This window comes from Actinocorallia populi, from assembly GCF_002995495.1.
Classification (GTDB): domain Bacteria; phylum Actinomycetota; class Actinomycetes; order Streptosporangiales; family Streptosporangiaceae; genus Actinocorallia; species Actinocorallia populi.
On the sequence record NZ_PVZV01000002.1, the window covers coordinates 1 to 450,983 of the forward strand.

A 450,983-nucleotide genomic window follows, 5' to 3' on the forward strand; every position below is an offset into this window, starting at 1 on the left:
TGACCAACAACACACCAAATCTCCAAGTCTTGGCTGTGTGCTCGCGTCCCTGTGCGGTTCCCGGAAAACAGCCGGCATACCGTATGAAGCTTTGAATTGAATATTGACCGCAGGATTGCTGCGAGTCCCCTGGACTTGCGGCGGTTATGGCGGAGGGGAGACACCCGGTCCCATCTCGAACCCGGAAGTTAAGCCCTCCAGCGCCGATGGTACTGCACGGGAGACTGTGTGGGAGAGTAGGTCACCGCCGCAATCAACATCAGGAAAGGCCCCGGACTTCTGTCCGGGGCCTTTCCGCATTTCCAGGAGTGTTTTCGCGTTCCTTGTTCTCGGGCTTCCTGAGGGAGGAAAGGTGCGGCGACCGGTCAGGCGCCGCGGTCGGCGCGTGCCGCGATGCCGTCGATGAGGACGTCCATGGCGAAGGCGAAGAGCGTGTCGGGGGTGTCGGTCTCCAGCTCGCTGAGCCGGCTCAGGTGGGGGAGCTCTTCCCGGTGTTCCGCCGGGGCCTGCAGCCAGGGCGGGGGTGTGCGGTGCAGGTCTGCGGCGTCCAGGTGCTCGGGGGTGCGGTCGTGGACGGCGTCCTGGAGTTCGACGAAGCCGGCGACCATCCGGATCGTCTCCATGCAGGCCCGGTAGGCGTCCTGCGGGGTGAGCCCGATCCCGGTGTAGAGGCCGAGGAGGGCGTCGACGTTGCGGAGCATGGCGGGGTGGCGGGCGAGGGTGATGTTCTCGCTGAGCGCGAGGGTGGTCATGCCGGGGTGGCGGCGGTAGTGGTCGCGCAGGTCGCGGCAGAAGGCGCGTAGGTCGTCCCGCCAGCGGGCGGTGTCCAGGGAGGCGGGCCGCCAGCGGGACTCGAAGATCTCGGCGGCGACGGTGATGAGGTCGCGCCGGTCCTGGACGTAGTTGTACAGCGCGCGGGGGGAGACGCCGAGTTCGGCGGCGAGGGACCGCATGGTCAGCGCGGCGGCTCCGTGTCGGCCCAGGAGGTCCAGCGCGGCCGCTCCGATGCTCTCGCGGGTGAGGGTCGCGCGGCCTTTGCGGTGGGTCGGCCTGCGCCGGGGGTGGTCGTTCATCAGGGCCGAGGCTACTACCCGTGTCGCACCCTTGAACTTCACACGTGTTGACTTTTAGGGGGGTGGGCGGCCAGGGTGGTGGCGGCAAGCCTCCCCACCTCCCAGGAGCCGTCATGCGTCCGACCGGACTCGCCATGGATCTGTCACCCCTGAAGGAGAGCCGTGACTTCCGTCTGCTGTACGCCGGCTTCCTCGGCGCACTGATCGGGACCCTGATGACCACCGTGGCGGTGGCGGTGCAGGTCTACGAGCTGACCGGTTCGCCGCTGCAGATCGGGCTGGTCGGGCTCGCCCGAGCGCTCCCGCTGGTGGCGGGGGTGCTGGTCGGCGGCGTGCTGGCCGACCGCCTGGACCGGCGGCTGCTGATGCTGGCCACCCGCCTGCCGCTGGTCGCCGCCGCGGGCGCGCTCGCGGTCAACGCGCTGCTGCCCGAGCCGCAGGTGTGGGTCCTCTACGCGGCCACCGGGCTGACCGGGCTGCTGGCGGGGCTCGGCGGCCCCGCCATGCTGGCGGCGGTCCCCGCCCTGGTGGGCACGGGACGGCTGGCGGCCGCCGGAGCGCTGACCGCCGCCTCCACCCAGTTCGCCGCGCTCCTCGGCCCGGCCCTGGGCGGTGTGCTCGTCGCCGGACCCGGCCTGGCCTTCTGCTACGCCGTGGACGCCGCGGGGCTCCTGCTGTTCTCCCTCGCGCTGCTGTTCCTGCGGCCCCTGCCGCCCCCGGCGGGAGAGGGCCCGGACGCGGCCGCCGGGGTGCGGCGGGCGTTCGGCGCGATCGCCGACGGCGTGCGGTTCGTGCGCGGGCGGAGCCTCATCCTGGGGCTGCTCCTCATCGACGCCGCCGCGATGGTCTTCACGATGCCGCAGGCCCTGTACCCCGTGCTGGCCGACCGGCACTTCGGCGGCGGGGCCGCCGTCGTCGGCCTGCTGTACGCGGCTCCCGCCCTCGGAGCCCTGGTCGGCGCGGTGACCAGCGGCTGGACCGGCCGGGCCGGCGGGCACGCCCTCATCGGCGCCGTGCTGCTGTGGGGCGTGTCCCTGGTGGGATTCGGCCTGTCGGCGAACCTGCCGCTCGCCCTGATGCTCCTGGCCCTGGCCGGCCTCGGCGACCTGGTCTCCGAGACCCTGCGCTCGGCGCTCCTCCAGCACGGCACGCCCGACGAGCTGCGCGGCAGGGTCAGCGCCCTGTGGATGGTGCAGGCCACCGTCTCACCGGCCCTCGGCAACGCCGCCGTCGGCCTCCTCGCCGAACTCACCACCCCGCGCTCCGCCATCGTCATCGGCGGCCTGGTCTGCCTCGCGGCGACCCTGGCCGTCGCCGTTGCCTTCCCCGCCCTCCGCCGAGCCTCCCTCGCCACCCCCGCTGACCCGCGGACGACGTGAAGCGAGAGGACACCACCCGCCACCTCCGCCCCGACAGGCACCTCCCGCCCAGCGGTGCGGCCCAACAGACGGACGGCCGCATCCGACGAGCGGCCGCAACCAGCAGGCGAGCGCGTCCAAGGGTCGTGCGCCTCCTGCTGGGCGGGTTCGTTCGACGAGCAGGCGCGGCCAGCAGGCGGTCGCCTCCCGGATGTGTGGGCGGTTCCCTGCGGTGCAGGCGCCTCCCGGCAGGTGGGTTCGTCCGACGGGTGAGTGCGGCCCGACGGGTGGGTGCCTCTTGGTAGGCAGGCGCTGCCCGGCAGGAAGGCGTGTCCGGCAGGCGGGCGTGGCTCGACAGGCGGTGCGGCTCGGCGGGGGGCCTCCGGCGGGCGGGTGCGTTCGGCGGGCAGGGGCGGTCGGCGGGTGTCTCCCGGGGCGGGTGCGGGTCGGCGGAGGAGGGGTCAGGGGGTGAGGGTGTGGTGCCAGGTGGGGTCGGCGGTCAGGACGGTGAGGCGTTGGGTGGCGCGGGAGACGGCGACGTAGAGGGTGCGCAGGCCCATGGGGGACTGGGCGGCGATCTCCTCGGGGGCGACGATGACGGCGGCGTCGAACTCCAGGCCCTTGGCGTCCAGGACGTCGAGGAGCTGGACGCGGTCGGGGACGTCCCAGGGGTCCTGGGGCCAGCCGAGGGGGAGGATGACGCCGATGGTGCCCTCCACCTGGCCCAGGAGGTCGATGACGGCGTCGCGGGCGCTGTGGAGGAACGTCGGCCGCGTGGCGTCGGGCAGGAGGGTGACGACGGCTTCGTGGCCGGTGGTGCGGACGGCGCGGGAGGGGGCGGCGTCGGGGACGGCCTTGGCGAGGACCCGCGTGGCCACCGCGGCGATCTCCACGGAGTTGCGGTAGTTGGTGGTGAGCTCGAAGGCGTGGAGGGGGCGCTTGTTGCGGCGGGCGCCTGCGGTGCCGAGGGCGGCGGCCATGGCCTGGCGGGAGGCCTCCAGATCCTCCCAGGAGGACTGGGCGGGGTCCTCGACGACCGTCCAGGTGGCCTGGCGGCCGCGCCGCCCGAGCATGCGCCACTGCATGGGGGAGAGGTCCTGCGCCTCGTCGACCACCACGTGGCCGTAGTCGGCGGCCTCCTCGGCCTCGTCGTCGACGCGGCGGGCGCGTTCGGAGCGTTCGATGGCGGTGGTGAGCTCGCGGAACTCCGGCTCCCACTCGGCGACCTCCTCGCCGGTGAGGATGTTGACGCCGTCGACGACGTACGGGTCGTCCTCGCGCACGTTGCGGGTGGGGCGCGGCGGCCGGCCCAGCAGGGAGTCGAGCTCGTCCAGCAGCGCGACGTCCTGGTAGGACCAGCCGTCCTCGTGGGCCAGGGAGCCGGCGAGCCTGCCGGTCTGGGCGGGGGTGAGGTCGCGGCCCGCGGCGCGGGCCAGCCGCTCGGGGTCGGCGAGGGCGAGCAGCACCTCGGCGGGGGTGCGGATCGGCCACCAGGCGGTGAGGAAGTCGCCGAGCTGGTCGCGGGCGTTGGCGGTGAACTCGCCGCGTTTGATGCCGGGGGCGTCGACGAGGCCCCCGATCTCCACGAAGCGCGCCCACAGCGCTTCCAGGAGCGCTTCGGCGGCCTTGCGGCGGCCGGTGTTGACCGCCCCGTGGACGCGCTGGTGCACCTGCTTGCGGATCTTGTCGAGGCGGGCGCGGTCGAGGCGGACGACGACGCCCGCGTGCACGACGGTGAGCAGGTCGGGCGCGCCGGGCGGGTGGTCGGCGACGGCGCGGCGCAGCACCCGGGCCATGGACCCGGCGCCCTTGATCCGGGTGAGTTCGGGTGAGTCGTGGCGGGTGGCCGTCGTGCCGGGCAGCAGGTCGCCCAGGGAGCGCAGCGCCGCCGAGCCCTCGCCGAGGGAGGGCAGGACCCGTTCGATGTAGGCGGTGAAGCGCTGGTTGGGCCCGACGATGAGCACGCCGCGCCCGCCGAACCTGCGCCGGTGGCGGAACAGCAGGTAGGCCACGCGGTGCAGGGCGACGGCGGTCTTGCCGGTGCCGGGGCCGCCCCGCACGATCACGGTGCCGTCGGCGGGGGCCCGGATGACGAGGTCCTGCTCGCGCTGGATGGTGGCGACGATGTCGCGCATGGCGCCCTCGCGGGTGCGGGCCAGCGAGGCGAGGAACGCGCCGTCGCCGACGACGGTGAGGCCGTCGACGAGGGAGGGCTGCAGCAGGTCGTCCTCCAGGTCGATGACCCGGTGGCCGCGGGAGTGCAGGACCCGGCGGCGGACGACGCCGCGCGGGTCCTCGGGGGTGGCACGGTAAAAGGCCTCGGCGGCGGGCGCCCGCCAGTCGACGACCAGCGACTCGTGCTCGCGGGTGCGCACCCCGACCCGGCCGATGTAGAGCGGGCCGTGCTGCTCGGGGCCGCCGGCGGGTGCGGTGGACGCGGCGGGGGCCAGGTCGAGCCGCCCGAACACCAGCCCGTCGTCGGCGACGTTGAGCGCCTGGGCGCGCAGCGCGGCCTGGTAGACCATGGCGTCACGGTCCACCAGTGAGCCCTTGGTACCGGTCTGGGACTGGCGGAAGCCCTCCTGGAGCATCCGCTGTGCCTCTTCCCGCATCTCGTCGAGCCGGACGTGGGCGGCGTCCACCAGGGACTGCTCGGCCGCGATCTCGGCTTCTTTGACCTGCGGGGCCTGGGTGGTCCCGGTACGGGCGGACGACGGCATCGGTTCTCCTTCTCGCAAGAGAAGAAGCTTATGCGGTCGCGACCTCCTCGGCTTCGCCGAAGGTCATGCCGAGGTGCCCGACGGTGGTGCTCGACAACGCGGGCCTGCGGTCCAGGCCGAGCCTGCGCAGATCCTCGGCCGCCGGGTGGTCGCCGAGGGTGACGACCGCCCCGCCGGGCCGCATGCGGACCTGGGAGGGGCGCATGGTCCAGGGGACGCGCCGGGTGACGCCGTCGTAGCAGGCGTAGGCGTCGATGACGGGGGCGGCCTGCCCGTCGGGGACCGCGAGCCCCGGCTTGACGGACATGGCCGCGACGAGCTGCCCGTCCTGGTGGACGGCGCCGCGCTGCGGCCCGCTCCAGTCGATGGGCAGGCGGGTGAGGACCTTGGGGAAGCCCCAGATCTGGCGCCCGGCCTGGAGGGTGAACTCGCCGTCGACGGGGAGCCAGTGGATGAAGGCGCCGATCCCGGAGGAGGCGACGCCGCGGGGGTGGTGGACCAGGAAGGCGACCGCGAACTCGTGGTAGGGCCCGAGGTCGCCGTCGACGTACTCGACGAAGGCGAGCGAGCAGATGGTGTGGGAGGGCAGCGGCCGCACCACGTCGAGACCGGAGTAGCCGATGATCGTCTGGGCGGTGCGGGCGGGGACGGGGAACATGGCCGACGCCACCCGCGCGTGGCGGATCTCCACGGGCATGGTGACGGTCTGGTCCAGTACCTGGTGCACGGTCTGCTCTCCTCGGGTCGGTGGAGCCGGGAAGGAAATTAGAACAGGTTCTAGACCGGAGTCTCAAGGGCGGCCCTGACCCGGTCCAGCGTCGTGCGCATGCCCGCCCTGTTGAGCGCCGCCCGCCGGTCCGCGCGGACGCCGGTGAAGACCCTGCCCAGAAAGGACACCAGCGACGCCGACCAGTGGTCGCGGCGCAGGTCGTGCCAGTACTCGGTGAGCCGGGTGGACCCGCCCACGGGCTCCAGCCGGTAGCCCCACAGCGCGACCTCCATGCCGAAGCTGTAGACGCGGAAGGCGTGCACCCGCTCCGGGACGTGGGCGGTGACCTCGCAGGAGGTGAACCAGACGAACGGGCCGCGCCGGTTGAACCCGACGAACCGGGAGCCCTCCTCCACGGGGGAGTCCCGCAACCAGACGCGGAAGACCTCGGGCGACAACTCCGGGGTGCGCCTGGGGTCGGCGACCAGCGCGAAGACCCGCTCGACGGGGGCGCCGACGAGGACGCTCTCCTCGGCCACCCATTCCCGCTCCGCGCTTCCGGTGCTTCCCGTGCTCTCCATGGAGGAGATCCTCCCGCATTACCGTGGGGGGATGGACTATCTGAGCTGGCGTACCTGGCGAGAGGCGGAGCCGGACCTGCGTGACCTGCTGCCGGAGACGGCGCTGGAGACCGTCCGGAGGGCGGCGCGGGCCGCGGAGCGCTGGCACGGGGAGCAGGCCCGGCCGACCGGGACGCCCTACACCGAGCACCTGATGGAGGCGCTGGAGGTGCTGGTGCGCGGCGCGGGGGAGCGCGATCCCGACGTCCTGGCGGCGGCGCTGCTGCACGATGTGGTGGAGGACACCCCGGCGACGGTCCCCGACGTCGAGGCGGAGTTCGGCCCGGTCGTCGCCGAGTACGTCGACTGGCTGACCAAACCGCCCGTGCGCTCGCGGCAGGAGAAGCGCACGGCCAAGGTGGGCTACCTGCGCCGGCTCCGGGAGGCCCCGCCCCAGGTGATCGCGATCAAGCTGGCGGACCGGGCGAGCAACGTCCAGACCCTCGACCGGATGCCGCCGGACTTCCAGCGCCGCTACTACACCGAGACCGTCGTCTACCTAATGCCGCTGGCCCAGGGCCACGCCTTCTTCGCTCCCTGGTTCGCCGACTGGGCCCGGCGCTTCGCCCACCTGCGCTGAGCTCCCGTGCCGCCGCGACGCCGCGGCCAGGGCCTCCAGCCGGGCGACGAAGGCGGGAGCCTGGTCGGCCCAGTCGAAGCGGGCACCGGCCGCCTCGTGGCCCCGCCGGGCCATCTCCGCGCGCTCGCCGGGCAGGCGTCTGAGCCGCAGTACCTCCCGGACGGCGGCCGCCGCATCCCGGACGACCGTGCCCGCCCCCGTCTCCTCCAGCAGGAAGGCGGACGCGGGTTCGGGGAAGGAGACCACCGGAACGCCGTGGGCCAGGTACTCCAGCACCTTCGTCGGCGGCTGCGCGCGCCGTTCGCGGCCGAGGGAGAGCCCCGCCGTCGCGCCGGAGACGATGCGCAGCGCCCGGTCGTTGGGCACGAACCCGTACCAGCGCAGGACGCCCTCGCGCTGGGCGGCGCGCAGCAGCGGGCGGACCTGCGCGTCGGCCGGGCCGATCAGCTCGGTGGCCACGCCGTGCCCGGCCAGGCCGCGGGCCACCGCGACGACCTCCTCGGCCCCGCCGCGGCGGGTCAGCCGGCCGAGGTGCACCACCCTGGGGTCGTCGGGGCCGCGCGGCGGGCGGACGGGCACCGGGGTGAGGGTGGGCGGGTCCACGGTGTGCGGGAAGCGCCGGGAGGGCGGGCCGTCCAGGACGACGGGCGTGCCGCGGGGCGCGACCAGGCCGAGCTCGTGGTCGTGCAGCAGGACCAGGTCGTTGTGCGGGGCGTGCTCGGCCAGGGCGCGCCGGGCGTGGCGCAGCGCGCGGAAGCGGTCGGACAGGCGCGGCAGGTCGACCGGGGTGAGCTCCGGCCAGGGGACGACGTGGTGCGCCCTGAACGGAGCGAGATAGGTGACATGGTGGCCGCCGTCGAGCAGCGCGCGGATCTGCCGGTGCAGGATCCGGGCGTCCTCGGGATGGCGGCCTACCGTGCAGACACAGACCCGCATACGGCGTCTCCGGGGTTCACAGGACATTCACCCGGCATGGTCGCCGCTGCGCGTGTCCGAAGGGTGAACCCCGGAGGGCCGGAGTCTGTCAGTCCAGGTAGCCCCAGAGCTTGCAGATCTCCTGCAGCTGCGGGTCGATGTCGTCGATGCCGGGCAGGGGCCGGGCCTTCTGCACCTGGCCGGACTTGATGTTGGCGCTCCAGTCGCCGAAGACCGGCTTGATCGGGCCGTGGTCCTGGGCGCCGTAGTCGAGCATGGAGGCCTCCCACTCCACGCCGAGGTACTCGCAGATCCGCTGGGTCTGGGCGGCCGGGTCGGCGGTGAGGTCCTCGTAGCGCACGGCGAGGCCCTTGAGGTTCTGGCGGGCCTGCTCGACGCCGTTGACGTAGTTGAAGACCTCCTTGACCACCGCGTCCTTCTCGGCGCCCTTGCGGCGGTTGAGCACCGACTCGACGACGGACTGCGGGTGGCGCTGCAGGAAGATGTAGCGGGCCTGCGGCCAGGCCGAGGAGATGCGGCGCCAGATCAGCGCGTTGGCCGGGGTCTTGTCGACCACGATGCGCTTGCCGCTGCGCTCGAGCTCGTGGTGCAGGACCCGGTCCCACAGCAGGTGCTCGAGCTCTTTGCGGCTCAGTCCGATGGCGTCCATGATGTTCTCGGTGTACTCCCGGCTGGGGCGTACCTCGAGCGTGCGCAGGTGGAGTTCGTGCGGCGCACGGATCTGGGAGTGGGTGTTCAGCAGTACGCGCAGCAGGGTCGACCCCGACCGGACGGACGAAAGAACGAAGACCGGCGATGGAACCAGCCTGTTGCCGCTGCTGCGGTCGGGCAGCAGGACTTTGCGCTTGGGCTTGACCCCCGGTGGCCTGAGAGCCTCGGCGAGGTGTTCCGTACGGCGGCGAATGGCCCGCTTCACTGCGGTGCTGCGCTGTGCTTCCTGCATCCCTCAAGTCCCCGGTCAGTGTGCCTCGCAGGAGACGATAGCGACACATTGGACAATTTTGGACTGGCTCTGGTGAACGTTGCTGAATGTTAACTGAGAAACGTGCAACCCGGATCCTAGTCCAGGGGTCGCCATGATCGCTTCAGATAGCGTTCGCCACGCCTGACGAGTGCCGGACGGGCCTTGGCGAGGTTGTGCCTCTCCCCGGGGTCCTTGTTCAGGTTGTAGAGCTCGTACGTCCACTTCCCGCCGGGCGTGGAGTACTCCGTGCCCGGCGCGAAGCCGATCAGCTTCCACTCGTCGAACCGGACCGCCGCGGCGCAGCGCCTCCCCTTGCCCCGCTCCTCGGCCCGGTGGCTCTTGGTGGAGCCGGCGTGCAGCCTCAGCCAGTAAAGGTACTCGTGCCGTGGCGCCTTTCCGGTGCCGGTCCACACCCTCCGCAGGGAGAGGCCGTCGTTCTTCGGGGCCTTGATCCCGGCGAAGTCGGCGAAGGTGGCCATCAGGTCGTACTGGACGGTCGGGTGGGTGGTGCGCTTCCTGGCGGTCCTGCGCAGCAGCTTGGGCGACCAGACGATGAACGGGATCCGGATGCCGCCCTCGTAGAGGTTGCGCTTGAGGCCGCGGTAGGGGCCCGCGGCGTCGAAGAACCGGGGCCGGACGCCGTCCTCCTCGTGCGGCCCGTTGTCGGAGGTGAAGACCACGATGGTGTCGTCGGCCAGGCCGAGCCTGCGCAGCTCGTCCAAGAGCACGCCGACGTACCCGTCGAGCTGGGAGACCTGGGCGGCGTGCGCCTTGTCCTGGCGCCGCCAGTCCTTGCCCCGGTACTGGCCGAGTCCGGCGGACACGGACGGGGCGTGCGGCAGCGGCAGGGTGAGCATCAGCAGGAAGGGCTGGCCCTGCCGGTCGGCGTCGCGCAGGAAGGTCAGCGCCCGCTGCATGATCAGGCCGGGCCCGTAGATCGGCCCGTTGTCGCCGGAGTTGCCCGGCAGCTGGTAGCGCTGGCCGTTGTCCCACAGGAACTCCGGGTAGTAGCGCTTGGCCATGTGGTGGGTCATGTACCCGAAGAAGTCGGTGAACCCGCGGGCGTTGGGGTTGGTGTTGTTGTTGCCGGCGTTCGGGCCGAAGCCCCACTTGCCGAACAGGCCGGTGCGGTAGCCGTTCGCCTGGAGCATCTCGGCGATCGTCGGCTCGTTCGCGCCCAGCGGGATCTCGCCCTCCTTGGGCGGGTTGCGGCGCACGGCGCTGTGCCCGCTGTGCAGGCCGGTGAGCAGCGAGGCGCGGGAGGGGGCGCAGACCGGCGCGGAGGCGTAGGCGTCGGTGAACCGCAGGCCCTCCCGGGCCATCCGGTCGATCCGCGGGGTCCTGATCTTCTTCTGGCCGTAGCAGCCGAGCTGCCCGAATCCCAGGTCGTCGGCGAGGATCAGCACGAAGTTGGGGCGCTTGGCCAGGGTCTGGCCCTGGCCGGGCTGGGGAGCGGCCTGCGGCTCGGCCTGCGGCGCCTGGGGGGCGAGGGGGCGCCGCCCGTCGGCCTGCGGGGCGAGCGCGGTCATGCTCTCGGTGCCTCCCCGCGCCCGCGGCCCGGCGGGGGCGCCGCCGTCGCGGGTCGGCCATGCCGCGAAGGCCGCCGCACCGGCCGCCAGCACGCCCGTGCTCAGCAGGAAACGCCGCCTGTCAGACAAGTGAGGACTCCTGGGTTTTGCGGGGGGACCGGAGGAAGTTTAGCGACAACTCGCGGGGCGGCGATTGTTCAACGGCATCGACGACCTCCGTTGGCCTTCCGTTCATCCGTGGATGCCATGTTGGGCATCTGGTACTCGATCCGACGCTTTGAGGGCGCATGACTGATCTGGCCTGGGCGGAGTCGCCACTGCAGCTCCTGTCCGCCCTGGAGGCCCGGCACGCCGGCCTGCTGGGGCCGGTGCAGGTGCGCGTGCGCCCCGGATCGCACGCGTTGCACGCTACCGCCCGAGAAGTGATCAGGTTGGGGTTGTCACCGAAAACCGACCTGATCTTCACGGAAAAGATCGGGCGGACCAGGAGCACGGGGGCGATCGGCGACGCCTTCTCCGGCCGCGCCCAGGCCGGGCTGCTGGCGCACCGGGCGCCGGAGCGGATCGTCCTGCTGGACGACGGGCTGGCCACCCTCCACCTGCTCGGCCTGCTGTGCGGGCCGTGGAAGCAGCCGCTGGTGCGGGCGAGGGCGCGGCCGGGCCGGCTCAGGCGCGCCTTCTCCGGGCTGGCCGGCCGCCGCCTGCGCTCGCTCGCCCACCGGGGCAGGGTGACGTTCTTCACCGCGCTCCCCGTGCCCGCGCCGCTGCTCGCCCGCGCCCGCAGGGTCGGCATCCCGGTCGTCTCCCACGACTTCGCCTGGCTGCGCACCCTGCCGGCCGCGCCGCCGCCGGAGCAGCGGTCCGTGGTGCTGGGCACCTCGCTGGTCGCCAACGGGCTGGTCCACCGGAGCGCCTACCTGGGGTGGCTGAGCGGGGTCACCGCGCGCGAGCCGGTGGCCTACTACCCGCACCGGCGCGAGTGCCCCGAGGTGCTGGAACTGCTGCGGGAGGACCCCGCGGTCACCCTGGTCGAGGAGGACCTGCCGGTGGAGCTGAGCCTGCGCGGCCTCACCCCCGAGCACCGGGTGCTCAGCCTGCCCTCCACCGCCCTGACCTCGCTGCGCGTCCTGCACGGGCCGGGCGGCCCCGTCATCGAGGGCGTCGGTGTCCCCGCGCGGTGGTGGACCGAGCGGGCCGACCCCGCGCTGCGCACCCACCTGAGCCTCTTCGTCCTGGGTCCGGAGTTCGCTTGAGACTGCTCGCCGTCGCCGACTCCGACTCGTACCTGAAGTGGGCGGCCGCCCTGCTGCGCGGGCTGCCCGGCGAGCACCGCCTGGTGGTGGTGCGCTCGCCGATCACGCCGTCTGCCGGGCAGCGCCGGGCGGCGGTCGGCGGCGTCGGGGACGGGCGCGGCGGCGTCCGGGTCCCCGAGGTGGTCACCGCCCGGCGGCTGCGGGCGCTGCTGCGCGGGTACGACCCCGACGCCGTGCTCCTGGCCTGCACGGGGCCGGTCGTGCGGGCGCTGTCCCCGTGGGTGTCGCGGGACCGGCGCCGGGTCCTGGTGACCGGGCTGCCGGGGATCTCGGTGCCCGCGAGCGAGAAGGCCTGGCGGCTGCGCGCCGCCGCCGACCTGTTCGTGGTGCACAGCGGGCGGGAGGTCGCCGAGTTCGACGCGATCGCCCGCGACCTGGGGCTGCCCGGCCGCACGGTGCGGGCCACGCTGCCGTTCCTGCACGACGCCGCGGAGGCCGCCGGGCCCCGCGACCGGATCGTCTTCGCCACCCAGGCCAAGGTCCCCGAACGGCGCGAGGAGCGCGAGCGCATCCTGTACGCGCTGGCCGACCTGGCGCGGGCGCGGCCCGAGCTGAGCGTGGTGGTGAAGCTGCGGGCCAGGGCGGGGGAGGAGCAGACCCACCGCGAGGACCTGCACTACGAGACGCTGTGGCGCGAGATGCCGGTCGACCACGGGCTGCTGCGCTTCGACGCGGGCCCGATGCACGCCCAGCTGGCCCGCGCCGCCGGTTTCACGACGGTGAGCTCGACCGCCGCGCTTGAGGCGATCGCCGCCGGGGTCCCGCTGCTGGTGCTGTCGGACTTCGGGGTCGGCGCGAAGACGATCAACCTGGTCTTCGAGGGCAGCGGCCTGCTCGGCACCCTGGACGAGCTGGTGCGCAGCCGGTTCCGCGGCCCGGACGCGGCGTGGTGCGCGGAGAACTACTTCCACCCCGAGGCCGAGAACGACTGGGTGCCGCGGCTGGCGGAGCTGGTGGCCGGGGCGGCGGATCTGCCGCGCCCCGCCGGGGACCCGGGAGGCAGGTGGGCCAGGACCCGGGCGTCGCTGCGGGTGGAGCTGCCCCCGGCGGCCTACCGCGGGGCGCTGCGGCTGCGCCGCGCCCTGCGCTGAGCCCGCCGCTGGGACCCGGTCAGATCCGGACGCCCAGCAGCTCCTCGAACAGCTCCTGCCGGTAGACGCCCATCGCGGGCAGCACCTCGGCGCGCAGCTCCGGCGGCACCGCCAGCATCGTGGCACGGGCGCGGTCGGCCAGCTCCACCCGCAGCGGCGGGCTGAGCCGCTCCCGGCGGGTCAGGTGGTAGCCGATCATGGCGAAGTAGTTGCGGACGGCCTTGGCGGCGAACCGCTCGGCCTCGGGGTCGGCGGCCAGTTCGGCCAGCACCAGGTCGAAGGCGTCGAAGAAGTGCAGCTGGCGGGCGTCCCCGATCCGGGTGAGGGCGCCCTCGCGGTGGCGCCGGTAGAAGACGCCGCGCAGCGGGACCACCGCGTAAGAGGAGGCCTGGCGGTACAGCCGCCAGAACCAGGGGCGGTCCTCGGCGGTGTGGAGTTCGGGGGCGAAGTGCAGCAGGCCGCGGTCGGCCAGCCGCCGGTCGTAGATCCCGGCCCAGGTGTAGGGGTAGTCGACCATGGAGGGCTGGGAGACCGGCAGGATGCCGTCGCGGGGGTCGAGCACCTCCCGCAGCCTGCCCTGCGGGGGGCGGCGCGGCTGCCGCCGCCGTCCGGTGACCCTGATGTGGTCGCAGACCACGAAGTCGCAGCCGAGCCCGGCGATCGCGGCGACCAGTTCGGCCAGGTAGCCCGGCCGGATCCAGTCGTCGCCGTCGAGGTAGGTCAGGTAGCGGCCGGAGGCCTCGGCCAGGCCGGTGTTGCGGGCCGCGCCGGGCCCCAGGGCCGCGGCGTGGCGGATGAGCCGCAGGCCCGGCACCCCCGCGCCGGCCACCAGGTCGGCGGTCCGGTCGCGGGAGGCGTCGTCGACCACGAGGAACTCGAAGTCGGGACGGGTGTTGCGGCACAGGGACCGCAGCAGGTCGGGCACGTACCGCTCCACGTCGCGGACCGGCACGACGACCGACAGCGTGGTCACGGGTCGCGGTCCAGGCCCGCGGCCTCGAAGGCGCGGGCGGCGATCTTACGCCTGCGGCTGCGCGGCGGGAGCGCGGTGGCCAGCAGGGTGCGCTTGGCCGGGGACAGCCCGCCGGGCAGGGCCAGCGCGGTCAGCCTGCGCTTCTTGAAGTAGCGCATCATCTCGCCCGTGCCGTGCTCGGCCAGGAACGCGGCAGCCTCCTTGCGCCGCTCGGGCAGGGAGGCGGCGCGCATCGCGTACGCCACCGCCACCAGCAGCGCGCGCAGGTCGGGCACCGACTTCAGGAGCGGCTCGCCGAGCGTCCCGTCCTCGGCCAGATGCGGCACCGTCGCGTCGATGATGGTCACCGGCACGCGGTTGCTGTTCTGGTAGGGGGCCAGGCGCTGGAGCAGCAGGCCGGTGCCCACGGTGGCGGCGGGGATCCCGTGGTAGCGGGACGCGGTGACCAGCGCGGTGGAGAAGCAGCCGACGATCAGTGATGGCCGAAGCGCCGCGCACCAGGTCTCCGCCGGTACCGCAGCGTCGAGGACCAGGAGCCGGACGCCCAGCCGTGCCGCCTCGCGGGCCAGCCGGTCGCCCGTCCGCACCGGACTGGAGGGGTGGGGCTTGAACAGCACTGTCGTGTGCCCTCGGGCCACGACGCCACGCAGCATCGCCACATGGAGCTCATCTTCCTCCTGCTCGCTCAGGATCTCCAGTGCCGCCAGGTACTGACCGACCAGCAGCGCCCCCGCCTCGAGCCCGTCAGCAGGGGGCACGGGCGGGTTCAGCTTGTGGAGAACGGCGGTGAAGGCGTCGTCCGGGATGAGCTCGCAGGACACGCCGTGCTCGCTCAGCAGCAGCGGGGTGAGCCCCGCCACCAGGTCCAGGTGCAGCAGCCGGGTGACGCGGCTGCCCACCCCGTCGGGCAGCCCGTCCCTGGTCGGCCCGTAGCTCATCAGCCCGTCGGCGTACACCGTGATCAGCGCCTCGGAGAAGATCGAGGTCAGCGCCCTGGCCGGCGGGGCGGCGATCGTCTCGACGGCCAGCTCCAGCGGCTCGTCGGCCAGGCCCCAGCGCTCGCGGAAGAGGCGCTCCCACAACATGAGCTCCTCGCCGCGCGGCATCCAGCCGGACGGGTGCAGCGGGCTGATCTCGGCGTTCCAGGAGCGCACCTCGTCGAACCGGTCGCGCAGCGCGGCGAAGTCGGGCGAGAGGGTGAGGTCGCGGCCCAGCTCGGGGATCGCGGTGTTGTCGCTGACCAGCAGCACGCGGCGGCGCCCGGGGGGCCCGAACCGCCCGGCGTCGATCGCCGCGGCGACGGTCATCGCGCCGAACAGCGTGGAGGCGACGAAGATCTGGGTCATGCGGTCACCCCCAGCAGCTCGGTGAAGAGTCGCTCGCGTTCCGGTCCGAGCCCCGGCATCACCTCGGCCAGGTGGTCGGCGGGGAACGCCGCGACGGTGGCCTTGGCGCGGGCCCGCAGGCGCCGCTGGAGCAGCGGGCTGAGCCGGCGGCGCTCGTTCAGGTGGAAGGCGATCATCGCGCAGTAGTTGCGGATGGCCTTGGTGCGGAACCGCTCGCCCTCGGGGTCGGCCGCCAGCTCGGCCAGAACCAGGTCGAAGGCGTCGAAGAAGTGCAGCTGCCGCTCGTCGCCGACCTTGGTGAGGGAGCCGGCCACCTCGCGCCGGTAGAACGGCCCCCACAGCGAGACGACCGCGTAGGACTCGGCCTTCAGGTGCAGCCGCCAGGTCCAGGGGCGGTCCTCGCAGGTGAGCAGCTGCTCGTCGAACAGCAGCGTCCCCGCCTCGAACAGCTCCCGCCGGTAGGCGCCCGACCAGGCGTTCGGGTAGTCGACCATGGCCCGCCCGTGCACGGGCAGGATGCCGTCCCGCGGTTTGAGCGGGGTGCCGCGCACCCCCATGGGCGCGCGGTCGGGCACCCGGCGTCTGCCGAAGACCTTGATGTGGTCGACCTTGACGTAGTCGCAGCCGAGCCGGTCCATCGCGGCGGCGAGCTCGCCGAAGTAACCGGGCCGGACGTAGTCGTCGCCGTCCAGGAAGGTGAGGTACCGGCCGGAGGACGCGCGCATTCCGGCGTTCCGCGCCCCGCTGAGCCCGGCCGCCTTCTCGTGCCGGATCACCTCGACCCGCTCCAGCCTGGGCCGGAACTGCTCGATGAGGTCGGGAGTGCGGTCGGTGGACCCGTCGTCCACCAGGATGAACTCCACCTCCTCCGAGACGTTCCGGACCAGGCTCGTCAGCATGTCGCCGGCGTACCGCTCCACGTTGTGCATGGGGACGATGACCGAGAGAGCCGTGGAACCGCTCAAGAGGTGACCCGCCGCAGGCGCTCGCGTGGCTCGACCTCGCCGGGGAAGACGCGCTTGACGCCGTCGCCCAGGGCCGACTCGATGACCCTGATGTCGCGGATGAGGTGCTGGAGGCCGGTCGGCTCCAGCGAGGCCGCGTGGTCGGAGCCCCACATGGTGCGGTCCAGGGTGATGTGGCGCTCGACCGCGCACGCGCCGAGGGTGACGGCCGCGAGGCTGATCTGCAGGCCGCGCTCGTGCCCGGAGTAGCCCACCGGGACGCCGTAGCGCTCGCGCAGGGTGCCGATGGTGCGGAGGTTGGCCTCCTCGGCCGGCAGCGGGTAGGTGGAGGTGGCGTGCAGGATCACCAGCCGCTCGGTGCCGAGGATCTCGACGGCCTCGTCGATCTCCTTCAGCTCCGACATGCCGGTCGACAGGATGACCGGCTTGCCGGTGGCGGCCAGGGCGCGCAGCATCTCCCGGTCGGTGATGGAGGCCGAGGCGACCTTGTGCGTCACCACGTCGAACTCCTCCAGGAAGTCCACCGAGGGCGCGTCCCAGGGGGAGGCGAACCACTGCAGGCCGCGCTGGGCGCAGTAGCGGTCGATCTCGGCGTACTCCTCCTCGCCGAACTCCACCCGGTGCTTGTACTCCAGGTAGGTCATCTCGCCCCAGGGCGTGCTGCGCATCCTGCCCTGCTGCTCCACCGGGACGCAGATCTCCGGGGTGCGCTTCTGGAACTTGACCGCGTCGCACCCGGCGTTGGCGGCGACGTCGATGAGCTGGCGGGCGATCGCCATGTCGCCGTTGTGGTTGATGCCGATCTCGCCGATCACGTAGACCGGCTGGCCGGAGCCGACCAGCCGGTCGCCGATCTTCACAGAAGCGGGCATATCACTTACCTTCGTTCGGTCGGTTCTGCAGGGTCCTGCTCTGGATGATGCGTTCGCACGCCTCGCGGACCGCGCCCCCGCCCCCCGGGCGGCCGAGCACCAGCCGCGCCGCGGCCAGGACCTCCGGGTGGGCGTGCGGCACCGCGATCGGCCAGCCCACCAGGGTGAGGCAGCCGAGGTCGTTCAGGTCGTTGCCGACGTAGGCGGCGCGGCGGGGGTCGTACCCTTCGTCGTGCAGCCACTTGGCCAGGGCCGTGGCCTTGTCGGCGACCCCGTGCAGCACGGGGACGCCGAGCTTGCGGGCCCGCGCGGCGACCACGGGGTTGGTCTCGGTGGACAGGATGAGGACGGGCACGCCCGCCTTCCTGAGCAGGGCGACGCCCATGCCGTCCTCCCGGGAGACCGACACCGACTCGGTGCCGTCCTGGTGCACCCGCGCCCGGTCGTCGGTGTGCACCCCGTCGAAGTCGGTGACCAGGACGTCCACGTCCAGCGGTTCCGGCCGGCCGGCCAGCGGCGCCAGGGCGCGGGCGACGGCCAGGTCCTCGGGCGTGTCGACCTCGACGGCGTGCGCGGCCGGGACGGCGCGCACGCCGATCCGGCCGAAGAAGCGGTGCCCGTGCTCCACCAGGCCGTCCGTGCGCATCACGTAGAACGCGCCGGTCTCCCGGTAGTGCGGGGCGCGGTCCTGGCGGCGGGGGCGGAACGCGGCGCTGTGCCCGACGCCGCTCAGGCCGTCCTCGCCGCGGCTCCACTGGAACTCGTGGGTCTCCAGTGCCGAGAACACCACGTCGGAGGCGCCGTCGAGCACCTCCCGGACGGCGGCGTCGAGGTCGGCCGGGTCCACGAACGGCGAGGTGCACTGCAGGAAGACCGTCACCTCGGGCCGCTCGGGCAGCGTCCCGAGCGCGTGCAGCAGCGCGGACTCGGAGGTGGCGGCGTCCCCGCTGAGACCGGCGGGCCGCTCCACGACCCGCGCCCCCGCCTCCCGGGCGGCCGCCGCGATCGCGGTGTCGTCGGTGGAGACCAGGACCTCCTCGACGGACCCGGCCCGGCGGGCCGCGCCGACGGCGCGCACGACCAGGGGGACGCCGCCGACCCTGGCGAGGTTCTTGCCGGGCACTCCCTTGGAGCCGCCTCGGGCGGGGATCACACAGACGACGCGCAACGCTCCACCTCGTGGTCATCACCCGCTGTCGCGGGCAGAGGCCTCCAAGCTAAGGACCCCGAGTGACCCCGCGCACACGCTCAGGTGAACGGCGGACGGCGCTCGTATAGATGGACGGATCCCCCCTTGAACAGCCAGCGGCCCGTGCGGATCCAGGTGGCGCGGCCGCCGCGGAGCAGGGAGTCCTTGCGCGCGTCGACGGCGGCGAATTCGCTGCTGGCGGGCTTGCGGGAGTGGTCGACGTAGAAGATCCGCCGGACCCCCGCGAGGCGTCCCGCGAACTGCCTCGGGGGCACCTCCAGCCCGTCCAGGCCCTGGTCCGGGCGGGCTGCCAGCACGTCGTCCAGGCCCGCGTAGGCCTCGGGGTAGGCCGACATGACCCGGCGGGAGCTGGTGTAGTGGAAGACGACGGCGTCTCCGGGGCGGTGCTCGGTCCGGACGATCCGCGCCAGTTCCCGCAGGTCGTCGGCGCGTTCGGAGGGGAGCCGCATCTGCTGGTGCGCGGGCAGCGCCAGCAGCGCCGCGGCGAGCAGCACCGGCACTCCCGCCGACCAGCGCAGCCGGTCCAGGCCCGCGGCGGTGAGCAGCGCCACCGCCGGAATGCAGAACAGTACGTAGCGGAAGACGTAGAAGGGGCTCCAGAGGGAGAACACGAGCAGCAGCAGCGGCGGGAGGACCATCCAGGGAGCCGCGGTGCGCCACAGCTCCCCGTTGCGGCCCAGAAGGATGAGCACCACGGTGAAGGCGAAGAAGCCGGGCGTCCCGGCGAGGCCGTCGAGCATGTCCGTGACGACCACGGCGTCGGGCCGTTCGATCCAGCTCACCTGGTCGCTCTGGGGCAGCGCCACCACCGCCAGGACGGCGCAGGGGGCCAGGGCGGCCGCGGTGACCGGGGCCCAGCGCAGCAGGAGGGCGCGGTCGCGGTGCAGGAGCACGGCGGCCAGGTGGGCGGGCACCAGCAGGAGGGTGAACAGGTGGGTGAGGCCGAGCAGCGCGATCGTCACGCCGTACCACCGGAGGGGCCGGCGGTCCCGCAGCGCCCGGACCAGCAGCAGGGTGGCCAGGGCGGCGAGCCCGGCGGCCAGGGTGTACTGCCGGGCCTCCTGGGCGTAGCGGCTCAGCGCGGGGGAGACGGCGACCAGGAGCCCGGCGAACAGCCCGACCCGCGCGCCGCCCAGCCGCCTGCCGATCTCGGCGGTGGCGCCCGCGGCCAGGACCGCGCCGAGCACCGAGGGGGCCCGCAGGGCGGTCTCGCCGTCGCCGAACAGGGCGACGACGGCCTTCATGAGCAGGTAGTAGAGCCCGTGCACCGCGTCGATCTCGCCCAGCACGGCGAAGAAGGAGCCCAGGTCGCGCCGGGCCATGCCCGCGGTGACCGCCTCGTCGCGCCAGAGCGCGGGCCCGTCCAGGCGGAACCCGGTGATCGCCATGGTGAGCAGGGCGGGAACCGCCACCGTCAGGGCCGGGGTACGGTGGCGAAGGACCGGCATTGACGGCAAATTGGGCACGTAGGACCCTATCGCCCGGGCCCGGTGGTGATCACCTTGCCGGGAACCCTTCGCCAATTTCCAGGGGTGGGGCTAATGTGCTCATGCTCCCGCGTGACAGGAAATCTCGAGTGCCCCAGCCCAAAGTCAGCGTGATCGTCCCGGTGTACAACTGCCGGGCGACGCTACGCCGTTGCATCGAATCGGTGTTCGAGCAGAGCCTGGCCGAACTCGAGCTCATCTGTGTGGACGACGGTTCGACCGATGGCAGCCGGGCTCTGCTCGCCTCCTACGACGACCCGCGCCTCACCGTCCGCTACCAGCCCAACTCCGGCGGGCCCGGCGCCCCCCGCAACGTCGGGCTGAAACTGGCGGCGGGGGAGTTCGTGCAGTTCCTCGACGCCGACGACTGGCTCGACCCCAGCGCCCTGGAGCGCATGGTCGCGATGGCCGAGGAGAACGGCACCGACATCGTGATCGGCAAGTACGTCGGCGTGGGGCGCAACGTCCCCCGCCGGTTGTTCCGCCGGACCGTGGCCCGCACCACCGTGTACGACAACCCGCCGGACCTGTACGCCACCCTCGCGCCGCTCAAGCTGTTCCGGCGCGAGGTCATCAAGGACCTGCGGTTCGCCGAGGGGCTGCTCTCCCACGAGGACCAGGAGTTCACCGCCAAGGCCTACTTCCGCGCGCGCGGGGTGAGCGTCCTGGCCGACCACGACTGCTACTTCTGGGTGGAGCGCGAGGACGGCAGCAGCGTCATGCAGCAGGGCGGCGCCCCCGACCTCGACTTCTTCCCGGCCATCGGCCGGGTGATGCGGGTGGTGGAGGAGCACACCGAGCCGGGCGAGGCCCGCGACCGCATGCTGCGCCGCAACTTCCGCGAGGAGATCATGCCGCGGTTCGGCGAGGCCTACCTGGCCGCCGACGCCGAGACCCGCGCGGTCACCGAGGAGGGGGCGCTCCGGCTCATCCGCGCCCACCTCACCCCGCGGATCACCGCGACGATGGCGCCCTTCTTCCGGCAGGTGGCGCACTGCCTGCAGCACGGCCCGAACGAGCTGCTGCCGGAGATCGTCCGCCACCGGGTGTCGGGCCGCACGCCGTCCCTGGCGGTCAGGGACGGCCGCGTCTACGAGGCCACCCCGGGCTTCGGCGAGCTGCCCGACTCCTGCTACGACGTCACCGAGCGGCTGCCGTTCCGGTGCTCGCTGGAGCGGGTGTCCTGGGACGGCGGCGTCCTGAGGGCGGTGGTGCGCACCGAGCTGCCCGGCGGCGAGATCGCCGATCCGGTGCTGGTGCTGCGCCGCAGGGGCGAGGACGGCCCGGTGCACACCGTCCCGCTGTCCGGCGGGCGCGAGCGCACCGCCGAGATGGACGTCGCGGCGCTCCGCCCGGCCAAGGGCCGCTGGGACCTGTCGGTGAACGCGCGGTTCGGCGAGGTGCCGGTCTCCGCCCGGCTGGCGGTCGACCCGGCGGGTCTGCCGGGCCCGGTCTTCCTCCCGGTGGAGGGGGGGCGGCCGCTGGCGCGGCTGTACGCCACCGACTTCGGCAACCTGAGCCTGGAGGCGGGCATCCCGGGCGCGGCGCCCGACCACGCCGCCTCGGCGGTGGTGACCGGCGGCCGCCTGGTGGTCTCCGGGCGGCTCCCGCTCGGCTCGGGACTGGGCCTGCGGGTGCTGGCGCGGCTGCGCGCCGAGGAGCCGGTGGTGGTGTCGGCCGAAGCCGTGCTCTCCGGCGCCTCCTTCACCGCGGAGCTGCCGCTGCGCGACTGGGTGCAGGGGACCTGGCGGCTGGAGTACGAGATCGTCGACCGGGACGGCACGGTCCCCGGCGTGTTCACGCCCGAGCGGCTCACCGGCGGACGGGTCGGCCTGCGCCGCACCGCCAAGCCGTACCGCACCAGCAGGGGGCGGCTGGCCGTCCAGATCGGCGCGCGGTCGCTGCACCTGGCGGTCCCGGCGCTGCTGGGCGGGCTGGCGCGCAGGGTCCTGCGGCTGGACCGCAATCACTCCCGCGCGTACAGCGCGAGATAGCCGCCCTTGAACCGCCAGCCCCTCACCTTGCCGAACGACTCGCGCAGCACCAGGAACCGGGACTCGTCCACCGGGTAGGCGGGGGAGTCCCGGTCGGGGCGCTTGCTCACCACCCAGACCCGGTCGGCCTTGGCCAGCCGCCGGGCGAAGGCGGCGGGGCCCGCCAGGTCGCCCGTGAGGTCGCCCGCCTCGGCCCCGGTGCGCTCCAGCGCCAGGTCGTCCAGGCGGGCGAAGGCCTCCGGATAGGCGCCCATGATCGTCCGCTGTTCGGTCACCCGGAACAGCAGGCCGTCCCCGGGCCTGGCGTGCCGCTCGACGAGCGCGCGGAGCCGGCGCAGGTCGTCCGCGCGGTCGTCCACCGCGTGCTGCTGCAGGTGCATCGGCGCCATCCCGGCGATCAGGGCCGCCGCGCCCGCCCAGGCGGGCACGGCCGGCAGGGAGTCCAGGCCCGCCGCCACGAGGAGGGCCGCCGCGGGGGCGGTGAACAGCACGTAGCGCGGGGTGTAGACCGGGCTGATCAGGGAGGCGCCCAGCAGCACCACCACCGGCAGCAGCAGCCAGGGCACCGCCGCCGTCCGCAGGACGGGCCGCCTCCAGGCGCCCAGCACGGCCAGGGCGGCGAAGGGCGGCACCAGCCACGCGCCCCCGGCGAGCACGACCGCCCACTCCGCCACGGCCTGCGGCTCCGGCCGGGTCAGCCAGGAGATCTGGGCGCCGCGCTGCGTCGAGGCGAGCAGCAGCAGGGGCGACAGGCAGCCGAGCGCCGCCCCGGCCGCCGCGGCCCAGGCGCGTTGCCGCGGCCGGGCCGGGAAGGCGTGCGCGGCGAGCAGCAGGAGGGCGAACAGGTTGAACAGCCCCACGAGCACGACGGAGACGGCGTAGGCCGCCCATCTCGGCCTGCCTCCCCGCTCCAGCGCCGAGGCCAGCAGCAGGGTGGAGGCGGCGGCGGCCGCGGTGACCAGCGCGTACGGGCGGGCGTCCTGGGCGTAGCGGGTCAGGAAGGGGGAGAACGCCGCCAGCAGTCCCGCCAGCAGGCCCAGGCGCGCGCCGCCGTACCGGCGGCCCAGTTCGGCGGTGCACCCGGCGGTGACCGCACCCGCCAGCACCGACGGCAGCCGCAGCGCGGCCTCCCCGGAGCCGAACAGCTCCGAGACGAGGTGCAGCAGCAGGTAGTAGAGGCCGTGGACGGCGTCGACCTGGGGCAGCAGCCGCAGGATCTGGCCGAGGGAGCGCCGGGAGACCTCGGCGGTGACCGCCTCGTCCCGCCAGAAGGACGGACCGGTGAGCCCCCACAGGCCCGTGGCGAGTGCGGCCAGCGCGGGAACGGTCGGCATCAGGCGGTTACGGGACACCGTGCTCACGGGATAGGTCGCCACACATCGCAGGCATGTTACTACGATGGGTGAGCATGGCAGGGGTCCGCGGACGGTGGCCGGTGCCGCTCTGGGCACCGGTCTGCGCGCTGGTGCTCGGCTGGGCGGTCCTGGTGGTGCTGCGGCACAGCTGGGCCGGGGACATGCGGCTGCACCTGGGCACCCTGCACGGCCTGCTGCGCGATCCGTGGTCCCCGGTCGACCCGCTGGTCGGCGCGGTGGAGGGCAGCCCCTACTACTCGCCGACGATGGTGGCGCTGGCCGCCGCGGCCGAGGTCACCGGCCTGCGCCCGCAGGCGGTGCTGGAGCTGGCGGGCCTGGCCAACGTGGTGCTGTGGCTGTGGGCGCTGATCCGTTTCTGCCGGCTCCTGGGCGGCCCCGCGGTCGGGCCGCTGGCCGTCGTCTTCTCCCTGCTGCTGTGGGGCCTGCGCCCGCACGAGTGGAGCGGCTTCTTCGGGCTGTACTCCCTGTCGTGGACGATGGCCTACCCCAGCCTCACCGCCACGGCGCTCATGCTGCTGGCCTGGCACGCCTATCTCACGGCCCGCTGGGTGCCGCTGGCCCCCCTGCTGGCGCTGATCGTGCTCATCCACCCGTTCACCGCGCTGAACACCGCCCTCGGGCTGCTGGCCTTCGTGCTGGCCCGCCCCGCCCGGCTGCGCGACCGCGGCCAGTACGCGGCCGGGGCGGCCGCCGCCGTCCTGGCGCTGGCCTGGCCCTGGTCGGACCTGACGGCGCTGCCCGCGGCCGCGGGCGGGCTGTCCCGCATCCACCAGGGCCTGGTCCTGGACCTGGGCGCGGACTTCGGGCTCGGGCACTACGGGCTGGCGCTGGTCGGCCTGCCCGCGCTGGTCACCGGGGTGGACCGCAGGCCGCTGGGCCGGGAGCTGCTGCTGCTGTTCACCCTGGCGGTCTCCGTGGCGGGGCTCGGCGCGATCGCGGGCTCGTACGGGTTCGCCCGGGTGCTGCCCGTCGCGCTGCTGGCGCTGCACCTGGCCCTGGCCTCCTGCCTGGGCGCGCCCGGCCCGCGCGCCCGCAGGGCCGTCTACGCGGGGGTGGCGGCCGCCGCCTGCGCCGCCGGCCTGTACGGCAACAGCGGCGGGCTGATCCGCGCCTGGTGGGAACCGGTCCCGCCGCGGACGCTCGAGGCCTGGAAGGCCCGCGACCCCCGCACCGTCTACGCCCCTGTGATCAGGAAGGTCAAGCCGGGGACGGTGGTCCTTAGTGACCGGTCCTGGCCGGGCCGGCTGGTCAACGGAAAGGGCGCCTACAGTGTCGTCCCCGGCTGGCCCTACCCCTTCGTGGACGAGGCCGCCAGGCGTCGTGACGTGCGGCGTTTCTTCGCCCGCGGCACCACGGACGCCGAACGGATGTCGATCATCGAGCGGTACCGGGTGGACTGCCTCCTGACGACCCGGCGCAACCGCGTCGGCCTCGCCGGATTCCGGGTGCGGGCCCGCGCGGCGAAGGGCGGCGTGCTGTTGTCCTGCCGCTTATTCTTACCGCGATGTCTGCGAAAACCTCGGGGTCGGGAGCGGCGGCGCTCCTGCTGGTCTCCGCCTCGGTGGGGCTCGGCGCCTACGCCTGCCTGCTCGGACCGTCCAACGCGGTCCCGGAGAGCGGGGGAGGCTGGTCGCTGGAGGCCGACCCCAGCGCCCGGCTGGTCGTCCTGCTGACCTTCTCCATGGTCGGCCTGGGCGCGCTGGGCGTGTGCCTGGGGCTGTTCGCGCTGCGCCGGGGCTGGCGGCCGCCGGCCCGCTCGCTGCTGTGGGGCGGGCTGGCCGCCGCGGCGCTGCTGGCGCTGGTGCCGGTCGGCGGGTCCACGGACGTGCAGAGCTACGCGCTCTACGGCCGGATGGGCGCGCTGGGCCTCGACCCCTACCTGACGGTCCCGCAGACGCTGATCGACGCCGGGGACCCGGTGGGGGAGTACTCGCCGCAGCACTGGCGGGACACGCCCTCGGTCTACGGGCCGGTCGCCAACTGGGCCTTCGCCGCCGCGGCGGCGGCCGGCGGCGCGTCCATGTTCAAGATCGTCTTTGTGCTGAAGCTCGCGGCGGGCGCGGCCTTCGCGCTGGTCGCGGTGGTATTGCACCGGCTCGCCCGCGACCCCGTGCGGGCGCACCTGCTGTGGACGTGCAACCCGCTGATGCTGTGGGCCTGCGTCGCCGGGGCGCACGGCGACGTCTACGGGGCGGCGGCCATGGTGCTGGCCTTCGCGGTCTTCCTGCGCCGGTCGGACTCCCCGGGCTGGGCCCTGGGCATGTACGCCGGGGCGCTGATCGGGATCGCGGGCGGGGTCAAGGCGCCCTTCTTCTTCGCCGGGCTCGGCCTGGCCTGGGCCGCGCGCCGCTCCCCGGCCGCCCTGGCCGGGCTGGCCGGCGGGGTGGCCGCGACCGGGCTCGGCTCCTACCTGCTGGCCGGGCCCGCCGCGTTCGAGGTCCTGTTCGACAAGGCCGGGGACGTGGCGCCGACCAACCCGTGGCGCTACCTCCCGCGCTGGGGCGTGGAGATGACCCACGAGGAGATGGCCGCCTGGGGGTACGGCTGCGGGCTGGTCGTCCTGCTCGTCCTGCTGTGGCGGCTGGCCCCCGCGGGGGACGCCACCGGTGCGGCGGCCCGGGTGTCGTTCGCCTTCGGCGCGGCGCTGCTGCTGCTGTCCCCGGTGCAGCACCCCTGGTACGACCCGCTGATCTTCCCGCTGCTGGCGCTGCTCCCGCCGACCCGCGTCGACGGGCTGCTCCAGATACGGCTGGCCGCGGGCACGCTCGGCTACCTGCCGGGGGTGCCGCAGTTCACCGGGGAGCCCTGGCCGGATCCGATGCCGTTCGTCCGCGACCCGGTGAACAACTGGTGGGTCTCGGCCGCCCTGGGCGTGCTGGCGGTCCTCATCGTCTCGGTGCTGCTGGCGCCGCCCGGCCGCGGGGCCCCGCGGCCGGGGAGTTCCACCGAACGGAAGGAGGAGGTGCTCCAGCCGGTCTGAGGAAGGGACCGAGCCCCACTCCGCCCGTTCCTGACCGGAGAAAGACGTCGGGATTGCCGGAGGGATCCTGCCCTAAACTCGGGAGATCTCTCTTCGACCTTGTGAGAAGCCTCAATGATCAGTGTCGTCGTCCTCGCCCACGGGGCCGGAAATCATCTGGCCGAAAGCCTGGAGTCGTTGTCCAGGCAGACCTTTTCCGATTTCGAGGCGGTGGTCGTGGGTGACGCCGCCGGCACCGGAATCGAATTGCCCGATTCCCGGTTCCGGGTGGTCAAGGGCGACGGGCTGAGCCGGGGCGCCGCGTTCGAGCTCGGGATCGCCGAGACCGGAGGCGAGTTCCTGGCGTTCGTGGAGGGATGCGACCGCGTTCCACCGCAGGCGCTGGAGCTGCTGCACGACGCGCTCGCCGGCTCGCGGTCGGACTTCGCCGCGGGCAACGTCAGCGTGATCACCGAGTCGGGCGGCACCTGGCGCGCCTATACCCACAAGGAGGCCTTCGCCAAGCGGCTGCGGCACGCCCACATCAAGAAGCATTCGTCGCTGCTTCATGACAGATATGTGACGGGCAAGTTGTTCCGCCGTTCGTTCTGGGACGCCGCGGGGCTGGGTTTTCCCGACGGCTCCCGGTACGAGGATCTGGCCGTGGCGATTCCGGCGCATTTCCTGGCCTCCGCGGTGGAGATCCTGCCGGAGATGACGGTCTACCGCAGGCGGGAGCTCTACCCGCAGCCCACCACCGACGGGCGGGACATCGCGGACGGCTTCGCTGCCGTCGACCGGATCGAGCGGGTCCTGGAGGGGCACTGGCGGGCCTCGGCGCGGCGGCGGTTCCAGCTCACCGTGCTGGGCCGGGAGTTCAAGGTGTTCCTGAACGCGCTGCCCGACTGCGAGCCCGCCGAGCGCGAGCTGCTCGTCGACCTGGCGGCCCGCTACACCGAGGGGGTCGACCCCCGGCTGTTCCAGCGGCTGTCCGCGCTCGGCAGGCTCAAGTGGCACCTGGCGTCCCGGCGGCTCACCACCGAGCTGGTCAAGGTCATCCGCTACGAGCGCGGCAAGTCCAGCCCGTCGATCGTGCGCAGCCCCATCCGCAGGTACGTGGTCTACCCGTACTGGAAGGACGACAAGCTCGCCATCCCCGAGAGCGTCTACCGGGCGCGGGACGAGCTGCGGCTGCGCAGCCGCGCGACCTCGGTGGAGTGGCGCGACGGCAAGCTCGTCATCACCGGCGAGGCCTACATCAACTCGGTCGGCATGCGGCGCAGGTGGACGTCGGTCAAGGGCGTGGTGCTGCGCCAGGGCAACCGCCGGATCCTGGTCCCGGCCCGCAAGAAGCTGGTGAAGAAGGCCTGGCGGGGCATGGAGTTCACCATCAACCCCCGGCAGCTGCGCGGCCCCCGCGGCTGGAAGGACGGCGTCTGGGAGCTGGACGCGGCCGTCTTCAACGCCGGGGTGTTCCGGCGGGGGAAGATCCAGGCGGGGACGTCCGGGTCCGGCGCGCAGCCGCCCTACGCCTATGTCGAGGACGACGTCCGGATCGTCCCCGAGGTGGTGGAGAAGACCCTGCGGGTGCGGGTCGAGACCGTCCAGGTGCGGGTGACGGGGCTGCGCTGGGACGGCGACGCCCTGGAGGTCATCGGCAGGGCCAGGTCGGGCGCTCCCGAGCGGCTGACGGTCGTCCGGATGGACCGGGAGGTCTCGGTCCCGGTGGCGGTCACCGCGGGCGGGTTCACCGCACGGCTGCCGCTGGGCGACCTGCCGGACGTGCGGGCCGACGAGAGCCGCCTGGACGACACGGTCGTGTGGCGGGCCTTCCTCGACGGGCTGCCCATGGTGCTGGTCGACGAGGTCGAGCCGATACGGCGGCTGCTGGGCGAACGCGAGGTCATCGCGGGCCGCAACCCGTCGGGTTACCTGCGGCTGAGCCTGCGCACGGCGCGGTTCACCGTCCGGTCGCTGGAGCTGGCCGGGGACGGGTCCCTCGCGGTCGAGGGCGTGCACCCGGTGCACGGCGGAGGCGGCACGCTGGTGCTCAGCAGCCGCAACCGCAAGCAGGAGCACCGCTTCCCGCTGACGGACGGGCGCGCGCGGCTTCCGCTGGCCCGGATGCACACCCTGGCCGGGATGCTGCCGCTGCGGCAGGGCAGGTGGGAGCTGCTCTACCGGGCGCAGGGCCGCCCGCTGGCGCTGCAGATCGCCGAGACGGTGCGGTTGCCGGAGCCGGTCGAGGTGGAGCGGCGCACCTACTCGCTGGAGAACCAGAACGGCAGGCTGGTCGTCGCCGCCAGCTCCGACCTGCGGCCCGAGGAGATCAGCGCCGGGGCCAAGCTGCGGCAGGAGGCACGGCTGAAGGTCAAGGAGGCGGGGCTGCGCGACGCGGTGCTGTTCTCGTGCTTCAACGGCCGCCAGTACAGCGACAGCCCCCGCGCCATCCACGAGGAGCTGGTGCGCCGGGGCAGCACCCTGGAGCAGCTGTGGGTGGTGGGCGACGGCCAGGTGGAGCTGCCGTCCACGGTCAGGCCGGTCCGGCTGAACGGCGTCGAGTGGCACGAGGCGGTCGCCTCGTCGAGGTACATCGTCACCAACCACCGGCTGGGCGACTGGTTCCACCGCCACCCCGACCAGATAGTGCTGCAGACCTGGCACGGCACCCCGCTCAAGAAGATCGGGCGTGACGTCAAGGAGGTGCACTTCGCCTACTCGCCGGGCATGCAGAAGGCCATGGCGACCGAGGAGAAGGAGCCGCGGCTGCCCGAGTGGACCCACCTGGTCTCGCCCAACCCGTTCAGCACCCCGATCCTGCAGCGCGCCTTCAAGTTCGAGGGCGAGCTGATCGAGGCCGGGTACCCGCGCAACGACCTGCTGCACTCGCCGGACGCCCGGCGGGTCGCCGAGCGGGTGCGCTCCCTGCTGGGCGTCCCCGCGGGCAAGAAGGTGGTGCTGTACGCGCCGACCTGGCGGGACGACCAGTTCTACGGGGTGGGCCGCTACAAGTCCGACTGGCGGATCGACCTCGACATGTTCGAGCGGGAGCTGGCCGACGACCACGTGCTGGTGGCCCGGCTGCACCCCAACGTCGTCGACGGGGCCCCGGAGCGGCCGTTCGTCTACGACGCCTCGTCCTACCCCGACATCGGCGAGCTGTACCTGGCGGCGGACCTGCTGGTCACCGACTACAGCTCGGTGATGTTCGACTTCGCCGAACTGCGCCGGCCGATGCTCTTCTACACCTACGACCTGGCGCACTACCGCGACAAGCTGCGCGGCTTCTACTTCGACTTCGAGCGGGAGGCGCCGGGGCCGCTGCTGGAGACGTCGGAGGAGCTGATCGAGGCGATCGGGAACGTCGGCGAGGTGAGCCGGAAGTACGCGGCGGCGTACGACGCCTTCTACGAGCGGTTCTGCTCACTGGACGACGGCTTCGCCGCGGCCCGGGTGGTCGACCGGGTCTTCGGGGCCTGAGGACGCGGAAAGGGCCGTGCCGCCGGAGCGGCACGGCCCTTTCGCCGTCTTGCGGGGGCGTCAGCCCTTGCAGGGCATCGGCTGGCCGAGGAACTGCGCCTTGGCGCGGCGGAAGTTGCAGCGGTAGGCGTCGTGGATCTTCCACGGGCCCCTGGAGCCGATCTTCTTCAGCTGGACGATGGTCTCGTCGTCCTGGCGCAGCGAACCCCAGGTGAGGTTGGCGCTGCCGGTCCAGGTCCACTTGCCGACGCTCCTGCCGATCTGGCCCTGGACCAGGATGTACTTGGAGTGCATCGGGTTGGGGCTGGAGTACAGGCCGAAGTCGTAGACCTTGATGCCCGCGGCGCGCAGCGTGGCGACGACGGCGGTGCGGCTGATGTCACCGGGGTCGACGGTGACGATGACCTCGACCTCGCAACCCTTCTTCTGGAGGTCGCCCAGGGAGCGCAGGAGCCAGTCGCGCTTGTTGTTGAAGGAGCCGGTGGCGATGCGGACCTGGGTGGCGCCCTTGCGGCCCTTGTAGGTGAAGGAGCAGCGGACCTTGCGCAGCATGCTGTCGATGGGGTCGCCCGAGGCCTTGGGGAAGAACTGCACGGTCGCCTCGCGGCTGGAGACCTGGCCGCCGCGCTTCTTCCAGTAGTTCGGCATGACCTTGCGGTTCCACAGGTCGTCGAAGTACTTGCGGTAGGCGCGGTAGGTGCCGCTGGCGCCGGCCAGGACGACGGCGTCGTTCCAGTCGGTGGTGGTGCCGCCGGTGGCGTTGAGGTTCTGGGAGGTCTGGACGACCACGTTCTTCGTGCCGTGGGTGTTGCTGAACAGCAGGAACTTGGTGTGGTTCAGCTTGGTCCCGATGCAGCCCCGGTTCTCGGGGCAGGTGGTGACCTTGTTGGGTCCCAGCGCCCACAGCACCCGCTCGTAGGCGGTGGGCTGGCCGTTGCTGCGGTCGGCGGCGCCGGAGTCGGCGATCACCCGGACGTCCACGCCGCGCCGGTCGGCGGCGATGAGCTCCTCGGCGATGCCGTCGGCGTTGGTGAACCGGTAGACGCTCAGCCGGATGCTGGAGCCCGCCCTGGCGCCCTTCACCAGGTCGTAGATCTTGTTCTCGATCCGCTCGGCCCCCCGGGGGTCGAGCGGGTTGTTGAAGACGATCTGTGATTTCACCTTCGCGGCCGACGCGCTCTGCGGGACGGCGACCGCCATGCCCAGCGCACAGACCGCCGTCAGGACGGCGGACCACACCCGTCTCTGTCCCAGCACCAAGAACCTCCTGAGCCACACAAGGCGTACGAGGCAGGACATTACCGGATTTTGCATAAAAATTAGGCGGTTACGGTTTGCCCTGCCCCGAACCGTGACCGAAACCGCCGACCGGCTCAGGGCCGGAGAAGGAAACCGAAGCGGTGTCCGGTGTACCTGTCAGGGGGGATCTTCACGCGTTTCCTTCGCTTCAGGAGAAGAGGTGGGAGCCGAGACGGCGCCCCTTGAGCCCGAAGGACCCCGGGCCGTACTGCCGGATGCCCTTGGTGGAGATCGTGCGGCCGCGGTTCGTCAGGATGTAGAGGCGGCCGACGCCCCTGTCCTCACCGGAGGAGCCGATGACGAGGTCGGGGCGGCGGTCGCCGACCACGTCGACGAGCCGGACGGCGGAGCCGAAGGCGTCGCCCTTCTCGGCGCCGGCCTTGAAGCCCTTGGTCCGCTGGTGGAGGACGCGCGCCTTCCTGGCGGTCGGGCCGCTCCTGCTTCCGTAGATCAGGACCACCTGGCCGGACCCGCGGGGGCCCGCCTCGGGGAAGCCGGCGGCCAGGTCGTCCCTGCCGTCGCGGTTCACGTCGGCGGCGGCCAGCGGCACGGGGTCGCCGGAGGAGATCTTCTTCACGAGCCTCGCCCCGCCCAGGCCCGACCGGGTGCCCGGCCGGACGTAGATCTTGCCGGCGCGCCGGGTGACGAGGTCGTCCCTGCCGTCGCCGTTGAAGTCGCCCACGACCGCGGTCCGGACCTGGCGCAGTCCGGGGACGGCGGCGGGCGCGGCGAAGCCGGAGGCGGTGGCCCTCACCAGGCGGGTGAAGTGCGGGTTCATGCTGGAGGAGAGGAAGATGTCGTCCCTGCCGTCGCCGGTGAAGTCGCCGACGGCGGGCCGCAGGTCGTTGAGCGGGATCTCGTAGGAGACGAAGGCGTGCCGGACGGGCTCCGCCACGTCCGTGCCGTCGTCCACCCGGGAGAAGACCCAGTACTTGGTCGTGCTGGTCATCACCAGGTCGGCGCGGCCGTCCCGGTCGAAGTCGCCGACGGCCAGACGGCGGGGCAGCGGCCCGCGCCTCTCGCCGGTCTCGAGGAACGCGACACGTCCGGACAGGCCCTTCGCGGAACCGTAGACGACGGTGGCGCCGTGCTCGTTGGGCCCGGTGACGGCGAGATCGGCGTATCCGTCGCGGTCGAAGTCGGCGGAAGCCGTCGCCTCCCCGAACCCCACGCCGTGCTCGGGAACGGAGCCCATGCCGGGGGAGTGCTGGGTGAGGAGCTGCTTGCGGCCGCTCCCGCCGTAGCGGATCGCGACGACCCCGGTGTCGCTGTGGCCGCGCTGGTCGAGCTCGGGCCCGTTGACGACCAGGTCGGTGCGGCCGTCCCCGTTGAAGTCGTGCGGTCTGGCGGGGGACGCGGCGGCGGCGGGCGCCGCCGTGCCCAGCACGGTGGCGGCGAGCGCGGTGGTGAGCAGGAGGGGGGTGGCTCTCACGGCGGCGAACCCTTCTTCCGGACCGGTTGATGCGTGAGACGCGCGGTCCGAAAGAAGGGTTCGCTAGATATATGAAATTTTCAGTAGATGTATGTGATGTCCGTTACCGGGCGGGCTTGGGGAGCTGCTCGCCCAGGAAGACCCGGCGCACGACCCGCTCGGCGGCCCTGCCGTCCTCCCAGGAGCAGAACCGGGCGCGGAAGGCCGCCCGGTCCTTGACCGCGGTGTCGTTCCAGGCACGGCCGAGGGCGAAGGCCTCGACCAGCTCCTCCTCGGTGAAGGCGATGACGCCGGGGGGCTGCTGGACGAGGTCGAAGTTGACGCCCCGGGTGCGCTTGTAGGTCTCCCAGTCGTTGGCGTAGATCACGATCGGCCGGTCCTCCAGGACCGCGTAGTCGAACATGATCGACGAGTAGTCCGTCAGCAGCGCGTCCGAGGCGATCATCAGGTCCTCGACGACCGGGTATCCCGAGACGTCGATGATCCGGTGCTCGTCGGCGCTGCGGTCCTTCGGGCGGTAGAAGTAGTGGGCGCGCAGCAGCAGCACGTGGTCCTCGCCCCACGCCTCGGTCATCTTCCGCAGGTCGAACTGCGGGGAGAACCGCTTCATGTAGTCGCGGTGCGTGGGGGTGTAGAGGATCGCCTTCTTGCCCTCGGGGATGCCGAGCTGCTCGCGCAGGGCGGCACGCTCGGCCTCGGTGGAGCGCACCAGCCGGTCGTTGCGCGGGTAGCCGGTCTCCAGCATCTCGTAGGCGCAGGGGAAGCCGCGGTCCCAGGCCTCGCTGGACAGCGGGTTGGAGGAGACCAGGAAGTCCCAGCGGTCGGCGCGGTCGATGAGCTCGCGGAAGTCCATGTCGTTGGCGCCGACCGGGAAGTCCATCTGGTCCAGGCCCATCTTCTTCAGCGGGGTGCCGTGCTGGGTCTGGACGTGGATCTGGCCCTTGCGCTTGACCGGGTCGTCGGTGAAGTTGACGTTGTTGACGAAGTACTTGGCGCGGGCCATCAGCCGGGAGTGCTCGCGGGTGCCGGCCACCACGTAGGGCACGCCCTCGGGCATCTTGGCGGCGTTGCCCCGCTTGACGACCCAGACGCCCTTGATCTTCGGCGCGAGCTCGCGCTGCTTCTCGTAGATCGCGGCCGGGTTGCAGGAGTAGCCGCGGTACCAGTACGCGGCGTAGACGGCGAGGTTCTCGTCGATCCCCATGCGCAGCTGGGCGCGGTAGCGCAGGCCGTTGGCCTTGCCCTTGGCGAACCGCACGGCCTTCCTGGCCCGGCCCTTGTACTTGCGGACCTGCTTCTTGGCCGCGATGCGCCGCTCGTTGAGCTTCTTGGAGGTCTCGAACGCCCGGTAGTTGTTCTTCTCGATCAACCGGTACTTCGCCGCGAGCTGGACGTCCTCGGGCAGGGTGTGGTCGGCCGGGCGGAACGTGCGGTAGATCCGGGACATCTCCGCGAAGAAGCGCTCCCGGTCCTCGGGCAGCACCCGGTCGCCGCGGCCCAGGATCACCAGCAGGTGCCAGATGGTCCGGTCGAACATCAGCGGGCGGTACTGGTCGGTCTCGGGGTGCTGGGCCATGAAGGCGAAGATGCGCTCGTACTGCTTGAACGCGTCGAAGTGCTTCTTGCCGCCGGTCCGGGTGATCGCGCCGCGCCGCCGCTGGCGGTAGATGTAGACGACCTCGTCGAGCAGGGTGAGCTTCTCGGCCGCCATGAGGATCGGGTACGTGACGTTGATGTCCTCGTAGTACCCGCCGCTGAACTTCAGGCCGAGGCCGACCAGGAACTCCCGGCGGATCGCCTTGTTCCAGGCGGTCATCATCAGCTGGAGCACGCTCGGGCGGTCGCGCAGCGCGAAGGTGTCGGGCGCGGGCGGCTCGCGGAAGAGCTTGTTGATGACGCTGCGCTGGACCTTGCCGTGCCAGTAGGCCCGCGCGTAGTCGAAGATCAGGACGTCCGGCCTGGTCTCCTTCAGCCGCTCGTACACCGAGAGCATCGAGCCCTCGGAGGCGTAGTCGTCGCTGTCGAAGAACCAGACGTACTCGCCGGTGGCCAGCGACAGGCCGACGTTGCGGGCCTCGCCGAGTCCGACGTTCTCCTCCAGGTGCACGACCCGCACCCGCGGGTCGCGCAGCGCGTATTCGTCCAGGATCGCGCCGCAGTTGTCAGGCGACCTGTCGTCGATGGCGATCACTTCGAGGCCAGGGCACCCCGGTTCCAGGATCGAGTCGAGGCACTGGCGGAGGTAACCCTGGACGCCGTGCACAGGCACGATGACACTCAGGAACACACTGCTCATTGCAGAAGAATCCGTTTCAAGCATGGGTGGCTTATCGGGCCGCGCGCCCGCGTGCGAGTCTACCGACGCCGGGATCGGGGATCTGGGCTTCGATCATGCGTTAAGCATTGGAAGACTCTACAGAATTCGCCAACGTGTGATGTACGGTTCATGCGCCCGCCGGCCACCCGTGGGGAGTGCGGTGACGGTCACTTCACCGCCGCGGGCGGCGACTCCTCGCGGAAGAGCCAGCCGGTCCGCGGTTCCACCGCCCACCGGGTGAGCCGGATGACGGGCTGGGTGCAGAGTATCGTGCCGACGATCAGCGCGCAGGCGATCATGCCCAACATGCCCCAGATGTTCTGGAGCCACTCCAGATGGTCCCATTCCTGGAACTGTATGAACTTCGTCAGGAAACCGTGGAGCAGGTAGGCGTAGATCGTCGACGAGCCGAGCGCGGTGAACCAGGTGTGGCCCCGCGGGACGACGGCCAGGAAGGCGAAGAGCAGCACGCAGGCCGCGACCATCAGGGCCAGGTGCATCGCGCTGCCGGTCAGGTTGCCGACGCCGAGGTCCTTGTTGGAGTCCCACCAGTACAGCCACTGGTAGTTCATCCGGTCCTTGGCCCACCAGGCCACCAGGAAGCCGCCGACGAGGATCAGCGCCCCCGCGAGCCGCGTCCGGGGGCCGCGCACCAGGTCGAAGTGCTCGGGCCGCAGGCACAGGCCCAGCACGTAGAAGGGGACGAGGCCCAGGACCTTGTGCATGTCGAGGTGGTCCGACAGCGGGCCGGTGTAGCCCAGCAGGGAGACGGCCACGGCGATGGCCAGCGGCCAGCGGACCTGCTGCCAGAACGGCGTGGACAGGCGCCACAGGAGCAGCGCCAGCAGGAACCACACCAGGTAGATGGGGTCCAGCAGGCTGATCGTCAGCGTCTTCTTGTCGTTGAAGTGCCACTCCCACAACGAGTACGCGACCTCGAAGACCAGGTACGGCGCGGCCACCCCGGCGACCAGCTTGCGCGTCCTGCCCTTCCCCCGGCCGAAGCCGCGGGAGAAGTAGCCGGTGATCACCACGAACAGCGGCATGTGGAAGGCGTAGATGAAGAAGTAGAGCGCCTCGGCCGCCTCGACCTCCTTGCGCAGCCCGACGATGGTGTGCCCCACCACGACCAGCAGGATCGCCAGGAACTTGGCGTTGTCGAAGAACGGATCGCGTGCCCTGGGCGCCGGGGTCTGTGCCTGCGGGGGTACGAGGGGAGCGAGCTGCTGGGTCACCGGTCGTTCCTAAAGCGCTGTTCTTCCACCGCAGACGCGGCGGGTCAGGTGGTCTTGCAGATGTTGTCGGTGGCCTTGACCTCGCCGTCCATCTTCTTGGGGATGCTGCTCTTGAGCTGGCCGGTCCAGTCGGGACCGAGGACGAGGTCGACCACTCCGGCGGCGGTCTTGGCGCCGGGGATCACCTTGGCGCCGGGGATGAGGGTGGCCAGCGTCGTGGCGGCGTCCTCGGCACCCTGGCCGTAGAGGATCTGGGTGGAGGGCGGGTTCTTCTTGGGGTTGCCGACCGAGAGTATCCGATAACCCTTCGCGGTCAGCGCCTCGCCGACCCGGCCCGCCGCCCCGTCGAAGCCGCTGCCGTTGAGCACCCGCACGTTGATCTCGGCGGGCGGGACGTCGGTGACCTTCTTCTTGGTCGGGTCCTCGATCTGGGTGTCGTTGGCGATCTGGGCGAAGAACTCGCCGGCTTCGGGCTCGCGCAGGGCCACCCGGTTGGGGTCGGGCGCGTAGGCGGTGTAGGGCGCCGTGATGAACCGGATCTTGCTCGGGGAGATGCCCTTCAGCTTGCCGGCGAGGTCGGTCATCTTGTTGAAGGTGAAGTCCTCGTCCACGGTGACGGTCTTGGTGAGCGAGCGCAGCAGCGCGTTCAGCGTCCCCGGGTTGCTCAGCACGTCCTGGCTCAGCGCCTTCTTGGCCAGCGAGCCGAGGAACTGCTGCTGGCGCTTGACGCGGTTGAGGTCCGAGCCGTCCTTGAAGCCGTACCGGGCGCGCACGTAGGCCAGCGCCTGCTCGCCCCTGACGTTGTGCGTGCCCTTCTTGAGGTTCAGCTTGCTCTTCGGGTCGTTGACGTCCTCGGTCAGGCAGATCTTGACGCCGCCGACCGCGTTGACCACGCCCTTGAAGCCGTTGAAGTCCACGACCACCGTGTGGTCGACGTGGATGTTGGTGACGTGCTGGATGGTCTTCCAGGTGCACATCATGCCGCCGATGGAGAACGCGGAATTGATCATCCCCATCTGCACGGGGGACTTGGTGCCGTCCGGGGTGGTGCAGCTGGGGATCTCGACCATGAGGTCGCGCGGGAAGCTGATGCCGACGGCCTGCTCACCGCCCGGCGACAGGTGCAGCAGGATCGTGGTGTCCGCGCGCGGCGTCTCGTCGACCAGGCTGCGGCCGTACTTGGCGTTGCCGCCTTTGCGGCTGTCGGAGCCCAGCAGCAGGATGTTGACCGCCTCGTTGAGCTTGGGCACCTGCGTGAGGATGCTCTTGTCGACGGGGACGCGCTTGATGCCGCTGTCGATGTAGCGCGCGTAGCCGTAAGCGGAGATGCTGCCGGCGACCAGCACCCCCGACAGTGCCACGGAGGTCCAACCGAGCGTCCGCCAGCCGCGGGAGAGGCCTTTGCCTTCTCCGGCGGGGGACTCGGGCCGCTGCGTCTCGTCGGCGTAGTCGAGATAGAGGGGGCTGTTCATGGCTCCACGAGAGTAGGTCAGAGGAGTCGCCGTACGGGGGCGTACGGCGCTTCCGGTCCGGCTATCGCAGTCACATGCTCCGTTTCGATCCGGCGAAGGATCAGATCATCATCCAAGTTGCGACAAAGTATGACGGATCCCCCGGCTTCGAGGGGGGCGAGCAGCCCGGCGACCAAGGCTTCGGAAGTGGTGTACGCCACCGTGCTGAGAGTGCGGTCACCGGCCGTCAGTCCGTGTCGCGCGACGGATTCCCGGACCTCCCCGTCGAGCCGCTCCCTGCTGAATGTGACGTTCATCACATTCAGCACGGGGGTGTTGGGCGGGGCCTCCACCGGGGAAGGTGAACGGTCCCCGTAGGACCGGATCTCCACCGCGTAGTCGGTGATCCAGGCGGGAGCGTCCGCCAGCGGCGCGCCGAACGCGTCCAGGGAGAGCCCCAGCACCTCATCAGCCCACCCGGGAGCGTTCTCGGGCGTGTCGGTGACCCAGATCCCCTCGTCCACGGCCGAGGCCAGCTCCGCGCGGGGGCCGATCACCACCCGCTGGCCGGTGTGCCACGCCGCGAACAGCAGCACCGCCGTCTGCCAGTGCGCCGGGAGGTCCAGCACGACCGTCCCGCCGGGACGGACGTCCAGGCCCTCCAGCAGCAGATTGCTCGTCTTGGCGACCCAGTTGTCGAAGGTGCGGCGGGAGAACTCCAGGCGCTCGCCGATCGCGTCGTCGTAGAAGGTCACCAGCGGCTTCTGCGCAGCCGCGCGCGTCAACTCCATGGAGGGAGGCTACCGACCCTTCTCCGCAGGAGGTCCCCTGATTTCGCCAGGCGCGGGCGATAGCCTGCTGCACCGTATGAACAGACCAGCGGTGCCGTCCCTCCTGCTGGCGCGGCTCTCCCTCGCGCCCGCGCTCCTCGTCGTCGCATGGCTGCTGGTCAGCCTGCCCCTGCTGCTGGCGGGCTCCTACACGATCGGGCCGGCCCTGGCCCTGTTCGTCCCCGTCGCCGCGCTGGTGGTGACCGTCGGCTGCCGCGGCGCGATCCGCGCGCAGGCGCCGCCCTCGCCCGGCCGGTACCTCGCCTGGTGGCCCGCGACCGGGGTGCTGCTGGTGAGCCTGGCCTTCCTGCTGCTGCAGCTGAAGTTCAACTCCGAGCAGATCATCGTGCGGCGCGACCCGGCGACCTACGTGCAGTTCGCGACCTGGCTGAACGACCACGGCCGCCTGCCGGTCACCACGTCGCCGTGGGCCTTCGGCGGCGACGACCCGATCCTGCGGTTCGCCAGCCCCGGCTTCTACGAATCCGGCGGCGAGCTGGTCCCGCAGTTCCTGGCCGGGCTGCCGCTGCTGCTGGCGCTGGGCGGCTGGATCGGCGGGACGCCGGTGCTGCTGGCGATGTCGCCGCTGCTGGGCGCGGGCGCGGTGCTGTCGTTCGGCGGGCTCACCGCCCGGCTGGTCGGCCCGCTGTGGGCGCCGGTCGGGGCGCTGGCCTTCGCCCTGTGCTGGCCGCTGATGTTCGTCTCCCGCTCCACCTACAGCGAGACCGCCGCGCTGGTGCTGCTGCTGGGCGGCCTGTGCCTCATGCACGACGTGCGCGACCTGCGGGAGGGGCGCCTCCGCGCGTTCCTGGCCGGGCTCTGCCTCGGCCTGGTGGTGCTGGTGCGCATCGACGGGCTGCGGGACGTCCTGCCCGTCGTGGTCTTCGCGGGCGTGCTGTTCGCGCGCCGCCGCCGCACCGGGATCCCGCTGGCGGCCGGGCTCGTGCTCGGCGCGGCGGGCGGGCTCGCCGAGGGCTTCCTGCTCTCGCGGCCCTACCTGGACTACATCGGCGGGTCGCTCCGGCCGCTGCTGATGATCAGCGGCGCGGCGGTCGCGGGCACGCTCGTCATGGTCGCGGCGTGGCGGCTGCGGCCCGGCTGGTTCCTGCGCGCGGGCGACCTGGTGGCGCGGGGCAGGCTCCCGGACGCCGCGGCCGTCCTGACCGTGCTGCTGGTGCTGGCCTTCGCGGTGCGGCCGTACGTGCAGACGGTGCGCAGGGTGCCCGGCAACCCCGAGGACGCCTTCAACTCCGGCTACATCGAGCACATCCAGCGCAGCACCGGCCTGCCCGTCGACGGCGCCCGCCAGTACACCGAGCTGGCCCTGCACTGGGTCGTCTGGTACGTCGGGCTGCCCGCCCTCCTCCTGGCCACGTTCGGCGCGGCAGTCCTGGTGCGGCGGCTGCTGCGCGGCGAGTCGCCCGCCTGGGTGCTGCCGTTCTCGATCATCGCGCTGACCACCGTGGCGACGCTGCTGCGGCCCGGCATCACCCCCGACCACCCGTGGGCGTCGCGGCGGCTGGTGGCCGTGGTGATCCCCGGCGTGCTGCTGCTGGCGGTCTGGATGCTGGCGTGGGCGACCCGGCGGTTCCGCCGCCTGGGCTACGGGCGGGCCGCGACGTTCGCGATGGCGTTCGCCGGGACGGCGGTGCTGCTCGTCCCGGTCGGCGCGTCCTCGGCCGGGCTGGTCTTCAAGGCGGTCGACCAGGGCGAGCTGAGAGCGGTCGACGGGCTGTGCGCCGGGCTGCGGCAGGGCACGACCGTGCTCATCGTGGAGCGGGTGACCGCCGACCGGTTCTCACCCGTCGTGCGCAACATGTGCGGCGTGCCGACGGCCCGGGTGGACGGCGCGGACGTGCGGGACGTGCAGCGCGTCGCGGACCGCGTCCTCGCGGCGGGCCGCCGCCCGGTGCTGCTCGGCGCGGAGCTCGCCGACGTAGCCCCCTACGGGGAGCCCCGCAAGGTGGTGGACCTGCGGACCCGCCAGGACGGCCACGCGCTGGACGACCGCCCCAAGCACACCTGGGCGCTGCGCATCACCGTCTGGCAGTCCGAGTACGCGCCGCGGGGCTGAGCCCGGCCGCGGGTCAGGCGGTCTTCTTGCAGATGTTGTCGCTGGCCTTGATCTCGCCGTCCACCTTCGGGATGGAGGCGGAGCCGTTGCCGCCGAGGCCGGTGTAGTCGGCGCCGAGGTAGAGGTAGACGACGCCGGCCTGGCCGTCGGGGGAGGCCTCGGGGACCACGCCGGGCACCAGCTTGGCCAGCTGGGCGGCGGCGTCCTCGCCGCCGGGTCCGTAGTGGACGGCGGTCTTCTCCAGGGAGCCGTTCTTGTAGACGCCGGTGGAGCCCAGGGAGGCCTGGTACTTCTTGGCGACCAGGTCGGTGACCGCGCGCCCGGCGAGGCCCTGCTGGTTGGTGCCGTTGTAGACCTTCACCGTGACGGTCGAGGGGTCGACCCTCTTCGCAGGGGCGCTGACGGTCTGGGTCTTGGTCTGCGGGGTCTTCTCGGTCTTGGGCAGGGTGTTGTCGCGGCGGATCGCGGCGAACAGCTCCTGGGCCTCCTCCTGCTTCCACAGGACGCGGCCGCTCAGGTTGGAGTTCGCGGCGATCTCGGCCTCGGTCGGGTAGTACCAGGGCACCGTGACGAACTTGATGGACTTGGTGTTGATGCCCTTGACCTTGGTGGCGAGGTCGAGGATCTCGGTGGAGTTGAAGCCCTTGTCGGTCTTGAGGGACTTGGTCGCCGCGTTGACGAACTTGATCATCTTCGCCGGGTCGGTCATGACGCCCTTGCTGGTCGCCTTCTGGATGACCGCGCTCATGAACTGCTGCTGGCGCTGGATGCGGCCGAGGTCGGAGCCGTCGCCCAGGGAGTAGCGGGTGCGGACCCAGCCCAGGGCCTGCTCGCCGTTGAGGGTCTGCCGCCCGGCCTTGGGGATGACCAGCTTGGCCTTGGGGTCGGTGAAGGCCTTGGGCGAGCAGACCTCGACGCCGCCGAGCGCGTTCACGATGCCCTTGAACCCGCTGAAGTCGACCTTCACGAAGTGGTCGATGCGGATCTGGGTGAGCGTCTCGATGGTGTTCCAGGTGCAGTACGGGCCGCCGTTGGTGAAGGCGGAGTTGATCATGCCCTGGTGCGCGGCGATGGCCTGCCCGGACGCGGACTTGCACTGGGGGAGGTCCACCCAGGAGTCGCGGGGGAAGCTGATGCCGATCGCCTTCTCGCCGCCGGCCGACAGGTGCAGCAGGATCGTGGTGTCGGAACGTTCCCCGTCGGTCCTGCCGTACTTGGCGTTGCCGCGTCCCTCGCGGGTGTCGGAGCCCATCACGAGGATGTTCACCGAGCTGTTGAGCTTGTCGGGGCGCTTGTCCTCGTCGGCGAGGTTGCCGTGCTCGTCGTCGAGCTGCTCGATGTTGCCCGCGACCAGCTTGTAGTAGAAGCCGTAGGCGGTCAGGCTGCCGAGCACCAGTACGGAGGCGAGCGTGATGGAGACCCACTGGACGATCTTCCAGCCGGTGCCGCGCACCACGGGGATCTCGTGACCGGTGATCTCGGGGCGTTCCAGATAGTCCAAGCCGTAGTCGACTCCGTCGCGCATGACCTCGTGATCTCTCTGAGTGCGCCAAAGATTCGCAGCAGTATTGCGTAAGTCACGCGGCTTGTCCTAATCATCGGGTCCGGAGTGCGGGGAATCGCACCCGCCCTCCGAGGGGCCGCTACCCTTGGCGACCGTGAGTCCCGAGCAGCCGTCTCCGCACGTCACCGTCGTCCTGCCCTGCTACAACGAGCAGGACCACGTGATAGACGAGGTCGAGCGCATCACCAAGGCCATGGACGCCAGCGGCATGACGTACGAGCTGCTGGCCTACGACGACTGCTCCAGCGACGACACGCTCCAGCGGTTGCGCGACGCCGAGCCGCTCTACCCCCACCTCAAGGTCACCGCCTTCCACCACAACAGCGGCTCGGGCACGATCCGCAGGATCGGCAGCCAGCAGGCCCGCGGCGACGTCGTGGTGTGGACCGACGCGGACATGACCTACCCCAACGAGCGCATCCCCGAGCTGGTGCGCATCCTGGACGAGGACCCGTCCGTCGACCAGGTGGTGGGCGCACGGCGCACCGAGGAGGGCAGCCACAAGCTGCTGCGGGTGCCGGCCAAGTGGGCGATCCGCAAGATCGCCGAGCGGCTGTCCGGGTCGCGGATCCCCGACCTGAACTCGGGGCTGCGGGCGTTCCGCAAGGACGTCGCCCGGCCCTACCTGCGGCTGCTGCCGCCCGGCTTCTCCTGCGTCACCACGATCACGCTGGCGTTCCTGTGCAACCAGCACCAGGTGATGTACCTGCCGATCGACTACTTCAAGCGGGCCGGGAAGTCGAAGTTCCACTTCACCAAGGACGCCTACCGCTACATCCTGCAGGTGCTGCGGATGGTCATGTACTTCAACCCGCTCAAGGTGCTGATGCCGCTCGCGTTGTGGCTGCTGGGCCTGGCCGTGCTGAAGGGCGTCGTCGACCAGTTCCGGCACAACCTCCTGTACTTCTCCAACAACACGATGCTGATGTTCATGAGCGGCCTGCTCATCGCGTCCCTGGCGCTGCTGGCGGACCTCATCGTGCGGTCGCGGGGAGACGAGTGAGGGTCGCGCTGGTCGGCCCCGCCTTCCCGTACAAGGGAGGCGGGGCGCAGCACACGACCGAGCTGGCGCACCGGCTCCGCGCGGCGGGGCACGAGGTGGTGCTGGAGTCGTGGAAGGCGCAGTACCCGGGCTTCCTGTACCCGGGGCAGCAGACCATCGACGTCCCCGAGGGCGAGGTGTTCCCCGGGACGCGCCGTGAGTTGTCGTGGCGGCGTCCGGACGGCTGGTACCGGGTGGGGAGGCGGCTGCGCTCCTGCGACCTCGTGGTGTTCGCGGTGCTCTCGTCCGTCCAGGTCCCGGCCTACCTCGGGCTGCTGCGGGGGATCGGGAGGTCGGCGCGGGTGGTCGCGCTGTGCCACAACGTGCTCCCGCACGAGCCGAAGCCCTACGACCGCCCGCTGATGCGGGCGCTGCTCAGGCGGGTGGACGGGGTGCTGGTGCACTCGGACGAGCAGGCCGCGCTGGCCCGCTCCCTGGGGCCGACCCCGGTGACGGCGGCCGAGATGCCCGCGCACCTTCCCGCCATGCGGCGGGCGGAAGCGCCCTCGGAGGGCGTCCGGGGGCGCCTGCTGTTCTTCGGGATGGTGCGCCCCTACAAGGGGCTGGACGTACTGCTCAGGGCTCTGCCTGACGGTGTGGGGCTGACCGTGGCGGGAGAGTTCTGGAGCGGTCTGGACGACACCCGCGCCCTGGTCGCGGAGCTCGGACTGGCCGAACGCGTCGAGCTGCTGCCCGGCTACGTCCCGGCGGAGCGGATCGGCGGCCTGTTCGCGGCGTGCGACGCGCTGGTGCTGCCCTACCGCTCGGCGACCGCGTCGCAGAACGTCCTCATGGCCTTCGAGCACGGCGTCCCGGTGATCGCCACCAGGGTCGGCGGCTTCCCGTCCCAGCTCCGCGAGGGAGTGGACGGCCTGCTGGCCGACCCCGGCGACGCCGTGTCGCTGCGCGAGGCGATCGCGCGGTTCTACGAGGACCCGGAGCGGTTCCGCGCCGAGGTGCGCAGACCCGACCACGGCCCGGTCTGGGACGCCTACCTCGACGCGCTCACAGGTGCGGCTCGATGAACTGGACCAGGGCGCGCTTGGGCTTGGCGCCGACGACCTGGCCGACGACCTCGCCGCTCTTGTAGAGGTTGAGGGTGGGGGCGCCCATGATGCCGTAGTCGCGGACGGTCTGCGGGTTCTCGTCCAGGTCCACCTTGACGATCTTCAGCCTGCCCTCGTACTCGGCGGCGATCTGGTCGAGCACCGGGGCGACCATCCGGCAGGGGCCGCACCAGGTCGCCCAGAAGTCCACCAGGACCGGCAGGTCCGACTTGAGGACCTCCTCCTCGAAGGTCGCGTCGGTCACGGGGAAGGGTGCGCTCACGGTGACTCCTCCAGCGGATGTTGATCGTCACCGGGAACAAGGCGCCTGTCGTCCGTTTCATTCCCGTTCGTCGGAGGACGGACGAGGGAACCCGCGCCCGCCCACAACAGGTCGGCCGCGGTGAGCACGGCCCGCGAGGCCAGCGCGACGAGCAGCGCCTCGGCGGAGGAGATCACGGGGGCGAGCGCGAGCGTCAGCGCGGCCTCCCGCGCGCCCAGCCCGCCGGGCGCGAAGATGACGAGGAAGCCGACCACGTAGGCCAGCGCGTAGGCGCCGCAGGCGAGCGCCGGGGAGCCGGACGGCAGCAGCAGCCACACGTGCAGCCCGAAGAGGGCCCAGCCCAGCAGCGTCCACGCCACCGCCTTGCTCATCGGAGTGAGTCCCAGGGTGGTGGCCAGGGGCGGTCGCCGGACGATCCGCAGCGCGAGGTTCAGCCCCCACGTGACGATCCTCGGGTGCAGGCAGGCCAGCATCACCGGTGCCAGGGCCAGCGCCCACCAGTAGCGGCGGGCGGCGTCACCGGAGGTCAGCGGGAGGGTCGCGGCGGCGGTGACGCACCCCGTCGCGACCGTGGTCGCCATCGCGAGGAGCGTCGCGCCGCCCGACGCGACGCGGGGCACCCCGTACGGCCGGGCGAGCTCCACCTGTCCGAGGAGCGCCCACACCGAACCGGGCACGTACTTGCCGAGCTGTCCGAGGAACATGATCCTGGTGGTGGCCGGCACCGGCAGGGGGGCGCCGAACCCGGCCAGCAGCGACCGCCACCCGAGCATCCAGCAGCCCAGGCCGGCCATGCCGGCCAGCAGCGCTCCGCCCAGCAGGGGCAGGGACAACCGGGAGAGGGCGTCGGCGAAGGAGTCCCACTGCGTTACCACGCCGTACGCGCAGAATCCCAGTGCGACCAGCACGAAGAGAAGCCGGGGCCAGCGTGAGGTCACCGGGCCAGCCTACGTGGGTAAGGGGCCAAGTAGGCTCTGTGATCAGTCGCGAGCGGCGGGTTCGGGTATGTCCGGAAGGGTGAGGCGTGGAAGCGATTCTCTTGGTCGGTGGCAGAGGCACGAGACTGCGGCCTTTGACGATCTCCACTCCCAAGCCCCTGCTGCCCACGGCGGGGGTGCCCTTCCTCGCGCACCAGCTGGCCAGGGCCAGCGCCGCGGGCATCACGCGGATCGTCTTCGCCACCTCCTACCGCGCGGAGATGTTCGAGGCGGCCTTCGGTGACGAGGCCTACGGGGTCGAGCTGGTCTACGTGGACGAGCGGCGGCCGCTGGGCACCGGCGGCGCGATCCGCAACGCCGCGCAGGAGCTGCGCGGTGAAGCCGACGACCCCGTCCTGGTGCTCAACGGCGACATCCTGTCCGGGCACTCCATCCCCGACCAGGTGGCGATGCACCAGAAGGCCGACGCGGCCGTGACGCTGCACCTGAGCGAGGTGGACGACCCGTCGCGGTTCGGCTGCGTGCCGACGGACGGGACGGGGCGCGTCACCGCGTTCCTGGAGAAGACCAACAACCCGGTGACCAACCGGATCAACGCCGGCTCGTACGTCTTCCGCCGGTCGGTGATCGACACGATCCCGTTCAACGAGGTCGTGTCGGTGGAGCGCGAGACGTTCCCCGGGCTGATCGCGGCCGGGCACACCGTCATGGGGTTCGTGGACCCGCAGTACTGGCTGGACGTGGGCACCCCGTCGGCGTTCGTGCGCGGCTCGTGCGACCTGGTGCTGGGCCGCCTGGACTCCCCGGCGCTGCCCGGGCCGACCGGTCCCGTGCTGGCGCTGGAGGGCGCGAACGTCTCGCCGCGCGCGGTGGTGACCGCGGGCACCGTCGTCGGCGCCGACGCCACGATCGAGGCGGGCTCGACGGTGTCGGGCAGTGTGCTCTTCGACGAGGCGGTCGTGGCCAAGGGCGCGTGGGTGCGCAACTCCGTGCTCGGCCGCGGCGCGCGGGTGGCGTCCGGCGCGATGCTGGACGGCGCGATCCTGGGCGACGGCGCGGTCGTGGGGCCGGGCAACGAGCTGGGCGACGGGCTGCGCCTGTGGCCGGGCATCGAGCTGCCGCCCACGGCGGTGCGCTTCTCCAGCGACGTGTGACGTAGTACGGGCGGCGGCGGAAGAATTCCGCCGCCCGCGTTGTTCTCCCGGTCGGTTCTCTCGAGGGGCCCTGCCTCTGTCTTCATTATGACGATTGGCATAGAGTTCGCCTCATGGAGAGCGCTGTGAGTGAATCGGGGCTGCGGCGGGCGCTCGCACGGGCCCGAGACGGCAAGACCCTGGACCAGGCCGAGGCGGCGATCCTGCTGCACGCCCGAGGCCCTCAGCTCGACGACCTGCTGACCTACGCCTCGCGGACCCGCGACGCGGGGCTGGAGGCCGCCGGACGGCCAGGAGTGATCACCTACAGCCGCAAGGTGTTCATCCCGCTGACCCGGCTCTGCCGGGACCGCTGCGGCTACTGTACTTTCGCCACCGCCCCGAACAGGCTCCCGGCCCCCTTCCTCAGCCCCGACGAGGTGCTGGAGATCGCCCGGCAGGGCGCCGCCATGGGCTGCAAGGAAGCGCTCTTCACCCTCGGCGACCGGCCCGAGGACCGCTGGCACCAGGCCCGCGAGTGGCTCGACGAGCAGGGCTACGACGACACGCTCTCCTACGTGCGGGCCATGGCGATCCGGGTGCTGGAGGAGACCGGGCTGCTGCCCCACCTCAACCCCGGCGTGCTGACCTGGCGCGACTTCCAGCGGCTCAAGCCCGTCGCGCCGTCCATGGGCATGATGCTGGAGACCACCGCGACCCGGTTGTTCAGCGAGAAGGGCGGCCCGCACTACGGCTCGCCCGACAAGGACCCGGCCGTCCGGCTGCGGGTGCTGGAGGACGCCGGGCGCTGCAACGTCCCGTTCACCACCGGCATCCTCATCGGCATCGGCGAGACCGTCGAGGAGCGCGCCGACGCGTTGTTCGCCATCCGGCGGACGATGCGCGAGTACGGGGCGATCCAGGAGGTCATCGTCCAGAACTTCCGCGCCAAGCCCGACACCGCCATGCGGGGGACGCCCGACGCGGAGCTGGAGGAGCTGGCCGCGACGATCGCCGTCGCCCGGCTCGTGCTGGGGCCCAGGGCGCGCATCCAGGCCCCGCCGAACCTGGTGGACTCCGAGTACGCGCTGATGCTCCGCGCGGGCATCGACGACTGGGGCGGAGTCTCGCCGCTGACGCCCGACCACGTGAACCCCGAACGGCCCTGGCCGCAGATCGACGAGCTGGCGGCGAAGACCGCCTCGTCCGGCTTCCGGTTGCGGGAGCGGCTCACCATCTATCCCGAGTACGTCCGCAAGGGCGAGCCGTGGCTGGACCCGCGGCTGCTCGCGCACGTCCGCGCCCTGTCGGACGCCGACGGGCTGGCGAACGAGGACGCCGTCGTGGAAGGGCGGACCTGGCAGGAGCCCGACGGCGGGTTCACCGCGTCCGGCCGCACCGACCTGCACGTCGAGATCGACACCGAGGGCCGCACGTCCGACCGCCGCGACGACTTCGACGAGGTGTACGGCGACTGGGAGGCGCTGCGCGAACGCGTCAACGCTCCCCAGCGGTTCGACGCCGACGTGAAGGCCGCGCTCGCCGCCGCCGAGAAGGACCCCGGAGGCCTGTCGGACGAGCACGCCCTGGCGCTGCTCCACGCCGAAGGCCCCGAGCTGGAGGCGCTCGCGGCGCTCGCCGACGACCTGCGCAAGGAGGCCGTCGGCGACGACGTCACCTACGTCGTCACCCGGAACATCAACTTCACCAACGTCTGCTACACCGGCTGCCGCTTCTGCGCGTTCGCCCAGCGCCGCACCGACGCCGACGCCTACAACCTGTCCCTCTCCCAGGTCGGCGACCGCGTCGAACAGGCGTGGGAGGCGGGCGCCACCGAGATCTGCATGCAGGGCGGCATCCACCCCGACCTGCCCGGCACCGCCTACTTCGACCTCGCCCGCGAGGTGAAGAAGCGCGCCCCCGAGATCCACCTGCACTCCTACAGCCCGATGGAGGTCATCAACGGCGTCTCCCGCACGGGCCTGTCGCTGCGCGAGTGGCTCATCGCGGCGAAGGAGGCGGGCGTGGACTCGCTGCCCGGCACCGCCGCCGAGATCCTCGACGACGACGTCCGCTGGGTGCTGACGAAGGGCAAGCTCCCCACGTCGGCATGGGTGGACGTGGTGACCACGGCCCACGAGGTCGGCCTGCCCACGACGTCGACGATGATGTACGGCCACGTCGACACCCCCGCCCACTGGGTGGGGCACCTGAAGCTCCTGCGCTCCATCCAGGAGAGGACGGGCGGCTTCACCGAGTTCGTGCTGCTGCCGTTCGTCCACCACAACGCGCCCATCTACCTGGCCGGCCTGGCCCGCCCGGGGCCGACCGTCCGCGAGAACCGGGCCGTCCACGCCCTGGCCCGCGTCCTGCTGCACGGCGCCATCCCCAACATCCAGACCTCCTGGGTGAAACTGTCGGACGACCTGGTCACCGAGGTCCTCCAGGGCGGCGTCAACGACCTGGGCGGCACGCTGATGGAGGAGACCATCTCCCGCATGGCGGGCTCCGACAACGGCAGCTTCAAGACCATGTCGTCCCTGGAGGCGATGGCCGCCCGCGCCGGCCGCCCCGCCGTCCAGCGCACCACCACCTACGGCCGCCCCACCGCCGAACGCGTCGAGGCCGCCCGCAAGACCGACGGCGTGGGCCACTTCCTTCCCCTGGCGGTCAAGTAGGCACGCCTCGCACGACGAGAGGGTCCCCGTCCGTGTTCCGCGGACGGGGACCCGAGAGGCATCAGCGGCGGTCGTCCTCCACGCGGAGCGAACGCGTGAAGGCACGGAAGGCGGCCTTGTCGAACAGGTGCACGCGCCTGGCGGGGTTCTTGGAGTCGCGCACGGCGATCCGTCCGGAGATCTCGGCGACTTCCACGCACTCTCCGCCTTGATGCCCGCTGTGGCTGCTCTTGCGCCACTGCGGTGCTGATCCGTGTGTCATGGCTCCTCCAACACGGTTCTGATCATGGCGAGTGACTCGTTCACGCGCAGGGCATGCCCTTGGATCAGCTCGTACTCTACGCCGAGATCGGCGACTCGTGCCGGATTGTCCATCAGTATTCCGTTACCGGCGGATTCGGTGTAAGCGGCCTGCGTTCCATCCTCAAAGGTGAACAGGGTGAAGCTCCCGGTGAGGCCGGAGTAGTAGCCGCTGTCCATCGGTACGACGCGCACCGTGATGTTGTGCCGCGTGGCGAGCGCGAGAAGATGCTCCAACTGCGCCCGGTGCATTTCCGCGGTGCCTATGACGCGGCGGAGCAGGACCTCATCGACTGTCAGAAAGATCCGGGGCGGATTCTCCCTGTTCAGGACGCCGGTCTGCCGGGACAGGCGCTTTTCCGTGAGAGCCGCCGCGGTCTCGGTGTCGTTCACCACGGACATGATCGCTTTCACGATGTCCGGCGTCTGGAAGAGGCCGTGAAGAAGCATGCCACTGTAGATCCTGATGGTGGCCGCCTGGATTTCCCGCTCCAGATATTCGGGAAACCCAGGCGGCAGAATTGCCAGGTGGCGGGTGTCGACGATGTTCCGCCACAGTCGGACGAAGATCCCGTTGATCTTGAAGAACGTGTCGCAGTCCTCGGAGAACTTCTGTGACGGCTTGTTCTTGCAGTCTTCGAGCTGCGCGATGTAGGCCGGGGTGTAGCCCAGCAGCCGGGCCAGTTCGGTCTTGTTGAGTCTGGCCTCCTCGCGCCAGGCCGTCAGCTCGCCCGCGTAGGCGCGTATCGCCGGAGACGTGGAGGGGGTGCTCGAAGCCGACATCACGTGCTCCCAGGGGCAGAGGACGAGCGAGGAGAGTCCCCGGACCACTCCCGTTCTCCGAGGCTTGGTCGCCCACGGTAGCCGCGCACATCGACCCCGGTCACGGCGATGCGCCAACCTGGGGAAAACCTCGCGGAGGAAATGCCACGAATCGCCACCCTTCCGGCTGCCGGGGCCGACCGTTCGCGGAAGCCGCTCCATCCCCCGCTCGATGAGGCAAGACGAGGTACTTGGGTACCTCGACCTCAGGAGGTGGTCATGGCCGGAGCTGCGAACCCCAGGCGTCAGGCACCGCTGAAGATCGACCCGGAGACGGACGAGCTGATCTCCCAGGCCGCGCATTTCCTCGGCATGACCAAGAAGGACTTCGTCACCGAAGCCGCCAAGGCCTGTCTGGAACAGCGGCGAGAGGAGGTCCGGCTCGGGATGATCGAGTCGATGAGGGTGCTGGACGGTCCCCTTCACCGGAGTGTCGCGATGCTGACGAGTTTGTCGCCCGAGCGGATCGAGGAACTCGGCGGCGTCGGCGACTGGGAGGACTGACGCATGACGGTGCGTCCCACGCTGCGTTGCCTGCGGGAAGACCTCCGCCTTCCCGTACCGGGAGCCCGGGTTCCGCTGGATCAGATCGAACACCCTTTGCTGAGAAAGGCGACCGAGCAGTTCGCCGACGCCGAGGCGGCCCCGGGCCTGGCCGACTGGCTGCGCGACGTGGTCTTCGCGAACGCCGAGGCCCGCGGCGTCGAACCGCAGACCGCCGCCTGGGGATGACCGCGGCCGTCCGTCCGGCTCGAACGGTGCGTCCGCGGCGGGCTGGGAGAGGCGGGTCAGGGGACGCGGAGCGCCGCGATGCGCTCCTCCAGGACGGCCGGCGCGGAGTCCGGAGTGCGGCGTCCGAACAGGACCTGCAGGTTCAGCCCGTCGGTGAGGGTGATCAGCGCGTCCGCCTCCCGGGCGGCGTCGAGGTCCGGCCGCAGCCGCCCGCCTCCTGGGCGACGCGGATGAGCAGGGCGAGAAGCTCCGCGAGTCCCGCGTACTGGTCGCGTTGGACGTCGGAGCCGTGCCGTTCGTCCAGGGATTCGGCTCGGCCCTCACCCAGGAGTCGTGGGACACCGCCTTCGGGGTGGCCGGTCTGCTCCGGGCGGCGGGGCTGTCCCGGTGGACGGATCTGTTGATCGGCGGGGCCGGGGCGGTCCTGCTCGCCTGGGCCGCGACCCGGCACCGGGCACGCGGCTGACGTCGAGAGCGCGACAGCGGTAGGAAAGCCTTCCTACCGTGGGTTACGGTGGGGCCATGACTGTACGGAAGCTGTCGATCTCGGTGCCGTCCGAAGTCGAGGAGCTGCTCAAGGAAGCCGCGGCGGGTGAGGGAAAGTCGGTGTCGGCCTGGCTGGCAGAGGCCGCTGTCGAGAAGGCTCAGCTCGCTGCACTGCAGGTGCAGGGACGAGCGGCCGCGCGCGAGCTGGTGTCGGAGTACGAGAACGAGTACGGGCCCCTGCCGGAGGAGTCGAAGCGGCGCGCTCACGATTTCCTCCTGGAGATCGGACTGCTGGACGACGAATCCTGGCCGGAGGTCGGCTAGTGCGCACGATCGTCTACGACACCGGTGCTCTGCTGGCCGCGGAACGCCGCAATCCGGATCTCCTCGCTCTGCACGAGCGGTTGACGTCGGCTCGTATCAGACCTCTCGTGCCGGTCGTGGTACTCGCTCAGGCATGGCGCGGCGGACCGCAGCACCAGATCTCCAGGCTTCTCAAGGGCTGTGAGATCGTCCCGGACGGCCAGCGGATCGGCAGAGCCGCCGGAGTGGCCTGCGGAGCGGCGGGAACCTCGGACGTGGTCGACGCGATCGTGGTCGCCACCGCCGTGCAGAACAACGCCGCCGTGGTCACCAGCGATCCCGGGGATTTGACCCACCTGGCGGATTCCCTGGGGGTGAAGATCAGCCTCTTCACCGTCTGACGAGGGTGCTCGGAAAGACCTTCGGGTCGCGGTGTCGACCGACCCGGCACCTCCTCCTGCCCCGGGTCTTCTTCGCCGGAGGCGTTTGATGGTGGGTTTCTCGGACGGGGCGTCGGTGGGGAACGGTGTGTTTCGGGAAGGCGGGATTGTCGGGGGGCGGGGCTAGCCTGCGGGCGTGGTGGACATGGGAGGCGGTCGGGTTCCGGCCGCGGAGGAAGAAGAGCGGTTCTGGGGGCTGGTGGAGGCGGCGTGGGGGGCGTCGGGGGCCGAGGTCGCGCGGGCGCGGCGGGCGTTGGCGAGCCGGGCTCCGGGGACTGAGGCGTGGGACCTGCTCGGCGTGGTCGACGGGGCGCTCGGGGCGTTCCTGCGCGAGCTCGCCGGGCGGTGCGGCGGAGCGTCGGCGGAGGAGCTGACCGTGCTCGACCGGGTGCTGGAACGCAAGCTCCACGAGATCGACCGGGCGGACGTCCATGCGGTGACCGACGGGTCGGACGACGGCTTCCTCTACGCTCGCGGGTTCATCGTCGCGATGGGGCGGGACTTCTACGACGCGGTGGTCCGCGATCCGCAGATGGCGGTGCAGGACGCCGACTGCGAGGCGATGTGCTACTTCTTCGCGCGGCTGCACCAGGAGCGGTTCGGGGACCACCCGGACACCGGGTCGGGGATCACACGCGAGTCGTGCTCGAATCCGGCGGGCTGGCCCTCCTGAGGAGGGCACCGGGGGCGGCCCTGATGCGGCGGGGGGCCAAGAGCGCTTCCCGCGCTCTGACAGCGGTCCTGAAGTCCGCGGGAGAAGGGCGGCCCGCAGCGGTGTTCCTCCTGAGGGGAGGAACACCGCACGGATGGGTCAGCGGACCTCGATGAAGGCGTCCGGGACGCGGGGGGCGCGGTCGCGGGGCGGGGCCGCGGGGTGGCCGACGCCCACGGTGCCCATGGGGTCCCAGTCGGCGGGCAGGCCGAGGACCTCGCGGACGGTGTCGCGGCAGAACATGGTGCTGGAGACCCAGCAGGAGCCCAGGTTCTCCACGGTGAGGGCGATCAGGAGGTTCTGGACGGCGGCGCCGGTGGAGACCAGGAACATCTCGCGTTCGGCGGAGGCGCGGCGCTCGTCGGGATAGGGGTGCGCGCCGTCGGTCGTGACCAGGCAGGGGATGACCAGGTACGGGGCGCGGCGCAGCACGTCGCCGCGGCGGAGGCGCTTGGTGATGGACTCCTCGGAGAAGCCGTCGCGTTCCAGGTCGGCGCGCCAGGCGTCGCGCATGGCGTCCAGGAGGCGGGTGCGGATCTCCGGCGTCTCCAGGAGGACGAAGCGCCACGGGGTGGTGTGGTGCGGGGCCGGGGCCGTGATCGCGGCGGCGACGGCGCGGCGGACGGCCTCGCCGTCCACGGGCTCGTCGGTGAACTCGCGGATGGTGCGGCGGGCGTGGACGACCTCGGCCGAACCCCAGCGGAAGAGGTCCTGCGACGGGGTGCGGATGAGGGCCGCGGCGCCCGGCCCGTCCTCGTCGACGACCAGGCGGGGCAGGCCGCGGACGACCGCGACGGGGACGCCGTCGACCTTGCCCTTGACCAGTTCGGCCGCGGCGGCGATCTCGTCGGCGACGGCCGTGACGGTGGCCTCCAGGAGGTTGCCGTGGGTGTCGGTGCGGCCGCGGAAGTCGTCCAGGGGCAGCACGCCGGAGGCGCCGATCGCCATGTCGGTCTGGCCGGAGCGCCAGGCGCGGCCCGCGGTGTCGGAGATGATCACGCCGACCTGGACGGGCAGCGCCGCGCGCAGCGCCGAGGCCGAGGCGTCGGGGTCCGCGGGCAGCAGCAGGACGGTGCCCGGCTCGGTGTTGGAGGCGTCCACCCCGGCCGCGGCCATGACCAGGCCCTGCCGGTTCTCGACGATGCGGGTGCGGCCCTTGCGGGCGACGACGCGCACGGTCTCGGCGTCGACGGCCTTGTCCCGGTCGCCGGCCTGCAGGACGCGGCCCTCGGCCTTGCTGACGATCTTCGAGGTGACGACGAGCACGTCGCCGTCGCGCAGTTCGGGGAAGGCCGCGGTGATCAGGGCCGCCAGGTCGTCGCCGGGGCGCACCTCGGGCAGCCCGAGAACGGGGATGATCTCGATCATGCGAGCTCCAGGGCCAGGTCCACGGCGGCCCGCGCCAGGGCGCGGGTGGCCTCGGGGTCGGACATCAGCAGCGGGTGCGCCCGCACGGTCATCGGCTCCAGGCCCGGCGAGGCGAAGTGCGGGGCGTCCTGCGGCGCCACCAGCCACCCGTTCACCAGCTCGGGCCCGTAGAAGCCGGCCACGCCCGCGGCGGACGTCTCCACCCCGATCGCGGTGAGGCAGGCGTCGGCCATGCCGCGGACGGGAGCGCCGCCGATGATGGGGGAGACGCCCACGACCGTCTTGCCCGTCAGCGCCTCCCGGATGCCGGGGACCGCGAGGATCGTCCCGATGCTGACCACCGGGTTGGACGGCGGGAAGAGCACGAAGTCGGCCTCTTCGACGGCCTCCAGCACGCCGGGCGCGGGCTTCGCCTCGGCCGCGCCGACCGGGGTGATCGCCAGCGCCGGGAGGGACGCGCGCAGCCGCACCCACCACTCCTGGAAGTGGATGGCGCGCCTGCCCTTCTCGTCCTCGATGACCACGTGCGTCTCGACGCGCTCGTCGGTCATCGGCAGCAGCCGCACCCCCGGCCGCCAGCGGTCGCACAGCGCCTGGGTGATCTGGGAGAGCGGGTACCCGGCGTCCAGCATCTGGGTGCGCACGATGTGGGTGGCGAAGTCGCGGTCGCCGAGGCCGAACCAGGTGGGCTCCATGCCGTAGGCGGCGAGCTCCTCCTTGACCGCGAACGTCTCGTCGCGCCTGCCCCAGCCCTGCTCCTCGTTGATGCCGCCGCCCAGCGTGTACATCACGGTGTCCAGGTCGGGACAGACCTTCAGCCCGAACAGGTAGATGTCGTCACCGGTGTTGCCGACGACGGTGACCTCGGCGTCCGGCGCCGCCGCCCTGAGTCCGCGCAGAAAACGAGCGCCACCGATTCCTCCGGCCAGAACCACGATTCTCACGCGGGTAAGTCTTTCATCCCCGCTGTGATGATCCGCTGGTGCCTGACGCTGAAGGAGGTGGTGTGCGAAGCTGTCGTTGACAAACGGTAGTCTTCCCGCCCCAGAAGGACCGCCTTTCATCCCCCGCTATGGAGTGAATCCCCCGTGAACACCGAAGCGCTGCAGAAACTGCGTGAACCAGCTGCCTTCGCCCTCATCGGGGCGGCCGGTCTGCAACTGCTGGCCGGGCTCATCAGCCTCTTCTCCTATGGCGGGTTCACCCTCAACGCGTACGGCGAGGCGGCGGGCTACGGCCTGTTCACCAACCTCCACCTCGCGCTGGGCGTCGCGGCCGCCGTGATCCTGGTCACCTGGGGCCGCACCTCGCCGCAGGCGCGCACCGTGGTGATGGCCGCGCTGGGCGTGGCGGGCGTGGCGCTGCTGCTCGGCCTGCTCTCGCTGCTGGCCGGCCTGGTGGCCGAGGGCCCCGGGGGCGCGTCCAAGGCCGCGATGTTCTTCTGGGCCGTGAGCAAGCTGGTCGTGTGCGGGGCGGCCGCCTACTTCGTCTTCCTCCACTTCCAGGCGATGCAGCCGGCCCGTCCGGCGCCCGCGCCGGGGATGGGCGGCCAGGTCTACGGGGCGCAGCCGCAGTACGGCCAGGACCAGTACGGCCAGCAGCAGTACGGCCAGCAGGGCCAGCAGTACCCCCAGTACGGCGGCCAGGACCCGTACGCCCAGCCGCAGCAGGGCCAGCAGCCGGGCCAGCAGCAGTACGGCGCCCCCGAGCAGCAGCAGTACGGCCAGCAGCAGTACGGCCAGCAGCCGGGCCAGGCCGACTACGGCCAGCCGCAGCAGGGCCAGCCCGCCCAGCCCGATTACGGACAGCCCCAGCAGCCCTACGGCCAGCCGGACTACGGCCAGCAGCAGTACGGCCAGCAGCCGCCGGCCGACCAGGGCCAGTGGACCCGCCAGTTCGGCGGCGAGGAGCAGTCCGCCCAGCCCCAGCAGAACGACCAGAACTGGTATCGGGGCGATCAAGGACCGCAATAATCCCCTCCGTAGCCCCCTGATTTCGTCAGGTAAGGCCCTGTTCCATCCCGCTTTACTCCTGGAGCGCTTGACGCGCAAGGGACTACACACGTGTAATTTCTCGTGTGTAGTTCTTACGTCATACCCCGTGGCCTTCGGGGGAGGCGGTTGTCCGGGGGCTCCACGGGGGCGGCTAGGAGGTGCGCGTGGGCGAGGTCGTGATCCCGCTGGCGCACGGCACAGACGACGGCGAAGAGTTGGGCTGGCAGGAGCGCGCCCTTTGCGCTCAGACGGATCCGGAGGCGTTCTTTCCGGAGAAGGGTGGCTCGACCCGCGAAGCCAAGAAGGTGTGCCGGGCTTGCGAGGTGCGTGCGGAATGTCTGGAGTATGCGCTCCAGCACGATGAACGGTTCGGTATCTGGGGTGGACTGTCGGAGCGGGAGCGGCGCAAACTGAAGCGCGCGGCCGTCTAGCGGTCCCCCTGTGTACTTGTGAGTAAAGTGGTCAGCCGCGCGGCCCCCCGCGCGGCTGACCGGTCTCACCCCCTGCCTTCCCCTGCGAGTAACCGTGGCGCTCACTCCCGACAGGCATGTGGTCACCGCCGTTCTCGTGGCCCACGACGGAGCCCGGTGGCTGCCCGAGACGCTGAAGGCGCTGCTCACCCAGTCCCGCCGGATCCAGCGGCTCGTGGTCGTCGACACCGGCAGCACCGACCGGGGCCCCGCCGTCATCGCGGGGGTCGTCGGCCCCGGCAACCTGCTCACCCTGGACCGCGACGTGCCCTTCGCCGCGGCCGTGGCCCGCGCGCTGGAGCAGCCCGCCGCCAACACCCCCGCCGGCGTCCCCGACGCGGTGGAATGGGTCTGGGTCCTGCACGACGACTCCGCGCCCGCCCCCCGCGCGCTGGAGCACCTGCTCGCCGAGGCCGACGCCGACCCGCACGTCGGGCTCGTCGGGCCCAAGCTGCGCGACTGGCAGGACCGGCGGCTGCTGCTGGAGGTCGGCGTCTCCCTGGACGGCCAGGGCAGGCGCGAGACCGGCGTGGACCACGGGGAGTTCGACCAGGGCCAGCACGACGGGGCGCCCGACGTGCTGGGCGTCAGCACCGCCGGGATGCTCATCCGCCGCGACGTGTGGGAGCAGACCGGCGGCCTCGACCCGGCGTTCGGCCTGTTCCGCGACGACGTCGACCTCGGCTGGCGGGTGCACGCCGCGGGCCACCGGGTGGCCGCCACCAGCGACGCCGTGGTCTTCCACGCCGAGGCCTCCGCGCGCGGCCTGCGCGAGCAGCCCGTCTCCCACCGCAGGCTGGACCGGCGCAACGCGATGTACGTGCTGCTGGCCAACCAGCCGCTGCGCCCCGCCCTGCTGACCTTCGCCCGGCTGATGTTCGGCTCCCTGGTGCGGGCCGCCGGGCTGCTGGCGGCCAAGAAGCCGGCGGCGCTGCGCGACGAGCTCGACGCCGTCCGTGACGTGCTGGGCAGCCCGGGGAGGCTGCGGGCCCTGCGCGCCGCGCGGGCGCCGGGCAGGTCCCGGGTCTACCGCGCGGTCCGCCGGCTCCAGCCGCGCCTGGTCACCCTGCGCAGGCTGGCGGACCGGCTCGCGTCGATGATCTCGCCCTCCGAGTACGGCCTCGACCTGACCGAGGAGGAGGAGCCGCCGCCCGACCGCGGCCTGGGCCTGGGGCTGGGCGCGGTCCGCCGGGTCCTGGCCCACCCCGGCGCGGTCGTGCTGCTGGCGCTGTCGGCGGTGGCGTTCCTGGCCGGGCGGTCCCTGCTGGCGTCCGGCGGGAGCCTGGGCGGCGGGGCGCTGGTCCCCCTCACCCAGAGCACGGGCGACCTGTGGTCGGCCTACGCCTCCGGCTGGCATCCGGTGGGGCTCGGCTCGGCCGACGCCTCCCCGCCCTGGCTGGCGGTCCTGGCCGGGTTGTCGGTGCTGTCCTTCGGGCAGCCCTCCCTGGCCGTCGCGGGCCTGCTGCTGGGCTGCGTGCCGCTGTCGGGGCTCACCGCCTACCTGGTGGCCAAGCGGCTCGTCCCGGTGGGGCTGCCGGTCGGGCGCCGCGCGGCACGGCTGATCGGCCGCCGCCGGGTCCCGGCGAGCGCCGTCCGCGTCTGGATCGCGCTCGCCTACGCGCTGCTGCCCGTGGTCAGCGGGGCGATCGCGACGGGCAGGTTCGGCACCTGCCTGGTGTACGTGCTGCTGCCGCTGATCGGGTTGGCGGGCGCCCGGGTGCTGCGCCTTCCGCGGGGCCGGGTCGACGCCCGGCACGCCAGGCGCGCGGCCTGGGCGCTGGCGGCGCTGCTGACGGTCGCGATGGCGTTCGTGCCGCTGACCTGGCTGATGGTGGCGGTCGTCGGCTGCCTGGCGCTGTGGTGGCCGGGCACGGGCCGCCCCCTGGACGCGGCGATCGCGCTGGCCGTCCCGCCGCTGCTGCTGCTGCCCACGACCGTCGGGCTGGTGCTGCACCCGTCGCGCCTCCTGCTGGAGGCCGGGCTGCACCGGCCCGAGCTGGTCGACCGCGAGCTGACGGCGCTGTCGGTCCTCACCCTCGACCCCGGCGGCCCCGGCACCGAGATGGGCTGGGCCACCGCGGGGCTGCTGGCCCTGGCCGTGGCGGCGCTGCCGCTGCGCACCCGCCGCACCGCGGTGCTGGGCGGCTGGGCGCTGATCCTCATCGGCCTCCTCACCGCCGTCGCGGTCTCGGCGATCACCGTCACCGAGGTCGCGGGCGAGGGCGCCCCCGCCTGGCCGGGCGTGCCGCTGGCGGTCGCGGCGGGCGGCCTCATCCTCACCGCGGGCGCCGCGCTGCAGCGCGCCGTGGAGCTGCTGTCCGGACGGGACTGGCTCTACCGCGTCGGCGGCGCCTGCTCGGTGCTGATCGCGGTGAGCACGCCCGTGCTGGCGGGGGCCGTCTGGATCGGCACCGGGGTGCGCGGGCCGGTCGGCACGGCCGGGGACGGCCCGCTGCCGGCGTTCGTCTCCGCGTCGGTCGACGAGAAGGGCGCCCGCACGCTCGTGCTGGGCCGGCGGGCGGACGGCGGCGTCTCCTACGCGCTGCTGCGCGGCGCGGCTCCGGCGGCGGGCGAGGACGAGCTGCGGCCGCCCGAAGCGGCGCGGGCGCGGCTCGACGACCTCGTCGCCCGGCTGGCCGCCGGGCAGGGCGCCGCGGGGCTGGGGCGCATGGGCGTGCACCACCTGGTGGTCCGCGAGCCCGGCCGCCAGGACGCCCTGCTGGCGGTGCTCGACGCCGTCCCCGAGCTGGTGCGGCTGAGCCGCGGCGAGGACTTCGCGGTGTGGCGGCTGTCGGAGCCCGGCGGGCGGCTGATGCTGGTGGACGGCGAGGGGATCACCCCGCTGGAGTCCGGCGTGACCGCCGCGCGGGTGCGGATCCCGGCGGGGGAGGAGGGGCGCGAGCTCCTGCTGGCCGAACCCGCGGGCGGCTGGACCGGCCGGTTCGACGGCGCCGCGGCCGAGACGGGGACGGCGGACGGCTGGGCCGCGTCCTGGAGGGTCCCGGCGGGCGGCGGCGTCTTCACGCTGGAGCGCGAAGACCCCCTCTGGCCCAAGTGGATCATCGTGCAGGGAGTGGCGGTCCTGCTCGTGGTGGTGCTGGCGCTGCCCGGCGGCGAGCTGCCCGCCCGGCGGCCGGACGGGCGCCGCCGCAGGGGGCGGCGCGGGACCGACGGGCCCGCCGCGTCCGAGGCGTCCGAGGCGCCCGAGAGCGCTCCCGAAACCCCCGAGTCCGCGGAGCTCCCGGCATGAACGACGACCAGCGCGACATCGAGTTCGGCAGGCCGGTCCCGCCGCCGAGGCCGCCCGCGGAGCCCCCTCCCGAACCGCCGACCGGCCCGTACCCGGCGCTGTCCGGGACGGGCGCGTGGGCGCGGCCGGCCCTCCCGCCCGCCGGTGAACCCGTGGCCTTCGGCGACCCCGGTTCGACCGGCGTACCGCAGGAGCACTTTCCCGCGGGCGAGTCCGCCTTCGGCGACCCCGGGGTTCGCGTACCGCAGGAGGCCCCTCCCGCCGGTGAGACCTTCTTCGGGGATCCCGGGCACGACGACCCGTTCGGCGACCCGCAGGGCCCGTCCCCGGAACGTACGGGCGCGGACGGTGGGCCCGTGCCGGGCCGCCGGTCCCGCAGGGCCGCGCGGCGCGAGCCGGCGTTCGGCGGGGTGCTGCAGGCCGTCGGGAGGTTCGCCGCCCACCGCTACGGGACGGCGGCGCTGATCCTGCTGGCGGCGGCCTCCCTCTACGGCGTCGCCGAGATCACCCGGCCGGGGCCCGCGCCCGCGCACCGGGGAGGGGTCGTCCCGGTGGAGGCCGCGGTGGCGGTCTGCCCGGACGCGGCCAAGGCGGAGATCACCGTGGCCTCCACCGGCAGGGGCGACGGCGAGGCGGTCGTGCGCGATCCGGTGGGCAAGGTCCTGACGACCCTCGACGCCCCCGGCACGGCCTGGACCAGCACCAGGGCGCAGACGGCCAAGCGGAAGGGCCCCCTGGTCGTCGACGCGTCGGGCGCGCACGCGGCCGGGCTCGCGGCCGTCCAGACCACCGAGGACAGGCGCGGCCTGTCCGGGGCGCGCTGCGCCGCGCCCGGCACCGACCACTGGTTCGTCACGCCGGGGCCCGGCGAGGGCGACGTCGAGCTGCACCTGGCCAACGCCGACGACGTCCCCGCGACGGTGGACGTCCACGCGATCTCCGACCAGGGCTCGCTGGCCACCACGGACGGCAAGTCCCTGGAGGTGCCGGGCCAGGCCGCCCGCGTGGTGCGGATCGGCCGCGGCCCGGACGGGCTGGGCTCGGTCGCCGCCGGGACCGGGGTGATCGCGCTGCGGGTGACGGCCACCACCGGGCGGGTGGCGGCCGCGGTGCGCACGGACCTGGGGAGCCGGGGGGCGGACTGGGTCCCCGCGTCGGCCGGTCCGGCCCGCGCGCTGGTGCTGCCGGGCGTCCCGCCGGGCGGCGGCCGCCGCACCCTGTACGTGGGCGCCCCGGGCGAGGCCGACGCCCGGGTGCGGATCAAGGTGGTCACCGAGGACGGCGTGTTCGCGCCCGAGGGCCAGGACACGCTGGAGGTCCCGGCCGACACCGTCATGTCGCTGGACCTGGAGACGTCGCTGGGCGGCCGGGCCGCCGCGGTCGTGCTCACCTCCGGCCGGGAGCTGGTGGCGGGCCTGCAGGCCGGCGGCGAGGAGGTGAGCTACGGCGCCGCGGCCGCGCCGCTGGGCGAGGGCTCCACCGTGGCGGGCTCGCAGAAGGGCTCCACGCTGCTGCTGACGGCCCCCGAGGCCGCCGCCGTGGTCAGGGTGACCCCCCTGGACAAGGCGGGCCCCGGGACGGCTCAGGAGGTCCGGCTGGCCGCGGGCCGGACGGTCGAGGTCCCGGTGGACGCCGCGGCGGTGCGGGTCGAGCCGCTGGCGGGCTCGGGCCCGGTGTACGGGGCGCGCTTTCGCGTCGTGAAGTCCGGCCGGTCGCGGACGGCCACCCTGCTGGTGCTGGGCCCCGACCCGGCGAGCGTGCGGCTGCCCGCCGTCGGCGGCTCGCTGACCGCGGTCCTCACCGACCCGGGCGGGTCCTAGGGCTCGACCTCCTCGGGCGGCACGCCCAGCAGGGCGGCGACCTCCTCGACCACCAGCTCGTGGATGAGCCGGACGAGCTCGCGCTCGCCCTGGCCGGAGGAGCCGGCCCGGCTCTCCACCGGGCGGCGGAAGACCACCACCCGGGTGGTGCCGCCGGCCTCGCGGGTGGCGCTCAGCGGCACCCGCGTCTCGTCCGGGTCGGGCCGGGGGACGTCCTCGACCGCGAACTCCACGCCGGCCAGCCGCTCGCTCCAGGGGGCGACGATGCGCTGGACCTCCTCGCGCACCAGGTCGTCGAACTTCTCCGAACGGGTGAGCGAGATGGGCACCTCCGGCGGGGCCAGCGGACCGCGCAGGCCCCGGCCGTGCCGGTCGCGGCGCTTGGCTCTGCTCATCCGAAGAGTGTATGCGCCGGTGGCGGCGGGGCCCAGTGGTGCGGGAGGGGCCCGGCGGACGAAGCCCTGATCCCGGGCGAAAAGCCTGTCCGAATTGTGCATGTTAGATGGGAAACGCGAGACACGATCACCCGGATACTGGCGGCGCGGCCCGGAAAGGCGTACGTTCTGGCATCGTGAGCTCCGTTCGACTCTGTTCCCGCACCGCGTGCAAGGCGCCCGCGGTGTTCACGCTCACGTACGTCTATCGTGACTCCACCGCGGTCCTGGGTCCGCTGGCCGCGTACGTCGAGCCGCACTGCTACGACCTCTGCGCCGACCACGCCGACCGCCTGACCGCCCCGATGGGCTGGGAGCTGCTGCGCCTGCCCGCCGACGAGGCGTCCGAGCAGCCCAGCACCGACGACCTGGAGGCGCTGGCCGACGCCGTGCGCGAGGCGGCCCGCCCCGCGGGGCCGGTGGCCGAGCCGGTCGGCCAGGGCACCGAGGTGGGCCGCAGGGGCCATCTGCGGGTGCTGAGGTCCGACCAGCCGCGCCAGTAGAGGGCCGGGCCGCGAGGACCGCCGGCGGCCTCGTCATGCTCCCGTCGCCCCCCACCGGTAGGCTCGAAGCTCAAGAGAGACGAGCTGGAGAGGGATGACCGAGTGGGCGATCTCGCCAAGATCTTCAAGGCCTACGACGTGCGGGGCGTCGTCCCCGACGAATTCGACGAGGAGATCGCCGAGGCCACCGGGGCCGCCTTCGTCCGGGTCACCGGCGCCGCCCGGGTCGTCACCGCGCACGACATGCGCGCCTCGTCCGCACCGCTGGCCGCGGCCTTCGCCAGGGGCGCCGCGGCGCAGGGCGCCGACGTGCTGGAGGCGGGTCTCGGCTCCACCGACCTGCTGTACTACGCCAGCGGCAGCCTGGACCTGCCCGGCGTGATGTTCACCGCCAGCCACAACCCGGCCCGCTACAACGGCATGAAGATGTGCCGGGAGGGCGCCAGGCCGATCGGCCAGGACACCGGGCTGCGCGAGATCCGCGACCTCGTCGGGCGGGGCGTCCCCGCCCACGACGGCCCGGCGGGCCGCGTCGAGCGGCGCGACCTCCTGCAGGGGTACGCCGACCACCTCAGGACCCTGGTCGACCTCACCGGCATCCGGCCGCTCAAGGTGGTCGTGGACGCCGGCAACGGCATGGGCGGCCACACCGTCCCCGCGGTCCTGGCGGGACTGCCGCTGCAGGTCGTCCCGCTCTACTTCGAGCTGGACGGGACCTTCCCCAACCACGAGGCCAACCCGATCGAGCCGGCGAACCTGCGCGACCTGCAGGCGGCGGTGCTGGAGCACGGCGCCGACCTCGGCCTGGCCTTCGACGGCGACGCCGACCGCTGCTTCGCGGTGGACGAGCGCGGCGCCATCGTCTCCCCGTCCGCGATCACCGCGCTGGTGGCCGAGCGGGAGCTGGCCAAGCACCCCGGCGCCAGCATCGTGCACAACCTCATCACCTCGCGCGCGGTGCCGGAGATCATCCGCGAGAACGGCGGCGTCCCCGTCCGCACCCGCGTGGGGCACTCGTTCATCAAGAAGACCATGGCCGAGGCCGACGCCGTCTTCGGCGGCGAGCACTCGGCGCACTTCTACTTCCGCGACTTCTGGTTCGCCGACTCCGGCATGCTCGCCGCGCTGCACGTCCTGGCCGCCCTCGGCGAGCAGGACGGGACGCTGTCGGCGCTGCTGAAGTCCTACGACCGCTACGCCGCCTCGGGGGAGATCAACAGCGAGGTCGCCGACCAGGCCGCCGCGGTGGCCCGGGTCGCCAAGGCCTTCGCCGGCCGTCCCGGGGTCGAGGTGGACGAACTCGACGGCACCACGTTCACCGGTGACGGATGGTGGTTCAACCTGCGCGCGTCCAACACCGAACCGCTGCTCCGCCTCAACGCCGAGGCGGGAGACGAGCACACGATGGCGGCGATCAGGGACGAGGTCCTGTCGATCGTGCGCCGCGAGGAGGCAAAGTGAAGATCGACGCCTGGCTGCTGGACATCCTCGCCTGCCCCGACTGCAGGGGGCGGCTGAACCCCGAGGACGGGCAACTGCGCTGCACCGGCGAGTGCGGCAGGCTCTACCCGGTGACCGCCGAGGGCGTCCCGGTCCTGCTCGTCGACGAGGCGCGGGCGCCCCAGGCATGATCCCGGCGGGCTCGCTGGAGGACGTGGAGGCGCTGGAGGCCGGTGACCCCGGCGGGATGCTGCGGCTGGTGGCGTCGGGCGCCGCCCACCTGCGCCGGTCCGCGCTGCTGGCCGAGGAGGCCGGCCTGGCCGAGGCGCTGCGCGGCGCCGGCCGCCCCCGGTCGGTGGTGGTGGCCGGGCCCGGCGAGGCGGGCGGGGTGGTGGCCGCGGTGTGCGGTCCGGGCTGCCCGGTGCCGGTGCTGAGCCTCCCCGGGCGGCGGCTGCCGGGCTGGGTGGGCGCCGCCGACCTGGTGTTCGCGCTCGGCGACGAGGCGTTCGAGGCCGCCGAGCAGGCGGTGCGGCGGGGCGCGTCGGTGGTGGGCGTGGGCCCGCCGGACGCCCGGCTGGCGCAACTGGCGGTGCAGAACAGGTCGCTGTACCTGCCGATGCCGCCCGGCGGCCCGGCGCGCGCGATGTTGTGGGCGCAGGTCGTGCCGATGCTGCTGGTGCTGCGCGGGCTGCGGCTGGTCTCGCTGCCCGACGAGGCGCTGGAGTCCACGGCGCTGCTGATGGAGGACCTCATCCACCGCTGCCGGCCGTCGGCGGAGCCGTTCCTGCATCCGGGCAAGCAGCCGGCCCTGGAGCTGGCGGGGAGCCTGCCGATGCCCTGGGGCGACACCCCGCTGGAGCTGGCCGCCGCGTCCCGCTTCGCCGCCCAGCTGGGGGACAACGCCAAGGTCCCCAGCGCGCGGGCGCAGCTCGGCGCGCTGGACGCGCGGCGGGGCGAGGGGGATCCCGACGACTTCTTCCGGGACCGGGCGGAGGACGCCGACGGCGGGACGCATCCGGTGATCTTCGTCGAGGAGGGCACGTCGCCGGTCGCGGAGGTGGCCAGGGCGCGCGGGATACCGGTGACGGAGATCAGGTCGCAGGGCGGGCATCCACTGGAGCGCGTCGCCTCACTGATCGTGGTATGCGACTATGTCTCCGTTTATCTGGCACTGGCTCTGGGCGTGGACCCGACACCGGTGCCTGCCCGTGCAGAGCTCACAGCAAGGATCTCCTAGATGGCAGCAGACGGCGGTACCAAGGCGATCGTCGCCGCCTTGGCCGCGAACCTCGGGATCGCGGTCTCGAAGTTCGTGGCATATGTCTTCACCAGCTCCTCGTCGATGCTGGCCGAGTCCATCCACTCGCTGGCCGACTCGGGCAACCAGGCGCTGCTCCTGGTCGGCAAGAAGCGCTCCGAACGCGGCCGCACCCCCGAGCACCCGTTCGGCTTCGGCCGCGAGAGGTACTTCTACTCCTTCATCGTCGCCCTGGTGCTGTTCACCGTGGGCTCGATGTTCTCCCTCTACGAGGGCATCCACAAGATCCAGCACCCCGAGGACAAGATCACCTCACCCGCCTGGGCGTTCGGCGTGCTGAGCGTGGCGATCGTCCTGGAGTGCTTCTCCTTCCGGACCGCGATCGTGGAGTCCAACCGCATCCGGGGCGAGCAGTCCTGGATGCAGTTCATCCGCAAGGCCAAGTCCCCCGAGCTGCCGGTCGTGCTGCTGGAGGACCTCGGCGCGCTGGTCGGCCTGATCCTGGCGCTGGTGGGCGTCACCCTGGCCGTGGTCACCGGCGACACCGTCTGGGACGGCATCGGCACCGTGTCCATCGGCGTGCTGCTCGGCCTGATCGCGGTCGTGCTGGCGTTCGAGACCAAGAGCCTGCTGCTGGGCGAGGGCGCCGGGCCCGAGGTGGAGAAGGGCATCGCCGACGCGGTGGAGACGGTGCCCGAGGTGGACCGGGTGATCCACCTGCGCACCCAGTACATCGGCCCGGACGAGCTGCTGGTCGCCGCCAAGATCGCGGTGCACCACGACGACACCGCCGCGGAGATCGCCAAGGGCATCGACGCGGCCGAGGCCAAGATCCGGGCGATGCTGCCGGTGGCCAAGCTGATCTACCTGGAGCCCGACCTGTACCGGGAGCCCGCCGCCGAGGACGCGCCCGCCGAGAGCTGACGCGGCGCGCGGACGCGCACGAGAAAAAAGGGAAGCCCCCCGCACTCCGGATCCCCTCATCCGGGAAGTGCGGGGGGCTTCCGCAAAGGAGACCCCCATCTCCAGCTCTTCCGACGACGATTCCGGAAGCGACACCCACTGCCACCTTCCGGTGCCGTCGTCATATGCATAACGCTACGCGGCGCGCATTCGTTCCCGCGTCCCCCGGGGGGACTGAACCGGCCTCATCCTCGGGTCGGAGCCGTCCCGCGGGTATCGCACCCTGAGATGAGGCGGATTCTCCGGAACTGCGGCGAGGATGGAGCGATGAGCGGCGAGAAGACCCTGGGGACCGGAGCGGCGGAACACGTGTGGCGTCTCTCCGGCCGGGCCGTGGCCGGAGTGGGCCAGCTGCTGCTGTGGGTGCTGGCGGGCGTCGGCCGGCTGCTGCGCCCCCTGCGGGACGCGGTCGTGGCACGGCTGCAGGGGTCGCGGCCGCAGGCGCAGCAGCACGGGCAGCATGCCCCGTACGCGCAGTACGGCCCGCAGGGGACGATGATCGCGCCGATGAGCGTGCAGAGCGGTCCGGCATCCCGGTGGTTGGAGCGCTGGCGGCGGTTCAGCGCGTCCTGGGTCTACGCGCCGGTGACGGGGCTGCTGCTGGCGTTGGCCGCCCTGTACGAGGTCGGCGACGCCAACCACGACCTCTTCAGCGTGCCCGCCGGGTTCGCGCTGGCCGCCACCCTGCCGATGGTGTGGCGCAAGGAGGTGCTGCGGCCCGTCGCGGCGATCGTGCTGAGCGCCACCGCCGCCGCGCTGCTGACCGGCCAGGCGATGCTGGTCACCACCCTGCTGTCGGCGCTGTGGGTGCTCTACCTGCTGGCCCAGCAGCTGCCGCGGGCCTCCGCGGGACTCCTGGCGTGCAGCTCCCTGGCGGTGATCGGCGTGGTCTACCTGGCCGGCACGGGCCTGGACGACATTCCCTGGCCCGCGGTGGTCGTCGCGGTGGTCGGCGCGATCGGGCTGGGCGACGCCCGCCGGACGGTCGCCGACACCGAGGCCGAGGCCCGCGAGCAGACCACCGAGCACCTCGTCCGGCTGGACGCCGCCCAGCGGGAGCAGACGATCATGCGGGAGCGCGCCCGGATCGCCCGGGAGCTGCACGACGTGGTCGCCCACTCCGTCTCGATGATCGCCGTGCAGGCCGAGACCGCCCCGTACACGATGAGCGACCTGTCGGACGAGGCCAGGCGCGGGTACGCCGAGATCGCGCACACCGCCCGCGAGGCGCTGGTCGAGATGCGCCGCCTGCTGGGCGTGCTGCGCTCGGACGCCGCGGCCGGGACCGAGGTGGCCCCGCAGCCGCGCCTGGACCGGCTGAACGAGCTGATCGACCAGCACCGCGGCGCGGGCGGCGCGGCGGGCCTGTCCGTCCGGGGCGAGGAGCACCCGCTCTCGGCCACGCTGGAGCTGTCGGCGTACCGGATCGTCCAGGAGGCCCTGACGAACGCGCGCCGCCACGCCCCCGGCGCCCCCGTCCAGGTCGAGCTCGTCTACCAGCCCGACCGCCTGAGGGTCCGCGTTCACAACCAGCCCGCCGACCTGTCCCGCACCCGCGTCGACGGCTTCCCCGCCCCGACCTCCGGCGGCCACGGCCTCATCGGCATGCAGGAGCGCGCCGCCATGCTCGGCGGCCGCTTCCAGGCGGGCCCGGCCCCCGGCGGCGGCTTCGACGTGGAGGCCGAACTGCCCTTCAACCCCTGAGGGCCGCCGCGGGAGATCATCCGATCGGCCCGCGGCCCCGGCGGCCCTGTTCCCGTGCCCGCAGAACCTGAGACAATCGGCGAGGCTGTCGACGGGACGGAGCACCATGATCCGGGTGATCATCGCGGATGACCAGACGATCGTGCGGGCCGGGTTCGCGGCGCTGCTGGGCGCGCAGGAGGACATCGAGGTCGTCGGGCAGGCCGGGGACGGGCTGGAGGCGCTGCACCTCGCGCAGCGGCACCGCCCGGACGTGGTCGTCATGGACATCCGGATGCCGCGGATGGACGGGATCGAGGCGAGCCGCCGGATCCTGGCCCAGCCGGGGATGGAGGGCCTGCGGGTGCTGATCCTCACCACCTTCGACGCGGACGAGCTGGTCTACGACGCGCTGGCCGCGGGGGCGTCGGGGTTCCTGCTCAAGGACGCCACGGCCGAGGACCTCGTGGCCGCCGTCCGGATCGTGGCGCGGGGCGACGCGCTGCTGGCGCCGCAGGTGACGGGGCGGCTGGTGCGGGAGTTCGCGCGCCAGCGGCAGGCCAGGGTGAACCCGCCCGCCGCGCTGGACACGCTGACGGCGCGCGAGCGCGAGGTGCTGATGCTGATCGCGGGCGGGCTGTCGAACGCCGAGATCGCGGCGCGGCTCGTCGTCAGCGAGCACACCGTGAAGACCCACGTGGCGCGCGTCTTCACCAAGCTGGGGCTGCGCGACCGGGCGCAGGCCGTCGTGCTGTCCTACGAGTCCGGCCTCGTGGTGCCGGGGTCAGCGGCGGAGCAGGCGTAGCGCCTTCTGCTTCTCGAAGTCCAGCGCCCGGGACGGCTGCGGGACGAGCCTGCCGACGCGCTCGCCCAGCTCCTGGACGCGGGCGCGGGTCTGCGGCTCGGCCAGGACGCGCAGGGCGAAGGCCAGCTCGGCCGGGCCGATGTCGTAGCGCTGCTCGATGGCCAGCCCGAGGGCGACGGCGCGCAGCTCCGGCTCGCCGTACCGGCGGTGGGCGGCGCCCGAGCGCGGCGGCAGGAGCCCCAGCTTCTCGCGGTAGCGCAACATCCTGGGGGAGGTGCCGAGCCGCTGCGCCGCCTCGGTGATCCGCATCCCGACCTCCTCGTGCCCGGTCTTCACCTTGAATCTGACAATTCTATGTCAGATTCGGCCCCCCGAGTATGACGATCGCCGTGACGTGCGCCTAGACTTCCCACCGAGCCACTCAGAGGAGACAGCCCGATGGACTTTAAGGTCGCCGACCTTTCGCTGGCCGCGTTCGGCCGCAAGGAGATCCAGCTCGCCGAGCACGAGATGCCCGGCCTGATGGCCGTGCGCGAGGAGTACGCCGCGGCCCAGCCGCTGCGCGGCGCCAAGATCATGGGCTCGCTGCACATGACCATCCAGACCGCGGTGCTGATCGAGACGCTGGTCTCCCTCGGCGCGGACGTCCGCTGGGTGAGCTGCAACATCTTCTCCACCCAGGACCACGCCGCCGCTGCGGTCGTCGTCGGCCCCGAGGGCACCGTCGACGAGCCCAGGGGCGTCCCGGTCTTCGCCTGGAAGGGCGAGACCCTGGAGGAGTACTGGTGGTGCACCGACCAGGCCCTGCGCTGGCCCGACGGCACCCCGCCGAACATGATCCTCGACGACGGCGGCGACGCCACCCTGCTCGTCCACAAGGGCGCCGAGTACGAGAAGGCCGGGGCCGTCCCGTCCGCCTCCGAGGACGACCCGGAGGAGTGGCACGTCATCATCGACACCCTCAAGCGGACCATCGCCGACACCCCGGGCCGCTGGACCGAGACCGCCGCGGCGATCAAGGGCGTCACCGAGGAGACCACCACCGGTGTGCTCCGCCTGTACGAGATGCACCGGGCCGGCACGCTCGCCTTCCCGGCGATCAACGTCAACGACTCGGTCACCAAGTCGAAGTTCGACAACAAGTACGGCTGCCGCCACTCGGTCATCGACGGCCTCAACCGCGCCACCGACGTGCTGATCGGCGGCAAGGTAGCCGTCGTCTGCGGTTACGGCGACGTCGGCAAGGGCTGCGCCGACGCGCTGCGCGGCCAGGGCGCCCGCGTCATCGTCACCGAGATCGACCCGATCTGCGCGCTGCAGGCCGCGATGGACGGCTTCCAGGTCACCACCCTGGAGGACGTCGTCGGCATCGCCGACATCTTCGTCTCCACCACCGGCAACTTCAACATCATCACCGCCGACCACATGGCGAAGATGAAGCACCAGGCGATCGTCTCCAACATCGGCCACTTCGACAACGAGATCGACATGGCCGGCCTGGCGAAGATCCCCGGCATCGTCAAGGACGAGGTCAAGCCGCAGGTCGCGACCTGGACCTTCCCCGACGGGCACAACATCATCGTGCTGGCCGAGGGCCGGCTGATGAACCTGGGCTGCGCCACCGGCCACCCCTCGTTCGTCATGTCGAACTCCTTCACCAACCAGGTGATCGCGCAGATCGAGCTGTTCACCAAGACCGAGGAGTACCCGGTCGGCGTCTACGTGCTGCCCAAGCACCTGGACGAGAAGGTGGCCCGCCTGCACCTCGACGCGCTGGGCGTCAAGCTCACCACGCTCACCAAGGAGCAGGCCGACTACATCGGCGTGAACGTCGAGGGCCCCTACAAGTCGGACCACTACCGGTACTGACCCCTTGACCGGACACGACATCGCGGACCCCGGCCTGTGCGAGGCCGGGGTCCGGCGTATCGGCTGGGCCGACCGGTCGATGCCGGTGCTGCGCTCCATCCGCGAGCGGTTCGCCGCCGAGCGGCCGCTGGAGGGGTTGCGGGTCGCGGCGTGCATGCACGTCACGACCGAGACCGCCAACCTCCTGCGCACCCTCCAGGAGGGCGGCGCGTCCGTCGCCGTGGCGGCGTCCAACCCGCTGTCCACCCAGGACGACACGGCCGCCGCGCTCGTCGCCGAGTACGGGGTGTCGGTGTTCGCGCGCGCCGGAGTGGACATGGAGACCTACTACCGGCACATCCACGCGGCCCTGGACGTCTCACCCCACCTCGTGGTGGACGACGGGTGCGACCTGGTGAACATCCTGCACACCGAACGGGTGGACCTGCTGCCCTCGGTGCTGGGCGGATGCGAGGAGACGACGACGGGCGTCATCCGGCTGCACCAGATGGCACGCGAAGGGGCACTGCGCTTCCCCGTCGTGGCGGTGAACGACACCGCCACCAAGCGGCTGTTCGACAACCGGTACGGCACCGGGCAGTCGACGCTGGACGGCATCATGCGGGCCACCAACACGCTTCTGGCCGGCAAGAGCGTCGTGATCGCGGGCTTCGGCTACTGCGGACGCGGCGTGGCCGAACGCGCGCGAGGGCTCGGCGCGCGTGTCATCGTCACGGAGATCGACCCGGTGAAGGCGCTGGAGGCGCTCCTTCAGGGCTTCCGAGTCGAGCCGATGGCGGCCGCGGCCCGCCACGGCGACGTGTTCATCACCACCACGGGCAACCGCGACGTGATCCGGGCCGCGCATTTCGAGGTCATGAAGGACGGCGCGATCCTCGCCAACTCCGGCCACTTCGACGTGGAGGTCGACGTCCGCGCGCTGGAGGAGCTCGCCGTGGACGTCCAGCGCATCCGTCCCCAGGCAGACGAGTACGTCCTGCCCGACGGCCGCCGCCTCGTCCTGCTGTGCGAGGGCCGCCTGGTCAACCTCGCCGCCGCCGAAGGCCACCCCGCCGCCGTCATGGACATGTCGTTCGCCGGCCAGGCGCTCACCTGCGAGTGGCTGGCCCGCACCCACGCGTCGTTGTCCCCCGGCGTCCACGACGTCCCCGCGGAGCTCGACTCGGAGATAGCACGCCTGAAACTCCACTCCATGTCCACCGAGATCGACACCCTCACCCCCGACCAGGAGGAGTACCTCTCCTCCTGGCGCTCGGGCTCCTGACATGCCACGAGGCGCCTACCTCCACCTGTCCTCGGGCGTCGTAGAGGAGTTCCAGTGCGCCCCCGGCCCCGCCGGCTGGCGCTACGTCGCCCCCGGCGTCGACCTGACCGTCGACAGCCGCTGGCGCCCCGCCCGCCTGGAACTGAAGACCTCCTCCTGGACCCTGCGCGGCGGCAGCGCGGGCCGCGACCTCCTGTGGGTCCGCGGCGACCGCGAGCACTCCGCCGAGGCCCTCGCCTTCCTCGGCGCCTCCCCGGCCTTCCTCATCGCCATCGCCCGCTCCCTGCGGCTGGCCCCCGGCGCCTTTGCCACCCTCCCCCTGGTCGAGATCACCGGTGAGTCCCTCGCCACGCGGACCACCACCCACCGCTGGACCCTGGTCTCGGTGGAGTCCCACCCCACCGACCTCGGCCCCCTGCCCGTGGAGACCTGGCAGACCACCGACCTGGAGACCGCCGAGACCACCGGGTTCCACCTCGCCGGCGACGTCGTCCTGGCCGCCCCCGACCTCGAACTCACCCGCCTCGACTCCCCGCCCACTCTCTGACCGGCTGAAGACGCCGCAGGGGGAGGGTTGACACGGGGTGGAGGGAGGCGCTGAGATTGATATATGAACAGTTCTTCAGATGAGCGGGTGGTCGGATTGGACGGGTGCGCCGTCCGGGTGGTGGACGGCGACCGGGTGGCCTCGGTGCGGGAGCGGATGCCGGCGGAGCGGGATCTCGCCGACACGGCCGAGGTGTTCGGGTTGCTGTCGGATCCGGGGAGGTTGCGGCTGCTGCTGGGGTTGCGGGAGGGGGAGCTGTGCGTCTGTGATCTGGCGGCGGTCAGCGGGATGAGCGAGTCTGCGGTCTCGCACGCGCTGCGGTTGTTGCGGGCGCACCGGGTGGTGACGGCGCGCCGGTCGGGGCGGATGGCCTACTACCGGCTGGACGACGCCCATGTGCGGATGCTGCTGGATCTGGCGGTGGCGCACATCGAGCACTGCGAGGTCATGCATCCGGAGCGGGAGGGCTGAGATGGGTGCGGGACACGGCCACGGGCATGGCCACGGTCACGGGCACGTGCAGGGGCACGCGGGCGGGCGGCACCGGTGGCGGCTGCAGGTGTCGTTCGTTCTGACGGCGGCCTTCTTCGTCGTCGAGCTGGTCTACGGGCTGGTGTCGGGGTCGCTGGCGCTGCTGTCGGACGCGGGGCACATGGCGGGCGACGTGCTGGCGCTGGGCGTCGCGCTGGTCGCGACGAAGATCGCCACCCGGCCCGACCTGACGGGGCGGCGGACGTACGGGTCGTACCGGGCGGAGGTGTTCGCGTCCGGGTTCGCGGTGCTGGTGATGCTGGGCACCGCCGGCTACATCGTGGTGGAGGCGCTGGGGCGGATCGGGGAGCGGGTCGAGGTGTCGGCAGGGCCGATGCTCGTGGTCGGCGCGCTGGGCCTGGCGGTCAACCTCGTCGCGCTGATGCTGCTGCGGGCGGGTGCGTCCGAGAGCATGAACGTCCGGGGCGCCTACCTGGAGGTGCTCGCCGACGCCGCGGGGTCCGTCGGCGTGATCGCGGCGGGAGCGCTGGTCGTCGCGACCGGGCAGGCGCTCTTCGACACCGTCATCGCGCTGGCCATCGCGGTGTTCGTGGTGGTCAGGGCGGTGGCGCTGGGCCGCCAGGTGCTGGCGGTGCTGGGCCAGCACGCGCCCGAGGAGGTCGACGTCACGGCGCTGACCGGGGACCTGGCCGCCCTCGAGGGCGTGCAGGAGGTGCACGACCTGCACCTGTGGACGCTGACGTCCGGGATGCACGTGGCGACCGCGCACCTGGTGACGGCCGAGGGCGCCGACGGGCACGCGGTGCTGGACCAGGCGAGGGACCTGCTGCGGGACGGCTATTCCATCGAGCACGCCACCCTGCAGGTCGAACCGGCCGACCACACGGGCTGCGAGGAGGTCGGCTGGTGAACCGGAGCCGCCCGTTTAACCGTTCCGGAGCGTAGCGGGCGGGACGCCGGGGGATGTCGGCGCTGTGGACGAGGGCGCGGACGACGCGGAGGAGGTGCGGCTCGCCCTGGTGATGAACGGGGGAGCCGGCTTCGCGGTGTGGATGGGCGGGGTCGCCCACGAACTCGACCTGCTGCGCCGCGCCTCACGGGGCGAGCCGGAGAAGGACGTTCGGAAGAGCGACCTGCCCGTCTTCCGGTTCTGGCGGAAGGTCACCAGGGAGGGCGCGGCGCCCCGAAGGGTGCGCATCGACATCATCGCGGGCACGTCGGCGGGCGGCCTGAACGGGCTGATGCTGGCCACCGCGATCGGCCGGAACACGGCGCTGACCGGGCTCAGGGAGCTGTGGCAGCGGTCGGCCGCCCTGGACCGGCTGCTGGCCGAGCCCTCCGAGCACAGCCTGTTCAGCGGGGAGTTCTTCGACGCCGAACTCCAGGAGGCCCTGGAGAGCATCCCGCAGGGGGACACGGACGTCGCCAAGCCCGAATCGGTGACGCTGTTCATGACGGCCACCGCCCTCGACGGCAGGTTCCGTTCCTACACCGACAGTTTCGGCAACCACTTCAACGTCCGGGACCGCCGGAGGCTCTACCGCTTCGAGCGCTACAGCGAAGAAGCCATCACCTACCTCCCCGAAGACGGGACGTGGCGGATCCAGAAGAGCCGTCCCCGCAACGACTTCGTGGTCGCCAACACCGGCTCCCTCGTCCGGGTGGCGCGCGCGACCGCCGGTTTCCCGGTCGCCTTCCCGCCCGTCAGCGAACTCCCGCTGCTGGAGTACCGGGAGCTGCCCGAGAAGGTGTTCGACGATCCGGCCAGTTGCGTCATGGACGGAGGCGTCCTGAACAACGCGCCTTTCGGGCCGGTCCTGGAGACGATCACCAAACGCCCGCTGGACCGGAAGGTGCAACGTGTCGTCGTCTACGTCGTCCCGTCCGGAGGGCGGCTTCCGGAGGAGAAGGTCAAAGGCGCGGCGTGCGAGGAGGCCACCGTCGGAACCGCCGGTTTCAGCGCCCTCGGACTCCCGCAGGAGGCCGATTTCCGGATCGGCACGGAAGACCTGGCCGCACGTCTGCGCACCAGTGTCCGCTCGACGCGGGAGGAACTGTTCGCCCGCCTCCACGAGGTCAGAACGGGAACGGGCCAGGCGACCCTTCCCGACCTGCCCGCCCTGGCCCGGGGCATGTTCTCCGAGTACCGCTTCAACCGTGCCCGCGGTGTCATCCTGGAGATGCGGGAACTGCTCGCCGCCGCCGACACCGTCACGTCACTGGTCTTCCCGCCGCAGGTGGAGACCGCGGAGGTGCACGAGTTCCTGGCGCGGCGGCCGGGATTCCGCTGGATCCCCCCGGACGATCCGGACTGCCTCATCGCCTGGGACAGGACCTGGCGATGGGGCCTCCTTCCGGCGGAGAGGGTGCTCCAGACGCTCAGCGGCCATCTGCAGGAGTACGCGGACACCGAGGATCACACGCTCAGGCCCGCCGCCCAGACCAGGCTGATCGAGGGCGCGAAGGCCGTCAACGGTGAGCTGCGCAGGGTGCTGGCCGTCAAGGACGCCGTCATCCGGCAGATCCAGCGGTCGCTCCCGCGCTCCGGCCGCCTCTCCGACCGGGAGGCCGCCCAGCTGCTCGACGAGATCTTCCGGAGACTGGCGGTCCCCGAAGCCGTCGCGGCGTTCGTCCGCGACGGCGGCGACCATTACGCGCGGGCCGTCGCCGAGGCGGAGGGACGCTGGAACGGCACGTGGGACGTGGTGGCGGACTGCCTCGCCATCGAGGTCCTCACCCAGTCCTTCGTCCCGCCTTCGGGCGTCACCGAGACCCTCACCCCGCACTTCGACTTCCTGCGCCTGGGCCCCGACACCATGAGCCGCCTGTTCAACGACGACCGTTTCGGCGACCTGGGGGAGCGGAAACTGTACGGGGTCCGCTTCCAGCATTTCGGCGCGTTCGCCGAGGCGGGCTGGCGCGATTCCGATTTCGTCTGGGGCAGGCTCGACGCCGCCCACCACCTGCTCCCGCTCTTCCTGCCCTCGGCCGAGGAGGTGCGCGCGGCGGAGACCGAGCTGCACGGGCTCATCCTCAACGCGGAACTCGGCTCCGACGGCGTCGCGTGGATGCGGGAGCACCTGACGGTCCTGCAGCGGAGCGGCAGCGATCTGGATCTGCTGCCGACGATCCCCAGGACCTACGAGACACTGCGCACGAGGGACGCGGTGAGCCGTGCCGTCTTCCGCGTCGTCGACAAGATCGCCGGGCACAGGGTGCGCCCCCGTTTCCTGCGGGTCTGGCTGCGGCGGGAGACCGGATACGTCCTCGACGAGTTCTGGCGCGCCTCGCAGGGGCCCTCGCCCCGCACCGCCCCCCGCGCGGCCCTGGACGCCGTCCGGGCGGTCTTCGTCCGCGTCGCCGTCCGCCTGGCGGTGCTCGCCGTCGTCCTGCTGCTGGTCGGCGTCCTCGTCGGCGCCCTCTTCGGCTGACCCGCGGGCGGGCGCGGGCCGTCAGAGGGGGTCGAGGCCGTCCTGGATCAGTTCGCAGATCTCCTTGAGCTGGGTGACCTGTTCGGGGGTGAGCCGGTCGAAGACGCGGGAGCGCACCTCCTCGACGTGGCCGGGGGCGGTCTCGACCAGGGTGCGCATGCCTTCGGCGGTGAGCGCGGCCAGCAGGCCGCGCCCGTCGGACGGGCAGCGGTCGCGGGTCACCCAGCCGCGGCGCTCCATGCTGGTGACGGCGTGGGTGAGGCGGCTCTGGGAGTAGCGCAGGCGGCGCGCGAGGTCGCTCATGCGCATCGTGCGGTCGGGGGCCTCGGAGAGGGCGACGAGGATCCAGTAGTAGGCGTGGGGCATGCCCGCGTCCCGCTGGAGCTGGCGGTCGAGGGCCTCGTCGAGCAACTGGTTGGAGAGCAGGTACGCGCGCCAGGCGGCCTGCTCCTCCGGGTTCAGCCAGCGGGGGGTGGACATGCGACCATTCTACGGATAGTTGAGAGTTCAAGTAAGCTCGGTTACCGTAGGGTACACCTCTTCAACCCGGGAGCCCGGCATGTCGATCACCCGCCTCAACCACGCCGTCCTCTACGTCCGCGACGTGCAGCGCAGCCGCGAGTTCTACGAGGACGTCCTGGGTTTTCGCACGCTGATCTTCCTTCCCGGGCAGGCCGCCTTCTTCCGGGCGTCCGGCTCCACCAACGACCACGACCTCGGCCTGTTCCAGATCGGCTCCGCCGCCGCGCCGTCGCCGGCGGGCCGCACCAGCGTCGGCCTCTACCACCTGGCCTGGGAGGTCGACACCCTCACCGAACTCGAGCGCATGCGCACCGTGCTCGCCGGCGCCGGCGCCCTCGTCGGGGCGTCCGACCACGTCCTGACCAAGTCCCTGTACGCCCAGGACCCCGACGGGCTGGAGTTCGAGGTCTGCTGGATCGTCCCCGCCGCCCTCATCACCGAGGCCGACCGCGAGCGGGCCGCCTCCGACCTGCGCCCCCGGCCGCTGGACCTCGCCGGCGAGATCGCCCGCTACGGCGCGGACACGCCCGGCGGCATCGGCGTCTCGATCCCGGCCTTCCCGGCGGTGAGCCCCGAGTAGTCCACCTTTCGCCAGTACCATCGGTCGACCTGGTACACGGCGGGAGGAGACGGTAGTGGGCGCCGGACACCACCACGGGCGGGACGAACCGGCACCCCGGGGCGTGCTGCTGGGAACGCTCGCGGTGCTCGTCCCGCTGGCCGTCGCGACGCTGGCCGGACTGGTCTGGTTGTGGCCGTCGGGCTCCGGCGCGGGCGGCGAGGAGGGCGTGCGGGTCGAGCGCATCGCCGGGACGATCATCTCCGTCGAGCTCAGGCCCTGCCCGAAGGGCGGCGCGCCGGGCGAGGCCCCGCTGGACATGGGCGCCGAGGCCGCCGCCACCGACCCCCGGCGGTGCGGGACGGCCACCGTGCAGCTGCCCGCCGGGCAGGTCGCCCAGGTGGAGCTGCCCAGCGGCCCCGGCAGCCAGATCTTCGGCGCCGGGGACGACGTGCTGCTGCTGGCGGTCCCGGGCGGCAGCCCCAACGGCGACCGCTACCAGCTGTCGGACCACGACCGCTCGAACCCGTTGTGGATCATGGTCGCCGCCTTCGCGCTGGCCATCGTCGCGTTCGGGCGCCTGCGCGGGCTGACGGCGCTGCTCGGACTGGTGATCACGTTCGCGCTGCTGACGCTGTTCCTGCTCCCGGCGATCCTGGAGGGCCACCCGCCCCTGCTCGCGGCGATCGTCTGCGCCGCCGCGATCATCCTGGCCGTGCTGTACCTGACGCACGGCTTCACCACGACGACCTCGCTGGCGGTCATCGGCACCCTGGCGAGCCTGAGCCTCACCGGGCTGCTGGCCGTCCTCGCCCTGGACCTCGCCCACCTCTACGGCATCACGGACGAGAGCTCCCTCTACCTGGACGTCAGCTACCAGATCAACACGCAGGGCCTGCTGCTGGCGAGCATCATCATCGGCTCCCTCGGCGTGCTCGACGACGTCACCGTCACGCAGGCCGCGACCGTCCGGGAACTGGCCCGCGCCAATCCGCACTACGGGTTCGCGGCGCTCTACCGGGCGGCCGCCCGCGTGGGGCGCGCGCACATCGCGTCGGTCGTCAACACGATCGTCCTGGCCTACGCGGGTGCTTCGCTGCCGCTGCTGCTGCTGTTCCAGCTCGGCGACCAGGGGACGCAGCAGGCCCTCACCAACCCGGTGGTCGCCCAGGAGATCGTCCGCAGCGTCGTCGGGACGCTCGGGCTCATCGCGGCGGTCCCGCTCACCACGGCTCTGGCGGCCTTCGCCGCCGCGCGCTCCCGGGACGCCTCAACCGTCGCGGCGCACGGGGGACCAGACGGAGGGGAGCGGGGGATGGACCATGCGCGTGCAATGGTCGCGCACCCTGCCGAGGGCAGGCCCGGCGGCCCTGTCATGCCACAGGAACGACCAGGGGTAGACCGGGGTCGGTTCGATTAGCCGGAGGCGGCGCAGCTCGTGCCGCGCGGGCCAGACGATACGTGTTCTTGCGCCGACGAACGTCGCCACGGTACGGGAGTCGGCGATGACGTCCAGGAGGTGCTCGACACCGAAATCCGGGCCGGTGGAGTCGATTTCGACGTCGAAGGCCGTAGCCAGCGACGCGTAGTAGGCCGCCCACTCTGTGCCGGGGACGATGCCCGGCACCCACAGACGGTACGTCGCCAGGTCGGTCATGCGGATGTTCTTGGCGTGCGCCAGCGGATGGCGGGGGCCGACGAGTACTTCCAGAGGCTCGTCGTAGACGTGGACGTGCTGGATTCCCGGAGGAAGCGCCCCGGGGTCCTGGAGGTAGGTGAATGCGGCGTCGATCGAGCCGTCCCGCAACGCCGAGACCGCGGCCTCTCCGTCGGAGAGGGTGACCACGTCGAGTTGGACGTCCGGGTGGGACGCGTGGAAGTCGTAGAGCAGGTCGGCCGCGGCCAGCCGCCTGCCCCGAACGTCGACGCGGAGAGGGCGGACACCCGGCCGGACCGACTGGACGGCCCGGTCCACGGCGGCTAGCAGCGTCTTCGCGTGGGGAAGCAGGACCCGGCCGTCGACGGTCAGCTCGGCGCGGCGGGGGCCGCGGCGGAACAAGACGACGTCCAAGGACTTCTCCAGGGACGCGATCCGCTTCGACACGGCCTGCTGGGAGACGCCCAGAGACAGCGCCGCGTCCTGGAAGCCGCCCTCCTCCACGACGCTCACGAAAGCACGTACGGCTTCGGTGTTCATGGCGGCAACTTACAACTTCTGGTTGTGGCAACCGCCTTCGGTTGTTTGCCTTCCAAGGTCTTTCCCCTGTTTTCTGGCTGGCCTGTCAACGTCTGGTTGTTCTGGAGGTGCGTGGTTGGACCGTCTCGGAGCGGACTTCAACCGGCTCTGGCTGGCTTACACGGCCAGCACGGCCGGGAGCGCGGTCGCCACGCACGCCTTCTCCCTCATCGCGGTGCTCGTGCTCTCCAGCAGCGCGTTGCAGGTGTCACTGCTCTCCGCGCTCGGCGGGATGCTGGGGGCGTTTCTCGCACTCCCGCTCGGGCCGTGGATCGAGTTCCGGCGGAAACGGCCCGTGATGATCGGGGCGGACGTGCTGCGCTGCGCGGCCCTGCTGACGATTCCACTCGCCTACGCCTGCCACGCGTTGACGTACGCGCACCTGCTGGCGGTCTGCGTCCTCGTCGCGGTGGGGCAGATCGCGTTCGCCGGGGCTTCGGGAGCCCACCTGAAGGCGCTCGTCCCCCCGGGGCGGCTGATGGAGGCGAACGCCCGCTTCGAGAGCGTCATGTGGACGTCCTCCGCAGCGGGGCCACCGGCCGGGGGACTGCTCATCGCCCTGACCGGCCCGGCCGTGACCATGCTCGTCGACGCCGTCGGCTACCTGCTCTCCGCGCTGGGCATCCGCGCGATCGCCGCACCCGAGCCGCCCCCGCCCACACGGCCGCCGGAACGCCGCCGGTGGCGGGAGATCGGCTCCGGCTGGCGGATCATCCGGGGCGACGACGTGCTGCGGCCCCTGTTCGTCAACACCGTGGCGTTCGGCGCCCTCAACGTCGCGATAACGCCCGTCCTGGCCGTGCTGATGCTGCGCGACCTGCACTTCACGGCGTTCCAGTACGGGCTGTCCGTGGGCATCCCGTGCGTCGCCGGCGTCCTGGGGGCCCGCCTCAGCCGCCGCCTGGCCCACCGCGACCCCGGTGAGATCCTGCTCGTCACGGGGGTCGCGAGGGTCCTGTGGCTGCCGTGGCTGCCCTTCGTCGGCACGGGCTGGACGGGCTTGGCCGCGATCGTCGCGATCCACACCGGCACGGTCTTCTTCACCAGCGCCTTCACGCCCGTCTTCGCGACCCGCCGCCTGGAGCGAACCCCCCGGGAACACCTCTCCCGCGTCCTCACCGCCTGGACGATCACCGGTAACGCCGCCCGCGCCGCCTGCACCCTGCTCTGGGGCCTCCTGGCGACCCTGACGACCCCCCGCCTGGCCCTGGCCGCAGGAGCGCTCCTGCTCCTGGCCTCCTGCGCATCGCTGCCCTGGCGCGCCGTCCGGAGCCGGCGGGTCAGGCGGGACCGGGATCCGCTCCCGCCTCGCCGCGAGCGAATCCGGCCGTGAAGGCCTGCTCTCCCAGAGCGTCCCGCACCCGGCCGGCGACACGGTCCACGTCACCTCGTTCGGCCTCGGGCAGGGGGGCGCCGACCGAGGCGCGCAGGGCGGCGGCCGCGCCCAGCAGCCGGGCCGCGGCCTCCGGCTCGCCCGCGAGCGAGCGAGCCCCGGCGAGGCCCTCGAAGGCGAGTGCGACGGCGCGCGGGTCGCCGACCCGGCGGGCGGCGGCGAGCCCGTCCCGGTGACGGGCGAGCGCGGTCTCGGCGTCACCGCGCGCCTCGGCGGCGAAACCGAGTTCGGCCAGGACGAGCGCCAGACCCGGCTCTCCGTCGACCTCGCGGACCCAGTCGACCCACGGCAGCAGCAGCGCCTCGGCGGCGCCGGGATCGCCCTGCCGCCGGGCGGACAGGGCCAGGCCGACCGCGGCGAAGTGCTCGGCGACCTTGTCGGCCTGCTCGGCGGCGAGCTTCAGCGCCCGCCGGTGCAGGTCGTCCGCCGCGGCGAAGTCCCGGGTGAGCAGGGAGATCCGGCCGAGCCCGGACAACCGGAACGACGCCTCCGACCAGAGCCCGAGCTCCTCGGCCATCCGCAGGCCCTCGCGGTGCAGCCGCGCGGCGCGTTCGTAGTCACCGGCGATCTCGGCCAGCTCGCCGAGGGTGTTGGTCGCCTTCATCCGGCCCCACCGGTCGCCGATCTCGCCGAAGAGCGCCTCGCTCTCCTCGGCGTCCCGCCGCGCCGCCGCGAGCTCGCCGCGGGCCCGGTGGACGGTCGCCCGCACGCTCAGCGACGCGGCGACCCCCCAGCGCTCCCCGAGGGCGCGGGACTCCTCCAGCGCGCGTTCCACCAGACCGGCCGTCACGTCGAGGTGGCCGAAGCCGCGGTGGGTGAAGGCGAGGAACCACCGCGCCCAGGCCCGCCCCTCCGGATCGGCGATCGCCTCGTACACGGCCGGCCCCACGTCCCCGGCCTCGGCACCGTTCAGCATCGTGAGGCCGGCCAGCCAGACCGACGCCTCCGCGCGTTCCGCCGGCGGTCCGCCCGCGGCGGCCAGCGCCAAGCCCAGGCACCGGCACGCCTCGGTGATCCGGCCGCGCAGGTACCGGTGCCAGGCCAGGGCGTTCGTCAGCCGCAACGTCTCCGCCACCAGGCCCGACCGCGCCGCCTCCTCCAGCGCCGCACGCTGGTTGGCGGCCTCGGCGTCGAGCAGCCGCAACCACCGCCGCTGGTCGTGCTCGTAGAGCCGCGGCGCGGCACGGACGGCCAGCCCGACGTGGTACCGGACGTAGCGTTCGCGGATCGCCGCGGACTCCCCGGCCTCGTCCAGCCGGTCCAGGCAGTAGGCCTTGACCGATTCGAGCAGCCGGTAGCGGAGGCCGCCGTCGGCTCCCTCCACCCGTACGACGAGCGACCGGTCGACCAGCCGCGCCAGGAGGTCGAGCACGTCGAGGCCGTCCTCGGCGCACACCTCCTCGGCGGCCTCCAGCGTGCAGCCGTCAGCGTGGACCGCGAGCCGGCGCAGCACGACGCGCTCGGGGTCCGTCAGCAGCTCCCAGGACCAGTCGATCATCGCGCGCAGCGTCTGCTGCCGGGCGGGCGCGTCCCGGCTGCCGGAGACCAGCAGGCGGAACCGGTCGTCGAGCCGTGCGGCCAGCTCCGCCACGCCCAGGGCACGTACGCGGGTGGCGGCCAGCTCCAGGGCGAGCGGGATCCCGTCCAGCCGGCGGCAGACGGCGGAGACCTCCGCCGTGTTGCCGGCGGTCAGGGCGAAGCCCGGGGACGCGGCGGCCGCCCGGTCCGCGAAGAGCCGGACGGCGTCCGTCTCTTCGAGCGGCGGCACGCTCCACAACCGTTCACCGGACAACCCCAGGGGCTCCTGGCTGGTGGCGAGCACGTGCAGGCCGGGCGCGGCACGCAGCAGGGCGCCGGCCTGCGCGGCCACCAGGTCGACCACATGCTCGCAGTTGTCCAGGAGCAGCAGCGTCCGCCTGGCGGCGAGCGCGTCGACGAGCAGCTCCATGGGGGCGCGCCGTCCGGCGTCCACCGGGAGGGAGTCGTCGCGCAGGCCGAGGGCCAGCGCGATCGCGTCGGCCGGGGTCACGCCGGAACCGCGGTCGAGCCCGGCCAGCTCCACCAGCCAGACCCCGTCCGCGAACCGCCCGTCCGCGTCACCGGCCGCCGAACGCGCGGCCTCCAGGGCGAGCCGGGTCTTGCCGACCCCGCCGGGGCCGGTCAGCGTGACGAGCCGACCGGCGTCCAGCAGCTCCCGCACCTCCGCCACCGCCTTCGCGCGGCCGACGAGGCCGGTCAGGGGCGAAGGGAGATTAGTGCGGGCAGGTCGCCGCGGCGCGGTCTTCGCGTCCAGGTCGGGATCCCGCCTGAGGATCGCCTCGTGCAGCGCGGCCAGCTCCCGGCTCGGGTCCTGGCCCAGCTCCTCGGCCAGGCGCTCCCGCAGTTCCGCGTAACCGGACAGCGCCTCGCTCTGCCTTCCGGCCCGGTAGAGGGCGCGCAGGTGAACGGCCCGCAGCCTCTCCCGCAGCGGGTGCCGCTCCACCGGGCCGCCCAGCTCGTCGGCGAGCGTGCCGTGCTCGCCGAGCGCCAGCCGGACCTCCGCGTGCTCCTCCAGCACGGTGAGCCGTTCGTCCTCCAGACGGGCGGCCTCCGGGCGGGCGAACTCCTCGTCGGCGAAGTCGGCGTACGCCTGGCCCCGCCACAACGCCAGGGCGTCGGACAGCAGGGACGCCTTGACGCGGAGGTCCTCCGCGGCGCGGGCACGTGCGACCAGCGCGTGGAAACGACCGGCGTCCACCGCCTCCGGCTCGACGCGCAGCAGATAACCCGGGGCCTGCGACACCACGAGGGCGCGTCCGCCCGGCTCGGCGGCCTCCAGAGCCCGGCGCAGCTGCGACACCCTCGTCTGCAGGGCGTTGGCGGGATGGCGCGGCAGGCGTCCGGAACCGCCCCACAGGTCGTCGATCAGCCGGTCGGCCGAGACCGTGCGCCCCGCGTGGACGAGGAGGTCGGCCAGCAGCGCGCGGACCTTGAGCTCCGGAACGTGTACGGGAGCCTCCTCGCCGGTCCACACCGCGAGCGGACCGAGCACCCCGAAACGCATGATCACAGCCTATCCACAGCAGACCTACAGAAGACCTGAAGTGCCGGTCGGCAGAGTGAAGCCAACGACATCGAAGGGAACCTCTGATGACCTCGCACACCGCTCTCACCGGCCTTGAGATCCGCCTCGCCGCCCGTCCGGTCGGCGAACCCGCCCTGGACGACTTCACGACGGCCGAGGTGTCCGTGCCGCAGCCGGAGGACGGCCAGATCCTGGTCCGCAACACGTGGATGTCGGTGGACCCCTACATGAGGGGCCGCATGGACGACGTCCCCTCGCCCGTCCTCCCGCCGTTCGAGCTCGGCGCCGTGCTGGAGGGGGCGGCGGTCGGCAGGGTGGTCGCCTCCCGCTCCGCGGACATCCCGGTCGGCGCGACCGTCTCGCACTTCCTGGGATGGCGGGAGTACGCGGTGCTGGACGCGGCCGCCGCGACCGTCGTCGACACCGGGCTCGCCCCCGCGCAGGCCTACCTGGGCGTGCTGGGCACCACGGGCCTGACCGCCTACGCCGCCCTCACCGACGCGGCCCCGGTGAAGGAGGGCGACGTCGTCTTCATCTCCGCGGCGGCGGGCGCGGTCGGCAGCGTCGCAGGGCAGATCGCCCGCAGGCTGGGCGCCGCCAAGGTGATCGGCTCGGCCGGCGGACCGGAGAAGGCCAAGCGGCTGCTGACCGACTTCGGCTTCGACGCGGCCCTCGACCACCGCGCCGGACCGATCGCCGCGCAGCTCGCGGAAGCCGCACCCGACGGCATCGACGTCTACCTGGACAGCGTCGGAGGCGACCACCTGGCGGCCGCGATCGACGCCCTGCGCGTCGGAGGAAGCGCCGCGCTGGTCGGAGCCATCAGCGGCTACAACGCCACCGAACCGATCCCCGGCCCCGCCAACCTCGCGCAGATCGTCTACAAGCAGCTCACCTTGCGGGGCGTCCAGGTCGGCGCGTACTTCCACCGCTTCCCCGAGTACATCGCCGAGGCCGCGGCATGGCTCGCCGACGGCACCCTGCACACGGAGGAGACCGTCTTCGAGGGCCTGGAGCAGGCACCCGCCGCACTGCTCGGCAACCTGCGCGGCGCCAACACGGGCAAGACGCTCGTCCGTCTCGCCGACTGACCCCCCGCACCGGACCGGAAGGCCGACCGCCATGACCACCGCACTGCTGGTCGTCGCCCACCACCGCGGCGACTCCCTCACCGCCCACATCGCCGACCGGGCACGCCTGAGCCTGGAGAAGGACGGCCGCACCGTCGACCTGCTCGACCTGCACGCCGAGGGCTTCGACCCGCGCATGACGCCCGAGGACGAGCCCGACTGGGGCGACCGCGACAAGGAGTACTCGGCGGAGGTCCGCGCCCACATGCGGCGGATCGACGCGGCGGACCTCATCGTCGTCGTCTTCCCGGTCTGGTGGTACGGGCCGCCCGCCCTCCTCAAGGGGTGGATCGACCGGGTATGGAACTACGGCTTCGCGTACGGCCGCAGCACGTCACGCCTCGCCGGAAAGCGGATGTTGTGGCTCGCGCTGGCCGGGGAGTCCCGCGAGGCGTATGCCGAACACGGGCTGGACGCCGCTCTCACCCGCCAGCTGCAGACGGGGATCTCCCGTTACTGCGGCATCGAGGACACCGCCGTCCGGTTCGTCTACGACACCGTCCCCGACGACTCGGCGGCCGAAGGCCTTCTCACCACCGCGGACGGGATCCTGGCCGACTTCCTCGAACATCCTCTCGCCGTGAGCGGGGAAGCCGGCCGGTGAGGAGCGGGGCGGGGCGCGAAGGCCCCGCCCCGCCTTCCCGCATCAGGACCCGGGCGTCCAGGAGGGGTCGCGCCCCGCCAGCCCCAGCGCGCGGTCGAGGACCGGAGCGTCCGCCGGGACGGGCACCTCGGGCCCGAACACCTTGTGCTGCCGGGCCATGTCGGCCTTGGCGGCGATGCTCTCGTACAGCGCCGCCGCGACCTCGTCGTCCACGTCCAGCTTCTGCCCGGTCGCCGCGGCCAGGTCCCACCCGTGCAGCAGCCACTCGCCCAGCACGATCCCGCCGACGAACGCGGCGGGCATCGCCGCGCCCCCCGTCAGCGAGGCCTCGCCCTCCCACGCCTCCGGCGCGCTCCACACGTCGGCCGTCGCCTTCGCCCGAGCGGCATAGGCCTCGACCCACCCGGCATCCGCGGTGAAGTCGCGCCCTTCGGTGATCTCTTCCGGCGCCTGCCGCGCCCCCGCGGCGTACCCCTGCACCCCCGTCCAGAAGACCAGGTGGTTCACCAGCCCCCTGACGTCCAGCTCCGGACACGGCGTGGGCAGCCCGAACTGCTCCGCCCCGACTCCCCGCACCACCGCGACGGCCGCCTCAGCGGCCCGCCCCATCACAGAATTCAGCTCCATGCCTGCTCCCTTCCCTTTCTCCAACAGACCAAGGTAAGGCGGACGGCGGCTGCGGGTATTGAAGAAAGACGACCGGCCCCGGCACAGGGGAAGAACGCCTCTCCGGACGCCGGGAGCGGCGAGGCCCGTCCGGAAGCGTGCGCCCCCGCACGCGCGAGCCGGTCGGCGACTGCCGGAAGGACGCCGGAGCAGAGGCTCGAACGGCGCCGGAAGAACCGGTGGCCGACGTCATCACTTCACGATGGGGGCCTTATCGTCCGGCGGAGCGGATTTCCCGGGTGAGAGCGCGGAAGGCCGTGCGGGCGAACACGAGCCGGGGGCCGTTCGGGTTCTTGGAGTCCCGGACGGCTATGGCGGTGCCCGAGCGGCGCAACTCGATGCAGTTTCCGCCTTGGTGGTCGCTGTGGCTGCTCTTACGCCATTCGGTCCGTCCCGGGCCGCTCATCATTCTCCACCGCTTCCTTGAGGATCATCTGTGACTCGTGTACCGGTAGCGCGTGACCTCGGAGCAGGTCATATCTTATCGCCAGGTCCGAGACTCCGGACGGCTGCTCGATCAGCACTCCCACTCCGGCGGACTCCGTGTACCCGATATGCGAGCCGTCCGCGAAACCGAGAACGGTGAGGTCGCCGCCGAGTCCCTCGTGGTAACCGACGCGGTAGGGAATGATCTGCACCATGCACGTGGGGCGCTGGGACAGCTCGTACAGATAGCGGAGCTGCTCGCCCATGACCTGCGGGCCGCCTATCGTGCGTCGGATGACCCCTTCGTCCAGGACGAGCCAGACGCGGGGCGGGTCTTCGCGTTCCAGGATCGACTTCCGTTCCAGCCGCTTCGCGACGAGGTCCCGGGTGTCACCGACGCCGAAGCCTTCGATAATGGTCTTCGCATAACCCTCGGTTTGAAAGAGGCCTACGACGAGCAGTGCGGAATAGATGCGGATTTCGGTGGCCTGGGATTCACGGGTGAGGTAGTCGGCGAAGCCCGGCGGGAGGGCGGCCACGTTCTTGGTGTCGTTGATGTTCTCCCACAGGCGCGGGAACACGCCGTCGGTCCGGAAGAACGTCTCCAGGTCCTCCGCGACCCTGCGGGACGGCACGTTCTTGCAGGCTTCGAGTTGGCCGATGAACTGCGGGGTGTAGCCGAGGAGTTCGGCGAGTTCGACTTTGGTGTGCCCGGCCATTTCGCGGCGGGCCGTGAGTTCGTTGGCGAAGGCCCGGATCGCGGGAGAGGTGTGCGGGTCTCGTTGTGCGGGCATGGGAACGCTCCAGGACGAAACCCCGAAGGGTTTGGCAGACCTGACCAGGGGTGGGGCAAGGGGGCTCTGAAGGTTTGTAGCACACGGTGACGGCCGGTGTGAGTGTGGTCACCGGAAACGGTGGCGAACCAGAGGGGGCCGACATGGGTGAGCGAACATTCGGTGGAACGCGGGGAACGGTTTCCGACCGGTCCGGCGGCGGGTGGGAGAGCGGGCGCACGGCGACTCCGGACCTCGCGGGTGCGCGGGAACTGCGGTTCCCGATGGCGGCTTCGGCCGCGAGCGCCGGGCTGGCGTGGACGCTGGTGGAGCAGCGGCTGATGATGTGGGGGCTGGGGGAGGACGCGCGTTATGACGCGCATCTGATCCTGGCGGAGCTGGTGGCCAACGCCGTCGCGGTCACCCCGCTCGGAGAACGCATCGTCGTGCACTGCCGCCGCGACGAGGCGGGGGTGGTGATCGGGGCGGCCGATCCCTGCCCGGGGCTTCCGATGCATCCGCCGCCGGTCGTCGAGGTGGAGCCGGAGGAGCTGGATCTGGACGAGAAGGGCTTCGACGACAACGGCGGGTGGGGGCTGACGCTCGTCGCGGCGCTTTCCGCCGACTGCGGGGTCACGCCGCTGGCCTCGGGAGGCAAGGTCGTCTGGGCGCGGCTTCGGGGAGAGGGGTGAGCGCGGCCCGCTGAGGGAGAGGCCGCGCGGGAAGTGAGCGGGGATCCCTGAGGATTTGGCAGGGGCTCATTGTGATGCGAGTCACCGGGATTTACCTTCCTTGTAAAGGGCATTCCGGATGGTTCTGTCCCGGGTCCGGAGTGACGCCTCCTCACCCCCCAGGGAGCTCCCATGCGTCGCAGATCCCTCTCGCTGACCCTCGCCGCCGTCCTCACCGCGGGCCTCGCCTTCCCGGGGCCCGCTCCCGTGTCCGCGCGGGACTCGGCGCCCGCCGCGGACGCCGGCGTCTGGCCGTACTCGGTGCTGCCGGGCTTCGACCCGCTCCAGCCGTCGGCCGACCCGGTCGTGCTCACGGACGCGCAACGCGAACTGGACGTCACCTACACCTACGAGGGCGAGACCCGCACGCTGCGCGACTACCTGCGGCGCACCGCCCAGGGGTTCGTCGTCCTGGACGGTGACCGGGTCGTGAACGAGTGGTACGCGCCCGGCTACCACAGGGACTCGCTGTTCCAGTCGTGGTCCGCGGGCAAGTCGTTCACCTCCGACGCCGTGGGCATCGCGCTCGGCGAGGGGAGGATCCGGTCGCTGGACGACACCGTCGGCGACTACGTGCCCGAGCTGGCCGGGACGGACTACGGGAAGGTGAGGCTGTACAACCTGCTGCGCATGTCCTCCGGCATGAAGTGGGAGGAGACCCCCGACGACGCGCCCCTGCACGTGTCCGTCAGCATGGGCTGGCGCTCGACCCTGCAGTGGGCCGCCACCCGCAAGAAGGTGTGGGAGCAGGGCACCCGGTTCAACTACAGCAGCATGGACTCCGCCGTCCTCGCGCTCGTCGTGCAGCGCGCCACCGGCGTGCCCTTCCACCGGTACATGGCGGAGCGGATCTGGGGTCCGTCCGGCATGGCCGGGACCGCCTACCTCGGCAACGACTCCAACGGCAACAGCCTCGGATACTGCTGCGTCTACGCCACCGTCCGCGACTTCGCCCGCTTCGGCAGGATGATGCTCGACGGCGGCACCGTGAAGGGCCGCCAGGTCGTCCCCGCCTCCTGGGTCGCCCAGGCCACCACCCCCTCTGGCGTCAACTCCCGCTACGGCCTCCACTGGTGGATCGACTCCGGCGAAGGCTTCCAGGCCAGCGGCCTCGGCGACCAGAAGATCTACGTCTCCACCCGCCACAACGTCGTCATAGCCCGCAACACCTTCCTCAACCTCGAAAGCGGCGACACCCTCCCCGCCCTCCGCGCCGTCGCCGCCGAAGTGGCCCGCACCCGCACCGGCGCGGGCCGCTAGCCTCCGCATTCGTTCTCGCGCTCTGACGTCCCGCGTGCCGGGTCGCACGCGGGACGTCGGGGCGGGTCAGGGGGAGATGCGGCGGCGGACCAGGGCGGAGAGCTGGTCGACGGCGATGACCAGGATCAGGACGACGAAGATGTGCGTCGCCATCTGGTCGAAGCGAAAGAGCTTGATGGACTGGTTGATGAGGAAGCCGATCCCTCCGGCGCCCACCAGGCCCAGGACCAGGGAGGCGCGGACGTTCACGTCGAAGCGGTACAGCAGCAGGCCGACGAGCTGGGGGAGCACCGTGGGAAGGACGGCGTGCAGCGCGGTCTGCGCGCGGGAGGCGCCCAGGACGCGCAGCGCCTCACGCGGCCCGGGATCGCTCTCCTCCATGGCCTCGGCCCACAGCTTGCCCATGACACCGGTGTTGTGGACGACCAGGGCGAGCACTCCGGCGAACGGCCCGAGCCCGACGGCCGTCACGAAGATCAGGGCGAACACCACGTCGGGTACCGAGCGCAGGAACGACAGGAGCGAGCGCGCGGCCTGGTAGGGCACCGTCCCGTAGGACGTGACACGGGCCGCGAGCACCGCCAGCACCAGCGCGAACGGCACCGACAGCGTCGTGCCGAGCAGTCCGATATAGAGGGTGACCGCCGCGGCCCGCAGGCTCGGTCCCAGGGTGCCCGTCCAGTCGAGGTCGGGGGGCAGCGCGTCACCGACGAAGGCGGCCATCCCCTGCCAGCCCTGGGCGAGTGTGGTGAGGGAGAACCCCGTGCCCTCCAGGGCCAGGGCGTGCACGACGGCCAGCAGCGCCGCCGCCGTCCACGCCGCCGCGGACGGGCCGCGACGGCGCGGGGGTGCGGGTGCCGTCTTCAGAGAAAGGCTCATGGGTTCTCACTCCGCGGGCACGGAGGCCCGGTCGGGGACGTAGAGGCGGTCGATCTCGGAGTCGGTGACGGCCGAAGGCACCGCGTCGAAGCGCACGCGCCCGTCGAGGAGGCCGACGATCCGGTCGGCGTACCGGCGGGCCAGCGACGGCTGGTGCAGGACGGCCGCCACCGCGAGCCCGTCACCGGCCAGTTCGGCGAGCAGCGCCACGACCTGTTCGGCCGCCCTGGGGTCCAGCGCGGAGACCGGTTCGTCGGCCAGGAGCACACCGGCCTGGGTGCAGAGCGCCCGCGCGATGGCGACGCGCTGCTGCTGGCCGCCGGACAGGCGGCCCGCCCGTTCTCCGGCGCGGTCGGCGAGGCCCACCCGGTGCAGGCAGTCCATCGCCTCCTCGCGGAGCGTTCGGGGGAACAGCGCGGGGGTGAGCGAGCGGCGCAGCGGCAGCCGGCCGAGGGCTCCGGCGCACACGTTGTCGAGCACGCTGCGCCGGGGGACCAGGTGGATCTTCTGGAAGACCATGGAGGCGCGGCCGTTGCCGCCGATCGTGATCTCTCCGGCGGTCGGCGCCTCCAGACCCACGACGCAGCGCAGCGCCGTCGACTTGCCCGAGCCGTTGGCGCCGAGCACGGCGACGAACCCGCCGCTCGGCACGTCCAGGTCGATCCCGTCGAGCACGGTGCGCGCGCCGTACTCCTTGTGCAGTCCTCGAACGCGCAGGGACATCGGGTCAGACGTCCTTCTCGGTCAGGCCGAGCGACGCGGCGAGGTCGAACAGCGGCCGGTAGGTGTCCTCGGTGACGGCGACGAGCGGACCGGGCGGGTTCACGTCGAGGAACGCGCCGACCTTCTCGACGGCGTCCGCGTCGAGCCGGAGGAGGGCGTCGGCGACGCGCTTCTTGAACGCCGGGTCGAGGGACGAGGCGATGGTGATGGGGTCGTTGGGGATCGGCGAGGACTTCCAGACCTGCCGGTACTTCGTCTCGTCGAACTGGCCGGCGGCCTTGGCGGTGGCGAGCTGCTGGCTGTTGATCTCGGCGGCGTCGACCTTGCCGTTGGTCAGCGCGAGCAGCGCCTCGGGGTGGCCGCCCGCGTAGTTGATCTTCACTTCGGACTCGGCGACGCCGGCCTCGGTGAGCGCGTACCGGGGGAGGGCGTCGCCGGAGGTGGAGCCGACGCTGCTCAGGGCCAGGGACCTGCCCTTGAGGTCGGTGAGCGACCGGACGGGGGAGCCGGCCGGAACCCAGATGCCCGCGGTGTAGGTGGTGAGCGCGCCCGTGCCGTCGGCGAACGACGCCAGCGGCTCCGCGCCGGCCTTGGTGCTGGCGAAGACGAATCCGAGCGGCCCGAACTGGGCGAGCTCCAGCTGCCCGTTGCGCATGGCGAGCACCTCCGCCGAGTAGTCCTCGACGATCTGGAGCTCGACGGGGCAGCCGAGCTTCTCCTCCAGCGCTCCGGCCAGCGTCTGGTAGGCGGGCTTGAGCTTGGCGGGGTCCTCGTAGGGCTCGACGCCGAAGCGCACCTTCCCGTTCGGGCAGGCGCCGGCCGAGGCCGAGGGCCCGTCGTCTCCGCCTCCGCAGGCGGACAAGGAGAGGGCGAGGATCGGCAGGGCCATCAGGGCCGTGAGCCGGGTGAACGTTTTCATGGGTTCTCCTGTGGTGGGGTCGGTTCAGCCGAGCAGGTCGTCGAGGACCTCGGGCGCGAGCCCGAGCGCGGTCGTCATGCCGACACCGGACGTGACCGCGACCAGGCGGACGTCCCGTGCCGGGGCGGCGACCAGGAAGGGGTCGGGAGCCGAGGCGTAGACGCCGCGCCAGCGCTCGCGGACGTGCAGCTCCGGCACGCCCAGCAGGCGTGCGGTCTCGGCGAGCACCAGCTCGTCGAGTTCCTCGGCCCGGTAGGGCTCGACGGCCGGGGCGTAGGCGTGGGTGTCGCCGATGGTCAGGTCGCCGCCGGGGAGCTGGGTGAACATGAGGTTCAGCCCGCAGGCGACCGCCCGGGGATGGTCGCGCTCCATCCGGCTCCGCACGTCGGCGAGGGCGGGGCAGGCGGCGAAGCCGCCGTAGCGCAGCAGCGAGAGGCCGGTCAGCACGGCCGGTTCGACCGGCCTGGCGTGCGGGTCGCGGACCCTGAGCATGTGCAGCGAGCACCGTTGCACGCCCGCGCCCTCGGCCAGTTCGGGGAAGTGCCGGTCCGCGTCGTGACCCACCGCGACGACGACGCGCCGTGCCCGCACGGTGCCGCGTGAGGTGCCCACCTCGCCGGTCTCCACGGTGTGCGCGGTGGTCGACCAGTGGAACCGGACGCCGCGGGCGGCGAGCGCCTCCGCGAGGGCCGGCGCGGCCTGCCGGGGGTCGACCCGGAGGTCCAGGGGGAGGAGGGCGCCGCCGAGGACGCCTTCGCCGAGCGTCACCCTGGCCCGCGTCTCCGGCCCGTCCAGCAGCCTCACCTGCTCTTCGCCGCGCAGCGCGGCGAACTCGCGGAGTACCTGCAGTTCGTCTTCCGCGCGGGCCACCACGACGGTGCCGCTCCGCCGTACCCGGACACCGGCCTCGGCCAGCTCCAGCCACTGTTCGCGCGCCGCCATCGCGTACCGCAGGGCGTCACCGTCCTGGGCGGTCGCACAGCCGTGGCCGAAGTTGCGCACGGACGCGCCGAGCGGGCGGGGGTCCCGGTCGAGGACGACGACCGACAGACCGCGCCGGGCGGCGGCGTGGGCGTGGGCGAGCCCGACGATGCCCGCTCCGACGACGGCGAGATCAGCGGTGTCCAGCGTGGTGCGCAAACTTGTCATGACAAGAAGGTTCGTAAGTGTGCGCCCGCCCCGTCAACCGCTGGAGATGAAATACGTATTTCGTTCACCTTGTGTTAATTGCGCTGGTGAACGTGGGGAAAACTCTCCCGGGACCGCTGGCGCGAGAAAAGATGACATGTATAGTCAAGTCATATGGAGCTGCCCCTGCACGAACGGATCGCCGCCGAGCTGCGGCGCCGGATCACCTCCGGTGAGCTGGGAGTCGACGAACCCGTGCCGTCCGAGGCGCAGCTGTGCGCGCAGTGGAACGCCTCCCGCGGTCCGGTGCGCCAGGCGCTGGCGGCCCTGCGCGCCGAGGGGATGATCGGCGGCGGGCGGGGCAAGCCGCCCGTGGTGCGGCGGCAGGCGCTCAGCCAGCCGTTCGAGACCTTCCTGTCGTTCTCCCGCTGGGTCGAGAACCTCGGCCGCACCCCGGGGCAGCGCACCCAGGAGATCGCGCTCCGCCCGGCCGCCGCCGACGTCGCCGACGCCCTCGACCTGGAGGAGGGCACCCCGGTGGTCCAGCTCGTCCGGCTGCGGCTCATCGACGGCTCGCCGACGATGCTGGAGCGCACGACGTTCGTCGAGCGCGCGGGCCGCCTGCTGTTCGACTTCGACTGCGACTCCGGCTCGCTGTACGCGCATCTGGCCGGGCAGGGCGTGGACATGTCCCTCGCCCGGCACCTCATCGACGCGGTGGCGGCCGACGCGACCGACAGCCGGCTGCTCGACGTCCCCGAGGGGTTCCCGCTGCTGCGGGAGAGCCGCATCGCCCGGGGCGCGGACGGGCGTCCGGTCGAGTACTCCGACGACCGCTACCGCCCGGACAGGGTCGGCTTCACCATCGAGAACTCCCAGCAGGCGCAGCCCGCTCTGCTGCGGAGCTGGCAGGCGTCCTGACGCCGGAACGGAGACCCCCATGATCGAACTCGTCGCCCTGGACATCGCGGGCACGACCGTCCAGGAGAACGGCGCCGTCTACGTCGCACTGCGCGAGGCCGTCGAGGCGGCCGGAGGGACCCCCGGCGATGAGGACGTCCGGCGCTGGATGGGCGCGGACAAACGCGAGGCGATCGCCCGCCTGCTCGGCTCTCCGTCGCCCGCCGCCGTCGAGGCGGCCTTCTCCGACTTCCACCGCAGGCTGACGGCCGCCTACGCGGCGCACCGCCCCGAGCCCCTGCCCGGCGTGGAGAAGGCGCTGGCAGCGCTGCGCGCCGCGGGGATCAAGGTCGCGCTCACCACGGGCTTCGACCGCCGGATCACCGACTCCCTGCTCGACCTCCTCGGCTGGGACTCGTCGGTCGTCGACGCCGTGGTCTGCGTCGACGACGTCCCGGCCGGGCGCCCCGCGCCCTACATGGTCTTCCGTGCGATGGAGGCCACCGGCGTCCGCGACGTCGCGTCCGTCCTCACCGCGGGCGACACCGTCCTCGACCTCCGCGCGGGCACGAACGCCGGCGCCGCGATGGTCGTCGGCGTCCTCACCGGCGGCATGACCGCCGCCCAGCTCGGCGCCGAGCGCCACACCCACCTCCTCCCCGGCGTCGCGGACCTCCCCGCGCACCTCGGCCTCACCGCCTGACATCGGGTCCCGGACCGCGGCCGCGGGCCGTCGGCCCGCCGCCGGGCGCGGAGCGACGGCAGGTCAGGTGAGGACGGCTCGGGCGAAGGCGCCGGGTTCGGGGCCGGAGCGGGCCAGGACCTCGCCGGTGCGGGACCAGATGCCCGAACGGCCCGCGGAGCGGGTGTAGCCCTGGCCGGTGGGACCGGCGAAGCTGGAGACGGCGACCGGGACGCCGTACGTGACGGCCGTACGGCGGGCGCGCTCGGCGGGGACGTGGGCGTCCTTCTCGAAGTCGAGGACGGAGGCCACGTAGACGTCCATGCCCAGGGCGGCGGTGTCCGCCTGGTGCTGAGGGACGCCCGTGTCCTTGCAGACGGCCAGGCCGAGCCGCCACCCGTCGACCTCGAGGACGGCGGGGGCGGGGCCAGGGGAGAAACGTTCGGGCTCCCGGCCGCCGATCCACTGTTTGCGGTAGGCGATGGTGGCGCCGGTGCCGTCGACGGCCAGCAGCGCGATGTGGAGGAGTTCTCCTTCGCCCTGCACCGGGGCGCCTGCCAGGGCCAGGGCACCCGTCTCGGCGCACGCTTCGACGACCGCCGCAAGCCAGGGATCGTCCGGCGAGAGCGCGGGGGCGTCGAACTCGTAACCGGTCAGGGAGAGTTCGGGGAAGACGACGACCCGGGCGTGTGCCTCCCGGATCGCGGCCGCGTGGGCCGCCGCGTTCTTCTCCACGTCGAGGGCGGTGCAGGGCGGTTGGGCGACGGCGATGACGAGCGGTTCTCGCATGGGGCTCCATGACCTCACGGAGTGCGGACGGGGGACGGACCCAGGATGTCAGGGACCATGCGCTGCTCGTGCCCGGCCTGCCTTTCGACGGTCGTCAGCCGTGGAGGGTGAGGGTGCGCAGGTGCGGGTAGGCGGTGATCTCGGCCTCGGTGAAGCGCTCGGTGACCCACCGGCCGCGGGAGAACAGGGACGTCTGGTCGGCGTGGTGCGGGGAGGAGGGGTCGGCGGACTGGGAGTAGGTGAGGACGGTGCGGGTGCGGGGGCCGTCCGGTGTCAGCTCGACGGCCATCATGAAGCTGGATCCCTCGGACACTTCCGAAGAGTCGCTGTCGAGCACGCCGGGGGCGCTGACGCGGTCGAAGCAGCCTTCATCGTCGGTGCAGCCCGGCAGCGGGATCGAGGCGCGGCGCTGGACCTCGCCAGGGGTGAGGGCCAGGGAGACGCCGTTGTCCTGGAAGCGCTGCACGGTGTCGGCCAGGGCGCGCCGCACCGCCGGGTCCTCCCGGTCGAGTCCGCGCGGGGTGGTGAGCGGGTCGGCGGGATCGAACGGCACCCGCCACGGGCTCTTCTCCGGTTCCGCCGGGCCACTCGGCGCGGCCGGGGGAGAACCTTCCGGCGAGGCGGCCCGGCCCGGCCGCTTCAGCCGCGTGAAGAGCTCGCGCCACAGGAGGGCGCCGCGGCTGTCGAGGCGGGCGCGGCCGTCCCAGGCCGAGAGCGTGTCGCAGGCCTGGCGCACGTCGGTCCGCCGTCCGTCGGTGGCGGTCATGACGGGATGGGCGCGGCACACCGCCAGCAGGTCGGGGCGGGCGAGCTCCGCGCTGTGGTTGCGTTTGCCGGTCGCCGCGGCCTGCAGGTTCTCCAGCGTGAAGCCGGGCGGGCCGAGGCCGTCGGTGCCGTTCAGGCGCTGGGAGATCATGTCCAGGCCGAGCCGGGCACGCAGCCTGAGTTCGGTGCGGGTCTCGCCGTAGGCGCGGGGAAAGCCCGTGAGGGGGGCCGCGGGGTTGGCCAGCCAGGGGCCGTCGTTGGAGTTGGCCACGTAGTCGGTGCGGGTCAGCGTCGGGTGGCGGCCCGGTCCGAAGACGCCGGGCTCGACCGCGTCGGGGTCCTCGCCCCAGCCGCAGGCCGACGTGGAGCCGTCCAGGATGAGCTCCTCGGAGCGTCGTTCGCCGCCTTCCGGAGCGACGGCGCACCGTTCGGCAAGGTCATCGGTGACGTGCGGGACCACTGAGGCGTCGGCGAAGTACGCCGTCCCGCTCACATCGGTGGCGAGCGTGTAGTAGGTGGGTATGCCTTGGTAGGTCCGCTGGGCCGCGCGCAGTTGGGCGAGGTTCTGCGCTGAGCCCATCGCCAGCCACTCGTTCGCCGAGCGCAGGTTCGCGGCGTTGGCGTCGGCGAGGGCGAACGCGGTGCCGGACGTCCAGCCGGCGGCGAGCACCGGGCCGTAGCGCGAGGTGTACAGGGTGCGCGTAGTGGTGACCGTTCCGCCGACGGGGTCGCGCAGGGTGATCTCCACCTCCTGGCGGCCCATCGGCTCCGTCTTGCCGTCGACCAGGTAGCCGGTGGGGTCGCCCGGCGCGAGAGTGAGCCGGTAGAGGGTGTGGCGACGCGCGTGCGAGGTCGTGTGGGTCCAGGCCACACCCGCGGTGTGGCCGATCTGGACCACCGGGGTGCCGTAGAGGCCGGCGCCCGACACGTCGAGCACGCCGGGAATGGTCAGGTGCACCTGGTAGAGCCGCCAGCCGCCGTGCCACGGGAGGTGCGGGTCGGCGAGCAGCATGCCGTGGCCGCCGCGGGTCGCCTTCCGGCCCAGGGCCCACGCGTTGCTGCCGGGCTCCGGCACCGCCGTGGCCGGTGCGGCTCGCGGCCGGCCGGTGTCCCCGGCCGGGGCCGCGGTGGCGACGGCCTCCCGGAAACCCGCGGTCCCGACCCGGTTGGCGTCGAGGATGACGCTCCAGACGTCCAGGGCGGTGATCGGGCGCACCCATTCCTCGCCCCGGCAGGCCGGATCCGGGAGCCGCTCCACTCCGGTGTCGCGCAGGTAGCGGTTGTACCCGGCGGCGTAGCCGTCGACCAGCCGGCGCAGTTCCGGGGCGGGGCCGAGCGGCGCGGCGCGGGCCAGCGTCCGCTGCAGGACGCCCGACGCCCGGACGCCCTTGTAGTAGACGTCGCTCACGGGATTGGCGAGCGGTTCGATCGGATCGTCGGAGACCTCCCGCGAACCGAAGTACTCGGACCGCTCCCCTCGCAGCGTCACCACCCGTGAGGCCATGACGCACAGGTCGTCCTGGGCGAACGCGTACCCGTACCCGTATCCGAGGCCTCCGTGGTCCTTCGCCGTGACATGCGGGACGCCGTATTCGGTCCGCCGGATCTGGGCGGAGTACCGCTCGTCACGGGTCTCCGGCATCGCGTACATCCGCCCGGCCACCACGGCGGTGACGGCCGCGGCCAGCACGGTCGCGACCGCCGCGGCCCGCCTGCCGGAACGTCCGCGCAACTCAATGATCTTGATGCTCATGCGGTCCCCCCCACGGGTCAGGACAGGCGGCGGCGGACCCACCAGAGGCAGAACCCCGCCAGGCCGAGGGTGAGGGCGGCGTAGCCGCCCGTCTCGATCCACTGGAAGGTCCAGAAGCGGTCGGAGGGGTGGTAGACCAGCCGGTGGCGGTAGCCGAGCCGCTCGAGCTCGGCGAAGCACGGGGCGGCTCCCCGCCGCTCGGCCTGCTCCCTGTGCTCGGGCGGTGCGCAGGGCCCCGAGGAGGTGGACACGGAAATGCCTCCGGAGACCTCCTCCCCGGAGGCGTCGACGATCCGGCTGGACAGGACCCAGGCGGCAGGGTCGCCGGGGACCCGCGGCTTCACGACCAGGTGGAGGGAACCGCCGCCGCGCGGGAAGAGGAGGTCCTCCACGTCGGTCTCGGCGATCGCCGGAGCCGCATGGACCGGGGTGTCCAGATGGGGCCGGACCAGCAGCGGCACGGCGGCCTGGACGGCGGCGAAGACGGCCAGGGTGACGGCCATGGCGGGCAGGGTGCGGCGGACCAGCATCCCGACGGCCACGCCCAGGACGAAGGCGAAGGCCGCGTATCCGAGGGGGACGACGCCGCGGGCGTCGAACAGCAGCGGCCCCATCCGCGGGAAACCCGGGTGGTTGCCCGCGGCGGCCTGGTCGACGGGGCCGGACCACCAGGTCACCGCGAGGCTGCCCAGTCCCGCGGCCGCCAGGGCGGCCAGGCCGGTGAGACCGAGTCTGACCGCCAGCCAGCGGGTGCGGGTGATGCTCTGGTTCCACACCAGCCGGTGCGTGCCGGCCTCCAGCTCGCGGGTGATCAGCGGCGCTCCCCAGAACAGCCCGATGAGGGCGGGCAGCACCAGCATGATGGCGGTGAGGGCGAAGAAGGGCACCTGGTGGGCGTGGAAGAACTGCTGGACGTAGGCGGAGCAGCCGCCGCCGCGGACGGTGCAGGCCGCGATCCCGGCGGCGTAGTCGTCGGCCAGCCCCCGGCCGGTGAACGCCAGGACGGCGGCGAGCGCGGCGAGGGCGGCGAACATCGCCGCGGCCGCGGCGCGGAACTGGCGCCAGGCCAACCAGATCATCGCTCGACCTCCAGAACGGGCCACCGGCCGGTTTCGGGGCGCCTGTCCAGGTAGGCCAGGACGAGGTCCTCCAGGCCGGGCCGGCTGACGGTCCAGGCGGGATCGTGGATCGGGGCGTCGGTGCGGACGATGAAGGTGCTCTGCCGGTCGGTGTGGCTGGCGGAGACGACGTGCTGGTCCGCGGGCAGCCGGCGGGGGTCGCGGCGCGGCCCGGTGAGCCGGTGGTGGGTGGCCAGCAGCTCCTCGACCTCCCCGGCCACCTGGACGCGGGAGTCCACCAGCACGACCAGGTGGTCGCAGGTGCGCTCCACGTCGGACACCAGGTGGGAGGAGAGCACGACGCTGAGCTCGTGTTCGACCGCGGCCTCCATCAGGCTCTGCAGGAACTCGCGGCGGGCGAGCGGGTCGAGCGCGGCGACCGGCTCGTCCAGGAGCAGCAGTTCCGGCCGTTTGGCCAGGCCCAGGGTGAGGGCGAGCTGGGCGCGCTGGCCGCCCGACAGCCTTCCGGCCCGGCGGGCGGGATCGAGCCCGAGCCGCTCGACGCGCTCGCGTGCCAGCGCGTCGTCCCACCGGGGGTTGAGCCGGGCGCCCAGCTTCAGATGCTCGGCGACGCTCAGCCCTGCGTAGGTGGGGGTGTCCTGGGCGACGAACCCGACCCTGGCCAGCTGCGCGGGTCCCTCTCCCGCCCGGCCGCCGAGCACCTCGACGGAGCCCGCCGACGGCGTCAGCTGGCCGCAGGCCAGGCTCAGCAGCGTGGTCTTGCCCGCCCCGTTGGGGCCGACCAGGCCCACCACATGCCCGGCCGGGATGTCCAGGGTGCAGTCCCTGAGCGCCCAGCGCTTCCCGTATCTCTTGCCGAGCCCCTCGGCCCGCAGCACGGCGGTCACGCTATGTCCTCCCGGGCGGCGGCCTGAAAGGTCGTCATGAACAGGGCCTCGATGCTCTCCTCGTCGAGCCCGGCCCGGCGGGCCGCGGCCAGCCAGCGCCGCAGGTCGCGGCGCAGCGGCTCGTGCGCGGCCAGCGAGGCGTCGGTGAGCGTCGCCGTCACGAACGTCCCCACCCCGGGCCGCGCCGCCACCAGGCCCGCGCGCTCCAGCTCCCGGTAGGCCTTCAGCACCGTGTTCGGGTTGATCGCCAGCCTCGCCACGACCTCCTTGACCGTTGGGAGCTGGTCGCCCTCGCGCAGCAGCCCCAGTCGCAGGGCCTGCCGCACCTGGCGGACCAGCTGCAGGTACGGCGAGACGCCCGAGTGGTCGTCCAGATGGAACTCGATCATCCATACCCCTATATATCTAGTTACCTAGCACTATAGGTAAATGCCGAGAGAGGCTGTCAATACCGGCCGTCACGGGTGGCGGCGCCGATGCGCGGGCGGGCGATCACGGTCTCCGGCGGCGTCGCCACGACGCGAAGGGCTCCCTCACCAGCAGGTGAGGGAGCCCTTCGCGTGCGTTCCGAAGAGGGAGAACCGTCGCGGCCATCCGGCCCGCCCGGTCACGGGGCGGCCGGAACCGGACAGGTCAAGGCGCCGGAGGCGGGCCGTCCTGCCGCGCGGGCGGGGCCGGAGCGTACGGCTGCCGAAGGCCGGACGGAAATGCGGCGGGGTGGAGGCCGGGGACGGGAACGGCCTGCTGGAGGTGGGGGCCGGGCGCCGCGAAGTGGGGGCCCCCGGCCGGGAAGGGCGCGGCCGGGGGCTGGTAGGCGGTGCTCCCCGGGGGGTGGAAGACGGGGGAGGGCGGGGGGTCGACGGGGACGTGCTGGCCGGTCCTGCGGAGCTGGGCCTCGCGGCGGGCGCGGCGGGCGGCGAGGCGGTGCTCCTCGCGGCGGCGGCGCTCGGCCAGGACGGCCATGAGGAGGAGTTCCGCCGGGACGCCGGGGGGCGGGGGCGGGGAGAGGAGCGCGGCGAACTCGGCGGCCAGGCGGGCGCCGAGGCGGTGGCGGACGTCGGGGAGGAGCTCGTGGTAGCGGTGCAGGTACTGGCGGGCGCTGAGGGCCTGGTCGTCGGTGATCTGGGAGAGCTCCAGGGTGGCCGCCCAGGGCGCCAGCGCGGGCGGCATCCGGGTGATGGGGGCGCGGACGGTCTCGGCGGCGAGGCGGTCCTGGATGACCATGGTCCCGGCGAAGACGTCGCCCAGGCGGCGGCCCCGGTGGTCGAACAGGGAGCACAGCAGGGCGGGCGCGCCGGCGAACATGAAGAACTCCACGAAACCCGTCAGGGCGCGCATCAGCGCCTGGCGGAAGCGCACCACGCCGCCGTCCACGGAGACCGTGCGCAGCCCGAGCGCCATCTTCCCCACGGTCTTGCCGCGCGTGGCGGTCTCCATGACGGCGGGGTAGCCGACGATGGAGCCGACGGAGACCAGGATGGCCAGCCCCACCGCCACGGCCTCGTCGGCGAAGAGCACCGTGAACTGCACCGCCTGGCCGAGCGTGGCCATCAGCGAGAGCATGATCGCCAGATCCAGCAGGAGGGCGAGGGCCCGGCTCGCCAGCCGGGCGGGCCGGATGTCCAGCGCGACCGCCTCGCCCGTCACCAGCTCGCCGGAAGTGACCGTCATGCGGCCCAGTATGCCCCCCGCCGGACGGCCGCGGCGAAGCGATGACGGGCCGCGGGGTCCGGGCGGCCCCGGGTCCGTGCCGTGCCGCGGCGAAGCGAGGACCGGCCCGCGGGTCCGGCGCGCCCCCGGATTCGTGCGGCGGGCCGCGGGTCCGGTGCCGTCTCCCGGTTCCCGCCCGGGAAGCCCGGTAGATTCCTGTTGTGGATGTCGACGCCTACGTTTCCGCGCACAACGCCGAATGGCTACGCCTGGAGTACCTGATCAACCGCTCCGGGAAGTTGGACGGGGCGGAGATCGACGAGCTGGTCGAGCTCTACCAGCGGGCCGCCACGCACCTGTCGGTGGTGCGTTCGGCCTCGCCGGACCCGCTGGTCATCGGGCGGCTGTCGTCGCTGGTGGCGCGCGGCAGGGCGGCGGTGTCCGGGGCCAGCGCCCCGATGTGGCGGGACGCGGCCCGGCTGATCACGGTGTCGTTCCCCGGCGTCGTCTACCGGCAGCGCTGGTGGTGGCTGGGCTGCGCGCTGCTGGGCAACCTGCTGGCGCTGGCCGTCGCGTTCTGGGTGGCGGGCGACCCCGAGGTCCAGGCGGCCGTCGGCACCCCGCACGAGATCAGGAAGCTGGTCGAGGAGGACTTCGCCAACTACTACACCGAGCACGAGGCCGGCGCGTTCGCCTTCCAGGTGTGGGTGAACAACGCCTGGGTCTCGGCGCAGGCCATCGCCTTCGGCATCCTGCTGGGCGTCCCGACGCTGTACGTCCTGGTGCTCAACCAGCTCAACCTCGGCCTGACCGGCGGGCTCATGGCCGCCCACGGCAAGACCGACATCTTCTTCGGCCTGATCCTGCCGCACGGCCTGCTGGAGCTGACCGCGGTGTACGTGGCGTGCGGCGTCGGCCTCAAACTCGGCTGGACGATCATCGACCCGGGCCGCCGCCCGCGCGGCCGCGCCCTGGCCGAGGAGGGCCGCGCGGCGATGAGCGTGGTGCTCGGCCTCATCGGGGTGCTGCTGATCTCGGGCGCGATCGAGGGCTTCGTGACCGGCTGGGTGCACACCACCTGGCTGCGCATCGGCATCGGCGTGGTCGCCGAGGCGGCGTTCCTGGCCTACGTGTGGTTCTTCGGCCGCCGCGCGGTGGCGGCGGGGGACACCGGGGACGCGGCCGAGACCCCCGACCTCGCCCCGGTGTCCGCCTGAGAACCCGTGCGGGTCAGGTGATCTCCAGCAGCTTCTCGCGGACGGCGTAGACGACGGCCTCCATGCGGGAGTGCAGCTGGAGCTTCTCCAGGATGTTGCGGATGTGGTTCTTGACCGTGTTCTCGGAGATGAACAGCTCCCGGGCGATCTCCCGGTTGCCCAGGCCCCGCGCCACCAGGCGCAGCACCTCCATCTCGCGGTCGGTCAGCCGGGGCGCGGGCACCTGCTGCTGCCGCTCCTCGGACCGCTTGGCCAGCGCGGTGAACTCGGAGATGAGCTTGGACGCCATCGACGGGCTGATCAGCGACTGCCCGCCGTGCACCGCCCGTACCGCGTGCGGCACCTCGTCGATGGCTATCTCCTTGAGGAGGTAGCCGGTGGCGCCCGCCTTGAGCGCCTCGAAGAGGTCCTCCTCCTCGTCGCTGATCGTCAACATGACGATCTTCGCGCTGGGCACGGCCTCCTTGATGGCCGCGCAGGCCTCGATGCCGCCACGGCGCGGCATCCGGATGTCCATCAGGATCACGTCCGGTGTCAGGTCGCGTGCCTTCTGGACGGCCTCCAGCCCGTCACCGCCCTCGCCGATCACTTCAATGCCGGGCTCGCCGGACAGGACCATCTCCAGCCCCCTCCGGAAGAGGGCATGGTCGTCCACGATCAGGACTCGGATCGGATCGGTGCGAGCTTCGGGGATCTCGCTCACTCTTCCTCCCCCATATGGGTCGCCTAGATCATGGCACGGCGAGGGCGATTACGGGTTGCTCACGTCGGATTACTCCTCGATGAGGCGGATGACTCCGTAGTCCCACCCGCGCCGCCGGTAGACGACGCTGGGCCGGCCACTCTCCCTGTCACGGAACAGGAAGAAGTCGTGTCCGACAAGTTCCATTTCGTAGAGGGCCTGCTGGATGTCCATCGGACCGGCCTCGTGGCACTTCTCGCGGACCACGACGGGACCGTTCCCGTCCATCGGGATCGGCAGGAGGGTCTCCTCCAGGTCGGGCCGGTCGAAGACCCTCTCCTCCGCCTCGGCGACCCCCGTGGAGCCGGCGCGCCCGGCCCCGGAGACGGGCTCGACCGAGGGCTCGCGGGCGGTCAGCGCAGAGGGCTCCAGGGGAGTGGGCATCGGTTCGACGCCGCTGTACTTGGCGGGCGTGCGCGTGCCGTGGTGGATCTTGCGCCGGTCCGCGGCCCGGCGCATGCGGGTGTCGAGCTTGTCGAGGGCGACGTCGAGCGCGCCGTAGCGGTCGTCGGCGGCGGCCTCGGCGCGGATCACCGGCCCCTTGGAGCGCACGGTGAGCTCGACCCGCTCCCGCTGGCCGGCCTGCCGGGGGTTGCGCTCCTCACTCACCTCCACGTCCACCTGGATGATCTTGGAGTCGAGTTTCTCGAACTTGGCGAGCTTGCTGTCGACGTGCTGCCGGAAGCGGTCGTTCACGTCCGTCCGACGGCCCCTCACGATGATGTCCAACGCTTGGACCCCCCTTCTCTATGGAGAGAACGGACAGTCTGGATTCAAGAGTTCCAGATGTTTCCGTCAATGGAGGAGCACCCACCCGGCCGACCTGGTCTTCGACCCCACAATCGCCTGCTGAGAGGTTCGCAGCCCATGCCACTACTGCTCTTCTCCCGTGACGGCGGATATCTGATCCACCGGCGGGGCAGGGCTTACTTCTAAGCCGCACCGTGATCACTCGACAAAAAGTCGGCTTACGTGGACCGTTTCGCCTGCGACTGGCATCGGCTAGCTCGGCACGAGGTCTCCCAGCGGAGAACCCCGAACCGGCGCAACCACGGACCCGGGCGGGTGCCATGTCAGAACGCTAGCCTCTCGCGACCCGAATGTCATCGGTGACAAGTGCGGCAAATCTCACTTACCATGATCATGATGGCGGAGAAAACCCTTCACCCTCCGGCCTGCGCCGTTCTCTGGGTGTTCTGGGGGTATAAGTTTGTTTCCGGAAAATTGGTTTGTTTATAGATAGTCGCGAGATTTACCAGGTTCTGTACGAGCGAGGACCGCCGCCCCCTCCAGCACCGCCCCCGCCGCCCGCAGCGCCCGGCCCGCCTCCGCCAGCGACGCGCCCGTCGTCACCACGTCGTCCACCAGGAGCACGGACGCCCCCGCCACCGGACGCGCCACCCGCAACCCGTCCGCGAGATTGGCCCGCCGCTCCGCCGCGCCCAGCCCCACCTGCTCGGCGACCCCCCGCCGCTGCCGCAGCACCGGGACGCACCGCGCCGCCCACCCCGCCTCCCGCAGCGCGGCCGCGGCCGCGCCGGCCATCAGGAGCGTGGCGTCGCGCCCCCGCCGCCGCACGGTCCGCCGGGCGGACGGCACCGGGACGAGCAGCACCGGCCCCGGCGCCCAGCGCGACGCCACCAGCCCCGCCAGGGCGCGCCCCAGCGGGCCGGAGAGCGCCGTACGCCCTTTCTCCTTGTGGGCGAGCACCAAAGACCGCAGCGCCCCTTCATAGGCGCCCACGGCCCACACGGGAGGCCTGGCGGCCACCGCCAGGCCCGGCCCCGCCAACCGGGCGGCGCACCGGGCGCACACCGGGGGACCCGGCACCCGGCAACCCGCGCACCGTGCGGGCAGCAGCAACTCCGCGAGCGCTCCGAACACGTCACCATCCTCCCCGGAGGGGGTGACGAAACCGCAGCCCCCGCGCGGGCGCCGCAGACGGCCCTGACCGGGCGGCCGCCGCGTTGATCTCCGCGCGGGCGCGGACGCCTCGGCTCGGCCGGCTCGGCGGCCAGCCGCGCGGACGCCTCAGGACCGGGGGTCAGCCCGGGTAGACGGGGGAGAAGCCGACGATGCCGCAGTCCCAGGTGCTGAAGCGGGGATCCTCGTTGAACGACTGCAGGCAGGTGGCGGACGCCTGGCTCTCCTTGCCCGGGGCGATGCCCAGCAGGATCTCCTTGCCCGGCGCCGCGGTGATGCTCACCGGCGTGCCCTCGAAGCTGCCGCCGATCGCCCGGATCGCGCCGCCGCTGATCGGGACCTCGTAGGGCAGGATGCTCGTCGAGGCGCCGACGGTGCCCAGCACGGCCAGCGTGTCGGCGTCGCGCCAGGCCAGGTCGACCACCGAGCCGAGTTCGGCGTTGATGGAGTGGAAGCCCAGCGAGTAGACGTCGTCGGAGGAGTCGTCCGGCGCGATCCGGCCGATCTGGATCTCGGTCTGGGAGCCGTCGCCGATCAGCGCGGCCACCCGCACCCCGTCCCGCGCCACGCGCAGCGCCTTGATCTGCTGGCCGGGGCGCAGCTCCGACAGCGGTGGCAGCCTCGTGGCCTCGGCCCGGCCCGGGGACAGCAGCCACAACGTGGAGGAGCGGCCCTTGTTCTGCACGATCCACAGGTTCCCCGAGCGGTCCCAGGACGGCCGGAGCAGCGTCGCGCCCCGCTCGGCCTTGAGCACCCGCCGGACCTGGCCGCCGCTCAGGTCCCCCACGTACAGGGCCTGGCCGGAGATCCCGGCGAACTGCTGGCCGTTGAGCGCCACCGCGGCGTCCCGGAACGTGTGGTCGCGCAGGGACGGCACGGACACCGCGGCGCTGCCCTGCAGCAGCGCGACCTGGCCCGTCTCGGTCAGCAGGTACTGGGACTCGCCGGTGACCTTGCTGGGCGCGTCCGGGCCGAGGTCCTCCCAGCGCTTCTTCTCCTGGACGTCCAGGCCGTCGCTGGTCCGCCGGGTGCGGCCGTCGATCTGCAGCCGCATCGCGCGGATCTCGGTGAGCTGCCCCAGCGTCCACAGCAGCTGCGCCGACATGTGGTCGACGTTGCCCGCCGCCGCCTCCTTGCTGAGGTTGACGGTGGCGACGTCCTCGTCCAGCCGCACCTTGCCCAGCAGGCCGGTGCCCTCGGGGAAGGAGGAGACCACCGCGCCGTTCAGCCACGGCACGGTCTTGCTCAGCAGCGACTCCACCAGCTGGCTGGGCAGGTCCGAGCGGTTGAGCAGCGGCAGGAACACCGAGTCGGGCACCAGGGACTGCCGGTCGGGCGCGAAGTGGTACAGGTTGGTGGTGCGGAACACCCGGTCGACGTCGCTGCGGAAGAGCACCAGCTCGTCGGGGTTGCCGACGAGCCGCCAGCGGTTCGGCGTGATGCGCCGCAGGAGGAACGTCACCTCGTGGTTGGGCTCGTTGAGCGCCTCGTACTGGCCCGAGGAGCTGATCTGGCCGAGCCTGGTGCCGTACAGCCGCACCGTGGCCTCGTCGCCCTCCTCGGGGTCGGACATCAAGGTGGGCTCGGAGAACTCCGGGTCGTCCAGGACCGTCACCTTCGGACGCCCGTCGGGCCGCCAGGTCTGGCCCTCGGCGAGGTAGGCGCGCACGGACTCGCGGTCGTTGTCGAAGTTGGCCATCGCCACGAGGTAGCCGCGCACCACCTCCTCGGGGGACCAGCCGTCCTGGGGCCGGGTGGGGACCACCCGGACGTAGGGCTCGTCGAACGGCTCGGTGCGCTCGCCGTTGTCCTGCGCCGTCACCCAGCCGCCGGCCGGGATGCCCGCGCAGCCCGTGACGCAGGACAGGGCCAGGAGCACGGCGATGATGCGCTTCACTCGGCGCCCTCCAGATCGGCCAGGTCGGCCAGGTCGGCCCGGTTGAGCTCCACGTCGGCCGGGACCAGCGGCAGCGGCGAGCCGCGCAGCTCCGCCCCGGCCGTGCGGGGCAGCGACAACCGGAACTGCGAGCCCACGCCGGGCTCGCCCCAGGCCTGCAGCCAGCCGCCGTGCAGCTGGGCGTCCTCCCGGGAGATCGACAGGCCGAGGCCGGTGCCGCCGATGGTGCGGGCCCGCGACGGGTCGGCCCGCCAGAACCGGTCGAACACCATCTGGGCCTCGCCCGCCTTCAGGCCGGTCCCGTGGTCGCGGACGGCCAGCGCGACGGCGTCGCGGTCGGCCGCGACGGTGACCACGATGTCCTTGCCCTCGCCGTGCTCGACGGCGTTGAACAGCAGATTGCGCAGGACGCGGGCGATGCGGCGGCGGTCCACCTCGGCCATGCAGGCCTCGCCCGGCAGCTTGAGGACGATCTTGGTGCCGCGCCGCTCCGCCACGTCCTGCACGTCGTCGACGGCGGTCAGCACCAGCTCGCGCACGTCCACCGACTCGGCGTCCAGGGTGGCCGCGCCCGCGTCGTGCCGGCTGATCTCCAGCAGGTCGGCCAGCAGCGACTCGAAGCGCTCCATCTGGCTCTGCAGCAGCTCCGCCGACCTGGCCACCATCGCCTGGAAGTCCTCGCGGTTCTCGTACAGCATGTCCGCGGCGATCTTCATGGTGGTGAGCGGCGTGCGCAGCTCGTGCGAGACGTCGGAGACGAACTGCCGCTGCACCTGCGACAGGCCCTCCAGCTCGGAGATCTTCTCCTGCAGGGTGGTGGCCATGTCGTTGAAGGAGCGGCCGAGCCTGGCCAGGTCGTCCTCGCCGCGCACCTTCATGCGCTCGTCCAGCTGGCCCGCCGCCAGCCGCTCGGCGGACTGGGCGGCCAGCCGCACCGGGATGACGATCTGCCGGGTCACGACCGAGGCGATCGCCGCGAGCAGCAGCACCAGCGCCACGCCCACGCCCACCATGGTGCGCTGCACGAAGACGAGCGTGCGCTGCTCCTGCTGGAGCGGGAAGAGGTAGTACAGCTCGTACGGGCCGTCCCTGGCGCCGGCGATCAGCGCGGCCTCGTCCTCGTGGTACTGGCGCACCAGCTTGCCGATCCACACCTTGGCGCCGGGCTCCCGGTTGATCTCCTCGGTGAGCTGCGCCGGGATGCTCGCCGGGTCGAGGTCGTTGGTGGGCAGCCCGCCGTTGGTGACCTCCCTGGTGTCGCGCAGGTACACCTCGTAGCGCCCGGACGGGCCGCTGCGCGCGGCCAGCTCCCGGGCGACCCGCTCGGCCACCGGGTCGCCGGGGGTGCGCTTGAGGATGCCCAGGCCCTCGTTGAGCTGCTGGACCGCCGACTCCCCCCGGCTCTCCAGCAGCGCGGTGGTGATCTGCTGCATCAGGAAGACGCCCAGGACGACCGCCACGATCGTCGACAGCAGCAGGGTGGTGGTGACCACGCGGACCTGGATGGATCTGCGCCAGCGCACGTACGACCGGCGCCACAACCCGCGGACCAGCCGCAGGAGGGTGGTCTTCATGGGGGGTCGGTTTCCTTCTAGGCCGGGCCGGCCTTGTAACCCACGCCTCGCACGGTGACGACGATCTCCGGGCGCTCCGGGTCCTTCTCGATCTTGGCGCGGAGGCGCTGGACGTGCACGTTGACCAGGCGGGTGTCGGCGGCGTGCCGGTAGCCCCACACCTGCTCGAGCAGGACCTCGCGGGTGAAGACCTGGCGCGGCTTGCGGGCCAGGGCGACCAGCAGGTCGAACTCCAGGGGGGTCAGCGGGATGTGCTTGTCGCCGCGCTTGACCGAGTGCCCCGCCACGTCGATCGAGATGTCGCCGATCTGCAGGGTCTCGGGGGCGGGCTCGTCGGTGCGGCGCAGCCGGGCGCGCACCCGGGCGACCAGCTCCTTGGGCTTGAAGGGCTTGACCACGTAGTCGTCCGCGCCCGACTCCAGACCGAGCACCACGTCCACGGTGTCGCTCTTGGCGGTCAGCATGACGATCGGCACGCCCGACTCGGCCCGGATCTGGCGGCACACGTCGATGCCGTCCGCGCCGGGCAGCATCAGGTCCAGCAGCACGAGGTCGGGCCGGGTCTCCCGGAACGCCTCGAGCGCCTTGTCGCCGTCGTGCACGAACGACGGCTCGAAGCCCTCGCCGCGCAGCACGATGCCGAGCATCTCAGCGAGTGCCAGGTCGTCGTCGACGACCAGTACACGTCCTCTCATGCGCCCTCATCGCCGTTCTCTCGAAGTTCTCTCGGGAGGCCGTCATCTCCAGTCGAGTCAGGTTACCCACGTTTTACCAGTGCCGGGGCCTCTAATCGGGGAAACCGCGGCGATCTCTCCGTGGTGCCATGTACGCTGCGTTCCGATTCGCTTACGACACGCTATATTTGCACCACCTGGGGAGGGGCGGGCGTTGGGAATCACCTGGATATAAGGACACATGGCAGGATGGCCCCGTGCGAGTCGACCGGGCCGAACTGCTCGGCGGGGAGATCCCGCTGCGGCCGCTCAGTGTGGCCGAGACACTGGACGCGGCACTGGCCGTGCTGCGCCGGTCGCCCCGCGCGGTGCTGGGCCCGGCCGCGGCGATGGTGGCGGTCCTGCAGGTCCTGGTGACCGTCACTGGCTACTTCTTCGTCGGGGGGACCGACGAGTACACCCCCGGCTTCCTGCTCCGGTCGGTGGGCGAGCAGGCGACGCTGGCGGCCTTCTCCGGCCTGGCGTCCGCGCTGGTCGTCCTGGTGCTGGCCGGGCTGCTCGCGCCCGTGATCGCCCGCTCCTTCTTCGGGCAGCCGGTCTCCCTGCGCGGCGTGTGGCGGGACGCGCGGCCGCGGCTGCCCGGCCTGGCCGCGGTGGCCGCGGCGCTGGGCCTCGGCGTGCCGCTGCTGGGCGCGCTGCCGCTGGCGCCCTTCGTCGCGGTCGCCGGCACCGGCGGCTCGGTGGGGCTCGCCGTGCTGCTCGGCCTGCTCGGCCTGGCGTCGGCGCTGGCGCTCGGCGTCTGGCTCTACACCCGGTACGTGCTGGCCGCGCCCGCCGTCGTCCTGGAGCGCCAGGGGGCGCGCGCGGCGTTCTCGGCGTCCGCGCGGCTGGTCGGCGGGCAGTGGTGGAAGACGTTCGGGGTCCTGGTGCTCACCACGGTCCTCACCACGTTCATGGGGCTGATCCTCCAGGTGCCCTTCCTCGCGGGCGGCCTGCTGTTCTTCGGCGCCGACCCGCAGGGCTGGCAGGCGGTGGCCGCGCTGGCCGCCGAGACCCTCGGGCAGATCGCCTCCTGGACGGTCACCGCCCCCTTCGAGGCCGCGGTGATCGCGCTGCTCTACCTGGACCGCCGCAACCGGCGGGAGGGCCTGGACCTGGAGCTCCAGCAGCGCGCCGAGGTGCCCGACGAGGACTTCCCCGCCCTGTGGGCGCGCCCGTGACGCGAGGAGCCCGATGAGCCCGATGAACCCCGCCGAGCCGGTCGACAGGGAGACGGCGCGCGAGCTGGCCGAGAAGGAGCTGGACAAGCCCGTCTACCACCGGGACCGGCCCTCCTTCGTCGACGAGGCGCTCGACCAGGTCGAGGAGTGGCTGAAGAAGATCATGCCGGACGCCCCCGGTGCCGGGCCCGGCACCGGCGGCGGCTCGTTCACCCTGGTCGTGCTGCTCCTGCTGGCGGCCCTGCTGGTCGCCGCGGTGTGGTGGTGGATGCGCGGGCGCGGCAACGTCAGGTCCCGCAAGGCGCTGCTGGAGGACGTGCCCAGCCGGTCGCTGGACCACCGGGCCGCGGCCGAGGCGCACGCCGCGGAGGGCCGCTGGGCCGAGGCGATACGGGAGCGGCTGCGGGCGGTCGCCCGGGAGCTGGAGGAACGCGCGATCCTCGACCCCCGGCCCGGCCGCACCGCGCAGGAGCTGGCCGCCGAGGCCGCCGCGGTCCTGCCGGTGGACTTCGCGCCGGGCGTGGGAGTGTTCTACGACGTCTGGTTCGGCGACAGGCCGGGGACCCCGGAGGGCTACCGGCTGCTGGCCGACCTGGACCAGGCGGTGCAGGCCGCCAGGCCCCGGCCGTTGGAGGCGGTGTGACGCAGACGGCAGCACACGCGGAGAGCGCCGCGCAGGTCGCCGGCCGGCGGGTGCGGCGCTGGCGCGGCATCGTCCTCCCGGTCCTGGCCCTGGCCGTGATCGCGGTCCTGCTGGCCGCGCTCCGGCCCGAGGCGACCGGCGGCTACCTCGACCCCGAGTCCCCCGGCGGCAACGGCTCGCGCGCCCTGGCCGAGATCGTGCGCCAGAACGGCACGCCCGTGACCGTGGCCCGTACGGCCCGCGCGGCGGCGTCGGAGGCCACGCGGACCACGGTGGTGGTGGTCGTGCGGTCCGAGAGGCTCACCAGGGCCGAGCTGAGGCAGCTGGCGGCGGCACCCGGCACGCTGCTGCTGGTCGAGCCGACGGACGCGGCCCTGAAGCGGCTCGCGCCGGGCGTCTCCAGGGCCACGACGGCGGCCGCGGGCTTCGCCGTTCCCGGCTGCCCGCTGATGGAGGGCACCGGGACGGTGACCTTCGGGGACTCCCAGCTGTACACCGCGCCCTCCCATGCGCTCACCTGCTACCCGGACCCGGAGGAGAACCTGGCCCGGATGGTCGTGCTGGGGGAGGGCGCGCCCAAACCCGTCACGGTGCTGGGGTCGGGGACGCCCCTCACCAACGACGAACTGGCCGAGGACGGCAACGCGGCGTTCGGGATGGACCTCCTCGGAGGGGCGCACGACAAGGCCGTGTGGCTGATGCCGGACCTGCCCACCGAGGCGGAGGCCGGGGACGAGAGCCTGGCGGAGCTGATCCCGCCGGGCGTCACCCTCTTCTTCTGGCAGGTGCTCATCGCGGTCGGCCTGCTGGCCCTGTGGCGGGTGCGCAGGCTGGGCCCCGTGGTGGTCGAGCGCCTGCCGGTGGCCGTCCGCTCCGCCGAGACCGTCGAGGGCAGGGCCCGCCTCTACCGCGCGGCACGGGCGCGCGACCGGGCGGCGCTGGCCCTGCGCGAGTCGGCGCGCGAACGTTTCGTGCCGCTGCTCGGCCTCCCGCGCAGCGCCGCCGCCGACCCCGGCAAAGCCGAACAGGTCACCATCCTGGTGACATCACGTACAGGATGGGACCGGCAGACCGCCGGCTGGGCGCTGTACGGTCCCGCCCCCGGGGACGACGCGGAGCTCGTCCGCCTGACCGACCTGCTGGACGACCTGGAGAAACGACTTCTTTGACCTCCTCCGCCGCCTTGAAGGGCGGGGATTCCAGCGGTCGCCCGCCGGGATTCCTGCTTCGTCGGGCCGTGCCCTCACCGCTTTCGCGGGTCAGGACCCACCGGCCCTCCACAGGCGTTTCAGCTCTCCGCCAGCCCGGCGGCGAGAATGTTCTTCGCGGCGTTGACGTCTCGATCGTGGACGATCCCGCAGCTGCCGCAGACCCAGTCACGGACGTGCAGCGGCATCGCGGCGGCCCGGTGCCCGCATGTCGAGCACGGCTTGCTGGAGGGGAACCAGCGGTTCACCACGATCAGGGTGCGGCCGTACCAGTCGGCCTTGTACTCCAGCATCGACCGCAACTCCCGCCAGGCCGCGTCCGAGACGGCGCGGGCCAGAGTGCGGTTCTTGATCATGTTGCGGACGGCGAGGTCCTCGATCACGACCGTTTGGTTCTCACGGACGAGCCGAGTGGTGAGCTTGTGCAGGAAGTCCCGCCTGCGGTCGGTGACCCGCGCATGGACGCGGGCCAGGCGCAGACGGGCCTTCTCCCGGTTCCTACCGCCTTTGGCCTTGCGGGAATGTTCCCGCTGGGCCCTGGTCAGACGGCGGCGATCGCGCCGCTCGTGCTTCGGGTCGGCGACCTTCTCTCCGGTCGAGAGTGTCACCAAAGCCGTCAGGCCCGCGTCGATGCCCACCGACGATTCGACGGGGTCCAGGTGGGGGATGCGGTCTTCGCACAGAAGGGATACGAACCAGCGCCCGGCCGCGTCTCGCGACACCGTCACCGTCGTCGGCTCCGCCCCTTCTGGCAGGGGCCGGGACCACACGACGTTCAGCGGCTCCTTCATTTTCGCGAGGGTGAGTCGCCCGTCGCGGTACTTGAAGGCGGAACGGGTGTACTCGGCCGAGGCACGGGACTTTTTCTTGGATTTGAACGCCGGATGCCTGGCGCGCTTGTTCCAGAAGTTCACGAACGCGCCTTGCAGGTGCCGCAAAGCCTGCTGGAGCGGCACGGAGGACACCTCGCCCAGGAAGGCGAGTTCCTCGGTGCGCTTCCACCGGGTCAGGAGCGCGGAGGACTCCGCATAGGAGACACGGCGTCCCTCGCCGGCGTAGGCGCGGGTGCGTTCCGCCAGCATCCGGTTGTAGACCAGGCGGACGCAGCCGAACGTGCGCGACAGTTCCGCCGCTTGCGCCTCCGTCGGATGGAAGCGGTACCGGAAAGCCCGTTTCACCTGCCGTCCCATGCCCCGCACTTTACTAAGAGAACAGCTGAGAACACTCACTGTGAAGGGAGGGAGCGGCGTGTCCTCCCCGTCTGAAGGCAGGAGACTCCACGCCGTGAACCCGATGAGCGACGAGACAGTGATCGACACGGGGGTTCCCGTGGCGGACGCCAGGCGTTCCCTCGGCGCGTTGCGCGGCGAGGTCGCCAAGGCGGTGGTCGGCCAGGACGCGGTGGTCACCGGGCTGGTGATCGCGTTGCTGTGCCGCGGCCACGTGCTGCTGGAGGGCGTGCCCGGCGTGGCCAAGACGCTCCTGGTGCGCACCCTGGCGCAGACGCTGGAGCTGGACTTCAAGCGCGTGCAGTTCACGCCCGACCTGATGCCGGGCGACGTGACGGGATCGCTGATCTACGACGCGAGGTCGGCGGAGTTCGAGTTCCGGCGGGGGCCGGTCTTCACCAACCTCCTGCTGGCCGACGAGATCAACCGGACGCCGCCCAAGACGCAGGCCTCGCTGCTGGAGGCGATGGAGGAGCGCCAGGTGTCGGTGGACGGCACGCCGTTCGCGCTGCCCGACCCGTTCGTCGTCTGCGCCACCCAGAACCCGGTCGAGTACGAGGGCACCTACCCGCTGCCCGAGGCGCAGCTCGACAGGTTCCTGGTGAAGCTGACCGTCCCGCTGCCCACCAGGGACGAGGAGATCGGCGTGGTGCAGCGCCACGCGTCGGGCTTCGACCCCCGCGACCTCTCGGAGGTCGACGCCGTCGCCGGGGCGGCCGACCTCGACGCGGGCCGGGAGGCCGTGCGCGGCCTGCACGTGGACCAGAAGGTCGTCGCCTACATCGTCGACCTGTGCCGGGCCACCCGGGAGTCGCCCTCGCTGCAGCTGGGGGCCTCCCCGCGCGGCGCGACGGCCCTGCTGAACACCTCGCGGGCCTGGGCGTGGCTGTCGGGGCGCGACTACGTCACCCCCGACGACGTCAAGGCGCTGGCGCGGCCCACCCTGCGGCACCGCATCCAGCTCCGCCCGGAGGCCGAGCTGGAGGGGGCCACCACGGACGGGGTGCTCGAAGGGGTGCTGGCGACCGTCCCCACGCCGCGGTAATGGCGATCACCGGACGGGTCGGGCTGCTGGCGCTGCTGGCCGCGGCGCTGCCGCTGCTGTTCCCGTATGGCTGGGTGATCGCCGCGGTCGCGGGGGTGCTCGCCGTGGCCGTGGCCGCGGACTTCGCGCTGGCGGGCAACGTCCGCAGGCTGGTGCTGCACCGCTCCGGCGACACCAGCGTGCGGCTGGGGGAGTCGGCCTCGGTCGGGCTGATCGTGGAGAACCCCGGGACGCGGCGGGTGCGCGCCGTCGTGCGCGACGCCTGGCCGCCGAGCGCGGGCGCGGCCCCCCGCACCGCCGAGATCTCCCTGCCCCCCGGCGAGCGCAGGCGGATCGACCTGACGCTGACCCCCACCCGGCGCGGCGACAGGTCGTCGGTGTCGGTGACCGTGCGCTCCACCGGCCCGCTGGGGCTGGCGGCCCGGCAGCTGACGCGGACCTCGCCGTGGACGGTGCGGGTCCTGCCCGCCTTCCCGTCGCGCCGGCACCTGCCCGCCAAGCTCCGCAAGCTCAGGGAGCTGACGGGGCAGCACGTCGCGCTCATCCGCGGCCAGGGCACGGAGTTCGACTCCCTGCGCGAGTACGTCCCGGGCGACGACGTGCGGTCGATCGACTGGCGGGCCACCGCGCGGCGCGGCGACGTGGTCGTGCGGACCTGGCGGCCGGAACGGGACAGGCGGATCTTCCTCGTCCTGGACACCGGCCGCACCTCGGCCGGGCGGGTCGGCGACGTGCCCCGCCTGGACTGCTCGATGGACGCGGCGCTGCTGCTGGGCGCCCTGGCCTCGCGGGCCGGGGACCGGGTGGACCTGCTCGCCTACGACCGCCGGGTGCGGGCCAGGGTCGAGGGGGCGCCGCGCACCGAGCTGCTGCCCGCCATGGTGCGGGCGATGGCGCCGCTGGAGCCGGAGCTGATCGAGTCGGACGCGGCCGGGATGGTCTCGGCGCTGCTGGCGCGCGCCCGGCGGCGCAGCCTGGTGGTGCTGCTGACCGAGCTGAACGCCGCGGCGCTGGAGGAGGGGCTGATCCCGCTGCTGCCGCGGCTCACCGCCCGCCACCTGGTGATGATCGCCGCGGTCGCGGACCCGCGGGTGGCCGAGATGGCGGCCTCGCGCGGCGACCTGGCCGCCGTCTACGACGCGGCGGCGGCCGAGCGGGCGCGCGGCGAGCGGCGCAGGCTCACGGCCGAGCTGCGCCGGTACGGTGTCGAGGTGGTGGACGCCACGCCGGAGTCCCTGGCCCCGGCGCTGGCCGACGCCTACCTGGCGCTGAAGGCCGCCGGACGGCTGTGACGGCGCCCGCCGGCCTGGCCGTAACCGGTCAAGACGGCGGACAGGGGAGGGAACCGGTCACGACGCCGGTCCGTTGGGCTCAGGAACGAATTGCGCGCGAGGGTGACCTGCACCATCCTGGACCTCACCTAGGATGGACAGGCTAAGAGTGGTATGCGCGACAAGGGTTCCCACCCGCGTGCGGCTATCCGATCTGCAAGGAGCTTCCGAGAGTGCCAGCTGTCATCGACAAGATTCTTCGCGCAGGCGAAGGCAAGGTCCTGCGCAAGCTCAAGCGGATCGCCAACCAGGTGAACTCCATCGAAGACGACTTCACGGAGATGAGCGACGCCGAGCTGCGCGCGCTCACCGACACCTACCGGGAGCGCCTGGCGGACGGCGAGACGCTGGACGACCTGCTGCCCGAGGCGTTCGCCACCGCCCGTGAGGCGGCGCGGCGGGTCCTGGGCCAGCGTCACTTCGACGTCCAGGTCATGGGCGGGGCCGCACTGCACCTGGGCAACATCGCCGAGATGAGGACCGGTGAGGGCAAGACCCTCACCTGCGTGCTCCCGGCGTACCTCAACGCGCTGTCCGGCAAGGGCGTGCACGTCATCACGGTCAACGACTACCTGGCCAAGCGCGACGCCGAGTGGATGGGCCGCGTGCACCAGTTCCTCGGCCTCGAGGTGGGCGTGATCCTGGGGAACATGCCCCCCGAGGAGCGGCGCAAGGCCTACAACGCCGACATCACCTACGGCACCAACAACGAGTTCGGCTTCGACTACCTGCGCGACAACATGGCCTGGTCGCTGGACGAGTGCGTCCAGCGCGGCCACAACTTCGCGATCGTCGACGAGGTCGACTCCATCCTGATCGACGAGGCCCGCACCCCGCTGATCATCTCGGGCCCCGGCGACCAGAACTCCAAGTGGTTCGCCGAGTTCGCCAAGATCGTGCCCCGGCTGAAGAAGGCCTCCGACAAGGAGTCCGACGACGGCGACTACCAGGTCGACGAGAAGAAGCGCACCGTCGGCATCCTGGAGTCCGGCGTGGAGAAGGTCGAGGACTGGCTCGGCATCGACAACCTCTACGACTCGGTCAACACCCCGCTGGTCGGCTTCCTGAACAACGCCCTCAAGGCCAAGGAGCTGTACAAGAAGGACAAGGACTACGTCGTCATGAACGGCGAGGTCCTGATCGTCGACGAGTTCACCGGGCGCATCCTCAGCGGCCGGCGCTACAACGAGGGCATGCACCAGGCCATCGAGGCCAAGGAGGGCGTGTCGATCAAGGACGAGAACCAGACGCTCGCCACGATCACCCTCCAGAACTACTTCCGCCTGTACGCCAAGCTCGGCGGCATGACCGGCACCGCGCAGACCGAGGCGTCGGAGTTCAACAAGATCTACAAGCTCGGCGTCATCACGATCCCGACCAACCGCCCGATGCAGCGCCTGGACGTGGCCGACGTGGTCTACAAGACCGAGGACGCCAAGTTCGAGGCGGTCGTGGAGGACATCGAGGAGCGGCACGCCAAGGGCCAGCCGGTCCTGGTCGGCACCACCTCGGTGGCGAAGTCCGAGAAGCTGTCCAAGATGCTGCGCAACCGCGGCATCCCGCACGAGGTGCTCAACGCCAAGCACCACGAGCGGGAGTCGGCGATCGTCGCCGAGGCCGGGCGCAAGGGCGCGGTCACCGTGGCCACCAACATGGCCGGCCGCGGCACCGACATCATGCTGGGCGGCAACCCCGAGTTCCGCGCCGACCTCGAGCTGCACCGCCGCGGCCTGTCCCCGCTGGAGACGCCCGAGGAGTACGAGGAGGCCTGGGCCGAGGCGCTGGAGAAGGCCAAGGAGGACGTCAAGGGCGAGCACGAGATCGTCGCCGAGGCCGGCGGCCTGTACGTGCTGGGCACCGAGCGCCACGAGTCCCGCCGGATCGACAACCAGCTGCGCGGCCGCTCCGGCCGCCAGGGCGACCCGGGCGAGTCCCGGTTCTACCTGTCGCTGGAGGACGACCTCATGCGGCTGTTCAACTCCGCCCGGGTCGAGATGATCATGAACCGGCTCAACATCCCGGACGACCAGCCGATCGAGGCCAAGATGGTCTCGTCCGCGATCAAGTCGGCGCAGCACCAGGTCGAGCAGCAGAACTTCGAGATCCGCAAGAACGTCCTGAAGTACGACGAGGTGCTCAACCGCCAGCGCCAGGTGATCTACGCCGAGCGCCGCCGGGTGCTGGAGGGCGCCGACCTGCGCGAGCAGATCCGGCACATGATCGACGAGGTCGTCGACGGCTACGTCGCCGGCGCCACCGCCGAGGGCTTCGCCGAGGAATGGGACCTCGAGAAGCTCTGGAAGGCCTTCAACCAGCTCTACCCGGTCTCCGTCACCGTCGACGAGGTGATCGAGGAGGCCGGCGGCGACGTGCAGAACCTCAGCGCCGAGGGCATCGCCGACCGCATCCGCGAGGACGCCCAGGCCGGCTACGACAAGCGCGAGGCCGAGCTCGGCGAGGAGGTCATGCGCGAGCTGGAGCGCCGCGTCGTGCTGACCGTCCTGGACCGCAAGTGGCGCGAGCACCTGTACGAGATGGACTACCTCCAGGAGGGCATCGGCCTGCGCGCGATGGCGCAGCGCGACCCGCTGGTGGAGTACCAGCGCGAGGGCTACGACATGTTCGCCTCGATGATGGAGGCGATCAAGGAGGAGTCGGTCGGCTACCTCTACCACCTGGAGGTCGAGGTCGAGGAGCAGCCCGCCGCCAAGGTGGGGGCCGCCCCGGTCGCCGTCGCCGCCACCACCGGCGGCCCGTCCCTGGACAAGCCCGAGCCCAAGAAGCTCGACTTCTCCGGCCCGGACGAGCAGGGCGAGGTCGAGCACCACGTCGAGGACGTCGAGAAGCTTCCCGAGGTCTCCCGCAACGACCCCTGCCCCTGCGGCAGCGGCAAGAAGTACAAGCGCTGCCACGGCGGCCGCCGCTAGGCCCGCCCGGCACCCGCGAACGCCGCCCGTCCCTCCAGGGACGGGCGGCGTCCGCCTTTCCCGGCCCCTTCCGCGGGACCGCCCCGGCCACCGCACGGGCGGCGGAGCACCCCCGGCGAGGGCCGCTCCGCGTCCACGGCGGTCCGCACCCGGCCCTGGCGGACCGGGCCGAGCGCGGCGGTCCCGCCTTCCGCGCCGGTTCTCCCGGCGGGGCTCAGGAGGGGATGACGGTCTCCAGGGCCGCGCACTTCCAGCGGCCGCGCAGGAGGACCAGGCGCAGGGCGATGGGCTGGATGCGGCCGCCGATCACGACGGTGGCGGTGATCTCGGCGACGCCGTCGCGCGGCTCCTGGATGCGGCGGTTGCGGATGCGGGGGGCGCCGGGGCGGATCGGGAGGCGGTCGCGGGGGCGGGACGCCTGGCGGGTGAGGGCCCCGGCCAGCTCGGCGGTGGCCAGGGACGCCAGCTGCTGGAAGGGGCGGCGGCCGGCGAAGACCTCGGCGGCGACCCAGATCACCCGGTCGGCGGCGGGCCCGAGCGCCTCGACGCCGCCGGGGGCGCCCCTGGCCTGCTCCTCGCACGGATACGGCTTGAAGGCCAGGCTCCCCCCGGTCTCGGGCGTCCAGTCCTCCCTGGCCGTGACGTCCATGACCGACACCAGCCGGACCACGCGCGGACGCGGCATGCGACCTCCTCTCGACGCGCGCCCTGTGCGCGCATCTGACAGAGGCCCCGAGGCGGCCCCGTGATACGGGGCGCTCGGTAAATTCCGCGTCATGCCGGGGCCGCGGGCCGTCCGGCGGCCGGGTCAGCGGGAGCGGACGAGGCTGGTGTGGAGCCGGTAGCGGTCGGCGCGGTAGGCGGACTCGGTGAGCTCGGCGCAGGTGGAGTTCTGGTAGGAGCGCCGGCGCAGGAGCAGGACCGGGCTGCCGTGGGGGAGGTGGAGGAGGTCGGCGTCGCCGGGGGTGGCGATGCCGGCCTCGACGGTCTGGTCGCCGGAGTCGAAGACGACGCCGTAGCGGTGCTCCAGCAGGTCGTAGAGGGACTGGCCGGGGGAGCGGACCGCCAGGAGGTCGGGGGCCAGGGCCGCGGGGATGTGGCAGCGCTCCAGGGCCATGGGGGTGCCGTCGGCGGTGCGCAGCCGCTCGATGATGTGCACGGGGGCGCCGGGCGCGAGGCCGAGGCCCTTGGCGACGTGCCCCGCGGCGGGGAGGGTGCGCTGGTCCAGGTCCACGGAGCCGGGCACCATGCCGCGCGCCTTCATCTCCTCGGTGAAGGAGGAGCTCAGCCGCAGCGGCATGTCGATCTTGGGACGGGCGACGAAGGTGCCCTTGCCCGGCACCCGGTACAGCCTGCCCTCGGCGACCAGCTGGTCCACCGCCTGGCGGACGGTCATCCGGGACAGGCCGTAGCTGTGGCACAGCTCGCGTTCGGACGGCATGGGGGCGTCGACCCCGAGTTCCGACTCCTCGATCAGGTCGAGGAGGAGACCGCGGAGCTGGACGTACTTCGGCACCGGGCTGGAGGCGTCGATGGCGGCCAAGTCTTTACCACCTCGTGAGAGAAGGGCCTTTGAGGTCATGTTTCCATAACGGTAGAGTCCATACTGGTATGGTCCGGACTAGACCGGCTAAATCCGGTCAAAGAAGTTCAAGGGAAGGGACCCCATGCCCAGTCGGATGAGGCACGAGATCGGCGAGCAGCCGGAGGCGCTGCGCGCGACCATCGGCTCCCTGCTCCCGCGGATCGCGGAACTGGAGAAGCTGGCCGCCGGCACCCGCCAGGTGCTGTTCGTGGCCCGGGGCTCCTCCGACAACGCGGCCGTCTACGGGCGCTACCTGGTGGAGTCGCGGACCGGGCGGCTGGCGTCCCTCGCCGCGCCGTCCATCGCCACCACCTACCGCAGCCGGATCGACCTGGACGGCGTGCTCGCGGTGGCGATCAGCCAGTCGGGCAGGACCGAGGAGATCGTCGAGACCATGGCCTGGGCGCGCGACTGCGGCGCCAGGACCGTGGCGGTGACCAACGGGCACGGCTCCCCGCTGGCCGAGGCCGCGGACGTGGCGCTGCTCACCGAGGCGGGCGACGAGCTGGCGGTCCCGGCGACCAAGACCTACACCACCCAGCTGGCCGCGCTGGCGGTGCTGGGCGCGGGCCTGGGCGCCGACGTGGACCCGGCCGACCTGGCGCGGGTGCCCGACGAGATCGAGCGGTTGATCGAGGCCACGGAGGCGGCCGAGGAGCTGCCCCTGATCGTCGAGGAGCTGGCCCGGGTGCAGGGCGTCGTCGTCTCGGCGCGCGGCCTGGCCTTCGGCACCGCGCTGGAGCTGGCGCTCAAGCTCAAGGAGGCCTGCTACCTGCACGCCATGGGCCTGTCGTACGCCGACCTCCTGCACGGCCCCATCGCGGTCGTGGACGAGAACACCCCGGCGATCGTGCTGGGCGCGGCAGGCAGCCCGGTCATGGCGGGCACGGCGGCGCTGGCGGCCCGGGTGGCCGAGGCCGGGGCGCGCGCCTACGGGATCGGCGGCGGCCCCGCGCTGGCGGGGGCGTCCTCGCTGGCGCTGCCGGGCCCGGCGCTGCCGGAGTGGACGGCGCCCCTGGGTCTGATCGTCCCGGGTCAACTGGTGGTAGAGCGATTGGCACGCAGGCTTGGGATTAATCCGGACGTACCCCGTGGTTTGAATAAAGTGACCCAAACCGGTGTATAGCCTGGTTTACCAGTAAGCAAGATTTCCCGCTGTTCCGGCCGGGAGCGGACCGGCTCTCTGGAACAATCCACCTTGAAGGAGGATCATGGCTGAGCGTCTGGTGAGAGTCGAGTCGATGGTCGGCCTGCACTCCCGGCCGGCGGCGGAGTTCGTGAAGGCCGCCGCCCAGTGTCCGGTCGAGGTGAGTGTGGGGCGTCACACGGGAGAGCTGGTCAACGCCAAGAGCATCCTGGCCGTGCTGGCCCTGGACGCGCGTCCGGGCGAGCACCTGCGGCTGTGCGCCGAAGGCGAGGGCGCGGAGGAGGTCCTGGACCGTCTGGCGAGCCTGTTCACGCAGTTCTCGGAGACGAATGCGTGAGCTCCTCGGAACGGGAGTCAGCTCCGGCGTAGGAGTCGGTCCCGTCCGCGTCGTGAGCGGCACGGTGCCCGAGCCGCCCGCCGACCCCTTCTCCGGCGACCCCGTCGCCGAGACGGCCCGCGCCCTGGAGGCGCTGGAGGCGGTCGGACGCGAGCTGGAGTCCCGGGCGCAGGCCGCCGGCGGCGAGGCCAAGGACATGCTGGCCGCCCAGGCCCTGATGGCCCGCGACCCCGACCTGGCCGGCGAGATCAGGATCGGCATCTCCGCGGGGCTCACCGCCGCCCGCGCCGTCTACGAGTCCTTCGGCTTCTACCGGGAGCTCCTGTCCGGGGCGAGCGACTACATGTCCGCCCGGGTGAGCGACCTGGACGACGTGCGCGACCGCGCCGTGGCCCGGCTGATGTCGCTCGCCGTCCCCGGGGCGCCCGAGTCCGACGAACCGTACGTGCTCATCACCCAGGACCTCGCCCCCGCCGACCTCGCGCTGCTCGACCCGCGGCAGGTCGTGGCGTTCGTGACCGAGGAGGGCGGCCCGATCGGGCACACCGCGATCCTCGCCCGCGCCATGGGCATCCCCGCCATCGTCTCCTGCCCCGGCGTGCTGGAGCTGAAGGACGGCGAGCGCGTCCTGGTCGACGGGGCCTCCGGCCGGCTGACCGTCGACCCGGAGGACGAGCAGATCCGCCGGGCCAAGGCGGCCGAACGCGCCCGCGCCGAGGCCGTCGGCAGCGCCACCGGCCCCGGCCGCACCAAGGACGGCCACCCGGTCCCGCTGCTGGCCAACATCGGCGGCCCCAAGGACGTCGACCGCGCCCTGGCCAGCGGAGCCGAGGGCGTCGGCCTCTTCCGCAGCGAGTACCTCTTCCTCGACCGCGAGGTCCCCCTCACCGAGGAGCAGCAGATCGCCGCCTACCGCGAGGTGCTGGAGGCCTTCCCGCGCGTCGTGGTGCGGGTCCTGGACGCGGGGGCGGACAAGCCGCTGCCGTTCCTGCCCCCGGCCGCGGTCGAGCCCAACCCCGCGCTGGGCGAACGCGGCCTGCGCCTGCTGCGCCGCCACCCGCACGTGCTGCGCGGCCAGCTGCGCGCCCTGGCCAAGGCGGCCGAGGGGCTGCCCGCCGACCGCCTGCGCGTGATGGCGCCGATGGTCACCGACGCCGAGGAGGCGCGGGTGTTCACCGCCGCCTGCCGGGAGGCCGGGCTCACCCAGGCGGGCATCATGATCGAGGTCCCCGCCGCCGCCATCCGCGCCCGCGACATCGCCGAGGAGGTCGACTTCTTCAGCCTCGGCACCAACGACCTGGCCCAGTACGTCTTCGCGGTGGACCGCCAGGTCACCAGCCTCACCCGGCTGCAGGACCCGTGGCGCCCCGCCCTGCTGGACCTCATGGCCTTCGCGGCCGAGGCGGCCGTCGGCGCCGGCAAGGGCTGCGGGGTGTGCGGCGAGGCCGCGGCCGACCCGATCATGGCCTGCGTGCTGGCCGGACTCGGCGTCACCAGCCTGTCGATGAGCGCGCCGTCCCTGCCCCTGGTCCGCGCCGCCCTGGCCGCCCACACCCTGGACGAGTGCCGCGCCGCGGCCGCCGCGGCCCGCGCCGCCCGCACCGAGACCCAGGCCCGCCGGGCCGCCCGCGCCGCCCTCCCCGCACTGGAGACCCTCGGCCTGTGACCGCGGGACGCGTCCACGCGCACGTCCTGCGGTGATCAGGGCCGGGCCCGTGTCGATTCCTGCGCAGCCGCCGGCTCGGCGGTGTGCGGGCCGCCGCCCCGATGAAGCCCGCGGGACGCGTCCGCGCGCACGTCCCGCGGTGATCGGGGGCGGTCAGGCCTGGTCGATCCATCGTGTCGCCAGTGACCAGATCCAGCCCGCGTAGGAGTGCAGGCCCTCGCCCATGCGGCGGTCCATCCGTCCGTTGAGGGCGCGGAAGTAGCTGCCCTCCAGGAGGGCGGCCAGGCGGAAGCACGCCAGGACCTGGAACCAGGGGAAGTACGAGACGTCCCTGCCGGTCAGCCCGGCGTAATGGGCGACGAGCTCGGCACGGGTGGGCATGTCCTCCCACGGCTGCATCTGGGGTGCGCTGCCGGGAGGGTCGCCCTCCTCGCGCCAGGCGGTGAGGATCCAGGCGAGGTCCAGAAGAGGGTCGCCCAGGGAGGCCATCTCCCAGTCCACGATCCCCGCGACCCTCGGGGCGTCGTGGGCGTACATCACGTTCGCGAACTGCAGGTCGCCGTGGACGACGCCGATGTGCGTGGTGGGCGGCGGGTTCTTCTGGAGCCACTCGCCCACCCGGGCGACGGCGGGAGCCTCGTTCTCACGGTATTCGGCGTTCTCCCGGTAGCCCTCGAGCATCCTCAGGTAACGGGGGGTCTGGCGCTGCGTCCAGCCCTCGGTGCGGCTGAGACCGGTGAGCCTTATTGCGTCCGGGTCGACCGAGCCCAGCCTGGCGGCCGAGGCGACCAGGTCGAACGACACCGCGCGCCGCCAGGAGGCGTCGGTGGCGTACCGTCCGGGCAGGTCGCCCCTGGGCATGAAGCCGTTGATCTTCTCCAGGACGGAGAACGGCGCCCCGATGACGGAGTCGTCCAGGCAGCTCGCGTACAGCCGGGGATGGGGGACGTCCGTGCCGGCCAGCGCGGTCAGGACGCGGCTCTCCCGTTCGAAGGAGGAGGCCGGGCTCTCGGCGGAGTACCGGCCCGGACGGCGCAGCACCAGCTCGGCGCCGTCGGCGCGGCGCATCGTGAAGAGCAGGTTCTGCGCGCCGCCCTTCAGCGGGGTGAGGGACTCGACCGGGCCGTCGCCGGGCAGCCCGGCGAGGCCGGGCCACCGGTTGAGGCGGTCGAGGTCGACGATCGGCTCGGCGGGGCTCATGCCTTCTCCTCGATCTTCTTCAGCTGGTCGGCGTACTTCTCGCGGGCCGCCTCCAGGCGGGTGGGAACGTGGTGGGAGCCGAAGAGCCGGTCCTCGGCGGGTTCGGCCTCTTGGAGCAGGAGCCGGGCGACGACGTCCTTGTGGGTCTCGGTGGGGCCGTCCGCGATGCCGAGCGTGGGGCCGCTCTGCCACAGGCGCATCAGCGGGAGCTCGTTGGAGACGCCGAGGGCGCCGTGGAGGTGGATGGTGCGGTAGGAGATGTCGACGAGCGTCTTGGGCGTGGCCGCCTTGACCGCGGAGATGTGCAGGCGCGCGGCCCTGGCGTGCTCGCGCTCGCCGGTGGCGTTGGCCCGGTCGACCTGCCAGGCCGCGTGCAGCACCTGGAGCCGGAACTGCTCCAGCTGGATCCAGGAGTCGGCGAGCTGCTGCCGGACGGCCTGCTGGTCCGACAGGGGGCCGCCGCGGGTGCGGCGGCTGACGATGCGCTCGCTCATCATCTCCAGGGCGCGCCGGCACTGGGCGACGGCGCGCATCGCGTGGTGCAGGCGCCCGCCGCCGAGGCGCGTCTGGGCGATGGCGAAGCCCCGGCCGGGTTCGCCGAGCAGGTTCTCGGCCGGCACCCGGCAGCCGGTGAAGCGCAGGTAGCCGTGCCCGCCCTCGCCCAGGGGCTCGCCGGCCAGGCCGGTGCCGCGCACCAGATCCATGCCCGGGGTGCCTTTGGGAATGAGGAACATCGACGAGCCCTTGTGGACGGGGACGTCCGGATCGGTGACGACCATGGCGATGACGAAGGCGGCGTGGGGGTAGTTGGACGCGAACCACTTCTCGCCGTCGATCACCCACTCGTCACCGTCGCGCACGGCGCGGCAGGTGAAGCCGCCGGGGTCGGCGCCGCCGGTCGGTTCGGTCATCGCGTACGTCGAGACGATGCGCCCGTCCAGCAGCGGCTCCAGGAACTCGCGGCGCTGCTCCTCGGTGCCGTAGTGCGCCAGGATCTCGGCGTTGCCCGAGTCGGGAGCCTGGGTGCCGAACACCATGGGCGCCCACATGCACCGGCCGAGGATCTCGTTGAGCAGCGCCAGCTTGACCTGCCCCATCCCCATGCCGCCGAGCTCGGGGGACAGGTGCGCGGCCCACAGCCCCTGCTCCCTCACCCGTGCCTGCAGCGGCCGGACGATCTCCAGGAAGACCCTGCTCTGCCTGTCGTACGGCTCGGTGGTGCCGGGGAACAGCAGGTCGAGCGGCTCGACCTCCTCCCGCACGAACTGATCGGCCCAGTCGAGCCTGGCCTGGAAGTCGGGTTCGGTGCTGAAGTCCCACATGCGGCCTCCTCCCATCAAGAATGATGTTCGAAAGCTAGCAGAATGTCATTCTCGAATCCAGAAAGGATGTTCTGAACGAGGGCGGAGGGATGCCAGGGCGTGCTGCGGCGCACACGAAGAGGCGGAGAGGTGAACGCGACCGGACGGGTCAGCGCGAGGCGGGCGCGATGCCCGCGAGCAGGAACGAGACGAGGTGCTCCAGGTCCTCCTCGCCCGGGACCTCTTCCTTGAACAGGTAGTACTGCATGGCGGCGACCGCCGTCGTGGCCACGGTCCTGGCGCTCCGCACGGGATCCGCCGCCCCCAGCTCGGCCACGGGCCCGGCGAACGACTCGGCCAGGGACTCCGCGAGCGCGACCGACATGTGCCGGCTCCCCGCCGACAGGCTCGCGGCGTTGCTCAGCACCGCCCGCGTCTCGGCCGCCAGCTCCGCGTCGCACGCCTGCTTCATGATCGCGGCCACCCCGGCCCGCACCCGCTCCGCGGCCCCCGCCCCCGTGTCCATCCGGTGCCGCACGTACCCCGCGACCGTCCGCGCCCCCTGCTCGACGATCGCCGCCACCAGCGCGTCCTTGCCCGCGAAGTACCGGTAGAACGAGTCGTTGGACAGCCCCGCCGCCGCCACGATGTCGGCGACCCGGGGCCCCTTCTTCCCGCCCCCCGCGACCATCAGCGCCAGCCCGGCCTCCATCAGCGCCCGCACATCCGCCTGCGCGGTCTCCTCCACCGAGGCCACCCGCCGCCGCACCGCCCGCTCCGCCAACGTCACCCGCCCGCGCCCACCCTCGGTGCGACCCTGTTCACCCATGCCGAGAATAATATTCTGAAAATAGAGAACATGGATGGTCGAGTCTCAGGTGCTCTTGTGCGCCCCCGTCCTCCGCGGGGCGGGATCCGGTACGCGTTCGGCTGCCGGCGAGGCCTCGGCGCCACGGCGAGGAGCAGGCCTCCTCCCGGAGGGCGGTCCGAAGGCCCCCAGGTGTTCCGGGGGGCGGACGGATTCCGCTCGGAATTGAATCCGTCAAATGACGGATAAGAACAGTGGCATGCGCCGTACGGGTTCCCTCCCGATGGGGGCATCCTTGACCGGAAGGCGTTCGGGTTCCTGGCTGGGGACACGGCGCCCGGTGCGATAGGCGGTACGTGCGGATGTGGAAGTCCGCCACCGTCCTATCGCCCTTTTCTTGTTCGGGGCCCTTTTCGTCCGACACATGGTCCCGTATTCTCCGAATCAGTTCCATCGGCAAGATGGGTTCGGGAACTTCCACCCGGTCTTCTCCGGTCCCGGATCCGTCGAGTCCGAAGGCGAACCAAGTCCGTGTCCCCAGCCGAGAACTCATGAGGAGAGCCTTTGTCCAGACCTTCGGACGGCGTGGAGCCGCCCTTTTCCCGAACGTTTCTGATCCTGCTGCTCATCCTTCTCGTCGGTTGCCTGCTCACGCACTCCGTGTCCGGGGCCGAGCCCCGGTGGGCAGGCTTCCTCGCCGCGGTGACGGCCGTCATCGCGGCGTCCACACCCGTCCTCCTTGCGATGTACGGCGTCTGACCCGGTGGAGGGATCCCCCGCGATCCCGGAACCTGCCCGGTCTCTCCCGGGCAGGTTCTGGAACCGCCTGAATCCGAGACAGAGGCGGGATCTCCACGCGCTCGGGGCGATCCGCCGGATCGCTCCGGGAGGCAGTCCGGTCCTGCGGACCACGGTGGAGGCGCCGCTGACGATCGTGGTCAGGGGCTGGGCCAAGTCGGTGACACGGATGCCGGGGCGTGACGACACCGTCCTGCGTGTTCATGGAATCGGTGATCTGATCGGGGACCTGCCGATGCTGCCCACCCTCGCGGGGCACGAACGGCTGCTCGCGCTCACCGAGATGGAGGTGCTGTCCGTGTCGGCCACGCAGACCTCCAGGCTCTTCACGGCCGACCCGACACTGCACCGGGTGGTGGGCGAGGTGCTGATCGAGCGGCTCGCCGAGGCGGACAGGAGGTCGGCCGCCGTCGCGGGCGGGGAGGCCGCCCAGCGGGTCGCATGGCTCCTGGCCGAGCTCGCCGTGCGGCATGGAGAGCAGAGCGGCCAGAACATACGTATTCCTGTTCCGCTGACGCAGGACGAGCTCGGGCAGCTGGTGGGAACGTCCCGTGAATCCGTCGCCCGGGCGCTGACATTCCTCAACCGCAGAGGATTCGTACGGCACGGTAGAAGGTCCTACACGGTGGTTGACCTGGACCGGCTCGTGGACTACGGCCAGTGGTCGGAGCCGCCCTCCGGCCTCCAGCCGGTACGAAATGCCGTCGAGTCCGATCGGGAATCCGAAGGGTTTTCCGTTTCTGTCGTGACCGAAAAGGAGACAGAACCGCGTCCCCAATCCGGGGGTCTACCGGGATTCTGGTCGGATATCAATGAGCAGCAGCAGGAACATCTGCTCCGGCTGGGGCGGACCCGGAGGTTCCGCCAGGGCGACCACCTTTGTCACCAGGGCGAGTCCGCGGAGCACGTACTGGTCATCCGAAACGGCTGGACGAAGATCTGCGTCAGGAATGCCGAGGGCCAGGAGACCGTGGTCGCGGTGCGCGGCCCCGGTGAACTGATCGGTGAGATCGGGACGATCTCCGGAGGCGTCAGGTCCGCCACCGTCACCGCGCTGCGTCCCGTCTCCGCCCTTTCCGTCTCGGCCGACAGATTCCAGCACTTCCTCCGTGAACACGAGGGGGCCTGGGACAAGGTGCTCGCCACGATGAACGGCCGGCTTGAGCAGACCACGCGGCGGATCGTGGAGAACGGCACCCAGGACGGGACGAAGCGTCTGGCACGGTTCGTGCTGAGCCTCATCGAGGGGAGCGGGGTTCCCGTCGTGACCGGTGGCGTGGAGATCCCCGCCCTCTCCCAGGCCGAACTCGCGAGCTGTGCGGACACGTCCAAGGAGACGGTCTCGCGGGCGTTCCGGAACTGGCGGGAGCAGGGCGCCATCCGGACGGGCCGGCGGCGGACCGTGGTTCTCGCTCCCGAAAGGCTGCGAGAGTACGCCGGCCTCTCCGCGGAGGAATGAGGCAGCGCCCGGCGCAGGGTGAGAACCCGGAAGGCCGCATCGGGAGACAAGGGGGTGAAACCTTGGCCTTCAGAGCGGAGAGCGGAATGAGACGACCGGGATGACGGCGGTGGACGCCGAGCTGATCGAGGCCGGCGACGGGGAGATCATCCGGTCCTCCCTGGACGAACCGGAACGCTTCGCGGTGCTGTTCGACCGGTACGCGCGCCAGGTGCACCGGTACGTGAGCCGGAGGCTGGGAACGCAGCTCGCCGACGACATCGTGGGGGAGACGTTCCTCATCGCCTTCCGGCGGCGGGAGACCTACGATCCGGCGCGCACACTGGCCAGGCCCTGGCTCTACGGGATCGCCACCACGCTCATGGCCCGCCATCGGCGGAGCGAGGAGCGGTTCCTGCGGGCGCTCCAGCGGACCGGGACCGACCCCCTCCCCGAGCCGATGGCCGAGACCGTGGTGCGGCGGGTCGCGGCCGGAGCCCAGGAGCGCACTCTCGCCGGAGCGCTCGCCCGCCTGCCCCGCGGGGACCGCGACGTGCTGCTGCTGGTCGCCTGGGCCGATCTCAGCTATGGGGAGACCGCTCAGGCACTGGACATCCCCCTGGGCACCGTGCGCTCGCGGCTGCACCGCGCCCGCCGCAGACTCCGCGAGGCGCTCGGCGGCGCCGACCCCACTCGGGAGGAGAACTGATCATGGACGAGATCACCCTGCTCAAGGAACTGCGCGCCGACCGGGCCGCCATGTCCGCGCGGGCCGAGGAGGCGGCGCGGGCGCGGCTCATGGCCGAGATCACCGGGCCGGCGGCGGCGCCCCGCCGCGGGACCAGGGGCCGCAGGCTCGTGTTCGGGGCGTTGGCGGGCACTGCGGCGGTCACGACCGCGGTCCTCGTGGTGCCCGCCCTGGGCCCGGAGCCTCTGCGCGACTACGCCAACGCGGCGATGCGGATCGAGCGCGGGAACGGGACCTGGCGTGTGGAGATCAAGGACGCCTACGCCGACCCGGGGGAGTTCGGCCGCGCCTTCGCGAAGGTGGGGCTGGACATCGATCTGCGGATCGTGCCCGTCTCGCCGCGGAGGGAGCGCCGGGTCATCCAGGTGATGATGAAAGAAGGCCGCGGAAGCGTGCCGGAAGGGCGGACGAACAGCTTCTCCGTCAGCGACTGCCCCGCGGACCGGCCCGAGTGCCCGCTGACGATGACCGTCAGCGGTGACGCGGAAAGCATGCGCTGGCAGGTCTGGCTGGGCCGCGAGGCGCGTCCGGGGGAGCGCTACGCCGACGGCTCTCCGGGTCTCGGCCGCGAGCCCGTGCCGGGGCTGCGGCTGATCGGGCGGAGCGTCCGGGACGCCACGGCATTGCTGCGGGAGCGTGGCCTGAAGACGGCCTTCCACATCGATGAGTTCCAGCCGGACGGCTCCGGTACGGCCTACGAGGTCGATCCGTCCTGGCGGCCGTCCGGCGGGCGGAGGGTCACCGACGCGTGGCCCTTCAGTTCGGACACCGTCACGCTGCTGGTCTCATCGCGTCCCGGCGATCCGAAGCCGGTGCCAGGAGCCGATCTGTTCGGAGACTGACGGCGGTCAGAACAGGTCGGGGAGCTCCTGGGTGGCGTACCACATGAGTTCGTGGCCTTCGGCGCCGTCGACGGTGAACTGGGCGTCGAGGTCGCCCTGGTCGGCGGCGCCGAGGGCCTTGGCGGCGGCGAGGATGTCGGGGGCGGCCTCGGGGTCGTCGACGTGGGCGGAGACGATCTTCTTCAGGGGGACGGTGTCGCGCAGGCGGACCTGGGCGCGGTCGGCCTCGCCGAGGTTCTCGTAGCCGCCCTCGTAGGCGACGGAGCCGTCGGGGACCTCGGCGGCCAGGACGACGCGGCGGGGCGGGGCGTCGGGGGCGCCGGCCAGCAGGCGGAGGCCGGCGCGGGCGGCCGCCAGCATGGCGGCGTACTCCAGCTCCTCGGTGTCGCCGTCGGCGTACCACTCGCGCAGGGCGGGGGTGACCGCGAAGGCGTGGTGGACGGTCAGCTCGCCGTCGGCCAGTGCCTGGGCCAGGAGCGGCAGCGTGGAGGGCAGGTAGACGCGCATTCACTCAGTGTGGCACGCCGGTCTCCCCGCCGGTGACCGGCGGGGAGCGCGTCACAACTCGACTTGCAGGAGGTCGGAGAGGGCGGCGCGGGTCTTGGCGGGGTCGGTGTGGTGCAGGCCGACCATGCCGAGGCTCTCGGCCGCCTCGATGTTCTGCTCGATGTCGTCGATGAACACGCACTGGGCGGCGGCCAGGCCGAGGGCCTCCAGCGCGTGGTGGAAGATCTCCGGCGACGGCTTGCGCATGCGCACCTCGCCGGAGATGACGATGGCGTCGAACAGGTCGGTCCAGCGCTCCCGCGGGTAGGTGTTGCCCCAGGAGTTGGACAGCAGGGCCGTGCGGAACCCCCGGGTGCGGCAGGCCTGGATGGCGTCGTACATCGAGTCGACGGGGGCGAACTCGGCGAACATGCGGTCCAGGAGCCCGTCGGGGGAGACGGGGGAGCCGTCGATGAGGCGGAGCTCGGCGGCCAGGAGCCGTTCGAACTCCGCGGGCTCCAGCGAGCCGTCCTCGAGCCGGTGGATGAGGTTCTCGGTGGCGCCGCCCGCGTAGGCGGCGGTGAACCAGGAGCGCATGGTCTCCCGGTAGGTGGAGGCGTCGATGCGTTCGAGCGCCACCCACTTGCGGGTCGCTTCGGCGAGGGGCTCGGTCAGCACCCCGCCCCAGTCGGTGATCACGCCGCGGAGGGTCATGCCCGCATCGTACGGGCAGCCCTTGTAAGTGAGTCCTGACGGGGGTCTGCGACACTGTGGGCCATGGACTTCGAACTCAGCCCGAAGGCGCGCGACCACCTGGCCAACCTGCAGGAGTTCATGGACTCCCACGTGTATCCGGCCGAGAAGACCTACCACGAGTGGCGGTCGGTCAACGACCCGCACAAGCTGCCGCCGGTCGTCGAGGAACTCAAGGTGGAGGCGCGCAAGCGGGGGCTGTGGAACCTCTTCCTGCCCGACCTCGGCGGGCTGAGCAACGTGGAGTACGCCACGCTGGCCGAGCTCACCGGCCGCAGTCCCGACATCGCCCCCGAGGCGCTCAACTGCCAGGCTCCCGACACCGGGAACATGGAAGTCCTGCACATGTTCGGCACCGAGGAGCAGAAGCGGACCTGGCTGCAGCCGCTGCTCGACGGCGAGATCCGCTCGGCGTTCGCGATGACCGAGCCGGACGTGGCCTCCTCCGACGCCACCAACATCACCACCAGCATCGTCCGCGAGGGTGACGAGTACGTCATCAACGGGCGCAAGTGGTGGATCACCGGCGCCGCCGACGAGCGCTGCAAGATCTTCATCGTCATGGGCAAGACGGACCCGGACGCCCCCAAGCACCGCCAGCAGTCGCAGATCCTGGTGCCCCGGGACACCCCGGGCTTCACCGTCGTGCGGGACCTGCCGGTCTTCGGCCGCCACGACCAGCACGGCCACTGCGAACTGCGGTTCGAGGACGTCCGAGTACCGGTGGGCAACCTCATCGCCGAAGAGGGCGACGGGTTCGCGATCTCCCAGGCCCGGCTGGGGCCCGGCCGGATCCACCACGCGATGCGGGCGATCGGCATGGCGGAGCGCGCGCTGGAGCTGATGTGCAGGCGGGCCGCCGAGCGCGTGGCGTTCGGCAGGCCCCTGGCCTCCCAGGGTGTGGTGCAGCAGCAGATCGCCGAGTCGCGCATGGCGATCGAGCAGGCCCGGCTGCTCACCCTCAAGACCGCGTGGCTGATCGACAGGCACGGCGCCAAGGGGGCCCGGACGGAGATCGCGGCGATCAAGGTGATCGCGCCGCGGGTGGCGTTCGAGGTGCTGGACAGGGCGATCCAGGTTCACGGCGGTGCGGGCGTCAGCGACGACACCCCGCTCGCCGCCATGTACACCTGGGCCAGGGCGATGCGGATCTTCGACGGTCCGGACGAGGTGCACGTGCGCACCGTGGCGCGTCAGGAGCTGAGGCCGTACCTCTCCTGAGCGCCCTCGAGCAGCAGGAGCGCCTCGCGCACCGCGCCGCCCGCCTCCTCGAGGGCGGCGGCGGCGCGGGCCGGGGTCGTGTCGGCGAGCAGGGTGATCAGCGCGACCCTGGTGTCGCCCCCCGCCTCGGCCAGGGCGTGCTCGCAGGTGCGGGCGTCGAGGCCGGTGGCCTCCACCAGGATGCGGATCAGCCGGCGGCGCAGCTTGGAGTTGAGCGCGTTCACGCTGACCATGAGGTTGGAGTAGGTGCGGCCGAGCCGGATCATCACGGTCGTGGAGAAGGCGTTGAGCACCATCTTGGTGGCGGTGCCGGCCTTCATCCGGGTGGAGCCGCTGATCACCTCGGGCCCGGTGGCCAGCCCGACGTGCACGTCCACCTCGCGGCCGAACCACGACGACGGGTTGGCCGAGATCAGGCCGGTGGCGGCGCCGACCGACGCGGCGTGCCGCAGCGCGCCCACCACGTAGGGGGTGGTGCCGCTGGCGGCGATGCCGATGACGAGGTCCCCCGCGCGTACGCCCGCCGCGTCGCGCGCGCCCAGCGAGACGTCGTCCTCGACGCCCTCCACCGCGTTCGACAACGCCTCGGAGCCGCCCGCGTGGTGGGCGACGACCCACTCCGGCGGCGTCCCGTAGGTGGGCGGGAGCTCGGCGGCGTCGATGAAGCCGAGCCTGCCGGACGTCCCGGCCCCGAAGTAGTGCACGCGCCTTCCCCTGCGCAGCGCCTCGACGGCGAGGTCGGCGAGCTCGGCCACCTGCGGCAGCACCTCGGCGACCGCCCGGGGGGCGCGCTCGTCCTCGGTGTTGATGCGCTGCAGGACCTCGAGGGTGGACAGGGTGTCGACGTCGAGCGTGCGCGGGTTGCGCTGCTCCGTGGGCAGATCGATGGGCAGCTCGCTCATCGCCTCTTCCTCTCTGGCCGGACACTGCGGCCGTGCACTGCGGTGTAGGTGGCCTCCAGGGCCTCTCTGGTGGGCTCGTAGGTCTTGCGCGCGACCCCGACGAAGACGCAGTCGATGACGGTGAGCTGGGCGAGCCTGCTGGCGGTCGCGCCGGATCGGAAGGTCGTCTCGCGGGCCGCGGTGGTCAGGACGAGGTCGGCCATCTCCGCGATGGGCGACCTGGGGAAGTTGGTGAGGGCGACGGTGGTGGCGCCCCTGCCCGCGGCGACCGCGAGCGCGTCGAGCGTTTCGACGGTCGTCCCGCTGTGCGAAATGCCGACTGCTACGTCACCCGGCTGGAGAACCGCCGCACTCGTCAGCATGATGTGGGCGTCGGACCACGCATAGGAAGTGTGTCCGATGCGGTGCAGCTTCTGCTGGAAGTCCAGCGCGACGAACGCACTGGCGCCCACTCCATAGACGTCGATGCGACGGGCGGCCACGACCATGTCGATCACCCGTTCCAGTGTCTTCAGGTCCAGTTGCGCCGCGGTCTCCTCCACCGCTCGGGCGTCGGCGAAGGTGACCTTCTCAACAACATCCTCAAGTGTGTCATCGGGACCGATGTCACTGCCCACCACCCTGCCCCCGGAGGCGGTCTGCGCGCGCCCCGCCTCGGTGGCGAGCGTCAGCCGCAGTTCCGGATACCCGGTGAAGCCGATCGCGCGGCAGAACCGGATGACGGTCGTCTCCGAGGTCCCGCACGCCTGGGCGAGCTCCGTGATGGTGGAGGCCGCGACCCCCTCCGGGTCGTCCACCACGCGCTGGGCCACGCGCCGCTCGGCCGGTGGGAGGGAGGGCAGCAGTGACCGGACCCGGACCACCGTGCTCAGTGGAGGTGCTGCGTGTCCCGCCGTGTCTTGACCTTCGGGTTTCCTCATGGAAGAAAGTTTCTTACAAGGGGTTTGTCGCGTCAACGTCAAAGTTTCTACGGACGTGACCTGACCTTGGATTCGGTCGCCCCCAACGACGCCCACGACCGCTACGTCATCGGTGTCGACGCCGGAGGCACCCATACCCGGTGCGCGCTGGCCACACTCGACGGAACGGTCGTCGGCACGGGCAGCGGGCCGGGCGCCAACCCCAACTCCGGCGGCGACCCGGAGAGCGCCCTGTACACCGCGCTGAGCGAGGCCACCGAGGGAGTAGACCGTTCCAGGGTGGCGGGCGGCGTCTTCGGCATCGCGGGCGCGGGCGCCGCCGGGCGCCCGCTCCTGCTGTCGGCCTCGCGCAAGGCGTGGGGGGAGCTCGGCATGCGGGGGGAGCCGGAGGTCTTCACCGACATCGCCATCAACTTCGCCTCGGGGACGGCGGCCTCCTGCGGGATCGTGGTCTTCGCCGGCACCGGGGCGGGCGCGGCGGTCATCAGCGACGGCGAGATCCTGCGCCGCGCCGACGGCTACGGCTACCTGCTGGGCGACGAGGGCTCGGCCGTCTGGATCGGCAGGCGCGGCGCCAAGGCCGCGCTGTCGGCCATGGACGGCAGGGGCGCGCCCACCGTGCTGGCCGAGACGATCCCGCGGGCCCTGCTGGGCTCGGAGGTGCTGGCCGACCTCATGCCGCGCCGGCTGGCGATGGCCGGGCGGGGCCGGCCCGCCGGACCGGCCCGGCCGTACTCGCCGCTGCTCTCCCAGGCGATCGTCAAGGAGGTGTACGGGCGCCCGCCCGCGGCGATCGGCCGGCTCGGGCCGGTGGTCAGCGAGGCCGCCGAGGCCGGGGACGAGGTGGCCCTGAAGATCGTGGAGGAGGCGGCGGACTGGCTGCTGATGGACGTCGACGCCGTGCGGCCCTCGCTGCCGGAGGCGGACGCGCCGGCGGCGCCCGTGGTCATGGCCGGTTCGGTGCTGAGCCGGGGACCGGTCGCCCGGCTGGTCGGCGAGGGGCTGCGGGAGCGGTTCGGCATCGAGCCGCACCGGGCGGGCGACGGCGCCGCCGGGGCGGCCCGGATGGCCATCCGCAGGCTGGCGGTCTGATCCGGGGGCGCGGCCGGGCGGCCGCCGGTCGCCCGGCAGCGGGCCTTGATCAGGGAAAGGGCGGGTCGGTTCGGCGTGTGAGGAGGGCGGGGCGGGTGCGGGGTGGCGCTACCCTCGCCGCTTATGGGGGTACGAATCATCGCGCTGGTCCTGGGCGGAGTCATGCTGGCCGGATGCTCCTCCGGGGGAGGCGAGAGCGAACGGGCGGCCGCGCCCGCCGCTCCGGGGACGCCGGAGAGCACCGCGCAGGAGGGGACGCAGCAGACGGGAGCGCTCGCCGCGGAACTGCTGCAGGGCATGAGCGTGCGGGAGAAGGTCGGCCAGCTCTTCATGCCGACGGTGCGCGACGCCGTCGACGGCAAGAGGATCGCCAAGAAGTACAGGGTGGGCGGCTTCATCTACTTCCCGGGGAACCTGAGCAGCCCGCAGGAGACCGCGAAGCTGTCGAACGCCCTGCAGGCGTCCTCCCGGGTGCCGCTGCTGCTGGGCGTGGACGAGGAGACGGGCCTGGTCACCCGCGCGAAGTTCGCCACGGACTTCCCCGGCGCGATGGCGCTGGCGGCGACCGGTGACGCCGCTCTGGCCCGCGCGGCGGCCGCGGCGACCGGCGCGGAACTGCGCGCGGCCGGCGTCAACCTGAACTTCGCGCCCGTCGCCGACGTGAACGTCAACCCGGACAACCCGGTGATCGGGGTGCGCTCGTTCGGCGCGGACCCGGCGCTGGCCGGGCGGATGGTCACCGCCTCGGTCGAGGGCTACCGCGCCGCGGGGGTCGCGGCGGTGGCCAAGCACTTCCCCGGGCACGGGGACACGAACGTCGACAGCCACACCGGCCTGCCGGTGATCAAGAGCTCCCGGCAGAAGTGGGAGGAGGTGCACGCCCCGCCGTTCCAGGCGGCGATCACCGCCGGGGTCGACGCGATCATGACCGGGCACCTGGTCGTCCCGGCCCTGGACTCCTCGCGCAAGCCCGCCACCATGTCCGAGCAGGTGCTCACCGGGCTGCTGCGCGGGCGGCTCGGCTTCCAGGGCGTGATCGTCACCGACTCGCTGAGCATGGCCGGCGCGAAGGTGCCCGGCGGCGCTCCGGAGGCCGCGGTGCGGGCGGTCCTGGCCGGGGCGGACCTGCTGCTCATGCCGCCGGACCTGGCCGCCGCGCACGCCAAGGTGCTCAAGGCGGTCGAGAGCGGCCGGATCCCGGCGGCCAGGCTCGACGACGCCGTCACCCGGATCCTGCGGCTCAAGGAGAACCGCGGCCTGTTCACCGACGACGGAGCCGACCCCGCGACCGCCGCCCAGGCGGTGAGCGCCGCGAACCGGCAGACCGCGCAGCAGGTGGCGACGAACGCCGTGACGGTGGTGGGCAACCGTGACGCGGCCCTGCCGCTGAAGGGCCCGGTCCACGTCGAGGGGCCGGAGCGGGAGAGGGTCGCCGCGGCCCTGCGCAAGGAGGGCGTGCGGACCTCCGGGGAGCAGGCGGCCAAGACCCGCGTCGTCGTCGTGACGTCGGCGGGCTCGGCCACCCGGGACCGGCTGAAGGACCTGGCGTCGGGGAACCGCAAGGTCGTCTACGTCGCGATCGCCAGCCCGTACGCGCTGCGGTACGGCGGGCCCGCGCACGCCTCGGTGGCCACCTACTCCGGCAGCGCGGCCTCGCTGCGCGGGCTGGCCCGGGTGCTGACGGGCAGGACCCCGCCGAAGGGGCGGCTGCCGGTCTCCCTGCCGGACGGCGCCCCGCTGGGGAGCGGCGTGACCGACCCCCTGTGAGGCGCCCGCCGTGAGGCGCCGGGCCCGCGACGGGGTTCGGGACGGGAGGCCGCGGGCACGACGACGGTGACGTCGTCGTGCCGAGAGCCCGCGGAGAAGCCATGGATGCGGTGGCCAGCGTTCCAGAGCCGGTGAACGAGCCGGTGAAGTCCTACGCCCCGGGCAGCCCGGAGCGGGTCCTGCTCGAAGAGAAGATCAAGGAGCTGGGCGGCGCCCGGCCGGACCTCACCATGACGGTCGGCGGCGTCGAGCGGCTCGGCGGCGGCGAGCCGATCGACGTGGTGGAGCCGCACAACCACCGCCATGTGCTGGGCACGATGCGCAACGCCACGGCCGAGGACGTCGCCGACGCGATCCGGGCGGCGGGCGAGGCCGCCCCGGGCTGGCGGGCGCTGAGCTTCGAGGACAGGGCCGCGGTCTTCCTGCGGGCGGCCGAGCTGCTGGCCGGGCCCTGGCGCCAGGTGCTCAACGCCGCCACCGTGCTCGGCCAGTCCAAGAGCCCCTTCCAGGCCGAGATCGACTCCGCCTGCGAGCTGATCGACTTCTGGCGGTTCAACGTCGCCTACGCCCGGCGGCTGCTGGCCGAGCAGCCCGCCTCCTCGCCGGGCGTCTGGAACCGGCTGGAGTACCGGCCGCTGGAGGGCTTCGTCCTGGCGATCACCCCGTTCAACTTCACCTCGATCGCCGGCAACCTGCCGACCGCGCCCGCGCTCCTGGGCAACACGGTGGTGTGGAAGCCCTCGCACACCCAGGGGTTCGCCGCGCACTTCATCATGCGGCTGCTGGAGGAGGCGGGGCTGCCCCCCGGCGTGGTCAACCTGGTCACCGGCGACCACCGGGCGGTCGCCGAGGTCGCGGTGCCCCACCCGGACCTGGCCGGCATCCACTTCACCGGCAGCACCGCCACCTTCCAGAAGTTGTGGTCGGCGGTCGGGACGGGCATCGCCGGATACCGCTCCTACCCCCGGCTGGTCGGCGAGACCGGCGGCAAGGACTTCGTGGTGGCCCACCCGTCGGCCGACCCGGAGGCGCTCGTCACCGCGCTGGTGCGCGGCGCGTTCGAGTACCAGGGCCAGAAGTGCTCGGCGGCGTCCCGCGCGTACGTGCCGCGCTCGCTGTGGAACCGGATGGGGGACGACCTCGCCCACGCCGCCGAGTCGCTGACGATGGGCGACGTGGCGCGGGACCCGTCGTTGTTCATGGGAGCGGTCATCGACGCCCGCGCCTTCGCCAAGCAGCGCGCCGCCCTGGACCGGATCGGGACGAACGGGATCGGGCTGGTCGCCGGCGGCACGGCGGACGACACCGACGGCTACTTCGTCCGGCCCACGGTCCTCACCTGCGACGACCCGTCCGACGAGCTGTTCACCAAGGAGTACTTCGGCCCGGTCCTGGGCGTGCACGTCTACGACGACGGCCGGTACGCCGAGATGCTCGACCAGATGGAGTCGGCGTCCGCCTACGCGCTCACCGGCGCGGTCATGGCGCGGGACCGGGCGGCGATCGCGCACGCCGCCGAGAAGCTGCGCTTCGCCGCCGGGAACTTCTACATCAACGACAAGCCCACCGGCGCGGTCGTGGGGCAGCAGCCGTTCGGCGGGGCCAGGTCCAGCGGCACCAACGACAAGGCGGGCTCGATCTTCAACCTGATCCGCTGGGTCAACGCCCGCACCGTCAAGGAGACGTTCCTGCCGCCCGCCGGCCACCGCTACCCGCACCAGGGATGACCGGCGGTCCGGAGATCTCGAGAAACGAAGCCGCTCGCCCATGGGTGGCGGGCCGGTTTCGTCCTACGATGTGCGCGTGCGCCGCGACCGTTTGATCCTCTGGAACCTGGACCACACCCTGCTCGACGCGGGGCGGGTGACCCGGGAGGCCTATGCCGAGGCGTTCACCTCGGTGACCGGCAGGCCCATGGTCAGGATGGCCCCGACGGCGGGGCGCACCGAATCGGAGATCATCTTCGAGACGCTGGCGTTCAACGGCGTCCAGACCGAGGACGAGCACCTGGACGCCTTCACCCGGGCGCTGGAGACGGCGTTCGCCGTCCGCCGCGACAAGGTGCGCGCGCACGCGCGGGTGCTGCCGGGGTCGGCCGAGGCGCTGCAGGCCGCGGGCAGGCTGCCGGGAGCGGTGCAGTCGGTGCTCACCGGCTCGCTGGAGGCCACCGCCCGGATCAAGCTCGCCGAGCTCGGGCTCGACCGGCACCTGGACCTTGCCGTCGGCGGCTACTTCTCCCCGGTCTACCCCAAGGGGGCGACCATCGAGACCTCCCGCATCAAGGCGGCGGGCAAGCACGGCACGACCATCGGGGAGGGCGCGACCGTGCTGATCGCCGACCACCCGCTGGACGTGCGGGCGGCGCAGATCGCCCGCGCCCGCTGCGTGGGGGTGGCCACCGGCAGCGCCACCGAGACCGAACTGCGCACGGCGGGCGCCGACGTCGTCCTGCCGACGCTGGCCGACACCGCCGCGGTGGTCGCCGCGATCGACCGGCTGACCAGGCCCGGACGCTAACAGGCGGGGCCGGACCCGGGCGGGGCGCACTCGGGCTCGGTCTCGGGCGGGACGCAGTCGGGTTCGCAGTCCTGCGGCGCCCCGGACGCGTCCGCCGGGTCGACGACGGCGAGCAGGCGCGCGCCGGGGCCCTGCGCGGCCATGGCGTCGCCCGGGTTGACCAGGGGGCACAGGTCGAGGGACAGGCAGCCGCAGCCGATGCAGCCGGTCAGGTTGTCGCGCAGCCGCATCAGCACGGTGATGCGCGCGGTGAGCTCCCGCTCCCAGCCCTGCGACAGGGTCCCCCAGTCCGCCCGGGTGGGCGTGCGGCCCTCGGGCAGGACGGCCAGCGCCCCGCGGATGTCCGACAGGGAGATCCCGACCCCCTGGGAGACCTTGATGAAGGCGACCCGCCGCAGCATGTCCCTGCCGTACCGGCGCTGGTTGCCGCTGGTGCGGCGGCTGTGGATCAGCCCCTCCTTCTCGTAGAAGCGCAGTGTCGAGGTGGCCACTCCGCTGCGCTCGGCCAGCTCACCGATGGTGAGCTCCTTCCGGATGCCCCTCGCCGTGCTCTCCGCCATGTCCCGACCCTAGCCAAGCCGCTCCCGGAGGGCGTTGTGAGGGAAATCACAGACCCTCCGGCCGCGGTCCGGTGATCCCTGTTCTGAGCAGGGCCGGAAAGGGACTTTGAGGGGCGGGGCAACGGATGGGGCACCCGAACGCGTCTGAGGGGGGAAGAGGCCGGGAACCTTGACGACCGCTTCGGACAAGTAACGATAGGAACGTCCTCTACTGCAGGGAAGCCTCGCGCCGCTATACAGTCCATGCGAAACAAGGGTGTTTCCGACGGGGGCGCGGACGGGCGAGAGGCTCATGTCCTTCACACAGAAGCCGGAATGACGGGGGATTGCTGGAGATGGTGGCGGCACTCAGATCTAGTGATCCGCTACGGCTGGGACCGTACGACATAGAAGGCCGCCTCGGTGAGGGCGGCCAGGGCGTGGTGTACCTCGGCCGGCACTCGGACGGCGGGCAGCAGTTCGCGATCAAACTGCTGCACCTGGAGTCCGACGACAAGGCCAGGGCGAGGTTCCTGCGCGAGGTCGAGGTCGCCAAGAAGGTGGCCTCCTTCTGCACCGCCCGCCTGTACGACGTGGGCGCGGACGGCGAGCACTTCTTCACGGTCAGCGAGTACGTGCCGGGCCCCAGCCTGCAGGCGCGGGTCCAGGAGGACGGGCCGCTGGCGGGGGCGGAGCTGGAGCGGCTGGCCGTCGGCACCGCCACCGCGCTGGTCTCCATCCACCAGGCCGGGATCATCCACCGCGACTTCAAGCCGCACAACGTGCTGCTCGGCCCGGACGGGCCCCGCGTGATCGACTTCGGGGTCGCCAAGGCGGCCTCGTCCTCCACCACGCTCACCAGCAAGGTGATCGGCACCCCGTCCTACATGTCCCCCGAGCAGGTCGAGGGCGACGAGGTCGGGCCCGCCAGCGACGTGTTCTGCTGGGCCTCCACCATGGTCTACGCGGCCACCGGCAGCCCGCCGTTCGGCCAGGACTCGATCATGGCCGTGATCAACCGGATCGCCAACCACGAGCCGGACCTGGGCGGCCTCGACGGGCCGCTGCGCGAGCTGATCCTGGACTGCCTGGAGAAGGACCCCGCCGCGCGGCCCCGCACCCGCGACCTGCTGATGCGGCTGCTCGGCCACGCCGACGCGGTGCCCGACGGCATGGCGGGCAGCGTCCCGCCCGGCGCCACCACCGCGGTGCTGACCGTCGGCGCCGACCTGGCCGGCGGCGCGGACCCCAACCGCACCTCGCTCGATCCCGCCGGCGCCACCTCGGTGGGCATCAGCCCGCAGGAGTGGGCACGCCGCAACGGCGGCGAACTGCCCTCGGCCGCCACGGTGACGGGCGCCCACCCGCACCCGCGCCGCGACGCGCGCGCCCGCCGCGCCGCCAAGGTGCCGTGGTTCATCACCGCCGCCGCCGTCTCCTTCGCGGTCTTCACCGCGGGCGGCGCGGGTTTCGTCGTCTACAAGATCTCCACCGCCTCCTCCGACGCGACCGTCGGGCCGACCGACGACCCCAATGTCCCCGCGGAGGTCGGGGAGGGCCGGAAGAAGAAGCCCGACCCCGCTCCCACCACCACGTTCACGACCAGGGACCGCAACGGCAACCCCGTCGTCGTCACCACCACCGTGAAGCCCGAGGACGTGCCCTCCGAGGGTTCCGATAAGCCCGGCAAGCCCGACAAGCCCGGCCAGGATCCCGGGAAGCCGGAACCGACCACCACCACCAAGGACCCGGGCGGGCAGCCGCCCCCGCCGGTGAACCCGCCGCCCACGAACCCGGGCCCCCAGCCCACCCAGACCACGACCCAGCCGCCGCCGGACCCCGACCCGGATCCCACGACGCCCGGCCCCGGGCCCGGCACCGAGGACCCCGATCCCGACCCCACCACGACCGTCAAAGTCCCCTGACGGGCTCGGCCGACTGTGGTCCGCCGGGGAGAGTGCGCCACTAGGCTGACTCGGGGTACGGGTTTCCACATCACAACGAAGTGATGAAGGGGTCGCTTTCTCTCATGAGCAAACTCGATGTGGCCAAGGACGACCTGCTGCGGCGGGCCGCGGAGTCCTGCGCCGAACCTCCGGAGCAGCCGGAGGTGCTGGAGTTCCTCCGGCTGTACTACCGCAAGGTGGCGCCCGAAGACCTGCTGGGCAGGGAGCCGTCGGACGTCTGCGGGCCCGCGCTGGCGCACCGCGCGTTCGGCGAGGCGCGCCTGCCCGGCGAGGCGAAGCTGCGGGTGTTCACGCCCTCGGGCGCCGAGCACGGCTGGGACCCGGGGGCCACCGCGGTCCAGGTGGTCAGCGACGACATGCCCTATCTCATCGACTCGCTGACGATGGAGCTGAGCCGCCAGGGCCGCTCCGTCCAGCGGATCTTCCACCCGGGCCTGGGCGTCGACCGTGACGAGCAGGGACGGCTGGTGCGGTTCCGGTTCAGCCGGGACATCATCGACGACATCGACGAGTCCTGGGTGCACGTCGAACTGGACCGGGTCACCGACCCCGCGGTGCTGGCCGGGCTCCAGGCCGGCCTGCAGCGGGTGCTGGCGGACGTGCGGGCCGCCGACGAGGACGGCCCGGCGATGCGGGCGCGGGCCGCGCTGATCGCCGCCGGCATCGAGCAGGCGCCGCCGCCGCTGCCGGCCAAGGAGCTCGCCGAGTCGGTCGAGCTGCTGAACTGGCTGGTCGACGGGCACTTCATCTTCCTGGGGTACCGGGACTACGACCTGACCGAGGACGGCGAGGCGCTGCGGCCCGTCCCCGGCAGCGGCCTGGGCATCCTGCGCACCGAGAAGAAGGAGTCCGGGAGCTTCGCCGCGATGCCGCCCGAGGTGCGGGCCAGGGCGCGCGAGCCGCGGATGCTGGTGCTCACCAAGGCCAACAGCCGCGCGACCGTGCACCGGCCGCACTACCTCGACTACATCGGGGTCAAGCGCTTCGAGAACGGCCGGGTGGTGGGGGAGCGGCGCTTCCTCGGCCTGTTCACGCACGTGGCGTACTCCGAGTCGATCTCCCACATCCCGATGCTCCGCCGCAAGTTGGAGGAGGTGCTCGACCGCGCCGAGGTGAGCCCCGAGTCCTACAACGGGCAGGACCTCGCGGAGATCCTGGAGGCCTACCCGCGCGACGAGCTGTTCCAGATCTCGGTCGACGACCTGGTGCCGATCGCGCTGGGCGTCCTGCGGCTGCGCGACCGCCGCCAGGTGAAGCTGTTCCTGCGCAAGGACGACTACGGGCGCTACATGTCGTGCCTGGTCTACCTGCCGCGCGACCGGTACACCACGCAGATCAGGCTGCGCGTCCAGGAGATCCTGCGCAGCGCCTTCCACGGCGTGGCCGTCGACTACAGCGCCCAGGTGACCGAGGGCGTGCTGGCCCGGCTGCACGTGGTGGTGCGCGCCGAGCGCGGGCACCCGCTGCCCGACGTGGACGTGGAGGCGCTGGAGCGGCGGCTGACGGCCGCGACCCGCTCCTGGACCGACGACCTGATCGAGGCGATCGCCACCCGGCTCGGCGAGGAGCGGGGCCGGGGCCTGGCGGTCAAGTACGGGGACGCCTTCCCCGAGGCCTACAAGGCCGATTTCCCGGCGGCGACGGCCGTTTCGGACCTCATGTACCTCGACGCGCTGGGCGAGGCCTCCGAGGCCGCTGGAGGCGCGTTGACGGACATGCGCCTTTATGAGCCCTACGACGCCCTCCCGGGCGAGATGCGGCTCAAGATCTACCACCGGGGCGAGCCGATCTCCCTGTCCCACGTGCTGCCGCTGCTGCAGAACATGGGCGTCGAGGTCGTCGACGAGCGCCCCTACGAGGTCGGCACCGGCGACCGCAGGCGCTACTGGATCTACGACCTGGGGCTGCGCCACTCGGTGTCGGAGACCGAGGAGTCCCTGCTGCGCGAGCTGTTCCAGGACGCCCTGATGGCGTTGTGGCGCGGCGAGGTGGAGAGCGACGGCTTCAACGCGCTGGTGCTGCACGCCGGGCTCACCTGGCAGCAGATCATGGTGCTGCGGGCCTACGCCAAGTACCTGCGCCAGGCCGGCACCGCCTTCACCCAGAGCTATCTGGAGCAGGTGCTGCGGGCCAACGCGCCGATCGCCCGGCTGCTGGTGGAGCTGTGGGAGTCGCGGCTGGACCCCGACCGCGCCGAGGGCGAGGCCGAGCGCTCGGCCGCGATCGACGCCCGGCTGGCCGAACTGCTGGACGGGGTCGCGAGCCTGGACGAGGACCGCATCCTGCGCAGCTTCACCTCCATGATCAACGCCACGCTGCGCACCAACTTCTGGCAGGGCAAGCCCTACCTCTCGCTGAAGTTCGACCCCTCCCGCATCCCGGACCTGCCGCAGCCCCGGCCCAAGTACGAGATCTTCGTCTACTCGCCCCGCACCGAGGGCGTGCACCTGCGCTTCGGCGCGGTGGCCCGGGGCGGGCTGCGCTGGTCGGACCGGCGCGAGGACTTCCGCACCGAGGTGCTGGGCCTGGTCAAGGCCCAGGGCGTGAAGAACACGGTGATCGTCCCGGCCGGGGCCAAGGGCGGCTTCGTCGGCAAGGCGCTGCCGGACCCGGCGGTCGACCGCGAGGCGTGGCTGGCCGAGGGCGTGGCCTGCTACAAGGAGTTCATCTCCGGCCTCCTGGACCTCACCGACAACCTCGTGGACGGCAGGATCGTGCCGGCGCCGCGGGTGATGCGCCACGACGGCGACGACTACTACCTGGTCGTGGCGGCCGACAAGGGCACCGCCAGCTTCTCCGACATCGCCAACGAGGTCTCCCGGCAGTACGGGTTCTGGCTGGGCGACGCGTTCGCCTCCGGCGGCTCGGTCGGCTACGACCACAAGGCCATGGGCATCACCGCCCGCGGCGCCTGGGAGTCGGTGCGGTACCACTTCCGCTCCCTGGGCCGCGACGTCCAGGCCGAGGACTTCACCGTCGTGGGCATCGGCGACATGTCCGGCGACGTGTTCGGCAACGGGATGCTGCTGTCGGAGCACATCAGGCTGGTGTGCGCCTTCGACCACCGGCACGTCTTCCTCGACCCGGACCCGGACCCGGCCGCCTCGTTCGCCGAGCGGCGCCGCCTGTTCGGGCTGCCGCGCAGCTCCTGGGCCGACTACGACACCGGGCTGCTGTCGGCGGGCGGCGGGGTCTTCCCCCGCACGGCCAAGTCGATCCCGCTCACCCCGCAGGTGAAGGCGGCGCTGGGCATCGCCGACGAGACCGTCTCGCTGCCCCCGCACGAGCTGATCAAGGCGGCCCTGCAGGCCCCGGTCGACCTGCTGTGGAACGGCGGCATCGGCACCTACGTCAAGTCCTCCGCCGAGAGCAACGCCGAGGTCGGCGACAAGGCCAACGACCAGCTGCGGGTGAACGGCGCGGACCTGCGCTGCAAGGTGGTCGGCGAGGGCGGCAACCTGGGGATGACCCAGCTCGGCCGCATCGAGTTCGCCAGGGCGGGCGGGCTGATCAACACCGACTTCATCGACAACTCCGCCGGGGTCGACACCTCCGACCACGAGGTGAACATCAAGATCCTGCTGGACCAGATCGTCCGCGACGGGCGGCTCACCGGCGCGCAGCGCGACGCCCTGCTGGACGAGATGACCGACGAGGTCGGCGTCATGGTGCTGCGGGACAACTACCGGCAGAACGTGGTGCTGGGCGGCGCCTGCGCCCAGTCCGGCGAGATGATGCACGTGCACGCCCGCTACCTGCGCAAGCTGGAGCGCGAGGGCAAGATCGACCGGCGGCTGGAGTACCTGCCGGACGAGAAGGCCATCGCCGAGCGCAGGCAGGCCGGGCAGGGCCTGTTCTCGCCGGAGTTCGCGGTGGTGCTGGCCTACTCCAAGCTCACCCTGGACCAGGAGATCCTCGCCTCGGACCTGCCCGACGACCCGTACCTGCGCGAATGGCTGGTCGAGTACTTCCCGACCCCGCTGCGCGACAGGTTCCGCGAGCAGATGATGCGGCACCCGCTCCGGCGGGAGATCATCGCCACCCAGGTGGTGAACGACGTCGTCAACAACTCCGGCACCACCTACGTCTTCCGGCTGAACGAGGAGACCGGGGCGTCCCCGGCCGACCTGGCGCGCGCCTACCTGGTGGCCCGCGAGGTCTTCCAGATGCACCGGTTCTGGGCCGAGGTGCAGGCCCTGGACGGGCTGGTCGACCAGCAGGTCCAGATCAGGATGCTGCTGGAGGCGCGCAAGCTCACCGAGCGCGGGGCGCGCTGGATGCTGCACAACCGGCGGGCGCCGTTCGACATCGAGGAGTCGATCGGCTTCTTCGCCAAGGGCGCGCTGAGCCTGGTCGAACTGCTGCCGGAACTGCTCAACGGGCGGGACCTGGAGGCCTTCGAGGACCGGCGCGACGCGTTCGTCAAGCGCGGCGTCCCGGTGGAGGTCGCCGACCAGACGGCGATGATGGTGCCGGCGTACTCCACGCTGGACATCGTGGAGATCGCCCACGAGTCCGGCTGCCCGGTCGGGGAGGTCGCCGAGGTCTACTTCGAGCTCGCCCACCGGCTCCAGCTGGCCCGGCTGCGCGACAGGGTCACCGCCCTGCCCCGGGACGACCGCTGGCGGTCGATGGCGCGCGGCGCGCTCCGCGACGACCTGTACGCCGCCCACGCCGAGCTCACCCTGGACGTGCTGCGCAAGACCGCCACGGCCGGGCCGGAGGAGCGGCTGGAGGAGTGGACGGACAAGAACGAGGCGGCGGTGCGGCGGTCCCGGCAGACGCTCTCGGAGATCTGGGAGAGCGAGAGCTACGACCTGGCCACCCTGTCGGTGGCGCTGCGCGCGATCCGCACCCTGGTGCGGGCCAGCACCCTCCCGGACTGAGGGAACGGCCCCGCCGGCGAGCACGGAGCGGGCCCCCTTTCCGGCCGGAAGAGCCGGAAAGGGGGCCCGAGAGGTACGCCGGTACGGAGCCGCAGCGGTCAGGAGGCCGCTCCGTACCGACGTGGCTTGTGCGGGACCGACCGCGGGCCGGTCAGCCGCGGGTCATCGACCCGCGGGCTGGTCGATCTGTGAGCCGGTCGGTCCGCGGGCCGGTCAGCCGCTCTGTGCGGCGACCGTCCTGCGGCTGAGGCCGACGACCGCGACCTGGCCCTCGCGGGGCACCGCCGCCAGGTACTGGAGCAGGGAGGTCGAGGTCAGGCTCTTGCGGGCGACCGGACCGCCTTCCAGCAGGCCGGTCAGCTCGCCGGAGACCGGGATCTTCTTGCCCTTGTAGGACTCCTGCTGCTTGAGGACGTACCAGGCGACCGCGCCGCCGTCCTGGGTGCGCAGCGCGTAGGACGGCTGCTCAGCAGGGGTGAAGGTGGAGGAGAAGGTCATGTCGGACTTGCGAAGGCTCTTGCTGACCTTCTGCAGCGCGTCGTAGGTCTGGGTGGTCTGCTGGCCCGCCGCCAGGTGCTCGGCCCCGGGCGCCTGCGGGCCCTGGGTGAGCAGCGCGGCGTGCGCGGCGGGGAGGTCGGCGGGGGCGACCTGCAGGCCGTCCGCGGCGGCCTCGGCGTAGCCCTCCTCGTCCAGCTGGACGCCCTTGATGGGGCTGGCGTTGCTGCGCTGCGGGTCGGCCGCCAGCTTCCACTGGCCGCCCTCCTCGACGAAGAGCAGCGCGTGCCGGATCTCCATGCCGCGGGTGCGGGCGGCGGCGTCGACCGCGAACCAGCGCTGGCCGGAGGCGATGCGGGGCACGTAGAAGACCGGTTCGGTGAAGCTCGGCGTCTCGGCCTTCTTGCCGCCCGCCTTGGCCGTCCGGTAGGTCGCGGTGTCCATCTCCAGCTGGGAGCCGGTGGCGATGGCGGGCAGCCGCGCCTGGTCGAGGGCGGAGTCGGCCTTCTGGTCGGCGGCCGCGTACGTCTCGAAGACGTTCTTCGCCTGGTCCAGGCTCAGTGCGGGTGGCGGCGCCGCCTCGGCGTCCTTGGCCGCACCGCCGCAGGCGGCGGTGAGGGCGAGCGGGAGAAAGGCGAGCGCTGTGTACGCAGTGCGCATGGTTGGCCTCGTTGGGTAAGGGACTGTGCGACGCGCAAGAGCATCGCACAGTGAGCACTCGATTACCCCGGGTTCAAGAACTTTCGATACGGGTGGCCGTGCCGTCCTCGGCGATCACGGCGACCTTCTGCCGTTCTTTTTCCTGCTTGTCAGATTTATCTGACTTTGCGTCCTTCTCGGACTTGTCAGTCTTGTCGGGGCTGCTGGCCTTGGCGGGGACCAGCGCGGCGAACCGGAGGCTGCTGAACACGTGCAGCTCCCGCCCGGTGAGCTCCCCGGCGGCCAGATGGGCGAGTTCGCCGGGGACGTCCAGCGGGCCCTCCTCCTTCTGGGTGAGGCTCACGTCGCGCGTCAGCGAGTACAGGACCAGGCAGCCGCCGTCCTCGGTGCGCAGCGGGAAGACCGGCTGGGAGGTGGCGGTGAACATGCTGGTGTACGCCAGCCCCTCCTTGGCCGCCTTCTTGGCCGCCTTCTCCTTCTCGGTGTAGTAGCCCGTGGTGTACGGGCCGGCCTTCAGCACCCGTGCCGAGTAGCTGCCCGGGCCGTCCTCGGCCACGGCGGCCTGCGGCGGGGCGACCAGCGAAGGGGCGATCAGCACGCTCTGGTCCTCGGGGGGCAGGGCGGCGGCGTAGCCGTCGGCGTCGATCTCGACCTTGGGGGGTTTGACGCCCCGGTCGGGGACCGCGAGCAGGCTGAGCCGCCACCTGGCCTCCGCGGAGGATCTGACGAAGGCCATCAGGGCGGTCTCGCGGCCGCGGGGGGCCGAGGCGACGAACCACTGCGGGTAGCCGTCCAGCCGCGGCACCCACAAAGTCGGCCTGCCGTAGGAGTGCCGGGCCACCGGCACGCCGGCCGCGGCCGCCTTCCGGTACTCCGCGGCGGTCACCGCGCGCTGCGAGTCGGCCGCCCAGGCCAGGGCCAGCCGCTCGTCGCCCGACGCGCGGGCCAGGTCGTCGTTGACCGTCCAGAGCGTGAAGGCGCGGGCCGCGCTCTGGGGCGTCAGCGGCACGTCGGAGCTGGTGGTGGCGATCGCCACCGGGCGGGCGTCGCGAGGGCGCTCCGGTTCGGCGCTGCACCCCGCGCCCAGCAGGAGAAGCGGCAGCACGGCGGCCACCGTCGCTGTCGTTCGCACTGGCGCTCCCCGGTTCACTGTCGCTCCACGAGTCGTTCAACGCACGTTAGCGCGCGTCCGGCCACGATGAAGTGCGGGCAAGCGCACGTTTCATGTGGATGCTGGCGCTTGATTGTGCCATCACCCATCCTGCTCAGGTGGCCATGCCCAGCCGATAGGCTGGTCGGGTGGCAGCCATCGACCCCATGGAACAGATCAAGGAGCTGGGCGCGACCCTCACCGGCATCGAGGCGGTGATGGACCTCGACGTCATGCGCCGCGACATCGCCGAGCTCAGGGACCAGGCCGCTGATCCTGACCTGTGGAGCGACCAGGAGCACGCCCAGAGCGTCACCCGCAAGCTGTCCGGCCTGGAGAGCGAGCTCGGCAAGGTCGAGTCGCTGCGCGGCCGGCTGGAGGACCTGGAGGTCCTCTACGAGATGGCCGCGGAGGAGGACGACCCCGACACCCGCGCCGAGGCCGACGCCGAGCTCCAGACCCTCGCGGCCGACCTGCGCACCCTGGAGGTGCGCACGCTCATGTCCGGCGACTACGACGCCCGCGAGGCGCTGGTGTCGATCAACGCCCAGGCGGGCGGCGTCGACGCGGCGGCCTTCGCCCAGCAGCTGCAGCGCATGTACCTGCGCTGGGCCGAGCGGCACGGCTACCCCACGGAGATCTACGAGACCTCCTTCGCCGAGGAGGCGGGCATCAAGTCCACCACCTTCGCGGTCAAGTCCCCCTACGCCTACGGCACGCTGCGCGGCGAGCACGGCACCCACCGCATGGTCCGCATCTCCGCCTACGACAACCAGGGCCGCCGCCAGACGTCCTTCGCGGGCGTGGACGTGGTGCCGGTCGTCGAGCAGAGCGACCACGTCGACATCAACGAGGACGACCTGCGGATCGACGTGTACCGCTCCTCGGGCCCCGGCGGCCAGGGCGTCAACACCACCGACTCGGCGGTGCGCATCACCCACCTGCCCACCGGCATCGTGGTCTCCTGCCAGAACGAGCGCTCCCAGCTGCAGAACCGCGCCTCGGCCATGAACGTCCTGCAGGCCAAGCTGCTGGAGCGCAAGCGCCAGGAGGAGGCCGACGAGCTCAACAAGCTGCGCGGCGAGGGCACCAGCTCCTGGGGCACCCAGATCCGCAGCTACGTGGTGCACCCGTACCAGATGGTCAAGGACCTGCGCACCCTGCACGAGGAGGGCAACCCCGAGCGCGTCCTCGACGGCTGGATCGACGACTTCCTCGAGGCCGAGATCCGCTGGCTCCGCAAGGGCGAGGCGGAGCAGAACTAGAACGGCCGGCCGGACAAGGCGACAATTCTGTCCGCTTTGTCCGGTTTATTGTTTTCGGTCGATCGGGTGGCGGGCGGGCCCCGGGCTCACCCCAGGTGCGGTGCCAGCAGGCTGAACGTCAAGATCAGGACCAGGGCCGCGATGACCGCCAGCTGCTGGGGTGTGAGGGGCCCCTGGGATCGGTGGAACCGGCTCCGGGCGGCCCGGCAGCTGGGGCAGCGCCCCTCTTCCACAGGGCCCGCGCAGTAGGCGCAGATCAGGTGATCGCAGCTCATGATGCGCTCCTTGATCCGAGTGTCCGACCGATGTCCCGAAGAGGGACTATCCATGCCAGTGTCACCCCTAGACTGCTCCAGAGCCAACTCCGAGGGGGACACCGTGGCCCATCAGCCCCTAGACTGGCGCACCGTGATGCAGCCGTGATTAATTTCGACAACGTCACCAAGGTCTACCCGAACCAGAACCGGCCGTCCCTCCAGCATTGCAACGTCGCCGTTGAAAAAGGCGAATTCGTCTTCCTGGTGGGTCCGTCGGGGTCGGGCAAGTCGACCTTCCTCCGCCTGATCCTCAAGGAGGAGCGGCCGACGCAGGGTCACGTCTACGTGGCCGGCAAAGACCTCAACAAGCTGACGAACTGGAAAGTTCCCCATCTCCGGCGCCGGATCGGCTGCGTCTTCCAGGACTTCCGCCTGCTGCCCAACAAGAACGTCTTCGAGAACGTGGCCTTCGCGCTCGAGGTCATCGGCAAGCCGCGCCGCTTCATCTCCAAGGTGGTGCCCGAGGTCATCGACCTGGTCGGCCTGGAGGGCAAGCAGCAGCGCATGCCCGACGAGCTGTCCGGCGGCGAGCAGCAGCGGGTCGCGATCGCCCGCGCGTTCGTGAACCGGCCCATGATCCTGCTGGCGGACGAGCCGACCGGGAACATCGACCCGGCCACCTCCATCGGCATCATGAAGGTCCTCGACCGGATCAACCGGACCGGCACCACGGTGGTCATGGCCACCCACGACGCCGCGATCGTGGACGCCTTCCGCAAGCGGGTCGTGGAGCTCGAGGACGGCAGGGTCGTGCGAGACCAGTCGCGCGGCGTCTACGGCCAGGCCTACTAAGGATTGCGATGAGACTGCATTTCGTCTTCCAGGAGATCTGGATCGGCCTGCGCCGCAACCTGACGATGACGATCTCGCTCATCATCACGGTCGCGATCGCCATGGCGCTGTTCGGCACCGGCATGCTCCTGAAGAGGCAGGTCGACTCGTCCAAGAGCTACTGGTACGACAAGGTCAACGTCTCGATCTACCTGTGCTCCAAGAACAGCTCCAACACCGGCTGCGCCAAGAAGGACGCCACGGAGCAGCAGCGCCAAGAGCTGACCGCGACCCTGCAGGACCTCCCCGAGGTCTCCGCGGTGGAGTACGAGAGCAAAGAGGACGCCTACGAGCGGTTCCAGACGCTCTTCTCCAACACCCCGGGCTTCATCGCCGCCACCAAGGAAGGCGACATCCCCGACTCGCTGCGGGTGCGGCTGAAGGACCCCTCGAAGTTCACCACGGTGATCAGCGCGGCGGAGAACTCCCCGGGCGTCGACCAGATCGTCAACGAGCGCGAACTGCTGGAGAAGCTCTTCAAGATCCTGGACGGCCTGCAGTGGGCGGCCCTGTTCCTGGCGCTGATCCAGGTGTTCGCCGCGGTCCTGCTGGTCGGCAACACCGTGCGGCTGTCGGCGTTCAACCGGCGGCGGGAGACCGGCATCATGCGGCTGGTCGGCGCGTCGAACATGTACATCCAGCTGCCCTTCATCCTGGAGGGAGCGATCGCGGGCCTGGCAGGCGGCCTGATCGCCGCGGTCCTGCTGGTGGGCAGCAAGCTCCTGCTGATCGACACGCTCCAGGAGTCGCTGCAGTTCGCCACCCAGCTCACCTGGACCCAGGTGATCGGGGTCATCATCTTCTCGATCGCGGTGGGCGTGCTGCTGTGCGCGGGTGCGTCGTTCCTCACCCTGCGGCGCTATCTGAAGATTTAAGCTGCTGAGGTGACCAGTTGGTCCCGTAGCAGGAGACCTCGCAGGTGGTACCGCGGGGCGGCCGTCATGGCCGCCCTGCTCTCGGCCTACGGTCTGGGAGCGGCGACGGCGGACACCGCGCCCTCCCGGATCGAGCCCGCGTCCCACGACGACGGGCTGCTGGAGGAGGCCACCGACCGCATCGCCACCTCCGCCGACCAGCCCGTCTCCCGCGCGGAGCTGCGCGAGGCGGCCATCAGCGGCATGCTGCGCAGCCTCGGCGATCCCTGGGCCCGGTACTACCCGCCGCAGGAGTACGACGACTTCACCGGCTGGCTCAACGGCGACCGCAAGACCGTGCGGCCCGAACCGCAGCGCGGCGACGTGGTCGTCGACCGCCTGGAGCGGCTGACCGTCGTGCGGGTGGCGGTGTTCACCCGCGGGACGGGCGCCCAGGTGCGGGCGGGCGTGGCCGGCAGCCGGGCGGTCCTGCTCGACCTGCGCGGCAACCCCGGAGGGCTGCTGGACGAGGCGGTGGACACCGCCTCGGCGTTCCTGGAGTCCGGGCCCGTGGTGACCTACGAGCGCCGCGGCGAGCCCGCCAAGGTGATCAGTGTCACTTCGCCCGGCGATTCCCGCGTCCCGGTCGTCGTACTGGTGGACAAGGGCACCGCGAGCGCCGCCGAGATCGTCGTGGGAGCACTGCGCGACCGGGACCGGGCGGTGATCGTAGGATCGGCTACCTTCGGGAAGGGCACCGTGCAGGAACCGGTACGCCTGTCCGACGGATCGGCGGTGGAGCTGACGGTCGGGCGGTACCTCACTCCGGCGGGCCATAATCTCGAAGGCGTCGGGATAGAGCCGGACATCACGGCCGGCTCGTCCGACGCCGAAGGACGGGGACGGGCCGTGCTGGACGGGCTGACCGGATCATAGGCAGGGGAGAGACAGGACAGTGCCTCGCGAGAAGGGCCAGAAGTACATCGCCCAGAACAAGAAGGCGCGTCACGACTACCACATCGAGGACACCTGGGAAGCGGGCATGGTGCTGACCGGGACCGAGGTGAAGTCGCTGCGGCAGGGCCGGGCGTCCCTGGTCGACGGCTACGCCGCGGTGGACGGGCACGGCGAGGTCTACCTCTACAACGTGCACATCCCCGAGTACTCACAGGGGACCTGGACCAACCACAGCGCGCGGCGCACCCGCAAGCTCCTGCTCAACCGGCGGGAGATCGACAAGATCGTCAAAGAGGGCAGTGAGCCCGGATTGACGCTGATCCCGCTTTCCCTGTATTTCAAGGACGGCAGGGCCAAGGTCGAGATCGCTCTCGCCCGGGGCAAGAAGGCGTACGACAAACGGCAGACCATTGCCAAGCGCGACGCGGACCGGGAGATGGCCCGGGCGCTGCGCGCACGGAACCGGGGTCGGTGAAGGTGAGCAGGACGCGCAGGATCGTCGCGGCTTCGACGGGCGGGGCGCTGCTGCTGGGCATGCTCTCCGCCTGCGCGCAGTCCTCCCCGTTCACCACGGTCAAGGACTTCCTCGTGGCCTGGCAGGTCGAGAACTACGAGGCCGCCGCCGGACACACCACCGGTGACCCCGAGGCCGTCGTCAAGGCGCTGGAGGGCGTCAGGACCCAGCTCGACGCCGCCTCGCTGCGGCTGCGGCTCAGGGCCGAGAGCACCCCCGGCATGCCCGACGACGAGGGGCGCATCGAGAAGTTCTCCGACACCCGCGCCCAGGCCAGGTTCCAGATCCGCATCGACCTCGGCGAGAACGGCAGGCCGCTGGAGTACCAGGGCCAGATGGCGCTCCAGCGCATCGGCGGCACCTGGAAGGTCGTCTGGAGCCCCTCGGTCATCCACCCGGACCTGCGCGAGGGGGAGCGGCTCGCGGTGGTCAACGAGTCGCCCCAGCGGCAGCTCATCCAGGACAACAAGGGCCGTCCGCTGCTCGAGGCCGTCCGGACCGAGGTGTTCGGCGTCGTGCCCGAACGGCTCCGCAACCTCGACACCGTCGTCAAGCGCATCGGCGAGATCACCGACCAGGACCGCGACCGGCTCAAGGGCCGCATCCTGTCCGCCCCGCCCAAGGCCTTCCTGCAACTGGCCGAGTTCCCCCAGGGCAGCCCCGAGGCGCTGAAACTGCGCAACGTGGCCGGCCTGGAGCAGCAGGTCAAGGCCCGGCCCACCCGGCCGCTGCAGGCCGAGGAGCTGATCGGCCGGATCGGCCCCGCCACCACCGACGTCCTCAGCCTCGTCGGCGCCCCCTACCAGCCCGGCGACACCGTCGGCACCTCCGGCCTGCAGCTGCTCTTCCAGCGCCGCCTGGCCGGCCTCCCCTCCGTCAAGGTCGTCATCCTCGGCGCCAACGGGGAGCGCCGCAAGGAGATCCGCGACTTCAGCGACGGCGAGGACCTGGCGGGCCACGACCCCACCGGCCTGGAGACCGCCGAAGCGCGCCCCGTGCGCACCACCCTCGACCGGGGGATCCAGTTCCAGGCCGAGAACGCGCTGAGCTCCCTGGGCGTCCCGGCCTCCCTGGTGACCGTGCGCAGCGAGACCGGAGAGATCCTGGCCGCGGCCAACCACGGCACCGACGGCCAGAACCGCGCCTTCGAAGGGCTGTACGCGCCCGGCACCACCTTCAGCACCGTGCTGGCCGCCGCCTTGATCGGCCGGCAGGGCCAGAAGGCCGACACCGAGCAGGAGTGCACCGCCGAGGAGACCGTCGGCGGAGCCGTCTTCACCACCACCCAGCCCCGCACCCGCTCGACCCTCGGCCTGAACATCGCCAACGGCTGCCGCACCGCCCTGGCGCAGGCCGGAGCCGGCCTCGACGGCGCCACGATCAACGCCGCCCTGCAGAAGTTCGGGCTCGTCGGCTCCGCCCCGTGGGAGCTGTCGAACGTCAAGAACCAGCGGGCGCAGGGACTGGCCACCGGCACCACCACCGAACGCGCCCAGCTGGCCGTCGGCGAAGGCGGCGTCAAGGTCAGCCCGCTGACCATGGCCCTGATCGCCGCCGCCGTCCAGAACGGCACCTGGAAGGGCCCCCTGCTCATCCGGGACCCGCAGCCGACCACCTCCCCGGCCCCCCAGTACATCGAGCCGAACACGCTCACCGAACTCCAGAACATCATGGTGACGGGGGTCCGGAAGGGCTCGGCCAAGGCGGCGGCCTCCGGCAGGAGGAAGTTCCAGCGCGGCATCTCCGCCCAGGCCACCGACACCCAGGGCAAGACCGTCTCCTGGTTCGTCGGGTACTACCAGAGCTCCGGCAGGGCCCTCGGCATCGCCATCGCCATCGAAGGCCAGGTCGACGCGGCCAAGATCGCCTCGGACTTCATCAACGCCCCCGCCCGGCCCCCGCAGGAGCCCGCCGCCACGCCCGGCGTCACCGCCCAGCCCTGACCGTCCGCCGGAACCGGGCGGAAGGCCGGAATAACGTTGGCACCGGGACCGTTGACCGGATAGAGTTCAACCTGTTGACAACAGAACATGGGGGTGACTGGTTTCGACTGCGGTAGTCGTGCCAGGAGAAGCGGGCCGAGGGGTGCGATTGCGACCTCGTTAATCCTGCGATCGCAAACCAACAAGTGCCAACTCTAAGCGCACTGAGTTCGCCCTCGCCGCCTGAGCGAGTAGCGACTCTGTCGGCCTAGGAGAGTCTCCGACCTAGGATCCGGCATCGTTAGGAGACTCAACCTTCCCACCCGGTCGCGGGGCGGGAAGGGAAACCCAACAGCGACTGAGCCTGTCAGTGACTAGCCTGCGAGAGCACTGGGGCTGAGAAAGCGTCAAGCAAGGCTGCGCCCGGAGAAGACCTGACCCACTGCTGTAGGACCAGGGTTCGATTCCCTGCACCTCCACGAACCGACGACCCACCGTGTTCGCGCCCTTCGGGGCGCTTCCCGGTGGGTCGTTTCTTTGTGCCGTCCGGGGGGCGACCCCCGGAGCCCCCGATGTGGGGGCTGCGCCCCCACGCCCCCCTGCGGTGGTTGCTGTGGGCTCTGGCTGGGGTGGAAGGGTGCTCGGTCGGGGTGGAAGTGTGCTCGGTCGGGTGGGAGTCTTCCCGGTCGGGTGGAGGTGTTCTCGCGCGGGGTGGAAGTGTTGTGGGTTTTGCCACGGGGGTTGGGCTAAGTTGTTATCGGCTTGCGGCGTCCTGAATCTTGATCTTCGCGTAATCTGTGCCGCATGTCCGATCAGGGGGAACTTTCGGCGCGGCCGGAATACCGGGTCGAAGGTGGAGCCATGCAGCGGGAGAACGAAGGAAACGGGGCCGGAGCGCCTGTCGAGGGGCGTACCGGGCCGCAGCCTGTTTTTGCCGAACCTACGCAGTCAGGGGCGCATCCTGTGGTTCAGGGACCTGGGGATCCGGCGGAGTTCTCCGAGCCGGAGATCGGTAGGCCGGTGGCCGGAGGGCCCGCCTGGAACGGTCAGGGACGGGGTAACGGACAGGGTGAAAACCCTGGGCCGGCCCCCGGTGGCGGACACCCCTCGGACGAGGCCGACTTCGGCGGGCTGGACGACGGCCCCGGGGTCGCGCAGTACGCGGGAGTGGACCTCTCGGGCCCGGCGGAACCCCCCAAGGCCGGAATCCCCAGCAGCGGGAACTGGCAGATGCCCGAATGGATGCGGGAAGAGACCGAGGCCAACCGGGCGGCGAGCACCGGAGCCGGGTTCGACGAGCAGGAGATGCGCCGGGACCGGTCGCGGACCTACCTGTTCGCCGGCATCGGAGCGGCGGCGGTCGCCGGGATCGTGGCGCTCGGGGTCTTCGTGCTCACCGGCGACGGAAGCAGCGGCGAAGCCGAGGTGAAGGCGCGGCCGGGCGTCACCACGCCCAGTGCGGGGCCGGAAGACCGGACGGTGCTGCCGCCGCACAAGGAGCTGGCGGCCTTCCGGGGTACCGGATCGCCCGTCACCGGGATGTTCCCCGACCCCGAGTCCGGCCTGCAGGTGCCGCAGTTCGGCGGAGGCTGGGTCGAGCCGAACAAGAAGAACAGGCTCGCCCAGTCGGGCTGGACCGGCCAGCAGATCCTGGTGACCGAGAAGAAGGGCACCCAGCTGTGGTACGGGTCCGTCCTGACCTCCCCGCTGGGACCGGTGGAACGGCGGATCTGGGACAAGGGCGGCAGCCTGGAGAAGAACGCCGTGGCGGTCGCCTCCAACCTGGAGGAGCGGCTGTACGGCTTCCCGCACGAGACCGCCGAGCTGGCCTCCCAGCCGCTGAAGGTCGACGGCCGTGACGGCTGGCTGGTCGCCCGCCACCTCAAGTACGACCGCAAGCCGATCCGCGCCGGATCCGAGGTCGTGGCGATCGCGCTGATCGACACCGGCGAGCGCTACCCGTCGGTGCTGTTCGTCTCCCTGCCCGACACCCACAAGAAGCTGTGGCCGGACGTCAACACGGTGATCTCGCAGCTCAAGGTGGGTTGAGCGGCCCGGCCGCCGAACAGAACCGAATTCCATTCTAGTAATCTCTCCTTACCCCCGAGGTGAGGAGAGATCCCCATGGCCATCGGCCTGACCGAAGAACACCAAGCCCTGGCGGCGTCCGTACGCGGCCTGGCCGAACGGCACATCCCCGTCGAGGCGGTCCGGGCCGGCGAACCCCGGCCCGCCTTCTGGAGCGCCCTGGCGGCGCAGGGGCTGCTCGGGCTGCACCTGCCGGAGGAGCACGGCGGCCAGGGCTTCACCCTGGTGGAGCTGGCCGTCGCCGTGGAGGAGCTGGGCCGGGCCATGGCCCCCGGCCCGTTCGTCCCGACCGTGCTCGCCTCGGCGCTGCTGGCGGGCTCCTCGGCGGCGGGCGAGCACCTGCCCGCGCTGGCCGACGGTTCCAGGACGGCCGCGGTGGCGCTGGAGGCCGAGCTGACCCGCGACGGCCGGACCGTACGCGGCACCGCCGAGTTCGTTCTGGGCGCCGAGGGCGCCGACCTCCTCCTGCTGCCCGTGGACGGCGGCGAGTGGGTGCTGCTGGAGGCCGCGGACGTGACGGTGACGCCGCACGAGAGCCTGGACGTCACCCGCGGCACGGCCTCGGTGAACGTCGACGGTGCGACCGCCGCACCCGTCACGGGCGTGGGGGACGCGCGGGCCCTCTCGTCCGTCATCCTGGGCGCGGAGGCCTGCGGCGTGGCCTGGCGGGCGCTGGACGAGGCCGTGGCGTACGCCGGGCTGAGGGAGCAGTTCGGCCGTCCCATCGGCCAGTTCCAGGGGATCAAGCACAAGCTCGCCCGCATGATGGTGCTGGTGGAGCGGGCCGGGGCCGCGGTGTGGGACGCCGCCCGCTCGCAGGCTCCCTACGCCGTCGAGTCCGCCGCCGAGCTGGCCGCCGACGCGGCCGTCAGGTGCGCCGAGGAGAACATCCAGACGCACGGCGGCATCGGCTACACCTACGAGCACAGCGCCCACCTGTTCTACCGGCGTGCCCTGACGCTGCGCGCCCTGGTCGACCGGGGCGGCGACCGGCTGGCCGCGCTGGCGCTGGACGGCGTCCGGCCCGAGACCGCGGTGGAGCTGCCCGAGGACGCCGAGCCGCTGCGCGAGCGCATCCGCGCCAGGGCGGCCGAGCTGGCCGCCATGCACCCCCTCGCCCAGCGCGCCGCGATGGCAGAGGAGGGCTGGGTGACCCCGCACCTGCCCGAGCCCTGGGGCCGCGGCGCCGGACCGCTGGAGCAGGTCCTCATCGCCCAGGAGCTCAAGGCGGCCCGGGTCCGCCCCGTCCCGCTGCTGATCGGCGCCTGGGTGGTGCCCTCGCTCGTCCAGTACGGCACGCCCGCGCAGCAGGAGCGCTTCCTGCCGGCGACGCTGCGCGGCGAGATCCTGTGGTGCCAGCTGTTCAGCGAGCCGGGCGCCGGCTCGGACCTGGCCTCGCTGAGGACCCGCGCCGTCCGCGCCGAGGGCGGCTGGCGGATCACCGGCCAGAAGATCTGGACGTCCCTGGGCCAGCACGCCCAGTGGGGCATCTGCCTGGCCCGGACCGACCCCGACGCCCCCAAGCACGAGGGCATCACCTACTTCCTCGTGGACATGGGGAGCGCGGGCGTGGACGTGCGGCCGCTCAAGGAGGTGACCGGCGACGAGATCTTCAACGAGGTCTTCCTGGACGAGGTCTTCGTCCCCGACGACCTGGTCGTCGGCCCGGCCGGCGCCGGCTGGCGGGTCGCCCGCAACACCCTGGCCAACGAGCGCGTCGGCCTGACCTCCTCCTTCCAGCTCGGCGAGAACATGGAGAAGCTCGTCCGCCTGGTCCTGGAGCTGGGCGCGGGCGGCGACCCGGTCGTGCGCAGGGGCCTGGCGGAGCTGGCAGCCGACGAGCACGCCTACCTGATGCTGGGCCTGCGCGCCGTCCTGAAGCAGCTGTCGGGCACCGACCCCGGCACCACGGCCACCGTCCGCAAGCTGGTGGCGATGGAGCACGGCCAGCGCGTCACCGAGTTCGGCTTCGGCCTGCTCGGCCCCCGCGGCGTGCTCACCGGCGACCGCAAGAGCGGCCTCCAGCGCCGCTGGACCCGCTCCCTGCTGGCCTCCCGCGCCATGACCATCGGCGGCGGCACCACCGAGATCAACCTCAACGTGATCGGCGAACGCATCCTCGGCCTGCCGAAGGACGCGTGAGGCCTACTTCATGTCGGAGTAGATGACGCCGATGCCGGTGGCGCTGACCGGGGTCATCCCGTTCAGCGAACCCACGATCGCGTGGTCCTTGGCATCGGCGTACAGCTCCAGCTGGAGGCCGAGCGCGCCGAGCGAGCCGATCTGCGGGGGGATCAGGTCGCGGATGTCCTGGGGCATGCCCTCCAGGAGGGCGTCGGCCGGAGTCAGCCCGAGCTTGTACTTGTAGAACTTGGTCTTGCGGCTGAAGGTCTTCTCGACGTTCGGGAGCTTCTGGACGTTCCGTGTCAGCGTGCGCGGGTCCGCCTCGTGGCGCAGCTGGTCGATCTCCTCGACGGACAGCTTCTCCCGGTCGACGTTGCCGTCGGGGGTCCGGGTGGTCCGCACGCGGTTCTTGACGACGACATGGGTGATGCCGGTCTTCTTCCACTTCTTGTTCTCGAGGACGTATTCGGTGGTCTTCGCCTCCATGAAGAACTTCGGCTTCATGATGAACTTCGCCACTTCCTGAGAGTTCGTGGTGCCCGACACCTGGGCCATGAGCATGCCGATCTGCCGGGTGAAGGAGGTCAGCTCGGCCGGCAGCGGCTTGGCGGCCGGCACCTCGCCGACGGGCTGGGCCGGCGGGGGTGCGGAGGGCATCGGGGGCAGCGCCACGGCGGGCGGGGCCTCGAGCGTCGGCGGCGGCTTGGGGGCGCCCGGGTACTCCTCGACGACCGGAGAGGCGGCGGTCTCGGAGGGACGGCCGGCGTCGAAGCCTCCGTCGACCTTGACCAGCGCCAGCACGGCGACCGGCACCAGAGCCACGGCGATGATCGTGGCGATGCCGATCGTCCGGTCGGTACGACGATCCACGGGAGTCCTCCTGAGGGGGGGTCAGGGAAGATTCAACAGCAAATGACCCGCAAGTAACAACGTGCACCAGAAGTGGCGACAGGGGTCAGATCGCACCGGAGGGATGTCGGAACAGTACCGAATTGACATATCTCGTGCCTGGAAACAGTACCCGGCTGGGAAATGAGCGGGCCAGCTGTGCGGCATGTGAACGCTGATGCGATGCGAGATCGAAACCTTCCAACGGCCGCCAGTGGCCGTCCACCAGGATCTCACCCCGGTACCCCCAGCCCTCCAGCAGGGACAGGACCGGTTCGAGCGGCTGGTGACGGGCCTCCAGCTCCAGAAGGAGGACGGGGAGGTCCCGCCGGATCGTGCGCTCGGCCCCCCGCAGGGCCGCCCCCTCGTGGCCCTCGATGTCGATCTTGATGAAGCGCACGTCCGCGACGGCGAGATCGTCGATCCGCGTCCGGGGGACGGTGGCCGGGACGGCGCCCGGCTGGCCTTTTCCGGCCTCCTCGACCGAGGAGACCCCGACGATCGCCCCGGCCGCGGGCGACCACAGGGTCGTCGGGCCGTCCCGGTCGGACGCGGCCGCGGCCACCACCCGCGCCTGCGGAAAGGTGCGCGCCAGCAGCCGGGCCAGGTCCGGGTCGGCCTCGATCGTCACCACCCGGTCGGCCCGCCGCAGCAGCCGGGCGGTCCAGGGCCCGAACCAGCCCCCGACGTCCAGCGCGGTGCCGCCGCGCGGGACGAACTCCGCCAGCCGCGCCAGCTCCGGCTCGACCCGGGGATAGACGCCCCGGACCACCGCGCCGACCAGCGGGGCGGGCAGCAGGTCGGCGACCGCACGGGACAGGCGCTGGTTCATGCGCCGAACGTACCGGGCGGTACCGGGTGCACGGCAAACTGGTCGCACCCCTCGAGAGGCGAAGATGCTCCCCACCACCACCCCGTCGCCGCGGACCGGTCAGCCCACCGGCCATCTGGCCGCGCTGGACGGTGTGCGCAGCGTGGCGATCATGCTGGTGGTCGGGGTGCACGTGGCGGTGGCGACCGGCATGGCCGGCGAGAGCGGCCTGGGCTGGCAGATGCTGGCCAACGGCGGCGTCGGGGTGCCGATCTTCTTCGTGCTCTCGGGCTTCCTGCTGTACCGGCCGTTCGCGCGGGCCTCCCTGGACGGGACGAGGCGGCCGGACGTCCGGCGCTACCTGCGGCGCAGGGCACTGCGGGTCCTGCCCGCCTACTGGCTGATGCTGCCGTTCGTGCTCCCCCTGTTCAACCCCGAGGAGGCGCGCGACCCGCTCGTCTGGCTGCAGATGGTGACGCTCACCCAGAACTACGACCCGCACCCGCCGTGGCCGATGACGGCTTCCGGGCTCGAAGGGCTCGGGCCGATCTGGAGCCTGACGGTCGAGGCCGCGTTCTACGTGGTGCTGCCGCTGCTGGCGGCGGGGCTGCACCGCTTCTCCCGGGGCGAGCCGCGCAGGCTGCTGACGGGGCTGGGGCTGCTGGGCGGGCTCTCCCTGCTGGAGGCCGTCGGCCTGCGCTACGCCGAGTACCTCGGGACGGTCTTCGGCGGCGACCCCTTCCGGCTGCTCTTCTACAACGAGCACCTGCTGCCGCGCTCGCTGGTCTTCTTCGTGCTGGGCATGGCCATGGCGGTGCTGGCCGAGCGTCCGAACCGCTGGAGCGGCTTCGCGGGCGCGTCGCCGGGCCTGAGCTGGGCCGTCGCGGGCTGCGCGCTGGCGCTGATGTCCACACCGCTGGCCACGCCCATGAACGGGGTGCAGAGCGCCCACCAGTACCTGGTGCACAACCTGCTCTCGGTGGTGGTCTCCGCGGCGGTCGTCGCGCCCGCCGCCTTCGGGCACGACGGGCCCGCCGTCAGGGCCCTGCTGGCCAACCCGCTGATGTGCCGCCTGGGCCTGGTCTCCTACGGGGTGTTCCTATGGCACATGCCGGTGATCGAGCTGTGGTACGACCTCACCGGACGTTCCCTCTTCCTGGGCGACTTCTGGCTCGTCCTGGGGATCACGCTGGTCTTCTCGCTGATCCTCGCCGCGCTCAGCCACCTCTTCGTCGAGCAGCCCGCCCAGCGGCTCGGCCGCCGGTCCTTCCGGCCGCTTCCGGAGAGGGCTCAGCAGTAGCGCCGCCATCAGGACGCAGAGGCACGCCGGGAACCACTCGGTGAGGATCGCGTAGGGCTCGGGCAGGCCGCGCGTGTACAGGTAGCCGCCGAGCACCGTCGACCAGGCGGCCAGCCCCGCGAGGACCGGCAGGGCGGCGTCGGGAAGCCTTCGTGCGACCGGGACCGCCGCGGCGCCCGCCGCCAAGCCGACCGGGCCGGCGGTCCACAGGCCGAGGAGCGGCACGGCCCAGACGCGGACCAGGGGGGCGGGACGTCCGGCGGCGGGTCTCCGCAGCGCCGGGCCTCCGCCCGGAACGGCCGCGAGCACCGCGACGAGGAGGACGAGCATCAGGCCGACCAGCAGGCACAGCCGGTACGCCCGGTCGGGCTCGTAGACCAGCCGCACGGTTCCCGAGGCTCCCGCGGGCAGCTCCCAGCCCTGCTTCCAGCCGTCCAGGCGCACCGCCTTGAGGCGCTTTCCGTCCAGAAGCGCGACCCACCCTCCGTTGAAGTTCTCCGCAACCGCCAGGTAGGAGGGGCCGGAGGTCGCGACGGTCACCTCCCGCTCGGCGGCGCCCCACCGGCCGACTGCCGCTCTCGCGGGCGGGGCGGGCTCCCGGGACTGCCGGGCCGAGGGGGTGAGGGCGGCCGTGGAGATGAGGAACGCGGAGGAGGCGGAGCTGAGGGTGAGGCGGCCTGCGGGGGCGGTGACCGCCCGGCACGACTCGTAGCGGACGGCCCGACCGGCCAGGAGGTCGGCGCGGGCGGCGCCGACCAGCCGGGTCTCGATCTCGGCGGAGCCGAGGGTGAAGGAGGGCCCGGCGCCGCAGGCGGAGGGGACGGGGCCGGAGGACTCCAGCGCGGGAACGCCGGGGATCTCGACCTCGGTGACCTGGACGGCCTTGACGCGGGGGAACCCGATGGTGAGGGTCCCGGTCCTCATGGGGGCGAAGGAGAAGACCCCCTTCTTGTCGACGAAGCCCTCGCGGACCTGGCCCCGGTCGCCCGTGACGGTGACACGGGTGAGGCCGCGTTTGGCGGGGAAGCGGAAGACCAGCCTCGACAGGGTGCGGGCGGCGCCCAGGCCGCGGGTGAGGGTGGGGCCCTCCTCGTCCAGAGAACTGGTCCAGACGGTGGCGCGGTCGCCGTCGAAGGCCGAGCGGGCCAGGGCCGCGGGATGGTCCACCAGCAGGGAGGAGGCCGTGACGCCGTCCGCGCCGGTGGAGGCGGAGACGAGTCCGCCGTCGGTGAGGATCGCGGTGCCGCCCAGCCGGACGGGGCCGCCGGGGGAGGTGAAGGTGCGGTGGAAGGAGTCCCCTTCCTCGCTTTCGGCGGCCAGGTAGGGGGAGCAGACCCAGGCTTCCGAACCGCGCATGCAGGCGGGAGCGTAGCCGTTGAGGCCGGTGAACACCTGCGCCGAGGCTTCGCCGGGCACCGCGATCGCGCGGCGCGGGGTGACGCCGGGGATGTCCAGCTCGGTGATCGCGACCCGGGTGCCGAGGGTGAGCGCGGATTCGGCGGCGGTCGCGGTGACCTTGATCCGGAGCCAGCCGGTGGCCCCGGCGGGGACCCTCAGCGGCTGCGCCTCACCGGTGTCGCGGACCGGCTGGACGAGCCTTCCCGCGGCGGTCGCGACCTCCACCTCGGTGACGGCCGGCCCGAGGAAGTCCCCCCTGCCGAAGGCGATCCGGATCCGTCTCGGGTCCCGGGCCGCGGGGAACTCCACCTTGAGCCACTCGCCGAGGGCGCCGGACCAGCCGGAGGAGGTCCAGGAGGTGTCGGCGTCGCCGTCGAGGGCGGCGAACGGGTGCCTGGAGACCGAGCCGCTCTCCAGGGCGGAGGTGACGTCGGCCGCGCTGGAGGAGGCGGTGACCCCCTTGATCCCCGTCACCTCGGCGACGGAGCGGTGCTCCTCCCAGCCGTCCTCGGTGAAGTCCTTGACCTCGGTGCCCCCGATGTACTCCTGGTCCGCCTCCATGGTGGGGGAGGAGCCGCCGCGCAGGGTGGAGAAGGCCAGCTCCCTGCGGCGCAGGGAGTCCGTCGCGACGTCGGGCTCCCCCTCGTTGACCAGCACGGGCCGCCCGCCGTCGAGCAGGCCCTGGTCGGCCAGCGCGATCAGCGCCTCGGGGCCTCCGGAGACCCGCAGCGGCTCCCGCTCCACCACCGAGGCGACGGGCTCGGTTCCGGGCACCTCGTAGATCTCGACGGGCGGGTACTCCTGGTCCATCGATCCGGTCGCGTCCGTGAACTCCGCTCCCACCGGCTTCCCGAACTCGGCGGCCCTGCGGATCTGCGGCATCGCGGCCAGCGCGTCGTGCAGCCGCGCGGGCCACGCGCCGTTCAGCACGCTCCGGTCCACGTCGTTGCGGATCAGCAGGTACCGGACGCCCATCCGGGACAGCACGGCGGCCAGGCCCGGCGAGCCGCGGCCCGCCGCGAACCGTTCGTCGATCGTCTGCATCAGCCGGGCCAGCCCCGCGGACCCGCCGGGGGTCACCATCCGCCCGGCCCAGCGGCCCTGGAACAGCGACTGCAGCGGATCGTCCATCATCTGCCCGTACAGGTACTGCCCGAACTGCTGGCCCGGCAGCGTGAGCACGGCCCCGTCCCGCTGCTCCAGGCGCCCGTCCAGCCAGTCGGTGGCGTCGTGCATGTACCGCGGAACGCCCTTGGGCGCGTTCGGCACCCCCAGCCCCGGCGACACCGTCGGCACAACCGTCACCCCGACCAGCGCGACCGCGACCACGCGCGCCGTCCCGAGCCGCCGGATCCCGTCGAGCGCCTGCCGCGCGGCCGCCTGCCGCTCCGCGCCGACGACGCCCGCGGCCTTGCGCAGGACCGCGGCGGAGAGGGGGCCGAAACGTGTACGGCGGCCGGGCCCGGCACGCCCGCCCGCCGGGCCGGGAACGGGGAGGAGGCAGGCGAGGCCGAGAGCGAGAGGGAGCCGGAGCAGGGCGTCGAACTTGTGGAGGTTGCGGAAGGCGGCCAGGGGGCCGTCGAGCAGGTCGCGGAAGTGGTCGGCGAGGAACGTGCCGGGGTGCCCGGCGACGATGACGGCGAGGCCGAGGAGGAGGGTGGCGGCGAGGAAGGAGCGGTGCGGCGAGCGGCGGATGCCCAGCAGGCCCAGACCGGCGACGAGGGTGGTGGCCAGGACCAGCCAGGAGGCTCCGGCCAGGGCGTTGCCCGCCGGCCACCAGGGGCTGAATCCGGGGGACAGGAAGGCGGTCCACTGGGAGGAGCCGCGCAGCACGTTCGTCACCGAGGTGATCGAGGTGGTGGTGGCCGCGGTCTCGGTATAGGGCAGGAACTCGAAGATGTGGCGGCCCATCAGGTAGGTGGGGGCCAGCCACCAGAACGACGCCGCCGCGGTCAGCGGCAGCCACCACGGCAGCAGCCGCCGCCGGTACCAGAGCAGGTACAGCAGGGGGACGACCAGGACCGCCAGCTCGGCGGTGGCGTTGATCCCGCCGCAGGCCACCACGGCCAGGGCGGACAGGGCCGCGGCCCGCCTCGGGGAGCGGACGGTGACCAGCGGCAGCAACATCCAGGGCAGGACCGCCGTGGGCCAGAACTCCGAGGAGTTCGTGCCGAGGAGCACCTGGGCGCGGGGCGCCAGCGCGTAGGCGAACCCGGCGAGCAGCCGCGTGCCGGGACTGCCGGCCCCCAGTGCCCCGGCGAGCCTGACCACGCCGAGGAAGGCGGTGCACAGCACCAGGCCGAGCCACGCCCGCTGGGTGATCCACGGTGGCACGTGCAGCAGGTCGCCGAGCCGGTAGAACGGGCCCATCGGGAAGAAGTAGCCGTACGCCTGGTTCTGCACCTGCCCCAGCGAGACCGCCGGATCCCACATGTGCAGCGCCCGCTCCAGGAAGCCCGAGGGGTTCAGCGCCATGTCCAGCTTGGTGTCGGGCAGGATCCGCCCCGGAGTGATCGTGAACGCCAGCGTCACCAGCACCAGCAGCGACGCCAGGATCCGCGCCCTGTCCCGCGCGGCGGTCCCCGGGGCTGGGGAGTGGTCGGCCCTGCCGGGGCACGTGTCAGAAGGCATCCAGATCGTCCTGGATGAGGCGGTGCATGCGGTCGCCGCTGGATTCCCAGGTGAAGGTGGCCGCCCAGGCGGTGCAGGCGGCCCGGACCTGGGGGCGGCGGGCGGCGAGCTCCTTGAGGGCGCGGCGCACGGTGTCGGCCAGGTCCTCACCGGGCAGGGCGAGCCAGCCGGTCTCGCCGTCGCGGATCGCGTCGCGCAGGCCGTTGACGTCGTAGGCGACGGTGGGGACGCCCAGCGCGGCGGCCTCGATCACCGACAGGCCCCAGCCCTCGTAGCGGGAGGCCGAGACGTGCAGGTCGGCTCCGGCGAGGAGCTCGTCCTTGGCGTGTTCGGGCAGGAAGCCGTGCAGCCTGACGTGCTCGTCGAGGCCCAGGTCGCGGACACGGGCGGCGAGCGCCGCGTGCTGCTCGCCCCGCCCGACGACGTGCAGGCGGACGCCCGGCATGTCCGCGCGCAGCCGGTCGGCCATGTCCACCAGCCGTTCGATCCTCTTGTGGGCGACGAGCCGCCCCACGCAGACGATGGACGGGCTGCCGTCGGCGACCGCCTCGGGCAGGAGGGCGGGCTGGGGCGCCCCGTTCGGCACGATGTAGATCGGCCCGCGCCAGCCGAGCCGGGAGCGCAGCTCGCGGGCGGTGGAGGGGGAGACCGCGACGGTCGGCCGCCTCCGGTACAGCCGCCGGGCGACCGGCCCTTCGAGGAAGCGGCCGATGGTGGCCATGAGGGGGCCGAAGTAGACGTGGAACTGCTCGTCGTGCACGTGGTGCACCAACAGGATGATCTTGGTCCGGCGGGCGAGGGCCAGGGGGGAGAGGAAGGGCACCCCGTTCATGCAGTCGATCGCCACGTCGAAGGAGCGGCGGTGCCGCAGCAACCAGGCCAGCACCAGCGGATAGCGGGAGTACACCCCGCCCGTCCGGACGATCTCGATGCCCGAGCGCAGCTCCCGGCGTGCCTGCCCCGGCTCCCGGCTGGTCACGAAGGTGACGTGCGCGCCGCGCAGGCGCAGCTGCTCGCTGATCTGCCAGGCGTACAGCTCCGCGCCCCCGGCGGCGCGCTGCCAGGGGTCGCGCCAGTTGACGATTGCGACCCGCAGGGGCTCGCCCCCGCGCTCCCGCAGGCGTCCGGCTTCCCCTACCGTCCCCGTTGACCGTGCCACATCGCCGCGCGGCTAGCGCGCCCCGTAGTTGTAGATCGGGTTGGGCTTGGGCGCGGGCTTGCCGGTGGAGGCGCTGACGACGGCCATGGACGAGGCGGTGGCCAGCAGCACTCCAGCGATGATCGCGACCAGGATGCGCATCGTCAGCCTTTCTCGTGTTCACCCGGGAAGGGCTAACAGTAGAGCTATTTGTACCAAATCAGCCAGAGTGGTCCAGCAGGTAGACGAGAAGGGTGGGGCCTTGCAGAGCGACTTCGGCTTTTGTGAGCCGATTGGTCCATGATTTCTCTGATAGGTCTCTGCTGATCACCACATAACGAAACCCCGCGTCCGCCAGTGCGGAGGCCAGATCCCCGCCGCCCCGCAGCAGCCGGTCGGTCTCGACGGTCTCGGGATCCTCCTGCGCCAGTTCGCGGTTCCCGACCCGCAGCCCGTCGTTCCAGACGACCCGCCGCCCCGTCATCCGGGGCCACGGGTCGAGCACGGCACGCCCTTCGTTCCACGCCGGCCGCCGGTAGGCGCCCCACGGCAGCGACAACACCTTGCCGCCCACCGGATCCGAGTCGATCATCCGCTGCGCCGCGAGCCACTCCCGCGGGTACTCCACCGAATCCAGCCGCCCGAAGGCGCCCCACGCCAGGGTCGGCAGCACCATCACGGGCACGAGCGCCACCCAGGCCCCGCGCCATCCGCGCATCTCCCGTCCCAGGGCGGCCGCCGCCCGGCGCGTCCTGCCGGGGACCGGCGTGCCGGCCTCTCTCCCGTCCCGGGGGCCTTCGGGGCGGACGGCGAGGTGGGAGAGGCCGAGGGCCAGGGCCAGCGCCAGCGGGGCGATGTAGAGGTGGGCGTCGCGCAGGACGCCGAAGGCGGGCCAGAGGTCGACGAGCGTGCGAAGGAGGGCGCGGCCGGGGGCGGTGATGCCGATGGAGGCCAGGCCCAGGCCCAGGGCGCCGGAGGCCAGGGCCGCGCGGGCCGGCGGCGCGGAGCGGTGGGCGAGCAGCGCGGCGAGCGCGGCGAGGCAGAGGAGGAGCCGCAGGAGGGAGGGTAGGAAGAGGGAGTAGCCCGAAGGCACGGTCTCGGCGTTCCAGATGCCGCCGAGGGACAGCAGGCTGCCGAAGGTCCCGAAAGGGGTGTCGGCGCGGGCGGCGAACAGGTCGACGCCCAGCGGGTCGGTGCGGGTGCCGGAGGCGTTGAGGAGCGCCGGGACCAGCCAGGGCAGGGCCATCGCCGTGAAGACCAGGACGGCGCGGAGGGCGCCCCTTCCCCGGACCGCGACCAGCCCGCCGAACAGGACGAGGGCGGTGACGTTCATGGCGGCGAAGCCCCCCGCGGCCGCCGGGACGAGCGCGGCGGCGAGGGCGAGCGGGCGCCGCCGCAGGACGGCGTCCAGCACCCACGGCAGTCCGGCGTATCCCAGGAGCAGCGCCCAGTGGCCGAGGAGGAGGCGCTCTGCGACGTAGGGGTTCCACAGGTAGAAGACGACGGCGGCGAGCCCGGCCGGCGTGCCGCCGGGGACGAGCCGTCCCACGCCCGCGGCCGCCAGGACGAAGACCGCCAGCAGGATCAGCTGCTGCGACCAGGGCAGGAAGGACAGGGCGGCGGCGAACGCGTCACTGGGCACCTGGCGGGGGAAGCCCCCGGTGGCGCCGAACATCGCGTCGGTCCGGGGCGGGTCCGGCACGAACACCATGTCGTAGCTCAGCACGAAGCCCGGGCGCAGCGCCGGGCCCAGGATCAGCAGGCCCAGGCCGAGCCCGGTGAGCGCGGGGAGGAACCGGCGTGCCGTCAGGGCTGGTCTCCGTCTCGCAGGTGCCGTATCCGTCGCCAGAGACTACGGCCTGGTATCAGCCTTCTCGACAAAAGCTCACGGAAAGCTTGCTCCGGTATGGTTACGCGCTAGTACGGGCAGAGGCCGCAAGTCGGGCCTTCAATGGGTTTTCTCTGGAGGTACTGAAGCATGAAGCGCGGCGGCTTCCTGCTCGTGATGCTGGGAGCCTTCTTCCTGGCCATGGCGCCCCTGACCCGCTTCTACATAGCGGACCGGGTGATCGCGGCTCCGCTGGACTTCGGCGAGAACCTCACGCTGGCAGCATCCGAAGCGTCCTATTTCGACCGGTCTAAGAGTAAGGCGGTCCCGAGCAAGGAGCTGGAGGCGCGCCTGAACGTCGGCGGCGACGTCAGGTCGGGCGACGATGAGCGCCTGATCCTGAACGGCATCCTCCAGCTGTACTCGGGCGACCACCCGATTTCGTTGAACGAGTTCCGGCTGGCGCTCGACCGGCGGACGGGACAGCTCCACGGCACGGACGACACACATGTCGACCGGAACACCGAGATCACCCAGTCGGGGTACTGGATGATGCTGCCGGTCGCCAACGTGCGGAAGGACACCTACCAGCTCTTCGACCTGGTGACCGGCCGGACCTGGCCGGCGCGGTTCTCGGGCGTGGAAGAGGTCGAGGGGGTGAGCACCTACCGGTTCGAGCAGCACGTCGAGCCGACCATGGTGGGCCGGTCGAAGGAGAAGGTCGCGCCGACCGTCGTGGGGCTGCCGAAGAAGGCCAAGCCGGTGAAGATCGACCGCTACTACGAGTCGAAGAACACGTTGTGGATCGACCCGCGCACCGGGATGCCGGTGAAGATCCGCCAGGACGTCGACTCCACCCTGCGCACCGACAAGGGCGACGAGGGCACCTTCGTGCAGGCCGACCTGGTGCTCCAGGACAAGGACGTCAAGACCCTGGCCGGGCTGTCGGAGAAGTACGCCGGCAAGATCGAGCTGGTGCGCGACACGCTGCCGATGATCTTCCTGGCCGCCGGGTTCGTCCTGCTGGCCGCGGGCGGGGTGCTGAGCATGGCCGGCGGGTCCGGGGTGGGGCGGCGCGGCGGGGCCGACTCCGGCCAGGAAGTAGAACGTGTTCCCGGTCGGAGCGGTGATCCGCTGACTGGCTCTGTGAATAGTAAATAGAACCTGTTGCAGTTTCGCACCTCCGCGGCTTACAGTGCGGGGGTGCGGACACGTGTAACCGAGATGTTCGGTATCGAGTACCCGATCTTCGCTTTCAGTCACTGCCGCGACGTCGTCGTGGCGGTGAGCCGCGCAGGCGGCATGGGCGTCCTGGGTGCGCTGTACTTCACGCCGGAAGAGCTCGAGTTGGAGCTCAAGTGGATCGACGAGCACATCGGCGGCAAGCCGTACGGTGTGGACGTCGTGATGCCGGCCAAGTACGAGGGCGCGGACCTGGGCGACGCCGAGGAACTCCTGGGCAAGCTCCAGGCCATGATCCCCCAGCAGCACAAGGACTTCCTGGAGAACCTGCTGGCCGAGCACGGCGTCGAGCCGTCCACCGAGAGCGCCGACCGGGTGCTGCTCGGCTGGACGGACCAGACGGCCAGGCCGCAGGTCGAGGTGGCGCTCAAGCACCCGATCGCGCTGCTGGCCAACGCGCTCGGCCCGCCGCCCGCGGACGTCGTCGAGCTCGCCCACGAGCACGGCGTGAAGGTCGCGGGCCTGGCCTCCAGCGCCCACCACGCCCTCAAGCAGGAGGCCGTGGGCGTCGACATCATCGTCGCGCAGGGCACCGAGGCCGGCGGCCACACCGGTGAGGTCTCCACCATGGTCCTCATCCCGGACGTGGTCGACGCCGTCGGCGAGGACACCATCGTCCTGGCCGCGGGCGGCATCGGCCGGGGCCGCCAGGTCGCGGCGGGCATGGCACTGGGAGCCGAGGGCGCCTGGACGGGCAGCATCTGGCTGACCGTCGAGGAGGCCGACACCCCCGAGCAGGCCATCCCCAAGCTGCTGAGCGCCACCAGCCGCGACACCGTGCGCTCCCGCGCCTGGACGGGCAAGCCCGCCCGCTTCCTCAAGACCGCGTGGACGGAGGCGTGGGAGGCCGAGAACTCCCCGGGCTACCTCCCCATGCCCATGCAGTTCATGCTCATCTCCGACGCGCTCAAGCGCATCGGCCGCTCCGGCGACGGCGAGCTCGTCACCTTCCCGGTCGGCCAGATCGTCGGCTCCATGAACCAGGTCAAACCGGCCGCCCAGGTCGTCTACGACCTCATGGAGGAGTACATCGAGGCCCTCGACCGCCTCAACAAGATCACCAACGACGACTGACCCCGGTCCTCGTGCAGGAGGCAGGCCCCCGGTCGGCGGACCGGGGGCCTCTCCGTTTGCGGACGGCCCCGCCGGGACTCAGGAGTCGCTGGAGCGGGACCAGAGGTTGACGCCGGATTCGACGGCGTCCTCGTCGATGGCGGCGAGTTCCTCGGGGGTGAAGGACGGGCCGTTCAGGGCGGCGAGGTTCTCCTCCAGCTGGGCGACGCTGCTGGCGCCCAGGAGGAGGGAGGTGACGCGGGGGTCGCGCAGGGCCCAGGAGAGGGCCATCTGGGCCAGGGTCTGGCCGCGGGATTCGGCTCGGGCGGCCAGGGAGCGGACGCGGGCGAGGTTCTGGTCGTTCAGGTGGTCGGGGGACAGGAAGCGGTTCTGGGCGGCGCGGGAGCCGGCGGGGACGCCGTCCAGGTAGCGGGTGGTGAGGACGCCCTGGGCCAGGGGGGAGAAGGCGATGCAGCCGACGCCCTCGGCCTCCAGGGTGTCCAGGAGGCCGTGCTCGATCCAGCGGTTGAGCATCGAGTACGAGGGCTGGTGGATGAGCAGGGGGGTGCCCAGGCCGCGCAGGATCGCGGCGGCCTCGGCGGTGCGCTCGGGGGAGTAGGACGAGATCCCGGCGTACAGCGCCTTGCCGGAGCGGACGGCGTGGTCGAGGGCGCCCATGGTCTCCTCCAGGGGCGTCTCGGGGTCGAAGCGGTGGCTGTAGAAGATGTCGACGTGGTCCAGGCCCATGCGCTCCAGGGACTGGTCGAGGCTGGCCAGCAGGTACTTGCGCGAACCCCACTCGCCGTACGGTCCGGGCCACATGTCGTAGCCGGCCTTGGTGGAGATGATGAGCTCGTCCCGGTACGGGCGGAAGTCCCGGGCGAAGACCTCCCCGAAGTTGCTCTCGGCCGACCCCGCGGGCGGGCCGTAGTTGTTGGCCAGGTCGAAGTGGGTGACGCCCAGGTCGAAGGCCCGCCGCAGGATGGCGCGCTGCACCTCGCGGGGCTTGTCGTCGCCGAAGTTGTGCCACAGTCCCAGCGAGATCGCGGGCAGCTTCAGGCCGCTGCGCCCGCAGCGGCGGTAGGGGATCTGTTCGTAGCGGTCCGCAGCGGCGAGATAGGTCATCGACGTTCCTTACCGGGCCCTGTCAGGGCTCCGTGGGTGATCAAAGCTCCCACCAGCCTAGACGCGAAGGCGGCGGCCCGCGCTACCGGCGGACGAGGAGGGTGATCAGGGCGGCGATGACGGCGAGGGCGATGGCCGAGAAGCCCCAGGCGATGCCGGAGGGCTCCCACTTGCGGCCGTGGTCGAGGCTGTAGCGGCCCGGACCGGTGAAGGCCAGGCCGAGCGCGGCGAAGGCGAAGAGGGCCGGTTTCTCGAAGCCCATGTAGAAGCCCTTCTCCCAGTCCACGATCACGGCGTTGAGCATGACGCCCAGCACCATGGCCGCGCCCAGCGGGGTGAACAGGCCGAGGGCCAGCAGCAGTCCTCCGACGAACTCGCCGAGGCCGGCGAGGACCGCGAAGAGCTTGCCGGGTTCGTAGCCGAGCTGGGCGAAGTACATGCCGGTGCCCTCGATGCCGTTCCCCCCGAACCACCCGAACAGCTTCTGCGCTCCGTGCGAGGCGATCGCCAGCCCGAAGAGCAGCCGGAGCAGCAACAAACCGAAGTCCATGCCGACTCAGCGTAATGACCGCCGCGCCACCTCCCGGTCAAGGCGGGAGGCGCGGTGCCGGCGGAGACGCCCGGAAAAGTGAAGGACAGGGCAAGCCTGCGGGCGCCCGGGTAAGGGCGAGATCAACACGGTGTGACGGGCGGCGGTGGCGTCCGGACCGGGATCAGACGACGTCGCGGCCGCGGGCGACCCGGGCCAGGAGGGAGCCGATGGCCCAGTAGACGAGGGCGGCGAGGCCCCAGTTGAAGAGGATCGCGAGTTCGGCGTCGTCGGGGGTGAACATGTCGTGGAAGGGGGTGGTCAGCCAGCTCGCGGCGTCGAGGATCCAGTCGACCAGCGCGTTGCCGCGGTTGCCGTCCGCCCAGACCAGCACGATGCCCAGTACGATGATCCCCACCACGATCCCCGTGACGGCGTTGATCACCGAGGTGATCGGATTGCGGCGGACCATGCGCTCTCTCCAGGTAACAGTCATGCTCAGGTCCGTGCCCCGCACTACCACTGATTACGGCGGAGATTCAAAGATTGGCCAAATGAGGCCAGGAAATCGCGCGGGAAGCGCGGGGGGCGCCGGCGCGCGGCCGGCGCCCCCCGCGGCGAAGCGGGAGGCCGCCGGGCCGGGCTTACTTGCCCTGGAAGTTCGCGGGGCGCTTCTCCCGGAAGGCGAGGGCGCCCTCCTTGGCGTCCTCGGAGCCCATGACCTCCCAGCCGATGGTGTCGGAGACCTGGAGGGCCTCCTCCTCGGGGAGGTGGAAGGTCTCGCGGTGGGTGCGCAGGATGGCCTGGACGGACAGGGGGGCGCAGGCGGCGACCTGGTCGGCCAGCTCGCGGGCGGCCTTCAGCGCCTCGCCGTCCGGGACGATCTTGTTGATGAGGCCCATGGCCAGGGCCTCCTGGGGGGTGACCGAGCGGGCGGTCAGCAGGATGTCCATGGCGGCGGCGTAGCCGATCTGGCGGGGCAGGCGCAGCACGCTGCCGCCCATGGGGAACAGGCCGCGCTTGGCCTCGAACAGGCCGAGGGTGGCCGACTCGGCGACCACGCGCAGGTCGGTGCCCATCAGCAGCTCGGTGCCGCCGGCCACCGCGTAGCCCTCGATCGCGCAGATGATGGGCTTGGTCGGCACCGCCTCGCGCAGCAGGCCCTTCCAGTGGTAGTTGGGGATCTCCGAGGCCCGCTGCCGCACCCGCTCGTCGTCGGACGGCCTGCTCATGGCCTTCAGGTCCGCGCCGGAGCAGAAGTCACCGGCCGCGCCCGTCAGGATGCCCACGCGCACCGACGGCTCGGAGCTGATGTAGGCGAAGGCGTCCGCCATGCCCACGAGCATGTCCGTGCTCAACGCGTTCTTGGCTTCCGGCCGATTCATCGTCACGATGACCACATGACCGTCCTGCTCGACGGTGCAGTGCGCGGTACTGATCGGCAGTACTTCCGGCATCAGAGTGCCTCCAGGGAGTCCCGAATGAGAACGGATTCTATTTAGTAGATCACCAGCCCAGCAAGAGTAAATCCACCCCTTGCCGACTCAAACTAGAACGTGATCTACTCGCTCTGGACTTGAGTCTCACCCACATCCACCCCCGAGGGCAAGGGAGGTGCTCATGGGCACCCTGGGCTTCTGGCGGCTCGCGGAGCAGGATCCGGACTGGATCGCGGCCGTCGACCCGGACGGCACGGAGTACACCGCGGGCGAACTGCTGAGCCGGTCGAACCGGCTGGTCCACGCGCTCCGCGGGCTGGGCCTGGAGAAGAACGACGGCATCTGCGGGCTGGTCCCCAACGGCGTCGAGGGGCTGGTGCTCTACCTCGCCGCGCTGCAGGCCGGCTGGTACTACACCCCCATCAACTGGCACCTGACCGGCCCCGAGATCGGCTACATCGTCGCCGACTCCGAGGCCAAGGCGTTCTTCGTGGACGAGCGCCACGCGGCGGAGGGCGTCCGGGGCGCCGACGAGGCGGGCCTGGCGGCGTCGCGGCGCTTCTCCTTCGGCTCCGTCGAGGGCTTCACCCCGGTGGAGGAGCTCCTCGAAGGGCACCCCGACACCAAGCCCGAGGACCGCAGCAACGGCGCGACGATGCACTACACGTCCGGGACGACCGGCCGCCCCAAGGGCGTGCGCCGCGCCCTGTACGGCATCGACCCCGACGACAGCGCCGAGTTCATGACGTTCCTGCTCAGCCTGTTCGGCATCCCCGCGGGCGTCGCCGTCACCGGCGAGAAGCAGGCGCACCTGATCACCTCGCCGAACTACCACACGGCCGTGACGCAGTTCGGCGGCACCGCCCTGCAGATGGGCCACACGCTCGTCTACATGGACAAGTGGGACGCCGAGGACACCCTCCGGCTGATCGAGAAGTACAAGGTCACCAACACCCACATGGTGCCCACGCACTTCAAGCGCCTGCTGACCCTGCCGGAGGAGACCCGCGGCAAGTACGACGTCTCCTCCATGAAGTGGGCGATCCACGCCGCCGCGCCCTGCCCCGTCCCGCTCAAGTACCAGATGCTCGAGTGGTGGGGCCCGTGCATCTGGGAGTACTACGCGGCCACCGAGGGCGGCGGCACCATCGCCTCGCCGGAGGACTGGCTGGCCCACCCCGGCACCGTCGGCAACGCCTGGCCGATCTCCGAGGTGATCATCGTGGACGACGACGGGAACGAGCTCCCCGCGGGCACCCCCGGCACGATCTACATGAAGATGGCCGGCGCCGACTTCGAGTACAAGGGCGACAAGGAGAAGACGCAGAAGTCCCGCCTGCGCGAGTTCTTCACGCTCGGCGACGTCGGCTACCTCACCGAGGACGGCTTCCTGTTCCTGTCCGACCGCAAGTCCGACATGATCATCTCCGGCGGCGCCAACATCTACCCCGCCGAGATCGAGAACGAGATCATCCTGCACCCGAAGGTCGCGGACGTCGCGGTGTTCGGCATCCCCAACGACGAGTGGGGCGAGGAGATCAAGGCGGTCGTCGAGCCCGCCGCGGGCGTCGCGCCGGACGAGGCGCTGACCGAGGAGATCTTCGCGTTCCTCAAGCCGCGCCTGGCCAAGATGAAGTGGCCGCGGACGATCGACTACACCGAGGCGCTGCCGCGCGAGCCCAACGGCAAGCTGCTCAAGCGCAAGCTCCGCGACCCCTACTGGGCCGACCGCACGACCGCCATCTGACGCTGGAGCGAGAAAGTTGCCCAATCACATTCTTGAGTTCCCGGGCGGTTACACCCGCTCGGTCGGTCCGGTCATCGGCCGCTTCCTGTCCGAACTGCGCGACGGCCGCCTCGTCGGCGTGAAGACGCAGGCGGGCAAGGTGCTCTTCCCGCCGGTCGAGTACGACCCGGCGAACGGCCACGAGGTCACCGGCGAGTTCGTCGAGGTCGGCCCGGTCGGCACCGTCGAGACCTTCTCCTGGGTGCCCGAGCCGCTGCCCGCCCACCCGCTGGACCGCCCGTTCGCCTGGGCGCTGATCCGGCCGGACGGCGCGGACACCGCGATCCTGCACGCCCTGGACCTGGGCGAGTTCGAGCGCGGGGCCAAGCCGCCCAAGCGCCTCAAGGCGGGCCTGCGGGTGCGTCCCGAGTACCGCGCGGAGCGCAAGGGTGACATCACCGACATCGTGGCGTTCCGTCCCGAGGTCAGCATGATCACCTCCCCGACCCGGCTGGAGTACGACCTCCAGCCCGGCAAGGCCCTGGACCGCTTCTTCGAGGCCGTCGCCGAAGGAAAGATCCTCGGCCACCGCTGCGGCGTCTGCGACAAGGTCATCGTCCCGATGGCGGGCTTCTGCGCCAAGGACGGCGTGCCGACGACCGAGGAGGTCGAGGTCGCCGACACCGGCACCGTCACCACCTTCGCCGTCAACAACCTGCCCGACCCGCGCGCGCCCGAGGTGCCGTTCGTCTCCGCCTACGTGCTGCTGGACGGGGCGGACATCACGCTGCTCACCCTGGTCGCCGGCATCCCCGCCGACCAGGTCCGGATGGGCATGCGGGTGAAGGCCGCCTGGAAGCCCCGGGAGGAGTGGGGCCCGACGCTGTCCAACATCCGCTGGTTCGAACCCTCCGGCGAGCCCGACGTCCCCTTCGAGACGATCGAGGAGTACCTGTGAAAGATGTCGCGATCGTCGCGTTCGTACAGACCGAGCACAGCGCCGAGGACACCGGGCTGAACGAGACCGAGCTGCTGCTGCCGCTGATCACCGAGATCAAGCAGCAGACCGGGATCAACCGGTTCGACTTCACCTGCTCCGGCTCGTGCGACTACCTGCTCGGCACGCCGTTCTCGTTCGTCTCCGCGCTGGACGCCGTCGGCGCCTGGCCGCCGATCTCCGAGAGCCACGTCGAGATGGACGGCGCCTGGGCGCTGTACGAGGCGTGGGTGAAGATGCAGTACAGCGACGAGGTCGAGACCGCCCTGGTCTACGGCTTCGGCAAGCCGTCGCAGACCAGCGTGCGCCAGGTGCTGGGCCTCCAGCTCGACCCGTACTACCTGGTCCCGCTCGGCGCCGACCAGGTGTCGCTGGCCGCCCTGCAGGCCCAGGCCTACCTGGCCCGCTCCGGAGCCAAGGAGGGCGACCTCACCGCGGTCGCCGCCCGCTCCCGCGCCGACGGCCGGAACAACCCGCACGCCCTGCACCTGGACGACCCCGCGGACGACGCCCCCTACGACGTCGCGCCGCTGAAGGTCCACGACGTCGCCCCCTCGGCGGACGGCGCGGCCGTCGTCGTCCTGGCCACCGGGGACAAGGTCCGCGAGATCTGCGAGCGGACCGGCCTGAAGCCGGCCTGGATCCGCGGCATCGACCACCGCGCCGACGCCCACTCCCCGGGCGTGCGGGACCTGTCGGTCTCGCCGTCCGCGAAGATCGCCGGCGAGAAGGCCGGCGCGGCGAACGTCGAGGTCGCCGAACTGCACACGCAGTTCAGCCACGAGGAGCTGATCCTGCGCGAGGCGCTGAACCTCGGCGAGGACGTGCGGATCAACCCCTCCGGCGGCCCCCTGTCGGCCAACCCGGTGATGGCCACCGGCCTCATCCGCATCGGCGAGGCCGCCGCCCTCATCCACCGCGGCGAGGCACGGCGGACGCTGGGCCACGCCACCAGCGGTCCCTGTCTGCAGCAGAACCTCGTCGCCGTTCTGGAGGCCTGATCATGGGCAACCCCTGTGCCGTCATCGGGGTCGGCCAGACCCACTACACCACCAAGCGGCTCGACGTCTCGATCGCGGGCCTGCTGCGCGAGGCAGCCGTGCGCGCGCTGGAGGACGCCCAGCTGACCTGGGACGACATCGACGCCGTCGTCATCGGCAAGGCACCCGACATGTTCGAGGGCGTCCCGATGCCCGAGGCCTACCTCGCCGACGCCCTGGGCGCCACCGGCAAGCCGATGATGCGCGTGCACACCGCGGGCTCGGTCGGCGGCTCCACCGCGATCGTCGCGGCCAGCATGGTCCAGTCCGGGGTGCACCAGCGGGTGCTGACCGTGGCGTGGGAGAAGCAGTCGGAGTCCAACGCCACCTGGGCGCTGACCGTCAACAAGCCGCACAACGCCTCCCTCGTGGTCGGCGCGGGCGGCTACTTCGCCCCGCACATCCGCGCCTACATGCGGCGCTCCGGCGCGCCCGACCACATCGGGACGCTGGTCGCGGTCAAGGACCGCGAGAACGCCCTGAAGAACCCGTACGCGCACCTGAAGATCCCCGGCATCTCCCGCGAGATCGTGGAGATGACGCCGATGCTCTGGGAGCCGATCCGCTACCTGGAGACCTGCCCGTCCTCGGACGGCGCGGTCGCGATGATCATGGCGAGCGAGGACGCGGCCAAGAAGGCGCCGAACAAGCCGGCCTGGATCCACGGGACGGCGATGCGCTCGGAGCCGATCTTCTTCGCCGGCCGCGACACCGTGAGCCCCCAGGGCGGCAAGGACTGCGCCGCCGACGTCTACCGCCAGGCCGGGATCAGCGACCCGCGCAGCGAGCTCGACGTCGCCGAGGTGTACGTCCCGTTCTCCTGGTACGAGCCGATGTGGCTGGAGAACCTGGGGTTCTGCGGCGAGGGCGAGGGCTGGAAGCTCACCGAGTCCGGCGCCACGGCGATGGACGGCGACATCCCGTGGAACCCGTCCGGCGGCGTCCTGTCGTCCAACCCGATCGGAGCGTCGGGGATGATCCGGTTCGCCGAGGCTGCCCTGCAGGTGCGGGGCCTGGCCGGCGAACACCAGGTCGACGGCGCGCGGCGCGCCCTCGGCCACGCCTACGGGGGAGGCGCTCAGTTCTTCGCGATGTGGATCGTCGGAAGTGAGAAGCCATGACCGTGTTCAACATCGCCGACCTGTTCGAGGGCATCGCCGACGCGATCCCCGACCGGATCGCCCTGATCTGCGGGGAGGAGCGCCTCACCTACGCCGAGGTGGACCGGCGCGCCAACCGGCTGGCCCACGCCCTGCTCGCCGAGGGCGTGCGGCCGGGCCAGCACGTGGGCATGCAGCTGTACAACGGCATCGAGTACGCGACGGCGCTGCTGGCCACGGTCAAGATCCGCGCCGTGCCGATCAACGTGAACTACCGGTACGTCGAGGCCGAGCTGGACTACCTCTACGGGAACTCCGAGATCACCGCCCTCCTGTACGACGTGGAGCTCGAGGACCGGGTCGCGGCCGTCGCGCCCCGCTTCCCGGCGCTGCGGACCCTGGTCGGGGTCAGCGGCCCGACGACCGTGGCGGGCGCCCGGACGTACGCGGAGTTCGTCGCGGACCGGCCCGACACCCGCGGTTTCGAGGCGCGCAGCGAGGACGACCGCTACATCATCTACACCGGTGGCACCACCGGCATGCCCAAGGGCGTGGTGTGGAAGATGAAGGACATGCTGTTCGCCTTCGCGAACCCCACCTACCCGGCGCCGGAGACCCCGCAGGGCTGGATCGACCACGCGGCCGGAGGCGGTCCGCTGGTGTCGATGTCGGTGGCGCCGCTCATGCACGGCGCCGCCCAGCTGAACACCTGGATCACCTGGTGGATGGGCACGACGATGACGTACGTGCGCAAGTTCGACGCCGACACCATCTGGCGGACGGTCGAGCGGGAGAAGGTGAACTCCATCACCATCACCGGTGACGCGATGGCCGTGCCGCTGGCCGACGCCCTGGACTCCGGCACCTACGACCTGTCGAGCCTGTACGCGTTCGTCTCCACCGGCGCGATCCTCACCGGCACGGTCCGCGAGCGGATCGCGGCGGCGCTGCCGAACGTCATGATCCTCGACCGGTTCGGCTCCACCGAGTCCGGCTCGACGGCGCAGGCCACCGCCGGGTCCTCCCCGGAGAAGGGCCTGCGGTTCGCCCCGGACGTGCCCGACATCGCGGTGCTCGACGACTCCCTGAAGCCGGTCCAGCCGGGTTCGGGGGTGCTCGGGCAGCTCGCCCGCACCGGGTACATCGCCAGCGGCTACTTCAACGACCCGGAGAAGACCGCGAAGACCTTCCCCGTGGTCGACGGGAAGCGCTGGCTGCTCACCGGCGACATCGCCACCGTGGACGCCGACGGGACGATCATGGTGTTCGGCCGCGGCTCCCAGGCGATCAACACCGGCGGCGAGAAGGTGTACCCGGAGGAGATCGAGGCGGTGCTCAAGGGCCACCCCGCGGTCTTCGACGCCGTGGTCACCGGCATCCCCGACGAGCGGTTCGGCTCCAGGGTCGCGGCCGTGGTCCAGCTGAGGGAGACGGAAGTCACTCCCGAAGAGCTGGACGCCCACTGCCGCAAGGAGCTGTCGGGCTACAAGGTGCCGCGCACCTACGCCTTCGTGCCCGAGATGCGCCGCTCCCCGGCGGGCAAGGCCGACTACCGGTGGGCTCGCGAGGTCGCCGAACAGGTGGCGGAACAGGCGCCCGAACAGGCGTGATCGGGCCCTGATCGGGTCCCGCCCAGACGATCGGCGGGACCCGGCGGGGCTCCCTGCTCCCGGAGGCGACTAGTCTCGTTGCCATCGGGAGCAGGAAAGAGCCGTTTTTTGTCTAGCGAAGCCAAATCAGAGCAGGAACTCCAGGAGAAGGTGCGGCGCCACGCCATCTGGGCGGTGACGCTGCACAACGCCGGCGCGGCCAAGGCGGGACTGAACGCCTCGGACGCCCAGGCGCTCAACCTGCTGCAGGTCCACGGGATGATGACGCCGGGCCGACTGGCCGAGGCCATGAGCCTCACCACCGGCGGATCGATCACCGCCCTCATCGACAGGCTGGAGAAGGCGGGGCTGGTCCGCCGGGTCAGGGACGCGGCCGACCGGCGCAGGGTGCTCGTCGAGCCGGTGCCGGAGAGGGTCGAGGCGCTGATGGAGCAGTTCGCCCCGGTCACGGGCACGGCCTGGGAGCGCCTCTCGGGCTACACCGAGGAGGAGCGGCAGGTGCTGATCCGCTTCTTCGACGACGTGCACGACAACATCCCGGAGATCCTGGCGGATCTGCGCGCGCTGTCCTGAGCCGCGGGTCCCGTGCCCGGTCAGCGGGACTGGACCCGCTGCCGGCGGCCCTCCCGGCGGTAGCTTCGGCACAACGCTTGGTCGGTCATCGGGAGGTTCCGTGCTCAAGGAACGCAGGCTCGCCGTCGAGGGTTGGTTCACCACCGACCCGCCGGCGCTGATCGGGACGCGCTGCGGGGACTGCGGTACGCCGTACTTCCCGCGCAACGCGCTGGCCTGTCGCAACCCCGCCTGCTCCGGGCCCAAGGACGGCTCGGAGCTGGCTGAATACTCCTTCTCCACCCGAGGTCGGATCTGGTCGTTCGCCGACTCCAGGTACAAGCCGCCCGCCCCCTACGTCTCGCCCGAGCCGTTCCGCCCGTACGTGCTGGCGGCGGTCGAGCTGGAGGCCGAGAAGATCGTGATCCTCGGCCAGGTGGTGCCCGGGGTGGGCGTCGAGGACCTGTCCGTCGGGCAGGAGGTCGAACTCACCGTCGGCACCCTGTACGAGGACGACGAGGCCGAATACGTGGTGTGGATGTGGAGGCCCGTCTCATGAGCGGCAGGGAGATCGCGATCCTGGGTGCGGGCATGCACCCGTGGGGCAAGTGGGGACGCAGCTTCATCGAGTACGGGGTGGCCGCGGCGCGCTCCGCGCTCGCCGACGCGGGCCTGTCCTGGCAGGACGTGCAGTACGTGGCGGGCGCCGACACCATCCGCAACGGCTACCCGGGGTTCATCGCCGGCGCGACGTTCGCGCAGGCGCTCGGCTGGTCCGGCGCGCAGGTCTCGTCCTGCTACGCCGCCTGCGCGTCCGGCGCGCAGGCCATCGCCAACGCCCGCGCGCAGATCCTCTCCGGGCTGGCCGACGTCGCGCTCGTCGTGGGCGCCGACGCCGCGCCCAAGGGCTTCTTCGCGCCCGTCGGCGGCGACCGGCCCGACGACCCGGACTGGCTGCGCTTCCGGCTGCTCGGCGCGACCAACCCCATGTACTTCGCGCTGGCCGCCCGCCGCCGCATGGCCCTGTACGGGTCGACGCGCGAGGACTTCGCGCTGGTCAAGGTGAAGAACGCCAAGCACGGCCTGAACAACCCCAACGCCCGCTACCGCAAGGAGGTCGCGGTCGAGGAGGTGCTGGAGTCCCCGGTCGTCGCCGACCCGCTGCGGCTGCTGGACATCTGCGCCACCAGCGACGGCGGCGCGGCGCTCGTCCTGACGTCGATGGAGTTCGCGCGCTCGCGCGGCCTGGACCCGGTGCGCATCTCCGGCCTGTCCACGGTCACCCCGACCTTCCCCAAGACGGTGCTGGACCTGCCGGACTTCGCGACGGACTCGGCGATGACCGTCCCCGTCCCCGAGCGCCCCTTCCGCGCCGCGCTGGCCCACAGCGCCTACGAGGAGGCCGGCGTCGGCCCCGAGGACGTCTCGGCGGCCGAGGTGTACGACCTGTCCACCGCGCTGGAGCTCGACTGGATGGAGGACCTCGGGCTGTGCGCGCCGGGCGAGGCCGAGTCCCTGCTGCGCGCGGGGGAGACCTCGATCGGCGGCCGGATCCCGGTGAACCCCTCCGGCGGCCTGGGCAGCTTCGGCGAGGCCATCCCCGCCCAGGCCATCGCCCAGCTGTGCGAGCTGACATGGCAGCTGCGCGGTCAGGCCGAAGGCCGCCAGGTCGACGGAGCCCGCGTCGGCATCGCCGTCAACCAGGGCCTCTTCGGGCACGGCAGCGCCACGATCGTGACCCGCTGACCCCGCCCCCGCCCCGCACACGGCACCGCCCGTGACACGCCGCGCCCCCGGCACCGTGTCCGCACGACACGGCACCGGGGGCGCCGCCGTGTCCGCGGGCGGCGTTCCGCAGTGCGGGCCGTCTGAGGGGGCGGCGCACGGCGCGGGCTCCCCGGACGGGTGCGAGGGGCGGCGCCGCGTTCGCGGTGGTCAGCGCAGGAGGAAGTCGCGGGTGCGGGAGTCCAGGTCCAGGTCCGCGGCGGCGCGGCGCAGGGAGGCCAGGAGCAGGGCGTTCAGCTCGGGGTGGGCGGACAGGCCGGTGACGTCGAGCTCCAGGTCGCGGCCCGCGCCGTCCTCCAGGAACAGGGCCGGGCGGGAGCCTGCGTGCAGGCGGACGTGTGCGAGCCTGCTGGTCTTCACCCAGGAGGCACCGCAGCGGAACCAGTCGGCGCCCGCCGACATGGACGGCATGCGCGCCCACACGACCAGGGCGGCCAGCGCGGACAGAACCGCGGGGATGAGCCACAGCAGCGGTTCGGCGGTCCAGGCGAGGCCGCCGTCGGCCAGGCTGAACAGGGCGGCGGACAGCAGCATCAGGCCGAGGAACACCGACAGGAGGCGCCGCGGGTCGCGGCCCGTCCACGCCAGGGGCGCGGTCTGGCCGGGCGGCGGCTGGGGCCTGCGTGCCAAGGCGCACTCCGTTCTGGCTGTTCGCGGCGCGCCGCGGCCCGCTAGGCGCGCAGCGACTGGACGGCGTAGCGGAGGCGGGCCTCCGCGATGTGCAGCTCGTCCGGCGGGCAGGCCAGCACGTCCCGGGCGCGGGCGACGAGCTGCTCGTCGGTGAGCGTGGTGTCAGCGGCCAGCCTACGCACCAGTTCGACCAGCTCGGCCCGCTGATAGGCGACGATGGAGCGGCCGGGCGCGAACTCGAGCGGCTCCTCGCCGGAGCGGGGCGCGGGCACCTCGGGACGCTCGGGCGGGGGAGGGGGCAGCCGGCGCGAACCGTCCGCGCCCACCTCCAGCACCGGGAACCGGGCGGCCAGCGTGCCGAAGAACGTCGACTCGGGGGTGAGGGTGCGCTCGGCCGGGACGGGCCCGCCCGGACCCAGCACCATCACCCGGGGGGCGTGCCACAGCAGCAGGAGCCACTCGACGCCCTCGCCCGCCTGGTCGACCACCACGACGTCGAAGGAGTCGGGGTCGGCGGGCAGGGCGGAGGCGGCCTCGGCGGGCGGCATGATCCACAGCGGCGGCTCGCCGCCCGGGCGGGACAGCGCCCAGCCCCACGCGTGGCGGTGGGCCAGGGCGTCCCCGGCCTCGCGGGCGCGTTCGCGGGCCTGCTCCAGCTCCTCGGTCAGCTCCAGGTCCTCGCGGGCGCGCGGGTGGGCCAGCAGCAGGGACGACAGGTGCGCCCAGCGCCAGGCCTCCTCCCACTCCTCGGGCACCAGCGTCGGCCGCCGGGCCAGGTCGGGGTGGACCGCGCGCAGCCGCTCCAGCAGCTCGTCGCAGCGCAGCTGCGCCGCCTGCTCCCTGCGGGCGCGTGCCAGGTCCTCCAGGCTCTGCTCGTAGGCGGCCAGGTCGCGCGCCGACAGGGCGGCGGCCGCCGCCCTCAGCTCCGGCGGCGCCTGCCCCTCGCCGATCTCCAGCTCGACGGTCTGCCGCAGGGAGGCCAGCGCCGCCCAGGCCGTCGAGGCGCGCTGGCGCACCCGCACGAGCTCCAGCGCCCGCTGGTACTCCCGCCACGCCGCGGGCGTCTGCAGCACGAGCGGCAGGCCGATCCGGCGCAGCAGCCGGTGGGTCTCGGTGACGGCCCGCAGCGCCGTCCTGACCTGGCCGAGCTTGGCGTACAGCACCGACAGCTGGGCCACCAGCCCGTCGAGCGCCTGGCTGTCGGCGAGCTCCACCCCGACCGAGCGCCACGCCTCGGCCAGCTCGCCCACCGCCTGCCGGCTCTCCAGCGCGGCGATGACCACGTCCAGCTTCTCCGGCGTGCGGGGCGGGCCGCCGTCCACGGTGGACTCCTCCAGCAGCAGCTCGGCGCGCTTCTGCGCGGCGGGCCGCAGCGGTCCGCGTTTGAGCGTGCCGCCGGAGACCAGGTGGTGGCGCAGCTCCCGCGCCGCCTCGATGAGCTCGCCCTCGGGGCCCGGCGGCAGCACCACCCAGTGGCCGCCGACGGCGCGCAGCGCCCGGTCGGCGGTGGCGGCGCGTCCGGCCAGGTCGCCCAGGTACTCCCACAGCGGGGCGGGGCCGGCCAGGCCGTCGCGCAGGGCGCGGGCCGTCCAGTCGCCGCCGCCCCAGCCGATGCCCAGGGAGTCCATGACGGTCTGGACGGTGGTGGCGTACTCCTCGAGCCGCTCCAATGCCTCGGGCCCGCGGTCGGCGAGCCGCTGGGCCAGGTCGCCGGGCTCCGCCGCGGGCGCCTGCGCCATCGCCACCAGCAGCCGCACCCGGCCGGGCGCGGGCAGCACGGACGGGTCGGGCATGCGCTGGCGGCTCCTGGCCTCGCGGCCGGGCCCGGAGGCGGCCAGCAGGTCGGTGAGCTCGGCCGCCTCCGCGGCGGTGAGCGGCGGCTCGGCAGGCAGCCCCGGCAGCACCGGCAGCCAGGGGAAGCCGGGGGACAGGGCGGCCTCCAGCTCCTCGCGGGTGCCGCGGTAGCCGGGGGCGAGCTCCAGGCGCTCCTCCTGGCGGAAGGCGGCCAGCCGCGCCTGCAGCGCGGCGGCCTCGCGGTCGAGCTCGACGGCCTCGGCCTGGTGCTCGGCCAGCGCCCGCTCGTCGTGTTCGGGGTCGTGGGCGGCGAAGCGGGCGGCCAGCTCCCGCCTCTGCTCGGCGAGGTCGGACCCGGCGGCGGTGAACGTGGCGGCCAGCCCGGAGACCTCCGGGGGCAGGGCGTCGCGGATCTCTCGCGGGCGCCCGGTGGTGACCAGGACGCGCCGCCCCCGGGAGAGCAGGGCGCACAGCAGCCCGGCCGCGGCCGAGCGGTCCGGCACGTGCGCCAGCCGGTCGTCCGGGCCCGGCTGGAGGAACCTGGCGATCCCGGAGGGCACCGGGCCGTTGCGCACTCTGGTGAGCATGCCCTCCAGCAGCTCGACCAGGGCCGTACCGGAGCGCGGGCGCAGGACCAGCGCGGGCGCGAGCCGGAGCCGGTCGCCGGCGCCGCCCTCGTCCGCCCAGTCCTCGCGGAAGGGCACGGGTTCGGCGAAGGCGGACGAGCCCCACTTGCGCAGCACGTCGGAGACGGAGGCGTGCAGGGCCGCGCCCTGCCCGGCCCGGACCGCCTCGCGCAGCCAGTCCGTCCGGGAGGGCTGGAAGCCGGGCACGTCGCCCAGCACGTCGAGGTCCTGCAGGACGGCCGGGCCCTGGCCGACCAGCACGTCGACCCGTTCGGTGCGGGAGTCCAGGGCCACCCGCAGCGGGGTGGCCAGCAGGTGGTTGCGCACCTGGACCGGCCGGCCGTCGGCGCCGCCCGCCCAGGTGAGCAGCCCGGTGGCCAGGACGACCTCCCTGCCGTCCGCGTCCTGCGGCGCCTCCAGCGCCTCGGCCAGCCCGCGCAGCGCCCGGTACCAGCGGCGCAGGGCGAGCCAGGTGGCGAACCCCTCGGCGTCGGCGACCGAGTCGGGCGCCTCCAGCGGGATCGGGGGCAGGCCGAAGAGCACCTCGCCGGGGCCCGCGTCGGGGTGGAGCCGCACGTCGGAGGGCAGCTCGGCGAGCCAGTGCACCTGGTCGTAGGCGGCCAGGTCGGGCACCCGCACCCGGCGGGACCGGGCGACGTCGCGCAGGAAGCGCAGCAGCTGCTCCGCCTCGGCCTCGGTCTCGCCGCCCACCTGCACCCCCTTCGGTGACCCCGGTGTCCTGGGTGACCCCCGATGCTCCCGGGCGGTCCTCGCTCCGTCAAGCAGAGCGGTGCCCCATACTGCCGTGGTCCAGTCGGTAGCGTACGGTGACGCGTGGAACACCGTACGCATTTTCCCGGATTTCGGGGCCGTCCGTCAGATCCGGGCGGCCCGGTACTTGTCCTCGCCGGGCATCATCACCCACAGGATGGCGTAGGCGATGAACTGGGGTCCCGGCAGCAGGCAGGACAGCACGGTCAGCACGCGGACGAGCCGCGGGCTCATCCCGAACCTCCGTGCCAGTCCGGCGCAGACCCCGGCGATCACTCTTCCCTGGCTGGGGCGGTAGAGGCTGGTCATGTCGGCTCCTTCACTCGGTGGTGCGATCACTTTCCAAGTTACGGAGCCGACACGCTTGACAAATCGGTCTTATGTACTGTTCTTAGCTGGTACTTGCGGGGTAAGGGAAGCCCCCTAGGGGGCCAGCAGCGCCGGGAGCTCGGCGAGCGAGTCCAGCCGGAAGCGGCAGCGGGCGAGCGCCTCGTCGTCCCGCTGGACGTGGCCCCACGGACCCCGCCGCAGGAAGGCCACCTGGACGCCCGCGGCGAGGCCGGGCCGGACGTCGTTGTCGATGCGGTCGCCCACGTACAGGATGTCCGCCGCCGGCAGGCCCGCCTCGGCGCAGACCCGGGCGAAGAACTCCGGCGACGGCTTCTCCACGCCCCAGTCCTCGGACATGCCGACGATGTCGGCCTCCAGGCCCAGCGCGGCGAACTGGGCGGCGGCCTCCTTCGGCTGGTTGCCGGCCACGCCCACCACCAGCCCCATCGCCCGCAGGCCGGCCAGGCACGCCCGCGCGTCGGGGTAGAGGTCCGCGGGCCCGAAGCCGTTCGGCACCCCGGCGGCGCGCCGCGCCGCCTCCTCCTCGGCCAGGTCGAACCCCGGCTTGAAGTGCTCGAGCACCTCCAGGTGGTGCCCGCCGCGGGCGATCACCCCGCCGAGGACCGCGTTGAAGGTGTGCCGGGGCACCCCCAGCCAGTCGGCCCACTCGCCGTAGATGCGCCCCTCGTTGATGAGGGTTTCGCCGACATCGAAGAACACCGCCTTGATCTCCACTTTTCCATTTTAGGGAGACCCTTTCCATCCTCGGCCCCGGGGATTACGGTCGCAGAACCTACCTAGCGCTTGGTAAGAGAGGAGGGCGGTGTGCCGGTACCCGACCAGCGCGACCCCGCGCTCACCCGGGAAGTCCTCGACCGCTGGCTCGGCGGGCGTTCCCCGGGAGCCGTCGTGGAGCATCTGGAGACCCCCGCCTCCAGCGGTTTCTCCGCGGAGACACTGATCTTCCGCGCGGGCGGCGCGGACTACGTCGCCAAGGTGGCGCCGACGGGGCACCAGATCTTCCCCGAGCCGCGCTTCGAGGAGCAGTACCGCGTGCTGCGCGAACTGCGCCGGCGGGGGGTGCCCGTCCCGGAGGTGTTCTGGTACGAGCCTGACCCGTCGCTGCTGGGCGCGCCGTTCTTCGTGATGGCCGCCTGCCCCGGACGGGCCCCCTCCGACATGCCGCCCTACCACCAGGAGGGATGGGTCACCGAGGTCTCCCCGCGGGAGCGGGCCGCGCTGTGGGACAACGGGCTGCACGCGATGGCCTCCGTGCACGCCCAGCCCGTCGAGGGCCTGGAGTACGTGGACCAGACCGCGTACGGCCCGACCGGCCTGGAGCAGCGGCTCAACTACTACGAGCACTACCTGCACTGGTCCTACGACGGGAAGGTGCCGCTCGCCGAGCGGGCGCTGGAGTGGCTGCGCGCCAACCGCCCCGAAGAGAGCCGCCCGCCGTCACTGCTGTGGGGGGACTCCCGGATCGGCAACCTCCTGTTCGTGGACGGCGAGGTCAGCGCGATCCTCGACTGGGAGATGGTCACCCTCGGCCAGCCGGAGGAGGACCTCGCCTGGTACCTCTACCTCGACCGGCACCACTACACGGCCGTCGGCCTCCCCCCGCTGGAAGGCTTCCCGGGCAGGGAGCACACCATCGCGCGGTACGAGGAACTGCTCGGCAGGCCCATGGAGAACATGCGCTACTACGAGGTGCTCTCCGGTCTGAAGTTCACGGTCGTGATGGCGCGGATCGGCCAGCTGTTCATCAACTACGAACTGGTCCCCCCGGACGACGTCTTCCCCCACACCAACACCGCCACCTCGCTGCTCGCCACCGTGCTGGAAGAACTGTGACACCGAGGAAGAACGGCGAAGGCCACCTCGCCCGAGCGGGCGGGGCGGCCTCCAGGAGACGCGTCAGGCCGTGGGGGCCAGGGCGCGGACCGCTTCGGCGCCGTTGATCTGGCTGTTGGGCAGGAGCATCAGGATCGGGGTGGTCAGGCCGTTCGCGACGTACTCCCGGATGCGCTCGCGGCACTCGGCGGGTGAGCCGTGGACGATGAGGTCGTCGACGACCTCATCGGGGATGGCCTTCAGCGCGCCCTGGCGGTCGCCGGACGCCCACGCCTCGTTCATGGGGCGCAGGGCCTCGCCGCGGCCCAGCCACTCGTGGAACTTCTGGTAGACGGGGACGTTCAGGTAGGAGGTGATCAGCCACCGGCCGAGCTTGCGGGCCTCGTCGGCGTCCTCGGTCGGGACGACGAAGAGGCGGGCGAGCAGCTCCTTGTCCGGGTGGAACGCCCCGCGGACCGTCCGGACGTCCTGTGGGGACAGCCAGTTGGTGATGGCCGCGTCCGCCTCGCGGGCCGCCAGGCGCAGCATGCCGGGGCGCAGGGCGGCCAGCGCGATCTGCGGCGGGACCTCGGGGGCGGACTCCAACCGGAAGCCCTTCACGCCCAGCGCCTCGTCGGTGACCTTCTCCCCGGCCAGCGCCTTGCGCAGGAAGCGCAGCGTGTCGCGGACCTTCGCGAAGGGCTCGGTGAAGGGGATGCCGTTCCAGCGCTCCACGATGGTGTCGCTGGAGGTGCCGATCCCGAGCACGAACCTGCCGGGCGCCAGGTCGGCCAGGGTCGCGGCCTGCTGGGCCAGCAGCGCGGGGCCGCGCGTGTAGACGGGCACGATCGCCGGTCCCAGCCGCAGCTCCGGCGCCCACTGCGAGGCGAGCGCCAGCGGGGTGAACCCGTCGTTGCCGTTGGTCTCGGCCGACCAGACGTCGGTGTAGCCCAGGGCGGGCAGCTCCCGGACGAGCTCCTTGTGCGCGCCCAGCTTGATCCCGGGCAGTGGAACGGTCAGTCCCCAGTTCACGTGGTCTCCTCAGGCTCTCGTACGTCGGTGTCAGGCGATGGACGGGCGGATGATGGAACCGCCGTCGACGACCATGGTCTGCCCCGTCATCCAGGAGGAGGCGTCGCCGGCGAGGAAGACCGCGGCGTTGGCGATGTCCTCGGGCACGCCGAGGCGGCCCAGCGGGAGGGCCTTGCTGATGGCCTCCTCGTTCTCCTCCCACAGCGCGCGGGCGAGGTGCGTCTTGACCAGGCCGGGCGCGATCGCGTTGACCCGCACCCCGGGCGACAGCTCCATCGCGAACTGCCGCGACAGGTGGATGACCGCGGCCTTGGTGGCGTTGTAGTACCCGATGCCGTGCTCGGTCACCAGGCCGCCCACGCTGGCGATGTTGACGATCGACCCGCCGTGCTCGCGCATCGAGGCGTTCCAGACCAGCTGCGTCCACAACACGACGGCGAACTGGTTGACCTCGACGGTCTTGGCGGCGAGGGAGGCGCTGATGTCCACCATCGGCCCGTAGTGCGGGCTGGTCCCCGCGTTGTTGACCAGCACGTCGACCCGCCCGAACTCGGCGACCGCCGCGTCGACGCAGGCCCGTGCCTGCTCCTCGTCCCCGACGTGCGCGGCCTTGGCCAGCACGCCCGCCCCGGGGTGCTCGGCCCGGATCCGCGCCGCCACCTCGTCCAGCGCCTCCTGCCTGCGCGAGGAGAGCACCACGTTGGCACCCTCCGCCGCCAGCGCGAAGGCGATCGCCTCGCCGATCCCCCGCGACGCGCCCGTGATCAGCGCGGTCTTCCCTGCCAGCCCAGTCCGCATGTCAGCCTCCAGAACGTGGTTCGCCGCGCACTCTACCCACTAACTGACTCACGGGTTACTTGGGCCCCCGGGCCGCGCGGCGCACCGATATGGTCTAGGGGGCGGCCCCCGGGCCCTCCAAGGCCGGCCGGCCGGCCCTCGCTTCGCCGCGGTCGTCCGACCAGTGCGGGAGTTCACGTTCACCGGCGAACTTCCCGGGTAAGCAGGACGTCTAAGGCTTCAAGCGGGGCCGCTGTCGCGGCGCTGACGTTATGCACCTTCGAACCTGGATATGGTCGCTTCTATGCCGAACGAGACCTCGAGTGACCGGTTGCTGGCACGTCGATACCGGCTTCACACACAGGTCGGCAGGGGCGGGATGGGAACGGTCTGGCAGGCCTTCGACGAGGTGCTGGGACGGGACGTCGCCGTCAAGGAGGTCATCCTCCCCTACGGGCTCAGCGACGAGGAGCGCGACCTGCAGCACCGCCGCACGTTCCGGGAGGCGCGCACGGCCGCGCGGCTGGCGCACCCCGGCGTCGTCACCGTCTACGACGTGGTCGAAGAGGACGACCGGCCGTGGATCGTCATGGAGCTCATCAAGTCGCGCTCCCTCGACCAGGTCATCAAGAAGGACGGGGCGCTGCCGTTCCAGCGCGCGGCGGCCATCGGCGGGCAGATGCTCAGCGCGCTGCACGCCGCGCACGAGGCAGGCGTGCTGCACCGCGACGTCAAGCCGTCCAACGTGCTGCTCGCCCCCGGCGACAGGGCCGTCCTCACCGACTTCGGCATCGCCACCGCCACCGGCGACGCCACGCTGACCGCCACGGGCCTCGTCATGGGCTCGCCCGCCTACATCGCGCCCGAGCGGGCGCGGGGCAAGGTCGCCGGGCCCGCCTCCGACCTGTGGTCGCTGGGCATCACCCTGTACGCGATGGTCGAGGGCCGCTCGCCCTACGACCGGCCCGAGCCGATGGCCTCGCTGATCGCCATCATCACCGACCAGGTGCCGCACTCGGAGAAGGCCGGGCCGCTGTGGCCCGTCATCCAGGGCCTGCTCGACAAGAACCCCGAGACCCGGCTGACCGCCATGGAGGCGGGCCGGATGCTGGACGAGATCGCGCAGAACGGCACCGTCACCCTGCCGGACTCCAGCACCCGCACGCTGCCCGAGTCCCGGGTCGAGGAGGCCTCCGAACTGCCGCAGACCGGCCAGGTCGCGCGTCCGGAGAGCGGGGACGGCGGGCTCGACCTGTTCGACGCCCAGCCCACGCAGGCGGGAGGGAACGGCGACCGGGGCGGGCGGGCCACCGCGCTGGTCGTCGCCGCGATCACGCTGGTGACCGCGCTGGTCGTCGGCGGCCTGATCTGGATGCAGAGCGGCGACGGCGGGGCCGAGGAGAAGAAGACACCCGATCCCGTGCCGACGAGCCAGAGCACGTCCCAGGGGGCCTCCACGCCCGCGCAGCCGACCTCCTCGACCCCGAGCACGACGCCCTCCGGGCCGCCGGAGGGATTCCGCGCGTACACGGATCCGAGCGGCTACTCGCTGTTCATCCCGAACGACTTCCCCGCGGAACCCGAGCGCAGCGATCCGGAGAACCACTACTTCCGCGCGCCCAACGGCATCACCCTGCAGATCGGGCAGACCGCCAGCCCCGGCGAGAGCGCGCTGGAGGACTGGAAGCAGATGTCGCGGTCATCCGGCTTCAACGGCTACGAGGAGCTCCGCGTCGAGAAGACCGGGAACCACCCCCCGGTGCCCGACACCGAGGACGGGTCGAAGTCCGCGGACTGGGAGTTCACCTTCGCAGGCAACAGCGGCGGCAGGATGCACGCCCTGAACCGCGGCTTCGTGATGGGGGGCAAGGGCTACGCGCTCTTCCTCATGGCGCCGGAGAGCGTGTGGACCGAGACCTGGACGCGGCTGCAGCCGTCGTACGGGAGTTTCCGGGGCGGAAGCTGATCATCTTTATGGTTCCGTGAAGAACTCTCGATAGGGTCCGCGCATGACACAGGGGGAGGAGCGGCTGCTGGGAGGCCGCTACCGGCTGGACAGAATGCTCGGGCGGGGCGGGATGGGGACCGTCTGGCACGCCGTGGACGAGGTGCTGAGCAGGTCCGTCGCGGTCAAGGAGGTCATCACCCCTCCGGGACTGGACGACGGGGCCCGCGCGGTGATGCACGAGCGCATGCTGCGCGAGGCGCGCGCCGCGGCGCGGCTGACCCACCCGGGCATCGTCACCGTCCACGACGTGGTCGAGGAGGACGGGGTCCCCTGGATCGTCATGGAGTTCGTGCAGGCGCGCACCCTGCAGGACGTCGTCGACGCCGAGGGGCCGCTGCCGGTCTCCAGGGTCGCCGAGATCGGCCGGCAGCTGCTGGGGGCGCTGCGGGCCGCGCACGCGGCAGGGATCCTGCACCGCGACGTCAAGCCGGCGAACGTCATGCTCAGCCAGGACCGCGCCATCCTCACCGACTTCGGCATCGCCCAGATGGAGGGCGACGCCTCGCTCACCCAGACGGGCATCGTCATGGGCTCGCCCTCCTACCTGTCGCCGGAGCGGGCGCAGGGCCTGAAGCCGGGCGCGCCCTCGGACCTGTGGGCGCTGGGCGCGACGCTGTTCACCGCGGTCGAGGGGTTCGCGGCGTTCGAGCGGCCCGAGGTGCTCTCCACGCTGGCGGCGGTGATGATGGAGCCGGTGCCGCCGATGCAGCGCGGCGGCCCGCTCGTCCCGGTGATCCACGGCCTGCTGGAGAAGGACCCCGACACCCGGCTCAACGCGGCGGCCGCCGCCGAGCTGCTGCACCGCGTCGACACCGCCCCGCCGCTCACCACCACCGCGCCCGACCGGTCGCGGCACGAGTTCCAGGCCACGGCGGCCCTCGTGGAGGAGCGCCCGCCGGTGGGCGAGGGGTTCGACTCCCTGTACCGGCCGGGGCACATGCCCGCCCGCCCGTCCCGCCAGGAGGAGCCGGCCCCGCCGACGTTCCACACCGCCTCGGCCCTCCCGCCCGTCCGGCACGCGCCGCCGCCCCGGCAGCCCGCCTACGAGCCGACCCAGCCGCCGGTCTACGAGCAGCCGCAGCACGTCTACGAACCGGCGCCCGCGGTGTACGAGCCCACCCCGCAGCCGGTCTCCTACGCCTACGAGCAGGCGCCCCAGCCGGTCCGCGAGCAGCCGCAGCCCGTGTACCACCGGCCCCCCACGCAACCCTCGCACCAGCCGTCCCGCTCCTCCGACGAGCAGTGGATCCGGGAGATCGACGGGGGCCGCCGCCCCGCCCGCCCCTCCCGGCCCGGCGGCCGGGGCCTGGGGTTCTCCGCGCTGGTCGGCTCGGTGGTGGGCATCCTGGCGATCGTCGCGATGGTCTTCGTCCTGAAGCCCACGATGATCTTCGGCGAGTTCAAGAAGGAGTCGGGGGACGGCTTCAGCATCGAGGTGCCCAGGAACTGGGAGAAGCGGACGGACAAGGACTACATCATCTGGAACGACCCTGACACCGACGCCTACGTCCACGTCGACTGGAGGGACTGGAGCGCCGAGCACGGCACCGTCAAGGCATCGCTCAAGAGTCTGCGGAACGGTCCCACCTTCGAGAAGGAGATCGGGCTTCGGGGCGCCCGGCTCGCCGGACAGGAGGGGGCTGAGCTGGAGTACCGGTTCTACAGCCCGACCAAGGAGCTCCGGCACGGCATCAACCGGCGGGCGAAGGTGGAGGGCAAGGCCTGGGCGGTCCTCGTGGCCTTCCCCGCGGACGAGTGGCCCGAGAGCAAGGACACCGCTCTCAATATTCTCGATTCGTTCCAGCCGTGAGATGCTGTCAGCTTCTCGGCCCTGTAGGGCCGAGCTTGCAGCTCTTCGCCACATCTGGCGGGTGTGGTTCAGGCCGCGTCGTCGGCAGCGTGACTCACTGCCCAGGCCGCTTCACCGCGTTGGCGAGGTTGCAGCCTGCGTTCACGTCGGCGTGCTCAGCGAAGCCGCACGACGTGCAATGGAAGGTGGACTGGTCAGGCCGGTTGCTCCGGCTGATGTGGTGGCAGCGGCTGCACTCCTGCGAGGTGTGGCGGGGATCCACGAACACCACCGCCACTCCCGCCAGGGCCGCCTTGTAGGAGACGAACGCGCCCAGTTGCGCGAACGACCAGGAGTGCAGCGTGACCCGCTGGGGCTTACGGAGCCGTACCCTGTCGCGGATGCCGCCCAGGTCTTCCAGGGCGATACCGCGGCAGGTGCGTTGAGCCTCGGTCACCAACTGCTTGGCGATGCGATGATTGGTGTCGGCCGCGAACCGCGCCTCCCGGCCCGACAGCTTGCGCAGGAGCCGTTTGGCGGACTTGGTGCCCTTCTTCTGCAACTTGGCGCGTAGCCGACGATGGCGGTGGCGGACCTGGTTGAGGTGCTTGCCCGCATACCGGTCGCCGTCGCTGGTGGTGGCGATGTTCACGATGCCCAGATCCACACCCAGGAAGCCGACCGGGTCACCCGGCTCGGGCTCGGGGACGTCGCAGACCGCGTACAGATACCAGTTCCCGCCCGTGGTTCCCGGCTTTCAGGTTCGCTTTCAAGGTGGCGTAGGCACCGGCGGTCTTGCGCACGGCGTGCAGGGCGGGCTGGGCGGACAGGCCCATCGCCTTCACCTCTGCGTACACCAGCTGCTGGAGTGCCCGTCCGCCCTTGACGTCGGTGTCGAACGCACGCCGGGAGGCGTGGTTGGCGGCCCGGTTGCAGGTGTGCAGCGTCTCCCGCAGAGCCGCCTGAGCGGTCTCGTCCGGGAGTAGTTTCACCTGCACCACGAGCTTCACGCGCACAACGTAGCGTTTCCTTTACGGCACTGAGAGTTGTTTCCTGTATCTCGACATGCGCAAAGGGGGCGAAGCTTCGTCTACGACCTGCATGTTCGTTGTGTCTTGGATGGCAGGAACGCCCTGGCTGACCGATGCGCGGCGCTCGACCCCGCCCCGTGGGGGCAATTCCTCCCGGCCGTGAACGGCCGGGATTTCTTGCTACGGTAAGTCCCGTTGAACTTTGGGGGAGGCTGAGGCGTCCCATGTAAGGCCAGCGGGGTCGCGGCCGGTGAGGCCGTGACCGCGAGGAGTTCTCCACAGTTCAGGGGAGAAACCGGATTATGGGACAGGAGTCGGCGGGGCGTCTGCTCGGTGGCCGCTACCGGCTGAGCGCCGAGATCGGCCGGGGCGGGATGGGCGCGGTGTGGCGCGCCCACGACACGATGCTCGGCCGCGAGGTCGCGATCAAGGAAGTGACGTTCGGGCCCGGCCTGAGCGGCCGCGAGAAGGACGTCCTCAAGGAGCGCACCCTGCGCGAGGCGCGGGCCTCCGCCCGGCTCAACCACCCCAACGTGGTGACCGTCCACGACGTGGTGGAGGAGGAGGGCCGGCCGTGGATCGTCATGGAGCTGGTCAAGGCCCGCTCCATGCAGCAGATCCTCGACGACGAGCGGACGATCCAGCCGTGGCGCGCCGCCGACATCGGGCGCCAGGTGCTGGACGCGCTGCGCGCCGCGCACTCCCAGGGCATCCTGCACCGCGACGTCAAGCCCAGCAACATCCTCATCACCGGCGACCAGCCGGCCCGGGTGGTGCTCACCGACTTCGGCATCGCCCAGATGGAGGGCGACGTCACCCTGACCCAGACCGGCCTGGTCATGGGCTCGCCCGCCTACATCCCGCCGGAGCGGGTGCAGGGCGAGAAGGCGACGGCCGCCTCGGACCTGTGGTCGCTGGGCGCGACGCTCTTCGCCGCGGTCGAGGGGTACGCCCCCTACGAGCGGCAGGACGCGATGGCGGCGCTGTCGGCCGCGCTGTCGGAGCCGGTGCCCCGGCCGCGCAACGCCGGGCAGCTCACCCGGGTGCTGGAGGGGCTGCTGTCGCGTGAGCCCGCCACCCGGATGACGGGCGAGCAGGCGATGCCGCTGCTGGCGGACGTGGCGTCCTCCCGGCCGAACCCGGTCCTGGCCGCGGCCACCCAGTTCGACGAGACGGTGCTGGACCGGCCGCGCGAGGACCCGCGCGCGGACCCCCTGGAGACCGTCCTGGACCCGGGGCAGCTCGGCCAGATGTCCCGGCAGATCCCGCGGCAGCGCCCGGCCGCGGGGCAGCCGTCCACACCGTCGACGCCGTCCAGGCCGTTCACGCCGTCGACACCGTCCACGCCGCCGGTCGCCCCGCCGCCGCCGACGGTGGACCCGGAGGCCAGGACGCTGCTGGAGCCGGGCGCCTGGCAGGCGGCCGTGGACCAGCACCGGCAGGCGCAGCCGCCGCCCTACCCGTACGACTACGGGCAGGCCTCCTACCAGCGGCCCGGCCCGGTCCAGGGCGGCGCGGCGGCGGCCGGGGGCGGCCGCACGAAGGCGATCACCGTGCTGTCGGTGGTGATCGCCCTGGTCGCGCTGGTGCTGCTGGTGTTCCTGGTGAACTGAGCGCCCTGCGGCGCGGCCCGCCGGACGGAACGGCCAATCATGGTCATTTCCTTACTGAGTGGTGCATTTGAGACCTCCCTTTGGCCCTGTTCCCCCCGTGCATGGGGGAGGATTGCGGTGAGCACAGGAGGTGTCCCTTGACCGGCGACGTACGGATCACCGTCACGCGCACTCTGAGCAAGGAGCAGCAGGCGCGGCGGGCACGGCTGGTCCAGGCCGCCCGGGACCTCGCGAGCGCGGGCGGCTACTCCGCGGTGACCATGCACGACGTCGCCGACAGGGCGGGAGTGGCGCGGGCGACGGTGTACCGCTACTTCTCGTCCAAGGACCACCTGCTCACCGAGGTCGCCGCCGATTGGGCGCAGCTGATCGCCGACGTGACGGTGCCGGGCGCGGACCCGGCCGAGCGGCTGAGCGTGCTGCTGGAGGCGCTGGTCGACCTGGCCGCCGCCGACCTCCCGCTCACCTCGGCCATCGTCCAGGCGGCCACCTCCCAGGACGCCGGGGTGGACGAGGCGCGCAACGAGCTGTTCCGCTACGTCCGCGACCGGTTCAGCGGGGCCATCGACCCCGACGGGACGCTCGGCTCGGTGGCCGGTGTCGGCCTCGAGGACATCGAGGCCGTCGTGGGGCAGCTGGTGCTGTCCGCTCTGATCAGCCTGACGTCGCTGGCCCTGCCGAGGGACGAGGTCCGTGCCATGGTGCGTACCGCGTCGCGCCTTCTCGTGGGTCCGCGGTGATTTCTTATCACATCCGTAACAACTGGTCCGGTGCTTTTGTCGGCGTACTAGCTGCATCCTGGTGAACGTGCCGGTAACTTGCGAGTTCACCGCACCACACCGATCCAGGGAGGCCAGCCATGCCCATCGCCTTGGACGGATCCTCGGCACGGGCCTTCCCCCAGCTGCCCGGTGAGTGGGCGGGCTTCTTCGAGTCCTTCCTCACCAGCGTCGCCGGCGAGATGATCACCGAGATCCGGGCGAAGGTCCCCGAGTACTCCCGGCTGGACCCCGCCTACAACGACAACCTGAACGCCGCGGTCGAGGGGGCGCTCCAGCACTTCGTCGAGCTGGTCGCCGACCCCGACGCGTCGCTGGACAAGCTCACCGAGGTCTACCGGTTCATCGGCTGGGGCGAGGCCCGCGAGGGCCGCGGCCTGGACAACCTGCAGATCGCGATGCGGCTGGGGGCGCGGGTCGCGCTCCGCCGCATCACCGCCGAGTCCGAGCGCTACGACCTGCCGCGCTCGGCGCTGGGCGAGATGGCCGAGGCCATCCTGCTCTTCCTGGACGAGCTGGCCGCCGCCGCGGCGGCCGGGTACCACGCGGCCAGCGAGCAGGTCGCCGGCGAGCAGAGCAGGCGCCGCCGCCGGCTGCTGGACCTGCTGCTGGCCGAGCCGCCCGCCGCCCCCGCGGCGATCGCCGAGGCGGCGCGCAGTGCCGAGTGGCGCGTCCCGCGCTCGGTGGCGGCCGTGGCGCTGCGCGAGCGGCAGGCCGGGGAGTTCCTGCAGCCCGCGCTGCCCCCGGACGTCCTGATGGACCTCAACCGCCACGAGCCCTGCCTGATCGTGCCGGACCCCGACGGGCCGGGCCGCAGGCAGATGCTGGAGAGCGCGCTGCAGGACTGGAGCGCCGCGATCGGCCCGACGGTCGAGGCGGGCGAGCTGGGCAGGTCGCTGCGCTGGGCCAGGGAGGTGCTGGTGCTGGCGGAGCGGGGCGTGGTGCCCGACGACGGGCTGATCCGCTGCGTGGACCACATGCCGAGCCTGGTGGTCTTCCAGGACGAGGAGCTGGTCTGGACGGTGGCCAGGACGCGGCTGGCGCCGCTGCTGGGCATCCGCGCCCGGCACCGCGACCGGCTGGCGCGCACCCTGCTGGCCTGCCTGCAGAGCGGCTTCAACGCCACCGAGGTCGCCAACCGGCTGCACGTGCACCCGCAGACCGTCCGGTACCGGCTGCACCAGCTGGAGGAGCTGTTCGGCGAGCAGCTCTACGACCCCGAGGCCCGGATGGCGTTCGAGATGTCGTTGCGGGTGTGGCTGACGCTGGTCGCCGAGGGCCGCGAGGTCTGAGCCTCAGCCGGACACCACCCGCAGCAGGTGGGCGACGGTGGCGGCCATGGCGTCGCGGGCGGGCGCCAGGTAGGCGCGCGGGTCGACCCGGGACGGCAGGTGCTCGGCGACCGCGCCGGTGAACGCCTTGTTCAGCGCGGTACCGATGTTGATCTTGACCATGCCGGCGGCCACCGCGCGGCGCAGCTCGCCGTCCGGGACGCCGGAGGAGCCGTGCAGGACGAGGGGGACGGGCAGCGCGTCGCGCAGCCGCCGGATGAGGTCGTGGTCGAGCTCGGCGGTGCGCTCGGTCATGGCGTGGGAGCTGCCCACGGCCACGGCCAGGGCGTCCACGGCGGTCTCCGCGGTGAAGCGGGCGGCCTCGCCCGGGTCGGTGCGGACGCCGGGGGCGTGCGCACCGTCCTTGCCGCCGATCTCGCCGAGCTCGGCCTCCAGCCACAGCCCCTGGGAACGCGCCCAGGCGGCGGCCTCGGCGGTGCGCCTGACGTTCTCGGCGTAGTCGTGGCGGGAGCCGTCGTACATGACCGACCCGAAGCCGTGGTCGGCCGCCTGGCGGAGCAGCGCCTCGTCCGTCACGTGGTCCAGGTGCAGGGCGACGCGGGCCGAGGAGGACTCCGCGAGGGCGCGGGTGGCGGCGGCGATGGGGGCCAGGCGGCCGTGGTGGAACCGGACGGCGTTCTCGCTGATCTGGCAGATGACGGGGCGGCCCGTCTCCTCCGCGCCCGCGATGATCGCCTCGGCGTGCTCCAGCGTGATCACGTTGAACGCGGCGATCCCGGTGCCGGGGGAGACGATCTCGGCGGTCTTCACCAGGGGCATGGCACTTCCTTCACGCTGACTTTCGGCAGGAACCGCCGGTAGGCGGCGGGGTCGACGGCCCCCGCGACGGGGGCGAGAACGGCCGCCGCGGACAGGGCAACGGCATCGCGCAGCGCCTCTTCCCACGGGGCGCCGTCGCGCAGCGCCACGGCCAGGGCGGCGGCCGCGGCGTCCCCGGCGCCCGTGGGGTTGCCGGAGAGGACTTCGGGGGGGCGCGCCTCCCAGCATCTCCCGTCCGCCATGGCGAGCATCCCTTCCCCGCCTCGGGAGACGACGAGGGGCCCGGCAGGAGAGAGACCGGCCTCGGCGAACTCCAGCGCGTTGGGCTTGATGAGATCGGGGGAGGCGGCCGCGGCGTGGCTCAGGGCCGGTCCGCTGGTGTCGACGAGCACTTTCGCGCCCTTCGCCAGCCGTATGAGGGTCGCGTACGCGTCATCGGGCAGGCCCGGAGGGAGGCTGCCGGAGAGGACGACGACGTGCGCCGACTTCACGAGCCGAGCGAAGTGGGCTTGAAAGAGCGACCATTCGGCGGCGGAGACGAGCGGACCGGGTTCGTTGAAGACGGTCGCGTCGTCGTCCACGACCGTCACGGCGCGGCGGGTGTCGCCGGAGATGGTGTGGAAGGCATGGGGGACACCCGCCTCGTCGAGGTCCCCGCGCACGAAGTCGCCCGTGGGGCCGCCGCACAGGCCCGTGGCGAGCGTCTCCTGACCCAGGGAGGCGAGCACACGTGCGACGTTGACGCCCTTGCCTCCCGCGCGTTGACGCACCCTCTGGACCCGGTGAGTGGCGTGTCGGGTGAGCGTTTCGACGTCGTAGGTGACGTCCAGCGCGAGGTTGAGGGTGACGGTGAGGATCACGGAACCTCGATGACCCGCAGGTCGTCGTCGAGGAAGACGAGGTCGGCGCGCGCGCCCGGAACGAGTGTGCCGCGGTCGGTGAGGCCGAGCACCCGGGCGGGGACGGCGGAGGCGTAGCGGGAGGCCGTCTCGATCGGCAGGCCGACCTCCTTGACGGCGCGGCGCAGAGCGGCGTCCATGGTCAGCGTGCTGCCCGCCAGGGAGCCGTTCTCGACGAGGCGCGCCTGGCCGTCCGCCACACGTACGCGCATCGCGCCCAGGAGGTACTCGCCGTCGCCGATGCCGGTGGCGTCGATGGCGTCGGTGATGAGGGCGAGCCTGCCGGGGACCAGGCGATCGAGCATCCGGACGATCGCGTCGTTCAGGTGCACGCCGTCGTTGATGGCCTCCAGGACGACCTCGGGGTGCTCGGAGGCCGCGAGGAGGGGGCCGGGTTCGCGGTGGTGCAGGCCGCGCATGCCGTTGAAGACGTGCGTGACGAGCCGCGCGCCCGCCTCGATGCCCGCCTGCGTCTGCTCGTAGGTGGCGTCCGTGTGGCCGATGGCGGCGATGACGCCGTCGGCCGTCAGGTCGCGGATGAGGTCGATGCCGGTGTCGCCGTTGTCGTTGACCAGTTCAGGGGCGACGGTCACCTGGCGGATCGTGCCGCGTCCGGCGTCCAGGAGCCGCCGGAGCCGCCGGCGGTCGGGGGCCTGGAGCGCGGCCGGGTCCTGCGCGCCGCAGCGGGAGTGCGCGAGGAAGGGGCCCTCGAAGTGACCGCCGAGGATCAGGCCCTCCTCGGTGAGGTCGGCGATCCAGCCTGCGGCCTCCGCCAGCCGCTCCAGCGGGGCCGTGACCAGGCTGACCAGCGTCGAAGTGGTGCCGTGGGCGCGGTGGAAGGCGACGGCCTCGCGGATCGCGTCCCGCGAGGCCATGGCCGAGTGGCCGCCGCCTCCGTGGACGTGCAGGTCGATGAAGCCGGGCAGCACCCAGGCTCCGCCCAGGTCGCGGCCTTCGGCGGGGCCTTCGCCCAGCGCCTCGACGCGGCCGCCGGCGACGCGCAGCCAGCCGTTCTCGATGATCCCCGACGGGGTGACCAGACGGGCGTTGGTGTAGGTGAGAGAAGTCGTCATGGCTCAGGTGAGGATGATCGAACGGGTGAGGTTGCGGGGTTCGTCGGGGTCGAGGCCCTTGTGCTCGGCGACCGCCACGGCCAGCCGCTGCGCCCGGATGAGGTCGGCCGCCGGGTCCAGGCCGGAGGCGGAGACGACGGCTCCCGTCGCCCTCACCTCCTCCGCCAGGCCCTCCGGAGGAGCGCCGAAGAACCACGTGACGCTGTGCTCGTCCGTCACGCTGATGGGGCCGTGCCGGTACTCCATGGCCGGGTAGGACTCCGTCCAGGACCCCGACGCCTCACGGACCTTCAGCGCGGCCTCGTGCGCGAGGCCGTTCGTCCATCCCGCGCCCAGGAACGTGAACTGCGTGCGTTCGACCGCCCCTTCGGGAAGCGGCGCGTTCACCGCCTCCTCGGCCTGCTCCACGAGGTCTTCCGGCAGCAGGGACGGCTCGGAGAGCGCCAGGTGGGCGCGGAGCAGGGTGAAGGCGGTGGTGGCGAAGCGGGTCTGGACGACCGACTTCTCGTCCGCGAACTCCAGGGGGATGACGGCGTCGGCGATCCGCACGATCGGGGTCGTGGGGTCGCCGATGACCGCGACGTTGGGCGTGCCGGTGCGCCGCAGCAGCTCCAGCACCTCCGTCGTGGTGCCGGAGCGGCAGATCGCCACCACGCGGTCGTACTCGCGCGCGTAGGGGAACTCGGAGGCGGGGAAGGCGTCCGTCTCGCCGAGCCCGGCGGACTCCCGGAGCGCGGCGTAGGACTGCGCGATGAACAGGGAGGTGCCGCAGCCGACGACCGCGACCCGCTCACCGGTGGAGGGCAGACCCTCGACCTCCCCCGCGAGGGCGATGGCCCGTTCCCAGCACCGCGGCTGCGCGGCGATCTCTTCGGCGGTGAACGACAAGGAAGCCCCCGTTTGCTCAATCCTGCTCTAATTACCCGCTAAACGTACAAGAATCATCAACTCACTGCAAGAATGAGCAACATGGCCTCCGCACACGACCGCCGCACCCGGCTGCTGGAACTCCTGGCCGCCCGGGGCCGCCTCGACGTCGACGAGGCGGCGCACGCCCTGGACGTCTCGCCCGCCACCATCCGCCGCGACCTGGACGAGCTGGCCCGCCAGCAGCTCCTCCAGCGCACCCGGGGCGGCGCCGTCTCCGCCGAGGTCGCCTACGACCTGCCGCTGCGCTACAAGGCGGCCCGCGCCGCCGAGGAGAAGCAGCGCATCGCCGCGGCCGCCGCCGCGCTGGCCGAGCCGGGCATGTCCGTCGGGCTGAACGGCGGCACCACCACCACGGAGGTGGCCCGGGAGCTGGCCGGGCGGCCGGACCTGACCGTGGTGACGAACGCGGTGAACATCGCCGCCGAGCTCACCGTCCGGCCCACCATCAAGATCGTCATGACGGGCGGGGTGGCCCGGCCCAACTCCTACGAGCTGATCGGGCCGCTGGCCGCCGCCACCCTGCAGGAGCTCTGGCTGGACCTGGCGATCCTGGGCGTGGACGCCCTGGACGCGGCCTTCGGCGCCGCCGCCGGGCACGAGGGGGAGGCCGCGGTCAACCGGCTGATGGCCGAGCGCTCCGCCCGCGTCGTCGTGGTCGCCGACGCCTCCAAGCTCGGCACCCGGGCCTTCGCCCGGATCTGTCCGATCGCGCGGATCGCCACCCTGGTCACCGATTCCGCCGCCGGCGAGGAGCGGCTCGCGCCCTTCCGGGAGGCGGGGCTGTCGATCATCCAGGCTTAGTACGGCCAATCCGATAAAAAGGGCATTTTCTCGAGTTATCTGTGCTGACTTACTGGGTTAAGGGGGAAATCGGAGACGGTTGCGGCACGATGGAGCAGGCCGGGTAGGGGCCCGGCGGGAAAGGTGCCGACCGTGACGAGAGTGCGCATCATCGAGAGCGATCCGGTGCTCCGGCTGGGCGTGGCGGCGCTGCTGCGGGAGGCCGGGGACGTCCGCGTGGTGGCGGGGGACGCCGAGGTGCTGGTCTACGGGCTGGCCGGCGCGGCGGGCGTCCGGGAGGTCGAGCGGCTGGCCCGCCAGGGGGCGGTGGTGGCGCTGACCTCGCTGGAGAGCCCCTCGCTGCTGGTGGGGGCGCTGGCCGCGGGCGCCCGAGGGCTGCTGCGCCACGGCTGCTTCGACGCCGCGGACCTGGCCGGGGCGGTCCGCGCCGCCGCGCGCGGCCAGGCCTTCCTGTCGCCTCCGGTGGCGACGGCGCTGGTGGAGTGGCTGCACTCCCGCGCGCCGGCCGGGGCGGGGCGGGCGGGGTCCGGGCGGTTGCGGGCGCTGGAGCACGGGCTCACGCCCCGGGAGGCGGAGATCATGGAACTCGTCGCCCAGGGCAGGGACAACCGGAACATCGCCGCTCGGCTCTTTATATCCGAGAAAACGGTCAAAAACCATATTCACCATATCTACCGCCGTCTCAAAGCCGACAATCGGCAGCATGCTATTGCGAAATGGTGTGATATCGGGGCTTTTTAGTTGACGGTGGAGTCCTAGGACCGGCCCATTCCTGTTTTTGGGCCTCCGTTTACCTCTCCATGACCTTGTGGATGCCGGACCCTACAGAGGGCAACCATTCGATCACAGGAGAGTCGCAGTGAACGGTCCGCTCCTCAGGGCACTGTCGGTGCTCGCGCTCACGGCAGGCCTCGTCGCCCAGCCGCAGGCCGCCCGTGCGGCGGGCCCGCGCGTCGAGCTCAGAGTCCTCGTCGTCAGCGACGGCGGCCCGTCCGTCCGGGCGATGACCGAGCAGCTGCGGTCCGAGGGGGTGCCCCACCGGGTCGTGGACCTGAACGACGGCTCGCGGCCGGCCATCGACGCCGGCTTCCTGCAGGACACGGTGGCCGGAGCCCCCCGCGCCAGGTACCAGGCCGTCATCCTGCCCAACGGAGACCCCTTCGAGAACGACGCGGAGATGGCCGCGCTCGTCGCCTTCGAGCGGCGGTTCGGCATCCGCCAGCTCAGCGCGTACGTGTACCCGGGCGCCGCGTCCGGACTCGGCGCGCCCACCCACGCGGGCCCGATGGACGGAGCCACGGCGGAGCTGACGCCCGCCGCGAGAGCCGGAGCCTTCCGCTACCTCAAGGGCACGGTGCCCTTCGAAGACCTCGTGCCGGGCGTCACGGAGACCTACGGCTACCTCGCCACCCCGCTCCCCGGCACCGAGGGCGCCGGCTTCGAGCCCTACCTGACCAAGGACGGAGCCGTGCTCGCGGGCGTCCACACCCGTGACGGCCGCAGCGAGATGGTGCTGACGTTCAGCACCAACGCCCACCAGACGCAGTTCCGCACCCTCGCCCATGGCCTCCTCACCTGGCTGACCAGAGGCGTGCGGCTGGGCATGAACCGGCAGTACCTCAGCGTCCACGTGGACGACGTGTTCGCGGCCGACTCCCGCTGGAGCACCTCCGGGAACTGCACGCCCGGCGAGGACTGCGCCGACCCCGAGACCACGACACAACCCATCCGGATGACACCCGCCGACGTGACGCAGGCAGCCGACTGGCAGGACCAGCGCGACTTCAAACTCGACATGTACTTCAACGGAGGCGGCAGCAACGACGCCGTCCAGCAGAACGGCTCGGACCCGCTCCTGGCGGCCTTCCAGCAGAAAAAGGGTCGGTTCCGCTTCTCCAATCACACCCTGGACCACACGTACCTGGGCTGCGAACAGGACTTCACGGTGCGTCCGTGGGTCTGCAAGAAGAACGCGCAGGGTGAGACGGTGTGGGCGACCCGCCCCTACATTCGCTCGCAGTTCGCCGACAACCGCGCCTGGGCGGTGCGGAAGGGCTTCTCCTCCCAATGGGACGAGGTCGTCACGGGTGAGCACTCCGGCCTGCGGCTCCTGCCGCAACAACCGCAGGACAACCCCAACCTCAGCGGGGCGGTGGCCGACACCGGCGTCAAATGGCTCGGCTCCGATGCCTCGCGCGACTTCGAGCAGCGTCCCGTCGGCCAGGCGCTGACCGTCCCGCGATACCCGATGGCCAACTACTTCAACGTCGGCACCGCCGCCGAGATGGTCGACGAGTACAACTGGATCTACAACAGCCGCGCCGACGGCGGCAGCGGCATCTGCGAGGACGACCCGCAGACCGTCACGTGCATCGAACCCCTCGACCCGGCCACCGGATACGCCGGGCACATCGTTCCCCTGGACGCGCGGATCACCCTCTCGCACATCCTGCGCAACGACCCCCGCCCGCACTACGTGCACCAGTCGAACCTCGCCGAAGGACGGATCCTCTACCCGCTGCTGGACAGGATTCTGAGCGACTACCGCGCGGTGTTCGCCGACAACAGCCCGCTGATCAACCAGCGGATGCGTGACAACGGCGCCGAACTCAAGCGCCAGGCGGCGTGGAACGACGCGAAGAACGACGTCACCGCCTACTGGCAGGACGGAAAGGTCCACATCTCCGGCGGTGGGAGCACCCCCGTGCCGATCACGATGCCCGAAGGCACCAAGGACAGCTCCGGAGGACTGCTCGGAGGGCTCCTGGGCGGGGCGCTCGGCACCGACACGTTCGGCGTCAGGTACGGCGGCGAGAGGTCGGACTACAAGACCGGCGTCATCACCCTGACGGTCGGTGCGACGACGGTATGAACATCACTCTGGTCACCGAGGGCACCTACCCCCATGGCCATGGCGGAGTGAGCGTCTGGTGCGACCAGCTCCTCCGGGGCATGCCCGAGCACGCGTTCCGAGTGGTGGCGCTGACCGCGACCGGCGCCGAGCAACTCGCCTGGGAGCCCCCTCCGCACGTCACCGTGGAAGCCGTGCCGCTGTGGGGACCCCTTCCGACCGGTCGCGCCCCGGCCGGAAAGGACGCCCACGAGTTCACCTGGCTCTGCAGGGCACTGTTCGACCTGATCCTGGACGGCGGGCCGCCTCAGGTGTTCTCCGCCGTGCTGGAAGCCCTCCACGAGTTCGCCCAACGGGAGTCGCTGCCGGTCGCGCTCAACGGGGAAGAACCGGTGGCCGGCCTGCTCGGAGCATGGAGCGAACGACCGCTGCCCGAAGGGGTGGCACCGACCGTGTACGACGCGCTGACGGCGATCTCGCTCCTGGAGCACGCGCTGCGTCCGCTGAGCCGTCCGGCGGTGAAGGGGGACGTGACGCACGCCGTCTCCAACGGGATGGCGGTACTCCCTGCACTGGTGGCCAAATGGACCTACGGGACGCCGCTGTGCCTCACCGAACACGGGATCTACCTGCGTGAGCGGTACCTCGGCTACGGCAAGGGCCTTCCGTGGCCCGTCAAGGCGTTCATCCTCGGGTTCTTTCGCCTTCTGTGCCAGACGGGATACCAGGCGGCCGACCTGGTGACGCCGGGAAACCGCTACAACCACCGCTGGGAGACGCGGTGCGGAGCACGGCCGGAGGACATCCGGACGATCTACAACGGCGTCGACCCGGCCGCCTTCCCGCCTGCGGGAGACGAGCCGGACCGCCTCACACTGAGCTGGGCCGGACGAGTGGACCCGATCAAGGACCTGGAGACACTGATCCGGGCGTTCGCGATCGTCCACGAGCAGTTGCCAGAGGTCCGTCTGCGGCTCTTCGGCGGGGGAGACGCGGATTACCGGACCCGTTGTGAACGGCTCGCGGCCGACCTGGACATCGCGGAACACGTTGTTTTCGAAGGACGTGTGCCGGATATCCGCGATGCGTACGTGGCGGGGAGCGTCGTGATGCTCTCCAGCATCTCCGAAGGCTTCCCGTACACACTCATCGAAGCCATGACGTGCGGACGGCCGACTGTCTCAACCGATGTGGGAGGCGTCAGCGAAGCCGTGGCAGCCGTCCCGGAACGGTCGGTAGGGGAGAGCGGGCTGGTCGTTCCGCCTCGCGATCCGCAGGCGATGGCCTGGGCCGCTTTGCGGCTGCTGCGCGATCCGGAGCTACGCCGACGCATGGGGGAGGCCGCCCGTCGCAAGGCACTGGAGTTCTTCACCGTCGACCAGGCAGTGACGTCCTTCCGCGGTATCTACCGTGAACTGGCACGGACGGTGACGTCGTGAACCAGCTGCTGACACAGCCCTTTCCGGTAGAAGAACAGGACTTCGCGGAGCTCGCGGACGAGATAAGGGTCCTGCTCACCGGAGCGGTGGACACCCTGGAAGTCGCCGCAGGGCTGGAAGCCAAAGGCATAGGCGACAAAACCGCGCACCGCTACGGACAGCCGGACGTCTTCGCACTGGCTGCGCGCCTTTACGAGAGCACGGTGCGCAGACCGGCCTTCGACCGTCCTGCGGCCAACCCATGGCTCACCGACGAGCCCACGTGGCGGAGAGGGGGACGCCATGTGCTGCGCGGGTTGCTGTTCGGGCTGCCCGGGATGGGCTACGTGGCGGCCGGGCCGCTGCTCGGCAGACCGTCCGCAGGACTCGTGCTCACCCTGGCGCTGGTGGCGTGCTGGCCACTCGGCCAAGGTCTGGCCGCTCTCGCCTCCTCCAGGCCCGACCCCGGAGCGGCCCGGAGCGTGCTCCGGTACGGCGTCCTGGCCGGGACCACGGCGATGGCCGTCATCTGCGTGGTCTTCGGGGCACTTTTCGGAGCGGACACCGCCGTGGTGGCAGTGGCCTGCGCGCAGAGCCTCTACCTGCTGGCGGCGACCGCCGCGCTGGTGACCGGAGGCGAGATCTGGCTGCTGGCGGTCCTCCTGCCGGGCCTGTCGGTGTCGTTCGCAGGACCGCCGTGGCAGCTCGTCCTCGCCGGATGGACGGTCACCGGACTGGGGGTTCTGGTGCTCGCCTACGAGCGCACACGCGACGGCACAGGTACCGGAGTCTCCTGGGCGAGCCTGCGCATAGCCGTGCCGTACGCGCTGTTCGGGTTGCTCGCGGGCGGGCTGCTCACCTTCACGATCGTCGCTGCGTACACCGGATACGGGGAGCCACCGCCGACCACCAGCATCGCGATGGTCGCGTTGTCGCTGGCGATGGGACCGGCCGAATGGGTGCTCTACGGCTTCCGGGCACGCGGCCACGACCTGCTGCAGGAGAGCCACAGCCTGCAGGAATTCGGATGGCACATCCGGGTGACGCTGCTCGAACTGGTCGTGCGGTTCCTCGCCGTGCTGGCCGTCCTGCTGGGGCTGGCGTTCATGGTCGCGGAAGCGTCCCGGGGGACCCTCCAGGTGGCGGCCTGCTCCCTGCTGCTGGGAGGGGCGCTGTTCGTCGCGTTGATGCTGCAGTCCTGCGGTCGGGCGACGGCCTCCCTCGTCTGCTGCGCCGTCGCACTCGTCCTGGAGACCGCCGCCCTGGTGCTGGCCGCGCCTCCGCCCGTGGCGGTGCAGCTCGGCGGGGCCGCCGGCCTGTTCACCGTCCTGCTCGCCTATGCCGTGGTCGTCCTGGGACGCGCCACAGCACACCGCTGACACCGCCGACACCGCCGACAACGCTGACAAGGAGAAGGCATGAAGGAGACCGACCATCTGGTCGCCGTCACGGGAGCGGACGGTTTCATCGGCTCCCACCTGGTGGAACTGCTCGTCACACGGGGCCATCGGGTGCGCGCGCTCGCCCAGTACAACTCGTTCGGGTCCTGGGGCTGGCTCGACACGCTGCCACCGGACGTCCTGGCACAGGTCGAGGTCCACCTGGGGGACGTGCGCGACACCGGCTGCGTCGACACCCTGGTGAAGGGCACCGAGGCGGTCTACCACCTGGCCGCGCTGATCGCGATCCCGTACTCCTACCACGCGCCCCGCTCGTACGTGGAGACGAACGTCACCGGGACGCTCAACGTGCTGGAAGCCGTCCGCGCCCACGGCGTAAGGCGGATGGTGCACACCTCCACCAGCGAGACGTACGGGACGGCGCAAAGCGTCCCGATCAGCGAAACCCATCCGCTGCAGACGCAGTCCCCGTACGCGGCGTCCAAAGCGGCGGCGGACAAGCTCGTGGAAAGCTACTACGCCAGCTTCGAGACACCGGTCGTCACGCTCCGGCCGTTCAACACCTTCGGGCCGCGCCAGTCCGCACGCGCGTTCATCCCCACGGTCATCACCCAGCTCGCGGCGGGCGCCTCCGACATCAAAGTGGGTTCGCTGACGCCGACCCGCGACTTCACCTACGTCCGCGACACCGCCGCCGCGTTCGTCGCCGCGGCCACCGTCCCGGGGCTGGAAGGGCGGCTGTTCAACGCGGGGACCGGCCAGGAGGTGTCCATGGGGGACCTCGCCCGGACGATCGCCGTGCTGATGGGACGCTCCGACGCCCGGTTCGTCACCGACGACGCCCGCAGGCGCCCCGACAAGTCCGAGGTGATGCGTCTCGTCTGCGACAGCTCACGGCTGCGCACGGCCACCGGATGGGCGCCCCGACACAGCCTCGAGGAGGGTCTCGCCGAGACCGCCCACTGGCTCGCAGGCAACCTCGACCGCTACCGGCCCGGCGTCTACGCCGTCTGATCCCGACAAGGAGAGTTCCGATGCACGCGGTGATCCTGGCCGGAGGCAAGGGCGTCCGGCTCCGCCCCTACACCAGCACCCTGCCCAAACCCCTGGTGCCGATCGGCGACCGGTACTCGATCCTGGAGATCGTGCTGCGCCAGCTCGCCTCCCAGGGGTTCGGCTCCGTCACCCTGGCGATCGGACACCTGGGGCACCTCATCCGCGCCTACGTCGGCGACGGCGGGCGCTGGGGACTCCGGGTGCGCTACGCCGACGAGGAGTCGCCGCTGGGCACCGTCGGGCCGCTGCTGGGGCTGCGGGACCTGCCCGAGGACTTCCTGGTGATGAACGGGGACGTGCTCACCGACCTGCCGTTCGCCGGACTGCTGGAGGCGCACCGGGCGGCCGGCGCGCCGCTCACCATCGCCACCCACCGCCGCCAGGTGAAGGTCGACTTCGGGGTGCTGACCGCCGTGGGCGGCCGGATCACCGAGTTCACCGAGAAGCCGACCTTCGACTACCGGGTGAGCATGGGCGTCTACGGCTTCAACCGGGCGGCCCTGGAGGGGTACCGGCCGGGACTGCCGCTCGGCTTCGACGAGCTGGTGCTGGACCTGCTGGCCGAAGGCCGCCGCCCGCTGGACTACTCCTTCGACGGCTACTGGCTCGACATCGGCCGCCCGGACGACTACGACCGCGCGAACGCGGATTTCGGCACCCTGTGGCCCGCGCTCCTGGGCGGTGCGGGATGAGGCTGCTCCTCTTCGGCGCGACGGGTTTCCTCGGCCGCCACGTCGCGGCGAGGGCCGCCGGTCATGACGTGGTCGCGGTGTCGCGGCGGCCCGGCGCGGCGGACCTCTGGCTCGACCCGGCCGAGGACCCGGCCGGGGCGGCGGAGGCGCTGCGCCTCGTCCGGCCCGACGTGGTGGTGAACTGCGGCGGTTCCGTCGACGGCACCCCCGCCGAACTCGTGGAGGGCAACGTCACCGCGGTCTCCCGCCTCGTCGAGGCCGTCCGCGACCGGGGATGCCGCCTCGTCCACGTGGGTTCGGCCGCCGAGTACGGCCCGGTGCCCGAGGGCGTGCCCGTCGCGGAGACGACGTGCCCGCAGCCCGCCGGCATCTACGGCGTGACGAAACTGGCGGGCACCGCCCTGGCCCTGACCCTCCCGGACGCCGTGGTCATGCGCGTCTTCAACCCCATAGGCCCCGGCGCGCCCCCCGCCTCCCTTCTGGGAAGCGCCCTCGCCCAGGTGACGTCCGGCTCCCGCGAGATCCGCACGGGCCCCCTCGACACCACCCGCGACTACGTGGACGTCCGCGACGTCGCCGACGCGATCCTCGCCGCCGCGGAATCCACCGCCCACGGCGTCCTCAACGTCGGCAGCGGCCGCCCCACCTCCTCCCGCACCCTGCTCCACACCCTCCTGTCCCTGCTCCCCGGCCGCACCCTGGCGGAGACCTCCGAAGGCTCCCCCCGCTCCCCGTCCGTCCCCTGGCAGCAGGCCGACCTGACCACCACCACGACCACCCTCCCCTGGAAGCCCACCACCCCCCTCCCCACCACCCTCCGAGACCTCCTCCGAGAAGCCGGATGCTGACCCCGAAACCCCCACCCCCCACCGACAACCGAGAACACCGACCCGCCGAACCTTCCCCCGACGACGAAACCCCCCGCCATACGGACGCCGCACGTAAAGCGGGACGCCGCCCGTCGGCTCTTTCCAGGGCGTGGGGCTGTGCGGGTGCCGTCCGTGAGGCGAGGCGACGGTCCGTTGGGTTCTTTCAGGGCGGCGGGGCGCGGGGTCGTGCGGGTGTCGTCCGTGAGGCGGGATGCCGGTCCGCCAGGGGCTTTTCTGCGGAGGCGTGGTGCGGGGGCGGTCGGGGTCCGGGCGGGGGGCGTGGTGTTGAGCCGTAGGAGACTTCTTCAGGTCGCCGCGGCCGCGGCCGCGGCGCCTGCGGCCACGGTGCGGTCCGGGACCGCAGAGGGGGCCGTCGGCACCCTGGTGCCCGCCTACTTCCATCCGGCGGTCGCTCCCGGGGGCTGGCGCCGCCTGGCGGATCCGGGGCCGCACTCGGTCGTCCTCAACGTCGCCAGCGGTCCCGGTGAGGTTCCGGACCCGGTCTTCCAGCGGGCCGTCCAGGCCGTCCGAGACGCGGGGGGGACCGTCACGGCCTACGTGGACGTCTCCTACGCCCGCCGCGACCCCGCTCTGGTGGAGGAGGACCTGCGCCGCTACCGGGCCTGGTACGGGGTGAGCGACGTCTTCTTCGACCAGGCGCCGGCCGCTCCCGACGCGCTGCCCTACCTGCGCGCCGTGACCGAGTCGGCCCGCGTCTCAGGCGCCGCCCTCGTCGTGCTCAACCACGGCACCCACCCCGACCCCGGCTATCTCGCCCTGGCCGACGTCCTCGTCACCTTCGAAGGCCCCGCCTCCGCCTACCTGTCCCTCACCCCGCCCTCCTGGACCCGCGCCCACCCCCGCCACCGCTTCTGCCATCTCGTCCACACCTGCCCCTCCGGCACCCTCCTGCGGGTCCTCACCCGGGCGCGGGACCGCGCGGGCCTCCTCTACGTCACCGACCGCTCTCTGCCCAATCCCTACGACCGCCTTCCGCCCCACTTCCCCCACCTCCTGCCCTCCGGCGTCCGGTGGGGCGGGTGGTCAGCGGAGGCGGACGGGTAGGTGTTCGAAACCGCGGAGCATGGTGCCGGGAGAACGGTAGGTGGGCGTGGCGGCGGGGCGCAGGCCGGGGAAGCGCTCGAACAGGAGCGGGAAGAGGACCTCGGACTGGAGGCGGGCCAGGGGAGCGCCCAGGCAGTAGTGGGCGCCCGCGCCGAAGGACAGGGCCGGGGTGGGCGTCCGGGTGATGTCGAAGCGGTCGGGGTCGGAGACGGCGAGGGAGTCGCGGTTGCCGGAGGCCAGCAGGCCGAAGACGACGCCGTCGCGGGGAATGGGGACACCGGCCAGATGCGTGTCCCGATGGGCGGTGCGGGTGACGAGGTGGACGGGGGAGTCGTGGCGCAGGACCTCCTCGGCGGCACGGCGGGCCAGGGACGGGTCGGCGCGGAGCAGGGCGGCCTGCTCCGGGTGGTCCATGAACAGGCCGGCGCCCAGGCCCACCGCGCTGGCGGGCGAGTCGAACCCCGCGCCGAACAGCATGACGACCGTGCTGAGCGCCTCCCGCAGAACGTCCTCCCGAGCGCCCTCCCCGGCGGAACGGCCGGTCGCCCGGCCCTCCCCGGCGTGCCGGTCGCCCCTTCCGCCTTCCTCACCGGAACGGCCGGTCGCCTCGTCTCCTCCGGCGGAGCGGCCGAGTGCCTCGTCTTCCCCATCGGAACGGCCGGCTGCCACGCCTTCCCCGGTGGAGCGGCCGGTCACCTCGTCTTCTCCGGTGGAGCGGTCGGTCTCCGTGCTCTCCGGGGCGGGGTGGCGGGAGACGAGGCGGGTCAGCAGGTCGTCCTGCGGGGCGCGGAGCCGGTCGGCCAGGAGGGCGCCCAGCAGGTCGACGATCCGCTCGCCCGCCCGGTGCTGGGACGCGCGCTGCGCGGCGGTGGCCATCGGCTCGAAGACGGTGCTCGCGACGCGGGACAGCCGGGACAGCTCCAGCGCGAGGCCGTCCGGGACGCCGAGGGCGCGGCCGATGGTCAGTGCGGCGAACGGCAGCGCGAGGGTGTCCATCAGGTCGGTCTCGCGGCCGTCGCGGGCGATGCCGTCCAGCAGTTGCTCGGCCAGCAGGGTGAGGGACTCGCGGTGGGCCGAGGCGGTGCGGGCGGAGAAGTCGCCGGCGACCAGCCCCCGGTTGGCCCGGTGGTCGCCGCCGCTGCGGAAGGCCATCGACCGGTAGATGCAGGAGGTGAGCGGCTGCCGCCGCCAGCCCGGCGACAGCAGGTCCAGCCGGGCGTGCGACAGCGGGCCGAAGTCCCGGTGCCGCAGCAGCAGCGCCACTTCGGCGTGGGCGGCCGCCACCCACGCCTCGCCCAGACCGGGCAGCCGGATGGTGTGGACGGGCGCGAGCTCGCGCAGCCGCCGGTAGTCGGGGTACGGGTCGGCCTGGGGGCGGGGCCGGATCAACCGGAGGAAGACGCGTTTGGCCGTGGCCCCCGCGGGGGCGGGCGCGGTCACCGTCACCGGCAGACCTCCCGAGCGGTCTCCAGCAGGCTCAGCAGCGTCATGACCGTGGCCTCGGGCCGCTCCACGACGGGGCTGTGCGCGGCGCCCGGCAGCACGACCTCGGTGGCGCCGAGCCGGACGGCCATCTCGTGGTAGGCCTCGTGGCTCCACAACCTCCGGTCGCGGGAGCCGTACAGCACCAGCACCGGCACCCCGCTGGCGGCCAGCTCCCCGGTGAGGTCGGGGGTCAGGCGCATGGAGTCGGCGGTGCCCTGCACGTAGGCGTGGTTCATCGTCTCGAGCTTGTTGCGCCAGAAGCCGGCGGCGAGCTCGTCGCCCTCGGGCAGCAGCCGCTGCACGGTCGGCCACATGCCCATCAGGCCGGTGGTCGCCAGCATCCCGTCGAGCTTCACCCACATCGCCCGGTGCCGCAGCCCGTGCATGTGCGGGCCGCAGCACACCAGCGACAGGCTGCGGGCGAGCGCGGGCCGGTCGAGCACGGCGCGGCGGGCGACCAGCCCGCCCATGCAGTGCCCCAGGTAGTGCACCGGCCGCTCGCCGACGAGCTCGACGAGGTCGGCGGCGAGCAGCTCCAGGGTGTAGTCGTTGTAGGAGTCCAGCCCGGTCGCGCTGAACTGGTCGGTGTAGTCGTAGGCCCAGCAGTCGTACCCGGCGGCGGCCAGCAGCGGCATGACCAGCCGGAAGTCCTCCTTGGAGCCGAAGTGCCCGGGGACCATCACCACCGTCTCGCCGCGGTCGCGTCCCGCGGCGGCGGGATGGCGGATCGCCTCGACGGTGCCGCGCCGCAGGCGCAGCAGATGTCTTTCGAAGCCCTCGGGGAGCGGAAGGATCACAACTTCACCATCGTTTCCGGTGATTCGGGGAATTCGGGAAAATCAGCTGACCCTGCGGGCATCCCGGGCAGGACGCCCTGCACGGGCCCGGTGGACGCGCCGAGCAGCCGCAGCGCCTGGCCGGTGCCGTCCTCGGCCCGCACCCGCCGCCCCAGCTCCTCGGCCCGGTAGGTCAGCTGCAGGTCGTTCAGCACGGCGTCGAGGGCGGGCACCAGGCCGCGCACCGACAGCTCGCGCAGGCTCGGCGCGGCGGCCGCCACCTTCAGGTGCCGCATCCGGCGCCCCCAGAACGGCTGGTCGAGCCCGGCAGGGCAGATGACCTGCGGCACACCCGCCGCGGCGGCCGCGCCCGTGGTGCCCGCGCCGCCGTGGTGCACCACCCCGGCGCACCGGGGGAACAACCAGTCGTGCGGGACGTGCCGCACCAGGTGCACCCGGTCGGAGTTGACGACACCGCGCAGCCCCCGGTACCCGCCCGCCAGCAGCACCCGTCCGCCGGCCTCGGCCGCGGCCTCGACGATGATGCGGGCCAGCCGCTGCGGCTCGGGCAGCGGCATGCTGCCGAACCCCACGTACACCGGGGGCTCGCCCGCCTCCAGGAACTCCCGGAGCCGCCGCCCCGGGGTGAAGGGCGCCTCGGGCAGCCGCCAGTAGCCGGTGAGGTGCGCGGCGGCGGGCCAGTCGGACGGCCGGGGCAGCACCTGCGGGCTGATCGCGTGCAGCACCGTCGCCGGCTCCCCGTCCGGGCGCACCAGAGGGTCGCGCCAGCCGGACCGCCTGCGCAGGCCCAGCGTGTGGTGCCGCCAGTGGTCGAGCTCCTGCGCCCAGGACCGCAGGAACACCCGGCGCGCGACGGAGTAGGAGGCGCGGGGGAAGGGCAGGCGCATCCCCCACGCCGGGGAGCTGAAGGCGCGGGTGGGCAGGATCGTGGGGATGGGGGCCGCGACCACCGACGGCACGCCCGCCCAGTCGGCGAGGTGGTGGCCCAGGGGGAGCATCGGATGGTGGACGACGACGTCGAAGTCGCCTTCGGCCGCCCGCACCACGCTCTCCAGCGCCGCCGGGGCCAGCGCGCCCAGCGCCTGCGCGAACCGCAGGAACTGCCGCACCCCGAACGCCCCCTCCAGCGCGTCGGAGACGCGCAGCATGTCCAGCTCCAGTGGGGCGAACGGGACGTGGTGCGTCTCGGCCAGTTTCTGGAACAGCAGGGGCGCGGCCAGCAGCGGCTGGTGCCCCTCCCGGCGCAGCCTCTCGGCCAGCGCGACGAACGGCAGCACGTCCCCTTGCGACCCGACGGTCAGCAACAGCACTCTCATGTCACTCGATCCCCCCTGGAGTGTCACTGAAAGTAACCATAGGGGATCGGATCTGAGAAGACGCGCCATTGCGGGAACGCCTGTGGATTGTTCAGCGAGCGACAGCGCGTCCAACCGCAGGGAGCGCGCCGTCAGGCGTGCATCTCTCCTGCGGAAGAAATATCAGTCGCCGGTCCGGCGGCGCGGCGGCAGCGGGATCCGGTCGAGGTCGCGGGCGAGCACCGCGCCGGGGAAGCCCGCCTGCTCCAGGAAGAGCGGCTCGTCGGCCTCGGTGTACCGCTCGGAGAAGTGGGTCAGCACCAGCCTGCGCACCCCGCACTCGCGGGCGACCCGCCCGGCCTGGCGCGCGGTCAGGTGCCCGTGCTCGGCGGCCTGGCGCTCCTCGGAGTCGAGGAAGGTCGACTCGATGACCAGCAGGTCCACCCCCTCGGCGAGCGCGAAGACGTTGTCGCACAACCGCGTGTCCATGACGAACGCCATCTTCTGCCCCGGTCGCGGCACGCTGCACTCCTCCAGCAGCGGCCCGCTGAGCCGGCCGATCTCCGGCCCCCGGATGCCGTGCTCGCGCAGCTTCTCCGGCAGCATCGTCCGGCCGTCGGGTTCGGCCAGCCGGTAGCCGTACGCCTCGATCCCGTGGTCGAGCCGCAGCGCGGTGAGGGTGAAGCCCGCGCCCGCCAGTTCCGCTCCGCCGCCCTGGACGGGATGCTCGGCGATGTCGGCGGTGTCGTGGAAGGACGCCGCGTGCCGCAGCCGCTCCCAGTACGCCGCGCCGCTCGCCGGATAGACCGCGTTCACCGGATGCGCGACGCCGTCCCGCGCGATCCGCTGCACGACGCCCGGCACGCCCAGGCAGTGGTCGCCGTGGAAGTGCGTGACGCACACCCAGTGCAGGTCGTTCGCGGCCAGCCCGGCGTGCGACATCTGCCGCTGCGTTCCCTCGCCCGGGTCGAAGAGCAATCCCTGCCCGTCCCAGCGCAGCAGGTAGCCGTTGTGGTTGCGGCGCCGCGTGGGCACGGCGCTGGCCGTGCCGAGGACGAACAGCTCCCTGTTGGACATGCCCCCATCCTGGCGCACGGGCCTGCCCCGCCGGCGCCGCGCCCGGTATCGTCGCCCCGTGCCCCCCGAAAAGATCATCGTGGACCGCTACGAGCTGATCGAGCCGCTCGGCAGGGGCGGGATGGGCGCGGTGTGGCGCGCCCTCGACCGGCTCCTGGGCCGGGAGGTGGCGCTCAAGGAGGTCAGCCCGCCGCCCGGCGTCGACCCCGCGCCCCTGTACGCCAGGATCATCCGCGAGGCCAGGTCCGCGGCCCGGCTCGACCACCCCGGCATCGTGACCGTCCACGACGTCGTGGAGGAGGCCGGGCGGCCGTGGATCGTCATGCGCTACGTGCGGGCCAGGTCGCTGGACAGGGTGCTGGCCGAAAGCGGTCCGCTCTCCCCGTCCGAGACGGCCGTGCTCGGCCTGCAGCTCCTGGAGGCGCTGCGCGTCGCGCACGCCGCGGGAGTGGTGCACCGCGACGTCAAGCCCGCCAACGTCCTGATGGAGAGCGGGCGCGCGGTGCTCACCGACTTCGGCATCGCCAGCCTCGTCGGGGATCCCGAGCTCACCCGGACGGGCGTTCTCATCGGCTCCCCGATGTACCTCTCTCCCGAGCAGGCCAGACGGCGTCCCGCACTCCCCGCGTCGGACCTGTGGTCGCTCGGCGCCACTCTCTACGCCGCGGTGGAGGGCCGTCCGCCGTTCAACGGCGAGGACGTCATCGGTGTCCTGTCCGCCCTGCTGACGGAGGAGCCGGACCCGCCGCGCCGTGCAGGCCCCCTCACCCCGGTGCTCGCGGGCCTGCTGCGCAAGGACCCCGACGAGCGCCTCCACCCGGACGACGCGGCGCGCCTCCTGGCCGAGGCCGCCGCGCCCGACGGCTCCGTCCGGCTCGCAGGCACCGATCCCGGAACGTGGTCGTGGACAGGGACGCTGCCCCCGACCGGGCCGCCACAGTCGAAAGAAGGACGCAACCGCCACCTTCCGGTGCTCGCCGGAGGCTCCGTGCTGCTCCTGTCCACCGTCATAGGCCTCTTCGCCCTCTCCCAGCAGGGAGACGAACCCGACCCCAAACCGTCGATCACCTCTGTCGTGCAGTCCACGTCCACAGAGGCCCCGACGTCAGCGTCGGCGTTGAGAGAGGATGAAAAGGAGCACAAGGGCCGCGACTACACGGCGGCCATCCCCGCGGCCTGGACCAGCAAGGACGAAGAGACGGCCCTCGCCCCGGTGAAGGACGGGCGAAGTCTCGGCATCGTCGTCGCGTCACCGCCCACGACCTTCGGCCTGCGCCAGGAGCTGGAGGCCGCCGAAACGAAGCTCGACTATCCCGGCTACCGGAAGGTGGGAGACATCAGGAGCGTCTCCCAGCAGGGCCTGGAGGCTTACGAACTGGAGTTCACCTTCGTCCAGGACGAGCGGCCGGCCCACGCCAGGGTGCGGATCTTCACGGTGCTCGGCCAGAACTTCCAGGTGATGCTGATGGCCAACGAGGAGCGCTGGCAGGAGGGGCAGCCGGTCTACGACCGCTTCCTGGAGACGTTCCGCGCGGGCTGAACGGCCCGTCCCCGGCGCGCTCAGCCGACGGGGGCGAGGGCGAGGCGGGGGGCGGCGAGGGTGCCGTCGGTCAGGGGGACGATCCACTGGTCCCGGTAGAGGGCGAGCAGTGCCAGGTGGAGGTCGTCCAGACCGGCGAAGCCGCAGACGTGGCTCTCGTGCACGAAGCTCGCCTCCCGGTCGGAGGTCTCCACGCCCTGGAAGTCCAGGGCTGCGGCCTCCAGCACGGCGAGGTCGGCGGGGATGAAGTCGCCGTAGCGGGTGGTGACCGCCTCGCAGTACCGTTCGCCCTCCTCCCAGCCGGACATCCAGTCCGACACCCAGGGCAGGGCGAGGAACTCCGCGCGCCCCCACACCAGGCCGGTGGCCGGCAGCCAGGCGGGCGACCCGGAGGGGTCGACGAGCGCGGCCAGCTGGGCCAGTGTCAGCGGAGGGTCGGCGGGCACCAGCCGGTACCCGTCCGGGTCGTAGGAGTCGTCCGGGACAGGGGGACGGGGGACGTTGGCCGTGCAGCGCCAACGCACATGGCGGACCTGCCGCCCGGCCCGCGATCGGCCCATCGCGCAACCCTCCGTACTCCCACGAGCCGTTCAGGACGCTGCGATCCTAGACAGGACGAACCGATCACGTCCCGCCTGTCCAGCCGTTAAGACGAATCGGCACCGTACCTTTACCGAATTTCCGGCCCTCCTGACCGGCCTGTCACCCCCGTCGCGGTGACCGCCGCCTGAAGGATCCATTGCCCGCAGCGGGGTTTCACCCGTGAACCGGAGGGCGACACTCGAGATCATGGTCGAAGCTGCGAGCAGACTGCTCAGAGACGTCGCGTGCTGGTACCTGGGGGAGGCGGGCCGGGAACGGTTGAAGCCCTGCCCCGACCAGTGGAAGATCAAGGAGTGGGAGAGCCGCTGCGACTTCGTCCTGCTGGAGCGCGAACTGCTGGACGTGGCGCGGTACGACGAACTGGAGCGCATCATCGCGCACTACGGCGCGCTGCTGTCCCGGCTGATCGAGGACTACCGCGCCGACCGCCACTGACCGCCCGTCACGGCCCCCACAGGACCGACGTCCAGGCGGGGCAGCCGAACAGCGGCAGCAGCAGGCCGTGGCACTCCCGGTACTCCCGCGGGACGGGCCCGGGGTCGAGGGACGTCCTGCGCTCGGTCGGGACGGGCGCGGCGGACGGCGATTCGGTCGAGGCGGCGCGGGCGGCGGAGGGCTCGGACCGGGTCTGAACGGGTGAAGGCTCCCCGGTGCTCCGCGTGAGCGCGGTGCTCGAAGAGGGCGAAGGGACCGTCGTGGGGGACGTCGCGGCCGCCACTGTCTCCGCGAGCCGCGCGGCGTCCGTGCCGGACGGCCGCGGTCCGCCGGCCTCGGTGGGCGCCCCGGTCTCCGGCCGCCGCGTCTCTTTCGCCTCCCGGGGGTCGGGCCTTCCGCCGGAGGGCGTGGGCGCGGGCCGCGGAGCCAGCGCGGGCCGCGCCGGGGGCAGGGGGCGCGACGTGGCCGCCGGCGTCAGGCGGGGCCCGGCGGCGAGGGCCCGGGACGGCTGGTCCGACGACCCCCGGGGGGCGGGCGCCGGGCTCTTCGGCGGGCGGAGCGCCGACTGGGCGATCTCCTCGGGCGGGGCGGACGGCCCGGAATCCTCGATGTTCGTGACATGCCTGACGAGCGGTACCGGGCCGGGGGGCTGGTGCAGCAGCCCGGCGGCCATCCACGACAGGACGGCCAGCACGGGCAGGCCGAGGGCGGTGGCCCTCCTGCCCCGGTACTCACTGCGAGCGGCATGCAACGCTGGGTATCTGCGCACGGGGGGAACCGTCGCACACCGCGAGGGGAACCGGCCAGGAATTATTCATCTTTTGTTATGGATCACTTGGTGATCGGACGGTCACTGCGCGTGCTGATATCCGGTCTAACCGGAAAAAGACAAAAAAGCCCCGCCGCGGTGTCCGCGGCGGGGCCCATGCGGGTCCGGATCAGCCGATCTCGGCCAGCAGCTTGGCGCGCTGCTGCTCGCCGAGGCCGCCGACCCGGCGGTTCTCGTCGATGCCCAGCTTCTCGATGAGCGCGGCCACCTTGGCGGGGCCGTAACCCGGCAGGGCCTTCAGCACCTGGGTGACCTTGGTCTTCTTGGCCACGGCGTCCTCGCGCGCGAGCACGTCGCCCAGGCTCAGCGTCCCGGCCTTGAGGGCGGCCAGCAGCTCGCTGCGCGCCTTGCGGGCCTCCTGGGCCTTGGCGAGAGCTTCGGCCCGCTGCTCGGGGGTCAGCGTCGGCAGAGCCATCGTTTCTCCTCATCGTCGTCGAACCGCCCATGCCGTCGGGCCGGGCGTTACGACCCATCATGGCGAACCGCGTGACCCAATGCCCACTTGAGCAGCGGATTAGTTCGATTCGACGTGGTCCGGTGACCGAACGTGATCACGCTCGGCCCGCTGCTCCAGCAGGGCGGCCACCGCGAGGGCCCGCAGGGACCGGGATCGAAGGGGGGAATCAGTAGTTTCTTCGCGTCGCCGTCGGATGACGGTGTCCAAAAACTCCTCCTGACATGGCTTGTAGGCGGTAGTGATACACCGTGTACAACAATCTGGGACGTCTGTTATTCCCGGGACGAGAAAAACGTTCAGCCCAGGCCGAGCAGATTGCGCGCCTGCCTGTACTCCTTCTCGCTCTCGCGGGCGTACAGCCAGGCCAGCGACAGGTCCTTGCGGGGGTGCGCCATCGACAGGTGGTGGCGGGCCCGGTCGAGGTCCCGCACGTGGTAGAAGGCCGCGCCGAAGTACTGGTGGGCCTCCTGAGCCTTGGGGTGGTTCTGCGGCGCCGCCAGGAACTTCGCGGACGCCGCCACCAGCCGTCCGTAGATGTCGGGACGCGCCAGGTGGACGCGCGCCTCGTCGTCGGAGGCGACGGCGGTCTCCAGGCAGACGGAGGCCACGATGGCGTTCAGGGCGTGGCCGGGCGGGGCCCGGTGGAGGGTCTCGTCGGCGAACTCCAGGCTCTCTGCGTCCGAACCCTGCCATTTGGCGGCCAGGACCTGGGCACGGTTGTAGTGCGCCGGGTACAGGTACGGATCACGCCGCACGACCTCGGCCCAGTAGCGGTCGAGGTCCGGCCGGGGGAGCTGCATGCCGAGCCCGTAGAACTGCAGGGTGTCCCAGGGGGCCGGGTCGTCGGGCAGCAGGTGCGCGGCGCGCAGCAGCGGCTCGCCCGCCTGGGAGAGCACCAGCCAGAACCGGGTGAACTGCTCCCGCGCCACGTACTCGGCCCGCGCGTCGCTGCGGATGCGCCACGCCTCCTGGATGCGCGCCGAGCCGGCCCACAGCAGCAGGTCGGGATCGTCGGGGCGAGCGGCGCGCAAGGGGCCCAGGTCGGCGGGCGAGCAGGCGTCGGAGAGAAAGGACAGGCGGCGGTCCCGCAGATCGTGCTGTCCGCGGCTGGCCGCGAGCACCGCCAGGCCCGCCTCGGGCCGTCCGGCACGCACCGCGGTGAGCGCCTCGGCGAGCGGGGGATCGGATTCGTCCGAGCGCCTGCGCTTGAACAGGCCCCGGCGCTCCTGCTCCGGAGGGGGAGCGGTCAGCGACAGCGGCGGTCCGCCGTCCTCGGGCCGGGGCGCGTGCTCGCGCGGCGGCATCCGGACGAAGGCGTCGGGCCGTACGGACCGGTCGACGGCGTGGACGAGCGGGGCGGCGTCCCGGAACAGCCCCGGCTCGACCCGGACGGTGACGCCGTCGGGTCCGAAGAGCTGCCGTGCACCGTCCGGCCAGGCCAGGACCGCGGTGCAGTCGGCGTACCGGATGGTCGTTATGGCCGTCCCGGACACCTTGGTCAGCCCGGCGGGGGCCGCGATGAGGTACTCGGAGCCGCTCCAGGGATGCAGGACGTGTCCTTCCATCGCGTACGGCGAGTGGCCGGGCGCGGCCTGGTACCGCCGGTCCGCGGGCTCCACCCCGGGAGGGAGCGCGAGCAGCGCCGAATCCCGCACCTGGACGCCGGTCCGTCGGACGTCCTGCGGAGTCACCCGCAGCATCCGGTCGAGCTGCTCGCGGGGCGTGCGGACTGCGGCACCCATCAACTCGTCCCAGGCGACCGACGTGACGAGCGCCGTGGCGGCGTCCCGGTGCTCGAAGTTCTCCCGCGAGCGCTCCTTGGCCTCCGCCAGCTCCGCTTCGCCGACGGGGTGGGAGGCCAGGCCGTCCACCACCTCCAGGAAGGCGGTGGCGAGCTCGTCGAAGACCGACTGGAGGCCGTCGGCGAAGGCGACGATCTCGGCGGTGTTCGCCTCGTCGGGGCGGTACTCGACCGAGGTGGTGTAGCTCAGCGCGCGTTCGCGGCGCAGCACGTCGTGCAGCCTGCGCTGGAGGACCTGCCGGTAGAGGGAGGCGCCGGGGCCGCGCTCCACCTCGGCGTGCAGCATGAGGCCGTCCAACGGCATCGGGAAGTGGGCGGGGAACCGGGGGAGCACCGGCGCGGACGGTGCGGTGGGGCGGCGCGGTCCGTCGGGGAGGTCGAGGACCAGGCCCTCCGGCGGCGGGCCGCCGGAGAAGGCGAGCACCGCATTTCCCCGGGTGAACCAGTACCTCGTCCAGGAGGCGATCAGTTCGGGGGAGATCTCAGGCAGTCCGAGCTCGTGGTAGCCCAGCAGGCCGCGGCCGCGGGAGCCGTACCGCCACAGCAGCAGGTCGCCGAGCGCGCGTCCTCCCTGGCCGGCCTCCTCGGTGCGCAGCACCTGCTTTTCGGCCTCCAGGCGCTCCATGGGCGGGCGGGCCAGCCCGGCGCAGACGCCCTTGAGGTAGCGGGCGACCTCTTCGGGGGAGCCCTGCTTGACGAACATGGTGGTACGGGCGTCGACCATGCCGTTGAAGTGCCGTTCGACGCCGCCGAGTTCGTACAGGGCCAGGTGCTCGACGAGGTGGGTGATCCCGCTCCGGGCCAGGGTCTCGTCGGCACGGCCCACGCGGAACATGAGCGCCGCCCGGTACTCGGGCCCGTCCGTCCAGTAGGCGGGGACCCCTCCGACGTCGGTACGCGTGATCTCCACCGTTCCTCCACGTTCGCGGAGTGGAGATCATAATGGGGTCTCGTATTCCGCCATACGGTTAGAAGACGGAAGTCGGCGGGTGGATGTCCGAGACCTGGATCGGGCCGGGGCACGGGCTCCACGCCTTGGCGAGCCGCACCGGGGCGTTCCCGGCGTCCCCGGGAGCCTGGAAGGCCAGCCCCGCGGCGTCGGGGCAGGACTTGCCGTCGGCGTCGTTGGCGTTGATGACCACATAGAGGACGGCCTTGCCGCCCTTCTCCAGGGTGACCTTCCCCGGCTTCCCGCCGATCGTCCCGAAGTCGGCGGGGACGGAGGCGGTCTCGAACCCCTTCACCCGGGCGCCCTCGGCGTCGTAGGGGTAGACCTCGGGCCGTCCCTGGAGGGTGCACAGCGCCCCGCTGTTGGTGATCTCCAGTCGCTGGATGTGGGTGCCCGCGCCGCCCTGCCCTCCGGCGGCGGCCAGGGCGAGCTGGGGGTTCTTGCAGGCGGGCGTGCCCGCCGGGGCGGGCGGCGCGGTGGAGGCGGCGGGCGTCGGCCGCGTCTCGATCTCGTGCGGCACGGGGACCGAGGGCGCGGCCTGCTCGGAGCGTTCGGGGGAGCCCTGGGCGGACCTCTCCTCCCCGCCGCCCCCGCAGGCGGACAGCGCCAGCCCGGCGAGCACGGCGGTGGCGGCGAGGGTGAGGGGGGATCGTCCGGAACGCATGGGTCTCCTCGGTGGCCGGGGTCGGCGGACGTCTTGGAGTCTGCCCCAAATGCCACGAAGAGTGGGAAACGCCGGAGAACCGCGAGGTCGCGGGGGAAAGCAGAAGGCCCTGTAGGTGATCACCTACAGGGCCTTCTCCCTGATGCGCTCCCGGCAGGATTCGAACCTGCGCTTTTGCCTCCGGAGGGCAACGCTCTATCCCCTGAGCTACGGGAGCTCGCAACGACAAGAAGATTACCAGGATTCCGGAGGAGGCGCGCACCCGTTCACGAGCGCGGCGGCCGAAGGCGACGGCGCGCGGAAGTCAGCGCGCCGACGGCGTTCGTTTTCGTGCGGCGCGGGGTGCGGCGGGTTAGCCTCGGTTGATGGCTGAGAGTCTCGGGCGGGTACTGGTCGTCGACGACGACGAGGTGATTCGGCAGCTGATCGCGGTCAACCTCCAGCTCGAGGGGTTCGAGGTGCACACCGCGGTGGACGGGTGGGACTGCCTGGAGCGGGTGCGCGGGGTGGCCCCCGACGTGATCACGCTGGACGTGATGATGCCCCGGCTGGACGGGTGGGAGACCGCCGTCCGGCTGCGCGGCGATCCGCGGACCGCGGGGATCGGGGTGGTAATGATCACCGCACGGGCGCAGGAGCGGGACGTCGACCGGGGCGTGGGGATCGGTGTCGACGCCTACGTGACCAAGCCCTTCGACCCGGCCGAGCTGATCCGGACGGTGCGGGCGCTGGCACTGCGCGCGGCGGGCGCGCGGGGCGCCGGCGGCGGGGAGGGGCGCGAGCCGCTCCCCGGCCGCGCCAACGGGGTGTGAAACCTGTCGTTTGTCCAGATGCTGGTCGGCTACCCTCGGTGCCGTGACTCCCGGTGACGTGAACGAGGCGGTGCTGGCCGCGGTGGACGTCGTGTACGGCCTGCGGCTGGCCGACGCGTCGATCACCTGGGAGGACACCTACGTCTCGCCGGTCGCCCCGCGGCACCGGCTGGACCCGGCGCCGCTCGCCGGGCGGTTGCGGCGGCACCGGCACATCTCACATGTCGAGACGCGCGGACCGGGCCTGCTGGCGCTGCACCTGGCCGTCCCGGGCCGGATCGCCGCGGCCGTCGCCGGGGACGAGGGATACGGCCGGGGTGAGATGATCGAGGGGTCCTGGGACGACTTCCCCAGGACGTTCGACAACCCCGGATTCCGTGTGCGTTTCGCCTATGAGCGGGCCTGCGCGGTGGAGCGCCGGGCCCGTGATCTCCAGGTGCCGCCGGGCGACCCGGCGGCGTTGACCGCGCCCGGGGAGCTCAGGCTGCTCGGGCTGCTGGCGGGGTTCGAAGGGCACCGAAAACCGATGCTCCAGCTGGAACGGATCGCGGACGCCTACCACGACGTCCACGAGAGTTCCCGCGAGGAGCCCACCCCGCTGCACGGCGCCCGCGTGATCCTCGCCGGAGCCGTGCGCGTCACCTTGAGGAACGGGCTGAGCAGGCTCGGCGAGACGGCAAGAGAGAGATTGTGAGCAGAGTTCATCCCGCGGGCGACCGGCATGCCGACGTCCTGACCGAAGACCACCCGATGCCGCCCCCGGCGGACCTGAACGCCCTGGCCCCGGTGGTGTGGCCGCGCACCGCCCGCCGGGTGGAGGGCGCCCTGCAGGTCGGCGGAGTCGACGTCCGCGACCTGGCGCGCGAGTTCGGCACCCCGCTGTACGTCCTGGACGAGGAGGACGTGCGCCAGCGCGCCCGCGAGTACGCCGCGGCCTTCTCCGACGGCAGCGTGCACTACGCCGGCAAGGCGTTCCTGTGCGGCGCGCTCGTGCGCTGGCTGGCCGAGGAGGGCCTCGGCCTGGACGTGTGCTCCGGCGGCGAGCTGGCGCTGGCACTGGCGGCGGGCTTCCCGCCCGAGAAGATCACCCTGCACGGCAACAACAAGTCGGTCGGCGAGCTGGTCGCGGCGCTGGAGGCCGGGGTCGGGCACATCGTGGTCGACTCCTTCGAGGAGATCGCCCGCCTGGGCTACCACGCCGAGCGGCTCGGCGTGCGCCCCAAGGTCATGATCCGGGTGACCACCGGCGTCGAGGCGCACACCCACGAGTTCATCGCCACCGCCCACGACGACCAGAAGTTCGGGCTCTCCCGCAACTCCGGCGCGGCGCTGGAGGCGGCGCGGCGGGTGCTGGCGCTGCCCTCGCTGGAGCTGGTCGGCCTGCACTCCCACATCGGCTCGCAGATCTTCGAGACCGACGGCTTCGAGATCGCCGCGCACCGCGTCGCCGAGCTGCTGGTGGCCATCCGCGACGAGCACGGCGTGGTGCTGCCCGAGCTCGACCTCGGCGGCGGCTTCGGCATCGCCTACCTGCCGGGCGACGACCCGATCGACGCCAAGCTGATCGCCGACAACATGCGCCGGATCGTGGCCAAGGAGTGCGGCTCCTACGGGCTGCCGGTGCCGAGGCTGACGGTCGAGCCCGGCCGGGCGATCATCGGCCCCGGCGGGATCACCCTCTACGAGGTCGGCACGATCAAGGACGTCGAGGGCATCCGCACCTATGTGAGCGTCGACGGCGGGATGAGCGACAACCTCCGCACCGCCCTCTACGGCGCCGAGTACACCGCCGGTCTGGTCAGCCGCGAGTCCGAGGCCGCACCCATGCTCAGCAGAGTTGTCGGAAAGCACTGCGAAAGCGGGGACATCGTGGTGCGTGACCTATGGTTGCCCGAAGATATTGCGGCAGGGGACCTGGTGGCGGTCGCCGCCACCGGTGCGTACTGTCGGTCGATGGCGAGCAACTACAACTACTTGACCAAGCCGGCCGTGGTGGCGGTCCGGAACGGCGAGGCGCGCGTCATCGTCCGCAGGGAGACCGTGGACGACCTGTTGAGGCTTGATGCGGAGGTTGGTGAGTCGTGAAACCGGTGCGGGTGGCGTTGCTCGGGTGCGGTGTGGTCGGCACCGAGATCGTCCGGCTGCTGCACGAGCAGTCCGACGACCTGGCGGCCCGGGTGGGCGCTCCGGTCGAACTGGCGGGCATCGCGGTCCGCCGGCCCGACCGGGTGCGCTCCGGGGTGCCCAGGGAGCTGCTGACCACGGACGCCATGGGCCTGGCCACCCGCGCGGACGTCGACCTGGTGGTGGAGGTGATCGGCGGGATCGAGCCCGCCAGGTCCCTGATCCTGGGCGCGCTGAAGACCGGCAAGTCGGTGGTGTCGGCGAACAAGGCGCTGCTGGCCGAGGACGGCGAGACGCTCTTCGCCGCGGCCCGCGAGTTCGGCGCCGACCTGTACTACGAGGCCTCGGTGGCGGGCGCCATCCCGCTGCTGCGGCCGCTGCGCGAGTCCCTGGTCGGCGACCGGATCCACCGGGTGCTGGGCATCGTCAACGGCACCACCAACTACATCCTCGACCAGATGGACACCCACGGCGCCGGTTTCGCCGAGGCGCTGGAGGAGGCCCAGGAACTCGGATACGCCGAGGCGGACCCGACCGCGGACGTGGAGGCCTTCGACGCCGCCGCCAAGGCGGCGATCCTGGCCCGGCTGGCCTTCCACACCCCGGTGACGGCCGCCGACGTGTACCGCGAGGGCATCACCGAGGTCACCGCGCAGGACGTGGCGGGCGCCAAGGCCGTGGACTGCGTGGTCAAGCTCCTGGCCATCTGCGAGCGGTCCGAGGACCGCGGCGTCTCCGTGCGCGTCTACCCGGCGATGATCCCGCGCTCGCACCCGCTGGGCTCGGTCCACGGCGCGTTCAACGCGGTGTTCGTGGAGGCCGAGTCGGCGGGCAGCCTGATGTTCTACGGCGCGGGCGCGGGCGGCGCCCCGACGGCCTCGGCCGTGCTGGGCGACATCGTGGCGGTCTCCCGCAACCTGGTCAGCGGTGCCAGCGGTCCCGCCGAGACCAGCTACGCGGCCCTGCCCGTGCTGCCCATGGGCGAGACGGTGACCCGCTACCACGTGCAGCTCGACGTGGCCGACCAGGCGGGCGTCCTGGCGCAGGTCGCCGAGGAGTTCGCCAAGAACGACGTCTCCATCCAGGCGGTCCGCCAGCAGGGCCACGGCGACGACGCCCAGCTCGTCATCGTCACGCACCGCGCCTTCGACCGCGCCCTGGCCGCCACGGTCGAGTCCCTGCGCTCCCACCCGTCGGTGCGGGAGGTCGCGTCGGTGATGCGCGTGGAGGGCGACCTGTAGTCCGGGCGCGCGGCCGGCCGTCCGGAGTGGTTGTCCACATCCTGAACGCCCCTGGAACCGGCCCGCCCGTCAGCCAATAGACTCAAGCCACCAGCCCGACCCGCACAACGGAACCCCGCGCTGGTTTTAAGGGAACGCTCGCCGCGGTCGGCGCCCGCCCGTCCGGACCGAGGATCCCGATCACCCCCCGAGGCGATCGAGATCCGAAGGGGGACGGCGGATCCCGGGCGCCGATCGCAGCCGTGACGCAGTCGCGGCAGTCAGACAGGAGGGGCCGTGAGCGCTTGGCGCGGGCTGATAGAGGAATACCGTGACCGGTTGCCGGTCACCGAGAACACTCCCGTGGTCACGCTGCTCGAGGGGAACACGCCGCTCGTCCCGGCGCCCCGGGTCTCCGCGCGGACGGGGTGCGAGGTCTTCCTCAAGGTCGAGGGCCTGAACCCGACCGGTTCGTTCAAGGACCGCGGCATGACGATGGCGATCTCCAAGGCGGCCGAGGAGGGCGCCAAGGCCGTCATCTGCGCCTCCACCGGCAACACCTCGGCCTCGGCCGCGGCGTACGCGGTGCGGGCGGGCATGACGTGCGCGGTGCTGGTGCCGCGCGGCAAGATCGCGATGGGCAAGCTGGCCCAGGCGCTGGTGCACGGCTCGAAGCTGCTGCAGGTGGACGGCAACTTCGACGACTGCCTGGAGCTGGCGCGCAAGCTGGCGGTGGACTACCCGGTGGCGCTGGTCAACTCGGTGAACCCGTTCCGCCTGCAGGGGCAGAAGACCGCCGCCTTCGAGATCGTCGACGCCCTCGGCGACGCCCCCGACGTGCACTGCCTGCCGGTCGGCAACGCCGGCAACATCTCGGCGTACTGGATGGGCTACAAGGAGTACGCCGCCGACGGGGTCTCCTCCCGGCGGCCCCGGATGATGGGCTTCCAGGCCAGCGGCGCCGCCCCGTTCGTGGCGGGCGGCCCGGTCGCCAACCCGCAGACGATCGCGACGGCGATCCGGATCGGCAACCCGGCCTCGTGGGAGCTGGCGAGCAACGCCAGGGACGAGTCGGGCGGCGCGATCGGCGCGGTCACCGACCGGCAGATCCTGGCGGCCTACCGGCTGCTCGCCCGCGAGGAGGGCGTGTTCGTCGAGCCCGCCTCGGCCGCCTCGGTGGCGGGCCTGCTGCAGGCCCGCGAGCAGGGCCTGCTGGACGCGGGCCTGAAGGTGGTCTGCACGGTCACCGGCAACGGACTGAAGGACCCGGACTGGGCGATCTCGGGTGCGCCCGCGCCGACCACCGTGCAGGTGGACGCGCACGCGGCGGCCTCGGCGCTCGGCCTGGCATGACGGCTCCGGACACCGCGGGCGCGCCCGCGTCGGCCCGGGTGACGGTCGAGGTGCCGGCCACCAGCGCCAACCTCGGCCCCGGGTTCGACGCGCTGGGCCTGGCCCTGTCGCTCTTCGACGAGGTGAGCGTGGAACTGGCCGGCGACGGCCTGGAGATCGTGATCCGGGGCGAGGGCGAGGAACTGGCCGGGCTCGGCGAGGACCACCTGATCGTCGCGGTCTTCCGCCGGACGTGGGAGCGCATCGGGGGCGCCCCCCGGCCGGAGGGGCTGCGCCTGGAGTGCGTGAACCGCATTCCGCACAGCCGGGGCATGGGCTCGTCGTCGGCGGCGATCGTCGCGGGGATCACCGCGGCCCGCGCGCTGCACCCGGCGGGAGGCTCCTTCTCCGACGCCGACGCGCTGCGGCTGGCCACCGAGATCGAGGGCCATCCCGACAACGTGGCGCCCTGCCTGGCGGGCGGCCTGACGGTCGCCTGGAGCGGGGCGGACGGCCCGCGCCTGGTCCGGCTGGACCTGGACCGGGAGGTCACGGTCTTCGTCCCGGAGCAGCGGCTGGCGACCGAGCAGGCGCGCGGACTTCTCCCAGAAACCGTGTCGCATCACGACGCAGCGGCGAATTCTGGGCGCGCGGCCTTGCTCATCGCCGCGCTGACCAGCAAACTGGGCTACGACGTGCTGTTGGACGCGACCGAAGACCGGTTGCACCAGTCCTACCGGGCGCCCGCGATGCCGGGCTCGGCTGCGCTGGTGGAACGGCTCCGGCAGGCGGGAGTTCCGGCGGTGGTCTCCGGTGCCGGGCCTACCGTCCTGGCGTTCGGATGGCCGTCCTCCGGTTGGCCGGGTGTCGATACGGGTAATGGCTGGCATATACACCAGCTGAACGTCAGCCCCTTCGGCGCCCGTGTTCAGCCGCGCGATTCGCGGACACGCTGACCTCAAGGAATCCAAGTGCACCCTGGTGGTGTTAGGCTGGAAGCCGCACCAGATGCCCCGCTCGGGGCCATAGGCCCATCGGCAGTGCCGATGCGCCCGTGCACCAGACTCTGCACTTCTGATTCCCTCGGGGCAGGGGACGAGTACGCGATCATCTGGCTGTATTCAGAAATTCTCTCAGGCGGTCTGGAAAACGATCGCCGCGTTCGGCGCCCCCGCCGAAGCGAACCATCGGGTAGATCGGCCTCATCCGGCCCACACCCGCTCCCTGGGAAGGACCCTTTGTGAGCGAATCCAGCGAACTGCTGAACGAAGCGACGGGCGAAAAGCCCGCGCCGAAGCGCGCCCGCCGGGGCACCGGACTGTCGGCCATGGTGCTCCCCGAGCTGAAGACCCTCGCCTCCCAGCTGGGCATCAGCGGCACCACGGGGATGCGCAAGAGCCAGCTCATCGCTGCCATTCAGGAGAAGCAGGGCGGCGCGGCCGCGGGCGCGCAGGGGGCCGCCGCCAAGGCCGAGGCCAAGCCCGAGAGCGCCGCCAGGACCACGGCCAGGACCCCGGCGAAGGCCGCCGAGGCCAAGGCGGAGAGCAAGCCCGAGAACAAGGCCGAGGCCCCGGCCGCCGAGAAGGCGGACAAGGCCGAGAAGCCCGCCGAGCAGGCTCCCGAGCAGCCGGCCAGGGCGGAGCGTCCCGAGCGCACCCGGCGCGGCCGCGCCGCGCAGCGCGAGGAGGCCGCCGAGGAGCAGGCCGAGAGTCGGCCCGCGGCGGAGAAGCCCGCCGAGGAGCAGCAGAGCGAGGGCGGTGGCGGCCAGCAGCGCGAGGGCCGCCAGCGCAGCCGCAACGGCCGTGAGCGCGGCGACCGCCAGCGGGACCGCGGCGAGCGTGGCGACCGCGGTGACCGCGGCGAGCGCGGGGACCGGGGTGACCGCGGCGGCCAGAACGAGCGCGGTGACCGCGGCGACCGTGGTGACCGCGGCGACCGTGGTGACCGCGGCCAGCAGGGCGACCGCGGTGACCGCGGCGGCCAGCAGGGCGGCGAGCACGACGACGAGCGCGGTGGCCGCAGGGGCCGCCGGTTCCGTGAGCGCAACCGGGGCCGGGGCACCGGCCGCGAGCGCTACGAGGCCGAGCCGGTCGTCTCCGACGACGACGTGCTGATCCCGGTCGCCGGCATCCTCGACATCCTCGACAACTACGCGTTCGTGCGCACCACCGGCTACCTGCCGGGCCCCAACGACGTGTACGTCTCGCTGGCCCAGGTCCGCAAGAACGGCCTGCGCAAGGGCGACGTGATCACCGGCGCGGTCCGCCAGGCCCGCGAGGGAGAGCGGCGCGAGAAGTTCAACGCGCTGGTCCGCCTCGACACCGTCAACGGCATGGAGCCCGACCAGGCCCGCGGCCGGGTGGAGTTCTCCAAGCTCACCCCGCTGTACCCGCAGGAGCGGCTGCGCCTGGAGACCGACCCGGGCATCCTGACCACCCGGATCATCGACCTGGTCAGCCCGATCGGCAAGGGCCAGCGCGGCCTGATCGTCTCGCCGCCCAAGGCCGGCAAGACGATGGTGATGCAGTCGATCGCCAACGCGATCACCAAGAACAACCCCGAGTGCCACCTGATGGTCGTGCTGGTGGACGAGCGGCCCGAAGAGGTCACCGACATGCAGCGGTCGGTCAAGGGCGAGGTCATCCACTCGACCTTCGACCGTCCCGCCGAGGACCACACCACCGTCGCCGAGCTCGCCATCGAGCGCGCCAAGCGGCTGGTGGAGCTGGGCCACGACGTGGTCGTGCTGCTGGACTCCATCACCCGGCTGGGCCGCGCCTACAACCTGGCGGCCCCCGCCTCGGGCCGCATCCTGTCCGGTGGTGTGGACTCCACCGCGCTGTACCCGCCCAAGCGGTTCTTCGGCGCGGCCCGCAACATCGAGAACGGCGGCTCGCTGACCATCCTGGCCACCGCGCTGGTGGAGACCGGCTCGCGGATGGACGAGGTGATCTTCGAGGAGTTCAAGGGCACCGGCAACATGGAGCTCAAGCTCAGCCGCCAGCTCGCCGACAAGCGCATCTTCCCCGCGGTGGACGTGGACGCCTCCAGCACCCGCAAGGAGGAGATCCTCATGGCCCCCGAGGAGCTGCGGGTGGTCTGGTCGCTGCGCCGGGTGCTGCACGCCCTCGACACCCAGCAGGCCCTCGAGCTGCTGCTGGAGAAGATGAAGGAGACCAAGTCGAACGCGGAGTTCCTGCTCCAGGTCCAGAAGACCACCGTCGCGCACGACTGATCACCTGACGCCTGACCGAGGCCTCGACGGCAGGGCCCGCACGCATCCCGTGCGGGCCCTGCCGCTGTCCGGGCGCCTTCACCCACCGCCATCCGCAAGCCCCGCCCTCGCGCCCGTCGCCTTCCGCCTGCCGCCACCTGGGCGCTTCCGGCCAGCCGGACGCGGTGCCCTCCGGCTGGCCGGAGGGTTTCTCCGCCTTTCGGGTCGGGCTGCCTTGCCGTTGTCTGGTATCGGTATTCGAGGCTTCCGTCTGCCGCCGTCTGGGGGCTTTCGTCTGCCGGATACGGCGCTCTGCGGTCTGTCGGCGGGGCTCGCCGCCCCTCTCGGGGCGGGTCGTGTTCTCCCGGGGTGCGGCGGGAGGGGGTTTTCCCCACCTTCGGGAGGGAGGGTCGCGGGATGGTCCGCGAGGGGCCGGTCCGGGAGCCTTGGAGGACGAGGAGAGGAAGGCCCCCTGAGATGACAGAGCCGAACGAGCCGGAGCGGGCGAAGCACGCGTTGCCGGGCGGGAGTGCGGCCGCAGAGGACACGCCGCCGGGCGTGCGTTTCTCCGTGGAGGTGCCGACGCCGCTGCGGCTGATCAGAGATCCCGCGGCGTGGAAGACCGCCGTCTACCTTCCGTTGAACGGGCCGCTGGGCCTGGGCTGGTTCCTCCTGCTGTGCGCGGGGGTGCCGCTGGCGGCCGCGACCACGATCATCTGGATCGGTCTGCCGCTGTGGGCGCTGCTGCTGCTGGCGCTGCGCGGCGGATCGATGCTCGACCGGAGGCTGATCGGCCTCGCGTCCGGCTCCCGCATCCCCGACCCCTACCGCCCGCTCCCGCAGGACGGGCTGCTGAAGAAGGGCGGGGCGATCCTCGGCGACCCGGCCACCTGGAAGGACCTGGCCTTCCAGCTCATCCGGATCCCCTTGGCCTTCTGCTACTTCGTCGGGTTCGCCGTGATGTGGTCGGTGATCGCGGCGTTCCTGTTCGCCCCCGTGTTCGGGCAGTGGGACGAGGGGTTCGTCCCCGACATCGGGCCGTACCAGCCCGAGGTGGACAGCTGGTACGAGGGCCTGCCGTACAGCGTCGTGGGCGTCTTCGGGGTGTTCCTGGGCCTGTACGCGGTCAAGGCCGTGGGCGCCGTCCACCTCCTGCTCGCCAGGGCGCTGCTCGGCCCGTCGGAGAAGCAGGAGCTGCGGGCGAGGGCGTCGCGGCTGCAGGCCAGCCGGGCGCGCGGCGTGGACGCCGCGGAGGCCGAGCGGCGGCGGATCGAGCGGGACCTGCACGACGGGGCGCAGCAGCAGCTGCTGGCCGTGGCGATGGACATCGGGCGGGCCAGGAGCAAGCTGGACGCCGACCCCGAGGGCGCCCGGCAGCTGATCGACCAGGCGCACACCGGGGCCCGCGCGGCGATCACCGAGCTGCGGCAGCTCGCCCGCGGCATCTACCCGGCGATCCTCACCGACCGCGGGCTGGACGCCGCCCTGTCCGCGCTGGCGGCGCGCTCGCCGGTCCCGGTGCGGCTGGACGTCCGCCTGGCGGAGCGGCCCCCGGCGGCGGTGGAGTCGATCGCCTACTTCACGGTGGCCGAGGCGCTGACCAACGCCGGCAAGTACGCCAGGGCGTCCGAGGTGGTGGTCGAGGCGCGCAGGGACCGGGACGAGGTCGTCGTCGAGGTGCGGGACGACGGCGTCGGGGGCGCCGCGGTCCAGCCCGGAGGAGGGCTGGCGGGGCTGGCCGACCGTGCGGCGACCATCGACGGGACGCTGACCGTGGACAGCCCGCCGGGGGGTCCCACGGTGGTGCGGGCGGTTCTGCCCTGTAGCTGGTGAAATGGGTTCCATGCGCATCGTGATCGCCGAGGACTCCGTACTGCTGCGCGAGGGCCTGTCCCGGCTGCTCGCCGACGAGGGCATCGAGACCGTCGGGGCGGCCGGCGACGGGGAGGGGCTGGTGGCGCTGGTCGCCGAGCACCGGCCCGACCTGGCGATCGTCGACGTGCGGATGCCGCCGGGCTTCACCGACGAGGGGCTGCGCGCGGCGCTGGCCGTGCGGCCCGTGCCCGTCCTGGTGCTCTCGCAGTACGTGGAGGAGCAGTACGCCGCCGAGCTGCTCGGCGGCGGCGCGCGCGGCGTGGGCTACCTGCTCAAGGAGCGGGTGTCGGACGTGGCGGAGTTCACCGACGCGGTCCGGCGGGTCGCCGCGGGCGGCACGGTCATCGACCCGGAGGTGATCTCCCAGCTGCTGGGCCGCAGGACCCTGGACCCCCTGACCCCGCGGGAGCGGGAGGTCCTGGCCCTGATGGCCGAGGGCCTGTCGAACGCGGGGCTCGCCCGCCGGCTGGTGGTCGGCGAGGGCGCGGTGGAGAAGCACATCTCCCGGATCTTCCTCAAGCTGGGGCTGGAGAACTCCCAGGACGCCCACCGCCGGGTGCGGGCGGTGCTGGCCTACCTCAGGGGCAGGGAATAGCGCCCGGTCCCGGCACGTTCTGGTATCCGGCATACTTGAAAGGCCCAAGGCTCCGGTTCACGGCCCGCCATCGCGCGGCCGACCCGGTGCCGTCTCGAAGGAGATCATCCCATGAAGCCTGACATCCACCCGAACTACGTGGTCACCGAGGTGACCTGTACGTGCGGCGCGACGTTCAAGACCCGCAGCACCGTGGAGAGCGGCGTCATCCGCTCCGACGTGTGCTCCCAGTGCCACCCGTTCTACACGGGCAAGCAGAAGCTCCTCGACACCGGCGGCCGCGTGGCCCGCTTCGAGGCGCGCTTCGGCAAGAAGAAGGCCGCGGACAAGTAGGCGGACGGCGAGCCCGGCCGCGGATCGCGAAGGCGTTCCCGCGGCCGGGCTCGGCTTCTGTCCCCCCGTCCGCACGGCCCGTTGCCTGAAGAGAGCACACAGTGAACTTCGACCTCGACGACTTCCTGCGCGAGTACGCCGACATCGAGCAGGCGCTCGGTGACCCGGCCGTCCACGCCGACCAGAAGAAGGCGCGCGAGCTGAGCAAGCGCTACGCCCACCTGCGCCCGATCGTCGAGACGTACAAGGAGCTGGAGGCGGCCGAGGACGACCTGGGCACCGCCCGGGAGCTGGCCGCCGAGGACAGGGCGTTCGCCGAGGAGGCGGACGCGCTGGAGAAGCAGATCGCCGAGCTGGGCGAGCGCCTCAAGCGCCTGCTGGTGCCGCGCGACCCCAACGACGACAAGGACGTGATCGTCGAGATCAAGGCGGGGGAGGGCGGCGAGGAGTCCGCCCTGTTCGCCGGCGACCTCCTGCGCATGTACAGCCGCTACGCCGAGCGCGCCGGGTGGAAGACCGAGGTCATCGACTCCCAGCTGTCGGACCTGGGCGGCTACAAGAGCGTCACCATGGCCGTGAAGGCCAAGGAGGGCGCCTGGTCGCGGCTGAAGTGGGAGGGCGGCGTGCACCGCGTGCAGCGGGTGCCGGTCACCGAGTCCCAGGGCCGCATCCACACCTCGGCGGCCGGGGTGCTGGTCACGCCCGAGGCCGAGGAGATCGACATCCAGATCGACCCGAACGACCTGCGCGTCGACGTCTTCCGCTCCGGCGGCCCCGGCGGCCAGTCGGTCAACACCACCGACTCGGCCGTGCGGATCACCCACATCCCCACCGGCACGGTCGTGCAGTGCCAGAACGAGAAGAGCCAGCTGCAGAACAAGGAGTCGGCGCTGCGCGTCCTGCGCTCCCGGCTGCTGGCCGTCGCGCAGGAGGAGGCGGACGCCGCCGCGTCCGCCGAGCGCAAGGCCCAGGTGCGCACGGTCGACCGCTCCGAGCGCATCCGCACCTACAACTTCCCGGAGAACCGCATCTCCGACCACCGCGTGGGCTTCAAGGCGTATAACCTCGACCAGGTGATGGACGGAGACCTGCAGGCCGTGATCCAGGCGCTGGTCGACGCGGACATGGAACGCAGGCTGGACGAAATTCAGCAGTAATGAACTTGCTTCTCGACGAGATCGCGCGCGCGACGGCACGGCTGGCCGAAGCCGGTGTCGCCTCGCCGCGCGCCGACGCCGAGGAGCTGGCGGCCGCGGTGCACGGGGTGGGCCGCGGCGAGCTGCACAACCTGCCCGACAGCGCCTTCGACGCGCGCTACTGGGAGGGCATCGCCCGGCGGGAGGCCGGGGAACCGCTGCAGCACATCACCGGCCGCGCCTTCTTCCGCTACCTGGAGCTGTCGGTGGGGCCCGGGGTGTTCGTCCCCCGCCCGGAGACCGAGGTCGTCGCCGGCTGGGCCATCGACACCCTGCGCGAGATGGACGTCGCCGACCCGGTCGTGGTCGACCTGGGCACCGGCTCCGCCGCGATCGCGCTGTCGGTCGCCCAGGAGGTCCCCCAGGCCCGCGTCCACGCCGTCGAGCTCGACGCCGACGCCCACCGGTGGGCGGCCCGCAACATCGAGAACCTGGACGAGCGCGGCCAGGTCACCCTGCACCACACCGACTTCGCCGGGGCGCTGCACGAGCTCGACGGCCTGGTCGACCTCGTGGTCAGCAACCCGCCCTACATCCCGATGAGCGAGTGGGAGTACGTGCCGCGCGACGTGCGCGACCACGATCCCGCCGCGGCCCTGTGGGGCGGCGGGGACGACGGCCTGGACGCCGTCCGCGTGGTCGAGCGCACCGCGCGCAGGCTGCTGCGGCCCGGCGGTTTCGTGGCGGTCGAGCACAGCGACCTGCAGGGCGCCCCCGTCTACTGGATCTTCGCCGAGGAGAACGGCTGGCGCGACCAGCGCAACCGTCGTGATCTCACCGACCGGGACCGGTTCGTCACGGCCCGCCTGACCACGGAGTAGCACCCGCATGAGCCGGCACTACGACTGTTCGGACCCCCTCGAGCGCGTCCGGGGGATCGCGGACGCGGCCTCCTGCCTGCGCAGGGGGGAGCTCGTCGTCCTCCCCACCGACACCGTCTACGGCATCGCCGCCGACGCCTTCACGCCCCCGGCGGTGCAGAGGCTGCTGGACGCCAAGGGGCGGGGCCGGGACATGCCGCCGCCGGTCCTGGTCGGCTCGGTGCGCGCGGCCACCGCGCTGATCGAGGACCTGGGCCCCTACGGACAGGACCTCATCGACGAGTTCTGGCCGGGCGCGCTGACCGTCGTCTGCCAGGCCAACCCGAGCCTGTCGTGGAACCTGGGCGAGACCAAGGGCACCGTGGCGGTGCGGATGCCGCTGCACGACCTGGCGCTGGAACTGCTCAAGGAGACCGGCCCCCTGGCGGTCTCCAGCGCGAACCTGAGCGGCTCGCCGGCCGCCCGCACCGCGGCCGAGGCCGAGGAGATGCTGGGCGAGAGCGTCGCGGTCTACCTCGACGGCGGCCCCGCGGGGGAGGGCAGGGCCTCCTCGATCGTGGACCTCACCGGTTCGCTGCCCAAGCTGCTGCGGCGCGGCGCGATCCGCGAGGACAAGATCCGCGCGGTCTGCGGGGTGCTGCTGCGCGACGAGGACCTGGGCGACGACGAGGACGAGGACGACCCGTCGGCGCTGCTCCACCTGGACGACGAGGACGGCGGCGAGGCGGGGCGGCCGGTGGCCTTCGAGAAGGACGCGGCTTCGGTGCGGGAGCCGGCCGACGGCGAGGACGCGCCGGACGACAAGGACGCCGCGGACGGCCCCGTGCCGCCCGAGGTGCCGGCCGAGCCCTGGTGGGAGAAGAAGGACGGCCCCGAGCGCTAGGGCTCAGCCCCGGCGCAGCGCCGGGCGGCGGGCGGCCAGGCCGCCCAGGATCAGCAGCCCCGCCCCGCCCAGCAGCGGGTCGCCCACCGACAGCAGGCCGAACCCGCCGGACGCCGTCTCGGCCAGCAGGTCCCACAGCACGACGCAGGCGCCCGCGGCGAGCAGGCCGCGGCGCAGCCATCCCGGAGTGCGGTAGCGGGCCACCAGGACCAGCGGGAAGGCCAGCAGCAGCGCCATCCAGCCCCAGGGCGTGAAGGCCAGGTGCGAGGGCGCGTAGCGGGGCGTCAGCGGGCCCAGGACGCCCCGGGGGAACGCGGCGCGTACCTTCATGCCCTCATGGGGGCGAAGGCCGTCCTGGCGGAACTCCACCGCGGTCGGCCCGGCCTGCCACCGGCCGCAGTGCGTGATCGCTCCGGGGGCCCCGGCCAGGCAGCCGGAGGTGAACGAGGCGGGCCCCTCGATCCGCACGGAGGCCTTCTCCACCGGTACGGGCCAGCCGGGGTCCAGCGGCTCCCAGACGAGCTCGTCGCGCTCGGCCCCCGGGGTGAGGACGTCCAGCAGCTCGTAGCTCAGCACGTAGGAATGGCGGCCGGAGACGGGCCTGCCCGCGCCGATCACGATGCTGCGCCGGTGGAGGAAGTCCGCCGTCTCCACGCCGACCGGGGCGCCCGTCGTGCTCGCGACCGTCAGGCCGCGCATCCGGTAGAGGCGGTCGCCGTCGCGCCGGCGGACGCCGCGCACCAGACCGTGGTCATGGGTGCCGAGGTAGTCGAAGGTGAAGGCCTCGCGCACGTGGACGGTGCCGCCCTCGCGCACGGTCACCACCGCGTCGTAGGAGGGGACGGAACCCCCGGGCGCGTGTGCGCCGCCCAGCAGGAACGGCAGGAGCGCCAGCATCAGCAGCGCGCAGAAGGTCATCCCCCCGATGGGGGCGGATCGCCGGAGACTCATCACCGCGTGCAGTCTCTCGCGGACGCAGCGGAATGGCCAATCCCCCTTTCGGGCAATCCACGCTTTTTCTCAAGAAATGTGTCCAAGATCACATGCAACCATGCGGATGGTGGGGTTCTATCGGAACTCTGCCGCATCGCCCCAGCTCGAAGGCGGTTTCCGGGCGTGCGGGGGTTCTGCTCCGAGAGTTGCGCATCCGGACTTGGACGAGGAAAACCCCCATTCGGTTCTTCGGTAAGTCGGATTTCTGCCTTAGCGAATCACTCCATATGCGGGCAATAAAGATGATCTTCATCGAACCGCTACAGTCCCTCACCTATCAGGAAGAACCATCAGGGAGTGATCACTATGCGGCGTACAGCTGCGGTTGCCATGACCGTCGTCACCCTGGGTGCCGGCGTCGGCCTCACTGCGGTCCCCGCCAGCGCCGCCCCGAAGAAGGTGACCAAGAAGTGGTCGACCTTCGCGGGGATGAAGGAGCTCAAGGCGGTCCACGCCGGAGGCAGGTACACCCGTTCCGGCAAGAAGATCGTGATCAGGGGCCGGATCACCGACAAGGCCAGGAACGGCTGGACCCCCGGCGTGCAGTTCCTCGTCTACAACAACGGCAAGTGGACCGCGACCGACCCCATCGGCATCTTCCGCGAGCCCGGCCGCACGCCGATCGACGGCCAGGCCACCGTCCCCTCGTGGAACAAGCCGGAGGGCAAGTTCAAGACCCTCCGGGGCACCCACCTCAAGGTGCGCGAGCTGGCGATCAGCACGAAGAAGAAGCAGCCCATCGTGGGGGCCTGGAAGAAGGTCTTCTGACGGTGGCCGACCGTGCGGCGCCGCACGGTCGTACGGCCCGGATGCTCCATCATCCGGGCCGTTCGTCTTTTTCGCCGCTATCGTGCCGCGGGTGGCCGAGAACGCGGAGCACACGGGGAACAAGGCGGATGATCTGGTCGCCGGGCGCTACCGGCTGCTGTCGGTGGTGGGGGTCGGCGGCATGGGGCGGGTGTGGCGGGCCCTGGACGAGCGGCTGGATCGCGAGGTGGCGGTCAAGGAGGTGCTGCTGCCGTCCGGGGTGCGGGGCGAGGAGCGCGAGCGGCTCAACCGCAGGGCGGTCCGGGAGGGCCGCTCGGCCGCCAGGCTCAGCCATCCGGGCATCATCACGATGCACGACATCGTCATCCACCGGGACGCGCCGTTCCTGGTCATGGAGTACCTGCCCGGCCGCTCCCTGGCCGAGGCCGTCGGGCTGGACGGGCCGCTGCCGCCGCACCGGGCCGCGCGGGTCGGCCGGGTCGTGGCCGAGGCGCTGCTCGTCGCGCACGGCGCGGGCATCGTCCACCGCGACCTGAAGCCGCAGAACGTGCTGCTGCACGGGGAGCGGGTGGTCATCACCGACTTCGGCATCGCCCACCTGGTCGGCGACGCCACGCTGACCGCGGCCGGGGCGATCATGGGCACCCCCGCCTACATGGCGCCCGAGCAGGCCGAGACCGCCGAGGTGAGCCCGGCCGCCGACGTGTGGTCGCTGGGGGCGACCCTCTACTCCGCGGTCGAGGGCAGGCCGCCCTTCCCCGGCGCCACCTACGTGGAGGCGCTCACCGCGCTCATCACCGGCGGGCCGAGACCTCCGCGCACCACCGGGCCGCTCATCGACCTGGTGATGCGGATCCTGCGCAGGGACCCGGCGGAGCGTCCGGGCCTGTCCGAGCTCGTCCCGCTGCTGGAACGGCTGGAGGAGCCGGCCGCGGAGCCGCCCGCCGTCCGGGCGGCCCCCGCCCCGCCTCCCGCCCCCGCCGAGCCGGCCCAGGTCTGGACGCCGCCGAGCGGGGGAGCGGTGCCTCCTCAGGCCGTCTCCACGGAGGCCGCGGCGCCCCCCACGCCGCCCTCGCAGGACTCCCAGGCGGCGTCTGCCCGGCTTCCGGCGCCGGCACGGCCCCGCATGTGGAGCCGCAGGGACCTCGGCGTCCTCGCCGGGCTGGCCGTGCTGAGCGCGGCGCTCCCCGCCGGGGTGAACCTCGCCCGCGGCGACGGGGGAGGGGGGCCCGCGCCGAAGCCCCCGGCGGGGGCGCCGCTCTCCCAGGGGCTGAGCGGCGCGGTGCGGGCGCTGGCCTTCGCGGGGGAGGGGACGGTCCTGGCGACCGGCAGCGACGGGGACCCGGTGCGGTTGTGGGATCCGGTGCGGCAGGCGGAGACCGGCCGCCTGGAGGGCCCCTCCCCGGTCACCACCCTCGCCTTCGGGCCCGGCGGCACGCTGCTGGCGGCGGGAGGGGGGGACAGCACGGTCTGGCTCTGGGAGACGGCGTCACGCAGCCGGATCGCGGTGCTGGACGGGCATGAGGCCGCCGTACGGGCGGTGGCGTTCGCCCCCGACGGGAGACTCCTCGCCTCGGCCGGGGACGACGACGTCGTCCGGCTCTGGGACACCGCGACCCGCCGGCAGGTGGCCGAACTCGAAGGCCACGACGACGACGTGTGGTCGCTGGCCTTCAGCCCCGACGGACGGACGCTCGCCAGCGGCGGCTGGGACGAGGCCGTGCGGCTGTGGGACGTGGCGGAGCGCGAGGAGCGGGCCAGGCTGGACGGCCACCGCGCGGTCGTGACGGCGGTGGCCTTCGCCCCGGACGGCCGGACCCTGGCCAGCGGGAGCCAGGACCACACGGTCCGGATCTGGGACGTGGCGGAGCGCGAGGAGCGGCACGTGCGCAAGGAGCACCGCGACTACGTCTCGGCGGTGGCCTTCGCCCCGGACGGCCGGACGCTGGTGAGCGCCGGCTGGGACGGCGCCGTGCGGCTGTGGGACACCGAGGGCTACGGGGAGAGGTCCGTCCTGCGGATGCGCGCCGGCGGCGATCACGTGCTGTCCCTGGCTTCGGCCGGCCGGTACCTGGCGATGGGCGGGCAGAGCCGGCTGGTGAGGGTGTACTCCCTCGGCTGAGGTCAGACCCGGCGCAGCTCGCCCATCACGACGTCCCCGTCCTCGGTGAGAGCGCTGTAGCGCAGCCTCTCCCCGTGCAGGGCGAGCCTGCCGGACGAGCCCAGGCAGCCGGAGCCGGACGCCAGCTTCTCGCTGAAGAGGATCGCGTCCGGCTCGGCGCCCTCCAGGACGACGCTGAACCGGCAGGTGGCCGAACCCACTCCGGACTCCCCGATGGGCTGACCGAGGGCGCCCCGGGTGAGCTCCAGATCCAGTTCGTAGGTCCCGCCGGGCCCCTCCGCGTTCCCCCGCCAGCGGCCGAGCATGCTCTCGGGCACCCCGTCGAGGGACGGGGGCGAGGCGGTGGGGAGCGGGGGGACGGTGGGCGCGGGGGAGGGAGGCGGGACCGGTGCCGGCCCGCCGGGGCGGGTCGCCGCCCAGGACCCCGCGGCGATTGCCGCGCAGGTCACCGCCGTCACCGCCCACCTGGCCCAGCGCACGGTTCCCCTCTCCGCAACTTTCAAGACGCGTTTCGGTGGCTCAATTTATCGTGATTCGGATAGCTTTCGCGCCATTGTTCTATGGCATTCATGGACGAAACACTAAAATCCGGCTACCGCTTAACAAAGGCACGGGGAGTGACCGAATGAGACGTATCGCTACGGTGGGCCTCGCCGCGGGCTCGCTGGTCCTGGGCATGGCGGCGCACGCCGTGCCCGCCGGGGCCGAGGAGGCGGCCGCCCCGTCCTCCTCCCGGGCGAAGCCCGTGGCGAAGGGGGGCTTCAAGAGCAAGAACGGGCGTGCCAAGGCCTTTCGCGACATTGAGGCCAGCGGCAGCTACCAGGTGACCCACGACAGGATCACCGTCAGGTTCAAGGTGCGCGACAAGAAGCGGGACGGCTGGACGCCCGCCGTCCAGTTCGCCGCGCTGGAGGCATGGGACGGGGAGGGCACGGGCCTGTACTTCCCGCTCGCCAAGAACCTCCGCAACGGGCGCGGCACCCCCAACCCCAACCAGAGCGGCACCATCGCCGGGCCGCCGATCAGCAACACGGTCGAGCCGAAGGGCTCCGAGCAGCCCGAATGCCGCAGCTGCAGCACGGTCAAGCCCCGGCCGAAACCCAAGCCGAAGAAGGGCCCCGCCGACGGCAGGTACACCTTCAAGTTCAAGAAGTCCTTCAGCTCCAAGTACACCGAATACCTGGCGGTGCGCGAGGTGCTCCTGCGCAAGAAGGGCAAGAAGTACCAGTACAAGGTCGGTCCGACGACCATCGTCTACGCGGCCTCCGAGGGGCCGCACCTGGCGCTCGACCCCGCGCAGAACGCCCGGACCGCCGACTCCGGCGGCGTCGCCGTCCAGCGGCGCGTGGTCCGTGACGGCCGCTACAAAAAGGCGCTGCGCGACGGCCTGGCGTCCTCCAGGCGGGCCATCCCCAAGGGCTGGACGCACTTCACCAACAAGAAGCTCCCCGGCCAGCTCGACGGCAACACCGAGACCTGGGGCTACTTCACCGGCTACCGCAACGACTCCGGCGGCACCAATGCCCGGCTCACCCTCCGCGTCCGCGACAACAAGGCCGACCGCCGGTACGCGGGCACGATCGTGGCGTTCACCAACGCGGACGCCAGCGTCGCCGAGGAGTGGGCGCTGTCCAATCTCCAGGACCTCAAGGGCCGCTGGACCAGCCGGGTGGTGCACTCGGCCTACACCGACCACCTGCTGTACCAGTCCTGTGTCGGCCTCTACGACCAGGTGGACGGCAGGCTGGTGTTCGTCCCGACGACCTGCGGCGAGCCCCAGGTCCTCTACTGATCAAGGGATGATCAGGATGTTTCACACCGGGTAAGGGCCTCCTGTGCCCCTCGGTGGGCGTAAGGTGTGCTGATCGTCGGACGGCCGCAGGCAACCTTCGGGGGCCGGTGGCCGTCTTACAGTTCACAAGGTGACGGCGTCCGGAGGCGGAGGGGCGGGGCAATGCGGGAATACCTGCTGGTCATCCTCACCGGCATCACCGTCACCTACCTGCTGGTCACCCCGGTCAAGCGGCTCGCCCTGCTCATCGGGGCGCAGTCCCCGGTGCGGGAGCGGGACGTGCACTCCGTCCCCACGCCCCGGGTGGGCGGCCTGGCGATGTTCGGCGGGCTGCTGGGCGCCCTGGTGATGGCCAAGAGCCTGCCGCACATGCAGAAGGTCTTCGAGGAGACCAAGACCGCCGAGGCGGTGATCCTGGCCGGCGCGCTGATCGTCCTGCTGGGCATCGCCGACGACCTGTGGGACATCGACGCCCTGACCAAGCTGTCGGGGCAGGTCGCCGCCTCCGGAATCCTGATCATGAACGGGGTCCGGCTCACCACGATCCCGCTGCCCGACGGCGGTTCGCTCGCCCTGCCCCCCCAGTACGGGGTGCCGCTCACGGTCTTCGTGGTGGTGGCGACGATCAACGCGGTGAACTTCATCGACGGCCTGGACGGCCTGGCCGCCGGCGTCGTGGGCATCGCGGCGTTCGCCCTGTTCCTGCTGTCCTACCGGCTCGCGGACGTCATCGACATCCCGCTGCTCATCGGCCCCACCATGATCGCCGGCGTGCTGGTGGGCGTCTGCATCGGCTTCCTGGCGCACAACTTCCACCCGGCCCGCATCTTCATGGGCGACACCGGCTCGATGCTCATCGGGCTCCTGCTGTCGGCGGCCACCATCCAGCTCATCGAGCTGTTCGACCCCGCGCTGGTCAAGAAGTACTCGATCTTCCCGCTGTGGCTGCCGCTGCTGCTCGTCCCCATGGTCGTCGTGGTGCCCTACGCCGACATGCTGCTGGCCGTCTGGCGCCGCACCAACCAGGGCCGTTCGCCCTTCGCCCCCGACAAGCACCACCTGCACCACCGGCTGCTGCGCCTGGGCCACTCCCACCGCAGGTCCGTGCTGATCATGTACGGCTGGGTCGGCCTGGTGGGCTCCTGCATGGTCGCCATGTCGTTCGTCCCCCCGGGTTCGCCGGACGTGCTCGCCCTCGTGGTGGGAATCACTCTCCTGGTCGCCGCGCTGGGTGCGGTCCTCATGGTCGGGGTGCCCCGGATCATGGCCAGAAGGGCCGCCGCCGCGGCGGCGCAGCGCGTTTCGGACGACACCGATACCTTCACCCGGCAGCCGGTTTAAGCAGCTGTTCGCCCTACCGTTACCCGAGGGGTAATTGCCGGGCTTCTCGACGCTTGTGATAGCTTTCACTAAGTAGAGACGAACACGTTACGTGACCAACCGGAGCCTCCATGGACTCAGGCGCTTCGATCTTCAAGGGTGCCGCCCTGCCCACCGCCCTCGCCGGCGTCGTGGCCCTGCTCGCGGGGCTGCTCTTCGGCGGGCCGAAGGGTGCGGCGGGCGCCGTGCTGGGGACCGTCGTGGTCGTGGCGTTCTTCTCCATCAGCGCGTACGTGGTCGCCTGGGCCTCGAAGATCTCCCCGCAGACCCTCATGCTGGCCGGCATCACCAGTTACGTGGTGAAGGTGCTGGGCATGATGATCTTGATTTCGGCGCTCGGCGACGTCACCCTGTGGAACACGGTGATCTTCGGCTGGACGGTCGTGGCCCTCGCGGTCGTGTGGATCGTCGCCGAGTTCAGGACCACCCTCCAGACCCGAAGGCCTTACATTGACGAACCCATCACCGACGGCGAGCGGGAAGTCCGTGCCGGGCGCGGCTCGTGAAGGGCTACTCCGATATGACCAGTCCTCGACTGGCCTGCTATCGTTCGGCGCGCGATGAGCGAGCATTCGGAAGCGCCACGGGAGACTGGCCCCAGCTTCGCCGACGCCGCTTGGTCCGTCCCCAGCTACCTGCTGTCCGGGATGGCCATCTGGGGCGGAATCGGGTGGCTGTTGAGCGAGTGGTCCGGGTGGGACCTGTTCAAGCCGATAGGGCTGATCATGGGTGCCGGGCTCGCCGTCTACCTGGTCTACGTGAAATACGGTCGCTGACCGCCGGTACCCGGTACCCGGCCAGCGAGTACTTGATCCATCTTCAGCTTGAAGGGAACGCCACAGTGCGCGAGTGCAGCGAGCGGACCACTATGCCCACCGAGGTGAAGAAGTGAGCGCAGTGACTGTCCTCGCCGCTTCCGGTGGCGGCGTGTTCACGCCGCCCGGTGCAGAGCTCTTCGACTTTCCGCCGCTGTTCGCGGGCGGCCCCGAGTGGCTGACCAAGCCGGTGGCCCTGGCCATCCTCGGTGCCCTCCTGACCTGCGCCATCGCCTGGAGCGCCTTCGCCAAGCCGAAGCTCGTTCCCCGCGGTATGCAGAACGTCGGCGAGATCGGTTACACGTTCGTCCGCGACCAGGTCGCCAGGCCGTTCCTGGGCAAGGACGCAGAACGTTGGATGCCGCTTCTGCTGTCGATGTTCGTGCTGATCTGGGTCTGGAACCTCTTCGCGGTGATCCCGGTGATCCAGTTCCCGGTGGCCTCGCACATCGCCTTCCCCGCGGTGCTGGCGCTGAGCGTCTACTTCCTCAAGATCTACCTGGGCATGCGGCACCAGGGGCCGGTGAAGTACTTCACCAACCTCATCCCCAAGGGCCTGCCCAAGCCGATCTACGTCCTGCTGGTGCCGATCGAGTACCTCTCGACCTTCGTCCTCGCGCCCTTCACCCACGCGGTGCGGCTCTTCGCGAACATGTTCGCCGGCCACCTCATCCTGGCCTTCTTCAGCCTCGTGGGCTACTGGTTCCTGATCGAGAACCCGACCCTGCTCGGTGCGCCGGTCGGCGTGCTCGGTGTGGTGATGACGATCGCGATGACCGCGTTCGAGCTGTTCATCCAGTTCCTGCAGGCCTTCCTGTTCACCATGCTCGCCGCCATGTACATCGGCAGCGGGCTGCACGCGGACCACTAGGCCGCCCCAGTCTTCTCGTTCCCAAGAGACCCGACCGGTGGACCATCCACCGGAAGAGATCCGACCGGTGGATCCCCCACCGGCCAAATGAAGGAGTACAAGAAATGAGCGTCGTCGCACAGTCGGCCATCGCCGCCGTCGAGGGTAACGTCGGAGCGATCGGCTACGGCCTTGCTGCGATCGGCCCCGGTATCGGCGTCGGCATCATCTTCGGCCAGGGCGTCCAGGCGATGGCCCGCCAGCCCGAGATGACCGGCGTCATCCGCCAGAACATGATGCTGGGCTTCGTTCTGACCGAGGCGCTCGCGCTGATCGGTCTGGTCGCTCCGTTCATCTACCGCTGACGGCGCGCAACACAACCCTGACGGAGGGCTGCACCTAAAATGATCACAGCAGCTTCAGTGCTCGCTGCGGAGGGCAACAACCCGCTCATTCCGCACACCTACGAGCTCGTCGTCGGCGTCTTCTCGTTCCTGGTCGTGGTCCTGGTCGTCGGGAAGCTGCTGGTCCCCCGGATCCAGCAGACGCTGGCCGAGCGCACTGATCTGATCGAAGGCGGGCTCAAGCGCGCCGAAGACGCTCAGGCCGAGGCCAAGCAGACCCTCGACGCTTACAAGTCCCAGCTCTCGGAGGCCCGCCAGGAGGCGGCACGCCTGCGGGAGGAGGCTCGTGAGCAGGGCGCTCAGATCATCGCGCAGATGAAGGAGCAGGCCCAGGTCGAGGCGCGCCGCATCGTGGAGAACGCCCAGGCGCAGATCGAGCAGGAGCGCACCCAGGCCCTGGCCGCGCTGCGCGCCGAGGTCGGCGCCATGTCGGTCGAGCTGGCCGGCCGGGTGGTCGGCGAGTCCCTCGAGGACGAGGCGCGCCAGCGCCGTATCGTCGACCGCTTCCTCGAGGAGCTCGAGTCCGCCAACGCGAGCAAGGCCCTGTGATGGCGGGAGCCGTCAGCAGGGCCTCGCTGGCCGAGGTCAACGAGAGATTCGACGAGATCGCCGCGGGCGCGGACGCCGCGACGCTCGGCGCCGAGCTGTTCGCGGTCCTGCACCTGCTGGACCGCGAGCACGGGCTGCGCCGGTCGCTGGCCGACCCGGCGTCCTTCGGCGAGGCCAAGGCGCAGATCGTGCGCTCACTGCTCGAGGGCAAGCTGAGCGAGTCCGCGATCGAGCTCGCGGCCGAGGTCGTGCGCCGCAGGTGGAGCACGTCGGCCGAGATGACCGACGCCATCGAGCGGCTCGCGGTGAACGCCCAGGCGGTCGCCGCCGAGCGGGCCGGCCGGCTCGACCAGCTCGAGGACGACCTGTTCCGCTTCACCCGGGTGGTCTCCGGCGATCCGGCGCTGCGCGCGGCCCTGGCCGGCGCGCAGATCCCCGCCGAGCGCAAGGCGGAGCTGGTCAAGGCTCTGCTGGAGGGCAAGGTCGCCGAGGCGTCCCTGGCCCTCATCACCGAGGCCGTCACGCACTCGCGGGGACGTAGCCTGGAAGGCGAGCTCGACGGCTACGGCAAGGTCGTCGCCGAGCGGCGCAACCGGCTGGTCGCTCTCGTCCGTACCGCCGTTCCCCTCACGGGGGAGCAGCAGACCCGGCTCGCGGCGGCGCTCGGCGCCTCCTACGGCCGTGATGTACACCTGAACATCGAACTCGACCCGACCGTGCTCGGCGGCATCGCCGTGCAGATCGGGGACGAGGCAATCGACGGCACGATCGCCGGACGCCTTGACGGCGTACGCCGGCGGATCGCCTGAAGGCAAGGAAGGAATCATGGCGGAGCTGACGATCCGTCCGGATGAGATCCGGAACGCGCTGGAGCGTTTCGTCCAGTCGTACGAGCCCGACGCGGCCGCGCGCGAGGAGGTCGGCACTGTCACCGAGTCCGGCGACGGTATCGCTCGCGTCTCGGGCCTCCCCTCGGCGATGGCCAACGAGCTCCTGGAGTTCGAGGACGGCACGCGCGGTCTGGCGCTGAACCTCGAGCCCCGCGAGATCGGCGCGGTCGTGCTGGGCGACTTCACCAAGATCGAGGAAGGCCAGCCGGTGCGCCGCACCGGTGAGGTCCTGTCCACCCCGGTCGGCGACGACTTCCTGGGCCGCGTCGTTGACGCCCTGGGCAACCCGATCGACGGCAAGGGCCCGATCGCCTCGACCGAGCGCCGCGCGCTGGAGCTGCAGGCTCCGACCGTCGTGCAGCGCCAGTCGGTCGGCGAGCCGCTGCAGACCGGCATCAAGGCCATCGACGCGATGACCCCGATCGGCCGCGGCCAGCGCCAGCTGATCATCGGTGACCGGCAGACCGGCAAGACCACGATCGCCGTCGACACGATCATCAACCAGCGGGAGAACTGGCTCTCCGGCGACCCGGAGAAGCAGGTCCGCTGCATCTACGTCGCCATCGGCCAGAAGGGCTCCACCATCGCCTCCGTGCGCGGCACGCTGGAAGAGGCGGGCGCGCTGGAGTACACCACCATCGTCGCCGCCCCGGCGTCCGACCCGGCCGGCTACAAGTACATCGCCCCCTACACCGGGTCCGCGATCGGCCAGCACTGGATGTACCAGGGCAAGCACGTCCTGATCGTCTTCGACGACCTGTCCAAGCAGGCCGAGGCCTACCGCGCCGTCTCCCTGCTGCTGCGCCGCCCGCCGGGCCGCGAGGCCTACCCGGGTGACGTCTTCTACCTGCACTCGCGTCTGCTCGAGCGCTGCGCCAAGCTCTCGGACGACATGGGCGCCGGCTCGATGACGGGCCTGCCGGTCATCGAGACCAAGGGCAACGACGTGTCGGCGTTCATCCCGACCAACGTCATCTCCATCACCGACGGCCAGTGCTTCCTGGAGACGGACCTGTTCAACCAGGGTGTCCGCCCGGCCATCAACGTCGGTGTCTCGGTCTCCCGGGTCGGCGGCTCGGCGCAGATCAAGGCGATGCGCAGCGTCGCCGGCACCCTGCGCCTGTCCCTGTCCCAGTACCGCGACCTGGAGGCCTTCGCGGCCTTCGCCTCCGACCTGGACGCGGCCTCCAAGGCGCAGCTGGAGCGCGGCGCCCGCCTGGTCGAGCTGCTCAAGCAGCCGCAGTACAACCCGTTCCCGGTCGAGAAGCAGGTCGTCTCGGTCTGGTCGGGCACCTCCGGCGAGCTGGACGACGTGCCGGTGGAGGACATCCGCCGCTTCGAGGCCGGCTTCCTCGAGCACGTCGAGGGCAGCCACAAGGGCCTGCTGAGCGGGATCCGGGACACCGGCAAGCTGTCGGACGACGCGCTGACCGTCCTGAAGGACGCCATCACGGAGTTCAAGAAGGGCTTCACCACCAGCGCGGGCACCCTGCTGGGCGCCGAGGAGCCGGTCGAGCCGCTGGCCTCGGACGAGGTCGAGCAGGAGACCATCAAGCGCGTCAAGAAGGCCTGATCCATGGGAGCCCAGCTTCGCCTCCTGCGGCGCAAGATCAAGTCGGCCCAGTCGACCGCCAAGATCACGCGCGCGCAGGAGCTGATCGCCACCTCACGGATCTCCAAGGCCCAGGAACGGGTCGCGGCCTCCAGGCCGTACGCGCAGTTGATCACGCGGGCGCTGACCTCGCTGGTCAGCCACCGCTCGGGCGTCGACCACCCGCTGCTGAACGAGCAGCCGGAGGACAAGCGCTCCGCGGTGCTGATCATCACCTCGGACCGCGGATTCTGCGGCGGCTACAACGCCAACGTGATCCGCGAGGCCGAGGCCCTGATGGCGCTGCTGCGCGAGCAGGGCCGCGAGCCCGTCCCCTACGTGGTCGGCACCAAGGGCCTCACCTGGTACAAGTTCCGTGACCGCCAGGTCGGCGGGGAATGGTCGGGCTTCAGCGACCGGCCGGACTTCCCCAGCGCCGAGCGCATCGGCCGCAAGCTGGTCGAGGACTTCCTCAAGACCGACGCGGAGGGCGGCGTGGGCGAGATCCACGTCGTCTACACCGAGTTCGTCTCGATGCTGACGCAGGCGGTCCAGGTCAAGCGCCTGCTGCCGCTGCAGATCGAGGAGGTCGAGCGCAGCCAGGCCGAGGGGCCGCTGCCGTCCTACGACTTCGAGCCGACCGCCGAGGCCACGCTGGACCTGCTGCTGCCGAACTACATCGAGAGCCGCATCTTCCACATGCTGCTCCAGGGTGCTGCTTCGGAGCTGGCGGCCCGGCGCCGTGCGATGAAGTCCGCGACGGACAACGCCAATGATCTGATCGGCATCTACTCGCGCCAGGCCAACCAGGCGCGGCAGGCCGAGATCACCCAGGAAATCAGCGAGATCGTCGGTGGCGCCAACGCGCTGGCCGACGCCAGCGCGGGGAGTGAATAGGAAACATGTCTGCAACTGCGGTAGCGATCGGCACCGGCCGCGTCGTCCGGGTCGTCGGCCCGGTCGTCGACGTGGAGTTCCCCTCCGACGCCATGCCCACGATCAACAACGCGCTCCAGGTCGAGGTCGTCCTCGGCGCGGAGACCAAGACGCTGACCCTCGAGGTCGCCCAGCACCTGGGCGACAACATGATCCGGGCCATCTCCATGCAGCCCACCGACGGCCTGGTCCGCGGTGCGGCGGTGGCGGACTCCGGTTCGGCCATCTCGGTGCCGGTCGGCGACATCACCAAGGGCCACGTGTGGAACGCCCTGGGCGAGTGCCTGGACAGCCCCGGCCTGCAGGTCAACGAGCGCTGGGGCATCCACCGCAGCGCTCCGCCGTTCGACCAGCTCGAGTCCAAGACCGAGATGCTGGAGACCGGCATCAAGGTCATCGACCTCCTCACCCCGTACGTCAAGGGCGGCAAGATCGGCCTGTTCGGCGGCGCCGGTGTGGGCAAGACGGTGCTCATCCAGGAGATGATCACCCGTGTCGCCCGCAACTTCGGTGGCACCTCGGTGTTCGCCGGCGTCGGCGAGCGCACCCGTGAGGGCAACGACCTCTGGGTGGAGATGGACGAGGCCAACGTCCTCAAGGACACCGCCCTCGTCTTCGGCCAGATGGACGAGCCGCCGGGCACCCGTCTGCGGGTCGCCCTGTCCGCCCTGACGATGGCGGAGTACTTCCGCGACGTGCAGAAGCAGGACGTGCTGCTGTTCATCGACAACATCTTCCGGTTCACCCAGGCCGGCTCGGAGGTCTCCACCCTGCTCGGCCGCATGCCGTCCGCGGTGGGCTACCAGCCGACCCTGGCCGACGAGATGGGCCAGCTGCAGGAGCGGATCACCTCGACCCGCGGTCACTCGATCACCTCGATGCAGGCGATCTACGTGCCCGCGGACGACATCACCGACCCCGCTCCGCACACCACCTTCGCGCACCTCGACGCGCGTACGGTGCTCTCCCGGGCCATCACCGAGAAGGGCATCTACCCGGCGGTGGACCCGCTGGACTCCAGCTCGCGGATCATGGACCCGGCGATCATCGGCGCGGAGCACTACGCGGTCGCGCAGGAGGTCATCCGGATCCTGCAGAAGTACAAGGAGCTCCAGGACATCATCGCGATCCTCGGTATCGACGAGCTGTCCGAGGAGGACAAGGTCACCGTTCAGCGCGCCCGTCGCATCGAGCGGTTCCTGTCCCACCCGATGTACGTCGCCGAGCAGTTCACCGGCCAGCCCGGTGTCACCGTTCCGCTCGACGAGACCATCGCCTCCTTCAAGGCGCTGTGCGAGGGCAAGTACGACCACATCCCCGAGCAGGCGTTCTTCATGTGCGGCGGCGTCGACGACGTCGAGAAGAAGGCCAAGGAGCTGGCGAAGTAGCGAGTGGGTAGGGCTTCAGCCAAGCAGGAATCCCCGCTGACGCCGATGGCGTTAGCGGGGATCACGGCAGCAAGCGTCCCGGTATGACAGAAAGGCGAGGCTTGCTGCCACAGCGACGGGCCTTGTCCAACAGGAGGTAATGACATGGCACTTCGAGTGGCCCTTGTCTCGCCTGAGCGTGAGGTCTGGGCGGGCGAGGCCGAGATGGTGGTCGCGCAGACCATCGAGGGCGAGATCGGTATCCGTACCGGTCACGCCCCGGTGCTGGGCGTGCTGGTCGACGGCAGCCTGGTGAGGATCCACCCGACGACGGGCGACGTGATCGTCGCCGCGGTGGGCAGCGGCTTCTTCTCGGTCGCCGACGACGAGGTCTCCGTCCTGGCCGAGCAGGCCGAGCTGGGCAACGAGATCGACGTGGCCCAGGCCCGTGCGGCGCTGGCGGAGGCCCAGACCGGCGGCGACGACGACAACCCGCAGGTGGTCGCCGAGCGCCGTGCCCGCGCGCGGTTGCGCGCGGCCGGGGCCGAGTCCTAAAGAGAGAACCGGTAGCACGTGGGCGAGCACCTGGCACGAGACATCGGCTGGGTGCTCGCCGCCGTCGTGCTGCTGGCGGTGCTGCTGTTCGGCCTGATGTCGTTGCGCCGCTGGCTGCTGGAGCTGGGCGGCGGCACGGTGGAGTGCAGCCTGCGCGACCTGCAGGACGCCAACGTCTGGCGGCTGGGGATCGGCCGCTACCAGGGCGACGAGCTGCAATGGCACCGCATCTTCGGCTTCAGACGCAGACCCCGGAAGGTGATCCACCGCCGGGGTCTCGTCGTGCTCAACCGGCGCGAGCCCGAGGGCGAGGAGATCGCCGCCCTCACCGCGGACGCCGCCATCATCGAGGTCAAGAACGGGGACCTGGCCGTCGAGCTGGCGATGTCCCCGGCCGCCCTCACCGGGTTCCTGGTCTGGCTGGAGTCCTCGCCGCCGGGCTGGCCGGTCGACCTGCCGGACGGCGCCTGAGCGCTAGTGTTGGTGTCATGAGTCGCGATGACGAGCCGGTCGTGTTGTCCAAGATCTACACCCGCGGGGGAGATGACGGGACGACGGCGCTCGGCGATGCCAGCAGGACCGTCAAGACCGATCCGAGGATCGCCGCCTACGCCGACGTGGAGGAGGCCAACGCCGCGATCGGGGTGGCGCTGTCGGTCGGTTCGCTGCCGGAGGCCGTCGCGGCGGTGCTCAGGCAGGTGCAGAACGACCTGTTCGACGTCGGCGCGGACCTGTGCACCCCCGTGGACCCCGGCCTGGACTACGAGCCGCTGCGGGTCACCGAGGCCTATGTGGAGCGGCTGGAGGGCTGGTGCGACCGGTTCAACGAGCCGCTGGCCCCGCTGCGCAGCTTCATCCTGCCCGGCGGCGCGCCGGGCACCGCCTACCTGCACGTGGCGCGCACCGTCACCCGCCGGGCGGAGCGGATGATCTGGACGGCGCTGGAGGCGCACGGCAAGACCATGAACCCGCTGACCGCCCGTTACGTCAACCGGCTGTCGGACCTGCTGTTCATCTTCTGCCGGGTGGTGTCGGCGGGCGAGGACGTCCTGTGGAAGCCGGGCGGCTGACCCGGGGGCTCACAGGAAGCGGGCCATGAGCACGTCGTCGACGAGGCGGCCCTCGATCAGGAACTCGTCCTTGAGCACGCCCTCGACGGTGAAGCCCAGGCTCTCGTAGAGCCGCCGGGCGGCGGTGTTGCCCGCCAGGACGCGCAGGGTGAGCTTGCGGGCGCCCTGCCGACGAGCCTCGGCCACGGCGCCCTCCAGCAGCAGCCCGCCGATGCCGCGGCCCCGCGCCTCGGGGTCGACGGCCAGTCCCTGGATCTGGCGGACGTGCGCGGCGCTGGGCTGCAGGACGGGCTGCACCAGCCGCAGGTAGCCGACCACGCGGTCGTCGAGCTCGGCCACCAGGAAGTGCTCGGGCAGATGGAAGCGGTCGTAGAAGTAGCCGTTGCGGGTCGGCCGTGGCATGACGGAGTTGTCCGGAGCCCAGGTCAGCCAGTCCAGTTCGGCCAGCGCCTTCTCGTCCCGTGGCAGCGCCCTGCGGATCCTCACCTCACCCATCCGTCCAGTCTGCCGCCCGTCCCGTGCTCGCGCACGGGGAAAGGCGGGAAAGCGGCTCAGCCCGCCGTCCCGGCCGGCGCGGGGACGATGCCGCGCGCGAGCTGCCGGCGCCGGCCCTGCTCCCACACCCGGGCCCAGCGCCGGTCCAGGAAGCGGTCCAGCCGGGAGGTGGGCGGGACGGTGCGGGCGGGGAAGGAGTGGGAGGCGCGGAACTCCTTGGCCAGCCGTTCGGCGTCCAGGAGGTGGCCCGCCCAGGAGGCGGCGCGCACGGGGTCGAGGACCAGCTCGTCGTAGTCGAGGAAGGCGACCCGCTCGACGGGCAGCCGGGCGGTGCGGCGCAGCATGCCCAGGACCCGCAGGCGCAGGTTCCAGCGGCCGAGCACCCTCAGGAGCGCGGCGCCCGCCCGCGTCCGCTGGAAGGCGACGGCGACGCGGACCACCGGGCTGTGGCCGGTCAGCGCCATGCCGTACGCGGTGTTCTCGGCTCCGCGCGCCAGGGCGCGGTCGGCGCTGTCGCAGATGCCCGCCAGCCGCCTGCGGGTCACGATCACCCCGGCCTCGGGGAAGCAGCGCAGGAGCAGGTCCTCCCGGCCGGTGTCGGAGGGGTTCTTCAGGACCGCGGTCCCCGACCGGGCGGCGATGTCGTCGGCGACCCTGCGCAGCAGGGGCGCCCCCCTGGGGTGGAACCGGCTCGTCAACCGGGTGGTGAGGCCCTGGTCGACCAGGAGCCAGCCGTACTCCTCGGGGGTGGCGGCGGTGACCGGGCGGGCGTCCACCCCGCGGTCCACCGGCTCGTCGGCCTCCACCAGCGCGCGCAGCCGTTCCGCCAGGCCGGGCGAGCCGTACCGGATCAGGTCTCCGACGGTGAACGGCTCCCCGCCGGTGGCAGCGGCCGTCGCCTCCAGCAACACGGTGGTCCCGCTGCGGTTGAAGCCGCTGACGAAGAGGATCACTCTGCTCCCTCGCTCTGGCGCTCGGCCGGACAGGTGTCCATCGAATCTTTATATATGACGGTTAACTACGAATGTTTCTGATAAATAACCAACAGGCGTGTTGTGCCCGGTATGACAGTTCTGGAGTTCTGTCCATCCGGCGGGACCGGGACGAGCGGTGGCGGGGGAGTGGGAGACTGGGGCGGTGCGCCTTGTCATAGCCCGTTGCAGTGTCGACTACGTGGGGCGGCTCACCGCCCACCTCCCGCAGGCCACCCGGCTCATCCTCATGAAGGCCGACGGCAGTGTGTCCATCCACGCCGACGACCGGGCCTTCAAACCGCTGAACTGGATGAACCCGCCCTGCAGCGTGCGGGAGGAGGCCTACACCGAACACGGGGCCGTCGCCCGCTGGACGGTCACCCACGGCAAGTCGGGGGAGCGGCTGATCCTCACCCTCTTCGAGGTGCTGCACGACCACCGGCACGAGCTGGGGGTGGACCCGGGCCTGCAGAAGGACGGGGTGGAGGCGCACCTGCAGGAACTGCTCGCCGAGCACATCACCACGCTGGGAGAGGGCTACCGCCTGGTCCGGCGGGAGTACCCGACGGCGATCGGGCCGGTGGACATCCTGTGCCGGGACGCCTCGGGGGCGACGGTCGCGGTGGAGATCAAGCGCCGGGGCGAGATCGACGGGGTCGAGCAGCTCACCCGCTACCTGGAGCTGCTCAACCGTGACCCGCTGCTGGCGCCGGTCAAGGGCGTCTTCGCCGCCCAGGAGATCAAGCCGCAGGCACGGGTCCTCGCCCACGACCGGGGGATCGAGACCCTCACGCTGGACTACGACGCGCTGCGGGGGATCGAGCGCGAGGGCACGCTCTTCTGAGCCGGGCGGGGGCGGTTCGCGCCCCCGTATGACGCAGAACGGCCCCGGCGGGTGGACTCCCGCCGGGGCCGTCTCGTCAGAGGCGGTTCCGCCACCGGTCAGCGGCGGCTGTTCTTGTTCTTCTTGTACTTGTAGTTGTAGATGTAGACGTTCTGGTGCTGCTGCTGCTGCAGCTTCTGCTGGCGGTTGCGCAGCGACCAGTCCTTGCGGTGATGGTTGTTGAAGTGGTGGCGCCTGTGGTGCCAGCGGTCCTCGCCCCGGCAGCCGCGGCGGTCGTGCCAGCGGCCGTTCCAGCCCTCCCAGTCGTCCTCCCAGCAGTCCCATTCCCACCAGTCGTCGCCGTATCCCGAGGCGGCGGTGACGGTGGCGGTCTGCGTGGTGGTCGCCGGAGTGGCGGCGGCCGGGGCCCCCATCAGGGACGCGCCGAGGACGGCCGCTCCGATGGCTCCGATGGTTTCCTTGATCATGTCTACCTCCAGTGATGAAGTGCGACTAAACGGCATCTGTCCACCATTGAGTATTGAGAAATGTCTAGTTCGATCTTCGATCAGTCAAAACTGGTAATGAGCCGGTTCCGTCGAGTGGAATGTCCTTTTTGTTAGGGTGAAACGGTGGTCGGAAAGGGCGACGGCCCGCAGGGAAAAGAAAAGGCCCCTCGGGAACACTCGGTTCCCGAGGGGCCGGTCAGGCTGTCACCGTTGTGGCCTCACCTGCGGCTGTCAGTCGATGCGGAAGTGGATCCCGCCGTACTGGTTGCCGCTGTAGTTGTGGTTGAAGCTGCCCCAGCCGTGGTGGCCCCAGCCGTGGTGGCCCCAGCCGTGGTGGTGGCCCCAGCCGTGGTGGTAGTGGCCGCCGCACCAGTTGTCGCAGCCCGCCACGACGGTCTGGCTGCCGGTGGTGGTGCTGGCCTCGGCCGCGGTGGCCACCGCCGGGGCTCCGAGCAGGGCGGCGCCCAGGGCGACGACGCTGAACGTCTCCTTGATCATGTCTACCTCCAGAGTGAAGATGTGACTAAACGGCATCTGTCCGCCATTTGGTATTGGGAAATGTCCGAGCTGTTCTGCTGTTGGTCAAAACACCTGGCGGATCCCCTCTGTCTGCTGAAACACGCAGGTGCCGCGGAGTGATGCCTGAGAGAAGTAAATCCCCCGGAAACCGAGAGGTCTCCGAGGGACACGCGATCTGCTGCGAGCGGAACCCGGCAGATTCAACAATCAACTCTTCTTGGAGTCGTGCCTTCCGGCAGGGCGCCGTTCAGCGGCGGCGGTCGTGGTTCCTTCCGTTGTGGTTCCTGCCGTTGTCGTCCCTCCAGTCATGGTCGTTGTCGCCGTTCCAGTCGTGGCCGTTGTCCCACCAGTCCCGGTCGCTGCGGATCCGGAACCGGTCGCTGTAGTACGGGTAGTACCGCCAGCTCTCAGGGATGTAGATGCGGTAGGCGTGGTGCCGGCCGGCGCGGACGGACCAGTCGGCTCTCCCGCGCCAGTCGGTGCGTTCGCAGTCCACGGTCCTCCAGCCGCCCCAGCGCCTCATCTGCAGGCAGGCCTGGACGCGCTGCGCGGGCTCGCGGTCGTCGGCCTCGCGGACCCGGATGTCGATGCGCCCCCACCGCCCCCGGCGCTCGGTGTCGATCCGGACGGTGAGCGCCTCCCGCCGCGCCGCGGAGGCGGCCTCGGCGGAGGCGGCGGAGACGGTGCGCTCGGCCGTGGCCGTCGCGGCCCCCGGCACGCTCGCCAACGTCATTCCGAGAACGGTGGCTCCCAGCGTTTCCTTGAACATGTCGGCCTCCAGATGCGAAGTGTGACTTCGGTACAACATCTGTCCGGCTTCGAGTAGCGAGAAATGCCATCTTCGCCCTGCGGTCGGTCAAGAAGGGAAGGAGATAGGAGGATAGGCGAGAAATGTCGTCTGTTTGGGCGGAGTTCGGCGGGGAACAAAAGGCCCCCGGAAACCGGACGGTCTCCGAGGGCGCGGGATGGTCGTTCCGTCCCCCGTTTCACCCGCGTCCCAGGTCGGCGGGCTCGTCCGCGGCGAACGCCCTGCTGCGGAACCCCTCGTGGTCCCGGGTGGGCGGGATGAGGATCCGGTAGGTCTTCCGGGGATCGGCCAGCCAGGTGACACGGCCCTTCCCGTCGGTCTTCGCGCATTCGAGGGTCCGGAAGCCCTTCCTGCGTATCTGGAGGCAGACCCTGAGACCCTCCACCGGCTCCTTGTCCTCGTCCTTGACGATGGTCCGGACCCGGCTCAGATTCCCGAAGACCTCGGTCCAGACCCTGATCCGGACGGAGATCTCCTCTTTCGGGGCCGCGGCGGCGGGCGCGCTCACCAGCGTCGCGCCGAGGACCGCGGCCCCGAGCGCTTCCTTGATCATGTCTGCCTCCGGCTATGGAATTGCGACTAATGACCGTCTATCCGGTATTTAGGTATTAAGGGGTATCCGTTTGTCGCCGGGTCGATCAGATCGAGCGTGGGGCAGAAGGCCTTCGGGAAGGAGAAAGCCTCCGGAAACCGGTGGGCCTCCGGAGGCGGGACCCCGGGCCCTGCCCGTGCCCTCGTCCCCTCGCCTTCGGTCGGGTCAGGGGCACGCGGTGACGCCCCTGACCCGCACGGGCTCAGATGTCCAGGTTCTCGTCGGCGTCGAACGCGCGGCTGGTGAAGGAATTGAAGCCGCCCCCGGCGGGGACGCGGATCTGGTAAACCCGGTTGGGGTTCACGTCGAACCGGACACGTCCGTCGCTGCCGGTCAGCCCGCAGGTGAGGATGGGGAAGTTGCCGGCCGCGTTCCTCCTTCGCAGGCAGACGTTCTTGCCGGTGACCTTGTTGTCGTCCTCGTCCTCGAGCGTGACCCTGATGCGGCTCAGGTTTCCGACCACATCGGTCCTGACCCGGATGGCCACGGAGAGGTTCTCCTGCGCGGCGGCGGTACTGGGAAAGGCGCCCGGGGTCTGCGCCGCCGCCGTGGCCGGTACGCCGAACAGGGTCGCGCCGAGGACGGCCACTCCGAGTGTTTCCTTGATCATTTTGCCTGCCTCCAGATGCGGAAGTGTGACTAGTACGGCATCTGTCCGGCATTCGGTATGGGGAAATGTCTGCCTTTCGCTATTGTTGGTCAAGAGTGATTTTGTGCGGTATGGTCCCGCAACTCTGTTGGATGAGGGTGAATTCTCGCTCTGATATCTATTGGGCTATTTGTCCGGCTTTGGCGGGTTTTATAGGGTGCTCGGCGGGACAAAGGGCACGCCGACGCGCTGGTGGGCCTGCTCGACGTAACGCTGGTGGACGCCGTGGCGGAGGGTCCTGGTGATGGCCTCGCCGGCGGCGCGGGCGGCCAGGGGGGCGAGCGGGGTGCGGGCGTGCAGGCCCAGCAGGCGCTTGGCCCAGCCGGGGAGCAGGTCGGTGGCGACCCGGCTGACGATCTGGGTGGTGACCTGGCTGGTCCTGTCGTCGCCGTAGGGGCCGCGCAGGAACCTGACGGCCTCCAGGGTCTCCTCGCTGACGGTCAGGCGGGGGCGCATCATGGCGAAGTAGTCCTCGACGTCGGCGCGGGACCTGGGGACGTCCGTGGCGCCGAGCTTCTCGGAGATCACCGCGTACTGGGAGAAGTACTCGTCGAGGCCCTTCCCGTCCAGCGGTTTGGGGTGATAGCGCAGGTGGGCGCGGGCCGCCTGGTAGGCCTGGGTGGTGCCGGTCCAGATGATGTCGGCGGACTCGGTCGCCGAGTACGGGCGGCCGTCGGGCATGGTGCCGTGCACCCGGGTGTGCATCTTCCGGACGATCCCCGCCAGTTTCTCGGCGACCGGGGTGGCGGCGAAGGACATGCCCCGGATGAAGCTGGCCGTGAAGCCGAGCCGTTTGATGGGGTCCTGGAGGTAGTTGGAATGCTGGTTGGTGCCGTGCGTGACCGGCTCGTTCAGGGTGCCGAGCAGCAGCCCGGAGACGCCGCCGAGCACGCCGGTGACGTCGGTGTGCACATACCAGAGCGCGGAGCCGGGCCCGAAGAGACCGGGGTCGCCCACCGGCTCGGTGTACTGCTCGCCGGGCAGGTGGGTGGCGGCCAGCAGGGACCAGTAGGAGTCGTCGATCATCTCGCGGAGGTTCATGCGCCACATCCTCACACCGCCCTGAGACAAAGTGCAACACTTGTCTCAGGGCGGTGTGGTGGCGGGGATCAGTCGGCGGACTTCTGCCAGCCGGTGTCCTCGGTCTCGTCGCCTTCGAACGACTCGCTGGTGTACGCGTCGAAGCCGCCCTGCTTCTCGATGTGGATGCGGTAGGTGCGCGCGGGAACGGTGATGGTCGCCTTGACGCTTCCCTGGTCGTCGGTGGTCCCGCAGGGCTGGAACGGAGGTTCGGGCAGGACGTTCGCCCACTGGCGGCCGGTCCTCGCCTGGAGGCACATCCGGACCTGGACGGGGTTCTTCTCGCTGTCCCTGACCTGGATCCTGACCGATGTCCGGCCCTGTGCGCCGGTGCCGGGCTTGACCCTGATCCTGACGAAGAGGTCGTCGCTCTGCCGCACGGCGGCTTCGGCGGCGCCGGGGGCCGCTGCGGCAGTCGGTGCGTAGGGTGCGCCGAGCAGGGACCCCCCGAGGACGGCGGCGCCGAGTGCTTCTCTGATCATCTCTCTTCCTCCGGTGGGCGGAAGTGCGGCTGAGGAGAGTTCTGCTCGACGGGGCGTATTGGGAAATGTCCTTTTTGTGATGTTGTTGGTCAAAGGTGCCGCGATGCTCCCGGGGCCTGCCGGGGCGAGCAGGGAAAGGGCCGGAGGCGGCCCCGGGGCTAGGCTGTGGGCCATGTCGCCCCAGGAGAAGATCATCGATGCGGCGGAGGAGTGCTTCGCCCGGTTCGGAGTGGCCAAGACGACGGTCGAGGACGTCGCGCACGCGGCGGGCATGTCGCGGGCGACGCTCTACCGCAACTTCTCCGGAGGCAGGGACGAGCTGATCCTGGCGGTCTTCCTGCGCGACGTCGGGCGCTTCCTCGACCGCATGGGGGAGCGGCTGCCGCAGGAGTTCACCCCCGCCGAGGCCGTCGTGGCCGGGGTGATGGACGCGGTGGAGTTCGTGCAGGGCGAGCCGCGCTTCGCCGCGCTGTTCGTCCCCGAGGCGGTCGGGCACACCCACAAAGTGGTCAGCGCCGCCTCGCAGCGCGCCCTGGACCTGTGCGCCGCACGGGTGGAGCCCTACTTCGCCGCCGCCCAGCAGGCCGGCCTGCTCCGTCCCGAGCTGGACGTCGCGGGGACGGTGGAGTTCCTCTTCCGGATGATCGCCTCGCTCAGCCTCGCCCCGCTGGTCCGGGACGACGAGGAGACCCGGCGGTTCCTGCGCCTGTACGTCGTGCCCGCCCTCGTTCCCTGATTCCGCGCGTCCGGCGGGCGGGTAGCGTGCGTCCCGTGAGAGCAGAAGCGGTGGAGAGCCGTTCCAGCCGGGGCATCAGCCCCGTCTTCCTGGTGATTCTGGCCTTCACCGTCGGCTGCGGTGTGATCGCCTGGCGGTACGGCGACGACCCGGCGCAGCCCGCGCGGCTGGCGGTGTTCGGGTTCGTGGTGGGCGCCTGGATCGTGTCGTTGTGCCTGCACGAGTTCGGGCACGCCTTCCTGGCGCACCGCTTCGGCGACCGGCTGATCGAGGCGCGGGGCTACCTGACCCTGAACCCGCTGAAGTACACCGACATGACGCTCAGCATCGTCCTGCCGGTGCTGTTCCTGCTGCTCGGCGGCATCGGCCTGCCGGGCGGCGCGGTCTGGGTGGACCGGGGCGCGATCCGCGGCAGGCTGCGGCACAGCCTGGTCGCGCTGGCGGGTCCGCTGGCCAACGTGGTGTTCGCGCTGGTGATCGGGCTGGCGCTGGGGCGCTTCCTGGAGGGCGGGCACCTGGTGTTCTGGTGCGCGCTGGCCTACCTGGGGTTCCTGCAGGTCACGGCCGCGGTGCTGAACCTGCTGCCGGTCCCCGGCCTGGACGGCTTCGGCATCTGGGAGCCCTACCTGCCGCGCCCGTTCGTGCAGAAGGTCGCGCCCTGGGGCGGCTACCTGTTCCTGGGCCTCATCGCGTTGTTGTGGATCCCGGTGTTCAACCGGTGGTTCTTCGACCTGGTCCACCACGTCACCGGCTGGTTCGGCATCGACGCCGATCTGTCCGGGGCGGGGCACTCGCTCTTCCTCTTCTGGCAGGTCTGAACTACCCGGCGGGCGTAAGTGATGATTTACTACGCCGCAACAGCCATCTTCGTCTTCTCCTGGGAGGTCCCGTTATGTCGGTCACGACCGAAACGGGGAGCACGACCTTCACGTCCCTCAACCCGGCGACCGGTGACGTCGTCGGCGAGCACCCCGTCCACGACGCGAGCGCGGTGTCCGGCGCGGTCGAGCGGGCCCGGGCGGCCGCGGAGTGGTGGGGCGGGCTCGGCTGGAAGGAGCGGCGCGTCCGGCTGCTCAACTTCAAGAGCGCCCTCGCCCGCAACCTCAACGAGATGGCGCGGGTGATCCACCAGGAGACGGGCAAGCCCGTGGGCGACGCGGTCTTCGAGACCGTCGGCGCGATCAACCTGATCGACTGGGCGGCGCGCAACGCCGGCAAGGTGCTCGGGCCGCGCAGTGTCTTCCCCGGCCTGCTGGCCATCAACCAGAAGGCGATCCTGGAGTACCACCCGCTGGGGGTCATCGGGGTCATCGGCCCGTGGAACTACCCGATCTACACCCCGATGGGCTCGATCGCCTTCTCGCTCGCCGCGGGCAACACCGTGGTGTTCAAGCCGTCGGAGTTCACCCCCGGCGTCGGCGTCCTGCTGGGCGAGCTGATGGCCGAGGCTGTGCCCGAGCACCCCGTCCTGCAGGTCGTCACCGGTTACGGCGAGACGGGCGCCGCGCTGTGCCAGGCGGGCGTGAACAAGGTCGCCTTCACCGGCTCCGGGCCGACCGCCAAGAAGGTCATGGCCGCCTGCGCCCAGACCCTCACCCCGATCGTCGCCGAGTGCGGCGGCAAGGACGCCTTCATCGTGGCGGCCGACGCCGACCTCGACGCCGCCGCCGCCTCCGCGCTGTGGGGCGCGATGTCCAACGCCGGCCAGACGTGCACCGGCGTCGAGCGCATCTACGTCGTGGAGAGCGTCCACGACGCCTTCCTCGCCAAGCTGACCGAGCGCGCGCGCAAGCTCAAGGCCGGCTACGAGGAGGAGGGCGCCTCCTTCGGGCCCATCACGATGCCCAAGCAGCTCGACATCATCGAGCGGCACATCAACGACGCGCTGGCCGGTGGCGGCAAGGCCGTCGTCGGCGGCCCCGAGTCGGTGCGCCGCCCGTTCGTCGACCCGGTCATCCTGGTGGACGTGCCCGAGACGTCCTCGGCGGTCTGCGAGGAGACCTTCGGCCCGACCGTCACCGTCTCCAAGGTCAAGAGCGTGGACGAGGCGGTCGAGCTGGCCAACGCCACCGAGTACGGGCTGGCCTCGACGATCTTCTCGCGCAGCAGGTCGGCCATCGAGGTGGCGCGCAGGCTGCGCACCGGCATGACCTCGATCAACGCGGCCCTCGCGTTCGCGCTGATCCCCGGCCTGCCGTTCGGCGGGGTGGGCGAGTCGGGCTTCGGGCGCATCCACGGCGCGGACGGCCTGCGCGAGTTCGCCAGGCCCAAGGCGATCACCCGCCAGCGCTTCAAGTCGCCGCTCGACACCACCACCTTCACCCGCACGGAGAAGGAGGTGGAGCAGATCGTCAACCTGATGAAGAAGCTCCACGGGAAGACCTACCGGTAAGGGAAGTCTTTCGGCTGGGTAAGGAAATGGGTCCCTTCCGCCGGGCCGCGCCTCTGGACGCGTTACCGAAAGGTGATTAGCGTCGCGGGTGGACGACTCGGCGGAAGGAATTCACACCCATGTCTCTCGACGTCTCCCCCCAGTTGCTCGACCAGGCCAGGCAGGGCGAGATCGACGACGCCACGTTCGTCGAATGCATCCGCGGCTCCCTGCCCTACGCCTGGGACCTCGTCAGCGGCCTGGTGGCCGACCTGGAGGTCGCCGGCGGCGACTTCGCCGACAACCAGACCCCGCCCCCGGACGAGGAGGCGCGGGGGCAGCTGCTGCGCCTGCTGGCCAGCGACGCGATGCGGGGCAGCATCGAACGCTACTTCGGGGTCAAACTCGCCTTCCAGAACTGCCACAGGGTCGCGGTCTTCCCCAGTGAGGCCGCCGGCTCCGAGCCCTACCGCCGTTTCGTGACGGCCCGCGAACAGATCCTCAACCAGTCGCCGCACCTGCGCGACTGCTGAGTTCCGCGCGTAGCCTCGGCAGCACCTCGCTGCCGAGGCGCCGCACGTTCTCGGCCACCCGCCCGGCGTCCTGCGAGCACTCCACCAGCAGGCTCACCTGGCCGATACCGGGCACCGCGCAGGCCCGCGCCAGCGCCTCCACGCAGTCCTCGACCGTCCCCACGGCGTGCAGCCCGCACAACTTCCGCGCGTAGGCGGCCACGTCCGTCACCGGCCTGATCCGGCCGTCCACCGGTACGTAACCGGCCAGCCCCGGACCCAGCCAGCGGGGCAGCTCCGTCCGCACGGTCTCCCGCGCCTCCCGGCGCGAGTCGGCCACCCAGGCGACACCCGTGGAGACGTGCCGCACCTCCTCCGGGCCGCCGGCGGCCCGGTACCGGGCGACGGCCTCGGCCTTCTCCTCGTCACCCGCGTGCATGCCCAGCAGCATCGGCAGCCCGTGCGAAGCGGCCAGCGCCTCGGTCTGCGGGCTCGTACAGGCGACGTACACCTCCGGCGGCGCCTCCGGCACGGGGACCACCGGCACCTCGCGGAAGCGGAAGAACTCCCCGTCCGCCCCGACCCGGCTCCCCGGAGCGGCGTGCAGCCAGGACAGCAGCAGCTCCAGCGACTCGGGAAAGCCGCGCTCCCAGCGCTCCAGCCCAGTTCCGAAGACCTCCAGCTCCCGCCACGGGCCGCCTCTGCCCACTCCCAGCCGGAACCGGCCGGGCGCCACGGAGGCCAGCAGCGCGGCCTCCTCCGCCAGCGCCACCGGATGCCGGGCCGACAGCACCGCCACCGCCGTGCCCACCCCGATCCGGGTGGTCGCGCCCAGGAGGTGGCCGGCCAGGACGACCGGGGAGGGGCAGACCCCGTAACCCATGAAATGGTGCTCGGCCAGCCAGACGTCGTCGAAGCCGCACTCCTCGGCCAGCCGGGCGAGCCCGACCGTCCGTGCCAGTGCCTCGCCGGGCGACTGGCCCGGCCACTGTCCCGAGGGGAGGAAGAGAGCAAAGCGCATGCTCCCTGACATGCCCGCTGGAGGTGTCTGCGAGACTTCACCCTGAACCGTTGGAGGAGAGGGACTATGGGTTTGCGCAAGGTGGGTGTGGTCGGGCTGGGCACCATGGGCGCCGGGATCGCCGAGGTGCTGGCGCGCGGGGGCATCGAGACCGTCGGCGTCGAGATCGATGACGCGGCGCTGGAGCGCGGCCGCGGCAACATCGAGTCCTCGACCGGGCGCGCCGTCAAGCGCGGAAAGCTCAGCGAGGAGGGCCAGGCGGAGATCCTCGGCCGCATCGCCTTCTCCACCGACTTCGCGGCGCTGTCGGACTGCGACCTGGTGATCGAGGCGGTGCCCGAGCGCATCGACCTCAAGGAGAAGGTGTTCGCCGAACTGGACAAGGTCTGCGGTCCCGACGCGGTGCTGGCCACCAACACCTCGTCCCTGTCGGTCACCGAGATCGCCGCGGCCACCACCCGCCCCGCCTCGATCGTCGGCGTGCACTTCTTCAACCCCGCCCCCGTGATGAAGCTGGTCGAGGTGATCGGCACCGAGGGCTCGCGGCCGGAGTTCGTCGCCGCCGTCACCGCCCTCGTCCGCGACCTGGGCAAGACCCCCGTCACCATCGGCGACCGCGCCGGCTTCGTGGCCAACCGGCTGCTGTTCGGCTACCTCGGCCCCGCCGCGCAGCTCCTGGAGTCCGGTGCCGCGAGCAAGGAGGACATCGACGCCTCCATGACCGCCATCGGCCTGCCCATGGGCCCGCTCACCCTGATGGACCTCATCGGCCTCGACACCTGCCTGGAGGTGCTGGAGGCGGTGCACCGCGACTCCGGCGAGACACGGCACGAGCCTGCGGCGCTGCTGCGCTCCCTGGTCGCCGAGGGCGCGCTCGGCCGCAAGACCGGCCGCGGCTTCTACACCTACGAGAAGGTCGGCTCCGGCGCCGTCGCCGACCCGGTCGAGGGCAAGGCCTCCGCCGAGATCTCCGACCGGCTCTACGGCCCCTACCTGCAGGACGCCGCGCAGATGGTGAAGAGCGGCTACTGCGACGCCGCCTCCGCCGACGCGGCTATGACGCTCGGCTGCGGCTTCCCCGTCGGCCCCATCACCGAGCTGCGCAACCGCGGCGAGTGGACGGACTAGTCCGAAGACCGTGTGCGCCCGCAAGAACAGGAGGGACGGCCGTGCGGGCCGTGCGATGGGCGGCCCCTGGTCCTATGGGATTTCCGAGACCCGGCGAGAGCCGGACGGCGAGTGGCACGTCCGCACGGTCCTGGCCTCCGCCGCGTTGAAGACCTACCGTTGCCCCGGCTGCGACCAGACGATCCCGCCAGGGGTGGCGCACCTGGTCGCCTGGCCCGCCGACCGGGGCGGGCCGGACGACCGCCGGCACTGGCACCGGGCCTGCTGGCAGGCCCGGTTGCGGAGAGGACCCAGGAAGTGAGCACCGAGATCAGGGCGAGCACGGTGCTGCCCGCGCACCGCGAGGACGTCGTCCTGCACACCGCCGACGGGCTGGAACTGGTCGGTGAGGTGGCCAGACCGGCCGGGCGCGCCCCGGCGGCCACCCTGGTCTGCCTGCACCCGCTGCCCACCCACGGCGGCATGATGGACAGCCACGTGCTGCGCAAGGCCGCCAACCGGCTCCCGGCGCTGGCGGACCTGGCGGTGCTGCGGTTCAACACCCGCGGCACCACCTCCGACCGCGGCACCTCCCAGGGCGCGTTCGACGGCGGTGAGGGCGAGCGGTACGACGTGGCCGCCGCGCTGGAGTTCGCCGAGTACCACGACCTGCCCGCGCCCTGGCTGGTCGGCTGGTCCTTCGGCACGGAACTGGCGCTCAAGTGGGGTCTGGACCCGCTGGTGCGCGGCGCGATCCTGCTGTCGCCGCCGCTGCACCGCGCCACCGACCGCGACCTGGACGCCTGGGCCGCCGACGGCCGCCCGCTGGTGGCGCTGGTGCCGGAACTGGACGACTACCTGCGGCCCGCCGAGGCCGCCGAGCGCTTCGCCCGCGTCCCGCAGGCCGAGGTCGTCGGCGTCCCCGGCGCCAAGCACCTGTGGGTGGGGGAGCCGTCCGTGCGGGTGGTGCTCGACGAGATCGTCAAGCGCGTGGCGCCCGACGCGTGGCCGCTGCCGACCGAGGCGGAGTGAGGCGGCCCGCCCCCTGCGGCGGGAAACGTCCGATCGCGGCCACGGACAGGTGAGCCGGGGACCGGACGGGTACTGAACCCTGCGTCGAACGCAGTCCAAGTGACCGGGAGGGACCACGTTGAGGCAGTTGTACGCACGGGACGTCGGGCAAGGCACTCCGCTCGTACTGCTGCACGCCTTCCCCCTGTCCTCGGCCATGTGGCTGACGCAGCGCGAACGGCTCGCGTCCCGCTTCCGCGTCATCACCCCCGACCTGCGCGGGTTCGGCGGCTCGCTGCTCGGCGACGCCGAACCGTCCGTCGAGGTGATGGCCGACGACGTCGCCGCGCTGCTGAAGTCCAAGAACATCGGCCGCGCCGTCATCGGCGGGGTGTCCATGGGGGGCTATGTCGCGATGGCCCTGTGCCGCCGCCATCCCGACCGGGTGCGCGGGCTCGTCCTCGCCGACACCAAGGCCACCGCCGACCCCGACGCGGCACGGGAGAAGCGCCTGCGGATGGCCGACCGCCTCACCGCCGAGCAGCGGCAGGACGTCCTGGTCGAGGAGGTGCTGCCCGGACTGCTCGGCCCGACCACGATGCGCCAGCGCCCCCTGGTCTACGGCAGGGTGCGCGGGCTGGTGCAGTCCGCGCCGCCCCCGGCGGCGGCCTGGGCGCAGCGCGCGATGGCGGCGCGCCCCGACTCGACCGACACCCTGCGCGGCGTCAAGGTGCCCGCGCTGGTCGTGGTGGGCGCCGAGGACCGGCTGACCACCGAGGACGACGCCCGCGCCATGGCCGAGGCGCTGCCCAACGCGGAGATGACCGTCATCCCGCGGGCCGGCCACCTCACCCCGCTCGAACAGCCCGACCTGTTCGACCAGGCCGTCACGGAGTTCACCGCGGCCGTCGCCCGCACCACGCCCTGACCGCGCGGCCTCGGCCCGCCTACCGGGCGTCCTGCCGGGGCAGGACCACCTCGCGGACGATGAGGGCGATCGCCGCGGCCGTGGGGATGGCCAGCAGCGCGCCGATGACGCCCATCAGGGCGCCGCCGACGAGGGCGGCGACGATGGTCACGGTCGGCTGCACGTCCACCGAGCGCTTCATGATGCGCGGGGAGACCAGGTAGTTCTCCACCTGCTGGTAGAGCACGAAGAAGACCGCGCAGGCGATGCCCTCCGGCACCCCGGTGAGGAAGCCGACGAGGGTCACGACGGCGCCGCCGATGGTCGCGCCGACCATGGGGATGAGCCCGGTCAGCGCCACGATGAGGGCGAGCGCCGCGGCGTAGGGCACCCCGGTGATCACCAGGAAGATGTAGGCGCTGATGCCGGAGATGGTGGCGACGGTGAAGATGCCGCCGACGTAGTTGCCGATCTGGTCGAGGATCTCGTCGCCCAGCAGCGCGACCCGGGCCCGGCGCGAGCGCGGGGTGAACCGGTAGAAGAACATCTTGATCTGCGGCAGGCTCGCCAGGAAGTACAACATCAGGATCAGCACCGTGAAGGTGTTGAAGATGGCCGACAGCGCGCCCTTGCCGATGTTGAGCGTCCAGTCGGCGACGCTGGTCTGGAAGTCGGCCTCCAGCAGCTTCTGCTGGGCCTTCTCCAGGAGCTTGTACTTGGCGTCGAACTCGGCGATCGTGCGGTTGTTCTGCAGCTGGGTGATGTAGCCGGGGATCTCCTTGGCGAAGTGCGAGACCTCGGTGACGATCGGCGGCACCAGCGCCCAGCCGAAGGCGGTGAAGAACAGCAGCACGCCCAGGAACACCACGCCGACGGACTTGCCGCGCGAGACCCCGACCCGCACCAGCCGCTCCACCGCCGGGTTCAGCCCGACCGCCAGGAACAGCGCGACGATGATGAGCAGCAGGACGTGCTTGGCGCTCTGCAGCGCCTCGAACAGCAGCCAGGCGACGATGACGCCGAGCGCGCCGGTGAACCCGATCGAGAACGGGTGGAACCGGCCGAGCGGGCGGCCGAGCGGGCCGAAGGGCAGCTGCTCGGTGACGCCCGCCTCCCGCCGGCGCTGGTCCAGGTCGGTGATGGGGTCGGGGTTGCGCGGGGAACCGTCGCCGAGCAGCTCCCCGCCGGGACGGGGAACCGTCTCCACCTTCCCCTCGCCGACGTCGGGCTCGGCCGGCTCGACGTCCGGCCGGGGGGTGTTGTCCTGCACGCGGTCTCTCCTCGCACCCGGGGTGTCCACAGTTGTAGACGTCAGAGAGCCTAAGGCCGTTGTGTGACCTCAGGCTCTCTTTTTACAACGGGAGGCTGCGGGTGACCACCGCGGTCAGCGGGTGGGGCTCACTCCTGCCACCAGTCGTCGTCGTCCGACTGCGCGGTCTTCTTTCCGGCGGCGGGCTTGGCCGCCGCCGGCTTGGGCTCGGGGGCCGAGACGGCCGGGGCGGGCTCGGGGGCGGCGACCGCCTCCGGGGCGCCCATGACCGGGGAGACCCCGCCGATGAGCTGACGCAGCTGGTTGAGGTGGCTGGTGATGGAGTCCCGCTGGCGGGTGAGCTCGTCCACCTGGCGCTGCGCGGCGGTGCGGATGCGCTCGGCCTCGGCCTTGGTCTCGGCGAGCAGCTGCTCGGCCTGCGCCTTGGCCTCGGCGATCACGTTGTCGGAGTTCTTGCGCGCGTTGGCCATCAGCTGCTTGGCGTGCTGGTCGGCCTCGCGGCGGGTCTGCTCGGCCTGCTGGGTGGCCTTGGCGGCGCGCTGCTCGGCGGAGGAGGCGCGCTGCTCGGCCTCGGCGACCAGCTTCTGGGTGGCGGCCTGGGCGGCGGCGTGGCGCTCGGCGTCCTGGCGGTCGGCCTCCTCGCGGCGGGCCGCGAGCTGGATCTCGAACTCGGCCTCGGCCTGGGCGCGCTGGGCCTCGGACTCCTCCAGGATGCGCTGCGCCTGGGCGCGCATCTCGTCGGCCTGGCGCTTGGCGGTGGTGAGGATCTCGTCGCGCTCGCGCTTGGTGGAGGCGCGCAGCTGGGCGACCTCGCGCTCGGTGGTGGTGCGCAGCTTGGCGATCTCGCGCTCGGCGGTGGCCCGCTTCTCGGCGACCTCGTGGTCGGCGGTGGCGCGCAGCTTGGCGACCTCGCGCTCGGTGGTGGAGGTCAGCTCGTCGGCCTCGCGGCGGGCCGCGGTGCGCACCTCCTCCGCCTCGCGCTCGGCGGTGTTGCGCATGTCGTCGCCCTCGCGCTGGGCGGTGGCGCGCAGCTCGGCGGCGTCGTTCTCCGCGGTGGCGCGCAGCTCGGCGGCGTCCACCTTGGCGGCGGCCTTGATCTCGTTGGCCTCGGAGCGGGCGGCGCCGACGAGTTCGGTGGCCTGCTCCTCGGCCAGGCGCAGCAGCTGCTCGATGCGCGCGCCGAGACCGGAGTAGGTGGGGCGCTCCTGCTCCTGGAGCTGGCGGTGGGCGTCCTTCAGCTCCCGCTGGAAGGCCTCGGCCTTCTCCAGCTGCTGGCGCGCCTTGTTGTCGAGCATCTTGATGTGCTCGTCGACCTGATGCCGGTCATAGCCCCTGAGCACCACGTCGAATTCTTTGGACTCGGAAGACTTGCCGTCTTCGAAGAAGTTACTGAGCTGGGCGTCGATGTCGGACTGCATGGAGGCTCAATCCTGGTGTGACGAGTGCGGCCGGGGTTCTGGTGTGTAACTCACAGACCGGTTGATCGCCTGGCTGCTGGCCCAGACCTTCTTCCGGCGAGAGCAGCGTACTCTGGCCGCTGCCGTGTTGGGGGCTCATCTGAACGCACTGCGTGGATTGTCGCATTTGTTACGTTCTTCAGAGCCCCCGTACGGCCCACCCCAAGCCACCCCTACGGCCGGGTAAATCGGACTCCAGGGGATGAACGTCAACGGAAGAACCGCTCCGTGACCGCGTGGTTTCGATCACGTCACGAAACAGGCACTCCTGGATGACTCAGGCTTCCGGCGCTTTCTGCACCAGTTCGGTGAGCACACCGTGGCAGTCCTTGGGGTGCAGGAACGTGATCCGCGATCCCATCGAGCCGCGGCGCGGCGCGTCGTACAGCACCCGCACGCCCCCGGCCGCGATCCCGTCGGCCTCGGCCTGCACGTCGGAGCCGTCGGTGCCGAAGGCGATGTGGTGCACGCCCTCGCCGTTCTTCTCCAGCCACTTGGCCACCGTGGAGTCCGGCCGGGTCGGGGTGATCAGCTGGATGTAGGACGCGGCGCCGTCCCCGGTGGTGTTGATCTTGAGCATGCACTCGCGCACGCCCTGCTCCTCGTTCACCTCGAAGTGGGCGTCGGTGAACCCGTAGGTCTTCTTGTAGAACTCGACGGTCGCGTCGAGGTCGTGGCAGGCGATGCCGATGTGGTCGATGCGGCTCAGCATGGGTCAGCCCCTCCAGAAAGGTCCTTGGCACTCCATGGGTATCGTGGCAAACGGAAGAATCGATGTACCGGGAGGCCCCCTGCCATGTCGTCTGTGATCGTCGCCGGTGCCCGCACGCCCATCGGGCGGCTGCAGGGCTCCCTCAAGGACTTCAGCGCCGTCGACCTCGGCGGCCTGGCCATCAAGGCGGCACTGGAGCGGGCCGGCGTCCAGGGCTCCGCCGTGCAGTACGTGATCATGGGTCAGGTGCTGCAGGCCGGGGCGGGCCAGATGCCCGCCCGCCAGGCCGCGGTCAAGGGGGGCGTCCCCATGAGCGTGCCCTCCCTCCTGGTCAACAAGGTCTGCCTGTCCGGGCTCGACGCGATCGCGCTGGCCGACCAGCTGATCCGCGCCGGCGAGTTCGACATCGTGGTGGCCGGCGGCATGGAGTCGATGACCAACGCGCCGCACCTGCTGCCCAAGTCGCGCGCGGGCTACAAGTACGGCTCCATCGAGGTCCTCGACCACATGGCCTACGACGGCCTGACCGACGTGTTCGAGGGCTGCCCGATGGGCGAGGCCACCGAGCGGGTCAACGGCAAGCTCGGCATCACCCGCGAGGCGCAGGACGAGTTCTCCGCCCGCTCGCACCAGCGCGCCGCGGCCGCGATCAAGAACGGGCTGCTGGCCGAGGAGATCGTCCCCGTGGAGATCCCCTCGCGCAAGGGCGACCCGGTGGTCTTCAAGGACGACGAGGGCGTGCGTCACGACACCACGGCGGAGTCCCTGGCGAAGCTGCGCCCGGCGTTCGACCGGAACGGCACCATCACCGCGGGCTCGTCCTCGCAGATCTCCGACGGCGCCTGCGCGGTCGTGGTCATGTCCAAGGCCAAGGCCGAGGAGCTGGGCCTGACCTGGCTGGCCGAGATCGTCGCCCACGGCAACGTGGCGGGCCCGGACAACTCGCTGCACTCCCAGCCGTCCAACGCCATCGAGCACGCGCTGGGCAAGGCCGGGCTCGGCGTCGCCGACCTGGACCTGGTGGAGATCAACGAGGCGTTCGCCTCCGTCGGCCTGCAGTCCATGGCTGACCTCGGCCTCTCACCCGACACCGTCAACGTCAACGGCGGCGGCATCGCGCTGGGCCACCCGATCGGCATGTCCGGCGCCCGCATCGTGCTGACCCTCGCCCACGAGCTCAAGCGCCGCGGCGGCGGCACCGGCGCGGCGGCCCTGTGCGGCGGCGGCGGCCAGGGCGACGCCCTGATCATCAAGGTCTGACGGCCGGTCCGGCGAGACCCGGCGGGCCCGTGCCCGAGGGCATGGGCCGCGCGGCCCGCTCCGGGCGTCCGACGCGGCGCGAAGACCGGTGCCCGTGAGCGCGCAGACGCCGCTCGCGGGCACCGGCCTCACTGCGCGACCGAGGACAGGTGGACCGTCACCTTCTCGAATCCCAGCGCCTTCAGCAGGTTCTCCAGCATCGTCTTCGTGTTGAGCTCCGCGCGCTTTTGCAGCATCCCCGTGCCCGCGGCGTCCTGGATCTTCTCGGCGGCCAGCTGGTAGAGCTTCTGCTGGTCGCCGGGGTTGCCGGAGAAGAAGTCACCGAACCGGTCGAAGATGCCCCGCTGGGTGGCGAACACCCGCGACTCGTCGGTGTTCAGCGAGGTCTTGTCCAGTTGCGCGGGCGGCAGCGTGATCGTCGCCTCGGTGCGGTCGGCGTTCACCTTCACCGCGCCCTCGGTGAGCTGCGAGAAGTCCACATAGGCGTCCACGTCGCCCACGCCGATGAACAGCGTGCGTTCGCCGCGCAGCGAGCTCGGCAGGAACCGCGCGTCCTTCTCCAGGTCCACGACCACCTGGAACTGCCCGGTCGCCGCGTCATACCGCGACAGGTCGCGGACCGACTGCAGCACCACCGGCCCCGACCTGTCCTTGGTCCGCTCCCCGAACGGGTTGGTCCAGTCGGGCAGCCAGCTCATACTCTGCGCCGCCGCGTACAGCACGGCCAGCGTCATCACCACGACGCCGGTCTTGACGAACAACGCGGTTTTCGAGGGGTTCATAAAAGACATATGCCCCCGAGTCCCGCGGCCATTCCGCGAGCCGCGCCACCCCGGGCTAGAAGTAGTAGACGGACGTGAGGGAGCAGGACTGGAAGTCGGAGTAGCGCAGGGCGAACCAGGCGCGGCGCTGCCGCTCGCTCCAGCGGGAGAAGGGCGTGTCGGGCCGCGCCGGCACGGGGTCGTCGCGCAGCCAGGCGCTGACCTGGGCCTGCAGCCCGGTGGGCGGGGCGGGGCAGCGGGTGAGGGTGGACTCGATCTCGTGGACGGCGCGGCGCGCGTAGCCGGGGGAGAGGTCGGGCAGGTGGAAGCCGACGGTCCCGCCGTCGAAGGAGGCGGGCTCGCGGCCGGAGCGCTGCTCGATCCGGACGATGGCGTCGGGGGTGCCCGACAGGCGGGTGGCCAGGGGGGCGACGGCGGCGCTGAGCGCGGGCAGCGCCCCGGCCAGCGAGGGGTGCACGCAGACGCTCACCGGCCAGTGCCGGCAGACGTGCTCCACCTGCGAGGGGCGGCTGGCCACCCCGTCCGCGGCGTGGAGGCGGGCGGTGCTCAGCGCCGTCGCGGCCAGTGCCAGCGCCACCCCGCCCAGCAGGAGGCGGCGCCGGGTGATCCAGGCCAGGTGGCCCAGCACCAGGGCGGCGGCCAGGCCCCCCGCCCAGCACAGCTGGGCGGCGAGCACGCCGGCGCGCGGGGCGTCGAAGAGGTCGGCCGGGCCGATCAGGGAGGGCGGCAGCAGCACCGTCCAGGACCCCTCGGGCCGCAGCGCGACCCAGGCGGCGGCCGCGGCGACCGTCAGCGCCACGACCGGCGGGTGGGCCCAGGACAGGCCCGCCAGGTAGCCGGCCGCCACGTACAGGGCCAGGGCGCCGGCCCCGGCGAGGATGCCCAGCAGGTGCGCGTCGCGGAAGCCGCCGTCGGGCAGGACGGGCAGCGCCACCACCAGGGCGCCCGCCAGATAGCCCGCCAGCGCCACCGCGCTCAGCAGCGCCAGGTCGTGCAGGGGCGCGGCGGCGGGGGAGCGGGCGGTGATCGCCCGCAGGTAGTCCAGGCGGCGGCCGCTCATGCCGGTCCAGGCGGCCAGGCCCGCCGCGGTCGGGCCGCTCCAGCGCACCGAGGCCTCCGCCGCGCCCACCACGCTGTCCCAGTCGCGAAAGCCCGCGGGCAGCTCGCGCCAGCCGGCCACCGCGCCGAGCAGCGCCAGCAGCGGCACGGCGGTCAGCAGCGAGCCGCGCCGGGCGTCCACCCGCACCACCCGGGCCACCCGCGCGATCCGCGCGGGCCGTACGGCCCGTGCCAGATCAGGCATCGCTCACCCCCCGTAGTCGCCACCGCGTTCGTCGCCGCCCCTCGCCGCGCCCCCGGCCGTCCCCGCCGGGCGGCGGGTCAGGGCACCGCCGCCCGGCGGACCATGTTCATGTTCTGCGGCCGGCGGATCATGCGCTGCGGCCGGCGGACGAGGTGCCAGTGCCCGTGGTGCGGCTCCGGTTCGGGCAGCTCCCGCGCCGGGGGCGCCGCGAGCGGCGCCGTCTCCCCCGCCGGGACGAGCCGGGCCCGCTCCAGCACGTAGACGTGGTCGCACCAGGGGGTCAGCCAGGCGGCCGAGGGCGCGGTGAGGACCACGGTGGGGGCCAGCCCGGCCAGCAGCGGGACGAGCTCGGCCCGCGCCGCGTCGCCCAGGAGGGTGAGCGGCTCGTCCAGGAAGGCGATCTGGGGCCGGTGCACGCAGGCGGCGGCCAGCCCCGCGCGCACCCGCAGGTCCGCCGGCAGCTCGCCGTACGGCCAGGCCGCGGCGTCGGACAGCTCCAGCGCCGTCAGCACGTCACGGACGGACGAGGGCGAGCGGCGCTGGTAGTAGGCGGCGTAGGAGACCAGGTCGTGCACCGTGAACCCGGCGGCCCAGCGGGCGCGGGCGGGCAGGAAGCCGATCCGGGTGCGCAGCCGGCGCAGGGTCGCGCGGTTGCGGACGTCGAAGCCGAGCACCTCGAGCCGGCCGGCGTGCGGGCGGCGCAGCGTGGCGAGCGTGGCGAGCAGATCGGACCGGCCGGACGGGTCCTGGCCGGCGATGCCGACCATTCCCTCCGGCAGGCCGAAGGAGGACGGACGCAGCACCCATCGCCCACCATGGCGGACACCCAGCCCCCTCGCCACGATCGCGGAAGTCTCCACGATCACTGTCAATCCCCCTCGATCCTCGCGATGCGCGCGTCCCCGGCGGACCGGTCCCAGCGCACGCCAACCCCCGCGCAGCCTGGCCTTTTGCCCGCGCATCACGCATCGACAGCGGAACTATAGCGACGCTTGGCCATCGCTGTCAGCGGTCTTTTGCTCACTCTCGGCGATGTCGCGTTCCGGGCCGCCGGGGGCGGTCCGGGGAGGGCGGTGCGGGGAGCGGCGTACGAGAGGCCTCCCGGATGCGGCAGGATGGACGGTATGCAGAAGCGTGATTTCTCCCTGCACGGTGCCGTCGACCTCGCCGCCCGCGCGGCGGCAGCCAAGAAGCAGCAGGAGCGCGCCGCGCAGGCCGAGGCGGGCGGGCAGCAGGGCGGGCAGTACCTCATCGAGGCGACCGACGCGACGTTCAGCGCCGAGGTGGTGGAGCGCTCCCTGCGGACACCGGTGATGGTCGCCTTCGTGGTGGAGAACGAACCATCCTGTGACGCGCTCATGGCGGACCTGGAGAAGCTGGTCGCCGAGGGCGGCGGCTCCTGGTACCTGGCCAGGGTGGACATCGAGGTCAACCAGCAGCTGCAGGGCTACCTCCAGCAGATGCGGGTGCAGCGGCTGCCGTTCGTCGGGATGGTCGTCCAGGGCCAGATGATGCCGTTCCTCAACAGCGTCCCGCCGGAGGCCGAGCTGCGGGCGGCGACGGGCGAGCTGTTCGCCGCGCTCAAGGAGCAGGGCCTGATGGGCGACGTGCCGCAGGGCGCCGAGGCCCCGCAGGAGGAGGCCGACCCGGCGCACGCCGCGGCGGAGGACGCGCTGGCCCGCGGCGACTTCGAGGCCGCGGCCGAGGCGTTCCGCGCGGTGCTGGCGGGCGATCCCAGGGACGAGGTGGCCAAGCGCAGGCTGGCGCTCACCGAGCTGACCCTGCGGGTCAAGGACTACGACCAGGCGCAGGTGGAGGCCGACCCGCTGAAGGCGGCGGACGTCCGGCTGCTGCAGGGCGATCCGGAAGGCGCGTTCGAGCTGCTGCTGTCGGTGGTGCGCGCCGCGGCGGGCGAGGAGCGCGACGCCGCCCGGGTGCATCTGCTGGGCCTGTTCGAGGCGCTGCCCTCCGACGACCCGCGGGTGGCCAAGGCGCGCAGGGCGCTGCAGGCGGCGTTGTTCTGACGCCGCGGGCGGCGCGGAAAATCTGTCGTTTTTTCCACTGTGCAGCCCGCAACCAGGGCTTTCAGGCGTATCCTTCAAGGGAGCCCCTGGCGTGTCAGAAGTGGTGTCAGGGCTCTCGCCTTTCTCGAGTTGAGGAGCTCCCCGTGGCCACCGCGCCCAGCGTGTCGTACTCCATCACCGTCCGCCTGGAGGTCCCCGCCGGCGGCAGGGCCGTCAGCGGGATCACCCACCACGTGGAGCACGCCGGCGGTGTGGTCACGGCGCTGGACGTGAACACGGCGGCGACCGACACCCTGCGCATCGACGTCACCATCGCCACCCGCGACACCGAGCACGCCGAGGCGATCGTGGGCGTGCTCGAGGCGATCGACGGGGTGAAGGTGCACAAGGTCTCCGACCGCACCTTCCTCATGCACCTCGGCGGCAAGATCGAGATGAAGTCCAAGGTGCCGCTGCGCAACCGCGAGGAGCTCTCGATGGCCTACACCCCGGGCGTGGCCCGGGTGTCGCTGGCGATCGCCCGCAACAAGGAGGACGCGCGCCGGCTGACCATCAAGCGCAACAGCGTCGCGGTGGTCACCGACGGCTCGGCGGTGCTGGGGCTGGGCAACATCGGCCCGGAGGCGGCCATGCCGGTCATGGAGGGCAAGGCCGCGCTGTTCAAGCGCTTCGCCGGGATCGACGCCTGGCCGATCTGCCTGGACACCCAGGACACCGACGAGATCGTGCGCATCGTGCAGTGCATCGCCCCGGGGTTCGGCGGCATCAACCTGGAGGACATCTCCGCGCCGCGCTGCTTCGAGATCGAGGCGCGGCTGCGCGAGCTGCTGGACATCCCGGTCTTCCACGACGACCAGCACGGCACCGCGATCTGCGTGCTGGCCGCGCTGACCAACGCGCTGCGCGTGGTGCGCAAGGATCTCGGCGAGGTGCGGATCGCGCTGGCGGGCGCGGGCGCGGCGGGCAGCGCGATCCTCAGGCTGCTGCTGCACGCCGGGGCCCGCAACGTCATCGTCTGCGACATGCACGGCGCCGTCCACGCCGGCCGCGAGGGCATGGACGAGTCGCTGCGCTGGATCGCCGAGCACACCAACGCCGACGGCTACGACGGCGACCTCAAGGGCGCGGTCAAGGGCGCCGACGTCTTCGTGGGCGTCTCGGCCCCGGGGATCCTCACCGGCGACGACGTGGCGGGCATGGCCCCGGACGCGATCGTGTTCGCGCTGGCCAACCCCGAGCCGGAGGTCAGCCCGGACGACGCGCGCGAGCACGCCGCCGTGGTGGCCACCGGCCGCAGCGACTACCCCAACCAGATCAACAACGTGCTGGCCTTCCCCGGGGTCTTCCGCGGGCTGCTGGACGCGCAGGCCGACGAGGTCAACATCGACATGCTGGTGGCCGCGGCCCAGGCGCTGGCCGGGGTGGTCACCGACGCCGAGCTGGGCCCCAACTACATCGTCCCCAGCGTCTTCCACCCCGACGTCACCACCGCCGTCGCGGCGGCCGTGCGGGAGGCGGCGGGCGGCCGCAAGACCGACGACGAGGAGTGATCAGGCGCCCGTGACCGCGGGGGTGGCCCTGACGGCGGGCGCGTCCGGGCCGAGCCCGGCGGCCTCGGCGGCGGTGGGCGTCCTGCGGTAGGCCTCCCAGCTGCGCTGGATCCGCGACGCCTGTCCCGGGGTGAACTCGCTCATGCAGTCGTCCCACGAGTAGTTCATGAAGTTGTGCACCGGGTCGAGCCCGGTGGCCCGGCAGGTGTCCTTGCCCTTGGGGCAGCCCTCGGTGGGGGTGGCCTCGGCCGGGGTGTCGTCGACGCCGTCGCCGGGCGCGCTGCAGCCGTTCTCGAAGGTGTGGAACAGGCCGAGCCAGTGGCCGACCTCGTGGACCGCGGTGTAGCCGAGGCTGAAGTGCGGGAACGGGCCGCCCGGCAGGCTGCGGTGGTCGATGATGACGCCGTCCAGGAGCGGCTCGTTCCGGCGCGCCTCGGGGAAGGTGGAGTGGCCGAGCACCTCGGTGCCCACGGCGCCGCTGTAGAGGTTCAGGGTCTCCGCGCCGCCCTTGCGCAGCAGGATCTTGTAGTCCCGCTCGTGCTGGTGCGGCTTGGCGAACCAGGTGTCGTTGGCCAGCGTGTCGACGGACAGGAGCCGGAACCGCACGCCGGTGTCGGCGCCGCCCCTGCGGCCGCCGTAGGCGTCGTTGAGCGTGTCGATCTGCCGCCTGATGCGGTTCATCCCCGGGTGGCCCTTGCCGGAGGCGTCGGTGAGCACGTGGAAGGCCACCGGGACGGTGAAGGCGGCGGGCGCCCTGCTGGGGACCCTGCGGTCCAGCGCGGCGACGCTCTCGGCGACGAAGAACGGGTCGGCCGCCGGGGTGTCGCCCGCGAAGCGGACCTGCCGGGCGGTGCTCCCGGGGGCGCAGTCCGCGCCGCCGGGCCCCTGCCGGGCCCCCGAGGCGGCGGTGGCGGAGGCCGACACCGCCGTGACCGTGAGCATGACCGCAACGCCTCGCCGCATCCGTCCCCCGACCTGCCGTGCGCTGAAGCTGAATCCGCAGGCAGACTACATGATCACGAATGCGGCGGGGCGGAGCGAAACGTCTATTCCTCGGGGCCGCCCGCGGACATGCCTTCGTAGATCTCCTTGCACTCGGGACAGACCGGGAACTTCTTCGGGTCCCGGTTGGGCACCCAGACCTTGCCGCAGAGCGCGATCACCGGGGTGCCGGTCAGCGCGCTCTCGGTGATCTTGGCTTTCTTCACGTAGTGCGCGAAGCGCTCGTGGTCGCCGTCACCGTGCGAGAGGTCCGGACGGACATCGGTGTCCGGCTTGATCATCGTTCCCGTGCCGCCCTGGCCGGGCTCGTAAGTCGGCTCGCTCATCCGTTCAGTTTAGTGACGGATCCTCGGGATACGTCGCGACGAAGGCCAGGTCGCCGCCCTGCCTGCGCAGCACCGCCTGCCAGAGCCGCTCCGGAGCGGCGGTGAAGACGTCGGCGGGCTCGGCGGCGAGCACGTACCAGGTGCCCTCGGCGAGCTCTGACCGGAGCTGGTCAGCGCCCCAGCCGGCGTACCCGGCGAAGACCCGGAAGCTCGCGAGCTCCCCGGCCAGCAGCTCCGGCGGGCCGTCCAGGTCGACCAGCCCGATGCGGGCCAGGGCGGGCACGCCGTCCAGCGCCCGCCAGCCGAGCGGCTCGCCGGTGCCGGGCAGGTGGGCCAGCGCCAGCGCGCTGTCCAGCCCCACCGGTCCGCCCTGGAACACCACGTCAGGGCAGTCGGCGAGGCCCGCCCAGGCGGGCAGGATCTGCCCGACGGCGACCTCGGTGGGCCGGTTCAGCACCACGCCCAGGGTCGCCTCCCCGGGGTCGTGGTCGACCACCAGGACCACGCCGCGCCGGAAGTTGGGGTCCTCCAGGGTCGGTGTGGCCACCAAGAGACGGCCGGGCCGGATGTCGTCCTCCTGTTCCCGCATGGCCTCCATCATCGCCTGTTCCCAGGGGAGCCCGGCACGCGGTCCGCGGAACGGGCACGGCGTTGCGCCTACCGAACCGGGGCGTAACCGCCACAATGGAGGGTAAAGAAACGATCAAGCGATGCTCTCGGGAGGCGCGGGGATGCAGCCGGTCAGGGTGATCATTGCAGCGATCTTCTTCGTGATCGGGGCTCTGATCGTGATTCCCGCCTTCACCGGCGGGAACAGCACTTCGGACGCCTCCTCCACGACGGAGCCGACCCCGACGGAGACGCCGCCCGCCACCACCTCCCCGACCGCGGGCCCCACGGCCACGCGCAGCGCCTCGCCCACGGCGACCAGGACGCCCGCGCCCACCCGGACGGCGACCCCGGAGCCCACCAGGACCACGCCCGCGCCGCGCCCGACCGCGACGGCGAGCACGCCGCCGCCGGCCTCCCCGACGTCCGCCGCGCCGCCCGCGCGGGCGCTGACCGTCGTCTTCGGGAAGATCGACTGCCCCGCCAGGAAGATCAGCGTGAAGGTCACCAACGACACGGGGACCGGCCAGGGGTACGCCATCACCCGCAACGGCTCGATCGTGCTCGCCGACCAGCTCGGCCCGAACGCCTCGCGGACGTCCTCGGTGGCACTGTCCGAGGACAGGCGGGTGGTCGTGCGGGTGACCCAGGACGGCAGGCCGGTGGACGGCCGCACCTACCGGCTCGACTGCCGCAAGGCCGCCGCGGGCGACGGCCCGGCGGAGCCGGGGACGGACGCCGACCGGCTGCCGCACACCGGGGCCGACGACACCGTGATGATCGCCCGGATCGCGACCGGCGCCGCCTCGATGATCACCGGCGCGATCATCCTCTGGTGGGGGGGCCTGTGGCCGCGCCGCCGCGAGAACGTGTTCGGACGGGCCGATCGGGGGTAGGCCCACCCGTTGTGATCATGGGATCACGCTGCGGGAGGTGGACCTTTGTTCGGGGAGATGCTGGCGGCCGCGCTGCCCGCCGATCTGGAGGTGGACTTCGGCGAGGTGAGCTGCCCCTCCAGGGTCGTGGCGGTCACCATCGCCAACACGGGCAAGGCCGACGAGCGCTACGCCCTGCGCGTCGCGGGCCGCGTCCAGCGCACCGAGCTGGTCCCGGCCGGCACCACCGTCGTCAGCCGCGTCCGCCTTCCCGAAGACCGCCCCGTCATCATCGCCGTCCACACCGCGGGGGAGTCCGCCGCCTCGGCCCGGCGCACCGCCGACTGCACCGCGGAGTCCTTCGTCCCGGCGCCCTCGGCCCCGTCCGCCTCGGCTCCTCCCTCCGCCTCCGCCCCGGCCGCCTCCGCCCCGGCCGCGCCGGAGCCCAAGGGCGGGACCACCGCGTCCAAGGAGCCGGGTCCCGCGCCTTCCGCGAGCGAGAAGGGGACGCCGGCCGCGGAGCCCGCGGGAGGAACCGCGACGGAGACGCCGGGAGCGTCCTCCGGCACGCCGTCGTCCACGCCTCCCGCGGCCCGGCGAGCGGTCCCGGACGCGGTGACACCGTCCGACGGGGAGACCTCCGGCACCGTGAAGAAGCTCATAGGGACGGAGTCGACGAAGGAGAAACCCGCGGCGAAGGCGAAGAAGAGACGGCACATCGCGGCGGGGGACACGCGGAAGCGAGTACGGGAACAGATGCTTCCGATGACGGGAATCAGTCCGGCGTTCGCGTACACGGGACTGGGCACGGCCGTCACGGGAGGCCTCCTGGCCTGGTACGCGCTGCTGTGGCCGGGCCGAAGAACGCAGGCGTTCCCCCCTCGCGAACGCTCCCGATCGTGACGCCCCCCACCGCGTCCAGGGCGTGTCCTGTCGGTGAGGCTCGGTAGCCTTTCGGGATCGTGAGTACCTTTGCCGCCCCCGACATGCCACCCGCCTTCCCCGAGCGGGCCGCCTGGGGAACCGCCGGATCGCTGCGCGCCTGGCAGCAGCAGGCGCTGGAACTCTACTTCCGCGAGCCCCGGCGGGACTTCCTGACGGTCGCGACGCCCGGCGCGGGCAAGACCACCTTCGCGCTGCGCCTGGCCCGCGAGCTGCTCGACCGCCGCGCGATCCAGGGGATCACCGTCGTCTGCCCGACCGAGCACCTCAAGCGCCAGTGGGCCGAGTCGGCCACCCGGGTCGGCATCAAGATCGACCCGGAGTTCACCAACGCGCAGGGCAAGACCGGCAAGGACTTCCACGGGGTCGCGGTCACCTACGCCACCGTGGCGGCCCGCCCGGCGCTGCACCGCAACCGCACCGAGGCGCGCAAGACCCTCATCATCATGGACGAGGTCCACCACGCCGGCGACGGCCTGTCGTGGGGCGACGCGGTGCGCGAGTCGTTCGAGCCGGCCACCCGCAGGCTCAGCCTGTCGGGCACGCCGTTTCGCACCGACATCAACCCGATCCCCTTCGTCGACTACGAGGAGGGGCCCGACGGCATCCGCCGCAGCCGCGCCGACTACACCTACGGGTACGGTCCCGCGCTGGCCGACGGCGTCGTGCGGCCGGTCATGTTCATGGCCTACGCGGGGGAGATGCGCTGGCGCACCCGCGCGGGCGACGAGCTGACCGCCACGCTCGGCCAGCCGCTCACCCAGGACCAGACGTCCCAGGCGTGGCGGGCGGCGCTCGACCCCAAGGGCGACTGGATCCGCCAGGTCATCCAGGCGGCCGACAGGCGCCTCACCGAGATCCGCAAGGCGATGCCGGACGCCGGGGCGATGGTCATCGCCACCGACCACGAGGCGGCCCGCGCCTACGCCAAGATGATCCGCGGCATCACCGGGCAGGGCGCCACCATCGTGCTGTCGGACGACCCGAAGGCCAGCAAGAAGATCAAGCAGTTCGCCGACTCGGAGGACCGCTGGCTGTGCGCGGTCCGCATGGTCTCCGAGGGCGTCGACATCCCGCGCCTGGCCGTCGGCGTCTACGCCACCTCGACCGCCACGCCGCTGTTCTTCGCGCAGGCCATCGGGCGCTTCGTGCGCGCCCGCAAGCGCGGCGAGACGGCGTCGGTGTTCCTGCCCAGCGTGCCGCTCCTCATGGGCCACGCCGCCGAGATGGAGCGCGAGCGCGACCACGTCCTGGACCGCAGGCAGCGCGAGCAGGACGGGCTGGACGACGAGGCGCTGGAGCAGGCCAACCGCAAGAACGACGGCGCCGACCTGTCGGAGGAGATCCCCTTCGAGACGATGGAGGCCAGCGCCACCTTCGACCGCGTGCTGTTCGACGGCGGCGAGTTCGGTCTGCAGGCCGCCCCCGGCTCCGCCGAGGAGGAGGACTTCCTGGGCATCCCCGGCCTGCTCGAGCCCGAGCAGGTCGCCCAGCTGCTGCGCCAGCGCCAGGCCAGCCAGCTCGCCGCCCAGCGCAAGCGCGCCGCGGGCGGGGAGCCCGAGCCCGAGCGGGCCGCCACCGCCGCCGAGGACCTCCACGCCCTGCGCACCGAGCTCAACAGCCTCGTCGGCGCCTGGAGCCACCGCACCGGCAAGCCCCACGGAGTCGTCCACACCGAACTCCGCCGCGACTGCGGCGGCCCCGCCGTCCCCCAGGCCAGCGCCGTGGAGATCAAGCGCCGCATCGAGAAGATCAGGGAGTGGGCCGCCCGGAGGTCCTGAGCCCCGCGGTCAGGAGGCCAGGACGGGGTCGCCCTCGAGGCGCACCCCGGCCGCGCGCAGCTCCGCCAGGGCCCGGGTGGTGGTGGCGGGGGAGACGCCCGCGGTGAGGCCGAGCAGGACGGTGGTGTCCAGACCCGCGGCCCTGGCGTCCAGGGCGGTGGCGCGGACGCAGTGGTCGGTGGCGATGCCGACGACGTCGACGCCGGTGACGCCGCGGGACTTCAGCCACGCGTCCAGGGGGGTGCCGTCGTCGGCCGTTCCCTCGAAGCCGCTGTAGGCGGCGGTCTCGCGCCCCTTGCTGAAGACCGCCTCGATGGGGGCGAGCGACAGGGCGGGGTGGAAGTCCGCGCCGGGCGTGCCGATGACGCAGTGCGGCGGCCAGGACTCCGCGTAGTCGGGTTCCTCGGCGAAGTGGTCGCCCGGGTCCAGGTGGAAGTCGCGGGTGGCCACCACGTGGGCGTACTCGTCCCGGTGCCCGGCCAGATGGCCGGAGATGGCGGAGGCGACGCCCGCGCCGCCGCCGACGGCCAGCGAACCCCCCTCGCAGAAGTCGTTCTGGACGTCCACGATGATCAACGCGCGGCTCATGGTCCTCCTGTCGATGCTCAGGTGGAGATTAACTCTGTCCCGTGAGGGTGGGAAGGGCGGGATCGCCCTTGGTCAGGTGCAGGGCGGCGGGGGGGAGTTCGGCCAGGGCGCGCCGGTGGCGGTCGCGGGCGGCCTCCAGGGGCTCGCGTCCGACGACGCGCCCGGAGGAGACCAGGGGGACCTGGAGGGGGCGGTCCTCGGTGCCGGGCTCGGGGACCGGCTCGGCGGCGGAGACGAGCTCCGCCACGGCCGTTCCGTCCTGGAAGCGGCGGTGGGCGTGCTTGCGGCCGCCCGTGCCGGACTTGCCGGGGGAGGACTTGGCGACCGGGAGGAGGGCGCCTGAGGAGTCCTCGCGGGCCACCAGCTTGTAGACGAGGGAGGCGGTGGGCGCGCCGGAGCCGGTGACCAGGGACGTGCCCACGCCGTAGGCGTCGCAGGGGGCGGCGGCCAGGGCGGCGATGGCGTACTCGTCGAGGTCGCCGGTGACCACGATGCGGGTGCCGCGGGCGCCGAGGTCGTCGAGCCGGCGGCGCACCTCCTCGGCGACCACGCGCAGGTCGCCGCTGTCGATGCGGACCGCGCCCAGCCGCGGCCCGGCCAGTTCGACGGCGGTGCGCACGGCCTCGGCCACGTCGTAGGTGTCGACGAGGAGGGTCGTCTCCTCCCCGGCGGAGGCGAGCTGGGAGCGGAACGCCTGGCGCTCGTCGTCGTGCAGGAGCGTGAAGGCGTGGGCGGAGGTCCCGGCGGTGGGCACGCCGTACATCCGTCCGGCCTCCAGGTTGGAGGTCGTGGCGAAGCCGCAGAGGCGGGCGACGCGCGCGGCGGCCACCGCCGCGCCCTCGTGGGTGCGGCGGGAGCCCATCTCGATCAGCGGGCGCCCGGAGGCCGCCTGGACCATGCGGGAGGCGGCGGCGGCCACCGCGCAGTCGTGGTTGAAGACGGACAGCGCCAGGGTCTCCAGCAGGACCGTCTCGGCGAACGTGCCCTCCACCCGCAGGATGGGCGAGCCCGGGAAGTAGCAGTCGCCCTCGGCGTAGCCCCAGATGTCGCCGCCGAACCGGAAGCCCTCCAGCCAGGCCGCGGTGGTGTCGTCGACGACGCCGCCGCGGGTGAGGAAGTCCAGCTCGGCCGCGCCGAACCGGAAGCGCTCCAGGGCGTCCAGGAACCGTCCGGTACCGGCCGTCACGCCGTACCTGCGGCCCTGGGGAAGCCGCCGGGCGAACACCTCGAAGACCGCGTGCCGCGCCGCGGTGCCGTCGCGCAGGGCGGCCTGCAGCATGGTGAGTTCATAATGATCAGTGAGCAGCGCCGTGCTCGCGCCGAACCCCGTCTCTGGCATGTCCACCCTCCGCAGACTACGGGTAGGGGTGTTCGCGGCCGTGCGCCCGGTAGGTTCGAGAACGAGGGAGGGAGAATCCGATGACCAGCGCGCCCATCACCGTCGAGAGGCCTGGTGCGGACGAGGAGATCCGTCCTGATCTCCCGTGGCTGACCATCGTCTGGAACGACCCGATCAACCTGATGTCGTACGTCACCTACGTCTTCCAGACGGTGTTCGGGTTCGCCAGGGAGAAGGCCGAGAAGCTCATGCTCGACGTGCACCACAAGGGGAGGGCCGTGGTCGACTCCGGCACCCGGGAGGAGATGGAACGCAATGTCGAGGTGCTCCACTCCTACGGGCTGTGGGCGACAGTGAAGCGGGACGACTAGATGGGCGGCGGTTTCAAGAGGAGCTCCACGGGCGTCCGCATGTCGCTGGACCGGGTGGAGAAGGCGGTGCTGGCCAACCTCATCGGCCAGCTGCGGCAGCTGCTGGAGGAGCTGCCCAAGGGCGACCCGGGCCTGGCCGAGCTGGGCATCTCCGAGAGCACGGAGGCCCCCGGCGACCCGGTGCTGGCGCGGTTGTTCCCCGACGGCTACCGCGAGGACGGGGCGGCGTCGGGGGAGTTCCGCCGCTACACCGAGGCGTCGCTGCGCGAGGGCAAGGAGCGCGACTCCGAGCTCGTGCTGCGCACCCTGAACGAGGGCGGGGACGTCTCCCTGGACCCCGACCAGGCGCAGTCCTGGCTGCGGGTGCTCAACGACCTGCGGCTGGCCCTGGGCACCCGGCTGGAGCTCGGCGAGGACGACCACGACCGGTTCCGCGACCTGGACGAGGACGACCCCGAGTACACCATGATCGTCACCTACGACTGGCTGACCCAGCTGCAGGACGGCCTGGTGCACTGCCTGTGGGGCGGGTGAGCGGTCCCGGCCGGCCGTGCCCCGCGGGGAGCGACCCGGCGTTTCCAGGACGAAATTCCTCCTGGGTAATATGCGGCTCATGCTGACCATCACCCAGGAGATCGTCGACCAGATCACGGCGCACGCGCGCGCCGACCACCCCGACGAGGCCTGCGGCGTGGTGGCGGGGCCGATCGGCAGCGACCGCCCCGAGCGCTTCGTCCCCATGGAGAACGCCGAGCGCTCCCCGACCTTCTACCGCTTCGACTCGCTGGAGCAGCTGAAGGTCTGGCGGGAGATGGACGACCGGGACGAGGAGCCGGTGGTGATCTACCACTCGCACACCGCGACCGAGGCCTACCCCTCGCGGACCGACGTGTCCTACGCCGCGGAGCCGAACGCCCACTACGTCCTGGTCTCCACCCGGGAAGAGAATGAGACCGAGTTTCGTTCGTACCGGATCGTGGACGGTGTCATCACCGAGGAAGAGGTGAGGATCGTCGGGACCTACGAATCCGTGTGACCCGAACCCGGGTAAACTCGGCGTCATGGTCCAGAGTTTCCTCTTCTCCCACTCGCGTGCCGAGGTCGTCTACGACTGTCGGTGACGCCTGTCCCCGAGCCGTAAACGACTTTTGAAGGAGATCACGCAAGATGGCGATCGAGGTCCGGATCCCGACGATTCTGCGCAACCTCACCGACGGCGCCAAGGCCGTCGAGGGCAAGGGCGCCAACCTGGCCGAGCTGATCGGCGACCTGGACGCCCGCCACCCGGGCCTGCGCGACCGCCTGGTCGACGACAAGGGCCTGCGCCGGTTCGTCAACGTCTATCTCAACGACGAGGACGTGCGCTTCCTGGGCGGCCTGGACACCGAGGTGTCCGACGGCGACACCGTCACCGTCCTCCCCGCCGTCGCCGGCGGCTGAACCGTGCGTTACGACTCCCTGCTGGACTCGGTGGGGCGGACCCCGCTGGTGGGCCTGCCCCGCCTGTCGCCGTCCCCCGAGGTCCGGATCTGGGCCAAGCTGGAGGACCGCAACCCCACCGGCTCCATCAAGGACCGCCCGGCGTTGTGGATGATCCAGCAGGCGGAGAAGGACGGCGTGCTCACCCCCGGCTGCACGATCCTGGAGCCCACCTCGGGCAACACCGGGATCTCGCTGGCCATGGCCGCCAAGCTCAAGGGCTACCGCATCATCTGCGTGATGCCCGAGAACACCTCCGAGGAGCGCCGCCAGCTGCTGCGGATGTGGGGGGCGGAGATCATCCCCTCGCCCGCGGCGGGCGGCTCCAACGAGGCGGTGCGGGTGGCCAAGGGCCTGGCCGCCGAGCACCCCGACTGGGTCATGCTCTACCAGTACGGCAACGCGGCCAACGCGCTCGCGCACTACGAGACGACCGGTCCCGAGCTGCTGGCGGACCTGCCGACGATCACGCACTTCGTGGCGGGTCTGGGCACCACCGGCACCCTGATGGGCACCGGCCGGTTCCTGCGCGAGCACGTGCCCGGCATCAAGATCGTCGCGGCCGAGCCCCGGTACGGCGACCTCGTCTACGGGCTGCGCAACATCGACGAGGGCTTCGTGCCCGAGCTGTACGACGCGAGCGTGCTGACCACCCGCTTCTCCGTCACCTCCGGTGACGCGCTGCGCCGCACCCGCCAGCTGCTGGAGCAGGAGGGCATCTTCGCCGGGATCTCCACCGGCGCGTCGCTGCACGCCGCCCTGGGCGTGGCCGCCAAGGCGGTCAAGGCCGGGGAGCGCGCCGACATCGCCTTCCCGGTCGCCGACGGCGGCTGGAAGTACCTCTCCACGGGCGCCTACGAGGGCACCCTGGAAGAGGCCGAGGCCGCCCTCGAAGGCCAGCTCTGGGCCTGATCCGCCGCCGCCGGTCCGGGATCCCCGGGCCGGCGGGCCGCGGTCCGGGCGCACCGGCCGCCTTCCGGCCGCGCCGGGATCGGTAGGCTGAGCCGCCGAACGTAGTTCGGTGCGCCTTGGGTGGGAACATGACGATATTCAGTGAAGCGACCGCTGTCTCCGCCGAGGGCGAGGGACGCTACCGCGCCGAGTTGAGCGACGCCTTCGGGTTCGAGACGAAGCAGGACGGTCCCGTCGTGCTGAACGGCGGCTACCTCATGGCCGTCCTGATGCGCGCCGCCGTCGCCGAGTCCTCGCACGCCCATCCGATCTCCACGGCGGTGAGCTTCCTGCGGCCGGGCCTGCCCGGACCCGCGGAGGTCGTGGTGGAACGGCGCCGGGAGGGACGCACGGCGTCCATGCTCCGCGCCTCGCTGCTCCAGAACGGCGAGCCGCTGCTGGACGCGCTGGTGACGACCGGCACGCTCGACCCCGACGAGAAGCCCGTCCACCTGGGCGAACCGCCCGCCCCGATGCCCGCGCCCGAGGACTGCCCCCCGCGCGGGCGGGAGCGTCCGAAGAGGGGCTTCCCCGCCAACGTGGACATGCGGTTCGACCCGGCCGTGATGGGCTGGCTGGACGGGAACCCCACGGGCCGGCCGGAGATGCGCTCCCACGTGCGGCTGGCGGGCGGCGACGAGCCCGATCCCTACGTCCTGGCGCTGGCCATCGACTCGCTGATCCCCGTGGTGACGAACGCCGGATTCCCCGGCTGGTCGCCCACGGTCGAGCTGACCTGGCACCTGCGGGCGCTGCCGGCACCCGGGTGGCTCTGCGTGTACGGGTCCGGACGTATGGTGAACCAGGGGTGGTCCGACGAGGACGTGGAGGTCTGGGATGCCGCCGGAAATCTGGTCGCACAGAGCAGGCAGCTCGCACGAGCCGCACGTACTCGCAAGTAACCTCCGATGTATTGAGCGTCACACATTGTGTGACGACGTCTTCGAATAGCCTAGGTCGTCATGTCAGACGCGCCTATCGGGATCTTCGACAGCGGCTTCGGCGGACTCACGGTGGCCCGGGCCGTGCTGGACCAATTGCCCGGAGAGCCGATCCTCTACCTGGGCGACTCGGCGCGTCAGCCCTACGGTCCCCGGCCGATCGCCGAGGTCCGCGGGTACGCCCTGGAGATGCTCGACCAGCTGGTCAAAGAGGGCGTGAAGATGCTCGTGATCGCCTGCAACAGCGCCAGCTCGGCGATGCTGCGCGACGCCCGGGAGCGTTACGACGTGCCCGTCGTCGAGGTGATCTTCCCCGCCGCGCGGCGTGCCGTCGCCGCCACCCGCAACGGCAGGGTCGGGCTCATCGCGACCCGGGCCACGGTGACCAGCCGCGCCTACGACGACGCCTTCGCCATCGCCCCGCACATCGAGCTCACCAGCGCGGCCTGCCCGCGGTTCGTGGAATTCGTGGAGAACGGCGTCACGATGAGCGAGGAGCTGCTCGACGTGGCGCGCGGGTACCTGGAGCCGATCATCGAGGCCGGCTGCGACACCCTGATCCTCGGCTGCACGCACTACCCGCTGCTGACCGGGGTGATCTCCTACGTCGTCGGGGACGGGGTCACCCTCGTCTCCAGCGCCGACGAGACGGCCAAGGACGTCTACCGACTGCTGCACGACCAGGGGCTGGCCCGCGCGGAGGCCGCCGCCCCACCCGTCCACCGGTTCCGCGCGACCGGTGACCCCGAGGTGTTCCGCGCGATCGGACGCCGCTTCCTCGGACCGGTGCTCGGCTATGTCGAGTCCCCTTCGGACACCAGCGTGTTCCGTCTCACCCCATGAACCACAGTAAGCAGAGGAGCTCCCCGTGCGGGTGACTGTGATCGGCTGCTCCGGCAGCTTCCCGGGGCCGGACAGCCCCGCCTCCTGTTATCTCATCGAGGAGGACGGCTACGCCCTCCTGCTCGACTTCGGCAACGGCGCGCTGGGTGCCCTGCAGCGCCATCACGACCTGTACGACATCGACGCGATCGCCATCTCCCACCTGCACGCCGACCACTGCATGGACCTGTGCGGCTACTACGTGGCCCGCAAGTACTGCCCGCACGGCAGCAAGCCGAAGATCCCGGTCTTCGGGCCCACGGAGTCGGCGACGCGGATGGCCGAGGCCTACGACCTCGACCTCGACCCGGGCATGACGGACACCTTCGACTTCACCCCGCTGGCCCGCAGGTTCGAGGCGGGGCCGTTCGAGATCCGCTGCGAGCCGGTCAACCACGTGATCGAGTCCTACGGCTTCCGCATCACCTCGGCGGGCGGCGGCACGCTGGCCTACTCGGGCGACACCGGGCTCACCGACACCCTGGTCGACCTGGCCGAGGGCGCCGACCTGTTCCTGTGCGAGGCGTCCTTCCTGGAGGGCGACAACCCGCCCAACCTCCACCTGACCGCGAAGGAAGCCGCGGAGTACGCCGAACGGGCGCAGGTCGGACGGCTGGTGCTGACCCATCTGGTGCCGTGGAACGACGAGGAGAAGTCGCTCGTCGAGGCCGAGAACGGCGGGTACGGCGGGCCGATCGACCTGGCACGAAGCGGGACCGTCTACCGGCTGTAGGCGCACCGGTAGGCTGGCCCCATGGCTCGCCCCGACGGTCGCGTGAACGACCAGCTCCGACATGTCCGTATCCAGCGAGGCTGGCTCGACCACGCGGAGGGCTCCGTGCTGGTCGAGTTCGGCGGCACCCGTGTCCTGTGCGCGGCCTCGGTGCAGGACACGGTCCCGCGCTGGCGGCGCGACAGCGGCCTCGGCTGGCTGACCGCCGAGTACGCGATGCTGCCGCGCGCCACCAACACCCGCAACGACCGCGAGTCGGTGCGCGGCAAGCTCGGCGGGCGCACCCAGGAGATCTCCCGGCTGATCGGCCGCTCCCTGCGGGCGTGCGTGGACTTCAAGGCCTTCGCCGGCAGCACGGTCACCATCGACTGCGACGTGCTGCAGGCCGACGGCGGCACCCGCACCGCCGCCATCACCGGCGCCTACGTGGCGCTCGCCGACGCCGTCACCTGGATGCGCGACCGCAGGATGACCAAGGGCGACCCGCTCATCACCTCGGTGAGCGCGGTCAGCGTCGGCGTGGTGGCCGGGGAGTCCCGGCTGGACCTGTGCTACGAGGAGGACGTGGTCGCCGACACCGACATGAACGTGGTGTGCACCGGCGACGGCAGGCTCATCGAGGTGCAGGGCACCGCCGAGGGCGTGCCCTTCTCCCGCGAGCAGCTGAACGGGCTGCTCGACCTCGCCCAGATGGGCTGCGCCGACCTCACCATGATGCAGAAGGAGGCGCTGGCCCGATGAGCGCCCGGCTGGTGCTGGCCACGCGCAACCCCGGGAAGGTCGTCGAGCTGCGGGACCTGCTCACCTCCTTCGAGGTGGTGGGCCTGGCGGAGTTCCCCGACGCGCCCGACGTGCCGGAGACCGAGCCGACCTTCGCCGGAAACGCCCTGCTCAAGGCCAGGGCGATCGCCGCGCACACCGGCCTGCCCGCGGTCTCCGACGACTCGGGCCTGTGCGTGGACGCGCTGAACGGCATGCCCGGCGTGTTGTCGGCCCGCTGGTCGGGCCGGTTCGGCGCGCAGCACCCCGCCGGCAGGGACCGGGCCAACCTCGAGCTGGTGCTCGACCAGCTCGCCGACGTCGCCGAGGGCGCGCGCGGCGCGCACTTCGTCTGCGCGGCGGCCGTCGCCCACCCCGACGGGCGCGAGCACGTGGTGGAGGGCCGCATGGACGGCCGGATCATCACCGCGCCGCGCGGCACCGGCGGCTTCGGCTACGACCCGATCTTCGAACTCGCCGACCTGGGCCGGACCACCGCGGAGCTGAGCCCGCAGGAGAAGTCCGAGATCAGCCACCGCGGCCGCGCCTTCCGCGCCCTCGCGGCGTACCTGGAGGGAATCGCCGAACCCGGCTGATCCGCATGCGGACCGCCTGACGGACCCGGGGATTCCAGGTGGTCCGGCTGGTCCGTACTCCGGGCCGCCCGTCCGACCCGAGGGCCGGGCTGACCCGTACTCCGGGTCGCCTGCCCGACCGGGGATTCCAGGTGGTCCGGCTGGTCCGTACTCCGGGCCGCCCGTTTGACCCGGGGGTCCGGCTGTCCCAGGTGGCCGGGTGGTCCGGCTGATGCGCATGCGGGCCGCCCGTCCGACCCGGGCGGCCTGTCCGATCCGACGGTGGCCCGATCCGGCCGGATCGGGCCACCGTCGGGTCAGCAGACCATGCGCAGCTGTACCCGGGTGCCGTGGTGTCCGGCGCGGATCTCCAGCAGGTCGACCAGGATGCGGGCGCTCCACAGGCCGAACCCCTCCGAGACGGCCGACTCCGGGGGCAGGAAACCGGTCAGCCCGTCGGGATGCCACAGGCCGACGTCGGCGACCTCGCAGTGCAGCACGCGGCCGTGGCGCCAGACGCGGAGCTCGATCGGCGGGGTGCCGTGGACGACCGCGTTGGTGGCGATCTCGTTGGCGGCCATGACCAGCGGGCCTACCCTGTCCTGCGGCAGGCCCATCCGCAGCGCCCGCCCGGTCAGGAACGAGCGCATCGGCGCGAGGTCCAGCGAGGCGAGGGCGAGCCGTTCGGCGTCGGCGGGGACCTCGGGCAGCGGGAGCCGGTCGCAGCCGGCGCCGTAGCGCTCCGGCTGGACGTACTTGTCGTTGTAGGCCGGGTAGCGGCCGCCGTCGAAGAGCCCCGGATGGGTGCGCCTGGCCTCCTCGACGATCGGGGGAGGGGCCAGCGTGCGGTCGTAGGAGCAGATGACCCGCGCGTCCGAATGGCCGAACACCGCGTTCACCAGCGACTCGTACCGCCCCCATTCGCGGTGCTCCCACGCCTGGGGCCGGCGGCTCCAGTCCAGCTCGGCCAGCGCGCGCACCCTGCGGCCGCCGGCCAGGCGCAGCACGTCGTGGTAGGCGGCGATGGTGCGGACCGGGTGCCGGTAGAAGGCGGTCGCGTCGTGGAACTCCACCCCGGCGCCGTCCCGGCCCAGGACGTCCCGCAGCGCCTCCTGGCGGTCGTGCGGGAGCACGGCGAGGATGCGGTCGTCGGTGGCGAGGCCCTCGTGCAGGAAGGGCACGGCGGCGTCGAGGAACTCCTCGGTGCCGCCGTGCAGGAGCGCCTGGTGCAGCAGGGGTGAGGCGGCGGTCACGAGCGCCTCCATCCCAGGCCCTTGGCGATGCCCGGAAGCCGGTGGAAGCCCACCATCTCGATCACGCTCTCCAGTTCTGGTGAGGGATTGTCCAGGACGAGCCCCTTGCCCCGGGTGAGGCGCAGGGCGTGGGATCCCAGGAGGTTCAGCGCCACCAGGTCCATGAACCGCAGGTTCGCCAGTTCGAGGTGGACCTGGTCGGCCCGGTCGCGCGGGTCGCTCACCGAGGTGAGGGTCTGGGTGAAGGCCTGATGGCGCGCGCCGTCGATCTCCCCCTCCAGGCGAAGGCCGTAGGGGGCGTACGTACGGGTCATGCGCAGCACGCCGTCGTCGTATTCGGGATTCACTTCGACGAGTACCTCGTGGTGGTTCTGGAGGGCGGAGAGCGCCTCGGGAGCGCAGCGGCGCCGGTCCACCTGGCCAGATGGCGGTGGTCAATGTACTGGGCCCCACCAGCGACTCGACCTCGCAGTCGCAATCGAGCATGAAACTGTCACCTCCGGGGACGCCCGCCGCCCAGGTCATGTCCGCGGTGATGCGGACGCGACGGAACCGCTGGTCGAGCGCCCGCGCGATCTCCCGCTCCAGGGTGCGGGAGAGGGCGGAGGGGCGGCCGAGCCCGTCGTGGGCGCAGGCCTGCCGCCAGGGGATCACCGAGAGGTGCCCGGCCTCGGCGAAGGGTGTGGCGTCGATGTTGTGCAGGGGCAGCAGGCCGGGCAGGTCGCGGGGCGTGGTGTCGGCCACGCAGATCACCTTCTCGCCCGCGGCGAGGCCTTCGTAGACGAAGTCGCCCAGCACGCGCCGCTGTTCGTCGGGGTGGGAGTACGCCAGCCACGCGTGGTCGCCCGGCCGGAGCTCACCGACCGCGCGTTGCGTGAACCAGGTGACCATGCTCCGTCCTGAAGCTCGTGCCGCCTTGTGCGGGGAAAAGATGTTTCCTTCAGATGAGGTCAAGCGTACGCCCGGGAGAGGTGAAGGGAGGGAACTCTCCACAGGTTGGGGGGAAATATCATGGCTAATGCATCTGCACGTGCATTTCACTCGTGGAACGGTGTGTGAAGGCGAATCCTCGTCCCTTCTGCTCCGGTTCTGACCTGGACCAGGCCGCACAGCATGCGCACCGCCCACAGGCCCAGCCGCGGGGAGCCGGCGGTGCCGGGCGGCAGCCAGCCGGGCCCGTGCCGCTCCGGCGGGCACCAGTGCCCCCGGTCGCTCACCTCGCACAGCAGCGCCTCCTTCTCCTCCCACACCCGCAGCAGCACGGGCGGCTCGCCGTGGCCGAGCGCGTTGGTCGCCACCTCGGTGAACGCGACCAGCAGCTGGTGCAGCCGGTGGCCGCCCAGCCCGTACCGGCGCGCGTACACCGTGATCAGGGCGCGCGGCTCCCGCAGGTCCGGGGAGTGCAGGGGCATCTCCAGCGCGTGTCCGGGCACGGGGGGCAGCGGCAGGTCGCACATCGCGCTGAAGACGGCCGGGTCCAGGTAGGCCGGGTTGTCCCGGGGGCGGCCGTCCCGCGCCAGCAGCGGGTGGGTGCGCCGCGCGCCGTCCAGGACCGGGCCGGGCAGGTCCCTGTGGTAGGGGCACATGATGGCGCCGTCCGTCCGGGCCAGCGCCACGTTGACCAGCGCCTCCAGCCGCAGCCACTCCACGGTCTCCCAGCCGGTGCGGTCCTTCCACTCGGGCTCGGCCAGCAGCCGCACCCGCCGCCCGTTCTCGGCGGCCGCCTCCATCTGGTGCAGGACCCGCGAGACGACCCGGGCCGGATGCTCGTAGAAGGAGGAGGGGGACACGTAGCGCACCTGCGTGCCGAACTTCTCGCGGAGCAGGCCCGTCTTGCGCTCGCAGGTGACGGCCAGGACCGTCTCGTCGCGCTCCAGGCCCTCGTTCAAAAAGGGGTAGGCGGCGCCGAGGAACTCCTCGTCCTGCTCGTAGGGAAGCGCCACATGGGTCAGGGCCATCAGTCCTCATCCAGTCGGATCCCCGGCAGCCGGTGCATGCCGACCACCTCCAGCGTGGAGCGCACCTCGGGCGCCACCCGGTGCAGCACCACGGCGCTGCGCGACCCGCGTCTGCGCGTGTAGTCGACCATCGTCCGCAGGGCGCCGAGGCTGAGGAAGTCCAGTTCGGAGAGGTCCAGGTGGACCGCGTCCTCCCGCTGCGGCAGGGCGTTGAGCGCCTCGACGAAGTGGGTGTGCCGGGCGGCCGGTAGGTGCGGGTGATGCTGAGCACCGGGTCGTCGAAGTCGGGATCGGGCACCACTTGCACCTCGTGGTGCTCGGCGAGCAGGTCGAACTGGGCCGGTGAGCAGCGGCGCACGTCCGTCTGGCAGATCGCGGTGACCGACACGCTCGGCCCGACGCGCTCGGCGAGTTCGCGCTCGCACACGAGCAGGCGGGTGTCGCCGAACGGCTGGTCCAGCGCCCAGGACATCTCGGCGGTGATCCGGATGCCGCGGAACTCCTGCTCCTCGGCCTTGGCGACCTCGTCGGCGAAGGTCTGGAGCATCTTCTCCGGATCGAACATCCCGCCGGTCAGGCAGGCGTCGCCGACCGGGAGCAGGGTCAGCAGGCCCGCCCGGATCGCGGGGCTCAGGTCCTGCCCGTACAGGCCGGGCAGCTCCCAGTGCTCGGCGTCGGTCAGGTAGACGACCTTGTCGCGGATGCGCAGCCCCTGCGCGATCCACGAGCCGATGACGTGGGCCTGCTCTTCGGGGCAGCCGAACGGGAGCCAGGCATGGTCGCCCGGGAGAAGATCCCTGACCGATCTCCGGACGTACATGGCTGCTCGGGCCTCCCGACGGGTGCGGACCCGTTCAATCTACGTCGGCGGCGTCCGGATGGAGGGCCTCTTTTTTCATATACCGACTCGATGTGTTGCGGGAAGGGCGGGAGAGCCGGCTCCGGAACCGGAAAAGGGACAGCCGACAGGCTGTCCCTTTTATGTAGGGCCGGTGGGATTTGAACCCACAACACGACGGACCTAAACCGCCGGCCTCTGCCGAATTGGGCTACGGCCCCGCGTGCGGCTACGACCTTACCAGCGGGCTACAGCCCCAGTTCCTTGCGGAGACGGGACACGTGCCCGGTCGCCCGCACGTTGTAGTAGGCCTTCTCGATCTTCCCCTCCTCGTCGATGAGGAAGGTGGAGCGGATGACGCCCACCGTGATCCTGCCGTAGAGCTTCTTCTCGCCGTAGGCGGCGTAGGCCTGCAGCACCTTGCGGTCCGGGTCCGACAGCAGGGGGAAGGTCAGGCCGTCGCGCTCGCGGAACCTGACGAGCTTGGCGGGGGCGTCCGGGGAGACGCCCACCACCTTCACCCCGGCCCCGGCCAGGTCCGGCAGCGACGCCTCGAAGTCCACGGACTCCTTGGTGCACCCGGGGGTCATGGCCGCGGGGTAGAAGTAGAGGAGGACCTTCTCGCCGCGCAGCGACGACAGGGTGAAGGGTTCGCCGTCGGCGTCGGAGAGCGTGAAGTCGGGGGCCTCGTCGCCGGGTTCGAGACGGTCTGTCACCTGGCATCCTTTCGCGGCGGGTGGTGGGAGGGACAAACTTACCGGCACTCGCCTCCCTGGGGGCGGTCGCGACCTGCAAGACTGATCGCCCACCGGAACTACGACGAAGGACGCGGGATGGCCGACAGGGATCCGGACCGGATCGAGCAGGAGATCGAGGGCGAACTCGAGGCCCTCGCCCGGAACATCGACGCGATCGCCGACCGGGTCAGCCCGAGCAACGTCGTCCACCGCACCGGCGACCGGGTCCGCGAGGAGCTGCACCAGGTGGCGGCGACGATCGGCTCGATCGTGACGCCCGGCGACGAGGAGGGCTCGCCGCTCACCGACGAGCAGCGCAAGCGGGCGCTCGTCATCGGCGGCGTCGTCCTGGTGGGGGTCGCGCTCCTGGTGCTGCGCGCGCGGCGCGGCCGGGGCTGAGCGCTCACAGGAAGGTGCGGCCCTCGCCCCGGTAGGTGGGGACGGTGCGCTCGACGCGCTCGTCCCGCACCAGGTGCACGGCGTCGAAGCGCTCGCACAGCTCGCCGGCCTTGGTGTGCCGGAACCAGACGCGGTCGCCGACGGCCAGCCCGTCGGTGCCGGGCCCGACGAGCGGGGTCTGCACCTCGCCCGCCCCCTCGGTGCCGGTGAACTCCAGCCCGGCCGGCAGGTACGGCCGGGGCAGGCGCAGCGCGTCGGCGGGCCCCGAGGCGAGGTAGCCGCCGCCCAGGCAGGTGACAGTGCCGGGGGCGGGCCGCCGCACGACGGGCAGCGCGAACAGCGCGGCGGGGACGGCCTTGAACATGCTGTAGTGGTCGAACAGGTGCGGCTGGAACAGGCCGGACCCGGCGGCGACCTCGGTGACCGCCTTCTCCGCCGCGGTCCACTCCAGGCTTCCGGTGCCGCCGCCGTTGACGAACTCCAGGTCGGCCACCTCGCGGACGGCCCGCACGACCTCGCCGCGCCGCCGGGCGAGCTCCACCCGGGAGCGGGAGCGCATCGCCCTGATCGCCAGCCCCATGGCGGGCCGGCCGGCCGGCGCGTCGCCCACGCCGGCGATCTGCGACTCGTAGCCCATCAGCCCGACCAGCCGCAGGTGCGGCCGCTTGAGGATCTCCTCGGCGAAGGCGGCGGCCTGCCCGGGGGTGGCCAGGGGGGAGCGGCGCGCGCCGACCCTGATCCGGCCGCCCAGCACCGGGTAGGCGGCGTCCATGTCGAGGCAGACCCGCACGGGGTGCCCGTCGGCGGGGATGAGGTCCAGGTGCTCGGCGCAGTCGACCATGATCGTGACGGTGCGGGCGGCGTGCTCGTCCCGCACCAGGCGCCGCAGCGCCGCGCGGTCCACGGTGGGGTAGGCCACGAGGATGTCGTCGCTGGTGCGGTGCCCGGCCAGCCAGAGCGCCTCGTCCAGGGTGAAGGCCATGATCCCGGCGAAGCCGTCCAGGGCGAGGACCTCCTCCAGCAGGGCGCGGACCCGGACGGACTTGCTGGCCACCCGGATCGGCTTGCCGCCCGCCCGGCGCACCAGGGCCGCGGCGTTGGCGCGGAAGGCGGCCAGGTCGACGATCGCGAACGGGGGGTCGAGCTCCGCGGTCGCGAAGTCGTAACGCGCCTTGAGGTCCATGTGTCCACTTTCCCATAGAAAGTGAAACATGAAAAGTATTCGTGTCTGGCTTTCCGGTCACACCGAGGAGAAGAACGCCCAGAGCCGCGCCGCCGTTCCCGCGGGCCAGGCGTGGCCCCCGCCGTGCGGGCAGAACCGCACCACGGCCGCGCCCTCGCCGGTCCGGCAGGAGCCGTCCCGGCGCAGGGGGCCCGCCCCGGCCGCCTCGCGCCAGAAGCCGACCGCGTGGGAGACGGGGGTGAAGGGCCGCCCGTCGTCGAAGTCCCGCCGCCCGCCGCCCTCGTAGGGGACGGACCGGTCGGCCCTCCCGTGGACGATCATCGCCGAGACCGGGCGGCCGGGGTCGCAGTCGATGAGCAGGGCCGCCGAGACCACCCCGATGGCCCTGATCCTGCCCGGCCCCTCGCAGGCCATGCGGTAGGCCATGCCGCCGCCGTTGGAGAACCCCGAGACGTAGACCCGCTCCGGGTCGGCGACCCCGGCGCCGACCAGTCTCTCGATCAGCTTCTCCAGGAAGCCCACGTCGTCGACGCGCGCCAGCTTGGCGGGGCCGCAGCAGGGGCCGGCGTTCCAGCTGAAGGCGAAGCCCTCCGGGTAGGCGACCAGGAAGCCCTCCTCGTCCGCCACCGCGTCGAAGCCGCTGAGCCCCTGGAACCTCTCGGCGTTGGAGGCCCCGCCGTGCACGGCCAGCACCAGCGGCAGCGGCCCGGCGGACCCGCGCAGCCCCGGCGGCACGCGCAGCCGGTACTCGCGGTGGCCGGGCGTCCCGACCTCCAGCCTGAGCTCATGGGTGCCCGCCGTGGTGGGGACGCCGTCCTGCTCGGCGGGGCGGGCGGTCCCGGTGCCGCCGGGGGGCCGGGGGCCGCCGTCCTTCTCGGGGCCGGCGGCTTGGCACGCGCAGAGCAGTGCGAAAGCGAGCAAAAGGGCCAGAAGTCGACGCATGCCCTTGAATGTAGGCGTCCGTCCCCGTGCCCAAACGCGGTGTCCCCGCCAGCACATAAACTGGCAAGTCACGCGCCCCCCGGACGTCCCCTTCAGAAGGTGAAGAGTTGAGCTACATCCTCACGCTGTCGTGCCCCGACCGTCCGGGCATCGTCGCGGCCGTCTCCGGGCTGCTGGCCTCCCGGCAGTGCAACATCCTGGAGAGCCAGCAGTACGGCGACCAGGACGCGGGGCGGTTCTTCCTGCGCGTGCAGTTCACCGCCTCGGAGAGCCTGGAGGAGCTCCAGGGCCTGTTCGCCCCGACGGCGCGGGAGTTCGCCCTCGACTGGCACCTCAGCGACGCCTCCACCCGCATGAAGGTGCTGATCATGGTGTCCAAGGAGGGGCACTGCCTGAACGACCTGCTCTTCCGGGTGCGTTCGGGTCTGCTGGACATCGACGTGGTCGCCGTGGTCTCCAACCACCCCGACCTGCGCCCGCTCACCCAGTCCTTCGGCATCGACTACCACCACCTGCCGATGTCGATGGGCAAGGCCGCGCAGGAGGCCGAGATCCTCACCCTGGTCCAGCACTACGGCGCCGACCTGGTGGTGCTCGCCCGCTACATGCAGATCCTCACCGACGACCTGTGCGCCAAGCTGCAGGGCAAGGTGATCAACATCCACCACTCGTTCCTGCCGTCCTTCAAGGGCGCCAAGCCCTACCACCAGGCGCACAAGCGCGGCGTGAAGCTGATCGGCGCCACCGCCCACTACGTCACCCCCGACCTGGACGAGGGCCCGATCATCGAGCAGGAGGTCGCCCGGGTCGACCACACCCACACCCCCGAGGACCTGCGCCGCGTCGGCCGCGACATGGAGTGCCTGGCCCTGGCCCGCGCCGTCCGCTGGCACGCCGAGCACCGCGTCCTGCTCAACGACGAGAAGACCGTCGTCTTCCGCTGACCGGCGGAATGTCACCGCGGGCGGCTAACGTCGCGGCCATGAGCGACCTTCCGATCCTCCCCTTCGCGTCTCTGGCAGCCTTCGAGGAGTGGCTGGAGGCGGAGCACGCGGTGTCCCCGGGGCTGTGGCTCAAGTTCGCCAAGAAGGGCTCGGGGGTGGCGTCCATCACCTATCCCGAGGCCCGCGACGCGGCGTTGTGCTTCGGCTGGATCGACGGCCAGAAGGCATCCCTGGACGAGACGTACTGGCTGCTGCGCTTCACCCCCCGCACCCCGCGCAGCAAGTGGTCGCAGATCAACCGCGAGCGCGTCGCCGAGCTGACCGCCGAGGGCCGGATGCGCCCGGCGGGGCTGGCCGAGGTCGAGCGGGCCAAGGCGGACGGGCGGTGGGAGCGCGCCTACGCCTCGCCGAGCAACGCCACGATCCCCGAAGACCTCCAGGACGCCCTGGACGCCGCACCGGCCGCCGCGGAGGCCTTCGCCGGCCTCGACGGGCGCAACCGCTACGCCATCCTGTACCGGATCCAGGACGCCAAGCGCCCCCAGACCCGCGCCGCCCGGATCGAGAAGTTCGTCGAGATGCTCCGGAAGGGCGAGAAGCCCCATCCGTGAACCGGGCGACTCGGGGGCGCGGGAGATCGCCGAGAGTGCGCGCTCGGTTACTGTTCCCTTATGGGGGAGACGCTGGTCACGGAGCTGTTCGGGGATTCGGCGCGACGGCGGGAGGCGCGCAGGCGCACGGCCAGGGAGTTCCGCAAGGAGCGGACGGCGGCCGAATCGGCCGTCGCCTTCGCGATGGCGGCCTGCGGGGGGCTGGGAGCGGGCGAGGTGCTGGCGCGCCGGTACGGGCACCACCTCGTGCCGCCGGCCTGGACGGAGCGGCTGAACGCCGAGTTGCGGGCGCTGCTGTGGGGCGATCCGGCGGTGGAGCTGGCCGGCTACCTCCTGTGGATCGCGGGCATGGCCCTCCTGCTGCTGGCGGTGCTGCCCGGGTACGCCCGGACGGAACTGCTCAGAGGCGACGATCCCGCGGTCTCGGCGGCGCTGAGCAGGGAGGGGCTGCGCCGGTCGCTGGCGGACGCGGCGCTGGGGACGCCGGGCGTGGTGCGGGCGCGCGTGCGCGTCGGCCGGCGGATCACGGTACGGGCGAAGGCGCGGCGCGGCACGCCGCCCGAGGCGCTCGTCCCGCTGCGCCGGGCGGTGCTCGCCCGGCTGGAGGAGATCGGCCCGCAGCGCCGCCGCGCGGTCGCCGTCCGGCTGGGCCGGGGGGGCTGATGGCGCGCGGAGGACTGGCGCTGACGGGGCTGGCGCTGTGCGGGGCGAGCGGGGTGCTGCTGGGGCTCAACCGGTTCCTGGGCGACCGGCCCGTGCTGGGCGAGGGCACCTCCGGTTTCATCGCCCGCAACCCCTGGTTCTGGCCGGCGGTGGCGGGCCTGCTGACCGCGGTGGCGGTGCTGGGGACGTGCTGGCTGCTGATCCAGGGGCGGACGGCGGCGCTGCGCCGTTTCAGCCTGCTGGGAGGGCGCCGCAAGGCGCTGACGAACGAGGCGGTGGCCGGGCTCACCCGCGAGGTGCTGGAGCTGCCGGGCGTGCACGACGTGCGCGTGCGCTTCACCGGCACGCGCTCCCGGCCGCGGGTGATGCTGCAGATCCTCTGCCACGAGAGCGCCGACCTCGGGCTGCTGCTCGCCCGGATCAGCGAGGACTCGCTGGTGCGCTTCCGCGAGGTGATCGAGATGCCCGACCTGCACGCCGTCCTGCGGTTCCGGCTGGTCTACCAGGAGACGCGCATCGCTTAAAGAGTGCTCTACCAGTATTTGTCGGTTCTGATGGCGAGACGTCCCGTCCGGCTTCATACAGTTCTAAGCAAGTCGACTCCTCGTCCATGTGCAGGGGGTGGATATCGATCTGCAGTGGCAACGGCATCATGTTCCGCACCCGGGTAGGGGAAGGGGTCTACGAGGGATTGAGACAACAGAGCTAGACCTTCTGCTCGAGACCGGCGGCGCCCAGGGCGCCGCCGGTCTCCATGTCCGCGGGTATTTTATGCAATCCTGGTCTAATGGGTTGGGAATCGTGGTGGACCGGGCCGCTCGGGTTCTGCGCCGGGCTGCTGATCGCGGTGGTGACCGCGCCCGTGGGCGTGTCCGGGGCGGTGTTCCTCCTGCCGGTCCAGCTGAGCGTGCTCGGCGTGCCCAGCCCCGCCGTCACCCCCACCAACCTGCTGTTCAACGTGGTGGCGGGCCCCGGCGCGCTGCTCAGGTACCGCAGGAGCGGGCAGCTGGCCGGCCCCCTGGCGCGGCTGCTGGTGGCCGGTACGGTCCCCGGCGTGGTGGCAGGCGCGGTGATCAGGGTCTTCGCCCTTCCGGGCCCGACGGTGTTCCGGCTGCTGGTGGCGGCCTTCCTGCTCCCGCTGGGGTCGTGGTTGTGCCTGCGGACGCTGCGCCCGTCCCGCCGCCCCGCGGCGCCCGAACCGTCCCGCGCCGCGCTGTCCGCGCTGGCCCTGGGCGTCGGCGTCGTCGGCGGGATCTACGGTGTCGGCGGCGGCTCCCTGATCGGCCCGATCCTCGTGGGCCGCGGCCTGCCCGTCGCGGTGGTGGCGCCCGCGGCCCTGGCCGCCACCTTCATCACCTCGATCGTGGGAGCGGCCACCTACGCCCTCCTGTCCCTGCTCGCCCCCGGCGACATCGCCCCCGTCTGGAGCCTGGGCCTCCTGTGCGGGCTGGGCGGCCTGATCGGCGGCTACCTGGGCGCCCGCCTCCAGCCCCGCCTCCCGGAGAAGGCGCTGCGGCTGCTGCTCGGCGGCCTGGCCGTCGCCGTGGCGGGCCTCTACCTCGTACAGGGGCTGGGCCGGGGATGAGCCGGGACACCGCACGCCCTCCCAGGCCCCGGCCCTCGGAAGCGGATGCGGAGCCGGGCGGAGGCCTCCCGGCGGCGGGGGAGGGGCGAAGGGCATCCTGGCGCGGCCGGGGCGGGCGGGGAGCCCTATAGTGGTGGCGACGCCGAATGATCCCGTGCGGGAGAGCGTCCGGACCCCGGCGGGTCCGGGCCACCGAAGGAGCAATTCCTCCCCGGAACCTCTCAGGTAACCAGGACCGCAGGGGTGGGCGGCCTCTGGAAAGAGAAGGCCCCGAGCCTTCCGCCGAAGGTGAAAGCCCGTACGGGTGAAGCTCTCAGGCAGACGAGACAGAGGGGGAGGGCCCGACTCGGCAGGTGTACGGATGGGACGATGGGAAACGTTCTGCCGTGTGCCGGTAACAAGGAGCTCACCCAGGTGTCCACTGCCTCCGAAAAGTCTGCTTCCGTGAAGACGACGCCGCTGTACGAGCTGCACCAGGAGCTCGGCGGCAACCTCGTCGACTTCGCCGGATACCTCATGCCCCTGCGCTACCGCTCGGAGACCGCCGAGCACCAGGCCGTGCGGACCTCCGCCGGGATCTTCGACGTCTCGCACATGGGTGAGATCTTCGTTACAGGCGCGCAGGCCGCCGAGGCGCTGGACCACGCGCTGGTCGGCAAGCCCTCGGCGCTGGAGCAGGGGCGCGCCCGCTACACGATGCTCGTCGACCCCGAGGGCGGGGTGCTGGACGACCTGATCGTCTACCGGCTCAGCCGGCACGGGTTCCTGGTGGTGGCCAACGCCGCCAACAAGGGCGTGGTCGCGGCCGAGCTGACGGCGCGGGCCGAGGGCTTCGAGGCGTCGGTGGACGACCAGTCCGAGAACTACGCGCTGATCGCCGTCCAGGGGCCCAGGGCGCAGGAGATCCTGGCGCGGCTGACCGACGCCGACCTGGCCGGGCTGAAGTACTACTCCCTGGTCAGCGGCACGGTGGGCGGCACCGTCGCCTTCATCGGCCGCACCGGCTACACCGGTGAGGACGGCTTCGAGCTGTTCGTCGACGCCGGGGACGCCGTCGGGCTCTGGAAGAAGATCACCGAGGCCGGCGGCGACGAGATCACCCCGTGCGGCCTGTCGGCGCGCGACACCCTGCGCCTCGAGGCGGGCATGCCGCTGTACGGGCATGAGCTGACGGCCGAGCTGACCCCGTACGATGCTGGTCTCGGCCGGATCGTACGGCTGGAGAAGGACTTCGTCGGACGCGACGCCCTGGCGGCCGTCGCCGAGAGCGGACCGTCCCGCAGGCTCGTCGGGCTCGTCGCGCGCGGGCGGCGGGTGCCGCGCGCGGGATACGCGGTCATCGGCGACGACGGCGCGCCGTGCGGCGTCGTGACCAGCGGAGCGCCCTCCCCGACCCTGGGCAAGCCCATCGCCATGGCCTACGTCGGGACCGGCGCCGTGCCGGTCGCCGTCGACATCCGCGGAAAGCACGAACCGGTCGACGTGGTCGACCTGCCCTTCTACAGGAGAACAGACAAGTGAGCGTTCCTGAGCAGCTCCGCTACACCGAGGAGCACGAATGGGTGTCGGGCCTGGACGGTGAGGACGGCGTCGTGACCGTCGGCATCACCGACTACGCCGCCGACGCCCTCGGCGACATCGTGTACGTCTCGCTGCCCGCGGAGGGGGACGCGGTGACCGCGGGCGAGCCCTGCGGCGAGGCCGAGTCCACCAAGTCGGTCTCCGACATCTACTCGCCGCTGTCCGGCGAGGTCGTGGCGGTCAACCAGGCGGTCACCGAGGACCCCGGCACGATCAACGCCGACCCGTACGGCGAGGGCTGGCTCTACCGGATCCGGATCGGCGACGACAACCCGGACCTGCTCGACGCCGAGGCCTACTCCAAGATCATCGAGGAAGCATGAGCACCCTTTTCCAGCACCTTTCCGAGGTCGACCCCGAAGTCCACGAGGCGGTCCGCGCCGAGCTGGGGCGCCAGCAGCACACCCTGGAGATGATCGCCTCGGAGAACTTCGCCCCGGTGGCGGTGCTCGAGGCGCAGGGCTCGGTGCTGACCAACAAGTACGCCGAGGGCTACCCGGGCCGGCGCTACTACGGCGGCTGCGAGTACGTGGACGTCACCGAGCAGCTGGCGATCGACCGGGCCAAGGCGCTGTTCGGCGCCGAGCACGCCAACGTCCAGCCGCACTCGGGCGCGCAGGCCAACACCGCGGTGTACTTCGCGCTGCTCGACCACGGCGACACCATCCTCGGCCTCGACCTGGCGCACGGCGGGCACCTGACCCACGGCATGCGGCTGAACTACTCCGGCAAGTTCCTGAACGTGGTGCCCTACCACGTCCGGGAGTCCGACGGCCGGGTGGACATGGACGAGGTCGCGGCACTGGCGGCCGAGCACCGGCCCAAGATGATCGTCGCGGGCTGGTCGGCCTACCCGCGGCAGCTGGACTTCGCGCGGTTCCGCGAGATCGCCGACTCGGTGGGCGCGCTGCTCTTCGTGGACATGGCGCACTTCGCGGGCCTGGTGGCCGCCGGGCTGCACCCGTCGCCGGTGCCCTACGCCGACATCGTCACGACCACCACGCACAAGACGCTGGGCGGGCCGCGCGGCGGCCTGATCCTGGCCCGCGAGGAGCTCGGCAAGAAGATCAACTCCGCGGTCTTCCCCGGCATGCAGGGCGGCCCGCTGGAGCACGTGATCGCGGCCAAGGCCGTGGCGCTCAAGGTGGCGGCGTCCGAGGAGTTCAAGGACCGCCAGCGGCGCACCCTGCAGGGCGCGCGGGCCATCGCCGCCCGCCTGCTCCAGGACGACGCCGCCAAGGCCGGCGTGAAGGTGCTGACCGGCGGCACGGACGTGCACCTGGTCCTGGTCGACCTGGTGGACTCCGACCTGACCGGCCGGGACGCCGAGGACCGCCTGCACGAGATCGGCATCACGGTCAACCGCAACGCCGTCCCCAACGACCCCCGCCCGCCGATGGTCACCTCCGGCCTGCGCATCGGCACCCCGGCCCTGGCCACCCGCGGGTTCGCCGAGGAGGACTTCGAGGAGGTGGCCGACATCATCGCCCTCGCCCTCCAGCCCTCCTTCGACGCCCCGGCCCTGTCCGCCCGCGTCAAGGCGCTGGCCGACAGGCACCCGCTCTACCCGGACCTGTGACGGCCCTCCGGACCCCGGACCCGGCACCCTGATCCGCCCGCGAGGCCCCGCCCGACTTCTCCGGGCGGGGCCTCGTGCCGTCCCGGCGCACCGCCGCCGCCCGCGGCGTGCGGTGGGGGCTGTTTCGGTGTGCTGCTGTTTGTTCTCTTCGGTTCTGGTGGGTCGCCGGTTCGGAGTTAGCCGGTCGTGCTGCGGGGGCTGTTTCAGTGCGCTGCCGTCTGTTCTCTTCGGCTGCGGCGGGTTGCCGGGCTCGGGGTTGGCTGGTCGTGCTGTGGGGGCTGTTTCGGCGTGCTGCCGCCCGTTCTCTCGGGCTCCGGCGGATGCGGCTGCGGGCGGGGTTTCACGCTGCTTCGGTGTGCGGTCTCTGTGCGGCGGGAGCCGTTCCGTCCGGTCCGGCGGGGGTCACGGGCCGGGGGTTTCTTGACCGGGGAGGCCGGTGGGGAAACACTGTATCCGCTGAGGGAACGTGATGGCGGGTGCGGAGGCGCGATGGTGAAGCTGATCGTGGTGGGGGCGGGGCCCGGAGGGCTGGCGTGCGCGATCGCCGCGGCGGGGGCGGGAGCGGACGTGCTGCTGCTGGAGAAGGCCGGGCGGATCGGCGGGGCGCTGCCCTACTCCGGCGGGCACCTGTCGGCCGCGGGGTTCTCGGCGCAGCGGGAGAAGGGCATCGAGGACGACGTCGCCGCGCACTGGGCCGACATCCGGCGCATCAGCCGGGGCACCGGGCGGGAGGACCTCACCCTGCTGTCGCTGGCCGAACAGCCCGCGGTGCTGGAGTGGCTGCTGGACGCCGGGTACGCCATCGACCCGGCCACCCCGCGGATCGTGCACGGACACGAGCAGTACGGCACGCCCCGCACGGTGCACGCGCCCGAACCGCCGGGCGGGCCGGAGATCCTGCGGGTGCTGGAACTGCTGCTGGAACCGCACGTGAAGTCCGGGAAAGTGGACGTCCGCTGCGGGGTCAAGGTCGCGGAACTGCTCGTCGAGACGGTCGGAGGCGAGCAGGCCGTCGTCGGTGTGGCGGCCGAGGACGGGCGGGTCTTCCGGGCGCCCTCGGTGGTGCTGGCGACCGGCGGGTTCGGGTACAACCCCGAGCTGTTCGCCGAACTGGACGGGGCGCCGCTGACGACGTCCGCCGCGCCGACGTCCACCGGCGACGGCATCGAGATGGGGCGGCGGATCGGCGCGGGCGTCCAGGGGCGCGGCAAGTACATCCCCACCTTCGGCGGGCTGCCGCCCCAGGGCGACGACCTGCGCGTGGACTGGCGGCACCGGCCGCACCTGGTGGCACCGGAACGGCCGCCGTGGGAGATCTACGTCGACCGGAACGGGCGGCGCTGGGTCGCCGAGGACGACCCGAGCATCGACCTGAAGGAGCGGATGCTCACCGCCGTCGACCGGATGACCTTCTGGATGGTCTTCGACGCCCGCGCGCTGCGCGAGTCCCGGCCGATGGTGCACGGCTGGACCCCCGAGGAGCTCGACGCCCGGTGCGGAGCGCGCCGCGGCCTCCACAAGGCCGCGACCCTCGCGGAGCTCGCCGCGAAGGCGGGCATCTCCTCTGACGGCCTGGTCGGGACCGTGGCGCGCTACAACGCGGCGGTGGCCGCCGGCCGCGACGACGACTTCGCCCGCGAGCACCTGCCCGCCCCGATCGTCGAGGCCCCCTTCTACGCCATCGAGAACCACCCCGTCACCCTGATCACCTTTGCGGGGCTCGACGTGGACGCCGAGCTCCGCGTCCGCCGGGGGGACGGCACCGTCATCCCCGGCCTGTACGCCGTCGGCGAGGTCATCGGCTCCGCAGCCGTGAACGGCAACTCGTTCTGCTCCGGCATGTGCCTCACCCCCGCCATGGCCTTCGGCCGCATCGTCGGCCGCGCCCTGTCCGGCGCCTGAGCACCGCCGGGGCGCCGGACTCGGCGGTGCTCAGTGGGCGAAGGAGAAGCCGGCGGCGCGGAGCCTGGCCGAGGAGACCGGCATGACGGGCGTCTTGATCTCGCCGCGGAAGGTCAGCGGGGGCAGGCCCTCGGCGGCGCAGATCTCGCCGAACAGCTCGGCGTTGGTCGGCGGGACGGTCCCGTCGGGGATGGCGTTGTAGACGCCGGTGAGCTCCCGGCCGACGACGAAGTCCAGCGCGGCCGCGGCGTCGCGGTAGTCGATGCGGTACAGCAGCGCCTCGGCCGAGAACGGGACGCTGCCGCCCAGCATCTCGTGCGCCATCCGCACCCGGGCCGGGTAGTCGATGTCGCGGGGATGCCCGTGCACGTCCGGGATGCGCACGACGGCACCGCGCGGCGTGGCCAGCACGGCCGCCTCTCCCGAGGCGAAGTTCCGGGGCGAGGCGTCCCCGTCGTCGGTCGGCGGCGTCGCCTCGTCCACCAGCTCGCCCCGCCCCGCCCCGTAGACGGAGATCGAACTGGTGAACACCACCCGCGGGTGCACCGCGGCCGCCGTGACCGCGCTGGCCGTGAGCGTGTCGGCGTACTCGGCGATCCGCGACTCGGCGTCGAACGACCGCGAGAGCCGCGGACTCACCGTCAACACGACCGCGTCCGCCCCCTCCGTCGCCTTCTCGACGGCACCCCGGTCGCTGCCCCGCAGCACCACGGCATCGGAGCAGACCTCCAGAAGCTCCGCCACCCGCCCCTCGGTCGTGGTCGTCCCGGTCACCCGATGCCCCGCCTCCGTCCAGCGCCGGGCCAGCTCCATCCCGACATTGCCGCAACCGATGATCACATAATGCACGCCGAAGACCTCTCTTTGGAAACACCGTTTCCATACTGTCCCATCCCCCACCCCCTGCCAAGACCACTCGCACCCCCACCCGCCCCGCCCCTCCGCGAACGGACGGACACGCCCCCCGCCTAGGCGGCACGAACCTCCGCCCGACGGGCACCGCGAGCCCCCGCAGCCCCGCCGTCCCAACGAGGCGGCGAGAGAGGCGGCACCGCCCACGGCCCCGGTCGGCGGCCGAGACCGCGCCGTCCGCTGCTCCCGGAGCGCGAGTTCCTTACGGTTCGTCGGCCCGGCCGGGCGACGGGAACGACGTCGTCCGCGGTCGGTCGGGCAGCGGTTGAAGCGAGCGGTTCGCAGGCTCGGCGGGGTGGTGGGGAGCGGCGTGGTTCGTCGGCGTGGCGGGAGGCGGGTGGGGGTCAGGGGCGGGTGTAGCGGGTGGGGGAGTGGCCTACGGAGGCGGTGAAGTCGCGGATGAGGTGGGACTGGTCGGCGTAGCCGAGTTCGGTGGCGAGGGCGGGCCAGTCGATGGGCTCGGCGGCGTCGGCGCGGGCGGCGACCTCGTGGAGGCGGGCCCGGCGGAGGACCCACTTGGGAGAGGCGCCGACGTATTCGGAGAAGAGGCGCTGGAGGGCGCGGACGGACAGGCCGGCGGAGGCGGCGGCGTCGGAGACGCGGAAGAGGGACGGCTCGGTGGTGAAGCGGGCGACGAGGCCGGCGGCGCGCAGGGCGTCCGGGTCGGGGCGCGCGGGGACGCGGGGGAGGAGGAAGGCCTCGGCGAGGGCCGCCGCCTCGGCGGGGTCGGCGGTGGCCTGGACCGTGCGGCCCAGGGCGTCGGCCTCGGGGCCGAAGTACCCGGCGGCGGGGACGCGGTGGTCGGCGAGCGCGGAGACGGGGGCGCCGCAGAAGGCGCGGAACGCCCCGACGCGGAACTTCACGCCCAAGGTGTGGTCGCGGCCCTCCAGCCTGCGGGTGAACAGGCCGCGGTGGACGCCGTAGACGAACACGCCCTCGGGCTCCATGCCCAGGTGCACGTTCGGGTGGCTGAGGACCTTGGTCTCGAAGACCCCGTCGACCGCCCAGCGGACGTGCCAGTAGTGCTCGACGTACGGCTCGAGGGGAGCGCTGGGCGCGTGGTGCGTCAGCTCGACGTAACGGGACTGTTCGACGGGGTACAGCACGCCCCGGGCCTTCACCGCCATCCCCGCATCGTAGCCGTCGCGTTTCTTCAAGACCCCGCCCGCGCGGGAGACTACCTTCGAAAGTATGAACGAAACGTACAAGGCCATGACCGAGTGCGCCGCCGAGGCGGTGCGCGTCGCGGGGAAGGTGCGCGGAGAGCTGCTCGACGGCCCGACGACCTGCGCGGAGTTCGATCTGCGGGCCCTGGTGAACCACTGGGTGCTGTACACCTCCTACGGGCTGGAGCGCCGGGCGCTGAAGCAGCCGCTCCCCGAGGAACTCGTCGCCCGCGACTTCACCGCCGAGGACGGCTGGGCCGCCGCCTACGCCGCCCAGCTCGACCGGGCCCTGCAGGCCTGGGCCGACCCCGCCGCCTGGGAGGGCGAGATCCCCCTCGGCGACGGCCGCACCGGCGCCGCCCCCCAGATCGCCGCACTGATCGTCAAGGAGATGGCCGTGCACGGCTGGGACGTCGCCCGCTCCATCGGCGAGGACTTCGCCATCAGCGACGACTCCGCCGCCGTCGTCCTGCACGTCGTCGAGGAGAACGCCGAGCTCTACCGCCAGTACCAGGGCTTCGCCGCCCCCGTCGAAGTCCCCGCCTCCGCCCCCCTCTTCACCCGCGCCCTGGCCCTCTCCGGCCGCGACCCCCACCAGACCGTCTGACCCCCGGCCCCCCACCGGGCACCTCGGTCCCCGGTCCGCCCCCCATCAGGCCGCCCGGTCCCCGGTCCGCCCGCATCAGACCGTTCGGTCCCGGTCCGCTCTCATCGGCCGTTCGGTCTTCGACCGGCACCCACTGGGCCGTCTGGTCCTCGGTCCGTTCTCACCAAACCGTTCGGTGCTCGGTCTGATCTCACGGGGCTGTTCGGTTCTCGGCTCGTCCCCATCGGGCCGTCTGGTCCTCGGTCTGTTCTCACCAGGCCATTTGGTACTCGGTCCGCCCCCATCGGGCCGTTCGGTCTTCGACCGACACCCGCCGGGCCGTTCGGTCCTCGGATCGTTTTACCGGGTGGTCTGGTGCTTGGCCTGCTCTCACCGGACCGTCTGACCCCGGCCCACCCCCATCGGGCTGTTCGTGCTCGGCCTGATCTCACGGGGCTATTCGGTTCTCGGCTCGCCCCCATCGGGCCGCTCGGTCCTCGGCCTGATCTCATCGGGCTGTTCGGTCCTGGCCTGCCGGGCCGTTTGCATCCGGGTCTGTCTTCATCAGGTCGTCTGGCCCTCGGTGGGGGTGGGAGGGTCAGCGGGCTCGGGTGATGACGAGGTCGGCGAGGGCGGTGAGTTCGGCGAGGGGGTGGGGGGCGGGGGAGACGGGGTCCAGGGTGGCGAGGGCCTGGTTGCGGAGTTGGGTGAGGCGGTCGTGGCTCCAGGAGCGGCCGCCGGCGGCTTCGATGAGGGCGGCGGCCTCGGCGGGGTCGAAGGGGGCGGGGGAGCGGTACAGGGCGCGCAGGGCGTCGGCCTCGGGGGTGCCCGAGGTGAGGGCGGCGACGACGGGGAGGGACTTCTTGCGGTTGAGCAGATCGGAGTAGACGGGTTTTCCCGTCTCGGCGGGGTCGCCCCAGATGCCGAGCAGGTCGTCCATGTGCTGGAAGGCGAGGCCGAGGTGCTCGCCGAAGAGCGCGAACGCCGCGACCTGGTCGGGGGTGCCGCCGCCCGCGCCCGCGCCCAGGGCGCAGGCGCAGCGCATCAGGGCGCCGGTCTTGCCGACGGCCATGCTGATGCACTCCGACAGCAGCACGTCGCCGCGCGTCTCGAAGGACATGTCGAGGTTCTGGCCGTGCAGGAGGTCGAGGACGGCGGTGGTGAGCACCCGGGTGGGGCCGCCGGAGGCCGCCAGCGTCTCCACGGCCAGCGTCAGCAGCACGTCCCCGGTGAGGATCGCCGGGTTGGTGCCGAAGACCCGCCAGGCGGCCGGCCGGTGCCGCCGGGTCTCGTCGCCGTCCATCACGTCGTCGTGCAGCAGCGAGAAGTCGTGGATCAGCTCCACCGCCACGGCGGCGGGCACCGCGTCCTCGGCCCGCCCGCCGACGGCGCGGGCAGCCAGCAGCGCCAGGGTGGGGCGCAGCGCCTTGCCGGAGGAGCCGGTGGGGTTGCCCTCGGCGTCCCACCAGCCCAGGTGGTAGCCGGTGATCAGCCGGACGCCGTCGGGCAGCGAGCCGACCGCCTCGCGCAACGCGGGTTCGACCAGGGAGCGGCCCCATTCCAGTACCTCCGCGGCCGGACGGGATACCTCGTGCAAGGCGGTCATGAAGTCCTCTCTGCGAAGAGTCGGGCGGCGGCCATGCCCAGCCCGGTGAGGGCGGGCAGGCCGTGCGGGGACGGCAGGTCCCGGACGAGCTCGGCCTCGGGGTAGCGGGAGGTGTCGCGGTGCCAGTTGAGGATCGCCACCATCCAGTCGCGGAGCTCGTCCAGATAGGCGTCCAGGGCTGACCGCGCCTCCGCCGAGAGGCCGAGCCGGTCGCACAGGACGGGCAGCTCGACGGCGATGAGGTGCTCGAACTGGCGGCGGCGCAGGTTCATCAGCCGTCCGGTGAACTCGACGGCCCGTTCCTTGGAGACACCCAGGAAGTGCTCCAGGATCAGGACGATGTTGTGCAGCTCGCCCTCGAACTCGATCTCCTTCTGGTAGGAGAACAGGTCGTTGAGGAAGGTCCCGCAGTCGGCTGCCGCGTTGTTGATGGACTGTAGGGTGCGGCTGGCGAAGACGTCCTCCGGTATCTGCTTTTCGTAGCCGATCCGCGACAGGAACATGGTCAGGTCCGAGCCGAAGGTGAGCCTGCGCATCTCCACGTAGTCCACCGGGTCGGGCAGCCGGTGCTGCGCCGCGCCCGCGACCTCCCAGGCCATGCCCTCGATCATCACCGCGATCGCCCGGTGGAAGCCCTGGCGCTGGCGGTCGGACATGGGGCCCGCGGTGCGCGCCCACAGGTCGGCCAGGCCCGCCTCGACCGGGTTGAGCGGGGGCGGCACCGGGCCGAGGTCCACCGGCATGAACGCCGGGAGCCGGCGGGCGAAGGCCCTGGCCCCCGCCGCGTCCCGCGCCGCGCCGTGCACCCGGGGGAACCAGTCGTCGATGTAGGTGCCCCAGGTCAGCCAGCCCGACGACAGCACCAGCTCGTGCGCGGTGGCGTCCGGGTCGAGCCCGGCCGAGCACAGCGGGAAGTCGAAGCCGTGCAGCTGCCGCTCGGTCCACAGCGCGCCGGGCGTGTCGAAGCCCATCCGGTGGGCCCAGGCGTTGTTCTCGCGGCGCGCGTGGTCGAGGTGGGGGCTGAGCCGCAGCCGGTAGGGCAGGTCGAACTCCGGCAGCAGGCTCGGCCCCACCCGCCGGAACGGGACGTGGCGGTAGGCGCGGAGGCGGCCGAACCCGAGGTTCTGCGGGGTGGGCACCAGCCTGGCCGCGGAGGTGCCCAGGCCGGAGGGGGAGTACCGCGGCGCCCCCTGGTTCATGTACCGGCTGGAGCGCATGTGCCATTCGTGGCCGCCCGCCTGCCAGTCCTGCAGCCCCTTGACCCAGCCCGCGACGGCGAGCCGCCCCTCGGGCGGGACGGCGTGCTCCTCCAGCAGCACCGGCAGCTCGGTGACCGCGGTGTGGTCGAACTGGTAGAGCCGCGAGCTGAGCAGCTCGTTGACGAGTTCGGCCGCGGTCTGGGCGTCGTGGCCGAAGAACTCCTGGAAGACCAGGACGGCGTTGGACAGCTCGCCTTCGTCCTGCACCTCGCGCTGGTAGGAGAACAGGTCGTTGCGCAGGTGCACCGCGTCGGCGAAGGAGTCACGCAGGACGTTCACCGGCCGGCTGCGCGCGATGCCGTCGGGAACCTCGCAGCCGGTGGCGTACTCCACCAGGTCCGACGACCAGGGCGCGCCGCCGACCCGCCGCCGCATCTCGACGTACTCGATGGGGTTGGCGATCCGCCCGGCCTCGATGTTGACCAGCTCCCACAGGGACTCGTCCAGCAGGGCCGCGGTGTTGGCCGCGAACCGCTCGCGCCAGCGCGGCGACATCGCCGGGACGGTGCGCGCCCACAGGTCCGCCAGGCCGCGTTCGACCGGGTGCTCCGGCTCGGGCGTCCCGGCGGCCGGGTCGGCGGGCATGAACAGCGGCAGCCGGTCCAGGTACCGCTGGGCGCCCGCCAGGTCGTGCGTGCGCTTGAACAGTTCCAGGAAGTGGTCGTCGAAGTAGAAGACCCAGACGTACCAGTCGGTGACGGTGTCCAGGACCGGTCCGGGGGAGTCCGGATGGGTGTAGGCGCACAGTGTCGCGTAGTCGTGCGCGGCGTACTCCTCCTCGGTCCACACCGATCCGGGGCCGAGGACGCCCATCTCGTAGGCCCATTGCCTGGCGTGCTCCCTGGCGGACTCCACGGCGGGGTTGAGCCGCGCGGGGTACGGCAGATAGAACTCGGGCAGCTGGAAAGGCTGCATCCGGACTCCCTTCTCCATGAGCGGCGGCTCCGGCTCAGAAGTGGCCGATCTCCACGTTCTCCAGCACGCCCAGGGCGTCGGGCACCAGCACCGCGCACGAGTAGTAGGCGCTCACCAGGTACTGGATGACGGCCTGCTCGGTGATGCCCATGAACCGCACCGACAGGGACGGCTGGTACTCGTCGGGGATGCCGGTCTGGTGCAGGCCGACCACGCCCTGGTCCTCCTCACCGGTCCGCATCACCAGGATCGAGCTGGTCTGCTGGCCGGTGACCGGGATCTTGTTGCAGGGGAAGATCGGCACGCCGCGCCAGGCGGGGATGTGGTGGCCGCCGACGTCCACCGGCGTGGGGTACAGGCCGCGCTTGTTGCACTCCCGGCCGAAGGCGGCGATCGCCTTGGGGTGGGCCAGGAAGAACTTCGAGCCGCGCCGCCGGGAGAGCAGCTCGTCCAGGTCGTCGGGGGTGGGCGGGCCGCTGTGGGTCTGGATGCGCTGGCGGAGGTCGGCGTTGTGCAGCAGCCCGAACTCCCGGTTGTTGATCATCTCGTGCTCCTGCCGCTCGCGCAGGGCCTCGATGGTCAGCCGGAGCTGCTGCTCGACCTGGTTCATCGGCTCGTTGAAGAGGTCGGCGACCCGGGTGTGCACCCGCAGCACGGTCTGGGCGACCGACAGCTCGTACTCGCGCGGCTCGAGCTCGTAGTCGACGAAGGTGCCGGGCAGCACCGGCTCGCCCGCGTGGCCGGCGGCGAGCGCGATCTCCTTCTCGCCGTGGCGGTTGTGCTCGGGCACCGGGCTGGCCAGGTAGGCGGCGACCTGCGCCTGCAGGACGGGGGAGGAGCCGCGGACCTGCCGGAAGTCGGCGCGGCTGAGGGTCAGCACGGTGCAGGAGGTCTGCGCCTTGAGGGTGTACTCCCACTCGTGCTCGCCCACCAGGGCGTCCGCACCGAGGAAGTCGCCGTCGGCGCACAGGCCCAGCGAGACCTCCTCGCCGTACTTGGAGAGGCCGATCTTCTGGAGCTTGCCGTGGGCGAGCAGGACGACGTACTCGGCCGGGGTGCCGGCTTCGGCGAGCACCTCGCCGGGGGCCAGCTCGCGCTGCTCGCAGCGGTTGGCCAGGGTGCGCAGCACCTCCGGATCGTCGAAGTCGCGCAGCACGGGCAGTTCGGCGAGCTCCTCGGGGATCACCTGGACCTGGGCGCCGGTGGAGAGGAACTCGATGCGGCCGTCCCCGAGGGTGTAGGTCAGGCGCCGGTTGACCCGGTACCCGCCGCCGGAGACCTGGACCCACGGCAGCATCTTCAGCAGCCAGCGGGAGGTGATCTCCTGCATCTGGGGCGGGGTCTTGGTGGTGGAGGCCAGGTTGCGGGCCGCCGCGGTGCCGAGGCTGAGCTGCTCGGCCTGCGAGGAGCCGTTGGCCTGGGCGCGGTCCGCTGTCTCGGTCATGCCATACCGCCTTCACGTCGGGGAGCTTGCCTGCCGAAAGTTACTGTCAGTGACACCATGATCACAACAAGTATTTTGCTGTCCCTTGAGTAACACCCTTCACACGCTCAGGCCACCCTCACCGCGGCCGGAAGATCGCGCCGCAGGCCGCGGACACCACCACCGACACCACGGCCGCCGCCAGCACCCCGCCGAAGACGTTCCGCTCCTCGTGCAGCGGCCGGAACCGCCGCACGGCGGGCCGCGCGACCGCCTCCTGCCCGGCGGGCCGCACCGAGCGGCGGGGGGTCGGCGAGGGCCGGGCGGACGGCGGGCCCGCCTCCGGCGCGGCCGACCGCGGCCGCGGAGTCGCCCCCGTCGCGGACGGCATCGCCGGAACGGCGACGGGCGGCACCACCGCGGGCGGCGCGGCCACCGGAGGCCCGGCCTCGGGGGGCACGGCCGCAGGAGGTTCCGCCACGGGAGGCACCGGCGCCGGAGGCGGCGCGGGCGGCGCGGGCTCCGGCTGCGCCGGGGCCGGCGGTGCGGGCTCGGGAGGGACCGGGACGGGTTCCGGCGGCACGGGCACGGGTTCGGGTTCGGGCGCCGGAGGCTCGGGTTCGGGAAGGACCGGGACGGGTTCCGGCGCCGGGGGCACGGGCGCGGGCTCGGGGGCGGGAGGCGCCGGGGGCAAAGGCACGGGCTCGGGTGCCGGAGGCTCGGGTTCGGGCGCCGGGGGTTCGGGTTCGGGTGCGGGAGGTTCGGGCTCGGGCGCCGGAGGCTCGGGAGCAGGGGGCTCCGGTGCGGGAGGTTCGGGCGCGGGAGGCTCGGGCGCAGGAGGTTCGGGCGCCGGGGGCTCGGGTGCCGGAGGCGTCGCGCACTGCCCGGCCCCGATGACGATGGTGACGTCCAGCTGGACGAGCACCAGGTCGGCGCCGACGCAGATCACCACTCCGGGCTCGGGTTCGGCCGAGACGGAGGGCCCCAGGGCCGTCAGCGCGCACAGGACGCCGCCCAGCGCGGCGAAGCGCTTGATCATCATGGGATCTGGCGGAATTCCCGCCAGGCGCTCTCGAACGCCGAGGCGTCGACGCCGAGCGGCCCGGTGAAGGTGTGGTTGATGGCGAAGACGAGGTAGACCCCCACCGCCACGCTCCCGGCCAGCAGCAGGTAGGTGAACCGCACCGGGCCGCGGGGCCGGGCCCCGGCCAGCAGCGGGAAGGCCAGCACCAGCCCGGCCGTCAGGACGGTCAGCCACAACACCCCGGGCGGCAGGCTGGCCTGGGCGTCCACGGCCCGCTGCCTGCGGGCGGCGTAGACCTGCTCCAGCTGGGCCTCGACCGCGGCCAGCGAGTCCTTCTCGTCCTTGCTGCGCGGCTCCAGCATGCCGAGGTCGGCGCGCAGGGAGTTCAGCCGCGCCCAGCCCGCCTCGGCGAGCTCGCCCCTGGCCAGCAGCCGCCACTCGCGTTCGGTGACGAAGCGGGTGTACTCCCGCAGCGCCTCGCGGGTGGCCATGGCGCTGTCGGCGGGCAGGTCGCCGGCGTTCCAGTAGGCCTCGGTCAGCGCCTGCGCCTCGGCGTAGGTGTTCTGCCGGGCCGAGTCCGCCACCGTCCACGGCACGATGATCGCGATGGCGAACACCAGCAGGAAGAGCGCCGAGAACATGGCGCCCGCGTGGGAGGACGTCGGCCCGTCGGGTTCGGTGTCGGGGGAGCGGTCGGGACGTTCGGAGCGGTCGGAGCGGCGCTTGGGGCGCGAGAACATCGGGCCTCCGGGGGGCGGCTACGTTATGTAGCCACCCTAGACCTCAGTGTCCTGCACGGGCGCTGAAAGTAACCGGATCGTCTCTCTCAGGTCAACCTGACAGGGTTGAAGATGTCCGCATAAACCAGCAGCGCGCCCATGACCAGAAGGACGAGGCTCATCGCGTAGGTGAGCGGCAGCAGCTTGGCCACGTCCACGTAGCCGGGGTCGGGCCGGCGCAGCAGCCGCGCGACGCCCCGCTTGACGCCCTCCCACAGGGCGCCCGCGATGTGGCCGCCGTCCAGCGGCAGCAGCGGGATGAGGTTGAACATGCCGACCGCGAAGTTGATGGAGGCCAGCAGCGCCAGGAACCAGGAGAGCTTCTCGACCCCGGGGTTCTCCGAGGCCAGGATCTCGCCGCCCAGGCGGCTGGCGCCGACCACGCCGATCGGCCCCTCGGGGTCGCGCTCCTCGCCGCTGAAGGCCGCGTGCCAGACGCCGACCATCTTCTGCGGCAGCTGGACGAACGCCTCCAGGGTGCGGGTGGTCATGTCGCCCATCTGCGTGGCCACGTCCGCGGGGCCGCCCTGCACCCGGTCGATCAGCGGGCTGATCCCCAGGAACCCGACGGTGACCACCTTGTCGGAGTCCTTCAGGTCCTGCATCTGGTTGGCGGTGATCTGCAGGCTGACCGGGACCTCCTTGCCGTCCCGCCGCACCACGGCAGGGACGGTCCTGTTCGCCGAGTCCCGGATCAACCCCTGGAGCTGGGAGTAGTCCTCGATCCGCTGCCCGCCGAAGGACACGAAGGTGTCACCGGGCCGCAGCCCGGCCTTGGCGGCGGGGGTGGAGCGCGCGGTCTCCTCGGGCGTGCACTCGCGCGGGCTGCCGTCGGGCAGGTAGGCCTGCTCGGCGGGGATGACGCACTTGGAGACGCTGGAGATCGTCGGGGTGGACTGCAGGGTGCCCAGGCCCATGATCAGCACGGCGAAGAACACCACGGCCAGCAGCAGGTTGGCGGCGGGCCCGGCGAACATGATGAGGAGCTTCTGCCACCACTTCTTGCTGTAGAAGACGCGGTCGGCGTCGCCCGGGCCGACCTCCTCCAGCGCGCCCTCGCGCGCGGAGTCGATGAGCATCTGGAAGCGGCCGGTGGAGGAGGCGCGGACCATGCCCTCCGGGTCGCCCTTGCGGGGCGGCAGCATGCCGATCATCCGGATGTAGCCGCCGAGCGGGATCCACTTGATCCCGTACTCGGTCTCCCCGCGCCGCCACGACTTCAGCGTGGGGCCGAAGCCCACCATGTACTGGGGGGTGCGGACGCCGAACCGCTTGGCGAACGACAGGTGCCCCAGTTCGTGAAAGGCGATCGAGGCCATCAGCAGCACGAAGAACAGCAACGCGCCGCCGAGCACGATCAGTGTTTCCATGTGTCAACGACCCCAGTCCGCCCTCCGTGGAGGGCTGTTTCCGCCCGTTACCCCGTGCCAGGGTAAGCGATTCCGGCGATTCCGGCTCGCCTTCCCCGCCCGAACGACGGGCTCTACGGTCATTCGCCAGGGCGTAGCCTGAAGCGGAATTCCAAGGGGGGAGCGGCATGGACAGTACAGACCGGTGTGAACCGGCCGGCCGCGCCTGGATCGCCGAGGCGATCCGCAGGGTCGAGGCCGACAACAACCGGAGCGCGGACACCCACCTCCACGTCTTCCCCCTGCCCCCCGAGTGGGGCATCGACCTCTACCTGAAGGACGAGTCGGTGCACCCCACCGGCTCGCTCAAGCACCGGCTGGCCCGCTCCCTGTTCCTCTATGCGCTCTCCAGCGGCTGGATCACCGAGGGCACCACGGTCATCGAGGCCTCCAGCGGCTCGACCGCGGTGAGCGAGGCCTACTTCGCCCGGCTGCTGGGGCTGCCGTTCGTCGCGGTGATGCCCAGGAGCACCAGCCCGGAGAAGATCGCGCTGATCGAGTTCCAGGGCGGCCGCTGCCATTTCGTCGACGACCCGGCGTCGATCTACGCCGAGGCGGGGCGGCTGGCCGAGCGCACCGGCGGCCACTACCTGGACCAGTTCACCTACGCCGAGCGCGCCACCGACTGGCGGGCCAACAACAACATCGCCGCCTCGATCTTCGAGCAGCTCGCGCTGGAGCCGCACCCCGAGCCGGCCTGGATCGTGGTCAGCGCCGGCACCGGGGGCACCGCGGCGACCATCGGCCGGTACGTGCGCTACCGCAGGCACCAGACGCGCCTGGCGGTCGTGGACCCGGAGGGCTCGGCGTTCTACGACTCCTGGGTGAGCGGCGACACGGCGCTGACCGCCCCCGGCTCCCGGATCGAGGGCATCGGGCGCCCCCGCGTGGAGCCGTCGTTCCTGCCGTCGGTCATCGACCGCATGTACCGGGTGCCCGACGCCGCCTCGATCGCCTGCATGCGCTGGACGTCGGAGGTCACCGGCCGCAGTGTCGGCGGCTCCACCGGCACCAACGTCTGGGGCGCCCTGCAGGTCATCGGGGAGATGCGCGAGCGCGGCGAGCAGGGCAGCGTCGTCACCCTGATCTGCGACGGCGGCGAGCGCTACACCCACACCTACCTGTCCGACGCCTGGCTCGCCGGGCAGGGACTGGACCTCGCCCCCTACTTGGCGGAACTGCGCGCCCTCCTGAACCCCTGACCCCCGCCAACGCCCGGCCCCGGAACGTTCAAGATCCGCCCGGGGCGGCTTGGCGCCCCGCCGCCCGGGTAGGAGAGCGGCGTGCTGGCACTGGGTGTGGTGCTGTTCTTCCTGCTGCTCATGGCGTCGATCGCGCTGCACGAGCTGGGGCACCTGCTGGTGGCCAAGCGGTTCGGAGTGCGCTGCCCCCAGTACATGGTGGGCTTCGGGCCGACGGTCAGGTCGTGGCGGCGCGGGGAGACCGAGTACGGGTTCAAGTGGGTCCCCTTCGGGGGGTACGTGCGGATGATCGGCATGCTGCCGCCGCGCGCGGGGGATCCCGAGGGGAGGCTGCGGCGCTCCTCGACCGGCCGGTTCGGGCAGCTGATCGACTCGGCGCGCAAGGAGTCGCTGGAGGAGGTCGGCCCGGACGACGCCGACCGCGTCTTCTACGCCAAGAAGTGGTGGCAGAAGGCGCTGATCTCCTTCGCCGGGCCGCTGATGAACTTCTTCCTGGCGTTCGTGCTGCTGGGGATCGCCCTCGTGGGCTTCGGGATCAAGGAACCGACCATGGGGGTCGCGACGGTCGCGAAGTGCGTCGTCCCCGCCGCCCAGGCCGCCCGCGGATGCGGGCCGGATGATCCGCCGACGCCCGCCGCGCGGTCCGGGCTGCGGCCGGGGGACGAGATCGTCTCCTTCGACGGCGTGCCGGTCACCCGCTACCGGCAGTTCCAGCAGTTGGTGCGCGACTCCGCCGGACGGCAGGTGCGGCTGGAGGTCCGCCGCGACGGCCGGGAACTCGTGCTCACCCCCACCCTGATCGCCAACCGGGTCGCCGCGCTGGACGGGCGCTCCGGGACGGTCACCGCGGGCTTCCTCGGCATCACGCCCGTCCAGGAGTACGTACGGCAGGACCCGCTGGACGTGCTGGCGCTCATGGGGGACATGGCCGGCCGCACCCTGGAGGCGTTTGCGGTCCTGCCGCAGAAGATGGCAGGGGTCTGGGACGCCTCCTTCCGCGGTGCGGAGCGCGAGTCCGACAGCCCCGTGGGCGTCGTGGGGGCGAGCCGGATCGGCGGCGAGGTCCTGGCCGCCGACACCCGTGCCGCCGACAAGATCGTCCTGTTCCTGCTGGTGCTCGGCTCGCTGAACTTCGGCCTCGCCGCCTTCAACCTCATCCCGCTGCTGCCGCTGGACGGCGGCAACATCGCGGGCTCCCTGTGGGAGGGCCTCAAGCGGGCCTTCGCGAGGGTGGCGGGCAGGCCGGCGCCCGGCCCGGTGGACGTCGCCAAGGCACTCCCTTTGACCTACGTGGTGGGCGCGCTGCTGCTGGCCATGGGCCTGCTCATCGCCTACGCCGACCTGGTCAACCCCATCCGGCTGCGCGGCTGAGACCGGATCAGGGCTCGAATCCCGCCAGCGCCCGCACGGTGTCGATGGTGTCGGCCTCCTCGGCGGTCTTGTCGGAGCGGTAGCGCAGCACCCTGGCGAACCGCAGGGCCAGGCCGCCCGGGTAGCGGGGGCTGCGCTGCAGCCCGTCGAAGGCGATCTCCACGACCTGGACCGGCCGGACGGTCACCGTCCAGCCGTCGTCGGCGGTCTTCAGGCCGGTGAACCGCTCGGTCTGCCATGCCAGCATGCGGTCGGTCAGGCCCTTGAACGTCTTGCCGAGCATGACGAATCCGCCGGTGCGCGGGTCGCGGGCGCCCAGGTGGAGATTGGACAGCGTGCCCCGGCGGCGTCCGCTGCCCCGTTCGACGGCCAGGACCACCAGGTCGAGGGTGTGGCGGGGCTTCACCTTGATCCAGCCGGCGCCCCTGCGGCCCGCCGTGTAGGGGGTGCCCAGCGACTTCAGCAGCACGCCCTCGTGGCCGCGGGCGAGCGCGCCGGCGAGGAACGCCTCGGCCTCCGGCAGTTCGGCGGTGACCGTCCTGGGCATGCGCAGGGGTTCGGGCAGCGCCCGCACGAGCGCCTCGCCGCGGACGGAGCCCGGCTCGTCCAGGAGATCCACGCCGTCGAGGTGCAGGACGTCGAAGGCGAACAGCGACAGGCCGCCGATCCCGCCGGAGCGGGTGGCCGCGCGGGCGGAGGTGACCTGGAAGGGGTGGGGCCTCCCGTCCTCGCGCAACGCGATCAGCTCGCCGTCCAGGATCGCCGACCGGAGGCCCAGGGCGCGCACCCTTTCGACGACCTCGGGGACCCGGGAGGTGATCTCCTCCAGGGTGCGGGTGAAGACCCGGACCTGCTCGCCCTCCACGTGCAACTGGGCGCGGATCCCGTCCATCTTCCACTCGAGGGCCATCTCGCCCTTGAGCGCCTCCTCCAGGGAGGGCGCGGAGGAGGCGAGCATCGGCCGGACGGGCCGCCCCACGCGCAGCGTGAACGCCGAGAGCGCCTCCGCCCCGCCCGACAGCGCGGCGACGGCGACGGCGGAGAGCGAGCCGCGCAGCATGACGGCCCGCCGGACGGCCGCCGCGGGAATTCCGGCCGCCTTGGCGATCGCCTCGGTCATGACTCCTTCGAGCGCGCCCTGGCGGAGGTCTCCGGCGAGCAGCCGGACGAGGAACTCCTGTTCCGGACCGGTCGCCTCGGCCAGCAGGGCACGCAGCAGGCGTCGTTTTCCGGCCACGGAGCCGGGGCCGGAGGCGGCCTTGATCTCGCTGAAGACCGCGTCGACCCGGCTGACGGACAGGCCCGGCGAGGGAGAGGCGGTCGGACGGTCGCCGAGGGCGGAGGGGCCGATGCCGATCTGGCGTTGCGGCAGCTCACCGGCGAGGTAGTGCACCACCAGGGGTGCCTCCTCGGGTCCGGCGTCGCGCAGGCAGGCGGCGATGAGCGCGGTCTTCTCCCGGCGCGCGGAGGTCTCGGACACGGCCCGCCAGGCGGCGGCCAACTCGGCGAGCAACATGGATCCATCCTCTCCGGAGGTAATGACAAAGCCCTTACGGGTCCGTACTTTCGAGAGCGTGCGCGCTGATTTCGACCGGGTCTATTCGCCTCCCGAACCGCCCGAGCCGAGCCACTGGCGGCCCCGGGGCTGGCAGGTGGCGTTCATCTCCTTCCTCCTGGCGGCGGGAGGGGTGTTCTTCGCGGTCCCGCTGCTCCTGGACGATTCCCCGGAAGACGGCGCCATGCCCACTTTGACCGCCGAGCACGAGAACGCCACGGAGCCACCTCCGGACTCCCCGCCGGAATCCGCGGCTCCGGAGCCGGAGCCGAGCCGGCCGGCCGAGCCTTCGCCCGCCCCCTCCGCCCCGGCGGGCGAGGGCCCGCTGACGGAGTTGCCGAAGAAGGTCTGCGACAGCGTCTCGGAGGCCACCTTCCTCAAATTGGTGCCGAAAGGAGAACCGGAGGAATACGGGGGCTCCCGCGCGGGATCATGCGGATACACCAGTGACGGCGCGGACGATTTCCGTTATCTGCGGCTGGAGACGAGGCTGGCGGACGTGACCGGCGACATGGATCCGATCACCTCGGCCAAATGGTCGTTCGGTCAGGACTACAAGATGCAGGAAGAAGACAAGATCACCGACACGCTGCTTCTGGAAAAGGTGCCGGGCCTCGGTGAGGAGGCCTTTAGGCGGGTGTACACCGAGGACGGTGTGGCGAACGTGACGACTGCTCGCATAGCGGTGCGGGTGCAGAATCTGATCGTCACCGGGACTTACAGCCGGGCCTTCGAAAAGAAGCCGCAGGAACAGCAGGACGCGTGTCTCGAAGGCGCTCTCGAAGTGGTGAAGGAAGCGCTGCGTTCTTACACCTGACGCTCGGTTGACCAGTGTTACTTATTGGTAGGGAAGCAACCGGCCCGGTTGGTCGGTTTTGCGGGTAGTATCGGACCTCCGCCCGTCCCGTATTGCCTGGTAATCGCGGTGTTATAGGTGTCGGCCACGCAATGCATGGGTTTGGTTACGCAAGATGCTGGTTAGTAGGTCATGACCAGTAAGTAAGAGGAGGCGAAGGACATGGCCGTCAATGAGGCCGGAGTGTCCTGGGCTTAGGCGCAGGGGTCGGAACTGAATTCGGCGGCGGCCGGTGAGAAATCACCGGCCGCCGCCGTTTCGTCACCCGATGCCTCAAGCCGGGTCGATCCGGTGGATCTGGCCGTTCAGGCTGAGCACGTAGAGCTCGCCCGAGGCGTCCTGGCCGAAGGCCGAGACGTTGCTGAGGTTCTCCAGGGACGTGTGGTGCCCCCGCGCCTTTCCGTCCACCAGCTCGAAGGACTTCACCCAGCCCGCGCAGAAGTCGGCGTAGAGATAGCGGCCCGCCATCCCCGGCAGCCGCTCGCCCCGGTAGACGTGGCCGCCGATGACCGAGCACTCGCCGTTCTCGTGCAGCTTGTACTCGTGGACGGGCACCACGCCCGCCCGCTCCCCTGACCTGAACTCATGGCTGCCCTCGCGCAGCGGCCACCCGTAGTTCTCCCCGCCCTTGGACGAGGCGGGCTGGAAGTCGACCTCCTCCCAGTCGTCCTGCCCCACGTCGCCGATCCACAGGTCCCCGGTCTCGGAGTCGAAGGAGAACCGCCACGGGTTGCGCAGCCCGTACGCCCAGATCTCGGGCTTGGCGCCCTCCTTGTCGACGAACGGGTTGTCGCCGGGCACCTTGTACGGCTCGCCGCCGCGCGGGTCGATCCGCAGGATCTTGCCGAGCAGGCTGCCCAGGTTCTGGGCGTTGTCGTCGGGGTCGCCCGCCCCGCCGCCGTCACCGAGGCTGATGTAGAGGTAGCCGTCCTTGCCGAAGGCGAGCTGGCCGCCGTTGTGGTTGGTGCGCGGATGCGGCTGCTCCAGCACGACCCTGCGGTCCGCCGGACGCACCGAGCCGTCGTCCCGCACGGGGTACTCGACGACGGTGATGGTGCCGTCCTTGGCGGTGTGGTCGAGGTAGAGGTGCTCGCCGTCGGGGGAGAAGGCGATGCCCAGCAGCCCCCGCTCACCGCCGCTCCCGACGACGGAGGTGAGGTCCAGCACGGGTTCGGCGACCAGTTTCCCGTCGCGGATCGCGCGGACCCGGCCGGGCTGCTCGATGACGTAGAGGGCCGGGTCCCCCTTGCGGACGGCCATGCCGGTGGGCTGCTCCACCTCGGCGATCTCGGTGAGCGCGACCTTCCCGGGCACGGCGCCGGCCTGCGGGCCTGTGCTCTTGCTCGTGGAGGCGGCGGACGAAGGGCTCTCGGTCACGCGCTCGTCCCCGGCGCAGCCGGCGAGCAGGACGCCCGCCGCCGCCACCGCGACGAACCAGAAGGATCTGTGCATACTCCGATCATCGGTGTTCAGCCGGGTGCTCCGCCCAGGGTCCCGCCGAAATCGGTCTCGTCGTACTCGGAGTCCGGGACGAGCTGGACGGGGTCCTCGTCCCCGAGCGGGCGGACGATCAGCGAGCCGCCGGGCCGGGACCGGTCGTCGGGGACGCCGATCAGCAGCGCTCCGGTGGTGAACGCCACGGACCGGCCGAAGTGCTCGTAGGCACCCGGATCGCCGGGGACGTCGGAGTTGAGCGCGTCGATGAGCAGCGCCCTGTCCCGCTGGGCGAGCGGCACCAGGTGCACCCAGCCGCTCTCGGGGGTGCTCCCCGTGCCGGGGCCGTCGTGGGGGACGCCGACCGCCAGCTGGACGCCGTCGCCCGTCACGCCGTCCCCGGCCAGCGCGAGCGACCGGCCGTAGCGGTCGCCGGCCTCGATGTAGGGCGCCTTGTCGCGGTTCTGCTCGATGACCTGAGGCGAGCCCAGCCCCGCGCCGGTGGAGGTGAGCAGGGCGACCCGGCCCGCGCGCTCCTTGCCGTCGACGGTCTGGCCGGGGGCGCCGACGGCCACGTAGGAGGTGCCGCCCTCCTCGAGGTGGGCCAGGCTCCAGCCGATGTTCCCGCCCGGGGTGGGGTCGCCGATCTCCAGGTTGCCGTAGTGCCAGTGCTCGCCCTCGGACACCCGGCCCGTGGTGATGTCCTCGGCGACGCTGAAGGACCCCGCGTCCTCGCCCTGCCCTTCGACGTCCTCGCCGGGCTCGCTGACGATCAGGTCGAGCCGTTCGGCCTCGCCCCGGATCTTGCCGAGCGCCACCGCCCAGCCGAACAGGTCGCCCGCCTCCGAGACGCCCGTGAGCCGGTCGTCGTCCTGGTCGACGGCGGCGGCCCGCCCGGCGACCGCGCCCTGGTCGTCGAGGGAGAACAGGTACACCGCGCCCGCGGACGGCCTGCCCGCGACCTCCTCGTAGGGCGCGCCGACCACGACGGCCGCCCGGTCGGCGCCGGTCTTCGCCGCGGTGGCCACCGACCAGCCGAAGGTCCGGGTGGTGCGCGGGGGCTCGAGCACCGCACCGGACCTGAGGCCCTGGGGAGAGCCGAGGAAGATCCTGGCCCTGCCCGCACCCTCTTCCGCCCAGGGGGAGCCGACGACCAGATCGAGGCACTTGTCGCCGTTGAGGTGCCCGGTCGCGACCGCGTGGCCGAAACCCGCCCCGGCCTGGGGCTCGTCGTCCCGCAGGGGGACGAGCCTGCCACGGCCCGGCCGGTCCCCGCCGTAGTGGACGGTCACCTGCCCGGCGGAGACGGCGTCCCCGAAGGTGGCCTTGGCGTCGCCGACGACGAAGTCGTCCTTGCCGTCCCCGTCGAAGTCGGCCCGCGAGGCCTGGTCGCAGGAGGCGGCTCCGGCCTGCTGCGGCGGCATCAGGAACGCGCCGCCCAGCAGCGCGCAGCCCCCCAGGACACCGGCCCAGGTCAGCCTTCGTCTCTTCACGACTTCACCTCGACGCCCTGGGAGCCGTCGGCCCCGTACAGCTTCACGGAGAGCAGTTCGGCCCCCTTGGCGACGGTGAACAGCAGTTCCCCGGCGATGCGGCCGCCCGGCGGCACCGAGGGGGCGTTGTTGAGGAAGCCGTCGGTGAACTCCGTCGTGGCGACCGTTCCCTCGTCGGTGACCAGCATCTGCCGGTTGCGGAAGACCCGCCGGGTGTCCTCCAGGGCCGAGGGGTTGGCGATGGTCAGCGGCACCAGGCAGAGCTCGGTGTCGTCCGCGGCGGTCACGCCCTTGTACGTCTCGCCGCCGCAGCGGGGCTGCCCGACGGTGAACTCCGCGCCCGCGTCGACGACGGGACGGCCCACGTCGGTGGCGTCGTCCAGGTCGACCTCCTTGAAACCGGCCTCCTCCAGCGGGTTGGTGACCCGCGGGCCGGCTTCCCGGGATCCCGGCTCGTCATCGCGGTCGAAGACGAAGACCAGCACGGTCGCGACCAGCAGTGCGCTCAGCACCCCCGACAGCGCGACGACCGTACGGCGGCCCTTCCGCTCCTCGGCCAGGGTGGGCGGCAGCGTCGGCGCGGCCTCGGGCGGACCGGGCGGAGCGGGCTCCGGGAGCCCGGGACGGCCGGACGGGCGGGTCCGCGGGTCGGGGCCGGGCGGGGGAGCCTGCCAGTTCTGCTCCACCACCCGGGTCGCCTGGTCGTCGAGGCTCTGCGGGGAGCCGTCGCCGGTCAGCGCCATCAGCAGCTGCTGAGCGGTCGGCCGCTGCAGCGGGTCCCTGTTCAGGGCGGCGCGGACCAGGTCGAGCAGCGGCTCGGGCACCCCGTCGAGCTCCGGTTCGCCGTGCAGCATCCGCGAGGCCATCGCGATCGGCTCGCCTGCGCCGAACGGGTGCCGCCCGCGGGCCGCGAACGCCACCAGGCAGCCCCAGGTGTAGATGTCCACGGCGGTGGTGGCGCGGTCGGCCAGCAGCTGCTCCGGCGCGATCCAGCCGGGGGTGCCGATGAGCTGCCCGGTGCGGGTGACGCCGGTGGTGGAGTCCTGGGCGCGGGCGATGCCGAAGTCGATGACCCGCGGCCCGGAGACCGACAGGATCACGTTGGACGGCTTGAGGTCGCGGTGCACCAGCCCCGTCCCGTGGATGGCGTTCAACGCCATGGCGACGCCGACCGCGAAGCCCTGCAGGGTGCCGGCCGACAGCGGCCCGCGCTCCAGCACCTGGGCGAGCAGCGTCGGCCCCTCGATGTACTCGGTGACGAGGTAGGGGTGCCCTTCGTGCAGGCCGTGGTCGAGCACCGCCGCGGTGCAGAACGAGGCGACCCGCTTGGCGGAGGCGACCTCCCGCTCGAAGCGGGCGCGGAAACCGGGGTCCACGCCCAGCTCGTCGCGGATCATCTTGACCGCGACGGGCGTCCTCTCGGGGGCGAGGCCCAGGTAGACGGCGCCCATCCCGCCCGCGCCGAGCCTGCCGACGATGGTGTATTCCCCCACTGCGCGCGGGTCCGAGGCCGTCAGCGGCTCGGTCTTTCCCGGCGGGGGGAGGTCGTTGTGCAACTTGAGCTCCCAGCGTCAGTCCCCGATGCGCCGACCTTCGGCATCACGCTATCCCGTATTTTGATGGCCATGCCTGATTCCGGGTTCGGAACCGATGTCCGATGGGGGCGCACCTCCTCCGCGGAGGCCGCGGCGCTGGAGCTGCTGGACGCCACGGAGCTGGCCCGGCGCGAACGCTACCTGCGGGACGCCGACCGCAGGCGGTTCACGCTGGGGGTCAACCTCACCAAGCGGGAGGTGGCCCGGCGGACGGGCCTGCCGCCCGAACGCGTCGTGCTGGACCGCACCTGCCCGGACTGCGGGGCCCCGCACGGGCGCCCCCTCCACCCCGGCCTGCATTTGTCGGTCAGCCACTCGGGGGACCTGGTCGGGGTGGCCGTCTCGGAGGTCCCGGTGGGGCTGGACGTGGAGGAGCGGGCGCGCCCGATGGGCGAGCTGGACGCCCACGTGCGCTCGGCCGGGGAGCCGCCGGGCGACTTGCACGTCTACTGGACGCGCAAGGAGGCCCTGCTCAAGGCGACCGGGGACGGTCTGAAGGTGGCGATGACCGACCTGACGGTCTCGCCCGCGGACCGGCCCGCCGCGCTGCTGGACTGGCGCGGCAGGCCCGGCCTGCCGGCCCGGATCCGGCTCCGCGACCTGGAGGCGCCCGACCCGGCCTACGCTGCGGCGCTCGCCCTGATCCTGCCCGAGGCCTGAACCGGGACCGGACCCGTCAGGGCGGGGAGGCGGGCGGCGACCCGTCCCCGCGACGGCTACGCCCGGGACACCGGACGGGACGGGCGGCCCTGGCCGCGGCGCCGGTGACCACCGCCGTCCCGCCCCGGAGGCCCTTCACGTTTCGGCCTCTTCGATGACGGCCCGCACTTCCGCCCTGCGGGCTTCCTCCTCGGCGGCGAACCGCTCGGCGTCGAGGGCGTCGGCCGCCTCCTCGTCCCGGCGCATCAGCGCGTCGAGGTCCTGGCGGGAGAGGTCGAGCACGCCCATCCGGTCGTAGGCGTCGCGCACCCGGTCGCTCCACAGGCCGATGTCCTTCACGCACGGAACGATCCGGGTGAACAGGAAGCTCTGGTACATGTTGAAGTACTGGGCGCCCTCCAGGATCCGGGTCATGGTCTTGACCGGGAACCCGAAGTTCTCCCACACCTCGTACTGGCGGATGCGGTCGCGCATCAGCAGGCAGCCCTCGATGACGAAGTCCTCGCGCTCGCGCAGCTCGGCCGCCGACAGCTGCCGGTAGTGGTCGCGCAGGGCCATGCGCCCGAAGGCCACGTGGCGCGCCTCGTCCTGCATCACGTACGTGAGGATCTGCTTGGGCAGCGGCTTGCGGGTGATGTCGCGGGCGACGCCGAACGCAGCGAGCGCCAGGCCCTCGATGAGCACCTGCATGCCCAGGTAGGGCATGTCCCAGCGGCTGTCGCTCAGCGTGTCCCGCAGCAGGGACTGCAGCTGGTCGTTGATCGGGTAGACGAGCCCGAGCTTGGTGTGCAGGAACCGGGAGAACGTCTCGACGTGCCGCGCCTCGTCCATGGTCTGGGTGGCCGAGTAGAACTTGGCGTCGAGGTCGGGGGCGCACTCCACGATCCGCGCAGCGCAGATCATCGCGCCCTGCTCGCCGTGGAGGAACTGGGAGAACTGCCAGGAGGCCTGGTGCATCCGCAGCTCCCGGCGGCCGCTCTCACCCAGCTTGTCCCAGTACTCGGTGCCGTACAGGGGGCTGGCCTGGTCGGGGACGCCGAAGGCGTCGCAGGGGTCGACCTCGATCGACCAGTCGATGCGCCCGGCGGCGTCCCACTGCTTGTCCTTGCCCTTCTGGTACAGGTCCAGCAGCCGGGCGCGGCCCTCGTCGTACTCCCAGGTGAACCGGGCGTTCCCGGCCATGGGGATCTCCCAGCGCCGGCCGGTGTCCACCGGTCGGCTGTAAAGGTCGCGGGTCGACACCGGTCCTCCTCGCGGGTCGGTCGGATCAGCGGCCGGGGGCGTCGCCCGGCGGCTGGAGCGTCCCGCTCAGGCCCGCCCAGCAGAAGTCCAGGGTGTACTGGGCGGCCTGGGCGGGGCTGATGTCGGGACGGCGCGTGCACCACAGGGAGATGCGCTCGCACGCGCCGATGATGATCTCGGTGTACGCCTCGACCGCGGTGGGCGGCAGGCCGGGGCCCCAGAGGGCCAGGACCGGGGCGATGAGGTCGTGCTGCTGGCGGCGCACGCCCTCGACGGCCTCGATGGTGGCGTCGGGCAGGGCCATGGGCTCGTGCATGAGCAGGGCGAACGACCGGCTGTGCTCGCTGGTGAAGGTGTAGTAGGCGACCAGGCCGCGGCGCAGGACGTCCAGCGGGTCGGAGCCCTGGGCCATGGCCTCGCTGGTGACCCGGTACAGCTCGGCGCGGGCCTTGGCCAGGCAGGCCAGCAGCAGCCCGTCCTTGGAGCCGAAGTACTCGTACAGCATCGGCTTGGACACCCCGCAGCGCTCGGCGATCTCCTCCATGGAGGCGGCGCGGTAGCCCAGGTCGGCGAAGACCTCCTCGGCCACGGCGAGCATCTGCGCCTCCCGCTCGGCGCGGGACATGCGCTTGCGTCCGGTTCTGGATCGCGTGGTCGGCGTCACACTGCCATACTCTACCATTGGTAACTTACCGGGAGTAACTTACCCTCAGTAGTAGACGGCGGAGCCAATAAGGAGAACCGGTTCATGAGCGAGATCGTCATCGTCGGGGCGGGCTTCGCCGGCCTGTGCATGGGCATTCGGCTCCGCAAGGCCGGTTACGACGACTTCGTCATCCTGGAGAAGGCCCAGGACCTCGGCGGCACCTGGTGGGAGAACACCTACCCGGGCTGCGCCTGCGACGTGCCGTCCCCGATGTACTCCTACTCCTTCGAGCTGAACAAGGACTGGTCGCGCTTCTTCGCCCCGCAGCCGGAGATCCAGCGCTACCTCGCGCGCTGCGCCGAGAAGTACGGCATCACGAAGCACATCCGCTTCGGCGTGGAGGTCGACACCCTCGAGTACGACGAGGACGCCCTGCGCTGGACCGTCACCACCGTCGAGGGCGAGGAGCTGCGGCCCCGCGCGGTCGTCTCCGGCGTGGGCGCGCTGCACGTGCCGAGCCTCCCCGAGATCCCCGGCATGGAGTCCTTCGAGGGCAGGGCCTTCCACTCCGCGCAGTGGGACCACTCCTACGACCTGCGCGGCAAGCGCGTCGCGGTCATCGGCACCGGCGCCTCGGCGATCCAGTTCGTGCCCGAGGTCGCCAAGGAGGCCGCGCGGCTGACGGTCTTCCAGCGCACCCCGAACTGGATCCAGTCCAAGCCCGACATCGAGATGCCCGCGGCCTTCCGGCTGCCCGGCATGCCGCGCGCCGTCCGCAACGCCGTCTACTGGGTGCTGGAGGCCAGGGCCGTCGGCTTCGCCGTCGACCCCCGGCTGTCCGGGCTGCAGAAGTGGATGGCCATGCGCCAGATCAAGAAGCAGGTCCCGGACCCGGAGCTGCGCGCCAAGGTCACGCCCGACTACACCATCGGCTGCAAGCGCATCCTGCTGTCCAACGACTGGTACCCGGCGCTGAACCGCGACAACGTCGACCTGCGCACCGAGGGCGTCGCCGAGATCCGGGCGAACAGCGTCGTCACCGAGGCGGGCGAGGAGATCGAGGTCGACGCGATCATCTACGGCACCGGCTTCAAGGTCGTGGACGCCATGGACCACTGGAAGATCACCGGCCGCGGCGGGCAGAAGATCCAGGAGACCTGGTCGGACGGCATCGTGGCCCACCACGGGACCACCCTGCCGGGCTTCCCCAACCTCTTCCTGCTGCTGGGGCCCAACACGGGGCTGGGCCACAACTCCGTCGTGTTCATGATCGAGGTGCAGGTCGCCCACATCCTCAGCTGCCTGCGGATGCTGTCCGACCACAAGGCCACCACCATCGAGCCGCGGCCCGAGGCGATGCACGCCTACAACGAGCGCCTGCAGAAGCGGCTGCGCAAGGCCGTGTGGAACGAGGGCGGCTGCAACTCCTGGTACCTGGACGACCAGGGCGTCAACCGCACCCTGTGGCCCGGATTCACCTTCGAGTACTGGGCGGCCACCCGCAAGGCGCGTCCGGAGGAGTACATTCTGGGCTGACCACCGGCAGCCCCGTCCCGGGAGGCGTCATGCTGAACCCGCTGGCCCCGGCCCGGCACCTGGCCCGGACCCTGGGGTACTACACCGACCGGCGCGCCCGGGACCACGCCGACCACGAGACCGCCGAGCGCCTGCGCTGGCAGGGGGAGGGGCTGCCGCCCGGCTTGTCGGTCTCGTGGCTGGGCACGGCGGGGTTCGCGCTGTCCTACCAGGGCCACGACCTGCTCATCGATCCCTACGTCACCCGCATGCCGCTGCGGGAGATGCTCTCCCGGCAGGTGGTGCGGCCCTCCGAGGCGGCCCTGGACGCCTGGATCGGCCGGGCGGACACGGTCCTGGTCGGGCACACCCACTTCGACCACGCGCTGGACGTGCCCGAGATCGCCCGCCGGACGGGCGCGACGGTCTACGGCTCGTCCTCGATGCGCCACCTCATGGGGCTGCACGGGCTCGCGGACCGGGCGGTCGACGCCGAGCCGTACCGGGTCTACGAGTCGGGCCCGTTCCGGTTCTCCCTGGTCCCCAGCCTGCACTCCAAGATCACGCTGGGCGTGAAGGTGCCGATGGGCGGGGAGCTCACCTGCGACCGGCTGGACGGCCTCTTCCCGCGCGCCTACCGGTGCGGGCGGACGTGGGCGTTCCACATCGAGGTCGCCGGGATCACGCTCTACCACCAGGGCTCGGCCGAGATGATCGACGAGGCGGTGCGCCACCGCGACGTCGACGTGTTCCTGTGCGGCATCGCGGGGCGGCAGTTCTCCGACCGGTACACCGCGCGGGCGCTGACCGCGCTGTCCCCCAAGTGGGTCGTCCCCGCCCACTACGACGACTTCTTCCGCCCGCTGGAGGCCCCGCAGGGCTTCGCCCCGGACGTCGACCTCACCGGGTTCGTCACCGAGGTGGCCCGGGTCTCGCGGGAGTTCCAGGTGCGGACGCCCCGGCTGGGCGGCTGAGGCTCAGCGGGCGAGGCGGGCCAGGATGGCGGCGACCTCGTCGACGAGCGCGGCGGCCTCGGCGTCGGACTCGGCGACGGCGACCTCCCGGCCGGCCTCGCCCATGACCGTGGTGAGGATCAGCGCGAGCATGCCGGACTCCTGCTCGCCCAGCAGCTTGGTGTTCTGCTGGATCCACAGGCGGACCCGGCGGCGGCGCATCAGCCCGAACCCGGCCGGGCCCTCGCCGCCGGCGAAAAGCCTGCTGGTGTGCCGCTGCTCCCAGCAGACCTCGAGGAACGCGCGGGCGCCCAGGATGAACAGGGCGATCGGGTCCTTGACCCCGTCGGCCCTGGCCCGTTTGACCGCCCGGGTGGCGCGGCGCTCCTGCTCGGCGGTGTGGTCCTCCCACAACGCCAGGTAGAGCCCGGCCTTGCCGCCGTAGTGGTGGTAGAGGCTGCCGACGCTGATCCCCGACCGCTCGACGATCTCGGCGATGCCGGCGGCCTCGTAGCCGCGCTCGGCGAACACCTCGCGGGCCGCCGTCAGCAGGGCCTGGCGCGTGGCGTCGGCCCTGGCCCACTGCGCGCCGGACCGGGGGCGGGGCGCCGGTGGTTCGGTCATGCCGCGATTCTAGAGCACGATTCTAGAACCGCGTCCGGTACCCGTGGCCCGGCCGCCCACTAGGATGACGGCCAAATGCCTACGTCAACCTGGTTCCGGCTCAACCCGGTCAAACGCGAGCGGATCCTGGAAGCCGCGCAGCGCGAGTTCGGCACGCACGGGTACTCGACCGGCAGCCTCAACACCATCGCGCGTGACGCCGACATCGCCAAGGGCTCCCTGTTCCAGTACTTCGAGGACAAGCTGGAGTTCTTCGCCTACGTGGCGGAGGAGACCGCGCGCCGGATCCACGCCGAGATGGAGCGCCGGATCGCGGCGAGCGACTTCGAGCAGCCCTTCACCCACTGGCTCGGCGACGTGTGCTGCATGTGGGCGGACTACTTCGCCGAGCACCCCCTGGAGCGGGGGGTGACCGCCGCGGTCAACCTGGAGATCGACAACGCGGTGCGCGCGCTGGTGCGCGGGCCGTCCAACCACTACTACATGCGCACGATCCCGTCGTTCAGCGCGCTCTGGCGCGAACGCGGCGACGTGCGCCCCGACCTCGACGACGACGCGGCCACCGCGCTGCTCATGCTGGTGCTGCCGCACCTGGCGCTCGCGCCCTACTACGACGGGCTCGACCCGGTCCTGGGGCTGCGCGGCAAGACGCCCGAGGAGCAGTACCCCGTCATCCGCGCCTTCGTCGCCAACCTCGCGCCGCTGTTCGAGCCGGGCTCGAACGACCGCAGCGAGGCGAGGGTCGGCTGAGCGCTTCCGGCGGGTCCGGGGGCCGCCCCCGGGCCGGTGGGCGGCCCTCAGCGGTCGAAGGTGTTGGAGACCATCGACAGGATCGCCCGGTTGCCCACGATGAAGCACAGGACGGACAGCTGCCGGTCGCTGTAGAAGTCCGAGAGGGCGCGCCAGGTGTCGTCGGAGATCATCCGGTCGGCGCACAGCTCGTCCACGGCGGCCAGCAGGAGCCGCTGGCGCTCGTCCAGGTCCGCGGGCTCCTCCTCCTGCCGGTCGTGCAGGTCGGTGTGGCGGGCGGTGCGCCGCAGGACGAGCGAGACGTCCTCCTGGCAGAGGCCGCCGCGCCGGTAGGTGGGCACCCAGAAGAGCAGCCACGGCCACAGCAGCCGGGGGTGGCGGCCGATGACCTCGACGGCGTGCGGCATCAGGACTCCTCGATCTCGGCGACGAGCACCTTCGTCAGGCCCAGCATCCGGCGTGCGTACCGCGGCACGGCCTCGCCCGCGGTGGGGACGTCGGTGACGCGGACGCGGGAGAGGCGGTGCAGCCTGCCGAGCCGCTCCACCCCGCCCCTGCCCTCGGCGAGCAGGTTGCGCACCCAGTCGGTCCGGTCGCCGTACGGCAGGGCGACGAAGAGGAGGCGGCCCGAGCGCACCGCCGCGACGGGCGTGCGGTACTCCCGCCCGGAGTTCCGCCCCCGGTGGACGATCACCGCGTACGGCGGGAGGTAGGGCGCCCACACGCCCTGGACGCGGTTGGTGAGGCGCTTGTTGACCGCCGGCAGCCACGGCGGGGCGAGCCGGTCGGAGTCGTCGGGGGAGCGCAGCCAGGAGAGCGGGCCGCGCTCCCAGGCGCCCGGCTCGGGCACCGCGCCGGCCGTCTTGAGGTACATGGCGAGCATCTCGTAGTGGCCGACCAGCAGGCACAGCTCCACCAGCCGCGACTGGTCGAGGAACCCGCGCAGCTCGGCGAGGGTCGGCTCGCTGACCGCCCGCCGGGCGTGCAGCTCGTCGGCGGCCCGCAGCAGGGCCGCCTGGCGCGGGTTCCAGCCGGGGGACTGCGGCCCCTCGGCGACCCGCTCCACCGAGTCGACCGACAGGCCGCTCAGCCGGGAGAGGTGGAGGTGGTGGAAGAACTCGTACCAGGCGCCGACGTTCCAGGCCGTCCGCAGCGTGACGAGCTCGACGTCGGCGCGCTCCAGCCGGCCCAGGAGCACGACCGAGGAGGCGAAGCGCAGGTACCGGCGCATCAGCCGGGGGTCGCGTCCCGGCAGGTCGAACAGGCGGGCCCCGTCCGTGCCCGCGACCAGCGACATCGCCCTGGACATCAGCCAGGTGCGGGGACCGAGCTCGGCGGGACCGCCGGGAGCGATCCGCGGCGGGACGGCCTGCCGCCAGCGGGGGGAGGCCGCCAGCCGTTCTCCAGCGTTCAATCGGTGCTCCTGCAGTCGCGGGCCGCTCGCGGGGCCCGAGGATCGCGACAGATCACACACAGCTCTCGTCCACCGTACAACCCGGCAGAGCGCAACAAAGCTGTAGCATTGTCGCAGCTGAAGGGGAGGAACCGAAGGACCGGTGAGGGACATGGTGAAGGCGGACCGCGTCACGGGACTCCCGCCCCGGCCGGCCCCGGCGCTCGACCCGTACCTGGACGCCGCCGCCCGCTGCTTCAGCCGCTACGGGGTCGCCCGCACGTCGGTGCAGGACATCGCGCGCGAGCTGGGCGTCAACCGCACCACGGTCTACCGCCAGGTCGGCAACGTCGAGCAGGCCACACGCCTGCTGGTCTCCCGCGAGCTGCACCGCATCCTTGCCGGGCTGCCCGCCAGGGTGGCCGGTCTGAGCGGGCCGGAAGCGGCCATCGAGCTGCTGGTCGCGGTGGTGGAGGAGGCGCTGGCCCACCCGGTGGTGCACAAGATGCTCACCGACGAGCGCGAGCTGCTCGGCGCGCTGCTGGCCGACGGCATCCCCCAGCTCTTCCGGGAGATCGCCGACCGCGTCGCCCCGCTCATCGGGCTGAGCGTCCGGGCGGGGATCATCGCGCAGCGCGACCCGGAGATCCTCGCCGACTGGCTGGCCCGCATCGCCGTCACGGTGATGGTCTCGCCGCCGCGCACCCCGCTGCGGCGCTTCCTGGCGGAGCTGCTCGTCCCGGCCCTCACCCCCTAGCGGGGGCCCGGGGGCGCGCCCCCGGGCCGGGCGGGGTTCAGGCGGTGACCGCCTGGACCTTCTTCTGGAAGGCCACCTGCTCGGGGGTGGGGTCGCCCTGAATGTTGATCATCGACATGACCTGCGCGGAGTCGCCCTCGATGGTCAGCTCGCCGGACATGATCGAGCTCATCACCAGCGAGGGGTCGTTCTGGATGTACAGGCGCTCGGCCACCGCGTAGGGCACCGTCACGGTGGTGGCGGCGTCGGCGTGCAGGCCGCGCTCGACGCGGCCGGAGTCGGCGTGCACCTGCACGTCGCCGTCGGGGCCGCCGGTGATGATCAGGTTGATCAGGAGTCCCTTGACCTCGGCCGGGGGCTCGGGCCACTCGGGGCGCAGGGCCTCGACGGCGTCGAGCCATCCGTTGGACAGGAACACGTGCTTGGCCACTGGGTCTCCTCGAGGGGGGTCAGACGACGGTGTCTTGGCGAAGACGCCTGTTGATCTCGGCCAGGCGGGGCAGCAGCGGCAGCAGCGCCTGGACGAAGGGCATGTCTGGGACAAGATGCCGAGTCAGTGCCCGGTAGGTCAAGAGGGCGCGCATCCACTGCAGCAGTTGCGACGGCAGCCGGAGCCCGTGCCGCACCGCGATCTCCCGCAGGACCGGCCCGGCCTCCTCGCCGTGCCGCATCAACCGCAGCGGGGCGAGCTCGGGGGCGGAGCGCAGGTCCTCCTCCAGCGCGGCGAGGGCGGCCGGGTCCGGCGCGCCCGGCACCGCGCCCAGGCGCGCCAGGGCGTCCGCCTGACCGGCGAAGTCGCCGCCGAAAAGAGCGGTGATGTAGTCGAGGAAGGCCAGCCGCAGCCGCCTGTCCAGCCGTCCGACGGCGCTGCAGCCGGCCAGGGCGAGCGACCCGTCGGGCAGCACCAGCAGGTGTTCGGGCCGCAGGTCGGCGTGGAAGACCCCGTCGGCCAGCGCGCCCTCGACCACGAGCGTCAGCAGGCCGGGGACGGCGGCCTTGGCCGCCGCACGGCCGAGTCCTTCGGCGAGCGGGACCGCGCCTTCGGGGAACTCGAACGCGACGGCCTGCTTGGCGGCGAACTCCGGGACCGGGCGGAGGATCGTGAGCCCGCCGGCCGGGCGCTCCTCCAGGAGCAGGCCGAGCTCGACGGAGTTGAGCGCGTCGTTGCGCAGGTCGGTGTGCTCGATGGCCTGGCGGGCGGTGGAGCGCAGCACCGACAGCGGCTGGACCGCGCGCAGCCGGGGGACCAGCTCGGCCGGGCCCAGCAGCGTGGCGGCCAGCCGGAGGTCGCGCATGAGGTCGCCGCGCACGCCGGGCCGGGCGACGCGGAAGAGCACCCGACGCCCGTCGGAGAGGGTCGCCGGATGGAGCTGGCTGAGCAGCGAGACGGTGAACGGCTCGTCGGCCACCTCCAGCACCTGCCCGGGGAAGGCGCGGTCCAGCAGCCGCCACACCTCCGCGGCGGGGATCGGCGGCGGCACGAGCGGCTCCTTGCGCAGCCGGTCGACCAGGAAGCCGGGGGCGATGCCCTCGCTCTGCTCCACCAGCCGGGCGATCTCCGCGCCGGAGGGGCCGAGCGCCTCGAAGTGGTCGCGCAGCCAGCCCGCGGTGACCGTCCGGAGCAGCTCCTCGGGCGGGTCCCGGTACAGCAGCCCGTCCAGCATCGCGCCGGGCAGCCTGCGCACCGCCCAGCGCACCTGGCCCGCCGGGACGGCGAGCGCGTGCCGGGCGAGCCGGGACAACGACGGGGGGCCGGGGCTGGCCCAGGCGCGGGCGCGCTCGTCGAGCGCGGCGTCGCGGAACCTCCGGGCGCGGGCCCAGCGCTCGACCTCGGAGGCGAGACCGGGCTGCCCGCTCACCCAGGCGGAGTTCCGGGCGGAGGCCACCAGGGCGGAGGCGGGAGTCTCGGCTGCCATGCTCCGGACCCTAGCCAACGCTTCGAGTGACATGCAACATATCGCCGATTTTGTCGCAATGAGCTAGTTTCCCAGTGACTTCTCTTACCCCCCGTGGAGGCATACATGGCGTTTCGTGGCCCGTACGCAGACGGACCTTCCGCGGCGGACCTGAAGGTCGACTCGCCTCCCTTGAGAACGCTCACCTGGCGGGATCCCGGCCGCCTGGCGGCGGTGCTGGCGGTACTGGCCTCCCAGGTGCTCCTGCAGCTGGCGAAGTGGCTGGTGCGGCGGGGCGAGAAGAACTGGAAGGCCGCGGCCTCGCGGGGGGTCATCGACGCCTTCGAGATCCTCGGCCCCACCTTCGTGAAGCTCGGCCAGGTCATCGCGTCCTCACCGGGACTCTTCCCCAAGCCGCTGGCGGACGCCGCCCTGCGCTGCCTGGACGAGGTCAAGCCGATCGACGTCGAGCAGGTGCGCCGCGTCATCACCGACAACCTCGGCGCGCCGCCCGAGCAGGTCTTCAAGAGTTTCGAGCCCCGGCCCCTGTCGGCAGCCTCCATCGGCCAGGTGCACGCCTGCGTGCTGCCCGACGGCCGGGACGCGGTGATCAAGGTGCAGCGCCCGGACATCAGCCGCACCATGGCGACCGACCTGCGGGTGGCCTACGCCGTCACCCGGCTGGTGGAGAAGGTCTCCAAGAACGCCCTGGCGATGAAGCCCTCCGCCGCCGTCGCCGACCTGCACGCGGTCACCTTCCAGGAGCTCAACAGCGCGCTGGAGGCGCAGCGCCAGCACGAGTTCCGCGAGCACCTGCACGACTTCGACGACAACTACGACGTGGCCGTACCGGAGATCTACTGGGACTACTGCGGTCCCCAGGTCATCTGCATGGAGCGCATGTACGGCATCCCGCTGGACGAGTTCGAGGAGATCCGCGCCCGCGGCGTGGACGGCGCGGAGATGTTGCGGCGGGGCGTCAAGGTCTGGGTGGAGTCGGCGCTGCTGCGCGGGGTCTTCCACGGCGACCTGCACGCCGGCAACCTCTGGGTGCTGGACGACGGCCGCATGTGCTACCTGGACTTCGGCATCATGGGCGAGGTGGACGGCCCCTGGCGGGAGCTGCTGAAGGACATGTTCTACACCGGCATGTTCGACGCCGACTTCAACCGGCTGGTCCCGCACTACCGCGCGCTCGGCATGATCCCCGAGGGCATCGGCACGGACGCCGAGATCGCCATGCGGCTGGAGATGATCTTCGGTCCCATCCTGAAGTCCGGCATGGCCGGCATCAGCCTCGGCAAGACCATCGGCCTGATCATGGACATGGCCAAGCAGTACCAGGTCGACTCGCCCCAGGAGCTCGTCCTGGTCAGCAAGCAGTTCCTGTACTTCGAGCGGTACTCCAAGGAGCTGGCCCCCGACTGGATGATCTTCGGGGACATCGCGCTGGCCGAGAACGTCTTCCCCGAGCGGTACCAGGCGGCCAAGGCCGAGCTGGAGGCGGCCGGGCCGGCCTCCTCCTGAGCGGTCAGTACCAGTTGTTCCGCTGCCAGAAGGACCAGGCGCCGCACGGGTCCTTGTAACGCGCCTGGATGTAGGACAGCCCCCACAGGATCTGGGTGGTGGCGTTGGTCTCCCAGTTCGGGCCCGCCGAGGACATCTTGGAGCCGGGAAGCGCCTGCGGGATGCCGTAGGCGTCGCTCCAGGGGTTGTCGGCGCGCTCGTTCCAGTTGCTCTCCTTGGTCCACAGGGTCTCCAGGGCGGGCCAGCACGCGTCCCAGCCGCGGGCGGCGTTGAGCTTGCGCCCGGCGTCCTTGTTCTGCTCGGACGACGGGTTGGGCATCTTGGCCAGCTTCTCCGCGGCGAGCTTGGCGTCGATCTCCTTCTTGTGCTTCTTGTACCAGGCGGCCTTGCGCCGGGCCTTCTCCTTGGCCGCCTTCTCCTTCAGGAACGCGCGGTGCTTGGCCTTGGCGATGGCGTCGACGACCAGCGGCTCCAGCGGCTTCATGTCGGACTGCTGCACCATCTGGAGCGCTTCGGCCGCCGAGAGCTCGCCGTTCTTCTCGGAGATGGCCGGCGGGTCGGCCTCGCCGACGTCGACGTACAGCACGGCGGCGCCGAGTCCGAACATCACGACGAGGACGATCGTCAGGCTGCCGAGGGCGCGTCGGAACGGGGAGTCCTGCATGGACAAGAAGAATGCCCCCTGTGGCCGCTTCACGGAAACCGCCGGAGCGGAAAATCACCCGCGGGCGAGCCTGCGCAGGGCGAGCTCGGCGTACAGGGCGCTGCCCTCGGCCAGCACGGAGTCGTCGAATTCGGCCTCCGCGGAGTGGTTGCCGGGAGCGGTCATCGGATCGCGGTCCGGCGGGCACGCGCCGAGCAGGGCCATCGCGCCCGGCACGTCGGCCAGGACGAAGGAGAAGTCCTCCGACGCCGACACCGGCCGCGGCGAGTCCAGGTAGCGGTCCTCGCCGAGCAGTTCGCCGACGGCGGCGCCGAGCAGCGCGGCCTCGCCGTGGTCGTTGACGGTCACGGGGTAGTCGACGCGGTAGTCGACCTCCACCGACACGCCGTGGGCGGCCGCGACGCCCTCGACGACCCGGGGCAGGCCCGACTGCACCTTCCGCTGCGACTCGGCGGAGAAGGAGCGGACGGTCGCGGTGAACACCGCGTCGTGCGGGATGACGTTCGGGGCGTCCCCGGCGTGGAAGCTGCCGACCGTCACGACGACCGGGTCGAAGACGTCGAAGGAGCGCGTGACGAACGTCTGGAGCGCGGTGACCATCTCGCACGCGGCGGGGATCGGGTCGCGGGTGGTGTGGGGCATGGACGAGTGCCCGCCCTTGCCGTGGACCGTCACCGTGACGGTGTCGGCGGCGGCCATGATGGGCCCGCCCTTGCACAGGACGAACCCGGACGGCAGCAGGGAGGACGACACGTGCAGGGCGTAGGCGGCCACCGGTTTCTGCCAGGTCGCCTCCAGCACGCCCTCGTCGATCATCATCCGGGCCCCGGCGTAGCCCTCCTCGCCCGGCTGGAACATGAAGACGACGCTGCCGGGCAGGTCGTCGCGCCGGGAGAGCAGCCGGGCCGCGCCGACCAGCATCGCGGTGTGCAGGTCGTGCCCGCAGGCGTGCATGGCCCCGGGGAGGCGGGAACGGAACTCCGCGCCGGTGTGCTCGTCGAGCGGCAGCGCGTCCATGTCGGCGCGCAGCAGCACGGTGGGGCCGGGCGCGCCGCCGTGCAGCACGGCGGTCACCGAGGACAGGGCGCGGCCGGTGGTGATCTCCAGGGGGAGGCCGGCCAGGGAGTGCAGCACCTTGTCCTGGGTCGCGGGCAGGTGCAGGCCCAGTTCGGGCTCGGCGTGGATGGCGCGGCGGAGGTCCCGGAGATCGTCCTGGAGGGCTTCGGCCGCGGCGAGGGTGGGGTTCACGTCACGATCCAACCCCGATCCCCCGGGAGGGGCAATTCATGAAGGGATTTCATTTCGGCACGAATCTGGAAACGGGTATTCCCTCTTTGGACGTGATGCCAGTAGAGTCCCCCTGATCTGCGGAATGTGACACGCGACGCATGCCGTGTCATGTGTCACTCTGGCTAATGAAGGGGTCGGGCGATGGCTCTGCTGTTCCCGCGGGCGCCGGGACCGGTGCTCCGGCAGGCCGGCAAACTCCTCGACGAGACCGGCGAGCTGTTCGTCACCCTCCTGGAGGGCCTGCGCCGCACCTGGGACGTCAGGACCTGGTGGGGCGAGTTCATCGAGCAGTGCTGGTTCATGATCAGGGTCACCACCGTGCCCCTGCTGCTCATCGCCATCCCGCTCGGAGCGACGATCTCGCTCCAGGTCGGCGACATCGCCCGCCAGATCGGCGCCGAGTCCAGCACCGGCGCGCTGGTCGTGGCGGGCATGGTGCGCCAGGTCGCGCCGCTGGCCGCGGCCCTGCTCATCGCCGGCTCCGGCGGCAGCGCCATGACCTCCGACATGGGCGCGCGGCGGATCCGCGACGAGCTGTCGGCGCTGGAGGTCATGGGCATCAACCCCACGCACCGGCTGGTCACCCCGCGGTTGTGGGCGGCCAGCATCGTCAGCGTGCTGCTGTGCTCCATGGTGATCCTGTCGGGCACCGCCGGCGGCTTCTACTTCAACGTCATCCAGCAGGGCGTCACCCCCGGCGCCTACTTCGACGGGGCGGCCGCGCTGCTGCAGCTGTCCGACCTGCTCATCACCCTGTTCAAGGCGTGGATGTTCGGCCTCACCGCCGCGGCCGTCGCCTGCATGATGGGCATGAACTGCGACTACGGACCGGCCGGCGTGGGCCGTGCCGTCACCCGGGCGACCGTCGCGACCTCCCTGCTGGTCTTCGCCCTGAACTACACCCTCGAGACGCTCTACACCGTCCTCGTCCCCCCCAAGTTCTGAAACTGCGAGGAACCCCCTTGGCTGCCATCCTCCCCGGGCGCAAACTGGGCGTCGCCGTCCAGAATCGGGTCAGGCGGCTGCCGGAAGCGGTGAACCTGCCCATCTTCCTGGGCCGGGTCGTGTACCACCTGGTGGCCGACCTGATCATCCGCCGCAAGTACGGCAAGGCCGTCGTGCGCCACATGAGCGACATGACCATCGGTGTCAACGCCCTCTTCATCGGCGGCGGCATGGTGTTCGTCATCTTCGCGATGTCGTTCCTCACCGGAGCCCTCGTCGGCGTCCAGGGCTACCCGTCCCTGCAGCGCATCGGCGTCGAGTCCTTCACCGGGCTGGTCTCCAGCTTCTCCACCATCCGGGAGATGGGGCCGGTCATCACCGGCATCGCGCTCGTCTCCCAGGTGGGCAGCGCCTGCACCGCCGAGATCGGCGCGATGCGCATCAGCGAGGAGATCGACGCGCTGGAGGTGATGGGCATCAACTCCATCGCCTACCTGGTCTGCACCCGCATCGCCGCGACCGTCGTCGCTCTGGTGCCCCTCTATCTGCTGGCGCTGTTCTCCAGCTTCTTCGCGACGAAGTTCGTCTCGGTGCAGTTCTTCGGGATGTCCGAGGGCGTCTACGACTACTACTTCCATATCTACCTGCCACCACAGGACGTCTTCTACAGCGTGCTTAAGGTCGCCGTCTTCGCGTTCATCGTCATGTTCATCCACTGCTACCGCGGCTACTACGCCAGCGGCGGGCCGGTCGGAGTGGGCGTCGCCGCGGGCAACGCGATCCGCGAGTCCGGAGTGGCGATCGTGCTGGTCAACCTGCTGATGTCCTACATCTTCTGGGGTACCGGAGGGACGGTGAGCATCACCGGATGAGCGGATCGGACATCTCCCTCTCCAAGGCGGCCAGGACGAGGTTCGCCCTCCTGGGCGGCGGGATCCTCGCGGCGGCCACCGCCGTCGCGGCGGTGGCCGCGGCCCCGGCCTCCCCGCCCTCGCGCTACTTCACCGCCACCTTCGAACGGGCGGGCCAGGGCCTGGACGACCGCTCGCGGGTGAAGGTCCGCGGCATGTCCGTCGGCTCGGTCGTCTCGGTGGGCCTGGACGAACGGGGCAGGGCCCGGGTGCGGTTGCGGGTCGACGAGGAGGTCCGGGTGCCCGCCACGGTCTCGGCCGCGGTCGAGCCCGTCTCGGTGTTCGGGCCCAAGGACATCGCCCTGGACCTCGGCCAGGGGGAGGGCGTCGGCCCCTTCCTGGAGTCGGGGGCCGTCATCACCCGGACCACCGGCCCGGCCGAGCTCTCCGAGACCGGGGAGCCGCTGGCCGAACTCGCCGCCGCGATCGACCCCGACGACGTCTCCACGGTCGTCCACACCCTCGCCGAGGCGCTGCGCGGCAACGGGGAGAAGCTGCGCCGGACCACCGACAACGGGCAGAAGGTGCTCGACGTCCTCCACGGCAACCGCAAGGACACCAGGCAGGCGCTGAAGGACGCGGCGGCGCTGGCCGAGGTGTTCGGAAGCCGGACCGAGACCATCGACGGGCTGCTGGGCGACGCCGCGGCCCTCAACGAGACCCTCACCGAGGACCCGGAGGGCTTCGAGCGGACCCTGGAGAACGCCGGGGTCCTGGCCGACGCCCTGTCGGGCACGCTGAAGGACAACGGCGACGACCTCGCCCTGCTCATCGACAAGGGCTCGCTGTTCAGCGACAGCCTCCACTCCCGCCAGGGTGAACTGCTCGAACTGATCAACGGGCTCGACGGCTTCTTCGGCGGGCTGGCCTCGATCATGCAGCTGCCGGGGCCGGAGGGCACCCTGCTGGGCAACACCAACCTCTACGTCTCGCTCAACCTGTGCGACGAGCTGCCCGACCTGTGCCCGCCGCAGTGGACCTACACCGACAAGGACGACCCGCAGCAGCGCAGGCACGAGAAGCGGAAGGGGAACGGCTGATGGCGCGCGGCACCATCGGGCGGTACGGCCCGACCCCCGCGGCCCTGGTGAAGGTGGCCGTGTTCATGGTGGTCAGCTCGCTGCTGACCTTCTTCATCGGCTCGATGATCGTCGGTTCGAGCTTCAACGACCGGTACGAGCTGCGGGCCGCCTTCGACGACGTCGGCGGCCTCGTCGCCAACGACCTCGTGAAGGTCGCCGGCGCGCCCGTCGGCAAGGTCACCGGGGTCGAGGTGGTGCGCGGCAGGGCCGAGGTCACCATGCTGGTCGACCGCGGGGTGAGGCTGCCCGCCGACAGCACCGCCGAGGTGCGCTGGCGCAACCTCATGGGCCAGCGGATGATCTACCTGGTCCCCGGGAACACGCGGAGCGGCCGCTGGCTGGAGCACCGTTCGCGGATCGTTTCCACCAAGGCGGTCGTCGACCTCGGCGAGATCGTCAACACCCTGGGACCCCTCACCGGCAACCTCGACCCCGAGCAGCTCAACAAGATCCTCCAGGCCGTCGCGGAGATGCTGGAGGGCAACACCGAGAACATGAACCTGATGACGGTGAACCTGCAGCACGTCGTGCAGACGTTCGCCGACCGCAAGGACCAGCTCACCTCGATCCTGGACAGCTACTCCAGCCTGACGAGCGTCGCGGTCCGGCGGGACGCCCAGATCGAGCAGGTCATCGACGACCTGGTGGCCATCAGCGAGGCGTTCGCCGGCAACACCGACCTGCTCGGTTCGGCGAGCGGCGAGCTGGCCCAGGTCAGCCGCACCCTCGACAAGGTGATCAGCGGCAACCAGCGGGAGCTGGACCGCGCCATCACCAACCTCGACCGCCTCGCCCAGGGCACGGCCGACAACGCCGACCGGCTCGCGCAGGTCGTCCAGGGCCTGCCGCCCGCGCTGCGCTCCCTGTTCACCGTCGTCAACGGCGGCCACTACCTGCGGGTCAACGCCATGTGCCTGAACGTCGTGCAGGGCTCCTGCCCGACCGAGATGCGGCTGCCCGGACCGCAGAACAGGACGACCGACCAGGAGCGGCGCGACGGCGCGGCCGCCCTTCGGAACCTGCTCGGACGGCTCTCCGGACAGGGAGGCGAGTGATGAAGAAGACCCTTTCCCGCCTGGCGGACGTGCGCGGCGGCCGTCCGAGGCTCGGCTCGCTGCGCGACGCCGACCGGCGGATCGTGGCGCTCGCCTCGCTGGCGGTCATCGGCGCGATGCTCGCCTTCGCCTTCCTGTACGGGCAGCTCGGCCTGTTCCGCGGCGGATACCGCGTGACCGCGGTGTTCGCCGAGACCGGCGGCATCCGGGACGGGGACGACGTCCGCCTCGCCGGGGTGAAGGTCGGGTCGGTCACCGCCATCGAGCCGGACTTCCACCGGGGCCACGTGCTCCTCACGTTCCAGGTCGACGAGGGCATCGAGCTCGGACCGCGGACCCGCGCGGACGTGCAGCTGTCCAACCTGCTCGGCGGCCGCTACCTCAAGCTCACCGGACCGGTGCAGAAGCCCTACCTGGACGGCCTGCCCGAGGAGAAGCGGCGCATCCCCGCGGAGCGCACCGGCACCCCCTACACGGTCGTGGACGCCCTCAACAAGTCCACGGGCGACCTCGGCACGCTCGACATGGACGCGCTCACCAAGATCCTGAACGAGACCGAGAAGCTGACCCTCCCCTCCCAGAAGAATCTCAACAAGCTGCTCACCAACATCAGCACGCTGAACGCGGCGCTGAACGACAAGAGCCCCCAGTTCCAGCGGCTCGTCTCCGACGCCGACCGGTTGACCGGGACGCTGGCCCGCAAGAACGCCGACCTCACCCGGCTGATCGAGGCCTCGCGCACCCTGCTGGGCACCCTCTCGGAGCACCGCGACGAACTGTCCGGCGCGCTGGGCAGCGGAAGCCGCACCGCCACGGTGCTGGCGGACGTGGTGGACAGGCGGGGCGAGGAGCTCGACGACCTGCTGGCCAACCTGCACACCATCACCGAACGGCTGGGCCCGGACATGGGCGACCTGAACACCACCCTGGCACTGCTCGGACCCACCTTCGAGGGCCTGGCCCAGGCCGGGGACACCGGGCGGCTCGCCGCCGTCGCGACGGGCCTGGGCGTGCTCCAGAACACCAAGACGATCCTTCCCCCGGAGGCGCGGCCGTGACCACCCGAACGAGGCTCGCCGCCCTCGGCCTGGCGGCGGCACTGCTCCCGGCGGCCGGCTGCGCGCTCCCCGGCGGGGACGAAGGCACCCGGCTGACCGTCTACTTCGACCGGGCCACCAGCTTCTACGAGGGCTCGCACGTCAAGGTGATGGGCATCGACGTCGGCACCGTGGAGAAGGTCGAGATCCTGGCCGACCGGGTGAGGGTCCAGGCGACGGTGGACGCCGACGTCCCGCTGCCCGCCGAGGTCAAGGCGTCGATCGTGCCGCTGAACCTCGTCGGCGAACGCAACCTGGTGCTCTACCCGGCCTACAGCGGCGGGCCCAAGGCGAGGTCCGGGCACGTCATCGAACGCGAGGACACCACCCTGCCGATCGAGACCGACGAGGCGCTGGCGGCCTTCAGCGAGGTGCTCGACGCCATCGACCCCACCCGGGCGCGGAAGGCGACCAGGAAGGCCGCGGAGTCGTTCGAGGGCAACGGGGAGGTCTTCAACCAGGTGCTGCAGGAGAGCGGCCGGCTCACCGAGACCCTCGGCGGGCAGGCCGACTCCCTGGCCGGGCTCGCCGAGAACCTCTCGGTCCTGTCGGACGTGGTGAAGGGCAGGGAGGACGTGCTCGGCGACATGATCGAGCAGCTCTCCACCGCGACCTCGGCGTTCGCCCGGGAGCGAGCGGAGATCGAGAAGCTGGTGAAGGCGCTGGTGCGGCTGGTGCGCAGCGGCGACGTCCTGCTGGCCAAGTACGAGGGCACCCTCGTGGACGACATCCACGTGCTGACCCAGGCCACGCTGGTGCTGAAGGGCAACAGCGGGCGGCTGGAGCAATTGGTCGGCTCGCTGCCCGAGGTCGCCGAGGCGTTCTTGAACACCTGGGACCCCAAGAGCAACACCGCCACGCTGAAGCTCGTGCTGGACCCGGCGCTGCGCAACCTGGTGCGCCAGCTCGGCGTCTCGGACGGGGACGAGTGCATCCTGCCCCAGCCCGCGTTCGCCAACTGCAAGTGGGAGGACTAGATGAGACGGCTTCTCCCGCCCCTGGTGCTGGCGGCCGCCGCGGTGGCCGCCACCGCCTGCTCCCCCTCCACGCTCGGGGCGCCCACCGGGGAGCTGACGCTGGTCGCCCGGTTCGGCGACTCGCAGAACCTCGTCGCCGGGCACAGCGTGCAGATGAGCGACATCCGGATCGGCAGCGTCACCCGGGTGCGGCTGGTCGGCTACGAGTCCGAGGTGACCCTCTCGGTCGAGGACGGCTACCGGATCCCGGCGGGCACGTCGGCGGAGGTGGCGCAGACCTCGCTGCTGGGCGAGAACTACATCGAGCTGACCCTGCCCGAGGGCGGCGCACTGACCCGCGGCCCCTACCTCGAGGACGGCGCGCGGATCCAGCACACCAGCGTCGCGCCGCAGTTCGAGCAGGTCGCCGGCGACGCGGGCCAGATCCTGCGGATGATCAGCGGCGAGGACGTCGCGACCCTGCTCGACGAGGGCGCGGCGGCGCTGGACGGCCAGGGCGCCAAGCTCAACGACATGGTCGCCGAGTCCGGCGACCTGCTGGCGCTCGTCGCCGACCAGCGCCAGGGCCTCGGCGACGCCATCGACCGGCTCGCCGAACTCGGGAGGATGCTGGAGAAGCACGAGGGCACGTTCGAGTCCGGTGACGTCGAGCAGACCATCAGCCTGATCAACGACAACAAAGAAGAGATCATCGACACCGTCGACAAGCTGACGGGCACCGCGAAGGAGCTCAACGACCGGGTCTTCGCCGGCAGGGCCGAGAAGATGCGGACGCTGATCGAGCGGCTCGACCCCACGCTGGAGACGCTCGGCTCCAGCACCGGGCAGATGAACAAGCTGGTCGCCAGCCTCGTGGAGTTCCAGGAGGTCGTCCCGAAGGTCGTCTACGACGGGCAGCTGCTGCTGTTCGGCGCGGTCCGCGGCGGCTTCCACAACGACGCGTCCAAGGACGACCCGTCCAGCACCGTCTTCCCGTTCGTCGACCAGCTCATCCAGGGAGGCGGGCGGTGAACGGCAGGCGCATCCTCGTCAACGTCACGGTGTTCGCCGTCCTGTCGGTCGTGATGACCGTCTGGGCGCTGCAGAACGTGGTGCGGCTGGAGGTCGTGGACCGGCCGTACACGATCCGGGTGGAGTTCGCTTCCTCGCCCGGCCTGCACGAGGACTTCGAGGTCGCCTACCTCGGTGTCGGCGTCGGCGAGATCCGGTCGATCCGGCTGGACGACGCGGGGCACAAGGTGGTGACCGAACTCGCCATCGACCGCGGGGTGCGGCTGCCGGCCGCGCTCAGGGCCTCGGCCGGGCGCAAGTCCGCGGTCGGCGAGCCGTACGTGGACCTGTCGCCGATGCCGGGAGCCGACCTTTCGGAGCCGATGCGGCCTGGCGGGGTGATCCCCCAGGAGAACACCTCCGTCCCGGTCTCCTACGGCGACCTGTTCACCAAGGTCATCACGGGTCTCGACGCGGTCGACCCGGAGGCGACCCGGCTGCTGTGGAGCGAGCTGGCCAAGGGCCTGGAGGGCCGCGAGGACTCGCTGCGCCAGATCATCGACGGCGGCGACGCGCTCACCTCCACCTTCGCCGAGCGGACCGAGCTGATCGACGGGCTCACCGCGGACCTGTCGCGGCTGACCCGCTCCCTGGCCGGGCGCAAGGACGCGCTCGGCGACGCCGTCGACGGCTCCGCGGCGATCCTGGGGCCGCTGGCCGACCTGCGCGCCGAGATCCGGGAGCTGAACCGGCGGGCGCCCGGGTTCAGCGCCCGCCTCGCCGACCTCGTCGAGCGCACCGGGGACGTCGCGGGCTGCGGTCTCGACGCCTTCGCCTCCGGGACGCTGGCCCCGCTGGGCACCCGGGCCAACCTGCGGGACCTGGAGCGCACCCTGGGCGTGGCGGGCGAGCTGGTCGTCGCGCTCGACGACCTCATCCAGCCGACCGGCGTCGGCGACCAGCAGGCGATCAACCTGGCGGCGACCATCTCGACCCGGGGCGAGGCGCCCCGGGACCACCGGTCGCCGCTGCCGCAGCCGTCCGTGGGGGACATCCCGGCCTGCGCCAACGGCGCCGACCCGTTCCGCGCGGCGCCCGCCGCCGAGCGCGGGGACGAGCGGGACCGGGCCGGGCAGGCGCCCGAGCGCCGCGCGGCCACGGTCGCGGCCCCCGCGTCGTCCCCGGCGGCCACGGTCGCGGCCCGCCCCGCCGCCGTCCGGGAGGAGGCCGGCGGGCCGCCCGCCTGGCTGGTCTACCTTCCGCCGCTTCTGGCACTGTCGGTGCTGGTGCGTGTCGCGGTACGTTCCGTTCCCGCCCTGGTCCGGCGCCGTCGCCGGTGAACACCCCCGAGGAGAACTGAGTGAGCACCACCACCGGTCCGGGCAGGAAGCCCGTCCGCCGCGTCCGGGTGATCGAGATCCTCGACGACGAGGAGCTCGACGAGGCGACCATCGACGCCGTCCTGGCCGCGGCCGACGCCGAGGAAGCCGAGGAAGCCGAGGAGGCCGCGGAGCCGAAGGCGGCGGAGCCCGGAGAGCCTGGAGAGTCCGCGGAGTCCGGAGAGTCCGCGGAAGACGAGAAAACGGGAGAAGCCGAGGGGGACGGGAAGAAGGGCACGCCCGCGGTCGTCCTCCGCAAAGCCGATTCCGCTGATACCGACGCCGCCGACACCGGTGATGAAGCCGCGGCGGGCGACGCGGGCGGGCCCGGCGGGGACGGCGAGCCGGAGAAGAGGACCGTCTCGAAGGAGAAGGCTGCGGGCGGCAGGACCACCGTCCTGCTGACGGCCGGGGTCGTCGTCCTGGCGCTGCTGGCCGGTTTCGCCCTCTTCCAGTGGCGTGCGGCGGCCTCCGCCGCCGCGGAGCGCGAGGAGATCGTCGCCCGCGTCACCGCCTTCGGCGACGTGATGGCCACCTACTCCTTCGACGACATCGAGAGCGCCAACGAGAAGGCGATGACCTACCTCACCGGCGACGCCCTCGAAGAACGCGAGAAGGTGGACCTGAAGGCCCTGCGCGAGCAGCTGGAGTCGCAGAAGACCGAGCTGAAGTCCTCCACCTACGCCGTCTACGTCGGCTCCGTCGACGGGAGCCTGGCCAGCGCCGTCCTGGTCTTCGACCTCCGCGGCGAGTCCGCCGCTCTGGCGGCGCCGCAGACGATCGCCAAGAGCCACCTGACCCTGGGGCTGATCAAGCGCGACGGCAAGTGGATGATCAGCTCCATGGTCCCGGCCGGCTCCGAGAGCGCCTCCTCGGCGGGCACGTCCGTCACCCCCGTCCCGAGCGGCGGCCCGACCCCGGCGCGGGAGGACGGGGAGAAGGACGAGGGGAACTGACGGTTTTCGGCTCCGCTCTCCCGGACCCCCGGGATACCTTCGTGTCCTGGGGCCCCCGCGGGACGGGCCCCGGCCGGACAGAAAGTGGGACCGCGGTGAACGCCGACGCGGAGGGCATTCCGGACGATGAGCTGATCCGGGAGTTCGGGTTGCTGCTGAGCGCGACGACCCGGCTGGAACGCATCGCGGGGCGGGCGCTGGAGCGGCGCGCCGGCATCACCCACGTGATGTTCGAGGTGATGCTGCGGCTGAGGGACGGGTGCCGGTCGATGAGCCATCTGGCGCAGGAGATGATCCTGACCAGCGGCGGCATGACGCGCCTGGTCGACCGGATGGAGAAGGCGGGCCTGGTCGTGCGCGCCACCTCGCCGACCGACCGCAGGGTCCAGCACGCCTCCCTCACCGAGCAGGGGCGCGAGGCGCTGGACAGGGCGATGCTGGTGCACGGCGAGGTGCTGCGGGAGTTCCTCGCCGGCCCGCTCACCGCCGAGCAGCGGGCCGTCCTGCGGGAGTCGCTGACCCGTCTGGAGGCCCGGGGGCGCAAGGAGCTGCCCTCCCTGGGCTGAGCCCGCTCAGTCCATGCGCCACAGCAGCAGCTCCTGGTCGCTGCCGCCGGTGGCCAGCAGCCGCCCGTCGGGGCTGAACGCCAGCGCCTCGACCGAGCCGGAGTCGGTGGTCAGGGGGTCCCCGACCGCGACGTGGGCGGCGGTGTCCCACAACCGGACGGTGCCGTCCTCGCCGCCGCCGGCCAGCAGGCGCCCGTCGGGGCTGAACGCCAGGGACAGCACCCAGCCCTCGTGCTCGCGCAGGGGGGAGCCGACGGGGGCGAGGGTGGCGGCGTCCCAGAGCCGCACCGTCCGGTCGCTGCCGCAGCCGGCCAGCAGCCGCCCGTCCGGGCTGAACGCCACGCAGGCGACCGAGCCCCGGTGGTCCTGGATCGGCGGGCCGAAGGGGGCGTGGGCGGACATGTCCCACAACCGGATGGAGCCCTCGCTGCTGCTGCCGGCCAGCAGCCGCCCGTCGGGGCTGAACGCCACCGACAGGACCCAGCCCGAGTGCTCGAACACCGAGACGGGGGCGGGGCTGTTGAGGTCCCACACGCGGACGGTCCCGTCGGTGCCGCCGCTGGCCAGCAGCAGGCCGTCCGGGCTGAACGCCACGGAGCGGACCGCGTGGGTGTGGCCCCGCAACGGCTCGCCCGCGGGGGTGAGGGTCTCGGTGTCCCACAGGCGCACCGCGTGGTCGCCGCTGCTGGCCAGCAGGCGCCCGTCGGGGCTGAAGGCGACCGCGTCGACCATGGTGGCGTGGCCCGAGACGGGCGGCGCGGCCGGTGCGCGGCGCTCCAGGTCCCACAACCACATGGTGCCGTCGCTGTCGCCGCTGGCCAGCAGCCGCCCGTCGGGGCTGAACGCCACCGCGCGGATCACGCCGGCGTGGCCCTCCAGCGGAGGGCCGCAGGGCTCGGGCAGGAGGATGCAGTGGACGGTGGGGGAGGTGGTGGGCTCGAGCGGGGACGTCGACAGGGCGGTGGCCTGCCGGAGCGCGGAGGAGGTCCGGGGCGCCGGGACGGCAGGGCCCTGCGGGGCGGCGTCCCGCAGCAGGGCGGCGGCCTCCGCCGCGCTGGGCCGGGCGGCCGGGACGGGGTTCATCAGGGCCCGCAGGACGGGGGCCAGCCGGTCGGCGTTGCGGGGCGGCTCGTGCTCGGCGCGGCTGATGGCGAAGAGCAGCGCGGCGGTGTTGGGCGCCTGGAAGGGCGCGCGGCCCTCCACGGCGGTGTAGAGGGTGGCGCCCAGCGACCACAGGTCGGAGGCGGGGGTGGCGCTCTCGCCCCTGATCTGCTCGGGCGCCAGGTAGGCGGGGGTGCCCACGATGGTGCCGGTGGCGGTCAGCGCGGTGGAGGCGTCGTCGAGGGAGGCGATGCCGAAGTCGGTGAGGATCGACCGGCCCTCCTCCAGGAGGATGTTGCCGGGCTTGATGTCGCGGTGGACCACGCCCTGGGCGTGCGCGGCGGCCAGGGCCTCGGCCACGTGGGCGCCGATCCGGCCCGCCTCCTCGGGGGAGACGGGCCCGGCGGACTCCAGCAGCCCGGCCAGCGAGGGGCCGGGCACCAGGTCCATCACGATCCAGGGGAGGTCGTCCTCGTCACGGAACTGGTCGTAGACCGTGATGATGTTGGGGTGGCGGAGCCGCCCGGCGGCGCGGGCCTCGCGCTCCATCCGGGCGACCAGCACCTCGCGCTGGTGCGTTCCGGTGGCGGGCAGGCGGAGCTGCTTCAGCGCCACGTCGCGGCGCATGTGCTCGTCATGGGCGCGCCAGGCGACGCCCATGCTGCCCTCGCCCAGGGGGGTCAGAAGCCGGTAGCGTCCCGCCACCCTCTGGTCTTTTTCATACTGCACGGTAATCACATAAGCATATGAACGTGCGGTCATGAATCGGCCATGCGGCGAGCGGTCGGCGGTCAGCGGCTGTAGAACTCCACGACCTGCTGCTCGTCGCAGATGATCGGGATCTCCCGGCGCTCGGGGAGCCGCTCCAGCCGGGCGAGCAGGTTCCCGGCGCGCACGTCCAGGTAGGGGGCCGGGACGGCGGGCGCGTAGCCGCCCTGCGCGGCGGTCTGGAAGGGGACCATCGCGCGGCTCTTCTCGGCGACGGAGATGAAGTCGCCCGGACGCAGCCGGTAGGACGGGCGGTCGACGCGCCTGCCGTTCACCAGGATGTGGCGGTGCACGACGAACTGGCGGGCCTGGTAGATGGTGCGGGCGAAGCCGGCGCGCAGCACCAGGGCGTCCAGCCGCCGCTCCAGGTCGATGATCAGCGCCTCGCCGGTCTTGCCCTCCACCTTGCGCGCCCGGTCGAAGGCGAGCCGCAGCTGCGCCTCGCGGATGTTGTACTGCGCGCGCAGCCGCTGCTTCTCCAGCAGCTGTGCCTTGTAGGGGGAGTCCTTCTTGCGGCCCCGGCCGTGCACGCCCGGCGGGTAGGGGCGGGCCTCGAAGTACTTCACGCACTTGGGCGTGAGCGGGATGCCCAGGGCGCGGGAGAGCTTCGCCTTCGGCCGGGGGTTGTTCATGGTGCTCCTTCGTGATTAGGTATGCCTAAGTAAGGCTAGCCTAACCTAAAACGGCGGCCGCCTTCCGCCCCCGTCACAGGAGGACCACCGGTGATCTGCAGACCTGGACCCGCCGAGCGGGCACGCACCCTCGCCTACGGCGTCGCCGGCGGTTCGCTGACCGCGCTGGAGCTCCCCGAGGAGCTCGTCACCGCGCACGTGGCCGGCCCCGACGGCGCGCCGCTGCTGCTCATGCCCGTCTCGTCCCCGGTGGTGCAGAACCTGGAGCACGCCGCGGACCTGCCCGTCACGTTCCAGATCACCGACCTGGCGCCGGTGCCGCTGGCCGACCGGGTGCGCGGCACGGCCTGGCTGCACGGCTGGGTGACCGAGGTGCCGCTGGAGACCCGGCGCGAGGCCGCCGTCCGGCTCTCGCGGCTGCACCCCCGCCCCGACCTGCTCGACGTCGGGGTGCGCATCCCGCTCTCCGGCGAGGAGCCGGAGTGGACGATCCTGTCCCTGGAGGTCGCCGAGGTGCACCTGCAGGACACGTGGGGCGACTCCGTCATCGAGCCCGAGGACTACGCGGCCGCCGTCCCCGACCCGTTCGTCGCGGTGGAGCCCTCCCTCGTCTCCCACCTGGACGCCCACCACCGCGAGGAGCTGGAGGCGCTGTTCCGCCACCGCTTCGGCGACGTCTCCCCGACCCCGTCGGTACGGGCCGTCGGCCTGGACCGCTTCGGCCTCCGCGTCCGCTGCTCGGTCCCCGGCGGCCCCGCCCCCTTCGACCTTCGCTTCTCCTTCCCCGAACCCGCCGCGGACATGGACGCGCTCCGCCGCGCCTACCGCCACCTCTTCCGCAACGCCCGCCACACCGCGGCCTGACCCGCCGCACGGCGGTCAGTCGTGGAGGCGGGACTCGAGGGTCTCGGTGAGGCCGGCTATGAGGCCCTTGGGGGAAGGGCTGTAGTGGGGGGCGGGGGAGCGGGAGATGCGGGCGTCGATGAGGGTGGGACGGGATGAGGCCAGGGCGGTGCCGAAGGCGTCCTTGAAGTCCGCGAGGGTCTCGGCGGTGTGGGCCTCGGCGCCGCAGGCGCGGGCGTAGGCGGCGAAATCGGGGTTCTGGAACTCCACCAGGGCCGTCTCCTGGTGTTCGAAGAGCTGGGCGAGTTTGACGAGCTTGTACTCGTGGTCGTTGAAGACGACCCACACGACGGGGATCTCGTGCTCGACGGCGGTCATCAGCTCGAAGCCGCCCATCGTGTAGCAGCCGTCGCCGCAGCCGACGACGACCGTGCGGTCGGGGTGGGCGAGCTTGACGCCGATGGCCCCGTTGACGTGCGCGGACATCGCGCCGAACGCGTCGGCCTTGCGGAAGCGCTGGTCGTCGCGCAGCTCCGCGTGGTAGCCCAGCCAGGACGCGTGGGCGCCGGAGTCGGCGAGCAGGACGGCGCGGGGCGGCAGCATCCGGCCGATCTCCCGGGCGAGCTCACCCGGATGGATCTTGTCGGTGACGTGGACGATGGGCCAGGCGTCCCAGTCGCGGCCGCGCACCCGGGCGCGCGGCACCTCGCCGACCCTGCGCTCCAGCGCCTCGGTGATGGCGGCCACCGCCGGGCGCGCGTCCGACAGGAGCGTGCGGTCGGGCTTGTAGGCCTTGTGGAACTCGGCCTCCGCGATGTTGACGTACAGGAGCACCTTGCCGTCGAAGAGGTCCTCGCGGTAGTCGAACGTGGCGTGCTGGCCGAGGGAGCTGCCGACGCACAGCACCACGTCGGCCTCCCGGAACGCCTTCCAGGCCGAGGAGTGGCCGCTGTCGGCGAAGACGCCCGCCGCCAGCGGGTGCCGCTCCGGGACGATGCCCTTGCCGTCGAGCGTGGTCAGCAGCGGGAACTGGAACCGCTCGACCAGCCGCCCGATCTCCGGCCCCGCCCCGCTGCGGACCGCGCCGAACCCCGCGAGCACCACCACGCGCCTCCGCTCGGCGACGGCGTCCGCCAGCACCCGCGCGATCTCCTCGACCTGCGCCGGATCGGGCAGGACGGGCGCGACGTCGAGCCGCACGGGCCGGGCGCCGCGGATCTTCACGCCCCGCTCGTCCAGGTCCCGGGGGACGTGGACGTGCACCGGTCCCGGCCGCCCCGCGAAGGCGAGGTTGACGGCCTCCTCCAGCACGTCGAACACCTGGCCCGGGTCGTCGATGAGGAAGGACGCCTTGGTGGTGGCCGCGAACATCGCCCGGGAGTCCGGCGTCCCGCCCCGTCCCGACGTCTCGTTGAGCGCGCCCCACCCCTGGAATCTGCGGTCGGCGTACCCCGAGACGGCCAGGACGGGGTAGCACCCGGCCAGCGCGGTCGCCAGCCCGGAGAAGAGGTTGAACGCGCCCGGCCCGGCCGAGGCGAAGCAGAATCCCGGCTTCCCGCTGTACATCGCGTACCCGCAGGCCATGAAGGAGGCGGCCTGCTCGTTGCGGGTGATGACCGTCCGGATCCGGGCGGAGTGCTTCAGCGCCAGCATCAGGCCGGAGATGCCCTCTCCCGCCCCGCCGAAGGCGGCGTCCACCCCGACGTCCTCGAGCGCCCGGACGACGGCCTCGTAGATCCGCATGCTCCGCCTCCCGGCTCAGGCGAGTCCGAGGACTCCGGGCGGCGGCTCCTCGGGAAGCGCGGCGCGCCACGGCGCGAAGGCGCTCGCCTCCCTGGGCAGGAAGGCCGCCAGGTCCGGGCAGTGCCGCAGCAGGACGCTGCTCATGCCGTTGCGGGCGATCCAGTCCATGCCGAGCGGCGTGTAGATCTCGGGCCGGAAGTCCACGGTCAGGAACCTGTCGCTCTGCAGCCGCCGGGTGGCCATGAGGAGGAAGACGCGGAAGGCCGTGTCGCTGAAGCCGAACCCCTCCGGCGGGGTCTCGGCGAACAGGCCCACCATCGTGTCGACCTCGTCGACCGTCCGGTAGACCTCCTTGAGCCGCGCCGCGGTCTCCGGGTCGGCGGAGATCTCCTCGAAGCGGCGGACGCGCGGCTTGTGCAGACCCGAGCGGAAGTCGTTGTAGCGCGGGACGCCGCGCCGCCGGTCGCGCACGAGGTCGACCACCGACAGGTCGATGATCTCGCCCTCCCGCTCCAGCCGCTGGAGCGACGTCGGGTAGTTGTGCAGGGCGATCGCGCCCGGGTGGGCGACGCCGAACGAGTAGAGCGCGTTGGCCAGGCCCGTCCGGCGCAGCACGTCCTCGGCCGCGGGACCCAGGAGGCCCTCGAGGCCCAGGGACCCCAGGGAGCGCCCGGTGCGGTGGTCGGCGAACTCGTAGTCGTCGGGGATCAGCGGGTGCATCCGGTAGACGGTGACGAACTCCTCGGTGAGGGAGTACGGCACGCCGTGGTGGTCGGGAAGGGTCCCGGGGATACCGGTGAGCGCGTGCGCGTCGGCCAGCCACAGGCCCAGCCGGGTCGGCCGGTCGCTCGGCGGACCCGACCAGTTGGCGTTCATGCCGACGTCGAGCGCCTCGGTGGCGAGGATCGCCGGGGTCCACTCCACCGTGTGGATCTTGGCGATGAGCGCGGAGACGACGAGGCGCGCCGTGTGGTAGACCTGCTCCTCCTGCATGCGCGGGTACTCGGTGCGCAGCGCCTCGCACACCGTGTTGTGCTCGCGGGCGAAGAGCGTGTGCATGAGGCTGAGCCCCAGCCACCAGTTCTCCCGGAAGCCGGTGATCGGGACGCCGTCGGGGCCGAGCGGCAGGTGCCCGTCCTCCAGGCGCAGCCCCGCGCCGCCGTCGGGGTCGCGCAGCGACATGGCGACGGTCTCGTCGCCGCCGTAGACCTCCGAGCCGTCCCACCAGTGGGAGGCGGTGTTGGCGAACAGGATCGGCGGCTCGCCGCCGGCGGGCACCACGCCGTGGTTCTCGGCGAAGCGCATCACCCGTTCGGGCGACCCGCCCGGGAGGTTGGACCAGGTCATGCCGTACGGCAGCGGCACCTCGACGTTCCTGGTGCCGACGGGGTAGCGCCGGTGGTTGACCCAGTCGTGCACCTGGAACTGGATCCACGAGGCGGCCAGCAGGTTGAGGGTGCGGGCGGGGAGGAAGTTCCGCCGGTGCAGCAGCGTCCTGCTGACGGTCACCGGGTTGGGCACGTCGAACAGGCTCGGCCGGTAGACGGGCGGCATGTTGCGGCCGAAGGCCGAGCCGAGGGAGCCCATCATCGGCTCGGAAAGGTCGTTGTAGGAGCCGTCGAAGCTGCGCCGTACGATCAGTTCCTCGTCGATGGAGGGTGGCAGCTGGCGGGGTTCGGGGGGAGCCTCGCGGACCTCGGTGTCGATGAGGTCGTACCGGCGCAGCCTCTCCCGGAGGGCGATGAGGTTGAGCAGGCCCAGCCGGGTCGGCAGCCGGTGCCAGGGGACGGTCCGGTTGACGGTGCGGAACCCCCGGTCCAGGATCCGGACGGCGACGGTGTTGCGCCTGGGCACGGGCGTGACGAAGCGGTGGCCCCTGCGGTGGGCGCCGGCCGCCTCGTAGGCGGCTTTGCGGGCGCGGTTGACGTTGCCGAGAGGGCGGAACTCGTCGGTGGTGTTCCACGGGTCGAAGGCGAGTCCGTCGATGCGCAGGGCCGCGGCGCGCCCCTCCGCGGAGGCGACGTTCTGGCGCGGGATGGTCAGGGTCGCGACGGGGACGGACGGGGAGTCCTTCCACGCGGTCGCGCCGTTCTCGACGGGCGTGCGCTCGGCGTCCCGGTACCGCTGGACGCACAGTTCGAAGACGACGTCGCCCTGGGCGAGCCGCGCGGCCATCTCGTGGCTCAGGTAGTCGGGGTCGTTCAGCGCGGGGGAGGGGCCCTGGGGTGCTCCGGCGGCGCGGCGCAGGTGGAAGCGCACCGGCCCGGCCCCGCCCCACAACATCGCGCCGCGGCTCCAGTACGTCTCCAGCGCGAGGCTGCGCACGGTGCGCCCGGTGCCGGTCTTGATGTTGCGCCGCATCCGCGCGGCGGCACGGCGGCCGACCTTCCCGGGAAGCTTGACGTACAGCCCTATGCCCTTGCGCAGGGGGGTGTCGGCGCCCGCCATGGCCTGCGCGAAGGCGACGAACTCGCGCGCGTTCGCGGCGTGGGAGACCGGATGGTTCGTCATGAGGAGGTCGTGCGCCTCCTCCTGGCCCACCTGGATCCGCAGGGCCACCCCGCGCAGGTCGGGCGCGGAGTCCGGCTGCCGGAGCCCGCTGGCGTTGGAGAACCGCGCGATGACCGGGTATTCGGCTCCGGGCCTGGCGAAACCGACCCGCAGATCCGCCGGAAGGTCGGAGTGGAACCGCAGCGAGGCGTTCTCCACCCCGAGCAGCCCCTTGGCGTGGAACGCCCGGTCGACGCTCCGCGCCCCGCTCCGCTTCCTGGTCTTCAGCTGGACCAGCATGAGATCGCGCGCGAGCTTCTCGAAGAGCCTCCGCTCCAGTTCGGGGTTGCCCCCGGCGTACCGCTCGTACCGCTCGCCGGCCCGGGGCGCCGCCGCGGGAGCCGCCGCCGTGGTCGTCTCGCGGGCGGAACGCGTCCGCTGCTCGGTCTCGTACATGGACTCTCCTACCGGTGTCGCCCATCCTGCGGAAATCCGGCGATCGCCGGTTGAACACCCGATAGGAGAGTTCCCGCGCGTTCCTCCAGCACCCTGTACGGAGCACAAAATCTAGGCAGAGACCGGACAACCGGTGGCGGTCGCGTATGCTCCGGCCGGTTCACGGGAGGCTGGGGAATCCATTCCATATAAATCTGGCGTAATGGACATAGCGCACAATTATTCGTGCCGAATCTTTGCATGGGTGTGCACATTCTCGGGAACGATGGAGCAGTGAGAGGGTGCCGGGGAATTGCAGGTCGCCCACATTCTGGCTTATGGGGAAAATCAGACTTTGCATTTCGTTGTTCCGGCGGAGGCCCGCGGTCCGAACGCAAAGCGGTGCGAACGAGGAGAGGTGCCCTGATGGGAGTGTCGGATCGGCCGGAGCAGAAGGAGACACCCGCGGCCGGCCAGGGAGGGCCTCCCGGACGGAGCCACTCCAGCCTTCCCCGCGGACTCGGAGCACTGCCCGGCTCCCCGCTGCACGAGGGCAGGTTCGGGCGGATGTTCCGCAGGCTGCCGCCGTTCGTGCCCGGCGAGGACCAGATCGAGGCCCTGGCCCGGACGATGGTGGAGCGGCCCCCCGACGCGTCCGGCGGCGACAACGAGGCGATCCCGGCGGGCTACACCTACCTGGGGCAGTTCGTCGACCACGACCTGACGTTCGACCCGCAGTCGAGCCTGGACCGGCAGAACGACCCCGACGCGCTGGTCAGCTTCCGCTCTCCCCGGTTCGACCTGGACTGCGTCTACGGCCGGGGCCCCGCCGACCAGCCCTACCTCTACGACAGGCGGGGGCCCGGCGCGTTCCTCGTCGGCGGGCGGGGCGGCGAACTGGACCTGCCGCGCAACCCCCGGGAGACCGCGATCATCGGGGACCCGCGCAACGACGAGAACGTCTTCGTCAGCCAGCTCCACCTGACGATGATGTTGTTCCACAACAAGGTCCTGGAACGCCTGCCCGAGTTCCCGCAGGCCGCGCCGCGAGCCGGTGAGAGCCCCTTCGAGGCCGCCCAGCGGACGGTGCGCCACCACTACCAGTGGATCGTCGTGCACGACTTCCTGCGCCGCGTCGTCGGCGACCGGACGTTCGGCTCCGTCCTCGCCCGGGAGCCGCAGGCGCCCGGCGGCGAGCCGGTGGAAAAGGCGGACCTGCGCTTCTTCCGGTGGCGCAACGCGCCGTTCGTCCCCGTCGAGTTCTCCGCCGCCGCCTACCGGTTCGGCCACTCCATGGTGCGCGGCGGATACAAGATCAACACCTCGGTTCCGCCGCTTCCCACTTTCACCCCCGAGCCGGTGAACGAAAATCCGCTCGGCCATTTCGGAGGTTTCCGCAGGCTTCCCGCGCGTTGGCAGGTGGAATGGCCGCGGTTCTTCGACCTCGGCGGTGCCCCCGGGGAACTGCAGCCCAGCCGCAGGATCGACACGGGGATCGTCCCGCCGCTCCACGAACTGCCCCCCGAGGTCGCGCCGGGCATGTCCTCGCTGGTCCGGCGCAACCTCACCCGGGGCGCACGGCTCGGCCTGCCCTCGGGGCAGGCGGTCGCCCGCGCCATGGGCTTCAGCCCGCTGACCGACGACGAGCTGGCGCTGCCGGAGCCCGGCCCTGCCCCCCTGTGGTACTACGTGCTGCGCGAGGCCGGACACCTCCACCGGGGCCGCCACCTCGGGCCGGTCGGCGGACACATCGTCGCCGAGGTCCTCCTCGGCCTCCTCCACGCCGACCCCGCGTCCTACCCGGCCACGGAACCCGGCTGGCGCCCCTTCCTGCCCTCCGAGAACGACGGCGATTTCACCATGTCCGACCTGATCAGGTTCACCGGCTTCGGCCTCACACCGGTCTGAGGCGCCCCGACCGGCGAGCCGGGCGGAGTGCCAGGTGGCGTCCTGGCCGGTCGGCCGGGTGGTGCGTCGGGCGGCGTCCCGGCCGGTCGGCCGAATGCCGCACCGGGTGGGGCGCCGGGTGGCGTCTCGGCCGGGACGCCGGGTGGCGGTCCGGCCGGTGCGTCGGGCGGGGGCGCGGTCGGGGCTTCAGGACGGGAGGGTCCAGGCGGCGGAGACGTCGCGGCAGAAGGAGGCGAAGTCGCGGGGTTCGCGGCCGAGGGCCTCGCGGACGCCGTCGCCGAGCGAGGCGTTGCGCCCGTCGAAGACCTCCCGGCAGAGCTCGGTGAGCAGCTCGGCGTACTCGGGACCGGCCTGCCGGGAGAGCTCGGCGTGGAACTCGTCGAGGGTGACGGGGACGTAGGCGACCGGCCGGCCCGCGGCCTCCGCGATGCGGGCGGCGGCCTCGTGGAAGGTCAGGAGCCGCGGGCCGGTGAGCTCGTAGAGGCGGCCCTCGTGCCGGTCGTCGGTGAGCGCCGCGACCGCGACGTCGGCGAGGTCCTCCAGGTCGATGAACGGCTCGGCGACCTCCCCGGCGGGCATCGCGACGACCCCTTCGAGCACCTGTCCCAGCATGGCCCCCTCGCTGAAGTTCTGCGCGAACCAGCTGGCGCGCAGCAGCGTGTAGGGCAGTCCGGAGTCGCGGACGATCTCCTCGCAGCGGATCGCGTTGTGCTCGCCGCGGCCGGAGAGCAGCACCAGCCGCTCCACGCCCGCCTCGGCGGCGGCGGCGACGAACGCCTCGATGTCGGCGGGCGCGCCGGGAGCGGCGAGGTCGGGGGAGTAGGTGACGTAGACGGCGCCCGCGCCGCGCAGCGCCTCGGGCCAGGTCTCCCGCTTCTCCCAGACGAAGGGGATCTCGGTGTTGCGGGAGACGCCGCGGACGGCGTGGCCGAGCTCGGTGAGCCGGGCGATGACGCGGCCGCCGGTCTTGCCGGTCGAGCCGATGACGAGGATGGGCTTGGCGGTCATGCGGACTCCTTGAGGTCGTTGCGGTGCTGACTCAAGAATCGGCCGAACCGCCCCCGGACTCCATGTCAGAACGTCCCGCCTCTTTGTCCGTCCGTCTCGGCAGGAGGCGGTGCCGAGTAGGGCATACGCTCCTTGACGTGTCGATACGGGTACTCATCGCTGATGATCAGGAGATGGTGCGGCGCGGAGTGCGCACCATCCTGGAGAGCCATCCCGACATCGAGGTGGTCGGGGAGGCGGCCGACGGGATCGAGGCGCTGCGGCTCGCCGGGCGGCTGCGGCCGGACGTGGCGCTGGTGGACGTCCGGATGCCCGGTCTGGACGGGCTGGAGGTCACCCGGCGGCTCGCCGGGCCGGAGGCGGCCGATCCCGTCAAGGTGGTGATCCTGACGACGTTCGACCTGGACGAGTACGTGTATCCGGCGCTGCGGCACGGGGCGTCGGGGTTCGTGCTGAAGCGGTCGGGCCCGGCGCTGCTGGTGGAGGCGGTGCGGGCGGCGATGAGCGGGGACAGCCTCATCAGCCCGTCGATCACGGTGCGGCTGCTGCGGCACGTGGCCGAGCCCGCGCCCGCCCTCGAACCGCCGCGCGAACCCCTCACCGAGCGCGAGAGGCAGATCGCCGGGCAGGTCGCGCTCGGCAAGAGCAACGCCGACATCGCCGCGGAGCTGTTTATCTCGCCCGGCACCGTCAAGACGCATCTGGCGAACATCCAGCGCAAACTCGGCGTGGGGAACCGGGTGGGGGTCGCCGTGTACGCCTGGGAGCTGGGTTATGCCACGCAGCGGCCGCGCTGAGGACATCGCAACGCGGGCGCAGGAGCCGTCGGCGGATTCATGGCGACGCACGCTCATCGTGTGCGCGGTGGCGGCAGCGGTGGCCGCGGCTGGGCTGGCGGTGCTCCCGCACGGGTTGGTGGCCGCGCTTCCGGCCTGCCTGGCGGCCGCCGCGCTGATGCGGCGGCCGTACCGCGGAGTCACGCTGACGGCGGCGGTGGCGGCGGTCGCCACCGTGTCCCTGGTGGTGTACGCGGCCTACCGCGGACCGCAGGACCCGCTCGAACTGTGGAGCATGGTGGAGCTCCCGGCGCTGCTGGTGCTCGCCGGGAGGGCGGTCCGGCGGACGCCGCCGCGCCGCGCGGCCGTGCTGATCGCGGCGATCACGGCGGTGGTGCTCGGCCTGGCGTTGCGGCCTGCCCTTCTGACGTCGGACGAGGAGTGGCTGAAGGCGTCACTCGTCGGCTCGGCTCTGTTCGTGTTCCCGCTGGGATGCGCGGCCGTGATCGGGGCCTACCTGCGGGGGCTGGACCAGCGGCGGGTCCGCGCGGTCGCCGAGGCCCGCCGCGCGCAGCGGCTGGCGCTCGCGCGCGACCTGCACGACTTCGTCGCCCACGAGGTGACCGGCATCGTGCTGGAGGCGCAGGCCGCACAGCTGCGCGACCTGGACGCCGCAGAGGCGCGGGCGGTGCAGCGGCGGATCGAGGAGGCCGGACTGCGCGCCCTGGACTCGATGGACCAGACCCTGGAGGCGCTGCGCGACCCGGACGAGCAGCCCCCGGCCGGCCCGCCGCCGACCCGCCTGTACGGTCTGGGCGACCTGCCCGACCTCGTCGGCCGGTTCTCGGCCCCCGGCCTCCCGCACGCCGGCCTGGACCTCGACCCCGAGGCCGTCGGCCGCCTGCCCCGGGAGGCGGACGGCACCGCCTACCGGGTGGTCCTCGAAGCGCTGACCAACGTCCGGCGGCACGCCCGCCGCGCGAACCGGGTGGAGGTGTCGGTCCGCGGCACCGCGTCCGGCGTCGAGATCCGCGTCCACGACGACGGCCCCCGCGGCCGGTTCGGCACGGCCCTGACCCGGGCGCGCCGCTCGGGCGGCACCGGCCTCGCCGAACTGGAGGCCCGGGTCCGCGGCCAGGGCGGAACCCTGACGGCCGCCCCCGACGGTTCGGGCGGCTGGTCGGTGGTGTGCACGATGCCCGCCGCCAGGGCCGCGTGACGCGGGGCGGCGGCCTTTTCGCCATGGGTGGGCGTGGGTCCGGCTCGGGCGCGCCGGTCGGTCGACACCGGTCTCGGCGGGTCCGGGGTGCGGGCGGGGCGGTCCCGGTGTCGGCGGCGTGCAGGGTGTGCGCCGCCCGGGTGGCGGGGCGGCGGATGTCGCGGGTCGGGGCGGGTGGCGGATATCTGCCGAACGGCAGATGTGGGGGTCCGCGGGGTGCAGGAGTCTGAGGGGGCGCCGATCGACCTGGCGCTTCAGGAGGATTGCGATGTTTCCCGAGAAGAACAGATTCGTTGCGGCATCGGCCGCCGTCACGCCGACGGCCGGGGGGTGAGCGCGGCGATGCTGGAGCTGATCGACGTCACCAAGGACTACAAGGGCGGCAAGCGCGCCGTCGACGGCATGACGATGCGCCTCGGGCCGGGGATGCTGGGCCTGCTGGGGCCCAACGGGGCGGGGAAGTCCTCGCTGATGCGGATCGCCGCCACCATCACCCGGCCCACGTCCGGGAAGGTGCTGTTCGACGGCGTCGACGTCGTGGCGCGCCCGGACGCGCTGCGCCGCCACCTCGGCTACCTGCCGCAGGACTTCGGCGCCCACCCGAACCTGACGGCCCGGGAGTTCCTGTCCTACCTGGCGGCGGCCAAGGGCATGTCGGCGCGCTCGTCGAAGGCCCGCATCGCGGAGCTGCTGGAGACGGTGAACCTCACCGAGGCGGCCAGGCGCCCGCTGGGCAGGTACTCCGGCGGCATGCTGCGGCGGGTCGGGATCGCCCAGGCGCTGCTCGCCGACCCGCGGGTGATCATCGTGGACGAGCCGACGGCGGGCCTCGACCCGCAGGAGCGCGTCCGGTTCCGCACCATGCTCGCCGACCTGGCCGCGGACCGGGTCGTCATGCTGTCCACGCACATCGTCTCCGACATCGAGTCGGTGGCGTCCGACATCGCGGTCGTGGCGGGCGGCAGGCTGCTGCGCCGCGGCACCCCGGGCGAGCTGCTGAACCTGGCGCGCGGCCGCGTCTGGGAGCTGCTGGTGTCCCCGGCCGAGGCGGACGCCGTGCGGATGGGGCACGTGGTCAGCCGGATGGTGCGCACGGCGGAGGGCGTGCGGATGCGGGTGATCTCGGACGCGCCTCCGAGCCGGGACGCGGTCCCGGCGGCACCCGACCTGGAGGACGTGTACCTGGGTCTCGTCCACCCGCACCCGTCCCACGCCTCGGGAGGCTTCCGGTGATGCTCCAGACCATCGGCGGGACGGCCCTGGGCGACTTCCGCGACCGGGTGCGCCGTCCCGTCTACGCGGTGACGCTGCTCGCGGCGGTCGTCCTGGGCTACCTCGCGGTCCCCGACGCCCAGGCCCGCTTCGTCATCCTGAACATCGGCGGCTACCGGGGCGTCTACGACAGCGCCTACGTCGGGACGGCCACCGCGCTGGCCGCCGCCCTGTGGCTGACCCTCGGCGGCTTCTACGTCGTGCGCGGCGCCATAGAGCACGACGAACGCACCGGCGTCGGGCGCCTCGTCGCCGCCACACCGCTGCGCACCCCCGCCTACCTGGCCGCGAAGTTCCTCAGCAACGTCATGGTGCTCGGCTCGATGGTGGGCGTCCTGGCGGCGACGGCGGCGGTGATGCAGTTCACCCGCGCCGAGGACCGCGCGATCGACCCGATCGCGCTGCTGACCCCCTTCGTCGTGATCGCCCTGCCGATGGTGGCGGCGACCGCCGCCGCGGCGCTGCTGTTCGAGACGCTCCCGCTGCTGCGCGGCGGCATCGGCAACGTCGGCTGGTTCTTCGTGTGGCTGACCGTGGCGGTCGGCGGGCTGTCCGCCCGCGCCCCCGTCGACGTCCTCGGCGCCCAGCACGTCATCCGGGCGTTCCGCGCCACGATGACCGAGCAGGGCATCTGGAAGCGCCACAGCTCCTTCAGCCTCGGCCTGACCCAGGAACCCGAACCGCTGAAGTCCTTCCCATGGGGAGGTCTTCCCCTGACCGCCGAATTCCTGGGCGGCCGGGCGCTGCTCGTCGTCGCGGCGCTCCTCGTGGCACTGCTGCCCGCCCTCTGGTTCACCCGGTTCGACCCCGCACGCGGTGGTTTCCGGCTGACGCCCCGGCAGACGCCGGCGACCGAGCCCGAACTCCCGCCCGCACCCGCGTACCGCGGCCTGCCCGCCACACCCCCGGCGTACGGGAACACCTTCGGCAGGCTGCTGGCCGGCGAACTGACCATCATCGTCCGGGAAGCCACCGCATGGTGGTGGCTGGGCGCCGCGATCCTGGCCGCTGTCGGCCTGGCCGTCCCGTCGGGCTCCGTCGCCCCCGTGGCCCTCCCGCTGGCCTGGGTCTGGCCCGTCCTCCTCTGGTCGAAACTGGGCACCCGCCACCAGAGCGACGGCATGGAAAGCCTGATCGGCGCCTACCCGGCACCCCACCGCCGCCTGCTCGCCGAATGGACCGCCGGCCTGGCCGTCACGGCCCTCCTGGGCCTGACCCCCCTCGTCCGGATGGCCGCCTCCGGCGACACCCCCGGCATGACCGCCTGGCTGGGCGGCGCCCTGCTGATCCCGTCCCTCGCCCTGGCCGCGGGCACGCTCACCCGCACCCCCCGCCTGTTCCAGGCGCTCTACCCGGCCCTGTGGTACTGCGCCTTCAACGGCCTGGCCCCCCTGGACTTCATGGGCGCCGTCCGCGACGGCGACACCCCGGCCGGCCCCCACCCCCTGGCCGTGACCGCCCTGGCGGGATCACTCCTGGCCCTCACCCTGCTCACCGCCTCCGCCCGAGGCTCCGCCCTGCTGACCCGACATGCCTGACGGTCGGGAACGTTCCGGGCAGCACCTTTCAGCGGGCCTTCCCGTAGGTGAAGACGGCACTCGTTCCCAAGGCTTGGCGACCGCCGACGGCCCACAGGGAGGTGGTGCCCGGAACGCGAGCCATGTCCGAGAAGGCCCCGCCGTTCTTGACGGACCTCCATTTCCCGGAAGGGAGCCGGTGGTACAGGAGGGGTTCGCCGGGCCCGTCCACGCCCTGAAGGAGGCCCCTGCCGCTACCGATGGCCCAGAGGCCACCGCGGCCGTCGGAGGCGATCCGGTCGATGCTGGAATGAACGGAAGGTAGCGGGACGCGCTCCCGCCGCCAGCGCTCGCCGTCCCAGCGCAGCAGATAGGTCACGGCGGACGTCTTGTTCGAGTACCGCGCGGCCGTCAGCCAGATCTCCTTGGGCGACCTCGCCTCCAGCAGGTCGAGTTCGACGCGCTGGCCTTTGACGCGCTCGGGCAGCGCACCGACCCGGACCTTCGTCCAGCGCTTCCCGTCCCACCGGACCAGCGACTGACCCGCAGGCCGCCAGCCGAGCGCGTACCGTCCGGAGAAGTCGTGAAGGCGGAGCTTCGCCTTCTTCTCGGTCCAGGTACGCCCGTCGAACCACCAGTTCAGTTCGGTGTCCCCGTTCTTGAATATCCCGGTGACGAGCACGCGGCCGCGCCCGAGCGCCTTGATCTCGGGAGCAGCGCCCTGAACGGACTCGTGCTTGGCGAGCTTCCATGCCTTACCGCCCCACCGCAGGACGAAGATGTCCACGCCGAACTCCGGGCCGCGACTCCAGCTCACGGCCCAGCCGTCGTCCGCGGAGGCGAAGTCGGCGCCGAGAAGGAAACCTTTGGCCTTTCGGGGAAAAGCGACCTTCTTGATCTTCTTGCCGTCCCAGCGCAACGACGTCGGCCGAAGGGCGTCATCGAAGCCGAAGAACCAGGTGGCACCCTCGCCGACCGCCTCGACACGATCCAAGAAGACGTCACCGCTGATCTTCTGATGGACCTTCCAGCGCGGCGCCGCCGCACCGGCGGGGCCCGGAACAGCGCCGACGGCCAGCAGCAGGACACCGAGGAACGCTCTTCTCACGTGCTCGCTCCAGGGCAGAGGGGGTGATCGGAGATCCTAGTCCCGGCGTCCGAACCCGGCCCGCACAGCCTCTGCCGTTCGGTCGGCAGCCGAAGAACAAGGCATTTCGCTCTCGTGGAGGAGACTCCTGCGGCCGGAGATTCGCGGTCAGAACGGGATGGCGGGATCTTGTCGTCGGCCGACTGCCGTACGCCGATCGGTGCGACCGTCCGGGCGCAGGAGGGCTCCCACCGGTCGGCCCGCTGGTACCAGACCTCCGGTTTCGGCGGCGACTTCCAGGTCTGGCGCAAACCCGGCGGGACTCCGGTCTGACCGGCCCGGTCGAACCGGCGGCATGGCGGATATCGAGGCGGTGCCCGGAACGCGAGCCATGTCGGAGAACGCCCCGTCGTTCTTGACGGATTTCCTTTTCCTGGAGGGCAGCGGGACGCGTTCTTGTGCGGTTGCCTGCGGGGAGCGCGGCGTGCGATTCTCTTCGGACCTCTCTGAAAGGGCTGGACGTGACGCTCGGCATGGTTCTCGGCGATCTGCCTTCTCGCGCTTCGACGTGGGAGCGGTAGCACCGCCTGCCTGACACGCGCGCTCGTGCCGTAGCACGGGCCGTTTCTCCTGCCCCTCGTCGAAGTGCCGTTCGCGTCCCGGCACTTTCGACCACGAGGAGAACGTGGTGTCCACGATTCACTGGACCGAGAACGAGATCTTTCACTCCGCACGCTGGCATTCCGAGAGCACGACGCCGCCCTCGGAGTGGGTCGTCGTCGCTGATGACCGCATGAGAGCGGATGCCGCCTACCGTTTGGCCTGTGAGGGCACCGCTTTGTTGTGGCGAGGCGACTTCCACAACGCGCGGCAACTCCTGAAGGCGATGAGCCGCCGCGTCGACCGGAAGCCACCCCAGGGAGGCGGCGGCCCGGCGGAGACCTTCCACCTGCACCGCCGTGCTCGGGGCCACCGCGCCCGTGTGCTGGGCAGGCTCCTCGTCCTCCTGGAAGACGATCACTCTCTGAACCTGCGCAGGGCACCCGATACGCGCAGGGCCTGCACCGAGGCGTACGGTCCGCCGTCCGAGCCGACGGCGGTCTCCCTCACGGAACTGCTGGGGGTGATCGGAGCGCACCAGTGGCGGACGAAGGGCGTGGAGGTACCGGCCCTCGGCGCACGCATCCACCCGCATTACGGTGTGTTCTCCCCGGTCCGGGGCGAGTACGTCGACCTGGTCGCACGGGCGCCGCTCCCTGACCCGGCTCCCCGTACCGCGTTCGACCTCGGCACGGGGACGGGAGTGCTCGCAGCGGTCCTGGCCCGCCGGGGAGTCCACCGCATAACGGCCACTGACATCAGCCCGCGCGCCCTGGCCTGCGCCCGCGAGAACTTCCGCCGGCTCCACCTCACCGGCAGCATCGACGTGGTGGGGCCCGCCCTCTTCCCCGAAGGCCGCGCGGACCTCGTCGTCTGCAACCCGCCGTGGCTCCCGGCCCACCCCACCTCCACCGTGGAGCAGGGCGTCTACGACCCGGCGGGCGGCATGCTCCACGGTTTCCTCGGCGGGCTCGCCGCCCACCTGGAACCGGGCGGCGAAGGCTGGCTCATCCTGTCGGACCTGGCCGAACGCCTGGAACTCAGACCACGTGACGAACTGCCGGCCGCCATCGAGACGGCAGGCCTCTGCATAATGGACAAAATCGACACCAAGCCGCGGCACTCCCGGGCCCGTGACACCGCAGACCCCCTCCACGTCGCCCGTGCGGCCGAGACCACGTCGCTCTGGCGTCTGGTCCGCAGGTGACCTTGCCGCCGCCGGACACCGCCAAGGCGCTCAGACGGTCGGCTTGAGGTATCCGGCGGCGGTCAGACCTGCGAAAGCCATGTCCGCGTCGGTCAGCTGGCCGCTGAGGACATGTTCGAGGAACTCGCGTACGGGCATCAGCACCGTCTCGACGAACTCGCCGTCGTCCGGTTTCGGCTCGGCTGCCTTGCGGCATCCGCGGGCCAGGACCGCGTGACGGCGATGCGAGGCGTACGAGGCGAGGTAGGTCTGCATGACGACCTCGACCGAGGCCGCCTCGTATCCGGTCTCCTCCAGTAGCTCCCGAGCCGCGGCGGCCTCGACCGGCTCGCCGTCCTCGGCGTTTCCGCCCGGCAGTTCCAGCAGGATCCGACCGGGGCCCGGCCGGTACTGGCGGGCCAGCACCACCTGCTCGTCCTCGGTGATGGCGACGAGTGCGACGGTCGCGCCACCGGCGAGGACGTCCCACACGCCCTCGCGGCCGTCCGGATAGCGGTACCGGCGGCCACGGACCTTCAAGAACCCCGCCGGGCCGTCCATCTCACTCAGCTGCGTCCACTCGCCGACCCTGGTATCGCTCACGCGGCCGTAGCTTACGGAACGGCAGGCCCGTCGGCTCGATGGGCTCCGGACGGTCACAGGCCGAACCTCCGCAGCTGAGCGGGATGCGGCGGGATCGGTCCCGGTGGGGCTTCCGCTTCTTCTACGCGTCTTCCCGCAGGGGGGAGTCCTCCCGGATCCGCGCGTGCTCCTTCAGCTCCAGGTCGATGAAGGCGCCGATCATCGCCCGCCACACGGCCTCGGCGACGTCGGGGGCGAGCCCGGCCTCGGCGGCGCGGCCGCGCACCGCCGTGATGACCTGCTCGACGCGGTCGGGAGCACGGACGGCCGCCGTGTCCTTCTTGAAGGTCGCGGCGGCCCGTACCAGCCCCTGCCGTTCGGCCAGCAGCCGGACGAGCTCGCCGTCGATCCCGTCGATGAGCTCTCGGACTTCGGAAAGGGATCTGGGTTCGGTCATCCGAGGATGCTCCCAAGCGCCTCGGCTGAAGATCAAGTCATTTTGATCTCGTGGAGGAGGCGCCCGAAGGCCCGGGGGTTCACGGCCAGGGCGGGGCGGTGGGGGTTCTTGCTGTCGCGGATGCCGACGGTGCCGGGGAGGGCGGCGACCTCCACGCACTGGCCGGAATTGCCGCCACTGTGGGTGCTCTTGCGCCAGATGACAGAAGCGAAGCCGGTGTCCTTCACAGGGCCTCCAAGAGGTCATGAATGAATCGCTCGGAATCCGCAGCCGACAGGGCCTTGTTCCGGATTATTTCGAACAGTACATCCAGTTGCGCGACGTGACGTCCCATCTCGATGAGTTGGCCGCGGCCTCCTGCGCTTTCCACGTAACCGACAGGAGGGCTTTCGGGAAAACTCAGGATCTCGAACGCGCCTTCGGGGCAGATTTCGGCGTCTGCGGGGACGATGTGCAGGGAGGCCCGGGGTTTCTGGGCCAGATGGAGCAGGTGGGTGTACTGCTTCTCCATCACTTCACGCCCACCGAAGGGGCGCCGGACGGCGAACTCGTCCAGGAGGGCGATGACCATCGGAGGGTCTTCGCCGTACAGCAGTTCTTGCCGTTCGACCCGGGTGGCGACCAGGTGGTCGATCTTGTCCGGTCGCTCGTTCGCCTGGAGGACGACCCGTGCGTACTCCTCCGTCTGGAACAGGCCGGTGATGACGAAGTTCTCGTACATCTTGAGCGTGCTCGCCTCGGCCTCTGCGTCCGCGAATTCCGTGAAACCCGCCGGCAGGCCGGTCTCCTCGAGAAGCCTCGGGTGCAGGGCCTCGAAGAAATGAGGCACTCCGAGCGCGGCGTCCAGCGCTTTGGAGAGAACCAGCCCCGGCGTCCGGGCGCAGTTCTCGATACCGCTGATCAGGCTCGCCGAGACATGCACCATCCTGCCGAGATCCGGTTGGGAGAGCTTCCGCTGCTCGCGCAGCCGTTTGAGATGAAAAGCGAAGAACGCCCGCGCTGATTCGTCGGGTGGAGGAACAGCCATGGAACACCCCTCCCCGGCCCGCACACCACGTTGTGTGAGCCAGACGGCGGCTGTGGAGCCGATTTCGTCGCCAAGCGTAGTCGCGCCGACACAGAATGGCGGGCGACTCGGCAGATCCCGTCACCAGGAGGCGACCCATGCGAACCGAGAATCCCCCCGTCCCGACTGCGGACGCCGTGGCCGCTCCACCGAGCGCCGGCCCCCGCGACCCCCACCCGTCCGAGCAGGACTTCGTCCTCCACCTTCGCGCCTATGAGAACGGCTCCGTCGTCGCCCGCCGCCTCACCCGCCTGGTCCTCGACCTGTGGGACTGGCAGGGCGATCCCGACGCGCCCCTCACCGTGATGGCCGAACTCTTCGCCAACGCCTGCCAGGCCGCCCCCGGTGGCCCCGTCCGTCTCGGCATCGCCTGGACGCCCGCCGGAGTCCGCCTCGAATGCCACGACCCGGCCCCGGACCGGCCGCCTGTTCCGTCCCTCCCCGACGACCTCAGCGAAACCGGCCGTGGCCTCTATCTCGTAGCCGCCTTCTCCGCCCGCCACGGCATCAGCCCGGCCCCGCCTCCCGATCCCGGCAAAACCCTCTGGGCCGTCATCCCTCATGCGATCGGAGCCTGACATGGCCACTCTCTTCCTCACCGCCACCACCCTCCTTCCCCTCTTCCTCACGGCCCTCGTCCGCGGGGACGGCGGTGCGCTCGGCGTGCCGGTGCGGGATCAGCCGCGGGACGGGGCCCGGACGAGGAAGGCGGCGCAGGCCAGGCCGAGGACGAGTTCGACCAGGCCCGCGACGACGAGGCCGCCCGGGGGGAGCCCGTCGAGGGCGGCGCTCAGCAGCCTGGACAGGGCGTACGACAGGTAGGCCAGGGCGCCGACGGCGGTCGCGGTGCGGGTCAGGCGGGCGACGAAGGCACCGAGCGTGATGAGCACGCCGGACGACAGCAGCAGGCCGCCCGCCGCGCGGCTCTCGCTCAGCAGGGCCGTCCCGCCGTCCAGGACGATGCCGTTCACCGCGTGGAAGGACTCGGGGGCGAACAGGGTCGCCGCGCCGATGCCGGACAGCACCAAGCCCGCGACGGCCAGCAGGGACCTCAACGGTCTCGAAGGACGGTTCTCTCCCGGGACGTGCGGGGACACGGGCGTGGTTTCCATGAAGGCTCCCTGAATCGGTGTTGGATCCAGGGTTCTCCAGGTCGGGGGGACGCTCAATGACAGATCGTCCAGGTTCCGTGCCCGTTCGTCTCGGCTCTTGGACGGGCGGGCGCGCGGTGGCAGCATGGCGGCCATGCCGCAGGCCGCCCGACCCTTCCCGTCCGCCGCCGACCCGCTCGGCGAGGTCCTGCACCAGCTGCGTCTGACGGGCACGCTCTACTGCCGTGCGGAGCTCACCGCGCCCTGGGGCGTGGAGGTGCCCGAGCTGCCGGGCTCCATGACGCTGCAGGTCGTCACGGCGGGCCGGTGCCTGCTGGAGGTCGGTGACGCCGAGCCGATCCCGCTGCGTCAGGGGAGCCTCACCCTGATCCCGCACGGCGTCCCGCACCGTCTGCGCAGCGGCCCCGGGGCCGGGATCGTCCCCCTCTTCGACATCCCGGTCGAGCAGGTCACCGAGCGCTACGAGTTCATGCGCCACGGCGGGGGCGGCGAGGCCGCGCTCGTCACCTACGCCGTCATGCGCTTCGACCACGGCGCGGCCCGCCGCCTCGTCGCGCAGCTCCCCGACGTCCTGCACATCGACGCGTGGGACGACGAGGAGGGCTGGCTCGCGAGCACTCTGCGGTTCATCGCCCGCGAGGCCCTCGCGGTGCGCCCCGGCGGGGAGACCGTCATGACGCGACTGGCCGACGTCCTGGTCGTCCAGGCGATCCGCATGTGGCTGGACTCCGCCCCGCAGGCCCGCGAGGGCTGGCTGGCCGCCCTGCGCGACGAGCACATCGGCCGCGCCCTCGCCGTCGTCCACCGCTCTCCGGAGCGCCCGTGGACCGTCGCCGCCCTCGCGGCCGAGGCGGGCATGTCCCGTTCGGCCTTCTCCGCGCGGTTCACTTCCCTCGTCGGCGAACCGGCCATGGCCTACCTCGCCTCCTGGCGGCTGGACCTGGCCCGCACCCATCTCCAGGACACCCGCGACCCGCTCTCCGCCGTGGCCCACCGCTTCGGCTACCAGTCCGAGGCCGCCTTCTCCCGAGCCTTCAAACGGGCCTTCGGCGTCTCCCCAGGCAGGCTTCGCGCTCCCGGCCTCCCTCCCGCGTCCTACGGCGAGGCCACCTGACCGGTGAACGCGTCTGGTGCGCGAGCGCCGGTCACCGCATCTGGTCCCAGGGGACGGCCTCGATGCGCTCGATGTTGTCCTCGCCCCACTGGCCGAGCGGTCCCATCGCGGTGTTGAGGGAATGCCCGAACTCGGTCAGCGAGTACTCCACCTTCGGCGGGACCTGGTGATAGCTCTCGCGGTGCAGCAGTCCGGTGGTCTCCATCTCCCGCAGTTGCAGGATCAGCACCCGCTCGCTGATGCCGGGCACCGCGCGCCGCAGCTGCCCGAAGCGCAGGGGGCCGTCCTGGAGCGCGAACAGGATCAGCCCCTTCCACTTGCCGCCCATGACGGCGATGGCGGCGTCGAGCCCGCAGGTGAACGCCCGCTTCGTCTCCTTCATCGACCCCTCACACTTACATTTCTGTTAGTACCTGACAAAATTGTAGGTACTTGATCGAATGTCTGTACAAGGTCCAGCATGAAACAGGCGAAGCGTCATGGTGCTGAAAGCAGCACGATCGCCACTTTTCGCCTTTTTCATGACTGGAGTACACATATGCATGGGGCAAACCGGACACCCGTGGTCGTCATCGGACTGGGCTCGATGGGTACGGCGCTGGCCGAGGCCTTCCTCGAGGCCGGGCACCCGACCACCGTCTGGAACAGGACCGCGGCCAAGGCCGCGCCTCTGGTCGCCAAAGGAGCCCGGCATGCGGCGGCCGTCGAGGACGCGGTGGCGGCCGGCCCCCTGATCGTCACCTGCCTGACCGCCTTCGAGGACACCCGGACGGCCCTGGAGCCGGCCGCCGCGTCGCTGCGCGGACGCGCCCTCGTCACCCTGAACAGCGGTTCCCCGGCCGGTGCACGCGAGACGGCGGCCTGGGCCGCCGGCCACGGCGCCCGGTTCCTCGCTGGAGCGGTCAAGAACGTGCCTTCCGCCGTGGGGGCGCCGGACACGCTGCTGTACTACAGCGGCGACCGGAGCGTTTTCGAGGAGTTCGAGGCGACGCTGAGGGTGCTGGGCGGCGACACCGTCCACCTCGGCGACGAGGCCGACCTCGCCGCCCTCTACGAGATGGCGGTGGGCGCCGTCCTGCTGCCCGCGCTCGTCGGCTTCTTCCAGGGCGCCGCCGCCGTCCGGGCGCGCGGGCTCGAGGCGGCCTCCATGGTCCGGTTCACCGGCAAGTGGCTGGACATGATCAAGTCCCTGCTGCCGACCTACGCCGAGGAGATCGACAGCGGCGACTACACCGACGCCGCCTCCTCGGTGAACCTCTTCCTCGCCGGTGCCTCCTACGACGAGGAGCTGGCCGAGGAGGCGAACGTCGACGTCGAGTGGCTCGCGCCCCTCAACGGACTGGTGAAGCGGGCGGCGGAGGCGGGCCACGGCGAACACAGCATCTCGGCCCTCACCGAGGTGCTCCGGAGGCCGGAACGGGCGGCATGACACCGTGTCCCGGCCGGGCTTTCCCAGCGGGCCCCGTCCAGGGCGTCATGGCCTCAGCACCTCGGTCAGGCTGGTGAGGCTGTCCTGGCCGTGGCCTGCGGCGGTGCCGCGGCGGAAGAGCTCCAGGATCGCCGCCGGGACGGAGCCGTCCACGCCGGACGCCTGCGCGGTGTGCAGTACGTGTTCGAGGCTGGCCGCGCCCATGGCCAGGGTGTCCACGTCTCCCGCGTGGTGGTCGGCGTCGATGCGGGGGGCGTAGAACTCCAGGAAGTACTGGAAGTCCATGGTCTTGATGGCGTGGGGGAGGAACTCCCGCGCCGAGATGCCGTTGGCCCGCGCCACCGCCTGGCCGTGCAGGTAGCCGACCAGGCCGGTCCAGAACATGTCGATCCCGATCTGGTAGTACAGCGCGGCCAGGCCGGGGTCCTCGCCGAGGTAGTCGATGCCGGTCAGGACCTCCAGGGCGGTCCGGTGGGCCTCGATCGCCTCCCGGGGGCCGCTGTAGTACGTCAGGGCCTCCGGGGTGCCGATACCCGGGGGCGGCACCTGCACGCCGCCGGTGATCTGCACGCCTCCGCGGGCGGCGACCCACTCCGCCGTCTCGCGGACCCTGTCCGGGGTGTCGGAGGTGAGGTTGGCCAGGGTCCGGCCGGACAGGGCGGCGGGCGCCTGCTCGAGGATCGCGCGCGCGGCGGCGTGGTCGGTCAGGCTGAGCACCACCAGGTCGTTGGCCCCGAGCGCGGCCGCCACGGTCTCGGCACGGCGGGCGCCGCGGACCACCAGCCCGTCGGCCCTGCCCGGCGTGCGGTTCCACACGGTGACCTCGTAGCCCTGGTCCAGGTAGGCGCCGGCCATCGCCTGCCCCATGGGGCCGAGGCCGATCACGGTCACGGATGCGACGGTCATGGGTCTTCTCCTCTGACTAAAACGAACGCTCTATTTAGGGATGACGCTAGCACACCACTGGAACGAACGCTCTATCCATTAAGATGGGGCCATGCGGACCAGGCACGAGATCGGCACCAGGGAACGGATCGTCCGTGCGACCTCCCGCCTCATGCAACGGCAGGGGTACGAGGCGACCGGACTCAAGCAGATCTCACAGGAGGCCCAGGCCACCCTCGGCTCGGTCTACCACTTCTTCCCGGGGGGCAAGACGGAGCTGGCGGTCGCGGCCGTCCGCCACGGGGACGAGGAGTTCGCCGATCTCCTGCGCGCCGTGCTGGGGCGGGTGGAGGACCCGGCGGAGGCGATCATCGCGTGCGCCGACGAGCTGGCGGAGGGCCTGCGCGACTCCGGATGGCGGGACGGCTGCCCCATCATCACCACCGCGCTGGAGAGCGCCGGGCGCGTGCCGGACATCCAGCACGCCGCCGAGCAGGCCTTCGCGCACTGGCGCGGCCTGGTCGAGGACAAGCTCCGCCGTTCCGGTCTGGCCGAGGACGTCGCCCGCGATCTCGCGCACACGGTGGTCAACACCCTGGAAGGCGCGGAGATGTCCGCCCAGGTGTCCCGGAGTGAGAGCCCGCTGCGCCTGGCGGGCAGGCATCTGGCCCGGCTCGTCGACTCCTACCGCTGACCGCCCGCCGGGTTCCGCGGCCCGCGGACGGTACGGCGGGGAGCCCGGCGCGACCGCGGTCGGTCACGGCCCGTCCGGTAGTCGGGCCGTGACCGGATGAGGTCAGATTCGGTCAAGGGCCTGGGCGATGTCCTGCCAGAGGTCGTCGGGGTGCTCGATGCCGACGGCGAGGCGGACGGTGCCCTCGGTGAAGCCCGCGGCCTCCAGCGCCTGTGCGGAGTACATGCGGTGGGAGGTGCTGGCGGGGTGGATGACCAGGGTCTTGGCCTCGCCCAGCGACGCCGTCAGGGCGATGAGCTCGGTGGACTCGATGAAGCGGCGGCCCGCGTCGCGGCCGCCGCGCAGGTCGAAGGCCAGGACGCCGCCGCCCTGGCCGCCGTCCAGCAGGCGCTGCGCGACCTCGTGGTCGGGGTGGTCGGGCAGGGACGGGTAGGAGACGCGCTCGACCTTCGGGTGGGCGGCGAGCTCCTTGGCCAGGTGGAGGGCGTTGGCGCAGTGGCGGGGCACGCGCAGGCCCAGCGTGGCCAGGCCGCGCAGCAGGAGGAAGGCGGCGAACGGGTCGAGGGTCATGCCGAGTTCGATCGCCTCCTTCCAGACCGCGCGGTGGTCGTCCTCGGAGGCGAAGACCGCGACGCCCGCCACCACGTCGCCGTGGCCGCAGATGTACTTGGTGGCGGAGTGGACGACGACGTCCGCGCCGTGCTCCAGCGGGCGGCACAGCAGCGGGGTGGCGAAGGTGTTGTCGACGACCTTCTTGACGCCGGGCCCCGCCGCGGCGAGCAGGGCGGGCAGGTCGGCGACCCGGGTCGTGGGGTTGGCGATGGTCTCCAGGTAGAGCAGCCGGGTGCCGGGGCGGAGCGCCGCGGTGATCTCGGCGGGGTCCTCACCCGAGACGTAGGTGACCTCGACGCCCCACTTGGCCGCCAGCGTCTGGAAGGAGCCGTAGGTGCCGCCGTAGAGGCAGCTCTGGGCGATGACGTGGTCGCCGGCCTTCAGGAGGCCGTGCAGGACCGCGTTGATCGCGCCCATGCCGGAGGCGGTGGCCAGGGCCCCGGCGCCGCCCTCCAGATCGGCGACGGCGGTCTCGAACGACTTCACCGTGGGGTTGCCGAGCCGGCTGTAGAACGGCGGCCGGTCCGGGCCGTCGAACGCCTCGGCCATGCCCTGGGCGCTGTCGAAGGCGAACAGGTGCCCCTGGTAGATCGGCATGCCCAGGGGGCGGCTGCCTTCGGGCTCGATGATGGGGATGTGGACGGCGCGGGTCTCCGGGCGCAGGTCGGTCATGTCCTCAGTCTGCGGCCTGCTGACCTGGGCATACAGAGCCAATTGCTATGAAATGGCCTACTCTTCCCGCGCCTTGCGGGCGGCGCGCTCGGCGCGCTCGGCCTCGTCCAGGGCCTCGGCCTGCTCCGGGGTGGGCGCGGTGCCGCCGAGGTGGGCGGGCTGCCACCACTGGCCGGTGCCGTCCACGGGGTACTCGCGCTGGGCGCGGTCGACGAGCGCCTGCATGCGCTCGTGCAGCTCCTTGGCGACCTGCTCGTAGTCGTCGCCGCGCTTGGGGTGCATCGGCTCGCCGACCAGGATCACGACCGGGGTGCCGCGCTGCCACAGCTTGCGCTTGCGGCCCTTGGTCCACAACCGCTGGGTGCCCCAGACGGCCATCGGGATGAGCGGGACCTTGGCGGCGACGGCCATGCGCACGGCGCCGCTCTTGATCTCCTTGACGGTGAAGGACCGGCTGATGGTGGCCTCGGCGAACACGCCGACGACCTCGCCGCCCTTCAGCGCCTTCAGCGCCGCGATGTAGGAGGACGCGCCGTTCTCCCGGTCGACGGGGATGTGGTGCATGCCGCGCATGAGGGGGCCGGAGACCTTGTGGTCGAAGACCTCCTTCTTGGCCATGAAGCGCACCAGCCGCCCGGCCGGGTGGGCGCCCAGGCCGGTGAAGATGAAGTCCAGATAGGAGATGTGGTTGCAGGAGATCACCGCTCCGCCGGTGGCGGGAATGTGCTCGTGACCCTCGACCTTGATCTTCAGCCCGAGCACCCGGAACATGGCCTTGGCAGCGGTGATCACCGGGGGATACACGATCTCACTCATGCCTGAGAACCTAACCTACGAACCCGTAGCCGTTGAAATGCCGTCCTGGTACAAGCGAGTCGTCCCCATTTTTGGGGGGTTTCACCTTGCCGCGGGCTCAGGCCGCAGGGGCGCGGACGCCACAGGTCTGTTCCGGTTCGCCACGATCCGCGCCAGCGAGGCGGGGCGGAACAGGGAGGTCGGCGGTTTGGCCAGCCCCAGCACGTCCAGCATGTCGGCGCAGCTGTCGGGGTCGGTGTTGGCGGCCCGCACGGCGAGGTCGACGTAGGCGTTGATGAGGCGCGTGTGGGGCAGGACGCGCGGACCCTGCGTCTCGGCGTAGCGGCGGTCCTCCCCGGTGGAGATCAGCCAGGCGCCCGCGCCCGCCCGCTTGGCCCGCTTCTGGAACCAGCGGGTGCTCCGGCCCTCCCGCAGCATGCGGTCGAGTTCCAGCGCGCTGATGGCGGCGACGGTGATGCCCTGCCCGTAGATGGGGTTGAAGGCGCAGACGGAGTCGCCGATCGCGGTGAAGCCCGCGGGCCAGGAGCGCATCCGGTCGTAGTGGCGGCGGTGGCCCGCGGTGCGGCGGAAGGACACCACGGGCGTGAGCGGCTCGGCTTCCCTGATGGCCTCGTACAGGACGGGGTCGCGCAGCCCCCGCGCGTACTCCAGGTAGCCCTCGTCGTCGGTGGGCGGGTAGTCGCCGCCCGCGCCGCTCAGGCTGCAGATCCACCGGCCGCCCTCCTGCGGGAACAGCCCGCCGGTGCGCTTGGCCTCCGGCGGGCCCGCCTGGAGGTACAGCGCCTTCCATCCGGGGTCGAAGCCGTCCGGGACGGCGTAGTAGCGGCTCGCGTACCCCAGCAGCGGGTCGATCTTCGTCTCGCGGGGGAGGGGGCGGCCGAGCTCCGCCAGCCACTCCGGCGCGTGGGAGCCGCGGCCTGTCGCGTCGACGACCAGGTCGGCCGCCATGCGCTCCTCGGCCCGCCCGGCGTCGCCGCGCTCGGTGTAGCGCACCCCGGTGACGGACTCGTCCCCGGTGAGCCCGGTGACCTCGATCCCGGTGCGGACGGCGAGCCTGGGGTCGCCGAACAGCCTGCCGCGGACCGCGTGGTCGAGCAGGCCGCGGCTGAAGGTGAGCATCCGGGTGGTCTCGAAGCGCCGCCGCCATCCGCCGGAGGTCAGCCACAGGAAGTCCGCGGGCAGCCGCAGGTCGGGCGCGCCTCCGGCGAGCAGGTCGGCCTCCAGGCCGGGGAGGAGCCCGTCGAGCAGGCCGCGCCCGTGCTCCCACAGCACGTGCAGGTGCCTGCCCTGCGGGACGCCGGCCCGCGACACCGGCTCGTCGGGGAACCCGTCGCGTTCCAGCAGGGTGACCTGTTCGAAGTGGTCGAGGAGCACCCGCGCGGAGAGCAGTCCCGCAAGGCTCCCTCCGACGACCACCGCGTGCTTGCGCCGGGACAAGGTCGTTCCTCCAGTTGTTCGTCGTTCCGCGGGGCCGGAAACTCCGGGAAATCGATTGTGCGAGCCGGACGGATGTACGGCTAGAGGGTTAGATGTCCTATTTGCCCATTACGGCTGATCCGCAAGGCGGGTAAGGGGAGCGGGGCATTTACATAAATAGTGGCAAACTTGATAGTTGTCACCACTTCCTGTAGTCCCACGGAGGGAGATTCCGCGAAGTGACCACCACGACGGAACGTTCCAGGCCGCCGTCCCGGACCCAGCACCACCGCACCGTCAAGCGCGAGCTGTCGGAGACCCCGCACCCCCCGTGGGTGGAGGACATGCTCGGCGAACTGCAGCCCCACTGGGACGCGGTCACCCGCAGCCCCGTCTTCACCGGGACCGTCGACGGCGGCGTCGACGACGAGGTCTGGCGGCGGGTCATCCTCGAGTTCTTCTGCGTCGTCGAGTCGTTCCCCAAGTACATGGGCGTCTACCTCGGCCGCACCACCTACGGCAAGACGCCGGGCGACCTGCTGGCCCGCGACTGGCTCATCGGCAACATCCGCACCGAGGCGCTGCACGCCCAGTGGTACATCGACTGGGGCGCGGGGCTCGGCCTCACCGAGGAGGAGATCGTCGGGCACCGCCCGTGCCCCGAGGTCGCCTCCCTGTACGAGTTCCTGTGGTCGGTCTCCTACCGGGGCTCGGTGGCCGAGGCGTTCGGCGCCGTCAACTACGCCATCGAGGGCACGACCGGGGACTGGACGCGCCTGGTCATGCCGGCCTTCAAGGAGCGGCTCGCCGGCCGGGAGTACGCCACGACGTGGCTCGCCGAGCACGTCGAGTACGACGACGCGCACCCCCGCGAGGCGCTCGAGCTCATCAAGCTCACCGTCCGCGACGCCGACGACAGGGCCGCCGTCAAGGAGGCCACCAGGCGTTCGCTGGAACTGTTCCGGCGCGGGTTCGACGCCTGCGCCGGCTGAGCCCGCCGCGGCCGCGTCCCCTTCCGGACAGGAAGAGGACGCGGCCCGTTTGCGTAACTCACCCGGTCGAGGAAACCTGGGTTAAGTCATTGTTATTAATCCTTGACCTCTGTTGACGGCCGCGCTTTCACGGCATAGCTCTAGGGGTGGGACGCAGGGGCCGGCGAGCAGACGGGGCATGAAACTGATGGGCCAACTCACCGCGGTGGACACGAACTTCCTCGACATCGAGTCGCGCAGGACGCTCTCGCACATCGGGGGGCTCGCCATCCTCGACACCACGCTGTGCGCCGACGGCAGGCTCACCAGGGGCGACATGGTCGACCTCATCAGGGAGCGCGCCCACCTCGCCAAGCCGCTGCGGCGCAGGCTCGCCTCCGTGCCGTTCCGGCTCGACCGGCCCTACTGGGAGGACGACCCGAACTTCGACCCCGGCCGGCACGTGCACGAGGTGGCGCTGCCGGCACCGGGCGACGACCTGCAGCTCGGCGCCGAGGTCGCGCGCATCCACGAGCGCCCGCTGGACCGGCGCCGCCCGCTGTGGGAGCTGTTCCTCATCCAGGGCCTGGCCGGGGGCCGCGCCGCCATCTACGCCAAGGTGCACCACGCGTGCGTCGACGGGGTGCTCGCCGCCGAGCTGCTCGCCGCGCTGCTCGACCTGCAGCCGGAGGCCGCCACGCCGCCCGCGCCGCCGCAGGAGAAGGAGCTGCGCCCCGAACTGCTGCCGATGCTCACCCGCGGCGTCACCCGCTTCGCCCTGCACCCCGTCCGCTCCACCGAGGCGCTCGTGCGCACCGCCGGCCACCTCGACCAGCTGCCCGTCATCGGCGGGCTGCCGGGCGTGCGGGAGATGTCGCGCGCGGTGCGCTCGGTGCTGGGCCAGCGGCAGCCCGCCCCCACCGAGGCGCAGAGCCCGCCGCCGCGCACCCCGTTCAACGCGCCCATCTCCCAGCACCGCGCCTTCGCGTTCGGCTCGCTGCCGCTGGAGGACGTGAAGAAGGTGCGCCGCGCCCTGGGCGTCAGCGTCAACGACGTGGTGATGGCGATGTGCACCGGCGCGCTGCGCCAGTGGCTGCTCGACCACGACGCGCTGCCCGACCGGCCGCTGGTGGCCTGCGTCCCGGTCTCGATGCGGCGCCGCGCCGAGTGCGGCGACGGCAACGCGCTGTCGGCGATGTTCGCGCCGCTGCCCGTCCAGATCGCCGACCCCACCGAGCGGTTCCTGGCGGTGCGGGCCGCGATGGTGAACGTCAAGCGCCGGTTCGCGGTCTCGCGCGGCAGCTGGTTCGAGGAGGTCAGCGCGCTGATGCCGGCCGCCCTGTCGGGGCTGGCCACCCGGCTGGCCATGCAGGTCGCGCCCGCCATCAACCCGGTGAACCTGCTGGTCTCCAACGTGCCGGGACCGCAGCAGCCGCTGTACGCGCGGGGCGCGCGCGTGCTGGCCTACTACCCGGCCTCGGTGATCAGCGACGTCACCGGCGGGGTGAACATCACCGTCTTCTCCTACGACGGCAACCTCGACGTCGGCGTCATCGCCTGCCCCGACCTGGTGCCCGACACCTGGAACCTCGTGGACTACCTGCGCGAGTCCCTGAACGAGCTCCTGAAGATCGTCGAGGCCGAGGAGGCCCCGGCCCTGCTCCAGGACCGTCACGCCGGCCCGGCGTAGACGACGACGTTGTCGCGGTAGGAGCCCCTGCCGTCGTCGAACTCGCCGCCGCAGGTGATCAGGCGCAGCTCGGGCCGCCCGGCCGGGGCGTAGACCTCGTCGGGCACCTCGTCCTTGGGGTAGCGGGCCAGCCGGCGCACCGCGAACGTGAAGTCGCGGCCCCGCTCGTCCCGGACGTGGACGAGGTCGCCCGGCCGCAGCGACCTCAGCCGGTAGAAGACCGCCGGGCCCGACCGGGAGTCGACGTGGCCGGCGATGACCGCCGTGCCCCGCTCGCCGGGCTCGGGTCCCGCCCGGTTCCAGCCGACCAGGTCGAACCGCTCCGGCGCGATCAGCCTGTCCGCCGCGTCCAGGCCGAGGGGGACCACCGGTGCGGACAGGCCGATCGCCGGGATGCGCAGCCGCACCGGATCGCCCACCCGGGCCGCGGGCCGCTCAGGCCGATCGGGCCGCTCGGGCTGTTCGGGCCGACCGGTCCGTTCGGGCTGTTCGTCCCGCTTGTCCCGCTCGTTCCGCTCCGGGTCCGCCGCGGAGCGCGCGGGCCCGGCGGTCTTCACGACCGCGGCGGACTGGGGTGCTCCCGCGGGCGCGGCCGCGCACGAGACGAGGGCGGGAAGCGCGCAGAGAGCGGCCGCGAGGAAGGCGCGGCCGCTCCGTCCCTGACGGGATCTCCGCATGATCAGTCGTTCTGGGGGCGGCGGCGGAGGGCGAAGACGCCCGCGGCGGTGGCCAGGGTCAGCCCCGCGCCCAGCGGGATCAGCACGCCGGGTCCGGGAAGACCGCCCTCGGAGGTGCCGCCCGCCCCGGTGTCCACACCGCCCCGCGGGACGGCGCCGTCATCCTCGCGGTCGTCACCGTGGTCGTCGTCATCGTCATCGTCGTCGAGCACGGCCGGCGCGACGGCGGGGGCGTCCTCGCCGCGGTCGTCGTCGTCCCGGCCGTCGTTCCGGGACTGCTGCGGGGTGCCCTGCGACCGGGTCCCGCCTTCACCGCGGTCACCGCCCCGGTCGTCGCGGTCGTCCTTGTCGTCTTCGTCGTCCTTGTTGCTCTTGTCGTCGCGGTCGTTCTGATCGTCGCGATCGTTCTGGTCGTCCCGGTCGTCGTCGCGGTCACCCTTGTCGTCGTCCCGGTCGTTCTCGTCGTCGCGGTCGTCGCGGTCGTCGCGGTCGTCGCGGTCGTCGCGGTCGTCCTCGTCATCCGCGTCGTCATCGTCGTCCGCGTGGGCGGCGCCGGTGAGGAGGGGGGTGCCGGAGGGGGTCTCGAGGGGCAGGAGGGCGGCGGTGGCGGTGAGGCCGAAGGCCAGGGCCAGGGCCAGGCAGAACCGTTGGAGCAGCAGGATCACGGTGACCTCCAGGACGTCCCCCGGCCTGTCCGGGGGCGCTGGTCCCAGGCTGCGGTCCGGCGATGGAGCCACGGTGAGAGGCCGATGAGAGGGCTCTCATCGGCCGTCGAGGGGGCGCAGCCGGTAGCCGGTGCCGCGGATCGTCTCGATGCGGGAGGCGCCGAGCTTGCGGCGGAGGTAGCGGATGTAGACGTCGACGACGTTGGAGCCGGGGTCGAAGTCGAAGCCCCACACGTGGCTGAGGATCTGCTCGCGGGTGAGGACCTGGTCGGGGTTGCGGCACAGGAACTCGGCGAGGGCGAACTCGCGGCTGGACAGCTCGACGGCGCGGCCGCCGACGTGGGCGCGGCGGGTCCGCAGGTCCAGGGTGAGGTCACCGGCCTTCAGCGCGGTGGTCTCGGGCGCGCGTTCGGGCCGCAGGCGCAGCCGGATGCGGGCCAGCAGCTCCTCGAAGGCGAACGGTTTGGCCAGGTAGTCGTCGGCGCCGCTCTCCAGGCCCGCCACGGTGTCGGCGACGCTGCCGCGGGCGGTCAGGATGACCACGGGGATGGTCACCCTCGCCTCGCGCAGCATCCGCAGCACGGTGAACCCGTCGCGGCCCGGCAGCCCGATGTCCAGGACGAGCAGGTCGAACTGGCCGCTGAGGGCGAACTCGTAGGCGCTCACCCCGTCGGGGACGATCGTGGTGACGAAGCCCTGCTTGCGCAGGCCCTTGTCCACGAAGGACGCGATGCGGTCCTCGTCCTCAGCGATGAGTATCCGGTTCACCGTCTGCCTCCTCCTCCTGGACGGCCGGGATGGTGATGGTGAAGAGGGCGCCGCCGCCCGGGGCGTCCCCGACCGTGACGCGGCCGCCGTGCGCGTGGGCGATGGAGCTGACGATGGCCAGGCCCAGGCCGGTGCCGTTGCGCTCGCCGTGCACGAACCGCTCGAAGATCCGCTCGCGCAGCTCCGGCGGCACGCCGGGCCCGTCGTCGCGCACCCACAGCGCCAGCCCGCCGTCCCGGAGGGCGGTGCCGATGCCGACCCGGCCGCCGTCGGCGGTGTGCCGGACGGCGTTGGCGACGAGCTGCAGGAGCGCCTGGGTGAGGCGCTGCCCGTCGGCGGTGACGTGGGCGTCGGCGACCTCGTCCAGCCGCCACTCGCGTGCGCCCAGGGTCCGCACCTTGGCCAGGACGTCCACGGTCAGTTCGGCGACGGGCACCGTTCCGGGCTTGAGGAAGCCCGGCTGCTCCGAGCGGGCCAGCAGCAGGAGGTCCTCGACGATGCGGTTCATCCGGCCGAGCTCGTCCATCACCAGGTCGAGGGTCTCCTCGCGGTCGTCGTCGCCCATCAGCTCCAGGTGCCCGCGCACCACGGTGAGCGGGGTGCGCAGTTCGTGCCCGGCGTCGTCGAGGAACTCCCGCTGGACGGCGAAGGCGCGTTCCAGCCGGTCCAGCATGCGGTTGAACGTCCCGGCCAGCGCGGAGACGTCGTCGTGGCCGGGCACGGTGAGGCGGCGGCTGAGGTCGGACGAGCCGCTGATCTGCTCGGCGGTGGTGCGCACCAGCCGCACCGGGGCGAGGACCCGGCCGGAGACCAGCCAGGCGACGATCCCGGCGACGCCCACGGCGGCCAGGGACGTCCCGCCGAGCACCCGCATCACGTCGGCGACCTCGCGGCGCTCCCGGTCGTAGAAGAGGCCGACGACGAGCGCGCCGCGCCTGGGGTCGCCGGTGACCCGGACGGGCACCGCCAGGTAGCGCACTTTTCCGGCCGTGCTGGAGGCCCAGCCCATCCGGGAGGCGTGCGCCTCGGCGGCCTGGGCGACCAGGCCGCGGTCGGTGTGCAGTTCCGCGGGGGCGGGCACCGAGCTGTACCGGTCGGCCTTGCCGCCGACCACGGAGAAGTAGGTCTCGTTCCGGTCGGGGGAGGTGACGGCGAGGTAGTCCGTCAGCAGCTGCCGGACGTCCCTCGCCACGGTGTCCTGCGACTCCGCGAAGGCGCGGAACTTCTCGGCCTCGTTCTCCAGTTCGCCGGTGACCCTGTCGTTGAGCCGGGTGACCAGCAGCGACCAGGTGGCCGAGGAGGCCACGCCCAGCGCGAGCGCGACCACCAGGAGCACCCATCCGACGATGCGGGTCCGCGCGCTCACGCGCCGCGCTCAGTCGTCATCGTCGTCCCCGTCATCGTCGTCGTTCTCTCCGCCCTGGGCGGGAGGCGGCGGCTGGACAGGCGAAACGGTATCAGTGTCCTGTTTTGTGGTCTTTTGGGGCTTAGGGGTTGGTCCGGGAGTGGCGGTGCCGGTCGCCGGCGGGGTGCCCCCGGTGACCACGACCTCGGGCCCCAGGGCGGGGTCGTCCGCCCGGGCGGCCAGGAGGAGCGTGAGGGCCAGCCCGAGCACGAGGGCCAGCACCCCCGCGGCCGCCGCAGCCAGGGAACCGCGCGATGCCATGCCCCCACGGTAGGGACCGGCTGCGGAAGGGAGAACGAAATCCGGATGAGAAACCTCTCATCCGGCCGGATCCGTTGCGATCAGGGCAGCTTCCAGTCCACGGGGGAGGCGCCCTGCTGCTCCAGGTGGGCGTTGGCCCTGCTGAACGGCCGGGAGCCGAAGAAGCCGCGGTCGGCGGACATCGGGCTGGGGTGGGCGGAGGTGATGCAGGGGTAGTCGCCGAGCATCGGCCGCAGCGTCTGGGCGTCGCGGCCCCACAGGATCGCCACCAGCGGCGTGCCCCGCGCGGCCAGCGCCCGGATCGCCTGCTCGGTGACCTTCTCCCAGCCCTTGCCGCGGTGCGAGGCGGGCTTGCGCGGCGCGACGGTCAGCGACCTGTTGAGCAGCAGCACGCCGTTCCGGGTCCAGGGGGTCAGGTCGCCGTTGGCGGGACCGGGCAGCCCCAGGTCCTGCATGTACTCGGTGTAGATGTTGACCAGGCTGGGCGGCAGCGGCCACACGTCCGGCGCCACCGAGAAGCTCAGCCCCACCGCGTGCCCCGGCGTCGGGTACGGGTCCTGGCCCACGATGAGCACCCGCACCTGGTCGAACGGCTGCTGGAAGGCGCGCAGGACGTTCTTCCCGGCGGGGAGGTAGGTGCGCCCGGCCGCGAGTTCGCCGCGCAGGAAGTCACCCATGGCGGCTATGTCGTTCGCGACGGGCTCCAGCGCCCGCGCCCAGCCCGCCTCGACGATCTCGTTCAATGGTCGTGCCATGGTCGTGAAGATTAGCGCCGCAGACCGACAGAAAAGATCCAAACGTTCAGGACCTGAGGATCCTGCCGCGGCGTTCGCCGGTGAACTCGCCGCCGTCGACGACCACATGGCCCTCCAGCAGGACGTAGGGGATGCCGGTGGGCCGGCGGTCGGGCTCGGCGTAGGTGCCCGGGTGGCCGACGGTGGCGGGGTCGAAGCAGGTGATGTCGGCGTACGCGCCGACGGTGAGGACGCCCCTGCCGTGGAGGGAGAAAGGTGTGGCGTTGGCGGAGGTCGTCTTGCGGACGGCCTCGGGGAGGTCGACGACGCCGGCCTCCCGGACGTAGGCGCCGAGGAACCGGGGGAAGCAGCCCCAGGTGCGGGGGTGCTCCAATCCCACGGGCATGCCGTTGTCGGAGCCGACGCCGATCAACGGGTCGGCCATGATGGCGCGCACGTCGGGCTCGGCCATCATCGTGATCACCATGTAGGCGGCGGGGTCGGCGGCGATCAGCGCGCAGGCCGTCTCGAACGCCTCACCCGGCAGTTCGCAGAGCCGGCGGCCGACGGCGGACGGGTCGGTGTGGGTGACCACGAGCACGCCCTCGGGTGTGGTGTCGCGCCACATGCCGGTGCCGGTGAGGGGCTCGGGGTCCTCGGCGGCGGCGCGCAGCGCGGCGACCTGCGCCGGGTCGGACAGCCGGGCGCGCAGCGCCTCGGGGCCGCCCTCCAGCGCCGCCGGGGGCAGCAGGGCCGACAGGGTGGTGGCGCCCGCCAGGTAGGGGTACTGGTCGCCGCGCACGTCGACGCCCTCGCGGCGGGCGTCGTGGAGTCTGCCGAGCAGCATGGAGGCGCGGCCGTGGTTGCGCGGCCCCGCGGTCTTGCAGTGCGAGACCTGCAGCCGGACCCGGGCGCGCCGGGCGATCTCGATCGCCTCGTCCAGGGCCTGGGCCAGCCCGGCGCCCTCGTCGCGCAGGTGCGTGGTGTACGGGCGCCCGTACCGGTGGGCGACCTTCGCCAGCGCGACGAGCTCCTCGGTGCCGCCGAAGGAACCCGGAGGGTAGACCAGCCCGCTGGACAGCCCGCAGGCGCCGGCCTCGAACGACTCCGCGGCCAGCCGGCACATCTCGTCCAGGCCGCCGGGCGGCAGTTCGGCCTCCCAGCCCGCCGCGGCCAGGCGGAGGGTGGAGTGCCCGACGAGGGTGGCCATGTGGTTGGTGGGCCCTGCCTTCTCCATCTCGGCCAGGTGGTCGGCGAAGGAGCCGGCGGCGACGGGCGCCCCCGCGTACGCCGACATGATCTCGACGTGTTCGGCGGTGACCGGCCCGAAGGAGAAGCCGCAGTTGCCGTTGACCTCGGTCGTGACCCCCTGGAGCAGCTTGAACGGCTGCGCCTCGGGCAGCGCCGGCACCAGGTCGGAGTGGCAGTGCGGGTCGACGAACCCCGGGGCGACCGCCAGCCCGCCCACGTCGACGACGCGCCGCGCCGCGCCCAGACCGCGCCCGACGGCGGTGACCCTGCCCCTGTTCACGGCCACGTCGGCGCGGACCGCGGGGGATCCCAGACCGTCGTGGACCTCGCCGCCGCGCAGCACCAGCTCATGCATGGACGATCACCATAAGTGAGGCCGCGCTGATCAGCCAGCGAGAAAACCTGACAAATCAGTAAGTGAGGATTGTCGGTTTTCCTGATGGGCGAGCCCCGCACTTCCGGCTAAAGTGCCTAAGCCCTGTGAGAGGAGTTCCTTTGAACTGGGGTGTAAGGCTCGGTGAACTGGCCGCGGCGCACGGCGTCCCGGGCGCGTCGCTGGCGGTGTGGGACGGCGCGGAGCTCACCGAGCACGCCGCGGGCGTGCTGAACCTGGCGACGGGGGTCGAGGCCACCCCGGACTCGCTGTTCCAGATCGGCTCGGTCACCAAGGTGTGGACGGCCACCCAGGTCATGCTGCTCGCCGAGCGGGGCGCGCTGACCCTGGACACCCCGGTGCGCGAGCTGCTGCCGGAGTTCGCGGTGGCCGACCCGGACGCGACCCGCGAGGTGACGGTGCGCCACCTGCTCACCCACACCTCGGGCATCGACGGCGACCTCTTCCTGGACACCGGGCGCGGCGACGACTGCCTGGAGCGGTACGTCGCGGCCTGCGCCGACCTCGTCCAGCTCCACCCGCCCGGCGCGACCCAGTCGTACGTCAACGCCGGCTACTCGGTGCTCGGCCGGATCATCGAACGCCTCACCGGCGGGGTCTGGGACGCCGCCCTGCGCGAGATGGTCATCGAGCCGCTCGGCCTCGCGCACACCGTGACCCTGCCGGAGGAGGCGCTGCTGCACCGCGCGGCGGTGGGGCACCTGGGCTCCGGCGCGCGGATCAGGCCGACGCCCGTCTGGGGCCTGATGCGCCCCATCGGCCCCGCGGGCCTGATCTGCGCCTCCGCAGCGGACGTCGTGCGCTTCGGCAGGGCGCACCTGGACGCGTCCCTGCTGACGGAGGAGTCCCGCGAGGCGATGCGCGTCCCGCAGGTGGCCGTGCCCAACCCGCACGGCCTCGGCGAGGCGTGGGGCCTGGGCTGGATCCTCGACACCTGGGACGGCGTCCGCGTGCTGTGGCACTCGGGCAGCACCATCGGCCAGCAGGCCGCCCTGTGGGTGGTGCCCGAGCGCGGCATCGCGGCGGCGCTGCTGACCAACGGGGGCCACGACAGCGCCCTGCACCAGGACGTCGCCCGCGAGCTGTTCGCAGACCTGGCGGGCCTGGCCGTGCGCGCCCTCCCGGAGCCCCCGGCCGAGCCCGTGAAGATCGACCCGGCCCGGTACACCGGCCTCTACGAGCGCCGGCACGTGCGGACGGTCATCGGCGAGCGGGACGGCGGGCTGCACGCGCGCGTGGAGGTGACGACGCCCGGCCTGGTCGAGCTCGGCGAGCCGCTGGAGCTGGAGCTGACGGCGGTGGACGAGGCGACGTTCCTCGGCAGCGACGGCGACAACCCGGCACGGGTCCCGTTCGTGTTCTATGAGCTGCCGGACGGCACACCGTATGTCCACTTCAGTGCGAGGGCCAATCCGCGTGTCTCCTGACCGTTTCGACCGGGCGGCGATGACGGCCGACCTGGCGACCCTGGTGTCCGCCGAGTCCCCCAGCGGAGTGCCCGAGGCGCTGGCCCGCTGCCGGGCCGAGGTCGCCGCGCTGGGGGAGCGGCTGCTGGGCGCCGCGCCCGCCGAGCACGGCGAGCACCTGCTGTGGGGTCCGGAGCGCCCGAAGGTGTTGATACTGGGCCACTACGACACGGTCTGGCCGGTGGGGACGCTGGCCCTCAGGCCGTTCGCGGTGGACGGCCACCGGGCGACCGGGCCCGGCTGCTTCGACATGAAGGCCGGGCTGGTCCAGGCGTTCCACGCGCTGTCCCTGGTCGCGGAGAGCGGCGGCCTGGACGGCGTCGGGGTGCTGGTGACCTCCGACGAGGAGACGGGTTCGGCCACCTCCCGCGCGCTGATCGAGGAGACCGCGCGCAGCGCCACCGCGGTGCTGGTCGCCGAGCCCAGCGCGGGCGGCGCGCTCAAGACCTCCCGCAAGGGCCTGGCCCGCTACGAGCTGCGGATCACCGGCCGTGCCGCGCACACCGGCCTCGATCCGGAGAAGGGCGTCAACGCCTCCATCGAGCTGGCCCACCAGATCCTGGCGATCTCGGGGCTGGCCGCTCCGGAGCGCGGCACCACGGTGACCCCCTCGGTGGCGGCGGCGGGCACCACCGTCAACACCGTCCCGGACGCCGCCCGGCTCGAGGTGGACGTGCGGGCCTTCCGCCGCGCCGAGCTGGAGCGCGTCCGCCACTGGCTGCTGCACCGCCGCCCTGTCCTGCCGGGCGCGCGTCTGGAGGTGCACGAGGGGCCGCGGCGTGGACCGCTCCAGCGTTCGGCCTCGTTCGGCCTGTTCCAGCGGGCCGTCACCCTCGCGGTCGAACTGGGCCTGCCGCCGCTGCGGGAGGCCGCGGTGGGCGGGGGCTCGGACGGCAACCTCACCGCGGCCCTGGGCGTCCCCACCCTGGACGGGCTGGGCGCGGTCGGCGGCGGCGCGCACAGCGAGGACGAGTGGGTGGACCTGCGCGCCCTGGCGGAACGGGCGGCGCTGCTGGCGGCGCTGGTCGCCCGGCTGCGCTGAACCGCTCCATGGCCGATCGCACGAAAGCCGGGCGCCGGTTGGGGGAGTCCGACGATGAGTGCGGTGTCCCGGTTCGGGCAGGCTGATCCGTGTGAGCGAGAGCGGCGGCGACGGCCGGATCAAGATCATGGAACTGGACGGTTCGCCCGGGGCGGCCGCGCACCACCAGGCGTCCGCGCTGTTCGAGCGGATCTGGGGCGAGCCGCTGATGGAGGCGGGGCTGCTGCGGGCCCTGTCCCACGCGGGCAACTACGTGGCCGGGGCCTGGCGGGGCGAGCAGATGGTCGGCGCCGCCGTCGCCTTCTTCACCGCGCAGGGCGGCCTGCACTCCCACATCGCCGGGGTGGCGCCCGAGGCGCGCGGCGCCGGGGTGGGCCGGATGCTGAAGTCCCACCAGCGGTCCTGGGCGCTGGAGCGGGGCATCGGCACCATCGTGTGGACGTTCGACCCGCTCGTCCGCCGCAACGCGCACTTCAACATGCACGTGCTCGGCGCGATGCCCGCCGGCTACCTGCCCGACTTCTACGGGATGATGCAGGACGAGCTGAACGACGCCTCCCCGTCCGACCGGCTCTACACCGTCTGGGACCTGCACGCCCCCGTGCCGCCGGAGCCGGGGACGTCGGGCGAGCTGGTCGAGCGGGGCGCGGCCGTCCTGCTGGAGCCGGGCGGGGAGCATCCGGCCGCTCTCCCGCGCGAGGGGCGGCTGCTGGTGTCCGTCCCCGAGGACGTCGAAGCGCTCCGCGCCCGGCATCCCGAGGCGACCGCGCGGTTGCGCTTCGCCGTCAGGGAGGCGCTCATGTCCGCGATGGACGCGGGGATGCGCGTCACCGGCATCACCCGGGACGGCTACTACGTTCTCGAAGGAGGCGCTTCTTGAAGATCGAAGGCGTGGAGCTGCGGTGGGTGGGGCTGCCGCTGGTCTCCCCGTTCCGCACGTCCTTCGGGACGGAGACCGACCGGACGATCCTGCTCGTCCGGGTGGTCACCGACGAGGGCGAGGGCTGGGGCGAGTGCGTGGCGATGGCCGAGCCCGTCTACTCCTCGGAGTACGTCGACGGCGCGGCCCACGTGATCAGGGAGTTCCTGCTGCCGCTGGCACACCCCGACCCCTGGCGGGCCGAGCAGGCGTTCCGGCCGGTGCGCGGGCATCCGATGGCCAAGGCCGCGCTGGAGGCGGCGATCCTGGACGCGTGGCTGCGGGCCCGCGGCATGTCGTTCGGCCAGTTCCTGGGCGCGGTGCGCCCCGCCGTCCCCGCCGGGGTGTCGGTCGGCATCATGGACTCGGTGCCCGAGCTGCTGGAGGCGGTCGGGGGCTATCTCGCCGAGGGCTACCTGCGGATCAAGTTGAAGATCGAGCCCGGCTGGGACGAGGCGCCGGTGCGCGCCGTCCGCGAGCGCTTCCCCGACGTCCTGCTGCAGGCCGACGCCAACGCCGCCTACACGCTGCGGGACGCGCCGCGGCTGGCCCGGCTCGACCCGTTCGACCTGCTGCTGGTCGAGCAGCCGCTGCCCGAGGACGACATCGCCGGGCACGCCGAGCTGGCCCGCCGCCTGCGCACCCCGGTCTGCCTGGACGAGTCCATCACCTCCGCGCGGATCGCCGCCGACGCCATCGCCCGCGGCGCGACGTCCATCGTGAACGTCAAGCCGGGCCGGGTCGGCGGGTTCCTGGAGGCCCGCCGCGTGCACGACGTGTGCGCGGCGCACGGGGTGCCGGTGTGGTGCGGCGGCATGCTGGAGACGGGGGTCGGGCGTGCCGCGAACGTGGCGCTGGCGGCGCTGCCGAACTTCACGCTGCCCGGGGACACCTCGGCGTCGGCGCGCTACTACCGCGAGGACGTCACCGAGCCGTTCGTGCTGGAGGACGGGCATCTGCGGGTGCCGGAGGGGCCGGGCCTGGGCGTGGTGCCCGATGAGGAGCGGCTGGCGACCTTCACCTTGCGAAAGCAATACATACCCCTACATCTCGTGTCGTAGGAGAAAAACAACACAAAGCCGTACGGTTACCTTCATGGTGACCGGGTTGAAGCGTGTTCTGGAGGACCTCGGCTCCACCGTCCTGGGCGCCGCGGCGCTGCCCGACGAGGTGTGCGCCGAGATCACCGGCGTGCACATCTACGACCCGCTGGACGAGCTGCCCGCGATCTCCGACGGGCTGCTGCTGGGCGTCGGCGTCGAGGGCGAGGACCGCGTCAGCGCGCTGCTGGGCGAGCTGGGCGAACGCGGCGCCGCCGGGCTGGTGGTCAAGGCGCTCGGCGACCCCGGACCCGCGCTGCAGGCCCGGGTCCGCCAGACCGGGGTGGCGCTGCTCGGGCTCACCCGTGCCGCCTCCTGGGCGCAGATCGCCGCGCTGCTGCGCTCGCTGCTGTCCGAGGGCGAGGTCGGCGACACCGAGAACGAGGCCGACCTGTTCGCCGTCGCCAACGCCGTCTGCGAACTGCTCGACGCGCCCGTCACCATCGAGGACCGCTCGTCCCGGGTGCTGGCCTACTCGGTGCGCCAGGAGGAGGCCGACGAGTACCGCGTCGAGACCATCCTCGGCAGGCAGGTGCCCGAGCGGTTCGTCCGGCTGTACGAGGAGATGGGGTTCTTCCGGCGGCTCTACCAGAGCAGGGAGCCCCTCTACCTGGCCGTGGAGGGCATGCTGCCGCGGGTGGCGATCGCGGTGCGGGCGGGTGACGAGATCCTCGGCTCGCTGTGGGCCACCGTCCGCGAGCCGCTCGGCGCGCAGCGCGAGGCGGCCTTCGCCGACGCCGCCAAGATCGTCGCCCTGCACCTGCTGCGCCAGCGGGCCGGCGCCGACGCCCAGCGCAGGCTGCGCACCGAACTGCTGTCCACCGTCCTGGCCGGGGGCGAGCAGGCGGCCGAGGCCGCGGCCAGGCTCGACCTGGCCACCGACCGGGTGCGCGTGCTGGCCGCCCAGCTCAGCGGACCCGCCGAGGGCCCGAACGCGCGCACCGAGAGCGAACGGCAGCGCTTCTGCGACGCGCTCGCCCTGCACGTCGGGGCGATCCACCCCCGCGCCGCGGCGGCCCTGGTCGGCGGCGTCGCCTACGCGGTGCTGCCGCTGAACGGCGACGGCTCGCGCGCCCGGCAGGTCGCCGAGGACTTCCTGGCCCGCATCGGCGCACGGCACTCCGCCAACATCGGCATCGGCAGGCTCGCCGGGTCGACGACCGGGATCGCCCGCTCCCGCGCCGACGCCGACCGCGCGCTGCGGGTGCTGCAGTCCAGGGGCGTCACCGGGGCCGCGGTGGACTTCCGCGACGTGCACTTCGAGTCGCTGCTGCTGCAGCTGGGCGACCTGGCGGCCAGCCAGGAGCAGCCCCCGTCGGGGCCGTACGAGCGGCTCGCCGAACACGACCGCGACCACGGCTCGGACCTGCTGCCGACCCTGGCGGCCTACCTGGAGTCCTTCGGCAACATCAACGAGGCGGCGGCGTCCGTCCAGGTGCACCCCAACACCTTCCGGTACCGGCTGCGGCGCCTGGGCGAGATCGCCGGGCTCGACCTGGGCGACCACGACGTGCGGCTGGCGATGATGCTCCAGCTCAGGTTGTACGGCTCGACAACGGAGCGGTCCCGGCTTGGAAGATCCGATGATGCCCGGCCGCGCCGCCGTCCGCGAATGTAAGGGGTCTCCTCCGGCCCCCGGGAGTTTCAGCATGAAGAAGGCCCTGGCAGCCGCCGTCGCGGTCGCGCTCACCGCGACCGCCTGCGGCTCCGAAGCGAACGATGACGAAGCGCTCCAGTACGAGGAGCACGGCTCCTTCACCTATGCGATCCCCGCCGACCCCGGCGAGCTCGACCCGGCCAACGCCGTCCTCGGTGCGACCAACACGGTGCTCGCCTTCGCCTACGACACCCTGGTGTACTCCGACGCCGACGGGAAGATCATCTCCGGACTCGCCGAGAAGTGGGAGGCGCAGGCCGACAAGGTGACATTCACCCTCCGCAAGGGGGTGACCTGCGCCGACAAGTCGCCCGTGACGCCGCAGACCGTCGCGGACTCGATGAACTACCTGTCGGACCCGAAGAACAAGGCGACGCTGCTCGGCGTGCTCATCCCCGCCGGGATGACCGCCACCGCCGACGAGGCGGCCGGCACCGTCACCCTCGCCACCAAGGACCCCAACCCCTTCCTGCTGGAGTCGATGACGGCGGTCTACGTCGTGTGCGGCGAAGGGCTGAAGGACCGGTCGATCCTCAAGACGAAGACCTCCGGATCCGGCCCGTACCCCCTGTTCGAGTCGGTGGCCAACGACCACTACGTCTTCAAGTCGCGGGAGGACTACGCCTGGGGGCCCGGTGGCGCGAAGTTCGAGCCGTCGATGCCCGCCCTCGTCGACCTCAGGGTGGTCAAGGACGAGTCCACCGCGGCGAACATGCTCACCACCGGTGGTTTGAAGGGCGCCCAGTTCACCGGCGCCGACCGCAAGCGCGTCGAGGCCATCCCCGGCATCCGCAAGGGCTCGGCGCCCGACGGCATCGGCGAGTTCTTCTTCCACCAGGGCGAAGGCCGCGCCGCCGCCGACCCCGCGGTGCGTAAGGCGCTCGTCCAGTCCCTCGACCTGAACGAGCTGCGCGCCATCGCGTCGGGGGGCAACGGCGAGGCCGCCACCCACCTCACCTCGCTCGCGCCCGACCCGTGCCGGGGCGACAGCGTCACCGGCAACCTGCCGCAGACCGACCCGGCGGCGGCCGCGACGGCGCTCGACGGAGCCGGCTGGAAGGCCGGGACGGACGGCGCCCGCGCCAAGGACGGCAAGCCGCTGAAGCTGCGGATCGCCTACCAGACCTCCGCCGGTCCCGGCGTCCAGGCGGGCATGGAGTACATCGCGCAGAAGTGGAAGGCGCTCGGCGTCGAGACCGAGCTCGTCGGCTCGGCGGACGCCAAGTACTCCGACTCGCTGTTCAAGAACGGAGACTGGGACATGGCGTGGGTGCCGCTCGGGCTGAGCCTGCCCACCCAGCTCGTGGGCTATGTCTCCGGTCCCGGCCCCGACGCGCAGGGCTCGAACTTCGCCCACGTCGCCAACACCGCGTACGACGATCTCGCCGCCACAGCGGCCGAGCAGGTCGGCGCCGCCGGGTGCGGGCAGTGGACGAACGCCGAGGCCGCCCTGGTGAAGAACGTGGACGTCGTCCCCGTCGTGCAGCCCACCCAGCTCGTCGCGTCCAAGAACGCGATGCTGGAGGTCATCGGCGGCGTCGTGCGGCCCACCTCGGTCCGGCTGCTGAAGAACTGACCGATGTTCCTGCTGCGGCGCGCGTTCCGGTTCGTCCTGTCCCTGGTGCTGGTGGTGCTGGCGTCCTTCGCCATGCTCCACCTCATCCCGGGCGATCCGGTGCGCGCCGCGCTGGGGCCGACCGCCCCGCGCGAGGCGGTCGAGCAGCGCCGCGCCGAGCTGGGCCTGGACCGGCCCTGGCCGGAGCAGCTGCGGACCTACCTGGAGAAGGCGGCCACCGGTGACTTCGGGGAGTCCTTCCTGTCCCGGCAGCCCGCCGGGCAGGTCATCGGCGACCGCTTCCCCGCCACCCTCCAGCTCGTCGTGGTGACCATGGTGCTGGCGCTGCTGGTCGCGGTGCCGCTCGGCATGGCGATGGCCGCCCGCACCCACGGCGGGCGGGGCAGGCGCTCGGAGCTGGCCTTCACCTCGGTGACCGGCGGCCTTTCGGTGATCCCGGAGTTCCTGCTGGCCGTCGCGATGATCGCGCTGTTCGGGGTGGTGCTGCGCTGGCTGCCGGTGGCCGGCAAGGACGGCGCCGCCTCGTTCGTCATGCCGGTGCTGGCGCTGGCGGCCGGACCGACCGCGCTGCTGGCCCGGCTGGTGCGCATGGAGACGCTGCGGGAGCTGTCGTCGGACTACGTGCGGCTCGCCCGCGCCAAACGGCTCCCCGCCGTGCGGCTGTACCTGGTGCACCTGCTGCCCAACGCCCTCACCGCCACCCTCACCACGGGCGGGCTGCTGCTGACGTCGCTGCTGGGCGGCTCGGTGGTGGTCGAGTACGTCTTCCAGTGGCCGGGCCTGGGCGGCACGACGGTCGAAGCGATCGCGGGCAAGGACTACGCGCTGGCCCAGGCCGCGGTCGCCGTCTACGGGGCGGTCTCGCTGACCGTGGTGTTCCTGGTGGACGTGGCGCTGGGCCTGCTGGACCCGCGTTCCCGGCCGCGGATGCTGGGCTGAGGAGGACGCGATGCGCAGGATGAGAACGCCCTCCGCGCTGGCAGGCCTGTCCCTGGTGCTGCTCACGCTGGTCTTCGCGGTGATCGGCCCCTGGCTGTGGGGCGAGGAGGCGGTGCGGTTCGACCCCCTGCACACCCTCGAAGGGCACAGCTCCGCGCACCTCCTGGGCACCGACGACGGCGGCCGCGACCTGCTCGCCCGCACCCTGGCCGCGACCCGGCAGAGCGTGTGGCTGGCGCTGCTGGCCACCCTCATCACCACCGCCGTGGGCGTCCCGCTCGGCGCGCTGCCGTCCGTGCTGGGGCCCAGGGCCGCCCGGTTCACCGCCGGGCTCATCGACTCGCTGGTGGCCTTCCCGGTGCTGCTGCTGGCCATGTTCGCCGCGCTCCTCGCGGGGGCGGGCGCACGCGGCGCGGTGGTCGGCATCGGCGCGGCCGCGGTCCCGGGCCTGGCCCGGCTGACCCGGACCCTCGCCGACACCGTGGCCACCAGCGACTACGTGGCGGCCGCCCGCGTCCTGGGCGCCGGGCGCGCGGCCGTCCTCGTCCGGCACGTGCTGCCCAACATCGCCGAGCCGCTGATCCTCACCGTCACCGCCAACCTCGGCTACGCGCTGCTGGGCCTGGCCACGCTGTCCCTGCTGGGCCTGGGCGTCCAGCCGCCGGACTACGACTGGGGGCGGCTGCTGCACGACACGCTGCCCCGGGTCTACGTGGACCCGGAGGTGGTGGCGGGGCCCGCGCTGGCCGTCGCGATCGCCGGGACAGGGTTCGCGCTGCTCGGCGAGTCGCTGGCCCGCGCCTCCGCCCGCGCGCCCTCCGCGCCGCGAGGAGAGCCCCGCACCGTACTTCCCCCTGGGTGCGGGCCTCTCCCCGCGGCGCCGGACGCCGTGCTGGAGGCGCGGGACCTGACGGTCTCGTTCGGCGGCGTGACGCCCGTGCGAGGGGTCTCCTTCTCGGTCGCGCCCGGCGAGCTCGTCGGGATCGTGGGGGAGTCGGGCAGCGGCAAGAGCCTCACCGCGCTGGCCGTCGGCGGCCTGCTGCCCCACCCGGGCACGGCGTCGGGGCACGTCCTGCTGGGCGGCAGGCCGCTGGAGGAGGTGCCGCGGCGCGAGCTGGGCACCCGGCTGGCCATGGTCTTCCAGGACCCGATGGCCGCGTTGAACCCGGCACTGCGCGTCGGCTCACAGCTCGCCGAGGTGGCGACCACGCACCTGGGCGCCTCCCGCAGGGAGGCGTGGCGGCGGGCGGCGGACCGGCTGGGCCGGGTGCGGCTGCCCGACCCCGAGGCGCAGGCGCGCCGGTACCCGCACGAGTTCAGCGGCGGCATGCGGCAGCGCGCCGTCATCGCGATGGGCCTGATGGGCGAGCCCGAGCTCATCGTCGCGGACGAGCCGACGACGGCCCTGGACGTCACCGTGCAGAAACGCGTCCTGGAGCTGCTCGCGGAGGTCAACGAGACGACGGGCGCGGCCGGGCTGCTCATCTCGCACGACCTCGCGGTGGTCTCCCGGCACTGCGGCAGGGTCCTGGTGATGTACGCGGGGCGGATCGTGGAGGAGCTGCCCTCCTCGGAGCTGCGCCGCGCCCGCCACCCCTACACGCGGGCGCTGGTCGCCTCGTCCCCCGACCTGAAGACCGACCGCTCCCTGCCGCTGGCCACGATCCCCGGCCGCCAGCCCGCGCCGGCGGAGGTCCCCGACGGGTGCGCGTTCGCGCCCCGCTGCGCCCGCGCCCTGGAGCGCTGCCGCACCGACCGCCCCGAGCCGACGGCCGGGCTCGCCTGCTGGAACCCGGAGGACGCGTGAAGGGCGGGCGGGGCGCGCTGCTGGACGTTCGGGACCTGAACGTGCGCTACGGGGGCTTCCACGCGGTCCGCGACGTGTCCTTCGCGGTCGGCGAGGGGGAGATCCTCGGGCTGGTGGGGGAGTCCGGCTCGGGCAAGTCGAGCGTGGCACGCGCCCTGACCGGGCTGGCGCCGCGCACCGGCACCGTGGCGGGGCTGGGGCCGCGCGAGGCCCAGCTCGTCTTCCAGGACCCCTACGCCTCGCTCGACCCCAGGATGACGGTCGGACGGTCGGTGGCCGAGGGCTTCCCCCGCGAGGTGGGCCGCCGGGGCCGCCGCGCCGAGGTGGCGCGGCTGCTGGAGCTCGTCCAGCTCGATCCGCGGACCGCGGGAAGGTACCCGAGGGAGCTGTCGGGCGGGCAGCGCCAGCGGGTGGCGGTGGCGCGGGCGCTGGGGGCGCGGCCCCGGCTGCTGATCGCCGACGAGGTCACCTCCGCGCTGGACGTGTCGGTGCAGGGCGCGCTCCTCAACCTGGTGCGGGAGCTGCGCGCCGAACTCGGCCTCGCGGTGCTGTTCATCTCGCACGACCTGGCGGTCGTGCGGTACGTCTGCGACCGGGTCGCGGTGATGCGCGAGGGCCGGATCGTGGAGGAGGGACCGGTGGAGCAGGTGATCGAACATCCTTCGAACGATTACACGAAAGCCCTGCTCGAAGCCGTTCCGCACCTCCGATAATCGAACATCTGTGCTAAAATTATGGGTATGGACACGCTGACTCTCCCGGGTACGGAGACCATGAACCTGTCCGCCGCAGAACTCGCCGCCCTCGCCCTCTCGCTGGCCCACCTGGGCGCCGGCCCGCAGGCCGTCACCGCCCGCCGCGCCCTGGCCCGCCTCGTCCCGGACGAGCGGCAGGCCCGCTCCTTCGCGACCCTCCTGGACCCCCTCGACTCCGAGACCGCCCGCCGCGTCCGCCTCCTCGCCCAGGCGATCACCGAGAGCCGCGTCGTGCGCGTCCTGTACGCCGACGAGCGCGGCAAGGTCTCGCGCCGCGAGGTGGAGCCGGTCACCACCCTCGTCCACGGCGACCACTGGTACCTCGTCGGCTGGTGCCGGCTGCGCCACGGCATCCGCGCCTTCCGCCTCGACCGCATCATGGCCGTGGAGCCCACCGAGATGCAGTCCCGCCCGCACCGCGCCGACGGTTTCCTGCCCTTCCAGGGAAGGCGTGCCGCCGCCTGAGACTCTCGGTACGGCAAGATGGGGGCATGATTCTGGCGGACGGCGTGCGGGCGGCCTTCACCGACCGCATCGGCGGGTTCAGCACCGGCCCCTATGACAGCCGCGACCTCGGGCTCAACGTCGGGGACGCGCCCGAGACGGTGCTGCGCAACAGGGCCAGGACCGAGGCGGAGCTGGGGGTCGAGGGCGCGGTCTACATGCGCCAGGTCCACGGCGCGAACGTCGCCTGGGCCGGCGGGCCGGCCGCCGACGTGCCGGACGTGGACGCGGTCGCCACCGACCGGCCGAACCTGGCCCTGGCCGCGCTGGGCGCCGACTGCCCCGCCGTGCTCGTCGCCGACGCCCGCGGCGGGCTGGTCGGGGCCGCGCACTCCGGACGGGCGGGCACCCTGCTGGGCGTGGTGCCCGCCCTCGTCGCGGAGCTGCGCGGCAGGGGCGCGGGGGAGCTGGTGGCCGCGGTCGGCCCGGCCATCTGCGGACGCTGCTACGAGGTGCCCGAGCGGATGCGCGACGAGGCGCCCGAGGCGATGCGCTCGACCACGAGCTGGGGCACGCCCGCGCTGGACCTGCGGGCCGCGATCGCGGCCCAGCTCGACGAGCTGGGCGTCAAGGCGCTGCACGACGACCGCTGCACCCTGGAGACCCCGGAGCTGTACTCCTACCGGCGGGACGGCGTCACCGGGCGTTTCGCGGGCTACATCTGGCTGTCCCGATAAGATCACTGACTACCCTTGTCCTATGAAACGCGGGGAAAAGCCGTTTCCCGGGCGTTATCCCGTGGCGCAGGGCGAGGCCGAGCTGCTGCGCGACGCCGACCGGGACAACGGCTGGGTGATCAGCATCCGGGGGGTGCCGCAGTCCTACCTGGACCTGGACGACCCCACCCATCTGAACTTCGAGTACATGCGGCTGCTCGGCGACGTCGTGGACCGGCTGAAGGCCGGGCCGCTCGACGCCGTCCACATCGGCGGGGCGGGCTGCACCCTGGCCCGGTACGTCGCCGCGACCCGGCCGGGCTCCCGCCAGATCGTCTACGAACTCGACGAGCCCCTGGTCCGGCTCGTCCGCGAGCACTTCCCGCTCAAGTCCGTCCGGGGGCTGAAGGTCCGCGTCGGCGACGGCAGGCAGGGCCTGGCCGCCCTGCCGGACGCCTCCGACGACCTGCTCGTCCTGGACGCCTTCTCCGGGGCCGAGATGCCGGTCGCCCTCGCCTCCGCGGAGTTCACCGCGCAGGCCGCCCGGGTGCTGCGCGACGACGGCGTCTACGTCGCCAACGTGGCCGACGGCAACGGCCTCGGCTTCGCCCGCAGGCTCGCCGCCACCGTCGCCGAGGCATTCCCCCACACCCTGCTGCTGGGCGACCCCGGCGTCCTGCGCGGGCGCCGCTTCGGCAACCTGGTCCTGGCCGGCTCCCGCGCCCCGCTGCCGGTGGCCGAACTCGTCCGCGTCAGCGCCGGCAAGCCCCTCCCCGCCCGCTGCATGGACACCGCCGAACTGGCCAGGTTCAGCGCCGGGCACCGGCCGATCCGCGACGGCGACCGCGTCACCGCCCCCGTCCCCCCGCCGGCCCTCTTCGGGCGGAGCTGAATGAGCAGGCCGACCTGGCGGGAGCGGTGGCGGTACTGGTTCGACAACACGATGGCGCGGGGCACCCCCGCGCTGATCGGCTGGCTGGGGCTGGCGTCGGCCGTGCTGGTCCTCGTCGTGGCGACTCTCGCCGAGCTGCTGGCGCCCCGGGACTCCGACGAGAACGGGCGCTGGCCCGGCCTGGTCTGGCGGAGCCTGCTGCGCACCCTGGACCCCGGCACGATGGGCGACGACACGGGCACCGCGCCCTTCCTGGGACTGATGCTCACCTCGACGGTCGGCGGGATCTTCATCGTCAGCGCGCTGATCGGCGTGCTGACCAACGGCCTCAACAACAAGATCGCCGAGCTGCGCAAGGGCAGGTCCCGCATCATCGAGCAGCACCACACCGTGATCCTCGGCTGGTCCGAGCAGGTGTTCACGGTGCTGGCCGAGCTGGCCGAGGCCAACCAGAGCCGCCGCCGCTCCTGCGTGGTGATCCTCGCCGACCTCGACAAGGTGGAGATGGAGGACGCGATCCGGGCCAGGGTCGGCGACCTCGGCCGCACCCGGGTGGTGTGCCGGCACGGCAACCCGCTCAAGGTCGTCGACCTGGAGCTGGTCAGCCTGGACAGCGCCCGCTCGGTCATGGTGCTGGCGCCGCCGGGGGAGGACCCCGACATCTACGTGGTCAAGGTGCTGCTCTCGCTGGGCAACCGCAACTGGGACCGCCCCGGCCGCCGCCCCCACATCGTCGCCGCCGTCCAGGACCCCTCGAACCTGCCCGCCGCCCGCCTGGCCGCCGGGCCGTCCGCCCGGGTGATCGACGCCGACGACATCGCCATCCGCCTGGTCGTGCAGGCCCACCGGCAGTCCGGCCTGTCCACGGTCTACACCGACCTGCTGGACTTCAAGGGGCACGAGTTCTACCTGGAGCCCGCGCCCTCGCTGGCCGGGACGACCTTCGGCGAGGCGCTGTGCGCCTACGAGCTGGGCGTCCCGGTCGGCCTGCGCCACCCCGACGGCACCGTGGCGCTCAACCCCCCGATGGACACCGAGCTGACCGGCGAGGAGGAGGTCGTCGTGCTGGCCGAGGACGACGTCCTCATCAAGCTGGCCAGGCACCGCCCGCCGGTCCACCGGGAGGCGATCGCCGTGCCGCCCCCGCCGCACCCGGAGCCGCCCCCCGAACGCACCCTGATCCTCGGCTGGAACGGCCGCGGCGCGCAGATGGTCACCATGCTCGACGAGTTCGTGCAGCCGGGATCCGTCGCGGACCTCGCCGCCCGCTGCGACGACCCGCGCGGCGAGCTGGGCGCGCTGGAGAACCTCACCGTCGGCTACACCCGCTGCGACCCGACCGACCGGGAGCGGCTGGAGGCGCTGGACGTCGCCTCCTACCAGAAGGTGATCGTGCTGGCCGACGCGGACACCGACCCCGACCACGCGGACGCCCGCACCCTGATCACCCTGCTGCACCTGCGGGACATCGAGGAGCGCCAGCACGTGGAGTACTCGATCGTCAGCGAGATCCACGACGACGCCAACCGGGAGATCGCCCAGGTCACCCGCGCCGACGACTTCGTGGTCAGCGAGCGCCTGATCAGCCTCCTGCTCACCCAGCTCAGCGAGAACCGCCACATCTACGAGGTGTTCCACGACCTGCTGGACCACCGCGGCTCGGAGATCTACCTCAAGCCCGCGGGCGACTACCTGCGCCCCGGCCGCCCGGCGAACTTCGCGACCCTCCTGGAGGCCGGCCGGGCCCGGGGCGAGACGGTCATCGGCTACCGGCTCCACGCCGGCTTCCACCGCTCGCCCCACTACGGGGTGGTGCTCAACCCCGACAAGACGGCGCCGCTCGTCCTCGGCGAGGACGACCTGGTGATCATCATCGCCGAGGCGGGCGGCGGCGCCAAGCCGGAGTCAGAGCCGGACGCTCAGGACCGGGCGGCCTCGACCCCGGCGCCCTCGGGCCCGGTCTCCTCGGGCTCGGCCTCCTCCTGAGGAGCCTCCTCCGGGGCCGTCTCCTGCGGCTCGGGTGCCGCCACGGCTTCGGCGGGGGCGCCGACCTGCACGTCCCACCAGTGGTGGACGGGGTCGTGGAGGAAGTAGCGGGCGAAGGTCTCGACGGTGAAGGCCGCGCCGTCGCTCCGCTGCCCTGTCCGCCGCCACTGGTCGCCCTTCACATGGGCGAAGGCGGCGGCCAGCTCCTGCGCGCAGGCCAGGAGCTCGTCGGCCACGTCGACGGGGTCCTGCTCGTCGTAGCGCTCCTCGACGGCGGTGGCGTCCTGGTCCCAGTTGGGGTAGAGCGGGTCGTCCTGCTCCAGCATCAGCCGGAGCCGGTACAGGTAGACGCGGCAGGTGTCGCGGACGTGCGCCGCGTACTCCAGCGGCGACCACTTCTCGGGGGCGGGGCGGGCGGCATGGTCGCCCGGGGACCGCAACAGGGAGTGCCACCTGGCGGCGTTCTCCAGCAGCAGCCCGCTCACCTTGTCGAGAGGAACGGCCGACGCCTCGAACCCGCAGTCGTGACACTCCCTGTCCAGAACCCAGGTCCAGTCCTTGGTGTCAGGGGTGATGCTCACCCCGGCAGCCTAATGGGACCCGGGGCCACCTCATCAAGTGCCGATCCTGCCGCCGTCCTTCTTGGTGACGACGACGGTGGCCGAGCGGGGGCGTCCTGCCGGGTCGAAGTCGGGCCAGTTGGACACCACGCGGGGGTTCTCCACGGTGGGGGAGCCCCAGGCGGTGGTGGACTCGCCCGGGTGCTGGATGTTGACGAACAGGGAGCGGCCGTCGGCGGAGAAGGTCAGGCCGGTGACCTCGGAGCCGCGGGGGCCGACGAGGAAGCGCTTGATCTCCCTGGTCTTCGGGTCGCAGGCCAGCAGCATGTTGTTGCCGATGTTGTCGTAGCCCTTGGCGGGGAGGTTCTGCGAGGAGTTGGAGATGTCCGTCTGGATCCACAGACGGCCGTCCTCGTCGAAGCCGATGCCGTCGGGTGAGCCGTGGATGGCCTCCGCGCCGAGCTCGACGGTCTTGTCGTAGGCGGGGTCGCCGGAGAGGATGAAGACCTCCCACTTGAAGGACAGCGCGGTGTTGTCGCCGCCCTTCTCGGCCCAGCGCAGGATGTGGCCGTAGGGGTTGGGCTTGCGCGGGCCGGCCGCGCCGCCGTTGCCGGAGCCGTTGGTCAGGGTGAGGAAGACGTCCTTGTTCTTCGGGTCGACCGCGACCCACTCGGGGCGGTCCAGCCGGGTGGCGCCGACGGCGTCGGCGGCGGTGCGGGTGCGGATGAGGACGTCGGCCTGGTCCTTCCAGCCGTTGGCCCTGGTCAGCGCGCCCTGCCCGAAGACGAGCGGCAGCCACACGCCCGACCCGTTGTCGTCGAACTTCGCCACGTACAGGGTGCCGTGGTCCAGGGGGCTCTGGCCGCGCCGGAGCCGGTCGCGCCAGCGGCCGTCGCCGACGAACTTGTAGACGTACTCGCCGTCCTGGTCGTCACCGGAGTAGACGACGACGCGGCCCCTGGACTCGGTGACGGTCGCGCCCTCGTGCTTGAAGCGGCCCAGGGCGGTGCGCTTGACCGGCGCGGACCTGGGGGCGAACGGGTTGATCTCCACGATCCACCCGAACCGGTTGACCTCCTTGCGGTTCTTGGCCAGGTCGAACCGCTCGTCGGCCTCGTGCCAGCGGTAGGGGGTGCCGGTGGCGGCCACGCCGTAGCGCTTCTCCTCGGCGTCCGGGGTCCAGGAGGCGTCCTCGGTGCCGAAGTAGCCGTTCCAGTTCTCCTCGCAGGTGACGTAGGTGCCCCACGGGGTGTACCCGCTGGAGCAGTTGTTCAGGGTGCCCTGCGGGGCGTTGTTCGACTTCAGGGCGTCGTTCTCGAGCGTCACCGGGCCGGAGAACTTCACGGGGGTGGAGCCGGTGACGCGGCGGTTGAAGGGGGAGTCGACGTGCTCCCACGCGCCGTTCTCCCGGTTCCGGCGGATCTTCATGATGCTGACGCCGTGCGCGGCGAGAGCCTTGTCCACCTTCTCCTTGGTGACGACCTCGTCGCCCTCGGTGTAGAGGCCCTGGGTGTCGACGTACTCGTGGTTCACCGCGAGCAGGCCGGAGTCCTTGCTCAGCGGGAACAGGTGCATGCCGTCGTGGTTGGAGCCGATCTGGCGCTCCTGGTCGGCGGCGGTGTTGGAGGCGTCCTTCTTCCAGGCGGGGCCGCGCGAGTTCAGCGGGGTGCCCCAGGGGATGAGCACCTGGGCGGTGTACCCGGCGGGGACCACGATGGCGTCGTCGGTGCCGGGGGGCACCGCCTCGAAACCGAGCAGCTCCTTACCGGGCTTACCGGGCCTGCCCGGCTTGTCGGGGCGGCCGTACGCGACGGCGGAGGAGGCGAGGCCCGTCGTCAGGAAGCCCGCGGCGGCGACGACGGTGCCGCCCTTGATGATCGCGCGGCGGGACATGACGTCCTGGATGTGCCGGTTGGCGGAGGGGTTCGACGGGATGTCGTCCGGGTCGACGTCGGCGTTGACGCGGGTCATGGGGCAACCTCGTGTTTCACAAGTTCCTGGTGGGTTACCCGCGAGCTTGCTGGGGTGAGATGTCCGAGCAGGAAAAGCCGGGTGAACGACGGGGGAAGCGCCGGGTCACCCCTGTCGCGGATGTCCTGGATCACCGGAAAAACCTCTTTGTCAGAGAGTGCTGTGTAGCGTCCCTCCCATGTCGCACGGGTGGGACACGGCGCGCGAGCGCATCGAGGAGCTGCTGGACGCGGCCGGACGCGGGGCGGGCTCCGCGCTGGTCCTGCGGGGAGGGCCGGGGACGGGCAAGACCGCGCTGCTGGAGCGGGCCGCCGCCCGGAACGTCCGCGCGGTGCGCGCCCACGGGGTGGAGTTCGAGCCGGAGCTGCCGTTCACGGGACTGGGCAGGCTGGTCCTGCCGGTACGGGACCGGCTCGGCGGGCTGCCCGCGCCGCCGCGCCGGGCGCTGGAGAAGGCACTGGGCAGGACGGTCGGAGAACAGCGCTCCTCCCTGGTGACGGCGGTCCTGGCGCTGCTGGCGGAGCTGGCCGAGGACGAGCCGCTGCTGTGCCTCGTCGACGACGCGCAGTGGCTGGACCAGGCTTCGGCGGAGGTGCTGCTGCGGGTGGCGCGCGGGCTGGTGACCGAGGGCGTGGTGCTGCTGTTCGCCGTACGGGAGGGCGCTCTGGCCGGTCACGGCCTGCCGGAGCTGCGTCTGGAGGAGCCCGTGTCCCACGGCGGGCACGCCTTCCGGGAGAAGGCGGCGGGACTGCCGGAGGCGGCACGCGAGATGCTGCTGATCGCCGCGGTCGAGGCCACGGGGAACCTGGACGTCGTGGTGCGCGCGGCGGGAGCCGAGGAGGACGTGCTCGCGCCCGCCGTAGAGGCCGGGCTGATCGAGATCACGACGGGGGAGGTGCGTTTCCCCCGGCCGTCGGTGCGGGCCGCCGTCCACGAGGAGGCCTCCCCGGAGCGGCGGGCGGCGGCGCACCGGGCGCTGGCGGGAGTGCTCGACGGACCGGAGAACGCCGACCGCAGGGCCTGGCACCGGGCCGCGGCCGCCACGGAGCCCGCCGAGGAGCTCGCGATCGGGCTGGAGGACGTCGCAGAGCGGGCGAGGAACCGCGACGGGCACTGGGCGGCGTCCCTCGCCTACGCGCGGGCCGCCGAGCTGAGCGAGACGGAGCCGGGCCGGGCGCGCAGGCTGCTGCTGGCGGCGGAGCGGGCGCTGGCGGCGGGACGGCCGGAGCGGGCCGCCGAACAGGCGGAAGCCGCCGCGAGGCTGCGGAGCGACCCGCGTTTCCGCACCCGTGCGGCCTGGGCAGAAGGACGGGCCCGGCACCGGCTGGGCGACTTCCGGACCGCGTACGAACGCTGCACCGAGTTCGCAGGCCAGGGCTCCGTGCCGCCGGACCGCATGCTCGTCCACGCCTTCCACAGCGCCTGGCACCTGGACGAGCCCGAGCTGCGCGCGGTCGCCGGACGCCTGGAGCCGCTGGAGGACCCGGTGGCCGAGCAGCAGGCGAACATCACGGGCAAGAGGATCCCCGCCTTCGCGGACTCCCTCGTCGAAGGCGAGCCGCTCGGCCTGATCCGGATGTGCGGGCCCGCGCTCACCGCCGGATACGACCTGCCGGTCCGGGAGGCCATGACCCGCGCCACCGACCAGCTGTGCGCGCGGGATCCGATCGGGCCGCCCGCCGCGTCGTTCTTCTTCCTGGCGGTGGCGGAGTTCTTCCTGGGCAGGCATCTGGACGCCGCGGCGATCCTGGAGGACGCGCCCCGGGTGGCGCGGGACGCCGGTGATCCGCTGTGGAGCAGCAGGATCCTGTCCGTCCGGGCGGTCCTGGCCGCGGTGGAGGGCAGGGAGAAGGAGTGCAGGGAGCTGGTCGAGGGCGCACGGGACGCCTCCGCTCCGGGCTCCACCGCCGCAGGGCAGGCCTGGACGTACTGGGCGCTGGGGCTGCTCGAACTCGGTCTGGGCCGGGCGGAGGCGGCCTTGGAGCACCTCGCCGTCCTGCAGGAGAAGCCGTTCGCCCACCACGTCTGCGCGGTGCGCAGCATCCCGGATCTGGTGGAGGCGGCCGTGCGGGCCGGCTCTCCCGAGACGGCCGCCCGGCCCTACACCGCCTTCGTCCGGTGGCGTGAGCGGTACTACGTGCCCTGGGCGTGGCCGCTGGTCCACCGCTGCGGGGCGCTGATGACGGGAGAGGGCAAGTACTACGCCGGAGCCCTGGTCCCGCAGGCCCGCCCGTTCGAACGGGCCCGCACGGAGCTGCTCTACGGCGAATGGCTGTGCGGAGAGGGCCGCGAGGCACAGGGAGGCGAGCACCTCGGACGGGCGCTGGAGACGTTCGAGGGGGTGCGAGCCGCGCCTTGGTCGGCCCGTGCCCGCACGGCCCTGGAATCCGCCGGGCTCGCCGTGCCGCGGCCGGAACTCCCGCCCGCCGCGCTCCTGGCGCCGCGTGAGCTGCGCGTCTGCAGGATGGCGGCCCGGGGCCTGTCCGACCGGGACATCGCGGTCCGGCTCCTCCTCAGCCCCCGGACCGTCGCCCGCCACCTGTACCGGGCGTATCCGAAGCTCGCCGTCTCCGGCAGGGGCGGCCTGGCCTCACTGGACCTCTGAACCGGGTGCAACGCGGAATCCGGGAGCGCCCGTCTACAGGACATGAAGATCTGGAGATGGACGGCGACGCTGCTGGCCCTGGCGGTCTGCGGCAGCGCGTGCGGGACGGGCGCGGAGGCGTCCGAGGTGCGGGGCCGGGTGCTGGACGTGCCCCCCGGCGAGGCCCGCCCCGTCATCGCGGGTGAGCTCCGGTTCGGGTTGCGGATGCTGGACGCCTGGTGCGCGCGGGATCCGAAGGCCAACGTGGTGTTCTCGCCGTCGAGCCTGGCCGGGGGCCTGGGCATGGCGGCGCTGGGCGCCGAGGGGGAGACCGCGGCCGAGATGGCCGCGGTTCTGGGCTGGCCGAAGGACCCGCTGGGCGGGCTGAAGGCACGTTCCGACGTGCTGCGCGGCCTGAAGGAGGTGCGCACCAGCGACCAGGTGTGGGCGGACGAGGGCCTGAAGGCCGAGCAGGACTACCTCGACCGGGTGGCGACGGGTTACGGGGCGGGCCTGAAGCTGCTGCCGCTGGCGACCGACCCGGAGGGGTCCCGCAAGGCCGTCAACGACGCCATCAGCGACGACACCGAAGGAATGATCAAGGATCTGCTCCCCGAGGGCGCGCTGGACGGCGTCGGCTGGGTGCTCACCGACGCCATCCACCTCAAGGCCGAATGGGCGCAGGAGTTCGAGCCGGACAAGACCGCCACCGGGGCCTTCAGCACCGCCGCGGGGGGCCGGGCCGACGCGGAGTTCATGAACGGCACCGGCGACTTCGGCTACGCCCGCCACGGAGGCTGGACCGGTGTGCGGCTGCCGTACGCGGGCGGCAGGCTCGGCATGCTCGCGCTGCTGCCCGACGGGGACGGCCGGGAGTGCCCGGAGATCGATGCCGGGACCGTCGAGTCCTTCGGCTCCGAGGCGGCGGGGACACGCCTGGAGGTGTCCCTGCCCAAGGTCGACCTGGAGACCGGGCAGGAGGTCGGCCCCCTCCTCCAGGGCCTCGGGATGACCACCGCCTTCTCCGACAAGGCAGACTTCACCGGCATCTCCCCGAGCACCGACCGCATCTCCGCCGTTCGCCACGCCGCGAAGCTCAGGGTGGACGAGAAGGGCACCGAGGCGGCCGCCGCGACCTCGGTCGAGATGGAGGTGAAGTCGTCGGCCCCGGAGGAACTGCCCCGGGTGGCCTTCGACCGTCCCTACCTCCTGCTCCTCCAGGACCTGTCCACCGGAGAGCCCCTCTTCCTCGCCCGGGTCGCGGACCCCTCCCGGAAATGAGGCGTGAACCCGGGACGGGCCGTGTGGAGAACGCGTATATGAACGAGATCCCGCGCCACGGCGGTTCTTCGACCCGGACGGGGGACCGATGCCCTTCACGCTGAGCCACATCGCGGCGGTCCTCCCGCTGCGGTCCCGCTTCCTCCTGCCGTCGGGCCTGGTCGTGGGGGCGACCGTGCCGGACGTGCCGCTCTTCGTCCCCGTGCTCGACCGGCCCACCACCCACAGCCTCCTCGGCATGGTGACCTGGGACCTGGGCATGGGGCTGGTGCTGCTGGCGGTCTTCCACCTGCTGCTGAAACGGCCGCTGCTGGCGCTGTCCCCCCGGTTCCTGCGGGACAGGCTGACCCCGGTGGCGGACGGGCCGAGCCGGCGGCGGGCCCTGGGGGCGGCGGTGCCGTCGGTCCTGCTGGGCACCGCCACCCACGTGGTGTGGGACGCCTTCACCCACCTCACCGGACCCGCCGTCCAGGCCTTCCCCGAGCTGACCACGATGGTGAACGGGATGGCCTTCTACCGCTGGGCCCAGTACGGGTCGGGCGTGGGCGGCGCCCTCGCGGTCCTCGTCTGGCTGCTGTGGTGGCTGCGGCGGGCGCCCGCCGTCCCGTCCCCGGGCCTCTCCGCCCGGGCGCGGACGGCGGTGCTGCTCGCCGCGGTGGGTGCCGTGGGCGCGGGTCTGGCCGTGGCCGAGTTCGTGCGGGTCCCGTCGAGCCCGTACTTCCGCCTCAGGTACGCCGTGACGGACTCGATGGTGATGCTGGGCTGCTGGGCGCTGCTGTACTCGCTGCTCTACCGGGCGGTGAGACCCCTGGGCAGGAGGACCCGAGCCTCCTGACCGGCCCGGGTCATTCCCGGAGCAGCCGGACCTCCCCGGCGCCGCGCAGGGCGGCGAGGCGCTCGGCCTCCTCGGCGAGGAGGTGCTCGGGCAGGGGTTCGAAGGCGGTCACGGTGAGGTCGAGCCGCTTGCCCTGGAGCCTGGTGCGCCAGGTTCCGGCGAGCTCTCCGCCCAGGAGGACCGCGCCGGGACTGCCGAGAGTGCGCCAGACCTGCTTCTCGCGCGCCTTCTCGGGAACGAGCATCGGACGGTCTCGCGTCTGCAGGTACGGGTCGCCCGGCGGCAGCAGGCGCAGCAGGCCCGGCGGGGGAGCGGCGGACAGCAGGGCGTCCACGGAGTCCGCGGGGAACCAGGCCCGCTTCCCTGCGACGTGCACCTCGGCGAGGCCGTCCGGCCAGGCCGGTTTCAGCGCGGTTGCCGTGGTGCCGAGGAACCTGGCGGCCTCGGCCGGGGTGGCGGGACCGAGCAGGCGCAGGAACGTGCGCACGTACTCCGCCGTGCCCTCGGCCGTCTCGGGCGGCGGCACGGGGTCGGGCAGCGGGGCCAGCACGGTGCTCCGGCCCTCGGGCCGCACCTCGACCCCGCCGAAGAGCCCCGCGTGCTGGAAGAGGCCGCCGGAGACGTGCACGGCGTCGCAGCTCTGGCAGAAGTACGTGAGCGACTCGGGCACCAGCGCGCTGACGGCCGTGCTGACCTCGCCCTTGCCCATCGGCCCGGTGAGCACCCGGCGGAAGGCCTCCGCGGTGCGCCGGAACGCCTCCAGGCCCAGCTTCGCGCCCTCCTTGATCAGCGGATTGGTGATCCGGGCGGTGGCGTCGGCGTCCGACAGCGGCCACAACGCCGCGGCCAGCCGGCCCAGATCGGCGCGCCGGTGCAGGTGCGGGGCTCCCCGCACGCTCCACACCAGCGCCGTCCCCGCCTCGGCGGTGCCGCGCGCCGCCAGCGCCTGCCGCGCGGAGCCGTAGGGCGTGTTCTGCACGCCCAGATCCAGCACCGCCGGATCTGCGGACGTCCGGTCGAGGCCGTGCGCCGCCACCCGGTAGGCCAGGACCCGGTCACGGGACACATCGATGCTCATCGGCCCCACGATAATCAGATGGACCGACGTTCCCCGGTGCCGGGAGAATGCGCGGCATGAGCGATGAGCAGTGGCGGGTGCAGTTCGACGCGGAAGTCCGGTTCGCGAACGGAGGAGACCTGCGGGTCCGGGAGTTCCGGCTGGACGTCCCCGGCACGGACATCACGGATGAGGCACTGGCGGAGCTGCTCGTCCGCCACCTGGGACTGCTCATGGTCGGCGAGGTGGAGATCTCCGCGAAGACGCTGATCCGCGAGGCGCACAAGGGCTCGCGCGGGGCGGAGTCCGGGCCCCGCGCCCGGCGGCTGGTCGAGCTCTCGCACACCCTGCGGGACGGCATGGTCACCGTGCCGGGCCTGCCCGCCCCGAGGATCGCCCCCCACGAGACCCACGCGCAGTCCCGCGAGCGGTACGCGCCGGGCACCGAGTTCCACTTCGCGAGCATCTCGATGGTGGGCAACACCGGCACCTACGTGGACGCCCCGCTGCACCGCTACGAGGACGGGACGGACCTGGCGGGGGTGCCCCTGGAGTCGCTGGCGGACCTGGAGGGCCTGGTCGTGCGGGCCGAGGGGCTGGCGGTGATCACCCGCGAGCTGCTGCTCCCCCTGGACGTGCGGGGCCGCGCGGTGCTCGTGCACACCGGCTGGTCACGGCACTGGGGCACCGAGCGCTACCTGTCCGGCCACCCGCACCTCACCGAGGGGGCGGCGGAGTTCCTGGTCGAGCAGGGCGCCGCGGCGCTCGGCATCGACTCCCAGAACGTGGACGGCACCGCGGGCGGGGAGCGGCCGGTGCACACCCGGCTGCTGGCCGCCGGGATCCCGGTCGTCGAGCACATGACGGGCCTGGAGGCCCTGCCGCCCCGGGGCTTCCGGTTCCACGCCGCGCCGCCGAGGATCACCGGGGTCGGGACCTTCCCGGTGCGGGCGTACGCGATCGTTACCGAAGAGTAGCCTTGGGTGCATGAGCACCCAAGACCCCGGCGACCTGTTCCGCGTCGTCCCCGGACCGCCCCGGCTGGCCCTGCCCGGCCTGGTACCCCTGTACGACCTGTACGTCCGCGCCGGGGCCGAGCTGCTCACCCAGCCCGACGCGCTGAGCGCGGAGCTGTGGCTGTCGGCCCAGCTCGGCGAGCTGGGCGCGGCGGCCCCCGACCGCACCGCGCTGGACAAGGCGCACAGCGACCTGATCAAGGTGCTGCGCCGGGCCGGGACGCCCGGAGCCCACGCATTCCTGGCGGCGACGGCTGCGGTGGGGCCCGAGGACCACCGGGCGGCCGCCGCCAAGGCCGCCGCCGACCTGCGCGGCCCGCTGCTGCCCGAACCGCCCGCCTGGCTGGAGCGCCTGGGCACGGCCGTCGCCGTGGACGCCTGCACCATCCAGGACGGCACCCTGGACCGCACCCAGTACCTGGTGGAGTACCGCTACCCGGACGGGGGCGGCCACCACGGGCTGTCGGTCACCCTCTCGGGCGGCCTGCCCGTCCAGATCGTGGCGGTCGGCGACATGCTCGGCATGCGCTCGGAACTGCGCCGCGTCCTGGAGGAGGGCGAGGTCGTGGTGGCCGCGCTGCCGCTGCCGCTGGCCTCCACCACCCTGCACCAGGCCTTCACCGAACTGGCGGAGGTGCCGAGCGCGGAGCTGACCGGCCCCTTCCACGCGCTGCTCCTCCTGGCGAGACACCGGCTGTCGCTGCTGCCCTGAGTGTGAAAATCTGGGCTGGTGATCGACGTCGCAGAGGTCTCCGCCATCGTCCGAGAGGTCGCCGAACGCGAGGTGCTGCCCAGGTTCGGGGCGCTGGCCGTCGCCGACATCATGGAGAAGTCCCCGGGCGACCTGGTGACCGTCGCCGACCGGGCCGCCGAGGAAGCCCTGGCCGAACGGCTGGGCGCGCTGCTGCCCGGCTCGGTGGTGGTGGGCGAGGAGGCCGTCGCCGCCGATCCCGGCGTGCTGGCCCTGCTGGACGGGCCCGACCCGGTGTGGATCGTCGACCCCATCGACGGCACCCAGAACTTCGTCGACGGCAGCCCCCGCTTCACCACCCTGGTCGCCCTGGCGCAGGCCGGGGAGCTGCTGGCCTCCTGGACGCACGCCCCCGCCCTGGACGTCCACGCCACCGCGGTCAAGGGCGGCGGCGCCCGCGTGGACGGCCGCCCGGTGCGGGTGCGGGCCCGCGAGGGCGGGCTGCGGGAGCTGGACATCGTCACCTCGCAGCCCCGCTGGTGGTCGCCCGAGCACCGGGCCCAGCACCACGCGCTGGCCCGTGAGCGGGTGTCCCTGGCCTACTTCGACACCTCGGGCCTGGAGTACGTGGAGCTGGCCGCGGGCCGCAGGTCGGCCATGATCCTCGGCTGGGAGTTCCCCTGGGACCACGCCGCCGGCATCCTGCTGCACGCCGAGGCGGGCGGCGTCTCGCTCACCGCCGACGGCACCCCCTTCCGGCTCTCCGGGGGCAACAGCCTGCCCTTCGTGAGCGCCCCGGACGCCGCCACCGCGCTCGCCGTCCACGCGGCGATGCGCGTCGAGGCAAAGGAGGGACCGGCTTGACCCCGGGTCCTCCCTGACTAAAGTCAGGGAATAGTCAGGAGATGTCCAGGGTTGCACAGTGGGTAACTGTCGCCAGGTCATCGGTGCCATAACTGTTGGCCTTGAAGGGGGTCCCGCCATGGAAACCACCATCCGCATGGTCTGCCTGGAGTGCAGCGCGCCGCTGGACTTCACCGAGACCTGGGTGGACGGCGAGCTGTCCGACCTGCTCTACGAGCACCCGCGCACCCCCGCGGGGACCTGGGACCACGACCCGCTGCCCGCCCTGGCCGACCCGGACGACCGCTCCGACCAGGCCTGGCGGCACTGCGACTGCTGCGGCATCGCCGCCCCGCGCCCCGAGGGGTTCGTCAACACCTGGGTCCTGGACCCCGCCCGCCCGGTCCGGCTGCGGCTGGGCGACCGCACCTTCGACTACTCCTCGCCCTGGTCGGTCTGCGCCGCCTGCTCGGCCGCGATCGCCGAGGACGACCTGAAGATGCTGCTGCGCCGCAACGCCGAGCACGGCCGCCTGCCCGACACCTGCACCGAGGAGCAGCGCGAGGCGGGGACGGCGCTCGCCCGCGAGCTCCTGCTGGCCTTCCTCGCGGCCAGGCCCCGGCGCGGCGCCGCCTTCTGACTCCTTTGCACGGCCTTTGTATGACGATTCTGTGAACTAGGTCACGCAACCCCCGTGCCAAGCCTTAGGGAGCGGGCGTTTACGCTTCCGCAGAGGTGCCACCGGTGTGTCCGCGTCCACCCACGCGGCAGACTGGAAAGCCAGCAGGACGGGTCCGACCAGACGGACACCGACGTATTCATGGGAGAGCGGGAGAACAATGGCCGATTTCGGGCTTGACCACAAAGGCGGGAGACTGCCCCTCGAGGTGACCGAGGCCACCGAGGGCTCCGGAGGCCTGGGCATCAGCAAACTCCTGAGCGAGACCGGGTACGTCACCCTCGACCCCGGTTTCGTGAACACCGCCTCCTGCGCGTCCGCCGTCACCTACATCGACGGCGATGCCGGCATCCTGCGCTACCGGGGCTATCCGATCGAGGAGCTGGCCGAGAAGTCCTCCTTCCTCGAGGTCTCCTGGCTGCTGATCCACGGCGAGCTGCCCACCCCCGAGCAGCTGGCCGGCTTCGAGGACCGGATCCGCGAGCACACCCTGCTGCACGAGGGCTTCCGCTCCTTCTTCTCCGGCTTCCCCAGCTCGGCCCACCCGATGGCGGTCGCGTCCTCGGCGGTCAGCGCGCTGGCCACCTACTACCCCGACAGCCTCGACCCGTTCGACCCCGAGCAGGTCGACACCGCCACGATCCGCCTGATGGCCAAGCTCCCGACCATCGCCGCCTACGCCTACAAGTCGTCCGTGGGGCAGCCGCTGCCGTACCCGGACAACTCGCTCGGCTACGTCGAGAACTTCCTGCGGATGAACTTCGGGCTGCCCACCCAGCCGTACGAGGTGGACCCGGAGATCGCCAAGATCCTCGACATGCTGTTCATCCTGCACGCCGACCACGAGCAGAACTGCTCGACCTCGACCGTGCGGCTCGTCGGCTCCTCCCACGCCAACCTGTTCTCCTCGGTGTCCGCGGGCATCAGCGCCCTGTGGGGCCCGCTGCACGGCGGCGCCAACCAGGCGGTGCTGGAGATGCTGGAGCGCATCCACCAGGACGGCGGCGACGTCAAGTCCTTCGTGAACAAGGTCAAGAACAAGGAAGACGGCGTGAAGCTCATGGGCTTCGGGCACCGCGTCTACCGCAACTACGACCCGCGCGCCGCCGTCGTGAAGAAGGCGACCCGCAAGGTCCTGGACACCCTGGGCGTCAAGGACCCGCTGCTCGACCTGGCCATGCAGCTGGAGGAGGTCGCCCTCGCCGACGACTACTTCGTGCAGCGCAAGCTCTACCCCAACGTCGACTTCTACACCGGCGTGATCTACAAGGCGCTGGGCTTCCCGGTGAACTCCTTCACCGTGCTGTTCGCCCTCGGCCGGCTCCCCGGCTGGATCGCCCAGTGGCGCGAGATGATCAACGACCCGGCGACCAAGATCGGCCGCCCGCGCCAGGTGTACACCGGCGCGACCGAGCGGCACTACCCGGCGAAGTGACCCGCGGCCGAAGGCCCGCTCCCCCGGCGGGGGCGGGCCTTCGGCGCGTCCGGGCTCAGGCGCGCACGGTCCCGCCCGCCGGGCGGGACCGCAGCAGCCCGCCGAGCCCGCGCAGGCCCGCCCACAGCAGCGTCGTCCAGTCGAAGTAGTCGCGCCACAGGACGATCTTGCCGTCGCGGACCCGGAAGGTCCCGCACACCCAGAACTCCGCACGCCACCTGCCGCGTTCCAGCGCGTCCGTCCGCACGGTCAGCACGGTGTCGCCGTCGGCGGAGACCTCGTGGATCCGCGCCTCGAAGCCGGTGCCGTACCGCAGCATCAGCTTCAGGGTCCGCAACGTCGCCGCCTTGCCGCGGGCCGGCGGCAGCGGGACGTTCTGGTAGAGGACGCCCGGCGCGAGGAACTCCCCCGCCGCGGCCAGGTCCAGGTCCTCCAGCGCGGCCAGGAAATCCCTGACCACCTTCACGTTCTCGTCCGCCATCCGGGTGCTCCCTCGTGTCGAGTGTGAGGCGCATCCTAAAAGTCGATTAATCAGGTAGGAATTATTGACTAGAGGGGATCGGCCTGTTTCAGTGGGGACATGAGCCCTTCACGGTGGTTGACCCGGAGGTTCCACGTGGACTTCGGACGCGTCTCCAGCGCGCAGTGTCGGTGAGGACGAACTTCCACGACGACCCCCGAAGTCCGTTCAAGGGAAAGACCCATGACCAGATCGAAACCCCTCGCCTGCGCCGCCCTCCTGCTGACGATCGTGCTCGGCGCCTGCGGGACCGGCCCGCGGGAGAACGCCGACGGCACCACCACGGTGCGCTACCAGGGCCAGGTGGGCGGGGTCACCCCCATCGAGCTGGCCGGAGAGCTCGGCCACCTGCCCGGCATCGAACTCGAGTGGATCGGCAACACCATCAGCGGGCCGCAGGACATCCAGTCCGTGGCCACCGGCCAGACCGAGATCGGCGGCGCCTTCAACGGCGCGATCGTCAAGCTCGTCGCGGCCGGGTCGCCGATCAGGGCGGTGATCAGCTACTACGGGAGCGACGCGGAGACCGCCATCGGCTTCTGGACCCTGGAGGACAGCCCGATCAAGGGGCCCCGGGACCTCATCGGCAAGAAGATCGCCGTCAACACCCTCGGCGCCCACCTCGAGGCGGTGATCAAGGAGTACCTCCAGCGCGGCGGGCTGACCCCGGAGGAGATCGAGCAGGTCGAGCTCGTCGTCGTCCCGCCCGTCAACGCCGAGCAGTCGCTGCGTCAGGGGCAGGTCGACGTGGCCTCGCTCAACGGCGTCCTCAAGGAGAAGGCGCTGGAGCGCGGCGGCGTCGAGGAGCTCTTCAACGACGTCGAGCTGCTCGGCGGCGAGTTCAACGCCGGCAGCTACGTGCTGCGGAACGACTTCGTCGAGAAGAACCCCGAGGCGGCCAGGACCCTGGTGACCGGTGTCGGCCAGGCCCTGGACTGGGTCAGGACGCAGCCCAGGAAGGCCGTCCTGGCCAGGTTCGAGGAGATCGTGAGCAAGCGCGGCCGCAACGAGGACAGCAGCTCCCTGAAGTACTTCAAGGGCTACGGGGTCTCCTCGCAGGGCGGCCGGATCGCGGACGGGGAGTTCGGCACCTGGATCGACTGGCTCGCCCGGGAGGGCGAGGTCGAGCCCGGGATCAAGCCGGCCGACGTCTTCACCAACGAGTTCAACCAGAGCAAGGAGCCGGCGAAGTGACGGCGAAGATCAGCCTTCGGGGAGTCACCAAGACTTTCAGCGTGCGGGCCGCCAATCTGGGGCGGTCCACCGAGTTCACCGCGGTCGCCGGCATCGACCTGGACGTGCGGGAGGGGGAGTTCCTCACCCTCGTCGGGCCGTCCGGCTGCGGCAAGTCCACCCTGCTCGACCTGATCGCCGGGCTCACCAGGCCCGCCTCCGGGCGGATCCTGCTGGACGGCGAGGAGATCACCGGACCGGGCCTCGACCGCGGCGTCGTCTTCCAGCAGTACGCGCTCTTCCCGTGGCGCACCGCCCGCGGCAACATCGAGTTCGGCCTGGAGGCCAAGGGCGCCGGCAGGCGCGAACGCCGGGAACGCGCCGGGGAGTTCCTCGACCTGGTCGGCCTGACCGGTTTCGCGGACCGCTACCCGCACGAGCTGTCCGGCGGCATGCGGCAGCGCGTCGCGATCGCCAGGTCGCTGGCGTTCGACCCCGAGGTCCTGCTCATGGACGAGCCGTTCGCCGCCCTGGACGCCCAGACCCGCGAGTCGCTCCAGGAGGAGCTGCTCGGCATCTGGGAGCGCACCGGCAAGACCGTCGTGTTCATCACCCACGGCATCGACGAGGCCGTCTACCTGGGGCAGCGGGTCGCGATCATGACCTCACGGCCCGGCCGGATCAAGGAGATCGTCGACATCGGGTTCGACTCCCGGGAGGGCGACCTGCGGGCCGACCCCCGGTTCGGGCAGTACCGGCACCACATCTGGACACGGCTGCGCGACGAGGTCGCCGCGGCGCAGGCGAACGAGCGCGAGGCGGTGGGCACCGGTGGCTGACGTGGCACTGGCCGGGACGGCCGATCAGACCGAACCGGTGGAGCGCACCGGACGGGACGCGAGGCCGGAGGCCGCGGCCGAGGCGGTCGCGAAGGTCCGGGCGCGCTCCGGCCCGTCCGCCGCGGCGCGGTGGGGCGCGGCGGCGCTGCGCGGGGTCCACAGGTCGCTGGCGATCCTGCTCTTCCTGGCCCTCTGGGAGTCCGCGCCCCGCCTCGGGCTGGTCGACGCGGTGTTCCTGCCGCCGTTCTCGGAGGTCCTGCTCGCGCTGAAGGAACTGGCGGCCGGCGGAGCCCTGCGGGAGCACGCCGAGGCCAGCCTGATCCGCTCCCTGGCGGGGTTCGCCCTCGCGATCCTCGTCATGATCCCGCTCGGCCTGGTGCTCGGCTGGTACAAGCCGGTCGCCGACTTCCTCGACCCGCTGCTGGAGCTGTTCCGCAACACCGCGGCGCTGGCCCTGCTGCCGGTGTTCACGCTCATCCTGGGCCTCGGCGAGACCTCCAAGATCTCGATCATCACCTACGCCTGCGCCTGGCCGATCCTGCTCAACACCATCGCGGGCGTGAAGGGCGTGGACCCGCTGCTGGTCAAGTCGGCGCGCTCCCTGGGACTGCCCCCGTACCGGTTGTTCCAGAAGGTGATCCTGCCCGCCGCCGTCCCGACGATCTTCACCGGCGTCCGGCTGGCCGGCGCCTACTCGATCCTCGTCCTGGTCGCCGCCGAGATGGTCGGCGCCAAGGCCGGGCTCGGCTTCCTCATCAACGACGCCCAGTTCAACTTCCGCATCCCCGACATGTACGCCGGGATCATCGCGATCTCGGTCGTCGGCCTCGCCTTCAACGCGCTCCTGCTGCGGCTGGAGCGCCGCTTCTCGACCTGGAGGACCACCGCATGACCGCCCCGCGCAGACTCCACCTCAACGCCTTCGTCATGGGGGTCGGGCACCACGAGGCGGCCTGGCGCCATCCCCGCACCGACCCCGCCGCCACCCTCGACGTCGGGCACTACCAGCGGATCGCGCGCAAGGCGGAGGAGGGGAGACTCGACTCGATCTTCCTCGCCGACGGCGTGGCGCTGGCGGGGAACGTGCGCCACAACGCGCTCGACCACTTCGAGCCGCTGACCCTGCTGGCCGCCATCGCCGCCGCCACCGAGCACATCGGGCTGATCGCGACGGCCTCCACCACCTACAACGAGCCGTTCAACCTGGCCCGCAAGTTCGCGTCCCTCGACCACATCAGCGGCGGCCGGGCGGGCTGGAACATCGTCACCTCCGCGAGCGAGGCCGAAGCCCGCAACTTCGGCGTCGACCGGCCCGGCCACGCCGACCGCTACGCCCGCGCGGACGACTTCCTGGAGGCCGCGGTCAAGCTGTGGGACAGCTGGGAGGACGGCTCGGTGCTGCGCGACACCGCCTCCGGGGTCTTCGCCGACACCGCGAAGATCCACGAGGTGGGGCACGAGGGCCCGTTCTTCCGGGTCAAGGGCCCGCTGAACATCTCGCGCGGCCCCCAGGGCAGGCCGCTGCTGGTGCAGGCCGGGTCGTCGGAGTCCGGCAAGGAGTTCGCCGCGCGCTGGGCGGAGGCCGTCTTCACCGCCCAGCAGACCCTGGCCGAGGGCAAGGCCTTCTACGCCGACCTCAAGGGGCGGCTGGCCCGGTACGGGCGCGGTGCCGGCGAACTCCTGGTGCTGCCGGGGATCTCGCCGTTCATCGGCTCCACCGAGGCCGAGGCCGAGCGGCTGCAGGAGGAGTTCCAGGAGCTGATCAACCCCGAGTACGGGATCGCCCAGCTCTCCCACATGACCGGTCTCGACCTGAGCGGGCACCCCCTGGACGGGCCGCTGCCCGACGGCCTGCCCGAGACGACCGAGGGCAACCGGAGCCGGTTCGAGCTGGTCGTAGGCCTGGCCCGCCGGGAGGGCCTGACGATCCGGGGGCTCATCGGGCGGCTGGCGGGCGGCCGCGGCCACCGCGTGGTCGCCGGGACCCCCGAGCGGATCGCCGACCAGATCCAGGAGTGGTTCGAGAACGGGGCGGCCGACGGGTTCAACGTCATGCCGCCGTACTACCCGGGAGGCCTGGACGACTTCGTCGACCACGTCGTGCCGATCCTGCGGGCCAGGGGCCTGTTCCGCACCGAGTACGAGAGCCGCACCCTGCGCGGGCACTACGGCCTGGCCCGTCCGGACAGCCGCTACGCCTCCTTCGCACGGGCCGGGCTCACGGAGGTGACCGCGTGAGCGGGCCCGCCGTCGACCTGGACGCCCACCGGGGCGTCGAGCCCGGCGAGTTCCGGCGCGCGCTCGGCTCGCACGCCGCCGGAGTCGTGGTGGTCACCGGGACCGCCGAGGGCGAGCCGGTCGGGCTGACCGCGACCTCGTTCTCCTCGGTCAGCCTGGACCCGCCGCTGGTCTCCTTCTACGCCTCCCACGGCACGTCCACCGGGCCCCGGCTGCTGCGTTCGCCCTGGTTCGCGATCAACGTCCTGGCCGAGGGCCAGCATGAGCTCGCCGCCCGGTTCGCCCGCAGGGGCGAGGACCGGTTCGCCGGCACCGCCTGGCGCCTCGGCGAGCAGGGCGTGCCCCTGCTGGAGGGCGCCGCGGCCCGGCTGGTGTGCCGCCGCGGGAACACGGTGGACATCGGCGACCACTCGCTGGTCGTCGGCCTGGTGACCGCCGCGGAGGTGGCGGACCTGCCGCCGCTGTTGTACCTGCGCGGTGGTTTCGGGCGTTTCACCGCCTGATCACCACGTGATCTCCGGGGCGCGCGGGCCCCGGAGATCACGTGGTCTATACCAAAGGGTGTGGTGTGCAGCACAGGGGTGCGCCGGGGCGCCGAGTTAACACCGGGTTTACACAAGGGCAATGGACGCGAAATCGCGGCTCAGCAGAATTCCGAGCACAGGCACAACCCGGCTTCACCTCCCTCGCACACCACGCAAGGATTCCCATGAGCTTCAAGGCTGAGTACATCTGGATCGACGGCACCGAGCCCACCGCCCAGCTGCGGTCGAAGACTCGCATCCTTGCAGACGGGGCCGAGCTGCCGGTCTGGGGCTTCGACGGCTCCAGCACCAACCAGGCCAAGGGCGGTTCCTCGGACTGCCAGCTCAAGCCGGTCTTCACCTGCCCGGACCCGCTGCGCGACCCGTCCAAGGACGTTCTGGTGCTGTGCGAGGTGCTGAACGTCGACGGCACCCCCCACGAGAGCAACACCCGCGCGCTGCTCTCCCCGGTCGCCGAGCAGTTCGCCGCGCAGGAGTCCTGGTTCGGCATCGAGCAGGAGTACACCCTGATCAAGGACGGCCGTCCGCTGGGCTTCCCCGAGAACGGCTTCCCCGCCCCGCAGGGCCCGTACTACTGCGCCGCCGGCGCCGACCACGTCTTCGGCCGCGAGATGGTCGAGGAGCACCTCGACGCCTGCCTGACCGCCGGTCTGAAGGTCTCCGGCATCAACGCCGAGGTCATGCCCGGCCAGTGGGAGTTCCAGATCGGCCCGGCCGGTCCCGAAGAGGCCGCCGACCACATCTGGGTCGCCCGCTACATCGCGCTGCGCGTCTTCGAGAAGTACGGCGTGCAGTTCTCCATCGAGCCCAAGCCGGTGAAGGGCGACTGGAACGGCGCCGGCGCGCACACCAACTTCTCCACCAAGGCGATGCGCGAGGGCTACGACCCGATCATCACCGCCTGCGAGGCCCTGGGCGAGAAGTTCCTCGAGCACGTCAAGGCCTACGGCGACGGCGTCGAGGACCGCCTCACCGGCGCCCACGAGACCGCCCCGTGGAGCGAGTTCTCCTACGGCGTCTCCGACCGCGGCGCCTCCATCCGCCTGCCCTGGCAGGTCGAGATCGAGCGTTGCGGCTACCTGGAGGACCGCCGCCCGAACGCCAACATGGACCCGTACGTCGTGACCCGCATGATCGTCAACACCTGCTGCACCGCCCTGGAGAAGGCCGGCCAGGTCTGACCGGCGACCCGGAGCCCGACGCGCGCGACGACGTCGACCGAGACCCCCTGTCCCCCCGGGCAGGGGGTCTCGGCGTTCACGGGCTCCCCGGAGCGGGCTAGGGGAGCGGACCGCGGGCGGGGGGCACGTGCGGGACGGGCCGCAGGACGCGGTCCATCTGGGCGGCGAGCTCCTCGGCGCCCCGGTGCCTGCGGTCGAGTTCGGCGGCGTCGCACGTCCAGGAGTCCCGGGCGGTCGGCACCGTGTTCAGCAGATCGGACAGCAACGACGCGAGCACGGCACCGCGCTGCCGGTCACTCCAGCCACTGGTATCGCTCACAGTGACCACTCTCTCACGCTGCAGCGCGACCCGCAGGTGAACGGAAGATGAACCGGAGGCGATCTCGGGTACCGGCCCCCCGCGGGGGCGGGGTCAGCGGCAGTTGGCCCACGGGGCGGTGACGCTGCCCGCCGGGCCGCCGCCCGCGAACCGTACGCAGGTGCCCTTGGCGGCCAGGTAGACCGGGCCCGCGTAGAACTGGTACATGCCCCGGTCGACGGCGCTCCTGCGGTCGGACTGGCGGACGAGGCGGGCGAAGACACCGGTCTTGCGGTCCAGGTCCGCGGTCTTCAGGGTGACGACGCAGTTGAACCCGGCCGCGTTGTACAGCTGGACCGTCCGGCCGCCGGGGAAGTTGCGCGACCGCTGCACCTGGAAGCCCCCGCCCCGGCCTCCGCCGTTGCAGACCTGGACGGCGCCGTAGGGGTTGCGCTCGACGGTCCGGGTCGGCGAGGGGGAGGGCTGCGGGGGCGCGGTCACCACGGGGGGCGTGCTCGGCGCGGGCGCGGGCGGCTGCGTCGCGCCGTCCGAGGGCGAGGGCGGGGCCGAGGGGCCGGGCTTGTCGTGGTCGGGCGCGCTGGGGGTGACCGTGACGACGACGGTCTTCTCCGGCCGGGGCTCCTTGTCGGTCGAGCCGGGCTTGTCGGTCGGGCGGGAGGACGCGGTGGGCCGTGAGGGCTGCGCGGAGACGGTGAGCTGGAGGTTCTGCGGGGCGAGCCCGGTGACCTCGTCTGACTTCTTCGGCTCGTCGTCCCTGGTCAGGGCCCAGCCGGTGACACCGATCGACAACAGCATGATGATGAAGATCACGATGGCGATGGTGGGCCGGCGCCCGGCCAGCGCGTCGCTCTCGCCCGGTTTGGGGCCGATCTCGAAGGGGTAGGGCTCGCGCTGCTGCGGGGGCTGCGGCTGCTGCGGGGCCCAGGCCTGTGCGCCCTCCGCCGGGTTCGTGACGACGGTCTGAGGGGCCGGCGGGGAGGGCGGCACGATCGGCGGCTGCGGCTGGAGGACGGGCTGCGCGCCGGTGCCGCCCATCAGCATCGACTGCGCCTGGGCGGCGGTCGGCCGTGCGGCGGGGTCCTTGGCCAGGCAGGCCTGGACGACCTCGCGCAGCGGGGTGGGCAGCGCGCCGGTGTCGGCCTCGGCGTGCGCGATCCGGTAGACGACCGCGCCGATCTCGTCGCTGCCGAACGGCGGGGTGCCTGTCGCGGCGAAGACCATGCAGGAGGCCCAGGAGAACAGGTCGGACGCCGCGGTGAGCTGGTGGCCGTTCAGCTGCTCGGGGGACATGTAGGCAGGAGTGCCGATGCTGTGGCTGTGCGAGGTGACGTTCAGCGCCCGTGCGATGCCGAAGTCGATGACACGGGGCCCGTCCGGGCCGATGAGGACGTTGTGCGGCTTGAGGTCGCGGTGGATGATGCCGGCCTGGTGGATGGCGGTGAGGGCGTTCAGGGTGTTGATCGCCAGCCGCTCCAGCGCGCCGTCCGTCCGGGGTCCCTCGGTCTCCACCTGTTCCTGGAGGGAGATGCCGGGGACGAACTCGCTGACGATGTAGGGGCGGTCGCCTTCGACGTCGGCGTCGAGGACCTGTGCGGTGCAGAAGCGGGCGACCTGTTTGGCGACCTCCAGTTCGCGGACGAACCTGCCTCGGGCCTCGTCGTCCTCGGCGAACCTGGCGTGCAGCAGCTTGACCGCCACCGGCATCCCGTCGCGCTCGCCGAGGTAGACGGTGCCCTGGCCGCCCTCGCCGAGCACGCCGACCAGCGTGTACGACCCGATCGACGCGGGGTCGCCCGCGCGCAGCGGCCGGGTCTCCACCATGGTTCACTCCCGTCACGACATTTCACAAAAGCAGTGGGGCTACTTTAATGGAGCCGGGGCGGATAATCCGGTCCGGCCGGACGAGCCCGCGAACGCCGGCTCTCCTTTTCCCGTCTCGGCCGCCGACGGCGCGGCCGGGAATTCCGGCCGCGCCGGCGAACGAGCGGAGGGTCAGCCGCAGCCGACCCACGAGGTGCCCTTGGCGCCCGCGGGGCCGCCGCCCGCGAACCGTATGCAGGTGTTCTGGGTGGGCAGGTAGATCGGACCCGCGTAGTACCGGTGCTTGACCCGTGTGGAGGCGGCCCTCCGGTCGGATTGGCGCATGACCTGGGCGAAGACGAGGGTCTCGCGGTCCAGGTCCGCGGTCTTCAGGGTGACGACGCAGCTGACGCCCGCGCGGTTGGTGAGCTGGAGTGTCTGTCCGCCGGGGAAGGCGACGGCGTTCTTGAAGGCGAAGCCGCCGCCTCTCCTGCCGTTGCAGAGCCGAACGGGATCGTGGGGGTTGCGCTTGACGGGCGCGGAAGAGGGCTGCGCGGGGCCGTCCGCCGCGGGGCCGTCCGCCACGGGCGACTGCGCGGCGGCCGGGGGGCCGGAGCCTTGGCCGTCGTCGGACGGGCTGGCGGTGACCGTGATGATGACGGTCGGCCGCGGCTTGGTCTTCTTGCCGGGCTTGGGGGAGGCGCTCCGCGAGGGCCGCCCGGGATCGGTGACCGGGGCCGTCGTCGGGGCGATGGCGGTGACCTGGGGCTTGTCGTCCCTGGTCAGCGCCCATGCGGCGACGCCGACGGCCGCGACCAGGACGGCGGAGACCAGGACGGCGCCGACGGGCCGCCGCCGGCCGGGCGGCGCGTCGCCCGTCGGCGGGCCGATCACGAGCGGGCGGGACTCGTGCGGTCCGGGCTGTTCCGGCTGTTCCGGCTGCTCCGGTCGCTCTGACCGGACGGGCACGGTCGGCCGCCGCGGCAGGAGGGCGGCGGGCGCGTCGCCGCCGATGAGCATCGCCTGCGCCTGGGCGGCGGTCGGCCGTGCGGCGGGGTCCTTGGCCAGGCAGGCCTGGACGACCTCGCGCAGCGGGGTGGGCAGCGCGCCGGTGTCGGCCTCGGCGTGCGCGATCCGGTAGACGACCGCGCCGATCTCGTCCTCTCCGAACGGCGGGGCGCCTGTCGCGGCGAAGACCATGCTGGCCGCCCAGGAGAACAGGTCGGACGCCGTGGTGAGCTGGTGGCCGTTCAGCTGCTCGGGGGACATGTAGGCCGGGGTGCCGATGTTCTGGCTGTGCGAGGTGACGTTCAGCGCCCGTGCGATGCCGAAGTCGATGACGCGCGGCCCGTCCGGGCCGATGAGGACGTTGTGCGGTTTGAAGTCGCGGTGGACGATCTCGGCCTGGTGGATGGCGGTGAGGGCGTTCAGGGTGTTGATCGCCAGCCGCTCCAGCGTGCCCTCGGCCCGTGGCCCTTCGGCGTCCACCTGCTCTTGGAGGGAGATGCCGGGGACGAACTCGCTGACGATGTAGGGGCGGTCGCCTTCGACGTCGGCGTCGAGGACCTGTGCGGTGCAGAAGCGGGCGACCTGTTTGGCGACCTCCAGTTCGCGGACGAACCTGCCTCGGGCCTCGTCGTCCTCGGCGAACCTGGCGTGCAGCAGCTTGACCGCGACCTGTTCTCCGCGGCGCTCGCCGAGGTAGACGGTGCCCTGGCCGCCCTCGCCGAGCACGCCGACCAGCGTGTACGGCCCGATCGACGCGGGGTCGCTCACGCGCAGCGGCCGGGCCTGCACCATGGTTCACTCCTGTCACCGCGCTTAACAAAAGTAGTGGAGCCACTTTAATGGAGTAGATGCGGATAATTTGGGCAGCTTTCCGCAACCCATGACCGAGATCACGAACCCCGCCGAACTTCGTGGGATTCTCAAAGAACTGATGTCCCGCGCCGTCCGCAAGGAGTGCTCCGAGCCGGACGGGCGGGACGGGGAATGGATCGCCTCTCCTTTTCTCGTCCACGTCGCCGGCGGCCGGACATCGGCGTTTCCGGAGCGGGCTCTAGCGGTTCCGGCCGGAGGCGTCCCCGGTGAGGCCGAAGCGGGGCAGGCAGGGCGGCAGACCCTCGATCTCGGTCTCGACCCTCCGGTGCGCCAGCCAGCCGTCCCGGTCGAGGACGAACCGCAGCTCCTCGACCGGGCGGTCAAGGACGGCCGAGCGCGTCACCCCGTTGGGCCGGTAGCCGAGCCTGCGGGTGACGCCCTGGGACGCGAGGTTGCCGGCGTGCGCCCCGGTCGTGGCGAACCGCGCGCCCAGGCCGGTGAAGGCCAGCTCCAGCACCGCCGCGCGCATCTCCGTGCCCAGCCCCCGGCGCTGGTGCCGCAGGCCGAGCCAGGAGCCCGAGGAGACCTCCCGGACGACGGCGAAATCACGCCCGTGCAGCTCCTGGACGCCGATCGCGCGCCCCTCGTGGACGACGGCCAGCGGGAGATGCCAGTTCTCGGGCGTCCACTCGGCCAGCATCTTCCACTGCCACTGCACCACGCGGCCGCCGAGCTCCTCACGGGGCGCGTGCGTCCACGGCGTGGCGAAGGGCATCTCGTCGGACGGGTGCACCCCGTCCAGCGCGGTGTCGGCGAGCTCGTCGAGTTCCTTCGGGCCGGGCAGCCGCAGCTCCAGACGGGGCGTACGCAGCCTCAGCCCGAACAAGGGCCAGTGCTTCATACCCGACCATCCTGAGCGGCGGGGCACCCGGCTGTCATCCGGTTTTCCGGCCGGGGGGTCAGGCAGAGAAGGAGCGGGCGTAGTCCTCCAGCTCGCAGAGGTGGCGGTCCTTGACGGAGCGGGGCAGCCCGGCGATGAAAGCGTCCATGGAGTCCCCCTCAGGCATTGATTCTTCGGGACAACGATAGATCCCGCCCATGGAACGCAACCCGTCGACCGTACGGCGAGGGCCGGGCGCCCCGCGGAGACGGGACGCCCGGCCCTCGGCCCGGCACGGGTCAGCCGAGCTTGATCTCGTACTTCTGCGCGTTCTCCGAGACGGAGGCCTCCCGGACGGTCTTCAGGCCGCCGAGGGAGTCCTTGTCGGGCTGGAGGATGTAGGTCTCGCGGGACGGGGGCTGGCCGACGTCGGTGAAGTCCATCTTGCTGCCGAAGCCGCCGTCCCAGGCGTTCTGGGAGCGGTGCGCGGAGATGATGCCCTCGCGGGTGAGGTCCTTCTTCCCGCAGGCGAGCTTCAGGGCGTCGCCGGTGATCGCCGCGGTGGTGTAGCCGGCCATCACGCCGTTGTCCAGGACGGCGTCGGGGTACTTGGCCTTGTAGTCGGTGGCCAGCTTCTTCATGGTCTCCAGGTCCGCGCTCAGCGGGCTGGACGCCTGCATGACCACGAAGCCCTTGGTCAGGGCCGGGCCGACGGGGGTGTCCAGCAGCTGCGGGGCGAAGGAGGAGTTGCTGCCCAGGAACGGCACGTCCATGCCCTGGGCGGCGGCCACGCCGACCGCGGAGGCGGTCTGCTTGGGGCTGGTGGACAGCACGATGGCCTTGACGCCCTCGGACTTCATCGCCGCGATCTGCGAGGTCATGTCGGCGTCGGTGGCCTTGACCTTCTGCTCGACGACCGTCATGCCGTGCTGCCCGGCGGCGAACGTCGATCCCGCCAGGGAGTCGACGCCGTAGTCGCCCTCGACGTAGATGTGGCCGATCTTGTCGCCGGACTTCAGGCCGTGCTCGTCCACCGCGTAGTCGACGCCGTTGATGACGTCGATCGCGTAGGTGGTGCCGGTCATCTGGATCTGCTTCGCGCCCAGCATCTGCGGCGACCAGGCCAGCACCAGGGTCAGCGGCCCGTCCTTGGCGATGCGGTCCTGGACGGCGCCGACCGTCGCCGAGCCGATGAAGTGGGCGAACGCCGCGACCTTCGGCTCCAGCTCGGTGTAGGAGGCCACGCTCTTCTGGACGTCGTAGCCCATGTCGCGGACCTGCGGCTCGACCGTGCGCCCGCAGATGCCGCCGGCCTTGTTGACCTGCTCGAAGTACAGCTGGGCGCCCTGGGAGATGCTCTTGCCCAGCGGGGCGTAGGGGCCGGTCAGGTCGGTGATCATGCCGACGCCGATCGTCTTGTCGCTCACGCCCGGACCGTGCTTGACGCCGTCGGCGCCGGTCTCGTCACCACCGCCCGCGCCCTTGTCGCTGCCGCAGGCGGCCAGCGCCAGCATCGCGGCGATGCCGAGTGCTCCGGCGCTCAGTCGGAACCCGTTCATGAGGAACTCCTTGTGTTGCGGGGATGGGGGCGTCTTCCGGCCAGCGAGGCGCGGATCCGGGAGGCCAGTCCGAGCAGTCCGCCCGGGAGGAACAGGACGACGGCGACGACCGCGGCGCCGTACAGCATCCGGGCCGCCTCCGCGGGGGAGAAACCGCTCTCGCCCGGCTGGGCGACCAGGGGCATCGAGTCGCTGTAGCGGGTGAGCACCTGGGGCAGGAGGGAGACGAAGACGGCGCCGATGACGGCCCCGCCGACCGAGCCCAGGCCGCCGATCACGATCATGGCCAGGTAGTCGAGGGACAACATCACGCCGAAGTAGTCGGGCACGGCCCGCTGGAAGGACAGGGCCAGCATCACGCCGGCCAGGCCGCCGTACATCGACGACAGGACGAACACGCCCGCCCGGTACCGCGCGACCGGGACGCCCATGACGCCGGCGGCCGTCTCGTGGTCGCGGATGGTGTTCATGGCGCGGCCGGGCCGGTCGCGCAGGACGCCGCGGGCGAACAAGGCGGCGAGCGCCAGCAGCACGGCCCCCAGGTACCACAGCCGTTCGGGCGCGCCGAAGGGGATCCCCATGACGACCAGGTCGGTCTCGTCGGAGAAGCTGAAGCCGAACAGCTCCAGCGGGGGCACCGCGCGCCCGTTGTAGCCGCCGGTGACCGGTTCGGCGCTGAACAGCACGTGCTGGCCGAGGAAGATCAGGGCGAGGGTGGCGATGCCCAGGTAGGCGCCCTTGAGCCGGCCGGCGATCGGGCTGAAGACCCCGCCCGCCAGCCCGGCCAGGGCGATCGCCAGCACCGCCGCCAGCGGGGTGGGCAGGCCCAGGCCGCCGAGGTGGCCGTCGGGCTCGGCGGAGAAGTAGACGTACCCGTACGCGCCGACCGCCAGGAAGAAGGCGTGGCCCATGGACAGCTGGCCGGTCGCGCCGGTCAGCAGGTTGATGCCGATCGCGCCCACCGCGGCGGACATCGCGAACATCCCGGCCGTCAGCCAGAAGGCGTCGAGGTAGAAGGGCACCGCGACCGCCACCGCGGCGACGGCCGCCCAGACGACCACGCCGGTCGGGAACGCGCGGGGCGCGGATCCCGCGGCCGGGGGCCGCTTGGCGGGGGGCCTCTTGGACACGGAGGTCTCAGACACGGGTCAGCTCCCTGGTCCCGAAGAGCCCTGCCGGGCGGATGAGCAGTACGAGGAGCATGACCAGGAACGGCGCGACGTCCCCGATGCCCCGGCCGAGGAAGCTCAGGTCGCCCTGGTAGCCGCTCATCAGCGCCTCGGTGACGCCGATGAGCAGCCCGCCGACGAGCGCCCCGGTGGTGGAGTCCAGCCCGCCGAGGATCGCGGCGGGGAACGCCTTGAGCGCCACCATGCCGGTCGTCTTGTCCAGGCCGGGGGTGGGGAAGACGGCCAGGAACAGCGCGGCCACGGCGGCGAGCGCCCCCGCCACGGCCCAGGCGCTCATCGAGACGCGGCTGAGCCGCACGCCCATGAGCGCGGCGGTCTCGCCGTCCTCGGCGGCCGCCCGCATCGCCACGCCCCAGCCGGTGTGCTTGAACGCCAGCAGGAACGTCGCGATCAGCACGAAGGCCACGAGCAGGGCGGCGAGGCGGGCCTCGGAGATGGAGACCGGGCCGAGGCGCACGACCTGGTCGCCCCACGGGTCGCCCATCGCCAGGACGTCGGTGCCGATGTGCCGGGCTATCTCGGTGGCCAGGACGATGTCGACGCCGATGGTGGCGATCGCCAGCACGCTGTGGTCGGCGGCCTTGGAGCGCCGGATGACCAGGAACTCCACCAGGCAGCCGACCGCGGCGGCTCCGGCGATGCCCGCGGCCAGCGCGGGCCAGAACCCGATCGATCCGTGCAGCTTGGCGGTGATGAACCCGCCGGCCAGCAGCAGCGACGCGTGCGCGAAGTTCACGACCTCGCTGGCCTTGAAGATGATGACGAACCCGAGGGCGATGAGCGCGTACACAGCCCCCATCGAGATCCCGTTCAGCAGGAGTTCGGCGAAGGTGGTCACACTTGCTCCTCGTCGTGTGCGGCGGGCTCTTCCGCGGCGGCGCCGAGGTAGGCACGGACGACCTCGGGGTCGCGCTGGACCTCGGCGGGCGTGCCGCCGGCGATGCGCTTCCCGAAGTCGAGGACGGTGACGGCGTCGGCGAGGCGCATCACCATGCCCATGTCGTGCTCGACCAGCAGCAGCGAGATGCCGAGGTCCTCGCGGATCGCGGAGATGAGGGCGGCCATCTCGCGCCGCTCGCCGCCGTTCATGCCGGCGACCGGCTCGTCGAGCAGCAGCAGCCTCGGCTCCATGCACAGGGCGCGGGCGAGCTCCACCCGCTTCTGCACGCCGTAGGGCAGCAGCCCGACCGGGACGGGCAGCCGTTCGGTCAGCCCGACGAACGCGGCGATCTCGGCGACCCGCCCGGCGTGGACGGCCCTCTCGCGCCGGGCGGACGGCAGGCGCAGCCCGGCGGAGACGAAGCCGGTGCGGGTCAGCCGGTGCCGTCCCAGCATCAGGTTGTCGGCGACCGACAGGTGCGGGGAGAGCGCGATGTTCTGGAAGGTGCGGGCCACGCCGAGCTCCGCGATGCGGTGCGTGGGCAGCTTCGTGAGCTCGGCGCCGCCGAACCGCACGCTGCCCGAGGAGGCCCTGTAGACGCCCGAGAGCACGTTGAAGCAGGTGGACTTGCCCGCTCCGTTGGGCCCGATGACGGCGTGGATCGAGCCCGGCTCGACGGTGAAGCCCACCGAGTCCAGGGCGACGAGCCCGGCGAACCGGACGGTGACGTCGCGTACCTCCAGCGGGGGCAGGGGGAGGGCCGTCATGCCGGCCACCTCGTCAGGACGGGCCGGGAGGGGGAGCCGCCGTCCTGCGGCGGGAGCTCCTCGTCGCTCTCGCCCAGGTAGCGGCGGCGCACCTCGTCGCTGGCGGCCAGCTCGCCGGCCGGGCCGGACATGACGACCTCGCCGACCTCCAGCACGTAGGCGTGGGAGGCCAGGGACAGCGCCATCGCGGCGTTCTGCTCCACCAGCAGCACCGTGGTGCCCTCGGCGTTGATGCGCCGGACGGTCTCGGCGATGCGGGCGGCCATGAGCGGGGCGAGCCCGAGGGTGGGCTCGTCGAGCAGCAGCACCCGCGGCCGGGCCATGAGCGCCCGCCCGATGGCGAGCATCTGCTGCTCGCCGCCCGACAGCAGCCCGGCGCGCTGCCCGGCGCGTTCGGCCAGCACCGGGAACAGCTCCATGACGTGTTCGCGGGCGGCCGCCGCGGCCTTGCGCCCCCGCACGCCCAGTGCCCCGGCCCGCAGGTTCTCCGCCACGGTCATCCGGCCGAAGACCCGCCGGCCCTCCGGCACCTGGGTCACGCCGCGCGCCACGATCTCCGCGGCGTTCAGGCCCGTCAGCCGGTCTCCCGCGTACGCCACGCCGCCTCCGGTGACGGCTCCGCGGTGGAAGCGCAGGGTGCCGGAGACCGCGCGCAGCAGCGTCGACTTGCCCGCCCCGTTGGAGCCCAGCACGGCCACGACCGAGCCCTCGGGCGCCTGGAGCGAGACCCCGCGCAGCGCCTGGACCGGACCGTAGGAGACCTGGAGGTCCTCGATGAGGAGGCCGCTTCCGGGAGCCTTCTCCGGGAGCGGCGGCCTCTTGACCGGGTGCTCGGGCGGAGGGGGGTCGTCAGCGGCCATGGTGCTCCTCGTACTGCAGTGGTGTGAGGGAAAACACAAATCCCCCGGATGGGCGGCCGTCCAGACTCCGGCGGGAACTGGAGACCGATGCACAACCCCGGCCGCTGAGGTGCTGGAAGAGATCTGTGCAAATGCACAGGCTTCGGATAACGTTCGTTACTGGAAGAACGACCGCTCGGGGGTCCAGGGCGGGAGCGAGAAGTGAACGTTGTGAAGGACCCCGCGCGGCCCGGTGGAGAGAGCCTCGAGGTCATGCGGCGGGTGGCAGGCCGGCTTCTGGAGCGGGTGCCGGAGATGGCCGGAAAGCTGCTGACGGAGCTGCGCGCCACCGAGGACGCCTACCGGCGCCTCCCCGAGCACGAGCACCGGCGCGACCTCGAACGCGGCTTCCAGGCGGGCATCGAGGGCATGCTGCTGCCCTGGCGGGAGCGGCGCGACCTGGCCGTCGCCGCCGAGACCGCGGCCAGGCGCGCCGAGCAGGGCGTCCCGCTGGACGCGTTGCTGCGCGGCTACCGGCTGGCCACCCAGATCACCTGGGAGACGATGGTCGACCTGCTGGCGACCGACCACCCCGGCGAGGCGACGGCCCTGCTGCGCGGCGCCGAACGCGTCTGGCAGGGGGTGGACCGGCAGGCCGTGGTCGCCGCCGACGCCTACCGCAGGCGCGAGAACGAACTGCGCAGCCGGCACGCGGAACGGACGCAGGCCCTGCTGGACGCGCTGCTGGAGGGCAGGGCCGACACCGCGGTCGTGCGCGCCGCCGCGGCGGCGCTGGAGGTCCCCCAGTTCGGCCGGTACCTGGTGGTGGCGACCCGCCACGACGGTCCCCGCCCGGCGCGGGCGCACCGCCCCGGAGAGGCGGCGGGACTGCGCCTGCTGTGGCGCGCACGCCCGGAATGCGACCTCCTGGTGGTCTCGCTCGCCGACCACGACCCGGCCGAGGCGCTGCGCGTGGTGGAGCCGCTGCTGGCCGACAGGTCGGGGGTCGGCCCGGCGGTGCACGGGCTGCTGGAGCTGTGCGAGGCGCGCCGCCACGCGATGGTCGCGCTGCGCACCTGCCGGGGCCCCGAGACGGTCCACCTGGACGACAGGCTGCCCGCCGCCCTGGCCGCCAGCCAGCCCGACCTGGCCGAGCGCCTGGTCGAGGTGGTGCTGCGGCCCCTGCTCGACCTCGACCCGCCCGAACGCGAGACGCTGCTGACCACCCTGACCCGCTGGCTGGACTGCGACGGCTCGGCGGCCCGCACCGCCGCCGCGCTCTACTGCCACCGCAACACGGTCTTCAACCGCATCCGCCGCATCGAGGCGCTCACCGGCCGGTCCCCGGACCGCCCCCGCGAGGCGCTGGAGCTCGCGCTCGCCCTGGACGCCTACCGCATCCGCGGCGCGGAGTGACCCGTCCGCCCCGCCCGTCCCGTCCGTCCCGCCTGTCCTGATGCGGTCAAGCGAGTCGGGCGGCATCCGGTGAACGCGGCTCTTGAGGGAAGAAAGGAGGCATCGGCCTCCGAGTGAAGAGAGCAGCATGATCGATGGGTTCGTCGCCGGACGGTTCACCCTGGCGGAGGAGCTGGGCCAGGGCGGGATGGGCGTGGTCTGGCGGGCGACGGACACGCTGACCGGCCGCGAGGTGGCGGTGAAGCGGGTGCTCGTGCCGGCCGACCTTCCCGCGGGAACCGTCGCGGACGGGCTGGCCCGCCTCGCGCTGGAGTGGCGGGCGCTGGCCGGGCTGGACCACCCGAACGCGGTGGCGATCCACGACGTGCTGGAGGCGGACGACGGCCTCTACGTCGTCATGGAACTGGTCGAGGCGGTCTCGCTGGAGGAGCTCGTGCGCGACGGGGGGCCGCTGCCGCTCGGCCGGGCGTCCCGGATCGGGCTGCAGCTGCTGGACGTGCTGACGGCCGCGCACGGGGCGGGCGTCGTGCACCGCGAGGTGAAGCCGGGGAACGTGCTGGTGCTGTCCGGCGACCGGGTGAAGCTCGGCGACTTCGGCGTCGCGGGTCTGCAGGGGGAGGCGCGGCTGACGGGGACGGGCGCGTTCCTCGGTTCCCCCGCCTACCTGGCGCCCGAGCAGGCCAGGGGCGGCCCCTGCACGCCGGAGTCGGACCTGTGGTCGCTGGGCGCGACGCTCTACCACGCGCTGGAGGGCCGGGACGCCTTCGAGGCCCCGGCGTTCTCCGCGGTCCTGGCCAAGATCCTCGACGGCGTCCCGGCCCGCCCGGCACACGCCGGCCCGCTGGAGCCCCTGCTGGCGGGGCTCCTGCACAAGGACCCGGGGTCGCGCCCCCGGCCCGCGCAGATCCGGCGGGCGCTGGCCGAGGCGGCCGAGGCCCCGCAGCCCGCCGCGCGGCCCGTCCCGCCCCAGGCCGGGGAGGCCGATCCCCTGGTCACCGGACCGGCCGCCGGTCTGGAAGGACCCGTCACGGCCCTTCCCGGCGGCACGCCTCCCTTCACCGCCCGGGTCAGGCGGCGGGGGATGGTCGCCGAGACCGCCTCCCGGGTGGTGTGGACGCTGCTGCTGTGCGCCGGGGCCCTCGTTCTCGTCTCCTCCGTCTTCGGAGACCTGACCGTTCTGGGCCTGGTGCCGTTCCTCCTGCTCATCGGAGCCACCGCACTGGGCCGGAGCGCCTACCTGATCGCCGCGTGCGTGACCGGCCTCCTCACCCGCAGCGCCCTGGAGATCGGCCCCCGCGGCATCGCCTTCCGCCGCGGCCGCCACTCGGCCGGCTACACCTGGGACGACATCGAGAGCATCACCATCGCCCGCCGCGGCCTCCGCCGCCGCCGGGTCCTCCTGATCCGCCTCGCCGGGGGCGTCTCCACCGGACGTGCCCCACTGCTCCCGATCCACTTCACCGGCACCCCGGGCCGCTCTCCCTGGTTCCACCGCAAGACCGGCCAGATCGCCCTCTGCCGTCTGGACGAACTCCACGCCGACCTCCGCACCGTCGAGCGCCACCTCCGGACGTTCGCGGGAGACCGCAGCAGGCCGTCCCAGTGATCAGGCGCGCGGGCGGGGGAGAGGGGAGGGACGGCCGTCGCGCTTGAAGGCCTTGCGGGCGGGCGGGGTGTACTTGACGAAGTCCGGGAGGACCGACCACAGGTCGCCGAGGGAGCGGACGATCTCGGCGAACCGCCGGTAGCGGCGTTCGTCGGCGCGGGTCCACCTCAGGCCGAGGATGTCGCGGGCCTCCGGAGGGAGGCCGCCGACGGTGAGGAAGCGGGCGACGGCGTTGAGGGGGACGCCGAGGACCTTCCAGACACCTTCAGGGATCCGGCGGGGGCGGGGGAAGCCCTTCTCGACGTAGCCAACGCTGTAGGCCGCCGACTTGTGCGCGGCGAGCTCCTCGTTGAGCATGCGCTTCCAGTAGGCCTGGAAGGCGGGCCAGTCCTCGGGCACGGGGCGGTCGCTGACCCCGTACATGGCGTACCAGACCTTGGACTCCTCGTAGATCCGGTGCTTCTCCTCGTCGGTGAGCGGGCGCATGAACGTCTCGGTGCTGTAGATCAGGTGGTCGAGGAACGTGGCGTGCGCCCAGAAGTACGTCTCGGGATCGAGGGCGTGGTAGCGCTCCCCACCGGGCATCTCGCCCTTGATGTTCACGTGGTAGTCGCGGACCTTCGCGCCCGTCCTGACCGCCTCGGCGCCGCCGTAGACGGTGTTGAGGATGGGGCCTGCGGAGCGCTTGAGGCGGCCGAAGGTGTCGCTGAAGAAGACCGAGTGCTCCATGACCCCCTGGCCGAGCGACGGGAGCATGAGCTGCAGGACCCCGGCGCGGGGGCCGGTGAGCAGCGCCCGGTTGTCTCCGAAGAAGCGCCAGGTCAGGGAGTCGGGGCCGAGGGGCTGCACGGTGCTCCTAAAGTTGGTGGCGGGTGCCACCAATATCGGGTTCGAAGATCCGTAGCGTCAAGATGGACCCGATGGGATCTACGACACGTCCGTACCGCGGGCGCACCGCCGAGGAGCGCCGGGCCGAACGGCGCGCAAGGCTGCTGGCGGCGGCGCTGGAGCTGTGGGGCGACCAGGGCTGGGCGGCGGTCACCATGCGCGGGGTGTGCGCGCACGCCGGGCTGAACGACCGCTACTTCTACGAGAGCTTCGCCGACGTCGAGCAGCTGCTGCTGGCCGTCTACGACCAGGCGCTGCGCGACCTCCTCGGATACGTCGAGCGGGTGGTCGCCACCGCGCCGACACCGCGCGAGCGCATCCGCACGGGCATGGCGGTGTTCGTGCACGCGATGGCGTCGGACTCGCGGCGGGCCCGGATCGGGCTGGCCGAACCGGCCGGCAGCCCGGCGCTGGAGCAGCGGCGCCGGGACACCTACCACCTCTTCGCGCGGCTCGCCCGCGACTGGCTGCGGCCCGCCGACGAGGAGGCGTTCACCGTCGCGGTGCTCTTCGCGCTCGGCGGCGTCGGAGAGCTGATCATCAACTGGCTCGGCGGCACGCTCGCCCTCACGCCGGACGAGCTGGCGGACAGGGCGAGCGGGCTGGTGCTGGGCGTCATCGCGCCCTACCTGTGAGCGGTCCCCGGCCGGGCGTGGGCGGGGAGGAGGACGACCTTGCCGCGCGAGCGGCGGGTCTCGATCGCGGTGTGCGCCGCGGCGGCGTCCGCCAGGGGGTACTCGTCCACGAGAGGGGCCGCGTCGCCCCGCGCGACGGCCTCCAGGGCGCGGGTCTCCAGCGTGCGGAGGTCCGCGGGCCGGCCGCCCAGGACGCTGCCCACGGTGATCGAACGCTCCACGATGTCGTCCGTCGCCACCCGGACGGGGGCGCCGCTCGCCCAGCCGACGATGACGTGGCGGCCGCCGGGCGCGAGGGACTCCAGGGCGGTCCTGGCGACGTCGCCGCCCACGCCGTCCAGGACGACGGTCGGGGCGGCGCCCTCCAGAGCGGCCTTCATGAGGTCGGCCCAGGCCGCGTCGGAGGTGTCGACGGGGACCAGCCCGTCGCGCCGGAACGCGGTGACGGCCTCGCGCTTGGCCTCGCCGCCGTAGAGGGCGGCGACGCGGGCGCCCAGGGAGTGCGCCAGCTGCATGAGCTGGTTGCCGAGCCCGCCGGACGCGCCCGTCACGATGACGACGTCCTCCGCGGTGATGCGGGCGGCGTTCAGGACCATCTGCGCCGTCCGCCCCGTTCCGACGGCCGCGATGGCGGCGGGGAAGGAGACACGGTCGGGCAGGGCGTGCAGGGAGGCCGCCGGGGCGAGCGCGTACTCGGCGTACCCGCCGCTCAGGGCCCCGACGTGGGCGACGACCCGCCTGCCCGCCCAGGAGCCCTCGACGTCCGGGCCGACGGCCTCGACCGTCCCGGCGACCTCGCGTCCGGGGGTCATGGGCAGCTGCGGCTTGGGCAGCGTCGGAGGGCCGTATCCCTGCCGGATGCCGGTGTCCACGGCGTGGACGCCGGCCGCCGCGACCTTCACCAGCACCTGGCCGGGTCCGGGCGACGGGCGTTCGGTCTCTTCGAGGACGAGCACGTCGGCGGGGCCGAACTCGCGCTGGACGATGGCCTTCATGAGATCACCTCTGATTTCGGGGAGTTGCCGGTGCCGGGGGAGACCCGGTGGGCGAGGAGGGCCGCCACCAGCCCGATGAGGGCGGCGAAGGCGAAGACGGCGGCGAACCCGCCGGCGGATCCGGTGGCGAAGGAGGCGAAGACGATCCCGGCGAGCGCCAGGGTCAGCGCGCCGCCGAGCGAGTCGGCGATCGACATCGCCGAGGAGTTGAAGCCGCGGTTCGCGGGGGTGGAGAGGCCCAGGACCAGGGTGCTCAGCCGCGGGTACATCAGGCCCATGCCCGCGCCGCCGACCGTCCACCCGGCGATGGGGACGGCCGGGTGCAGGCCGAGGAGGGCCGCCAGCAGGGCCGGGAGGATCGCGGCGAACACCAGGACCATGCCGATCCGGACCGCCAGGGCGTGCGGCAGCCGCTCGCCGAGCCGCCCCTGCACCGCCGAGGCCCCCGACCAGGCCAGCGCGCCGAGGGTCAGGGTGAGCCCGGCGAGCGTGGGGGAGAAGCCGTACCGCTCGGTGAAGAGGTACGGCAGGTAGACGTCGGCGCCGAAGAACGCGGCGGCGCCCATCCCGCGCATCAGGACGACGCTCGGCAGCCCGCGCCGGGCCCTCAGGGTCCCGGCGGGCAGCAGCGGGCGCACCGCGACCAGCGTGGCGGCCACCGAGGCGAGCACCAGCAGGCCGCCCACCCGGGGGATCTCGCTCACCAGGTTCAGGGCCAGGACGGCGAGGGCAGCCAGCGTCGCCCACACGAGCAGGCGGGGCCCGCGCCCCGCGTCGTCCGCCGCGGGCTCGCCGGGCCCGAGGCCGCCGAGCGAGGGGACCACCATGAGCATCGCCAGGGCGACCAGGACGACCACGCCGAGGAACACCCAGTGCCAGCTCAGCAGGTCGGTGACGGCTCCGGCGGCGGCCGGTCCGACCAGCGCGGGGACGACCCAGGCGGCGGCGAACCAGGCGAAGATCTTGGGATGCAGCTCCTCGGGGTAGACCCGGGCCACCACCACGTAGAGGGTGACGGTGAGGGCGCCGCCGCCCAGGCCCTGCAGGAGCCGCCCGGCGACGAGCGCCTCCATGGACGGGGCGAGCCCGCACACCACCAGCCCGACGGAGAACAGCGCCACGGAGGCGTAGAGCGGCGCGACCGGCCCCCGGCGGTCGGCCCACATCCCGCCCGCGACCATGCCGATCACGCCCGTCGCCAGCGGCCCGGCGAAGGCGGCGGCGTACAGGCGGGCGCCGTCGAGATCCGCGCTGACGGCCGGCATCACGGCGGTCACCGCGACGCTCTCGAACGCGGCGAGGAAGACCAGCGCGAACGAGCCGATCGTCGTCCACAGGAACGTTCTGCTCAGCACCCCTGAGCTGGTCTTCTCCGGAGCGTCCGGCGGTGTCGTCGAGATCATGATATGACCTTAGAACCTCAACCATTGTTGAGGTCAAACGTATTTTCCGGATAGGGAGTGAGATGCCCGACTCCTTCTACAGTCCCGGCCACCTGCTCCCCGTGGGAGAGGTGGCGCGGCGCAGCGGCGTGAGCGTCTCCGCACTGCACTTCTACGAGCGCGAGGACCTGATCAGGTCGGAGCGCACGCCGGGCAACCAGCGCCGCTACCGCCGCGACATCCTGCGCCGCCTGGCGTTCATCAGGGTCTCCCAGCGGGTGGGCGTCCCCCTCAGGGACATCCGCACCGCCCTGGACTCCCTGCCGTCCGGCCGCACGCCCACCAGGAGCGACTGGGCGCGGCTGTCCCGGCGCTGGCACGGCGAGCTCGAGTCCCGCATCAGGGACCTCGAACGGCTGCGCGACACCCTCACCGACTGCATCGGCTGCGGCTGCCTCAGCCTGGGCAGCTGCTCCCTCCAGAACCCCTCCGACGCCCTGGGCGAGACCGGCCAGGGACCCCGCCGCTGGACGGAGCCGTGACGGCCGGGGGTTCGATCGGCGGCCTCCGGGAATGGCAGCGACACGGGGAGAAGCCCGGCCCGTCCACGGGGCGGGCCGGGAGACCACGGGAACTCTGTAAGGATCAGGTCATGCGTATCGTCGTCGTGGGTGGGCACGGTCAGATCGCGTTGCGGCTGCTGCGGCTGCTTCCGGACGGGACGGCCGTGGGAGTGGTCCGCAACCGGGACCAGGTGCCCGACCTGGAGGCCACCGGGCAGGAAGGGGCGATCTTCGACCTCGAGGAGGACCCCATGGCGGAGCTGGCGATCCTGCTCCAGGGTGCCGACGCCGTCGTCTTCGCGGCGGGGGCGGGGCCCGGCAGCGGCGCGGCGCGCAAGGCGACCGTGGACCAGAACGGGGCGATCCTGTGCGCCGAGGCCGCGCAGGAGGCCGGGGTGCGCCGGTTCGTGCAGATCTCGGCGACCGGCGTGGACCAGCCGCCGCCGCCCGGCACCGAGGAGTCCTGGGCCGCGTACGTCACCGCCAAGCGCGTGGCCGAGGAGGACCTGCGCGCACGCGACCTGGACTGGACGATCCTGCGCCCCGGCCGGCTGATCGACGGGCAGGGCACGGGCCTGGTCCGGCTCACCGACCCGCCCGCCGAACGCGGCGACATCCCCCGCGAGGACGTGGCGGCCGTCATCGCCGAGCTGATCCGCACGGGCGCGGGCGTGCACCGCACCCTGGAGCTGCACGGCGGCCCCGTCCCGATCGCGGAGGCGGTGGCCGCGCTCTAGTCCTCCCGACGGGGTTGTCCGTAGAGTCTGGGGCATGACGGGCTTCGTGGGCGCCCCCATGCCGGGGACAGTGGTGAGCGTCGAGGTGGTGGCGGGCCAGGAGGTGCGCGCGGGGGCCGCGCTGGTGGTGCTCGAGGCGATGAAGATGGAGCATGTCGTACGGGCCGGGCACGACGGCATCGTCGCGGAGGTGCTCGTCCGCGCCGGCGGGACGGTGCGGCGCGACGCCCCGCTCGTCCGGGTGAAGGAGGCCGCGGTGACGGCAGCCGCCCGCGAGGAGGAGGCGGCCGTCGACCTCGACGCGGTCCGGCCGGACCTGGCCGCCGTCCGGGCCCGGCACGCGGCGGGCCTGGACGCCGGACGGCCCGAGGCCGTGCGGCGCCGCCACGAGCGGGGCCGCCGCACCGCGCGGGAGAACATCGCCGACCTGTGCGACGAAGGCACGTTCGCCGAGTACGGGGCGCTGGCGATCGCGGCGCAGCGGCGGCGGCGCCCGGTGGAGGAGCTCATCGAGCGCACCCCGGCGGACGGGCTCGTCTGCGGGGTCGGCGAGATCGGCGGGCGGTCCGCCGTCGTCATGTCCTACGACTACACGGTCCTGGCGGGCACCCAGGGCTACCTCAACCACCGCAAGACCGACAGGATGTTGGAACTCGCCGCGGAACGCCGGCTCCCGCTGGTGCTGTTCGCCGAGGGCGGCGGCGGCCGTCCCGGCGACACCGACACCACCACCGTCTCCGGCCTGGACGTCACCAGCTTCTGGGCGATGGGGCGGCTCAGCGGCAGGGTGCCGCTCGTCGGGATCGCCTCCGGGCGCTGCTTCGCCGGGAACGCCGCGCTCCTGGGCTGCTGCGACGTCATCATCGCCACGCCCGACGCCAACATCGGCATGGGCGGGCCCGCGATGATCGAGGGCGGCGGGCTGGGGACGTACCGGCCCGAGGAGATCGGGCCGATCGACGTCCAGACGGCGAACGGCGTCGTGGACGTGGTGGCGCGGGACGAGGCCGCGGCCGTCGAGACGGCACGGCGCTACCTGTCGTACTTCACGGGGCCCGCGGAGGACTGGACGGCGCCCGACCAGCGCCTCCTGCGGCACCTGGTCCCAGAGAACCGCAAGACCCCCTACGACGTCGGGCAGGTCATCGAGACCCTCGCGGACGACGGCTCCGTGCTGGAGCTGCGGCGCGGTTTCGCCCCCGGCATCCGCACCGCGCTGGTCCGCGTCGAGGGCGTGCCGCTGGGGCTCCTCGCCAACGACCCCACGCACCTGGGCGGCGCGATCGACCGCGACGGCGCCGACAAGGCCGCCCGGTTCCTGCAGCTCTGCGACGCCCACGGGCTGCCGGTCGTGTCCCTGTGCGACACACCGGGGTTCATGGTCGGGCCCGAGGCCGAGGGCACCGCGACCGTCCGGCACTTCAGCCGCCTGTTCGTGGCGGGCGCCAACCTGACCGTCCCGCTGGTCGCGATCGTGCTGCGCAAGGCGTACGGGCTGGGCGCGCAGGCGATGGCCGGGGGCAGCTTCCGCGCCCCCGTCGCCACCCTCGCCTGGCCCACCGGCGAGATCGGCGGCATGGGCCTCGAGGGAGCCGTCCGCCTCGGCTTCCGCAAGGAGCTGGCGGAGGCCGCGGACCCGGAGGCGTTGTTCGAGGAGATGGTCGC

Annotated in this window: 417 protein-coding genes, 2 tRNA genes, 1 rRNA gene, 1 other RNA gene, 5 pseudogenes and 2 riboswitches (1 of these 428 running past the window's edge); of the genes and pseudogenes, 234 read left to right on the forward strand and 192 right to left on the reverse strand. The window is 72.1% G+C overall.

Annotation, left to right across the window (positions count from 1 at the left end):
• Window positions 1–136: 136 nt before the first annotated feature.
• A 5S ribosomal RNA gene (gene rrf / locus C2865_RS06935) occupies window positions 137–253 on the forward strand.
• Between the two features lie 112 nt (window positions 254–365).
• Here rrf and C2865_RS06940 read toward each other — a convergent pair.
• On the reverse strand, window positions 366–1,073 hold the full coding sequence (locus tag C2865_RS06940; RefSeq protein ID WP_106397530.1) for a TetR/AcrR family transcriptional regulator: 708 nt from the start codon (window positions 1,071–1,073) through the stop codon (window positions 366–368).
• Between the two features lie 113 nt (window positions 1,074–1,186).
• On the opposite strand from C2865_RS06940, the gene C2865_RS06945 reads away from it, so the two are divergent.
• Window positions 1,187–2,452 carry an MFS transporter gene (locus tag C2865_RS06945; RefSeq protein ID WP_106397531.1) on the forward strand — a complete coding sequence of 422 codons (1,266 nt, stop codon included), beginning with the start codon at window positions 1,187–1,189 and terminating at the stop codon, window positions 2,450–2,452.
• A 440-nt stretch (window positions 2,453–2,892) separates the two neighbouring features.
• Here C2865_RS06945 and C2865_RS06950 read toward each other — a convergent pair whose 3' ends face one another.
• Genes C2865_RS06950 through C2865_RS06960 form a run of 3 tightly spaced genes read right to left on the reverse strand, consistent with a single transcriptional unit; the run spans window position 2,893 to window position 6,441 of the window.
• Window positions 2,893–5,151: a HelD family protein gene (locus C2865_RS06950; RefSeq protein ID WP_106397532.1), complete on the reverse strand. Its 2,259-nt coding sequence runs from the start codon at window positions 5,149–5,151 to the stop codon at window positions 2,893–2,895.
• Window positions 5,152–5,179: 28 nt separating this feature from the next.
• Window positions 5,180–5,878, reverse strand: coding sequence for an acetoacetate decarboxylase family protein (locus C2865_RS06955; RefSeq protein WP_232835436.1), 699 nt, complete (start codon window positions 5,876–5,878; stop codon window positions 5,180–5,182).
• 50 nt (window positions 5,879–5,928) lie between these two features.
• Window positions 5,929–6,441, reverse strand: coding sequence for an SRPBCC family protein (locus C2865_RS06960; RefSeq protein WP_106397533.1), 513 nt, complete (start codon window positions 6,439–6,441; stop codon window positions 5,929–5,931).
• Between the two features lie 31 nt (window positions 6,442–6,472).
• On the opposite strand from C2865_RS06960, the gene C2865_RS06965 reads away from it, so the two are divergent.
• A complete protein-coding gene (locus tag C2865_RS06965) occupies window positions 6,473–7,060 on the forward strand; it encodes an HD domain-containing protein (protein WP_106397534.1) in 588 nt (195 codons plus the stop codon).
• Here the strand turns inward: C2865_RS06965 and C2865_RS06970 are convergent.
• From C2865_RS06970 to C2865_RS06980, 3 genes are all read right to left on the reverse strand, one after another.
• Window positions 6,980–7,996 (reverse strand): glycosyltransferase family protein, encoded by a 1,017-nt coding sequence (locus tag C2865_RS06970; RefSeq protein WP_106397535.1) that lies wholly within the window; start codon window positions 7,994–7,996, stop codon window positions 6,980–6,982. The genes C2865_RS06965 and C2865_RS06970 overlap by 81 nt on opposite strands.
• 88 nt (window positions 7,997–8,084) lie before the next feature.
• Entirely contained in the window at window positions 8,085–8,939 is an 855-nt protein-coding gene (locus C2865_RS06975) for a sulfotransferase family protein (RefSeq protein ID WP_106397536.1), read from the reverse strand.
• 116 nt (window positions 8,940–9,055) lie between these two features.
• Window positions 9,056–10,618 carry an arylsulfatase gene (locus C2865_RS06980; protein WP_106397537.1) on the reverse strand — a complete coding sequence of 521 codons (1,563 nt, stop codon included), beginning with the start codon at window positions 10,616–10,618 and terminating at the stop codon, window positions 9,056–9,058.
• Window positions 10,619–10,776: 158 nt separating this feature from the next.
• Between C2865_RS06980 and C2865_RS06985 the strand changes: the two genes are divergently transcribed.
• Together C2865_RS06985 and C2865_RS06990 are read left to right on the forward strand one after the other, a co-directional pair.
• Window positions 10,777–11,742, forward strand: coding sequence for a hypothetical protein (locus C2865_RS06985; RefSeq protein WP_106397538.1), 966 nt, complete (start codon window positions 10,777–10,779; stop codon window positions 11,740–11,742).
• Window positions 11,739–12,893, forward strand: coding sequence for a DUF6716 putative glycosyltransferase (locus C2865_RS06990; protein WP_106397539.1), 1,155 nt, complete (start codon window positions 11,739–11,741; stop codon window positions 12,891–12,893). Before C2865_RS06985 ends, C2865_RS06990 begins: the two co-directional genes overlap by 4 nt.
• 19 nt (window positions 12,894–12,912) lie before the next feature.
• Here C2865_RS06990 and C2865_RS06995 read toward each other — a convergent pair whose 3' ends face one another.
• The 6 genes from C2865_RS06995 to C2865_RS07020 all read right to left on the reverse strand — a co-directional run bounded on the left by C2865_RS06995 (window position 12,913) and on the right by C2865_RS07020 (window position 19,707).
• Window positions 12,913–13,866, reverse strand: coding sequence for a glycosyltransferase family 2 protein (locus tag C2865_RS06995; protein ID WP_106397540.1), 954 nt, complete (start codon window positions 13,864–13,866; stop codon window positions 12,913–12,915).
• Window positions 13,863–15,212: an alpha-2,8-polysialyltransferase family protein gene (locus tag C2865_RS07000; RefSeq protein ID WP_106397541.1), complete on the reverse strand. Its 1,350-nt coding sequence runs from the start codon at window positions 15,210–15,212 to the stop codon at window positions 13,863–13,865. The genes C2865_RS06995 and C2865_RS07000 overlap by 4 nt, the downstream gene beginning before the upstream one ends.
• A complete protein-coding gene (locus C2865_RS07005) occupies window positions 15,209–16,177 on the reverse strand; it encodes a glycosyltransferase family 2 protein (protein ID WP_106397542.1) in 969 nt (322 codons plus the stop codon). Before C2865_RS07005 ends, C2865_RS07000 begins: the two co-directional genes overlap by 4 nt.
• Window positions 16,174–17,049 (reverse strand): N-acetylneuraminate synthase family protein, encoded by an 876-nt coding sequence (locus C2865_RS07010; RefSeq protein ID WP_106397543.1) that lies wholly within the window; start codon window positions 17,047–17,049, stop codon window positions 16,174–16,176. The genes C2865_RS07005 and C2865_RS07010 overlap by 4 nt, the downstream gene beginning before the upstream one ends.
• A 1-nt stretch (window position 17,050) precedes the next feature.
• The gene (locus C2865_RS07015; RefSeq protein WP_106397544.1) at window positions 17,051–18,217 is read right to left on the reverse strand and encodes an acylneuraminate cytidylyltransferase; all 1,167 of its coding nucleotides are present in this window, start codon (window positions 18,215–18,217) and stop codon (window positions 17,051–17,053) included.
• A gap of 80 nt (window positions 18,218–18,297) precedes the next feature.
• Window positions 18,298–19,707: a glycosyltransferase family 39 protein gene (locus tag C2865_RS07020; protein WP_106397545.1), complete on the reverse strand. Its 1,410-nt coding sequence runs from the start codon at window positions 19,705–19,707 to the stop codon at window positions 18,298–18,300.
• 128 nt (window positions 19,708–19,835) lie between these two features.
• Between C2865_RS07020 and C2865_RS07025 the strand changes: the two genes are divergently transcribed.
• The gene (locus tag C2865_RS07025; RefSeq protein WP_157963601.1) at window positions 19,836–21,740 is read left to right on the forward strand and encodes a glycosyltransferase family 2 protein; all 1,905 of its coding nucleotides are present in this window, start codon (window positions 19,836–19,838) and stop codon (window positions 21,738–21,740) included.
• Here C2865_RS07025 and C2865_RS07030 read toward each other — a convergent pair.
• Window positions 21,713–23,092, reverse strand: coding sequence for a glycosyltransferase family 39 protein (locus tag C2865_RS07030; protein WP_157963602.1), 1,380 nt, complete (start codon window positions 23,090–23,092; stop codon window positions 21,713–21,715). The genes C2865_RS07025 and C2865_RS07030 overlap by 28 nt on opposite strands.
• A gap of 56 nt (window positions 23,093–23,148) precedes the next feature.
• Here C2865_RS07030 and C2865_RS07035 point away from each other — a divergent pair, with 56 nt between their 5' ends.
• The gene (locus C2865_RS07035) at window positions 23,149–24,789 is read left to right on the forward strand and encodes a hypothetical protein (RefSeq protein WP_157963603.1); all 1,641 of its coding nucleotides are present in this window, start codon (window positions 23,149–23,151) and stop codon (window positions 24,787–24,789) included.
• 1,421 nt (window positions 24,790–26,210) lie between these two features.
• Entirely contained in the window at window positions 26,211–29,555 is a 3,345-nt protein-coding gene (locus tag C2865_RS07045; RefSeq protein ID WP_106397550.1) for a bifunctional glycosyltransferase/CDP-glycerol:glycerophosphate glycerophosphotransferase, read from the forward strand.
• A gap of 60 nt (window positions 29,556–29,615) precedes the next feature.
• Here the strand turns inward: C2865_RS07045 and C2865_RS07050 are convergent, their stop codons facing one another.
• From C2865_RS07050 to C2865_RS07075, 6 genes are all read right to left on the reverse strand, one after another.
• Complete coding sequence (locus tag C2865_RS07050) at window positions 29,616–30,812, reverse strand: phospholipase D-like domain-containing protein (RefSeq protein ID WP_198653077.1); 1,197 nt, start codon at window positions 30,810–30,812, stop codon at window positions 29,616–29,618.
• 190 nt (window positions 30,813–31,002) lie between these two features.
• Window positions 31,003–32,286 carry an FG-GAP repeat domain-containing protein gene (locus C2865_RS07055; protein WP_106397552.1) on the reverse strand — a complete coding sequence of 428 codons (1,284 nt, stop codon included), beginning with the start codon at window positions 32,284–32,286 and terminating at the stop codon, window positions 31,003–31,005.
• 103 nt (window positions 32,287–32,389) lie between these two features.
• Complete coding sequence (locus tag C2865_RS07060; RefSeq protein WP_106397553.1) at window positions 32,390–34,582, reverse strand: bifunctional glycosyltransferase/CDP-glycerol:glycerophosphate glycerophosphotransferase; 2,193 nt, start codon at window positions 34,580–34,582, stop codon at window positions 32,390–32,392.
• Window positions 34,583–34,770: 188 nt separating this feature from the next.
• Window positions 34,771–35,838, reverse strand: coding sequence for an acyltransferase family protein (locus C2865_RS07065; protein ID WP_106397554.1), 1,068 nt, complete (start codon window positions 35,836–35,838; stop codon window positions 34,771–34,773).
• A 44-nt stretch (window positions 35,839–35,882) separates the two neighbouring features.
• On the reverse strand, window positions 35,883–37,310 hold the full coding sequence (locus C2865_RS07070) for an LCP family protein (RefSeq protein WP_106397555.1): 1,428 nt from the start codon (window positions 37,308–37,310) through the stop codon (window positions 35,883–35,885).
• A 17-nt stretch (window positions 37,311–37,327) separates the two neighbouring features.
• Complete coding sequence (locus C2865_RS07075) at window positions 37,328–38,080, reverse strand: TIGR03089 family protein (RefSeq protein ID WP_106397556.1); 753 nt, start codon at window positions 38,078–38,080, stop codon at window positions 37,328–37,330.
• 76 nt (window positions 38,081–38,156) lie between these two features.
• Between C2865_RS07075 and C2865_RS07080 the strand changes: the two genes are divergently transcribed.
• Window positions 38,157–40,193, forward strand: coding sequence for a class-II aminoacyl-tRNA synthetase family protein (locus C2865_RS07080; RefSeq protein WP_106397557.1), 2,037 nt, complete (start codon window positions 38,157–38,159; stop codon window positions 40,191–40,193).
• A gap of 13 nt (window positions 40,194–40,206) precedes the next feature.
• On the opposite strand, the gene C2865_RS07085 is transcribed toward C2865_RS07080, so the two are convergent.
• Window positions 40,207–41,718, reverse strand: a complete 1,512-nt coding sequence (locus tag C2865_RS07085; RefSeq protein ID WP_106397558.1) for an LCP family protein — start codon at window positions 41,716–41,718, stop codon at window positions 40,207–40,209.
• 124 nt (window positions 41,719–41,842) lie between these two features.
• Between C2865_RS07085 and C2865_RS07090 the strand changes: the two genes are divergently transcribed.
• On the forward strand, window positions 41,843–42,760 hold the full coding sequence (locus C2865_RS07090) for a glycosyltransferase family 2 protein (protein WP_106397559.1): 918 nt from the start codon (window positions 41,843–41,845) through the stop codon (window positions 42,758–42,760).
• Window positions 42,757–43,824: a glycosyltransferase family 4 protein gene (locus tag C2865_RS07095; protein ID WP_106397560.1), complete on the forward strand. Its 1,068-nt coding sequence runs from the start codon at window positions 42,757–42,759 to the stop codon at window positions 43,822–43,824. The genes C2865_RS07090 and C2865_RS07095 overlap by 4 nt, the downstream gene beginning before the upstream one ends.
• Here the strand turns inward: C2865_RS07095 and trxA are convergent.
• Complete coding sequence (gene trxA, locus C2865_RS07100) at window positions 43,805–44,128, reverse strand: thioredoxin (protein WP_106397561.1); 324 nt, start codon at window positions 44,126–44,128, stop codon at window positions 43,805–43,807. The genes C2865_RS07095 and trxA overlap by 20 nt on opposite strands.
• Window positions 44,125–45,066, reverse strand: a complete 942-nt coding sequence (locus C2865_RS07105) for a lysylphosphatidylglycerol synthase transmembrane domain-containing protein (protein WP_106397562.1) — start codon at window positions 45,064–45,066, stop codon at window positions 44,125–44,127. Before C2865_RS07105 ends, trxA begins: the two co-directional genes overlap by 4 nt.
• Window positions 45,067–45,152: 86 nt before the next feature.
• Between C2865_RS07105 and manB the strand changes: the two genes are divergently transcribed.
• Both manB and C2865_RS07115 read left to right on the forward strand, forming a co-directional pair.
• Complete coding sequence (manB, locus tag C2865_RS07110) at window positions 45,153–46,220, forward strand: mannose-1-phosphate guanylyltransferase (RefSeq protein WP_106397563.1); 1,068 nt, start codon at window positions 45,153–45,155, stop codon at window positions 46,218–46,220.
• A gap of 113 nt (window positions 46,221–46,333) precedes the next feature.
• Entirely contained in the window at window positions 46,334–48,877 is a 2,544-nt protein-coding gene (locus C2865_RS07115) for a bifunctional FO biosynthesis protein CofGH (RefSeq protein WP_106397564.1), read from the forward strand.
• 61 nt (window positions 48,878–48,938) lie between these two features.
• Here the strand turns inward: C2865_RS07115 and C2865_RS41340 are convergent, their stop codons facing one another.
• Both C2865_RS41340 and C2865_RS07125 read right to left on the reverse strand, forming a co-directional pair.
• On the reverse strand, window positions 48,939–49,139 hold the full coding sequence (locus C2865_RS41340) for a DUF397 domain-containing protein (RefSeq protein WP_106397565.1): 201 nt from the start codon (window positions 49,137–49,139) through the stop codon (window positions 48,939–48,941).
• Entirely contained in the window at window positions 49,136–49,960 is an 825-nt protein-coding gene (locus C2865_RS07125) for a helix-turn-helix domain-containing protein (protein ID WP_157963604.1), read from the reverse strand. The genes C2865_RS41340 and C2865_RS07125 overlap by 4 nt, the downstream gene beginning before the upstream one ends.
• 258 nt (window positions 49,961–50,218) lie before the next feature.
• On the opposite strand from C2865_RS07125, the gene C2865_RS07130 reads away from it, so the two are divergent.
• Window positions 50,219–50,503, forward strand: coding sequence for a type II toxin-antitoxin system TacA family antitoxin (locus C2865_RS07130; RefSeq protein WP_106397567.1), 285 nt, complete (start codon window positions 50,219–50,221; stop codon window positions 50,501–50,503).
• A 96-nt stretch (window positions 50,504–50,599) separates the two neighbouring features.
• A complete protein-coding gene (locus tag C2865_RS41345) occupies window positions 50,600–50,731 on the forward strand; it encodes a hypothetical protein (protein ID WP_269802697.1) in 132 nt (43 codons plus the stop codon).
• A 56-nt stretch (window positions 50,732–50,787) separates the two neighbouring features.
• Here the strand turns inward: C2865_RS41345 and C2865_RS41785 are convergent, their stop codons facing one another.
• On the reverse strand, window positions 50,788–51,039 hold the full coding sequence (locus C2865_RS41785; protein ID WP_106398612.1) for a TetR family transcriptional regulator C-terminal domain-containing protein: 252 nt from the start codon (window positions 51,037–51,039) through the stop codon (window positions 50,788–50,790).
• Between C2865_RS41785 and C2865_RS07145 the strand changes: the two genes are divergently transcribed.
• From C2865_RS07145 to C2865_RS07160, 4 genes are all read left to right on the forward strand, one after another.
• Window positions 51,006–51,197 (forward strand): hypothetical protein, encoded by a 192-nt coding sequence (locus C2865_RS07145; protein WP_198653079.1) that lies wholly within the window; start codon window positions 51,006–51,008, stop codon window positions 51,195–51,197. The two genes, C2865_RS41785 and C2865_RS07145, sit on opposite strands and share 34 nt — an antisense overlap.
• Window positions 51,198–51,253: 56 nt before the next feature.
• The gene (locus C2865_RS07150) at window positions 51,254–51,541 is read left to right on the forward strand and encodes a type II toxin -antitoxin system TacA 1-like antitoxin (protein ID WP_106397570.1); all 288 of its coding nucleotides are present in this window, start codon (window positions 51,254–51,256) and stop codon (window positions 51,539–51,541) included.
• Complete coding sequence (locus C2865_RS07155) at window positions 51,541–51,921, forward strand: PIN domain-containing protein (protein ID WP_106397571.1); 381 nt, start codon at window positions 51,541–51,543, stop codon at window positions 51,919–51,921. The genes C2865_RS07150 and C2865_RS07155 overlap by 1 nt, the downstream gene beginning before the upstream one ends.
• A 184-nt stretch (window positions 51,922–52,105) precedes the next feature.
• Window positions 52,106–52,633: a DUF4240 domain-containing protein gene (locus tag C2865_RS07160; RefSeq protein ID WP_106398613.1), complete on the forward strand. Its 528-nt coding sequence runs from the start codon at window positions 52,106–52,108 to the stop codon at window positions 52,631–52,633.
• A gap of 138 nt (window positions 52,634–52,771) precedes the next feature.
• Here C2865_RS07160 and C2865_RS07165 read toward each other — a convergent pair whose 3' ends face one another.
• Window positions 52,772–54,040: a coenzyme F420-0:L-glutamate ligase gene (locus C2865_RS07165; protein WP_106397572.1), complete on the reverse strand. Its 1,269-nt coding sequence runs from the start codon at window positions 54,038–54,040 to the stop codon at window positions 52,772–52,774.
• Window positions 54,037–54,984 carry a 2-phospho-L-lactate transferase gene (gene cofD / locus C2865_RS07170; protein WP_106397573.1) on the reverse strand — a complete coding sequence of 316 codons (948 nt, stop codon included), beginning with the start codon at window positions 54,982–54,984 and terminating at the stop codon, window positions 54,037–54,039. The genes C2865_RS07165 and cofD overlap by 4 nt, the downstream gene beginning before the upstream one ends.
• Before the next feature lie 144 nt (window positions 54,985–55,128).
• On the opposite strand from cofD, the gene C2865_RS39920 reads away from it, so the two are divergent.
• From C2865_RS39920 to C2865_RS07190, 4 genes are all read left to right on the forward strand, one after another.
• A complete protein-coding gene (locus C2865_RS39920; protein WP_198653080.1) occupies window positions 55,129–56,013 on the forward strand; it encodes a hypothetical protein in 885 nt (294 codons plus the stop codon).
• Window positions 56,014–56,198: 185 nt separating this feature from the next.
• Window positions 56,199–56,465, forward strand: a complete 267-nt coding sequence (locus tag C2865_RS07180) for a WhiB family transcriptional regulator (protein ID WP_106397574.1) — start codon at window positions 56,199–56,201, stop codon at window positions 56,463–56,465.
• 94 nt (window positions 56,466–56,559) lie between these two features.
• Window positions 56,560–59,754 (forward strand): glycosyltransferase family 2 protein, encoded by a 3,195-nt coding sequence (locus C2865_RS07185; RefSeq protein WP_106397575.1) that lies wholly within the window; start codon window positions 56,560–56,562, stop codon window positions 59,752–59,754.
• Entirely contained in the window at window positions 59,751–61,574 is a 1,824-nt protein-coding gene (locus C2865_RS07190) for a DUF5719 family protein (RefSeq protein WP_106397576.1), read from the forward strand. Before C2865_RS07185 ends, C2865_RS07190 begins: the two co-directional genes overlap by 4 nt.
• Here the strand turns inward: C2865_RS07190 and C2865_RS07195 are convergent.
• A complete protein-coding gene (locus tag C2865_RS07195; protein ID WP_106397577.1) occupies window positions 61,571–61,969 on the reverse strand; it encodes a metallopeptidase family protein in 399 nt (132 codons plus the stop codon). The two genes, C2865_RS07190 and C2865_RS07195, sit on opposite strands and share 4 nt — an antisense overlap.
• A gap of 176 nt (window positions 61,970–62,145) precedes the next feature.
• Between C2865_RS07195 and C2865_RS07200 the strand changes: the two genes are divergently transcribed.
• From C2865_RS07200 to C2865_RS07225, 7 genes are all read left to right on the forward strand, one after another.
• The gene (locus C2865_RS07200) at window positions 62,146–62,511 is read left to right on the forward strand and encodes a DUF3499 domain-containing protein (protein WP_106397578.1); all 366 of its coding nucleotides are present in this window, start codon (window positions 62,146–62,148) and stop codon (window positions 62,509–62,511) included.
• Between the two features lie 102 nt (window positions 62,512–62,613).
• Window positions 62,614–63,972, forward strand: a complete 1,359-nt coding sequence (locus C2865_RS07205; protein WP_106397579.1) for a phosphomannomutase/phosphoglucomutase — start codon at window positions 62,614–62,616, stop codon at window positions 63,970–63,972.
• Complete coding sequence (locus C2865_RS39060) at window positions 63,969–64,142, forward strand: Trm112 family protein (protein ID WP_110554870.1); 174 nt, start codon at window positions 63,969–63,971, stop codon at window positions 64,140–64,142. The genes C2865_RS07205 and C2865_RS39060 overlap by 4 nt, the downstream gene beginning before the upstream one ends.
• Entirely contained in the window at window positions 64,139–65,188 is a 1,050-nt protein-coding gene (locus C2865_RS07210) for an SIS domain-containing protein (protein ID WP_106397580.1), read from the forward strand. Before C2865_RS39060 ends, C2865_RS07210 begins: the two co-directional genes overlap by 4 nt.
• Window positions 65,189–66,133: a cation diffusion facilitator family transporter gene (locus C2865_RS07215; protein WP_106397581.1), complete on the forward strand. Its 945-nt coding sequence runs from the start codon at window positions 65,189–65,191 to the stop codon at window positions 66,131–66,133.
• Between the two features lie 306 nt (window positions 66,134–66,439).
• On the forward strand, window positions 66,440–67,876 hold the full coding sequence (locus tag C2865_RS07220; protein ID WP_106397582.1) for a sensor histidine kinase: 1,437 nt from the start codon (window positions 66,440–66,442) through the stop codon (window positions 67,874–67,876).
• Between the two features lie 106 nt (window positions 67,877–67,982).
• Window positions 67,983–68,660: a response regulator gene (locus C2865_RS07225; RefSeq protein ID WP_106397583.1), complete on the forward strand. Its 678-nt coding sequence runs from the start codon at window positions 67,983–67,985 to the stop codon at window positions 68,658–68,660.
• Here C2865_RS07225 and C2865_RS07230 read toward each other — a convergent pair.
• Window positions 68,640–68,969, reverse strand: coding sequence for a MerR family DNA-binding transcriptional regulator (locus tag C2865_RS07230; RefSeq protein WP_106398614.1), 330 nt, complete (start codon window positions 68,967–68,969; stop codon window positions 68,640–68,642). The genes C2865_RS07225 and C2865_RS07230 overlap by 21 nt on opposite strands.
• Before the next feature lie 129 nt (window positions 68,970–69,098).
• Here C2865_RS07230 and ahcY (C2865_RS07235) point away from each other — a divergent pair, with 129 nt between their 5' ends.
• The 6 genes from ahcY (C2865_RS07235) (at window position 69,099) to C2865_RS07260 (ending at window position 76,263) form a co-directional block, all read left to right on the forward strand.
• On the forward strand, window positions 69,099–70,529 hold the full coding sequence (gene ahcY / locus C2865_RS07235; RefSeq protein WP_106397584.1) for an adenosylhomocysteinase: 1,431 nt from the start codon (window positions 69,099–69,101) through the stop codon (window positions 70,527–70,529).
• Window positions 70,530–70,533: 4 nt separating this feature from the next.
• Complete coding sequence (ahcY, locus tag C2865_RS07240) at window positions 70,534–71,793, forward strand: adenosylhomocysteinase (RefSeq protein WP_106397585.1); 1,260 nt, start codon at window positions 70,534–70,536, stop codon at window positions 71,791–71,793.
• A gap of 1 nt (window position 71,794) precedes the next feature.
• Window positions 71,795–72,340, forward strand: coding sequence for a hypothetical protein (locus C2865_RS07245; RefSeq protein ID WP_106397586.1), 546 nt, complete (start codon window positions 71,795–71,797; stop codon window positions 72,338–72,340).
• A 63-nt stretch (window positions 72,341–72,403) separates the two neighbouring features.
• Complete coding sequence (locus C2865_RS07250) at window positions 72,404–72,811, forward strand: ArsR/SmtB family transcription factor (protein WP_106397587.1); 408 nt, start codon at window positions 72,404–72,406, stop codon at window positions 72,809–72,811.
• A gap of 1 nt (window position 72,812) precedes the next feature.
• The gene (locus C2865_RS07255) at window positions 72,813–73,742 is read left to right on the forward strand and encodes a cation diffusion facilitator family transporter (protein WP_106397588.1); all 930 of its coding nucleotides are present in this window, start codon (window positions 72,813–72,815) and stop codon (window positions 73,740–73,742) included.
• Window positions 73,743–73,806: 64 nt separating this feature from the next.
• Window positions 73,807–76,263: a DUF3376 domain-containing protein gene (locus C2865_RS07260; RefSeq protein WP_106397589.1), complete on the forward strand. Its 2,457-nt coding sequence runs from the start codon at window positions 73,807–73,809 to the stop codon at window positions 76,261–76,263.
• Between the two features lie 21 nt (window positions 76,264–76,284).
• Here C2865_RS07260 and C2865_RS07265 read toward each other — a convergent pair whose 3' ends face one another.
• Window positions 76,285–76,743: a MarR family winged helix-turn-helix transcriptional regulator gene (locus C2865_RS07265; protein ID WP_106397590.1), complete on the reverse strand. Its 459-nt coding sequence runs from the start codon at window positions 76,741–76,743 to the stop codon at window positions 76,285–76,287.
• Window positions 76,744–76,822: 79 nt separating this feature from the next.
• On the opposite strand from C2865_RS07265, the gene C2865_RS07270 reads away from it, so the two are divergent.
• Window positions 76,823–77,365: a VOC family protein gene (locus C2865_RS07270; protein ID WP_106397591.1), complete on the forward strand. Its 543-nt coding sequence runs from the start codon at window positions 76,823–76,825 to the stop codon at window positions 77,363–77,365.
• Window positions 77,366–77,882: 517 nt separating this feature from the next.
• Window positions 77,883–78,578 (forward strand): annotated as a pseudogene (locus tag C2865_RS41790) (YibE/F family protein); the annotation flags it as partial.
• 36 nt (window positions 78,579–78,614) lie between these two features.
• On the opposite strand, the gene C2865_RS07280 reads toward C2865_RS41790, so the two are convergent.
• Complete coding sequence (locus C2865_RS07280; RefSeq protein ID WP_106397593.1) at window positions 78,615–79,541, reverse strand: LysR family transcriptional regulator; 927 nt, start codon at window positions 79,539–79,541, stop codon at window positions 78,615–78,617.
• A 115-nt stretch (window positions 79,542–79,656) separates the two neighbouring features.
• Here C2865_RS07280 and C2865_RS07285 point away from each other — a divergent pair, with 115 nt between their 5' ends.
• Window positions 79,657–80,913 (forward strand): MFS transporter, encoded by a 1,257-nt coding sequence (locus tag C2865_RS07285; RefSeq protein WP_198653081.1) that lies wholly within the window; start codon window positions 79,657–79,659, stop codon window positions 80,911–80,913.
• Here the strand turns inward: C2865_RS07285 and C2865_RS07290 are convergent.
• Complete coding sequence (locus C2865_RS07290) at window positions 80,861–84,016, reverse strand: AfsR/SARP family transcriptional regulator (RefSeq protein WP_106398616.1); 3,156 nt, start codon at window positions 84,014–84,016, stop codon at window positions 80,861–80,863. The genes C2865_RS07285 and C2865_RS07290 overlap by 53 nt on opposite strands.
• Window positions 84,017–84,102: 86 nt before the next feature.
• Here C2865_RS07290 and C2865_RS07295 point away from each other — a divergent pair, with 86 nt between their 5' ends.
• Entirely contained in the window at window positions 84,103–85,128 is a 1,026-nt protein-coding gene (locus C2865_RS07295; protein WP_106397594.1) for an NADP-dependent oxidoreductase, read from the forward strand.
• A gap of 31 nt (window positions 85,129–85,159) precedes the next feature.
• A complete protein-coding gene (locus C2865_RS07300; RefSeq protein WP_106397595.1) occupies window positions 85,160–85,771 on the forward strand; it encodes an NAD(P)H oxidoreductase in 612 nt (203 codons plus the stop codon).
• A gap of 42 nt (window positions 85,772–85,813) precedes the next feature.
• Here C2865_RS07300 and C2865_RS07305 read toward each other — a convergent pair whose 3' ends face one another.
• From C2865_RS07305 to C2865_RS07315, 3 genes are all read right to left on the reverse strand, one after another.
• A complete protein-coding gene (locus C2865_RS07305) occupies window positions 85,814–86,398 on the reverse strand; it encodes a TIGR03086 family metal-binding protein (RefSeq protein ID WP_106397596.1) in 585 nt (194 codons plus the stop codon).
• 250 nt (window positions 86,399–86,648) lie between these two features.
• Window positions 86,649–86,846: a DUF397 domain-containing protein gene (locus tag C2865_RS07310; protein WP_106397597.1), complete on the reverse strand. Its 198-nt coding sequence runs from the start codon at window positions 86,844–86,846 to the stop codon at window positions 86,649–86,651.
• Window positions 86,812–87,657: a helix-turn-helix domain-containing protein gene (locus tag C2865_RS07315; RefSeq protein ID WP_106397598.1), complete on the reverse strand. Its 846-nt coding sequence runs from the start codon at window positions 87,655–87,657 to the stop codon at window positions 86,812–86,814. The genes C2865_RS07310 and C2865_RS07315 overlap by 35 nt, the downstream gene beginning before the upstream one ends.
• A gap of 143 nt (window positions 87,658–87,800) precedes the next feature.
• Between C2865_RS07315 and C2865_RS07320 the strand changes: the two genes are divergently transcribed.
• Both C2865_RS07320 and C2865_RS07325 read left to right on the forward strand, forming a co-directional pair.
• Window positions 87,801–88,328 carry an ATP-binding protein gene (locus C2865_RS07320; RefSeq protein ID WP_106397599.1) on the forward strand — a complete coding sequence of 176 codons (528 nt, stop codon included), beginning with the start codon at window positions 87,801–87,803 and terminating at the stop codon, window positions 88,326–88,328.
• Between the two features lie 171 nt (window positions 88,329–88,499).
• Window positions 88,500–89,627 (forward strand): serine hydrolase domain-containing protein, encoded by a 1,128-nt coding sequence (locus C2865_RS07325; RefSeq protein WP_106397600.1) that lies wholly within the window; start codon window positions 88,500–88,502, stop codon window positions 89,625–89,627.
• 66 nt (window positions 89,628–89,693) lie between these two features.
• Here the strand turns inward: C2865_RS07325 and phnE are convergent, their stop codons facing one another.
• The 4 genes from phnE to C2865_RS07345 are packed head-to-tail and all read right to left on the reverse strand — an operon-like array spanning window position 89,694 to window position 93,297.
• Window positions 89,694–90,506: a phosphonate ABC transporter, permease protein PhnE gene (gene phnE, locus C2865_RS07330; protein ID WP_106397601.1), complete on the reverse strand. Its 813-nt coding sequence runs from the start codon at window positions 90,504–90,506 to the stop codon at window positions 89,694–89,696.
• A 6-nt stretch (window positions 90,507–90,512) separates the two neighbouring features.
• Entirely contained in the window at window positions 90,513–91,229 is a 717-nt protein-coding gene (locus tag C2865_RS07335; protein WP_106397602.1) for a phosphonate ABC transporter ATP-binding protein, read from the reverse strand.
• A gap of 4 nt (window positions 91,230–91,233) precedes the next feature.
• Window positions 91,234–92,148, reverse strand: coding sequence for a phosphate/phosphite/phosphonate ABC transporter substrate-binding protein (locus tag C2865_RS07340; RefSeq protein ID WP_106397603.1), 915 nt, complete (start codon window positions 92,146–92,148; stop codon window positions 91,234–91,236).
• 24 nt (window positions 92,149–92,172) lie between these two features.
• Window positions 92,173–93,297: a TIGR03364 family FAD-dependent oxidoreductase gene (locus tag C2865_RS07345; protein WP_106397604.1), complete on the reverse strand. Its 1,125-nt coding sequence runs from the start codon at window positions 93,295–93,297 to the stop codon at window positions 92,173–92,175.
• Between the two features lie 153 nt (window positions 93,298–93,450).
• Between C2865_RS07345 and C2865_RS07350 the strand changes: the two genes are divergently transcribed.
• Entirely contained in the window at window positions 93,451–94,197 is a 747-nt protein-coding gene (locus tag C2865_RS07350) for a GntR family transcriptional regulator (protein ID WP_106397605.1), read from the forward strand.
• Window positions 94,198–94,216: 19 nt separating this feature from the next.
• On the forward strand, window positions 94,217–94,879 hold the full coding sequence (locus C2865_RS07355; RefSeq protein WP_106397606.1) for a phosphonatase-like hydrolase: 663 nt from the start codon (window positions 94,217–94,219) through the stop codon (window positions 94,877–94,879).
• Between the two features lie 63 nt (window positions 94,880–94,942).
• Here C2865_RS07355 and C2865_RS07360 read toward each other — a convergent pair whose 3' ends face one another.
• The 6 genes from C2865_RS07360 to C2865_RS07385 all read right to left on the reverse strand — a co-directional run bounded on the left by C2865_RS07360 (window position 94,943) and on the right by C2865_RS07385 (window position 101,802).
• On the reverse strand, window positions 94,943–95,647 hold the full coding sequence (locus tag C2865_RS07360; protein ID WP_106397607.1) for a carbon-nitrogen hydrolase family protein: 705 nt from the start codon (window positions 95,645–95,647) through the stop codon (window positions 94,943–94,945).
• A 94-nt stretch (window positions 95,648–95,741) separates the two neighbouring features.
• A complete protein-coding gene (locus tag C2865_RS07365; RefSeq protein ID WP_232835440.1) occupies window positions 95,742–98,165 on the reverse strand; it encodes a penicillin acylase family protein in 2,424 nt (807 codons plus the stop codon).
• Window positions 98,166–98,182: 17 nt separating this feature from the next.
• Entirely contained in the window at window positions 98,183–99,244 is a 1,062-nt protein-coding gene (locus C2865_RS07370; RefSeq protein WP_106397608.1) for an ABC transporter permease, read from the reverse strand.
• Window positions 99,241–100,131 (reverse strand): ABC transporter ATP-binding protein, encoded by an 891-nt coding sequence (locus C2865_RS07375; protein ID WP_106397609.1) that lies wholly within the window; start codon window positions 100,129–100,131, stop codon window positions 99,241–99,243. The genes C2865_RS07370 and C2865_RS07375 overlap by 4 nt, the downstream gene beginning before the upstream one ends.
• A complete protein-coding gene (locus tag C2865_RS07380) occupies window positions 100,128–100,520 on the reverse strand; it encodes a GntR family transcriptional regulator (protein ID WP_106397610.1) in 393 nt (130 codons plus the stop codon). The genes C2865_RS07375 and C2865_RS07380 overlap by 4 nt, the downstream gene beginning before the upstream one ends.
• A 244-nt stretch (window positions 100,521–100,764) precedes the next feature.
• A complete protein-coding gene (locus tag C2865_RS07385) occupies window positions 100,765–101,802 on the reverse strand; it encodes an RDD family protein (RefSeq protein WP_106397611.1) in 1,038 nt (345 codons plus the stop codon).
• A 200-nt stretch (window positions 101,803–102,002) separates the two neighbouring features.
• Here C2865_RS07385 and C2865_RS07390 point away from each other — a divergent pair, with 200 nt between their 5' ends.
• The gene (locus C2865_RS07390; protein ID WP_106397612.1) at window positions 102,003–102,998 is read left to right on the forward strand and encodes a stage II sporulation protein M; all 996 of its coding nucleotides are present in this window, start codon (window positions 102,003–102,005) and stop codon (window positions 102,996–102,998) included.
• Window positions 102,999–103,011: 13 nt separating this feature from the next.
• Here C2865_RS07390 and C2865_RS07395 read toward each other — a convergent pair whose 3' ends face one another.
• The 6 genes from C2865_RS07395 to mtrA all read right to left on the reverse strand — a co-directional run bounded on the left by C2865_RS07395 (window position 103,012) and on the right by mtrA (window position 109,829).
• Window positions 103,012–103,701 carry a response regulator gene (locus tag C2865_RS07395; protein ID WP_106397613.1) on the reverse strand — a complete coding sequence of 230 codons (690 nt, stop codon included), beginning with the start codon at window positions 103,699–103,701 and terminating at the stop codon, window positions 103,012–103,014.
• A 69-nt stretch (window positions 103,702–103,770) separates the two neighbouring features.
• A complete protein-coding gene (hpf, locus tag C2865_RS07400; RefSeq protein ID WP_106397614.1) occupies window positions 103,771–104,469 on the reverse strand; it encodes a ribosome hibernation-promoting factor, HPF/YfiA family in 699 nt (232 codons plus the stop codon).
• 504 nt (window positions 104,470–104,973) lie between these two features.
• Window positions 104,974–105,624, reverse strand: coding sequence for a ComF family protein (locus C2865_RS07405; protein WP_106397615.1), 651 nt, complete (start codon window positions 105,622–105,624; stop codon window positions 104,974–104,976).
• A gap of 160 nt (window positions 105,625–105,784) precedes the next feature.
• Window positions 105,785–107,560, reverse strand: coding sequence for an LpqB family beta-propeller domain-containing protein (locus C2865_RS07410; protein WP_106397616.1), 1,776 nt, complete (start codon window positions 107,558–107,560; stop codon window positions 105,785–105,787).
• Complete coding sequence (mtrB, locus tag C2865_RS07415) at window positions 107,557–109,134, reverse strand: MtrAB system histidine kinase MtrB (protein WP_106397617.1); 1,578 nt, start codon at window positions 109,132–109,134, stop codon at window positions 107,557–107,559. Before mtrB ends, C2865_RS07410 begins: the two co-directional genes overlap by 4 nt.
• Before the next feature lie 17 nt (window positions 109,135–109,151).
• Window positions 109,152–109,829 (reverse strand): MtrAB system response regulator MtrA, encoded by a 678-nt coding sequence (mtrA, locus tag C2865_RS07420; RefSeq protein WP_106397618.1) that lies wholly within the window; start codon window positions 109,827–109,829, stop codon window positions 109,152–109,154.
• Between the two features lie 236 nt (window positions 109,830–110,065).
• On the opposite strand from mtrA, the gene C2865_RS07425 reads away from it, so the two are divergent.
• Genes C2865_RS07425 through C2865_RS07435 form a run of 3 tightly spaced genes read left to right on the forward strand, consistent with a single transcriptional unit; the run spans window position 110,066 to window position 112,840 of the window.
• The gene (locus C2865_RS07425; RefSeq protein ID WP_106397619.1) at window positions 110,066–111,028 is read left to right on the forward strand and encodes a glycerophosphoryl diester phosphodiesterase membrane domain-containing protein; all 963 of its coding nucleotides are present in this window, start codon (window positions 110,066–110,068) and stop codon (window positions 111,026–111,028) included.
• A gap of 13 nt (window positions 111,029–111,041) precedes the next feature.
• Window positions 111,042–111,671, forward strand: coding sequence for a DUF4129 domain-containing protein (locus C2865_RS07430; protein WP_232835441.1), 630 nt, complete (start codon window positions 111,042–111,044; stop codon window positions 111,669–111,671).
• On the forward strand, window positions 111,668–112,840 hold the full coding sequence (locus tag C2865_RS07435; RefSeq protein WP_106397621.1) for a DUF4350 domain-containing protein: 1,173 nt from the start codon (window positions 111,668–111,670) through the stop codon (window positions 112,838–112,840). Before C2865_RS07430 ends, C2865_RS07435 begins: the two co-directional genes overlap by 4 nt.
• A gap of 119 nt (window positions 112,841–112,959) precedes the next feature.
• Here C2865_RS07435 and C2865_RS07440 read toward each other — a convergent pair whose 3' ends face one another.
• Window positions 112,960–114,069: an RNA-guided endonuclease InsQ/TnpB family protein gene (locus tag C2865_RS07440; RefSeq protein WP_106397622.1), complete on the reverse strand. Its 1,110-nt coding sequence runs from the start codon at window positions 114,067–114,069 to the stop codon at window positions 112,960–112,962.
• Between the two features lie 103 nt (window positions 114,070–114,172).
• On the opposite strand from C2865_RS07440, the gene C2865_RS07445 reads away from it, so the two are divergent.
• From C2865_RS07445 to secA, 3 genes are all read left to right on the forward strand, one after another.
• On the forward strand, window positions 114,173–115,153 hold the full coding sequence (locus tag C2865_RS07445) for an AAA family ATPase (protein ID WP_106398618.1): 981 nt from the start codon (window positions 114,173–114,175) through the stop codon (window positions 115,151–115,153).
• Window positions 115,153–116,445 (forward strand): DUF58 domain-containing protein, encoded by a 1,293-nt coding sequence (locus tag C2865_RS07450; RefSeq protein WP_106397623.1) that lies wholly within the window; start codon window positions 115,153–115,155, stop codon window positions 116,443–116,445. The genes C2865_RS07445 and C2865_RS07450 overlap by 1 nt, the downstream gene beginning before the upstream one ends.
• Window positions 116,446–116,657: 212 nt before the next feature.
• Entirely contained in the window at window positions 116,658–119,411 is a 2,754-nt protein-coding gene (gene secA, locus C2865_RS07455) for a preprotein translocase subunit SecA (protein WP_106397624.1), read from the forward strand.
• 214 nt (window positions 119,412–119,625) lie between these two features.
• On the opposite strand, the gene C2865_RS07460 is transcribed toward secA, so the two are convergent.
• The gene (locus C2865_RS07460; RefSeq protein ID WP_106397625.1) at window positions 119,626–120,096 is read right to left on the reverse strand and encodes an Rv3235 family protein; all 471 of its coding nucleotides are present in this window, start codon (window positions 120,094–120,096) and stop codon (window positions 119,626–119,628) included.
• Window positions 120,097–120,219: 123 nt separating this feature from the next.
• A complete protein-coding gene (locus C2865_RS07465) occupies window positions 120,220–120,954 on the reverse strand; it encodes a GntR family transcriptional regulator (RefSeq protein ID WP_232835442.1) in 735 nt (244 codons plus the stop codon).
• A gap of 124 nt (window positions 120,955–121,078) precedes the next feature.
• Here C2865_RS07465 and C2865_RS07470 point away from each other — a divergent pair, with 124 nt between their 5' ends.
• From C2865_RS07470 to ptsP, 3 genes are all read left to right on the forward strand, one after another.
• Window positions 121,079–122,122, forward strand: coding sequence for an SIS domain-containing protein (locus C2865_RS07470; protein ID WP_232835443.1), 1,044 nt, complete (start codon window positions 121,079–121,081; stop codon window positions 122,120–122,122).
• A gap of 85 nt (window positions 122,123–122,207) precedes the next feature.
• Window positions 122,208–122,480: an HPr family phosphocarrier protein gene (locus C2865_RS07475; protein WP_106397628.1), complete on the forward strand. Its 273-nt coding sequence runs from the start codon at window positions 122,208–122,210 to the stop codon at window positions 122,478–122,480.
• Window positions 122,473–124,146, forward strand: coding sequence for a phosphoenolpyruvate--protein phosphotransferase (ptsP, locus tag C2865_RS07480; protein WP_106397629.1), 1,674 nt, complete (start codon window positions 122,473–122,475; stop codon window positions 124,144–124,146). The genes C2865_RS07475 and ptsP overlap by 8 nt, the downstream gene beginning before the upstream one ends.
• Window positions 124,147–124,299: 153 nt before the next feature.
• Here ptsP and C2865_RS07485 read toward each other — a convergent pair whose 3' ends face one another.
• The 3 genes from C2865_RS07485 to C2865_RS07495 all read right to left on the reverse strand — a co-directional run bounded on the left by C2865_RS07485 (window position 124,300) and on the right by C2865_RS07495 (window position 127,476).
• Window positions 124,300–125,346 carry a phosphotransferase family protein gene (locus C2865_RS07485; RefSeq protein WP_106397630.1) on the reverse strand — a complete coding sequence of 349 codons (1,047 nt, stop codon included), beginning with the start codon at window positions 125,344–125,346 and terminating at the stop codon, window positions 124,300–124,302.
• Complete coding sequence (locus C2865_RS07490) at window positions 125,343–126,668, reverse strand: acyl-CoA dehydrogenase family protein (protein ID WP_106397631.1); 1,326 nt, start codon at window positions 126,666–126,668, stop codon at window positions 125,343–125,345. Before C2865_RS07490 ends, C2865_RS07485 begins: the two co-directional genes overlap by 4 nt.
• A 148-nt stretch (window positions 126,669–126,816) precedes the next feature.
• Entirely contained in the window at window positions 126,817–127,476 is a 660-nt protein-coding gene (locus C2865_RS07495; RefSeq protein WP_157963605.1) for a TetR family transcriptional regulator, read from the reverse strand.
• Between the two features lie 543 nt (window positions 127,477–128,019).
• Here C2865_RS07495 and C2865_RS39260 point away from each other — a divergent pair.
• From C2865_RS39260 to C2865_RS07510, 4 genes are all read left to right on the forward strand, one after another.
• Window positions 128,020–128,214, forward strand: a complete 195-nt coding sequence (locus C2865_RS39260) for a hypothetical protein (protein WP_157963606.1) — start codon at window positions 128,020–128,022, stop codon at window positions 128,212–128,214.
• A gap of 154 nt (window positions 128,215–128,368) precedes the next feature.
• Entirely contained in the window at window positions 128,369–129,712 is a 1,344-nt protein-coding gene (locus tag C2865_RS07500) for a Crp/Fnr family transcriptional regulator (protein ID WP_106397633.1), read from the forward strand.
• A 100-nt stretch (window positions 129,713–129,812) separates the two neighbouring features.
• Window positions 129,813–130,400 carry an RNA polymerase sigma factor gene (locus C2865_RS07505; protein ID WP_106397634.1) on the forward strand — a complete coding sequence of 196 codons (588 nt, stop codon included), beginning with the start codon at window positions 129,813–129,815 and terminating at the stop codon, window positions 130,398–130,400.
• Between the two features lie 2 nt (window positions 130,401–130,402).
• Complete coding sequence (locus C2865_RS07510) at window positions 130,403–131,281, forward strand: PASTA domain-containing protein (RefSeq protein WP_106397635.1); 879 nt, start codon at window positions 130,403–130,405, stop codon at window positions 131,279–131,281.
• A gap of 6 nt (window positions 131,282–131,287) precedes the next feature.
• On the opposite strand, the gene C2865_RS07515 is transcribed toward C2865_RS07510, so the two are convergent.
• Entirely contained in the window at window positions 131,288–131,788 is a 501-nt protein-coding gene (locus C2865_RS07515; protein ID WP_106397636.1) for a DUF6912 family protein, read from the reverse strand.
• A gap of 51 nt (window positions 131,789–131,839) precedes the next feature.
• A complete protein-coding gene (locus C2865_RS07520) occupies window positions 131,840–132,481 on the reverse strand; it encodes an HAD family hydrolase (RefSeq protein WP_106397637.1) in 642 nt (213 codons plus the stop codon).
• A gap of 63 nt (window positions 132,482–132,544) precedes the next feature.
• On the opposite strand from C2865_RS07520, the gene C2865_RS07525 reads away from it, so the two are divergent.
• Window positions 132,545–133,741 (forward strand): acyl-CoA dehydrogenase family protein, encoded by a 1,197-nt coding sequence (locus C2865_RS07525; protein WP_106397638.1) that lies wholly within the window; start codon window positions 132,545–132,547, stop codon window positions 133,739–133,741.
• Here C2865_RS07525 and murQ read toward each other — a convergent pair.
• Both murQ and C2865_RS07535 read right to left on the reverse strand, forming a co-directional pair.
• Window positions 133,714–134,643, reverse strand: coding sequence for an N-acetylmuramic acid 6-phosphate etherase (gene murQ, locus C2865_RS07530; RefSeq protein ID WP_106397639.1), 930 nt, complete (start codon window positions 134,641–134,643; stop codon window positions 133,714–133,716). The two genes, C2865_RS07525 and murQ, sit on opposite strands and share 28 nt — an antisense overlap.
• Window positions 134,640–135,563 (reverse strand): MurR/RpiR family transcriptional regulator, encoded by a 924-nt coding sequence (locus C2865_RS07535; protein ID WP_106397640.1) that lies wholly within the window; start codon window positions 135,561–135,563, stop codon window positions 134,640–134,642. Before C2865_RS07535 ends, murQ begins: the two co-directional genes overlap by 4 nt.
• A gap of 66 nt (window positions 135,564–135,629) precedes the next feature.
• Between C2865_RS07535 and C2865_RS07540 the strand changes: the two genes are divergently transcribed.
• The 4 genes from C2865_RS07540 to C2865_RS07555 all read left to right on the forward strand — a co-directional run bounded on the left by C2865_RS07540 (window position 135,630) and on the right by C2865_RS07555 (window position 140,939).
• Complete coding sequence (locus C2865_RS07540; protein WP_106397641.1) at window positions 135,630–136,655, forward strand: N-acetylglucosamine kinase; 1,026 nt, start codon at window positions 135,630–135,632, stop codon at window positions 136,653–136,655.
• 123 nt (window positions 136,656–136,778) lie between these two features.
• Window positions 136,779–138,422, forward strand: a complete 1,644-nt coding sequence (locus C2865_RS07545; protein ID WP_106397642.1) for a glycoside hydrolase family 3 protein — start codon at window positions 136,779–136,781, stop codon at window positions 138,420–138,422.
• A 101-nt stretch (window positions 138,423–138,523) separates the two neighbouring features.
• Window positions 138,524–140,149, forward strand: coding sequence for an L-glutamate gamma-semialdehyde dehydrogenase (pruA, locus tag C2865_RS07550; RefSeq protein ID WP_106397643.1), 1,626 nt, complete (start codon window positions 138,524–138,526; stop codon window positions 140,147–140,149).
• 76 nt (window positions 140,150–140,225) lie between these two features.
• Window positions 140,226–140,939 (forward strand): HAD family hydrolase, encoded by a 714-nt coding sequence (locus tag C2865_RS07555; RefSeq protein WP_232835444.1) that lies wholly within the window; start codon window positions 140,226–140,228, stop codon window positions 140,937–140,939.
• Here C2865_RS07555 and soxR (C2865_RS07560) read toward each other — a convergent pair.
• Window positions 140,936–141,499: a redox-sensitive transcriptional activator SoxR gene (gene soxR / locus C2865_RS07560; protein ID WP_106397645.1), complete on the reverse strand. Its 564-nt coding sequence runs from the start codon at window positions 141,497–141,499 to the stop codon at window positions 140,936–140,938. The two genes, C2865_RS07555 and soxR (C2865_RS07560), sit on opposite strands and share 4 nt — an antisense overlap.
• A 335-nt stretch (window positions 141,500–141,834) precedes the next feature.
• On the opposite strand from soxR (C2865_RS07560), the gene C2865_RS41350 reads away from it, so the two are divergent.
• Complete coding sequence (locus C2865_RS41350) at window positions 141,835–143,403, forward strand: serine/threonine-protein kinase (RefSeq protein ID WP_269802698.1); 1,569 nt, start codon at window positions 141,835–141,837, stop codon at window positions 143,401–143,403.
• 104 nt (window positions 143,404–143,507) lie between these two features.
• The gene (locus C2865_RS07570) at window positions 143,508–148,331 is read left to right on the forward strand and encodes an NAD-glutamate dehydrogenase (protein WP_232835445.1); all 4,824 of its coding nucleotides are present in this window, start codon (window positions 143,508–143,510) and stop codon (window positions 148,329–148,331) included.
• Between the two features lie 213 nt (window positions 148,332–148,544).
• On the opposite strand, the gene C2865_RS07575 is transcribed toward C2865_RS07570, so the two are convergent.
• Window positions 148,545–149,486, reverse strand: a complete 942-nt coding sequence (locus C2865_RS07575) for a DUF8094 domain-containing protein (protein WP_106397647.1) — start codon at window positions 149,484–149,486, stop codon at window positions 148,545–148,547.
• A gap of 73 nt (window positions 149,487–149,559) precedes the next feature.
• Complete coding sequence (locus C2865_RS07580; protein WP_157963607.1) at window positions 149,560–150,618, reverse strand: DUF8094 domain-containing protein; 1,059 nt, start codon at window positions 150,616–150,618, stop codon at window positions 149,560–149,562.
• Between the two features lie 167 nt (window positions 150,619–150,785).
• On the opposite strand from C2865_RS07580, the gene prfB reads away from it, so the two are divergent.
• Window positions 150,786–151,901: a peptide chain release factor 2 gene (gene prfB / locus C2865_RS07585; RefSeq protein WP_106397649.1), complete on the forward strand. Its 1,116-nt coding sequence runs from the start codon at window positions 150,786–150,788 to the stop codon at window positions 151,899–151,901.
• Between the two features lie 86 nt (window positions 151,902–151,987).
• Here prfB and C2865_RS07590 read toward each other — a convergent pair whose 3' ends face one another.
• Complete coding sequence (locus tag C2865_RS07590; protein ID WP_106397650.1) at window positions 151,988–152,176, reverse strand: hypothetical protein; 189 nt, start codon at window positions 152,174–152,176, stop codon at window positions 151,988–151,990.
• A gap of 144 nt (window positions 152,177–152,320) precedes the next feature.
• Between C2865_RS07590 and ftsE the strand changes: the two genes are divergently transcribed.
• The 8 genes from ftsE (at window position 152,321) to C2865_RS07630 (ending at window position 161,526) form a co-directional block, all read left to right on the forward strand.
• Window positions 152,321–153,010, forward strand: a complete 690-nt coding sequence (ftsE, locus tag C2865_RS07595) for a cell division ATP-binding protein FtsE (RefSeq protein WP_106397651.1) — start codon at window positions 152,321–152,323, stop codon at window positions 153,008–153,010.
• A gap of 8 nt (window positions 153,011–153,018) precedes the next feature.
• Window positions 153,019–153,924: a permease-like cell division protein FtsX gene (ftsX, locus tag C2865_RS07600; RefSeq protein WP_106397652.1), complete on the forward strand. Its 906-nt coding sequence runs from the start codon at window positions 153,019–153,021 to the stop codon at window positions 153,922–153,924.
• 9 nt (window positions 153,925–153,933) lie between these two features.
• Entirely contained in the window at window positions 153,934–154,839 is a 906-nt protein-coding gene (locus C2865_RS07605; RefSeq protein WP_232835446.1) for a S41 family peptidase, read from the forward strand.
• A gap of 19 nt (window positions 154,840–154,858) precedes the next feature.
• Window positions 154,859–155,335 (forward strand): SsrA-binding protein SmpB, encoded by a 477-nt coding sequence (smpB, locus tag C2865_RS07610; protein ID WP_106397654.1) that lies wholly within the window; start codon window positions 154,859–154,861, stop codon window positions 155,333–155,335.
• Entirely contained in the window at window positions 155,332–157,317 is a 1,986-nt protein-coding gene (locus tag C2865_RS07615) for a penicillin-binding transpeptidase domain-containing protein (RefSeq protein WP_106397655.1), read from the forward strand. Before smpB ends, C2865_RS07615 begins: the two co-directional genes overlap by 4 nt.
• 89 nt (window positions 157,318–157,406) lie before the next feature.
• Window positions 157,407–157,778: a transfer-messenger RNA gene (gene ssrA, locus C2865_RS07620) on the forward strand.
• 748 nt (window positions 157,779–158,526) lie between these two features.
• A complete protein-coding gene (locus C2865_RS07625) occupies window positions 158,527–159,345 on the forward strand; it encodes a hypothetical protein (protein ID WP_106397656.1) in 819 nt (272 codons plus the stop codon).
• Window positions 159,346–159,420: 75 nt separating this feature from the next.
• Window positions 159,421–161,526 (forward strand): acyl-CoA dehydrogenase family protein, encoded by a 2,106-nt coding sequence (locus tag C2865_RS07630; protein WP_106397657.1) that lies wholly within the window; start codon window positions 159,421–159,423, stop codon window positions 161,524–161,526.
• A gap of 3 nt (window positions 161,527–161,529) precedes the next feature.
• On the opposite strand, the gene C2865_RS07635 is transcribed toward C2865_RS07630, so the two are convergent.
• A complete protein-coding gene (locus C2865_RS07635; protein WP_106397658.1) occupies window positions 161,530–162,378 on the reverse strand; it encodes a hypothetical protein in 849 nt (282 codons plus the stop codon).
• 85 nt (window positions 162,379–162,463) lie between these two features.
• A complete protein-coding gene (locus C2865_RS07640) occupies window positions 162,464–163,228 on the reverse strand; it encodes an FkbM family methyltransferase (protein ID WP_106397659.1) in 765 nt (254 codons plus the stop codon).
• Between the two features lie 64 nt (window positions 163,229–163,292).
• Here C2865_RS07640 and C2865_RS40590 point away from each other — a divergent pair, with 64 nt between their 5' ends.
• Window positions 163,293–164,507: an acyltransferase family protein gene (locus C2865_RS40590; protein WP_157963608.1), complete on the forward strand. Its 1,215-nt coding sequence runs from the start codon at window positions 163,293–163,295 to the stop codon at window positions 164,505–164,507.
• A 1,953-nt stretch (window positions 164,508–166,460) separates the two neighbouring features.
• Here C2865_RS40590 and C2865_RS40595 read toward each other — a convergent pair.
• The 4 genes and pseudogenes from C2865_RS40595 to C2865_RS07660 form a co-directional block, all read right to left on the reverse strand.
• Window positions 166,461–168,536 (reverse strand): annotated as a pseudogene (locus C2865_RS40595) (alpha-(1->3)-arabinofuranosyltransferase domain-containing protein); the annotation flags it as partial.
• Complete coding sequence (locus C2865_RS07655) at window positions 168,526–169,695, reverse strand: glycosyltransferase family 4 protein (protein WP_232835447.1); 1,170 nt, start codon at window positions 169,693–169,695, stop codon at window positions 168,526–168,528. The gene C2865_RS07655 and the pseudogene C2865_RS40595, both read right to left, overlap by 11 nt.
• 12 nt (window positions 169,696–169,707) lie before the next feature.
• On the reverse strand, window positions 169,708–169,836 hold the full coding sequence (locus C2865_RS41355; protein WP_269802699.1) for a hypothetical protein: 129 nt from the start codon (window positions 169,834–169,836) through the stop codon (window positions 169,708–169,710).
• Window positions 169,837–169,894: 58 nt separating this feature from the next.
• Window positions 169,895–171,385: an MmpA family trehalose lipid delivery protein gene (locus C2865_RS07660; protein ID WP_198653082.1), complete on the reverse strand. Its 1,491-nt coding sequence runs from the start codon at window positions 171,383–171,385 to the stop codon at window positions 169,895–169,897.
• A 267-nt stretch (window positions 171,386–171,652) separates the two neighbouring features.
• Here C2865_RS07660 and C2865_RS07665 point away from each other — a divergent pair, with 267 nt between their 5' ends.
• On the forward strand, window positions 171,653–172,663 hold the full coding sequence (locus C2865_RS07665; RefSeq protein ID WP_106397663.1) for a cell envelope lipid trafficking protein PgfA: 1,011 nt from the start codon (window positions 171,653–171,655) through the stop codon (window positions 172,661–172,663).
• Between the two features lie 42 nt (window positions 172,664–172,705).
• Entirely contained in the window at window positions 172,706–173,818 is a 1,113-nt protein-coding gene (locus C2865_RS07670) for an NAD(P)H-dependent flavin oxidoreductase (protein ID WP_106397664.1), read from the forward strand.
• A 78-nt stretch (window positions 173,819–173,896) separates the two neighbouring features.
• Here the strand turns inward: C2865_RS07670 and mgrA are convergent, their stop codons facing one another.
• The 4 genes from mgrA to C2865_RS07690 all read right to left on the reverse strand — a co-directional run bounded on the left by mgrA (window position 173,897) and on the right by C2865_RS07690 (window position 176,908).
• Window positions 173,897–174,922, reverse strand: coding sequence for an L-glyceraldehyde 3-phosphate reductase (gene mgrA / locus C2865_RS07675; protein WP_106397665.1), 1,026 nt, complete (start codon window positions 174,920–174,922; stop codon window positions 173,897–173,899).
• 82 nt (window positions 174,923–175,004) lie between these two features.
• Window positions 175,005–175,472: a DoxX family protein gene (locus tag C2865_RS07680; RefSeq protein ID WP_106397666.1), complete on the reverse strand. Its 468-nt coding sequence runs from the start codon at window positions 175,470–175,472 to the stop codon at window positions 175,005–175,007.
• Between the two features lie 163 nt (window positions 175,473–175,635).
• Entirely contained in the window at window positions 175,636–175,947 is a 312-nt protein-coding gene (locus C2865_RS07685; protein ID WP_157963609.1) for a hypothetical protein, read from the reverse strand.
• A 148-nt stretch (window positions 175,948–176,095) separates the two neighbouring features.
• A complete protein-coding gene (locus C2865_RS07690; protein WP_106397668.1) occupies window positions 176,096–176,908 on the reverse strand; it encodes a crotonase/enoyl-CoA hydratase family protein in 813 nt (270 codons plus the stop codon).
• A 163-nt stretch (window positions 176,909–177,071) separates the two neighbouring features.
• Between C2865_RS07690 and C2865_RS07695 the strand changes: the two genes are divergently transcribed.
• The 8 genes from C2865_RS07695 to C2865_RS07730 all read left to right on the forward strand — a co-directional run bounded on the left by C2865_RS07695 (window position 177,072) and on the right by C2865_RS07730 (window position 185,661).
• Window positions 177,072–178,637 (forward strand): acyl-CoA synthetase, encoded by a 1,566-nt coding sequence (locus tag C2865_RS07695; protein WP_106397669.1) that lies wholly within the window; start codon window positions 177,072–177,074, stop codon window positions 178,635–178,637.
• Between the two features lie 16 nt (window positions 178,638–178,653).
• Window positions 178,654–179,574 carry a Zn-ribbon domain-containing OB-fold protein gene (locus C2865_RS07700; RefSeq protein ID WP_106397670.1) on the forward strand — a complete coding sequence of 307 codons (921 nt, stop codon included), beginning with the start codon at window positions 178,654–178,656 and terminating at the stop codon, window positions 179,572–179,574.
• The gene (locus tag C2865_RS07705) at window positions 179,571–180,614 is read left to right on the forward strand and encodes a thiolase domain-containing protein (protein WP_106397671.1); all 1,044 of its coding nucleotides are present in this window, start codon (window positions 179,571–179,573) and stop codon (window positions 180,612–180,614) included. The genes C2865_RS07700 and C2865_RS07705 overlap by 4 nt, the downstream gene beginning before the upstream one ends.
• 2 nt (window positions 180,615–180,616) lie before the next feature.
• Entirely contained in the window at window positions 180,617–181,774 is a 1,158-nt protein-coding gene (locus tag C2865_RS07710) for a thiolase domain-containing protein (protein WP_106397672.1), read from the forward strand.
• Entirely contained in the window at window positions 181,771–183,363 is a 1,593-nt protein-coding gene (locus tag C2865_RS07715) for an acyl-CoA synthetase (RefSeq protein WP_106397673.1), read from the forward strand. The genes C2865_RS07710 and C2865_RS07715 overlap by 4 nt, the downstream gene beginning before the upstream one ends.
• A gap of 108 nt (window positions 183,364–183,471) precedes the next feature.
• Complete coding sequence (locus C2865_RS07720; protein ID WP_106397674.1) at window positions 183,472–183,936, forward strand: MarR family winged helix-turn-helix transcriptional regulator; 465 nt, start codon at window positions 183,472–183,474, stop codon at window positions 183,934–183,936.
• 100 nt (window positions 183,937–184,036) lie between these two features.
• Entirely contained in the window at window positions 184,037–184,474 is a 438-nt protein-coding gene (locus tag C2865_RS07725; protein ID WP_110554871.1) for a Zn-ribbon domain-containing OB-fold protein, read from the forward strand.
• Entirely contained in the window at window positions 184,471–185,661 is a 1,191-nt protein-coding gene (locus tag C2865_RS07730) for a lipid-transfer protein (RefSeq protein ID WP_106397675.1), read from the forward strand. Before C2865_RS07725 ends, C2865_RS07730 begins: the two co-directional genes overlap by 4 nt.
• A gap of 189 nt (window positions 185,662–185,850) precedes the next feature.
• On the opposite strand, the gene C2865_RS07735 is transcribed toward C2865_RS07730, so the two are convergent.
• From C2865_RS07735 to C2865_RS07750, 4 genes are all read right to left on the reverse strand, one after another.
• On the reverse strand, window positions 185,851–186,330 hold the full coding sequence (locus C2865_RS07735) for a hypothetical protein (RefSeq protein ID WP_106397676.1): 480 nt from the start codon (window positions 186,328–186,330) through the stop codon (window positions 185,851–185,853).
• Between the two features lie 41 nt (window positions 186,331–186,371).
• The gene (locus tag C2865_RS07740) at window positions 186,372–189,461 is read right to left on the reverse strand and encodes a hypothetical protein (protein ID WP_157963610.1); all 3,090 of its coding nucleotides are present in this window, start codon (window positions 189,459–189,461) and stop codon (window positions 186,372–186,374) included.
• A gap of 165 nt (window positions 189,462–189,626) precedes the next feature.
• A complete protein-coding gene (locus C2865_RS07745) occupies window positions 189,627–189,830 on the reverse strand; it encodes a PspC domain-containing protein (RefSeq protein ID WP_106397678.1) in 204 nt (67 codons plus the stop codon).
• 114 nt (window positions 189,831–189,944) lie between these two features.
• Window positions 189,945–190,586 (reverse strand): HAD family hydrolase, encoded by a 642-nt coding sequence (locus C2865_RS07750; RefSeq protein WP_106397679.1) that lies wholly within the window; start codon window positions 190,584–190,586, stop codon window positions 189,945–189,947.
• Window positions 190,587–190,676: 90 nt separating this feature from the next.
• Here C2865_RS07750 and C2865_RS07755 point away from each other — a divergent pair, with 90 nt between their 5' ends.
• Window positions 190,677–191,705 carry a phosphotransferase family protein gene (locus C2865_RS07755; protein ID WP_157963611.1) on the forward strand — a complete coding sequence of 343 codons (1,029 nt, stop codon included), beginning with the start codon at window positions 190,677–190,679 and terminating at the stop codon, window positions 191,703–191,705.
• Between the two features lie 63 nt (window positions 191,706–191,768).
• Here C2865_RS07755 and C2865_RS07760 read toward each other — a convergent pair whose 3' ends face one another.
• Together C2865_RS07760 and C2865_RS07765 are read right to left on the reverse strand one after the other, a co-directional pair.
• Complete coding sequence (locus C2865_RS07760; protein ID WP_106397681.1) at window positions 191,769–192,716, reverse strand: LLM class F420-dependent oxidoreductase; 948 nt, start codon at window positions 192,714–192,716, stop codon at window positions 191,769–191,771.
• 30 nt (window positions 192,717–192,746) lie between these two features.
• Complete coding sequence (locus C2865_RS07765) at window positions 192,747–193,514, reverse strand: SDR family oxidoreductase (protein WP_106397682.1); 768 nt, start codon at window positions 193,512–193,514, stop codon at window positions 192,747–192,749.
• Between the two features lie 283 nt (window positions 193,515–193,797).
• On the opposite strand from C2865_RS07765, the gene C2865_RS07770 reads away from it, so the two are divergent.
• Both C2865_RS07770 and C2865_RS07775 read left to right on the forward strand, forming a co-directional pair.
• On the forward strand, window positions 193,798–195,459 hold the full coding sequence (locus C2865_RS07770) for a serine/threonine-protein kinase (protein WP_269802700.1): 1,662 nt from the start codon (window positions 193,798–193,800) through the stop codon (window positions 195,457–195,459).
• A gap of 43 nt (window positions 195,460–195,502) precedes the next feature.
• A complete protein-coding gene (locus tag C2865_RS07775) occupies window positions 195,503–197,311 on the forward strand; it encodes a serine/threonine-protein kinase (RefSeq protein WP_106397684.1) in 1,809 nt (602 codons plus the stop codon).
• Window positions 197,312–197,405: 94 nt separating this feature from the next.
• Here the strand turns inward: C2865_RS07775 and C2865_RS07780 are convergent, their stop codons facing one another.
• Window positions 197,406–198,017, reverse strand: coding sequence for an RNA-guided endonuclease InsQ/TnpB family protein (locus tag C2865_RS07780; RefSeq protein WP_232835563.1), 612 nt, complete (start codon window positions 198,015–198,017; stop codon window positions 197,406–197,408).
• Entirely contained in the window at window positions 197,977–198,300 is a 324-nt protein-coding gene (locus tag C2865_RS40600; protein WP_232835449.1) for a hypothetical protein, read from the reverse strand. Before C2865_RS40600 ends, C2865_RS07780 begins: the two co-directional genes overlap by 41 nt.
• A 323-nt stretch (window positions 198,301–198,623) precedes the next feature.
• Between C2865_RS40600 and C2865_RS07785 the strand changes: the two genes are divergently transcribed.
• From C2865_RS07785 to C2865_RS07795, 3 genes are all read left to right on the forward strand, one after another.
• Window positions 198,624–199,934: a serine/threonine-protein kinase gene (locus tag C2865_RS07785; protein ID WP_106397685.1), complete on the forward strand. Its 1,311-nt coding sequence runs from the start codon at window positions 198,624–198,626 to the stop codon at window positions 199,932–199,934.
• Window positions 199,935–200,071: 137 nt separating this feature from the next.
• A complete protein-coding gene (locus C2865_RS07790) occupies window positions 200,072–200,674 on the forward strand; it encodes a TetR/AcrR family transcriptional regulator (RefSeq protein ID WP_232835450.1) in 603 nt (200 codons plus the stop codon).
• A 119-nt stretch (window positions 200,675–200,793) separates the two neighbouring features.
• A complete protein-coding gene (locus C2865_RS07795) occupies window positions 200,794–202,005 on the forward strand; it encodes a PucR family transcriptional regulator (RefSeq protein WP_232835451.1) in 1,212 nt (403 codons plus the stop codon).
• Window positions 202,006–202,008: 3 nt separating this feature from the next.
• On the opposite strand, the gene C2865_RS07800 is transcribed toward C2865_RS07795, so the two are convergent.
• From C2865_RS07800 to C2865_RS07815, 4 genes are read right to left on the reverse strand one after another with little or no spacing between them, the layout of a single operon-like run.
• Window positions 202,009–202,824 carry a class II fructose-bisphosphate aldolase gene (locus C2865_RS07800; RefSeq protein ID WP_106397686.1) on the reverse strand — a complete coding sequence of 272 codons (816 nt, stop codon included), beginning with the start codon at window positions 202,822–202,824 and terminating at the stop codon, window positions 202,009–202,011.
• Entirely contained in the window at window positions 202,812–203,684 is an 873-nt protein-coding gene (locus C2865_RS07805; RefSeq protein ID WP_106397687.1) for a 1-phosphofructokinase family hexose kinase, read from the reverse strand. The genes C2865_RS07800 and C2865_RS07805 overlap by 13 nt, the downstream gene beginning before the upstream one ends.
• Window positions 203,681–204,796 (reverse strand): N-acetylglucosamine-6-phosphate deacetylase, encoded by a 1,116-nt coding sequence (gene nagA, locus C2865_RS07810; RefSeq protein WP_106397688.1) that lies wholly within the window; start codon window positions 204,794–204,796, stop codon window positions 203,681–203,683. Before nagA ends, C2865_RS07805 begins: the two co-directional genes overlap by 4 nt.
• A gap of 3 nt (window positions 204,797–204,799) precedes the next feature.
• Window positions 204,800–205,684 carry an SIS domain-containing protein gene (locus tag C2865_RS07815; protein WP_106397689.1) on the reverse strand — a complete coding sequence of 295 codons (885 nt, stop codon included), beginning with the start codon at window positions 205,682–205,684 and terminating at the stop codon, window positions 204,800–204,802.
• Between the two features lie 81 nt (window positions 205,685–205,765).
• Here C2865_RS07815 and C2865_RS07820 point away from each other — a divergent pair, with 81 nt between their 5' ends.
• The 9 genes from C2865_RS07820 to C2865_RS07860 all read left to right on the forward strand — a co-directional run bounded on the left by C2865_RS07820 (window position 205,766) and on the right by C2865_RS07860 (window position 215,878).
• Entirely contained in the window at window positions 205,766–206,527 is a 762-nt protein-coding gene (locus tag C2865_RS07820; RefSeq protein WP_106397690.1) for a DeoR/GlpR family DNA-binding transcription regulator, read from the forward strand.
• Between the two features lie 132 nt (window positions 206,528–206,659).
• Window positions 206,660–207,268: a response regulator transcription factor gene (locus C2865_RS07825; RefSeq protein ID WP_157963612.1), complete on the forward strand. Its 609-nt coding sequence runs from the start codon at window positions 206,660–206,662 to the stop codon at window positions 207,266–207,268.
• A gap of 118 nt (window positions 207,269–207,386) precedes the next feature.
• Window positions 207,387–209,399: a hypothetical protein gene (locus tag C2865_RS07830; protein WP_106397692.1), complete on the forward strand. Its 2,013-nt coding sequence runs from the start codon at window positions 207,387–207,389 to the stop codon at window positions 209,397–209,399.
• Window positions 209,396–210,817, forward strand: a complete 1,422-nt coding sequence (gene pelF, locus C2865_RS07835; RefSeq protein WP_106397693.1) for a GT4 family glycosyltransferase PelF — start codon at window positions 209,396–209,398, stop codon at window positions 210,815–210,817. The genes C2865_RS07830 and pelF overlap by 4 nt, the downstream gene beginning before the upstream one ends.
• On the forward strand, window positions 210,814–212,175 hold the full coding sequence (locus C2865_RS07840) for a hypothetical protein (RefSeq protein WP_106397694.1): 1,362 nt from the start codon (window positions 210,814–210,816) through the stop codon (window positions 212,173–212,175). Before pelF ends, C2865_RS07840 begins: the two co-directional genes overlap by 4 nt.
• A gap of 39 nt (window positions 212,176–212,214) precedes the next feature.
• Complete coding sequence (locus C2865_RS07845) at window positions 212,215–213,210, forward strand: GDP-mannose 4,6-dehydratase (protein ID WP_106397695.1); 996 nt, start codon at window positions 212,215–212,217, stop codon at window positions 213,208–213,210.
• Between the two features lie 20 nt (window positions 213,211–213,230).
• Window positions 213,231–213,944 carry a nucleotidyltransferase family protein gene (locus C2865_RS07850; protein WP_106397696.1) on the forward strand — a complete coding sequence of 238 codons (714 nt, stop codon included), beginning with the start codon at window positions 213,231–213,233 and terminating at the stop codon, window positions 213,942–213,944.
• Window positions 213,941–214,792: an NAD-dependent epimerase/dehydratase family protein gene (locus tag C2865_RS07855; RefSeq protein ID WP_106397697.1), complete on the forward strand. Its 852-nt coding sequence runs from the start codon at window positions 213,941–213,943 to the stop codon at window positions 214,790–214,792. Before C2865_RS07850 ends, C2865_RS07855 begins: the two co-directional genes overlap by 4 nt.
• A 306-nt stretch (window positions 214,793–215,098) precedes the next feature.
• Complete coding sequence (locus C2865_RS07860; RefSeq protein WP_157963613.1) at window positions 215,099–215,878, forward strand: spherulation-specific family 4 protein; 780 nt, start codon at window positions 215,099–215,101, stop codon at window positions 215,876–215,878.
• On the opposite strand, the gene C2865_RS07865 is transcribed toward C2865_RS07860, so the two are convergent.
• From C2865_RS07865 to C2865_RS07880, 4 genes are all read right to left on the reverse strand, one after another.
• A complete protein-coding gene (locus C2865_RS07865; protein ID WP_106397699.1) occupies window positions 215,858–217,324 on the reverse strand; it encodes a cytochrome P450 in 1,467 nt (488 codons plus the stop codon). The two genes, C2865_RS07860 and C2865_RS07865, sit on opposite strands and share 21 nt — an antisense overlap.
• Window positions 217,321–218,160, reverse strand: a complete 840-nt coding sequence (locus tag C2865_RS07870; protein WP_106397700.1) for an alpha/beta fold hydrolase — start codon at window positions 218,158–218,160, stop codon at window positions 217,321–217,323. The genes C2865_RS07865 and C2865_RS07870 overlap by 4 nt, the downstream gene beginning before the upstream one ends.
• Window positions 218,157–219,476, reverse strand: coding sequence for a glycosyltransferase (locus tag C2865_RS07875; RefSeq protein WP_198653083.1), 1,320 nt, complete (start codon window positions 219,474–219,476; stop codon window positions 218,157–218,159). Before C2865_RS07875 ends, C2865_RS07870 begins: the two co-directional genes overlap by 4 nt.
• A 162-nt stretch (window positions 219,477–219,638) precedes the next feature.
• Complete coding sequence (locus C2865_RS07880) at window positions 219,639–220,532, reverse strand: ribonuclease Z (RefSeq protein WP_106397702.1); 894 nt, start codon at window positions 220,530–220,532, stop codon at window positions 219,639–219,641.
• A 58-nt stretch (window positions 220,533–220,590) separates the two neighbouring features.
• Between C2865_RS07880 and C2865_RS07885 the strand changes: the two genes are divergently transcribed.
• On the forward strand, window positions 220,591–222,072 hold the full coding sequence (locus C2865_RS07885; protein ID WP_232835452.1) for a serine/threonine-protein kinase: 1,482 nt from the start codon (window positions 220,591–220,593) through the stop codon (window positions 222,070–222,072).
• A 20-nt stretch (window positions 222,073–222,092) separates the two neighbouring features.
• On the opposite strand, the gene C2865_RS07890 is transcribed toward C2865_RS07885, so the two are convergent.
• On the reverse strand, window positions 222,093–222,632 hold the full coding sequence (locus C2865_RS07890; protein WP_106397703.1) for a hypothetical protein: 540 nt from the start codon (window positions 222,630–222,632) through the stop codon (window positions 222,093–222,095).
• Between the two features lie 229 nt (window positions 222,633–222,861).
• Between C2865_RS07890 and C2865_RS07895 the strand changes: the two genes are divergently transcribed.
• Window positions 222,862–223,110, forward strand: coding sequence for a hypothetical protein (locus C2865_RS07895; RefSeq protein WP_157963615.1), 249 nt, complete (start codon window positions 222,862–222,864; stop codon window positions 223,108–223,110).
• Window positions 223,111–223,117: 7 nt separating this feature from the next.
• On the opposite strand, the gene C2865_RS39265 is transcribed toward C2865_RS07895, so the two are convergent.
• The 5 genes from C2865_RS39265 to C2865_RS07920 all read right to left on the reverse strand — a co-directional run bounded on the left by C2865_RS39265 (window position 223,118) and on the right by C2865_RS07920 (window position 228,027).
• Window positions 223,118–223,879 carry a hypothetical protein gene (locus C2865_RS39265; protein ID WP_157963616.1) on the reverse strand — a complete coding sequence of 254 codons (762 nt, stop codon included), beginning with the start codon at window positions 223,877–223,879 and terminating at the stop codon, window positions 223,118–223,120.
• Window positions 223,880–224,048: 169 nt separating this feature from the next.
• On the reverse strand, window positions 224,049–224,354 hold the full coding sequence (gene mihF / locus C2865_RS07905; RefSeq protein ID WP_106397706.1) for an integration host factor, actinobacterial type: 306 nt from the start codon (window positions 224,352–224,354) through the stop codon (window positions 224,049–224,051).
• Window positions 224,355–224,692: 338 nt separating this feature from the next.
• Window positions 224,693–227,107: a peptidase M16 family protein gene (locus C2865_RS07910; RefSeq protein WP_106397707.1), complete on the reverse strand. Its 2,415-nt coding sequence runs from the start codon at window positions 227,105–227,107 to the stop codon at window positions 224,693–224,695.
• 58 nt (window positions 227,108–227,165) lie between these two features.
• Window positions 227,166–227,810 (reverse strand): DUF4232 domain-containing protein, encoded by a 645-nt coding sequence (locus tag C2865_RS07915; RefSeq protein WP_106397708.1) that lies wholly within the window; start codon window positions 227,808–227,810, stop codon window positions 227,166–227,168.
• 145 nt (window positions 227,811–227,955) lie between these two features.
• Window positions 227,956–228,027, reverse strand: a tRNA-Arg gene (locus tag C2865_RS07920).
• A gap of 148 nt (window positions 228,028–228,175) precedes the next feature.
• Here C2865_RS07920 and C2865_RS07925 point away from each other — a divergent pair.
• From C2865_RS07925 to C2865_RS07985, 13 genes and pseudogenes are all read left to right on the forward strand, one after another.
• Window positions 228,176–228,544 (forward strand): annotated as a pseudogene (locus tag C2865_RS07925) (response regulator transcription factor); the annotation flags it as partial.
• 121 nt (window positions 228,545–228,665) lie between these two features.
• Window positions 228,666–229,316, forward strand: coding sequence for an anticodon-binding protein (locus C2865_RS07930; protein ID WP_157963617.1), 651 nt, complete (start codon window positions 228,666–228,668; stop codon window positions 229,314–229,316).
• Window positions 229,313–230,707 carry a diaminopimelate decarboxylase gene (gene lysA / locus C2865_RS07935; protein WP_106397711.1) on the forward strand — a complete coding sequence of 465 codons (1,395 nt, stop codon included), beginning with the start codon at window positions 229,313–229,315 and terminating at the stop codon, window positions 230,705–230,707. The genes C2865_RS07930 and lysA overlap by 4 nt, the downstream gene beginning before the upstream one ends.
• Window positions 230,704–231,987, forward strand: coding sequence for a homoserine dehydrogenase (locus C2865_RS07940; protein ID WP_106397712.1), 1,284 nt, complete (start codon window positions 230,704–230,706; stop codon window positions 231,985–231,987). The genes lysA and C2865_RS07940 overlap by 4 nt, the downstream gene beginning before the upstream one ends.
• 276 nt (window positions 231,988–232,263) lie before the next feature.
• Window positions 232,264–233,319, forward strand: a complete 1,056-nt coding sequence (thrC, locus tag C2865_RS07945; RefSeq protein WP_106397713.1) for a threonine synthase — start codon at window positions 232,264–232,266, stop codon at window positions 233,317–233,319.
• Window positions 233,316–234,254 (forward strand): homoserine kinase, encoded by a 939-nt coding sequence (thrB, locus tag C2865_RS07950; RefSeq protein ID WP_106397714.1) that lies wholly within the window; start codon window positions 233,316–233,318, stop codon window positions 234,252–234,254. Before thrC ends, thrB begins: the two co-directional genes overlap by 4 nt.
• Before the next feature lie 284 nt (window positions 234,255–234,538).
• The gene (gene rho, locus C2865_RS07955) at window positions 234,539–236,533 is read left to right on the forward strand and encodes a transcription termination factor Rho (RefSeq protein ID WP_106397715.1); all 1,995 of its coding nucleotides are present in this window, start codon (window positions 234,539–234,541) and stop codon (window positions 236,531–236,533) included.
• Window positions 236,534–236,989: 456 nt separating this feature from the next.
• Window positions 236,990–238,345, forward strand: a complete 1,356-nt coding sequence (locus C2865_RS07960; RefSeq protein WP_106397716.1) for a sensor histidine kinase — start codon at window positions 236,990–236,992, stop codon at window positions 238,343–238,345.
• Between the two features lie 10 nt (window positions 238,346–238,355).
• Window positions 238,356–238,982, forward strand: a complete 627-nt coding sequence (locus C2865_RS07965; RefSeq protein WP_106398625.1) for a response regulator transcription factor — start codon at window positions 238,356–238,358, stop codon at window positions 238,980–238,982.
• A 111-nt stretch (window positions 238,983–239,093) separates the two neighbouring features.
• On the forward strand, window positions 239,094–239,315 hold the full coding sequence (rpmE, locus tag C2865_RS07970; RefSeq protein ID WP_106397717.1) for a 50S ribosomal protein L31: 222 nt from the start codon (window positions 239,094–239,096) through the stop codon (window positions 239,313–239,315).
• A gap of 101 nt (window positions 239,316–239,416) precedes the next feature.
• Entirely contained in the window at window positions 239,417–240,472 is a 1,056-nt protein-coding gene (gene prfA / locus C2865_RS07975; RefSeq protein ID WP_106397718.1) for a peptide chain release factor 1, read from the forward strand.
• Window positions 240,472–241,332, forward strand: a complete 861-nt coding sequence (gene prmC / locus C2865_RS07980) for a peptide chain release factor N(5)-glutamine methyltransferase (protein ID WP_106397719.1) — start codon at window positions 240,472–240,474, stop codon at window positions 241,330–241,332. The genes prfA and prmC overlap by 1 nt, the downstream gene beginning before the upstream one ends.
• Window positions 241,333–241,339: 7 nt before the next feature.
• On the forward strand, window positions 241,340–242,215 hold the full coding sequence (locus C2865_RS07985) for an L-threonylcarbamoyladenylate synthase (RefSeq protein WP_106397720.1): 876 nt from the start codon (window positions 241,340–241,342) through the stop codon (window positions 242,213–242,215).
• A gap of 3 nt (window positions 242,216–242,218) precedes the next feature.
• On the opposite strand, the gene C2865_RS07990 is transcribed toward C2865_RS07985, so the two are convergent.
• Window positions 242,219–243,166, reverse strand: a complete 948-nt coding sequence (locus C2865_RS07990) for a DUF2207 domain-containing protein (RefSeq protein WP_106397721.1) — start codon at window positions 243,164–243,166, stop codon at window positions 242,219–242,221.
• A gap of 372 nt (window positions 243,167–243,538) precedes the next feature.
• Between C2865_RS07990 and C2865_RS07995 the strand changes: the two genes are divergently transcribed.
• The gene (locus C2865_RS07995) at window positions 243,539–243,976 is read left to right on the forward strand and encodes a hypothetical protein (protein ID WP_106397722.1); all 438 of its coding nucleotides are present in this window, start codon (window positions 243,539–243,541) and stop codon (window positions 243,974–243,976) included.
• 91 nt (window positions 243,977–244,067) lie between these two features.
• Window positions 244,068–246,098, forward strand: a complete 2,031-nt coding sequence (locus C2865_RS08000) for a WD40 repeat domain-containing serine/threonine protein kinase (RefSeq protein WP_106397723.1) — start codon at window positions 244,068–244,070, stop codon at window positions 246,096–246,098.
• 2 nt (window positions 246,099–246,100) lie between these two features.
• Here the strand turns inward: C2865_RS08000 and C2865_RS08005 are convergent, their stop codons facing one another.
• Window positions 246,101–246,577, reverse strand: coding sequence for a hypothetical protein (locus C2865_RS08005; RefSeq protein ID WP_106397724.1), 477 nt, complete (start codon window positions 246,575–246,577; stop codon window positions 246,101–246,103).
• A gap of 146 nt (window positions 246,578–246,723) precedes the next feature.
• On the opposite strand from C2865_RS08005, the gene C2865_RS08010 reads away from it, so the two are divergent.
• The 14 genes from C2865_RS08010 to C2865_RS08075 all read left to right on the forward strand — a co-directional run bounded on the left by C2865_RS08010 (window position 246,724) and on the right by C2865_RS08075 (window position 258,297).
• On the forward strand, window positions 246,724–247,890 hold the full coding sequence (locus C2865_RS08010) for a hypothetical protein (protein WP_157963618.1): 1,167 nt from the start codon (window positions 246,724–246,726) through the stop codon (window positions 247,888–247,890).
• Between the two features lie 162 nt (window positions 247,891–248,052).
• Complete coding sequence (locus C2865_RS08015) at window positions 248,053–249,231, forward strand: MraY family glycosyltransferase (protein ID WP_106397726.1); 1,179 nt, start codon at window positions 248,053–248,055, stop codon at window positions 249,229–249,231.
• Between the two features lie 110 nt (window positions 249,232–249,341).
• A complete protein-coding gene (locus C2865_RS08020) occupies window positions 249,342–249,776 on the forward strand; it encodes a Cg1360 family ATP-synthase-associated protein (protein WP_106397727.1) in 435 nt (144 codons plus the stop codon).
• Between the two features lie 54 nt (window positions 249,777–249,830).
• Window positions 249,831–250,046 carry a hypothetical protein gene (locus tag C2865_RS08025; protein WP_106397728.1) on the forward strand — a complete coding sequence of 72 codons (216 nt, stop codon included), beginning with the start codon at window positions 249,831–249,833 and terminating at the stop codon, window positions 250,044–250,046.
• 112 nt (window positions 250,047–250,158) lie between these two features.
• Window positions 250,159–250,956: a F0F1 ATP synthase subunit A gene (gene atpB / locus C2865_RS08030; RefSeq protein WP_106397729.1), complete on the forward strand. Its 798-nt coding sequence runs from the start codon at window positions 250,159–250,161 to the stop codon at window positions 250,954–250,956.
• 104 nt (window positions 250,957–251,060) lie between these two features.
• The gene (gene atpE / locus C2865_RS08035) at window positions 251,061–251,300 is read left to right on the forward strand and encodes an ATP synthase F0 subunit C (RefSeq protein WP_106397730.1); all 240 of its coding nucleotides are present in this window, start codon (window positions 251,061–251,063) and stop codon (window positions 251,298–251,300) included.
• 39 nt (window positions 251,301–251,339) lie between these two features.
• A complete protein-coding gene (locus C2865_RS08040) occupies window positions 251,340–251,888 on the forward strand; it encodes a F0F1 ATP synthase subunit B (RefSeq protein WP_106397731.1) in 549 nt (182 codons plus the stop codon).
• Window positions 251,888–252,697 (forward strand): F0F1 ATP synthase subunit delta, encoded by an 810-nt coding sequence (locus C2865_RS08045; protein ID WP_106397732.1) that lies wholly within the window; start codon window positions 251,888–251,890, stop codon window positions 252,695–252,697. Before C2865_RS08040 ends, C2865_RS08045 begins: the two co-directional genes overlap by 1 nt.
• Before the next feature lie 16 nt (window positions 252,698–252,713).
• On the forward strand, window positions 252,714–254,351 hold the full coding sequence (atpA, locus tag C2865_RS08050) for a F0F1 ATP synthase subunit alpha (RefSeq protein WP_106397733.1): 1,638 nt from the start codon (window positions 252,714–252,716) through the stop codon (window positions 254,349–254,351).
• Window positions 254,352–254,354: 3 nt separating this feature from the next.
• Window positions 254,355–255,266, forward strand: a complete 912-nt coding sequence (locus C2865_RS08055) for a F0F1 ATP synthase subunit gamma (protein ID WP_106397734.1) — start codon at window positions 254,355–254,357, stop codon at window positions 255,264–255,266.
• A gap of 5 nt (window positions 255,267–255,271) precedes the next feature.
• A complete protein-coding gene (gene atpD / locus C2865_RS08060; RefSeq protein WP_106397735.1) occupies window positions 255,272–256,693 on the forward strand; it encodes a F0F1 ATP synthase subunit beta in 1,422 nt (473 codons plus the stop codon).
• Between the two features lie 144 nt (window positions 256,694–256,837).
• Window positions 256,838–257,227, forward strand: a complete 390-nt coding sequence (locus C2865_RS08065; RefSeq protein WP_106397736.1) for a F0F1 ATP synthase subunit epsilon — start codon at window positions 256,838–256,840, stop codon at window positions 257,225–257,227.
• Between the two features lie 18 nt (window positions 257,228–257,245).
• Window positions 257,246–257,698 (forward strand): DUF2550 domain-containing protein, encoded by a 453-nt coding sequence (locus C2865_RS08070; RefSeq protein WP_106397737.1) that lies wholly within the window; start codon window positions 257,246–257,248, stop codon window positions 257,696–257,698.
• A gap of 17 nt (window positions 257,699–257,715) precedes the next feature.
• Window positions 257,716–258,297, forward strand: a complete 582-nt coding sequence (locus C2865_RS08075) for a cob(I)yrinic acid a,c-diamide adenosyltransferase (RefSeq protein ID WP_106397738.1) — start codon at window positions 257,716–257,718, stop codon at window positions 258,295–258,297.
• Between the two features lie 9 nt (window positions 258,298–258,306).
• On the opposite strand, the gene C2865_RS08080 is transcribed toward C2865_RS08075, so the two are convergent.
• Window positions 258,307–258,792, reverse strand: a complete 486-nt coding sequence (locus C2865_RS08080; protein ID WP_106397739.1) for a GNAT family N-acetyltransferase — start codon at window positions 258,790–258,792, stop codon at window positions 258,307–258,309.
• Between the two features lie 56 nt (window positions 258,793–258,848).
• Window positions 258,849–259,745, reverse strand: coding sequence for a sulfotransferase (locus C2865_RS08085; RefSeq protein ID WP_106397740.1), 897 nt, complete (start codon window positions 259,743–259,745; stop codon window positions 258,849–258,851).
• Window positions 259,746–259,929: 184 nt separating this feature from the next.
• Here C2865_RS08085 and nucS point away from each other — a divergent pair, with 184 nt between their 5' ends.
• Window positions 259,930–260,610, forward strand: coding sequence for an endonuclease NucS (gene nucS, locus C2865_RS08090; RefSeq protein ID WP_106397741.1), 681 nt, complete (start codon window positions 259,930–259,932; stop codon window positions 260,608–260,610).
• 98 nt (window positions 260,611–260,708) lie between these two features.
• Here the strand turns inward: nucS and C2865_RS08095 are convergent, their stop codons facing one another.
• From C2865_RS08095 to C2865_RS08125, 7 genes are all read right to left on the reverse strand, one after another.
• A complete protein-coding gene (locus C2865_RS08095; RefSeq protein ID WP_106397742.1) occupies window positions 260,709–261,077 on the reverse strand; it encodes a hypothetical protein in 369 nt (122 codons plus the stop codon).
• 252 nt (window positions 261,078–261,329) lie between these two features.
• The gene (locus C2865_RS39270) at window positions 261,330–261,596 is read right to left on the reverse strand and encodes a hypothetical protein (RefSeq protein WP_157963619.1); all 267 of its coding nucleotides are present in this window, start codon (window positions 261,594–261,596) and stop codon (window positions 261,330–261,332) included.
• Between the two features lie 268 nt (window positions 261,597–261,864).
• Window positions 261,865–262,350, reverse strand: coding sequence for a hypothetical protein (locus C2865_RS08105; protein WP_157963620.1), 486 nt, complete (start codon window positions 262,348–262,350; stop codon window positions 261,865–261,867).
• Between the two features lie 253 nt (window positions 262,351–262,603).
• Complete coding sequence (locus C2865_RS08110) at window positions 262,604–262,978, reverse strand: hypothetical protein (RefSeq protein ID WP_106397745.1); 375 nt, start codon at window positions 262,976–262,978, stop codon at window positions 262,604–262,606.
• A 241-nt stretch (window positions 262,979–263,219) separates the two neighbouring features.
• A complete protein-coding gene (locus C2865_RS08115; RefSeq protein WP_157963621.1) occupies window positions 263,220–263,627 on the reverse strand; it encodes a hypothetical protein in 408 nt (135 codons plus the stop codon).
• 189 nt (window positions 263,628–263,816) lie between these two features.
• Window positions 263,817–264,707 (reverse strand): oxygenase MpaB family protein, encoded by an 891-nt coding sequence (locus C2865_RS08120; protein ID WP_157963622.1) that lies wholly within the window; start codon window positions 264,705–264,707, stop codon window positions 263,817–263,819.
• A gap of 68 nt (window positions 264,708–264,775) precedes the next feature.
• Complete coding sequence (locus C2865_RS08125; RefSeq protein WP_106397748.1) at window positions 264,776–265,228, reverse strand: hypothetical protein; 453 nt, start codon at window positions 265,226–265,228, stop codon at window positions 264,776–264,778.
• Window positions 265,229–265,400: 172 nt separating this feature from the next.
• Between C2865_RS08125 and C2865_RS08130 the strand changes: the two genes are divergently transcribed.
• The 4 genes from C2865_RS08130 to C2865_RS08145 all read left to right on the forward strand — a co-directional run bounded on the left by C2865_RS08130 (window position 265,401) and on the right by C2865_RS08145 (window position 268,868).
• Window positions 265,401–265,964, forward strand: a complete 564-nt coding sequence (locus C2865_RS08130; protein WP_106397749.1) for a TetR/AcrR family transcriptional regulator — start codon at window positions 265,401–265,403, stop codon at window positions 265,962–265,964.
• 35 nt (window positions 265,965–265,999) lie between these two features.
• Window positions 266,000–266,782: a site-2 protease family protein gene (locus C2865_RS08135; RefSeq protein WP_198653084.1), complete on the forward strand. Its 783-nt coding sequence runs from the start codon at window positions 266,000–266,002 to the stop codon at window positions 266,780–266,782.
• Window positions 266,783–266,856: 74 nt separating this feature from the next.
• Window positions 266,857–268,356, forward strand: a complete 1,500-nt coding sequence (locus C2865_RS08140) for an aldehyde dehydrogenase family protein (RefSeq protein ID WP_106397751.1) — start codon at window positions 266,857–266,859, stop codon at window positions 268,354–268,356.
• A gap of 119 nt (window positions 268,357–268,475) precedes the next feature.
• Window positions 268,476–268,868, forward strand: coding sequence for an SCO5389 family protein (locus C2865_RS08145; RefSeq protein ID WP_106397752.1), 393 nt, complete (start codon window positions 268,476–268,478; stop codon window positions 268,866–268,868).
• On the opposite strand, the gene C2865_RS08150 is transcribed toward C2865_RS08145, so the two are convergent.
• Entirely contained in the window at window positions 268,837–269,868 is a 1,032-nt protein-coding gene (locus C2865_RS08150; RefSeq protein WP_106397753.1) for an LLM class flavin-dependent oxidoreductase, read from the reverse strand. The genes C2865_RS08145 and C2865_RS08150 overlap by 32 nt on opposite strands.
• A gap of 66 nt (window positions 269,869–269,934) precedes the next feature.
• On the opposite strand from C2865_RS08150, the gene C2865_RS08155 reads away from it, so the two are divergent.
• The 4 genes from C2865_RS08155 (at window position 269,935) to C2865_RS08170 (ending at window position 272,914) form a co-directional block, all read left to right on the forward strand.
• Entirely contained in the window at window positions 269,935–270,996 is a 1,062-nt protein-coding gene (locus C2865_RS08155) for a 3-hydroxyacyl-CoA dehydrogenase (protein ID WP_106397754.1), read from the forward strand.
• Window positions 270,997–271,006: 10 nt separating this feature from the next.
• A complete protein-coding gene (locus C2865_RS08160; RefSeq protein ID WP_408608298.1) occupies window positions 271,007–271,297 on the forward strand; it encodes an ATP/GTP-binding protein in 291 nt (96 codons plus the stop codon).
• Window positions 271,294–272,007 (forward strand): alpha/beta hydrolase, encoded by a 714-nt coding sequence (locus C2865_RS08165; RefSeq protein ID WP_106397756.1) that lies wholly within the window; start codon window positions 271,294–271,296, stop codon window positions 272,005–272,007. The genes C2865_RS08160 and C2865_RS08165 overlap by 4 nt, the downstream gene beginning before the upstream one ends.
• A gap of 118 nt (window positions 272,008–272,125) precedes the next feature.
• Window positions 272,126–272,914 carry an alpha/beta fold hydrolase gene (locus C2865_RS08170; RefSeq protein WP_106397757.1) on the forward strand — a complete coding sequence of 263 codons (789 nt, stop codon included), beginning with the start codon at window positions 272,126–272,128 and terminating at the stop codon, window positions 272,912–272,914.
• Window positions 272,915–272,933: 19 nt separating this feature from the next.
• Here the strand turns inward: C2865_RS08170 and C2865_RS08175 are convergent, their stop codons facing one another.
• The 3 genes from C2865_RS08175 to mce form a co-directional block, all read right to left on the reverse strand.
• Window positions 272,934–274,163, reverse strand: a complete 1,230-nt coding sequence (locus C2865_RS08175; RefSeq protein ID WP_232835453.1) for an AI-2E family transporter — start codon at window positions 274,161–274,163, stop codon at window positions 272,934–272,936.
• Between the two features lie 128 nt (window positions 274,164–274,291).
• Window positions 274,292–275,581, reverse strand: coding sequence for a DivIVA domain-containing protein (locus tag C2865_RS08180; RefSeq protein WP_106397759.1), 1,290 nt, complete (start codon window positions 275,579–275,581; stop codon window positions 274,292–274,294).
• Between the two features lie 316 nt (window positions 275,582–275,897).
• Window positions 275,898–276,332 carry a methylmalonyl-CoA epimerase gene (gene mce / locus C2865_RS08185; RefSeq protein WP_106397760.1) on the reverse strand — a complete coding sequence of 145 codons (435 nt, stop codon included), beginning with the start codon at window positions 276,330–276,332 and terminating at the stop codon, window positions 275,898–275,900.
• A gap of 84 nt (window positions 276,333–276,416) precedes the next feature.
• On the opposite strand from mce, the gene C2865_RS08190 reads away from it, so the two are divergent.
• Window positions 276,417–277,592, forward strand: coding sequence for an acetyl-CoA C-acetyltransferase (locus C2865_RS08190; protein WP_106397761.1), 1,176 nt, complete (start codon window positions 276,417–276,419; stop codon window positions 277,590–277,592).
• A 128-nt stretch (window positions 277,593–277,720) separates the two neighbouring features.
• On the opposite strand, the gene C2865_RS08195 is transcribed toward C2865_RS08190, so the two are convergent.
• From C2865_RS08195 to C2865_RS08205, 3 genes are all read right to left on the reverse strand, one after another.
• Entirely contained in the window at window positions 277,721–278,374 is a 654-nt protein-coding gene (locus C2865_RS08195) for a DUF4230 domain-containing protein (RefSeq protein WP_198653085.1), read from the reverse strand.
• Window positions 278,375–278,429: 55 nt separating this feature from the next.
• Window positions 278,430–279,677 (reverse strand): hypothetical protein, encoded by a 1,248-nt coding sequence (locus tag C2865_RS08200; RefSeq protein WP_157963623.1) that lies wholly within the window; start codon window positions 279,675–279,677, stop codon window positions 278,430–278,432.
• A gap of 77 nt (window positions 279,678–279,754) precedes the next feature.
• On the reverse strand, window positions 279,755–280,480 hold the full coding sequence (locus tag C2865_RS08205) for an ATP-binding cassette domain-containing protein (protein ID WP_198653087.1): 726 nt from the start codon (window positions 280,478–280,480) through the stop codon (window positions 279,755–279,757).
• Window positions 280,481–280,801: 321 nt separating this feature from the next.
• Between C2865_RS08205 and C2865_RS08210 the strand changes: the two genes are divergently transcribed.
• Both C2865_RS08210 and C2865_RS08215 read left to right on the forward strand, forming a co-directional pair.
• The gene (locus tag C2865_RS08210) at window positions 280,802–281,701 is read left to right on the forward strand and encodes a co-chaperone YbbN (protein ID WP_232835454.1); all 900 of its coding nucleotides are present in this window, start codon (window positions 280,802–280,804) and stop codon (window positions 281,699–281,701) included.
• A gap of 143 nt (window positions 281,702–281,844) precedes the next feature.
• The gene (locus C2865_RS08215) at window positions 281,845–283,251 is read left to right on the forward strand and encodes an NAD-dependent malic enzyme (RefSeq protein WP_106397765.1); all 1,407 of its coding nucleotides are present in this window, start codon (window positions 281,845–281,847) and stop codon (window positions 283,249–283,251) included.
• Here C2865_RS08215 and C2865_RS08220 read toward each other — a convergent pair whose 3' ends face one another.
• From C2865_RS08220 to C2865_RS08235, 4 genes are all read right to left on the reverse strand, one after another.
• Entirely contained in the window at window positions 283,252–284,193 is a 942-nt protein-coding gene (locus C2865_RS08220; protein WP_232835455.1) for a zinc metalloprotease, read from the reverse strand.
• A 104-nt stretch (window positions 284,194–284,297) separates the two neighbouring features.
• A complete protein-coding gene (locus tag C2865_RS08225) occupies window positions 284,298–284,534 on the reverse strand; it encodes a DUF3039 domain-containing protein (protein WP_408608312.1) in 237 nt (78 codons plus the stop codon).
• A gap of 49 nt (window positions 284,535–284,583) precedes the next feature.
• A complete protein-coding gene (locus C2865_RS08230) occupies window positions 284,584–285,168 on the reverse strand; it encodes a YqgE/AlgH family protein (RefSeq protein WP_106398627.1) in 585 nt (194 codons plus the stop codon).
• A gap of 114 nt (window positions 285,169–285,282) precedes the next feature.
• Entirely contained in the window at window positions 285,283–285,696 is a 414-nt protein-coding gene (locus C2865_RS08235) for a hypothetical protein (RefSeq protein ID WP_106397768.1), read from the reverse strand.
• Here C2865_RS08235 and C2865_RS08240 point away from each other — a divergent pair.
• The 3 genes from C2865_RS08240 to C2865_RS08250 all read left to right on the forward strand — a co-directional run bounded on the left by C2865_RS08240 (window position 285,686) and on the right by C2865_RS08250 (window position 288,786).
• Window positions 285,686–286,084, forward strand: coding sequence for a hypothetical protein (locus C2865_RS08240; RefSeq protein WP_106397769.1), 399 nt, complete (start codon window positions 285,686–285,688; stop codon window positions 286,082–286,084). The genes C2865_RS08235 and C2865_RS08240 overlap by 11 nt on opposite strands.
• A 45-nt stretch (window positions 286,085–286,129) precedes the next feature.
• Window positions 286,130–286,966, forward strand: a complete 837-nt coding sequence (locus C2865_RS39275; protein ID WP_157963625.1) for a hypothetical protein — start codon at window positions 286,130–286,132, stop codon at window positions 286,964–286,966.
• A gap of 83 nt (window positions 286,967–287,049) precedes the next feature.
• Window positions 287,050–288,786 carry a DEAD/DEAH box helicase gene (locus C2865_RS08250; RefSeq protein WP_106397770.1) on the forward strand — a complete coding sequence of 579 codons (1,737 nt, stop codon included), beginning with the start codon at window positions 287,050–287,052 and terminating at the stop codon, window positions 288,784–288,786.
• A gap of 9 nt (window positions 288,787–288,795) precedes the next feature.
• Here C2865_RS08250 and C2865_RS08255 read toward each other — a convergent pair whose 3' ends face one another.
• Together C2865_RS08255 and C2865_RS08260 are read right to left on the reverse strand one after the other, a co-directional pair.
• A complete protein-coding gene (locus tag C2865_RS08255; protein WP_106397771.1) occupies window positions 288,796–289,374 on the reverse strand; it encodes an isochorismatase family protein in 579 nt (192 codons plus the stop codon).
• 28 nt (window positions 289,375–289,402) lie between these two features.
• Window positions 289,403–290,713 (reverse strand): nicotinate phosphoribosyltransferase, encoded by a 1,311-nt coding sequence (locus C2865_RS08260; protein ID WP_106397772.1) that lies wholly within the window; start codon window positions 290,711–290,713, stop codon window positions 289,403–289,405.
• 80 nt (window positions 290,714–290,793) lie between these two features.
• Here C2865_RS08260 and clpS point away from each other — a divergent pair, with 80 nt between their 5' ends.
• From clpS to rdgB, 10 genes are all read left to right on the forward strand, one after another.
• Window positions 290,794–291,084: an ATP-dependent Clp protease adapter ClpS gene (gene clpS, locus C2865_RS08265; RefSeq protein WP_106397773.1), complete on the forward strand. Its 291-nt coding sequence runs from the start codon at window positions 290,794–290,796 to the stop codon at window positions 291,082–291,084.
• Window positions 291,085–291,618 (forward strand): DUF2017 domain-containing protein, encoded by a 534-nt coding sequence (locus tag C2865_RS08270; RefSeq protein ID WP_106397774.1) that lies wholly within the window; start codon window positions 291,085–291,087, stop codon window positions 291,616–291,618.
• 79 nt (window positions 291,619–291,697) lie between these two features.
• Window positions 291,698–292,120 (forward strand): M67 family metallopeptidase, encoded by a 423-nt coding sequence (locus C2865_RS08275; RefSeq protein ID WP_106398628.1) that lies wholly within the window; start codon window positions 291,698–291,700, stop codon window positions 292,118–292,120.
• Between the two features lie 131 nt (window positions 292,121–292,251).
• Window positions 292,252–292,524, forward strand: a complete 273-nt coding sequence (locus C2865_RS08280; RefSeq protein WP_106397775.1) for a MoaD/ThiS family protein — start codon at window positions 292,252–292,254, stop codon at window positions 292,522–292,524.
• A 3-nt stretch (window positions 292,525–292,527) separates the two neighbouring features.
• The gene (locus tag C2865_RS08285) at window positions 292,528–293,475 is read left to right on the forward strand and encodes a PLP-dependent cysteine synthase family protein (protein WP_106397776.1); all 948 of its coding nucleotides are present in this window, start codon (window positions 292,528–292,530) and stop codon (window positions 293,473–293,475) included.
• 128 nt (window positions 293,476–293,603) lie between these two features.
• Entirely contained in the window at window positions 293,604–294,416 is an 813-nt protein-coding gene (locus tag C2865_RS08290; RefSeq protein ID WP_106397777.1) for a thioesterase family protein, read from the forward strand.
• Between the two features lie 60 nt (window positions 294,417–294,476).
• Window positions 294,477–295,298: a glutamate racemase gene (murI, locus tag C2865_RS08295; protein WP_106397778.1), complete on the forward strand. Its 822-nt coding sequence runs from the start codon at window positions 294,477–294,479 to the stop codon at window positions 295,296–295,298.
• Between the two features lie 25 nt (window positions 295,299–295,323).
• A complete protein-coding gene (locus C2865_RS08300; protein ID WP_106397779.1) occupies window positions 295,324–296,070 on the forward strand; it encodes an MBL fold metallo-hydrolase in 747 nt (248 codons plus the stop codon).
• Window positions 296,071–296,091: 21 nt separating this feature from the next.
• Window positions 296,092–296,811, forward strand: a complete 720-nt coding sequence (gene rph, locus C2865_RS08305) for a ribonuclease PH (protein ID WP_106397780.1) — start codon at window positions 296,092–296,094, stop codon at window positions 296,809–296,811.
• Window positions 296,808–297,425: an RdgB/HAM1 family non-canonical purine NTP pyrophosphatase gene (gene rdgB / locus C2865_RS08310; protein WP_106397781.1), complete on the forward strand. Its 618-nt coding sequence runs from the start codon at window positions 296,808–296,810 to the stop codon at window positions 297,423–297,425. Before rph ends, rdgB begins: the two co-directional genes overlap by 4 nt.
• Before the next feature lie 296 nt (window positions 297,426–297,721).
• Here rdgB and C2865_RS40605 read toward each other — a convergent pair whose 3' ends face one another.
• The 8 genes and pseudogenes from C2865_RS40605 to bcp all read right to left on the reverse strand — a co-directional run bounded on the left by C2865_RS40605 (window position 297,722) and on the right by bcp (window position 302,169).
• Window positions 297,722–298,669: a sensor histidine kinase gene (locus tag C2865_RS40605; protein ID WP_232835456.1), complete on the reverse strand. Its 948-nt coding sequence runs from the start codon at window positions 298,667–298,669 to the stop codon at window positions 297,722–297,724.
• Entirely contained in the window at window positions 298,654–299,073 is a 420-nt protein-coding gene (locus tag C2865_RS08325; protein ID WP_106397782.1) for an STAS domain-containing protein, read from the reverse strand. The genes C2865_RS40605 and C2865_RS08325 overlap by 16 nt, the downstream gene beginning before the upstream one ends.
• Window positions 299,074–299,212: 139 nt before the next feature.
• Window positions 299,213–299,548, reverse strand: a pseudogene (locus C2865_RS41795) (MEDS domain-containing protein); the annotation flags it as partial.
• 146 nt (window positions 299,549–299,694) lie between these two features.
• Complete coding sequence (locus tag C2865_RS08335) at window positions 299,695–300,615, reverse strand: sensor histidine kinase (RefSeq protein WP_106397783.1); 921 nt, start codon at window positions 300,613–300,615, stop codon at window positions 299,695–299,697.
• A complete protein-coding gene (locus C2865_RS41360; protein WP_269802701.1) occupies window positions 300,615–300,746 on the reverse strand; it encodes a hypothetical protein in 132 nt (43 codons plus the stop codon). Before C2865_RS41360 ends, C2865_RS08335 begins: the two co-directional genes overlap by 1 nt.
• Before the next feature lie 239 nt (window positions 300,747–300,985).
• Window positions 300,986–301,435: pseudogene (locus C2865_RS41800) on the reverse strand (MEDS domain-containing protein); the annotation flags it as partial.
• Between the two features lie 164 nt (window positions 301,436–301,599).
• A tRNA-Leu gene (locus tag C2865_RS08345) sits at window positions 301,600–301,674 on the reverse strand.
• A 27-nt stretch (window positions 301,675–301,701) separates the two neighbouring features.
• Window positions 301,702–302,169, reverse strand: coding sequence for a thioredoxin-dependent thiol peroxidase (gene bcp / locus C2865_RS08350; RefSeq protein WP_106397784.1), 468 nt, complete (start codon window positions 302,167–302,169; stop codon window positions 301,702–301,704).
• 117 nt (window positions 302,170–302,286) lie between these two features.
• Between bcp and C2865_RS08355 the strand changes: the two genes are divergently transcribed.
• Window positions 302,287–302,589 (forward strand): DUF3618 domain-containing protein, encoded by a 303-nt coding sequence (locus C2865_RS08355; RefSeq protein WP_106397785.1) that lies wholly within the window; start codon window positions 302,287–302,289, stop codon window positions 302,587–302,589.
• 4 nt (window positions 302,590–302,593) lie between these two features.
• Here the strand turns inward: C2865_RS08355 and C2865_RS08360 are convergent, their stop codons facing one another.
• Together C2865_RS08360 and C2865_RS08365 are read right to left on the reverse strand one after the other, a co-directional pair.
• Complete coding sequence (locus C2865_RS08360) at window positions 302,594–303,772, reverse strand: amino acid deaminase/aldolase (RefSeq protein WP_106397786.1); 1,179 nt, start codon at window positions 303,770–303,772, stop codon at window positions 302,594–302,596.
• A 57-nt stretch (window positions 303,773–303,829) separates the two neighbouring features.
• Entirely contained in the window at window positions 303,830–304,714 is an 885-nt protein-coding gene (locus C2865_RS08365; protein ID WP_106397787.1) for a CE1 family esterase, read from the reverse strand.
• A gap of 107 nt (window positions 304,715–304,821) precedes the next feature.
• On the opposite strand from C2865_RS08365, the gene purU reads away from it, so the two are divergent.
• The 9 genes from purU to C2865_RS08410 all read left to right on the forward strand — a co-directional run bounded on the left by purU (window position 304,822) and on the right by C2865_RS08410 (window position 313,579).
• The gene (gene purU, locus C2865_RS08370) at window positions 304,822–305,658 is read left to right on the forward strand and encodes a formyltetrahydrofolate deformylase (protein WP_106397788.1); all 837 of its coding nucleotides are present in this window, start codon (window positions 304,822–304,824) and stop codon (window positions 305,656–305,658) included.
• A 38-nt stretch (window positions 305,659–305,696) separates the two neighbouring features.
• Window positions 305,697–306,269, forward strand: a complete 573-nt coding sequence (locus C2865_RS08375) for a YdeI/OmpD-associated family protein (RefSeq protein WP_198653092.1) — start codon at window positions 305,697–305,699, stop codon at window positions 306,267–306,269.
• 60 nt (window positions 306,270–306,329) lie between these two features.
• Window positions 306,330–306,932, forward strand: coding sequence for a DUF6286 domain-containing protein (locus C2865_RS08380; RefSeq protein ID WP_106397790.1), 603 nt, complete (start codon window positions 306,330–306,332; stop codon window positions 306,930–306,932).
• A complete protein-coding gene (locus C2865_RS08385) occupies window positions 306,932–307,456 on the forward strand; it encodes an Asp23/Gls24 family envelope stress response protein (protein WP_106397791.1) in 525 nt (174 codons plus the stop codon). Before C2865_RS08380 ends, C2865_RS08385 begins: the two co-directional genes overlap by 1 nt.
• 263 nt (window positions 307,457–307,719) lie before the next feature.
• Window positions 307,720–308,517, forward strand: a complete 798-nt coding sequence (locus C2865_RS08390; RefSeq protein ID WP_106397792.1) for a sulfite exporter TauE/SafE family protein — start codon at window positions 307,720–307,722, stop codon at window positions 308,515–308,517.
• 147 nt (window positions 308,518–308,664) lie between these two features.
• Window positions 308,665–308,765: riboswitch (glycine riboswitch) on the forward strand.
• Window positions 308,766–308,857, forward strand: a riboswitch (glycine riboswitch). It abuts the riboswitch before it with no gap.
• A gap of 104 nt (window positions 308,858–308,961) precedes the next feature.
• A complete protein-coding gene (gene gcvT, locus C2865_RS08395) occupies window positions 308,962–310,038 on the forward strand; it encodes a glycine cleavage system aminomethyltransferase GcvT (protein WP_232835459.1) in 1,077 nt (358 codons plus the stop codon).
• Complete coding sequence (gcvH, locus tag C2865_RS08400) at window positions 310,035–310,421, forward strand: glycine cleavage system protein GcvH (RefSeq protein ID WP_106397794.1); 387 nt, start codon at window positions 310,035–310,037, stop codon at window positions 310,419–310,421. Before gcvT ends, gcvH begins: the two co-directional genes overlap by 4 nt.
• Window positions 310,418–311,677, forward strand: a complete 1,260-nt coding sequence (locus C2865_RS08405; protein WP_106397795.1) for a serine hydroxymethyltransferase — start codon at window positions 310,418–310,420, stop codon at window positions 311,675–311,677. Before gcvH ends, C2865_RS08405 begins: the two co-directional genes overlap by 4 nt.
• 489 nt (window positions 311,678–312,166) lie before the next feature.
• Window positions 312,167–313,579 (forward strand): FAD-dependent oxidoreductase, encoded by a 1,413-nt coding sequence (locus C2865_RS08410; protein ID WP_106397796.1) that lies wholly within the window; start codon window positions 312,167–312,169, stop codon window positions 313,577–313,579.
• A gap of 30 nt (window positions 313,580–313,609) precedes the next feature.
• Here the strand turns inward: C2865_RS08410 and C2865_RS08415 are convergent, their stop codons facing one another.
• A complete protein-coding gene (locus C2865_RS08415) occupies window positions 313,610–314,428 on the reverse strand; it encodes an NAD(P)-binding domain-containing protein (protein WP_157963626.1) in 819 nt (272 codons plus the stop codon).
• A 407-nt stretch (window positions 314,429–314,835) separates the two neighbouring features.
• Complete coding sequence (locus tag C2865_RS08420) at window positions 314,836–315,618, reverse strand: helix-turn-helix domain-containing protein (protein ID WP_106397798.1); 783 nt, start codon at window positions 315,616–315,618, stop codon at window positions 314,836–314,838.
• A 64-nt stretch (window positions 315,619–315,682) separates the two neighbouring features.
• Between C2865_RS08420 and C2865_RS08425 the strand changes: the two genes are divergently transcribed.
• A complete protein-coding gene (locus C2865_RS08425; protein WP_106397799.1) occupies window positions 315,683–316,264 on the forward strand; it encodes a TIGR03086 family metal-binding protein in 582 nt (193 codons plus the stop codon).
• 577 nt (window positions 316,265–316,841) lie between these two features.
• Here C2865_RS08425 and C2865_RS08430 read toward each other — a convergent pair.
• From C2865_RS08430 to C2865_RS08455, 6 genes are all read right to left on the reverse strand, one after another.
• Window positions 316,842–317,849 (reverse strand): polyprenyl synthetase family protein, encoded by a 1,008-nt coding sequence (locus C2865_RS08430; protein WP_106397800.1) that lies wholly within the window; start codon window positions 317,847–317,849, stop codon window positions 316,842–316,844.
• Window positions 317,846–320,023 (reverse strand): terpene synthase family protein, encoded by a 2,178-nt coding sequence (locus C2865_RS08435; RefSeq protein ID WP_106398630.1) that lies wholly within the window; start codon window positions 320,021–320,023, stop codon window positions 317,846–317,848. Before C2865_RS08435 ends, C2865_RS08430 begins: the two co-directional genes overlap by 4 nt.
• Before the next feature lie 34 nt (window positions 320,024–320,057).
• Window positions 320,058–321,467 (reverse strand): family 2B encapsulin nanocompartment shell protein, encoded by a 1,410-nt coding sequence (locus C2865_RS08440; RefSeq protein ID WP_106397801.1) that lies wholly within the window; start codon window positions 321,465–321,467, stop codon window positions 320,058–320,060.
• Window positions 321,468–321,585: 118 nt separating this feature from the next.
• On the reverse strand, window positions 321,586–322,488 hold the full coding sequence (locus C2865_RS39925; protein ID WP_198653094.1) for a hypothetical protein: 903 nt from the start codon (window positions 322,486–322,488) through the stop codon (window positions 321,586–321,588).
• Complete coding sequence (locus C2865_RS08450) at window positions 322,485–323,210, reverse strand: bestrophin-like domain (protein ID WP_106397802.1); 726 nt, start codon at window positions 323,208–323,210, stop codon at window positions 322,485–322,487. The genes C2865_RS39925 and C2865_RS08450 overlap by 4 nt, the downstream gene beginning before the upstream one ends.
• An 86-nt stretch (window positions 323,211–323,296) precedes the next feature.
• Window positions 323,297–324,619 (reverse strand): M50 family metallopeptidase, encoded by a 1,323-nt coding sequence (locus tag C2865_RS08455; protein ID WP_198653096.1) that lies wholly within the window; start codon window positions 324,617–324,619, stop codon window positions 323,297–323,299.
• 167 nt (window positions 324,620–324,786) lie between these two features.
• On the opposite strand from C2865_RS08455, the gene cds1 reads away from it, so the two are divergent.
• Entirely contained in the window at window positions 324,787–325,860 is a 1,074-nt protein-coding gene (gene cds1 / locus C2865_RS08460; RefSeq protein ID WP_106397803.1) for an L-cysteine desulfhydrase Cds1, read from the forward strand.
• Between the two features lie 81 nt (window positions 325,861–325,941).
• Window positions 325,942–327,231 carry a M50 family metallopeptidase gene (locus C2865_RS08465; protein WP_232835460.1) on the forward strand — a complete coding sequence of 430 codons (1,290 nt, stop codon included), beginning with the start codon at window positions 325,942–325,944 and terminating at the stop codon, window positions 327,229–327,231.
• Window positions 327,232–327,238: 7 nt separating this feature from the next.
• Here C2865_RS08465 and C2865_RS08470 read toward each other — a convergent pair whose 3' ends face one another.
• Window positions 327,239–328,747 carry an ATP-dependent DNA ligase gene (locus tag C2865_RS08470; protein ID WP_106397804.1) on the reverse strand — a complete coding sequence of 503 codons (1,509 nt, stop codon included), beginning with the start codon at window positions 328,745–328,747 and terminating at the stop codon, window positions 327,239–327,241.
• A gap of 58 nt (window positions 328,748–328,805) precedes the next feature.
• Here C2865_RS08470 and C2865_RS08475 point away from each other — a divergent pair, with 58 nt between their 5' ends.
• The gene (locus tag C2865_RS08475; protein ID WP_157963627.1) at window positions 328,806–329,603 is read left to right on the forward strand and encodes a hypothetical protein; all 798 of its coding nucleotides are present in this window, start codon (window positions 328,806–328,808) and stop codon (window positions 329,601–329,603) included.
• Window positions 329,604–329,915: 312 nt separating this feature from the next.
• Here the strand turns inward: C2865_RS08475 and C2865_RS08480 are convergent, their stop codons facing one another.
• The 3 genes from C2865_RS08480 to C2865_RS39280 are packed head-to-tail and all read right to left on the reverse strand — an operon-like array spanning window position 329,916 to window position 334,125.
• Window positions 329,916–331,094 carry a PQQ-dependent sugar dehydrogenase gene (locus C2865_RS08480; protein ID WP_106397806.1) on the reverse strand — a complete coding sequence of 393 codons (1,179 nt, stop codon included), beginning with the start codon at window positions 331,092–331,094 and terminating at the stop codon, window positions 329,916–329,918.
• 17 nt (window positions 331,095–331,111) lie between these two features.
• A complete protein-coding gene (locus C2865_RS08485; protein WP_106397807.1) occupies window positions 331,112–332,569 on the reverse strand; it encodes an integrin alpha in 1,458 nt (485 codons plus the stop codon).
• Entirely contained in the window at window positions 332,566–334,125 is a 1,560-nt protein-coding gene (locus C2865_RS39280) for a serine/threonine-protein kinase (protein WP_232835461.1), read from the reverse strand. The genes C2865_RS08485 and C2865_RS39280 overlap by 4 nt, the downstream gene beginning before the upstream one ends.
• A 69-nt stretch (window positions 334,126–334,194) precedes the next feature.
• Between C2865_RS39280 and C2865_RS08495 the strand changes: the two genes are divergently transcribed.
• Window positions 334,195–334,824, forward strand: coding sequence for a 4'-phosphopantetheinyl transferase family protein (locus C2865_RS08495; RefSeq protein WP_232835462.1), 630 nt, complete (start codon window positions 334,195–334,197; stop codon window positions 334,822–334,824).
• Window positions 334,825–334,959: 135 nt separating this feature from the next.
• On the opposite strand, the gene C2865_RS08500 is transcribed toward C2865_RS08495, so the two are convergent.
• Together C2865_RS08500 and C2865_RS08505 are read right to left on the reverse strand one after the other, a co-directional pair.
• Entirely contained in the window at window positions 334,960–336,066 is a 1,107-nt protein-coding gene (locus C2865_RS08500; RefSeq protein WP_106397808.1) for a ferritin-like domain-containing protein, read from the reverse strand.
• Window positions 336,067–336,091: 25 nt separating this feature from the next.
• Window positions 336,092–336,730 carry a TetR/AcrR family transcriptional regulator gene (locus tag C2865_RS08505; RefSeq protein ID WP_232835463.1) on the reverse strand — a complete coding sequence of 213 codons (639 nt, stop codon included), beginning with the start codon at window positions 336,728–336,730 and terminating at the stop codon, window positions 336,092–336,094.
• An 84-nt stretch (window positions 336,731–336,814) separates the two neighbouring features.
• Here C2865_RS08505 and C2865_RS08510 point away from each other — a divergent pair, with 84 nt between their 5' ends.
• Window positions 336,815–338,248, forward strand: coding sequence for a flavin-containing monooxygenase (locus C2865_RS08510; RefSeq protein WP_106397810.1), 1,434 nt, complete (start codon window positions 336,815–336,817; stop codon window positions 338,246–338,248).
• Window positions 338,249–338,277: 29 nt separating this feature from the next.
• Window positions 338,278–339,201: an MBL fold metallo-hydrolase gene (locus C2865_RS08515; protein WP_106397811.1), complete on the forward strand. Its 924-nt coding sequence runs from the start codon at window positions 338,278–338,280 to the stop codon at window positions 339,199–339,201.
• A gap of 3 nt (window positions 339,202–339,204) precedes the next feature.
• On the opposite strand, the gene C2865_RS08520 is transcribed toward C2865_RS08515, so the two are convergent.
• On the reverse strand, window positions 339,205–339,804 hold the full coding sequence (locus C2865_RS08520; RefSeq protein ID WP_106397812.1) for a TetR/AcrR family transcriptional regulator: 600 nt from the start codon (window positions 339,802–339,804) through the stop codon (window positions 339,205–339,207).
• 75 nt (window positions 339,805–339,879) lie between these two features.
• On the opposite strand from C2865_RS08520, the gene C2865_RS08525 reads away from it, so the two are divergent.
• Entirely contained in the window at window positions 339,880–340,554 is a 675-nt protein-coding gene (locus tag C2865_RS08525) for a TetR/AcrR family transcriptional regulator (RefSeq protein WP_106397813.1), read from the forward strand.
• A 47-nt stretch (window positions 340,555–340,601) separates the two neighbouring features.
• Here the strand turns inward: C2865_RS08525 and C2865_RS08530 are convergent, their stop codons facing one another.
• Entirely contained in the window at window positions 340,602–340,961 is a 360-nt protein-coding gene (locus C2865_RS08530; protein WP_106397814.1) for a carboxymuconolactone decarboxylase family protein, read from the reverse strand.
• On the reverse strand, window positions 340,961–341,968 hold the full coding sequence (locus tag C2865_RS08535; RefSeq protein WP_106397815.1) for a carboxymuconolactone decarboxylase family protein: 1,008 nt from the start codon (window positions 341,966–341,968) through the stop codon (window positions 340,961–340,963). The genes C2865_RS08530 and C2865_RS08535 overlap by 1 nt, the downstream gene beginning before the upstream one ends.
• Before the next feature lie 151 nt (window positions 341,969–342,119).
• Between C2865_RS08535 and C2865_RS08540 the strand changes: the two genes are divergently transcribed.
• Window positions 342,120–342,704, forward strand: a complete 585-nt coding sequence (locus C2865_RS08540; protein ID WP_106397816.1) for a TetR/AcrR family transcriptional regulator — start codon at window positions 342,120–342,122, stop codon at window positions 342,702–342,704.
• Window positions 342,705–342,741: 37 nt separating this feature from the next.
• Here C2865_RS08540 and C2865_RS08545 read toward each other — a convergent pair whose 3' ends face one another.
• Together C2865_RS08545 and C2865_RS08550 are read right to left on the reverse strand one after the other, a co-directional pair.
• Window positions 342,742–343,134, reverse strand: a complete 393-nt coding sequence (locus C2865_RS08545) for a hypothetical protein (RefSeq protein ID WP_106397817.1) — start codon at window positions 343,132–343,134, stop codon at window positions 342,742–342,744.
• A gap of 19 nt (window positions 343,135–343,153) precedes the next feature.
• Window positions 343,154–344,620, reverse strand: coding sequence for an AarF/UbiB family protein (locus tag C2865_RS08550; RefSeq protein WP_106397818.1), 1,467 nt, complete (start codon window positions 344,618–344,620; stop codon window positions 343,154–343,156).
• Window positions 344,621–344,791: 171 nt separating this feature from the next.
• On the opposite strand from C2865_RS08550, the gene C2865_RS08555 reads away from it, so the two are divergent.
• Window positions 344,792–346,126 carry an ABC1 kinase family protein gene (locus tag C2865_RS08555; protein ID WP_198653098.1) on the forward strand — a complete coding sequence of 445 codons (1,335 nt, stop codon included), beginning with the start codon at window positions 344,792–344,794 and terminating at the stop codon, window positions 346,124–346,126.
• A 4-nt stretch (window positions 346,127–346,130) separates the two neighbouring features.
• Here C2865_RS08555 and C2865_RS39930 read toward each other — a convergent pair whose 3' ends face one another.
• Together C2865_RS39930 and C2865_RS08565 are read right to left on the reverse strand one after the other, a co-directional pair.
• A complete protein-coding gene (locus C2865_RS39930; RefSeq protein WP_198653100.1) occupies window positions 346,131–346,790 on the reverse strand; it encodes an aggregation-promoting factor C-terminal-like domain-containing protein in 660 nt (219 codons plus the stop codon).
• A 54-nt stretch (window positions 346,791–346,844) separates the two neighbouring features.
• The gene (locus C2865_RS08565) at window positions 346,845–348,050 is read right to left on the reverse strand and encodes a M20 metallopeptidase family protein (RefSeq protein WP_232835464.1); all 1,206 of its coding nucleotides are present in this window, start codon (window positions 348,048–348,050) and stop codon (window positions 346,845–346,847) included.
• A gap of 171 nt (window positions 348,051–348,221) precedes the next feature.
• Here C2865_RS08565 and C2865_RS08570 point away from each other — a divergent pair, with 171 nt between their 5' ends.
• The 10 genes from C2865_RS08570 to C2865_RS08615 all read left to right on the forward strand — a co-directional run bounded on the left by C2865_RS08570 (window position 348,222) and on the right by C2865_RS08615 (window position 358,038).
• Window positions 348,222–349,025, forward strand: coding sequence for an MlaE family ABC transporter permease (locus tag C2865_RS08570; RefSeq protein ID WP_106397821.1), 804 nt, complete (start codon window positions 348,222–348,224; stop codon window positions 349,023–349,025).
• Window positions 349,026–349,042: 17 nt separating this feature from the next.
• Window positions 349,043–349,897, forward strand: a complete 855-nt coding sequence (locus C2865_RS08575) for an MlaE family ABC transporter permease (protein WP_106397822.1) — start codon at window positions 349,043–349,045, stop codon at window positions 349,895–349,897.
• Window positions 349,894–350,976 carry an MCE family protein gene (locus tag C2865_RS08580; protein WP_106397823.1) on the forward strand — a complete coding sequence of 361 codons (1,083 nt, stop codon included), beginning with the start codon at window positions 349,894–349,896 and terminating at the stop codon, window positions 350,974–350,976. The genes C2865_RS08575 and C2865_RS08580 overlap by 4 nt, the downstream gene beginning before the upstream one ends.
• Window positions 350,976–352,073: an MCE family protein gene (locus C2865_RS08585; protein ID WP_106397824.1), complete on the forward strand. Its 1,098-nt coding sequence runs from the start codon at window positions 350,976–350,978 to the stop codon at window positions 352,071–352,073. Before C2865_RS08580 ends, C2865_RS08585 begins: the two co-directional genes overlap by 1 nt.
• Entirely contained in the window at window positions 352,073–353,131 is a 1,059-nt protein-coding gene (locus C2865_RS08590; protein ID WP_106397825.1) for an MlaD family protein, read from the forward strand. Before C2865_RS08585 ends, C2865_RS08590 begins: the two co-directional genes overlap by 1 nt.
• Window positions 353,128–354,147, forward strand: a complete 1,020-nt coding sequence (locus tag C2865_RS08595; RefSeq protein WP_106397826.1) for an MlaD family protein — start codon at window positions 353,128–353,130, stop codon at window positions 354,145–354,147. Before C2865_RS08590 ends, C2865_RS08595 begins: the two co-directional genes overlap by 4 nt.
• Window positions 354,148–355,158 (forward strand): MCE family protein, encoded by a 1,011-nt coding sequence (locus tag C2865_RS08600; protein ID WP_106397827.1) that lies wholly within the window; start codon window positions 354,148–354,150, stop codon window positions 355,156–355,158.
• On the forward strand, window positions 355,155–356,477 hold the full coding sequence (locus C2865_RS08605) for an MCE family protein (protein ID WP_106397828.1): 1,323 nt from the start codon (window positions 355,155–355,157) through the stop codon (window positions 356,475–356,477). Before C2865_RS08600 ends, C2865_RS08605 begins: the two co-directional genes overlap by 4 nt.
• 20 nt (window positions 356,478–356,497) lie before the next feature.
• Window positions 356,498–357,472 carry a hypothetical protein gene (locus C2865_RS08610; protein ID WP_106397829.1) on the forward strand — a complete coding sequence of 325 codons (975 nt, stop codon included), beginning with the start codon at window positions 356,498–356,500 and terminating at the stop codon, window positions 357,470–357,472.
• 95 nt (window positions 357,473–357,567) lie between these two features.
• Window positions 357,568–358,038 (forward strand): MarR family winged helix-turn-helix transcriptional regulator, encoded by a 471-nt coding sequence (locus C2865_RS08615; RefSeq protein ID WP_106397830.1) that lies wholly within the window; start codon window positions 357,568–357,570, stop codon window positions 358,036–358,038.
• Window positions 358,039–358,044: 6 nt separating this feature from the next.
• Here C2865_RS08615 and C2865_RS08620 read toward each other — a convergent pair whose 3' ends face one another.
• The gene (locus C2865_RS08620; RefSeq protein ID WP_198653102.1) at window positions 358,045–359,868 is read right to left on the reverse strand and encodes a WD40 repeat domain-containing serine/threonine protein kinase; all 1,824 of its coding nucleotides are present in this window, start codon (window positions 359,866–359,868) and stop codon (window positions 358,045–358,047) included.
• 62 nt (window positions 359,869–359,930) lie between these two features.
• Window positions 359,931–360,539, reverse strand: a complete 609-nt coding sequence (gene rpsD / locus C2865_RS08625) for a 30S ribosomal protein S4 (protein ID WP_106397832.1) — start codon at window positions 360,537–360,539, stop codon at window positions 359,931–359,933.
• 90 nt (window positions 360,540–360,629) lie between these two features.
• On the opposite strand from rpsD, the gene C2865_RS08630 reads away from it, so the two are divergent.
• Entirely contained in the window at window positions 360,630–361,403 is a 774-nt protein-coding gene (locus C2865_RS08630) for a DUF2470 domain-containing protein (RefSeq protein ID WP_106397833.1), read from the forward strand.
• A 15-nt stretch (window positions 361,404–361,418) separates the two neighbouring features.
• Here C2865_RS08630 and C2865_RS08635 read toward each other — a convergent pair whose 3' ends face one another.
• Window positions 361,419–363,125 carry a thiamine pyrophosphate-binding protein gene (locus C2865_RS08635; RefSeq protein ID WP_106397834.1) on the reverse strand — a complete coding sequence of 569 codons (1,707 nt, stop codon included), beginning with the start codon at window positions 363,123–363,125 and terminating at the stop codon, window positions 361,419–361,421.
• 15 nt (window positions 363,126–363,140) lie between these two features.
• A complete protein-coding gene (locus C2865_RS08640; protein ID WP_106397835.1) occupies window positions 363,141–366,071 on the reverse strand; it encodes a peroxidase family protein in 2,931 nt (976 codons plus the stop codon).
• A gap of 405 nt (window positions 366,072–366,476) precedes the next feature.
• On the opposite strand from C2865_RS08640, the gene C2865_RS08645 reads away from it, so the two are divergent.
• On the forward strand, window positions 366,477–367,958 hold the full coding sequence (locus C2865_RS08645; protein WP_198653104.1) for a peroxidase family protein: 1,482 nt from the start codon (window positions 366,477–366,479) through the stop codon (window positions 367,956–367,958).
• 186 nt (window positions 367,959–368,144) lie between these two features.
• Here the strand turns inward: C2865_RS08645 and C2865_RS08650 are convergent, their stop codons facing one another.
• Complete coding sequence (locus C2865_RS08650) at window positions 368,145–368,966, reverse strand: NmrA family NAD(P)-binding protein (RefSeq protein WP_106397836.1); 822 nt, start codon at window positions 368,964–368,966, stop codon at window positions 368,145–368,147.
• A 137-nt stretch (window positions 368,967–369,103) separates the two neighbouring features.
• Here C2865_RS08650 and C2865_RS08655 point away from each other — a divergent pair, with 137 nt between their 5' ends.
• From C2865_RS08655 to C2865_RS08670, 4 genes are all read left to right on the forward strand, one after another.
• Complete coding sequence (locus tag C2865_RS08655; protein WP_106397837.1) at window positions 369,104–369,763, forward strand: response regulator; 660 nt, start codon at window positions 369,104–369,106, stop codon at window positions 369,761–369,763.
• Between the two features lie 67 nt (window positions 369,764–369,830).
• Entirely contained in the window at window positions 369,831–370,961 is a 1,131-nt protein-coding gene (locus C2865_RS08660) for a sensor histidine kinase (protein WP_157963628.1), read from the forward strand.
• Between the two features lie 342 nt (window positions 370,962–371,303).
• Window positions 371,304–372,194, forward strand: a complete 891-nt coding sequence (locus C2865_RS08665) for an ABC transporter ATP-binding protein (RefSeq protein ID WP_106397839.1) — start codon at window positions 371,304–371,306, stop codon at window positions 372,192–372,194.
• On the forward strand, window positions 372,194–373,771 hold the full coding sequence (locus tag C2865_RS08670) for a hypothetical protein (protein ID WP_106398635.1): 1,578 nt from the start codon (window positions 372,194–372,196) through the stop codon (window positions 373,769–373,771). The genes C2865_RS08665 and C2865_RS08670 overlap by 1 nt, the downstream gene beginning before the upstream one ends.
• A 28-nt stretch (window positions 373,772–373,799) precedes the next feature.
• Here C2865_RS08670 and C2865_RS08675 read toward each other — a convergent pair whose 3' ends face one another.
• A complete protein-coding gene (locus C2865_RS08675; protein WP_106397840.1) occupies window positions 373,800–374,858 on the reverse strand; it encodes a hypothetical protein in 1,059 nt (352 codons plus the stop codon).
• Between the two features lie 168 nt (window positions 374,859–375,026).
• Between C2865_RS08675 and C2865_RS39285 the strand changes: the two genes are divergently transcribed.
• Window positions 375,027–375,170: a hypothetical protein gene (locus C2865_RS39285; protein WP_157963629.1), complete on the forward strand. Its 144-nt coding sequence runs from the start codon at window positions 375,027–375,029 to the stop codon at window positions 375,168–375,170.
• Between the two features lie 355 nt (window positions 375,171–375,525).
• Window positions 375,526–376,644 (forward strand): methyltransferase, encoded by a 1,119-nt coding sequence (locus C2865_RS08680; protein WP_106397841.1) that lies wholly within the window; start codon window positions 375,526–375,528, stop codon window positions 376,642–376,644.
• A gap of 30 nt (window positions 376,645–376,674) precedes the next feature.
• Here C2865_RS08680 and C2865_RS08685 read toward each other — a convergent pair whose 3' ends face one another.
• The 4 genes from C2865_RS08685 to C2865_RS08700 all read right to left on the reverse strand — a co-directional run bounded on the left by C2865_RS08685 (window position 376,675) and on the right by C2865_RS08700 (window position 378,689).
• Complete coding sequence (locus tag C2865_RS08685; RefSeq protein ID WP_198653106.1) at window positions 376,675–377,226, reverse strand: NUDIX hydrolase; 552 nt, start codon at window positions 377,224–377,226, stop codon at window positions 376,675–376,677.
• A gap of 121 nt (window positions 377,227–377,347) precedes the next feature.
• Window positions 377,348–377,662 carry a chorismate mutase gene (locus tag C2865_RS08690; RefSeq protein ID WP_106397843.1) on the reverse strand — a complete coding sequence of 105 codons (315 nt, stop codon included), beginning with the start codon at window positions 377,660–377,662 and terminating at the stop codon, window positions 377,348–377,350.
• 32 nt (window positions 377,663–377,694) lie between these two features.
• Window positions 377,695–377,889 (reverse strand): DUF397 domain-containing protein, encoded by a 195-nt coding sequence (locus tag C2865_RS08695; RefSeq protein WP_106397844.1) that lies wholly within the window; start codon window positions 377,887–377,889, stop codon window positions 377,695–377,697.
• Window positions 377,886–378,689 (reverse strand): helix-turn-helix domain-containing protein, encoded by an 804-nt coding sequence (locus C2865_RS08700; RefSeq protein WP_106397845.1) that lies wholly within the window; start codon window positions 378,687–378,689, stop codon window positions 377,886–377,888. The genes C2865_RS08695 and C2865_RS08700 overlap by 4 nt, the downstream gene beginning before the upstream one ends.
• A gap of 137 nt (window positions 378,690–378,826) precedes the next feature.
• On the opposite strand from C2865_RS08700, the gene C2865_RS08705 reads away from it, so the two are divergent.
• On the forward strand, window positions 378,827–379,306 hold the full coding sequence (locus C2865_RS08705; protein ID WP_106397846.1) for an ATP-binding protein: 480 nt from the start codon (window positions 378,827–378,829) through the stop codon (window positions 379,304–379,306).
• Between the two features lie 99 nt (window positions 379,307–379,405).
• Here the strand turns inward: C2865_RS08705 and C2865_RS08710 are convergent, their stop codons facing one another.
• The gene (locus tag C2865_RS08710; RefSeq protein WP_157963630.1) at window positions 379,406–379,840 is read right to left on the reverse strand and encodes a DUF4345 domain-containing protein; all 435 of its coding nucleotides are present in this window, start codon (window positions 379,838–379,840) and stop codon (window positions 379,406–379,408) included.
• Between the two features lie 133 nt (window positions 379,841–379,973).
• Between C2865_RS08710 and C2865_RS08715 the strand changes: the two genes are divergently transcribed.
• Window positions 379,974–380,954 carry an AraC family transcriptional regulator gene (locus tag C2865_RS08715; protein WP_106398636.1) on the forward strand — a complete coding sequence of 327 codons (981 nt, stop codon included), beginning with the start codon at window positions 379,974–379,976 and terminating at the stop codon, window positions 380,952–380,954.
• 31 nt (window positions 380,955–380,985) lie between these two features.
• On the opposite strand, the gene C2865_RS08720 is transcribed toward C2865_RS08715, so the two are convergent.
• The gene (locus C2865_RS08720; protein WP_106397848.1) at window positions 380,986–381,336 is read right to left on the reverse strand and encodes a winged helix-turn-helix transcriptional regulator; all 351 of its coding nucleotides are present in this window, start codon (window positions 381,334–381,336) and stop codon (window positions 380,986–380,988) included.
• 180 nt (window positions 381,337–381,516) lie between these two features.
• Here C2865_RS08720 and C2865_RS08725 point away from each other — a divergent pair, with 180 nt between their 5' ends.
• Complete coding sequence (locus tag C2865_RS08725; protein WP_232835465.1) at window positions 381,517–382,383, forward strand: NAD(P)-dependent oxidoreductase; 867 nt, start codon at window positions 381,517–381,519, stop codon at window positions 382,381–382,383.
• Window positions 382,384–382,428: 45 nt separating this feature from the next.
• Here the strand turns inward: C2865_RS08725 and C2865_RS08730 are convergent, their stop codons facing one another.
• Complete coding sequence (locus C2865_RS08730) at window positions 382,429–383,289, reverse strand: NAD(P)-dependent oxidoreductase (protein ID WP_106397850.1); 861 nt, start codon at window positions 383,287–383,289, stop codon at window positions 382,429–382,431.
• A 91-nt stretch (window positions 383,290–383,380) separates the two neighbouring features.
• On the opposite strand from C2865_RS08730, the gene C2865_RS08735 reads away from it, so the two are divergent.
• Complete coding sequence (locus tag C2865_RS08735; RefSeq protein ID WP_106397851.1) at window positions 383,381–383,962, forward strand: TetR/AcrR family transcriptional regulator; 582 nt, start codon at window positions 383,381–383,383, stop codon at window positions 383,960–383,962.
• Between the two features lie 102 nt (window positions 383,963–384,064).
• Here C2865_RS08735 and C2865_RS08740 read toward each other — a convergent pair whose 3' ends face one another.
• The 3 genes from C2865_RS08740 to C2865_RS08750 form a co-directional block, all read right to left on the reverse strand.
• Complete coding sequence (locus tag C2865_RS08740) at window positions 384,065–385,246, reverse strand: trans-sulfuration enzyme family protein (protein ID WP_106397852.1); 1,182 nt, start codon at window positions 385,244–385,246, stop codon at window positions 384,065–384,067.
• 57 nt (window positions 385,247–385,303) lie between these two features.
• Window positions 385,304–386,062, reverse strand: coding sequence for a lysophospholipid acyltransferase family protein (locus C2865_RS08745; RefSeq protein WP_106397853.1), 759 nt, complete (start codon window positions 386,060–386,062; stop codon window positions 385,304–385,306).
• An 81-nt stretch (window positions 386,063–386,143) separates the two neighbouring features.
• Window positions 386,144–387,499, reverse strand: a complete 1,356-nt coding sequence (locus tag C2865_RS08750) for an NAD(P)/FAD-dependent oxidoreductase (protein WP_106397854.1) — start codon at window positions 387,497–387,499, stop codon at window positions 386,144–386,146.
• Window positions 387,500–387,717: 218 nt separating this feature from the next.
• Here C2865_RS08750 and C2865_RS08755 point away from each other — a divergent pair, with 218 nt between their 5' ends.
• Together C2865_RS08755 and C2865_RS08760 are read left to right on the forward strand one after the other, a co-directional pair.
• On the forward strand, window positions 387,718–388,470 hold the full coding sequence (locus C2865_RS08755) for an iron-containing redox enzyme family protein (protein WP_198653108.1): 753 nt from the start codon (window positions 387,718–387,720) through the stop codon (window positions 388,468–388,470).
• 178 nt (window positions 388,471–388,648) lie between these two features.
• Window positions 388,649–390,139 (forward strand): WS/DGAT/MGAT family O-acyltransferase, encoded by a 1,491-nt coding sequence (locus C2865_RS08760; protein WP_332873343.1) that lies wholly within the window; start codon window positions 388,649–388,651, stop codon window positions 390,137–390,139.
• Here the strand turns inward: C2865_RS08760 and C2865_RS08765 are convergent.
• The 7 genes from C2865_RS08765 to C2865_RS08795 all read right to left on the reverse strand — a co-directional run bounded on the left by C2865_RS08765 (window position 390,121) and on the right by C2865_RS08795 (window position 396,255).
• Window positions 390,121–390,816, reverse strand: a complete 696-nt coding sequence (locus tag C2865_RS08765) for a class F sortase (protein ID WP_106397856.1) — start codon at window positions 390,814–390,816, stop codon at window positions 390,121–390,123. The genes C2865_RS08760 and C2865_RS08765 overlap by 19 nt on opposite strands.
• Window positions 390,817–390,818: 2 nt before the next feature.
• On the reverse strand, window positions 390,819–391,481 hold the full coding sequence (locus C2865_RS39290; RefSeq protein WP_106397857.1) for a hypothetical protein: 663 nt from the start codon (window positions 391,479–391,481) through the stop codon (window positions 390,819–390,821).
• Between the two features lie 96 nt (window positions 391,482–391,577).
• Complete coding sequence (locus C2865_RS08775) at window positions 391,578–392,249, reverse strand: response regulator transcription factor (RefSeq protein ID WP_106397858.1); 672 nt, start codon at window positions 392,247–392,249, stop codon at window positions 391,578–391,580.
• On the reverse strand, window positions 392,227–393,615 hold the full coding sequence (locus C2865_RS08780) for a sensor histidine kinase (RefSeq protein WP_106397859.1): 1,389 nt from the start codon (window positions 393,613–393,615) through the stop codon (window positions 392,227–392,229). The genes C2865_RS08775 and C2865_RS08780 overlap by 23 nt, the downstream gene beginning before the upstream one ends.
• Window positions 393,616–393,624: 9 nt before the next feature.
• Window positions 393,625–393,915, reverse strand: a complete 291-nt coding sequence (locus tag C2865_RS08785) for a hypothetical protein (protein WP_106397860.1) — start codon at window positions 393,913–393,915, stop codon at window positions 393,625–393,627.
• Window positions 393,916–393,995: 80 nt separating this feature from the next.
• Window positions 393,996–394,670: a uracil-DNA glycosylase gene (locus C2865_RS08790; protein ID WP_106397861.1), complete on the reverse strand. Its 675-nt coding sequence runs from the start codon at window positions 394,668–394,670 to the stop codon at window positions 393,996–393,998.
• 46 nt (window positions 394,671–394,716) lie between these two features.
• Entirely contained in the window at window positions 394,717–396,255 is a 1,539-nt protein-coding gene (locus C2865_RS08795; protein ID WP_106397862.1) for an N-acyl-D-amino-acid deacylase family protein, read from the reverse strand.
• A gap of 140 nt (window positions 396,256–396,395) precedes the next feature.
• On the opposite strand from C2865_RS08795, the gene C2865_RS08800 reads away from it, so the two are divergent.
• From C2865_RS08800 to C2865_RS08860, 13 genes are all read left to right on the forward strand, one after another.
• Complete coding sequence (locus C2865_RS08800; protein ID WP_106397863.1) at window positions 396,396–397,721, forward strand: serine hydrolase domain-containing protein; 1,326 nt, start codon at window positions 396,396–396,398, stop codon at window positions 397,719–397,721.
• Window positions 397,711–398,802, forward strand: coding sequence for a M20 family metallopeptidase (locus tag C2865_RS08805; RefSeq protein WP_232835466.1), 1,092 nt, complete (start codon window positions 397,711–397,713; stop codon window positions 398,800–398,802). Before C2865_RS08800 ends, C2865_RS08805 begins: the two co-directional genes overlap by 11 nt.
• Window positions 398,803–398,893: 91 nt before the next feature.
• Window positions 398,894–399,682 (forward strand): GNAT family N-acetyltransferase, encoded by a 789-nt coding sequence (locus C2865_RS08810; RefSeq protein WP_198653112.1) that lies wholly within the window; start codon window positions 398,894–398,896, stop codon window positions 399,680–399,682.
• Complete coding sequence (gene menC, locus C2865_RS08815; RefSeq protein ID WP_106397865.1) at window positions 399,679–400,782, forward strand: o-succinylbenzoate synthase; 1,104 nt, start codon at window positions 399,679–399,681, stop codon at window positions 400,780–400,782. Before C2865_RS08810 ends, menC begins: the two co-directional genes overlap by 4 nt.
• 34 nt (window positions 400,783–400,816) lie before the next feature.
• Complete coding sequence (locus C2865_RS08820; RefSeq protein ID WP_106397866.1) at window positions 400,817–402,439, forward strand: PucR family transcriptional regulator; 1,623 nt, start codon at window positions 400,817–400,819, stop codon at window positions 402,437–402,439.
• Window positions 402,440–402,470: 31 nt separating this feature from the next.
• Window positions 402,471–404,054, forward strand: a complete 1,584-nt coding sequence (locus C2865_RS08825; RefSeq protein WP_157963631.1) for an ABC transporter substrate-binding protein — start codon at window positions 402,471–402,473, stop codon at window positions 404,052–404,054.
• 3 nt (window positions 404,055–404,057) lie between these two features.
• Entirely contained in the window at window positions 404,058–404,993 is a 936-nt protein-coding gene (locus C2865_RS08830; RefSeq protein ID WP_106397868.1) for an ABC transporter permease, read from the forward strand.
• A gap of 10 nt (window positions 404,994–405,003) precedes the next feature.
• Window positions 405,004–406,800, forward strand: coding sequence for a dipeptide/oligopeptide/nickel ABC transporter permease/ATP-binding protein (locus tag C2865_RS08835; protein WP_106397869.1), 1,797 nt, complete (start codon window positions 405,004–405,006; stop codon window positions 406,798–406,800).
• A complete protein-coding gene (locus C2865_RS08840) occupies window positions 406,797–407,513 on the forward strand; it encodes an ABC transporter ATP-binding protein (protein WP_232835467.1) in 717 nt (238 codons plus the stop codon). The genes C2865_RS08835 and C2865_RS08840 overlap by 4 nt, the downstream gene beginning before the upstream one ends.
• A 27-nt stretch (window positions 407,514–407,540) precedes the next feature.
• Window positions 407,541–408,020 carry a helix-turn-helix transcriptional regulator gene (locus C2865_RS08845; RefSeq protein ID WP_106397870.1) on the forward strand — a complete coding sequence of 160 codons (480 nt, stop codon included), beginning with the start codon at window positions 407,541–407,543 and terminating at the stop codon, window positions 408,018–408,020.
• A 26-nt stretch (window positions 408,021–408,046) separates the two neighbouring features.
• Complete coding sequence (locus C2865_RS08850; protein WP_106397871.1) at window positions 408,047–408,736, forward strand: purine nucleoside phosphorylase YfiH/LACC1 family protein; 690 nt, start codon at window positions 408,047–408,049, stop codon at window positions 408,734–408,736.
• Window positions 408,737–408,758: 22 nt separating this feature from the next.
• A complete protein-coding gene (locus C2865_RS08855) occupies window positions 408,759–409,607 on the forward strand; it encodes a spermidine synthase (RefSeq protein WP_106397872.1) in 849 nt (282 codons plus the stop codon).
• Window positions 409,608–411,593, forward strand: a complete 1,986-nt coding sequence (locus C2865_RS08860) for a CASTOR/POLLUX-related putative ion channel (RefSeq protein ID WP_106397873.1) — start codon at window positions 409,608–409,610, stop codon at window positions 411,591–411,593.
• Here C2865_RS08860 and C2865_RS08865 read toward each other — a convergent pair.
• Window positions 411,527–412,174 (reverse strand): DinB family protein, encoded by a 648-nt coding sequence (locus tag C2865_RS08865; protein ID WP_106397874.1) that lies wholly within the window; start codon window positions 412,172–412,174, stop codon window positions 411,527–411,529. The genes C2865_RS08860 and C2865_RS08865 overlap by 67 nt on opposite strands.
• 33 nt (window positions 412,175–412,207) lie before the next feature.
• The gene (locus C2865_RS08870) at window positions 412,208–414,124 is read right to left on the reverse strand and encodes a PhoX family protein (RefSeq protein ID WP_106397875.1); all 1,917 of its coding nucleotides are present in this window, start codon (window positions 414,122–414,124) and stop codon (window positions 412,208–412,210) included.
• Between the two features lie 178 nt (window positions 414,125–414,302).
• On the opposite strand from C2865_RS08870, the gene C2865_RS08875 reads away from it, so the two are divergent.
• From C2865_RS08875 to C2865_RS08885, 3 genes are all read left to right on the forward strand, one after another.
• Window positions 414,303–416,729: a LuxR family transcriptional regulator gene (locus C2865_RS08875; RefSeq protein WP_106397876.1), complete on the forward strand. Its 2,427-nt coding sequence runs from the start codon at window positions 414,303–414,305 to the stop codon at window positions 416,727–416,729.
• Window positions 416,730–416,771: 42 nt separating this feature from the next.
• Window positions 416,772–417,989 (forward strand): serpin family protein, encoded by a 1,218-nt coding sequence (locus C2865_RS08880; protein WP_106397877.1) that lies wholly within the window; start codon window positions 416,772–416,774, stop codon window positions 417,987–417,989.
• Between the two features lie 88 nt (window positions 417,990–418,077).
• Window positions 418,078–418,824, forward strand: a complete 747-nt coding sequence (locus tag C2865_RS08885; protein ID WP_106397878.1) for a DUF4184 family protein — start codon at window positions 418,078–418,080, stop codon at window positions 418,822–418,824.
• A 10-nt stretch (window positions 418,825–418,834) separates the two neighbouring features.
• Here the strand turns inward: C2865_RS08885 and C2865_RS08890 are convergent, their stop codons facing one another.
• Window positions 418,835–419,902, reverse strand: coding sequence for a DNA glycosylase AlkZ-like family protein (locus tag C2865_RS08890; RefSeq protein ID WP_106397879.1), 1,068 nt, complete (start codon window positions 419,900–419,902; stop codon window positions 418,835–418,837).
• A gap of 56 nt (window positions 419,903–419,958) precedes the next feature.
• On the opposite strand from C2865_RS08890, the gene C2865_RS08895 reads away from it, so the two are divergent.
• From C2865_RS08895 to C2865_RS08915, 5 genes are all read left to right on the forward strand, one after another.
• A complete protein-coding gene (locus C2865_RS08895) occupies window positions 419,959–420,858 on the forward strand; it encodes a cyclase family protein (RefSeq protein WP_106397880.1) in 900 nt (299 codons plus the stop codon).
• A gap of 10 nt (window positions 420,859–420,868) precedes the next feature.
• Entirely contained in the window at window positions 420,869–421,609 is a 741-nt protein-coding gene (locus C2865_RS08900; RefSeq protein ID WP_106397881.1) for a hypothetical protein, read from the forward strand.
• Between the two features lie 18 nt (window positions 421,610–421,627).
• A complete protein-coding gene (locus C2865_RS08905; protein ID WP_198653114.1) occupies window positions 421,628–422,452 on the forward strand; it encodes an inositol monophosphatase family protein in 825 nt (274 codons plus the stop codon).
• 118 nt (window positions 422,453–422,570) lie between these two features.
• Complete coding sequence (locus C2865_RS08910; RefSeq protein ID WP_106397883.1) at window positions 422,571–423,071, forward strand: hypothetical protein; 501 nt, start codon at window positions 422,571–422,573, stop codon at window positions 423,069–423,071.
• A 199-nt stretch (window positions 423,072–423,270) separates the two neighbouring features.
• Complete coding sequence (locus C2865_RS08915) at window positions 423,271–424,545, forward strand: citrate synthase (protein WP_106397884.1); 1,275 nt, start codon at window positions 423,271–423,273, stop codon at window positions 424,543–424,545.
• A gap of 55 nt (window positions 424,546–424,600) precedes the next feature.
• On the opposite strand, the gene C2865_RS08920 is transcribed toward C2865_RS08915, so the two are convergent.
• Window positions 424,601–425,026, reverse strand: a complete 426-nt coding sequence (locus tag C2865_RS08920; RefSeq protein ID WP_106397885.1) for a limonene-1,2-epoxide hydrolase family protein — start codon at window positions 425,024–425,026, stop codon at window positions 424,601–424,603.
• 222 nt (window positions 425,027–425,248) lie between these two features.
• On the opposite strand from C2865_RS08920, the gene C2865_RS08925 reads away from it, so the two are divergent.
• The 6 genes from C2865_RS08925 (at window position 425,249) to glnII (ending at window position 431,041) form a co-directional block, all read left to right on the forward strand.
• A complete protein-coding gene (locus tag C2865_RS08925; RefSeq protein WP_106397886.1) occupies window positions 425,249–426,259 on the forward strand; it encodes an ABC transporter substrate-binding protein in 1,011 nt (336 codons plus the stop codon).
• Window positions 426,256–427,077, forward strand: coding sequence for an ABC transporter ATP-binding protein (locus C2865_RS08930; protein ID WP_106397887.1), 822 nt, complete (start codon window positions 426,256–426,258; stop codon window positions 427,075–427,077). The genes C2865_RS08925 and C2865_RS08930 overlap by 4 nt, the downstream gene beginning before the upstream one ends.
• Window positions 427,070–427,969 (forward strand): ABC transporter permease, encoded by a 900-nt coding sequence (locus C2865_RS41365; protein WP_269802702.1) that lies wholly within the window; start codon window positions 427,070–427,072, stop codon window positions 427,967–427,969. The genes C2865_RS08930 and C2865_RS41365 overlap by 8 nt, the downstream gene beginning before the upstream one ends.
• Window positions 427,966–429,315 carry an LLM class flavin-dependent oxidoreductase gene (locus C2865_RS08940; RefSeq protein ID WP_106397888.1) on the forward strand — a complete coding sequence of 450 codons (1,350 nt, stop codon included), beginning with the start codon at window positions 427,966–427,968 and terminating at the stop codon, window positions 429,313–429,315. Before C2865_RS41365 ends, C2865_RS08940 begins: the two co-directional genes overlap by 4 nt.
• Entirely contained in the window at window positions 429,312–429,818 is a 507-nt protein-coding gene (locus tag C2865_RS08945; protein ID WP_106397889.1) for a flavin reductase family protein, read from the forward strand. Before C2865_RS08940 ends, C2865_RS08945 begins: the two co-directional genes overlap by 4 nt.
• A gap of 206 nt (window positions 429,819–430,024) precedes the next feature.
• Complete coding sequence (glnII, locus tag C2865_RS08950; protein WP_106397890.1) at window positions 430,025–431,041, forward strand: glutamine synthetase GlnII; 1,017 nt, start codon at window positions 430,025–430,027, stop codon at window positions 431,039–431,041.
• 97 nt (window positions 431,042–431,138) lie between these two features.
• Here glnII and C2865_RS08955 read toward each other — a convergent pair whose 3' ends face one another.
• From C2865_RS08955 to C2865_RS08995, 9 genes are all read right to left on the reverse strand, one after another.
• Entirely contained in the window at window positions 431,139–431,360 is a 222-nt protein-coding gene (locus tag C2865_RS08955) for a hypothetical protein (RefSeq protein ID WP_157963632.1), read from the reverse strand.
• A 93-nt stretch (window positions 431,361–431,453) separates the two neighbouring features.
• Window positions 431,454–433,181, reverse strand: a complete 1,728-nt coding sequence (locus C2865_RS39935; protein WP_232835468.1) for a serine/threonine-protein kinase — start codon at window positions 433,179–433,181, stop codon at window positions 431,454–431,456.
• A gap of 171 nt (window positions 433,182–433,352) precedes the next feature.
• A complete protein-coding gene (locus tag C2865_RS39940) occupies window positions 433,353–434,960 on the reverse strand; it encodes a serine/threonine-protein kinase (protein WP_106397892.1) in 1,608 nt (535 codons plus the stop codon).
• Window positions 434,961–435,219: 259 nt separating this feature from the next.
• A complete protein-coding gene (locus C2865_RS08970) occupies window positions 435,220–435,882 on the reverse strand; it encodes a GNAT family N-acetyltransferase (RefSeq protein ID WP_106397893.1) in 663 nt (220 codons plus the stop codon).
• Window positions 435,883–436,160: 278 nt separating this feature from the next.
• Window positions 436,161–437,420 (reverse strand): ABC transporter substrate-binding protein, encoded by a 1,260-nt coding sequence (locus C2865_RS08975; RefSeq protein ID WP_106397894.1) that lies wholly within the window; start codon window positions 437,418–437,420, stop codon window positions 436,161–436,163.
• Window positions 437,417–438,481 carry a branched-chain amino acid ABC transporter permease gene (locus tag C2865_RS08980; RefSeq protein ID WP_232835566.1) on the reverse strand — a complete coding sequence of 355 codons (1,065 nt, stop codon included), beginning with the start codon at window positions 438,479–438,481 and terminating at the stop codon, window positions 437,417–437,419. Before C2865_RS08980 ends, C2865_RS08975 begins: the two co-directional genes overlap by 4 nt.
• 76 nt (window positions 438,482–438,557) lie before the next feature.
• Entirely contained in the window at window positions 438,558–439,448 is an 891-nt protein-coding gene (locus tag C2865_RS08985) for a branched-chain amino acid ABC transporter permease (protein WP_106397895.1), read from the reverse strand.
• Entirely contained in the window at window positions 439,445–440,257 is an 813-nt protein-coding gene (locus tag C2865_RS08990; protein ID WP_106398642.1) for an ABC transporter ATP-binding protein, read from the reverse strand. Before C2865_RS08990 ends, C2865_RS08985 begins: the two co-directional genes overlap by 4 nt.
• Window positions 440,254–441,117 (reverse strand): ABC transporter ATP-binding protein, encoded by an 864-nt coding sequence (locus C2865_RS08995; protein ID WP_106397896.1) that lies wholly within the window; start codon window positions 441,115–441,117, stop codon window positions 440,254–440,256. Before C2865_RS08995 ends, C2865_RS08990 begins: the two co-directional genes overlap by 4 nt.
• A 201-nt stretch (window positions 441,118–441,318) precedes the next feature.
• Between C2865_RS08995 and C2865_RS09000 the strand changes: the two genes are divergently transcribed.
• Both C2865_RS09000 and C2865_RS09005 read left to right on the forward strand, forming a co-directional pair.
• Window positions 441,319–442,512, forward strand: coding sequence for a PucR family transcriptional regulator (locus tag C2865_RS09000; protein ID WP_232835469.1), 1,194 nt, complete (start codon window positions 441,319–441,321; stop codon window positions 442,510–442,512).
• A gap of 127 nt (window positions 442,513–442,639) precedes the next feature.
• A complete protein-coding gene (locus C2865_RS09005; RefSeq protein ID WP_106397897.1) occupies window positions 442,640–444,118 on the forward strand; it encodes a serine/threonine-protein kinase in 1,479 nt (492 codons plus the stop codon).
• Here the strand turns inward: C2865_RS09005 and C2865_RS09010 are convergent, their stop codons facing one another.
• Window positions 444,119–444,967, reverse strand: a complete 849-nt coding sequence (locus C2865_RS09010) for an oxygenase MpaB family protein (RefSeq protein ID WP_232835470.1) — start codon at window positions 444,965–444,967, stop codon at window positions 444,119–444,121. It lies immediately after the preceding gene.
• A 71-nt stretch (window positions 444,968–445,038) separates the two neighbouring features.
• On the opposite strand from C2865_RS09010, the gene C2865_RS09015 reads away from it, so the two are divergent.
• Window positions 445,039–445,641, forward strand: coding sequence for a TetR/AcrR family transcriptional regulator (locus tag C2865_RS09015; protein ID WP_157963633.1), 603 nt, complete (start codon window positions 445,039–445,041; stop codon window positions 445,639–445,641).
• Here C2865_RS09015 and C2865_RS09020 read toward each other — a convergent pair.
• Together C2865_RS09020 and C2865_RS09025 are read right to left on the reverse strand one after the other, a co-directional pair.
• Window positions 445,632–446,636 carry an alcohol dehydrogenase catalytic domain-containing protein gene (locus tag C2865_RS09020; RefSeq protein ID WP_106397900.1) on the reverse strand — a complete coding sequence of 335 codons (1,005 nt, stop codon included), beginning with the start codon at window positions 446,634–446,636 and terminating at the stop codon, window positions 445,632–445,634. The genes C2865_RS09015 and C2865_RS09020 overlap by 10 nt on opposite strands.
• Window positions 446,633–448,039 (reverse strand): MFS transporter, encoded by a 1,407-nt coding sequence (locus tag C2865_RS09025; RefSeq protein WP_106397901.1) that lies wholly within the window; start codon window positions 448,037–448,039, stop codon window positions 446,633–446,635. Before C2865_RS09025 ends, C2865_RS09020 begins: the two co-directional genes overlap by 4 nt.
• Window positions 448,040–448,101: 62 nt before the next feature.
• On the opposite strand from C2865_RS09025, the gene soxR (C2865_RS09030) reads away from it, so the two are divergent.
• The 3 genes from soxR (C2865_RS09030) to C2865_RS09040 form a co-directional block, all read left to right on the forward strand.
• Entirely contained in the window at window positions 448,102–448,560 is a 459-nt protein-coding gene (gene soxR, locus C2865_RS09030; protein ID WP_106397902.1) for a redox-sensitive transcriptional activator SoxR, read from the forward strand.
• Between the two features lie 110 nt (window positions 448,561–448,670).
• Entirely contained in the window at window positions 448,671–449,318 is a 648-nt protein-coding gene (locus C2865_RS09035) for an NAD(P)H-binding protein (protein WP_106397903.1), read from the forward strand.
• A gap of 34 nt (window positions 449,319–449,352) precedes the next feature.
• Window positions 449,353–450,983, forward strand: the 5' portion of a protein-coding gene (locus C2865_RS09040; protein ID WP_106397904.1) for a carboxyl transferase domain-containing protein. It continues 154 nt past the right edge of the window; 1,631 of the gene's 1,785 nt are visible here — the first part of the coding sequence; its start codon is at window positions 449,353–449,355; the stop codon falls past the right edge of the window.

What these genes read in the sequence shown, in the direction of transcription:
- rdgB (WP_106397781.1), top strand. Translation starts at nt 296,808, where the DNA reads ATGAGCGCCCGGCTGGTGCTGGCCACGCGCAACCCCGGGAAGGTCGTC.
- C2865_RS08645 (WP_198653104.1), top strand. Translation starts at nt 366,477, where the DNA reads ATGGGAGTGTCGGATCGGCCGGAGCAGAAGGAGACACCCGCGGCCGGC.
- C2865_RS07210 (WP_106397580.1), top strand. Translation starts at nt 64,139, where the DNA reads ATGATCCCGGCGGGCTCGCTGGAGGACGTGGAGGCGCTGGAGGCCGGT.
- C2865_RS07875 (WP_198653083.1), bottom strand. Translation starts at nt 219,476, where the DNA reads ATGAGAGTGCTGTTGCTGACCGTCGGGTCGCAAGGGGACGTGCTGCCG.
- C2865_RS08635 (WP_106397834.1), bottom strand. Translation starts at nt 363,125, where the DNA reads ATGCGGATCTACGAGGCCGTCGTCCGGGCGCTCGAGGACGTCGGGGTG.
- C2865_RS08065 (WP_106397736.1), top strand. Translation starts at nt 256,838, where the DNA reads ATGGCACTTCGAGTGGCCCTTGTCTCGCCTGAGCGTGAGGTCTGGGCG.
- C2865_RS07340 (WP_106397603.1), bottom strand. Translation starts at nt 92,148, where the DNA reads ATGAAAACGTTCACCCGGCTCACGGCCCTGATGGCCCTGCCGATCCTC.
- C2865_RS08480 (WP_106397806.1), bottom strand. Translation starts at nt 331,094, where the DNA reads ATGCACAGATCCTTCTGGTTCGTCGCGGTGGCGGCGGCGGGCGTCCTG.
- C2865_RS07245 (WP_106397586.1), top strand. Translation starts at nt 71,795, where the DNA reads ATGCCACGAGGCGCCTACCTCCACCTGTCCTCGGGCGTCGTAGAGGAG.
- C2865_RS08180 (WP_106397759.1), bottom strand. Translation starts at nt 275,581, where the DNA reads ATGCAGTCCGACATCGACGCCCAGCTCAGTAACTTCTTCGAAGACGGC.
- C2865_RS08845 (WP_106397870.1), top strand. Translation starts at nt 407,541, where the DNA reads ATGGACACGCTGACTCTCCCGGGTACGGAGACCATGAACCTGTCCGCC.
- C2865_RS07350 (WP_106397605.1), top strand. Translation starts at nt 93,451, where the DNA reads ATGGAGCTGCCCCTGCACGAACGGATCGCCGCCGAGCTGCGGCGCCGG.
- C2865_RS08115 (WP_157963621.1), bottom strand. Translation starts at nt 263,627, where the DNA reads ATGATCAAGGAAACACTCGGAGTGGCCGTCCTCGGCGCGACCCTGTTC.
- C2865_RS07160 (WP_106398613.1), top strand. Translation starts at nt 52,106, where the DNA reads ATGGGAGGCGGTCGGGTTCCGGCCGCGGAGGAAGAAGAGCGGTTCTGG.
- C2865_RS39925 (WP_198653094.1), bottom strand. Translation starts at nt 322,488, where the DNA reads ATGATGATCAAGCGCTTCGCCGCGCTGGGCGGCGTCCTGTGCGCGCTG.
- C2865_RS07965 (WP_106398625.1), top strand. Translation starts at nt 238,356, where the DNA reads ATGCGCATCGTGATCGCCGAGGACTCCGTACTGCTGCGCGAGGGCCTG.
- C2865_RS08670 (WP_106398635.1), top strand. Translation starts at nt 372,194, where the DNA reads ATGCTCCAGACCATCGGCGGGACGGCCCTGGGCGACTTCCGCGACCGG.
- C2865_RS40590 (WP_157963608.1), top strand. Translation starts at nt 163,293, where the DNA reads ATGCTCCCCACCACCACCCCGTCGCCGCGGACCGGTCAGCCCACCGGC.
- rpsD (WP_106397832.1), bottom strand. Translation starts at nt 360,539, where the DNA reads ATGAACAACCCCCGGCCGAAGGCGAAGCTCTCCCGCGCCCTGGGCATC.
- C2865_RS08495 (WP_232835462.1), top strand. Translation starts at nt 334,195, where the DNA reads ATGCCTGATTCCGGGTTCGGAACCGATGTCCGATGGGGGCGCACCTCC.
- C2865_RS08795 (WP_106397862.1), bottom strand. Translation starts at nt 396,255, where the DNA reads ATGCATGAGCTGGTGCTGCGCGGCGGCGAGGTCCACGACGGTCTGGGA.
- C2865_RS07680 (WP_106397666.1), bottom strand. Translation starts at nt 175,472, where the DNA reads ATGGACTTCGGTTTGTTGCTGCTCCGGCTGCTCTTCGGGCTGGCGATC.
- C2865_RS06965 (WP_106397534.1), top strand. Translation starts at nt 6,473, where the DNA reads ATGGACTATCTGAGCTGGCGTACCTGGCGAGAGGCGGAGCCGGACCTG.
- C2865_RS07315 (WP_106397598.1), bottom strand. Translation starts at nt 87,657, where the DNA reads ATGCCCGCACAACGAGACCCGCACACCTCTCCCGCGATCCGGGCCTTC.
- C2865_RS07195 (WP_106397577.1), bottom strand. Translation starts at nt 61,969, where the DNA reads ATGAGCAGAGCCAAGCGCCGCGACCGGCACGGCCGGGGCCTGCGCGGT.
- C2865_RS07525 (WP_106397638.1), top strand. Translation starts at nt 132,545, where the DNA reads ATGGACTTCGAACTCAGCCCGAAGGCGCGCGACCACCTGGCCAACCTG.
- C2865_RS08155 (WP_106397754.1), top strand. Translation starts at nt 269,935, where the DNA reads ATGGGTTTGCGCAAGGTGGGTGTGGTCGGGCTGGGCACCATGGGCGCC.
- C2865_RS08230 (WP_106398627.1), bottom strand. Translation starts at nt 285,168, where the DNA reads ATGCGGGAACAGGAGGACGACATCCGGCCCGGCCGTCTCTTGGTGGCC.
- C2865_RS07710 (WP_106397672.1), top strand. Translation starts at nt 180,617, where the DNA reads ATGGGCAACCCCTGTGCCGTCATCGGGGTCGGCCAGACCCACTACACC.
- prmC (WP_106397719.1), top strand. Translation starts at nt 240,472, where the DNA reads ATGAACTTGCTTCTCGACGAGATCGCGCGCGCGACGGCACGGCTGGCC.
- C2865_RS08820 (WP_106397866.1), top strand. Translation starts at nt 400,817, where the DNA reads ATGGTGACCGGGTTGAAGCGTGTTCTGGAGGACCTCGGCTCCACCGTC.
- C2865_RS08650 (WP_106397836.1), bottom strand. Translation starts at nt 368,966, where the DNA reads ATGACCGCCAAGCCCATCCTCGTCATCGGCTCGACCGGCAAGACCGGC.
- ptsP (WP_106397629.1), top strand. Translation starts at nt 122,473, where the DNA reads ATGCGTGAGCTCCTCGGAACGGGAGTCAGCTCCGGCGTAGGAGTCGGT.
- C2865_RS07510 (WP_106397635.1), top strand. Translation starts at nt 130,403, where the DNA reads ATGGACGAGATCACCCTGCTCAAGGAACTGCGCGCCGACCGGGCCGCC.
- C2865_RS08385 (WP_106397791.1), top strand. Translation starts at nt 306,932, where the DNA reads ATGGCGCGCGGAGGACTGGCGCTGACGGGGCTGGCGCTGTGCGGGGCG.
- C2865_RS07295 (WP_106397594.1), top strand. Translation starts at nt 84,103, where the DNA reads ATGACCTCGCACACCGCTCTCACCGGCCTTGAGATCCGCCTCGCCGCC.
- C2865_RS07355 (WP_106397606.1), top strand. Translation starts at nt 94,217, where the DNA reads ATGATCGAACTCGTCGCCCTGGACATCGCGGGCACGACCGTCCAGGAG.
- C2865_RS07960 (WP_106397716.1), top strand. Translation starts at nt 236,990, where the DNA reads ATGACAGAGCCGAACGAGCCGGAGCGGGCGAAGCACGCGTTGCCGGGC.
- C2865_RS07365 (WP_232835440.1), bottom strand. Translation starts at nt 98,165, where the DNA reads ATGAGCATCAAGATCATTGAGTTGCGCGGACGTTCCGGCAGGCGGGCC.
- C2865_RS08025 (WP_106397728.1), top strand. Translation starts at nt 249,831, where the DNA reads ATGAGCGAGCATTCGGAAGCGCCACGGGAGACTGGCCCCAGCTTCGCC.
- C2865_RS39930 (WP_198653100.1), bottom strand. Translation starts at nt 346,790, where the DNA reads ATGCAGGACTCCCCGTTCCGACGCGCCCTCGGCAGCCTGACGATCGTC.
- C2865_RS08275 (WP_106398628.1), top strand. Translation starts at nt 291,698, where the DNA reads ATGCTGACCATCACCCAGGAGATCGTCGACCAGATCACGGCGCACGCG.
- C2865_RS07730 (WP_106397675.1), top strand. Translation starts at nt 184,471, where the DNA reads ATGAGCGGCAGGGAGATCGCGATCCTGGGTGCGGGCATGCACCCGTGG.
- C2865_RS41360 (WP_269802701.1), bottom strand. Translation starts at nt 300,746, where the DNA reads ATGGTCGACTACACGCGCAGACGCGGGTCGCGCAGCGCCGTGGTGCTG.
- C2865_RS08105 (WP_157963620.1), bottom strand. Translation starts at nt 262,350, where the DNA reads ATGACGTTGGCGAGCGTGCCGGGGGCCGCGACGGCCACGGCCGAGCGC.
- C2865_RS08550 (WP_106397818.1), bottom strand. Translation starts at nt 344,620, where the DNA reads ATGGCAGCCGAGACTCCCGCCTCCGCCCTGGTGGCCTCCGCCCGGAAC.
- C2865_RS08900 (WP_106397881.1), top strand. Translation starts at nt 420,869, where the DNA reads ATGAGCACCCAAGACCCCGGCGACCTGTTCCGCGTCGTCCCCGGACCG.
- C2865_RS07325 (WP_106397600.1), top strand. Translation starts at nt 88,500, where the DNA reads ATGCGTCGCAGATCCCTCTCGCTGACCCTCGCCGCCGTCCTCACCGCG.
- C2865_RS07880 (WP_106397702.1), bottom strand. Translation starts at nt 220,532, where the DNA reads ATGTCCAACAGGGAGCTGTTCGTCCTCGGCACGGCCAGCGCCGTGCCC.
- C2865_RS07915 (WP_106397708.1), bottom strand. Translation starts at nt 227,810, where the DNA reads ATGCGTTCCGGACGATCCCCCCTCACCCTCGCCGCCACCGCCGTGCTC.
- C2865_RS07775 (WP_106397684.1), top strand. Translation starts at nt 195,503, where the DNA reads ATGACACAGGGGGAGGAGCGGCTGCTGGGAGGCCGCTACCGGCTGGAC.
- C2865_RS08200 (WP_157963623.1), bottom strand. Translation starts at nt 279,677, where the DNA reads ATGCCTGATCTGGCACGGGCCGTACGGCCCGCGCGGATCGCGCGGGTG.
- C2865_RS08700 (WP_106397845.1), bottom strand. Translation starts at nt 378,689, where the DNA reads ATGGCTGTTCCTCCACCCGACGAATCAGCGCGGGCGTTCTTCGCTTTT.
- atpD (WP_106397735.1), top strand. Translation starts at nt 255,272, where the DNA reads ATGTCTGCAACTGCGGTAGCGATCGGCACCGGCCGCGTCGTCCGGGTC.
- C2865_RS07035 (WP_157963603.1), top strand. Translation starts at nt 23,149, where the DNA reads ATGGCAGGGGTCCGCGGACGGTGGCCGGTGCCGCTCTGGGCACCGGTC.
- C2865_RS08910 (WP_106397883.1), top strand. Translation starts at nt 422,571, where the DNA reads ATGGAAACCACCATCCGCATGGTCTGCCTGGAGTGCAGCGCGCCGCTG.
- C2865_RS08255 (WP_106397771.1), bottom strand. Translation starts at nt 289,374, where the DNA reads ATGAGCCGCGCGTTGATCATCGTGGACGTCCAGAACGACTTCTGCGAG.
- C2865_RS07770 (WP_269802700.1), top strand. Translation starts at nt 193,798, where the DNA reads ATGCCGAACGAGACCTCGAGTGACCGGTTGCTGGCACGTCGATACCGG.
- C2865_RS07115 (WP_106397564.1), top strand. Translation starts at nt 46,334, where the DNA reads ATGGAGAGCGCTGTGAGTGAATCGGGGCTGCGGCGGGCGCTCGCACGG.
- C2865_RS08830 (WP_106397868.1), top strand. Translation starts at nt 404,058, where the DNA reads ATGTTCCTGCTGCGGCGCGCGTTCCGGTTCGTCCTGTCCCTGGTGCTG.
- C2865_RS08585 (WP_106397824.1), top strand. Translation starts at nt 350,976, where the DNA reads ATGGCGCGCGGCACCATCGGGCGGTACGGCCCGACCCCCGCGGCCCTG.
- clpS (WP_106397773.1), top strand. Translation starts at nt 290,794, where the DNA reads ATGACCAGCGCGCCCATCACCGTCGAGAGGCCTGGTGCGGACGAGGAG.
- C2865_RS09035 (WP_106397903.1), top strand. Translation starts at nt 448,671, where the DNA reads ATGCGTATCGTCGTCGTGGGTGGGCACGGTCAGATCGCGTTGCGGCTG.
- C2865_RS08540 (WP_106397816.1), top strand. Translation starts at nt 342,120, where the DNA reads ATGGTGAAGGCGGACCGCGTCACGGGACTCCCGCCCCGGCCGGCCCCG.
- C2865_RS07520 (WP_106397637.1), bottom strand. Translation starts at nt 132,481, where the DNA reads ATGACCCTCCGCGGCGTGATCACCGACTGGGGCGGGGTGCTGACCGAG.
- C2865_RS07535 (WP_106397640.1), bottom strand. Translation starts at nt 135,563, where the DNA reads ATGAGGAAACCCGAAGGTCAAGACACGGCGGGACACGCAGCACCTCCA.
- C2865_RS41340 (WP_106397565.1), bottom strand. Translation starts at nt 49,139, where the DNA reads ATGACACACGGATCAGCACCGCAGTGGCGCAAGAGCAGCCACAGCGGG.
- C2865_RS07380 (WP_106397610.1), bottom strand. Translation starts at nt 100,520, where the DNA reads ATGATCGAGTTCCATCTGGACGACCACTCGGGCGTCTCGCCGTACCTG.
- C2865_RS08355 (WP_106397785.1), top strand. Translation starts at nt 302,287, where the DNA reads ATGGCCGACAGGGATCCGGACCGGATCGAGCAGGAGATCGAGGGCGAA.
- C2865_RS08260 (WP_106397772.1), bottom strand. Translation starts at nt 290,713, where the DNA reads ATGCCAGAGACGGGGTTCGGCGCGAGCACGGCGCTGCTCACTGATCAT.
- C2865_RS07660 (WP_198653082.1), bottom strand. Translation starts at nt 171,385, where the DNA reads ATGGTGTTCGTGCCGGACCCGCCCCGGACCGACGCGATGTTCGGCGCC.
- C2865_RS08375 (WP_198653092.1), top strand. Translation starts at nt 305,697, where the DNA reads ATGAGCGACCTTCCGATCCTCCCCTTCGCGTCTCTGGCAGCCTTCGAG.
- C2865_RS08140 (WP_106397751.1), top strand. Translation starts at nt 266,857, where the DNA reads ATGTCGGTCACGACCGAAACGGGGAGCACGACCTTCACGTCCCTCAAC.
- C2865_RS08015 (WP_106397726.1), top strand. Translation starts at nt 248,053, where the DNA reads ATGCGGGAATACCTGCTGGTCATCCTCACCGGCATCACCGTCACCTAC.
- C2865_RS07475 (WP_106397628.1), top strand. Translation starts at nt 122,208, where the DNA reads ATGGCTGAGCGTCTGGTGAGAGTCGAGTCGATGGTCGGCCTGCACTCC.
- C2865_RS08335 (WP_106397783.1), bottom strand. Translation starts at nt 300,615, where the DNA reads ATGGCCCTGACCCATGTGGCGCTTCCCTACGAGCAGGACGAGGAGTTC.
- C2865_RS07995 (WP_106397722.1), top strand. Translation starts at nt 243,539, where the DNA reads ATGACCGTCGTCACCCTGGGTGCCGGCGTCGGCCTCACTGCGGTCCCC.
- C2865_RS08885 (WP_106397878.1), top strand. Translation starts at nt 418,078, where the DNA reads ATGCCCTTCACGCTGAGCCACATCGCGGCGGTCCTCCCGCTGCGGTCC.
- pelF (WP_106397693.1), top strand. Translation starts at nt 209,396, where the DNA reads ATGAACATCACTCTGGTCACCGAGGGCACCTACCCCCATGGCCATGGC.
- C2865_RS08790 (WP_106397861.1), bottom strand. Translation starts at nt 394,670, where the DNA reads ATGGCACGACCATTGAACGAGATCGTCGAGGCGGGCTGGGCGCGGGCG.
- mtrB (WP_106397617.1), bottom strand. Translation starts at nt 109,134, where the DNA reads ATGAAGACCACCCTCCTGCGGCTGGTCCGCGGGTTGTGGCGCCGGTCG.
- C2865_RS08940 (WP_106397888.1), top strand. Translation starts at nt 427,966, where the DNA reads ATGACCGCCCCGCGCAGACTCCACCTCAACGCCTTCGTCATGGGGGTC.
- C2865_RS08145 (WP_106397752.1), top strand. Translation starts at nt 268,476, where the DNA reads ATGTCTCTCGACGTCTCCCCCCAGTTGCTCGACCAGGCCAGGCAGGGC.
- C2865_RS07765 (WP_106397682.1), bottom strand. Translation starts at nt 193,514, where the DNA reads ATGCGGACTGGGCTGGCAGGGAAGACCGCGCTGATCACGGGCGCGTCG.
- C2865_RS07695 (WP_106397669.1), top strand. Translation starts at nt 177,072, where the DNA reads ATGGGCACCCTGGGCTTCTGGCGGCTCGCGGAGCAGGATCCGGACTGG.
- C2865_RS08365 (WP_106397787.1), bottom strand. Translation starts at nt 304,714, where the DNA reads ATGCGTCGACTTCTGGCCCTTTTGCTCGCTTTCGCACTGCTCTGCGCG.
- C2865_RS08280 (WP_106397775.1), top strand. Translation starts at nt 292,252, where the DNA reads ATGGCGATCGAGGTCCGGATCCCGACGATTCTGCGCAACCTCACCGAC.
- C2865_RS08710 (WP_157963630.1), bottom strand. Translation starts at nt 379,840, where the DNA reads ATGGAAACCACGCCCGTGTCCCCGCACGTCCCGGGAGAGAACCGTCCT.
- C2865_RS07265 (WP_106397590.1), bottom strand. Translation starts at nt 76,743, where the DNA reads ATGTCCACCCCCCGCTGGCTGAACCCGGAGGAGCAGGCCGCCTGGCGC.
- C2865_RS08825 (WP_157963631.1), top strand. Translation starts at nt 402,471, where the DNA reads ATGAAGAAGGCCCTGGCAGCCGCCGTCGCGGTCGCGCTCACCGCGACC.
- C2865_RS08250 (WP_106397770.1), top strand. Translation starts at nt 287,050, where the DNA reads ATGCCACCCGCCTTCCCCGAGCGGGCCGCCTGGGGAACCGCCGGATCG.
- C2865_RS08020 (WP_106397727.1), top strand. Translation starts at nt 249,342, where the DNA reads ATGGACTCAGGCGCTTCGATCTTCAAGGGTGCCGCCCTGCCCACCGCC.
- C2865_RS07385 (WP_106397611.1), bottom strand. Translation starts at nt 101,802, where the DNA reads ATGACGGTCACTTCCGGCGAGCTGGTGACGGGCGAGGCGGTCGCGCTG.
- C2865_RS08530 (WP_106397814.1), bottom strand. Translation starts at nt 340,961, where the DNA reads ATGCCGCACGCCGTCGAGGTCATCGGCCGCCACCCCCGGCTGCTGTGG.
- C2865_RS07630 (WP_106397657.1), top strand. Translation starts at nt 159,421, where the DNA reads ATGGCCATCGGCCTGACCGAAGAACACCAAGCCCTGGCGGCGTCCGTA.
- C2865_RS08580 (WP_106397823.1), top strand. Translation starts at nt 349,894, where the DNA reads ATGAGCGGATCGGACATCTCCCTCTCCAAGGCGGCCAGGACGAGGTTC.
- C2865_RS07470 (WP_232835443.1), top strand. Translation starts at nt 121,079, where the DNA reads ATGCCCAGTCGGATGAGGCACGAGATCGGCGAGCAGCCGGAGGCGCTG.
- C2865_RS08045 (WP_106397732.1), top strand. Translation starts at nt 251,888, where the DNA reads ATGGCGGGAGCCGTCAGCAGGGCCTCGCTGGCCGAGGTCAACGAGAGA.
- C2865_RS08925 (WP_106397886.1), top strand. Translation starts at nt 425,249, where the DNA reads ATGACCAGATCGAAACCCCTCGCCTGCGCCGCCCTCCTGCTGACGATC.
- C2865_RS08740 (WP_106397852.1), bottom strand. Translation starts at nt 385,246, where the DNA reads ATGACCGACCTGCGCCCGGAGACCCGCGCCGTCCACATCCCCATCATC.
- C2865_RS08745 (WP_106397853.1), bottom strand. Translation starts at nt 386,062, where the DNA reads ATGAGTGAGATCGTGTATCCCCCGGTGATCACCGCTGCCAAGGCCATG.
- cds1 (WP_106397803.1), top strand. Translation starts at nt 324,787, where the DNA reads ATGGACAGTACAGACCGGTGTGAACCGGCCGGCCGCGCCTGGATCGCC.
- C2865_RS07215 (WP_106397581.1), top strand. Translation starts at nt 65,189, where the DNA reads ATGGCAGCAGACGGCGGTACCAAGGCGATCGTCGCCGCCTTGGCCGCG.
- C2865_RS07820 (WP_106397690.1), top strand. Translation starts at nt 205,766, where the DNA reads ATGGCCTCCGCACACGACCGCCGCACCCGGCTGCTGGAACTCCTGGCC.
- C2865_RS08455 (WP_198653096.1), bottom strand. Translation starts at nt 324,619, where the DNA reads ATGGAAACACTGATCGTGCTCGGCGGCGCGTTGCTGTTCTTCGTGCTG.
- C2865_RS08420 (WP_106397798.1), bottom strand. Translation starts at nt 315,618, where the DNA reads ATGGCGGTGAAGGCCCGGGGCGTGCTGTACCCCGTCGAACAGTCCCGT.
- C2865_RS08690 (WP_106397843.1), bottom strand. Translation starts at nt 377,662, where the DNA reads ATGACCGAACCCAGATCCCTTTCCGAAGTCCGAGAGCTCATCGACGGG.
- C2865_RS07370 (WP_106397608.1), bottom strand. Translation starts at nt 99,244, where the DNA reads ATGATCTGGTTGGCCTGGCGCCAGTTCCGCGCCGCGGCCGCGGCGATG.
- C2865_RS07450 (WP_106397623.1), top strand. Translation starts at nt 115,153, where the DNA reads ATGGCGATCACCGGACGGGTCGGGCTGCTGGCGCTGCTGGCCGCGGCG.
- ftsX (WP_106397652.1), top strand. Translation starts at nt 153,019, where the DNA reads ATGAGACTGCATTTCGTCTTCCAGGAGATCTGGATCGGCCTGCGCCGC.
- soxR (WP_106397645.1), bottom strand. Translation starts at nt 141,499, where the DNA reads ATGGCGGAGAGCACGGCGAGGGGCATCCGGAAGGAGCTCACCATCGGT.
- C2865_RS08995 (WP_106397896.1), bottom strand. Translation starts at nt 441,117, where the DNA reads ATGGCCGCTGACGACCCCCCTCCGCCCGAGCACCCGGTCAAGAGGCCG.
- C2865_RS08510 (WP_106397810.1), top strand. Translation starts at nt 336,815, where the DNA reads ATGAGCGAGATCGTCATCGTCGGGGCGGGCTTCGCCGGCCTGTGCATG.
- C2865_RS07495 (WP_157963605.1), bottom strand. Translation starts at nt 127,476, where the DNA reads ATGGGTGAACAGGGTCGCACCGAGGGTGGGCGCGGGCGGGTGACGTTG.
- C2865_RS08705 (WP_106397846.1), top strand. Translation starts at nt 378,827, where the DNA reads ATGCGAACCGAGAATCCCCCCGTCCCGACTGCGGACGCCGTGGCCGCT.
- C2865_RS07085 (WP_106397558.1), bottom strand. Translation starts at nt 41,718, where the DNA reads ATGCGCGACGGAGTCGACTACGGCTTGGACTATCTGGAACGCCCCGAG.
- C2865_RS06940 (WP_106397530.1), bottom strand. Translation starts at nt 1,073, where the DNA reads ATGAACGACCACCCCCGGCGCAGGCCGACCCACCGCAAAGGCCGCGCG.
- C2865_RS08970 (WP_106397893.1), bottom strand. Translation starts at nt 435,882, where the DNA reads ATGAAGCACTGGCCCTTGTTCGGGCTGAGGCTGCGTACGCCCCGTCTG.
- C2865_RS07080 (WP_106397557.1), top strand. Translation starts at nt 38,157, where the DNA reads ATGAACAGACCAGCGGTGCCGTCCCTCCTGCTGGCGCGGCTCTCCCTC.
- C2865_RS07715 (WP_106397673.1), top strand. Translation starts at nt 181,771, where the DNA reads ATGACCGTGTTCAACATCGCCGACCTGTTCGAGGGCATCGCCGACGCG.
- C2865_RS08055 (WP_106397734.1), top strand. Translation starts at nt 254,355, where the DNA reads ATGGGAGCCCAGCTTCGCCTCCTGCGGCGCAAGATCAAGTCGGCCCAG.
- C2865_RS07070 (WP_106397555.1), bottom strand. Translation starts at nt 37,310, where the DNA reads ATGAACAGCCCCCTCTATCTCGACTACGCCGACGAGACGCAGCGGCCC.
- C2865_RS08195 (WP_198653085.1), bottom strand. Translation starts at nt 278,374, where the DNA reads ATGAACCCCTCGAAAACCGCGTTGTTCGTCAAGACCGGCGTCGTGGTG.
- C2865_RS08405 (WP_106397795.1), top strand. Translation starts at nt 310,418, where the DNA reads ATGAGCACCCTTTTCCAGCACCTTTCCGAGGTCGACCCCGAAGTCCAC.
- atpA (WP_106397733.1), top strand. Translation starts at nt 252,714, where the DNA reads ATGGCGGAGCTGACGATCCGTCCGGATGAGATCCGGAACGCGCTGGAG.
- C2865_RS07165 (WP_106397572.1), bottom strand. Translation starts at nt 54,040, where the DNA reads ATGATCGAGATCATCCCCGTTCTCGGGCTGCCCGAGGTGCGCCCCGGC.
- C2865_RS07745 (WP_106397678.1), bottom strand. Translation starts at nt 189,830, where the DNA reads ATGACCAGCCTCTACCGCCCCAGCCAGGGAAGAGTGATCGCCGGGGTC.
- C2865_RS08425 (WP_106397799.1), top strand. Translation starts at nt 315,683, where the DNA reads ATGAACGAAACGTACAAGGCCATGACCGAGTGCGCCGCCGAGGCGGTG.
- C2865_RS08915 (WP_106397884.1), top strand. Translation starts at nt 423,271, where the DNA reads ATGGCCGATTTCGGGCTTGACCACAAAGGCGGGAGACTGCCCCTCGAG.
- C2865_RS08225 (WP_408608312.1), bottom strand. Translation starts at nt 284,534, where the DNA reads ATGATCAAGCCGGACACCGATGTCCGTCCGGACCTCTCGCACGGTGAC.
- nagA (WP_106397688.1), bottom strand. Translation starts at nt 204,796, where the DNA reads ATGACGACTTCTCTCACCTACACCAACGCCCGTCTGGTCACCCCGTCG.
- C2865_RS08010 (WP_157963618.1), top strand. Translation starts at nt 246,724, where the DNA reads ATGAGACGTATCGCTACGGTGGGCCTCGCCGCGGGCTCGCTGGTCCTG.
- glnII (WP_106397890.1), top strand. Translation starts at nt 430,025, where the DNA reads ATGAGCTTCAAGGCTGAGTACATCTGGATCGACGGCACCGAGCCCACC.
- C2865_RS07320 (WP_106397599.1), top strand. Translation starts at nt 87,801, where the DNA reads ATGGGTGAGCGAACATTCGGTGGAACGCGGGGAACGGTTTCCGACCGG.
- C2865_RS08515 (WP_106397811.1), top strand. Translation starts at nt 338,278, where the DNA reads ATGCTGAACCCGCTGGCCCCGGCCCGGCACCTGGCCCGGACCCTGGGG.
- C2865_RS07255 (WP_106397588.1), top strand. Translation starts at nt 72,813, where the DNA reads ATGGGTGCGGGACACGGCCACGGGCATGGCCACGGTCACGGGCACGTG.
- C2865_RS07225 (WP_106397583.1), top strand. Translation starts at nt 67,983, where the DNA reads ATGATCCGGGTGATCATCGCGGATGACCAGACGATCGTGCGGGCCGGG.
- C2865_RS08075 (WP_106397738.1), top strand. Translation starts at nt 257,716, where the DNA reads ATGAGTCGCGATGACGAGCCGGTCGTGTTGTCCAAGATCTACACCCGC.
- C2865_RS39940 (WP_106397892.1), bottom strand. Translation starts at nt 434,960, where the DNA reads ATGGTGCAGGCCCGGCCGCTGCGCGTGAGCGACCCCGCGTCGATCGGG.
- C2865_RS07850 (WP_106397696.1), top strand. Translation starts at nt 213,231, where the DNA reads ATGCACGCGGTGATCCTGGCCGGAGGCAAGGGCGTCCGGCTCCGCCCC.
- C2865_RS08715 (WP_106398636.1), top strand. Translation starts at nt 379,974, where the DNA reads ATGCCGCAGGCCGCCCGACCCTTCCCGTCCGCCGCCGACCCGCTCGGC.
- C2865_RS08760 (WP_332873343.1), top strand. Translation starts at nt 388,649, where the DNA reads ATGAAACTGATGGGCCAACTCACCGCGGTGGACACGAACTTCCTCGAC.
- C2865_RS07665 (WP_106397663.1), top strand. Translation starts at nt 171,653, where the DNA reads ATGAAGCGCGGCGGCTTCCTGCTCGTGATGCTGGGAGCCTTCTTCCTG.
- C2865_RS08990 (WP_106398642.1), bottom strand. Translation starts at nt 440,257, where the DNA reads ATGACGGCCCTCCCCCTGCCCCCGCTGGAGGTACGCGACGTCACCGTC.
- C2865_RS07690 (WP_106397668.1), bottom strand. Translation starts at nt 176,908, where the DNA reads ATGCCGGAAGTACTGCCGATCAGTACCGCGCACTGCACCGTCGAGCAG.
- rpmE (WP_106397717.1), top strand. Translation starts at nt 239,094, where the DNA reads ATGAAGCCTGACATCCACCCGAACTACGTGGTCACCGAGGTGACCTGT.
- C2865_RS08570 (WP_106397821.1), top strand. Translation starts at nt 348,222, where the DNA reads ATGGCTCTGCTGTTCCCGCGGGCGCCGGGACCGGTGCTCCGGCAGGCC.
- C2865_RS07280 (WP_106397593.1), bottom strand. Translation starts at nt 79,541, where the DNA reads ATGAACACCGAAGCCGTACGTGCTTTCGTGAGCGTCGTGGAGGAGGGC.
- C2865_RS08435 (WP_106398630.1), bottom strand. Translation starts at nt 320,023, where the DNA reads ATGCAGCCTTTCCAGCTGCCCGAGTTCTATCTGCCGTACCCCGCGCGG.
- C2865_RS07335 (WP_106397602.1), bottom strand. Translation starts at nt 91,229, where the DNA reads ATGTCCCTGCGCGTTCGAGGACTGCACAAGGAGTACGGCGCGCGCACC.
- C2865_RS07045 (WP_106397550.1), top strand. Translation starts at nt 26,211, where the DNA reads ATGATCAGTGTCGTCGTCCTCGCCCACGGGGCCGGAAATCATCTGGCC.
- C2865_RS07990 (WP_106397721.1), bottom strand. Translation starts at nt 243,166, where the DNA reads ATGAGTCTCCGGCGATCCGCCCCCATCGGGGGGATGACCTTCTGCGCG.
- C2865_RS08640 (WP_106397835.1), bottom strand. Translation starts at nt 366,071, where the DNA reads ATGTACGAGACCGAGCAGCGGACGCGTTCCGCCCGCGAGACGACCACG.
- pruA (WP_106397643.1), top strand. Translation starts at nt 138,524, where the DNA reads ATGGATGCGGTGGCCAGCGTTCCAGAGCCGGTGAACGAGCCGGTGAAG.
- C2865_RS08520 (WP_106397812.1), bottom strand. Translation starts at nt 339,804, where the DNA reads ATGACCGAACCACCGGCGCCCCGCCCCCGGTCCGGCGCGCAGTGGGCC.
- C2865_RS08870 (WP_106397875.1), bottom strand. Translation starts at nt 414,124, where the DNA reads ATGACCCGCGTCAACGCCGACGTCGACCCGGACGACATCCCGTCGAAC.
- C2865_RS07440 (WP_106397622.1), bottom strand. Translation starts at nt 114,069, where the DNA reads ATGGGACGGCAGGTGAAACGGGCTTTCCGGTACCGCTTCCATCCGACG.
- C2865_RS07290 (WP_106398616.1), bottom strand. Translation starts at nt 84,016, where the DNA reads ATGCGTTTCGGGGTGCTCGGTCCGCTCGCGGTGTGGACCGGCGAGGAG.
- C2865_RS08765 (WP_106397856.1), bottom strand. Translation starts at nt 390,816, where the DNA reads ATGCGGAGATCCCGTCAGGGACGGAGCGGCCGCGCCTTCCTCGCGGCC.
- C2865_RS41350 (WP_269802698.1), top strand. Translation starts at nt 141,835, where the DNA reads ATGGTGGCGGCACTCAGATCTAGTGATCCGCTACGGCTGGGACCGTAC.
- C2865_RS08850 (WP_106397871.1), top strand. Translation starts at nt 408,047, where the DNA reads ATGATTCTGGCGGACGGCGTGCGGGCGGCCTTCACCGACCGCATCGGC.
- C2865_RS07445 (WP_106398618.1), top strand. Translation starts at nt 114,173, where the DNA reads ATGAGCGACGAGACAGTGATCGACACGGGGGTTCCCGTGGCGGACGCC.
- C2865_RS07575 (WP_106397647.1), bottom strand. Translation starts at nt 149,486, where the DNA reads ATGCGCACTGCGTACACAGCGCTCGCCTTTCTCCCGCTCGCCCTCACC.
- mce (WP_106397760.1), bottom strand. Translation starts at nt 276,332, where the DNA reads ATGCTGAGCCGCATCGACCACATCGGCATCGCCTGCCACGACCTCGAC.
- C2865_RS07800 (WP_106397686.1), bottom strand. Translation starts at nt 202,824, where the DNA reads ATGCCCCTGGTGAAGACCGCCGAGATCGTCTCCCCCGGCACCGGGATC.
- C2865_RS09025 (WP_106397901.1), bottom strand. Translation starts at nt 448,039, where the DNA reads ATGATCTCGACGACACCGCCGGACGCTCCGGAGAAGACCAGCTCAGGG.
- C2865_RS07270 (WP_106397591.1), top strand. Translation starts at nt 76,823, where the DNA reads ATGTCGATCACCCGCCTCAACCACGCCGTCCTCTACGTCCGCGACGTG.
- mtrA (WP_106397618.1), bottom strand. Translation starts at nt 109,829, where the DNA reads ATGAGAGGACGTGTACTGGTCGTCGACGACGACCTGGCACTCGCTGAG.
- C2865_RS08835 (WP_106397869.1), top strand. Translation starts at nt 405,004, where the DNA reads ATGCGCAGGATGAGAACGCCCTCCGCGCTGGCAGGCCTGTCCCTGGTG.
- C2865_RS07895 (WP_157963615.1), top strand. Translation starts at nt 222,862, where the DNA reads ATGGTCGAAGCTGCGAGCAGACTGCTCAGAGACGTCGCGTGCTGGTAC.
- C2865_RS07125 (WP_157963604.1), bottom strand. Translation starts at nt 49,960, where the DNA reads ATGTCGGCTTCGAGCACCCCCTCCACGTCTCCGGCGATACGCGCCTAC.
- C2865_RS07310 (WP_106397597.1), bottom strand. Translation starts at nt 86,846, where the DNA reads ATGATGAGCGGCCCGGGACGGACCGAATGGCGTAAGAGCAGCCACAGC.
- C2865_RS08895 (WP_106397880.1), top strand. Translation starts at nt 419,959, where the DNA reads ATGAGCGATGAGCAGTGGCGGGTGCAGTTCGACGCGGAAGTCCGGTTC.
- C2865_RS07590 (WP_106397650.1), bottom strand. Translation starts at nt 152,176, where the DNA reads ATGAGCTGCGATCACCTGATCTGCGCCTACTGCGCGGGCCCTGTGGAA.
- C2865_RS07250 (WP_106397587.1), top strand. Translation starts at nt 72,404, where the DNA reads ATGAACAGTTCTTCAGATGAGCGGGTGGTCGGATTGGACGGGTGCGCC.
- C2865_RS08975 (WP_106397894.1), bottom strand. Translation starts at nt 437,420, where the DNA reads ATGAACGGGTTCCGACTGAGCGCCGGAGCACTCGGCATCGCCGCGATG.
- soxR (WP_106397902.1), top strand. Translation starts at nt 448,102, where the DNA reads ATGCCCGACTCCTTCTACAGTCCCGGCCACCTGCTCCCCGTGGGAGAG.
- C2865_RS08890 (WP_106397879.1), bottom strand. Translation starts at nt 419,902, where the DNA reads ATGAGCATCGATGTGTCCCGTGACCGGGTCCTGGCCTACCGGGTGGCG.
- C2865_RS08730 (WP_106397850.1), bottom strand. Translation starts at nt 383,289, where the DNA reads ATGACCGTCGCATCCGTGACCGTGATCGGCCTCGGCCCCATGGGGCAG.
- murQ (WP_106397639.1), bottom strand. Translation starts at nt 134,643, where the DNA reads ATGAGCGAGCTGCCCATCGATCTGCCCACGGAGCAGCGCAACCCGCGC.
- C2865_RS08150 (WP_106397753.1), bottom strand. Translation starts at nt 269,868, where the DNA reads ATGCGCTTTGCTCTCTTCCTCCCCTCGGGACAGTGGCCGGGCCAGTCG.
- atpE (WP_106397730.1), top strand. Translation starts at nt 251,061, where the DNA reads ATGAGCGTCGTCGCACAGTCGGCCATCGCCGCCGTCGAGGGTAACGTC.
- C2865_RS08920 (WP_106397885.1), bottom strand. Translation starts at nt 425,026, where the DNA reads ATGGCGGACGAGAACGTGAAGGTGGTCAGGGATTTCCTGGCCGCGCTG.
- C2865_RS06960 (WP_106397533.1), bottom strand. Translation starts at nt 6,441, where the DNA reads ATGGAGAGCACGGGAAGCACCGGAAGCGCGGAGCGGGAATGGGTGGCC.
- thrB (WP_106397714.1), top strand. Translation starts at nt 233,316, where the DNA reads ATGACGGCTCCGGACACCGCGGGCGCGCCCGCGTCGGCCCGGGTGACG.
- C2865_RS07515 (WP_106397636.1), bottom strand. Translation starts at nt 131,788, where the DNA reads ATGCGCGTCTACCTGCCCTCCACGCTGCCGCTCCTGGCCCAGGCACTG.
- C2865_RS07305 (WP_106397596.1), bottom strand. Translation starts at nt 86,398, where the DNA reads ATGGAGCTGAATTCTGTGATGGGGCGGGCCGCTGAGGCGGCCGTCGCG.
- C2865_RS07485 (WP_106397630.1), bottom strand. Translation starts at nt 125,346, where the DNA reads ATGAGCCCCGCCGAGCCGATCGTCGACCTCGACCGCCTCAACCGGTGG.
- C2865_RS07220 (WP_106397582.1), top strand. Translation starts at nt 66,440, where the DNA reads ATGAGCGGCGAGAAGACCCTGGGGACCGGAGCGGCGGAACACGTGTGG.
- C2865_RS07460 (WP_106397625.1), bottom strand. Translation starts at nt 120,096, where the DNA reads ATGCCGCGTCCGCGCGTGGTCCGGCTGGTGTCGGTCATGGACGTCACG.
- C2865_RS08470 (WP_106397804.1), bottom strand. Translation starts at nt 328,747, where the DNA reads ATGTTGCTCGCCGAGTTGGCCGCCGCCTGGCGGGCCGTGTCCGAGACC.
- C2865_RS39270 (WP_157963619.1), bottom strand. Translation starts at nt 261,596, where the DNA reads ATGATCAAGGAGACGTTCAGCGTCGTCGCCCTGGGCGCCGCCCTGCTC.
- C2865_RS07010 (WP_106397543.1), bottom strand. Translation starts at nt 17,049, where the DNA reads ATGCCCGCTTCTGTGAAGATCGGCGACCGGCTGGTCGGCTCCGGCCAG.
- rph (WP_106397780.1), top strand. Translation starts at nt 296,092, where the DNA reads ATGGCTCGCCCCGACGGTCGCGTGAACGACCAGCTCCGACATGTCCGT.
- C2865_RS08360 (WP_106397786.1), bottom strand. Translation starts at nt 303,772, where the DNA reads ATGGACCTCAAGGCGCGTTACGACTTCGCGACCGCGGAGCTCGACCCC.
- C2865_RS08210 (WP_232835454.1), top strand. Translation starts at nt 280,802, where the DNA reads ATGCAGAAGCGTGATTTCTCCCTGCACGGTGCCGTCGACCTCGCCGCC.
- C2865_RS08785 (WP_106397860.1), bottom strand. Translation starts at nt 393,915, where the DNA reads ATGGCATCGCGCGGTTCCCTGGCTGCGGCGGCCGCGGGGGTGCTGGCC.
- C2865_RS08525 (WP_106397813.1), top strand. Translation starts at nt 339,880, where the DNA reads ATGCCTACGTCAACCTGGTTCCGGCTCAACCCGGTCAAACGCGAGCGG.
- C2865_RS07490 (WP_106397631.1), bottom strand. Translation starts at nt 126,668, where the DNA reads ATGTGGGACTTCAGCACCGAACCCGACTTCCAGGCCAGGCTCGACTGG.
- C2865_RS07000 (WP_106397541.1), bottom strand. Translation starts at nt 15,212, where the DNA reads ATGACCCAGATCTTCGTCGCCTCCACGCTGTTCGGCGCGATGACCGTC.
- C2865_RS06945 (WP_106397531.1), top strand. Translation starts at nt 1,187, where the DNA reads ATGCGTCCGACCGGACTCGCCATGGATCTGTCACCCCTGAAGGAGAGC.
- mgrA (WP_106397665.1), bottom strand. Translation starts at nt 174,922, where the DNA reads ATGACCTATCTCGCCGCTGCGGACCGCTACGAACAGATCCCCTACCGC.
- C2865_RS08080 (WP_106397739.1), bottom strand. Translation starts at nt 258,792, where the DNA reads ATGGGTGAGGTGAGGATCCGCAGGGCGCTGCCACGGGACGAGAAGGCG.
- C2865_RS08270 (WP_106397774.1), top strand. Translation starts at nt 291,085, where the DNA reads ATGGGCGGCGGTTTCAAGAGGAGCTCCACGGGCGTCCGCATGTCGCTG.
- C2865_RS07855 (WP_106397697.1), top strand. Translation starts at nt 213,941, where the DNA reads ATGAGGCTGCTCCTCTTCGGCGCGACGGGTTTCCTCGGCCGCCACGTC.
- C2865_RS08390 (WP_106397792.1), top strand. Translation starts at nt 307,720, where the DNA reads ATGGGTTGGGAATCGTGGTGGACCGGGCCGCTCGGGTTCTGCGCCGGG.
- murI (WP_106397778.1), top strand. Translation starts at nt 294,477, where the DNA reads ATGTCAGACGCGCCTATCGGGATCTTCGACAGCGGCTTCGGCGGACTC.
- C2865_RS08130 (WP_106397749.1), top strand. Translation starts at nt 265,401, where the DNA reads ATGTCGCCCCAGGAGAAGATCATCGATGCGGCGGAGGAGTGCTTCGCC.
- C2865_RS09015 (WP_157963633.1), top strand. Translation starts at nt 445,039, where the DNA reads ATGGGATCTACGACACGTCCGTACCGCGGGCGCACCGCCGAGGAGCGC.
- C2865_RS07300 (WP_106397595.1), top strand. Translation starts at nt 85,160, where the DNA reads ATGACCACCGCACTGCTGGTCGTCGCCCACCACCGCGGCGACTCCCTC.
- C2865_RS06950 (WP_106397532.1), bottom strand. Translation starts at nt 5,151, where the DNA reads ATGCCGTCGTCCGCCCGTACCGGGACCACCCAGGCCCCGCAGGTCAAA.
- C2865_RS08220 (WP_232835455.1), bottom strand. Translation starts at nt 284,193, where the DNA reads ATGCTCACGGTCACGGCGGTGTCGGCCTCCGCCACCGCCGCCTCGGGG.
- C2865_RS07795 (WP_232835451.1), top strand. Translation starts at nt 200,794, where the DNA reads ATGCCCATCGCCTTGGACGGATCCTCGGCACGGGCCTTCCCCCAGCTG.
- C2865_RS08735 (WP_106397851.1), top strand. Translation starts at nt 383,381, where the DNA reads ATGCGGACCAGGCACGAGATCGGCACCAGGGAACGGATCGTCCGTGCG.
- C2865_RS08880 (WP_106397877.1), top strand. Translation starts at nt 416,772, where the DNA reads ATGAAGATCTGGAGATGGACGGCGACGCTGCTGGCCCTGGCGGTCTGC.
- C2865_RS06975 (WP_106397536.1), bottom strand. Translation starts at nt 8,939, where the DNA reads ATGCAGGAAGCACAGCGCAGCACCGCAGTGAAGCGGGCCATTCGCCGC.
- C2865_RS07075 (WP_106397556.1), bottom strand. Translation starts at nt 38,080, where the DNA reads ATGGAGTTGACGCGCGCGGCTGCGCAGAAGCCGCTGGTGACCTTCTAC.
- C2865_RS07150 (WP_106397570.1), top strand. Translation starts at nt 51,254, where the DNA reads ATGACTGTACGGAAGCTGTCGATCTCGGTGCCGTCCGAAGTCGAGGAG.
- C2865_RS07570 (WP_232835445.1), top strand. Translation starts at nt 143,508, where the DNA reads ATGAGCAAACTCGATGTGGCCAAGGACGACCTGCTGCGGCGGGCCGCG.
- C2865_RS07685 (WP_157963609.1), bottom strand. Translation starts at nt 175,947, where the DNA reads ATGACTGTTACCTGGAGAGAGCGCATGGTCCGCCGCAATCCGATCACC.
- C2865_RS08410 (WP_106397796.1), top strand. Translation starts at nt 312,167, where the DNA reads ATGGTGAAGCTGATCGTGGTGGGGGCGGGGCCCGGAGGGCTGGCGTGC.
- C2865_RS07890 (WP_106397703.1), bottom strand. Translation starts at nt 222,632, where the DNA reads ATGGGCCGATCGCGGGCCGGGCGGCAGGTCCGCCATGTGCGTTGGCGC.
- C2865_RS06970 (WP_106397535.1), bottom strand. Translation starts at nt 7,996, where the DNA reads ATGCGGGTCTGTGTCTGCACGGTAGGCCGCCATCCCGAGGACGCCCGG.
- C2865_RS08380 (WP_106397790.1), top strand. Translation starts at nt 306,330, where the DNA reads ATGGGGGAGACGCTGGTCACGGAGCTGTTCGGGGATTCGGCGCGACGG.
- C2865_RS07845 (WP_106397695.1), top strand. Translation starts at nt 212,215, where the DNA reads ATGAAGGAGACCGACCATCTGGTCGCCGTCACGGGAGCGGACGGTTTC.
- C2865_RS07625 (WP_106397656.1), top strand. Translation starts at nt 158,527, where the DNA reads ATGCCCGAATGGATGCGGGAAGAGACCGAGGCCAACCGGGCGGCGAGC.
- C2865_RS07190 (WP_106397576.1), top strand. Translation starts at nt 59,751, where the DNA reads ATGAACGACGACCAGCGCGACATCGAGTTCGGCAGGCCGGTCCCGCCG.
- C2865_RS07230 (WP_106398614.1), bottom strand. Translation starts at nt 68,969, where the DNA reads ATGCGGATCACCGAGGCGGCGCAGCGGCTCGGCACCTCCCCCAGGATG.
- C2865_RS07430 (WP_232835441.1), top strand. Translation starts at nt 111,042, where the DNA reads ATGAGCCCGATGAACCCCGCCGAGCCGGTCGACAGGGAGACGGCGCGC.
- ahcY (WP_106397584.1), top strand. Translation starts at nt 69,099, where the DNA reads ATGGACTTTAAGGTCGCCGACCTTTCGCTGGCCGCGTTCGGCCGCAAG.
- C2865_RS08855 (WP_106397872.1), top strand. Translation starts at nt 408,759, where the DNA reads ATGAAACGCGGGGAAAAGCCGTTTCCCGGGCGTTATCCCGTGGCGCAG.
- C2865_RS08720 (WP_106397848.1), bottom strand. Translation starts at nt 381,336, where the DNA reads ATGAAGGAGACGAAGCGGGCGTTCACCTGCGGGCTCGACGCCGCCATC.
- C2865_RS07985 (WP_106397720.1), top strand. Translation starts at nt 241,340, where the DNA reads ATGAGCCGGCACTACGACTGTTCGGACCCCCTCGAGCGCGTCCGGGGG.
- C2865_RS07545 (WP_106397642.1), top strand. Translation starts at nt 136,779, where the DNA reads ATGGGGGTACGAATCATCGCGCTGGTCCTGGGCGGAGTCATGCTGGCC.
- C2865_RS06985 (WP_106397538.1), top strand. Translation starts at nt 10,777, where the DNA reads ATGACTGATCTGGCCTGGGCGGAGTCGCCACTGCAGCTCCTGTCCGCC.
- C2865_RS08430 (WP_106397800.1), bottom strand. Translation starts at nt 317,849, where the DNA reads ATGACCGCCTTGCACGAGGTATCCCGTCCGGCCGCGGAGGTACTGGAA.
- C2865_RS08600 (WP_106397827.1), top strand. Translation starts at nt 354,148, where the DNA reads ATGAGACGGCTTCTCCCGCCCCTGGTGCTGGCGGCCGCCGCGGTGGCC.
- C2865_RS08190 (WP_106397761.1), top strand. Translation starts at nt 276,417, where the DNA reads ATGTCGTCTGTGATCGTCGCCGGTGCCCGCACGCCCATCGGGCGGCTG.
- C2865_RS07505 (WP_106397634.1), top strand. Translation starts at nt 129,813, where the DNA reads ATGACGGCGGTGGACGCCGAGCTGATCGAGGCCGGCGACGGGGAGATC.
- C2865_RS08440 (WP_106397801.1), bottom strand. Translation starts at nt 321,467, where the DNA reads ATGACCGAGACAGCGGACCGCGCCCAGGCCAACGGCTCCTCGCAGGCC.
- phnE (WP_106397601.1), bottom strand. Translation starts at nt 90,506, where the DNA reads ATGAGCCTTTCTCTGAAGACGGCACCCGCACCCCCGCGCCGTCGCGGC.
- C2865_RS07785 (WP_106397685.1), top strand. Translation starts at nt 198,624, where the DNA reads ATGGGACAGGAGTCGGCGGGGCGTCTGCTCGGTGGCCGCTACCGGCTG.
- C2865_RS07345 (WP_106397604.1), bottom strand. Translation starts at nt 93,297, where the DNA reads ATGACAAGTTTGCGCACCACGCTGGACACCGCTGATCTCGCCGTCGTC.
- C2865_RS08110 (WP_106397745.1), bottom strand. Translation starts at nt 262,978, where the DNA reads ATGATCAAGGAAGCGCTCGGGGCCGCGGTCCTCGGCGCGACGCTGGTG.
- C2865_RS08665 (WP_106397839.1), top strand. Translation starts at nt 371,304, where the DNA reads ATGCTGGAGCTGATCGACGTCACCAAGGACTACAAGGGCGGCAAGCGC.
- C2865_RS08860 (WP_106397873.1), top strand. Translation starts at nt 409,608, where the DNA reads ATGAGCAGGCCGACCTGGCGGGAGCGGTGGCGGTACTGGTTCGACAAC.
- C2865_RS08125 (WP_106397748.1), bottom strand. Translation starts at nt 265,228, where the DNA reads ATGATCAGAGAAGCACTCGGCGCCGCCGTCCTCGGGGGGTCCCTGCTC.
- C2865_RS07060 (WP_106397553.1), bottom strand. Translation starts at nt 34,582, where the DNA reads ATGAGCAGTGTGTTCCTGAGTGTCATCGTGCCTGTGCACGGCGTCCAG.
- C2865_RS08875 (WP_106397876.1), top strand. Translation starts at nt 414,303, where the DNA reads ATGTCGCACGGGTGGGACACGGCGCGCGAGCGCATCGAGGAGCTGCTG.
- C2865_RS08095 (WP_106397742.1), bottom strand. Translation starts at nt 261,077, where the DNA reads ATGATCAAGGAAACCATCGGAGCCATCGGAGCGGCCGTCCTCGGCGCG.
- C2865_RS09005 (WP_106397897.1), top strand. Translation starts at nt 442,640, where the DNA reads ATGATCGATGGGTTCGTCGCCGGACGGTTCACCCTGGCGGAGGAGCTG.
- C2865_RS09020 (WP_106397900.1), bottom strand. Translation starts at nt 446,636, where the DNA reads ATGAAGGCCATCGTCCAGCGCGAGTTCGGCCCCGCCGACGTGCTCGTC.
- C2865_RS08590 (WP_106397825.1), top strand. Translation starts at nt 352,073, where the DNA reads ATGAAGAAGACCCTTTCCCGCCTGGCGGACGTGCGCGGCGGCCGTCCG.
- C2865_RS07360 (WP_106397607.1), bottom strand. Translation starts at nt 95,647, where the DNA reads ATGCGAGAACCGCTCGTCATCGCCGTCGCCCAACCGCCCTGCACCGCC.
- C2865_RS07020 (WP_106397545.1), bottom strand. Translation starts at nt 19,707, where the DNA reads ATGCCGGTCCTTCGCCACCGTACCCCGGCCCTGACGGTGGCGGTTCCC.
- C2865_RS41355 (WP_269802699.1), bottom strand. Translation starts at nt 169,836, where the DNA reads ATGCGCATCCTGGTCGCGATCATCGCTGGAGTGCTGCTGGCCACCGCC.
- mihF (WP_106397706.1), bottom strand. Translation starts at nt 224,354, where the DNA reads ATGGCTCTGCCGACGCTGACCCCCGAGCAGCGGGCCGAAGCTCTCGCC.
- C2865_RS08450 (WP_106397802.1), bottom strand. Translation starts at nt 323,210, where the DNA reads ATGTTCTCGCGCCCCAAGCGCCGCTCCGACCGCTCCGAACGTCCCGAC.
- C2865_RS07130 (WP_106397567.1), top strand. Translation starts at nt 50,219, where the DNA reads ATGGCCGGAGCTGCGAACCCCAGGCGTCAGGCACCGCTGAAGATCGAC.
- C2865_RS39935 (WP_232835468.1), bottom strand. Translation starts at nt 433,181, where the DNA reads ATGGTGGAGACCCGGCCGCTGCGCGCGGGCGACCCCGCGTCGATCGGG.
- C2865_RS08120 (WP_157963622.1), bottom strand. Translation starts at nt 264,707, where the DNA reads ATGAACCTCCGCGAGATGATCGACGACTCCTACTGGTCCCTGCTGGCC.
- C2865_RS40605 (WP_232835456.1), bottom strand. Translation starts at nt 298,669, where the DNA reads ATGGAGGCGCTCGTGACCGCCGCCTCACCCCTGCTGCACCAGGCGCTC.
- C2865_RS08040 (WP_106397731.1), top strand. Translation starts at nt 251,340, where the DNA reads ATGATCACAGCAGCTTCAGTGCTCGCTGCGGAGGGCAACAACCCGCTC.
- C2865_RS08290 (WP_106397777.1), top strand. Translation starts at nt 293,604, where the DNA reads ATGACGATATTCAGTGAAGCGACCGCTGTCTCCGCCGAGGGCGAGGGA.
- C2865_RS07640 (WP_106397659.1), bottom strand. Translation starts at nt 163,228, where the DNA reads ATGAACCAGCGCCTGTCCCGTGCGGTCGCCGACCTGCTGCCCGCCCCG.